Consider the following 350,076-nt stretch of genomic DNA (forward strand, 5'->3'; position numbering starts at 1 on the left):
ATTCAACTACAAGCAGTAAAACTATATGAATCCAATAAAACAAAATAATAAACCAAGATAACTTCCAAATATGCACAAAAAACACAGCAGTAAAAACCAATAAGCCAACAAATACATAAATTAATACTTTATTTCCCAAAAATTCGCTATTTTCATTTATCAAAAACCAAGATAAAAGTATAATTGGTGCAACCAATAAAGGTAAGGTGTAATCAAAATATGATAGAATTTTTTTATTAATCCCAAACAAAATAAACCCTTAAAATAAGCACTTAAGGCGTATTTTATCACACAAAAGTTGGCAAATGCAAGAAATTTTAGTAAATGAACACAATATACAAGATAGATTAGATATTTTTTTAAAAGAAACACTAAATATAACAAGAAACAATGCCTCTAAATTAATAAAAAACTATCAAATATCAATAAACAACACAATAATCCAAAAAGCAAGTTATGAGCTAAAAACAAACGATATTGTGCGTATTGCAGAAATTCAAATACCACAAAAAAACGAAGAAACAAAGCTTGAGATAGAAATATTATATGAAGATAGCGATATTTTAGTTATAAACAAACCAATAAATTTAATAGTGCATAAAGCGCACGAACATGATATGCAAAACTCTGTTGTAAATTGGCTTATTCAAAATAATATACAAACTTCTAGTATAGGAGATTCATATAGGCATGGAATAATACATAGACTCGATAAAACAACAAGCGGTGCGATGGTAATAGCAAAAAATAACGAATCTCACATGGCTTTAAAGGAGCAATTACAACAACGAACTATGGGTAGATTTTATTTATGCATGATAGATAATCCACTAAAAGAAAATATAACAATACAATCAAATATAATGCGACACCCAAAAAATCGACTAAAATACATAAATGCCAAAAGTGGCAAAGAAGCAAAAAGTGCATTTTACAAAATATCAAGCAAAGACAATAATGAGCTAATATGTGCAAAATTATTTACAGGAAGGACACATCAAATAAGGGTGCATTTAGCAAAGATTAATCGACATATTATTGGAGATTATTTTTATGGATATAAAGGCGAATACGACAACAGGATCTTGCTCCATTCACACACGCTATATCTAACCCACCCAAGAACCTCTGAAAATTTGCGATTTTATGCACCAATTCCAAAAGATATGCTAGAATACATACAAAGATTCACAGATTTTGGAGGCAAAGATGAAAACTTTGAAGAGTATCTTTATGATTTCATGCATAGGTTTTATAGTGGCATTTAGCGGTTGTGCTGGCAAAGAGGGTAATTTAAGCTATCAACAAAAAATACAACAATCACAAAACATGCAAGATATGCGTCCAACAAATGTGAATAATCCAGGTTTATATGCACCATATAATCACTCAGTCTCACCAGCGATGCAATAAGGTTTAACTCCAACATGAAAAATCAATATTTCAAAATATTAGCATGTGTATGTGTTGCCATTTTTTTTGGTGCATGTGGTAGCACATCTAGCATAACTAATAGCATAGATAGTGTAAATCCCTTTAAAAGTTCAGCTATAAATCCGCATATAGCCCCACCAACAGATATAAAGGTTCTAACAGATATAAACACCATAGCATTTGAATGGAATTTAGTCCCTCAACCAGAAATAAAAGGTTATTATATATATCGCAAACTACCAACAGAACAAGACTTTAAAAGAGTAGCAAATATAAAAAGTAGATTCACAACACATTATTCGGATAATGGCTTGTCGCCAGATACGGAATATTTATATCAATTTGTCTCATATGATCAAAATGGCAATGTGTCTGCAAATTCAGACATAATAACAACAAAGACACAATTCATAGAGCCAGTAGAATACATAGAAGCAATAGGTAACTATCCAAGAAAAATTAAAATAATTTGGAGTCCCCATAAAGATCCAAGAGTAACGGGTTATTTATTAGAAAAACGCACCAATAATGGAGAATGGAAAGAGCTAACAAAGATAAATGATAGATTATTGGTTGAATACCTAGACAAAGATTTACAAGATGGGCAAAGCAATGAATATAGAATTGCTGCATTTAATATCAATAAAAGCTTATCCCTACCTACAATGAGCGTAGTAGCCACAACCAAACAAAAACCAGCTCCAGTTACAAACTTCCGTGCTACAAATAACATAGCAAATCAAATTCAACTAACATGGACACCAAGCTCTAGCAATGAAGTAGTAAGCTACACTATACTTAGAAGCGGTATTTTTGGTACTTATTCAAAATTGGTAAGCTTAGATTCTTCAACTACAACTTATGTTGATTCTGTAGATGATGTTGGAAAGGAATATCAATACAAGATAATAGCATATAACAAAGATGGTATAGATAGCATAGAGGCAGGTCCAGTAACAGGTAGAAGCCTATCAAAGCCAAATCCTCCAACAATAACATACGCACAAATAGAGGGTAATGCTGTAGTTATCAGATGGGACCCAAATGAACCAAGGGCTAGAGAATATGTGGTATACAAAGAATCTAGCATTTTTAGTGAAATTCTAAGATATAACAAAGTGCTAACTCCAGAATTTATCGATAGAGAGATACGCCCAGGAGAGCAGTATACTTACAGCGTAGGCACACTTGATGAACATGGCATAGAATCAGATAGAAGCAAAAAAGTAAATCTAGAATTACCAAAATAATGCCACATTTTAAAACCAAAACTTTTATTCAACCCACTTTTCCATTGCAAGATTCTTGCAGTGGAGATAGTTTTATATTCGTAGATAGATATTACTCATCACTATATCCCAAACTATCAATAATACTAACCAAATATCAATCCACAAACCAAAAACAAACTCAAGAATTTTTAATAGAAGTAAAAGAAAAAGAAAATCAAACCCTAATAAAATGCAACAAAGAAAGTAAAATAGCACCAATTGAAATTCCAAAAAACGCCCTAAGAATCCTAAGTAAAAACCAACAAGTAATTTCACATAATCTAAACCCACAAAATATAACATCTGATTTAAAACTACCGTTTATCCAAACGATAAATAATTTTATAGATTTTGATAGCTTCCTAAAAACAAATAATTTACAAAATAAACAAATATGGTTAGAAATAGGATTTGGCAGTGGCAGGAATCTTCTATACAATGCGCAACATAACAAAGACATATTACATATAGGAGTTGAGATTCATACCCCATCACTAGAGCAAGTAGCACGACAAATAGGATTGTTAAATTTAAACAACATCTACATACTCTCATATGATGCAAGAATCTTTTTAGAACTACTACCTTCAAATAACATAAATAGAATCCTAGTTCATTTCCCAATTCCATGGGATAAGAGCCCTCATAGAAGAATCTTTAGCAATACATTCTTAAAAGAGGCAAACAGAGTATTAAAACAAAATGGAACACTTGAGCTAAGAACAGATAGTGAAGAATACTTTTTATATGCAAAAAGTATAGCAAACAAAGAAGAATGGTTAATACACGAATCTTGCAATAAAGATTCAAACATAATAAGCAAATACGAAGCAAGATGGAAAAAAATGCAAAAAAATATATATGATTTAATTCTAACTGCAAAGATAAATAGCGACTTCAAAAACTCGCAGTATGATTTTTCTTTTAAAGATATAAATTTTATTTCAGATACGCTAAATAGCCATGGCTTTAAAAGGTGCAAAATTATAAAAGATGGCTATTTTGTAAGCATAGAAGATTTATTTATATCAAAATTTAATGATAAAATATTAAAAGTATCTTTCGGTGATTTTAATTACCCAGAAAATCGATACATAATTATAGATAATGAAATTAGGTATCTAAAATCACAACCATTACCTACTAATATAAACCAAAAATGCCATAATATATTATGCGACTTACTTTTTAAGGAGAGATAGTGGAAGCCATAATAAAAGCAGAAAACATAAATTTAGGCTACAAAAACGACATAATAATAAAAAATGCATCATTTAATATTTTTTCTAGAGAATTTGTTTTTATAAGTGGTCCAAGCGGTAGTGGCAAGAGCACACTAATGCGTTCTATATATGGTGATTTAGCACTAAAGAGTGGTTCATTAGAAGTATGTGGTGTAGAAATGTATAAAATAAGCAAGAAAAATATAGAAACACTAAGAAAACATCTAGGCATTATCTTCCAAGATTATAAATTAATAAAAGATTTTAATGTAGAAAAAAATGTAATGCTACCTATGATTATAGGAGGATTCACAAAGGAATCTTGTCAAGCACAAACAGATAGACTACTAGCACATATAAAGCTATCGCACAAAGGCAACAAATATCCACAAGAACTAAGTGGTGGAGAACAACAAAGAGTAGCGATGGCTAGAGCATTATCACACAATCCACTTCTAATCTTAGCAGATGAACCAACGGGAAATTTAGATGATTATTCAAGTGAAGTTATTTGGAGCTTATTAAAGGGTGTAAATGAGCAACTTGGAATAACAGTTGTAGTAGTAACACACAGAATCCCAGAGACACTTGGTATAAACTATCGACATTTACACATAGAAGAAGGAGCTATATATGAACTCTCTTAAAAATCACCTAGCTCTTATAATTCCTCTTGTAGCATTATTATTTGCATTAGAAAGCATATTGCTTGTAAATAAGACTTTAGATGAATATGAAAGCAAATTAGGTAAAAACTATGCAATAATAATAGCCTCCTCACAAGAATTAAATATAGATGAAATAAAAAATAAAATATCAGAGGCAAATACACTTACACAAATAGATTCTAAAATCATACTAGACAGGCTTGGGAACAATATAAGCCAAGCCAATTTGGTTATGCTAAAAAACTCATTACCATTTTTTTATTCTCTAAATCTAAACAAATATCCAAGTTCAGCTAGATTAGAAGTCATAAATAAAGCTCTAGATTCATTTGAAAAAATCACAAGAATAGAGACATTTGCCAAAAGTCATAGCCAAGTATATCAGTTATTACTAATAATAAATGGAAGCGTTATTATATTTTCTTGCTTTATTGCCTTAATTAGCCTACTATTGATGTTTAAACAAATAGAAATTTGGAAATTCCAACATTTAGAAAGAATGGAAATAATGACACTTCTTGGAGCACCCTTATGGATGAGATCACAAATTTTGTTCAAACTTGCTTGTATTGATACGATAATTGCCACAATAATCGTAGGTTGCGGTCTTTTTTATATATCAAAAAACCCAACTTTACTAATCTTTATGCAAGAGTTAGGAATCGATACTGAAATCTTTACTCCAATTAGCGATAGCATTACACTATTACTAGTCGGATTTGCAGTATCTTTGATATCTGTATGGATTGTTAGTTTGCAAAACAAGGATTAATGGCATGATTTTGCGTATTGTATGTTGTGTGTTTATAGGGCTAATTATAGGATTGCATGCTAATATAGACCAAAAAATAAACAAAAACAAAGATGCACTACAAGAGAAAAAACAACAAGAATCTCAAATAAATAAAAAACTAGAAGAAATAGGCAAAAAAGTAAATAAACAAAAAGATGAAACAAATGCACTGCAAAAAGTAATAGAAGAAAGTGAAAAAAACATCACAAAAAACCAAAAAGAATATGATGAAAAAAGTAAGCTCATAAAAACCCTATCAAGCAGTCAAGAAGATTTGTTTAAAAAGAGAAAACAAATAGAGCAAGAAATAATAGACCTTGTAATAAAAGATGTGTCTTTTACGATTTTGCTAAATGATTTCAAACCAGAATCTATACAAGACCTAATCACCGAAGAGAGCTTTAAAATCCTAAACAAAAACACAAAAGATAACATAATAAATCTAAGCGAAGAACAAAAGAAGGTGGTTACAACCCTGCAAAACTTGCAACAAGACATTGATAATTTAAAAAAATTTATAGATTCAGAAAATAAGAAAAAAGAACATCTAAAAGCACTAAGAGACAAAGAAATAAAGCTTCTATCAAGCTATGAAAACGAGATGAAAAAATATAATAATGAGCTACAAACAATAGTAAAAGAGAGAGATTCAATACAAGAAATACTGGTTAATCTAAACATATTAAAGAGCCAAGAACTAGAAAAACAAAAGAAAAAGGAAGAATTAGCCAAAAAAGAAACAATAGTTCCAAAAGAAGCTCCAAAGACACAAGAACCAACAAAACAAGTGCCAAAAAATGACTTTGATGTAAGGCAAGTAGCTAGTTCATATCACAATATAAGCACTACAAAATACAAGGGTAGCAAAACCATACCCCCACTTGATAACTACGAAATAGAAAAGAGATTCGGACCATATTATGATCCAGTATATAAAATGAAAGTATTTAACGAATCTATAACAATAACCCCAAAAGGAGATGATAAAGTTAAAAGTGTCTTAGATGGCAAAGTGGTGTTTGCCAAAGATACGCCAATACTAAAAAGAGTGGTAATAATAGAACATAAAAACAACATGCACACAATCTATGCTCAACTTGATAAAATAGCTCCCACAATAAAGCCAGGTAGCAATGTAAAAAAGGGATATACAATAGGTAGAGTGGATAAATCATTAAAATTTGAAGTAACTCTAAAAGACAAGCATATAGATCCACTAGAGTTAATTACAAGTAAATAAATCTAGACTACTACAAAATAATGCATAATTACAATGAGATAGATTGCTTCTATCAAAAACAAAAAAATAAAAAAAGAATATTATAAAAGTCAAAATATATTAATCACACAAAATCTAACAAACAATAAAAAATAGAAACAAAGGAATTATAAAGTATATTAACAAATAAAAGCACCAAAGGCACTTTTATAGAATCCTAAGACATTTAAACTTATAGCTAATTTAACTTAATCCATTTTTCTGCGATTCTAACTGCATTTGTAGCTGCACCTATTCTTATTTGATCAGCAACACACCACAAGTGCAAAATTCTCTTATCATAATTATCGCTTCTTATCCTACCCACAAAAGTAGTATTTGTATCTGTTGCTATTGTAGGCATCGGATATTCTTTATCCTTTGGATTATCTAGCACAACAACAGATTCTGCACCCTTTAGTATCTCTCTTGCTTTTTTTGCACTTACTTCATTTTTAAATCTTATCGTAATTGATTCACTATGACTACGCAAAACAGGAACCCTAACACATGTTGCACTAACTTCAAAACTGCTATGCATTATTTTATTGGTTTCATTTACCATTTTCATCTCTTCTTTTGTATAGTCATTATCTAAAAACACATCAATATGAGGAATTACATTCAAAGCTATCCTATGTGGAAATACCTTAGGTTCGACACTATCAAGGCTAAAATCAAAAAATTTCTGCATTTGTAAGACTAGCTCTTCCATACCCTTTTTACCTGCACCAGATACAGCTTGATAAGTGCTTACATCAACCCTCTCAATTTCAAATGCATTATGCAATGGTGCTAATACTTGAACCATTTGAATTGTCGAGCAATTTGGGTTTGCAATAATCCCAGTTTTATTCCACAAAGAAATATCATTCGCATTTACCTCAGGCACAACCAATGGAACATCTTTATCCATTCTAAAATGGCTTGTATTATCAATTACCACAACTCCAGCCTTTGCAGCACTTGGTGCAAACTCTGCACTAACACTCCCACCAGCTGAAAAAAATGCAATATCTACATTTTCTTTTTCAAACACATCATGCGTTAGCTCTTGGACTAGAAACTTCTCACCAAATGCCTCAATTTCTTTGCCAACACTATTCTTACTAGCTAGTGGAACTAATTTATTATAAGGAAAATTAACCTCTTCTAAGATTCTAAAAATTTCTTCTCCAACCGCCCCAGTAGCACCAACAACTGCAATATTATACTTTTCCACAATCAACTCCTATAATTTGATATTATATTTTTTAATTTTTGATAACAAAACCTCTTTCTTCATTCCTAATATTTCGCACGCCTCATCTACATCAGAATTACTACTTTTTAAAGCTTCATAGATTAATTCTTCTTCTAAATTTGCTATTTTTTTCTTTCCTCCACTCTCTCTTGAGCTCAAAAACAAATCTTCTGGCATGATTGTATCATCCTCACACAAAATAGCAGCTCTCTCTACAACAGATAGCAACTCTCTAATATTACCAGGCCAATTATAAGATAACAACTGCTCTTTTGCACCCTCCCCCCAAGTCTTTTTGCCAACCCCATATTGATTATCAACTTGCTCTAATTTCCACTCACAAAGCGGTATTATCTCTTCAACTCTTTCTCTTAGAGGTGGTATATTTACAGGAACAGTCTGTAACCTAAAAAATAAATCCTCCCTAAACTCACCTGCTTTTATCTTTTTTTGTATATCAGCATTTGTTGCTGCTATGAATCTTATATCTATCTTTATAGGTTTTGAGCTTCCAAGTCTTACTACTTCTTTTTCTTGTAACACCCTTAATAATTTTGCTTGTAGTCCTATTGGCATTTCACCTATTTCATCTAAAAATATACTACCTCCATTTGCAGATTCAAACTTTCCTGCTCTGCCCTCCGTTGCATCAGTAAATGCACCCTTTTCATATCCAAAAAGTTCAGATTCTAATAGATTTTCAGGAATCGCTGCCATATTAATTGCAACAAATGGTGCATTAGCTCTAGGCGAATTATTATGCACATAATTTGCAAAAAGCTCCTTACCAACTCCACTCTCCCCAAGCAATAAAATAGAAGCATCGGTTTTAGCTGCTTTATTAACTAGTTTCAATGCTCCTTCTAATGCTGGTGAAGTAGCTATGAAGCTTTTATTTTCAGCTACTTTATTTATCTTTTGTTTTTTTATGCTTTTAGATAATACTTCTCTTTCTTTTTTGGCTCTATAAATTGCCTCTACTAGAGTTTCAATCTCAAAGGGTTTAGTTAGAAAATCCTTAACTCCAAGCCTAATTGAATCTATTGCTTTATTTAGAGTTGCATTTCCAGTGATGATTAATGCTTCATACTTTCCATTTAGCTCACGCAAAAACTCAATCCCGTCCATTTGAGGCATATTAATATCAGTTATTATCAAGTCTATAGAATCATCAAGTTTCTTTAGAGCATCTTTAGCACTCTTAAAGCTAACTACTTCAAACTCATCATATTCGCCAAGTGCAATTTCCAATGATTTTCTCATATTAATATCATCTTCGACAATGGCTAATTTCATAGATTCTCCTTTTACTTGATTTTTTTATTAAGCAAATATATTTTTGATAACTCCACATCATATTCAATATATATTCTAGTGGCCGGAATACTAAGAATCGTTATTGATTGATTTTGTAAATTTACAACCTTGCTTTCATCTTCTAGCTTAACCCCCCATGAAAACAAGCACTCCAAAATCTTATCTTTATACTTCTCTATAAACTCCACCTCGCTTTTTGCTTCATGTATTACATCACAATACCTTCCTTTATAATGTTTAGTAAGTTTTGAGCTAACCATAGAAGGTGATACATAATACTTCTCACCTAACACTATGCCATCTTTAGTAGATAGCCTATAAGAAAAAACATACTCACGAGCAAATAAACACTCTGTAAACAACAAAAGGCTAATCATTATCCGTAAATAGCCCATTATCCTCCACTTCTTCATCTTCATCTATCTTTTCTTCTTTAGGACATCTAGCGATGGATACCACCTTTTCTTCATCTACATTCACGATGATTACACCACTTGTAGCACGACCTGCCTTTCTTATAGAGTGCATATCTACTCTTATCATCTTTCCACTTGAAGTTAGCACCATTAAATCCATATTTTCATCTACATTTACCACTCCAACTAACTTTCCAGTCTTTGGCGTTAGCTTCATAGCTATCACACCCTTACCACCGCGTTTTGTGATTCTATATTCATTTGCTTCTGTTCTCTTACCAATTCCTTTTTCGCTTACGCTTAAGATTTCTTCATTCTCATTAGAAATCACGGTTGCCCCAATTACAAAGTCTTTAGGCATTTTAAACTTTATAGCTGTTACTCCTCTTGCAACACGCCCTATTTCTCTAGCGTCACTTACTTCAAATCTTACACACATTCCCTCATAAGTAACTACCAAAATTTCTTTTATACTAGGGGTTACTATTTTTGCAGTTACTAGCTCATCATCTTCATCCAAATTAATAGCCTTCACCCCAACACTTCTAATATTTTTAAACTCACTTAAATTTGTTCTCTTAATAATTCCATTACGCGTAAAGAATGCAAGAGATTTATCTTCATTAAAATCTTTTGTTGTAATGGTTGCCATAATCTTTTCATCTGGTGCTAAATTAATTAAATTTACCACCGCTTTGCCTATTGCTGTCCTACTTGCCTCTGGGATTCTATATACTTTTAACCAATAGAGTTGCCCTTTATTTGTAACAAACATGATTGTATCGTGCGTATCTGCGACAAAGAAAGATTCAATAAAATCATCATCATGTGTATTTGCAGAAATCTTACCCTTGCCACCGCGATTTTGCTTTTCATAAGTTCTAACTGGCACTCTTTTTACATAACCTCTATGGCTCATAGTTACCACTACCGGCTCATTTGGAATTAGATCTTCTATGTCTATGCTTTCATAGTCTTCTTCTATTGCAGTTAGCCTATGTGTTGCAAACTTATCTTTTACTTCTAAAAGCTCTGTTTTAATAATCTCATTAAGTTTAGATTCACTCTTTAAAATAGAGCTTAAATACTCAATTTCTTTTAGCAATTCTTGGTATTCATTTTCAATTTTATCTCTCTCTAAACCTGTCAATCTTTGCAGTCTCATATCTAAGATTGCTTGTGCTTGAATCTCACTTAAGCTAAACTTCTCTACCAAGCTACTTTTTGCTACTTTAGGATCGCTACTATTTCGGATTAGAGACACAATTTCATCTATATTTTCTAATGCTACCCTAAGTCCTTCTAAAATATGTGCTCTAGCTTTAGCCTTTTCCAAATCAAATATTGTTCTTCTAATAACAACGCTCTTCCTGTGAGACAAGAATAAATGCAACAATTCCAATAAGGTGAATATCTTTGGCTCTTTATTATATATTGCAAGAAGTATGATACCAAAGGTACTTTCCATTGGTGTAGATTTAAAGAGATGATTTAGCACAATCTCACTCATAGCCTCTCTTTTTAACTCTATTACAACCCTTATTCCATCTCTATCTGATTCATCTCTAACTTCAGAGATTCCTTCAATCACCTTATCTCTTGCAAGTTCAGCTATCTGCTCTACAAGCCTTGCTTTATTTACTTGATATGGAATCTCATCAATTACAATAATATCTCTTGTTTTTGTTTTTTCTATATGGGTTTTAGCTCTTATTTTAATTCGTCCTCTACCACTTTCATAGGCCTCTCTTATACCGCTCTTTCCATATATGATTCCGCCTGTTGGAAAATCTGGTCCTTGTATAAATTGCATCATATCATCTAAAGTAGCATTAGGATTATCAACTAGATGTATCAAGGCTTCTATTATCTCATCTGTTCTATGAGGTGGGATATTTGTAGCCATACCAACTGCAATACCATTCGAACCATTTATTAGCAAGTTTGGAAGGCGACTAGGTAAGATATCTGGCTCTTTTAGCGTATCATCATAGTTTGGTAGAAAATCAACAGTATCTTTATCAATATCCCTTAAGACTTCTTCTGCAGCTTGTGTCATTCTAGCTTCTGTATAACGCATAGCTGCCGCACTATCACCATCTATACTACCAAAGTTACCCTGTCCATCGACAAGCTCCAACCTCATAGAGAAATCTTGTGCCATTCTAACTAATGCATCATAAACAGCAGTATCACCATGTGGATGATACTTACCTATTACATCACCTACGATTCTTGCAGACTTCTTATACCCTGCCTTTGAAGTAACCCCAAGCTCATACATAGCATAGATAATTCTCCTATGCACCGGCTTAAGACCATCTCTAGCATCTGGCAATGCACGCCCAACAATAACGCTCATAGAATAATCTAAGTAGCTTTCTTTAATTGAATCTTCTATATTTACATTTTGTATATCTTGGTTTAATAAATCGCTCATTTAACGATACCTCTTGCTTATTTCATGTGGTATATTCTAGCTTGATTTTACTTAATGTTTCTACTACAAAACTCTAAAACGCTTCTATAATCTTTAAAAACACTAGTTTTATTTGAAACCTCACATATAAATCCCAAAATCTCTCCATGTTTCAGTATATTGTTTTTGTGTTTTTTAGATACAATTCCCAAAAATTCATCTTCAACAAATAATGGCATTCCTAAAATATCACTTGCGTCTAACTTTATATAATCATCAAACCACATCCTCTCTCTCCCAAACTCAAGCCAGTCTTGTTCTAAAAAATATGAAATCTCAATCCTGCTATTAACTGGTAAATTAAATGGCTCAACTAGCAGTTTAAATGTCCTGTTTTTAAAATGTAACGACCTAGCATTTGGTTCTGGCATGATATTGCAATATATGTCTGTAAATTTAGTCGGCTTTAATATAGCAATATCCAAACCATCATCTAATGCAATAATATCAGCATGACTAAGGCATGAGATTGGTTCATCAAATGATTCAGAATGATAGAGCAATATATCATTTGCCCTACTCTTGCTATACACAACTGATGCACTAGTTAATACCAATCCATCTTCAAAAACTATTCCATAGCCTTTAGTAAAATTAGAATCTTCAAATGTTGTTTGAATCTTTAAGCCATCTTTTAACCACAAAGGATATGAGGCAAATGCACAATCAAACAAAAAAAACAAAAAAAATAGAATCCTACTCATAAAATAATCCCAAAAATACGCACTTCAAGTAATAATTAATACTTAAAATACTACAATAAAAAATATAACAAAAAAATAAGGAGCTTACATGGAATTAAAAGAATTTAATACATCAAAAGAAGAATTAGAAAAATTAAAATATGCAATTATTAGCACAGAAAATGGTGATATGATATTTGAACTTTTAACACAAGAAGCACCAAATACAATTGCAAATTTTGCTTCACTCGCAAATAGCGGATTTTATAACAACTTAAACTTTCATAGAGTAATTAAAGGATTCGTAGCACAAGGAGGTTGTCCAAATGGAGATGGCAGAGGTGGTCCTGGATATAGAATAAAATGCGAATGTCAAAATAATACAAGCAAACATCTAGCAGGAACTCTATCTATGGCACACGCTGGAAAAGACACTGGAGGCAGTCAATTTTTTATATGCTTCGCACCACAGCCACATTTAGATGGTATGCACACTATTTTTGGACAAATAAAAGATAAAGAAAGTCTGCAAGTGCTATCTAAAATCAAGCAAAATGACAAAATAATCAAAATAAAAATTGTAGAAACAATAGAAGGCAAAGATTCTTAAGATTTTAAATTTAAGACAACGATAATTTAATCAAAAACAAAACATAGCATTAAATACCACATAATGTGGTATTTAATTAAAGCTCAGGCTTTGGAGTTTTTTCTGTTGAAACTGGCAATTGTGGATATGTAATTTCAGGTTTCTTTCCGGTTAAAGATTTTAAGAATTCTTCAATTGTTGCTGCCTCTTTTTTGGAAATATTAATACCAAGCTGAACACTTCCCATTTCTCTAATAGCTTCGTTTAAAGACCAAATCGCACCATTGTGGAAATAAGGAGCAGTCTCTGTAATATTTCTTAAAGTAGGAGTTTTTACCATTCCATTTTCATCTCCCTTAAAATCTCCTAGATGAGCAAATTTATATTTATTTGCAATTTGGAATGCCTGCATACTACCACCTAGATTTACGCCATTATGACACGCAATACAACCTTTATCTATAAACAGCCTCAAACCTTCTTGCTCTTTCTTAGTTAATGCTTTTTCATTTCCCTCTAAAAACTCATCAAATCTTGAAGGAGTTATAAGAGTTCTTTCAAAAGTAGCAATAGCATCAGCTATATTGTCAAATGTAACACCACTTTTGCCATATATCTTTTTAAACTCGCTTACATACTCTGGTAATGACGATATCTTCTCAACAGCTAATTTTGCAGGTGTAGCCATTTCTGGTTCTGCTTCAATTGGACCCTTCGCTTGATCTGCTAATGTCCCTGCTCTGCCATCCCAAAATTGAGATGAATTTAATACAGAGTTATAAACCGTTGGAGAATTTAGATGATGTGGATTTGCCACCCATTTATGACCAACCGCAGCAGAAATTCCATCTGTGCCACCAAGCCCTAAATTATGGCATGTATTACAGGATATAATACCACTTTTCGAAAGTCTAGGTTCAAAATATAGCTTTTTGCCTAACTCTGCCTTTTCTTCTGTAAATTTACTAAATTCAACACCAAGATCAGTCAAGATTTTCTCAACACCTTTTTGATCCTTTGGTAGTGGAACAAGACCAGCATTCTTAGCCTCATCAATTAATGGATTAGCACTTAAAGAGCCAACCAAACACATACTTAACACTGCATGTATAAAACGCATGTTCATCCTCCTAAACATTAAGTAATATTTTTTATTTGTTAATATAATTAACAAATAAAAAATAATTATACACTATTTAAGCCTAAAATCAGATATTAAATTGAAATTCAAATACTTATAAATATCTTCACTCTTGCCTTCTATTTTCTTTGGAATTAACTCCAAATATTCATCTTTAGTTGGGATTCTACCAAGCAAGGCACATATAGCTGCAAGTTCTGCACTTCCAAGATATACTTGTGCACCTTTTCCCATTCTATTATCAAAATTTCTAGTAGAAGTGGAAAATACCACTGCATTATCCCTAACTCTAGCCTGATTCCCCATGCATAAGCTACAACCGGGCACTTCAATTCTAGCTCCAGCTGCACCAAAGAGAGAATAATATCCTTCATCACTAAGCTGCTTAGCGTCCATTTTGGTTGGAGGTGCAACCCAAAGCGTAGTAGGAACCATACCTTCGCCTCTTAATACTTCACCTAATGCTCTATAGTGTCCTATATTTGTCATACAACTTCCGACAAATACCTCATCTATTTTTTTAGGTCTATTTGGGTTTGATAGTATCTCGCTTAATGTAGCTACATCATCTGGATCATTAGGACAAGCTAAAATAGGCTCTGTAATTTCATTTAAGTCTATTTCTATAATTGCCGCATATTCTGCATCTTTATCTGCTTTTAATAGTTGTGGATTATCTATCCATTCTTGCATTTTTTGAGCTCTTCTCTTTAGTGTCCTAGAGTCTTCATAGCCAGATTCAATCATTGCCTCTATAAGTGTTATATTTGATTTTAGATATTCAATTATTGGTTCTTTATTTAGTGAAACTGTACATGCTGCAGCACTTCTCTCTGCACTAGCATCACTTAGCTCAAAGGCTTGTTCTACTTTTAAGTTTTCTAACCCCTCTATTTCCAATATCTTGCCACTAAATATATTTTTCTTTCCCTTCTTTTCAACGGTTAGCAATCCTTGCTTAATGGCATAATATGGTATTGCATTTACTAGATCTCTTAGGGTTATTCCCTTTTGCATTTCTCCTTTGAATCTAACAAGTACTGATTGGGGCATATCAAGTGGCATAGAACCAGTAACAGCAGCAAATGCTACAAGCCCACTACCAGCAGGGAAGCTAATACCAATAGGGAATCTAGTATGAGAATCCCCACCAGTGCCTATAGTATCAGGCAATACCATTCTATTTAGCCAAGAGTGAATAACTCCATCTCCTGCTCTAAGTGCTACACCACCTCTACTGCTCATAAATGTAGGCAAAGTCGCTTGTAGTTCTACATCTGCAGGTTTTGGATAAGCTGCAGTATGACAAAAACTTTGCAAAACAAAATCCGCACTAAATCCTAAAGAGGCTAATTCCTTTACTTCATCTCTTGTCATAGCACCTGTTGTATCTTGGCTTCCAACAGTTGTTACTAGAGGCTCACAATAAGTTCCGGGCAACACTCCAGCCACACCACAAGCTCTACCTACCATCTTTTGTGCTAGTGTATATCCTTTCGCCTCTTGTAAGCTACTTGTAGGCTTAGCAAAAATATTCTCTCTATCCATTCCCAATACTTCTCTAGCCCTAGCAGTCAATCCCCTGCCTATAATTAGATTTATTCTGCCACCAGCACGAATCTCATCAGCAAGAGTATTTGGCTTTAAATCAAACTTTGATACAACACTACCATTTTTAACAATCTCGCCTTTAAATGGATATATCTCAATTACATCTCCTTCATTTAACTCATCTACAGGAGCTATGATTGGCAGACAACCACTATCTTCACATGTATTAAAGAAAATAGGTGCTATAACACTGCCTATAACCAAACCACCAGATTTTTTATTTGGTATATATGGTATATCTCTACCCATGTGCCACACTAGAGAATTACATGCTGATTTCCTTGAGCTACCAGTTCCAACAACATCACCAACATAAACTAATGGGTAACCTTTTTCTTTTAGCTCCTCAATCCTAGAAAATGCATTTTCAGTTCTATTCTTTAGCATCGCTTGAGCGTGAAGCGGTATATCACTTCTTGTAAATGCATCACTTGCTGGGCTCAGATCATCTGTGTTTGTCTCTCCATCGATTTTAAATACAACAGCAGTAATTTTTTCATCTAGTGCTTTTTTATTTAAAAACCACTCTGCATTCGCCCAAGATTCTAGCACTTCTTTTGCATATTTATTACTTTTACTAAGCTCTACAATATCATTAAAAGATTCATAAACTAATATAATGTTTTTTAAAGCACTTGCAGCACATTTGGCTATATCATCATTGACTTTTAAAGCTTCTATTAATGGTGCAATATTATATCCACCAAGCATACTTCCTAGAAGCTCTATTGCATATTCTTTTGAAATTCCTTTAACTTCTATCTTATTTTTTACTATATCGTCTAAAAATTGTGCTTTAACCTGTGCTGCCTCATCAACGCCTGGAGATACTCTATTTGCAAGTAAATCAACCAAAAATTCTGTATTACTCCCGCTCTTTAATAGTTCTACTACTTCTAATACTTGTTTTTTATTAAGTGGCAAAGGCGGTATATTTTGATTCTTTCTTTCATTTACATGATTATTATACTCTTCAATAAAACCCACTTGAAACTCCTTTTATTGCGTAATTTTATATAGTTTAAATCAATGTTGTTTAAAAAATACTTTTTTTATTTTTGAAACCTATTATAAAAAGTTATAAATATTTTACAAAAAAAATTAAACATAAGTTACATATCAAATAATAAGGGATTGTAGTGTTACATGAATTTTATTGGATATTTCAAAACTAAACAAAAAGTAAAATAAAAATTAATTTTTAAGAAGAAATAGCTAGCTTAATGCTAACTATTTTTATAGGTTTATGCTTTTTTCTCGCTAACAATATCAACGATATTATCACCAACCATAACAGCTATTTTTGCCATAAATTCTTCAGGGCTTGTAAAGCCAACACAAGAGCAGTTAATCTCACCAAGAACATATTTATCCTTACCATTACTATCTGTATCTAGGATAAAATCTGCAGTCCAAATAAGTGGTAAATCATAATTTCCAAGCTTACTTCTAATATCAGGTAATTGTACTAAGAACCAATCAATAAGACTTTGCCAATCTTTTGGCTCATCATATCTATACTTCGCACCACTAAAGAGTGTAGCAGAGAATGCATCGCCACCTTCAGCTGGTTTTTTATGCACAACATATACAGGAGTTTTATAAAGCATTAAGATTCTAATTTCTCCCTCTTTAATTCTTGGTAAGAATGTCATATCAACAAGCATACCATTATCACCTACTAAATAATGCTCACAAAAATCCATAAACTCACCAAGTTGTCTTTCTTCTGTGTGGTTATCTTTTGCTTCTGTGCATATTATTTTTGTATCAAGCGGTAGAGATTCACACTTATTATACATATCAGCAGATTCTAGTCTAACTCTCCAAATACCTTCACCAGTTGAACCTCTATTTTGCTTTAGCACTCTCTCGCCTTTAGCTAGAGTTTTTGGAAAAGTCTTTTTAAAATCATGCTTATCACTCATTACTACACCGATTCTTTGTGCTTCTTTTGGATCGTAATACGCATAAGTATCACTTGGCACAAGGTCAGTATCTGCTAGTTTTGTTAGTGCATCTTTAGCACCATAGCCTATCATTGCATCAGGATGTGGCATACCAACTAGCCCATCAGCACATAGTTTTCTTAACACATCAAAATAAAGTTTCTCTTCTCTAAGATTCCCCGGATTTACACGAGATACATATCCATCTGCATTATCTCTTACGTATTCATAGATTTTATTTCTTTCAGATTCATTTCTTAAAATATCATCATCAAAAAATACAACCTCAGCATTCCAACCCTTTGCCTGTAAAGCATTTACCATAGGCATCGTATCTTTTCTGTGTCCATCAGCACCCTTATCGCTTCCACCTTTTGCTTCAAAAAAAACAATGTTTTTCTTCATTAACCTCTCCTAAAATTTGAAATACAACAAAAGGCTATCAAAACTTATATAATTTATAAATAAAATAGAAAGATTTTATTTAATATAGAATCCTAATATAACAATTATCAAAGACTTCAATTTTATGTTCTGTTATTAGATCGCTTAATGATTTTTTAAAAGATTTTTTACTCATCTCAAAGACTTCCAAAATCTCTTGCGGACTACTATCGTAACCAAACTTCATAACTCCACCATTTGACTTTAAAATCATAAAAACCCTCTCTGCTTGACTTTTGCTCTTTTCCATAGGTGGTTTTAGAGACAAATCACATTTGCCATCTTTATAAATTCTTTTGATATATCCTACTTGTTTATTAAACAAAAAATCTTTAATAAACACTTCATTGTGATATACAAGTCCAAGATATTTACCATTTATTACACATTCATAACCCAAGTTTGTTCTTTTAAACGGCAAAATAGAAACCTTGCAAAACACCTTTAAGCTAGAATCTTTTATATTTTTTAAATATGATTTAATATTATGTCTAGCTATTAGCCTACCTTCTTTATCTTTGTCTATAAACACAACAACATAACTTCCAACTTTATATGGTTCAGAGCTTTTAGTGGGCATAAAAATATCCTTAGCAATTCCAAGATCCAAAAAGCAACCATAATTATTTTTATCAACTATCCTTAAAGCTGCAATTTCGCCAAGAAGCGCCAAAGGATTCAAGGTAGTAGCAATTAACCTATCTTCTGAATCTGTGTATAAAAATACATCTACAAAATCACCCTCTTTTAAAGTAGAAGATAAATATCTAACAGGTAATAAAACCAATGAATCATCTTTTTTTAAATAAGCACCAATAGATACTATCTTGGCAATCTCTAGCCTTTTAATACAGCCTACATCTTTCAATCAAAAATTTCCCCCAAAACATTAATTAAAGTAATATCAAATCTTACATTATAAATATTAGAAATCTGCCAACTAGAAAATAACACAACCATTAAAAACACGCCAACAAACACCAAAGCAAAAATACACAATCCCCTAAAAAGCCTCAAATAAAAGTTATATCCAAAACTTTCATCAAGTGCCTTAAAATACCTAAAATAATCAACAAAGAATCTCATAAAAACCACAAAAATAACAAAAACCACCAAACATAAAGCAAAGAAAATAATCATAGAAAAATAAGGTGAGAATCTATCCCAAAAATTATAAATATCAGCTTCCCACATTATCGTTGCATAGCATATATGCATACCAAATACAACCATAAAAACAAAAGAGATTCCCAATACATATAACGCTATTGTCTCACCTACACTAGTTTTTTGTGCGAATTCTTTTTTCATTCTTCTTCTTATTACAGATTCATCTAAATTATCTTCTTTTAGAGAATTCACTATCCTACTTATATCGCCAATGTATGTATTACGACTCATATTTGAGCTGTTTGCCATAATAAAACCTTTAAAATGATTTTATTTATTGTTGCAAAAATGTGTTAAGTCTTTGTGTAGTAAGACTTATCTATATGAAACTTTCTATAAAATTCTCGCAAATCCTCTATATCATCAAGCAATCCCATTTTCTCTAACCTATCTAGCACTTCTTTGTTGCAATTAGTCTCCATAGGCCACTCTCTTGTATATCCATCACTTATATTCTTATTTGTTGCATCAATTATTATTATATTACCTATGATTTTAATATCTCTTTTGCTATCTATATTATTAACAACCCTCCATAAAATCATATACAAATTATCAAAGTCATTCTGCGATACATCAAGCACAACTAAGATTCTTAAGCTCTTAGATAGTTTTACAATCTCATCTTCTCTAAAAGAATCCCAAATGCAACTTTTCTTATCAACTCCAAGCAATGTAATTGGATTTTTACTCTCGCAATAGTGTTGCTTAACTAAAGAGACGCCATTAAAGACATTCTCTAGCTTTTCTTTTAATTTATCATCTAATAATATCTCTACACTATCTAACATAGAAACCTTAGTGCAATCAATTCCCAATTTACCACCTTCAGCAAAGCTTGGAGAAGCATGGTCTAATGCATCACATACACCCTCGCTAAAGAGGCAATTATCCACACTAAATCTATCCAAAATATAAGGTGCTATACTTTTAGAATCTAAAGCCGGAGCATCTTCGCCTACAAAAATTGCATGTTTTACAAAGCTCATCTGACCAACCCCCCAAAAACTATGCATACTCTGCTTTGCAGCACTTGGGAATCTAGCCTTTATCTTTGCAAGTATCAAATTATGAAAAACTCCATTTTCAGGCATATAATAATCAATTAAATTAGGAGTAGTTGTTTGTAAAAGTGGCAAGAAGATTCTTTCAGTTGGATAGCCAAGATACTTATCTTCTAGTGGTGGCTTACCTACTACACTTGCTAGATATATTGGATTTTTCTTTCTTGTAATTGCACTAACTTTAAGCACAGGATATGGTTCAATAGGAGTATAAAATCCAGTATGATCACCAAATCTACCCTCATCTCTAAGCTCTGGCTCTACGAATCCTTCAATAACATAATCACAATCATAAGGCACACTAATGTCATTTGTAATACACTTTAGCATTTTTACCTTACGACCTTTTATGAATCCATACAACATAAGCTCAAAGATTCCATAAGGAAGCGGTGCAGTAGCACACCAAGTATATAGTGCATCCCCTCCTATTGCTATACTTACAGGCATTTTTTGTCCTGCTTTTTTGTATTCTTCTAATATTTCTACTGAATCTTTATGTATCTGCCAATGAAGTCCTAAATGATTCCTATCATACACTTGCAATCTATACATACCAAGATTCTTAACCTTGCCATCTAAGCTTTGTGTATAGCACTGCCCCATAGTGATAAACGCTCCACCATCATGCTCCCATGTCTTTAAAATAGGAATCTCATCTAAATTTACTTCATCACCTAGCTTTACTATCTCTTGCGATAGACCATGTTTGACATTTTTAGGAGACAGGAATCTAAGCTTTAATAATTTTGGTAGCATATATAATGCTTCAGTGAAATTTTTTGGCGGTTTTAACTTTAATAAAAATGCAATATCTTTTGATATATGCTCTACATCACCAATTAGCAATTTAACCCTACTAAAAGATCCAAAGAGATTCATTAATACTGGCACATCATACTCTATGCCTTTTTCTTTATTTATTGGCTTTGTAAATAATAAAGCCTTAGAATCTTTTTTCTTAACTTCTAAATACGCCAAATGCGGAATCTCTAAATTTACATCAAGTGGTTTGTTTATTATTTTTATTTCATTATTTGCTTTTAGTAAATCAACTATTTCTCTCACATCTTCTCCCTAAAGCGTTAATTGTTCTTTCTATCTTTCCGCCATCAACGGCTTTTAGCTTATATGCTTCTTTGCATATTCCATCTTCTAACTCACATACTATCATCTGAAAAATACTAGGAATCCCTTTTTCTTCTGGCACTACAAATCTATTTGGAATCCCTGTTAGAAATCTCTCAATACTCTCATTTTCTCTCATTCCAATAACACTCTCTCTAGCCCCACTAAGCCCAACATCACTAACACCAAATGTCCCAGAGAATATCTCCAAATCATCGCTTCCTATATGAGTATGTGTCCCAAAAATAGCACCGACCTTACCCTTTAGCATCATAAACATAGCCCTCTTTTCGCTACTAGCTTCAGCGTGAAAGTCAAGAATTATATTTCTAATACCCTCATTCCTCAAACTCTCTACAGAATCTCTAGCACAAATAAAGGCATTATCACATTGTGGCATAGAAAAATTACCCATTATATTCAGCACAGCATATTTCTCTTTAGTGTTTTGTATCTCACCTCTAAAGATTCCACTACCTACAACACCCTGTGGATAGTTATGAGGACGTAATACATTTGAATCTTCTTTTTGCAATATTGATACAATGTCCCTTTTATCCCATATATGATTCCCGCTTGTAAATATATCAATCCCATATCCGCTAAGTTCTAAATACGCATTCACACCAAGCCCAAAACCATGACTTGCATTTTCTCCATTTGCAATTACAAAGTCTAGTTTATGAATCTCTCTTGCTTCTTGTAAATACTCCTTAATAAGATTCCTGCCTATCTTACCAACAATATCACCTATAAATCCAAATCTCACTATTTAGCCTTTTTTAAATTTTTAAAATAATCAAATACACATTTTAAAATATCATCTTCATCTTTGCTATTTGCACTGATACTTTCTTTATTTCCATTATTTTTAACAAAAGTTATATTTTGACCATAGTTTAATATACTACTAATTCCATGATTCCTTGCTTCTATTTTAATTAAAATTAGTTCTATAAACTGCCTTGTATAAATATCTAACTTACCAAATCTTTCTTCAATTTCTCTCTCAATTAAATATACTTCATCTATTTCTTCACATCTAGATAGCCTCCTATATATTTCAAGCCTTATCCTCTCTGTATCTATTAGTTCAGCATTCAAAAATGCAGTTACAGATAACTTTACATCTACATTTGCTTTTTCTTCCTTAACATTACCGCTTAGAGTGTATATTGCTTCTTCTAACATTCTTAGATATAAGGAATAACCTATATTTTTAATATGTCCACTTTGTGCTTCGCCTAGGAGATTCCCCCCTCCTCTTATTTCTAAATCATGATATGCTAATGCCCCACCACTTCCAAGGTAAGAATTCCTCTCTAAAGCAAAAAGTCTCTTTTGTGCCTCTTGTGTAATTTTTGTAAAATCCTCTACTAAAAAATAACAAAACCCTTCTTTATTGCCTCTCCCAACTCTACCCCTTAGTTGATGTAAATCAGCAATCCCAAAACAATCACTCCTATCTACTATAATAGTATTTGTATTTGGCAAATGAATCCCAGATTCAACTATTGAAGTGCAAAGCAAAATTTGATATTTACCATTTGCAAAATCCATGATTATATTTTCACTATCATTTGCAGAAATTTGAGAATGCAAAATTGCTATTTTTGCATTTGGCACAATTTGCAGTATTTCTTCTTTTTTATTTTCTATTGAAGAGATATTATTATGAATATAAAACACCTGCCCATTACGCCTAAACTCTCTAAAAAGTACCTCTTTTAAAAGGGCACTAGAATACTCTTTTATAAATGTTCGAATCGGAAGCCTATCTTTTGGAGAGATTTTTAGCTCACTTAGAGATTTTATTTTTGATAATGCCATATTTAGAGTTCTAGGTATAGGAGTTGCTGACATTGTTAGCAGATGCGTATCTTTGCTTATTTCTTTTATTTTTTCTTTTTGCTTTACGCCAAATTTATGTTCTTCATCAACAACTATTAAAGCAAGATTCTTAAAACTAGCAGAAAATATAGCATGAGTGCCAACTACTACATCTATACTACCATTGGCTAAGCCTTCTAAAGTTGTCTTTTTTTTCTTTGTGCTTACATATCTATCAAGCCTAGCAACTCTAATTCCAAACTCTCTAAATCTATCTGCAATAGTATTAAAATGCTGATATGCAAGAAGTGTTGTTGGTGCAATAATGGCTGATTGATAACCACTTAGATATGTTGCAAACATAGCGTTCATAGCAACTTCAGTCTTACCAAACCCAACATCTCCACTAAGGAGCCTATCCATGACCCTAGCACTTGAAATATCATTAAAGATTTCTTTTATTGCATTGCTTTGATCATCAGTATAGACAAAGCCACTCTTACTTTGAAAGATAAGAATCTCTTCTTTATTTGTATCTATTTTAATACCATCTATTAACTCTCTTTTTGCAGCAAGCGAGATAATTTCATTGGCTATTAAAAATAGCTTTTCTTTTACCTTTTCTTTAAGCTTTGCAAATGAACCTTTGCCAAGCCTATCTAAAATCGGAATCCCACCATCTGAAATATATCTATCAATCCTATCAAGATTCTCAACCGGTAAAAGTAGTTTATCTTCACCTTGATATCTAAGCTCTATAAAGTCCCTCTTAGCACCAAAGATATTCGCACATACAAGACCGCTAAAAATAGCTACTCCATAATCAATATGCACTACATAATCACCGCTTTTTAGCTCATCTAGGAGAATCTTGCTTTGTCTTTTTTTCTTTTGCTTTGTAGTTGAATTTAGCGATAAAATAACTTCATCTTTACCTAAAATCCAAATTCCAAGCTCAGAATCTAAGATGAAATCATAATTTTCCTGCAAAGAGATTCCAGTTTGTCTCACTTGCGCTTCTGTTTTTGCGATGATTGTTATTTTTTTGTTTTTGTGAAATTCTAAAAATTGTAAAACATTATTAAATGAATATTCAAAGTCCTCATAATTTTGCGAATCTAAAAGCTCACAACTTGCTAAAACATTATCTAAGACTGCGTTATTTTGATCACTAAATTCATGCAATTCCTTAGCTAAAACTTTAACTTCAGAGCCAAGAATAAAAGGATAAGAATTAATAATATTAATAGAATCTTTTAAATACCAAAGTCCATATGAGGCAATTAAATCATTATTACTAAAAATACTATCAGTTTTTATTTTGCTTGAAATTGCTTCTATTAATTCTTCATAAATTTCTGTTGTAAGGTTAAAAAATGCAGGAGATATTTCTATGTTTTTAACCTCTTGTCCAATTGACATTTGAGAATTAACATCAAAGAATTTTAGACTTTCAACTTCATTGTCAAATAGGCTAATCCTTAAAGGATTCTCATAATTTGGCAAGAAAATATCTATAATATCCCCTCTAACTGACACTTCTTTATCAACTTCAACCAAATCAACAAACTCATAACCAAACAAAAAAAGTTTATTTTTTAAATCACTTAAATCTAAAATATCCCCAACTTGTATAAAAAAACCATCAAGCAATTCTTTTTTTGGATAATTACACAATAAACTTTGAAGTGGAGAGAATAAAATCTTTTTACTTTTAGCATTATAGAATCTCTTTAGCGTGGATAATATCTCACTTAACTCATCTTTATAAGCTCTAAGATCCTCGCCAAAGACAACCCTAAAATCAGGTAGAACAAAAGCACTAAAACCAAGAAATGTAGCTACATCACTTAATTTTTGTGCTTCATATTTATCGCAAGTTAGAACAACAAGCCCATTACTATATTTTTTATCAAAATTATCTATGTTGCTTAATACATCATAAATACTACTCTGATTTAGCATCGTCTTTTTTGCTTATAAGCGGTATAGTTCCTTGTGAGCTACTATCATAAGCACTTTGATACTCATTGCCTTTATGCACCAAACTTTGACCAACAAACTCTGCTGACTTCTCTATAATAAGCTCTCTTGCGGCAATCTCGCCATCGATTCTACCTTGAGGTAAAATCTCTACAATATTACAATCACAATTTCCGAGCAACTTACCACTAACAACTAAATGTTCAGTATTTATACTTCCATTTACATTACCATTTCTACCTATTACCACATTATTTTTAGCAATTATATTGCCCTCTAATGTGCCATCAATATGTAAATTACACTCACTAATTATATCACCCTTTATTCTTGTGCCTTGAGCGATAATGCTGGTGTTTCCCGAATTTCCGATAACTTGTTTATCATTGTTAGCAAAGATTGCCATTTTATACTTGCCTCCTTTTCAAAAATTTGAGTATAGTTCTTCATAGTCCATTCCGTAAATGGCTCTGGGTCTAAATCCCTCCCCAAATGCCTAATTTCATAATGCAAATGAGGTCCGGTACTCCTACCTGTATTTCCAGTATATGCTATAAGTTGTCCCCTCCTTACAAACTCACCTTTTTTGACTACAATTTTATTTAAATGTGCATAAAAAGTCTTAAATCCAAAAGAGTGCTCCAATTTTACCATAATTCCATATCCGCCATTATATCCATTGCCTGTAAAGTCAGCTACGCCATCAGCAGGAGCATATACTGGTGTTCCAATAGGAACTCCATAGTCAATACCTGTATGAGAATGAACCCTCTTTAATATAGGATGCACTCTACTTCCCCACTTAGCGGTCGTTCTATATTCACTCCGTATTGGAACACCATTTGGGATTAATTGCATTACAAACGCCTTTTGTGCCCCTGTAATACTAGCTAAATCAACCCTCTCAATTAAACTCAAATCAGACACATCTCTAGTTTCATTACTGAGCCCAACTATGCCTTCTAAATCCTCTATCCTATCAGATACTTTTACTAACTCATCAGTTTTTTCTTCAATTAGTGCTTGGAGTTTTTCGTTTTTATCATTTATTTTTAGATATTCTTGTTGCATTAAATCGCGTTTATTTTCTATTTCTTTAACTTCATTTAACAATAGCCTAATTGAAACAAAGCTAAACAAAAATATAGCAATAATTAATAATATAATATAAAGCACAATTTGCTTCATATATTGATGAATATTGTATTGCTTAGAACCATTAATATCAGTAATTGTGATAACAAAGCGATTCTTAACCATTTAAAACCCCATACTCAAAAACTCGCCAACTACACTAAATGACCCACATACCAAATAAGTATGATTGCTATTTATGGATTCAAAATCACAATATTTTATATGCAATGAATCTAAAATTTCACAAAGGCTATCTTTAGTAATAATTCTTTGGTTGTCTTTCACTTCAAAAATCTCTACTCTCTCTATTATTGGACGCAATATTTTTAAAATCTCAAATGGATTTTTATCAAAGTATGAATTATAAACCAAAATAATTTTAGAATTTCTAAAAACTTCCAATATTTCCTTAGCACCACTTACATTATGTGCTACATCAAGATAAACATTATCTCTTAGTTTTTGCATTCTACCTAACAAATCTAGCTTTGGAATCTTATACAAACTCTCTTTGTCAATCCCAAGTTCGCACAACACAGCACTTGCTAGAGTTAAATTTTCATATTGATAAGGTGGATAATTATTTAACTTGCAATAATCTTTAATATATTGCGGAATTGTCTTTATTGTTTTAAGTTTCACATTTTTTAGAGTTGCTATATTTGTAGCTATGTTATAGACTTCATTATGTTCTTGTATCCCTACAAACACACATTTATTTTCTACACTTATGGCATTTAGCTTTGTTGTTGCTATTTCTCTTATACTATTTCCTAACCTATCTTGATGGTCAAAATCAATTTTTGTAAAAACTTTCATATAGCTTTTAAAGCATGTAGCAGTTGAATCATACTCTCCTCCAAGCCCAGCCTCACATATAAAGTAATCACAAGAAGAAAAGACCTCTAAAGACAAAAATGTCAGAATCTCAAAATAGCTAGCTTCCTCTAAGACTTCAAAATCAAATTTATTTAATGCTTCATCTAATACATTAAGCTTAAGATTCTCGCCATTTAGCCAGAATCTCTCACATACACTTAGTAAATGAGGTGAAGTAAAATGACCAACACTAAATCCAAAAGCCCTAAGCATAAGGGCTAAAAATCTCCCCGTGCTTCCCTTACCATTAGTGCCAAGTATTTGTATGATTTTACATTTTGGATTACTTAGATTCTTAGAATCTTTAGCTAGTTTAGAGAAAATATATGGAGCCCTTAGAGGATCAAAGTCCCTATATTCTTCTTCTTTTTTAGCTAAATAATTAAGCAAATTCATCTCTAAGCTTTAATAATTCCTTGAGATTCTTTGTGTTTATTAAACTCATCTAATAACTTTTTAGTCATAAAATCTAAACTAGTCTCATTTGCACGACTTGATAATTGTGCGGTTAGATTTATATTTATTCTTGTTTGTTGATATATAAACACACTTTTTTCTACAACTTCATCTAGCATTTTTATAAACTCTAATGCCTCTTTATCGCTCCTATCAAGCAAACAAGCGATAAACTCATCATTTCCGTTATATGCAATTAAATCTCTATCATTACTATATTGTTTAAGCAATCTCCCAAGCGTAGATAAAACTCTCTTGCCGGCTTCTTGTCCATACTCTGATATGACACTACTATAAGATGCGATCCCAAAGACAATTACAGCATAATCAATATTATTCTTGCTAAATTCACTCTCTGCAAAATGCAACACATCTCCCATACCACTTTTATCCATAAGTGTAGTAGTAGAATCAATAGGCAAAGTTAAACTATTTGCGTATTTTAGAGGTACTTTTTTTGGGATAGGTGCTTGTTGTTTAATAGTTGGCTCACTTTGAACTTGAGGTTGCCTACTTGACATTAATTTTAAAGTCATTTCTAGTTTTCTAAATAACTCTAATTGCTTACTTTTTGATGGTTTATTATCTCTTAGATATTTTGCTACTTCATTTTGATATATTTTAAAATCATCATTATCCACCTCAAACGCTACAATAGCCTCTAAGCCAACAACTAAATCCAAAAACTCAAACTCGGATATCTTCTTTATTTGTTCTAGCCATTTTTCTCTCCACACATTCATAGAGTTAAAATTCAACTTATCTATATCTAATAAATGCCCCTTTGCTAATGTGCTTACTTCCTTATCTGGGTGTGTGCATAAAATACGCAAAAAAAACTTAGCAAAATCTAGTTGCAAATTAAAATTTTTCTTATATACAAAAACTCTATTTAATGATTTTATAAGATAGATTGATAGTTCATCTTTATCTTTAAAGCTTCTATTAAACTCCTCTTTTACATCAGTTTCAATCATTGATAGTAATTTTGGTAAATCCAAACTACTGCTATCCTCTACAAAGTTTGGATCTAACTTTCTAGCTTGTGCATAAAATGCCTCTTTATATGCCTCTGGTGTAGGCTCTTTTTTGTTTGCCACTAATAATTTTAAAGCTTCTCTAGCTATTAATTGTATATTTTGCATTATCTTAACTCAATCCCCACTTGTGATATAAATCCTTCTAGTGCCTTTAGGGCTGCCTTGTTTATAGCTTCCATTCTAATAGAATCTGTAATTATTGAGCTATCTCCTAAAGATAAATTGTATCCACCTCTTTTTGTAAAGATTCTAGTTTTTTGATTATCTTTTGTAGAGTATTTAAACTCAACTACAACTTCACATCTATAAAATGTCGCAAACCCCGAAGTATTCTCCGCCAAAGATGAAAATGTAATATCTTTAATCTCAGCTTCAATTATATTATCAGCTTCATTCTTATCTGCTATATCTAGGTGAAATTTTTCAAATATCATCTTAGACATTTCATCTTTTAAAATAACACTATTTTGAGGATCTCTAGTGTCTATCTTTACTTCTATAAACACGCTATTACCTAGATTCTCTCTTACATGATGAGACATGGGCTTATAACCACAACCAACCAAAAATAAAGCTATTGATAAAAAAACATATCTCATTATTTAACCACCAAATTTACAAGCTTATTTGGAACAACAATTTCCTTTAAAATCTCTTTGTCTTCCAACCATTTTGCAACAGATTCTTTTGCTTTTATAAGTATTTCTTCATTTGAGATTCCAAGCTCTACTTCAATCTCGCCACGCCTTTTACCATTTATAGTTACTGCTAACATTATGCTATCCTCTTTTAAAGCCTCTTGCTTTACTGGTATATCACAGAAGTTGGCTCTTTTGAAACATTTATCGCTTAGTTCCCAACAGATATGCGGTATTATCGGCTCTAAAATATTTAATAATATAAAATAACCCTCGCGCCAAATATCTACATTGTCTTGCTCACTTAAAGCATTTAATGCTTCCATTGTAGCAGCAATAAGAGTATTAAATGGATATTCACTAGATGAGAAAACCTCATTGCTTTTCTTTAATGCTTCATATACCTTTTTTCTAGCATATTTTTCATTTTTACTAAGTGATACTTCTATGTTTGGCAAAGATTCTATAGGCTCTATTAAATTCATATTATTAGCTTTAGAAATCAATCTATTTATGAATCTATAAGCCCCATCTAACGCACTATCATTCCATTCTAGCTCTTTTATAGGAGGTGCAGCAAAGAGTATAAACAATCTAGCACTATCAGCTCCATAGTCATTAATAATATCATTTGGATCTACGACATTGCCCTTACTTTTACTCATTTTAGCACCATCTTTAGTAACCATACCTTGGGTTAGCAAATGCATAAATGGCTCACTTGATTTTGTATAACCTATATCTCTTAGAACCTTTGTAAAGAATCTAGAATAAAGCAAATGCAAAATTGCATGCTCAATCCCACCAACATACTCATCTACATTCATCCAATATTCTTCACTCTCTTTGTGAAGCAACATAGAATCTCTTTTATCTAGCGGAGTTGTATATCTTAAAAAATACCAACTAGATTCAACAAATGTATCTAAAGTATCAGTCTCTCTAACTGCTTCTCCTTTACACTTTGGACATATACATTTCTTAAAGCTATGGTGCTTATCAAGCGGATTTCCTTCGCCATCTATTACTACATCTTCTGGTAGTTTTATAGGTAGATTCTCCTTAGATTCTGGCACAATCCCACAAGTATCACAATGTATAAGAGGAATCGGTGTCCCCCAATATCTTTGACGCGACACACCCCAATCACGCAACTTATAATTTACAACTGCTTTTCCCAAATTATTATCCGTAAAATATTGAATAATCCTTTCTCTAGCACTCTTTGAATCTAAGCCATTATAGTTTTGAGAATTAATAAGCTCCCCATCATCACAATATGGAAGCACATCGGACTTTATAACCTGCTTTATAGGAAGAGAATACTCTTTAGCAAACTCATAATCACGCTCATCATGTGCAGGCACACTCATTACCGCACCGCTTCCATATCCCATAAGGACGAAGTTTGCTACATATAAAGGTATTAGCTCATTTGTTAGAGGATGTATTACATTTATTCCTAAGCTTACACCTTCTTTCTTTTGCATTGATCTATCTTTATTAGATGTATTTTGCATTCTAATTATTATTGATTTTCTATCATCATCTAAGCTATCTAAAAGATTCTTAACCAATGGATGCTCTGGCGCTAACGCACAATAGCTAACCCCAAAAATAGTATCAGCCCTAGTTGTAAAGACCTCTACTTCACTAATATCACCACAGGCTTTCTCAAGTTTGAAGCTAAAAGTAAGACCATTTGACTTACCTACCCAATTTCTTTGCATTGTTAAGACTTGATTTGGCCATTTATCCTTTAGCTCGTCTAGGCATTTTAATAGCTCATCTGCATATTGTGTAATTTTTATGTAATATTGATACATTTCTTTTTGTATTACTTGTGTATCACATCTCCAGCACTTTCCTTCAATTACCTGCTCATTTGCTAAGACCGTTTTATCATTAGGACACCAATTTAAAAATCCCTTCTTCCTATATACAAGTCCTCTCTCCCACATATCTATAAACAATGATTGTTCCCACTTAGAATATATAGGATCGCAAGTAGCTAAATCCCTGCTTTTAGAAAATGAAAATCCCAAAGAATAAAGTTGCTTTTTCATATTTTCAATATTTGAATATGTCCATTCTTTAGGGTGTGTTTTATGTTTTATAGCGGCATTTTCAGCAGGCATACCAAAAGCGTCCCAACCAATAGGATGCAAGACATTAAAGCCTTTTTTTCTATAGAATCTAGCCAAAGCATCACTTATACAATAATTTCTAACATGTCCCATGTGAATGTTTCCACTAGGATAAGGAAACATGCTTAATATATATTTTTTGGGTAAAGAAAAATCATCTTTTGGTTCATATTCTCCACTATTTTCCCAAAAGTCTTGCCACTTTTTTTCAATGTCTCTTATCTTCATATAAAATCCTAGTTAAAATCATTATAACTCTTAACACTCTCAATAGCCACAAACAAGATAGAAACAGCATTTGCAGCTAATGCTCCAAGTGCTAATGCAACAGCAACTGATACATCATTAAAAGCCTGTATATAAACAAATGCTGGCACAAGATGTAAATCAGCAACTAGTGATGCTGCCATTAACTCTGCTGACATATAGCTTCTAACTCCAACTTTAAGTATGGTAGATATGATATTTACACCACAAGCAATAAAAAGCATTACCATATTATGGTCATACAAAAAACCAATAGTAGAAGTCAAACTCATTAAAATAAAAAATATAAAAACAACCTTACCCCAATCCATTTAGATTCTACCCCTCTCATACATTTCTCGCATTTTTTTCTTCTCCAATGCTTTTTTCTCCGCATCTGCCAACTTTTGATTGTATTTTTTTAAATCAAATTTCATTAGCACAACAAGCTTGCTAGCCACAAATAATGAGCTATAACTACCAACAATAGAGCCAACAAGCATAGGCAAAGAAAATCCAACAATTATCTCACCACCAAACAAATACAATGTAAGCACAACAAAGAACACTGTTAAAGAAGTAAGTATTGTCCTTGATAGAGTTGCTGATAGTGCTTCATTTATCACATCACTTAAAGAATTATTAACCCTAGTTCCTATAGTCTCACGAATCCTATCAAATATAATAATCGTATCATTGATAGAATATCCTATTAATGTGAGCAATGCAGCTATTACATCTAAATTTAAATCAATATCAAACAAAATAATAGCACCAGTTGCTATTACTATATCATGCACTAAAGCTAATACAGCAGCTAGAGCAAATCTCCACTCATATCTATAAGACACATATACCATAATAGAAATTAATGCCAAAATCAAAGCTATAGTGCCTTTTTCTTTTAGCTCATCTCCAACTCTAGGACCAACTATATCAACCCTTCTAATAGTAAAGCTACCAGTTTCTTTTAGGGCTTCACTTATCTCATCGCCTATATTTTTATCCACTTGAGAAGTAGCCGTAGGTAGCTTAATTAGCACTTCTTCGGGTGCTCCAAATTCACTAACTTGCACACCCTTATAAGCCTCTATATCTTCCAAGATTCCTCTTATTTGCTGTAATGGTGCTTGTTTATCATATTGAATTTGAATTATAGTTCCACCTGCAAAGTCAATCCCAAGCGAAAAGCCGGGCTTAACCATAAGGACAAGCGAAGTAATAAACAAGATAGCGGATAACACAATTGCATAGCTGGATATTTTTACAAAATCATAAACTTTATCATATCTAAAAAAATTCATCATACTTTCCTTTTATATCCAAACCAAAGAGAATAATTTCCAGATTTTAAAATAGTATTCTGTAATGCTCTAAAAATACCATGCGTCCCAACAATAGCAGTAATAACAGAAGCTATAATTCCAATTGCCATAGTAATAGCAAATCCTTTAATGGCACCAGTGCCATATACATATAACAACACAGCGGTAATCAATCCTGTAAGATTTGAATCAAAAATCGCCCTTGAAGCATTTGCATAGCCATTTTCAAGCGATTTTATAAAACTCTCTCCTGCCCTAAAACCTTCCCTTATTCTTTCATTAATAATAACATTTGCATCAACTGCCATACCGACACTAAGTATTATTCCAGCCATACCCGGCAATGTAAGCGTAGCACCAAATAAGGACATAACAGCAATAATTAGCAGTATATTTACAACAAGTGCGATATTTGCTATAACTCCTGCTAATCCATAATACACAACCATGAAAACTATAACAAGTATAGAACCGCTAATTAATGCTACTAAAGATGCCTTTATGCTATCAGCACCCAAGCTAGGACCAACACTTCTTTTCTCCAGCAATACAATAGGAGCAGGTAATGCACCACTTCTAAGGGCAATTGCAATATCACTTGCTTCTTGAACGCTAAATCCACCGCTAATTTGCCCACTGCCACCACCTATTCTCTCTCTAATTACAGGTGCTGAATACACTTTTCCATCAAGCACAACAGCCATTCTATTGCCGACATTTTTACCAGAGAAATCACCAAATATCTTTCCACCTTGAGAATTTAGCGTAAAATTAATAATTGGTTGTCCATTTTGGTCATATGCAGCTCTTGCATCAGTTAGCATTGAGCCATCTAGCACAGGTATAGCCTTTAGCAGAATCTTTTGCGTGCTATCATTAACAAATGGCAAAATAACATCTCCATAGCTTTCTGCTTCTTGTGCTGTCATATTATTAACCCTAGCATTTCTAGCCTCATCTACTGCCATCATCTGTAAATGACCACCCTTGCTAATTAGCTCCAATGCCCTTTGTTCGTCTTCTTGTGTTTTAATGCCGGGCAGTTGCACAAGAATAGAATCTACTCCTTGCTTAGTTACACTTGGCTCTGATAGACCAAATTGATCAAGCCTATTTCTTATATTTCCAATAGCTTGTTCTATTGCAAAATTTTCTATATTTATTAACTCTGTTTCACTTAGCGTAATTGTATAGTCTAAGTTATTTTTATTTACTACTAAACCGGGTATTTTTGCTAGATAATCATCAATTTTTTGCATTTCATTTGAATCTAATAGAGAAAAACTAATGCTATCCTCTTTGCTCTTTAGTGAATCAATTAAAATCTGCTCATCTAACGAATAATAATTAATCTCTGAAGCTAAAGTTGTGTATCTGCTTTTTATAGCCTCTTGCGTTTTTACACCTAAAAGAAGATTCAATCCACCCTGCAAGTCAAGTCCTAAGACCACTTTAGGACCATTTGTCTGAAATAATGATGGAATAGATAGTAGCACACCAAATAAAGTAGCTATAAAAAAGAAAAATAATTTTGTGTTAAAAGACTTTTTCATAGTAAATCTATTAATTTATTTTTTTGGCAACATAATCTTTTGATAACTTAACTATCGTATCATCGTTCATTCTCACCATAAAATGCTCTTCTTCCCTTTTTACAATCTCAACAATAAATCCACCAGAAGTAACTATCTTATCACCTTTATCAAGTGAAGCAATCATATCTCTGTGATTTTTTGCTTGTTTTTGTTGTGGTCGTATAATTAAAAAGTAAAAAATAGCAATAAGCACTATAAGTGGTAAAAGTTGCGCGAAAATGTTTTGAGCGTTCTCCATAAATCAACCCTTAAGATAAAATAAACCTAGGATTCTAGCAATTTTAAGCTTAAATATTAAATGATACTAAAGCTTTAAAACATAAACGAAGAAATTACAGGCTACCATTTGGTAGCCTACAGATTAATGGTGAGACAATTTATCTTTTACAATAAAAAATATAGTTCCACATACACCAGCCACTAAAGATGCAATTAAAATTGATATTTTTGCTACATCTGTAGCTACTAGAGCATGTTCTCCACTGAATGCTAAATTAGTAACAAACATTGACATTGTAAATCCTATACCACCTAATGCACCAGCACCAAATATCTCAATCCATGTAACACCCTTTGGGCGAGTTGCAATACCCAACTTCTCTGCTAGGAAAGTAAATAGAAAAATACCAACTGGCTTACCAATTACAAGTCCGCATAAGATTCCTAAAAATACATGATCTAAACCAAAATCTATGTTATCTCCTATAGTAACGCCAGCATTAGCAAACGCAAAAATAGGCATAATCAAAAAGCTAGAATAAGGTGCTAAAGCATGTTCCAATCTTACAAGCGGATTTTGCACTGCTGTTTTATGAACTGCTATGTGGTGCAAGGCTTCAACTTGATCTCCATGTAATAAGATAGTATCTTTTTTATTTTGAGCATCTTGGAATTTATCAACCATTTTCTTTAATTTATTCATAAAAGATATAGTATCTATCTTAGGAGCAACTGGAATTGTAAATGCCAAAACAACTGCTGCAATAGTCGCATGAATCCCACTATTATGCACTGCAATCCACAAAAATACACCAAGCAACATATATGGCTTTAATGATTTTACTCCCATTTTATTTAAAGCAACCAATACTGCTACAATACACGCTGCAATACCAAGCCACTCAAAAGAAACACCACTAGAGTAAAATAATGCAATAACAATAATCGCACCCAAGTCATCAGCAACAGCTAAAGAAACTAAAAATACCTTAACTGATATTGATACTCTCTTGCCAAGTATGGATAATACACCCAAAGCAAAGGCAATATCAGTCGCCATAGGAATCCCAAAGCCATGTTCAGATGAAGTTCCAGCATTTAGTGCATAATAAATTAAACCCGGACCAACCATACCACCTAAAGCCGCAATAACTGGCAATGCTGCTCTTTTAAATCCTGCTAATTCTCCAAATAAAACCTCTCTTTTAATCTCTAACCCAACAACCAAAAAGAAAAAAGCCATCAAAACATCGTTAATCCAATGTTCCAAACTCATACCAATAAATATACCATTAATATCAAAACCTACTTTGCTCTTCCATAATGCTGCATAGCTTTCACCAAGAGGTGAGTTTGCAACTATCATTGCCAAAATAGCACAACAAAGTAATAACACACCTGCAAAAGATTCGCTTTGTGTTAGCTTTTTTAAGCTAGATAAGAAGCCTCTCTCATTTACTACTTCCATATGTAACCCCTATATTACTTCAACTAATTTCCCATTGCCTTTTGTATAAAATATATATCCATATATTTTACGATTCAACATCTCACCAACATAGTGCTTATACTCTTGCACTTGTTCTATATGCTTAGGGTTTGCAGCTCCACTTTTATAATCAACTATAAAAGCTTCATTATCTCCAACAACCAATAAATCTAAGCGTTTTTGTTTTCCATTAGACAAAAAAGGGATTTCGCATTTTACTACCCCTTTGTGTAAAATTTCATTAAACTTTTCATTTTTTAAAGATAAATTACAAGATTCAATAATTTCATTTATTACACTATCTTTTAGGTAGATTCCATGCTTGTTTTTTAAAATCTCAAAAAGTATAGAATCTTGTATGTTATTATTAATTTTTTGCTCCATACAATAATGAAATGCAACCCCATATAATGTGGATTCTAAGTTGAAATTAGTGTTATCTTCATCTACTTTCTCTATTGTTTGCACATCTATTTGCCTACCTAAATCATGCAAGATTCTTTTATTGTTTGGCAAAATTACTCTCTTTTCATCTTGCAGCTTTGTTGTGCTACTATTTTGTATGCATAATTTATAGTCTCCTATTTCACACTCATCTAGCTTAAGTATTGAAATTCCTATATCTTTATCCTCTTTTTCTTTATCAAGCATTATGTGCATACTTCTCTTAGCTCTTGTAAAAGCCACATATAGCTGATTTTTTAAATCATCTAATTCCATTTTTAATTCATTATCTATGGCATTTTTGTAGTCCGAATCTAAAGAGATTCTTATATTATTAATAGTGCTTTTGCTTTTTTTGTATATCCTATCTATATTTATCCCATCTTTAGAAGATAGTAGTAGCTTATCCGTATTTACGCCTTTATTGCCCTCTTTATCCATGATTATCACATGAGGAAACTCCAAACCTTTTGACTTATGTATAGTCATAATCCTAATACCAACCAAATCACTAGATACAATCTCACTATCCAAACTCTCAACATCATCTAATATCTCATCTAGCGTATCAAAAGATAAAGAATACTCCAAAAATCTCTTAGCACTTAAACTTCCAATTTCAAACTTACTCATTATCTTATATATGATATTTGAAGGCTCTTTTGTAATGTCAATATTATTAAATTCATCTAAGCTATATTCCAATCCCAAAAGAGAATAAAAGGCCCTTAGATAAATATCATTGTTGAAATGTAAATACTTTAAAGATTCAATTAATGCTCTAACTTCATTATGAGAAATAAGTCTCTCGCTAGTATCTATTACTAACTTTAGACCCTTTTCTTTTAAAAAAGATTCTAAAGATACAACTGACTTGTTATCAAACACCAAAATTGCAATATCACTCTCCAATGCTCCATTTTCCAAAAGAGTGCAAATGCTTTTATATACTCCAAGCTTAATATCCCCACATTTTCTAACACAAACATATCCTGCTTCATTACTTATAGCATTTTGAGGAGTGAAGTTTGGTAGCACATTGCAAAACACATCATTTACAAAGCTCACAACTTCCTTTGTGCTTCTATAATTATCGCTTAATTTCTCCTTTTTCATTCTGCTACTTGCAAAGTCAAAAATCTCCGGTTTACCACCTCTAAACCTATAAATAGACTGCTTCACATCTCCAACATAAAAAAAGCTTCTTAAAAATTTCTTTGTGCCAATGCCTGATTTTATCTCATTAATTAGAGGTTCTAAGATTTCATATTGCAACAAGCTAGTATCTTGGAATTCGTCTATTAAGATATGATTAATATTACAATCTAGCCTAAAATACAAAAACTCCTTATCTATTTTTTGTTTTAATAATAATTCATATACACTTGAAGCCATACCACCGAAACTAAGGGTATTTGTAGCCCTATAATATCTAAGCTTAGAATCTAAAAACACTTGAAATATAGTATAAATATCTCTTAAATATTTAGATTCCTCATTTAAAAAAACTTCTTTTATCCTATCTTTCAAACACACAAAATCATTACTATTAAATACTACTTTTGAAAAATCCCTATAATCATTAAGGGAATCTTTTAAAAGCCAAGTTTTACCTTTATTTAGCATTTCATCATAGTCTTTAAATTCTAATGCCTTACATAGCTTACCCTTATAAGACATATAAGATTCTTGGATATTTCTTGCATATATCATGGCTTCATTTTTTAGATTATCAATGTCTTGTATTTGTGTTTTTAAAAACAAATCTTCACTTAAAGATTCTTTGTAAAAATCCAAGAAAATACATATAGCAACAATCTCATTTATGCTTATTTTTTCGTTATAGCAAAACTCAAGCAAATCAAAATTAACATAACTAGATTCAAAATTTTCAAGCATTATTAATTTTATTTTTTCTATATCTTCCCTCTTTATCTCAAAATCATGCATGACACCGATATACCAACAGAAATTTTTTAAGATTCTTTGAAAAAAGGAATCTATAGTCATAATTTTTGTATCTGCTTCTAAATATCTCTGATAAATATTGCTAATAGTATCTTTAACTTTTATATTATAATTAGACTCAATATAGTTAATAATATTACTATCACATTTTCCAATACTCATTAAAAACAATGTTTTCTCTATCTTTTCTTCCATTTCCTTAGCTGCTTTTTTGGTAAATGTAAGAGTAAGAATATTAGAAGGATTCTCACCTAAAAACAACAATTCCAAATATCTTAAAACAAGACGATATGTCTTCCCACTACCAGCAGATGCACTAAGTGATAACAATGGGTCTTTCACAAATTCTCCTTCATACAAACATGATTTATAATAAATAACTTGATTGACTTATACTAAACTTTTATAATATAATAAACTAAAAGTTATTTAAAGAGGATTTTATGTCTAAAAGTTTATATGATACATTAGAAGTCTCACAAAATGCAAGTGCAGACGAAATTAAAAAGTCTTATAGAAGATTAGCACGAAAATATCACCCAGATATAAACAAAGAAAAAGGTGCTGAAGAAAAATTCAAAGAAATAAATGCTGCTTATGAAATTCTAAGTGATGAGAAAAAAAGAAAGCAATATGATCAATTTGGAGATTCAATGTTTGGAGGACAGAATTTCCACGACTTTGCTAGAGGACAAGGAAGTGCCAATTTAGATGATATTTTAAGTCAAATTTTTGGCAAAGGAGGCTTTGGAGCTGGATTTGGAAGTGGCTTTGGTGGAGGCTTTGGTGGAGGCTTTGGAGATGGTTTTAGCTCTTTTGGTGGATTTACCCCAAACTTAGATGTAAATGCAAATATAACAATACCATTTACAACTGCAGTTCTTGGTGGGAAGCATAGCATTAATCTTCGCGGAAATGAGCTAAATATAAAAATACCAGCCGGAATAAAAAATAATGAAACAATAAGACTAAGGGGTAAAGGAAATAGTGCAAATGGCAGAAGTGGGGATTTGTTATTAAAAGTAAGCGTAAGCCCACACCCAGAATACAGACAAAATGGTGATAATTTAGAAAAAACATTTGATATACCGCTTAAGAGTGCATTATTTGGTGGTAAGGTAGAAATAGAAACACTATATAAAACAATCACTCTAAAAGTCCCACAAAACACAAAAAATGGTCAAAAGTTTAGAGTAAAGGAATTAGGAGTATTAAATAGAAAAACAAATACCAAAGGTGATTTATTCTTAGAAGCAAACATAATTCTACCAAGTATCGAATCTATGCCTAAAGAATTGGTAGAATCGCTAGAAAAATATCTATAAGGAGAGAGAAATGTATGGATATGATGAACCAATGTATCTAATAAGCGTCGTAGCAAAGATATTAAGCATACACCCACAAACATTAAGACAATACGAAAGAGAGGGTCTTATAGAGCCGGGTAGGACCGATGGAAAAATGCGTCTATATTCACAAAGAGATATTGATAAAATAAAGACAATACTAAGGCTAACGCGTGATTTGGGCGTGAATCTAGCAGGTGTAGATATAATCTTACGACTAAAAGATAGACTAGATGACCAAGATAGAGAAATAGAAGAAATGAAAGTAATAATAGAAAAGCTAAAAAATAATCAACCAAGTAAATCAATAGCCAAAAAACAAAGCTCTTATGAAGTAATCATATTTGAAAAACACTAAAAGTGTTTTTCATTCCTAGCTTCCTATTACATTTCCATTTTTATGCCTTATTTGAACAATTGTGCTTCTTGGAGTTGAATCTCCACCATTTGGATAATGACTTGGAAGCAAATTTTCTCCCGGATGCTGAATGCCAATAAACATTGTTTTATAATCTTTTGAAAATGCTATACCAGTAATCTCACAACCAATAGGACCACTTAAGAATCTCCTAACTTCTCCTGTATTTGGATTGGCACACAATAGTTGATTATTCCCCATTCCTAGAAAATCACCTTCATTACTATACTTACCATCAGTTTCAATCCATAATCTACCAAACTTATCAAATGCCAAACCATCTGGACTATTAAACATATTATCTTTAGTTATATTGCTAGTTCCTTTTCTTAGATCATTTGGATATTGCATCGGATTTCCTGCAAGAAGAAAAATATCCCACTTAAATTTAGTTGAGTTATGATTATTATCTTTATGCCACCATCTTATTATATGTCCATACTGATTTTTTACCCTTGGGTTTGCAGCACCAGCTTCTGTTCTCTTTGTATTGTTTGTTAATGTCGCATATACAAATCTACTATTATTATCAGCCACAATCCACTCTGGTCTATCCATAGGTGTAGCACCCACAAAACTGGCTGCAAGTCTAGTATCTATCAAAATATCTTCGTAAGAAAAAAATCCATTCTCCTTAGTTAGTCCATTTTTGCCATAGCTTAATTCTATCCATTCACCAGTCCCTTCTAGCTCATTTTTACCATTTGTAAATTTAGCCACATACAAAGTTCCGCTTTCTAAAAGATTCCTGTTATTTTTATTGTTTTTGCTATCAAATTTATTTTTAGATACAAATTTATAAATAAACTCATTTGCCTCATCATCGCCCATATATACAACAACATGACTATCTTTATTTATCAACACTTCTGCATTTTCATGCTTGAATCTTCCCAATGCACAACGCTTAATAGGTGTTGAATTAGGATTGTAAGGATCTATTTCTACTACATAGCCAAACCTATTTGGCTCATTTCTATTTTTTGATATATCAAATCTAGAATCAAGCTCCCATTTATAAACACTATCTACACCAACTCCATATCTTTTCTCACTTTCGTTTAACTCTAACTTCTTATTGCTAGAACCAAAAAAATCATCAAAATTCTCTTCACAAGCAAGATATGTCCCCCATGGGGTTTTGCCATTTGCACAATTATTTATAGTTCCTAGTATTCTCTCTCCATTTTTATCATCTTTAGTTTTTATTCTATCAAACCCTCTTAATGTGCTAACTTCCATAGGTGTATGGGCTGTGATTCTGCGATTATATTTAGAATCTTTTACAATGTTAAAATCCCCATTTTTATCTTTTTTAATCTCAAAAATACTAACTCCAAGCGAATTTTGCTCATATCTTACATCATCTAAAGTCATGTTTTTGTCATTATGATTAAACATATGCTCTGGATTAATATACTCATTATTTACACACATAATATATGAATCCTCACTTAATTCAAACACAGACATTCCATCTGTATTATCACCAAATGTTAAAGTTGCATTATTAATTGAATCTTCATTTATAATTTTTGATTCATCAAACTCTTTTGCACTAGAAAACAATGGATCTCCCCAACTAATTAGTGGCTTTACCTCATAATCCTTTGGAACTACTACTATATCTTTTGTATTTATATCTATTGATTCAAATCCTAGCAGTTTGTTTTCCTTAGCATTAAGAATTGATGCACCAAAAAAACTAGCATAAGATAAAGAAGCAGTCGATACTCCAAGAATTTTCATAAAATTTCGTCTTTGCATTTATATCCTTTTAAAGTAGATTAAAAGGATTCTAAAAGAAATGTGTAAAAGAGCTGTAAAAAATGAGAAAAATATCCAAAAAAATACAAACACCAAAATGGTGTTTGTATTTTATTTTTGCATCAATATAGGTAAAGGAAGTCGTCTTCTTGTGTTATATTTTTCCCCATAATGCTTTACTAAATAATCAAGTAGCTTACTTTCATCTTCAGCAGGAATCTCCCATAAGCCTTCGCTCTCTTGCATCCATCTAATAGCAGCTATCCATGCATCTCTATTTGCATTCATATTTACAATAAGCCCAGAGTTATGACACGCGAGACAATGATTTTCAACTAGCTCAACATTGGTGTCTATAATAAGACCATTGTCAGGATTTATCTTATATTCTGCAAACAAACAAGAAATACTCAAAAACAAAAATACAAATAATTTTTTAAACATTTCTTACACCCCTACTACACTTACTCTATGACATGAATTATTTAAATAACCATTTGGATTCCATTGTGCTAGAACCATAGGCTGACTTTTACCCTCGCTATCTACTGCTCTAGCCCATATCTCATAATATCCTTTTGTTGGAAGCTTGATTTTTGTGCTCCATTTTTGCCATGCAAGTCTATTTATAGGCTTTTCTACATTAGCTTTAATCCAAGTAACACCATAATCAACACTTACATAAACTTCATTTACCTCTAACTCACCTGCCCAAGCCTTGCCTCTAACTTCGAAATTCTTATTTGCTTTAAACTTCGTATCATTTTTAATGTTTGTAATAATTGACTTAACAGGCATAGATTCAATTATTTTCATTTCGCCTTTATAATTAAAGTCTCCAGGTCTTACAGGCTCTACTGGAATCTTATATGAAGTAGCCATTTTCTCGCCATCATGAATCTTATCTCTAACTACAATCTTAGATAGCCACTTCCCACTAGCACTAGCAGGATATCCACCACATACTAATCTTAAAGGATACCCATTAACCCAAGGTATATCTTTACCTTCATATTCCCATGCTATAAGCGTTTCATCTTGTAATGCTTTTTTTAGTGGCACACCTCTACTAATTGGTGCAACCTCTTCTCCAGTAAGCTTTGTATCAACACCATAGTATCCGATATACACAGCATCATCTTTGATACCGCAATCCTCTAAAATATCCCTAACCCTAACACCAGTCCATCTACCACATGCAACAGCACCATAGCCCCATTGTGTCCCTTTTGTGCTAGGTATTACTTCACCTCTACCATTACCACCACACTCTAAAGTAAGTGCATAAGTATAGTGCTTAAACTTACTTTTTAACTCATCTAAAGTATAAGTCTTAGCGTCCTTTACACTCTCCCCACTTACTTCAAGTGTCCAACCATTTTTTACTCTTTCTTTAATCTTATCCATTGAAGGTGGCACACCATTGTTTCTTATAAAGAAGTTTTCAGGTTTAGTAAAATCAGAATCTAACGCATACACTTCTGTTTCTGCAGTTAGTGGTCTTTCTCCATGATATTTTAGATTCTTCTTATCTTTTAGTCTATAAGCTGGTAGTTCATTTGCTAGTGCTACACTACCGCCAAAGCTATTAAACAATGGCATAGCACTAATTCCAAGCAATGCAATACCAACTTTAGAGAAAAAACCTCTCCTCTCTTTGTCTTGTAACTCAATGTTTGTAATCTTTTTAGACATTTAATACTCCAAATTTATTTATGTTAAAAACATAAGTTTATGTAATTAAATGTTAAAAAAGATAAAAATATTTTTTCTTTATTTATTGCTATATAAGCTTGATATATCGATAATTACGAGTTTTATATAAAATTATTAAAATTTTACTTTTAAACTAATAGCCCTCTCTTTTGTATTCTCCACTTTTACCACCACTTTTTTTGAGCAAGTATATATCACTAAGCACCATTGTCTTATCGATTGCCTTAACCATATCATAAATTGTCAAAAGTCCTATATTTACTCCCATTAACGCTTCCATTTCAACACCTGTCTGTCCATTTGTCTTTGCCCTTACTTCTAAGATAAATGAATTTTCACTCTCTATCTCTTCTATATTGCATTTCACAGAGGTTAGATATAGAGGGTGGCACATTGGAATAAGCTCTGAAGTCCTCTTAGCACCCATTATTGCAGCGATAATTGCAGTTTGTATTACTGGTCCCTTTTTTGTTTTTAGCTCCACTACTGCACTAAAGGCTTCTTTGCTCATTGTGATTTTGCCTCTAGCTACTGCTTCTCTATTTGTATTATCTTTATTTGATACATCTACCATGTTTGGATTATTATTATTATCTAAGTGAGTTAGTTGCATTTCTATCCTTTATTTACTTTATACACAATTATACTATCATTGCTAAGCACTTCTTTAAATAGCCTTGAATCTAGATTCTTAAACAATACAGCCTTAAAATAAAAACTATCCAAATACTCCCTATCACACACTAATGCCCTATTATCTTTTAGTATTATTGCTACTAGTTTTGAATCTGTTAAGATTTTTTTAGAGTTGCTTTTTAAATTAATAATTTCTCCAACTTGTATTACATCTCCATTTAAAGTTAAATATCCACTTACAACATCTAGTTTGATACCATTTTTAAAATATGCCTTATTATCAATATAAACTTGAGATAGCATAAAAACACCTAGCTTAAAAGTCTCTCCGCTTGTTATATTGATTTTGCTAAAGCTACTTACAGCAGGGAAAATATTTAGCATTCTTAATGGCAAGATAATATAAATATTCTTAGAAGTTTCATATCTAAAGCTTGGACTTTCTAGTGCTTCTATAGCTTTATTTGGAGTGTAGTTATTTTTTTTTAAAAACTCTTCAAAGCTCATATCGGGCAAAATTTTTGATAAGTTATAGCTTAGATTCTCGCTATCTCCGCTAAGTATCAAACTTACTGGATAATTACTATGTCCTTCATGAATCCCACCATCGATTATTGTGTTTAATTTTGAATAATATCTAATTATATATCCATAATCCCACCAAGAAATAGCATAATCTCCAATTTCACTAGGAATCTCATTTAAGATTCTAACTTCGCTATTATTTAGCACTGGTGGAATAATATAGCTCCTAATGTGCATAACATGTGGAAAAAGTGCTACAAAGGCATACAATATACCAATTATTGTAGATATAGTTTTGTGTGATTTTATATACTCTAAAACAAATACAAGAAAATATCCAACACCAACAGCAAAAACACTAACACTATAAATGCTAAACCTAAGCCCTTTAAAATAAGAAAAGAATCCAAAAATAACAAATGGTAGAAAAATCAAAAACTCTCTTTTTTTAAAGAACAATAAAATAAGTCCAAGACAACCAATAATAAACCAAAAGATTCCACCACTAACTCTATAAGCAAATGTGGAAAAATCAATATTTGAAGTCTCTGATATGGTATTTATAACACCAAAATAATGAAAAATGCTATTACTTACTATACTATCTTTATTAAAGTATGCACTACCAAGCACAGAAGGCAACAAATTATAAGCCACAAATATCACAAATACAAATAAAACAAAATAAAAAATATAAGCTACATACCTTCTATCTATATACATTACAAATGGCAAAAATAAAGAAAATAATGAAACATAAACTCCAAACATCTCATATAACACAAGAAAACTAGCATAACTTATACACAAAATCTCTAATGAAACACTTCTTTTAAAGAAAAACAAAACAAGCAAAAAACCAAAAAGCACATAAACTAATGAATGATAATATGTAAGTGCAAATAAACTAAGTAATAAAACAGCAAAAATGCTACATAAAGTGTTTCTATATAAATACCTTAAAATAAACATGGCAATAAATAACAATAAAACAATAACAAGCATATCAGTATCATAGTAGCCAAACATTGTTCTATTGTAATAGCTAACGCCTATTCCACTTAAAACCCCACAAAACAAACTAATAAAAATATTAAAACCGCCATAAAAATAAAGACTAATTACAACAGGAAAAACAACTAAAGACCCAACAAAACCAGGCAAATAAAACATTAAAACATCTATATCAATATGTAACACTTGTGCTAAAAAAGCCGTAATTATGGATAATATCTCATAGGTTGGAGATAGATTCGTATTTTTAATACCCTCCATTATATCCCTAGTGCCCTCTGCATAAAAATATGCATCATTTGTATTTAGTATAAAGGTGTCATTCCACATAAATTCGTTGATTCCGTATATACTAAAAGGATAATAAAACCTAAAAATAACACATACAAAATAAGCACAGACTATCAAAACAATATTTTTATTTAACATAAAATGCTACCTTACTAAACATTCTTTTTATTATAAATATAATCTATAAAACATTAAAAAAATAATATTCTATAAAAAATCATGTATAAATTCGAAACTAAAATACAATTTTAATCAAAATTTAAGCTAAAAAAGTTAAAATTCTATTGTCTTTTTCTTACAATTTGTAAAGAATTAGATCAGTTTAAAGTTCATCGTTTTCTTTTTTGGTGCTACTTACATAAATCTCATCCTCCTCAACTTTAATTATTAAATTCCTAAAAGTAGCACCAAAATTATAATAACAACTCTATATAGTTTAAAAGATTTCACTTATAGTTAACATTTTTTATATACAATTTGCAAATTTTATTTCAAAGGTGTTAAATTAAAATGAGAATAGCAACTATTTTGTTTATGATATTATCAAACATACACGCAACTACTCTGGTCGTAACAGAGTCAATAAAAAGTGGTGTGCTAAACTCAAACTACAACTACATAGGAACTTTGTATTTTAGCGATAGATCCTCTCTTGCTTCAGAATTATCCGGCATAATAGATGAGATATATGTAAATGAGGGAGATAAAATCAAAAAAGGAGAACCTCTAGCAAGACTAAATAGTGATTTATTAACAAAAGAAATAAATTCTCAACAAGCATTACTAAAACAAGGTGAAGCACTACTAAAAAAGACAAAAAAAGAATTTCAAAGGTATGAATCTTTATATAAAAGCAATTCAATAGCTTATAAAGAATATGAAGATGCACTATATAATCTGCAAGCCCAAGAAGGTAATACAGATTCAATAGCTGCAAATTTAGGATACTTAAAAACACAAAAAGAAAAGAAAACAATTAAAGCACCATATGATGGGGTTGTGTTGCAAAAACTACTAAAGCAAGGAGAATGGGTTGGAAATGGTGATAGTATATTTAATATAGCTAAATTATCGCCACTAGAAGCAAGTATTGAAGTGCCTTTTGAGATATTGCGTTCGCTAAAAGTAGGAGATATAGTAGATACACAAATAGCAAACAAGAATTACAAAGCAAAAGTTCTAGCCTTGATACCTCTTGGAGATTCCAAAGCTAGAACATTTCCAATAAAATTAGCAATAGATGATGAAAATGGAGAACTAATAGAAGGACTTGAAGTTAGAGTAAGCTTAAATATATCAGATAAACAAAAAGCACTCTTTGTAGCAAGAGATTCAATTATCCCTATATATAAAGATGGCAAAACAAGTTATGTAATATTTATAGCTAAAGACAATAAAGCAAAACAAGTGGAAATAAAAATAAATGGCTATGAAGGGCTATATGCCTCAATTACACCACTAGAAGAACCTATAAACATAGATGATAAAGTAATAACTCAAGGACATGAAAGATTAAAAGATGGGCAAGAAATAAAAGAGCAAGAGGGTAAAAATTGATAAAAACATTAATAAATAGACCAGTAGTAGTTATCGTAGGAATGATACTATTAGTATTGTTTGGCTCTTTAAGCCTAAGCACAATGCCATATCAGCTAACACCAAAAGTAACAAGACCTGTAATTTCAATATCAACTACCTGGAATGGTGCTACTCCATATGAGATAGAAAGAGAAATAATAGAAAGACAAGAACAAGCACTAAAAGGAATAGATAGTCTAGTTACCCTTGAATCTAGGTCAAGAAATAGTCGCGGTAATATAATTTTAGAGTTTGAAATAGGCACAAACCTAACTGAAGCTATGCTAAATGTAAGCAATAAACTAGATGAAGTAAAGGGTTATCCTGATGATATGGATAGACCAATTATTAGAGCCACTGGGGATGATACATCTCCTGTTGTTAGAATGATGCTTGTTAGCGATAATAAAAATGTCCGAGAATATAGGACTTTCTTTAACGAAAAAATTATTCAATATTTCGAAAGAATCGATGGAGTTGCTGAAGTATTTTTCCCCGGTGGAGACGATAGAGAGATTCATATTGTATTAGATTACAAAAAGTTAGCAGCCTTTGATTTAACTATTGATGATATTATAAACGCATTAGAGAAAGAAAATGTAAATATATCTGCTGGAACTATGAATTATGGTAGAAAATCATATAGAGTAAGAACCACAGCAGAATACAAAACCCCACAAATGATAGCTGATACTATAATATGGAGCGATGGATTAAAAAGAATAAAAATTAGCGATATTGCTGAAGTTAAAGAAGGTTTTGAAAACAAAACTACAGCTTCTTTATACAATGGACAAGAAGCATTAAATATATCAATAAAGCCAAATGCTGATGCAAATGTTCTAACACTAACTAATGAAGTAGAAAAGGTATTTAATGAGCTAAATGCTGGAATCTTACAAAAAGAAGGCTTGAGATTAGAATGGATGAATGACCAAAGAGGCTACATAGAACAAGCAATAGCACTAGTAAAGGGCAATATCATGGTAGGTGCAATTTTGGCTTGTTGTATGCTATTTATATTTTTAAGGTCAATTACTTCTACGCTGATAATTGCAGTTGCTATGCCACTTAGTATCTTTGGCACTTTTATAATCATGGCAGCTCTAGATAGAACGCTTAATGTAGTTTCACTTGCTGGAATCTCTTTTGCAGTTGGTATGCTTGTAGATTCTGCAATTGTTGTGCTAGAAAATATAGACAGACATAGAAAAATGGGCAAAGACTTCATAAATGCAGTAAGCGATGGCACTAGCGAAGTAATAGGTGGGCTAATTGCTTCTGTTCTAACTACTATTGCTATTTTTATACCAATTATAAACATGCAAGAAGAAGCAGGACAACTCTTTAGAGACATAGCAATAGCAGCTAGTAGTGCTGTGCTATTCTCACTTTTTGTCTCAATCATGGTTATACCTACACTCAGCTATCAGGCAAGCAAATTAAACTTTAAAAAACAAATAGAAAACAAAAAACTAAAAGAGCTATCAAAGATGATTGTTAATTTTGGATTTAGATTTGTGGATTTTGTTATGAAATTTGTAGAAAAATCAATGCAAAGCACAAAAAACAAAATAACAACCATACTTAGTCTAACTCTAATATCATTTGCTTTTAGTTACTTTTTGTTTCCAAAAATGGAATACCTCCCACAAGGCAATCAAAACTTCGTAATAAGCACCCTAAACCCACCACCCGGACTATCATATAATGAGAGACAAAAAATAGGCAACGACTTATTTTTATGCTTGAGTAATTATTTCTATTACAATGGTTATCAAGGTACAAATAAGATTCCGCCAATTGATAATATGTTCTATTTAGGAAGTGAAACATTTATGCAATTTGGACTAAGGAGCACAGAGATTAGCAGGGCTGGAGAGTTAATACCTCTTGCTAGATCTTGCATGGCACAAATACCGGGAGTTAGCGGATTTGCAACACAAACAGGTATCTTTGAGAGAAGAGGAGGACAAGGAAGAAGCATTGATGTAGATATAAGTGGCACAAATTTAGAAAATATAGTAGCAACTGCAATTTCAATGCAAAAAATAATTTATGATACATTTGGCAATGGGACACAAATAATACCTAGACCAAGTTTAGAATTACTCTTCCCAGAGCTAAACTTGTATCCAAATTCTGATAGGCTAAAAGCTGTCGGATTAGATGCAAGGAGTTTTGGAATTGCTATTGATGTGCTAATGGACGGCAGAAAAATATCAGAATACAAAGAAGAAGGTAGAGAAAAAATAGATTTAGTCTTAAAAACACAAGAATCTCAAATAACCTCTCCAGAAGAATTATATCAAGCTTCAATCTACACTCCACAAAGTGGGATTTTGCCTATATCATCACTAGCAATTCAAAAAATAGAATATGGCATAAACGAAATAAGACATTTAGAGAGAGATAGAACCGTCACACTTCAAGTAAGCCCGCCACCAAATATAACCATACAAGAAGCTATGGAGAGAATACAAGGCGATGTTATAAAGACAATACAAGATAATGGATCTTTTGGAGAAAACAAAATAACACTAAGCGGAAGTGCAGACCAACTAACAAAAATAAGACTAGCCTTAGAGGGAGGATTCTTACTTGCTGTGTTTATTATCTATCTATTAATGGCAGCTTTATATGAAGACTTTGTATATCCTTTTATAATTTTATTTACCGTGCCACTTGCTGTTGGTGGAGGTGTGCTTGGGTTGTGGCTTGTGAATTTATTAATAGCAAATCAGCCACTAGACATACTAACAATGCTTGGCTTTATAATTCTAGTAGGAATCGTAGTAAATAACGCCATTTTAATAGTGTATCAATCGTTGCACAATATAAGATTATATGGATTTGACCCACATCAAGCAATAATAAATGCAGTTAGAGTTAGGATTCGTCCAATTTATATGAGCACCCTTACCTCTCTATTTGGCATGCTTCCTCTTGTGCTTGTGCCGGGTGCTGGTAGTGAGATATATAGAGGACTTGGAGCAGTTATACTTGGCGGACTTACACTCTCTACATTTCTAACATTATTTGTTATACCTTGTCTTTTATCATTTTTTATAAAAAAGGAACTAAAACATGCAAAAATTACTAATATTTCTAGCTCTTCTAACTAGCACCAACTTATATGCACTAAGTATGCAAAAAGCTATAGACTTAGCACTAATTGCAAACCACAGCATAAAAGAACAAGAACACATATTAAATGAAACAAAATATAACTATAAAAGCTCACAAGGCAAATTCTATCCAAGTTTAAATATAACCTATGGACAAACTACATCAAATAGAAAAAACAATTACAACCAAAACACCACAGATTCATTTGGAGCAAATATTCAATACAATTTATTTAATGGCTTTAGCGATTTTTATAATACAAAATCACAAAAATATCTCTATGAAGCTCAAAAATATTACCTACAAAGCACAACTGAAGATATTATCCTACTAGTAAAGAGTGCATATATAAATATCCTGCGACAAAAGCAAAGTGTAATAGTCGCAAAACAATCAAAAGACTTACTAGAGGAGCAAAAAAGAGAAAGTGCGGAGTTTTATAGAGTAGGATTCATACCTAAAAATGACCTTCTAGCAGTTGAAGTAGAGCTAAATAAAGCAATACAAAACCTACTTTCTGCACAAAGTATGCTAAATTATTACATAAAAACTCTAGAGAGATATACAAGAATCAAAATAAATTTAGATGATATAAATGAACTACAACTACACACGCCAACGCTAGTAGAAGAGAAATTAAAATCCATAATGCTGGAAAAAAGAGCTGAAATTTTATACCTAGATAATATAATACAAAGCAAAGATAGCAATATAAAAAGTGCAAGAGGAGAGTTTTTACCAGATTTAAACCTAATAGGAGAATACACAAATAGTGATAATCTCAAAAACTCTAAAAATATCAATAATGAAAGCACGATACAGCTTCAAGTTAGCATAAATATATTTAATGGTCTTAGCGATAAATATAATTTAGAATCTGCTAAAACAAACAAAATGGCTTTTACATCACAAAGGGCTAATTTAATAGAAGAGCTTGAGTTGCAACTATTTAATGCAATAGAAAATTATAATCTAGCATTAAATGCCTATGAAGTATCAAAAGTAGCACTAACACAGGCAGAAGAAAATTACAGAATCTCAAAAAATAGATATAAAGCTAGAATTATGAGCACTAGTGATTTTTTAGACGCAGAATATTTACTAACAGAAGCTAGAAGCAATGTTGTGCTAAATAGATATGCAATAATTCAAAGCTTAGCTGAAATAGAGAGGATAACACAAAGCAAACTAGTATCTTTTAAATAAATTTTTCGAAATTTAATTTGTTTTTTTTCTTTTTTTTTTTGATTTAATGCTAAAAATTTTTAAGGTTAAGGCATGAATCACTCAATAATAGTCCCTATCTATAATGTAGAAAATTATCTCAAAGAATGTTTAGATTCAATTATAAATCAAAGTTACAAAGACTTTGAGTTAATCTTAGTAAATGACGGAAGCACTGATAATAGTCTAAAAATAGCAATGCAATATGCAAAACAAGATTCTAGAATAATTATAATAGACAAACCAAATGGTGGGCTTAGCAGTGCTAGGAATGCTGGATTAGAATTTATAAAGCCACTAAGAGAAAAATTACAACAAGCATTAAAGGCAAAAACAGGCATACAAACTCTAAGTGAGGTAAATAGCTTTAACAAACAAAAGAAAAATATAGATATAAACACACTAAATAAGCACTTCACATTCTCTAAAAATCTAATAAAAACAGATTTAGAAAATGTAAATTCTATTCTTTTACAAGAAATGCCAAATGATCATTTCATACAATTTGTAGATAGCGATGATATGATAGATATAAATGCCACTAAATGCATAAGAGACAATGAATCTGAACTAACAATCTTTCAAGTAAAATCAACAAACGAAAAAGGCGAAGTAATAAAAAACATGTTGTCAGAACAATTCCACTATGTAGAAAACTATAAAAATGGTATGGAAATAGCACATATAGTATTACAAAGAACTGGATATTCATTTTACTTTGCATATCAAGGTGGGTTTAAAGCAGAAGTATTAAATAGATACAATCTAAGATTCACTCATAATATAATGCATGAAGACAATGATTTTGGGCTTATTTTATGTATGCTATCACAGGAAGTCAAAATGCTAAAAGATGAGATGTATATATACAGAATAAGAGAAGGCTCAATTACTAGCTATATAGACAAAAAGACAGAAATACCAATGCCAAAAAAACTACCTCCATATTTACAGAAAGTAAGAGATAAATTTCCAGATTTGACATATTTGAAAATTAGAGGAGCTTATAGAATTTATAGTTACTTAATTATTTATCTAAATATCTATAAATTCTTAGAAAATGGTGGTGTAAATAGCTGGGTAAATAAGAGCTATTATAGATTACTATATACTTGGCTTAACCAATATAGATACATAATAGAATTACTAGATGAAAACGAAAAAAGAGATTTATTGCACATACTAATGCATACAAATGAAAAATATTTAAACCTATCACAAAATATAGATAAGGTATTATCTCAAGGCTAAGTTATGTATCCATAAACTTATGGCTTTAGCCTTATCAGCACTTGCTACTACCTGCTCCATACTTTCTCTCCATTGCTTCTTTGAAGAATTCCTTCTGACTTTTTGGAATCTTATCTGGATGATGTTTTTGCATATGTTCTAGATACTTATCATAGCTTGGCATTCCAACAAGTAAGTGTAAAAACCTATCAGATTTTTGATAGATTTTTACAAATCTTAAAAAGCTAATGCGTAGAAAATGCTTGATTTTCATAATCTTTTGTCTTTAGATATGGGCTTTCAGCTAATGGGATTGTATTTTGATTATTTACACATCTAATGCAAATTAGAATACTCTTTAAAGCAATCAAAATAGTTACAAACATAAAAAACGCACACAAAATAGCGTTTAAAAGATTATTATTTGCGATAGTTTGGAATTTAGCTACTTCTTTATTCATAGTTTCCACTAAAGATTTATCGCTAGTATTTACAATTTTTGCCAATACTTCATCTGCTTTAGATGAATTAATCTGCCAAAGTGCGATATGGCTTACAGAATCATGCACTCTCTCACCATTAGCAGGAAGAAGCTTTAAAGTCCCAGCATAAAGTGTGCTAACCAAAACCCAAGTAGCAGGTAGAATTGCAACCCAAGCAAGTTTGCCTTTACCCATTTTAAAAAGTACAACAATAACTGCTAAAAGTGCCATACCAGCTAACATTTGATTAGATACACCAAAGAGTGTCCATAATGATTTTATACCACCTTGTGGGTCTGTTACGCCTTGATAGAGAATATATCCCCAACCAGCCACACAAATAAGTGTAGCTAAGATTCCATAAAATATCGAATGAATATTACCAAAAGGCTTATATACATTACCTAGCACATCTTGCACCATAAATCGTCCAGCACGAGTCCCAGCATCAACAGCAGTAAGGATAAATAGTGCTTCAAACAAAATCGCAAAGTGGTACCAAAACGCCATTGAACCAGCATTAAAAAGTGGCACTTGTGAGATAATAGTAGCTAATCCTATAGCAAAGGTAGGTGCTCCACCGGTTTTACTTAATATGCTTGGTTCTCCAATTTCCTTTGCAGTGCCTAGTATTTCTTCAGGCGATATAGTAAAGCCCCAAGAGCTAATAGTCTGTGCTGCAATTACAGCTGCATCGCTAACCTCCTTTATTCCTGCTGTGCCAAGTCCTGCAGGTGCAACATTAATAGCAAAATATAAGCCCGGAGTTAAGATAATCGCAGCAATTAACGCCATAATAGCCACTGCAGATTCCATTACCATTGAGCCATAGCCAACCATTCTTGCATGAGATTCTCTCTCTAGCATTTTAGGTGTAGTTCCACTTGAGATTAATGCGTGGAATCCACTTATCGCACCACAAGCAATGGTGATAAATAAAAATGGAAATAACTGCCCACTAAAAACCGGTCCAGTTCCATCAATGAATTTCGTAACACTACCAAACTGCACTTCAGGTGCTACAATCAAGATTCCACCAGCCATAAGCACAATAACACCAATTTTTAAAAATGTGCTTAAATAATCGCGTGGTGCTAAAAGAAACCACACAGGCAAAATTGCAGCAATAAATCCATAAGCTATCATTATGTAAGTCAGAGTAGTAGGGCTAAGAGTAAAAATTACTGCAAGCTCAGGGTGCTCTGCTACATATCTACCATAATAAAGTGCCAAAAGCAAAAGGACAAAGCCAATAATACTTGCCTCACCAATCTTGCCCGGTCGTAAAAATCTCATATGAATCCCCATATAAATAGCAATAGGAATAGTCATGGCAATGGTAAAAAGTCCCCAAGGAGATTCAGCTAAAGCATTTACAACAACAAGTGCTAAGATTGCAATAATTAGCATCATAATGCCTAGTATCCCAACCATAGCTATACTCCCAACACCTTTGCCAAGTTCAAGCTTTATAATCTCGCCAATAGATTTACCATTTCTTCTAGTTGAGATAAAAAGTACTGTAAAATCATGTACTGCACCAGCCAGCACAACACCAACAACAATCCAAATCATACTAGGTAGATACCCCATTTGAGCCGCTAGAATTGGTCCTACTAGCGGTCCTGCTCCAGCAATAGCTGCAAAATGATGTCCAAAAAGAACTATTTTATTTGTAGGAACAAAGTCTCTACCATCATTTTGCACCAACGCAGGTGTAGCACGATTATCATCAAGCTCTAATACTTTCTCTGCAATATACTTTGAATAATATCTATAACCAATAGAATAGATACATACCGCAACAACAATAATCCAAATAGCAGAAATGCTCTCTCCAGTGTGCAGTGCTAAAACTCCAAAACACCACGCACCAATTAAAGCAACAATGCCCCACAAGATATGACTGGCTATCTTGTTCATATTTTCTCCTTTAAATCAGCATGAGAAAATATTATACATTTGTAATATTAAATAAGCAATCGTAACATGCATAATTCTGTGATGATTCGAAGCTATATACAACAATATGTTAAAGATAGTAACATTAGAATTTATAATTGTGTATAAACTTCACTAATTCTATTGCATTTTCTCTTGGCAAATCAGGCAACATACCATGTCCTAGATTAAATATATGTCTTTTGCCTTTCATTATCTCTAGTATTTCTTTAGCACCACTTAGCATTGAATCTCTATTGTAGATTCTGCATGGTTCTAAATTGCCTTGCAATACATATTTATCTCCCAAAAGATTCTTAGCTTGTAATAATGGTGTGCTCCAATCAACTCCAAAGACATCAAACTCTCCATCTATTCTGTCTAAAAAGCCAGAAATCCCCTTTGGAAATAAAATCACAGGAATATGTGGATACTCTTTTTTAATCTCTTGTGCAATATCCTTTAAATACTCCCAAGAAAACTCAAAATAACTATCGCACTCCAATGCGCTAGCCCAAGAATCAAATATCATAACAGCATTTACACCAGCTTTTATTTGGCACTTTAGATACTCTTTTAGGTTATGGGTGATTTTCTCTAACAATGCATGCAATAACTCCTTATTGCTATATAGAATCTTTTTTGATTTTGCATAAGTTTTGCTCCCCTCACCTTCTACCATATAAGTAGCCAATGTCCATGGAGCACCGCAGAATCCTATTAACGCCTTATCTTTGTGTAACTTCTCTCTTGTTAGAGATATAGTATCATACACATAATTTAGCCTAGAGCTAGAATCTAAGCTTAAAGATTTAACATCACTAAAACTATCTATTGTTTTAGAAAACTTAGGTCCTTCACCTTTAAAAAATCCAAGCTCCATTCCCATTTCCATAGGAACCACCAAAATATCACTAAATAAAATTGCAGCATCAACATCTAAAATATCAACAGGTTGCAAAGTAACCTCACTTGCTAGTGCTGGATTCTTACACAAAGATAGAAAATCACCAGCCTTGCTTCTAACTTCCATATATTCGCTTAAATATCTACCAGCTTGTCTCATAAACCACACAGGAGTATATGGAGTATCTTTACCAAAACATGCATCAACAAAAATCATTTTCTGCCTTTATTAAATTTTTGCATATTTTATCTAAGCAAAGTAGCATTTATGCTAAAATTTCAAGCAAATTAAAAGTTAAGGTATCAAGCAATGATAGGCTCACTTGTAAAGAAAATTTTAAGCAGTAAAAACGACAGAATCGTAAGTCAATACAAAAAAGAAGTAAGAAAGATAAATGACTTAGAAGAGACATACCAAAAATTAAGCGATGAGGAATTAAAGCAAGAGTTTTTGAATCTAAAAAAAGAAGTCCAAGATTCAGAAAATAAAAATGAAGCGTTTAAAAAAGCCCTACATAGGTCATTTGCAATAACAAGAGAAGCAAGTAAAAGAGTGCTAAATATGAGGCATTTTGATGTGCAGTTAATTGGTGGTATGGTACTTAATGATGGCAAAATCGCCGAGATGAAAACAGGTGAAGGTAAAACACTAGTAGCAACACTACCAGTATGTCTAAATGCAATGATAGGCAGTGTGCATGTAGTAACCGTAAATGACTATCTAGCACAAAGAGATTCTGATGTTATGCGACCATTGTATGAGTTTTTGGGTTATAAAGTTGGAGTGGTAGTATCAAATAAATATGATGATAATGATAGATTGATGCAATATTCTTGTGATATTGTATATGGGACAAATAATGAATTTGGCTTTGACTATCTAAGAGATAATATGAAATATAGCTTTGATTCCAAAGTGCAAAAAAGCCATTTTTATGCAATAGTCGATGAAGTAGATTCGATTCTAATAGATGAAGCAAGGACACCACTTATAATATCAGGTCCAGCAAATAGAACACTTGATAATTATAAAATTGCCAATAATGTTGCATTGAAGTTAAAAAATGAAGAACACTATAATGTAGATGAAAAAAATAGAACAATAATCCTAACAGAAGAAGGTATCACAGAAGCGGAAAAATTATTTAAAATAGATAATTTATACAGCATAGAAAACTCCATTTTGGCACATCACTTAGACCAAGCGTTAAAGGCAAATTTACTATTCAAAAAAGACAAAGACTATGTATTAAGAGATGGTGAGGTTGTAATTGTAGATGAATTTACAGGTAGGCTTAGTGAAGGTAGAAGATTTAGCGAAGGATTACATCAAGCACTAGAAGCAAAAGAAGGGGTAAAAATTAAAGAAGAATCCCAAACATTAGCAGATATAACTTACCAAAACTATTTTAGACTCTATGACAAACTAGCAGGTATGACAGGAACTGCACAAACTGAAGCTAGTGAATTTTTAGAAATATACAACTTAGATGTTGTATCAATCCCTACAAATGTTCCAGTTGCTAGAAAAGATCTAAATGACTTAATATATAAAACAGAAAAGGAAAAATTCAAAGCCTTAGTAGATAAAATAGTAGAACTAAATAAAAAAGGACAACCAATATTAGTTGGAACTGCCTCAATAGAAAAAAGTGAAACTATACATGAGCTATTAAAAGCACATAGAATCCCGCATTCTGTGCTAAATGCAAAACATCACGCACAAGAAGCAGAAATAATCAAAGATGCAGGTAAAAAAGGAGCAGTAACAATTGCTACAAACATGGCAGGTCGTGGTGTGGATATAAAAATAGACGATGAAGTAAAAGCTCTTGGAGGACTATATATAATAGGAACAGAAAGACATGAATCAAGAAGAATAGATAATCAACTAAGAGGTAGAAGTGGAAGACAAGGAGATCCTGGAACAAGTCAGTTTTATCTTAGCTTAGAAGATTCACTGCTCAGAATCTTTGGCAGTGATAAGATTAAAAAAATAATGGATAAGCTAGGACTAGATGAAGGAGAACACATAGAATCTGGGCTTGTTACTAGATCTGTTGAAAATGCACAAAAGAAAGTTGAAAGTATGCATTTTGAAGCAAGAAAGCATTTGCTCGAATATGATGATGTAGCAAATGAGCAAAGAAAAGCAATCTATAAAGTAAGAAATGACTTGCTAAATCCAAACCAAGATATATCACACAAAATAATAGAAAACAGACAAGAGTGTATCACAATGCTATTGCAAAAGGCAGAAATTTTTAGCGATGAAGATAATTTAGATTCACTAATATCAATAGCATTAGATGATTTTGGCGTGTCATTAAATAAAGAAGCACTCTTAGATTCATATAAAAACAACAACTCCTTTGAGCCATACATAGAAGAAGAACTAACAAAACAATATGAATCTAAAATGCAAAACCTAGATAGCCACACAAGAGCCGAAGTAGAAAAAATAGTCTATCTACAATCTTTAGATAATCTTTGGAGAGAGCATTTATATGTAATGGATAATCTAAAAACAGGAATCGGACTTAGAGGATATAACCAAAAAGACCCACTAACAGAATACAAAAAAGAAAGCTATAATCTATTTGTAGAATTAGCTGCACAAATTAAATACACATCAATTAAAATGCTACAAAAAATTCAACTAAATGCAAATGTAGCTGCCAATGAAGATGAAGCAAAAAAAGCAAAAGAAAGACTAAATGAGCTAAACAAAGAGGCAAGAGAAATGAGAAATGAGCCTCTATTTAAAGCAAAACCAGTAAGAAATGAGCCATGCCCTTGTGGAAGTGGTAAAAAATATAAAAATTGTTGCGGGATTAGTGGTCCTAAAAAGGGTATGCTTGCAAAGTAATATAGCACCATTTTTAGTAAGAAGATATTTAAGATTCAACAAATCCCAACCATTCATATCAATAGCTGCTATTCTTGCATTTTTAGGAGTATGCGTTGGGGTTATGGTGCTAATAGTTGCTATGGCATTAATGAATGGGTTTGATAAAGAATTCCAAAGAAAACTCTTTATAATGAATTACCCAATTACCATGATTGGGTTTGATATAAATAAACACACACTAGAAGATTTACAACAAAATTTCCCACATCTAAAAGCAAGTCCTTTTATACAAACACAAGCAATTTCAAAATCACAAAACACACTAGAGGGCGGTATTATCTTTGGGATTGATTATGAATTAGAATCACAAATTAATCCTGTTTTTAAAGAAGCACTAGAAAATACAAAAAGCTTTTATAAAAAAAACTATAACGAAGAGTATAAACAAGGAACTTTTGATGTAATAATTGGGCAGAATCTAGCCAACTTATACAATCTAAATTATCAATCAAATTTGCTACTAATTTTTACAAACTTAACACCAAATGCAATAACACTCGCACCAAGTATGAAAAACTTTAAAGTCAATGGTTTTTTTAGCTCGGGGCTTATAGCATATGATAAGGGCTATATATATACAAGCCTACAATCCCTTAGAATCCTAAAAAGCATGAAAGAAGATTCTTATGATGGAATCCACATATACTCTGATAATCCACAAAAAGACATAATAAAACTAAAAGAAACATATGTGGATAAAAGAATAGTAGGTTGGTGGGAGCAAAATGGAAACTTCTTTGCAGCATTAGAATTAGAAAAAAGAACTCTTTTTATAGTGCTTATGCTAATAATTTTGGTCGCTTCTTTAAATATCATAAGCTCACTTTTAATGACAATTATGAATCGCAGAAAAGAAATAGCACTGCTTCTAACAATGGGTGCTTCACCAAGAGAAATTAAAAAAACATTTCTATATCTTGGTAATTTAATAGGTATAAGCGGGATTATTTGCGGTTGTATCCTAGCTGCTATTGCATTATTCTTGCTATCTCATTTTCCAATTATATCCTTACCTGCTGATGTATATGGTAGCTCAAAATTACCTTTAGAATTATCTATATTTGACTTATGCTCCATATTATTTGGCTCATTATTAATAGTTTTTTTCTCATCATACTATCCGGCTAAAAAGGCGACAGAGGTGGATTGTTTGCAAGTTTTACGAAATGAGTAAATTTGAAAAAATTTTTGTAGAGATTACAAATTTCTGTGGGCTATCGTGCAAATTTTGCACCCCTAAGAAGAGTAATGACAAAATGCCTCTTTTGCTATTTGAAAAAATATGCAATGATATATATCCACACACAAAACTTTGTGCTTTACACATTCTAGGAGACCCGCTAAGCTTAGATAACATAGAAGAATATATAAAAATAGCAAAAAACAAAAACCTAAATTTAGAAATAACAAGCAGTGGTTTTTATTTAGATACCCACACCCAAAATATTCTCTTAAAATACAACAACATAAAGCAAATAAACATATCCCTAACAAGTGCCATATATCAAAATAAAGATATAAATTTAGATTCTTATTTTCAAAATATATTCTCACTATGTGCAAAACATAAAGAGTTAAAAAGTGAGACTTTTATAAATTTACGACTATGGAATTTAGATTCAAACTTTAAAGCACCAGATATAAATCAAACCATATACAAGATACTAGAAGAACACTTTAAAATTCGCATACACAACCATAAAACAAAATTATCATACAAGATTCATCTAATACAAAAGTCATTTTTTTCTTGGGAATTTAAAGACAAAGAACAACTTCATGGTAAATGCTATGGCACAATCTCTCAATTAGGAATCTTAACTAGCGGAGTTGTTGTTCCATGCTGCTTTTGCACAAAGGGAGAAATAAACTTAGGAGACATAGGCAAAAATAGTCTCCTAGATATAATAAACAACCAAAAAACACAAAAAATCAAACAAGGATTCTTAAATAATTTAAGAGTTGAATCCATATGTCAAAAGTGTAGCTACCCTAATTATATTTCTAATGTAAAAAATGCCTAACGCCAGTGAAATAAAGTGAGATTCCAAGCTCATTTGCACATTCTATTACTTCATTATCCCTAATGCTACCACCTGGCTCAATAATAGCACTAACTCCAACCTTATGAGCTTCTTCAATGCTATCTTTAAAAGGAAAAAATGCTTCACTTGCTAACACACAACCTTTTAAATCTAATCCCATATCCTTAGCCTTATTTATAGCACTCTTTGCTGCATCTACACGACTTGTCATACCCATTCCAACTGCTACCATAGCACTATTTTTCACATATACAACACAATTTGACTTAACTAAAGACGCAACTTTATATGCAATCTCTAAATCTCTTTTTTGCTCACAAGTTGCTTCTATATTTCCCATACACTTCGCATCTCTTACTTCGTTTTCACCAACACTATCGCTATTTTGAAGCAAGAATCCACCATCAATATGTTTAAAATCATAACTATCTTTAGGGAAGTCTAAATACTCTCCACCACATACAAAAATCTTTATCTTTTTTTTACTCTCAAACACCCTTAAAGCCTCATCTGTAATGCTTGGTGCAACTAGCACCTCTATAAAAATCTTATTTATCTCTTCTGCTAGGGCTTTATCTATATTGCCATTTATTGCCACCACTCCACCATAAGCAGATACACTATCGCATTTTAGAGCTTCTACATAAGATGTAAGCAGGTTTTCTTTTATTGCAAACCCACAAGGATTCCCATGCTTTACAATGCACACTGCTGGGACTTTTCCAAAACTTGAAGCAATCTTTACAGCACTATTTATATCAGTTAGGTTATTGAAGCTAATCTCACCCTTTAGCGTTTCAAATCTCTTAGAATAAAAATCACCAAATTCATAATAAGCACCTTTTTGATGAGGATTCTCACCATATCTTGTAGGAGATACCAAATTACCATAGATAAAATGCTTATCTCCAAACCCTACATTAAATCTCTCATTCATATAATTTGCAATCATACAATCATAACTTGCCGTATGCTCATATGCTTTTATCATTAATTTTTGTCGTAATTCTAATGTATTTTGATTGTTTTTTATCGCATTAAGAACCAAGCTATAATCCAAAGTATCAGTTACAATCATTACATCTTTGAAATTCTTTGCCGCTGCTCTAACCATAGATGGACCACCAATATCTATATTTTCGATAATCTCATCAAAATCATCTGTTCTTTGTATTGTTTCTTTGAATGGATAAAGATTCACGCATACTAAATTTATATCTTTAATTTCAAATTTTTTGGCTACTTCTACATCTTCTTTATTATCCCTTCTATGCAAGATTCCGCCGTGAATCTTAGGGTGAAGCGTCTTTACTCTTCCATCGAACATCTCAACACTGCTAGTATAAGCACTAACATCAATGGCATTAATTCCATTGTCTTGCAAATGCTTTAAAGTCCCGCCAGTAGATAGAATCTCATATCCACACTCCAATAATCCCCTAGCAAATTCTAATATCCCACTTTTATCACTAACACTAATTAACGCTGTCATTCCATCTCCTTAATTTCTTAATAATTTATTATAAAAATAACAACTGCACAAAAACAATATAAACATAGGTAGCAATATACTAAACTCTGGTGCTAAAAATCCACTCATAGAAAGCCTAGAAAAGCTAAAAAATATCCCCCATAACATAAGCACACATAAAATCATAATAAATCCTACAAAACCTAATGAAACATATCTATTAGAATTTGGCGTAAAATTTGATAGACATACCATAGCTAATGGTGCAAAAAATGGAAAAAACAAAAGATAATAAAGCGAACCACGCAATTTATCAATATTCACGCCTTGTGTTTTTAGTAATTCTATAGCCTCATAAGCATCGACTATAGATACACTACCATGCTTTTCATAAATATTATCAAGTATTTTTGGTTTGAACTTATTTAGGGTTTTAAAATTCTCTTCATAGCTTACTTGCAGAGGTTTATTATGCGATACATCATCATCTATTGTAGTTATCTTAGCACTATCCAATATCCAATCTACACCATCAAATCTAGCTTCTTTAGATTCAATAATACGCCTTATAGTTACATTATCTCTCATTTCATATATTTTGACATTAGAGGCACTTTGCAAAAGTGGAAAAATCTTTTCAAAATATATATAGTTATTATTATATTTTACAAACAAATCCTTCTTAAAACTACTTATAAAGCCCTGCTCTACTATTAAGTCCATTTTTTCTCTAGCATATGCAAATGAAGTTGTATTTAACAAAATATAAAAAATAGTAATTAAAAAACTAATTGCAAATATTGGATTAAAAATTCTAGCCTTTGAATATCCAAGAGATAAAAAAGCAGTAAATTGTGAACTCTTCAATAAAACTATAATAAATACTATCTGTGATAACACCAAAGATAATGGCAAAATAAAATTACTAGCATATATAAAACTATAAAACAAAAGTAATACAACCAAATTTGCAGAATCTGGCATTGAATCTAAATATTTCACAAAATCAATAAGAACAAAAAAACACTCTAAAGATACAAAAACTATCAAAAATGACTTCAAGTACAAAAAACTAATATATCTTGTAAATAAACTCATACTATCTCTTTTAAAGAATATTTTGACGATATTTTATTTAGCTCTATAAAACTATCTAATTTTGCAATCTCCAAAGCAGCATTAGCACAATGTTTTATTAAAGATTCATTATACTTTATCTCATCGGTTGTAAAATCACTTAAAACATATGAAGCTACTTGTTCTTTTAACTCTGGCTTACCTATTCCATATCTAATTCTACAGTATTCATTACCACACATAGAATCTATAGACCTTAGCCCATTATGACCACCGCTACCGCCACCAACTTTGAATCTCACAGCACCAAACTTTAAATCCAAATCATCATGTATAACTAAAAAACTAGAAACATTATAAAAATTTATAACAGATAAAACTGATTTACCAGATAGATTCATAAAAGTAGAGGGCTTTAACAAGAGTAAATCATTCTTCTTGTATAGCTCACCGCTAAAATCTTTATTGCTTTGAAGACTAGCCTCCAAAAAGGAGACTAAAAAATCCACAACCATAAAACCTATGTTGTGGCGATTATTTTTATATTTATTGCCCGGATTTCCCAAACCAACTATTAAAAACATTTAGCGAGATTTGATAACACCAACAATTGCAACATCATCTCTCTCAACAATTTTTACTCCATCATTTTTAGGTAAATCTCTAACAAGCACAACATCACCAACATCTAAATTGCTAACATCAATTTCATAATCTTTTGGTAATTTTTCAGGAGCTGCTTTAACCTTAATCCTCTTTTTAGACATCATTAAAACACCCTTATTTTTTAATCCCTTAGGAGTTCCAACGCATCTAACTTTAACAGAATATTTAGCCTCAATGCCATTTTGAGCTAACATTAAATCAACATGGATAATATCGCTAGTAATAGGATCTTTTTGATATTCTTGAATTACAACTGGATACTGCTTGGAGCCAACTTCAACATTAAATATCAAATCAGTCTTATTCTTAACTTCTCTTATAAATTCATTTCTTTTAAAAGCACAATGAATATTTTCCTTACCCTTACCATAGATATTGGCAATTAGATAACCATTTTTTCTTAACTGCTTAACTTCAGCTTTAGAAATACTCTCTCTAATTATTCCACTTAACATTTCTTAATCCTTAAAAAACAAAATAAAAGCTTTAATTATACCACCCTTTTATTGAAACCTACTTTAAAGTTCACATCTAATAATAAGGCAAGATTCATTGCTAATTTATTTTAACGAATCTAATATCTTAGAAAAAGCCACCTTAAAATCACTCAAGCCCTGCTCTAGTAATTCTTGCGATACAGATTCTAGGTTAATTCCTGCGTTTTTAACTAATTTAAAATAATCATCAAGTTCTGTATCATCTGGCAGATAAGCACCATTTTCTATAAGCGATTGCAGAGATTTTCTAGCTTGCATAAAAGCCTTGATTGTATTTAATGGTGCAGTATTTATCGTGTATGGATAGTATAATTCTTCTACATAATAGCTTGGTTCTAAAGTATCATCTTTAACACCAGTGCTTGCAAATAGTGCCCGAACAGCAGGCAATGAATACTTATCTATTATTTTATATAGCTTTTGTGCATTTTTAACCCCAAGAGTAGCATTAGCAATTCCTGCATTCTTTAAAATCTCATCACATTTCCTATCAAACCTAGATACAAATATGCTAATAACAGCCCTTGGTAATTCTCCTATATCCTTTTTATAATCTCTTTTTAATGTTTCATATCCTGCTTTTAGAGATTCCATACATTCTATTACTTGACTTTCTGAAAATACAAGAGTGATATTTACTGGTATTCCTTTACTTATTAGCTTCTCTATTGCTACATATCCAGCCTTTGTAGCAGGGACTTTTATCATTACATTAGGATAGCCAATCTCCTTGTATAATCTCTCACCCTCTCTTATAGTTCCCTCTGCATCATCGCATAGGTTTGGATCTACTTCTATGCTTACATACCCATTGTTTATATCTTTATTATACATAGGAAGCATGATTTCTGCCGCTCTTTGTATATCTCTTTTTGCTATAGATTCATATATTTCCTTTGGCTCTTGTGTAGCTATTTCTTTCTTTTGAGATTCATAGCTTTTATTTAACAATGCTTGTTGAAAAATAGCAGGATTACTAGTAACCCCATTTATAATCCCACTTTCAATTAATTCTATAAACTCTCCCTCTAAAAAGTCTCTCTCTACAAAATCACACCACAAAGAAAATGAAATATTTGACATAACAAACCCTTAAATATATTTTTTTATCAAAGACAGATCTTTTGTATCAATTACGATATTAGCAGCAGACCTTAATTTTTCCTTCGCACAAAATGCAACTTTTTTAGCAGAATGATAGAACATAGATAAATCATTTGCACCATCGCCAACCGCTATTGTATCTTCATATGATACACCAAGTAGTTGTTGAATCTTCTCTAACATTCTACCTTTAGAATAAGAAAACATCATCTCTCCACCAACAGACCCAGTTAAGATTCCATTTGCATGATGAAGAGTGTTGCTAAAGTGCATATCATATCCAAGTGCCTCTTTACCAGCACTAACCCCCTCATCAAATCCACCGCTAAAGACAACAACCTTATAATCTCTTTCCTTTAGAAACTCTATTATTTCCTTTGCACCTTTGTTATACACTAGCTTTGAGCATACAGAATGAACATCTCCTAAAGACATGCCTTTTAGCGTTGCAACTCTTTTTTTAAGGCTATGATAAAAATCAAGCTTACCTTCCATTGCTTCTTTTGTAATAGCACTAACTTCAGCTTCCCTTCCATAAGCTTTAGCTAACAAATTTATAGTCTCGCCGTCCATTAATGTAGAATCAAAATCAAATACTGCAAGTTTCAAACAATACCCCTAAATCATATACCTAATTTTTGCTCTAGTTTTACAATTCTATCCCAAGTCTCAATAATAGAATCTGGATTTAGAGAAATTGAAGTTATGCCATTTTCCACTAAAAATTCGGCAATTTCTGGATAATCACTAGGTGCTTGACCACAAATTCCACAATATTTATTATGGCGCTTACATGCTTCAATTGCGATTTTAAACATTTTAAGCAATGCTGGATTCCTCTCATCAAAAACATGACTTACAAGCTCACCATCTCTATCAACGCCTAAAGTAAGCTGCGTTAGGTCATTTGAACCAATTGAGAATCCATCAAATAATTGCAAAAACTCATCTGCTAATATTACATTTACAGGCAATTCACACATAACATATATCTCAAGCCCATTTTCACCCTGCACTAGACCATTTTTACGCATTATCTCTAGCACTCTTCTTCCCTCATCAGGGGTTCTAAGGAATGGAATCATAATTTTCATATTAGAAAATCCCATTTCATTTCTAGCCATAGCAAGTGCCTCACACTCCCATTCAAACGCTTGTAAATACTCCTTAGAATAATATCTACTAGCCCCACGATAGCCAATCATTGGGTTTTCTTCGTGTGGCTCATAATCTTTACCGCCAACCATTCTACAATATTCATTAGACTTAAAATCACTTGTTCTAACAATAACTGGCTTTGGATAAAAGGCTGCTGCTATCATTCCAACACCTTCTGCGATTTTTTTAATAAAGAAGTCTTTAGGATTTGCATAGCCAGACATAATCTCTCTTACGCCCTCTACTCCATCAAACTCTTTATTTCCATTATTTAGCTCTATTAAAGCTAGAGGGTGGGCTTTAATATAGTTGTTAATAATAAACTCCATTCTAGCAAGCCCAACACCATTATTTGGTATCATGGAGAAAGAAAATGCTTTTTCTGGATTTCCGATATTCATATATATCTTTGTTTTTGGTTGTTCTAGTGATGCTAAATCGATTTTTTCAATTTCATATTCATGGATTCCACTATAAACAAAGCCATCTTCGCCCTCTGCACAAGAGACCGTTACTTCCATTCCAGTTTCTAACTTTTCAGTTGCACCAACAGCACCAACAATAGCAGGAACTCCAATTTCCCTAGCAACAATTGCAGCATGGCAAGTCCTGCCACCACGATTTGTAATTACAGCAGAAGCTTTTTTCATAGCAGGTTCCCAGTCAGGATCAGTATTATCAGTGACTAGAATCTCTCCTTGCTTTAACTCACCCATATTGTTTATATTATCAATTACTCTAATTTTACCAGTACCAATTTTGCCACCAACTGCTTTACCACATAAGATAACTTCCTTTTCATTTTTATTTTTAAAGAAATATTTCTCTAAAGTATTGCTTTGTTTTTTCATCTTTTGGCTTTGCACAGTCTCTGGACGCGCTTGGACTATAAATATCTCTCCGCTATTACCATCTTTTGCCCATTCCATATCCATAGGGCGATACTCTCCAGCTTCTTTTGTGTAGTGTTTTTCTATTAGCATAGCATATCTAGCTAGAGTGAGAACCTCATCATCACTTATAGAAAAACTTCTTAATTCTTCTTCTGTTGTTTCTATATTTTTTGTAGGGTGTTTTGCTCCCGGTGCTGCATATACCATTTTTATGTTTTTATATCCTAGCTGTCTTTTTAGAATAGGACGCTTACCAAGCTCTAATGCAGGTTTAAACACATAAAACTCATCTGGATTTACAGTCCCACCAACTACATTTTCACCAAGCCCCCATGAAGAAGTTATAAAAACCGCATCTTTAAATCCTGTCTCTGTATCGATAGAAAACATAACACCAGCACTACCCTTATCAGCTCTAACCATTTTTTGCACACCAACAGATAGCGCTACTTTAAAATGATCAAATCCCCTTGAAGCTCTATAACTCACAGCTCTATCTGTAAATAAAGAAGCAAGACATGATTTAATGTAATGAATTAATTCTGTTTGACCTTGCACACTTAAATATGTATCTTGTTGTCCTGCAAATGACGCATCTGGTAAATCTTCAGCAGTAGCAGAACTTCTAACTGCAACATCAGCTTCTTCCATTCCATATTCTTCACTTAAGATTCTGTAAGCTTCTAAAATTTCCTCTCTCAAATCAGAAGGAAGTGGTGTGCCAAAAATCATATCTCTAATCTTTTTTGAACGCACATTTAAAACATCTATTTCAGTAACATCAATCCCTTCTAAGAGTTCTCTTATTTTATCTCTAATCCCCGCACTATCTAGTAAATACCAATATGCTTCACTTGTAATTGCAAATCCATTTGGAACTTTAATCCCCATTGGTACAAGCTCTTGAAACATTTCCCCAATACTTGCATTCTTACCACCTACAATTGGCACATCTCTATTATTAAGCTCTTTAAAAAACTTAATATATTTCATAGCACTACTCCTTACCCTTATGGCTGTCGATAAAGTTAAACATTCTACTTAAAGTAAGTTTATTTATTTCTTAGTTTTGCTTTATTACTTCTTTGATACACTTATGTAATACAATCAAGTTTTAGAGGTAATAAATGCAAGATATACAATCTATACTACAACAACACAAGCTAAGCAACGATGACTACAAAAAGATTCTAAACATACTAAATAGAGAACCAAATTTAGTTGAAATAGGAATATTTTCTGCGATGTGGAGTGAGCATTGCAGTTATAAATCAAGCAAAATTTATCTAAATGGATTCCATACAAAAGAAGACTGGGTAATACAAGGACCCGGAGAGAATGCTGGTATTATCGATATTGGTGGTGGATATGGAGCAGTCTTTAAAATGGAATCACACAACCACCCAAGCTTCATCGAACCATATGCTGGAGCTGCAACTGGTGTTGGTGGAATCATGCGAGATGTTTTTACTATGGGGGCTAGACCTGTTGCATCTCTAAATTCAATAAGATTCGGAGATATAACCAAAAACAACGAAATAGGCAAAAAACATAGATATTTACTCAAAGGCGTTGTTAGTGGCATTAGCGGATATGGTAACTGCATGGGAGTGCCTACCATTGGCGGAGAAACTACTTTTGAATCTTGCTACAATGGAAATATACTTGTAAATGCCTTTACTTTAGGGATAGTAAAAAATAATGAAATATTCTATGGAAAAGCTGAAGGAGTTGGCAATCCAGTTATATATGTAGGCTCAAAAACTGGTAGAGATGGGCTTGGCGGTGCTGTTATGAGTTCTGATAGCTTTAATGAAGATTCTAAAAAATTACGCCCTGCTGTGCAAGTTGGCGATCCTTTTACAGAAAAATTACTGCTTGAAGCCTGTTTGGAGCTTTTTAAAGAAGATTTGATTGTAGGAATTCAAGATATGGGTGCAGCAGGACTCACAAGCTCTAGCTTTGAAATGGCAGGACGAAGTGGAAGCGGAATGATTATACACCTCGATAAAGTCCCTATGCGAGAAGAAGGCATGAATCCATATGAGCTAATGCTAAGTGAATCACAAGAAAGAATGCTAATTTGTGCAAAAAAAGGCTACGAAAATAAAATCTTAGAAATATTTAAAAAATGGGAACTTGATTGTGCAATTATTGGAGAAGTTACAAATAGTGGCAAAATGGAGCTATATTGGTATAATGAAAAATGTGCTGAAATACCTGTGCAACCACTAAGCGAAAAATCTCCAATCTTAAGAAGAGAAGTTAGCCAAAACCCGACTTATTTAGACAAGATAGAATCTTTTAAGATAGATTCAATATTAGATATTAATAATGGCGAGATGTTAGAAGAAATACTAAAAAGTCCAGATATAAATTCAAAATCATGGATATATGAACAATACGATAACACAATCCAAAACAATACAATGACAAAAGCAGGAAAAAGTGGAGCTAGTGTAATTAGAATAAAAGAAAACGATAAGGCCCTAGCTTTAAGTGTGTATTGCAACTCAAGACTATGCTATATAAATCCAAAAGAAGGAGCAATTCAAGCAGTAGCAAAGGTGGGACGAGATATAGCATTAAAGGGAGGAATCCCACTTGCAATTACTGATTGTTTAAACTTTGGCAATCCTGAAAATAGTGAGGTAATGTGGCAGTTTAAAGAAGCTTGTGAAGGCATAAAAATAGCATCAAAAAATCTAAAAATGCCAGTAGTTAGCGGAAATGTAAGCCTTTATAACCAAACTGATAATATTGATATATATCCAACACCTAGTATTGCAGCAGTTGGCATTATAGATGAGCCATCAAAAATAATAAAAGATAATTCTAAAGATGGGAATAGTGTATATATACTATGTAAAAATAATTTGGAGCTAAACTTTGGTGCTTCACTTGTTGCAAAATTATTTGGAAATTCAATAAAAGCAGAAATTTCAAAAATATCATTAGAAGATGAACTAAATATTTGGAAGTTCTTACAGGTTTCAAAAGATAAGATAGATTCTGCATACGATATACATAAAGGTGGGTTAGCTACTACACTAGCCAAACTATGTATATTTAATAATGTTGGATGTATATGTGATAAAAAATTAGATAAGCTAGAATTATTTGGTGAATCTCCAAACCAAATTCTAATATCAGCAAATAAGCAAAATACAGAATTTCTACTACAAATAGCAGAAAAATACAATTTATGCTTAAGAGAAATTGCAACCTTAGGTGGTAACAATATACAAATAAGCGATATAAATCTGCCTCTAAGCAAGGCACAAACACTATTTTTTGATTCATTTAAGGAACTAATTGAAGATCTTTAGTATTTTATTTTTACTATCCATAGCGACTTATGCTATGGATCTTGATACTTTTTATAAGCAAGTACATACTCAAGCCATACAAAAAAACTATATTAAATTTAGAGGTAGAATCCTCACAACAAAAGAAGCTTACGACTTAGCAGACACAAAAGAGAGAGACTATCTAAAAGAATCTCTAATATTAATCTTTAGCAAAATATATAATTTTATTTACTTTAATGAAATAAGCGGTATTGGCCTAAATACTGAAATTGGAAGCAAGTTACAATTTGATATAAAATATTATGAAACCCTACTTGATATAGGCATAGGTGGGGATATCAAAGCTATGTGTGTTTTGCCTAGCTTTGATAAATGTATATTGCTCGGATATAGAGCCTTTTAATTAAACTTATCTTTTATTTCTGAAACCCATTTTGAAATTCTACTATCTGTTAGATCATCTTGATTTACATCATCTATAACAAGTCCTACAAACTTGCCATCAACCTCTGCTTTGCTTGCTTCATACTCATAGCCTTCTATACTTGTTTGTCCTATCATATTTGATTCTTTTACTAGTTCGTATAACGAAAATATTCCATCACAAAATGTATCTGAATATACATCTTGATCGCCAAGTCCAACTAAAGCTATTGTTTTACCTTTAAAGTCAATAGCACTAAAATTCTCTACGAAGTCTTCCCAATCTCCTTGCAAATCACCACTACCATAAGTTGGAGTAGCTAAAATTAAATTATCATACCCCAATAATTCTTCTTTTGAGGACTTTGATACATCATAAATATCCACATTGTTAAGTATAGAAGCAATTTTATTTGCCACATTTTCTGTTGTGCCACCATCACTGCCATAAAATAAACCAATTTTTTTCATAAATATCCTTTTAAATTTCAATAGACCATAGAATCTATAATATTTTTTTTTAAAATTAAATAAATGATTATAATAATGCTTATTATAATATAATAAATACAAATTGTTGTAAACATTTACAAAACTAAAGATATAATTAGAGAATGTATTGTCAAATACAAAAACTATCTTCAAAGGAACAAACATGAAAATTAAAAATCTGTTGTTGTGTTTTAGCATTCTTGCTATAAATGTTGCTTTTGCAAACCAAACATACGATGAGCAAAAAATTGCAGACATTTTCTATCAGCTAAATGGTGACCCAAAAGATCCTCACAAAAAAGTGAATCATTCAAAAGGTTTCTGTGCAAGTGGTGAGTTTGTTGTAAATAAAAATGGAATTTCTAATATAGATTTACCATTATTTTTACAAAATAAAATACCAGTTGATATAAGATATTCTCTTGGTGGAGGAAACATGGATGATAAAAGTAAACCAAGAGGAATGGCTATCAATTTTAATGGAGATAAAGAATCTTGGACTATGGTTATGCTAAATACTGAAATTAATTTCGCAAAAAATCCGCAAGAATTTGGACAATTCTTCGAAATGAGAATACCAGTAAATGGAAAAGTGAATAACGAAAAAATTGCTAAACTAACTAAGGAGGTAGATTCTTATAGAAATTTTGACAAATATTTACAGAATATAGGAATTTCTAGCATTGAAAACACTCCATTTTATAGCATACACACATTTTATTTTAAATCAAACAATGGAGAGTTGCTCCCAGCAAAATGGAAATTTATACCACAAGATGGCATCAAGTATTTAAGCGATGAACAACTTGCAAAACTAGATAAAGACTTTTTGGCAACTAATTTCCAAAACTACACAAAAAATAAACCTGTGAAATATGATATGTATTTGGTATTAGCAAACAAAGGTGATATATTAGATGACACAACTGCATTATGGAGCGGAAAACATAAAGAAATATTAGTTGGAACTTTAAATGTTACAAACTACAATGGCACAAGCTGCAATTCTGATGTGTATTTTCCATCTAACTTACCAACTGGCGTAGAGCCACCAAAAGATCCACTATTTAACCTAAGAAGCCCTACTTATTCTATTACTTTCGGTAAAAGACAATGAATCCTTATGGATTTATTGTCCCTAAAAACAAAGTTTAATCAAAATTATGTAAGAATCTTAAATATTTAATAAATTAAAATAATTTTAAACCAATTTGAGGAGGAGATTATAGATAGCTTATTAGTAATAATATGTGTTATGTCAATGGCTGTTATATCTGGAATTATTCTAAATAAATTAAATATTCCAGCAATTATTGGATATATACTGACAGGTGTATTAACCACATATTTCTTTGGACTAAAATTAGAAGACAATGAGAGACTAAACGAATTAGCAGAACTTGGAATAATTTTTCTTATGTTTATGATAGGACTTGAATTTAGCTTTAAAACCATGTCAAACATAAAAAAAGAAGTATTGCTTTTTGGTGGATTACAAGTATTTCTATCAATGCTTGCATTCTTTGGTATATGTTTTTTCGTTATGGGATTTAACTTTGATACTTCAATTATAGTTGCAAGTGCTGTCAGCCTATCATCAACTGCAATAGTGCTAAAACACCTAAATGATGTAAACCAAACACAAACCCCTTATGGAAAAAACTGTGTTGGTATCTTGATATTCCAAGATATAGCTGTAATTCCAATTTTATTAATGATTAAACTACTAAGCAATAAAGAAGCAGAAATCTCAACACTGCTACTTACAACTAGTGTTTCTGCTGTAATAGTTCTACTGCTCTTATTGCTACCTGGCAGATTCGTCGCTAAAGCAATTTTAAGATCATCAGCAAAGATGAAAACGGATGAAGTCTTCTTAGGAGTTGTGTTATTAATTATTCTTGGTGCTGCATATATTAGTAATTATTTTGGATTTTCTATGTCCCTTGGAGCATTCTTAGCTGGTATGATAATATCAAATACTCCATACAAATATCAAGTAGGTGCTGTGCTTGTATATTTTAGAGACCTATTGCTTGGTATATTTTTTATCACCATTGGTATGCAAATAGATGTTGTATTTTTACTAAAATATTTCATTATTATAATATTCCTAGTTGCAGGACTGATAATAGCCAAAACTGCAATTATGTATATATTTTTAGTATTCTTTAGCGGAGTAAAGACAGGAATGAAGACTGCATTATCACTATCTCAAATAGGTGAATTTTCATTTGCCATATTCTTGCTTGCTAGTCAAAATCAGATTCTAAACTTACACCTAGAGGGCGGTATATTAAAATACATAAACTCTAACTTTCTAGACAATATCACACCAGACGAAATATATCAGTTCCTAACACTTATGGTTATTTTCTCCATGATTGCAACTCCTTTTATACTTAATAAAATAGACCAATATTCAGATTCTATTTTGAAGTTTCTACATCTATCTAAAACAAATGAAGTAAACACAGAAAAAGTGCATACAGCAGTGCCAGATGAACTATTAAACAAGCATGTAATAGTATGTGGATATGGGATCTTAGGACAAGGATTATTAAGTTACTTTGCGGGAACTGAACTAAAGGCAGTTGCAATTGACTTTAACTATGAAAGAGTAGAAAAAGGATATAGAAATAATCATAATGTAATCTATGGAGATATAACAAACAAAACAATCTTTAGAGAAATGCAAGTGGAAAAAAGCACAGCAGTAATAATATGTGTAGAATCAATAAGTGTAGCCGAAAGAGCGATATATCACATACTATCAATCTCTAAATTTTGCAAAATAATTGTATATACAAAAAACAACGAATCAGAAGCCAAATATAAAGATATGGGATTATATAGTGTAATAAATGGCAAAAGAGAAATAGCAACTATGATAGCTAATATGGTAACGGAAGCCTCAAAAGAAGAAAATGATAGCTAAAGCAACATCTCTTTTAGCATTAGAGATAATACAACTACATACATTGCAAGAAGTGCATTTTTGTGCTTCTTTGCATCAATTCTGCTTAATACATAAATACCAATTCTAACACCAATCAAAGAAGCTAAACCAACTATAAATCCCTGCCTATAATCAACATAACCATGCAACGCTAAAGAACTAAAACCAGATATTGAAGAAAAAATCACAAAAAATAATGAAATTGGAATAATCTTCTTACTATTATATCCGAGATAATAAGCCATAAGCGGTGCCAGCATCATTCCGCCACCTATTCCAAGAGATATAGCAAAGATTCCAACAACAATTCCACAACACACTAAAAATAAATTTCCATACAAACCTTCTTTGATCTTTCTGTTACCACCATATGCATTCGATTTAAAAAACTTAAAAATACTATACACAAGAAATAATGAAAATAAAACCTCTAAAATATATGAATCTATTCTATCAACTACAATACCACTAAATGAAGCACCAATTAGCCCGCCTATTCCAATATAGATTCCATCTTGCAAGTGCAAATTATTCTGTTTGTAATTTATATATGTCCCATAAATAGAGGAGAAAATCATCTGCATAATTGAAATACCAATGGCAACTTTTATATCATTACCCAAAAATATCATCATAGGCACAATAATAGCTCCACCACCAATACCAAAAAATCCTGCTACAACTCCAGTAAACAATCCAATACAAAGCAAAATTAAAACAGATAATAAAGATAAATCAAAAGCTTCCATAAGAATCCTAAAAATTTTAAATCTCAAATTTATCATAATTAGCAAAACAAATTGATAAAATAACACAATTTAAAGGCTAAAAATGGAAGATATAAAAATTACAAAATTCGTAAAAGTAGCAGGCTGAGCAGGAAAAACAGGTCTGGAAGACCTAAGACAAATATCATCTAAGCTACAAAATACAAACAACAAAAACATTCTTGTTGATTTTTATGGCAATGAAGATGCTGGAATCTATGCTATCAATGATGAAGTAGCTATTGTTCAAAGTGCTGACTTTATAACCCCTGTTGTAGATGATCCATATATATATGGACAAATTGCAGCTGCAAATTCAATTAGCGACATATATGCAATGGGAGGAGATGCAATTAGTGCTATAAACTTGCTCATGTGGGATAAATGCAATATACCACAAGAACTAATACAAGGAATCCTTGAGGGAGGGCTATCAAAAATACAAGAAGCCGGTGCTGCACTACTTGGAGGACACACAATAGCAGATAGTGAGCAAAAATATGGACTTAGTGTAAATGGGATAATAAATCCAAAAAAGATATGGAGAAATAACACAGCTAAAATAGGTGATGTAATAATCCTCACAAAACCAATAGGACTAGGGATTCTAACAACTGCACTAAAAGCCAATAAACTTGAATCCAACACAATAGAGAAAATATCCAAAATAATGAGTGAGCTAAATTTAAAGTCTAAAAACATAGCACAAAACTACAAAATAAGTGCATGCACTGATATTACTGGGTTTGGATTATTAGGACACTTGCTAGAAATGACAACTAAAAACACATCACTAGAGATATATAGCAATAATATCCCACTAATAGAAGAATCTATAATATTTGCAAAAAAAGGAATAATCCCCGGTGGAAGCTATGCCAATAAAGAAGCAATACACAATAAATGTAACTTTAATCTAGCACAAGATTCAATCTTTAGAGAGCTTGATATTTTGCTCTTTGATGCACAAACTTCAGGCGGATTAGCATTAGCAATAAACGAAAATGAAGCTAACAAACTAATACAACACCTAAAAGATGAAGGAATAGAATGTGCAAATGTAATATCTAAAGTAGTAGAAAACAAAGAATCAAAACTAAATATTTTATAATGTAGAATTTATTATTTTAAGTAAATCTACATATTTTTATTTGTTTTTAGATATAGTTACACTTTTAATTTTGAAAAAGGATTCGTATGTTTAGATATATATATATATATATATATGATACCTATCACAAAGGCATAGCACATGCCTAAATCTCCACTTTTAAATAATATTGAAGGCAAATTTGTAAATTTTAGAGAAGTAGAAATCTCTGATGCAAAGTTTATACTAGAGCTAAGAATAAATCCAAAAAAAGACCGCTATATAAACAAAATAGAAAACAATCTACAAAAACAAATAGATTACATAAAACACTATAAAACTCTACAAAATGAGTGGTATTACATAGTAGAAAGAAAAGATGGCACACCTCTTGGGACAAACTCGATTTATCCATATCCAATCTTTACCGAACAATGGAAAGATACAAAAGGCTATGTAATAGATGATTCTCAAGGTATGCTATCTCCTGGTAGATGGGTTATGAGCGATGAATCTAGTGTGCTTGAAAGCCTAGAATCTGACTATCTAATAAAGAAGTTATTTTTTGAACACTTCCCATATGACTTTGCAGCACAAATAGTTCATAAAGACAATACTAGGGTATTAAATTTCCATAAAAATTGGGGAAGCGTAGAAATAGGCTTTGAAGATTCGATAGATCACATAATGCTGAACTTTTACAAAGAAAATTTTTTGAAAAATAAATCTAAATTTGAAAGGATGTTATATGGAAAATAATTTACAAAACTACATTGATGTTTTTTGCGAGTGCTTTGATGTAAATAAAGAAGAAGCAAAGAATCTAAAATATCAAGATATAGATTCATGGGATAGCGTAGGACATATGGGCTTAGTAGCAGCACTAGAAGATATGTTTCATATAGAGTTTGAAGCAGATGATATTATCGATCTATCAAGCTTCGCTAAGGGAATAGAAATACTAGAAAAATACAATATAAAAATGAGCTAGAATGGAGATATTAAGAAACTTAAACCCAATTGAGATTCAAAAATATCAAGCAAACCGCTATCCATGGTTTTTCTTAGACATTATAGAAGAGATAAAGCCCGGAGAATATGCTAAAGGTTACAAGAACTTCACATATAATGAGTGGTTTTTCCCACCTCATTTTGAGGATAATCCAATAGTTCCGGGATTTATCTTAACTGAATCTTTGGTTCAAGTATTTATTATGACTTTCCTAACACTAAATGGAAACAAAGGTGCAATAGCAACAGACCTTAGTAGTAGTAGTAGTAGTTTTCACATAGAAGTAAAACCCGGAGATAGATTAGATATAGAATCAAAACTATTTTCATACAAAAGAGGCATAGCAAAGGGAGAGAGCATAGGATACATCAAGGATAAAGTAGCAGTAAAAGCAAACTTTATAGTTTGTATACCAAGTATATTAAATAAATTTAAACCAAGAGTGTAAATTTTGAGAGTTTGTGATTATATAATCGATAGAATAAAGCATCTAAGCAATTGTTTATTTTTAGTAAATGGCAGAGGTGCATTATTCTTAACTGATAGCATAGCAAAAAGTGGAATTAACTACATATGCACACATAATGAACAAGGAGCAGCATTTGCTGCTATGGGAGTAAGTATCGCAAGTGATAATATAGGAATCTGTCTTATATCTAGTGGCTGTGCTAGCACAAATGCAATCACACCTGTACTATGTGCATATCAAGATGAAATCCCACTTATAATAATCTCTGGTCAAAACACCCTAAAAGAAACAACAACCCATACAAATAAAGACATAAGAACATATGGACAACAAGAAACAAATATAATAAATATAGTAAAGCCAATAACAAAATACGCCAAAATGCTAGAAAATAAAGATGATATAGCATATATAATCGATGAAGCCTTGTATATAATGCTAGAAAATAGAGCTGGTCCTGTGTGGCTTGATATACCCCTAGATTTGCAAAATGCAAGAATAGAAGTAGAGAATCTAAAAAGATACACACCAAAGAAGCATGAAAAAGAAAACATAGACATAAAAATAATTAAAAATCATCTAAAAGATTCCAAAAAACCTCTAATATGTCTAGGACACGAAATAAGAAAATATAAACAAAGCATACAACAACTAATTAACAATCTACAAATACCAATAATATTTGAAAAATCAGTAAGCGATATTTATCCAACTAGCAACAAACTAAGCATAGGTAGCATAGGTACAATAGGAGCAACTAGGGCTGCAAATATCGCACTAAGCAAATGTGATTTACTCCTGTGTATAGGAACAAGGCTTGATAGCACAACAACTGGTGAATTAGCTAACTTTGCACCAAATGCAAAAAAGATACTCATAAATACAGACTTTAAAACACCACAAGAAATAGAAGCAATCAAAATGCAATGCGATATGCAAGAAGCCTTGCAAAATCTAAACAACCTAAAATTAGAAAAAACTTGGGAAGCATGGAGTGAAAAGTTACAAAACATAAAAATAGAGCTCAAAAAATACAATCCAACACATACAGAAATAGATATATATAAACTATGTGACATTTTAAATAAGATAATGCCAAAGGAGGCAAATTTCGTATGCGATTCTGGGTTTATAGAATTAATTGCACCAAGCAATATTAACTTCAAGGATAATCAGATTCTAATAGAGCCTTTCTCACAAGGTTGCATGGGATTTGCACTACCTGCTAGTATTGGTGCATATCTAGCAAATAGCAACAAAACAATAGCACTAATAGGTGATGGATCTTTTATGTTTAATATCCAAGAATTACAAAGCATAGTATTTAATAAAATAAAAGTATGTATCTTAATAGCAAATAATAGAGGATATGGGATAATAAAAAAAAGACAAAAAGACTTGTTTAAAACTAGAACCATAGGAAATGATATAAATGATGGAATCTCTTTTCCAAATTTTAAAAAAATAGCAGATACATTCCAAATTCCATACTTCAAAATAGAAGATAAAGAACAATTAAATAAATTAGAGAACATATTAAAACAAGATCTGTGTATATGCGAAATACTAACAACAAACGAACAAGAATATATACATAATTCTTTTTATATCAAAAATGGTAAAGCAATAAAAAGCACACTTGAAAATCAAGCACCATTCTTAGAAGAATCAAAACTGCAAGAAATACTACAAAGCTTAGGAGAATAGATGCAAAATATACTAAAACATAAACCATACATAATAGCAGAGGTAAATTCTAGTCATTTTGGCGATATAAATACAGCACTTTTGATGATAAAAACGCTAAAAGATATAGGGGCAAACTGCGTTAAATTCCAAAGCTTTAGTGCAGAATCTCTATACTCAAAAAGTTATTATTTAAAAAATCCAATACAAAAGAGGATAATAGATAAGTTTTCAATAAGCAAAAATGATTTTATAAAATTAAGAGAGCATGCAAAAGAGCTAAACATTGACTTTTCCTCCACTCCATATTCTAAAGAAGAAGTTGATTTTCTTTTATCTTTACAAGTGCCATTTATAAAAATCGCCTCTCAAGAAATAGATAATTTAAACTTTTTAGAATACATAGCAAAAAGTGGAGCAAATATAATAATCTCAAGCGGAATGGCAAATATAGAAGAAATACAAACTGCACTTGAAACCATACTAAAACACAATAAAAATGTAATCTTACTTCACTGCACTTCAATATATCCCACGCCAAACAATCTAGCAAACCTAAATAATATCACAATGCTAAAAGAAAAATTTAAAATAAACATAGGCTACTCTGACCATACACAAGGATATAAAGCAGCCTCTTTGGCCGTGGCACTTGGAGCATGTGTGATAGAAAAACACTTCTCTTTAGATAACACAAAAATGGGTATGGATAATAATATGGCTACAAATAAAGATGACTTTAGAGAAATGATAGAACAAATAAAAGATACAATTAAGATTCTAGGAGCAAAAGAGAGAATCTTAAGCAATGAGGAACTAGCCTATAAGCAAAAAATGCAACGAAATATAATAGCAAACAAGAATCTAAGCAAAGGAGATGTAATCACAAAAGATGATTTAGACTTTAAGAGAGCTGGAGAAGGACTTAGTATAAAAGATAAAGATAAGCTAATAGGCAAGAAATTAAAAAATGATATACAACAAGATTGTATAATAACCTATGAAGACTTACAATGATAATACAAAATACAAACAATATAGTCCTAATACAAAAAAATAAAAAACTAAGCTATAAAGAACTATTAACAATAAGCAATGAAATATACGCAAAAATAAACAAAAGAGCACTAATAGGAATAGTATCTTACAATGCTATACCATGCATATGTGCTTATGTTGCCTCTTTTAATAATAATTGTGTATCTATAATGCTCCCAAACAATCAAAAAAGCATACAAAAATACACAGAGTTATTTAATGTTGAATATTTGTTTATAAAAAGTGAAGATAATTTTTTAGATAGCGAAGTTATTTTTGAGCTTGATGGCTTTGTATTATTAAAGCTAAGAGATACAAAATTAATAGCAGATAATAATTTAGCATTGCTTCTTAGCACGTCTGGCAGCACTGGAGATTCTAAGTTTGTGCGTTTAAGCTATGAAAATATACTAACTAATACAAATGCCATATGCAAATCACTAAAACTAACTAACAATCACAAGACAATAAGCACTCTACCGCTTAATTATTCTTTTGGGCTATCAATTATAAATACATTTTTGCACTCACAAGCTAGTATTGTCTTAAGCGAATCTAGCATATTCAACAAAGACTTTTGGGATTTATTTTTAGAATATGAAGTTAATTGTATCTTTGGAGTTCCATATACTTTTAGTATGCTAGATAAACTAAAAGCAACCAAGCACTTTACAAAAGTAACACTACTAGCTCAAGCTGGAGGCAAAATGGACAATAAACTTCTAGCAAAATATGCAAACTACGCAAAAGAAAATAATAAAGACTTCTATGTAATGTATGGTCAAACAGAAGCTAGTCCTAGAATAAGCTATTTAAATCCCAAATTTTCGCTTAGCAAGATAGGCTCAATAGGTAAAGCACTAGATAAAATAAACATGTATCTAATAGATGAAAATAACAACAAGATAAACACGAGCAATACTGAAGGTGAGCTATGTATAGAGGCAAAAAGTGTAGCATTAGGTTATGCAAGTAGTTATGAAGATTTACAAAAAGGCGATGTCTTTAATGGTGTGCTAAAAACAGGAGATATTGCAAAATATGATGAAGATGGATTCTTCTTTGTGGTTGGTAGAAAAAGCAGATTTTTAAAAGTTTTTGGTAATAGAGTTAGCCTAGATTCAATAGAAGATATTTTAAGAAGTAATTTTTGTGGTGAATTTTTAGCACATGGAAGAGATGATCTAATAACAATTCTAAGCACAAATAAAGATATACAAAGCATAAAGAATCTGCTAAGCAATGAAACTAAACTTAATAAAAGTGCATTTAAAGTTCAATACATACAAGAAATACCAAAAAATCAAAATGGAAAACCAATACTAAAGATAGAACAATGATAGAAGAAATACTAAAATTAGATCCATTTTTGCCAAACAAGGATAAAGAATCCTTTAGAGAATATATTTGTGCCCTAACACAATACCACTACAAAAACTGCAAAGAATACAAAGCAATACTAGATGCATTGCAATATAGCTTTGATAATAACTATTTAAACACGCCATTTTTGCCAATAAGGCTATTTAAAGAACTATCTTTAAAATCAACACAAAATGAGACTAAAACACTAACAAGCTCCGGCACAAGTGGCAAGGCTTCACAAATATTCCTAGATAAAGAAAATGCAAAAAATCAACAAAATGCTCTAATAAAAACAATCTCCAATGCACTCCATATTAAACGCTCTCCTATGCTAATAATAGACTGCAAAAGCACAACTAGCAATAAAGAGAAATTTAACGCAAGGGCTGCTGGGATTTTTGGGTTTTCTATTTTTGGTAATGATATTTTATATGCACTAGATGAGAATAATAAGCCAAAACTTGATGAAATTTTATGCTTTTTAGATAAGCACAAAGATAAGCATATTCTAGTTTTTGGATTCACCTTTATCATATATTTACATTTCTATAAAGAACTAAAAAATGCAAATATAAATTTAGAAAATAGCACACTAATACATGGTGGTGGCTGGAAAAAACTAGAATCACTAAATATACAAAAAGATTCATTTAAAGAAATGCTAAAAGAAAGATTTAGCATTACAAAAGTTATTGATTATTATGGTATGGCAGAGAGTGCTGGGAGTATATTTATAGAATGTCCTTGTGGATACTTTCATACAAGCACATATAATGACATAATAATAAGAGATGAAAATTTTAACATTTCCCCATACAATAAAGAAGGATTCATGCAAATAATTTCAATACTCCCAAAATCATATCCAGGGCATTCTATCTTAAGCGAAGATATGGGAATTATATATGGTGAAGATGATTGTCCATGTGGCAGATATGGAAAATATTTTAAACTAACAAGAAGAATGGAAAATTCTGAAATTAGGGGTTGTAGTGATACATACGAACTTAAAAATACTAAGCAATAATTCATTAAAAAGTGCAGAATCCTACAAGATAAAAAATATTTTCTGTGATGAGATATTAGACTTTTTAGATTCATTAAGTAAAAGTTTGATGAAGCATAAAGAATATAGCGATTTAGTGTCTTTAGGTTTTTGGTGCAGAAGAGCAAATATGCTAAAAGAAAGTAGAAATTATGATAAATCTAGGCGTGGTAGAGGGATAGTGCTACACCTAGCCCCACAAAATATACCACTAAACTTCGCATACTCTCTAATTAGTGGGTTAATTAGCGGTAATGCAAATATAGTTAGGATTCCTTTTAGGGAATATATACAAGTTAATATTTTTGTAAATGAAGTAAATACACTTTTACAACAATATAAAAACCTAAAAGATTCAATTGTATTTGTAAGATTCCAAAGTAAAGATGAAATCTTTGAAGAACTAAGCAAAATGGCTGATATACGAATGATATGGGGTGGAGATGAGAGTATTAACAAAATAAGGCAAATAAAAATAAATCCACTAGCTTATGATCTAGTCTTTGGCGATAGATACTCACTTGCACTTATAAATTCAGATAGTTTTTTAGATTCTAATAATAAACAAATGATAATAAATAATTTTTACAATGATACTTACTTATTTGACCAAAACGCCTGCACTTCGCCAAAGATTATTATATGGCTTGGCTCTATTTATAAAAATAATAAAGCAAAGGAACTATTCTACTCAATGCTTTTAGAAAAAATACAAGAATATAAAATAGCAGATTCAAAAATAATGGATAAATACTTACACTTCTGTAAAGGAGCAATTTCACTCAATATAAAAGCAGAAATATTCACACCAAAACTAATAGTTATACAAACTAACACAGACAATATAGAATCTCTTGCATACAACAGCGGATTCTTTATTGATAGAACAATACATACTTTACAAGAGTTATCAACCATATTACAGAAAAAAGCTCAAAGCTTAATTTACTATGGACTAAATAAAGAACAAATACAAGCAATAATAAACTTAGATAAAAAAGGTTTAGATAGAATAGTGCCATTTGGCAAAAGTTTAGAGTTTTCATTTCATTGGGACGGATATGATTTAATAACTTCTCTATCTAAAAAGATAGAAGTCATATAGGGATATTATTTACAAGATATTCCACCATACCATTCTCACCGCGAACGATAGAAAAAAACTCATCACTCTTTAATATAAATTCGCAATCTTTAAAATATCCAACCTCATCTATGCTTAACTTTTTTCCATTTTGTATTTTTTCTGTTAGATTAGAATTAATATTCACAATATCCATATTTAGAATCTCTAGCGGATTTAATGGCTTTTCTCCTTCATAGCTTAATGTCCCCTCACTAATCCTCTCTAAATAACTAAGAGAGCCAAAACTTCCAAGTCTATTTGCTATTAATTCTCCTAAAGAGCGGATATATCCTCCCTCGCTAACTCCAACTTCAAAGCTCAAAAATGGGTGAGAATAATTTAGAAATTTTATAAAAAATACTTCCATGACTGCTTTCTTTAAAGTGACATCATGCCCCTCTCTTGCAAGTTTATAGGCATTTACTCCATTTATTTTCTTTGCACTATATTTTGGAGGTATAAACTCTACTTTACCTATGAATCCTTGCAATAAATCCTTCAAAAAAGATTCATCAAATTTTATAACTTCATGGATATTTTTTATATTTTCAATATCAAGCGAATCGCTCTCTAAGCCAAGAAACAAAGTAGCTCTATATACTTTTGGAGTTTTATTTATATACTGAAATAATCTAGTATATTTACCATATGCTACGAGTAATGCTCCACAAGCAAATGGATCTAATGTCCCACTAAAACCAGCCTTGGTTACTCTATCTCGTTTTTTCAACTTTGATAAATAAGAGTTTGATGACACAAAAATAGGCTTATATGCTACAAATATTTTATTCAAGTATTTCCTTTGATATAATAATGCAATTTAGGAGGTTAATATGAGAATTTTAACATGTTTTATAACTTTACTTTTCAGCCTGTCTTTTAGTGCTTGTTCTATATCAGAGCATTTCACACCAATACAAAATATAAACAATGAAAAAATAGACCTAAAAGTAACATACAATAAAGATAAAAGTGATATAGTCCTAAGCGATATAATATACACAATAGAAAGAAAAATAAAACTAGCACTAGTAAATAATAACAATATAGAAAAAGTAGAATTCTTTATCACAGAATTTTACAATGAAGCCAAAGAAGAGCACAATCCAAGTGCTTCATCAAGCTTCTCTCCTAGGTATCTTTTTAGACTACATATAATTGCAAGCTCAAGTAATGCGACAAAGGAATACTCACGCTATTATGAAATTCCAACTTTTAGCTTTAATGTTAAGCATGACAATAGATTTGATAATTTTTTAGAACAAATTATAAGGGATTTTAATTAATCCCTTTTGCCAAATTTATAAACTCACTAAAAACTCGTCTTAAAGATTCTAATTCAGATATTTTTACTCTTTCATTTACCGCATGAATTCTGTCATTACACACCCCACACTCCACTACACTTATACCATATTCGGCAAAATATCTCGCATCAGAAGTACCACCACTTGTGCTAAGAGCTGGATTAATATTTAAGACATTTTGTATTGACTTTACCAGCAAACTTACCACAAGACTATCTTTTTTACTTAAAAATGGCTTTGAGCTTTGCTTTAGAGTTAGAGTATGCTTAGTATCTTTTAATAAATTATAAAAATACTCTTCTACATCTTTTAGTGTAGTGTTTGTGGAATTCCTTATGTTAAACATTATTTTTATATTCTGTGGAGTTACATTTACAGCTTCCATACCACCACGAATATCTGTTATTACAATCTTGCTAGGCTCAAAATTATCATCTCCATTATCAAGATTATATCCAGCTATCTTTGGCAACAATACAGCTAGAATCTCTGTTGGATTTATACATTTGCTTGGATATGCTACATGTCCTTGTTTTCCCTCTAATGTTAAGATTCCATTTATAGAGCCTCTTCTGCCTATTTTTATCATATCACACACAGATTCTACACTAGTTGGCTCTGCTACAATAGCAAAATTAGGCAAAAGATTCATTTTTTCTAACTCTTCTAATGCGTATTTTGTACCATATATTGCTTCTCCTTCTTCATCGCTAGTTAGGAGAATTGATATTATTCCATTGAAGCTTTCTATCTCCATAATAGCAGATAAAAAAGCTGCAATTCCACTTTTCATATCTTGAGTGCCTCTGCCATAAATATATCCATCTTTTATGATTGGAGTAAATGGATCGCTATCCCAAGAATCTCCAGCAGGAACTACATCTACATGCCCAGCAAAACAAATATGCAAAGAATCTTTACACTCTCCATATTGTTTATATAAAAATAGATTCTTAACACCATTTTTATCAAACTCTAAAGCCTTAAAGCCACTAAGTAACCCCAAAATATACTCATAGCTTCCACTTTCATTTGGAGTAACACTCTTAAAAGAAATTAACTTTTTTAGTATTTCAATTTCCACAATCTAACCTTTTTAATTTATCTATTTTATAGCTATAAATGTAGCAAAATTAACCCATTTAAACAAAATTTGAACATCTCTAAAACCAGATTCTAAGAACATTTTTTTGTTTTCTTCTTCGCTATATGGCACAAGCACATTTTCCAATGCTTCTCTTTTTTTGTTTATCTCAAACTCACTATATCCATGACTTTTCTTATAGTCTAAATAATAATTTATAAACTTATAATCAAGTCCCTTATCCTCGCATATGGTCTTTTCAGAACAAATAAAAACTCCTCCTTCTTTTATGGAGTTAGAAATCTTCTTTACCAAAGATAGTCTCTGTGGCGGACGAATAAACTGCAAAGTATAGTTAGAAATAATGCAATTACAACTCCCAAAATCATACTCCAACACATCACCTTCTATTAAAGTAGCATTAATTCCATAAGCTAGAAGCTTATTTTTAGCGTGTTTTATCATATAAGGAGAATTATCAATACCAACTAAGTCTAGTTTATATTTGGACTTTCTAGCAATTTCTACTAGCATTGAAGCAGTAGAAGTTCCTAAATCCAAGATTCTATCTCCCTCTTTAACAAAAGATAATGCAAATGATGATGATAACTCTAAGACTTCCTTATAAAATGGCACAGACCTAGATAACATATCATCAAATACATCAGCTACACTCTCATCAAATTCAAACTGCCTATCTTTCTCTACGCTAAAGACTTTATCCATTTTCTACCTCACAAGTTTCTAGCTTTAGAATCTTACTTGCTTTATTTATATCACTTGTTATTTGTGCTTTTAAATCTGCTAAATTATCAAAATACTTATTCTCCCGTATTTTTTTAGCAAAATAAAATCCAGCTACTTTATCTTTTACCTCCAGCTCACAACCAAGCAAATGCCCCTCTATTGCGAAACTCTTATCAGTGCTAAGTCTATTACCAACAAAAATAACAGCAGGATAAAATGGTGATATAAGACTTTGTTCTCCAAGTTGTATGAATCCTGCATATACACCTTCTTGCAAAATCAAAAATCCATCATTTTCTATATTTATTGTTGCATATAGCTCTCTTTTACCAATACCCTGCCCTTTTATTATATTTCCCCTAATTTCATAATATCTACCAAGTAATTTGTTTGCTTGTTTTAAATTTCCATTTATTAATAACTCTTTTATAAGACCACTATGAACTGATAACTTTTTATAAAATACCTCATCTACAATTACAACCTCACCTATAAAGCACTTTTGTAAATCAAAAGTATAATAATATCTATCCTTTCCGAATCTAAAGTCATAACCAACAACTATTTTTTCTAAATTTGGCAATATATCCATTAAAAATTCAACAAACTCAATATCACTTTTTTCTCTAACTACATCTAGTGGCAGATTATAAATATCATTTGGTGCATAAAAATCCCTATATTTCTTAGGCAACAAACTTCCACTATCTTGCTCTATGCTAAGTATGATTCCACTTTTATCTAAACATGAGAATAAAGCATTGTGTGCAATATGCATACCATCAAATTTACCCAATGCTACGCTTGTGATACTACTAGCTAACTTTATATCGTCTTGTAGCGATAAAAAACTCTTCATTTCCTTCCTTACCCTTTAATTTAGATTCTTCTATTTTTAGCATCTCAAACCCTCTATTTTGTAAAGTTTCTCTAATGTTCTCTAAAGATAGCATTATTTTTTCTCTATCTAACACAACACCTTTTTTATTTCTTCTAACATCTTTCCCTACTTCAAATTGAGGCTTAAAAAGCAGAATAAAGATTCCATCTAATAATTCTTCAATTTTATGCAATATCTGAAACACTGAAATAAAAGACACATCACAAACTATCATAGAATAAGATTTAATGCTAGCTTCAAACTCTCTTATATCTGTATTTTCATAGCATACTACCCTAGTGTCTTCTTTTATACTTTTATGAAGTTGATTACTTCCAACATCTACACAATGTATTAGCCTAACCCCTCTTTGAAGCAAGACTTGACTAAACCCACCAGTGCTAGAACCAATATCAAGCACAACCAAATCCCTAACATCAATATCACAAGAATCTAAGAACAAATCAAGCTTATTTGCAGCCCTACTTACAAAGTGCTTTGTATCTTTTATGCTTATTTCATCACCTAATTCTACATTTAATGAAGCCTTTGTGCATACTTTATTATTTACTAGTATAAGCCCATTTTTTATTGCTTCTTTTATTTTATTTCTAGATTCCAGTAATCCAAGATTCGCACACGCTACATCAAGCCTCATTCCCTTGCTTCTTTTTTTATGTTTCTATATCCAAATTGTAAAAAATTCTTGCCATATTTTTCATGCTCTAAGACCAAAGTTAAAGAATCTGTAGTTTTTTTATCTTGTGGTGCAAATGTAACTAAATATTGCTCACTCCACCTCATCACCTTGCTTTGCATAAACTCATCTAATGAATCTTTATTTATTTTTTGTATCTTTAGTGGTTTTGTTTTATTTTGCAGATATATTTTGTATCCATTTTGGATAAAGTCTTTCTTGCCATCACCGCTTTCATAAACATCAAGCAAAAATACTTCATCTTTAGATTTATATTTTTGCATTATATTCATTCTAGTAGCAACAACTACAATTTTTGTAGTATCATCAACTATCAACTCTGCCTTTCTTGTTGCCTGCATATATTCTTCCTCGCTAAGTGTTGGGATATAGCTACTTTGTATTGAAGCACAACCAACCAAAAACAAACAAACACAAAATAACAAAACACTCCTAAGCATGTTTTACTCCAATTTCATAATATTTAATCCCATCTAAATTACAAGTGCTATATTGATTCCTGCCATCAAATATTACTGCTTCTTTTAATCTTTCTTTTATTTCACTAAAATCAGGGCTTCTAAATTCCTTCCACTCCGTAACTAATACCAAAGCATCACAATTGTTTAGAGCATCATATTTATTATCTGCATAGCTAACACCTACTTTATCTTTTAAATAAAACTTCTTTGCCTCTTCCATTGCCTTTGGATCATAGCACTGCACCTTTGCACCCCTCTTTAATAACTCATCAATTAACACTATAGAACTAGCCTCTCTCATATCATCTGTCTCTGGCTTGAAGCTAAGCCCCCAAATTGCAAAAGTCCTACCTTCTAAATTCTCCCCAAAATGTCTAACTATCTTTTTACTTAGAATCTTTTTTTGATTTTCATTTACTAGCTCCACTGCATTTATTAACTTTGGCTCTACATTATTGTCAAGTGCTATTTTTGATAGTGCTTTTACATCTTTTGGGAAGCAACTCCCACCATATCCACACCCAGGATAAATAAAGCTATATCCAATTCTATTATCACTGCCAATACCAATTCTTACTTCATTGACATTTGCACCAACAGCTTCACAAATATTTGCTATTTCATTCATAAAGCTAATTTTTGTAGCAAGCATTGCATTTGCAGCATATTTTGTCATTTCTGCACTTTTTATATCCATTATTATTAACCTATTATTTGTTCTATTAAATGGCATATAAAGTTCCCTTAACATATCCTTCGCCCAAGTATCCTCTGCACCAACAACTATTCTATCTGGTTTTAGAAAATCATTTACAGCATCTCCTTCTTTTAAAAACTCCGGATTTGAAGCAACGCTAAAATCAATAGAAACTCCTCTTTTTTGAAGCTCACCTTCTATAACTTCTCTAACCTTACTAGCAGTGCCGACAGGAACGGTTGATTTATTTACTACAACTAACGGAGATTGCATATTTTCTCCTATGTCTTTTGCTACGCTTAATACATATTGCAAATCAGCACTTCCATCTTCACCCATAGGTGTCCCAACAGCTATAAAAACTATATTGCTATTTATAATCGAATCTTTTAAAGAAGTAGTAAAGCTTAAATTTCCATTTTTATAATTTTTTATTACAAGAGATTCTAAGCTGGGTTCATAAATTGGTATTTTGCCTTCTTTGAGATTATTTATTTTTTCTTCTAACACATCTACACAGCTAACTTTATTACCCATTTCAGCAAAACAAGTCCCACTAACCAATCCAACATAACCAGTGCCAATTACAGAGATATTCATACAAACCCCAAACACAAAATTTTGTGCGATTCTAGCATATTTACTAGGCAAAGCAAAGCAAACTTAAAGTAATTTAAAAATATAATTTAGCATTTTACAAGAATGAATTTTTTGGGGTTTAAAAGGGAAATAAATGCCACGCAATTTAATAAGCACAAAAGATTTTAATAAAAACGAAGTTGAAATGATACTTAATTTAGCAGAGCAGTTTTTAGATGGAAAACCTCGCAATTCTCTAAATGGACACATTGTAATTACTATTTTCTTTGAAAATTCAACAAGAACTCTATCTAGCTTTGAAGTTGCAACCAAAAGACTTGGTGGTAGCGTAGTTAGACTAGATGTTGAGAGAAGCTCAACTTCAAAGGGTGAGACCCTATTTGATACTGCAGCAAACTTAAATGCCATGAATCCAAGTGCCATTGTAGTAAGACATAAAAATTCCGGCGTCCCAAATATACTATCAAAATATCTTTCGTGTTCTATTGTAAATGGAGGAGACGGCTCACATGCGCACCCCACACAAGCATTACTTGATCTACTAACACTAAAGAGGCATTTAGGAAATGTAGAAGGTAAAAAAATAGCAATAGTAGGAGATATAAAAAACTCACGCGTTGCAAATAGCAATATAGAATTACTAAGCAGATTCGGTATGGAAGTAATACTAGTAGCCCCACCACATTTCCTTCCTAGAACAAAGCTAAAATACACACATGATATAAAAGAGATAATAGACAATATCGATGCGATAATGAGTCTAAGAACACAAACAGAAAGACACAATGAATCTATATACTCTAGCCTAAAAGACTATGCAAAAGATTACTGCATAACAAAAGAGCTAGTAGGAGATAGAAATATAATCTTATTACACCCCGGACCTGTGCATAGAAATATAGATATAAGCGATGATATGCTAAGCGATTCAAGATGTAAAGTGCTAGAGCAAGTAACACATGGTGTAGCTATAAGAATGGCAGTCTTAGAGACACTAATAGCACAAGATGTAACAAAACTTCCTAAACATTTCCCATATTTTTAATATGGAATTTGTATTAGTTTTTATAACGGGATTTATCGCTGCTATAACTCCCGGACCTGATATATTATTTATCACAAGAAATACATTGCAATATGGTTTTAAAGAAGGTTTATATAGCTTATTTGGCGTCTTTAGTGGTTGCACTATTTTTGCACTTTTAGTGTATTTTGGGCTAACTAAGATTCTAAGTGGCGATGCTTTTCAAATGACATTAAGCATTATAGGCGGAGTGTATCTAATATATCTTGCAATATCTTTGCTAAAGAGCAAAAATAATATTAACCTAATAAAACATATAACAAAATCTAATAATTGCTACCTAAAAGGTCTTTTTATAAATCTCTCAAACCCAAAGGTTATATTATTCTTTGCAGTAATAGTAACCCCATTTATAGATAAGAATCTAGGATTAAACCTTATTTCGTTGATGCTTGGTAATTTATTAGCATTTTTTAGTGCGTTAATACTCTCTATATATTTTAGGAGATTTTTAACAAATGATTTATTTAACAAAATAGATAAGATATGTGCGATTGTGTTTTCTATTTTTGGTGCGTCATTGCTGTATTCAGCCATTTGTATGCTTGACAACACTTTACTTTTAGAATAGAATTTTAATTTTAATCTACTTAATCACTTTCTTAAACTTTAGGCACTAGCCAAATCAATCACAATAGAGGTTATAAATGAGTGAAAAAAACGAAAAAGAAACAAAGCATAAATCAAGGACACATACGCCCGTTGAAGGCTACACGATAGAATTTTTAAGATCACAATCAATAGATAAATTAGCAGAAATAGCAAAATCTCTAGGAATTGAAAACCCCCAAGAATTTTTAAGACAAGAATTAATTTTTGAAATATTAAAAACACAAGTAAGCAAAGGTGGATTTATACTATTTACTGGAATCTTGGAAATCACCCAAGAAGGATATGGATTTTTAAGATCTATTGATGAGAATTTCTCTGGCTCAAGAAACGATGCTTATGTAAGTAGCACACAAATTAGAAAATTCGCTCTAAGAAATGGAGATATAGTAACAGGTCAAGTAAGATCACCAAAAGATCAAGAAAGATATTATGCTCTATTAAAAGTAGAAGCGATAAATTATCATTCACCAGATGAAATGAAGAATCGTCCTTTATTTGAAAATCTAACACCTCTATTCCCAATACAACAAATAAAACTAGAATACAATAGCTTTAAAATCACAGGTAGAATGCTTGATTTATTCGCACCAATAGGCAAAGGACAAAGAGCATTAATAGTTGCCCCTCCAAGAACTGGTAAAACAGAATTAATGAAAGAACTAGCATATGGTATCACACAAAACCACCCTGAAGTAGAGCTAATAGTGTTGCTAGTAGATGAGCGACCAGAAGAGGTAACAGATATGGAACGAAGTGTGAAAGGGGAAGTATATAGCTCAACATTTGATATGCCTGCAAGCAACCACACAAGAGTTGCTGAATTAGTTGTAGAAAAGGCAAAGAGAATGGTTGAGATGGGAAAAGATGTAGTAATCCTTTTAGATTCAATTACAAGACTTGCAAGAGCATACAATACAGCAACTCCAAGTAGCGGAAAGGTGCTAAGTGGTGGTGTAGATGCAAATGCACTACATAGACCAAAAAAATTCTTTGGTGCTGCTAGAAATATAGAACAAGGCGGTTCTCTAACAATTATAGCAACAGCCTTAATTGAAACTGGCTCAAGAATGGATGAAGTAATATTTGAAGAATTCAAAGGTACTGGCAATAGTGAAATAGTCCTATCGCGACCTATTGCAGAAAGAAGAATCTATCCTGCTATGGATATACTAAAGAGTGGTACAAGAAAAGAAGAGTTACTACTAGGTAAAGAAAAATTACAAAAAGTTTGGGTTTTAAGGAATGCGATTCATCAGATGAATAACGAAGTTGAAGCACTAACTTTTCTTTATTCTCAAATGCAAAAATCAAAAGACAATGAAGAGTTCCTAAACAATATGAATGATAATGCCAAGGAATAGCTTGTGATTCCAAGAAAAATTGGTGTTTTTGATAGCGGAGTTGGTGGGCTTAGTGTTCTTAAGAGCATAATTAGCTCACAACATTTTGAAACTATCGTGTATTATGGAGATACTGCTAGAGTTCCATATGGAACGAGAAGTAAAGAAGTTATCACACAATACTCTCTTGAAGCATTAGAATTTTTTAACACACACAATATAGATTTACTAATAGTTGCATGCAACACCATTAGTGCATATGCACTAAAACAAATGCAACAAAACGCAAATTACCCAATCATAGGTGTGATAGAGCCGGGTGTATTAGCACTTACAAACAAAATCAAAAATAAAGATTCAAAAATACTAATACTAGGCACAAAAGCGACAATAAATAGCAATATATATGCAACTTTATTGCAAGATAAGGGATATAGCAACATACAATCACTACAAACAAGTCTATTTGTTCCAATGGTAGAAGAAGGGATCTTTAGTGGTGAAGTCTTAAATAGTGCAATAAAATATTACTTTAACAACATAAATATTCCAGATGCTATCATACTTGGTTGCACACATTTCCCACTAATCTCAAAAGAAATATCAAACTTTTTTAACAACAAGCCAATCCTTATACATTCAGGCGAATCAATAGTAGAATATCTACAAGCAAAATATAAGCTACAAAGATTCGACACTACAAACATAGAATTCTATGCAAGTGATAGCTTAGAGAAACTAAAAGCAACTGCAAATATTTGGCTAAATCAATAAATCTCCATAAGCTCAAAATCTTTTATAATTGTCGGCTTTTGTTTTAGAGGAGCTGCAAACTCATTTCCTATTTGATATATTGGCAGAAGCATAAACTCTTCTTTTTTATCTTCATTATATGCATAGTATGTTTTATTTTCTTCTTTATTTTGCATATTTTTCTTAGGCATTTTTAGAGCAATTTCTTTCATTTCTTTTGTATCAAAATATCCTTGAAGTTGCTTTACTCTTTGTGCAATATCTGAATAATACTTTTCAGCTTGGACATTTGAGTTCTCATTTTTTTGCCAACTATATCCTTTATTATATGATTTAATAATATTTTTCCAGTTTCCCTTATGGGTTTTATCCCAAAATTGCAACTCACTAATGGCGATTTTTGCTGCAAACTCATCGTTTTCTACAAGTAAAGCACCTACCATATTTTGCGTAAATCCATTTTGCTTTAAACTTGGATATCTTTTAATTACACCAGGAATATAAGCATGAAAATTGCCAGCACTTGGATCTTGAAAATTCATTTTATATTCTCCAGCACAAGATTCTTTCCATGCTATTGCAGCTAGAGTATATCCATAGCCAAATTTTTCTCCAGCTAGGTAAGATTTTAACAGCACTTCTTTTTGAGAATCAGAAAAGTCCTTCAAAGGAACACAAGAGTTTTTAAACTCAACTTGGGGGACAGCAAAGGCAATAGAATACAAAAATAAAAATAAACAAACGATCCTTAAATTCATACAAACTCCTTTTGGAATTTATTAGCAAGTATCGTTCCTTTTTAGATATAAATTAAGAAGTTAGCAGACAAGAATCTTTAGAAAGTAATTTGCAAGAAGGAGATTCTTGCTTGAAGAATCTTTAAGAACCTTTAGGATAGCAGAATCTATACCCTCTTCTTCTAACGGTTTCTATTGTAGCTATGTTTAGTGGTTTATCCATTTTTTGTCTTATTTGATTTATTGCAACTTCTATTACATTTGGAGTTACAAGTTCAGGCTCTTCCCAAATGGCATCTAGTAATTGTTCTTTAGATACTATTTGTTCTTTATGTCTAGCTAAATGTGTTAAAACCTCAAAAGGCTTACCTTTTAATTCGATTTCCTGCCCCTTGTAAGTAATCTTCTCCTCATCAGGATTAATAACTAAGTCATCTATTTCAATTAAATTTGACCCACCAAACCTAAGTCTAGCTTCAATTCTAGCTAATAAAACATCAAAATCTAGTGGTTTTTTCAAATAATCATCAGCACCACTCTTTAAAGAATCTATTTCACTTTTTGAATCTGTCTTTGATGATATTATAATAACCGCTGTTCTTGGTGATTTGCTTTTAATTTGACTTACAATATCAAGTCCGCTACCATCTGATAGCAAAAAGCTAGTTATAACTAAATCATAATTTCTAATACTAATATAATACTCACCATCTTTTAAATTCTCTGCTACATCAGTTTGATAGCCACTGCTGTTTAGTTTATCAGTAATAGACCTATTGAGACCTATATCATCTTCTATGATTAAAATACGCATTTGAGTATCCTTAAATAAAATCATTGACGATTATAACATACTTTTTCAGATTTTTTTAAAAATTTCTTATGAAAATTTTAAGGAATCTAAAAAAATATTTAAATCATTCTATCTGCCATGCTTTAAAATATCAGCAATCAAAAATGATAGCTCAACAGCTTGATTTGCATTCAATCTAGGATCACATTGTGTATTATAATTAATACCAAGTCCCTCTTCTTTGACAAGACCACCAATGCATTCTGTAACATCTTCTCCAGTCATTTCTAAATGCACTCCACCAGCATAAGTTCCTACACTTTTATGAATCTCAAAAAAACTCTTCACTTCGCTTAAAACATCATCGAAGATTCTAGTTTTATAACCACTATCTGTCTTTATCGTATTTCCATGCATAGGATCAATGCTCCATACAATCTCTCTTCCTTCATTCTTTATAGATTCTAGCAGTTTTGGGAATTTCTCTTTTATAGCAACACTGCCCATTCTTACAATAAGATTCAATCTTCCTGCTTCATTATGAGGATTTAAAATATCGCAAAGCCCTAAAATCTCATCTTTTGTGCAACTTGGACCTATTTTTACACCAAGCGGATTATCAACACCTCTTAAGAACTCCAAATGAGCACCATCTAAATTCCTTGTCCTCTCACCTATCCATAGCATATGAGCAGAGCAATCATACCACTTGCCAGTTAGATGATCTTGTCTCGTTAGAGCTTCTTCATAGTTTAGCAGTAATGCTTCATGTGAGGTAAAAAACTCAATCTGTCTTAATGAAGTTGTATTAGCAGAATCAATTCCACAAGCTTTCATGAAGGATAATGCTTGATTAATCTTATCTGACATATCTTTGTATTGTAAAAAGTTCTCTCCACGCACAAAATCCAAATTCCACTTGTGAACTTGATTTAAATCAGCCAAACCACCATAGGCAAATGCACGAATAATATTTAGTGTTGAGGCTGACTGATGATATGCTTGTAGCATTCTTTGTGGATTTGCTTCCCTTGCTTTAGCATCAAACTCTATATCATTTATAATATCACCCCTATAACTAGGCAATGAGATTCCATTTATACTCTCACTATCACTAGATCTAGGCTTTGCAAACTGCCCCGCCAAACGACCAACCTTTACAATAGGACAACTACCAGCATAGGTTAAAACAACAGCCATTTGCAAAATCACCTTAAACAAATCCCGTATCTTTATAACACTAAAATTAGAAAAACTCTCTGCACAATCTCCACCTTGTAGTAAGAATGCTTCTCCTTTTGATACTTTTGCTAAATGTTTTTTTAACGATCTTGCCTCACCAGCAAAGATTAATGGTGGATATTTACATAATTCTTCTTCTACTTTTTTTAGAAATTCTAAGTCTGAATATTGTGGTTGTTGTAGTGCTACTTTGCTTCGCCAACTATCTATGCTCCATTGATTATAAGACATATTAATTCCTAATTTTTTAATAAGCGTTGATTGTAGCAAAATGGAATATAAAATAAAATATAAATTAAAATTATCATAGCATGTATAATGCTATAATAATTATTCTCCTAGATATACTTGTCTAGGACGAGTGATTCTTGCATAAGGATTTGTTATGTGTTCTATTGCTTGAGCACACCAACCGGGCATTCTCCCAATCACAAATATAGGCGTAAATAATTCAACTGGAATCTTTAGTGCTGTTAAAATAATTCCACTATAAAAATCAACATTAGGATACAAATTTCTCTCTTTAAAGTAATCATCATTCAATGCTACCTCCTCTAGTTTTTCAGCTATTTCACTAAGCCTTGAATCCATCTTAATTCCCTTTTTATCAAGCTCATCTTTTAATGCCTTAATAGCCTTTGCTCTAGGGTCATAATTCTTATACACACGATGTCCAAATCCCATAAGTCTAAAAGGATAGTTTTTATCTTTAGCCCTTTGGATAAATTTATCTACATTATTTACATCACCTATTTCTCTTAATTGATCTAGCACCTTTTCATTTGCACCACCATGAGCTGGACCCCATAGCGCATTTATACCTGCTGATATTGCAGCATATGGATGAACACCAGTTGAAGCTACATTTCTAACGGTTGTAGTTGAAGCATTTTGACCATGGTCTGCATGAAGTATAAACAACTTATCTAACGCTTCAATTTCTAGTGCAGTAATTTCTTCTTCACCATTTATTGTATATTTTAACCTACCTCCCGGATATGCTCTAAGCATGTATAGGAAGTTTTCAACATATCCTCTACTAATATCAGGGTAAATAAATGGTGCTCCAACAGAATTTCTATAAGAAAATGCAACCAAAGTAGTAATCTTAGCAATGATTCTTCTAGCCATAACTTGATAATCATTTATATCATCTTTACTATCAAAATGAAATGTAGATAATGCAGCAACTGCAGAGCTTAGATTCGCCATTGGGTGTGCTTTATCAGGGAAGGCACTAAAAATATTTATAAGACCTTCATGCAAAAAAGATCTATGTCTTAACTCTAAATCAAATTCAATAGATTCTTTTTCGTTTTTTGGTGCTTCCCCAGTTATCAATAACTTTGCCACATCTGTAAATTTATATTTACTTACAACTTCTTCTATTGGCATACCTCTATATAAAAGCTTCCCATTTTTACCATCAACATAGCTAATAGTAGATTCACAACCTGCAGTAGAACCATATCCCGGATCGTAAGAGAAGATATTGGTAGTTTCAAAAAGCTTACTAAAATTAACCGCTTTTGGACCTCTAGTGCAGTCAATTAAATCAAAGTCAAACTTCTCACCAGTTTCATTGTTTATAAGTGTTACCGTTCCCATAAATACTCCTTATATAACTATTATGGATTCATTGTAACAAACTTTTAATACAAATAGTAAAAAATTTTTTTAATTTTATAATTTTTATTGTTTGGGCTTTTATTTTTTACACACTAGTTGTATATAATATCTATATCACTTGTGGGTTTAAACTCGAAAATATGAGGCTCTATGCTACTATCTACTTTTATTTGACTAAATTTTATTTCAACTTGATTTTTCAAAGAATCTTCAAAAGTAATGGAGTTTAAAATTCCATCTTTAAAAGTTAAATTATATTTCTGTCCCATGATTGTAGATTCATATAGATTATCCTTTATTTTTTTAGCACTTTTAATTAAGCTTAAAATGTCCAAATTCTCTTGCAAAGAGCTAATGATTGCTTGTTTTAACCTTGGTTCATAAATAATCATTGAATCTCTTTGAATGTATATCTGCTTTATTATAGGACTACTATAATCCCATAACACATAATATGGAGCAAGACTTAATATTCTTCCTTTATAGACTATATTATCGCTTTGTGAGTGCAAAATTTGTGTAAATTCCGCCTCAAAACTCTTAATATTTTTAATCTCCCCAAAGATAAAAGTAATGCAAATAAAAAATAAAGCAGATATTCTAATCAATGTTTTGAATCCTTATGCAAGAAATATAATCCAACTGCAAGTGCAAGTATGGAAATAGCAAAAAACAGCATATCTTGTGTGCTTTTCATTCCCATGTTTAATACTTTAGAAAAGAATGCCACAATTAAAGCCATAACAATCACCTTTGCTAACTTATCTTTTAATTGATCTAAAGTATGAATCTCTAAAACTTTTGAATTACTATCATCTTTTATTTGAATCTTACAAATAAATAACTCATATAAACCAAATGCAAAGATTAGTAGCACAACCGCTATAAGATATAAATCAACCGCCATGATGATTGTATTTAACAAAATGTTATGTATATCAGCACCATCTCCTAATACACCACTATAATACAAAAATGTATCCTTAGCCGCCTTTATAATATCTATACTAGCAACTATAAAAAGCAACACCGAACCAACAAGTGATAATACAACTGCTAAAATGATAAATAATCTAGCATTCCACATTAGTTTTTCAAAGATTCTTCTTATAAGCTCCAAAATACTTCCTTTCACAATAAAAGGCAAAATTATATCTAAAAATTACATATTAAGACAGATATATTTTAACTCCATATATTCATCAATTCCATATTTAGATCCTTCTCTGCCAAACCCACTATGCTTAATATCTCCAAAATGTGCTACTTCATTTGATATAAGCCCAGTATTTATACCAACCATACCATATTCTAAGCCTTCAGCCATTCTCCATTACCTTTTATAATCATTTGTAAAAACATAAGAAGCAAGTCCATATTTAGTATCATTTGCCCTGCTAAGTACTTCCTCTTCTGTATCAAATTTAAAAATATGTGCAATAGGATCAAATGTTTCTTCTTGAGCAACTATCATTTCATCACTTACATCACCTAGCAATGTAGGACCAAAAAGTCCCGCCAAATTCATGCTCAATCCAACATAGATTCTGCTTCGTGCATAAATTCTATTTGCACAAATACAAGTCTGACCACTATTTCTAAATTTTGTGAGCATTGTTTATATAATTTCATACCAACTTCACTAGTTCCAGTAAAGCTAAGCTTTCTAACTATATCACTCTTGCATAAGACTTCACAAATCTCACTTGAATCTCCATTCACAACAACAAATAATTCTCTACTAAATCCAGCACCACCTCTCCAAAAGATTCATTTAATGGCTTACCTTGTTCCTTTGTCATTAATTCTGCTAAAAATTCTTTATTCTTAATTATTAACTCATAAAATCTATAAAGCAAATCACTTCTATGTTCTACTAGAGATTTAGCATATTCAATCTGTGCTTTTTTAGAATCTAAAATTATTTGTTCTAACTCTTGCTTGTTTATCTTTTAAACATAGGCGATTATTTCATTAGTGGCTGGATTATTCACAGCAAAATAACCATGAACATCATTGCGCGATACATATCTTTGCAAAATATTCATAAAAATACCCTCCACAAAAAGCATTTCTATAAAAACTAATCAACCCAAAAAGGGTTGATTATTAAATAAATGATACTACCAAGAATCCTAAAGCAACGGCAATAGTAATTGAAACTACACCCGGTATAAAGAATGCATGATTGAATATAAACTTTCCAATTCTTGTTGTTCCAGTATCGTCCATTTGTACCGCACCTAGCAATGTAGGATAAGTTGGAAGCACAAAAAGAGCTGAAACTGCAGCAAAGCAAGCAACAAGCATATAAGAATCTCCAGGATTTGTAGCACTAATTCCTAATGCTGAAATAATAACCGGAGTAATAGCTTTTGCAGTTGCAGCTTGAGAGTATAAAAGCATACTAGCAAAGAAAAATGCAACAGCAAGCATTGCAGGAGTTTGCTTAACCCACTCACCTGCTACTTCCTTAATAGCAGCTTCATGTCCAGCAACAAATGTATTTCCAAGCCACGCAACACCAAAAACACACACACAAGCTGTCATACCAGATTTAAATACACTTGTATCTAAGATCTTGCCCGGCTCAACTTTACATACCCATGTAATTAAAAGTGCAGCAGTTAAAAGAAAACTCATAATAGCAGCATCTCTAGGGATAATCACAGGATCAATCCATTTAATATTATTAGAAATTGCAGTAGCATAAAGCACAACACAAAGCACTGTAACTAAAAAGATTCCAACAGATAACTTAGCACCAGGCTTATCTTCAGCATTTAAAACATCACCTGCATCTTTTACAAGTCCTTTTGCTAATCTTTCTTGATATACTGGATCTTTACTTAAATCAAGAGGAGTAATTACACTAACAATAAAAGCTGTAACCATACAAGCAACAAAGGTAGTTACAATCCATATACCAATTAAAGTAGGATAATTCCAACCTAAAGGCTCTAAAACACCAGTCATATAAACAACTGCCGCAGATACTGGAGAAGCTGTAATTCCAATTTGCGAAGAAACAACCATTAGTGACAACGGGGCACTAGGTTTTATATTTTGCGATTTTGCAACATCTACTACAACAGGCATTAGCGAAAATACAGCATTCCCAGTCCCAGCTAAAATAGTAAGCAACCAACCACAAGCTGGGGAAAGATAATTGATATATTTTGGGTGTGTACGAAGTAGTTTTTCTGTAACCCTAACCATATAGTCTAGCCCACCTGCTTGTTGCATAGCCGAAATTGCAGCAATAGCAGCAGCAATAATTAAAATAACATCCCATGGTATATTCCCAGGCTTCATTCCTAATAAAAGTCCAAGAACAACAACACCCAAACCACCTGCATATCCTATAGCTATACCGCCAAGTCGAATACCAATAAAAATGGAACCCAAAAATACGATCAGTTGTAAAATAATCATTATATCCATAAAATCCCCCTCAACTTAAAGACTTAATCTTTTCTTTTTTCTGTCATTTGAGGATTTAGCATGTTTTTAGGATCTAAAATCTTATCGATTTCTTCTTTTGGCAAATATCCTCTAGCAAGACATATCTCACCTACTGACTTGCCAGTTTCTAATGCTTCTTTTGCAATGCTTGCAGATTTTTCATAACCTAAAACAGGATTAAATGCAGTAACAATACCAATAGAATTTAATACTGATTGTTTGCAAGCTTCTGCATTAGCTGTTAAATGCTTGATAGCCTTTTGCGCTAGAGTTTTCATGGCATTTTCTAACACTATAATAGAATTAAAGAGCGCATAGGCAATTCCCGGTTCAAACGCATTTAATTCAAACTCTCCTCTTTCAGAGCAAAGCATAATAGTTACATCATTTCCAATTACTTCATAGCAAGCCTCGCCTACTGCTTCACAAATCACTGGATTTACTTTTCCTGGCATAATAGAACTTCCAGGTTGCATTTTAGGAAGATTTATCTCACCTAAACCACATCTAGGACCTGAATTCATAAGCCTTAAGTCATTTGCAATTTTTGATAGTCTAACTGCAGCAGTCTTTAATGCACCACTTACTGCTACAAAATCTGCTGTATCTTGAGTAGCTGCTATTAGATCTTCTGCGGGTTTAAAATCTACACCTGTAATTTCTTTCATTCTTTTTTCTACAATTACTTTATAATTTGGGTGGCAGTTAATCCCTGTCCCAATGGCGGTAGCACCTAGATTTAGTGTTTCCATAACGCTTCTTGCATACTTAATCTTTTCAATATCACTCTTAATATAACTTGCAAATGCATTAAATGTATTTCCCAAAGTTGTAGGAACTGCATCTTCAAGCTCTGTTCTACCCATTTTAATGATATCTTTGTATTCTTTTGCCTTAATTAAAAGCTCATCTTTTAATTCTTCCATAGCTTTTAGTAAATCACCCAATTTTGCATGAGTTGCCACTTTAATCGAGCTAGGATATGTATCATTTGTAGATTGCCCTAAGTTTGTATGATCATTTGGGTGCAAATATTGATATTCTCCCTTTTTATGACCCATGCTTTCTAACGCTATGTTTGTTAAAACTTCATTAACATTCATATTAGTTGAAGTTCCAGCACCACCTTGAATCATATCCACAACAAACTGATCAATAAATTCACCAGCAATTAATCTATCACAAGCTTTTGCTAACGCATCAGCCTTATCTGCATCTAACACTCCAACTTCCTTGTTCGCTAAAGCTGCTGCTTTTTTAACTTGTGCAAAAGCCTTTATAAAAAATGGATAATGCTTTAATCTCCTACCGCTCATATGGAAATTTTCTAATGCTCTAAAGGTTTGAACACCATAATAAACATCATCAGAAATCTCTAACTCACCAATGAAATCATGTTCTTTTCTCGTCCCCATAACGACTCCTAAAACTTTAATTACACCTTTAATTTAAGGATTTGATAATACTACTCCTAATAACTTTAATATATTATTAAAAAAATAAATAATTTCTACTTCTAAACTTCATTCCTCAATACCCCTTTTTTGCATTCATACAATATAACTAAGACAACAACAAAACAAGCACATAAATTACCAAGCGGATAAGAATACATAACACCAACAAAGCCAAATATTTTAGGCAATATAAGTGCAAAAATGAGTGCAAAAATCAAAGTATAAGATAGCGTAATAATTAAAGACCCAAGAGTTCGCTGGATAGATTGAAAGAAAATGGCACTCACCATATTGATACCCAATAAAATATACGACATGAAATAAATCATCATAGAATCTCGTATATCATAAAATAAGCTAGAATCCCTAGCATTTATATTCTCTTGTAAAAACAAAGGAATAATGTAAGGACTAAAATAATAAGATAATCCATACATAAAAACACCAACAAAAAAGCCAAATATAATGCCAAATGTAAATACACTTCTAACCCTATCTATCAATTTTGCACCATAATTATAACTAGCAATTGGCTGAATCCCTTGAGCAACTGATAGCAAAATAGTAAATGGAATAATTCCAACATACATAAGCACACTATAAATAGATAATCCCCTATCCCCAGAAATACCACCTATAATATGATTAAAAAGTAGCATCATAATACTTACACTAATTTCAGCACTACTTTGTGGAATCCCATTTTTAGTAGCCATCAAAATCGCATAAATATCAAAAGCTCTAATTAAATATAAATCACCCCTTTTTCTTAAAAAATGCTGCAATAATATAAGCATACCTATTCCATGCCCCATAACAGTAGCCAATGCACTCCCACTAAGTCCCCAGTCAAACACAAATATAAATAGATAATTTAAAACCACATTCATTACTGCACCAACGAGCATAGCAACCATAGCCAAGATAGGCTGTCTATCATTTATAGCAAATGTATCAAGAATTGGGTGCAAAACTATAATAAAAGCACCCAAATAAATAATCTCTGTGTATTCCTTAACAAGAGGTAATAGCGTCTCACTAGCACCTAGATAAAGAGAAATTGAATCTGAATAATAAAAGAGTAAGATTCCACCAACAACACTACTAATAGCTGCAAAATAAAAAACGGAACTAAATATGATCCTCGCCCTAAAAGCTTTGCCTTTACCCAAAAAATAAGAGCTCATAGCAGCAGCACCAATTCCAAACAATAACTCAAATGCAATAAGCACTGGAAAAATAGGCCAAGCAAGTCCAATTGCCGCTAGTGCATTTTCTCCGAGCTTTTTACCTACAAAGATTCCATCTATTGTAGAATATGTTGATAATGCAAGCATAGCAACCAAAGAAGGCAAAAAATAAGAAAAAAATAGTCGAATTACTGAATCTGATTTTAAATTTAATTTTGCATTGCTAACCATACAAAAATCCCCCAAAATTATACAAAGCCTGCGATTCTAACATAAATCATTTTTTGCGTATTTTAAGGATTCTTCTATGCTTATACTAGGTGAGATTATTATATTTGCGTTATGCAATCTACTTTGTGCAAATTCATAAGTAGTCTTGCCAATACATAGAGCAATATAGCTACTATGCCAATTATAATTAAACAAAAATGCCTCTACACCAGAAGGTGAGCTAAAAAATATGACACTATTTTTATCTAGTTTAACTTTATCTTCTAAAATAACAAAAGAAGTTTCATACAATACAGATTCAACTATATTTATGCCATTATCTCTTAGTGTTTCATATAAATTTGATGCCACCTTTTTAGCCCTTATAAAAAGTGGATTTTTATTTTTTAAAATACCAACCAATTCAAATGCAAACTCATCTCCATAAGGGCTTTTAGATACATAATAAGGCTTTATTTGTAACCTCTCTAACTCTCTTTTAGACGCATTTCCCAAACAATATGTCGGAATCTTTGCCCATTTTGTATGATTTATTTGAGCTTCTAAAGATAAAACAGAATTTTTCGAAGTAAAAATCAAACTATCACAATACAACAACTTATCTTCTAGTCTTGTATCAATAATAACTTGTATATCAAGTAATCTTAGTGGAGTTGCTAAGCTATCATAGGGGGATGAATCTTGTTTTGTGATATAATAAACCATTTTCATAAATAAAATTGTATCAACTTTTAGATGAGAATTAAAATGTATATGAAAAACAAAAGCAAAGCAAACAAAATAACAAACAATGAAAATATCGATGAATATATAAAAATCGACATAAGAGCTAGAGGATACTATCTAATAAGCCATGTAAAAGATTCAATAAACATAAGCGATCTCAAAAGAATAAGCTTCATAGCAGAAGAAAATAAAGATAAAAAACTGCTTCTTTATTGCCATAGTGGTGCTACTGCAGCTGAATTTGGTGATAAACTAGTAGAGCTAGGATATAACAATATTTACTATTATGATGATAATTATTTTAATATGCCAGATTCATGGATTGTTAAAAATAGTTAATAAACTCTATAACATATCCATACAATCCATAAGCTATATAAAACATAACAAGTGCGGTAAATACATGCAACATAGCCCAAGTTTTCGTGCTTTTAAATAACACACTAGCCTTCTTTGCAGCAAAAGAAATACTAACAAACCAAATACAAGAAGCCAAAATCACACCAAATGAAAAAATAAATTTCTCGCCAATATCCAAAGAAAGGGACATAGCACCTAAAATAACGATAGTATCTAAATACACACTAGGATTAAGCAAAGTAACTGCTAGAGTTTGGAGAACTATGTTTTTAATAGAATCTTTTCTATCCAAAGAAGTTAGCTTTAAATATTCATTTGCCCTTATAGCTGACCTTAATGACAATAACCCATAAGCTAAAACAAAAATAAACCCCAGCACACCAAGAAGTGATGAAATTATTTTGCTATGTGCAATTAACTTTGCCACCCCAAAGACACCTAAGCTTACAAAAAATACATCGCATAAAATACAAATCACACACACAAGTAAAATATGATTTTTCATTATTCCTTGCTTTAGCACAAATGTATTTTGAGCTCCAATTGCTGCAAAGAGTGCAAATGCAGTAAAAAATCCCTTGCTTAATACCTCCACTAATTATCCTTCTAATTCATCATACATAGTATTTATTGCCCTCTCTAGCATACTATATACCTTCTCAAATCCGCTAATGTCCCTATAATAATAAGGATCTGGTATATCCTCACCACCAAGCCCATAATCACCCATTAGCACGACATTAGAAAATCCCATTCTCTTTAAATCATTAAAATTACTTCTATCCATAGCAACTATTAAATCAAACTCGCTATCTCCATATACGCTAACCTGCCTTGACCTTAGCATACTTATATCTATCCCGTAATTTTTTGCTACTAAAATTGATCTATCATCTGGCTTTGAGCCTACATGATAACTAGCAGTCCCAGCAGAATCAACTACAACACTAAGTCCTCTCTTATCTGCCAACTCTCTAGCAATACCCTCCGCCAATGGCGATCTACATATATTTCCAAGACATACAAAAAGTATTCTCTTCATTCTTTCTCCTTATATGATATAACCCTAACTATAAGCTCTCCATAGTAATTAAAAGCATGACAAAACACTATTTCAATTTCACTATTTTCTAATATCTTTGGTATCTCCTCACCAAACTTTATAGCATTCAAATATAAATTATCATCTCTTAGCACAAACGCACTATGTCCCCCATTATTGCCTATATGTTTTATGTTTGTAATCTTCGCTTTAGTTTTAAAATGTGGCTTAAAATTCCCCTCACCATAAGGCTCATAGCATAAAATCATATTAAAAAACTCATCATCTAAATCTTTAAATAACACTTCGCCAAGCACCAAATCATCTCTAGCATAAAAAGATTCAACAAATCTTAATCTATCTTTTAATTGTTCTAAATTTTCTAGCTTTAAACTAAGCCCTGCAGCATTATTATGACCACCATATTTAAGCAATAAATCACTACAAGAATCCAAAATCTCCATGCACGATTCACCCCTCATGCTACCCTTTATTACACCTCCTTCATCACTTGTGCTTAAAACTATGCTTGTTTTTTTGTATTCTTCAGACAATCTAGCAGAGACAATACCCAAGATTCCTTCATGCCAAGATTCATCATACACCACAATAACCCCACTATTCTCACACATATCTTTAGCATGTAAATATGTTTGGTTTTGAATCTTTTTTCTCTCTTCATTTAGCAATAATAAATGCTCAAACTTTTTTCTACCGATAGCATAGTCCCTCTCGCATAAAAACTCATAAGATAGCATAGCACTATCCATTCTACCAGCACAATTTAACAAAGGAGCAAAGGAAAATGATATAAGCTCACAATCAACGTGGCTTTTGTATTTTTCTTTTAGAATCTTAAAGGCAGTTTTATTGCTATTTTTTATACACTCTATACCTTTTTTTAATAACACCCTATTAATTCCACTTAATGGCATAACATCACTAACAATAGCCAAAGCCAAAAAATCCAAAAAAATGGTCATATTGACACCTAAATTCATCTCTTTTTTCAATGCTGCACACATATACCACGCCACACATGCACCACATATATCGGCTTGAGGAAAGTTTGGAGATAACTTTGGATTGCATATTAATGCACTTGGCAGAATCTCTGGTGGATTATGATGATCTGTTATTATCAGTTTTATATTTTTTTGTTCACATATTTTAGCAGCTTCAACTGCATTTATGCCATTATCAACGGTTATTATTACATCTGCACTTATTCTTTCTAATAGCTTTTTTGAAATGCCATAACCATCTTTGAATCTATTTGGAATTACAACATCTAATGGATAAGAAATTAAATCAAAAAACTCCTTTACAATAACACTTGAGACTACACCATCAACATCATAATCTCCTATTAGTGTTATTTTTTTATTATTTTTTATAGATTTATGTATTTCTTTGGCGATTGTTGTTAGATTACATAGAGATTCTGGTGGTGGGAGATCCTTTAGAGTTTGTATGTCATTAGAGATTCTAGCATCTAATAAGGCTCTAATAGAATCCTTATTTAGAAGAATGTGATTTTGCATTAATAGCCTGTCTTATAAATTCTAAAATCACTAAATTTGGTGCTTGTAGTCTTGAAGTAAATTCTGGGTGGAATTGCACTGCGACAAACCAAGGGTGATCTACAAGCTCTACTGCCTCTATTAGCCCATGAGATTCGCCGCTTACTATCATTCCTGCTTTTTCCAATATTTCTCTATATTTTGGATTGGCCTCATATCTATGTCTATGTCTTTCATAGATTTTACTCTGTCCATTATATGCTTTTTGTAATTTACTATCTTTTTTTGTATAACACTCATATTCTCCAAGCCTCATAGTGCCACCCATAGGAGATTTATGAGTTCTTATTTGTTCTTCACCATTAGTATCAATAAAGTTTTCTATTAAATATATTGCCGGTTCTTTTGTTTCTTTATTAAATTCAATTGAATCAGCTTGCAGGATGCCTAGCTTATTTCTACAAAACTCTATAATCGCCAATTGCATACCAAGACATATTCCCAAAAATGGAATATTGTTCTCTCGTGCAAATTGTATCGCTTGCATTTTTCCATTTACTCCACGCACACCAAATCCACCCGGAACCAAGATTCCACCAACATATCTTAGCTTCTCTAAAGATTCTTCATTGTTTTCTATTTCTTCGCTATCTATCCACTCTATATTTACTTTTGTATCTAAATTTGCTCCAGCATGAATTAAAGCTTCAATTAAAGATTTATAAGACTCCTTAGAACGCAAATATTTTCCAACAAATGCTATTGTTACTTCATTTTGAGGTGCTAGAATCTGCTTTACTAAAATATCCCATTCTTTCATATCTGGATTAAATTCTGGTAATTTTAAAAATCTAGCAATAGGGCTTAATACCCCTTCTTTATAGAAATTTAGTGGCATTTGATAGATGCTTTGTGCATCATGAGCACTAATTACACAATCAGAATCAACATCGCAACTCATAGATAGCTTATTTTTTAAATCAAGCGGTATTTCCTTTTCACTTCTTGCAATTATTATTTGAGGACTAATACCAATCCTTCTTAATTCTTGCACACTATGTTGAGTTGGTTTTGTCTTAAGCTCACCTGCAGCTTTAATTAATGGTATTAGAGTAACATGCAGACTAATAACCCTATCCATTCCATATTCTTGCTTCATTTGCCTCATAGCTTCTAGAAATGGCAACCCTTCTATATCTCCTACAGTGCCACCAAGCTCTACGACTAGTATCTCCCTTCCCTCACCTGCTAGTTTTATTCTATTTTTAATCTCATCTACAATATGAGGCACAACTTGTATTGTCTTACCCAAATATCCACCACTTCTCTCTCGCTCTATTACAGATAGATATACTTGCCCTGTTGTAAAGTTATTTTTGGAAGTAAAACTTGTATTTAAGAATCTCTCATAATGCCCTATATCCAAATCCGTCTCTGCACCATCTGTGGTAACAAAAACCTCTCCATGCTCTAGTGGGCTCATGGTGCCCGGATCTACATTTATATATGGGTCTATTTTTAAGATTCCAATACAAAATCCAGATTGTTTTAATAAAGTAGCTATAGAAGCAGATGTAATACCCTTACCCAAAGAACTTAAAACACCACCAGTTACAAAAATATATTTAGTATCAAAACTAGACATTACATAACCTTGCATATATGATCTTTAGTTTCATTATAACTTATAAGAGGTTAATTATTAATATAAGAAAGCAGACTTCATTAGGAATCCCAACTTAGGATTCCTAATAATTAATCATCATTTTTTAATGATAAATAAACTAATGCAACAGACATGTAAGTAACAAGCCTAAATGCATCAGGAAGACCATTCCATGTTTTGCTCATCCACATTGCAAACCATTCTCCAGCTACAACTTGGAATCCAAAAAACCACAAAAGGCAGCATAGAGTTAGAGAAATAATCCCATATACTTTGGCTTTGTGAAAACTATCTGCATCAAGCCTAATAGCCTTTAGCATATAATAAGCCCCAATAAGTGCGGTAGTAGCTATTATAGTTTCAGTAATAATTACATATATACATAAAATGATGCATAAAAGTATCAGTAACTGCACGATATTCTATTGCTTTACCCAAGTAATCAGGCTTTGTATCCATGCTCATCATGTGCTTTACAAACTGATAATTTGAATCATAATCAGTAATATTACCAAACACCACAACCAACGCTAAAGCAGCAACGCTTAGTAGCACCATAATTTTTGATAAACGAATAATAAAAGAAATATTCATTTGTCCTCCAAAAAATTATATTAATGCTTTTGTTGTAAGACTAAAAAGTCAAAGAGCCGACAAGGAAGACATAATTTATATGCCTCTTGTCGGTGAAATTTTAATATAACTAAGTATTTTGTCAAACAATATGCTTAAGAAAATAAAAGTTTTTATAAGCTAGAATCTGCACTTGCTTAAAACTAAAGGGTATCATCGATGAAAGTTAGAGTATATTATGAAGATACAGATTGTGGCGGAATCGTATATCATAGCAACTATTTAAAATACTGCGAGAGAGCAAGAAGCGAGATGTTTTTTAAAATAAATTCTAGCCCTTTTCAAAATGGAATAGGATTTGTAGTAAAAAACATGAATATAGATTTTTTAGCTACCGCCAAATTAGGTGATTTACTAGAAGTAAAGACGCAATTATTAAAAATCAAAAATGTATCAGTTGAGCTAAAACAAACGATATACTTAGAAAATACAAAAATTTTTGAAGCCCAAATCTTGCTTGCATGTATAGATTCTAAAACTAGCAAACCAACAAAGATTCCGCAATGGGCAAATGAAGTATTTCAAATATTAGGACAATAATATGGAAAAACCACAAATACAATATCCATGCACTTGGAATTACAGAATCATAGGAGAGAGCAAAGAAAGGCTTGTAGAAATTGCATTTGATATAATAGACACGAACTTTAACCACACTCCACAAATGCAAAGCAAAAACGGAAAATATCACAGCATAAATATAGAAGTAGTAGTGCAAAATGAAGAACATAGAAATGATATTTTTAAAAAACTCCAAAAACATGAGGAAATAAAGTTTGTTTTATAGAATCTTTTTTGTCTTGCTTTTATGCCATGTAGCAAATGCACAAATAGCCCAAAACTGCCTAAAAGAAAGCTATGATGATATTTTACACATAGATGATTTAACTATTACATTTAGAGATTCAACTACTTTACAATGGAAAGACAACTCACAAAAAATCTATGAAGAAAAATTAAACAATCCATTTATGTCTTATTCATTTGATACAAAATATCCAACACAAATGTCACAAAAACCAGAACTAGATAGCTCAAGAATTAGGGATATAAAGTTTTTTAAAAAAATATATGGCACTTCAAAGCAAAGCGTTGAAAATAATTTAGAAAAAATAAAATGGATAGATGAATCTTATGTGCTTTTTAATACCAAAAACAATGCAAGTGAAGCACTAAAGAGAGTGATACACAATTTAAAAACTCTAAAAGAAGAAAATAAAAAATATCTAACAAACATAGGTGGAACTTATAAATGGAGAAATATTGCAGATTCAAACAACCTAAGTCCTCATAGCTTTGGGATTGCAATTGATATAAATGTAAAATATTCTCGCTATTGGCTATGGGATATACAAACAAACAATAATAAAAAAATAGAACAAATACCAGCACAAATAGTAGAAATCTTTGAAAATGAAGGATTTATATGGGGTGGAAAATGGTGGCATTATGATACCATGCATTTTGAATATCGCCCAGAGATTCTATGCTTTAGTAGGCACGATGATAGATAAATTTCAAGTTATAATAGATGTCCGCTCTCAAAGAGAATATGCTCACTCTCATATACCAAATGCCATTAATTATCCTGTGCTAGATGATGAAGAATACGAAAAAATAGGCACACTTTACAAAAAAGATTCATTTTCTGCAAAAGTAAGAGGTGCTAGTTTGGTGTGCAAAAATATCAGCAAACATTTAATGCAATTAGAAAATATAATAACCCCTGCAAAGCCATTTTTAATATATTGTGCAAGAGGAGGAATGAGGAGCAAATCATTTTTTGTTGTATTAAAAGACATAGGATATCAAGTAACTAGACTAGAAGGTGGTTACAAAACATACAGAAAAGAAGTTACAAATTATTTGGACAAAACTCCAAAACATAAGTTTATAACCCTAGTTGGCAAAACAGGCAGTGGCAAAAGTGAGATAATACAAAACTACAAAGATTCAATAGATTTAGAAAACCTAGCACAGCATTTAGGTTCTAGCTTTGGTGGCATATGTGGGTTTCAGCCAAGCATTAAACAATTCCAAAATATGCTATATGACAAAATGATAAAACTAGAACAAGCCCCATTTGTTCTAATAGAAGGAGAGAGCAAAAAACTAGGAGAAATAATCATTCCATCAAAACTATATCAAAGCTATCAAAACTCGCCAAAGATTCTAATAACCTCTCCACTAGAACATAGAATCCAAAGAATAGTAAAACAATATGGAGTAATAAGTAGAGAATTTTTTCAAACTTCAATGCAAAAAATTTCGCCATTTATGGAGAAAAGATTCTGGCTAGAAGCACAAGAAGCATACAATAAAGAAGATCTAGAAAAAGTAGCTGAAATACTACTTGTAAAATACTATGACAAAGTCTATAAAAAAGACAATTATCAAGCTAAAATAGAAGTCCAAAACATAGAAGATTCTATGCCTAAAATACAAAAAATTGCCAAAAGCTTAATAAATATAGAATAAAAACACAATTCCTAAAATTATTCTATAAACACCAAATGGAATAAAATTAAATCTAGATATAAATTTCAAAAACACTTTAACCGCCAATAGAGCACTAAAAAAAGCCGCAATAAACCCAACAAGCAAGATAGTTAGGTTATCCATATTTAATACTTCATGACTTTTATATATACTATATAAACTAGCTGCAATCATAGTAGGAAGAGCTAGTAGGAAGGAAAATTCAGCAGCCGTCTTTCTATCACAACCAAGCAATAGCCCACCTATAATAGTTGATCCACTGCGAGATGTCCCGGGAATCATTGCTAATGCCTGAAAAAATCCAATAATAAAAGCATTTTTATACGAAATATCTAAAGTAGATTTTGCAGTGTGATTTTTATCTTTATACAACAATTCTATAACTATAAAAGCCACTCCACCAACAATAAGCATTATAGAGACAACAATTGGAGAAAATAAATTTTTAATATATGGGTATAATAAAAATCCTAAAGCACCCGCAGGTAAAAACCCTAAAATAAGCTTAATCCATAACGAAATTCCCTCTGTAAAAAGCTTTTTTAAAAATACAAACAACACCGCTAAAATAGCACCAAGCTGTATTACAACTTCAAAAGTTTTGTGAAATGTATCTTGCTCTATCCCAAGCAACTCTGAAGCAAGTATCAAATGTCCAGTAGATGATATTGGTAAAAATTCAGTTAAACCTTCAACTATTCCTAAAATTATTGCACTAATAAAATCCATTAAATAACCTAAATATAAAAATAGTGGCAATTCTAACATAAAAAACGAAACATAATTAAAAAGTTGTGTATAATACATAAATTTAAGCTTAAAAAGGTATTGGTATGTTTAGAAGAATCTTAATTGCAAATAGAGGCGAGATAGCCGTTAGAATAATCCGTGCGTGTAATGATTTAAACATCGAATCTGTAGCAATATATTCTAATGCTGATAGAGATAGTCTGCATCTTAAAATGGCAACTAAGACATATCTTATAAGCGATGATCCAATAAAGGGCTACTTAGATCCTGATTTAATAATCCAAGCAGCAAAAGAGACTGATTGTGAAGCCATACATCCCGGATATGGGTTTTTAAGTGAGAATGCAACTTTTGCAAGAAAAGTTGTCCAAGCAGAACTTGTATGGATAGGACCAAATTATGAAGTAATAGAAAATATGGGAGATAAAAATAAAGCAAGAGAGCTAATGCAAAAAAATGGGATTCCAATAGTTCCCGGAAGTGATCCTCTAAACAATCTAGATTCACACTCAAGAGCAAAAATAGCAAACAAAATAGGCTATCCAATAATCCTAAAAGCAAGTAGCGGTGGCGGAGGAAGAGGCATTAGAGTTGTATATAACGAAAGTGAGCTAGAATCTTCTTTTGAAGCATGCAAAAGAGAGGCTTTGACATTTTTCAAAAATGATGATGTATTTATGGAAAAATATATACAAAATCCAAGACATATAGAATTCCAAATACTTGCTGATAACTATGGAAACACGATACACTTGCTAGAGAGAGACTGCTCAATACAAAGACGACATCAAAAACTAATAGAAATAGCACCAAGCCCAACAATGAGTAGCGATCTAAGACGAAAAATGGGTGTAGTAGCAGTAGCTGCTGCAAAAGCCGCAAAATACACAAATGCTGGAACCGTTGAATTCCTACTAGATGATGATAATAAATTTTACTTCATGGAGATGAACACAAGAATCCAAGTAGAACATGGAGTAACAGAAGAGATAACTGGGTTAGATTTAATAGGGAGACAAATAAGAATTGCAAATGGAGAGATTTTAGACCTAGCACAAAGTGATATACACGCTCAAGGCTATGCAATAGAAGCAAGAATTAATGCTGAAGATGTCAATAATGACTTTTTGCCAAACCCTGGAGTGATAACAGCATATTATCCTGCATTAGGACCTTTTGTAAGAGTGGATAGCTATATTTATAAAGGGTTTAAAATACCTCCATTTTATGATTCAATGATAGCAAAGCTAATAGTTAGAGCCACAAGCTATGACTTAGCAGTGCAAAAGCTAAATAGAGCATTAAATGAATTTAAGATTCGAGGCGTCAAAACCACGATACCTTTTTTGATTAATATTTGTAATGATAAGGATTTTAGGAGAGGACATTTTGATACATCTTATTTAGAAGAAAAATTACAAAGTTTACTACCACAAGAAACAAAAGATGAGAGTGATTTAATAGCAGTAATTGCTACTGCACTTGCAGCACAATTTGAAGAACAATAAAAAATAAAAAATGGAATGGAAAGCAGATAAATATTTAAAATTTAAAGAATACAGAAATCTAGCTAACATTGATTTAATAAATGCAATTAAAAGACATGGTAATTCTTATAGCAGCATACTAGATTTAGGTTGCGGTCCTGGAAATAGCACAACTCTACTAGCACAAACTTTTAAAGATTCAAAAATACTAGCTTTAGATAACTCACAAGATATGATAAATAAAGCAAAAAATCTAAAACTAAAAAACTGCACCTTTGAATTATGTGATATAGATAAAAACTTAAACACAACAAATAAATACAACTTAATATTTACAAATGCCTCAATCCACTGGATAAAAAATCAAACAAAACTTCTAAAAAATATCACAAATATGCTAGAAAAAAATGGAATCTTTGCTATGCAAATACCACTAGATTCAAAGTCTATCTTCCATAAAAGTGCAAAAACACTTATAAAAAAATATAACACAAAGATAGATAGAATCTTTTTCTCCCTTCCCTATGCTAAATATTACGATATTTTATCAAAGAAGTGTAAAGTAGAAATGTGGGAGAGCACCTATTTTCATAGATTAGATGATATAGATTCAATTCTACAATGGTATGAAGGCTCAAGCCTTACTTCATACACAAACAAATTAGAAAAAGATTCACAAAAAGACTTCTTAGATGAGCTATTAAAAATACTAAGCCAAAAAATAAAACCACAACAAAATGGGGATATATTACTTCCATTTCCTAGACTATTTATAATTTCTAAATATTGCTTTAAGTAAGATTTTTATATCATTAAAGTTTATTTTTATTTTAAGGGATTTTTATAATGAAAAGAACATATCAACCACATAACACTCCAAGAAAAAGAACTCATGGCTTTAGAGTAAGAATGCAAACAAAAAATGGTAGAAAAGTAATAAACGCTAGAAGAGCTAAAGGCAGAAAAAGACTAGCAATATAATTGGGCTATAAACTTGGTAACACTCACAGAAAAACAACACTTTAACAAAGTCTATAATAGTAATAAAAAATGGCACACGGCTTACTTTGTGCTGTTTTTTAAAGATTCAGAGACAAAGAGAGTTGGTTTTAGTGTATCCAAAAAAGTTGGAAATGCGGTGTGCAGAAATCTTATAAAGCGAAGACTAAGAAGTCTGTATCGGAAATCAGAATCAGATACCATAAATGGGGATATGATACTACTTGCAAAACAAGGTATAGATAAGGCTTCATACAATGTCTTACAATCGCAATACTTGCACGCATTATCTAAGTTGAAGTTGGTTGCAAGATGAGCATTATTGACTGCTATCAGAAATATATATCAAGGCTAATTGCACCAAACAAATGCAGATACTTTCCGACATGTTCTCAATATGCAAAAGAGTTATATAAGTTTGATAATCCATTTAATGCAACAATAAAGACGATTTTAAGAATCCTATCTTGCAATCAGCTCTTTGCTGGTGGAGTTTCATATCCAAAAATAACAATCAATACATCAAAATTAAAATTAAAAATACAAAATCCAAAATATTTTCTGTATTGGTTTATCCCAACTAACACCAATTATGCAAACAAACAACAGGTGTATATAATAAAAAACTACAACAAGGCAATCAAATGTTAGATAAATTAGACAATTTAAACTCACAAACAAGAATTCTTTTGGCAGTGGCATTAGCATTATTGTTTTTTGTTCCATATAGTTACTTCTATGCACCACAACCAACTGATACAAATGCAACAAAAAGCACACAAATATCAACTCAAGCTAACGCGCCAAATGCACCAACACAAGAAACTACACAAACACAAAACATAGATAACGCAACACAAAGCACAACAAGCACAGATATAATAGCTACTATTGATTCAAAGAATTTCACATACACAATCGACAATCTAGGTAGAATCTCACAAGCAACGCTAAAAGAAGAAAGATATAAACTAGATTCAAAGCCACTTGAATTGTTCTCAACTTCATTGCAAAACGACCCAAAGCCACTTGAAATCAGATTCTCAAATCAAGTATTAAATCAAAAAGCATTCAATATTCCATACACTACAAGTAGTGCAAAATTAGATATAACAAATGATTCTAAGATCATAACTCTAACACAGAATCTAGGTGAGATTGTGGTTGAAAAGATAATTACCTTTTATCCAAATGGATATTATGAAATCACAATTAATATCCCGGAGAATTACCCATACTTCATATCAACTGGTATGAGACCTAGTGTAGAAAATGACGCCTATGTTTTTAAAGGAGTAATAGTTAAAAATAGCGATGGAACAATCACAACAATCGAAGATGGAGACCAAAGCGAACAAAGTAATTTTGCAAAATCAACAATCCTAGCTGCTGTTGATAGATACTACACTACTTTACTTTTTGATAAAAATGGTATGGATTCTGTTATCTTAAACAATAGCAAAGATAATCCTATGCCTTTTATAAGCATAAATGGAAGCACAAAACTACAAGGTTATATAGGGCCAAAAGACTATAGATTACTACAAAGTATAGATCCAGTATTAACTGATGTTGTGGAATATGGAATTATAACCTTCTTTGCCAAACCATTATTCTTGCTATTAGAGATTCTATATAATCTAGTTGGAAACTGGGGTTGGGCTATTGTTTTATTAACAATAATAGTAAGAATCGTGCTATATCCTCTAACATATAAAGGCATGGTATCAATGCAAAAGCTAAAAGACTTGGCACCAAAGTTAAAAGAGATTCAAGCGAAGTATAAAGGTGATCCTCAAAAGCTACAAATGCACATGATGGACTTATATAAAAAGCATGGTGCAAACCCAATGGGAGGTTGTCTTCCTATATTATTACAAATGCCAGTATTTTTTGCTATTTATAGGGTTTTATACAATGCAATAGAGCTCAAAGGTGCAGAGTGGATATTTTGGATAAATGACTTATCAGTTATGGATCCTTATTTTATCTTGCCTATTTTAATGGGTGCTACAATGTTCTTACAACAACATCTAACACCAACTGCATTTAGCGATCCTATGCAAGAGAAAATCTTTAAATTTTTACCACTTATATTTACTATATTCTTTGTTACATTCCCATCTGGTTTGGTGCTTTATTGGTTTGTTAATAACATATTCTCAATATTGCAACAATTAGTTATAAATAAAATGTTAGCAAACAAAAAAGAAAAAGAAATCGCTGAACACAAACACTAAAATAGGAGTAAGTAATGAAAAAAATAGAAGCAGATACATTAGAAAACGCACTAATTAAAGCTTCTAACGAGTTTTCATGCTCTATAATTGATTTAGAGTATGAAATTATTCAATACCCAAGTGCTGGATTTTTTGGCTTTGGCAAAAAAAGTGCGATAATATGTGCACAAACCAAAACACCACAAACTGAAATTCAAGCTTCAAACACAGAAGAACAACCACAAACAAGCATACAAACAACAAAAGACCTAAATACAATATCTCAACAAGTAAAACAAGAACTAGAAGAACTACTATCATATTTGCCATATAGTATTAGTTATATATTAGTTGAACCATATGATGATAATACCCTATATATAAAGCTAGATGGTGAAGATTCTGCATTATTAATAGGCAAGGAAGGATATAGATATAAGGCTATTTCATATATGATTTTTAATTGGATAAACCATAAATACGACTTAATGGTAAGGCTTGAAATTGCTGAGTTTCTAAAAAATCAAGAAGAAATGATAGCAAACTATCTGCTACCAACAATAGAAACAATCAAACTACATGGTAAAGCCCAAACTAAGCCATTAGATGGGGTTTTGGCATATATTGCATTAAAGCAACTAAGGGATGAATTTCCAAACAAATACATATCATTTAGACTAAATAATAATGGCGAAAGATACATAATTATAAATGACTTCTACAACCAATGACACCATAGTAGCTCCGGCTACTACTTATGGTAAAAGCTCAATAAATATAATAAGACTAAGCGGAAAAGCTTCTAGAGACATACTAGATAAACTAGCACAAAAGCAGATTAATATAAATCACAAAGAAGCAAAGCTAATCAAGATATATTTTGCAGATGGAAGTTTGCTAGATGAATGCATAGCTATATATTTTAGAGCACCTAATAGCTATACAATGGAAGATGTAGTAGAAATTCAGTGTCATGGTGGTTATTTTATTGCAAAAAGTATATTAAGTGAATGTATAAAGCATGGTGCAAGAATTGCAAATGCTGGAGAATTCACAAAAAGAGCATTTCTAGGAGGCAGAATCGATCTAAGCCAAGCACAAGCAATAGCTAAATTAATAGAAAGCAAAAATAAACAAAGTCATAATATGCTAATGCGACATCTAAGCGGGGAAATGCGTGATTTTTGCCATTCTTTAAGGCAGAATCTAATAGAACTATTAGCACATAGTGAAGTCTTTATAGATTATAGCGATGAAGATTTACCAAACGACCTAATAAATAGCATGGTTACAAAGCTAGAAAATATCGAACAAAAACTACAAAACCTAATTGATTACTCAAAGCATAAACAAGCAACAATAAAAGGTCATAAAATATGCATAATAGGCAAACCAAATGTAGGAAAAAGCACTCTTTTAAACACATTATTAAACGAAGATAGAGCAATCACAAGTGAAATAGCAGGAACAACAAGAGATAGTATAGAGGCTGAATTCATATTTAGAGGGCATAGCTTGTTATTGATTGATACTGCAGGAATAAGAGATAGTAAAGACCTAATAGAGCAAGAAGGCATAAAAAGATCTCTAAAAAAAGCACAAGAAAGCGATATATTAATAGCAATATTTGATATAAGCAAAGAGCTAACTAAAGATGATACAGAAATAATAAATATACTAAAGGAAGCAAATAAAGAAGCATTTGTAATTCTAAACAAAAATGATTTACAAAGCAAGTTTGACATTGATATAATAAAAGAGTTTTCTCCATTTAAAATATCTCTAAAAGATATAAACGCCACAAATGAAGATTCTCCATTATCTGATTTTAAGAATTCTTTAGAAAACCACCTAAATAAAAGCGACAATATAGAATCTCTAATTCTTAGTTCAGAATATCAATATCATGCAATAAATAACTGCATAGAAGCAATCAAAAATAGCAAAGAACCATTTTTGTTTGGGGAGTTAGAATTATTTAGCTTTCATATAAATACAGCTATAAAAGAAATCGCTAAAATAACAAAACCATACGAGTATAGTGAAGTATTGGATAGCATTTTTAGCGATTTTTGTCTTGGAAAATAACTACTTTATAAGTAGCATTCTAGGTAATAAAATAAGCGATGAAATAAGCATTAAAATCATAACTGCACTTGTAATAATCCCAAAATAAATCGTAGGCACAAAACTACTACTAGTCATAGTTAGAAATCCAATTATAATTACAACAGCAGTGTAATACATGGCATTTCCTATTGATTTATGTGAGTTTCTTATTGCAGTCTCTTTTGAGTTTGTCTTAATTTCTTCTTTGTATCTATGAATATAGTGTATTGCATGATCTACACCCATTCCAAGAGATATAGCAGCAATAGTAGCAGTCATAATATCAAGACTAATACCGCTAATACCCAAAATCCCAAATACAACACATAGCGGAATCATATTTGCCACAAATGCAATAATTGCAAGTTTAAAACTTCTAAACACAAGCACAAAAAGCACAAAAATAATAAGCATAACAAATAATAAAGTATCAACTTGTGAGCTAATTAAACTCTGTAATAAATCATTATACAAAACCATAAGTCCATTTACTTCAAAGCTTACATTTTCACTCTCTAAAATATTTGCTAGTTCTAGCTTTACTTGTTTTATAAACTCATCTCTCTTTAAGCTAGATGAAGAATCAAGGATTCTAACTACAAATCTCAACTCATCTTGTTGTATATTTGCATAAGGATAGAAGAGTTGCGATTTTAAAGATTCATCTAAATTATCATAAAGAAACGAAAAGGTAAATCCATCTGGCTTTAAGCCTAATTCCTCTAATAACAGTGAGACACTATGCAAACTAAGTATAGACCCAGCATATTCATTCTCTAAAAAATACTCGTGAATCTTTTTTGCTATTCTTAGTTTTTCTTCGCTAAAGAAATACTTATCCTCTTTTGCCAACTCTTCAAATTCACTTTCAAACTCATCATTAATGCTATCTTTTGTTTCGTTTGTTGCAAATTTCACTATAACTTCAAGAGGTATTGTACCTCCTAGGTTTTCATCAATTACAAGTAGCCCCTCTTTGATCTCACTACCACTTTTAAAATAATTAATAAAGCTATTTTCAACACTCAAATACCTAATGCCATAAACACTAAATACAACACATAAAAATGCAACAAAATAGATTCTAAGCTTATTGTTTATCGCAATATTTGAGCTAAACTCTAAGATTCTAAGACCAAGTGAGACAAACTCAACTTCTCTAGGAATCCTCACAAGCATCATAAATGACATAAAAACAACAAAAGTAAAAATAAGTGCAACTAAAACACCAATTGCCATAACTACACCTAAATGCACTATTGGCATAATATTTGCAAACATAAGCCCTAAAAAACCTATCATAGTAGTGGCAACAGCATAAAAACTAGGAGTGGTTTTCTGCAATGCAGTAATTAAAATTAGTCGTTTTTTATCTGCATTTTTGTATTTTTTTATATTTTCTAAATAAGAGACTATTAGATGTATTATCAAAGATATATTAACAACAAATAAAATAGATATATAATTTGATGAGACTATTGTTATTTTATATCCTAAAAGTGCAAAGATTCCACTACTTATAACAAGTGTAAAAATACACACAACAATAGATAAAATAACAAAGCTAAGATTCCTAAAAAATAACCACATAACAACTGCTAAAATCAAACCAAGCAATAAAGTATAAACCAATAAATCAGACTTAATATAATAAACAATATCATCAACTATTAAAGGCACACCACCTATATACATCTCATCTTTATAGCTATTTTTTATTTTCTTTATCTCATCTATTGTGTGGCTATAATCAAATCCACTTTTCAAAAAAACGACAATTCCAGCAGTTTTTGAATCTTCTGAAATTATATTTTCTTTAAAAAATGGATTATTTAAAATTTCTTCTTTAGCAAGATTTATGTCTATTTGTGGAGATAGAATATTTGCATTAGCCTTTATATTATCTTGTAAAGAAAAATCTTTAATACTCTTTAGAAGTGGTGCATTTGCTATGCTTAGCGTTGATTGCACCGCATCTAGTTTGGAAATTTTTTGCAAGAGCTCCTCTATAAATGCAATTGAATCTTTGCTAAACACATCTCCGCTCTTAGGGGTATAAGCAAGAAGCAAAAAATCACTACCTTGATAATTTTGAACTATATTTTCATAGGTTTTGTAATTTTGATTATCATCATATACTAAGCTTTCTGAACTTGCATCAATAGAGATTCTAAAAGCAAAAAATAAAAAGAATAAAAAAATAGACAAACACAAAAGAAGTGTCAGTCTATAATGATTAATAACACCAGAAAATATTAAAGATAAAAAATTATTCTTCTGCAAATAGCTCACCACTTTTTAATCTATCAAAAACACCATCTATACCGCTACTTTTTAGTATATCAGCAAACTGCGAACGATAAGTCTGCACAACACTAATACCAATAATATCTACATCATAAATCAGCCAATCATTATTCTTTGGATAAAACTTAAAAATTATATAGCTTAGTGCTCCATCAATAACGATAGAAGCAGTTAGATTATAGCGATTCTCCTTTATTTGTTCACCACCTACAACCTCGATTGTATTATCCTTATATAGCTCTAATTTAGAAGCGAAATTTTGTTGCAAACTTTTCTTATAATAAGATACAAACATCTCCTTTTGTCGATTATCTAAGTTATTATACTCTTTAGACAAAGACAACTTTGCCATAAGCTCATAATCAAACATAAAATCAAATAATGCAAATATCTCATCGGCCATAATCTTGCTATCTTTGTTTGTTTTTACTATTTTCATACTTTTATCAATTCTAGCTTTCATCTCACTTTCTATGCTATCAAACGGAAGTGCATATAAATTAACACAAAGCAAAGCACAGCACAAAATCACAAATACTTTTTTCATATTATCTCCTAATTAATTCATCTCTGTATTGTTCATAAGAATCTCTAATAAGCAAATAACTATCACTAGAATCTTTTCTAAATTCATCAAATCTAGGCTTATTTACAACAAAATAATTTATCTCCTTTAGTGCCCTAACGCCAACAGATAAATAAAATGGGTCTAAATAATTTATAGGATAGATTAAAGAATCTAAAGGCATAGCAATAGAATCTCTTAAATTGCTAGGTCCTAAAATTGGCAACACCAAATAAAAGCCAGAACCAAATCCATATCTACCAAACAATACACCAAAGTCAGATTTATTAGCATACAAACCATTACTAGTAGCAATGTCAAATACACCAAAGATTCCAACCGTGCTATTTAAAGCAAATCTACCAACCTCATTATAAGTTTCTTCCATTCTAAAAGATAGAAGATTCGTTAGGATATTTAAAGGAGAAAATAAATTATTAAAAAAATTATACACGCCCATTCTAAATCCCAAAGGAACCAATGTATTATAAACATCTAGCATGGGAGAAAATACATAATCATATAATTGCCAATTAACATCACTCATAAAACGATTATAATTCTCCAATGGGTCATTTACAACCTGTATATACTCTTCTTCAAATTCTTCTAGTTCGTTCAAATTAGCATAAGAAATATTTTGCAAACTGCAAACTAACAATAATATTGAAATTATATTTTTCATAAAACCTCATTTAGTATTTTTTCTGTTATTGTCTCTATATCTCTCTTTAAGCTTATTTCGATTTCTTCTGTTTTACCATGTGGTATGAACTTATCTTCATATTCAAAAGACGCTATTTTTACATCTAAATTATTAAAATTAACAAAACTACACAAACTCTCTGCAACCCCACCAATTACATTGTTTTCGCTAAAGACATACCATCTTTTATATTTAAGCGCTAATGCTTTTAGAGATTCTTCAGGCAATGGCTTTAAGAATCTTAAATCAACAACACCGCACTTTAACTTTTCTTCTAATTTTTTAGCACAAAAATACGCACTTCCAACGCCATTTCCATAACCTATTAATAAAACTTCACCTCCTTCTTGCAAAATTTCTAACTCACCATATATAAACTTGCTTGATGGAATCTCATCTTTAAGTTTAAAAGACTTTCTAGGATAACGAAATGCACATGGAGATTTATCAAAATTATTTGCAAAATAAATTGCCTCTTTTAATGTCTCATTATCTCTAGGTGCAAATATCGTAAAATTCGGTATCATCTTTAAATATGCTATATCAAATACCCCTTGATGCGTCTCCCCATCTTCTCCTACAATACCTGCTCTATCAATTGCAAATTTAACAGAAGTATTCATAATACCAACATCATGTATTATCTGATCAAACCCTCTTTGCAAAAATGTCGAATAAATAGCCACAAATGGCTTATATCCCTCTTTTGCCAATGCACTTGCTTGTGTTACTGCATGCTGTTCCGCTATTGCCACATCCCAAAATCTATCTGGCAACTCATCTATTAATAAATCCAAGCCCGTCCCACTAGGCATTGCCGCTGTCATTCCAACTATCTTAGAATCTTCTTTTGCCAATTGTAAAAGTGTCTCTGAAAATACTTCTGTAGGACTTTTAATAGAGTTTTTAGAGCTTGAAGACTTACCAGTTTTTATATCAAACGCTCCTACTCCATGCCAATTCTCCAAATGCCCTTCAGCATATGAATAGCCCTTGCCTTTTAAGGTTTGCACATGGACAACGACTGGTTTTTTTAGTTCTTTTGCTAATTTTAAAGAATAAATCAAGTCTTTTAAATTATGTCCGCAAATAGGACCTATATATTCTAAACCAAACTCTTCAAAAAGCATACCCGGAGTAATTAGCTTTATAGATTCTTCAAATCTCTTTGCTAGATATGTTGCATTTGGCATATTGTTTATTATGTTTGCAATCTTTCCTTTTAGATTCTGAGAAAACTTGCTGGCAATCGCCTGTGATAAATATTTGCTAATAGCGCCTATAGGCTTTGCTATACTCATTTCATTATCATTTAAAATGATAACAAAAGGATATTTCCTCTCTCCAAGCTCATTTAGTGCTTCATATACCAACCCAGCACTCATTGCTCCATCACCTATTAATGCAACTGGGATTCTTCTTTGATGATTTAAATAAATAGCCTTTGATACACCAACTCCAAGTGAAATAGAAGTAGAACTATGTCCTGCTATGAAGTAATCGCACTCGCTTTCATCTGGCTTTGTAAATCCACTAATTCCACCAATTTTTCTAAGTGTAGAGAAGCTATCCCATCGTCCAGTTAGAAGCTTATGAGCATAAGCTTGATGGCTAACATCAAAAATAAAAGGATCATTTGGATTATCAAAGACACAATGCATAGCAATTATAATCTCAACAGCACCCAAAGTCGAACTTAAATGACCACCATTTTTAGACACAACTTCTAATATTCTGCCTCTTATCTCATCTGCTAACTTGTCTAACTCTACATAATCATCATCACTATATTTGTTTTGTTTTAACAACTCTATGTAATGTTGTGATAAAGGCATAACTAACCCTTGTTGTCTAATATTGATTTTTTCAATGTTTCAAACCGTAAATACAAATCACCATCAATATTGCCTTCATTACTTAAAATAACAACACCTCCCTTTGCTATTGCTTGATCTGATTCCAAAACAATATTATTTAAATCTTTCAAGCCTTCCTTTAAATCCTCCAAATCTCCTGGAAATACCTTTAGTGTAACTTGTGCATTTTGTGCTACATTTTCCAATAATGTCCTAGCAAGAGAAGCAGCTATTTTTGCACTATTTGCACTTACTTCAGTGGTTATTACTTCTCTTGCTATATCTAGCGCTATTGAGCTTAGTTCCTTCTCTAAATTCATTATGTGATTTTTTGAATTTGCAATATTTTCATCTATTCTTTGTATGCTTAGGGAGTATAACTCTTTTTGACTATTTATCTGTGCTTCTAACTCCATTTTAGCCTTTTGATATCCTTCTTCAAAAGCCTTTAGCCTAGCTTCCTCTCTTGCCTCATTTACTCTTTGTCCTATTTCTTGCTCTTGCCTATTAAATTGCTCTTGTAATTTTTGTAAAGATTCTGCTAAGATATCACTTTTTTGTAAAATCTTATCTACAACTTCAGCTTCAAATAGCTTTAAAGATGGCACATCAACTACTTCTTGTGTATTTTCTTGAATCTCTTGTGCTTGAGGTATATTTTCCTCTACACTTTGAGGTTCTGCAATAGGCATTGCCTGTTGTATAGACATCTGTTGTTTATCATCATCTTTTTGCTTTTTTGTCATATCCATATTTCTAAAGCTATATTTTTTTATATCATGCCTTGACTTGTGGGCTTCAGTGATTATATTTTCATGTTCGTTAATATTATTCAATGGTATCCTCTTGTTCGCCAATTTGAATCACTCCCTGTTCAGAGAGAGATTGCACACTCTCAACAATTCTTCTTTGTGCCGCTTCTACTTCTTTAACCTTTACAGCACCCAAAAATTGCATTTCCTCCAAAAATTGCTCACTAGCCCTTTGAGACATATTTGACATAAATTTTTGCTTTAGCTCCTCTGGAGAAGCCTTTAAGGCTAATAACAAATCTTTTTTATCTACAATCTTTAGAATCTCTCTAATAGCGTTATTATCAAGCTTTTCAATATCTTCAAATGTAAACATCATCTCTTTAATTGCAGCTGCAAGTTGATCATCTATTTGTTCGATATAAGCAATAGTTGCCTTAGCCGCCTTTTGCCCAAGCCTATTAAACACTTCTGCAACCGCTCTTGTACCACCAACTTCAACTTTATAGCTAGTAAGAGATTCAAGCTTATTTTCTAGCACCGTTGATACTCTTTTTACTACATTTGGAGAAATATCTCCCAAGTTTGCCATACGAATCGCAATTTCAGCCCTTAAATCATCAGAGAAAAAATTTAGCGTTTCAGCTGCATTTGTAGGGTCCATGTGTGCTAGTATCAAGGCTATTGTTTGAGGATGCTCATGAATAATGAAATCTGATAGTTGTTGCGGACGCACACGAGATAGATAGGCAAAGTTTTGAGAACTTTGCATAGATTTTGCAAGTTTATCAAGCACCTTTTTAGCTGCTTCAGGTCCAAGTGTCCTATACAACAACTCTTTTGCATACTCAAAACCACCAGTTGAGATGTATTGATTTGATTGAAAAATAGCATAAAACTCCTCTAAAATAGCAGCTGCTATTATCTTATCTACACCAGAATTTTGTGCTATATATTTTGAAATTTCAGTAATTGAATCCAAATCTAGGTGAGAAAAAATTTCACCAGTTATTTCATCACCCAGCTGAACTAGCAATATAGCTATCTTTTCAGACATTGATAATTCATCATATTGTGCCTGTTGTCTTGGACTAAGAGAAATCGATGGCATTAGTTCTTCCCTCCTTTATTAATATCAAGTCCTAGCTCATCATGAACTAAAGTTTGGAACAAATTAGCTAGTTCTGCAGGTTTTTCAGTAGCTAACTCCTTGATTTTTTCTAACAATACATTGTATTTTATCTCATCTTCATTAGAACCAGCACCAAAGCCTAATTGATCCTCGATTCTTCGCCTCATTTCATTTAATCTATCGCTATTTTCTTCTTCATCTTCATCGATTTTTAGAAGAGATTCAATTTCTTCTTCCTCATCAGCCCTTGCCTCAAGCATTCTCTCACTAAATGGAACAATAACTTTCTTATAGAAGAAGAATAATATAAGCCCAACAATAGCATACTTAAGAAGTGGCATAAATGGTGCTAGTAACGCTTGGGTAGCATCTAAGAATCTCTCCAAAGGAGTTCTAGCTTTAAAGCCAGATAGTTGACCATTTAGCTGAAAATTACTAACTGATACTTCATCGCCTCTTTGTTGATTGTAGCCTATTGCTTGTCTAACTAGAGCCGTGATTTGCTCCATTTCACCTTCACTTAGTGCTGTATATTCTAATTTTTCAACACCTTGTTCATCTAGTTGCTTTTGATATTTTCCATCAACTACAACTGCAGCTGATAATCTCCTAATTGTCGCAAACTCTCCTTTTATATTCGAAATTGTTTTACTTATTTCATAATTTGTTGTTGTTTGAGATTTTTCGTATTTTTCTTTTGTATTATCATCATCTAAACCTTGAACAGGTCCTATATTGCTCACAACTCCGGGCACACCGCCTATTTCTTTTGGTCTAAAGCCCTCTCTTTTTTCTTCTAAATTTTGCTCACTTCTTACTACATTGTTTGGGTCATAATATTCTTGTGTGCTTTGTTTTTGTGCGAAGTCAAATTCTGCTGTTACCTTTGCTACAACGCCCTCAACACCACCTGTAATAGGTGCTAATATATTTACTATCTTTTCTTCTAAAGAGCTTTCAAAATTTGTCTTATATCTAAGTTGTGCTGCTGCTAACTCTCTAGCTCCGCCAAGCTCGTCAAGCTCACTTAAAGGCTCACCTCTTTCATTTACCACTTCTACATTTTCAATAGTTAAATTCGGAACAGCAGATGAGACGATGTTTTTAATACCAGAAATTTGTTTTGGAGTTAGTGTCTGTGCAGGTTTAAATACCAATACAACTGAAGCAGTAGGTGGCGTTTGCTGACTTACAAACACGGTTTTTTCTGGTTGCGCTAAATGCACTGTTGCTTTTTGAATCGGTGATAAACTCTCAATAGTTCTAGCTAACTCGCCTTCTATGGCTCTTAAATATTTTATTTTTTGGTCAAAATCAGTAGCACCAAAATCCTTTGTATCAAAGATTTCAAATCCTATCTTGCTACTTTTTGGTATTCCATTACTAGCAAGTTTCATTCTTTGCTCATAAACAAACTCTTGAGGAATTAAAATTGTATTATCTTTTGGTATCTTGTATGGAATCTTATCTTGTTGCAGTTGCTGAATTATAAGTGCTCCATCTTCTGGCATTACACCTTCAAACAACACCGCATATCCGGGATATAACACACCAGCTTTATTATTGCTTGAATTCCAAATAATAAGTGCTGAAATAAAGCCAACTATCGCAACTATCGTAGCTAAAATTACTATTTTTTGCTTTTTATTTAGCCTCTTATATAAAGCTCTAATTTGTTCAAATAATGCTTTTAAATCCAAATTCTATCCCTATAATTGCTCTAAAAATCTGCTAAAAACTTCAAAGAATCTCTCATTTTGAGACTTAGTGCCTATTGTTATTCTAATAGCATTTAAATTGTATGATTTTAAATCTCTTATAATTATACCCTGCTCTAAGAGATACTTACATACTTTTGAGCTATCAGCCATATCATCTAGTATAAAAGTTATAAAATTAGCAAAAGAAGGCAAATATTTTATATTATGACTTTTTGCAAACTCACAATAAAGTGGCATTTGTTCTTTTACTAGTTGCAAACTCTTATCCAAATATATCTTATCTTGTAAAGATTCCTTTGCTGCAACTAATGCAAGACTATTTATATTAAATGGTGGCCTAACTTTGTTTAAAGCATTAATTATTTCATCTCTTGCAATTCCATATCCAATTCTTAAACCAGCTAGTGCATAAACCTTAGAAAATGTCCCTAAATATATTACATTAGAATATTTTTCTATTAACTCTTTAGGGTTTATGCCTTTTTTGTCATCAAAATATAAAGCATATTCTTGATAAGCACCATCTATCACAACTAAAGTATCGCTATCTATCCTATCTAAGAATCTAAATACATCTTCTTTGTTTAAGCATTCTCCTAGCGGATTATTTGGAGTGCATAGGAATATCATGCTTGGCTTATGCCTTTGATACTCACTATAAAACTCATCTAAGTTATGAAAATCACTACTTGTGCGTATAGTCTCAACACCAAAAGTCTTAGCATATATCTCATACATAGCAAAGGTAGTCTTAGCCATTAATGCTTTTGAGTTAGGATATGATTTTACATGCATACAAAACTCGATTATTTGATCGCTACCAGAGCCTAAAATTAGATTATTTGCAGATATTTGATAGTGTTGTGATAGGGCTAATTTTAAATCATATGCAGAGTCATCAGGATATAGGTTAAGATTACTTATGGATTCCTTTACTGCATTAAGTGCTAACTGGCTTGGACCTAGTGGATTTTCATTTGAAGCTAATTTTATTATGCTACTAGGCTCAATTCCAAATTCTCTGACAACCAATTCTATTGGTTTGCCAACCTCATAATTATGAATCTCATCTAATAGCCTATTAAAAGTCATATTTCACAGCACTCCAAACACAAAGTTATAACGCAACATAAACCATAATTGTAGCAAAATTTTAACCTTTTATCATATTTTACAAAATCATTCTCATCATGTCTATAAACTGATCTATGTTGTTGTTTGGTATAAAGTATTGCACACCACACTCTTTTGCCTCTTGCATTTCTTTATCAGATAGTTTATTTGGCACCATAACGCAAAAAAACGCAACTTCTCTACCTTCAAGCTTCTGTAATTTGGTATATAATTGAACATAATTCGTAGCCTTCATACCATTTACTTCCCACTCCATTACGATTATATTGAAATTATTAGACTTCAAAAGAGAAAGACTGCTTTTAGGATTATTTGAAGATACTACATTTAAGTCCTTGTCAAAATGCTCCAAATACTCCATGTATCTTTTACTATCATCTTGGTCTTGTTGAATTAACAATATATTTTTCTTAGAAAATGTCTCTAAATACTTCAATAATTCAAAAAGTTCTTTTGTTTCATGTCGAATCTTACTTTCATCAAGACTTCTTAAGAAGTATTTTAAAAATGTCTTTGAGCTATAAGTGCCTGTAATTCCTGCTTCAATAAAGAATCTCCTAACACTCAAACTCTTCTTGGCTCTCTGCCACAATAAAGCATCCAAATCATAAGCCTTAGAATTTAATAGCTTTATAAAATCAGATTTAAGTTCAGCAATTAGTGGAACATAGCTTCTAAGAAACTCATCAAAATATTTTTCTTCAAAATCCTTTCCAGCTTGTGTAATTTTTTCTAGCTTTTCTTTTTGTTGTTGCAAGTAATGTAGTAAATCAACATAACGCTTTCTGAAGTGCTTAAGATTCATCTGTGCATGTAAATATCCTGCACTACCATTATCTCTCCTTGCTACAAATTGTTCTTCCATATTTTTTAAAGTCGATGCCATTGAAGCTTGTTGCACACTTCCACTTGCGATAATACTTTTAGTAGATGAGATTGCTTCTTCATTTTTTACATATTCTATTTGTTTTGCTAAAAATATCTTTTCATAAGAATATTGTGGTGGGTGAGATGATTTTTTAGCAAAAGATTCATATTCTCTACCTAGTTTTACAAGCTCTGATTTTAATGTAGTAAGTGCAGTATTAGAAATAGTGCTATCAAGCTCAAATAAATCATTATAAGCAGTAAGCAAGAATCTCTTTATCCTTAAAAAATCAAGATTCTTACCGGAATTTATGTCTTTTTTGTATGTTTGCATCAAGTTTTCAACACCACCAAAAAAATCATAAATGCAATCTCTAATACTCTTTGTTTGTCTTATTATATAGTCTGTTGCTTCAGTTGTTTTAGGCTTTACTAGAGTTACCTCCTTTTTATCAGATAGCTCAAATTCTACTTCTAAATTTGGCACAATATCCCTAAAATCTCCTTGCCAAACATCTAAACTAAAAGCAAATTTTCGCTTATTGTATGCTTGTTCTATCAGCCCTTTGTGAAGTTTAGTATCCAAGCCTATTAGATACCCTATCATCTTAACCTTTTCCAAACTATTTTTAATTTAAAATTATAACAAATTCTACTTTTAATTAAATTTTCATGTTTTTACGCTAGAATCAAAGCTTAATTTTTAAAAAAGGTGGTGATTTTATGCCTGGTATTAAGACTAGAGAAAATGAATCTTTTGATGATGCTTATAGAAAATTCAAAAAGCAAACAGATAGAAATTTGGTTGTTACTGAAAGCAGAGCTAGAAGATTCTTTGAACCTATGACTGAAAAGCGAAAAAAGCAAAAAATAAGTGCTAGAAAGAAAATGCTAAAACGCTTATATATGCTAAGACGATATGAATCAAGGCTATAATCTAATTGGCTCTATTCTTTAGAGCCAATACAAAAACTACAAAAACATTAGCCACAAGCACCCCACTAAATAATCCAACCAGATTTAAATAATCATTCCTAAGCAAGATAAAAAATCCAACAACAAATAAAATATATGCCAAGATTCTAAGCGGAATAAAAAATATCTTAAATCCATTTTTAATAGACGATAAATTAATACTACTAAAAAACTTAGACTTTTTAGGAATCTCTACACTTACCTTTCCTATATCTTCATTCCATTTTTTATTAAAATTAATCTCATCTTCTTCTTTATCTTCATATTTATCAACATAGATATTCTGCAGAGATTCAAGCTCTTCTTTATTTGCATTATTAAGTATTTTCTTAATACTATTTGCTTGGACAAAAAACACAACAAGCACAATAAAACAAAAACTAAAAAAACCAAATATAAAATTAACAATAAACTCCAAGCAACTATTCCCCTGTTTTTAAATCTTGCTTATAGCTATATTTTGGATCTTTTGCTAATTCGCTTAATTCTTTTTGTTGTTGTTTATATGCTTTATAAACATTTAAAATAGCAGCACACACACCCCATACAACCCCAAGCCAAAATAGCCATCTATATCCAAATAGATTCTCAAGAAAATATCCAATACCAACACCAATTAACACCGCAATCACCATAGAAATACCAAGAGTTGCGTGAGAATATGCCAAAATAGCGTCTTTATACTTTGGGGTTTCTTTAGATTCTATGTCTTTATTGTCCATTAGATTTTATCTCCAATACTACTTCTCTAGCTCTCTCTAAAACGCTATCAATAATTTCTTCATTCATACAAGCATTAATAAACCCAGCTTCAAATTGCGAAGGAGCAAAATACACGCCTTTATTTAGCATTCCATTATGGAATTTAGAAAACATATCTACATCACTCTTTAAAGCGGTATCAAAATCTGTAACTTCATGTGTATTAAAGAAAAATCCAAACATGCTTCCTCTAACACAAGTTTGCAATGAGATATTATGAGCCTTACAAATATCACTTAGTCCATTTGTTAATCTTATCGCTAAAGCTTCTAAGCGTTCGTATATTTTTGGGGATTCTTTTAGCTTCCTAATCATGACAAGTCCAGCAGACATAGCAAGAGGATTCCCACTTAGTGTCCCTGCTTGATACACACCACCATTTGGTGAAAGAAGAGAAAATATATCATCACTCCCCCCAAATGCACCAACAGGCATACCTCCACCAATTACTTTTCCAAAAGTTACTAAGTCAGGCACAATACCATAAAACTTCTGTGAACCGCTAAAAGAGGCTCTAAATCCGCTCATAACCTCATCTAAAATAAGCAAAATCCCCTCACTCTTACAAATAGATTCTAAAGACTTTAAAAACTCTATCTTAGAAGGCACAAGCCCCATATTTCCAGCTATTGGCTCAATAATCACACATGCTACACCATTACTATTTTTTTTACTAAATTCTATACATGATTTGACACTATCTATATCATTGTATTTTGCAACTAAAGTATGCTTTGTTATGTCATTTGGAACGCCAGGAGAGCTAGGAGCACCAAAGGTAGCCATTCCGCTTCCACCCTTTACAAGCAAACAATCACTATGTCCATGATAACAACCCTCAAACTTAATAATATCATCTCTAGAAGTATAAGCCCTAGCAAGTCTAATGGCACTCATTGTCGCCTCTGTGCCACTTGATACGAATCTTATCTTGTCAACACCATCATAAACTGAAATTATTTCTTTTGCCAAATCTGTCTCTAAAGTAGTTGGAGCACCAAAGGAAAACCCTCTCTTAGCACTCTCAATCACGCATGATTCTATATCACTATCACAATGCCCAAAAATAAGCGGTCCCCAACTTTGCACAAAGTCTATATATTTGTTTCCATCTTCATCTATTAAATATGTCCCCTTGCCTTCCCTTATAAAAGGTGGCGTAGAATTAACGCTCTTAAAAGCTCTAACAGGTGAATTTACACCTCCTGCTATAACTTGTTTTGCTTCATTGAAGCAATTAATACTATTTTGTAGCTCCATGTTTTTACCTTGAGAATATTTTTTAAAATCATACCAAAATAAGAGATTCGATATGAAACATCAAAATGAGAATAAATTTTAATATTGCTTTTAAGTTTAAAGGAATACAATATATCAATTTTCAAATGGAGGTTTGGGCATGACAATTGATATGCTACAAAATGGTGATACTGCGATAATCACTGCACTAAATGTAGATAGACAACTAAAAGATAGATTCTTTAGTTTTGGATTTTTAAAATCTAAAAAAATAAAGAAAATCGAATCTTCACTTAAGGGTTCAACAATACTAGTGGAACTTGATAAGGGTTGCATTATATTAAGATCTGAAGAGGCAAAAAGAATAGAAGTGGAGAAAGTAAATGGATAAAACAATAAAAGTAGCACTAATAGGACAACCAAATGTAGGCAAAAGCCTACTTATAAATGCACTTTGTAAATCAAGCATGAAAGTTGGTAACTTCCCCGGTGTAACAATACAAAAAGCAGAAGCATTTACAACATATAAAGATTATGAAATAAAAATAATAGATCTTCCGGGAACTTATTCTTTATATGGATACTCACCAGAGGAGAAAATCACTAGAGAATTTGTGTTAAGTGGCGATTATGATGTAATAGTAAATGTAGCAGATTCAACAAACTTAGAAAGAAATCTACTCCTAAGCGGACAAGTTTTAGAAACACAAAAGAAAATGATTCTAGCATTAAACATGTCAGATGAAGCACAAAATGAAGGCATTAACATAAAAATAGATTCAATGAAAGAATTGCTTGGAGTAAATGTAGTAGCTATATCTGCAAAAACAAAAGAAAATCTAGATAATTTGTTAGAGCTAATAATACAAACACATACACAAGAAAAATACCAAAACAAAAGAATCTATAGCGATAGCATAGAAAAAGAAATAATAAAAATCACAGAGTTTTTAAACGAAAAAAATGATAGCTCAATAAAAGAGCTAAACCTAACAAACAGGGAACTATCAATACTCCTACTAAAGCAAGATGAAGATACTTATAGTCTAATAAAAGAAAAGCCGATATGGATAGAACTGTTACCTATTTTGCAAGAATCCACACAGAATCTATATAAGTCATATGACACAAAAAATATAGAAGATATTTTCATAGTTGATTTACATGCCTTTGTAAGTGGAATAATAACTGAGACAACAACTTACAAAAACACAGAACAAGAAAGCTATACAAAAAAGATAGACAAAATACTAATCAACAAATACATAGGGATTCCTATATTTTTATTTTTTATGTGGGTTTTATTTCAGCTCACATTTACACTAGGTGCTGCACCTATGGACTTTATTGAATCTTGCATTAGTGTAACTAGTGATTTTATAAAAGAAAATATACAAAGCGAATTATTAGCCTCACTATTAGCAGATGGCGTTGTTGCTGGTGTTGGAGCAGTTATTTTATTTTTACCAAATATAGTTATATTATTCTTTGGTATATCATTGCTTGAAACTACTGGCTATATGTCCCGTGTGGCATTTTTATTAGATGGCTTCTTTCATAGATTTGGATTACACGGCAAGAGCTTCATACCTTTAGTCTCTGGTTTTGGTTGTTCTGTGCCTGCGTTTATGGCTACTAGAACACTAAAAAATAAAAAAGATAGATTACTTACATTATTTATAATCAACTTTATGAGTTGTGGTGCTAGATTGCCTGTATATGTGCTTTTTGTTGGTGCATTTTTCCCTGCTGATGTAGCAGGAAACTGGCTATTTGGCATATACATTCTTGGTGCTATCTTAGGATTAATAATGGCAAAGATTCTAAGAATGACAGCTTTCAAAGGAGATGATGAACCATTTGTCATGGAAATGCCAAAATACAGAATCCCAAATTGGAATTTAGTATGGTTTTCTGTGTATTCAAAGGCAAAGATGTATCTAAAAAAAGCAGGAACATTTATTTTTGCAGCTTCAGTTCTAATTTGGTTTGCTAGCACATTTCCGATACAAGAAGAATTGCAAGCACAATATGCTTCAAAGATAGAATTAGCAAATGAAGAAGATAAAGAATCCTTAGAATTCGAATTACAAGAGCAATTAATAGAAAATAGTTATCTTGGTCAAGCAGGAAAAATTATTGAACCTATATTTAGACCACTTGATTTTGATTGGAAAATGAGTGTGGCTTTAGTTAGCGGATTAGCAGCAAAAGAAGTTGTTATATCTACTATGGGGGTGCTTTATTCTCTAGGTGGTGAAGTTGATGAGACAAGCGATGGGCTAATGCAGGCAATAAAAGAAACAATCCCACTTAAAATCGCAATAGGATATATATTGTTTATAATGATCTACAATCCATGCCTTGCAGCAACGGTTGTCTTTGGCAGAGAAGCTGGTGGATTTAAATATATAGTATATTTATTCTTATTTACATGCATTACAGCATATATTGTAGCATTGATAGGCTCGATAATTGCAAATGCTATTTTAGGTTAGAGATTCTTAACTTAGAATCTCTAATATATTATTCTTATGGACTTTAATCTTCTTATACTCTTCACATATCATTTGAAACTTATTTAAATCGCCCTTTAAGACATCTTTTGGTATCTCTAAATTTAAAATTATTTTATCTGTGATTCTTCCATTATTTTTTGCATAAAGTTCGCATAATTTACTATAACCTGCACTAGATAAAAAATACAAATACAAACAAATAGCAATCTCACTACTCTTAGCCCTCAAAACCAAAATACCAGTATTAGCCACTATTGGCTTATCGCTAGAACCTATAATTGTTATTTTTGGCGATACTCCACGCATACTTAAGCATATATCATGCTCTCTTAGTGCATATTTTAAAATTACACTATCTTTTAATGTATGCTCACGCAACTCTTCTGTAAAACCATACTCTGCAAAAGAATTAACCCCAAGCTCATAACAAGATATTAGATTCTTACCATTTCTATCTTCAAATCTCTGCCCTCTAAAGCACATAGTTAGACATTCTTTAAGTTTGATACAATCTACATTATTTGTTCTTTTTAAATAAGCGCTAACAGATAAATCACTCTCTAAAGAGTTATAATCAACTAAGATTGAATCTTCTTTATCTTGCTTAGAAAGATATAAATCCAAAATATCATGCTCTCTTATTATTTTGTTGTATTTACCATCTTTTATAAAGTAATTTTGTGCATTTATAAAAAACACCTTTTTATTATCCTTTGATAATACTATCAAAGAAAACTCCGCATTATTTGCAGGAAAAATATTTTTAGGAAGGCTAATTACGCATTCTAAGAGATGATTTTTAGTTAGATAAGTGGCAAATTTTTTATTTATTAATGTTACATCTCTAACTATAAAAACCGCCTTTGTTTTTAAATGCTTCAAACAATGTGCCAAAAATGGTAACTCTGGCATTGTTTTTATATGCTTACCAAAAATAGTTAGATTTTTATCATTATGGGGGAGATTTAATGATTTTAAAATAGGAGGATGACAAAATATCTTGTCATATTCTTTATTGTTGCTTGAATCTAAAAATATATCAGACACGCTAAAATTAACTTTTATCCCCACAAAGTATGAGAGCATTCTAGCAATATTAATCAAGGTTGGATTTATGTCATTTGCATACACTTTGCATTCTTTATCACCTAAAGATAAGAGCCAAGTTCCAAAGCCACAAGTTGGATTATAAATTACATCATCTCTTTTAATATTTAAAATACCATTTGCAATCTTGCTTATCTCAAGCGGAGTAGCATAATTATGTAGCTTTAAAATAGTTTTCTTAAATACCAAAGATTCAACAAAACTTTCAATTTCTTTGATGCTTATATCATTTTTTGCAAGACTTTTTAGTATTTTTTTCCAGTTTAGCCCCTCTGGCAACCTTCTAGATTTAATACCTAAACTATTTATATACAGATAAAAAGATTCTAAAATCTCCTTATCTTTTGAATCTAAAATTTCATTAAACAATTCATTATTTTGTTTTAATAGTATGCATTCAAATAATATTTCACAAGAATGAAAATTATCAACAACAAATTTCTGTATATAGTTAAATAAAGATAATAATTCTTTCATTACTTATACATAGGCAACAATTCAAATACAAACAATATATGACACATGCCAACTACAATACCAAAAAATAATAAAAAGTATATACTAAAAGACCCACCCGGCAAAACACGCTCTTGTTTAGAATCTCTAGCACGAGATGCCTTAAGCAATAAAGCAGGAATGATAACAGACCATATAGTAGCAGCAAGTCCAGCCCACCCAATTGCTAATAAAAACCCATCAGGATATATCATACCAGCTATAATAGGAGGTAAAAATGTAACAAGCATAGTCTTAGTCCTCCCTAGCCTACTATCATCAAAACCACACAAATCAGCCATATAATCAAAAAGCCCAAGTCCAGCACCCAAAAATGAAGTAGCTACTGCCAAAAATGCAAAAGATTCAAGCATTCTTATTAAAAAAACACCATTCAAACCACTACTAGCAACACTTATTAGGTTGCTTACATTTCCACCATTTGCAATAACTTCTTTAAAATCATCTCTTAATATATTCCCATCACATGCAATAATCCATACAATATATGATACAAGTGCGATAAATGTCCCATACACGAGACATTTATTTATAGACTTTAAATCCTTGCCAAAATATTTCACCAAACTTGGCACTGAAGCATGAAAACAAAATGAAGTAAGGTATGTAGATAATGCTACAAAAACAAAGATTCCATACCCTCCACTATCATTACTAGAATCTAAAAGCAAAGGAAGTCTAATCTCCCCTATCATTCCACTCATAGCAAAGACAAACGTCAAAACCATACCGCCTATAAGCACAGCAGAGATTCTATCAACCACATATGTGCTCCACCACACACAAGCAGTCAATAATAAAACAAACAAAAGCCCAGAGATAAACTTAGGAGGCTCATATCCAAAAATAGAAGAAGTAGTATGCACCACCATAGACCCACCGCCACTAACATAAGCATAAAGCAAAATATAAAGAACAAATGCTACGCTAAGACCATTTACCAAATTCCAAAATTTGCCTAAGTTATCTTTAACTATGGTATGAAAACTTGCACCGGGTTCATATTTTAAATTTACCTCCAAAATTGCTTGAGAAGAAAACAACATCAAAATCCAAGTTACATACAAAAGACCTAAAGACCACCAAAGCCACATACCAGCTGATATTGTAGGTAGAGCCAACATACCAGCCCCAATAGCAGTCCCAGCAATAATCATAGTCCCACCAAACACACTAGCTTTATTACCAATCTTTAGCATACTTTTCCCTTTTCAAATTAAAAATTTTGGTGATTATAGCCAAAAAATTTGATAAAATTCAGCCCTAAAGCCCTTAAGGCACTACAAATTAAAAGGTTGATAATGGCAGATAAACCGCTATTTTTCTTTAGCGTTGCATTAATTACAATTAGCATTATTTTTTCATATTCACTATCTAGCTTTGCAGTGTTATATTATGGGTATAGCGAGTTTCACTTTATGATACGACAACTAATCTCTGGTCTTTTAGGGATTTTTATAATGCTACTAATTGCAAAAAGTAATCCACAAAGATTCTTGCTCAAATTTGGATTTATATTATTTTTTGGCGGAATCTTTTTGATGTTTATTATGCACTTTTTACCAGAAAGTCTAGCCACAAGTGCCGGTGGGGCAAAAAGATGGATTAGATTGCCATTTTTCTCACTTGCCCCTGTTGAGTTCTTTAAAATAGGATTCGTGGTTTTTCTAGCTTGGAGTTTCTCGCGTAAATTTTCACTTGAAGAACAAAAAGATATAAAAGAAGAGTTCTTAACATTCCTTCCTTATGTGTTTGTATTTCTAATAGCAGTATATTTAATAGCAATTTTACAAAATGACTTAGGACAAATAGTGCTTCTTGGGACAACTTTAGCTATTATGATGATGTTTGCTGGGTCTTCTTTTAAGCTGTTTTTGTATTTATTATCACTATCTTTTATGCTTTTTATAGTAGTCATTATTACAAGCACACATAGAATTATGAGGATTAAAGCATGGTGGGCTGGTGCTCAAGACATTATTTTGTCATTTTTCCCACAAAGCATAGCAGATTCGCTAAGGGTTGAAAATCTACCAGAACCATATCAAATACAACATTCTCTAAATGCGATATCACATGGTGGTTTCTTTGGTGAGGGGATTGGAAATGGACTTATAAAACTAGGATTCTTAAGTGAAGTGCATACTGATGTGATTTTAGCAGGTATCACAGAAGAGATAGGATTCTTTGGACTTTTTTGTATAAGTTTGATATTTTTGGGATTAATTTTTAGAATCTTAAAAATAGCAAATAGATGTCAAAATACAATACATTACCTTTTTTGCTCTGGCGTTGGAGTTATTTTAGGATTTTCTTTTTTGATTAATGCCTTTGGTATATCAGGGCTAATCCCAATAAAAGGTATTGCTGTGCCATTTCTTAGCTATGGCGGAAGCTCTATGCTTGCTAGTTGCGTGATGATAGGACTAGTATTATCAATTAGCAAAAATACAAAATTAGGAGGATAAATGAAAAATACAAATGCAAAAAATCTACCAAGATTAAATGGAAACTTAGAACCACAGATTTTAAAAGAAGCAATAAAGCAATTCAAAACTCCACTTTTTGTATATGACTTAGACAGGATAACAAAACGATACAACGAACTAAAAGAAGCATTTGGTGGTAGAAAAAATCTAATATGCTATGCATTAAAGGCAAACTCAAATTTGAATATTTTAAAACATTTACATTCTTTAGAGAGTGGTGCTGATTGTGTATCGCTTGGAGAGATAAAAAGAGCACTAAAAGCTGGAATTCCAAGCTATAAAATAATATATAGCGGTGTTGGCAAACAAGATTTAGAGATACAAGAGGCAATAAACTTAGGAATCTTATTTATAAATGTAGAGAGTTTTGAAGAGCTACTAAGAATAGAATTAATAGCAAAACAACTAAACAAAACTGCAAGAATCTCAATTAGAGTAAATCCAAACATAGATCCACAAACTCACCCATATATATCAACTGGACTACAAGAAAATAAATTCGGTGTTAGCATTGAAGATGCAAAAGCCATGTATATACACTCCAAAAACTCACAAAGTTTGGAACCAATTGGCATACACTTTCATATAGGAAGCCAACTAACAAAACTCCAACCAATAGAAGAATCTGCTAGAAAAATAGCTTCTCTGACGCATAGTCTAATAGCATTAAAAATTGACATAAAATTCTTTGATATAGGTGGTGGGCTAGGAATTACATATAATGATGAAGAAACTATTAATCCATACGACTATGCCCAAGCGATACTAGATTCAATAAGGGGTTTAGATGTAACAATAATATGCGAGCCTGGTAGGTACATAGTTGGCAATAGCGGAGTGTTTCTAACACAAGTTTTATATGAAAAAAATAACTCAAATAAAAGATTTACCATTGTAGATGGTGCTATGAATGATCTAATACGACCAAGCTTATACAATGCTTATCATAAAGTAGTAGCACTAAAAGATTTAGAAGAAACAAGTGCGACTGATGTAGTAGGTCCTGTGTGTGAAAGTGGCGACTATCTAGCAAAAAATGTTCTATTGCCAAAGTTAGAACATGGGGATATACTAGCAATCTTAAGTGCGGGTGCATATGGCTTTAGCATGTCAAGCAATTACAACACTAGAGGAAGATGTGCTGAAATAGCAGTAAAAAATGGAGAAATAAAGCTAATACGAAAAAGAGAAAACTTTGAAGATCTAATAAGATTAGAAGAAATTTGATTTTACCAAACAACTTACTTGACATTTATAATATTCGATTATAATATTCGATTATAGAATATAAAACATATTTTAATAATTAAGGAAAATCACATGAGACTTGTTATTAGTGTTTTGTTGCCTTGGCTTGGATTTTTTACCATAGGGCGTCCTATTGCTGGAATTATCTGCTTATTTTTACAAATAACGCTAATAGGTTGGTTGCCAGCTGTTATATGGGCTATATATGCTTTAGGGCAATATAAAACAGACAAAAAAATAGAAAAAAATATTAAAAGAAAAACAATAATTTAAACAATATATAAAATACAAGAGTTATCATTGAAAGTATTTTAATATAACTCTTTATTTTGCAATTTAATTAAAAATTCCTCTAAATTAAACTTTTTTCTTTGATTTTCTGTAAATATATGAACAATAATGTCGCCTAAATCTGCAACAATCCAATCTGCATTTTCATCATCAATATTAAAAAAACTCTCACCCATAGGCTTTAACTCTTGTTTTAAATAATCAAGCAAGGCAAGTGCATGTTTATCAACTAAAGCCGTGGATAAAACGACATAATCCACAAAATAATCAGTATCCTTTAAATCAAAAACCTCTACATTTTCTGCCTTTTTTTCATCTAATAAATTCTTTATTTTTTCTACTATTTCTACTCTATTCATACAACCTCTCTATATCACTTAAAATCTCTTTTGGCAAATACCTCAAAATCTCTCTATCTTTTTCCTTTAATGCTTCTTTAATTTGCGTAGAACTAATATTTATACGCACAAAAGGTAATCTGTTATAATTTAAGACATTTTTATTTCTAGGAATTATAACAAATTCGACTTTTTCTTTTAGAGATTCATATCTATACCATCTCTCTAAAGTCTCTAAATTATCATCTCCAAGCAGTAAATATATCTTTTGTGGATTATATTTTTGCTCTATAAAGCTAATTGTGTCTATTGTTGGCGTTGGCTTATTGTTGCATATTTCATAATCCAAAACCTCAACTAAAGATTCATCTCTAAAAATCCTAACAAGCCAATCAAACCTCTGCTGTGGTGAGAATAAAAAGGATTCCTTAAAAGGATTAAGATATGTAGGTATGAGCAAAAGTTTTGAAATATCTAAGTTCTTTATAGCACTCCTTACTATCTCTATATGTGCTATATGTGGTGGATCAAAGCTCCCGCCAAAAACTGCTAAATCTCCCATGAATCTCCAAGATAATAATTTAGCTAAAATTCTAGCAAAATAAATAATATAAGGTATCTTGTGTATATTTTAATATTTTTGCTTGGAATTTCTTTTGGCTCATTTTTAAACTTGCTAATTTATAGAATCCCAAAAAACCTATCAATAATAATTCCAAATTCTTATTGCAATAATTGCAAAACACCACTAAAGCTCCTAGCCAAGATTCCTCTAATATCTTATTTCACTCACAACAGATGTGCTTGTGGGTATAAAGTTCCTTTTTATTATTTTATCCATGAACTATTAGCTGGAATATTGTGCGTAATGCTTTATTATTTCTTCGGAGTATTTGGGCTTTTATATTTTTTATTATTCTTATTTTTTTATTGTTTGGCATTTATTGATTATATTTTACTAGAGATTCCAAGTGTATTAAATTTTCTTGTGTTTTTCTTGGCCATAGCAACGCAATATCAGTCCTTATACGATTGTATTATTAATTCATTGCTATTTATGGGTTTTATAAGCTTTCTAAAAATATTTTTAGAAAGCATCTTAAAAAAGGAAGTCTTAGGCGAAGGAGATATTATAATCTTTGGCACAATAGGAGCTAGTTTTGATACATTGCATGCCATGATATGTATATTTATTAGTGCATTGTATGCGTTATTGTTTATGATTTTTTATAAAAAACAAATAATCCCATTTGTGCCATTTTTATTTTTGGGATTCTTTAGTGTATTTTTTGTAAAATACGCTTTTCAAATTAATTTAGGATTCTTGTTTTGAGGGTAAAAAACTACATTTTTCAAAATTTCGCACAAATATTTTTTCCTATATTTTTAGTGTTATTTTTTATTGCCTCTGTTATAGTATTTATTAGAATCTCAAGTGTTACATTTGTTGTGAAGATAAGTTTTTTTGAGCTTTTTGCTTTATATTTTTACACCATGCCTCTTATGGTGTTTTTTGTCATACCAATTACATTTTTTATAGCCTCCACATTATCACTCTCAAAGCTGTGCTATGACTATGAACTACCTGTATTATTCTCACTAGGGCTAAATCCACAACACATAGTTAGAATATTTGCCCCCATAGCATTTCTTGCAAGTTTTTCGCTTCTTATTTTATCCTTAATCTTAACTCCTCTTAGCGATAAGGCATATAGAAGCTTTATTGATTCAAGAAAAAGTAGCATTAGTTTAAATCTAAAATCAGGTGAATTTGGACAAAGAATTGGAGAATGGCTAGTATATGTAAAAAGTAGTGGCGATGATATTGGTAAATATAAAGACATAGTTTTGTTGTCCTTTAGCAAAGAAGGGGGATTGATTTTGGCACATGATGCACATTTATACAATAACCAATCAAACTTAGAAGCATTACTAAGAGATGGCATGATATATCGTTTATCAAACAATGAAGTAGAAAAAATAACATTTGACAAACTAATCTTGCGAAACAATATAAATTCTAATAACAATGAGAATTTAAGCATATTTGAATATTGGAATATAGCATTTAGTAAACAAGAGGAGCAAAAAAAAAGGCTAAGAAATCTAAGCCTTTATATACTTATGTCAATTTCTCCAATAATTAGCCTTTATTTTTATTTATTGCTAGGGGTTAAGAATCCAAGATACCAAAAAAACTACACAACAGCTCAAATAATGCTAATTATAGGAATCTTTTATGGCTTTATATATGCAATATCAAACTACCTACCAATAGTTGGCACGATTTTATTCCCTATTGCTTGGTTTGTAGCAGGATATATTGCATACAAAAAAACCATAGGCAGATTCTACTAAATGAACATAGCCATGATTTTATCCTATGATGGAAGCTATTTTAATGGCTTCCAATCACAAAGTGATAAAAGCGGTGTGTATGATTTTCTTCAAGAAAAACTAAACAGTGTTGGTATTTTTAATAAATTCCAAGCAAGTGGCAGAACAGATAAAGGTGTGCATGCAAACTATCAAGTAATCTCACTTAATATCCCATCTTTTCATAAAAACCTAGAATCCCTAAAAGAGATATTAAACAACAAGCTATACCCAAAAGTAAGAATAAAAAAGATGCTTAAAGTAGATTCTAACTTCCATGCTAGATATAGTGCTAAGAAGCGATCATATTGCTATATTATCTCAACTAAATATTCTCCATTTCTAGCTAACTTTTCACACTACCACAAACTAGAAAATCCAAAACTACTAAAAGATTCAATTAAGCTCTTAGAAGGGATTCATGATTTTTCTAGCTTTATGAAAAAAGGTGGAAGCGGAGAGTTAAACCAAACAAGAATTATGTATAAAACGAGAATCTTAAAATATAAAGATTTTTATGTTTTTTATTTTTGTAGCAATGGATTTTTAAGGTCGCAAATTAGACTTATGGTTGGGTATTTATTAGAAATTGATAAAAACACAAAAAGTATAGAATCTCTAAAAGATGCTCTCTTAAACAAAAGCCAACAAAGCATACTAAAAGCACAAGCAAATGGGCTATTTTTAAACAAAGTGTATTACTAAATGTTTAGAAAAATACCTTATAATAATTATTTTAATAAGAGGAAAAATTATGCAAGAAACAATTGATTTAATAATTAAATATGGATATGTAATATTATTTTTATACTCACTTGGAGGTGGATTTGTAGCATTAATAGGTGCAAGTGTGCTAAGTTGGGCTGGAAAAATGGATCTGACACTAAGCATAATAGTAGCAGTAATTGCGAATTTTTTAGGAGATTTGCTTTTATTTTATCTAACAAGATACCAAAAAGAAAGTATGCTGAGCTACATAAAAAAGCACAAACGAAAAATAGCCTACATAAATATATTAATGAAAAAATATGGCTCAATAATTCTAATTGTACAAAAATATATATATGGGATAAAAACTCTAGTCCCCGCTGCTGTGGCACTAACAAAATATAGCTTTATAAAGTTTAACATATACAATGCAATAGGAGCAATTATATGGGGTATTAGCGTTGGATTATTGGGATATTTCTTGGGTGAATTTATAGTAAATTTAGTTGATACGCTAAGTGCTTATCCATACATAGCGCCTATTTTTATTTTTGTTATTTTTGGGATATTATGGCTATGGTTAAGTAAGGTTAGCAAAAAGTGAGGATTATATGCAATACAACAAGTTAACACCGCAAGAAGAATACATAATAATTAATAAAGGGACAGAGAGACCATTTAGCGGAGAATATGAGAACTTTTTTGAAGATGGAATTTATGTATGCAAAAGATGTGATAGCAAATTATTTACTTCAGAATCTAAGTTTCACTCAAATTGCGGTTGGCCTAGCTTTGAATCTTGCATAAAAGATTCAATAATAGAAACATTAGATAGCGATAAAATAAGAATGGAAATAATATGTGCAAACTGCAAAGGACATTTAGGGCATGTATTTCGCGGCGAAGGATTTACAGAGACAAACACACGACATTGTGTAAATTCTCTAGCTATAAAATTTATAAAAAATGAAAAATAAATTTAGAATTTTTATAATAGAATATAAAATTTAATAATTAAGGATTATTATGAGCAAGGTTGATGTTTGGGATTTAAAGCCACTTTTTAAAGATAAAAAAACCCTATTAGCACAAATGCAGCAAACAATACAAGATTCAAAGGATTTTGAAGAGACATATAAGGGCAAACTGCAAAACATAAATAGCAAAGACTTTCAAAGTGTAATTGAAAAATACGAAGCAAATTATCAAGCAATTTCACAAATAATGACATATTCATTTTTGCTATTTGCATCTGATACTTCACATGGAGCATTTTATTCACAATGTGAGCTAGAATGCAACAAAGCCCAAGAATCTCTTTTGTTTTTTGAGTTAGAATTTAACTCACTAGGTGATACAAAAAAGCAAGAAATAATAAAATCATCACCAAAGTATTCATATTATTTAGAACTACTTATGCAGTATTCTAAATTTCAATTAAGTTTGCTAGAAGAAAAGGTATTACTAAAAGTCCGTCCTGCTGGATCAGAACTATTTAGCAGACTATTTGATGAGCATTTTAGTAAATTGAAATTTAAATTTGATAACAAACTCTTAAGCGAAGAAGAGGTGCTAAGTTTGCTTTATAGCAAAGATAGAAAAATAAGAAAAAAAGCTTCAATCTCACTAAGCAAGACATTAAAAGACAACATAGACTTACTAACATACATACTAAATGCAATAAGAAAAGACCTAAAGATTACAAAAGAGTTAAGAGGCTATGAATCTTTAGAGCACTCTCGCCATATAAGCAACCAAACAACTCAAAAAAGCGTTGATTGCATGGTTGATACAATAAATGAAAATGTAAAAATAGTAGAAGAATATTACAAAATAAAATCAAAAATACTAAAAATAAAAAATTTGCAAGATTACGACAGATACGCACCAATCCCATCAAAAGATAACACAGAGTTTGATTATATAACCTCTAAAACATTAGTGCTTGAGACTTTTCAAGGATTCTCAAATAAATTCTACAAAATCGCAAAAGAAGCATTTGAAAATGGCTGGATAGATAGCCACCCAAGAGATAGAAAAAGAGGAGGAGCATTTAGCCATGGAGCAACTCCAAATGCACACCCATACTTAATGCTAAACCACACAAACCAAAGAAGAGATATATTTACAATGGCACATGAGCTAGGACACACGATTCATCAAAAGCTATCATATAGCGTAGGATATCTAAATGCTGATACTCCACTAACTACCGCAGAGACTGCATCTGTATTTGCTGAAATGCTACTTTTTGATAAATTAAAAAACCAAATAAGCGATGATGAAAAAATATCTCTTTATGCAGGTAAATTAGAAGATATATTTGCAACACTCTTTAGGCAAAATGTCTTTACAAACTTTGAGAGAAGAATCCACAACAAAGAAGGCGAACTAAGCAGTGATGAAATAAGCAATATATGGCAAGAAGAAAACCAAAAAATGTTTGGAGATAGCCTAAAACTAAGTGATAATTATAAATTATGGTGGTCTTATATACCTCATTTTATACACTCTCCATTTTATTGCTATGCTTATAGCTATGGGCAATTACTTGTTATGGCACTTTTTGGTCTTTATAAACAAAACAAAGATGATTTCATTCCAAAATACGAAAGATTCTTAAGTCTAGGTGGAAGTAAATCACCAAAAGAGTTGGTAGAAATATTTGGCTTTGATATTGAAGATAGAGACTTTTGGAAGATAGGAATAAAAGAAGTAAAAGACATGCTAGATGAGCTAAAGACAATAATCAATAAAGGAAAAACATGTTAAGCATAATGCATAATAAAAATTTCCAAACATTAATAAAGAAACATTGCTTTGAAATTATAAAATCACTAATGGATAAGAAAATAAACTTCTCCATCGTATGCAATATATCTTGCGTGAAGTTTGAACCACAGCTACCAGATTCGATACGGAATTCATTTAATGACTTAACTCTTTTTATTCTAGCTGGATACACTTTTGAAAGTTTAGAGTTAGATTCAAACAATTTATATTTTGAAGCTGGGTTTGGCGATGATAACTTGGGTAGTTTTGTAACTACACCTCTTGAATCTATAGTGCAAATAATACTACCAAATGATATAGATAATGGCTCTGATGTATGCCTTTTTATAAACATAATGGCAAGTTTTGCGCCTGAAATAAAATCAGAAAATGATGGAATAAATAGCTCAATTAAAGCCATATTATCAAATCCAAAAAATCATAAGTTTAAAAAATAATTTTTTAGATATACTAAATCATTTTAAGCGGAGAAGCATATGGAAGTAAAACTAGACTTGGAACTCTTTAGATTCGATATAAAAACAGACTATCTACCATACTACTCCAAGCTACAAATAAGCATACAAGACAATCAAAACCTGCTTGATTTACTAAACTTAATAAAGCTAAAAATAAGGGATTATGGATACAAAGAATATGGATTTAAAATCTATGATGTAGTTGTATTTGATTTTAGCATTACAATAGACGAGCTAATAAAAAAATTTGGAAAAAGAATCATTATAAATCCCCTACATCAGAGACTTGTTACAAAAGATTTAATAATAAATGAAGAGCCGTTTTTAGAAAATATATCCAAACTAGAACAATATGGCTTAAGTGAAGATAGAGATTTTATTGCTTCATTTATACCATATGCCTACGCCACTCCGCTTAGCTTGGAGTATGATAGCTATTTAGGAGAAGTATTTTTTGCTATTGCATATTCACTATATCAAACAAATAGAAACAAAGAAATACTAAATATAGTATCAAATATGTCAAATGGAATCTTTAATGCACAAAACATAGAAACATATACATATCCTTGTGATACCAAAATTGATAAATATATACATGAGTTTCAAGAATTAATACTAAAAGAACATAGCACTAAAGAACTGCAAACTTTCAAATCAAAATTACTAACAAACTAATTTAAAAGGAGGTTTTATGGATTCTTTAGTCTTATTGCAAAATAATTTTTATAAAAATGGCTCATCAATACTTACTCAAACTCTACAACAACTAACAAAAAAGCTAAATATACAAACAGATGAGATAAAAACAATACAACTTGGTAATAAATTATTGTCATTAGATGAATCTTATTATATAAATTTGATAAGTTTATTAACACAGGTTAGCAAAGATGGAAACAAGCTTATTATATATGATAGTCAAAGTTTAATCGAGATAATAAAATTGTTTAAAAAATTATATGAAGATTCTGATTTTAAAGAAGACTTAGAACAATCAATCAAGCAAAGCATAGATGTTATATCACTTGAAAATACAATCAAATTCATACCAGAAATAATCCTACAAGCACTAAATCAAAACATAGATTCAATTAATATTGGTCGGTGGAATGGCTTTAAATGTGGATTCATCATCGATAGAGAGCTAGAAGGCTTGATAAAAGAGCTAAAAATACTAGAACAACTTGAATTAACCACAGGACTTAAGATACTTCCTTTCTTTAGCGAAAGCTATGATTATTTACTAAGCACTAATGAAGAATTAGCCTATAAAATGGCGTCTAAAATATACTATGAAATGGTAGATAGTGGGATTGATTTTATAATGAGCGTAAATATTGGTAATTTTGAACTATTTGATACACATGCTTTAGAATTAAAAAAAGCAACACATAGAGATGATGAGAATATACCAGTGCTTTTTATCCCGCAAGTCATACTTGCATTATTTAAAGATTCAAACAAAGAATCTCTTTTATTTAACAAACATAAAATAACACCACAAATGCTATAAGGAATAAATTTGGTAATCGCACTTAAGGTAATTATATCTCTTGCTGTTGCTATGGCTTGGTATAAACTAACTGAAAACCAAGAAATATCAATAGCATTTTTTGTTCTTATGCTAGCTATATCATTTATGCGTCCAATAACATACCAAAGCCCGACAGAAAGGGAGGAGTATTTGGAGAAATTTAGGCGTTCAAAAGAAAGACAGCTAAACTTAGAAAATATGAGAAGAGAAGAGAAGAAAAAAGCACTAGAAGAAAAGAAAAAAAGAATCGAAAAAGAAAAAAAGGAATAAAAATGCCAAGCCTAATCACGCTAACAACCACAACAACAAAAGAAAATGCAAAAAAACTAGAATCTGTCGTTATTAAGTCTGCACTAAGTGCATGCATACAAAAAATCGAAGTAGCAAGTGTCTATGTTTGGGGTGATAAGGTAGAAAATGCTAATGAAATTAAGCTTATTTTTAAAACATCAAAAACAGAAATAGAAAATCTAATAGCTCTAATTAAAGCAAACCACGAATATGAAAACCCAGAAATAATATACACAAAAGTTAAAGTATCAAAAAAGTATAAAAAGTGGTATAAAGATTCAATAGAAGCTCTAAAAAGAGCTAATATTCTTTAGTGAGTTTTCTTATACTCCATAATCATCGCATAAGCCTCATCTTTAAGCACTAGCTTCTTTCTTTTTAACTCACCCAATTCTGCATCACTAGCGTGTTCTCTGCCTTCTGAAATATTTTGAATCTTTTGATCTAGCTCATTATGCTCATCAAAAATTTTTGCAAAATGTGCATTTTCTTGCTTTAACACACTGATCTCATCTCTATATTCATGTAACATCACAACTCCTTTGTTTTTAAGTTGATTAGATTATAACAAAATAGGCTGAATCTAACTTCTATAATCGGCATTGATTTTTACATACTCATGCCCCAAATCACACCCATAAGCAGTAAAGCTACCATTCCCTGTTCCAAGTTTGCAAGTAATTTTATATGAATCTTTTTGCAAGACTTTTGCAGCCTTCTCTTCATTATCTCTATCAAAATAAATTTCACCATCTTTATAAACGCATACTTTATCAAAGAAGATTTGAAGTCTTTTAGCATCGCATTTTACACCACTTGCACCTATAGTAGATGCAATCCTACCCCAATTTGGATCACAACCAAACAAAGCAGTCTTAACAAGCAAAGAATTACTCAAAGCCTTAGCACAAACCATAGCCTCATCATCACTATGTGCTTCTAGCACCTCAAATGCAACTACTCTAGTAGCTCCCTCACCATCTTTTACAACCTCTAAAGACAAATACTCCATAATCTTATACAAAGCAAAAGAAAATGCCTCTTTATCATAGATTCCACTTTGTCCATTTGATAAAAGCATAATAGTATCATTTGTAGAAGTATCGCCATCTACGCTAATTGCATTAAATGTCATATATGCATTTTTTTGCAGAATCTCTTTTAAATTATTCTTTGGCACAAGTGCATCTGTTGTAATAAAACATAACATAGTAGCTAAAGATGGATTTATCATGCCCGCACCCTTGCATATAGCCCCTATTTTAAAGCTTCTATTATCATCTAATACAACTTCAAAGGCGATACTCTTTGGATATCTATCAGTAGTCATTATTGCATGTTTTGCATTGTCATTATTCTTACTATTTAAATTTATCTTACTTAAAGATTCGCATATTTTTTCTACTGGTAGTTGGACACCTATTACACCAGTAGAACTCATTAATGGATTTTTAATTTCTGTGAATCTTTTGCTCAAATTAGACATGATAGATTCTATATTCATAATTCCAACATCACCAGTTAAGGCATTTGCATTTTTGGAATTTATAAGCACAAAATTTGTCTTAAAGTCATCTTTTAACTTTTCTTCTTGCATTTTATAATGAGCTATTGGTGCAGCATAAAAATTATTTTTTGTAAATAAACATTCAACTTCACACATGCTTGTAGAATAAATAAAAGCTACATCAACCTCACAATTTGGCTTTAACCCAGCACTAATCCCATCTGCAAAGAAACCATTAGCCGCACACACTCCACCTTCAATTGGAAATATACTAAACATATTTTAACTCCTCTGGCTTGTCTTTTTTAGATATTAACTGCTTTGTTAGCCTAACACCTTGAGAAGTCCCTATAACCAATAATTTACTACCACTTGTAATTATTGTATCTTCACTTGGCATTGAAATAAACTTACCATCTTTTTGCGTGATTCCAACAACTGAAGTTTGAGTAATCTCTCTTACATGTGCTTCTTTTAGCTTTTTAAACACAAGCCAAGAATATCTTGGAATTGCTATTTCCTCCAAGTCTAAAGGAGTATCTTTTTGGTATGCAAAACGCTCAAGCAAATTTTCCATATCTGGGTTTGTAGCCATAGCATTTACCCTTTGAGCAAAAAGTCTTGAAGGGGATACAACACAATCAGCACCTAGCTTTTTTAACTTCTCTTCTTCTTCTATATTATTTGCATTCCCTATTATAAAATAAGGCTTCCTACCAAGCTCCTTTTCATACAACCTAACAGAAGCAACTTGTGCTATATTATCAGCCACATTACTTGATAAGGTTATAACACCTCTAGCACTTGATAAATGGCACTTTAACATAGCGGTTTCTAAATGTGGATCTTCATTTATAAAAAATGGATAATTATATTTTAGAGCTATATCTTCTAGTGCAGGATTGTTATCAACAACCACAAATGGTATATGTGCCTTTCTAAATTGTTGTGCTAGTTGTATAGAGTATTCATTGTGATAACAAATTACAAAATGATTCTTTAGTCTTGCAATTTTATATATCATATTCCTCTCCTTTATTACCAAAACTAATTTTCCACGATTTAAAATATCAATCACACCAATCACACAAAAGCTCAATACAGCTGAACCAGATAACATAACAATAGCTGTATAAAATACATCCATTGCATCAAATTGATCCTCTTTTAAAGCACCAAAACCAGTGGTTGTAAATGTGTATGAACTTTGAAAGAATGCTTCTATTAAAGTATAGTCTGTAACAACCATATAACCAAGTGTACTAAGTAATATTCCTAGAAATAATAAAATAAATGGAAGTCTAAAAGGCTTTAATTGTTCATATAGCATACCAGATAAATCAATATCTGGTTTTTGAGAAGTATCCCAATGGATAAATTTTCTAAACTTATCAAAAAACACTTTTTTTCTTGTTTTTTATGAGTGTTTCTTCATAGTTCTTAAAGTAGAAGCAGCGATTTTAATTTTAGTAGTTGTCCCATCTTCTAATTTAATTCTAACAGTTCTTAAATTAGGTAATGATCTTTTTTTTGTTTTATTGTTTGCATGACTTACATTGTTTCCTACCATAGGTCCCTTACCGCTAAAAAAACATCTCTTTGCCATCAAATATCCTTAATTTTTAAAATAACCTTAATTTTAACAAAATATATATAATATAAACATTAAACTAAGAATCTAGCCTCTCTTTAATGTCTTGCACAATCTTAAAACCATGATTTAGTGCCGCCGCAATGGAGCCACCATTTTTATACAAAATATCACCTGCGATATATATATTTTTCACAGAGCTTTCATGATTTTCATCTACAACAGGAATTCCATCAGAATCTATTTTTAAGCCACACTTCTTCAAAAAGTCAATTGGAGCTATACCGCCAATAGCATAGATAATTCTGTCATAAGTATCACTTGTGCCATCTGTATAATTAACTTTTGGCTTACCATTACTATCCTCTAATGATTGTATATCAACCCCAAACTTAGGTGTAATTGATTGTTTATTTAGACAACTATCCAAATTTTCCTTATTAACATCATTAATTCTTGAAAATTCTGTTTTTCTATAATTTAAAATTACTTCATTTGTTTCACTTAACACACAAGCATATTCAACAGCAGAATTCCCACCGCCAACCACTAAAACCTTTTCTCCTTCTTGCACTTCATTAGCATTGAAGTTGATAATCTTGCGCAAAGTGCTTGGCAATTGATATGAAGGCTTATTTGGTTGCCCCATTTTACCTATTGATATTATTATAAATTTAGCTTTAATGGTCAAATTATCAGTAGTATGTATGACAAAATTTTCACCATCTTTTGTTATAGATTCTACTTCTGTGTTGAATCTTGCCTCAAAATGGTTATCTTTAATAATGTTGTCAAACAAATCTAGTGTGCTCTCTTTTGTTCCATCGCAAAAATAAATATTACCATCAAGTTCTATTTTTTGACCCCTATAATCCTTATCAACTCTTTTTCTATCCTTATAAAACTTCCTAATAGTAGTAGAATGTCCATCGCCCTTTTCAAACAAAATAACATCTTTGATTCCCAAGACAACAGATTCAACCGCAGACGCGATACCACCAGGACCACCACCAATAATAGCAACTTCATATATATCTTTCATTTATCTTTACCTTTCTTTGTAGTTTTACTAGCTACATGACGCAAATCATCTTCACTATCAAACAACACACCTTGCATCATTTTCTTTTCATCATCAAACTGCCCATTCTTCAAGCCCCAAACAAAAGCTATAAGACCTATTAGTCCTATAACCAATGAAGTGGCTATCATAACACTAACCATAGTTGTATTCATAGGATATCTTTGCATCAACTTCAAAATAAAAGCTTCAATTATATCAAAATTTTAATCTTCTTTTAAAATAATTACTGCAGCAACAGCAAAGCCACTATCATGCGTTATAGATAAACTGGTAGATTGTATTTTAAAAGTCTCTTGCACCCTACTACTTAGCCTTATACTGGGTGCTCCACTATCTAATTTGAAGATTTCTATATCGCGAAATGTTAATTCCTTTGAGATTCCGCATTTAAGGGCTTTTGAGACTGCTTCTTTAGCAGCCCAAATCCCAGCTATACTCTGCGGACTTTTAGCCATTATCATTTCACTATCACTCAAGAATCTAGCCTTGCCTTTGTCTCCAAACTTTTCAACAAATGCCCTCATTCTCTCTATTGAAACTAAATCAATTCCAATTTCTATATTCAAAACTTATTGCACCACAAACTCTGTAAAGAATACATTAGCAACTCTACCATCAACTAAAAACTCGTTTAATCTCTCTATGATCTCTTCTTTTAGTTTTTGCTTGCCCTTGCTAGTTTGCACTTCTTCAAAAGTTTTTGAGCTAAGAATTGTAATTAAAACATCTCTTATAATATCCCTCTTTGTATCTAGCTCTGCAGTCATTTCAGAGACGCTAAGCTCCAATGCTATGGAAGTTTTTAAATATCTTTTGCCACCACCAGAAGACATTAGATTAACTATAAATTGATCCACAGGATACATAGTTCCAATACTGAGCAAACTGCTATTTGGATTTGCTGCACTTCCTCTATTTGACGCACTTTGTAATTGTTCTGTCGGAGCTGTAGCTTGTGCTTGCATTTCTTCTTCATTTCCACCGCTAAATATCAATACAGCTACCAAAATAAGAACTATCAAAAGCAAAACAACAACACCGATGATAACAAAAAGTATCATTTTGTTCTGCTTTAATGCTGATAGTTTAGATTCCTTACTTTCTTGTTCTTCTTCTGCCATATTAAACTCCTAAGATATTGATATGTTAATTTTTGAAATATTAGCTAAATAAATATGCGTTATGCAAATAATGTGTTATGTTTATATAAAGATAAGTTTAATATAATCAAAAACTTTTAAAAACAACAAAGGAGAACACATGAGCTATACACAAAAAATAATACAAAAAGTAGAATCCCTATACCCAGACCAAGTAGAATTTCACCAAGCAGTAAAAGAAGTATTAGAATCCATACAACCTGCACTACAAAAAGACAAAAGATACGAATCTCATAAGATACTAGAAAGAATCGTAATACCAGAAAGACAAATAAACTTCAGAGTAACATGGGAAGATGATAATGGAGAGATTCAAGTAAATAGAGGATATAGAATCGAATTTAGCAGTGCCTTAGGACCATATAAAGGAGGTCTAAGATTCCACCCTAGTGTTACAGAGGGTATCATTAAGTTTTTAGGATTTGAGCAAATCTTCAAAAACGCATTAACAGGACTTTCTATGGGAGGCGGTAAAGGTGGAAGTGACTTTGACCCAAAAGGCAAAAGCGATAGAGAGATTATGAGATTTTGCCAAAGCTTTATGAATGAATTATATAGACACATAGGAGCTACTACCGATGTTCCAGCAGGAGATATAGGTGTAGGAGGAAGAGAGATAGGATATTTGTTTGGACAATATAAAAAACTAACCAACAGATTCGATGGTGTTTTGACAGGTAAATCCCTATTATGGGGCGGAAGCTTGGTTAGGACAGAGGCTACAGGATATGGTAGTGTGTATTTCGCTCAAGAAATGTTAAATAATAGCAACTTTGGCTCTCTAGCAGGTCAAACATGTCTAGTATCAGGTAGCGGAAATGTAGCAATATACACAATAGAAAAACTACAAAAACTAGGTGCAAAGCCAGTTACAATTAGCGATTCAAAAGGCTTTATATATGATGAAAGCGGTATTGACCTAGCATTATTAAAGGAAATAAAAGAAGTAAGAAGAGAAAGCCTAGAATCCTATGCTAAAGAAAAAAAGAGTGCAAAATACACAAGTGCAAATGACTATCCAAAAGATTCAAACCCAATTTGGAGCATACCTTGCTTTGCTGCATTCCCTAGTGCAACTCAAAATGAAATCAACAAAAAAGACGCAGAGATTCTAATAAAAAATGGTTGCAAATGTGTAAGCGAGGGTGCTAATATGCCATCAACCATAGAAGCTGTGCATAAATTCTTAGATGCTAAAATATGCTATGGTCCAGGCAAGGCTGCTAATGCTGGTGGTGTAGCTACAAGCGGATTGGAGATGAGTCAAAATGCTTCAATGACCTCATGGAGCTTTGAAGAAGTAGATACAAAATTACACAATATAATGAAAAATATATATATAAGTGCAAGTGAGACTGCAAAAGAATTTGGAGAACCTACAAACTTAGTCTTAGGTGCAAATATAGCAGGCTTTAGAAAAGTAGCAAATGCAATGATAGAACAAGGAATCTAAAGGAATCTAATGGCTTTTATAGTAAGAGTAATATTTTTATTTTGCTTTATTTTAATCAGTGCAAATGCTATTGAATTTAAAATATATCAAAAAGATTCTCTAAGCTTCAGCAATACAGAATATCTAATGAGTGAAAAGTTAGATGGTATAAGAGGAGTGTGGAATGGCACCTCCTTATTAACTAGAAATAACAATGAAATAAAAGCTCCAAAAGAATGGACAAAAAACTTTCCGCCATTTATGCTTGATGGTGAATTATGGATAAAAAGAAATTCTTTTGAGCAAATATCGAGTATTGTTAGAAACTCAAAATCAAGCATAGATGATTGGAGAGAAGTTACATACAATGTATTTGATGCACCAAATATTTGCGATTCTTGTACACTTTTAGAAAGACTAGACTTATTAACCAAATACTTACAAGAAAATCCAAATGAAAACATAAGAATAATCCCACAACATATAATAGCAAGTGAAGATGAATTAGAAGCATATTTTGATAATATAGTAAAAAATGGTGGCGAAGGGCTAATAATAAGAGAAAATAAAAATCCAAACATAGCCTACAAATATAAGCCATACTATGATAATGAATGTCAAGTTATAGGTTATAAAGAAGGTAAAGGAAAGTATGAAGGATTAGTTGGTGCATTAGTGTGCAAAACAATAATCAAGGATACAGAAATAATACTTAGCATAGGTTCTGGTCTAAGCAAAAAAGACAGGGCAAATCCACCAAAAATAAATAGCATAATCACATACAAATACAATGGACTAACAAAAAATAATGTCCCAAGATTCCCAGTGTTCATAAGAGAAAGAGTTGAATAAATGTTTGACACAATAGAATCGCAACTATATGCAATATTAGTAGCATCTGTTACTATTCTTTCTGTTATGAATCCTTTTGGAAATCTCCCACAGTTTATATCCATGACAGAAGAGTTAGAATCTCAAGTCAAACAATATCTATTTAGAAATATTCTTTTTACCTCATTTATAATTGTGATTATTTTTATATTTATAGGTCCTTTTATTATGAAGTATTTATTCAAGGTAGATTTAAACGACTTACGAATCGCTGGTGGATTACTTTTGATATTAGTAAGTTTAAAAAGCCTATTATTTACACAAAGACACAACTCTAAAGCACAAACAAACCTAACAAAATCAGAGCTACTAAGTCAGTCAATAGTGCCAATGGCATTCCCAATGCTTGTAGGTCCTGGAACGCTATCGACTATAATAATATTAATTGAAGTAAGTGGGCTTATGACAACTTTATATGCTGTAATTGCTAGTTTTTTGTTTATGTTTATATTATTTCATTTTGCTGCTACTATAGAGAGGGTTTTAGGAAAGCTAGTCTTACATGTGCTATCAAGGATTGCCCTAATTTTCATAATGGCTATTGGGGTAAAAATGATAATAATTGGTATCCAATCAATAATCGAGGTGTGATATTTTTAGTAAATTATATGACGCACTAAATGCAAAAACTGCAGATGAAAAATGCAACCTAGTAAAAGAAATATGGAAAAATTTTGAAGATTTATACACAGATAAAGAAGCAGAGATTTTGCCACTATTAAAGCCAACATTTGCAAACTTCTGCCAAGTAGTAAGCCCAAAGGAAGTGCCACAAGGAAAGATTTTAAAGCAAGATATTCATCTAGCTTACTTATTGCACTCAATAGTGCATATAGAATTTTCTGCAATAGATTTAGCCCTAGATAGTGCATATCGCTTTAGAAACATGCCAAAACAATACTATTATGATTGGATAGAAGTAGCAAAAGAGGAAGTAACTCATTATGAAAAATTGCATGGTTTATTAGAAACTCTAGGTTTTAAATATGGAGATTTTAAAGTGCATGATACTTTATTTCAAGCATTAAAAATTTGCAAAAACCACCTAGATAGAATAGCCCTAGTGCCTAGAGGCATGGAAGCTGTCGGCTTAGATGTAAATCCATTTCTAACAACAAAAATACAAAAAAGCAAACATAAATTACAAAATGAAATTTTAGATGTTTTGTATCTAATTTTTAACGAAGAAATAAGTCATGTAAGCAAGGGTAGCGTGTGGTTTAACTATCTATGCGATATAAATCATATACAAATAAAAGAAAGACCAACTAAATATATTGAAATTCTAAGCAAATACAATTTCAAACTCCCAAAAGCAAACACTCATCTAAACAAAGAAGCAAGGATCAAAGCAGGCTTTAGCGCAGAGGAGATAGATAAACTTTATTTATTCTCCTCTTAACATTACTTGCTAGTTCTGTTTGCTGGGTGCTGATAATCTGGCTTATCACAACCACTAATAACAAAAATTGAAGCAATAATTCCTAATAAAAATAAAAACTTTTTCATATTTTTCCTTTATAGTTTTATGATTTTTGCGCCAAATCCACCAGATTTCTGTGGGGCATCTACAAACTCTACCACCTTTGGGTGAGATTGCAAAAAATCCCTAACCAAAGATGAAAGCCTACCAGTTCCAATTCCATGATATACCAAAACCTCATCAAACCCTGCTATTAGACTATTTGATATAAACTCATCTAACGCTTCAAGCGCTTCTTCTCCCCTCATACCATGCAAATCAAGCATTACATTTGCATTCTTTGGAGTTTCTACATTGAAGCTACTTTGCTTTGTCTGTTGGATTTGAGTATGCTTTAGTTTATCAATCCCTACTCTAAGCTTCATGCCATCGGTCATTTGCACCAAAGCTACATTTTTTTGCAATTGCAAAATAACCCCCTTAGAGTTGCCGTATTTTACACTATCTCCTATTTTAAATTCCTTTACCTCTATACTTTTTATAGCCTTTTGCTCTTTAATTGCTTTTAGTATGTTGTTTGCTGTATTTAATTTTCTATGAATCTCTTGTGAGCTTTTTAGCTTGACTGCTTCTTTGGCTTCATTAATTGCATTATTGTAGATTCTCTCTAACTCACGCTTTTTAGCTTCAAATTCATTTTGCAATGCTTCTTCTTTGTGTTTTAGATTCTGTAGCTTATTATCTAGCTCTTGTAGTTTTAAATTTTCATTTCTTATTTTATTTTGTAGCTTCATTTCTAGTTTGGCAGAGTTTTCTATTAATTCATTTAATCTTTCTTTATCTGCTCCATGCAACTCTCTTGCTTTATTTATTAGCATTTTTGGTATGCCATATCTAATAGCAGTCTCAAATGCATAGCTTTTGCCTATTGTTCCATCTAAAAATTCATAAGTTGGAATCTCTTTTCTTTCATCATACAATGTAGCTAATAACTGCACTCTACTATCCCCAGCCATTAGTGAAGCTAGACGCTTATGATGAGTTGTTAGAATTATTTTATTTCCCTTACTTGCTAAATTATCAAGTAGAATCTGAAATAACGAAGCTGCCTCATCACTATCAGTTCCTAACTCTATTTCATCTACTCCAATTATTCCTTCTGTTTTCTTTAAAATCTCACTAAATGCTAGCATTCGTCCTGCAAATGTGGAAATATCATTTTTGCTACTTTGTGGGTCATCTAATATTAAATCGATAAATTTAAAATTACCAATTGCTGATTTAGATGCATTAATAGGCATAGGAATTAGGTATTTTGACAAAAACACAACACTTAAAATAGACTTTAGTAGCATTGTTTTACCACCTGCATTTACACCTGTAATCATAAGTATATCGCCACTAAAATTAATGCTTATGGACTTTGGATTTTTTAATGCCGGATGTTTAAATTCACATATTTTAAGATTCTTAGAATCTTTTGTAAGTAAGAATTCTAAATTTTTAACCCTAGCAAAATTTAGCCTTGCTTGATAGTTATCAAATCTATCAAACTCCCTATTTATGAATTTCAAAAACAATAGATTCTTAGTAAAAGTTTGTGATATGTCCCTAGCAATTTCAAAAATTAATTCTTCTTTTTTGTTTGCAAGAGTGCTTAATTTATCCCTCATGGACGCAATCTGACTTGGCACAACATAAAAAAACCCAAACTTAGACCTATTAATTATGCTTCCTTTTAATACATTATTAAACCCAGCCCTAAGTAATAGGCAGTCCTCATCATCTACCAAATGTATCTGACTATCAACCAAATATGGTATTAAACTTTCCTTTTGCAGATATTCTCTTAAGATGTTTTGTATATCTCTTTTTATAATCCTTATGCTCTCACACACAGAATCTAGCTCTAAATATACACCCTCTTTTATCTTGCCATTATCTTTAAAGGTCTTTGTAATCTCAAGTATTGGTGATGGGATATTAATCCCGCTAATCCACTTATCTAAAAGGCTTTTGGTATCTAAAATTGACTTTAATGACTTTAGATATAAAAAATATTTGATAATTTTTACAAATTCAAAAATATCATCTAGGTGCAAATGCCCAAATTTACGCAAAAGTTGCAATTCTTTATCTAAATTTTTAACCTCTTTTGGCGAAGTAAAGTCTATGTCTTCTAGCTCTTTTATGTAGCTTAGGTGAATCTTGCTATCACCCTCTAGCTTTATATCCTTCTTTCGTGCTAAAAAGGTCTCAAAAAGTGATATATACTCTTCTAAATCAAGCTTTTTAACTAACTCCATACTTACTCTTTATGGCAATTCTTAAGAGGAATATTAACTTTATAATACTCCCCCTCCTTGCCTATCACACTAAGTGTGCCACTTACAAAATTAAACTTCGTATTATTAACATCAATATTATCACCATTTAACTTGCATGTGATATTTCTACCTTGCAAGAAAACTTCTGATAATTGCCTTATGTAGCTTTCATTTTTATCTTGCATAGAAGTAAAAATACCAATACAAATTGCAACAAACAACAACACTCCACCAACAACAAACCTAGCATTAGCACTTAGAATCTCAAACCTAACAAGTAATTGCACAATTAACAAAATAACCAATACAACTAAAATTACAATTAGCCAATAATGCATCAAATTCCACCTCTTAACTGATAAGTCAAATCTCCTGCATTAAACCCAGCTATAATCCCGCTATTAAGACCTAGAATCTTTTTATTATCTTTATATATCTCTAAGCTATCTCCAACCCTCTTTACATAGTCAGCAAAAATAGGATTATACTTTGCAAATAACTTTTCAAAATCAATCTCTCTTCGTTCTTCTCCCACACAATACACAGGTAGAATAATTAGTCTATCAAGCCCATAAAAACACTCAACAAAAGAATCTAAATTATCGCACAACCTAGAATATTTATGTGGCTGCCATATACCGCATAAAGAATCTGCTTTTATTAAATTTTGATATATCTTTAAAGCCTTTATAGTTGTAGAAATTTCAGTTGGGTGATGTGCATAATCATCAATAATCACACAAGTTTCATTGCATAAAATATCGAATCTTTTTTTGATTCCTACAAACTTTTTTATATTTTCTCTAATCTCATCTAACCCAATACAATCCACAACACTAAGTATCGCTAAAGACGCATCTAATGCTATATGTTTTCCTATTCCATAGCATTCAAAATATCCATAATCTATATCTTTATGTGTTAATCTAAATTTGGTCTTAGGGATATTATTATCCAAAATATAGCTAACATCGCTTATATCTTTGCTTGGATATAGCTTTATACATGGGATATCTAAACTCCCCAAAAAACTATCTTCTGCATTAATCACTCTTTTTTTTGCTAGAAGCAAAAACTCTCTATAAGCTCCATAAAACAACTCTAAATTATGCTCATAAGTCTCCATATGTTCTGGTTCTGCGTTTGTTACAATCGCACAATATGGATTGCAGTTTAAAAAACTCTTATCAGATTCATCAGCTTCAAAAACAACAACATTATCACATGCCCTATCATCACACACAACTCTAACATTTGAATCAAACTCTTTGCTTAAAGCCCCTATTAGAGAGTTTGCATGTTGCATTATAGAAGATAGTATTGCACTTGTCGTGCTTTTCCCATGTGCTCCTGCTACTGCATATACTTGTGTATCTTTTAGTATCCATTTTAGAGATTCTTTTCTTGACATTATTTTGATATTTTTTTCCCTAGCCTTTTGCAATTCCACATTATCACTTTTAATAATACTTGAGTGTATTATTAAATCTTGGTCATTTATAATGCTTGAATCATGCGGGATTTGAACTATTATTCCAGCCTCTTTTAATTGCTTAGTAATCACCCCTTCGCTCACATCAGAACCAGTAATGCTAATCCCCTTACTTTGCATATATCTAGCAAGTGCTGATATACCAATACCACCTATACCGATAAAATGAATCTTTTTTATAGACACTTTTTTATCCCATGTAATGCAGTTTTTATTATATCTTGCGTATAAACCAATGCCAATCTTACATATCCTTTGCCCGGATTTATACCATTATCACACCTAGATAGAAAGCTACCCGGTAAAACTAATATATTCTCTCTTAATAACAACTCCTTAGTCCATTGCAAATCATCACCAACATAAAGCCAAACATAAAATGTCTCACTAGGCACACTAATGCTAAGAATCTCACTTGCTAATTGCAGATTCTCTTTATATTTTTGCCTATTTTCTTCTACACTTTTTATATCACGCCATGCAAGTGAAGCCGCCCTTTGCAGTGGGCTTGGAGAAGCTGCTCCAACATATGTTCTATATCTTGCATATTTTTGTAGTATTTCTCTATCTCCTGCTACAAATCCACTTCTTAAAGAAGGAGCACTAGATCTTTTGGAGATAGAATTTATAGCTAAGATGTTTTTGAAGCTTTTATTATTTGCCTTAATACTTGCTTCAAGGATAGAGCATGGTGGATTTAGAGAATATATATCACTATAACACTCATCATTTATAAGCACGAAGTTATATGTCAGTGCATTTTCAACCCACTCTTGTAACTCATCTATGCTAAGAGAGATTCCAGTTGGATTATTTGGAGAGTTAAGTATTACAACATCACATTTCTCCATATCTTCTTTAGATAATGTTGGTTTATACCCATTTTCTTTTGTTAGATTCATATATATACTATTTGCCTTAGAGGCAATAGTAGCTCCCTCATATATCTGATAAAATGGATTTGGGTGAGCTATTGTAGGATTTTGTTTATTAAAAAGTAAAAATTGAGGCAAATTAAACAAAACTTCTCTAGTGCCAAATGTTGAGACTATTTCATCTCTAGCAATCTCTATATTGAATCTATTTTTCACGTATTCAATAATTGCGTTATTTAAAAAGTCTTCACCTGCAGTTTTTGGGTATTTATTAAATAACTTTACATCTTCACAAACAGCATTACAGATAAACTCTGGAGTATCAAATTGTGGCTCACCAATGCCAAGTGATATTAAGCCATCTTTTTTTGGAATCTCTTTTATTAAATCATTTAATTTTTCAAAAGGATATGGTTGAAAATCCATCATTTTCTCCTTTTATGATTTTTGCTATCCGTTTGTTTTGTGTTTTTACCCCCAGAATCCCTTTTGTTTCTAGTATCTTTTCTATCTCTATGATTTCTGCTTCTAGGTTGCTTTTTTTTCTTTATGGATTCTAGCTCATTATTGAATCTTATTAAATCCTCTTTCTTATAACCTATTTTATTTGGTCCTATGACTATGCTTTCTTTTAGTATCATGGATAATAATTTGCAAACTAATTGTGCTATATCTACATTGCCTCTAAGTTGCTCATAAAGTCGCAAAGATTCATCGCTTATATCTTGTTTTAGTATATTTTCTATCATTTTTGATTCTTTATTATGCAAAACATCTTGTATGCATGGAATCTCATATAGCTCTATTTTTGCCTTTGTGCTTTCTTTTATCTTTCTTATTTCTTTAAACTCTAAAGGAGTAGCAAGAGTGATTGCAACCCCCTTTTTACCAGCTCTGCCGGTTCTACCTATCCTATGCACATAACTTTCAGAGTTTAGCGGTATATGGAAGTTAAACACATGGCTAACCCCACTAATATCAAGCCCCCTTGCTGCAATATCTGTTGCAACCAAGATATTAATTTTAGATTCTTTGAAACTTTTTATGGATTTTAATCTATCTTTTTGCTCCATATCCCCATGCAATGCTAGTGCGTTATAACCCCTATCAAGCAATCTTTCACATAAAATATCTGCTTCTTTTTTAGTTCGCGTAAAAATTATTGCCTTATTTGGAATCTCACTATCAATAAGCCTAACAATAGCTTCTTCTCTCTCGTTTTCATTAATTATGTAATACCTTTGAGAAATATCAGTATTTGTTGTGTTATCAGGCGTTATTTTTATTAACTTTGGATTATCCAAAATCTTCTGTGCAAGGTGCTTTATTGGCGTTGGCATTGTCGCAGAGAACAAAAGTGTCTGCCTATCATTTGATAAAAACTCAAAAATCTCTTCAATATCATCTAAAAATCCCATATCAAGCATTTCATCAGATTCATCCAAAACAACAAATCTAGGACAAAAATTCTTTAATCTATCATTACGCAAATGATCTAATAGCCTACCGGGAGTTGCAATTACTACTTGTGGTTTTTTGCCCAAAAGCTCTATTTGTCTTTTTATTGGTTGTCCGCCATATAATGAGACCGTCTTTACATTATTAAACTTCCCAAGCCTAAAAATCTCATCACTAATTTGCATAGCTAATTCTCTAGTTGGAGTTATAATTAATGCTTCAATTTCACCATTGTTTTTCATCTTTTGCAAAAGAGGAAGTCCAAATGCAGCAGTCTTACCAGTGCCTGTTTGTGCTTGTGCTATTACATCTAATCCATCTAGTATTATAGGTATTGCTTCTTGTTGTATTGGGCTTGGCTCACTAAACCCAGCTTCCTTAATACCTCTTAAAATATTTTTTTTAAATCCAAAAATTTCAAATCCGTTTTTATTATCTTTAGTAGTTTTCATTATATCCTCGAAAAAGCCCAAATTATATCACATTTATCAATCTGCAAACCCAAAGCGATTTTCTTTGGATTGTTTTGTAATCAATAAAAATGGAGTTTTTTCATTGGTTTTTAGCATTCTGCCCTCTTTAATTAGGGAGTTTATATCCTTCCAAATATTATTTTTATCAACATATATCTTGTCAAATTTTGTCTCACTCATATATGCAAAATACATAGTATGCTTATATGCAGTCTTAACACAATTAAACTTATTTTGTGCAAGAATCTTTAGCTTCATTTCCATAGCTTCTTTTTCATCTGAAGTAACTATTAGATAATATCTCTTATGTTGCTTTTTTAACTTGTTTATATGATGATAGAGCAAGTTGTCATATTCATTTAGTTTATGTTTATTTAACCTATCTAAATATTGTTCTATATAGTATGTTGTAATTGGAACCATTTCATTTTCTGGGTTTTTAAAATAGATTTTTTCAAAAGACACAGAATGCAGTGCTTTGCTATAAATTTTATCATCTAAAATGCTAAAGCAAATATCAAGTCCGCTTTTTATCTTTTTATAAATCCTTTGATATGTCTTTGCAAACAAGCTTTGAAATTCTTCAAAATAATGCTTTTCAAACTGCTCTTTTAATGACATTAGTGTTGTAAATTTATACTCTAACTTTTGCTCTTCACTTAGCAGGTGATTCATTTCAGATTCTAGTTTTTCTTTTTTTGCCTTGCTTTCACTTACATTTAGTTTACTCTCAATACGCCTATTTAGCAATGATACTTCACTTTTAATACTAGCAATCCTTTTTGTAGCAAATGCCTTTGAATCTCTAGCATTATCTATTGCTGCAAGTAATGCCTGAAAATGACATTGTTGCGATAGAAAAAACTGCTCAAAGATATACTTGACATTCAAGTTTTGATTCCTCTCAAACTCCCTAAATGCTGTCTCAAGTCTAGCAACAACACTTAACTCTTCCATAAAATCATCTTTTTTTATTGTTTTATCTATGTTTAATAAATTATCAAGTGCCTTTGGAACAAATTTTTTCACATAAAAATAATCATACAAAAACTCACCATCTGATAAATGCAAATCATTTAAAAATGAAATTGCTAAAAATTCTTCTTTAAAATAACACTTAATTGAATCTACAAGCTTGATAGTAAGTGGGATAGTTGTGATGTTATCGTAGTTTGTTTGCTTGTATATCTTTTGCACCATTTGTGCTCTTATGTTGCTTTGGAGCGTTTCTAATTGTTCATCAGTATCATTATGCCAAAAATCATATTCACTAATTAGAGTATTTCCACCAAATTCTTGAAACTTAGATACCCTACAATCAGTAATCACATTGTCATTATTGCACCTAAATTCAACATACATACCCACCATAGGCATAACCTTCATATCATGCCATGTCTCTTTTGTGAATTCAAAAAGCATTTTAGAAGAGTTTATAACTACCCCCTTGCCATTACTGCTTAAATATCTGACTATTCGCCCATGCATATATCACTCTTTGTATAAATTTTTGTATATTCATCTTGCATTAATTCTTTAAGTTCGTTATACCAATCATCTCCACTAGGAATAAAAGATTCTAAGTATTTAATTGTAAAATTGGAATTATCAAACTTAAATGCACCAACATCTAAATTAGCCCTAGTTCCAAAAAACACTATCGGTTGCACCTTTAACTTAAAGTTATCTATCAAAACCTTAGCTCCTTGCTTGAAAGGTAATAGCTTCTCTCCTCCTTTTGATCTAGTGCCTTCTGGGAAGATACATAGCACTCTATTGTTATGCAATCTATCTTCTGCTTCTTTAAGTAGCCTTATTATCTCTCTTTTACTCTCTCTATTTATAAGTATCATTTTTGGTGCCTTTAGTGCATGTCCATACAAGAAAGCTTCACCTAACTCCTTTTTGGCAATCCAACATAAATTAAGAGGACATATAGCCTCTAATACTATTACATCCATGAAACTTTGATGATTCATTACTAAAATTTGTGCTTCTTTATCTATGCTACCAATCTCCTCATATTTCACACAAAATATCTTTAAAAATATTTTAGCAACAAATCGCCTAATAACCCTATTATATCGCCCAAACATATACATAAACAAAATAGCAAAAGGCACAACAACTAGCACATATACTACAGCATTAAAGGCTCTAATTTTGGACATCATTCTTCTTAACCCACCCTATTCTATCATCATCTAATAAAACCTTGTAATATCCTCTCTTATCATCTAAAATCTTAACTTCTAATACATTATTTGTTGTCATAATTATTGTAGAGTTAAAGGTAGGCTGAATCCTAATTGGTATATTTGCCTTTAACACCGCTTCACTCCTAGAAGATAAAACCACAAACAAAACTACAAGCAATGCTACAAATACAACAATAAAAATAACTTTCCTCTTATAAAAATAAAGTCCAATAAAAATCAGTAATAAAAATAAAATTATAGATACTTTAAAAAATTGCAAATTGTTTTTTGGCTTTATATCGCTTTGAGTGCTAACCCTCTCATCATGAGGGATATTTTCAACTTGTAATTCAACATATTTTGATTGCTGTGTATTAAAATAATCAAAAGAAATAACACCTAAAGACTTTGGCACTATTACATAATAAAATGCTACAGATTCTTTGTAATTTCCATCTTTGCTTTCAATGCCCTGTTGAGAATAATTATCTAAGTAAAAATCAAACAAATTACCAACTTTACTAGCAAGTTGAAAAACAGCTAGATTATTTTCAGAATCATAAGTTGTAATTTTTGTATCTAATATTCTTAAATCATTTGCAATAACTTGAGAATATCTACCCTTTCTATCAAGCTTGATTGCTTTACCACGCATAAAATCCGTGCTTTCTGTGAATTCTCCATCGCTTGTATTTATCGTAACTTTTAGCTTAGGTATTGAATAGCTTGTCTGCTTTATTTGAAAATAAAATGTATTTTTCAAGCTAGAATCTGGTTCTAATATCCAATTTTCCTGCGGATTTAAAATAGCAACACTATCATTTTCTATAATAAATTCCGTCTTTATCGTGGAATAATCTCCAAAAACTAACATCTTAAAATCAATAGGAATTATTTGATTTACATACAAAATATCATTAGAAAAATTAACCACATTTAAGTAAATATGTTTTGTAATAACAGCATTATTTTGAATGCTTGTAGTGCTATTTGACTCACTTGTTATATTGTTTTGATTGCTACTATTGTAGATTAATTCTTTGATTTCTTTTGTTAGCTCGTTTGATTGTATGGCTTCTTGTTGTTCTATTGTATCATTAGTCCTAGTCAAGCTAGAATCTAATGACACATCGCTTTGTGCATACAATAATAGTGAAAATAGAAAATATATAAAAATTTTCATAGAATCCTAGACTTTACAAACCCATGTAACATTTTAAGTCCAGCATCATTGCCAAGAAGACTATCCACCGCTCTTTCTGGATGTGGCATAAGACCAAAAACATTTTTTTGCTTGTTGCAGATTCCTGCTATATTGTTAATAGAACCATTTATATTATCTTTATACCTTAATATCACTTGATTATTTTTTTCTAATTCTTCTACATTATCAATATAATAATTACCATCAGCATGGGCTATAGGGACATTAACCATATCACCTGTATTGAAGTTTGATAAAAATGCATTATTATTATCCACCACTTCTAAATCTACACTCTTTGATATGAAGTGTAGATTCTCATTCCTCTTCATAGCACCATCTAATAATCCACTCTCAAGCAATATCTGAAAACCATTGCAAATCCCAAGCACATATCCACCATCATTGGCAAACTTAATAACACTCTTCATAATCGGAGAAAACCTAGCAATAGCACCACTTCTCAAATAATCACCATAGCTAAAGCCACCCGGAATTACGACAAGCTTAGTATCACTTGGTAAAGATTCTTCTTTATGCCAAATTATCTTTGTCTTTACCCCAAGTAAAGAATATGCATACTCCATATCATATTCACAATTAGTGCCCAAAAATTGTAAAATAGCTACACTCATAACAATATCTCATAATCTTCTATAACTACATTAGCCAACAAACTCTCGCACATCTCTGTAACTTCTTGCCTAACCTTTTCTTTATCATCACTATTTATGTTAAGTGTAATTATTTTGCCAACACTAACATCGCTTACGCTATTATGTCCCAATGATAGCAATGCATGGTGTATAGCTTTACCTTGAGGGTCTAAGATTCCACTTCTTAATCTTACTTTTACTTCAACTATCACATAAACTCCTATTAGCCTAAAATACGCTTTAAGACTTCTTCATAAGCCATTTTGACATTACCTAAATCTTGTCTAAATCTATCTTTATCTAGCTTTTCATTTGTATCTTTATCCCAGAATCTACAAGAATCAGGAGTAATCTCATCTGCTAACAATATCTCACCATCACACATTCCAAACTCTAACTTAAAATCAATCAAATTAAGATTCTTGCTATCAAAAAATGGTCTTAATACATCATTGACTTTTCTACCTATCTCTCTTAATTTATCTAGTACTTCTAATGAACTAACGCATTTTAAAATCAACGCATGCTCATCATTTATAATAGGATCACCAAGAGAATCATCTTTATAATAAAATTCAACCAAAGTAAATGGCAATACTTCGCCTTCTTTAATACCCAACCTCTTACTTAAAGAACCTGTTGCTATATTTCTAACAACAACTTCAATAGGGATTATCTCTACGAGCTTACAAAGCATCAAATTATCGTCTAATGTTTCTACATAATGTGTTTTGATACCATTTTTTTCCAAAAGTTTAAAAATTTCAGATGAAATTTTGCAATTTAATGCACCTTTGCCACTCTCACTACCTCTTTTTTTAGCATTAAACGCAGTCAAATCATCTTTAAATTCTGAAATAACCAACTTAGAATCACTAGTCTTGTATAGCTTTTTACCTTTACCTTCATATAATTGTTCTAACTTTTCCATATACAACTCCTATATCACAGAAAATATCTTTAGTGCATCTATTGCACTTTTTAATTGTATATCTTGTAGCACTTGTTTTTGTGTTATTGTGTTTTTTGACTTATCATCTTTTTTATTCTTAGCTTTAGTATTCTCCACCTTTTCTAACTCACCCTCTAAATGTTTTTGCAAATCAGCCTCTTTTATGCTAAAGAGATTATCACTATGTGGCACAACACCCGGCTCTACTTTTATATCAGGAGTTACACCTACTGCCTGTATTGTTCTGCCACTAGGGAGATAATATCTAGCAATTGTAAGTCTTAATGCCTCCTTCTTTTCGGTTGGTAATATAACTTGCACACTACCTTTACCAAATGTGCTCTCTCCTACTATTATCCCTCTTTTATTATCCTGTATAGCACCAGCTACAATCTCACTTGCACTAGCGCTTCCATTGTTTGTCAATACAACCAAAGGGGTGTTAGCGTAAGGCGTTCTTTTTGTAGCTTTATAAACTATATTTTCATCTTTAATCCTACCCTTTTGAGATACAATTACACCATCTTTAATAAATAAATCACTAAGCTCAACTGCTTGATTTAGTAATCCTCCTGGATTATTTCTTAAATCCAAAATGATTCCATCTAATTTTTTGAATTTCTTAAGCTCATCTTCTACTCTTTGGCTTACTTTTTTATCAAATGAAGTTACACGCACATAAGCATAATTAGTATCTTCTATTGTCCTTGCATACACAGATTCAACTTGAATGTTATCTCTTACGATATCAAATACTAAAGGTTTTGGTTCATTTTTTCTGACTATTGTTAGCTTTACTTTTGTTCTAGGCTTTCCACGCATTTTACTAACAGCATCATCTATATCCATATTTAATGTGCTTTCATCATTTATCTTTAGGATAATATCTCCACTTTTTAAACCAACCTTATCGCCAGGAGTGCCTTCAATTGGTGCCACAATAGTAATTCCACCATCTTTTAGTGATATTGTTATACCTATCCCACCAAACTCTCCATCTGTTTGAATCTTTAAATCATCATATTTGTCCTCATTCAAATACGCAGAATGTGCATCTAAATTTGACATAAGACCATTTATTGCCTTATCAACAATTTCATTTAAAGTTAATTCATCAACATAATACTTCTCAATAGTGCCAATCACTTTTCTTAGCTTATTATAAGCTTCTAATCTAGATTCATCATCATTGGCCAAAACAGGAAAAACAAACAAAACCGAAAACATCAAAGCTATACTAATAGCCTTAGAAAATCCACCCAAAAATTTCATCATTACAGCCTAAAAATTAAGTTAATTGTCTATTCTAACTCAATAACTCTTATATGTTAATTATTTTGCAAAAGTTTTTTACAAAGCTCATAGTCTTCCTTGATTCCTATGTCTATAAATGTATTATCAAATACAATTCCAGTTGCATTAAGCTCTCTAAAATGAATCTCTAAAAAAGTTTCAAAAGAAAACCTAGAATCTAAAACAAACCCATTAAAAATATCTTTTTTTATTTTATAGATTCCAGCATTTATATAGCCCTCTTTAAAATATTTTTTTTCTAAAAAGCTCTCTATATATCCATTATTTATAACAACAGAACCATATCTATCAAAATTAGTCATATACTTTAAAGATAAAGAAATACTAGAATCTAAAAGTCGAATATCATCTAAAGAAGGAGTAAAGTAAGTATCTCCATTTATCACATAGCATTCGCTACTAGTTATATATTCTAATGCTTTTTTTATAGCCCCACCTGTACCTAATGGCGAATTTTCTATGCTATATTTCACTTCGATACCCAAATATTTATCTCTAAAGTAATCAACTATAAATTCTTTTTTGTAAGATACAGCCAGTATTACTCTTAGAACACCTTGTGCTTTAAGATATTTAAAAATGTAGTGTAAAAATGGCTTACCATTTATATCTGCCATTGGTTTTGGAACATCTTTTACTACATCTCTTAGCCTAGTTCCAAGTCCACCTGCTAGGATTATTACTTCTTTCAATTTAAACTCTCCAGCTAATAAGTCCATCTTTTATAAAGTGGAATTCTTGGACATAACCTTGCTCTTTATTTAGTTTTTGTATTAATTTATGTTTTTTTATAGGATCAACTAAGAAAAACATAAAACCACCAGCACCAGCACCACTTGTTTTACCACTATAAGCACCATTGTTGATTGCTAGATTATAGATTCTATCTAGCTCATCATTGCTAACTATATTTGACAGCTCTTTTTTACTTTCCCAAGATCTACCAAGTATTTCACCAAGATGCTTGAAGTCTGCCTTAAATAACGCCTCTTTCATCTCTATTGAATCTTTCTTTATTCTATGCATAGCCTCTAGTGAATTAGAATTCCCAAGAGAGCCTTTTTTATGCTCCTCTACATCTTTTGCCTCTCTTGTTATATTTGTGAAATACAGCACAATTCTTTCTTCTAATTCAGCTACTATCCAGTTTCTAATTCTTAGAGGATTAACCACCACCCTTTTGTTATCATAAAACTCCATAAAATTAAACCCACCAAAAGTAGCTGCATACTGATCTTGAGCACCACCAACTATACCTAAATCTTCTCTTTCTATCTCATATGCTAATTTTGCAATTTCATACTCTCCAAGAGGTATATTAAGCCACTCTGCAAATGCACCCAAAATTCCAACCACCAAAGTAGAACTTCCTCCAAGACCACTACCACTTGGCACATCAGAATATGTGTAAATAGAAAAGCTAAGAGGTTTTTTTATATAATCCTTTATTAATCTATTATAAATTGCTTTATAAATATCTATCTTGCCATCATACTCTAAGTGTATATCAGAATCATAAACACAGCAAATATCCAAATCAGAAGATTCAAAGACTATTCTTTTATCATCTCTAGCAATCAGTGTGCAATGCACATATAGAGATATTGTAGCATTTAGCACACTACCTACATACTTATCGCAATACAAATTTATATCAGTTCCACCACCTGCCAGTCCCAATCTTAATGGTGTTTTTGTACGAATTATTTCAGACATTTGCATACTTATTGACATGCATCAAAGGAAACGCTCTTAAAAGCTCCTTAATTCCATCATCTAGAGATACATCAGGACTCCAACCTGTGCTTTCTAACTTTTTATTACTAACCAGATAATCCCTTTTGTCAGGATCTTCCCCTATACAAGCAGAATGTATATAAAGTGAAGGCACATATTCTTTTATCTTTTCTGCTAATTGTCTTTTTGTTAGATTCGCACTACTAAGCCCCATATTATATGCTTCACCTTTCATTTTAGAATAATTCTCTATCCCCCATAAAAATCCCTTTACAACATCCCTTACATGAATATAATTTCTTCTAAAATGCTCTTCAAAAAGAACCAAAACACGATCTTTATAGGCTCGATAAGTAAAATCATTTACAAGCAAATCAAGTCTCATTCTAGGAGAGATTCCAAACACTGTTGCAAGTCTAAAAGTAACTGAATTTCCTTTATTTAACAAATACATTTCAGCTTCAACCTTATCAATTCCATATTCAGAAATAGGGTTTAGTGGAGAATTTTCATCACATTCTTTATCTTTATCACCAATTCCATAACCACTATTCGTATTTGGATATATAAAAAGTTGTGAAGAAGAAGCAATATCAGCCATAGTCTTAATAGCCTCAAAATTAATCATTCTAGCTAGCGTCGGATTCTTTTTACATAATGGTGCTCCAACTAATGCTGCAAGCGGTATTAAAACATCTGCTTTTGCTACTTCTCTTTTAATCAAAGAAGTATCCAAAACATCTCCCAAGATAAAATTAAACTTCTCATATCTAGCACAAGAAAGCAATGAATCTTGTCTGAATGATAGATTATCTATAACACTTACACTATATCCCTTCTCTAACAATGTCGGCACAAGCATTGAACCTATATACCCAGCTCCTCCAGTTACTAAAACATTCATAACCACTCCTTATATTTTCAATAAAAATGCATCTTTTCCATCACCAATTGGCATAGGAACTATTCCATTATTCTTTGCAAACTCATCTACAGCTTCTCTAACTCCAGTATATCTTAAATGAAAATAATCATCTACTAAAAGCACCCCCCCCCCTACTAATCGTGGGTAGAAAAACTCACATCCTTCTTTAATTGGAGCATACAAATCTGTATCCAAATTTACAAAACAAAATTTCTCATTTTGTGGAATCTCTTTTGCGGTATCCGGAAAATAACCTTTTATGAAATAACAATTTCTCAAGTTTGTTAATTTTGACTTTACTAAATTTATGGAAGTATCGCTAAAATCACTAGAAGTAGAATTAGAAAATCCCATATCTTTATCTATTTTACAATCATCCTCGCTAAAACCTTCAAATGAATCTAAAAGATAAAACTTAGACTCAGGGAAAAGTAAGTTAATATATTTTGCAAATTCACCCTTATAAACACCTATTTCGGCCACACTACCGCTAATATTATTTTTATGAAAAATATTGCTCAAACTAGATAGAAAATCAACCCTCACGCTAAAATGTGCATATTCCTTATCAATTACACCATCTTTTATACCAACACTACACAACTCATCTAATGCTTCTTCTCTCTCAAAAGTGCCTAAAAATATCTTATCAAACTCCAAATTCTTCAAATCGCTTGGAGAATAGACATTGTATTTTACTCCATTTATCTCTAGCTTAGAATCCCCGCCTTCATACCTATTATCAACAAATCCCAACACTTCATAATCAAATCTTAACTGAAGCAAAATTTGTCTGCCTCTCCTACCTGTCCCAAAAATCAGTGCTTTTTTCATATAAAACCTTTAAAAAGTTAAGATTCTAACAAAAAAACTTTTAAAACACTCTATATAACATTTGGTGTATCAATCCAAGCAAAACAACCATCACAAACACTCATAGCACCTCTGCCTTTTTGTAAATGAATCTCTCTTATGCTTTGTAATTTTTTAGATTCTTGCCACACTTCCTTAATGCTTTGTGTATCTAGATCGCCTAAGACCACATTTCTACACTGATCTACACAGCAAAGTGCAACTTGACCATCAGCTTTAATAACCATAGTATTAAAAAGCACATAACATGGTATATCCCTTATAGCATTATACTCATTATCTACAGTATCGCTAACAAGTAAATCTACTCCCTTGTCTCTAACCTTATCTGTCATAGAAAGAGATAAATCATCAACCTTAATACCATCTCCAAAACTAGAATCTAAAAACTTCTCCCAAAAACTCAAAATATAAGGTATGTCATTTTTGGTTACTTCACTCTTTATTACGCTAATACGCACAGATACATTTTTCTTTAGACTATCTCTAAGCTTTATAAACTGCAAGATATTCCCTAATACTTCTTCAAATTTCAATCCAACCCTTATATTCTCATAAGTTTTTTTACACAAACTATCAATAGAGAAATTAATTCTATCTATACCACTATTTAATATTTCAATAGCTTTTTCTTTATCCATAAGCGAAGCATTTGTTGTGATACTGACTCTTATACCACTTTTAGATATTTTTTCTATTCTTTGTGCTAATTTTTTGTCCATCAATGGCTCATTTCCAACAAACATAGCCACCTTTTGGACCCACTCTCTATTATATATTATCTCATTACTTATTTTGTCAAATAATGCATCGTCCATATATGGCTTTCTTATATTTTTACGCCATTCTTCAATACCACACATCACACATCTAGCAGTGCAATTATTTGTAGTTTCTAAATTTATAAATCTAGGAAAATTATAATAATCCTCAAATTTTTCGCCCTTACCACCTTGCAAGATTCTATCTTCTACATACTTTTTTCTATCTAACATCTTTTAGCCTTTGTGCTTTTATACCATTCATACATCATCTCTATTCCGTCTTTTAACTCTATAGTATGCTTAAATCCATAAGAATGAAGTTTTGAGCAATCAGGCAGCTTTCTAAATGTCCCATCAGGCTTAGAAGAATCAAATACAATTCCGCCGCTAAACCCAACAATTTCTTTAATCATAAGAGCTAATTCCTTTATTGATACATCTTCACCAATACCTATATTTATATGAGTGTTCCTAACTTCTTTTAGATTCTTTGATACATCGCTAAAATTAATATTATCCATAACAAAAATACATGCCTTAGCCATATCACTTGAGTGCATAAATTCTCGTCTAGGATTCCCACTTCCCCATAGTGTTACTTTATCTTTATAGATTCCTATTTTTTCTAAAATTACATTTGCATTATATATATCTTCTACACCCAAATCTTGGCATACTTCATTATACTTTTCTAATTCCAAAAGCTTAGCTAAATGAAACTTCCTAACTAATGTTGGCAAAACATGTGCATTTTCAAAATCAAAAGAATCATTTTCACCATAAATTCCAGTAGGCATTACAGAAATAAAATTTGTCCCATATTGCAAGTTATAAGATTCGCACATTTTTAGCCCTGCAATTTTGGCTATTGCATATGGTTCATTTGTGTATTCTAGCTCATCTGTTAATAGATATTCTTCTTTTATTGGTTGTTTTGATTCTTTTGGATATATGCAAGTGGTTCCTAAAAACAGCAACTTTGTTACACCAGTTAAATATGAAGCATGAATAACGTTGTTTTGAATACTTAAATTTTCATATATAAAATCAGCCCTATAAGTGTTGTTTGCCAAGATTCCACCAACTTTTGCAGCACACAAAAACACATAGTCAAATTTCTCTCTTGTAAAAAACTCAAAAGTATCTTTCTGATTTATTAAATCAAGCTCTTTATGTGCTTTTCTAACTATGTTTGTATAACCCTTATTTTCTAACTCTCTAACTATTGCACTTCCAGTTAATCCATATCCACCGGCGACAAAAATCTTAGAATCTTTTTTTATCATGCAACTCTCTCGTAATAAGATTGTTTAATGCTACTAATAACTATTTTGCTATTATTTGCCCCCCCCCCCGCAGATACTATATATGCTTTATACATCATTTTTATTCCTTCGTGTAATTCTATTGTATGTTTCCAACCAAGATTATTGATTTTAGAACAATCCATGAGTCTATCCATACTGCTATCAGGTTTGCTTATATTAAATTTTAGTTCACCATTAAATCCAATAATATCCTTAACCATATTTGCAACTTCAGCGATACTATAATCAACACCAGTGCCCACATTTATATGCGTATTTTGCATTTCTTTATTTGCTACATCTTTAAAGTCAATATTTTCCATAACAAAAATAGAAGCCAATGCTAAATCTTTAGCATGTATAAACTCTCTCCTAACCCTGCCACTACCCCATATTTCAACACTTTCTTTGCTTATTCCATGTTTTGCCAATATCGCATTTGCTTCATTTATAGAATTAACTTTTAGATTCAACAAAACATCATCAACTCTACCATCTTGTAATAATTTTGCCAAATGAAATTTCCTAACTAATGCAGGTAAAACTCTTGATTTTTCAAATTCGAAATTTGCATTTTCGCTATATAAATTATTTAATGCTAGAGTTATAAAATTTGTCCCATATTGTAGATTATAAGATTCACACATAACACTTCCAGCAATCTTTGCCAACCCAAAAGAATACGCACCATATTCCAAGCTTCCAGTAAGCATACAATCTTCTCTTAGTGGATTTACTGCATCTTTTGGATACATATAACCAGAACCAAAAAATATTAATTTCTTAACATCATTTACATATGAAGCATGAATAACATTATTTTGGATACTAAGATTCTCATATATAAAATCTGCCCTTTGTGCCACATTAGAAGCTCCACATGGAAGGACTGCAACTAGAAACACAACATCAGGTTTTTCTTTTTTAAAAAATTCAAAAACATCTTGTTGATTTACCAAATCTAGCTCACTTCTAGTTCTTAAAACCAAATTAGAATACCCATTATTTTGTAATTCACTAACTATGGAACTACCAGCACAACCTCTGTGTCCAGCGACAAAAATCTTAGAATCTTTTTTCATTATCTACCCTTTGCTTCAATATCTCTATCTGACAATATTGGATCTATATCTCCCCATTTTATATTGAATCTCTTATCATTCCATGGATATGTAAATTGCCTATCAAAATCAGTATATTCTCCGTTATATGCAAGCTTATAGTAATACACAGCTTCTTTGCTTCTTACATAATGCGCATTACCAAAATTTGGTGGGATAAGAATCATTTTTTGGTTTTTTGTATTTATAATAAATCCCTCGTATTTACCAAAATTTGGACTATCCTCCCTACAATCTACAACAACTTGCATAACTTCACCATAAACACATGTCACAAACTTCCATGTATTGCTATCACCATGAATCCCCCTTAAAACATTAAAATGGGAATTAATAAATTTATCATGGCAAAATCTAGTGCCTTTAACTAAACTTTTTAAAGATTCTTCCATAAAGGCACTCCAAATATCACCCCGTAAATCACTAAATTTATTTGGCTCAATTATATATACTTCAGGTAAAATTAACGATTGCCTAATTTTAAAGTCTATTGCCATATATAGCTCCCTTTAATTCTTGTATCTCTTTATAAATAGTATCTAATGCAAAGTTGGTAAATGTATTTTCTTTTCTAGTTGTGTTGTAGAAATTTAACAAAGCAGATTGTGAGATACTTCTTGCAATTAGCTCCTTTTCACTAACGCTCTCTAATGGTAAATACAAATGAGCTGGTATAAACTCACTCTGAAAAGCAGACCACAAATCCCAATGAACATATTTTAGATCTCTCATAACTCTATCTATTCTTACAAAATCTGGAGCAAAATTTGCCTCTAAATAAATTATAGGTCTATTTTTAGCTATCAAATCGCCCCCCCCCCGACTACTTCTGCTTCCATACCTTCAACATCAATCTTAATTGCAGATATCTTTTCTTTTATATTAAAGCTATCTAATGTTTTGCATTGTATAGATTCTCTACCTTCTTTTTCGCCCATGCTTAATGACATAGCACCCATATTTTCCACATACTCTACATCAAAATAAGCCTTATGTTCCTTATTTGAAATTCCACAATTATGTATCTTAACTCTTTTTTCAAATTTATTTAGCTTAACACTCTCTTGTGCTATACAAAATAGTTTCTTATTTGCTTCAAATCCTATTACATTTATGCCATGTGCGGCTAGATACATCGCATGATTCCCTATATTTAAACCCACATCAAGCACATACGAATCCTTATCTAACCTACTTACCATATCCTCTAATAATACATGCTCAAAAGGTCTATTTTCTGCATAAAGTATCTTTTGGATTGCATCTACCTCTTTGTTTGGTAAATACATCTTATAACTCACACTACCAACTTTTATGGTTAAAATATCATTCTTATTCATAATATCTCCTCACTTTAAAAATTCTTCACTTTTATACTTTGAAACATACATTGCAATACTCTTTTCTTCTATTGCTTTTTTATAGAAGTTTTCATGCATATACAAAAATTGACCTTCCCCTCTTCTATACGCATCTTTTGGATCTTGGTCTAGTATTTTAAAGATAAAATCATAGATTCTATTATTATAATATTCATAAGATTCTACTTCTAAAAATATAGGTTCATTTATCATTTCTTTAAATAATTTATCATCACTATCAATCCTCTTTATATCTTCGACCATATCTTTTAGAGTTGGATAATTTAAAGCATTTATAAAAGCTTTTGGATTAATCACAAAATCACTCTTCCTATCATCGCCAAACCCACTAATAACAGGATCTCCCCAATAAATAGGTATGCACCCAGCAATAAATGCATCAAAAATACGCTCGGTAGTATATCCAGCATAGCTAGAATTCTCAAAACACAAATTAAATTTATAATCTTTTAGCCAATTAATCTTAGAAGTAAATACATCATCTCCCCATCTATTACCAACTGCACCACCAATATTATTTCTCCAATTCCCACCAGAATCTACTTGTTTATACTTACTAATCTCATCAAATGCCTTATCTCTCTCTAATCCTACAATGCCCCAGCCACTATTTGTAGCCATGAATCCACAAAACTTAGTCTTTTTGTAATTTCTCTTTAGCTTTGGATTTAAGACAATCCTTTGTTCCTCTCCTAAAGCACCTATATAACATATTCTCTCATGTCTATCGCCAAAGCTCATATAATCAAAATCGATACCATAATCAGCTATATTCCAATTTGTCCGAACATTCTCATAAGTTACAAAAATTCTAGGACAAGAGAAGTTGATATGTCTATATCCATATGGACCATATATTAAAAAATCAGGTTCATTTGAGTACTCCACTTCAAACTTTTCATTAATTTTCTTTATAATTCCATCTTTCCAAAAATTCTCTTCAGTCTCTACATTCCACCAATCAACAATTCTCAATTTTATTTTTTTCTTACTTATCTGTTGTGTTTTTTTAGTTTTTGCCATTATCTACCACCATTATCATTAATCAAAATACAATTAGAAAAATTATCAAATATTTCTTTATTATAATCCCTAAAAATAGCATATTGACACTTATTAGATAGAATCCTTGCTAATGCACCAAGTGGAGTAGTTGAGATTATTCCGCCAGTATGCATTGAAAAATACAATGCCTCTTCTAATGAAGTTACAAAAAACTCAGATATGAATGGTAATTTTTCTAAAAAAGGCACAATATATTGAGAAAAATATCCATAATCATGAACTAAAAAATGAAATTTTATATTACTGCTTAGCGAGTTCATAACATACATTGACTTAGCTATAAAATCAGTAGATAACTTTCTACCATAACTCCCATGATACAAGTTTAAAGTATCATCTATATAAAACGCACAAGAATTAGAATCTAAAGATATAGACTGCATTAATGATTCATTGTTAGCTTTAAAGTTAGCAATCAAAAAGTCTCTATATATCAAAATTAAAGGCATCATATCACCATATCCAACAATATATAGAGGTGCTTTTAGTGTATATATAGATTCCTTTGTGATTAGTTCTATTTTATATTGCTGAAACTCATTTATCTCTTCTTTTGTTGCATAGTTAAAAACTAAGTTTGGAAAAATAAATCTCAACAATGAATCATAGCAATAAGTAGCTTCATTATTTACTTTTCTAAACGAATTTGTAACTGTATCAAATTTAACATCATATCCTTTATCTGTTAGATATTTATATAATGCAACAAAACCTATCTGCGATACTACAGATCCCTCAAGTCTAATGATTATTGTGTTTTTCATAGAATTCCTAAAAACAGAGAAAGTGGTACGCCCGGAGGAATTCGAATCCCCGACCTACAGGACCGCAACCTGTTGCTCTATCCAGCTGAGCTACGGACGCATATGGTGGAGTGTAGGGGGATCGAACCCCTGACCTCAACGCTGCCAGCGTTGCGCTCTCCCAGCTGAGCTAACACCCCTCTTAAAAAGTATAAGCGTTTATTATATGGAAATCTCTATTAAAATTCTATAAAGCTAATTTATAGTTTTTATATATTTTTCTACTTCACTTTGTAATTCTTCTAATGTGCCATTATTGTAAATTACATAACTAGCAAGGTTTTTTTTATCATCTAATGACATTTGAGATTCTATCTTCTTTAATGCCATAGAATCATTTATATTATCTCTAAGCATAATCCTATTTAAGCGAACATCTAAACTAGCATACACAAGCACTACATTAGAAATATCGTAATTTCTTGTCTCATAAAATAGCGGTATATCTATAAAATAAGGGAATTTCTTCTCTTCTAAGCTAGAAGCTAGAATCTCTATTTTATTTTTTATTAGCGGGTGAAGTATGGATTCTAGCTCTTTTTTTACATCTTTATTAGAAAAGACAATCTCACCAAGCTTTCTTCTATCTACCTTGCCATAACTTAGAATCTCACTGCCAAACCTCTCAACAACCAACCAAGAATTATCCTCCAAAACCTCATGCGAGATTCTATCAGCACAAATGACACTATATCCATATAGCTTAAGTAGCGATGAAGTCGTGCTTTTACCGCTACCAATTCCACCAGTTAGCGCTATTGCATATTTGAATTTCAATTTTTTACAATACCATAGAGCTTATTTTTGATTGATTTTGGAATTACAAAAGAGCTAAGATGCAAGTTTGCACAATAATATTCCAAATCATCTAACATATCTGCCCTTTGTAGCATAATATCAGCAGTTGGGTGATACTTCTTTGAGGCAAACATGTAGCAATCTTTCAAACTCAAAGACAAAGGAGCGATAAAAGGCATAAGAATCCTAAAATCACCAAAACCTCTCAAAAACTCTTCAGCCTTATCAAACTCAAGCATTAAATGTGGCATATGCGAAATTAAGATTCCATCATCACTCAATACTTCCTTATATGAGGCTACATCGGAGTTTAGCGAAATAACAATATCATACAAGCTAGAATCTTCAACACTCTTTTTTATAAACATTTCTTTATCTTGAGATATGTGGGAGAACCTATTATTCTTAAAAATACTCTGATAATGCGGAAAAAAGCTAATTAAAGTCTCTAGCACATCTAAATCTTGTTGCAAGAAATCAACACTAAGCCCTTCATGCTTTGTTAGCTCATGTGCTATTTCAATGTTGAATCCACCGACAATCAAAGCTCTTTTTGGATTCTTATGAGAACAAGCCGCAATATGTGCTAAAAGCTCACTTTGAATGCTAAGTGTGCTTTGTAGCATCACATAACCATCTATAAAAGCTATATTCCCAAAAAACTCCGAATCAAAAAGCTCTAAAGTATGCTTCTCTCCAGTTACTTCTGTTATTTTGTTTTTAATTTTATATTCTTGCTGAATCTTCTCTTCATAGGACTTAGTTAGCCACATGCTAGCCTCCTATTTTATCTCTAAATACAATTTTTCATTTTTAAATGAAATACCGCCGTCATTTAGCTTCTCTATAACGCTAGTATTGTTTGTTAAATTACCCACTATTTCATTTTCTATTTGAACTAACTTTTCCTCACACATCATTCTAGTCATTCCTGCATGAGATACTTCAAATTTATTACCTTCTATTTTATATTCTGCAAAAAAATGATTACATCCTGCCTTGCCAACAACTTTTCCTTCTTTAAAAGACAAATAAAAATCTTCACTATTTTTATAATTTAAAAATGTAGTCTTATCACCAACTTTATAAGTATCTATTTTCCATTTTTCCTTTTGTTTTAAGATTTCATCAAAATTATATTGCCCTACATTATTCACAGACGCCTCATCTTGTTTTAAATCACTTTTTAACGAACAACCACTAAACATAACCGCACCTACAACTGCCAAACTTACAACTATATTTTTCATTTTTTTCCTTTATTTTAATCTTACAATATCTACTTTTGCATTTGAACGCAATTTTTCAAAATACTCATATATTAAATAATCTTCCTTGCTAACTAGCATTTTTTGCCTAACTACCTCTTTTACATTTTCAAATGGTAGTAAAGTTGGATTATTTTTAGCCTTTATTAAAAATGTAACATACTCATCTCCAATAGGGAAAATAGGGGTAAAAGCACCAATTTTTGTCTGTGTGAATGCAGAGACAATTTGAGGATTTAAAGCCATTGTTTGCAAGATTTCATTTTCTCTTTTTACATTTTTAGGTATATTCTTACCATTGCTAATTAGAATTTGTTCTAATGCAACATTATCATAGCTATAAAACTTCACAACATCAATGCTTTGCGGTATGGAGAATTCATTTTTATTTTCTTCATAATAATTTCTCAAATCCTGATCGCTTACCATCTTTAGGCTCTCGCTTGAAATTGCCTGATATAGCTTTCTTTCCTCTATTGATGATTTTATTTCATTTTTGTAGCTTTCCCAATTTATACCTTTACCTTCTATGAAGCTTTTAATCTTATCTGGCGTGATATTATTTTTCTTGGCTAATAATTTTATTTCATCTTCTATATCTAGCTCTGTTACTACTATCTTTCTTTTTTCCATTTCTTCTTTATGTAGTCTTTGATTTATAAGTCTATCTACTGCTATATCTTGCGATACCTTATCTCTTTGTTGCACTCTAAGTAGTTCTAAAATAGTCACTGGAGAACCATTTACATAGAATGCAATACCATTTACAAGTGCAGGCTCACTCAACAAAAATCCGCTAAAAACTAAAGCTAATAAACTTTTTTTCATACTTCCACCATTTCCTATAAAAGTCTTAATTTACATAATTCTATCAAATTGTTTTTAAAATATCACACAAAACAGCCCAAAATTTCCTAAAACTCTCTATATCCATTTTTTCTCCAAGAGAATGCGGATGAAATATACTAGGACCTATTGATAAAAAGCTAATATTAGGATATTTCTCTTTTAAGATTCCACATTCTAGCCCTGCATGAATACTTTTTATCTTAACTTTGTTGTTATGGATTTTAAATACCCTATATACATGGTTTAAAAACTCACTATCTTCCCTCTCCCATGGATTATATAAATCAACTACATTACTAGCAAAACCAAAACTACCTAGAATCTCTTGTGTGTTTTGTATATTTTCTTTCATGCTATTTTCTTTATTGCCACGACCCATAATATAAACATAAACCTCATCATCAATTTGCCTTAAGATTCCTACATTGCTTGATAGAATAACCCCACTATCATCACTATCTATAACGCCATTTTTCACACTTAATAGACCATTTATTAAATTATTTGCAACAAATGCCATATTGTTAAACTCCACATTCTTAACCTCAAAAAGTGAAGTATCAATATCCAAGATATAATCATTCCTTAATGCAATCTCTAAAGTAGCATTAGTCGGTATTGAATTTCGCTTCTCTCCACCACTAAGTCCAACTAATATCCCACCATCATCAATTAACTTTTGTGCAACATAGCATATGGATAAGATTGCATTTTGTATATCTTTATGTATCTCAATCCCACTATGTCCTCCTATAAATCTATCTTTATTGGTTGATATTTCAACTATCTTATAATCACTTGGAATCTCTATTTGCTCTAACTTTATTTTACACTCTAAATCATATCCACCAGCACAACTACAAACAATCTCATCAATATCTTCGCTATCACAATTAATCATAACTTTAGATTCTATATCTAGCGTAATGTTTTTTGCCCCTATCATACCTATTTCTTCATCTATGGTAAACAAGCATTCTAAATTATCAAAATCCCTTAAAGCTAATATCATGCAAGCTAGTGCAGCTCCATTATCAGCTCCAAGACTAGAATGCTTAGCCTTTAAAAATCCATCTTTAATATATGGCTCTATGCCAAAAGATTCACTCTCACTTACATAAACCATATCTATATGCCCTTGCAAACACACCTTTGGCTTACCCTTCTTAGCTAACAAATTACCAGCACTATCGATAGTTACACTAGCTCCATATTCTAATGCCTTATTTTTAATCCACTCTCTTAGAGATTCACACTCTCCACTAGCATGAGGAATATTACATATCTCTAAAAATACCTTTAATGGCTCAAAAGAATCTATTTCTATTTTTGACATAAAACCTCCTTATGATCTTTACAATAATCAACAATCTTTCCGTGGAATCTAGCATATAGCTCATTTAATCCTATCTCTTTATTATACAACTTACATACAGATTCATAGTTTTCTAACAATCCACTAACTAGCCACTCTTTTATATCCTCATAATTATCTAGCTCATAGCCATAGAATCTTAAAAGCTTGTATGTATAGTTATCTGCCACCATTTCATCTCTTAAAGCACCATAACAAAGGATAGAATCAGCACTCTCACAACCAATGCCCTTTTGTGCTAAAAGCCACTCTCTGCTAACATTCACACAAAAACAATCAAAATCACCAAAAGTTTCCAAAATATTTTGACAAATAGCAATTATTCTTGTTGATTTTCGCTTATAAAATCCTACATTATTTATGTAAGTTTGTAATTCTATTTCTTTCATATTTGCTATTTTTTCTAATGATAAAAGCTTATTATTTCTTAGCTTATCAATAGCGATAAATGCTTGTTCCCAGCGAGTATTTTGAACCAAAATTGCACCAAGTATTACTTCAAACTCTCCAGTATTAGGCCACCATAATTTATGTGGAGGATTTTTTAAATATCCGCTGTTTTTTAAAAATTCTAAAAGCATAAAACTATTTTCCAAATACACCTCTTTGTTTTTCAAAATTTTAAAATTTTTTTGGATAAAATCAAAGTTTTAATTTGCTAAATGGAGTAATAATGGCACTTGATGAAAACAAGCAAAAAGCAATAGATTTAGCTATAAAACAAATAGATAAAGCTTTTGGTAAGGGCGCATTAATAAGGCTTGGCGATAAACCTGTAGAAAAAATAGATAGCATTAGCACTGGCTCACTAGGGCTTGATATAGCTCTAGGCATAGGAGGAATCCCAAAAGGAAGAATAATAGAAATTTATGGACCTGAAAGCTCTGGTAAGACAACTCTAGCTCTACAAATAGTAGCAGAATGTCAGAAAAATGGTGGTATATGTGCATTTATCGATGCAGAACACGCACTAGATGTAACATATGCTAAAAATCTTGGAGTAGATATAGAAAATCTACTAGTATCTCAACCAGACTTTGGAGAACAAGCATTAGAGATTTTAGAGACGCTTACAAGAAGTGGTGGTATTGATTTAGTTATTATAGATTCAGTTGCGGCTCTAACGCCAAAGAGTGAGATTGAAGGCGATATGGGCGACCAACATGTAGGACTTCAAGCAAGACTTATGAGTCAAGCATTGCGTAAAGTAACAGGTGTCATACATAAAATGAACACAACGGTTATTTTTATAAACCAGATTCGTATGAAAATAGGTGTCATGGGATATGGTAGCCCAGAGACTACCACAGGTGGAAACGCACTTAAATTCTATGCAAGTGTAAGGGTTGATGTAAGAAGAGTAGCCACTCTAAAACAAGGCGACCAAAATATAGGAAACAGAGTAAAAGTAAAAGTAGTCAAAAACAAAGTTGCACCGCCTTTTAGAGGGGCAGAGTTTGATATTATGTTTGGTGAAGGGATAAGCAAGGAAGGTGAGCTAATTGATTATGGTGTAAAGCTTGATATTGTAGATAAAAGTGGTGCATGGCTTAGCTATGGGGATAAAAAGCTAGGACAAGGCAAAGAAAATGCAAAAATATTCCTAAAAGAAAACCCAGAAATAGCACAAGAAATAGAAGAAAAAATAAAAGCATCAATTTCTATTGCAGATGATTTATCAGCTAGTGATGATGTAGAAGAATAGGAGTTAAGTAATGATTTTTATAGACAATATAGAAGCACAAGAAGTGCTAGATAGCAGAGGAAATCCAACAATAAAAGCAAGTGTAACACTCAGTGATGGTAGCATAGGCAGTGCCATAGTACCAAGTGGTGCTAGCACTGGCAAAAGAGAAGCACTAGAGCTAAGAGATAATGATTCTAGATTCTTAGGTAAAGGCGTATTAAAAGCATGTGAAAATATACACACAGAGATTTATGAAACACTAGTTGGTCTAAGCCCATTTGACCAAAACAAAATAGACAGCCTAATGATAGAACTAGATGGAAGTGATAACTTCTCTAGGCTTGGGGCAAATGCAACACTAGGCGTATCGATGGCTACTGCAAGAGCCGCAGCAAATAGCCTAAGAATCCCTCTTTATAGATATTTAGGTGGAGCTAGTGCATTAACCCTTCCAACTCCTATGCTAAATATCATAAATGGTGGTAGCCACGCAGATAACACGGTTGATTTTCAAGAGTATATGATTATGCCTGTTGGATTTGAATGCTTTAGCGAGGCTATGAGAGCTAGCGCAGAAATCTATCAACACTTAAAAAAGATTCTAAAAGATTCTAAACATATAACAAGCATAGGAGATGAAGGTGGGTTTGCACCAAATTTAAAAACAAATGAAGAACCAATCCAAATAATACTAGAAGCAGTCAAAAAAGCAGGATACAAAGAAGGAGAACAAATTGCAATTGCACTAGATGTAGCAAGTAGCGAATTTGTAAATGATAAAGGAATCTATTCACTAAAGGGTGAAGGAAGGGAGCTTAGCTCACAAGAATTAGTAGAATATTATGAAAAACTAATTAACAAATATCCAATAGTATCAATTGAAGATGGTTTAAGCGAAGATGATTGGGAAGGCTGGAAACTCCTTACAGAAAAGCTAGGAGACAAGATTCAGCTTGTAGGGGATGATTTATTTGTTACAAATTCAAAAATATTACAAGAAGGTATAGATAAGAAAATTGCAAATGCAATTTTAATAAAGCCAAACCAAATAGGAACAGTAAGCCAAACAATACAAGCAATACAACTAGCACAAAGAAACAATTATAAGTGTATTATGAGCCATAGAAGTGGTGAGAGCGAGGATAGCTTTATTGCTGATTTTGCAGTTGCACTAAATACCGGAGAGATAAAAACAGGCTCAACAGCAAGAAGTGAGAGAATGGCAAAATATAATAGACTGCTAAGTATTGAAAAAGAACTACATAATCCGATATATCTAGGAAGCAGTTTGTTTAAAAGATGAGTAACAAATATGTAAATGGTGGGTTTTATAAACTCCTGCCATATCTTAGTCTTGCATTAATAATATGTATTATTGGTGTGTATTTTGCAAACTTGATGTTTGGCACAAACTCTTTAAGTATTCTCCTTGAGCTACGCCAAAAGGAACAAAAAATGCAAGAAGAAGTTAGGAGTCTAACAGAACAAAATGCAAATCTACAAAAAGAATTCTTTGAACTAAAGGGGCTAGAACCAAAATGAAAAAAATTGCTTTATTACTAATAACTTCATTTGCATTTGCTAATGAACCGCAAACACTACCACAAATACCAACAATACAAAACAATGACAATAACACAACAATGCAACCTATAAATAATTCTCTAAATAATCCTTTAATCCCTGAAATATCAAAAGAAGCCACGCCAAACACACAAGAAATAACACAAAATGCAAACAAAAGAGACCCATTCCAAAGTCAAATAACACCAAAAGAAAGTGGTCAAATATCAAATGCACCGAATCTAAATTTGTTTAGCAAAGCAGAATTAAATCTGCCATCAACAGCAAGGAAGCTAAAAAAAATCACAATAGAGTACCAAAACCTTAATGGCTCAATTACAAGCATAGAAAAAGAAATAGATGGAGATATAGACTGGCATTTTCCACTTGTGCTAAAACAAGACTTGCAACCAAAAGTTACAGAAAAACCAACAAATAGTAATTTCACTTTAGGAGAGAAATTCAAGTTTAAAATAAATGAACAAACACTAAATCTACAAACTCCATATACTTTGCTAAGGAATTTCACCCTTGCATCTCCTACTAGATTGGTGCTTGATTTTAAAAACCCAACAAAAAAAGAATTTGAAGAAGGAATCTCAACAAATCTACCTGTAATAACAGATGCAACAATCCAAACACATTTAGACTTCTTTAGAATTACATTAAACTTAGATGGTCAATACAATTATAAACTAGACCAAAAAGACAAGGAAATTACTATTGAATTCCAATAATATCGTCCTAATAGGATTCATGGGTAGTGGTAAAAGCACGATTGCTAGGTGCTTATACCAACACACAAAAAAAATGGTCCTAGATAGCGATATTATAATTTCTAACAATGAGAACTTAGATATTAAAGATATATTCTTAAAATATGGAGAAGAGTATTTTAGAAAATTAGAATTAGAATTTTGTAACTTCATAAAAGACAATGTAAAAAATTCAATAATATCCACAGGTGGTGGCATGCCAAGTGTATGTAATGTAAAGGATATTGGCAAGGTATTTTTTTTAGATTTGCCATTTAAGGAGATTGAAAATAGACTTAAAGATTCAAAAAATAGACCTCTCTTTAGCGATACCAAAAAGGCAAAATTACTATATGAACAACGACAAGAAATATATAAATCCTCTTGCCATTTTATAATCAATGCCAATAAAACTCCACGAGAAATAACACAAGAGATATTACAAAAAATATGAAAAATATAATTTTTATAAGATTCAAAAACTCTAAAGTCGGTGGTGCTGAAAATTACTTAAATAAAATATGCACTAAACTAAAAGATTCACAAATACTATCAACAAACACATATAAAGAAAAACAAACAATACAAATCAAAATCACAAAATTTTTACCTTCATTTGTTAGATTTTTAATCTTTTTATACAAATATGAAAATTACAAAAAACAAAACCCAAACAATATATACTTTAGCCTCGAGAGAGTGCTTAATTGCGATATTTATCGTGCTGGTGATGGTGTGCATAAAGAATGGCTAGAGATAAAAAATGACAATTTTATTAAAAAAACAAAAAGCTACTTTAACCCAATGAATCTCATATACACAAACATAGAAAAAAGGCTTTTTAAAAACGCAAAAATAATTATTGCAAACTCAAATATGATAAAAGATTCAATACATAAATACTACAAAATAAACACAGATAAAATAAAAGTAATCCACAATGGCATAAACCTACCACAAAGCATAAATAAACAAGAAGCAAAAGAACAAATCATAAAAATGCTAAATATAAAAAATACAAACATCATACTTTTTGTAGGTAGCGGATATGCTAGAAAAGGACTAAAAGAAGCACTCTTAATGCTAGATGGACTAAAGAGTGATTATTGTTTTATAGTAATAGGAAAGGAAAAGAAACTACAACTCTACAAAAATCTAGCCAAATCCCTAAAAATAGACAATAAAGTGCATTTTCTAGGGGCTAGAGATGATGCTTATTTATTTTACTTAGCTAGTGATATTTTTCTCTTCCCAACAATATATGAACCATGTTCAAACGCAACACTAGAAGCTGCAAGCTATAAAAACGCGATAATCACAACCAAAACAAATGGTGCAGGAGAAATATTTAATAAAGAATATATTTTGGATTCTTATAATGATATACAAAGTGGCTCTAACATGCTAGAGAGGCTACTACAAGATGAAACTCATCTAAAAACAATCCAACAATCATGCTTTAATTCCGTGCAAAACTTGGATATGGACACTCATATAAACAAAACTTTAGAGGTAATTTTAAAAATATGAATATACTAATACGGCTTCCAAACTGGCTAGGAGATGCGATAATGGCAACCTTTGCCATAGAATCCTTATATAAAACATATAAAGATTCAAACTTCTTTCTTGTTGGCTCTAAAGTCTCGATACAAATATTTAAAAACCACAAAAATACAACATTAATAGAAGATGATAGTAAAGATTCTAAATGCAGAATCCTAAAACTATATAAAATTGCCAAAAGTATCCCAAGAAGCGATATTGCCATAACTTTTCAAAATAATTTTCTATCAGCATTATTTTTAAGCTTCAATAATGCAAAAATAAAAATAGGCTATAAAAATGAACTAAGACAATTCCTCCTGACACATGCAAAAATCAAGCAAAAAGGAATTCATGAGGTCTTTGTCTATTATGATCTAGTAAAAGATATGGTAGAGAATATACAACCAAAACTATATTTACAAAACCCAAATAAACCTATAAACCTACCACTAGGAAAGTTAGCTGGTATAAATGCTGGTGCAGCCTTTGGCAGTGCGAAGCGATGGGAAGAATCTTATTTTGCAGAGGTTGCAAACTATCTTTTAGACAATAATTATAGTATCTTGCTCTTTGGCTCAAATAATGAAATAAATATAGCAAATAATATAGAATCCATGTGCAAAGATAAAGTCCTAAACCTAGCAGGGCAAACAACGCTAGAAGAGCTAATAACATATATTTCAAAGCTAGATTTATTTATCACAAATGATAGTGGTCCTATGCACATTGCAGCTGCATTTAATATCCCAAGTGTTGCAATTTTTGGTCCTACAAATGATAGAGAGACTTCTCCATTTTCACAAAACTCGCACATAATCTCACTAAAAACACTAGGATATAAACTAGAATGCCAACCATGTAAAAAAAGAATCTGCCCATTAAAAGATTTAAACTATCACTCTTGCATGAGGGATTTAAAGCCAAAATTTATAATAGAAAAAATAAAATCAATCACAAAAACATAAGGGTAAAAAGTGCTAAAAAGAACAATAAAAGTGGGACATTCTCCTGATGCTGATGATATTTTTATGTATTATGCTATTAAATTTGGCTGGATAAGTAGTGAATTTGTTTTTGAAAATTACGCATTTGATATACAAAAGCTAAACGAAATGGCACTAAAAAATGAACTAGATATATCAGCAATATCATTTGCCCTATATCCTCTAATAGCAAAAGAACAATGTCTGCTAAGAACTGGAGTTAGCTTTGGCGAAGGATATGGACCAAAGCTAATTAAAAAAAAGGGAACAAAACTAAAAGATAACTTCATAGTAGCACTAAGCGGGGCACACACGACAAATGCTCTAATATTCAAGACAAAATACAAAAATGCAAGAATAATATATAAAAACTTCCTAGATATAGAGAGTGCCGTCTTAAGCGGTGAGGCACATGCAGGAGTGTTAATACATGAATCTATTTTAGACTTTGATGATAGTTTAGAAGTTGAGTGTGAGATATGGGATATTTGGCAAGATTTAAACAAAAACAACTTACCTCTTCCGCTTGGTGGAATGTCAATTAGAAGATCAATTCCACTAAATAGTGCAATAAAATGCGAAGAAGCACTAACAAAAGCAGTCCAAATAGCAATAGATGGAAAAAAGATTCTATCAAAAATGCTACTAGATAGGAATCTTGTAAGAGTTGACGATAAAAAGTTGGAGCATTATTTGAATTTATACGCAAACAATAATTCAATAACACTAAATAATATTCAACTAGATTCGATAAATACACTATTTAAAATTGGATATGACTTTGGATTTTACAATACACCATTAGATGTGAACGATTGTTTAATACCGCTAGAATACAAAGAATTTAGAGAATCTTAAAACACAAAGGCTAATACAATCTATACATAACCCTTATTCTTATTTTTGTTTTGACCTTTGGATATGGGTAGTCTTTATAAGCAATCTGAATTGTGTGGATACTATTTTCATCAAGCATAGTATATCCACTATCTTTTAGTATCTTTAAATCACTAATATCACCATTTGGGTATAAATAAAACTCAACTACATTATATCCACTCTGCCCCATTCTACCCGCTACTTGAGGATATCGTAAATACCTCTGTGTAATCCTGCCTATACTACTTAAATTATCCTCTATAAACTTTCGCTCATCAAGGTTTAGAGAATATATTTCATCTCCATATAATTCTAAAACCTCTTTTTTAGTATTAGTTCCAAAGCTATAAATAGATGGGGATTCTCTATGTTGTGTTGGTTTTTGCACTTGTGCTAGACTTTTAGATAGCTCATTATTTGCTGGTTGTTTTTGTGCTTGTTTGATTTGTCTTTCTTGCTCTTTTTGTGGCTCTGATTGTTTTTTTATTTTAGAATCTTTTATAGCCTTTTTTTCTTGTTTTATCTCCTTTTTTTCTACTTCTTGTTTGCTATCTTGCTTTGCTAGTTTTTGTGGTTTTGGAGTATTTATATTATTTTCTACAAGCTGGTTTTTAGTTTGCTTAACTTCACTTGGAATGAATTTAAAATCCTTAATTGAGATTCTAGTTGTGCCATCTTTACTTCCTGCCTTAGGCGGTATATACAAAGTATCTCTAAACTGAACAAAAATAAGCAGAAATATAATAATGTGTAATAAGAGAGATAGAAAAAGCGATATTAAATTATTTTTCATTTTGTTGTTGTTGCAACATATCTCCAAAATGACTCACATCATACTTATCTACAAGCAATGCACCATTTTGAGAAAATACAACCAAATATCTAGTATTGTTACTCTCAAAAATAACCAACTTGCTACCTATGCAAAGTTGCGTTGCAGATATTACCTTTACTTCTTCTTTATCCTGTGGCTTAAAGAATCTAAAAGAATTCTCATTATTTATCCTGCGTTTAATATATACCAAAAATACCAACAATCCAACTAACACTAAAATAACGCCAAAATACTGAAATAAATTTATGGATTCTAATGGTGATTTTGCCATTTCAAATGGAAATTCTTTTGTGCTATTACTCTCTCCAAACAATAAGCTACAAAATAGACAAAATAAAACAACAAGCTTCATACAACGCTAATACTTTCTCTAGTTAGATAATAAATAATAGCATTTGAATCTAATATTTCATTAACACGAATTGCGAGATTCTTCTCATATACCATAACCTCACCTTTACCTATGATTCTACCATTAATAAAAATCTCTACACTCTCACCAGCAGGCTTTTGTAAATCAATAATAGAGCCTTTTTCAAATTTCAAAATCTCATTTAATGGAATCTTGGCTGCACCTAATTCTGACTTAAACACAACCTCCATATCCAAAAGACCACTATAATTATTCATAATACCTTCAAGGTATCTTGCTAAATCCTCTTGTCTTGGTGCTTGAATTCTAGCTAATGTAAATTCATCTGCTGGCATTTTTATCCTTATTTAGTTATGTATAAATAGCGAACACAAATTCCCTTCTAAATCAAACTGCAACGCAACATATCCATCATCTTTAAAATCACCAAAACCATAGGTATTTGGTGTTTTTATTTTAAAGTTTAGCCCTCTATGTATTGCTTGCACTTTTGCTAGACCAATTGTTAGATTTGCTAACTCTTGCGAGAGATCAATTAACGCTAAATCATCAAAAGAATCTTCTCCCAACATACCCTCTCCAAAAGTCTCTAAAAATCCCTTTGAACTCACAAATGTAATAGTATTTGTGCTACCATCTTCTAAAACTATATCTATACTTGAGAGATACCCCTCTAGCATCTTGCCCGAAACAAACTTCGGTGTCTTTCCTAGAGTATCCTCAAAAGTCTGTATAAACGCGTCTTTAATAACCTGAATCATAATTTCCCCACAAAATTAATAAAAAGCCCTAAATTATATCTAAAAAGCGTTCCAATTTAGCTTAAAAGTAGTGCCATTTCCCTTAATGCTATTACAGATTATTTTTATATTATATTTGTTGCAAATATCCATAACCAAAGATAGTCCAATTCCAAATCCACCTTGATGACCATTTGCCCTATAATATCTCTCAAAGATTCTAGGTATCAACTCTTCATCAATCCCACAACCATTATCACTAATTTCTAAAGTATTATTTGCTAGTTTTACACTAACATTCCCACCACTTGAGGTATATTTTAAAGCATTATCAAGCAAATTATCAATCACTCTTACTATGCCACTTTTATGTGCCTTTAGAAAACTTTGTGAAGCCTCTAAAGAAAGGTTTATATTTTTCTTTTCAAAAAATACCCTAAAATACTCCACTCTCTCTTTTATTAGAATCTCCATGTTTATGTCTTCAAGATTCTTATCTTGCAAATGCGGAAAACTATAAAAAATCAAATCTTGATACATATTCTCAAGGCTCTTAGCAGCCGTCTTTATTCTCTCTAGCTTTATTAAATCTTGCTTATCTAGCTTATCTACTTTAATCCTTTCTACACTCATTAATATAGCACTAAGAGGCGTATTTAGTTCATGCGTTGAGTCTCTTATGAACTTATTTAATGTCTCTATTTTATCTCCAAGTGGTTTTAAGCTAAATTTAACCAACAAATACGCCACGAATCCTATCATCACAAGAGATACAAGAAATGAAACTAAAAGCACACTAAATAATTGTATAAACTCACTTTTTATTCCACCACTTACAACAACTATAAAAAAGTTGCCATTTTTATTTATACCATAGTGCATCTTTAAATATTCATTAAACCCTTTTTCGAATCTATGAGTTATCAAAAGTGCATTATCACCACTTATAACCAGCTTACTTCTACCTTTGTATAGCACTAAATTTCCAGTATCTTTATAAATAAAGTCTTGAATCTTTTCTCTAGCTAAAAATGTATTATTATAAACAATCTTGCCGTCTTCTCTAATGATTGCAACTTTTATATTATTTTCTTTTGAAAACAAATCAATAATCTCTGTAAAGTTTTCATAATTATCATGTAAAGAACCCTCAAGCTCACGCAATACATCTCTCACTTCGAGTGTCCTACGCTCAAGTAAATCCATTTCTTGTTGTTCATAAAATATATAAAACACTAACAGCAAAAAAACAAAACTTGTCAAAGCATATAAAAGACTAATATTTAAAGCGACTTTCTTTACCTCATTCATTGCTATAACAATACCCTTCGCCTCTATATGTAACTATTCTTTCTTTGCCAACTATTTGTCTTAGATTCTTAATATAAACCCTTAAGCTAAGCTCACTTGGCTCATCATCTCCCCAAAGCGTCTCATAGATATCATTTAGTGATACAAAATGTTGCTTATGTTGCAAAAGTAACTTTAAAAGCTCTCTCTCTTTTAGAGGCATTTTTTGTGCATTTCCATTTAGATACAAGATTCCATCTGACATATCAAAGCTATATCCATTATGGAAATCAACAACACAAGAACTATTTGTTCGCTTCAAAATACATTGAATCCTAAGCAACAATTCCTTAATCTCAAATGGTTTTTTTATATAATCATCACAACCGCTATTAAAGCCAACTTCCAAATCTTCAATACTTTGCAATGAAGTAATAAAAATTGCTGGCGTCATATCACCAGAATCTCTTATATATTTTAAAGCCTCAAAACCACTCATATTTGGCACCATAACATCAAGCAGCAAAACATCAAAATGATTTTCATAAATCATGCTAGTAGCCTCCAAGCCATCGCTACAACACGTAACTTCATAGCCTTCTTCAACTAGAGATTCTGATATTATCTCTTGTAGTGCAATATCATCTTCTAAAAGCATTATTTTAGCCATAACACACTACTTATCAATCTTTGTCTATAATTAGAATTACAATTAATGTCTAAAGCACTAGCATGCTTGTAACCACCATAGCCAAACGATCCAGCCTCTCTTGCTTGAAGCCTATATGCTCTATATTCTTTCATAGTCATATTATCCATAGCTAATCTTTTATTTTTGCATATTTTTTCTCTAAACTCTCTAGCATCTTTCATTTTCATATTATTCATTTTACTATGAACTGTAATTCTATAACCTTGCACTTCACTTGCTTTAATTTTTCATGCTATATTGATTAACTCTCTATCACTAATTTTAGAAAAATCATTAGCCAATACCACTGAAACCATAACTCCACTTATAAGCAGAATATTAAATAGCCTATTCACAACTTGCTCCTTATTCTAAATGTGATAAAAATATTATAAATTAAATGTGAATTAAATGTTAATTTATAGAAATTTTATACAACTTCTTTCTCTCACTTGAACTAGCTATATTTAGCTGTGTGCGATATTTTGTAATTGTTCGTCGAACTATTTTTATATTAAATTTTTCTTCTATTAACTCCAAAATTTTATTATCACTTAGTGGTTTTTGCTTATTTTCATTCTTTACTAAATCAGCTACAAATTCTTTTATTGCTGCATTTGAAGTATCCTCATCAATAGCAGTAGCAAAGAAATTTTTTAAAGGAAAGATTCCTCTATTACACTCTAGATATTTGTTTTGTATAGCTCTAGAAATTGTGCTTTGTGCATGCCCAAATTCTTCAGCTAAATCTCTTAATTTCATAGGCTTTATCTCTCCACCTTGAAAGAATTCATATTGATACTCAACAAGCATAAGCCCTATTTTATATAATGTAGCCTTCCTCATCTCTAATGCATCAACTAAATCCCTAGCTTCTTTGATTTTTGTTTTTATAAATTCATCTTTAGTGGATTTTTTATCAGTGTTTATTTCTATGCTTGGATAATATTTATCATTAATTTGCACTTGAATACTACTAGAATCTTGTAAGACTAAAATATCAGGTATTATTACATTTTCTTCTTCTAAATAATCAATAGCAGGTGGATTTTTAAAGCTTGATATAACTCTCATTGCATCTTTATATAGTGGCTCATTTTTATATTTGCCATGCTTTTCTAAATCATCTAAAATCTCACAACACAAGTCATATATACCATCATCTACATCTAAATTATCAAGCTGAAAGTAAAATGATTCAAGCAAATCTCTAGCTCCAATACCTGCTGGCTCTAAATATGCAAATCGCTTTCGTATTTTTTCTACTTCACTAATACTGCATTCTAAAGACTTTGCCAAACTCTCACAATCACCTTCAAAATATCCATACTCATCTAAATTTTCTATTATTGCTTTTGCTATTTCTTGTGATTTTTGTGTTGGGAATAATGGTGGCACAATTTGTTCTAATAACACCTCCTCTAGCCCACTTTCTGCGATACAAAAATTCTCTAAAACATCACCATCAAACCCTCTATTACCCCTAGCTACCTCTCTTTTTCTTTTATGAGACGAGAAGTTTGTAGCTATATTTGATCTCACATCAAAATATGGATTATCTTTTGAAATAGAATCCAGTGTTTCTTCTAGCTCATTAATACCACTTTGTAACAAAGGTAACCAACTCTTTAGCGTTGATGATAACTTTGTTTTTAATGAAGTGGTATTTTGAGTTTTTAGCTTCATACTTTAAAATTCTCTCCCAAATAATGCTTCCTAACTAGATCATTATTGTATATTTCTTGCGAATATCCACTCGCTAGAAGCTCACCTTTATTTATAACATATGCTCTATCACATACACTCAATGTCTCTCTTACATTATGGTCTGTAATTAGCACTCCAATATTAAAGCTTAGTAGCTTTTTAATAATATTTTGAATATCTATAACAGCGATAGGATCAACCCCAGCAAAAGGCTCATCAAGCAATATAAACTTTGGCTTTTTAACTAGCACTCTTGCTATCTCAACCCTTCTTCGCTCCCCACCACTTAGACTAACTCCCTTTCTATGACGTATAGGATTTATATTAAATTCTTCTAATAAATCATCTACAACTTTTATTCTATCTTTTTCTTTTTCTATGCACACTTCAGCAGCAAGAAGTAAATTATCCTCAACACTCAAATCCTTAAATACACTAGATTCCTGTGGCAAATATCCTATTCCAAGTCTTGCTCTTTTATGCAAACTAAGCTTTGTTATATCCTTATTATCAAAACAAACTTTCCCTTTTGTAGGAAACAAAAGACCACAAATAATATAAAAACTGGTTGTCTTCCCGGCACCATTTGGTCCAAGTAACCCTACAACTTCACCACTTTTTACCTCTAAAGATATATTTTGTATGATATTTGTCTTTTTGATTATTTTTGTTAGTTTCTTTGCTTCTAATTTGTGCATACTATATATTCCCTACCACATTCTTTTGGTTTTATTTCTATGCTTATGTATTTAATCCCAACTTTAGTTAGTATTGTAGCTAATTTTTTATCTCCCCACTCTACAAAGTGCCAACCATCTTTTTCTAGCTCCTCTAAAAATCCAAGCTCCAAAAGCTCTAAAACATCTCGCATATAAATATCATAGTGAAAAATACAATCTCCATAAACATGAGATAGGAGATATGTCGGAGAAGTAACTAAATTTGAACTTCCAAGATATTTCACCATTGCTTTAACCAAAGTCGTCTTTCCACTTGCCAAATCACCACTAAGCAAGTAAATCCCTCTGCTATCTTTTAGCCTAAGCTCATCACACAAAATACTTAACTCATTTTCATTAAGAATCATTTCATTCCTTATTTGGAAGAGGATTTACATTGATTGTAGTTACGCCAAAGATGTCTTGCATATCCTTAAGAAGTGGCGTATTTAAAATATCTTTAACCTCTTTTTCTATTTCTTCTTTTGTTGTTGGTTTTGTATCTTGCACCACCTTATTTTCTTCTTGTTTTATTTCTTCTTTGGTAACTTTTAAAGTTGTATTTTCTCCAAAGATTTCCAAGATAAGCGGCTTAATTACAGCTCCATAACTCTTAGATAGTCTATCTTTATCATCATCTATTGCACTACTTACCCACTCTAAGATTCCATTTTCAAAACTAACAAACTTAATATTTTTTTCAAAGATCTCACCTAAGTCATAATTTCTTTCATAAATTTTCTCAACTAAAAGCACAAACAAATCATTAGAGGTTATTTGCATATGTTGCATATGTGTAGTATCTTGTAGCTCATGGTTAGATTCTTGTTTTGATGACACTTTTGTTTCTTGTTTTAACAACACACTATTTTCTAGACTTTCTATTGCCTTATCTATTTCTTGAATCTTTAGAGATTCAATCATTTTAAAAACAACCAAAGTTAGAACAAAACTATCATCACTGCCTAAAAACAATAATTGCTTAGCTTGAGAAATGATTCTAAAGAATCTATCAACAATAATTACGCTATACCTACTATCATCACCTTTTATCAACTTATCTTTTATGAACACACTCATCTCATCAAGCAACATTTCAGATTCATAATCAAAAAATCCACTTAGTCTTTGTAATACCTCTTCTTTATTTGCTTGAAAAATCAAATCAAATAATTCGCTTAAGCTTTGCGGATTAATAAGTCCTAGCATACTAGCACAGGCATTTATTGTTATGTTATAGTTTGAATATATTATTACTTGATCTAGTAGTGTTAGAGTATCTCTAAGTGATCCTGCACCACTTCTTATTAACATTAAGAGTGCTTCTTCTTCATATTCTATATTTTCTTTGTGTAATATGAATCTTAAATGCTCCAAAATGCTTCTATCAGAGATTCTTTTGAATCTAAAGTGTTGTGTCCTGCTTAAAATAGTGGCTGGTAACTTTAATGGATCAGTTGTAGCAAGTATAAATTTCACATAAGGTGGTGGCTCTTCTAGGGTTTTCAATAGTGCATTAAATGCCTCTTTAGTTAGCATATGCACTTCATCTATGATAAATATTTTAAATCTCCCCATTGCTGGATGGTATTTTGTCTGTTCTATTAGATCTCTAATGTCATCTATTTTTCTATTTGAAGCACCATCTAGTTCTATTATATCTATATGTCGCATTTTGTGAGGATTTGCTGCTTCACAATTTTTACACACTCCACATGGTTTTGAGGTAGGTCCATTATCGCATTCCAAACATCTAGCAAAGATTCTTGCACTAGAAGTCTTACCACTACCTCTTAATCCAGAAAATAAATAAGCATGAGAAAGCCTCTTTCCCCCTAAAGCTAAAGATAGAGTTCTGCTAACAGATTCTTGCCCTACTAACTCATCAAAGTTAATAGGTCTATATCGCAGTGCTAAAGCTTGTGTTTGTGTATCTTCCATATGAAACCCTAAAGATTTTACTTCTGATTGTCTTTATACTTTGAGATATTTGGCTGAAACTTATAAACCTTGTTTTTCAATCTAACTAACAATCCAGTATCAATTAACTGCTTAAATGTTTTAACAACGGTTGGCTTGCTCACCCCAACATCTTGTACTATATCTTCATATGAGCCATAAAAAATATTATCTTCATTGCTATTTTCCATTAGATATTTTATTATTTCTATCTTTTTGCCACCGACAAACACAGAAATAGCATTAAATAAAATATTTTTAGATTCAATTTCGCTTGCTTGAATCTTCACCAAAACAGATCTTAAAATACATTTTAATAACTCTTCAACATCAATTGGTTTTAGTATATATCCATCAACTCTAAGCTCTATACACTCTAGCAGATAGTTAGTTTCTGTATGTGCCGTAGCCACTATTACTGAAATGTCCCAATTGCTGTTTTTCTTAATCTCCCTAATTAGCTCTATTCCATTCATTTTTGGCATCAAAATATCTGTCACCACCAAGTCCATAGGTACTTTTCCTAGAATCTCTAATGCTTCTCTACCATTTCGTGCTACATATAAATGCTCCACATAATCTTCCAAAACCATGGAAGCAAACTTTAGTATATCTTCCTCATCCTCGACATATAACACTCTTAATTTTTTTAGCATTTTTTCACTACTTTTTGGAATCACTAACCTCTCCTATTCGCTTTTTAATGGGATTGTGACTATAAATTCCGCACCATTTACGAAATCTAGCGGTATAGAAATGCCACATGCAATACTTTCAAAATCAAAATCGTCAACCCAATTTACATTTCTAACTTCAATTATCCCATGCATTTGCTTTTCTATTATTTGCTTTGACATATAAAGTCCAATCCCAGTCCCAACAGATTTATGCTTGGTTGTAAAATAAGGCTCAAACACTTTATTTATATCATCTAGCCTAATTCCACCACCATTATCTACAAACGATATTTTAACACATTCTACATCTTCACCCACAAAAACATCACTTTTATCAAGTTTAGCCATTATTCTTATATGTGAGTTTTTTATATCTCTCTCGCTAAATACATCTTCAGAGTTTTTTATAAAATTTAGCACAACTTGTGAAAAAGCACTTTTATAACCATAAATTTCTATACTATCATCACAAATAACTTGCAAATCTATTTCTTTTTGCTTTAAAAATGTAGAAATCAGCGATACAGATTCATTAATAGATGATTTTAAATTAAATCTTTCCTTTTGATATGATGCATAAAAGAATCCTCTAAAATCATCTATCGTCCTAGACATGCTTTTAGCAATTTTTAAGCCCTCTTCTACTTGAGATTCAACAAATTCTTTTGTTAGCTTTCCATTATTTACTTTAACTTTAAATGTCTGTATCAGTAATGTTAGTGCATTTAGTGGTTGCCTCCATTGATGTGCTATATTTCCTATCATTTCACCCATGCTTGCAAGTCTTGATTGCTGATACATGATTTGATCTTTTTTTCTGCTATCTAGCACCTCTTTTTCTACCATTTCTTTTAGAGATTCGTTTAATCTTTGAAGTTCTTGTGTCTTTTCTGCTACTTTTAATTCTAAGGCATTATGTAATGATTTTATGTTTCGTAATATCAAAAAACTAAGCATTAAGGTAAGAATCATAATTAAGCACATAATAACAATCACTATTTTATGCAATGCATCATATACATAACTGCTTCTATCATGCCTTATTTCTATAAGTTGCAATGTGCTATCTATTGATAAATATATTTGTTCATCAAGCAAATCAATAATGTCATTTAGCCTATCATGATTAAACCCACCATTTGCGATTCTATCTAGTTCAATTAAAAATTCATTAACTTTGGATTCTATGGCATAAAAATTATGTTGGCTATTTTCCAATATCTCTAAATTCTCTAAATTCCTATCAATACCAACTAAATGCTCATAAATCCCCAAAGTTAGTTTTGCAATTTTATTTTGATCCATTAAATCACTTTGTAAATTTGCATACTTATTCCACAAATTGTGTACCTCATCATATACTGCTGATAACTCTTCTTCTGTTTTTTGATGAAAATAATATTGTTGCGTTTTTGTTATTCTTCTTATTTTTTCTAAATACAAAATAGACTGATTATATTGAGTAAAAAAAGCATTATAATCATATGTCAAGCTTGAATAAAATATATAAGAAATCCCGGCTAAAGACAATAAACCAGAAGCGATATTAAAAACTAAGATTCTTGTCTTTGCTCCAAGTGTGCTAAATATTCTCGTTTTTTCCATTTATCTAACCATAAAAAATAATTTTAAAAACTAGCATTCTAACAATCATAAAATTAATTGTTGTTTTATAATACAAAGTGTATTATATTCGAGTTTTTAAACTTAAGACACTAAATTCTAATCAAGGAGTTTGAATATGAAAAAGATTTTGTTAGGTTTCGTTTTAGCAACTGGCTGTATGATGGCTGCTGATGGTGCTGCAATTTATAAAAAATGTATCGCTTGTCATGGTGTAAATGGTGAAAAAGTAGCTCCTGGCTCAAAAGGCAATGTTACTATTGGTGGTATGGATAAAGCTGAATTAGTAACACAACTAAAAGGGTATGTAGCTGGAACTGCTGATAACGGCGGAGCTAAAGCTATTATGTATGCTCAAGTGAAAGGTTTTACTGAAGCGGACATCGAGGCAGTAGCAGATTATATTTCAAAATTACCTAAAAAATAATTTCTACCCCCTAAACACTCTTTGGGGGTTACCACAATGCCTTATATAAAATTAGATTCAAAAAGTTTTTCTCATAATTTACACACAATAGTTAGTCAAACTAATTCTACAATAAACAATATAGCCATAGTCCTAAAAGACAATGCTTATGGTCATGGATTAATAGAAATGGCTACACTAGCAAATAAATATGGAATTACTTCTTGTTTTGTAAAGAGTGAAGTAGAAGCACACTCAATAAAACATCTATTTAAGCATATAACAATCTTATACCCAAATTTTGATAATGCAACAGAAGATAATATGTATATTTCAATTACAAGTTTAGAGACATTAAAAAAAACGCAAAATAACAAGACAATAGAATTAAAAATAGATAGTGGTATGCATAGAAATGGAATATCAAAAGATGAGATAAAAGAAGCAATAAAAATAATAAAATCCAAAAATCTGCGTTTATTTGGCGTATTTACACATAATGGATTTGCCGATGAAATTGGAAGTGAATTTTATGGACAATTCCATTATTTTACAGAAATCAAAAAAGAAATTATAAAACTATGCAAAGACAATCAAATACAAATTCCAAGATTCCACTCACTAGCCTCATCTGGTGCTTTTAGAGGTGCTAGTCTAAATAGCTCCCTGCCACAAGAACTACAAGATTCAATCTTTAGAATCGGTATTGCACTTTATGGCTACTGCACAAGTGAAATCTACAATATAAAATTAAAACCAGTCGCATCTCTTTGGGCTAAGAAAATATCAAGCAAAACATTAAAAAAAGGTTCTACCATAGGCTATGGCGGTGTATCAAAGCTAGATAGAGATTTAACAATTAGCACCTATGATATAGGCTATGGAGATGGGCTATTTAGGATAAAAAAAGACATCAATCTAACAACAAAAGAAGGATTTTCTATATTTCAAGTAGCGTCAATGGATTGTATAAGCATAGAATCCACGCTAGATGAAGTATGTATTTTTGATGATGCAACAACATGGACTAGTGCATTTTCAACAATTCCTTATGAAATTTTATCCCACTTACACGCAAATATTCCAAAAAAAATCGTATAATTTAGACTTTATTTTTGCTTAAGGGATCTAAGATGAAGTTTTCTATTTTATTTGGTGGCAAATCGTTTGAACACGAAATAAGTATTGTCAGTGCAATAGCTCTAAAAAAATTATTGGCAAATACTGATATTTTTATATTTTTAGATGATAACCATGAATTTTATTTAATTAAAAAAGAAAATATGAAATCAGTATTTTTTAGTAGCAAAAGCTACTTAAAAGAGCCAAAAATTTATCCTAAAAAAAATGGATTCTTCACAAGAACACTTTTTGGTGAAAAACAAATTCAAATACCAACAATTATAAACTTAATACACGGTGGCGATGGAGAAGATGGTGCAATTGCTTCATTATTAGACTTTTATGAAATCCCATACATAGGCCCAAGAAAAGAAGCTTGTATTTTAAGCTATGATAAAGAATTAACAAAAATGTTAGCAAATCACAGAGGTGTAAATGTACTTGATTACCAAGTTGTATTTCAAGATTCTAAAATAGAAGTAGAAAATTTCCCAGTCATAATAAAACCGGCTAGACTTGGTAGCTCTCTAGGAATCTCTATTGTAAAAAATAAAGAAGAATTAGAATACTCACTTGATAAGGCATTTGAATATGACAAAAAAGTCATAATTGAATCTTTTATACCAAATATTAAAGAATATAATCTAGCGGGATTTTTCGCAAATAAAGAGTTACACTTTTCATTTGTAGAAGAACCAAAAAAAGATGAATTTTTGGACTTCAATAAAAAATATCTAGACTTTTCACGAACCACAAATACACAACAAGCCGACATAACTACCGAAGTAGAAAATATGCTAAAGGATAATTTCTCTAAGATATATACTAATTTATTTGAAGGCGCTGTTATTAGATGTGATTTTTTTATACACAACAATACATGCTATCTAAATGAAATAAATCCAATACCCGGAAGCCTAGCAAACTATCTTTTTGCTGACTTCCCTACAACACTAAATAAAATCTCAACAAGCCTACCAAAACCAAATAACATAAAAGCAACATATAAATTTTTAAATGAAATCAAAGTTGCAAAAGGTAAATAGTGGCACAAAAAGTTATAAAAGCATTACAAGCAGAGTTTGAAATCTCATACGAACTTACAAACATAAACAACAAATCAAATACTATAATATTTTTGCATGGTTGGGGCTCAAATAAGGACATAATGAAACAAGCTTTTAAAAATACTTTAAATGATTATTGCCATTTATATGTAGATATGCCGGGCTTTGGGAAGTCAAACTTACCAATATCGCTACACACAATACAATATGCAACAATAATACAAGAACTACTAAACTCGCTAGAAATAACCCCAAATATGATAATAGGTCATAGCTTTGGTGGTAAAGTAGCCACACTCTTAAACCCAAAGATTCTAGTATTGCTAAGTAGTGCAGGAATAAAGACACAAAAAAGCATAAAAGTAAGAAGTAAAATAGCAGTTACAAAAATACTAAATAAAATTGCACCAAATCTAGCTAAAATCTTTAAAAATTCTCTCCGCTCAAAAGATGTCTATAATGCAGATGAAAATTTATACCAAACATTTAAAAATGTAGTAGATGAGGACTTTAGCGATATTTTTGAAAATTTTACAAATAAGACCTTTATCTTTTGGGGCAGAGATGACTTAATAACACCACTAACTTCAGGCAAGATAATACATTCTAAAATAAAAGATTCTAAATTTATTGAGCTAGATGGCGATCATTTCTTCTTTTTACAACAAGCTAACAAAATACAAAAAGTGCTAGATTGTTAATCTCTTAGTAATTTATTTTTTGATAGAATCTTTATTTATTTTTGAGTTTTAAGGTTATATTTTGAATAGCATTGATTTTTTCATTATGGCTACTAGATGGGTATTTCTAATTGCTCTTGGTTATTATGTAATAACAAATCTACAATGGTATCACTACAAGATTCTTAGAGTTTTATTTAAGCACCATAAGCAAAGATGGCATTTATTTTATTTTATAATACCAATTATATTTTTTGTATTAATCCCAAATGATATTTACTATTATGTAGCACTTTATGTGTATGTAGTAGCATTAATCATTTGGGCTTTCAACTTAAGTAAAAAGCTAATTGTAACTGCTAGAATCTTAAGATTCTTTGGGATATACATAGCTTTTATTATGTTTAATGAATTATTATTATTAAGCATTAATGAAAACTCTAAGTCAATACAAGTAGTCTATCTTTTACCGCTTTTTATATCAATATTCCTATCATCTCTAGTAGAAAAGATTCTGCTTAATAGATATAAAAAATTAGCACAAGATACTCTAAAAAATATGCAGAATCTAAAAATAATAGCAATAACAGGTAGCTATGGTAAAACTAGTCTAAAAAATTACATAGCACAACTATTACATGATGACTTTAAAGTATATGCAACACCAAGGAGTGTAAATACTCTAACAGGAATCATAGCTGATATAAACCAAAACCTATCCCCTCTAACAGATATATACATAGTTGAAGCTGGTGCTAGAGGAGTTGGTGATATAAAAGAAATAGTAGATTTAATAGAACCACAAATAGTAGTGGTTGGCAAAGTTGGAGAAGCACATATTGAGTATTTTAAAAATATAGAAACAATCTATAAAACAAAATATGAAATATTGACAAGCAAAAGATTAGAAAAAGCCTACATATATAGTGGCAATATACAACCAGAAATAGAATTACACAATATAATAAATTTCCCAAACAATCCTACAAATGTAGAAGCTACGCTAAATGGGACAAAATTTACCCTAGATGTAGGATACAATAAACTAAACTTTGAAACCAGGATTCTTGGGGAGTTTAATATAATAAATATAGGTGCTGCAATTGCTATTGCACATGACTTTGGTCTAAGCGATGAAAAAATAATCAAAAAAGTGCAAAAACTAGAAGCAATTAACCACAGACTTAGCAAAATCATGGTTAATGACAAGCTAATATTAGATGATAGTTACAATGGAAATCTAGATGGTATGTTAGAGGCAATTAGACTATCTTCATTACACGATAACAAAAAAATAATAGTAACACCGGGCTTGATAGAGAGCAATGAAGAATCAAATATAAAACTAGCACAAGCAATTAATGATGTATTTGATGTAGCAATTATTACTGGGGAGTTAAACTCCCAAATACTAAAAGAAAACATAACAAAAGCACAAAAAATAATAATAAAAGATAAAAACCATATTGAAAATATATTAAAATCAACAACGAAAGCTGGTGATTTGATATTATTTGCAAATGATGCACCAAGCTATATCTAGGAAGCGATATGGAATATGTATATGCACCTTGGAGAAGTGATTATTTCTCCAAAAAAGAATGCAGTTGTGTATTTTGTAATATTTCCAAAGATTCTGAACAAGATGATAAAAATCATGTCTTCTTTAGAAATAAACAAATATTTTGCGTAATGAATAAATACCCATATTCTCCAGGACATTTTTTAATAATCCCACATGCACATACAAACTCACCTGAAACAATAGATGAAGATATTTGGATTGCTATGAATCTATTTGCCAAAAAAGGTATTAGTGTATTAAAAGAATTTGGTGCTAGTGGAATTAATATTGGCATGAATCTAAACAAAGAGGGCGGTGCTGGAATCCCAGAACACATACATTTGCATCTAGTTCCAAGGTTTGGTAGTGATACTAACTTTTTTACAACAATTGCAGATTCAAGAGCTTATGGAGTAGATTTTGAAGAAGTGTTTTTAAAAATAAAAAATATATCTAAAAAATATTTTTAAACACCGCTTATGCGATGTTTAATTTTAGGGCTTCATTATCCATAATCCCTATTCCTTTATTTAGCGTATCTTGTGCAATATCTTTTGCAGCTTGCAGTGAATGCATTTTATAAGTTCCACATTGTAATTCATTTGCCTCTGGAATCTCATTTACCTTCAAAATATCTCTCATACTATCTTCCCATGCTTTTTTTACAGATTCTGCTGTTGGCTTACCTATTAAGCTCATATAAAATCCTGTTCTACAACCCATAGGAGAAATATCGATAATCTCGACACTATCGCTATTTAAATGATCTCTCATAAACCCTGCAAATAAATGCTCTAATGTATGTATCCCCTCTTGACTTAAAATTTCAACATTTGGCTTACAAAATCTCAAATCAAATACACTAATCTCATCTCCTTTTGGAGTGTGCATAACCTTCCCTAGCCTAACTGCAGGAGCTGGCATTTTTTTATGATCAACTTTAAAACTATCTAATAGTGGCATAATACTTCCTTTGTTAAATTTATTTTTATTGATTATAACAAAACTTTAGCCCTCCAAACTCTTCATATCAATGACATAGCGAAATTTCGCCTTGCCATTTGTTAAGTTTTCATAAGCTTCATTGATTTGCGTAATGTTTATAATTTCTGTCTCTGGATATATTTTATGTTTCAAAGAAAAATCCATCATCTCTTGTGTTTCTTTGATTCCGCCAATTAGTGAGCCATATACCTTCTTATTTGCAGCAAATACAAGTCTTGTAAGATCAGTTGGAATTGTCTCTCCAACAGGTGGAAGCCCAACTATTGCTAACTCACCGCCATTTTTTAGTAAATTTACATATTCCATAGGATCGTATCTTGTAGGAATAGTTGAGATAATTAGATCAAATCTCTCACTTACATTTTGTGTAGAATCATAAAGCTTTGCTACTCCAAGTTCTCTTGCTTCTTCTTCTTTGTTTTTATTTCTTGCAAAGACATAAACTTCTGCACCCATTTGCAAAGCATATTTTACAGCCATTACACCAAGTCCGCCAAATCCAGCTACTGCGACTTTATCTCCCTTTTTGACCCCACTAAATTTAAGCGGAGAATAAGTTGTAATCCCAGCACAAAGAAGAGGTGCAACTTTATCAAGCGGTGCATCTTGTGGGACATTAATAGCAAACTTTTCACTCACCACGATATTATTAGAATACCCTCCAAAAGTAGGCTCATCATTATGGAAGCAATCTTTGCAATCATAAGTAAAAACTACCTTGCCATTTTCGCAAAATTGCTCATTACTAGCCTTGCATGCCTCGCATTCTCCACAAGAATTCACCATGCAACCAACTCCTGCATAATCCCCCACTTTAAACTTGCTTACCTTTTTACCCACTGCAACTACTCTTCCTGCTATCTCATGCCCTGGCACCATTGGATAGATTCCCTCTCTCCACTCACTTCTAGCAGAGTGGATATCACTATGGCAGATTCCAGCATATAAAATTTCAATTAAAATATCACTCTCCCCCATTGCGTGGCGTGAGAAAGAAAAAGGCTTAAAAGTATCACTCTTATGTGCAACTGCATAGCCTTTAGCACTTATTCTCTTACCTTCTTTTGCTTCTTGTAAATTAGAATCTAAAAGCATATTAACTCCTTAAAAAATAAAATAACATTGTAATTATAAAGTATGAGAGTAACTATCAGTCAAGATAAACTTATAAACTAATAACAAAATTAAGCTACTTTTTAAATCAAAAGTAATAATCTAATGTTCAACTAAAAAATAAGGAGGAAATTATGTTTTTTAGGATAATGTTAGGAGTTGTATTAATGCTTACAATGGGAGTTTCTGCATTTGCTAAGCCAAATGTAGTAATATTAGCCACAGGTGGAACAATAGCAGGAGAAGCTAAAAGTGAATTAGCAACAACAGGCTATAAAGCTGGTAGTCTTGGTGTAGATGTGCTAATTAATGCTGTGCCAGATTTGGTAAATATCGCAAATATAAGTGGAGAGCAAATTGCAAATATAGATAGCTCAAATATGACTGATGAAATTTGGCTAAAACTAGCAAATAGAATAAACACTTTACTAAAAGATTCAAAAGTAGATGGAATTGTAATTACTCATGGAACTGATACTATGGAAGAGACTGCTTATTTTCTAAATTTAGTAGTAAAGAGTAATAAACCAGTTGTTCTTGTAGGTGCTATGAGACCAGCAACTGCTATAAGTGCTGATGGACCTAAGAATCTATACAATGCAGTTGCACTTGCTAGTTCAAAAGAAGCAAAAGACAAAGGCGTAATGATAGCCATGAATGATAAAGTGTATTCTGCAAGAGAAGTTACAAAAACTCATACTTTAAATGTAGAGACATTTAAAGCACCAAATAGTGGAGAGATAGCATACATAGTTGATGGTAAAGTATTTTTTAATTCAAATAGCATAAAACTACATACTAAAAAATCTCCATTTGATATAAAGGGTTTAAAAGCTTTACCAAAAGTTGATATTGTATATACATACTCAAATGATGGTTCAAAAGTTGCAGTTGAAGCATTCTTAAATTCTGGTTCAAAAGGGATTGTAGTAGCTGGTAGCGGTGCTGGAAGCATACATGAAAACCAAAAGAATTATCTAATAGAACTACTAAAAGATAAAAAAATAGTAGTAGCAAAAAGTAGTAGAGTTGGTTCTGGTTTAGTGCCTCTAAGTGCTGAAGAAGTAGAACAAGGATTTGTTAGTGCAAACAATCTAAACCCACAAAAAGCAAGGGTCCTTTTAATGTTGGCACTAACGAAAACAACAGATCCAAAAGAAATTAATAAGATTTTTGAACAATATTAATGAATAACTATAATGCCCTATATCTCCAACTAGCTAAAACCAAGTGGGGGGGGGGGGCAAAATATAATAAGAGATGGAATCTCTTTTAATGTTGCAGATTCAATAATAAGATATAAAAATGAAGTCATAAAATGGCTAAACTCAGATGATTTTAAAGAATATGAGAATCTAAAATATCCACCACTAATAAATCCAAGTACCATAAACTATAAAACGCTAAATGCAAGTGATGCATATTTTCTAAATATACCACTGCCAAATTATTTTAACTTTATATGCTTTGGAAGTCATGGCGTAGGATTTACCGCATTAAAATATTTTTTAAAATTATGTGATTGCATAGAAATAGATAGCTATCAGATTGACAATTCCTATCATACATATGTAGCACTATACAATCAGTTAATACACTTTAATAACAAACAAGCAAACAATAAAACTTGCTATATCTCACTTAGGAATCTAATAACAGATTCTGATAAAATTTACCATTTAATACCAAAAAGCAAAGCATTAAGTCTAATATCAGACCCAATAAACATGCTAAAGACATATCTAAACAACAAAACACAAAACACAATTTTTAAAATGATAAATCTAACTTATAATCCAAAAATGATAGCTCAAAATATTATTAAATACGGATTTATAAATGATTTACAGGAAACTCCAAGCACAAATTTAGCTCCATTTTGGATTTTTTATCGTTTTATGACATTTCATGATAGCCTATTAGAAAATCATCTAAAAGTTGATACACACTATGTAGATGTGAGTCAAATTACAGGAAACAAGACATTTAAGACAATAAAAGCACTAGCAGAAAAGTTTAAATTCAATCCACCAAAAGAACAAGACAAAAATGAATTTTGCAAAAAAATCTCAACTTACAATGGATTTTTACCAATAAACATAATGTTACACCAAAATGATTTAGAACTAATCAAACAATATGGATTTTGTAATAATTCTAATAGTTTAAACAACAACGACATAATTTGCATACAATTAACCACGAAATTTGAACTTCAAGCAAATATGATTGATATTACAAATGCTCTTTCTCTAAATTTAGGTGATATTGTAGTTGCTATAGATCATAATAATTATAATTTGCTTGCAAATAATGTTCTATTAGCTACAGAAGCTAGTAACTATATACGAATCTTGGCTAGAGAAATAGAAAATCAGTTGGAAATAGAAAATCAAAAAAGAATAGATATAAAGCACATTTTAGAATACCTAAAAAACAACAAAGAAATTAAAGATGTATTTTACAAAACTATAAAATCACATATAAAAAATATAGAAAGCACACAACCAAAGATGATAGATTCTTGGAGCGAATACAATAAATTCTTAAAATTAACTTCTCATTAAATCTTTCATTGAATCTATAGGATTCTTTCCATCTAATATAAATGCAACCTCACTTGCAATAGGTGTGTAAATATTATGCTTTTTTGATAGATTCTCTATCTCTCTAGCACTATATACACCCTCTGCTACTTCGCCTAAAGCTTCTAGTATTTCTCCTAATGGTTTATTCTCTGCCAATCCTAAACCAACTCTAAAATTCCTAGACAATGTAGAGCTAGCAGTCAAAAATAAATCACCTGCACCAGAAAGCCCTAGAAATGTATCACTCTTCGCCCCAAAGAACTCACCAAACCGACTCATCTCAACCAAACCACGCGAAAGTAAAGAAGCCCTAGCATTAGCACCTAATTTCAAACCTTCAACAATACCACTTGCAATAGCAACTACATTTTTATAAGCTCCACATATCTCCCCACCAATTATGTCTGTAACTGCATAAGGTTTTATAAAATCAGGAAACAAAGATAGCCATTTTTTTGAATCTTCTATATCTTTAGAGTGTATATTTAATGCACAGGGAAGCCCTTCTCTGACCTCTTTTGCAAAACTGGGACCGGCTAGAAAGCTAACATGTGCATTTGGATAATATTTATCAAAAATATCACTCACAAAAAGTCCATTATAGATTCCTTTAGAAGCAACTAAGATTTTTGAATCTTGTGGAAGAGGATTGCTTGATAACCATGAATCTAAAGCAGAAGTAGCAATTGCAACGACAAACATATCGCTCTTTTGTGCTTGTTTCAAGTTTATTTGTGATTCTAAATTTAGATTTCTCCTTGAAACTATGTAACATTGATTGTTTGTACCAAAAGCATAATGCAATGCTAATCCCCAAGCTCCGCCACCAAAGACACTTATTTTTGCCATATAAATCCTTAAAGTTAATGCTCTAATTTTAATAAAAATATACTAAAATCTCACTTCTAATCTAAAAACTAAAGAGATTCCCATGTCCATATTAAGCTTAAAAGACAGATTAAACAACCTAAATCTATCTCCAGTATTTGGAGTGATAATAAAAGTCGAACAAGGATTCTTGTTAGCAAATGGGTTATCTCCAAGAATTGGAGATATTGTAAAAATAGTAAATGAATATGGAAGCTCCATGGGAATGGTAACAAGCTTAGAAGAAAATAGCTTTAAAATTACACCTTTTTCATTTGTTGAAGGAACCAAGGTTGGAGATAAGGTCTATTTAAATACAAAAGGTTTGCAAATACCTGTTGGACCCCAGATTCTAGGTAGGGTTATAAACCCACTAGGCGAACCAATAGATGGTAAAGGTGAATTAAGGGCTGAAGCGTCAATGCCAATAATACGACCACCTATTGCAGCAATGAAGCGTGGAATGATAGATGAAGTCTTTAGCGTTGGGGTTAAAAGTATAGATGGGCTTCTAACTTGTGGCAAAGGGCAAAAGCTAGGAATCTTTGCAGGAAGCGGAGTTGGTAAATCAACTCTAATGGGAATGATAGTAAGAGGAGCACAAGCAAAAATTAAAGTAGTAGCACTAATTGGAGAGAGAGGTAGAGAAGTCCCAGAATTTGTAGAAAAAAATCTAGGAGGAGATCTAACTGATACAGTACTTATTGTAGCTACAAGTGATGATTCACCTTTGATGCGTAAATATGGTGCATTTGCCGCTATGAGTGTTGCAGAATATTTCAAAGCAAAAGGCGAAGATGTTTTATTTATCATGGATTCTGTTACACGATTTGCTATGGCACAAAGAGAGATTGGGCTAGCATTAGGAGAACCACCAACAAGCAAGGGTTATCCACCTTCTGTGCTAACACTTCTTCCACAACTAATGGAAAGAGCAGGAAAGGAAGAAGGTCATGGCTCAATTACAGCGTATTTTACGGTGCTTGTAGAGGGTGATGATATGAGCGATCCTATAGCAGATCAAAGCAGAAGTATTTTAGATGGACATATCGTGCTTGATAGAAGCCTTACAGACTTTGGAATTTATCCACCTATAAATGTGCTAAACTCTGCTTCAAGACTTATGGGAGATGTAGCAAACAAAGAACACATTGAAGCTGCAAGAAAATTTAGAAGACTATATTCTATGCTAAAAGAAAATGAGGTATTAATAAGAATTGGAGCATATCAAAGCGGGAATGATAAAGAACTAGATGAAGCTATAAGTAAAAAAGAAGGAATGGAAAATTTCCTAAAACAAAATAATGATGAATCTATAAGCTATGAAGATAGTGTAAATATGTTAATAGAGTTAATGAAATAAAATTTCTTACAAATTTTTAAGTTATTATTTGTATAATTGACCGATAAAAATTATTATTTAAGGAGATACTCATGGCTGGTTACATAGAGCTTACAGAAGAAAATTATGATGAAACCATAAAAGATGGTGTTGTGTTGGTTGATTTTTGGGCACCTTGGTGCGGTCCGTGCAGAATGATAGCACCCGTAATAGATAAACTTGCTCAAGATTATGCTGGTAAGGCTAAAATTTGCAAAGTAAATACTGATGAACATCAAGATTTAGCTTCAAAATTTGGAATAAGATCAATCCCTACTATATACTTCTATAAAGATGGACAAAAAATAGATGAAATGATTGGTGCATCTTCAGAGCAAGATCTAAAAAATAAACTTGACGATCTAATCTAAATAAAGGAGGCTGGGATATGAAGAAATGTTGTCCCGGCTTTCCTATTGCTTTTATTATTGTTTTTGCAATAATGATTTTTCTTTATTATAGATACTCTTTTTTATCTGTTTCGCATATTAACTTTTCTATAGATTCATTTTATGCAAGCAAGAATGACAAATTAGAACTATTTATCCCAAAGGATAAGAGTTATAATTTGTGCTTTTATAGCTCATATATAGAATCTTATAAGGATTTTTTGGCAAAAAACTTGCAATCTAATAATGCCAATATACTAGCAATTGACTTTTATCAGTTAGCAAACAATGATGATAATAGAATTGTTGATTTGAAAATAAGCACGAATCTAATGTTAAAACTAATTTTTGAGTTCGACATAAAAGATATGCCAAAATGCTTCAATATAGAGGCAAATGCAGATAATAAGATGATTTATAAAAGTTACAAAAATGATGGATTTTATAAATTGATAAACTTTAGAAAGGAATGACAATGCTTGATTTAGCGATAATTGGTGGAGGTCCAGCTGGTCTTAGTGCTGGTTTGTATGCGACAAGAGGCGGCTTAAAAGAAGTTGTAATGTTTGAAAAAGGAATGCCCGGAGGACAAATTACTTCAAGTAGTGAATTAGAAAACTATCCCGGTGTAGCTGAAGTAAAAAGTGGATTTGACTTCATGATACCTTGGCAGGAGCAATGTTTTAGATTCGGGCTAAAACACGAAATGAAAGAAGTAAAAAGAGTAGAAAGAAAAGATAAACATTTTGTTGTAATATTCAATGATGATAGTAGTGTTGAGGCAAAATCTGTAATTGTAGCAACAGGTGGTAGCCCTAAGAGGTCTGGAATTAATGGTGAAGATACATATTGGGGAAAAGGTGTTAGCTCTTGTGCAACTTGCGATGGATTCTTCTATAAAAATAAAGAAGTTGCCGTTCTAGGCGGTGGTGATACTGCATTAGAAGAATCCATACATCTAGCTAAAATATGCTCAAAAGTAACCCTAATACATAGAAGAAACGAATTTAGAGCATCTCCTGTAACGGTTGAGAGACTAAAAAAAGAATCTAAAATTGAAGTATTAACTCCTTATGAAATTACCGAAATATGCGGAGATAATAGTGGTGTTAATGGGCTAAAAATAAAAAATTTAGAAAATGGAAATCAAAGCGAATTAAGCATAGCAGGAATCTTTGTTCTAATTGGCTATAATATCAATAATTCTGTATTGCAACAAACAGATGGAAGTATGCTATGCGAAGTAAATCAATATGGCAACGCTAAGGTTAATCTAAAAATGGAAACAAATGTTCCTGGATTATTTATAGCTGGTGATTTAAGAGAAGATTCACCAAAACAAGTGGTATGTGCCGCTTCTGATGGTGCTATTGCTGCACTTAGCGTATTAGAATATATTGAGCATACAAAATAGGAGGTATATATGTTAAAAATTGGTGTTTTTGGTGCTGGTGGTAGAGTTGGCAAGCTTGTTGCCGAACTCTCTTCTAATAGAGATGATGTAAAACTAGAGGTAGTATATGCCAGAAAAGAGCTTGACTTCTCAGTAAAACCTGAAACTCTAATTACTAGCGATTTAAATGTGCTATTAGATAGTTGTGAAGTCGTAATAGACTTCACAACACCAGAAGGCACAAACAAATTACTAGAAGTAGCACTAAATAGACCAAAGCCAATGGTAATAGGCACAACCGGCTTAGAAGAAAACCATAAACATTTAATTAAAGAAGCCTCCCAAAAAATGCCTATTTTATGTGCTACTAACATGTCATTTAGCGTGGCTATTTTAAACAAAGTAGCAAGTTTGGTAGCACATGCACTAAGAGACTATGACATAGAAATAGTAGAAACTCATCACAAGCATAAAGTCGATTCTCCAAGTGGAACTGCACTAAAACTTGCTTCCAGCTGTGCAAAGGCTAGGAATTTATCATTAGATAAAGTCATGGTAAATGGTAGAAGCGGAAGAATTGGTGAAAGAAATAAAGATGAAATAGGCGTTATGGCTCTAAGAGGTGGAGATGTTGCTGGGATTCATAGTGTTAATTTCTATGGAGATGGAGAATATTTAGAATTAAAACACACAGCAACTTCAAGAAATATTTTTGCAATAGGTGCAATAAAGGCTGCAATTTGGCTAAAAAATCAACCAAATGGGCTATATAGCATTGACGATTCTTTAGATATATAGGTGTTGTAAGTGAGTGATCTAAATTACAAATCATGGAATGAAGAATGTGCAGTAGTTGGTGTTTATAACATACAAGACGCCTCAAATATAGCTTATTACTCTCTATTTGCAATGCAACATAGAGGACAAGAAGCAAGCGGAATTTCTACAAGTGATAATAAAAAGCTTTTTATCACAAAAAACAAAGGTTTGGTAACTGAAGTATTTAACAAAGAAATTCTATGTAACCTTAAAGGGAATAATGCAATAGGACACAATAGATATGCTACTGCTGGAGAAGATTCCAGTGCAGATGCACAGCCTGTTTTTGCAAACTATGACTTAGGACAAGTAGCAATAGTTCATAATGGAAACATAACAAATGCAAAAGAAATCAAAGACGAGCTAATAAAAGAAGGTGCTATCTTCCAAAGTCATATGGATACTGAAGTGCTAATCCACCTAATAGCAAAATCAAAACAACAAACACTAACAGATAGATTAAAAGAAACTATACCAAAGCTAAAAGGTGCATTTTGCTTTATTATCCTAAGTAGAACTAAAATGTTTGTAATTAGGGATAGAAACGCATTTAGACCACTAAGCTTGGGAGAAATAACAAACAAAGATGGCACTAAAGGATATATAGTTGCTAGTGAGACTTGTGCATTTGATTTAGTTGGTGCAACGCATATAAGAGATGTTGAAGCTGGTGAAATGCTAGTCTTTGATAAACAAAAGATTCAAAGTCATATAATCATGCAAGAAGACCCATATCCTTGCGTGTTTGAGTATGTGTATTTTGCACGACCTGATAGTAAGGTGTTTGGAAGATTAGTATATGATATTAGAAAATCAATGGGAATGGAGTTAGCAAAAGAAAACCCAGTAGATGCAGATATTGTTATACCAGTGCCAGATAGTGGTGTAGCTGCAGCACTTGGATACTCAAAGCAAAGTGGAATACCATTTGAGCTAGGAATAATAAGAAACCATTATGTAGGCAGAACATTTATTGAGCCTACACAAGAAATTAGAGAACTAAAAGTTAGATTAAAATTAAATCCAATAAAAGAAATAATAAAAGATAAAAAAATTATTGTTATTGATGATTCAATAGTAAGAGGCACAACAAGCAAACAAATAGTAAAAATCTTGCGTGATTGTGGAGCAAAAGAAATACATATGAAAATATCATCACCACCTACAATCTCTCCATGCTACTATGGCGTTGATACACCTACTAAATCAGAATTAATAAGTGCCAATATGAGCAATGATGAAGTATGCAAATATATAGGTGCTAATTCTCTGTCTTTTCTGTCATTAGAAGGATTAAAAAACAGCATAGGAGATGGCAACTATAAATTCTGTCAAGCATGCTTTGATGGCAAATACATAGTATAAGGCAATTTATGAAACAAATGCTAACATTTGGTAGATACTGCAAAAGGCGTTTTGGCGAGAGGGTTAGAAAGATTCCTATCGCTCTTGGTGGCTTTACATGCCCTAATATAGATGGTAGTGTAGCTAAGGGTGGTTGCATATTTTGTAAAAATGAAAGCTTCTCCCCTACTTTAGAACATGAGCCAAAATTCTCCATAAAAATGAATCCAAATATGAAGGAAAATCCGCTACTAAACACTCAATTAGAACAACTTCATAGTCAATATAAGTGGCAAAGCGAGTTTCACAAAAACAAATTTGGTGTTTGCAAATATATGATTTATTTTCAATCTTTTACAAACACTTATGCACCATTTGCAACGCTAGAAAAACTCTATACAGAAGCCCTAAAACTACCAAACACAATAGGCATGTCAATAGGCACTAGGACAGATAGTGTGAGTTTGGAATTATTAGATTTTCTAAGTGAATTACAACACAAAAACAAACAAGAAATATGGATAGAGTATGGGATTCAATCAATCTATAACGAAACTTTGGAGCTTATAAATAGAGGTCATAATGCAGATGAGTTTGAATATTGGATAAATGAAACAAAAAAAAGAGGTTTGAAAGTATGCTCTCACATAATATATGGTCTCCCAAATGAAACAAAAGAAATGATGATAAATTCCCTTAAAAAAGTGCTTGAATGGGGAAGTGATGGCATAAAGGTTCATCCATTATATATAATAGAAAAAACTTTACTTGCCAACATGCATAAAGACGGAAAATACAAGCCAATATCACTTGTGGATTATATTAACCTAATAGTAGAAACACTAAAAATAATCCCAACAAATGTTGTAATACACAGGGTAAGTGCTGGAGTTAGGAATGATACTTTAATTGCACCTAAATGGTGTTTTGATAAAAATATACAAATGAGAGCGATAAGAGACGCGTTGCACAAAGCTGGGATAGAATACTAAAGGAATAAATATGAATCTACTTAAAACCAAGCCAACGCTAGATTCTAGTAGTAGTATTTTTGTATGCGTTGATATACAAGAAAAGCTATACAACATAATGCACAAAAAAGAAAAACTACTAAAAAACGCTAATCTTTTGCTTGAAGCTTCAAAGATTCTAAATATAGATAGTATCATTTTAGAACAATACCCAAAAGGACTTGGAAAAAGCGTAGTAAATGTAAATACAAAAGTTATAGAAAAACTATCATTTAGTGCATTTGGTGAATCTCTTTTTTGCAAAGAAATAGAAGCAAAACAAAATATAATATTCTTTGGAATAGAAAGTCATATTTGCATAAGAGAGAGCTCATTAGATGCTAAAGATAGAGGGTTTAATGTGTTTGTAATAGAAGATTCTTGCTCAAGTGTAAATAAAAATAATCACAAAAATGCACTAAAAGAATTATCACTAAAAAATATAACAATTACAAATACACAAAGCATTTTATTTTCATTTTTACTAACTTGCAAAGATGACTGCTTCAAGCAAATTAGTGCATTAATAAAATAGAAAAGTGATATAATAAACAAAAACTAAGGAACTATAATTGCCAAGAACACAACTAGAGAACTCAACTGAAGTAGTAGAAAAACTACAAGAACCAGATAGATACAAAGTTATTTTGCTAAATGACGACTTTACCACGCAAGATTTTGTGATTCATGTATTGCAGACAATTTTTCACAAAAGCTTTGAAGAATCTCTAAACTTAATGTTACAAATACATAATAGCGGTAAGGGAATGTGCGGGATCTACCCTTATGATATAGCAGAAACCAAAGTAGTAGAAGTAAGAAAAATGGCAAAAGAAAAGCAGTTCCCACTAAGAGCAATTTTAGAAAAAATATAGAGAATAAAAATGATAGAAATAAGCAAAGAATTAAATATAGTATTACAAAATGCACAAAATAGTGCAAAAGAGCTAGGACATGAATATCTAACGCTAGAACATATATTTCAAGCCATGCTAAATAATATAAAGGTAAGAAAGATTCTAAGAGATTGTGGTGGAGATGTATCAATAATAAAAAGAGAGATACACAAATACTTAACTCACTATTTACAAAAACAAGATAGCACTAATGCAATGCCAACAGAGACATTAGCCGTTACTAGAGTGATAGAAATAATGATAGGGCATGTAAAAGGCTCTCAAAGAAACGAAGCACAAATTAGCGATCTATTAGCAGCAATTCTAGAAGAAGACAAGGCTTTTTGTGCCAAACTACTAAAGTCTCAAGGAATCACGCGACTAAATATCTTAGAATATATCACTGAAAATGAAGAAGTAATAAACACCAAAAAACAAGAATCCAAACAAGAAGAAAGTGCCTTAGAGTTATACTGCACGAATCTAAGCCAAGAAGCAAAAGATGGAAAAATAGACAAAATAGTAGGCAGAGATTTCGAGTTAAAAAGGGCATTAGAAGTCCTACTAAGAAAGAAAAAAAATAACCCAATCCTAATAGGTGAGCCCGGAGTTGGCAAGACTGCTATTGTAGAAGGCTTAGCATTAAAGCTAAATAATAAAAACAATCCACTACATGGTCATCAAATATATGAGCTAAACATGGGTGCATTAGTATCTGGGACGAAATATAGAGGAGATTTTGAAAAAAGAATAAAAGCCCTAACAGATGAAATACTAGCAAAGGAAAATGTTATTTTATTTATAGATGAAATACATATGATAATAGGTGCTGGTTCAAGCAGTAATGGCAACATGGACGCAAGCAATCTGCTAAAACCAATGCTAGGAAATGGGAAGCTAAGATGTATAGGTGCTACAACTTATGCTGAATATAGAATCATGTTTGATAGGGATAAAGCATTATCTAGGAGATTTGCCAAAATAGATGTAAATGAGCCTAGCAAGGAAGAAGCACTGCTAATTTTAGAAGGCGTTAGAAAATATTATGAAAAATTCCATAGCGTAAGTTACACAACACAAATCCTAAAAGAAGCAATAGAACTATCAAATAAATACATACATGATAGATTCTTGCCAGATAAGGCAATAGACATCATAGATGAAGTTGGTGCTTCATACAAGCTAGAAGGAAAAAGAGGTAGAGTAAGTCTAAGTGCTATTAGAAAAATGATCTCAAAACTAGCCAACATACCTGAAATAGACGCTTCAAAAGATGATAAAAGCTTACTTAAAAATTTAGAAAAAACATTGCAAAGCAGAATCTACGGACAAGATAGTGCAATAAAAGAAATTGTAACTGCAATTAAAAGAAGTAAAGCTGGATTAAATGCACCAAATAGACCTATAGGCTCATTTTTGTTTAGTGGTCCTAGCGGGGTTGGCAAGACAGAGTTAGCAAAAGAGTTAGCAAAAGCAATGGGTATAAACTTCAATAGAATCGATATGAGCGAATATATGGAAAGATACTCAATATCACAACTAATAGGTGCTCCTGCTGGATATGTAGGATATGATAAAGGTGGAATCTTAACAGAGATGATAAAGAAGAATCCACACACTATATTGCTATTAGATGAAATAGAAAAAGCCCACCCTGATGTTTTAAATTTATTCTTACAAGTAATGGATCATGCAAAACTAACTGATAATAATGGCGTTAGTAGCGACTTTTCATCAGTAATTTTAATTATGACTTCAAATGTAGGCTCAAAAGAAGCTCCAACACTAGGATTTACACAAGATAGCTCACTAAAGTTTAACAAAGCAATAAAAGATAATTTCTCACCAGAGTTTAGAAACAGACTTGATGCAATAATTGCATTTAATCCGCTTAGTAAAGATGAGATTTTAAAAATTATTGACAAAAATATCTTGGATTTAAACAATCAAATAAAAAACAAAAATATAACCATACATTTAGATGAAGCTGCTAAAGAATACTTAGCAAATGAAGGATTTAGCGAAGAGCTAGGTGCTAGACCGCTAAATTTAGTAATACAAAGAGATATAAAAAATGTACTAAGTGATTTAATGCTATTTGGAGATTTAAGCAAAGGTGGTGAGATAATTTTTAGCTACAACAAAAAAGAAAATAAACTAATAAATAAAACCAAAAAAACAAAAGCCAAAAAATAATGAATCTAGCTTGGGATTTCGATAGATACAATGCTACTATATATCGTTCTAGTGGATATTTGCATGAGGTAGTAGATATAGATTCAAAACCTTTGGAATCTTTTTTTAATTTAGATAGAGAAATTGAAATACTAAAGAGAAATACAGAATTGTTTTTATTTTGTGATGATGGATTAAATGTATTGTTATGGGGTGCTAGAGGTTGTGGTAAAAGCTCACTTATAAAATCGATATTTAATAAATACCAAAGTCATGGTTTAAAGATATGTCAGATTCTAAAACACGATATAGAAAAGCTACCTGAAATACTGGATTTCTTACGAACCACACAATATAAAATAATAATTTTTTGCGATGATATAAGCTTTGAATCTAGCTCCAAAGAATACAAAATGCTACAAACCATACTAGAAGGAAGTATAGAAAGATTCCCACAAAACATACTAATATATGCCACAACAAACAAAAAACATTTGTCAATTAATGAAAATTCCGATACATATGGCTTTAGTGGAGACGATGAATCTATCTCACTAAGCGATAGATTCCCAATTAAACTTAGCTTCTACTCTTATGGGAGCTTGGAGTTTTTAGAATTAATTTCCCTAAAACTTAAGAGAGATGAATTTGAATCTATAAAACAAAAAGCACTAAATTATGCTGCACAAGTTGGCTCTAAAAGCCCTAGAGTTGCTATGCAATTTTTAGAATTGTATAAAAATAATTTACTTGAATTAATTTAAGGAGTGATGATGATTAAAAAATGCCTTTTTCCTGCTGCTGGATATGGAACTAGATTCTTGCCATTTACAAAAGCAATGCCAAAAGAAATGCTACCAATAGTAAATAAACCACTAATGCAATATGGAGTAGAAGAAGCCATGAGTGCTGGCATATATAATATGGCGATAGTTACAGGAAGGGGCAAAAGAGCCATTGAAGATCACTTTGATATAAGCTATGAGCTAGAACACCAAATAAAAGGCACTGATAAAGAAATATATCTAAATGACATTAGAAAAATACTAAATACCTGTTCGTTCTCATATACAAGACAAATAGAGATGAAAGGCTTAGGACATGCCATACTAACTGGTGAAAACCTAATAGGCAATGAGCCTTTTGCTGTATTATTAAGCGATGACTTATGTGATAACAATGGTGATTCTGTATTAAAACAAATGTGCAAAATATATGAAAAATATCGTTGCTCAATAGTAGCTGTAGAGGAAGTTGAAATAAATGAAGTAAGCAAATATGGGGTAATATCTGGCAAGAAAATAGATAATAATATAATAGTAGTCGATAATATGATGGAAAAACCAAACAAAGAAGAAGCACCAAGCAATCTAGCAGTAATAGGTAGATATATACTAACACCAGATATATTTCAGATTCTAAAAAATACAAAGCCGGGTAAAAATGGTGAGATTCAAATCACAGATGCATTATTAGAACAATGCAAAAATGGCATGGTTCTAGCATATAAATTTAATGGAACAAGATATGATTGCGGAAGCGTAGATGGGTTTATAAAAGCTACAAATGTGTTTTATCAAAAATACAAAGGATAACTTTGCATACGCTTGATTTTTTTGTATTAATTTGGATTTTATTAGCACTTACACTTCTGCCTTTTGTTGGACTATCTGCTGGGTTTGTCGCATATCAAGCAATAAAAGAATATCTAGCAGGACTTGAAAATAAAGATAAGCTACTAAAAGATATAAACTATCTAATAGGAAGGCTAAAGAACAACGAATCTGCAGAACGTATGAATGAAGCAATAGAGGCATTTAAAAAACACTTCATGCCTTTTGGTGATATATCAAAAGAGAGCAAAGACTATCAAAATAGAATGGATTTTATATCTGCACTTGCATGGTGCAATGGCATTGATATAGACGAAGTTGTAAAACACAGAGAAGAATTAGTAAAATTAAATTCTAATTTCAAAAAAGAAATAGAAACAATAGTTGGTGCTGCACTAAAAAACAGAGAAGAAAATAAGAAAAAATAAAGGCAAAAAATGGATTATCTAAAAATAGTTGGCGGAGTAAAATTACAAGGTGCTATAAATATCTCTGGAGCGAAAAACGCCGCACTTCCGCTTATGGCTTCTACTTTATTATCAAAAAATACAACAACAATTAAGAATCTCCCAAATGTCGTCGATATAAAGACATTTCTAAATTTACTAGAAATGCTTGGGAGTGATGTTAATTTTAATAACAATACTGCCATTATAAATACAAATAATCTAAAAAACACAAAAGCAACATATGATATAGTAAGGAAAATGAGGGCTTCAATACTAGTTTTAGGTCCTCTATTAGCTAGATTTAAACAATGTGAAGTATCTCTACCCGGAGGCTGTGCAATAGGAGCAAGACCTGTTGATTTGCATATAAAAGCATTAGAAAAAATGGGTGCAAATATAAAAGTAGAAAATGGATATATAGTAGCAGAAGCAAAACAAGGTCTAAAGGGTGCTATTATTAACTTTGACAAAATAACGGTAACTGGTAGTGAAAATATAATAATGGCTGCAAGTTTGGCACATGGGAAAAGCAAAATATTAAATGTCGCAAAAGAGCCTGAAGTAGTGCAGTTATGCGAAGTATTACAACAAGCTGGTGTTGACATAAAAGGTATAGGAAGCGATGAACTTGAAATATATGGCACAAGCGGTGAGGGATTAGAATTTAAAGAAATAAGTGTAATACCGGATAGAATCGAAGCTGGGACATATTTGTGTGCTGCTGGGGTTACAAACTCTCAAATAACTCTTCATAATATAGATTCAACACATCTTGGAGCTGTAATTTCAAAGCTAGAAGAAATTGGCTTTAAACTAACCTACAATCAAGATTCAATTACAATCTACCCTGCAAAAGAGCTAAATGCATTTGAAATATCAACAGCAGAATACCCCGGATTCCCAACTGATATGCAAGCACAATTCATGGCTCTAGCCACGCAATGCAACGGAGTTAGCATAATAGAAGAAAGATTGTTTGAAAACAGATTTATGCATGTAAGCGAATTACAAAGAATGGGTGCAAACATAATACTAAAAAACAATACCGCTACTATAAATGGTAAAAACGAGCTATTTGGTGCCCCTGTAATGGCGACTGACCTTAGAGCATCAAGCGCATTAATACTAGCAGCACTAATTGCAAACAAAGAAAGCACCATACATAGAATCTATCATTTAGATAGAGGATATGAAAATTTAGAAGAAAAGTTCTTAAAGCTAGGTGCAAATATAATACGAGAGAAAGAATGATTCCTCATATATCTGTATTAAAAGATGAAATTGTAAATTTGTTTGATACTAAGCTAGTAAATACTGGAGGAACTATAATTGATTGCACACTTGGATATGGTGGGCACACTCTAGCACTACTAGAAAAATATAAAAATATAAAAATAATAGCAATAGACAAGGATATAGAAGCAATAAACCTAGCTACAAAAAGGTTAGAAAAATATAAAGATAGGCTAAAAATAATAAATAACAGCTTCTCATCTGGCTTAAAAGAAGCCTTGCAAACCTCACAAGATGCTGTAGGAATCCTAGCTGATATAGGAGTATCTTCAATGCAATTTGATAATTTAGAGAGGGGTTTTTCATTTCTTTCAAATACTCTTGATATGAGAATGAATCTAGATTCACACTTTAGTGCTAGTGAGGTTGTAAATAACTATTCAACAACTGAATTAGAAAGAATCTTTAGGGATTTTGGAGAAATTAGAGAATATAAAAAACTAGCAAGACTAATAGTAGAGACAAGAAAAAAGGAAAAAATACAAAGTAGTAAAATATTAAGCGAACTAATAGCAAAAAATTTTAAAAATGCCAAACTTCACCCAGCCACACTTGCATTTCAAGCAATAAGAATAGAGGTAAATAACGAACTAGGAGAATTACAAGAAATGCTAAATATCTGCAAAGATTCCAATCTACAACATGGATCTAGAATTGGTATTATTTCATTTCATTCACTAGAAGATAGAATGATAAAGCTAGAGTTTAAAAAATGGGAACAATCATGCATATGCCCTAGTTCCGTAATGAAATGTATATGTGGCAATAGTCATAAATTAGGTAACAATATATATAAAAAACCAATAACACCAAATGCAGAAGAATTAAGCAATAACAATAGGGCAAGAAGTGCTAAATTAAGAGCATTTGAATTTATAAGGAATTAATTTTGAATTATGATGATTTACTCTTAAAAGAAGAAGATAAAATACAAAAAACAAGCTTGTTTGATAGATTCTTCCAAAAAGAACCAAAGCTAACAGAAGAAAATTTGGACTTTTTAGATAAACAAGCACAACCACACACACAGCACACACAAGAAGCAGAAGACAATAAAGAGGTAGAGACAATAAACACAAGCCTAACACAAGAAGAAAAAGATTCATTGTTAGATACAAAAGAAAATACAGTAGCATTTAGTAGCCAAACTATACTAATAGCTTTAAGTGCTATGATTATTGCTCTAGTGTTATTCATACCTAAAATATATATAAGAAACAACATATACTACACAAGCCGAAATATAATACAACTCCAAACACAACTAGATTCATTAAATGAAGAAAACAAACATATAAAAAAACAACTGGAGGATATTAAATTTAATAATTTAACTTATGAGCTAGATTTCTCATCTCGCTAATCTTCACTCTCTTTAAAAGAAGCCATCTCACCTCTCCTTCTTGCTATAAAAATTATTTTTACGCCACTTAATGAAAATCTTTCTCTAAAAAAATTAACTAAATATCTTTTATAGCTAAAATGTATGCTATCTGGACGATTGCTAATTAATGCTATTTGAGGGGGTTTACTTTCAAACTGAACTGCATAATATATTTTTACTATCTTACCTCTATCGCTTGGCAATGCGTGTTTAGCAGTTGCTTCTTTTATTAAGTCATTTATCTTTGAAGTCGGGATTCTTTGAGTGAAGTTTTCATAAACTTTTAGAATCTCATTTTCTAGTTTTTGTATATGTCTTTTATTCTTTGCTGATATTGTAATAATTGGTGTATAATCAAGAAACTTAAACCTAAACCTAAAATCCTCCATTATTTTTGCAAAATCCTTATGCACTATATCCCACTTATTAAACACAACTATAACACCAAGCTTATATTCATCAATAAGTCCAGCAATTTTTTCATCTAATTCCACAAAAGGCTCTGAAGCATCTAAAACCAAAATTGCAATATCAGTCCTAGATAACACTTCTCTTGTACGATTTAATGCATACTTCTCTAATCCATCTATCCTACCCCTACGACGAATCCCTGCTGTATCCACGAAATTCACCCTAGTACCATTTATCTCACCTTCTTCATCTACTGGATCTATTGTTGTTCCTGCAACATTTGACACAACTGCTCTATCTTTTTGTAATAATGCATTTAAAAGTGAGCTTTTCCCAACATTTACTCTGCCTATTATCCCTATATTTATAACCTCATCATTAAACTTAGAATCTAAAAATTCCTCCAAGCTTTCATCATCATTATTTTCTAGCAAGTTTGCAATTGGATTATTTTGTATTGACTCTAAAATCGCCTCTTTTAAAGCATTAATCCCTCTATTGTGCGATACAGATATAAAAAAGCACTCTTTAGCTCCAAACTCCATAAACGACCAAGCTTCATCTTTTTCTTTATCATTATCTATTTTATTGACAACTAACAATATATTAGGATTCTTCTTTTGCAGTGAATAAAATATCTTTTTATCAATTTCATTTACACCACTTTTGCCATCTACTAGATATAGTATTAAATCAGAATCTTCCCCAGCTTGAAGTGATTTTTCGCTAACTTTTTTAAATAAAGAATCTTCTTCTAGCTTACCATCATCTAGCCCACCTGTATCAAGGAGCAAAAATTCTCTATCATTTATAGTTACGATTCCTTTTTTTACATCTCTAGTAGTTCCTGATACTTCAGAAGTAATAGCAATTCTTGCTTTAGATAATCTATTAAAAAGAGAGCTCTTACCAGCATTTGGTAGCCCAATTATCGCAATTTGTGCATAAAATTTATCCATATTCCACCATGAAAATAAAATCTCAAATTCTACTAAGAAGTTAGCTAAGTTGTCAAACATTTGTAGTATGATTTTAAAAACAAAAAGCAAGATAAACATGGAAAAAATAGCGGTAAGATCAATATTAATTGCATCAATACTATTTACAATTATGGGAATGATAGTAAAAGAACTAAGCTACAATATCCCTGTAATTGAAGTAGCATTTGCTAGGAATCTATTTGGTCTTATTTGGCTAGGTGTAGCACTGCTAATTAAACCACCCAAGCAAAAAGGAGGCAAACTTCTAGTTCTTATCTTTCGTGGAATAGTTGGTGGGAGTGCAATGATGGCATACTTTTATAATATGTCTGTAATGCCACTTGGAAGTGCTTATGCGTTTTCTTATACCTCTCCTATATTTCTTGCATTTTTAAGTATGATTTTAATTCATCAAAAGGTATCACTAAAGACTTGGGTTGCTATTTTTCTAGGCTTTAGCGGTATTTTGCTTATAAGCAATCCACAAGAGATAGAATTTACATTTTGGAATCTCACCATAGGGCTTTATAGTGGAATTGGAGCGGCACTTGCATATCTATCAGTAGCTGAACTAGCCAAGTATTACGATGGAAGGGTAATTATTCTATCTTTAATGTTATTTGGCTCAATACTGCCTCTAATAGCTCAACTAATACCATATTCTACATATCCTATTGCACTATTTGAGCCATTTGTAATGCCAAACTTAAATGAATTTTTATTATTTTTAGCACTTGGCGTTGTATCAACTTATGCACAAATATATATGACAAAGGCATATATGCTAGGAGACCCACCAATAATAGGGGCTATAAGTTATATAACTATATTTTTTGCAACATTTGCAGGAGTAATCTTGGGAGATAAAATTCCTCATTTCTTTGAAATTATTGGTATGGGACTTATTGTATGTGGAGGAATCTTAGCGGTATTTTCCAAGGTTAAATAACTACTCATGCCTTAGTGCTTCAATTGGATTAAGCCTTGATGCTCTCCTAGCAGGTAAATATCCAAAAATAATGCCAATAAATGCAGAAAACAAAAATGCAATTAACGCTATTATATAATCAAACAAAAATGGTATATCTAAAATACTAGTAATAGCTAAAGAGCCAAAAAACGCCAATACTATACCTATAACACCACCAAGGGAACTAAGCGTAATTGCTTCTATTAAAAACTGCAGTAACACCTCACTTTGCAATGCACCAATAGCAAGTCTAGTGCCTATTTCTTTCGTCCTCTCAGTAATTGATACAAGCATAATATTCATAATGCCAATCCCACCAACAATCAAACTAACTCCAGCAATAGCACTTAAAAAAAGTGTAAGATTCGATGTTGTACTTTTCATCATTTCTATTATTTGCTTTGTATCCATTATCTCAAAGTCATTCTTCTGTCCTTCTCTTATTTTTCTTATTTCTTGCAAGATTCTTGTAGCCTCTTGCGTAGCTAGACTTGAATCTACATTATCCTGCAAAGAAATCATTAGTCTATCTATATTATATAAAGAATCGCTCTTTAAAATACTTCTATGAAATGTCTTAAGTGGCAATAGCACAATATCATCTTGATCATTGCCCATAGCACCCTGACCCTTGCTTTCTAACACACCTACAACCTCACATACTATATTACTAAGCCTTATTTTTGAGCCTACACTTACATTATCGCCAAATAGATTCTTAGACACACTTCCACCAATAATACACACATTACTACCTGCCCTATAATCCTCCCTATTAAAGGATCTACCATATTGTAAATCCCAATTTGTTGCTACAAAATAATCATTATTAATTCCATGAATCTGCGTTTGTGTATTGTTTTTTTGGAATTGCACCAAAACACTGCTTGTGCTAATTGGTGCTACTGCTTTTACCAAGCTTCCCATTTGTAGCTTTAGTGAGTTTGCATCTTCTAGCATAAACTTTTTTCTCACACCTTTACCAGGACTTTGATCTCTTCCGGGAAACACAAGCAATAAATTGCTACCCAAACTACTCATTTGACTTGTTATAACTTGTGTTGTCCCATTACCTAAAGTTATCATAATAATAACTGCACCGACACCAATAATAACCCCAAGCATAGTCAAAATAGCTCTTAGAAAGTTTCTTTTAATCTGTCTGAATGCTAAAAAAAATGCATTTAAAATCATGAATCTTCCTTAGTGTCTGACTTCTTCTTGCCATCTAAAAACACAATTTCTCTACTCGCATACTTTGCCATATCACTCTCATGGGTAACCATTAAAATAGTAATCTTAGAATCCTTATTTAGATTCTGCAATATCTCCATTATCTCTACACTTCTTTTAGTGTCTAAATTACCAGTTGGTTCATCTGCAAGTAAAAATAATGGCTTTGATGCAATAGCTCTTGCAATAGCTACTCTTTGTTGCTGTCCTCCACTTAGCTCATTTGAACTATGATTGCACCACTTATCTAATCCAACTAACTCTAGCGCTTCCATAGAGATTCTTAGCCTCTCTTTTTTTGGAACCTGTCTATACAATAAAGGAAGCTCGACATTTTCTAGTGCAGTGGTTCTAGGAAGTAGATTGAATCCTTGAAAGATAAACCCTATATAATGTCGCCTAAGAAGTGCTTTTTGTTTGATATTTAACTCACTTACATTCACACCACAAAAATCATACACACCACTACTTGGACTATCAAGGCAACCTAGTATATTTGCTATTGTTGATTTGCCACTTCCACTAGGCCCCATTAATGCAACAAACTCACCCGCTTCAATGTCCAAACTAACACCTTTTAGTGCTTCAAATACATTTGTGCCTTTTCCATATCTTTTATGAATATTACTTAGCTTTATAAGACTCATCAATTCTGTCCAATAATAACTTTCATGCCAGTTTTTAACTCACTACTTCTTACTTCTGTGTATTCTCCATTGCTTATACCTACTTCTACTTCTATTTCCTTTGGAACTTTATTTTCAAGAATCCAAATTGAATTATTTGCTACTTGTTTTATTGATTTTACTCTTGTCTTTGGACGGCTAAAAAGGCTGAAACTTGGTTTTTGCTTTGAATCTATGCTTATCTTTGGAACAAAATATAAAGCACTAGATGGAACTAATAGTGCATCTTTTACACTTGCTACTTCAATATCTGCGGTTGCACTCATTCCCGGACGTAACAATAACTCGCTATTATCAACATAGATTCTTGCTTCATAGCTTACTATATTATTTGTACTTGTAGTTTGGCTTGAGGTAGAATTAGTATTTGATGAACCAAAATTTACCCTATCTACTACAGCACTAAATGTTTTATTAGGATATGAATCTACACCAAATAAAACTTTCTGACCTTCTTTTACTTTACCAATATCAGCCTCACTAATGCTAGCATTTAGCTCCATTTCCTCTAAACTTTCTGCAACAATAAAAAACTCCGGCGCTTGAAAAGATGCTGCAACACTTTGCCCAACTTCAATAGAACGACTTAAAACAATACCATCAATTGGGGTTGTGATTTTAGAGTTTCGTAAATCAACTTGAGTAGAAGCAATTGCTGTTTCTATCTCTTTTATGTTTGCTTTTTTAATCTCAACATCACTTATGGCTAAATTATACTCACTCCTTACACTCTCTAACTCCAAAATAGAAGGTGTTTTACCTCCTGTTTTTTCATATAAATTCTTATATTGTTTATATTTCCACTCTTTTTCACTTAGACTAACTTCTGCACTCTTTAGTTGTGCTTTTGCACTACCTAGTTGTGCTTGATATTTATATAAATTTTGTTCAATACTCTCACTATCTATTCTTGCTAGAATCTGCCCCTTTTTTACTCTATCATTTACATCTACTAACACTTCTAATACAATCCCTGATATAACAGAACCAATTGCTACTTCATTTGTTGGAGATAAAGAACCATTTGCAGAAATTGTGCTTTTTATATCGCCTATCGTAACTTCTCTAGTTATATAATTAATCTCTGGTGCTTTTGTGTTTATATAGTATAAAATTCCGAATACGGCACAGATAATACAAATAATAGAACCATAAATTAGTATTATCTTTTTGTAGTTTTTCTTTGGATTTATATTTTTTAATATATCTTTAGTTTCAATCATTATTGTCCCTCAATATATAAATTCCCACCAAATGCCTTAAAAAGCATAATCAAAGATTGACTTTGTGCATTTAAAGAAGAATACAAATTTTTCTTAGAATTATTTAATGATGCGTTATTTTCTCTTAATTCAAGCTCATCAATTAACCCTATACTTCTTCTATTTGTAGCAAACATAAAATAATCTTGTGCATTTTTAAATCTTAGATAATTGTTTTTAGTTTGTATTTGAGTATTTTTGATATTAAAAAGAGAATTTTCAATTTCAAAAAATGCATTATTTAATGAATCTTGTAATGACAAATAATTTTCTTTTAAAAGCTCATTTTGCAAAAAATAATTCTGCGTTAATTGTGTCCTATTAAAAATAGGAGCACTAATTGAACTTGCTATACTCCATGCTATATTGCTATTATTTTGCAATACTTCACTTACATTACCGCTAATTGAAATTATCGGAAAGAGAGATGAGTAAGCCTCACTTTTATTGTAAATTTGAGAATACAAAGAATAAATATTTGCTCTTATATCTGGGCGAGATAATATTGCATTCGCTGGAATCTTCTCAAAAGAAAATAAAAAATCATCCTTATAGCTAAAAGAAGGACTTAAAACAAAAGGAAGGGATTTTAGATCAAGCAAAATAAGTAAAGCATTTTTACTCTCTTCAAACTGCTTTTTTAGAATCTCTAGCGTATTTTGCTCATTTGTTAATAAATCCTGCTTTGTAAAAAGCTCTGTGCTATCTAACAAACCATTTTCAACTTTTAGCCTAGTTAGCTCTAAGAGCTCTGCATAATGAGTAATGTTTTCTTTTGTTAATGATATATTTAAATTATATTCTTGCAAATTAAAATATAAGCTAGTTACATCAGATAACAAGGTTATTTGCGTAGCCCTAAAATCTTCCATACTCTTTTTATATAGAGATTCTTTTGAATTTTTAGCATTAGTATTTTTACCAAAAACATCTATCTCCCAAGATAGATTGCCTAAAGCTTGTGTTTGAAAGCCACTTCCTTTGCTTTTTGAACCACCAAAAGAAGCACTATCCTTAGGGAAAAACTCACTAAATGCGACCTTTAATGCACTTTCTGCTTGCAAGATTCTACTTTGCATAATTTGCAAATTTATATTTTTAAGAAGTGCTATATCATATAGATTCCTTAAATTCTCATCTTCAAATAGATAATATAGCTGAATCTCTGGACTAAGAACCTTGGTGTCTTTTGAAGTTTGTATTAGAGATTCATTATTAAAGCTTGTTGGTATATTCTTTGATAACTCACTATTGCTAGGGATAGTAACACAAGCACTAAGAAAAAATACAGCAAATAAAACAAAAAATCTTAAAAATACATTCAAGCTCATGTGCTACTTTTAATAGCTTTCTTTTCTTTTGTTTTTAGTGGCTTTTCTTTTGGATATAGCGATGAATGCCATAACGAAAATCCAACAAGCGAGATTCCAGAAATTACATGTATGTTCTTTGCAACTTTATTTTTCAAAAATAATGCACTTCCTGCAGTTAGCACCAAACTAACACTCATGCCTATCTTTGCTATTTCCCTTTTTGTCTCTAACTTATCCATTCTATCCCTTTTTATTCTTTGATTTTTTATATTTTCTATATGCATTACTCATAGTCTTAGCAGATAATACAGCACTTAGAGTAGTTGTAATAATTAATAAAAAATTCACCTTTTTACCTTTATTCTCTGTAATGCATTTAATAAAAGTGCAATTGTAGTTCCATTGTGTGCAAATGCAGTCTGAATCGCAGTTAGCTTACCAAGTGATGCAAGTCCTAAAATAAGACTATTTACACCAACTGTTATCTTAAAACTTCTTTTGACCTTATTTAAGCACATTATTGCTAACTCTCTTGCATCAGCTACAGATTCTACATCATCTCTTAATAGAACAACATCAGCACTAGCTTTGGCAATATCTGCACCCTTACACATTCCAATACCTGTATCAGCTTTAATTAAAGCTGGTGCATCATTTATACCATCTCCTACAAATGCTACCTTTTTGCCTTCCTTCATAATATCTTCTAAAATCTCAGCCTTTTGTGTCGGGAGAAGCTCTGCATAAAATCTATTAATTCCTAATATATCAGCTACTTCTTGTGCTTTTTGCTTTGTGTCTCCAGTTAGCATTATTATTTCTTTGACCCCACTTGCTCTAAGTCTATCTAATGCTACTTTTGCATTATCTCTTAACACATCTTTTAACAATATAACCCCTAAAAGCTCACCATCATAACCGATAAATAATGGTGTATCGCCATCTTTTAGAATCTCATTCATTCGTATGCTATGTGGTGCAAAAGGTATTTTCTCATCATCTTCTAAGAAATGCCTACTTCCAATTATTACTTCTTTCCCACCTATTTCACTTTTTACTCCATGTGCTACTATAAATGTAACTTCATCATGGTGGATATGCGTAAAATCCTTTGCCTTAGCTGCTTTTACTATTGCTTGGGCTACTGGATGGAAGTAATGCTCTTCAATACTTGCTGCAAGATTTAATATCTCATCACTGCTAAATTCCTGCGAAAAAGAATGTACACTAAGAACTTCTAAATCACCATTAGTAAGCGTCCCTGTCTTATCAAATATAAATACCTCACTCATTTGCAATGCTTCTAGGCTTTTAGCACCTTTTATTATTATCCCCTCTTTTCCAGCAGATGAAATAGCAGCCTTAAATGTAACTGGTGTTGTAAGCTTTAATGCACAAGAATAATCAGCTTGTAAAACACTAGCCAACCTCATTAAATCTTTAGTAAAAACATATGATAAAGTAGCAAGTCCTAAGGTAATAGGCACTAATGAATCTGCCATTTTTGAGGCTTCTAATTCTCTTTTTGACTTTTGCACCAAAGTTTCTTCAATATAGGTTTTAATCTTTGACATTGCAGTATCTTCACCAACGCCTTCAGCCCATACTTTTATTTTGCCTTCTTGCACTATTGTGCCTGATAGAACTCTATCACCTCTATTTTTTTGACATGGAGTAGCCTCGCCTGTCATTGATATTTGATTTACTAATGCTTCACCTTCTAAAATATGTCCATCAACTAATATGGTATCTCCAGCACCAATGACAACTATATCACCAACTTTTAATTCATTGCTATCAACCTGTATTAAACTGACCTCATCATCATGTCTAGTCTCAACCCACGCTAAACCACCTGTTGGCTTTGATAGCTCCTTGATTAAATCATCACTTTTATACATTGTGAGCTCTTCAATATACTCTCCAAGTGCAAGCATAAAATTTGTAGAATTTGCTGTTTTGAAATCCTGCAAGTAAAGTGAAATAGCAACCGCCATAGCTTCTAGTGTGCGTGAAGTAAGTCCGCTCTCCATAGTCTCTCTAATCCCACTAAACAAAAGTGGGAAACAAGCAATAAGCGAAAACCCCATTTGTGTTGGCTTATTATTAACAATAGATGAAGAAATGAGTGCAGTTCCTGCTCTAACAACCTCTGCACTACTTGGAATCTCATCTCTTAGGGCAATGTAACTTTCTTCATTATGTTTATTGGAAATAGTAATCTGCTTTGAAAGCACCTTGTAGATTCTATTTTGAATCTCTAATAAATCACCAGAATATTCGACAATAATATTATTCAAAATAGAATTAACCCTAACGCTATATATCCCTTCTATCTTGTCTAGCTCAACTCTTAATTGCAATGGATTTACCTTAAAGCCATTAAGAGTTACATACTTGAATCTAGCCCTAGACTTTGTGCTATGGATTATGCTTAATAGTAAAGCATGTTCGTTATTTTTATACAAATTTTAGTCCTGTTTTACTTCTGCTTTTGCATCTTCATATCGTTCTTTTAGCTCTTCAATACCAGCTTCAAATAACTCACTCACCTTTGCAAATCCCTTAAAAAGTGTCCTTTGTGCATTCTCATTTGTCAAAAGAAAAGTAGCAACAGCACCTATTAGAGCACCTTTTATAAAATCTCTTTGAGAATCTTGATTGCCGAAGATTCCGCCAATGTCATTTGTTGTATTTGAATTTTGATTATTTTTGTTTATGTATGGATTGTTTTTGTTTGGTAATGCCATTTTATTCCTTTATTAGTTTTATGTCTTTATTTAATATCTTATCTACGCCATAAGCACCTGCTATGCCTACCCCCACATAAGATACTGCCTCTATTGTGCTTTGCAGTGGAGTTTTATTTATATCCCCTATTGCATTTGTAGCTGCTATTGCACTTGCAGTTACGATTCCACCTTCTATTGTTGCTTTTATAGTGTTTTTAATAGCAATATTTTTATCAATTTCACCATTTTTATATTTAGAATATCCATAAGCACTACTTAAAATAAATCCTATAAAAGCACCACTAAAAGCATGTCCTACAACAGATCTTTTAGCACCTGTATTCACTATCATTTCTTAGTCCTCTTTGTCGTTTTCTTTAAAGTTGTTTCATCTGCTTTGGTAGTTTTGGTGATATTTGCAAGACTATCTTTTATATCAGCTACTTCACTATTTATCTTTTCATACGCATTTTTTGAAATTTCTTTTCCTTTATTTATTACGCACTTTACTTCTTTACTATTTAATACATCTTTTATCTTATCTCTTTTGCTAAATGCTACTGCAACTGCAGACCCAACAACTAATCCAGCTATAAATGGTAATGCCATAACTATTCCTCCTCATTTTTATTTTTGTTTAAAAACTCATTTAATACCATAGCACCAAGACCTCCAGCTATCATTCCACCTATTAATGAGTAATTTAGCTTATTTAAAAACCCCTCTAGCTCACCTTGAGATAGCTCTCCATTTTGAAGTCTATATAGCATCTCTTGCGTCTCTCCTATCAGCTCTTTACCTGTGTTAAGTTGGTTTAGCACAGATTGAGTAGCTAAGTTTGGAACTCTATTTTGTAATAGTGGCAAATGATTGTTATAAATGTTTGCTTCAATTTTATAAAAAAGATCCAAGTTAATTGAATCTTGCTCAAGCGATTCAATGTTTGAATAAAAGCTAATTAAAGATTCTTCAAGAACTAGTGGTTCTCCTACTAAATTACTCTCCAAATATTCGCTAGATTCAACATTGAGCTCTAAAAGTCTAACTTTAATAGCATTAATATGCGACATATGTGATTGTGCCAATATATTTGAAATAGAATCTATTTTGTTGGCATAAAAGTTATAAACTGCATATTCTCTTTGTAGAGATTCTAATAAATTATCTACCACTATATCTCCTTTTTAAACTCATTAATAATATCTGCTATTTTCTCTAAATTCTCACCATTTATCCATTCGTCCCAAAAGTTAGAATGAAGAATATTATTATCATATAAAATCGTAATTGAGCCTATTAACTTATTAAACTTAAACTCCAAAATTGCAGGTATTGATTTTATCGTCTCTAAAATACTATCTATATTTATTTGACTATCGCTTATAGCACCCTTTAAAGATAGACTAACCCTAAGGCGAATCCTTCCCTTTGAGTGATGTATTATGCTAAAGTATTTTGAAATAAAACGCAAATCATCAGAAGTAATTTTATAATTCTTTATATCTTCTTTTGTAATTTGTTTCACAAGCCCTGCTTAAAATTGAAATTTATAAATTTTATGCTATTACATTTAAAAAATAACTTAAAGAATAAAAATAAAAAATGAGAATCAGTAATACTTATTTTATTTAATGAATATTATTTTTATAACAATGATAATGACAACTAAAAAACTAGTATTTTAATAATTATGATGTGTTTTTTAAACATTTAATTGATAAAATTTAGAAATTTTAAACTTTAAGGACACACATTATGGATAGACCAATTGCTAGCAAGGAATCAATTGAGAAATTTTTTGCAACTTGCAAAGAATTTGAAGTAGAGTTTATTGATTTTAGATTCACAGATATTAAGGGAGTTTGGCATCACCTCTCATTTAGTGCAAGTAGTATTGATGAGAGTAGCTTTGAAGGAATCCCATTTGATGGTAGCTCAATTCACGCATGGCAACCAGTAAATAAATCAGACATGATCCTAATCCCAGATCCAGTAAGATACTTCATAGATCCCTTTACCGCCGATACTACAATGGTTGTGTTTTGCGATGTTTGGGATATTTATAAAAATGAGCCTTATGAAAAATGTCCTAGAAGTATTGTAAAAAGAGCAATGCAATATCTAAAAGATACAGGAATCGGTGATGTAGCCTACTATGGACCAGAAAATGAATTTTTTGTGTTTGATTCAATTAAAATGAAAGATTCTGTAAATTGTCAATATTATGAAATTGACACAGAAGAAGGTGAGTGGAATAGATCTAAAGAATACGAAGGGGTAAATCTAGGTCATAGACCAGGACTTAAAGGTGGATACTTCCCAGTAGCTCCAGTAGATAGCATGGTTGATATTAGAGCAGAAATGGTAAAGGTTCTTAATCAAGTTGGACTAGAAACCTTTGTAGTGCATCATGAAGTCGCACAAGGACAAGGCGAAATAGGAGTGAAGTTTGGCGATATGCTTGAGGCTGCTGATAATGTCCAAAAGTTAAAATATGTCGTAAAAATGGTAGCCCACCTAAATGGTAAAACTGCAACCTTCATGCCAAAGCCACTTTATAATGACAATGGAAGCGGAATGCATACTCATATAAGCATTTGGAAAAATGGAAAGAATCTTTTTGCAGGAGATTCTTATGAGGGCATGAGTGAGCTATCAATGCACTTTTTAGGGGGCGTATTAAAGCATGCTAGAGGTTTAGCAGCTTTTACAAATGCTTCTACAAACTCTTATAAAAGACTAATTCCGGGCTTTGAAGCACCAAGTATCCTTACATATTCAGCACAAAATAGAAGTGCAAGTATTAGAATCCCATACAATAGCGGAGAGAAGGCAAAGAGAATGGAGTTTAGATTCCCAGATAGTTCGGCAAACCCTTATCTAGCATTCTCTGCACTTCTAATGGCAGGATTAGATGGAATTAAAAATAAAATTAATCCGGGTGAGCCTATGGAGATGAATCTTTTTGAATTACACTTAGATGAAATAAGAGAAAAAGGCATTAAACAACTTCCACACACACTTCGCCATGCAGTAGAAGAAATGCTACTTGATAAAGCTTATTTAAAAGAAGGAAATGTCTTTAGTGAAGAATTTATCCAAACTTACAAAGCTTACAAGTTTGAAACAGAAATTTGGCCTTGGGAAGCTCGTCCGCATCCATTTGAATTTTTAACAACTTATAGTTGCTAATGGACAAAATATTATTTGTAACACTGGGTGGAGCACTTGGTGCTACATTTAGATACTTACTTAGCACATATTTAGTTAATTATTTTTCTAACAATCACTTTATAAGTTTTATAACACCAATTTTCATAATAAATGGTCTTGGTTGTTTTATAGCTGGAATCATTTTTTCTTTAATAAACGAAGAAAATTTAAAATTATTTTTGTTAGTTGGCATACTTGGTGGATTTACGACGTTTTCATCATTTGGATTGGAATTCTTACAAATAGCAAAGGAAAAAAATCTTATCTTAGCCTTTGTATATGTTGTATTAACAAATATTTTTGCAATAATTAGTGTTTATATCGGATATCAATGTATGCAATTTACAAATACATAAACTTCAAGGGACAATATGACAAATGAAGAATACTTACAAAATATACAGATTCTTAATCTATGGGCAAAGCATTACTATGTGCTAGATGACCCTATAGCCACAGATGAGGAATATGACAAACTATACAAAGAAGTGCAAAAATACGAAGAAGAAAATCCGCAAAAAATCAGCAAAGATTCACCAACCCAAAGAGTTGGAGATGTGACAATAGAATCTTTTAACAAACAAGAACATATTGAAAGAATGTGGAGCTTGGAAGATGTCTTTAATGAAGATGAAATGCAAGAATGGATAAACAAAGTAAGTAGGGCTTCAAATTTTAGTAAGTTTATATTTAGTGTTGATCCAAAATTCGATGGCGCAAGTCTAAGCCTACTATATGAAAATGGGGAGCTACAAAAAGCCATAACAAGAGGTGATGGGCTAATAGGCGAAGATGTAACACATAATGCAAGAACTATAAAAAGCATACCCCTAACAATCCCATACAAAGAAAGAATAGAAATAAGAGGAGAATGTGTAATTTCAAAACATGACTTTGAATCTTTGAATAACGAACGATTAAAATTAGATCAACCAATATTTGCAAATCCTAGAAATGCAGCTGCAGGAAGTTTAAGGCAACTAGATTCAAAGATAACTGCAAATAGAAAATTACAATTTATTCCATGGGGTGTTGGATACTGCACAATACAAGAAAATAATTTCTTTAATCTAATGGAACTTATCCGCAGTTTTGGCTTTATAAAATCTCCACTATCAAGAATCTGCAATAATGAAAATGAAATACAACAAACCTATAAAGAATATATAGAAAAAAGACAAGACTACAACATAATGTTAGATGGAATGGTAATTAGAATAAATGATATATCACTACAAAAAGTTCTAGGTTTTACAATTAAAGCTCCCCGCTTTGCTTGTGCATACAAATTTCCCGCAACAGAAAAAAGGGCAAAATTGCTAGACATAACACTTCAAGTAGGTAGAAGTGGCGTAATAACTCCAGTAGCAGAACTAGAATCGGTGCTAATCGATGGTGCAAATATAAGCCGTGCAACCTTGCATAATTTCGATGAAATAAGAAAAAAAGACATAAAAATAGGAGACCATGTCTTGCTTATAAGAAGTGGAGATGTAATACCAAAGATAATAAAGCCTATAAAAGAGCTAAGAAATGGAAGTGAGAAAGAAATAATAAAGCCAACAAATTGTCCAATATGCAATAGCAAATTATTAATAGAAGAAAAGCTAATAAAATGTCAAAATATTGACTGCAAAGCAAGAATCAAAAACACATTAATACACTTTGTAAGTAAAAATGCACTTGATATAGAAGGGCTTGGTAAAAGCATAATTGAGATTCTATACACAAATAACAAAATAGAAAAAATAGAAGATATTTATAGTTTAAATAGTGATAGTTTTGAAGGACTAGAAGGATTTAAAGATAAAAAAATAAATAATATTATAGAAGGGATTGAGGGAACTAAAAATAGCCCATTGTGGAGATTTATAAATGCGCTTGGCATAGAGCATATAGGACAAGGTGCAAGTAAAAAGTTAGCATTAGTATTTGGCCTAGACTTCTATGCTAAAAGCTATGATGATTATTTGAATATAGATGGCTTTGGAGAAGAGATGGCAAACTCTCTAGTAGAGTTTTGTAGCGTTAATAAAGAAAGAATAGAATATCTATTAGAAAAAATACAACCAACAATAGAGACAATACAAACAAACTCACAAATAGCAAACAAGACTTTTGTCCTAACAGGCACACTAAGCAAACCAAGAGAATATTATAAAGAATTATTAGAAAAAAACGGAGCTACTATAAGCTCTAGCGTTTCTAAGAAAACTGACTTTGTCTTATGTGGAGAAAACGCTGGTTCAAAGCTAAAAAAAGCACAAGAGTTAGAAATACAAATTCTAAGTGAAGAAGAAATATTAAAGATATTAGGAGAATAGATGAGATTTTTATTTTGTTTTTTTATCACAATTACTTTAGCATTTGGAAACTTACAAAATATCTTTGAGGAAATCGTAGATACAAACTCGAATCTAAAAGACAAAAGTGCAAAAGAGCTAATAGCAAACTCTCAAAAAAAATTAATACTATTAGAATCTTTTTTAAATGAAGTTATAAAATCGCAAATAAAACAAAAAGACTATGATGATGTAATAAATACTCTAAAAGAACAAATAACAATCAACCAAAATATAGGGAATCTATACCTAGCAAAACTAAAAGAAATAGAGCTAAATACAATTCTTGCTCACCAAATTTTAGAAAACAGCATATATGAGATACAAAAAAGCAACACTATCTTAGAAAACAAAGAAAACTTAAACACACACATACAATCATATATAGATAAACTAAATAAATTACAAAACATAAAATTAGACAATGAATCTAAAACATTACAAAACAATTTAAATGAACTATTAAATATAATAACAACATGCAAAGAAATTTTAAAATTCCTAGCATTAAATGAAGAATCTCTATTAAGCAATAGCATAATAGATAAATTAAGCATATCTCATATTCTTGGCTTCATAGAATCAAAACTAAACATACTAGAAATACAACAAAGTAAAATAATAAGTAAGATAATATTAAGCGCATTTGTATTTATTGTGCTATTTTTACTAAAAGGCGTCATTGCAAATTTAATAGTAAAGACAATTGCACTTCTATCAAAATTCCTACAGTCAAACACGATTCAATGCAGAATAAAAGCTCAAATAAATCGTCCCATTATAACTATTATCACAATTTTGAGCATACAAATATCCTTAGCCATTTTAATATATCCAAACAATATAGAATCAAAATACCAACTATGGTTAAATTTTGCTTATATATTATCATTTGCATGGTTTTTTATACTTTTGTTTAAAGGTTATATAGTAGAAATATTAGGCGACATGCTAGAGAAACAAAATAACTTTAGAAAAGAAGTTATGAATCTCATTTTAAAAACCATGTATTTTGTAATTTTTATCATCACTCTTTTAGCACTATTAAAAAACTTTGGATTTAATATCTCTGCAATTGTAGCTTCCTTAGGCATTGGCGGTATTGCTGTTGCACTAGCCATTAAAGATACGCTAGCAAATTTCTTTGCTTCAATTATAGTTTTAGTTGATAATTCATTTAATCAAGGAGATTTGATAGCTTGTGGAGATATTGAAGGAGTTGTTGTAGAAATGGGTCTTAGAAGGACAACTGTTAGAACATTTGATAATGCTTTATTGTTCGTGCCAAACTCAATTTTAGCAAATACTTCTATAAGAAACTGGAATCGCAGGAAAGCTGGTAGAATGATAAGAATGACAATAGGAATAACCTATTCTGCTAAACTAGAACAAATACAAACATGCATAAAAGACATAAAAGAAATGCTAGAAAACAATCCAAAAATTGCAAAAGCAACAGATGATAGAGACACCAGTGAGCTAAAAAGAATGCTTGTGCATAAAAATATAGTATCAAGCGATGATTTACTTGGGTATAAAAACACTATTTATGTTGGATTTGATAATTTTGGAGATAGTTCTTTAAATATTTTAGTGCATTGTTTCTCTGCATCTACACAATGGAGTGAATGGATGAATACAAAAGAAGAAATATGCTATGAAATTTTTAAAATAGTAGAGAAAAACAATCTTAGCTTTGCATTCCCATCACAGAGCATATATATAGAGAGTATGCCAAAATAAACATCTACTTTGGTGTTTATTTGTGAAAATTAATCATTAGCCATCATAACTTCATACATATACCAAGCAACAACATCACAACCTCTAGCATTTAAATGAATCCAATCCAAAAACAAAGTCTCTTTTGAAGAAGTAGTAGCATAATTTGCATCATAGACTTTAACTTTTACAATCTCTTTAAATTCTCTAAGCAAAGATTCTTCATACTCTAAATGAGAAAAATAATATGGAGGATAAGTTTTTAGAGCTTCTTTTTGTCCATGAAGTTCATCTTGTGTTTTATGAAGTTTTTGGTGTAAAAGTGGAGTTATAAAGCCATAAAATTTCGCTCCACTACTACTTACTACTCTGCTAAATTGCTCGATTCTAAAGGCTATTGATTTAAGTATCAAACCATAATCAACCTCTTTTATACGGAATCTAAAATCAGAGTATAAAGGAATTTTACTATCAAAAATATTTCTGCACTCACTCTCTACAAATGGGTGATAATACAACATACAATCTCTTAACAACGATTCATCTGAAATTGAAGCTGTAATTAACTCATTACCAAAAAATACACACATAACAATATCTGGGCGTAAAGATTCAAAGAGTGATAAATACAACATACACATATCAGATGTGTTATAACCTGATATGCCTAAATTTAATACTTTATAGCTAATAAGGGAATCCCCCCCCCCCGCAGGAGAATTCAATAAACCCTCTAATCTCTTAGCAATTGTAGATTCTAATGCTACCTCATCAGCCCTCATAACACTAGAACCAAAGCATAACACAAACTTAGTATTTATATCTCTATTTTTTAAAGAATGAAAATCAACTTCTTCTCTAAAGAAAAAATTCTTATCACTACAAGATCTATCAGTAAAGACATGAAAATAAGGATAATGCAACAAATCATTATCACTTTGCTTAAAAGAAGTGGTAAAGATTCTAGCAAAAGAGTTTAGCTCTGGATATTTATCTTCTACCTTTTTCAGTAGTTCTTTTTTGGATTCTACTTCTTTTATTTTCTTTTCTTTATATTCTTTTATAATTTCTTTGTATATTTGCTGAAAATTATTTAGTTTATAGTCATCTTCTAAAAGTGTATCAATAAAGCTTATAGCACTAAACCTATCCTTAAAAGATTCCAAATAAGAATTACGAAAATCGCCCAAATTTATAACTTTGATAACATTTAAATCAAAATCAAGCTGAAGCAACTTATTTTTTGCATTTTCTTGTGCATCTTCATCATTTAGACAGATTAATATTAACCTTGCTACTTTTATATCTTCTAAAGATACAAAATCACTGCCAAAAGGCAGTGCAAAGTCATCGACTATCTTATATGTAAGCCTTAGTTCTTTGCAGATTCCTAAGACATGCTTTCCAGTTACACCAAATCCATATACAAGCACATCACATTTCATAGCAATCCTTAAAGCTTAGGTGGCAACAAATCCCGCTTTCTACCAGCCAAAATTATAAGCAATATAGTTCCTGCTACAAAATAATATAAAAATGTAGGGATTGGCAATGGATCACCAGCAGCATAAGAATGCAATCCAGATAGATAATAATTCACTCCAAAATATGTCATCAATATAGAATAAAATGCGATCACAGATAATGCTGCAAACACGAATGGATTATCCCCTTTTGGCAAGAATCTAACATGCAACACAATTGCATAAACCACAATAGATATTAACGCCCAAGTCTCTTTTGGATCCCATCCCCAATATCTACCCCAAGATTCATTTGCCCATACACCGCCCAAGAAATTACCAACCGTAAGCATAGCAAGACCTAAAATCATTGACATTTCATTGATTGTGTGTATGGTTAGTAGAGTTTTGTCTATTTGAGGATTCTTACCTCTAAAGATAAACAATAACAAACTAATTGCACCAAGAATAAAACAAAGCCCTAAAAATCCATAACTAGCAGTAATAATTGATACATGTATATTTAGCCAATAAGACTTTAATACAGGCACTAAATTTCCAATTTGAGGATCCATAAATCCAAGATGCGCTACAAACAAACAAATACCGGCTAGAAAGCTAGAAGCAGCCAATGCTAAATAACTCTTCCTAAAAAACACAACTCCAGCAATACCAGAGGCCCATGCAACATATATCATAGATTCATAAGCATTACTCCAAGGTGCATGCTCACCTACATACCAACGCACCCCAAGTCCAATAGTGTGTATAATGACTAATAATAAAATAAATAAATGTATCAATTTTGAAGGTAAAATAACCACATTTTTATCACGCAGAATTTGAATTAATACAACTATAAATAGTATCACACCAGCCAAGATATAAAATAAAGTTAAATTATCAAAAATATTGTAATGGTTTAAAAATATCTCTAATTGCACTCTTTTTGCCTCTGGTAGAAGCTCTCCACCAAATTGGGCTTGAATCTGCTTAAATGCACTTAATGCTAATGTTGCATTCTCCCAATTATCCTCAACTAACCCTTGATTGAAGCTTGCAAAATATGCTTGAAATAACTTGTGTAAATGATCTCTATCTTCTTGTTTAAATGTAGCCATAGCCTCTGTTGGAGCATACCAAGTAGTGCTTTCTTTGTTAAAATCAGGTATGATTCTTAAGCTTTGTGCTGTATAGATTAAAAATGCAACATTTATCCTCTCATCAACCGCAATAACATCTTTATCGAACTTATCTCTCATTGATGGCTTTTTTCTATTCGCCTCCTCTAAGTAATTTATAAGCTTATATTGACCATTAACAAATGCATCATCAAAGGCTATATATTTTTCACTCTCATCAACACCTATTACCTGCTTTAACTTTGGAGATGAAATTGAAATCATTTTTACTTTTTTAAACTCATTTGGATATGTCATCATTCCTAAGAATAATTGCATATTGCTAAGACCTAAGAATTCATTTTTCTTAGTCATTTTATGCATATATTCCATAGCCATTGTATCAAGTGGCTTAATCCTCCCACCAAAATCTTGTATCAATAACTCACCAAAGGAGTTTGCATGATCTTTTGATTTTTCTTTTAGATTCTTTATTAAATCCAGCACATTTTCACTTGTAATCTCTGGCATTTCTTCATTTGTAATTTCATCAGCTTTTGGAATCTCTACTGATTTACCGCCATGCATATCTATTTTTTCTTGTTCATTTGCATATATAGGAGTGCTAGATATAGAAGCTATAAATAATGCTGCAATGGCTAAATTTTGTGCTTTTAAATATCTGCCTAATTTATAAAATCTACCATTTTTAGCAAAAAACGCCCACAAAAGACCAATAGTTAGCATTGCATAACCTATATATGTAGGAATTTTGCCCGGATCTCTATTTACAGATAATATTGTTCCTAACTCATCTTGATCATAAGAAGATTGGAAGAATCTAAACCCACCATAATCAAGAACATTATTCATGTATATCCTATGTGGCTCTTCTATATTGTTTGCATCATCTATTACTACAACTTCAGATTCATAAGATGACGGACTCATAGATCCAGCATATCTATCTAGAATAAAATCATCAAGCCTAATTGCAAATGGAAGAGTAATAATTCTAGCACCCCACTCTAGTGCAAACTTATGCTCACCAAGCTCAAATCTAACAAGATTCCCATTACCACCATCTTTTGGCACCTCTATTGTTTCTACATTATCCTTATATGATACTTCCACTTTTAAAAAATCAAATGACATCTTATCTTTAGCAGGTAGATAATCTACGAATTTAACATTCAAACTACCATCCATAAATGGTAATGAATGATCAAAAGATTCTTGCACCAATGGTGTTATTGTAGTTGGAAAAAATGCTCTATATACCTTATCATCTACTTTAGCAAGTATTGTTAAAAACTCCTCTTGCGACTTCATGGTATTTACACTCTCTCCTTCTCTTATATGCATAACCCCCTCAAAACCATAATATCTAGTAATAGCAGCTCCAACAAATATCACCACAAATGACGCATGAAATAACAAACTAGCATACTTTTTTCTCTGTAATGCACGAGACAGCACCATAAGTCCAATTAAGTTTAAAATAATTAAAAAATGAAGCAAATCAAACCATTGTGTATCATATATCAACGCCCTAGCAGATGGAGTGCCATAATCATTTTCTACAAATGTAGCTACACCACAGGCACTAGCATAAATAATCATCAAAACTATACTAACTTGAAAACTACAAAACCCCTTAAAAATATTATTTAATACATTTTTCATACACCCATATCCTTAAATATATTTTGCAATTCATTTTTTATTACAGATTCATCTTTACTTGTGGAATCTTTTATATAATTTAAAGTAGCCAAAAACTTATCTTTAGGCATATATCCCGGATAGACAAACATTATCTCACCTTTAGGATTTAAAAATACCAAAGTAGGTGTAGGCACAACTTGATACTTTTTTCCAAACTCTGCAGTGCTTATCTCACTGTCTAAAAAATCAACTTGATGCATTTTAGAATAACTAAGATTCACATAATAAGGAGAAAAATCATTCTTTAAAATACTTTTTATTTCATGATCGTCTTTTACTATTTCTTTTAATTTATCGCAATAAATACAGCCATTAGCAGCAAAAACCAGAAAATAGGGCTTGTTATTTGTTATAATTTTATTAGTGTCTAAAAATACATCAGCAACATCGATATATGAGTTTTTATCGATATTATTATGTGCGTCTAATTGTTCTTTGGTATTTTTCGTCCCACTTGATACAACACTAGAATCAACAGAATCTCCACAACCGAATAAAAAAATAGCCATAATCAAAACAAAGATAAACTTCATTACTAATCCCCTAGAAAATTACTTAATTTGGGGATTCTATCAAAAAATTATTTACGAATAGTTAATGGATAGTGGCTCTAGTATGTCTAGTTTGCTAAATTTGTTTTGTATTTTTTTAGCTTTAGAGATTGGCTTTGAATCTTCAAAAAGAGCAAATCTATTTTTATCATTATTGCAATAAACTGCATTATATAAAAATTCTAACTTGCTTTGTGCAGTCTCTAGCTTGTCTAAAGAAGCCTCTATAAAATCAAAATCCAAAAAAGATTCTGCACTAAAGCTATATTTAAAATCATCACTAAAATTTGGCTTATAATTTTTTATAGTCTCCCTTGTCCATACATTTGTATTTACATGTAAATCTCTTTGCCAATAGCTATCATTTTTTACCATTTTTGTGGGATTTCCAGCCCATATTTGGTTTGAATAAATTTTCTTTGTCAAAAGACTGCAAGCACCAAGGACACTACCAGAATGAATCTTAGAACCTTTTAGACATTTAGCATACATTCCAAGCCAACAATGATCTCCAACATAAATACTCTTTGCATGATTTACTCTATTATTCTCATAGTTATAGATTCCATGACTATCAGTAGTGGTAAGTAAGACATCATTAGAAAACATACAATCATTACCTATAAATACATTTTTTGTCTCATAAGCATCGATTCTGCCATCAACTATTGTTGTATTATCTCCTATATATACCACACTATCAGATACAAGCCTTAGTTTCACCTCGCCATGAAAGACAACATTATCACCAATAAAGACCAAAGAATTTGCACCATGAAACTCTATCTTTACATTAGAACTCTTTCCAGCAAAAAAGGCAATATTCGCCCCCCCCCCCGCAGAGACTGGATAAACACATTGGATATTTACATTTTGATTTAAAGATAAATCACCATATATTTTATTATTATTTACATCAACATAAGAATTTATGCTCATACCTTGCTCCTTATTAGTTCTAAAATACATTTTGCAAACTCTTCTCCAAAATTAAAACAATCAGCAACCCTATACTCCAGTAATTCAGATTCTTGTGCAAGATTTTTATATTCTATTTTTAACTCATAATCTGTTTCAGAATTATCAATTGTAAATGAGATAGGATAGATAAGTAATTTTTTATCTTTATATTTTGGAATAATATCACTCAAATTTGGTTCTAGCCATTTAATTGGTCCTATTTTTGACTGATAGGCAATTTTAATACTTGCAAATTCCAAATTATTTGCTCGTAACATTTCTTTTAGAATTTCTACATTTTTTTCTATTTCATCTTTATATGGATCTCCTAACTTTATATTTCTCTGCGGTAGCGAATGGGCTGAGAAAATAAGATGAAATTCTTTCGAATTATCATTCTTTAGAGTATTTTTAATGCTAGATACAATGCATTTATTATAAGGCTCAAAATCATAATAATGCTTAATATAGGTTATTTTTGGATTATAATTTGCACTTTTTAGTGCTTTTATAAAATCATCATAAGAACTAGCAATTGTAGTGTAACTAAAATGAGGATACATGCTAAATAGCACTATTTCTTCTATACCCTTTGTTTGCAGTTCCTTTACAACCATAGGTGCAAATGGTGGTGTATATCTCATAGCATATGTATAAAAATAGCTCGAATCTAAAGATTCCAAAGTTTTAGTAAGCTTAAAAGTATGCTCAACAAGCGGGGATTTACCACCTATTTTTTTGTAATTTTCTTTTGCTTCTTCAAGTCTCTTATTAACTATAAAATTAGCAACCATTGATCTTATAAAATTACTCTTTATAGGCAATATATAAGGATCACAAAACATGTTTTTTAAAAACACGGATACTTCAGAGAGTGAATTTACTCCACCCATATTCAATAATACAACTGCTTGTTTGTTATTTTCCACTAATTTCCTTTTTTTAGATTTATCATTCCACAAAAATTATTACCCTCATAAACTTCCACACGAAAGATACTATCACTCTTATCTAAAGAATAGTTTTTATCTATAAGTTTAGAATCTATAAAAACATCACTCTCACTAACTACTCCCTTTTTAGAGTATCCTATTACATTTACTCTAGCTGTGTTTTTGCCTTTTATTAAAAATCCATCTTTAAATGATATAGTATCCCCAAAAGACGCTAAAAACATATCCTTATTATCACTTACTATTTCCATGCTATCAAATGAGCATTTCATAGAAAAATAATCAGCCCTTAGCGTAGATACCTTTATATTTCCTATATACAACTCATATCCATTTTTTATTCTCTTTTCTCTACCAAGAGGGTGAGAAAATACAAACTCATTATCGCCCACCTTAAGTGGTGCAAAATTTATAACTCTTCTTACATTGCTTAGCGGAATCTTTACATTATTGTTTATTGTAACTTCACCATATTCTTGTATTTTTTTAGAAACTTCACTTAATGTTAACTCAAAATCCCTCTCAAACTCTATCCCCAAAATACCCATAAGAACTTCGATAGAACTAAGTTGATAAAATGTTTTTAACTCTAAATCTTTAATGTTTTTACTGGTTTCAATGGCTAATGCTGGTTTTAGGTTTGATATTGCAAAAAATGTCAAAGAATTTTGTTGTTCTTCATCTTTATGTCTAGTCTCTGTATTTCGAATCCCAAATGTATGATAATCATAGTGCAAACTCTTATTTAGACTATTTACTATATTTTGTGCTATTTCATCTAAGTTGCCAAACAATACATCATCTAATTGCTTTTGATCTATGACATATGTTTGCCCCCATGCCCTTGGGTTAAAAATTGAATTCTCCCATTTCTCTCTATAAAACCCATGCCCATCGTGTAAATTTAAAATGAAATTTACCTTTTCATCTTTTATTATGCCTTTTATTCTCTCTACATTATCATAATCTGGATCATTTTTAGAAATAACCGCAAACTTACGATTCATATCTTTATACAATCCTCTTTTAAAGTTTAAAATACTATCTGGATTTAGATTTGGCACCACAAGTACATTTCCCTTTTTTATCTTATAGTGTTGAAGCAACAATGTAGGGGTAAAATATCCACCAGGCTCATCACCATGAATCCCGCCAATTACCAATAGAGTATTACCATTTATATTTCCATTTAGCTCATATATATCAAATGGCTTATTTTTAATACTAGCATATGAAATCTCAAACAAAAACACTAAACAAAATATAACTTTTATCAAATTCACCTTTTACCTTTTATTGCTTTAATATATATTCACTCATTTCTAAGATTCTATTAGAATATCCCCATTCATTGTCATACCAAATCATTATTTTTGCCATTTTATCTTGTAGCACAAATGTTAAATCACTAGCTACAATACCGCTTAGGGAATTATTCACAAAATCTTGCGATACTCCATAATTATCATCAACTCCTAATATACCTTTCAAACTACCTTTAGAAGCTTCATAAAAAAGATTATTTATAGATTCTTTTGTGGCATTTGTTTTTAGGTTAATATTTAAGTCTATCATTGATACATCAGCTACTGGCACACGCACACTATGTCCATGAAGCTTATCTTTTATTCTTGGTAGCACCAAATGCAGTGCTTTTGCAGCTCCAGTTGTAGTTGGAATTATATTTAATGCAGCTGCCCTAGAACGCCTAAAATCACCCTTATAATATGCACTATCTATTAATCTTTGATCATTTGTATAACTATGAATTGTGCTTAAAATCCCACTATTAACACCAAAGGCGTCATCAAGCAACATGACAACCGGTGCTAAAGCATTTGTTGTGCAACTTGCATTTGATATTATTTCCTCACCATTATAAGATTTATGATTGACACCATATACAAATGTCCTTGTATCATCAAGCACTGGAGCGGATATTATCACCCTTTTTGCACCCTTTTTTAAATGACATTTCACAGATTTACTATCCAAAAATAATCCGCTACACTCTAATACAATATCAGCCCCTAGAATATCTATAGATTCTGGAATCTTACAAGAACTAAATTTTATTTGATTATCATTTACAGCATACAAACTATCATCTAGCTTTGTGTATGTAATTTCTGTTTTGTGTATTGAATCATGAGATAATAAATACATCAAATTATCACTATCTCCAAGGTCATTTATCCCAACGATTGTGAATCTATCTTTCATCTTAGTTAGTGCTATTTGTGCGACACATCTGCCAATTCTTCCAAAACCATTTATAAAAAATCTAATCTTTCCCATGCCAATACAACTTAAATATTTTCTTACATAAAGTGCGAATTGTAACACAAAAACGCAAACAAACTTTATTAAATATTGGAATCAAAACAAAAATAAGTTATAATGCAAACTTTTATATCAAAAATTAGAGAGGAAATGATGTCTTTATATGATAGAAAGTCATTAAATGATCATTACACAAATAATGAGTCAAGCTTTTCAAGTGCTACTTTTAGTAGTGATGTTGCATTAATTAGCTTTGTAAAGCAAACTTATCAGCTTTTTGCTGCGTCGCTTTTTGCTGCTAGTGTTGGTGCTTATATAGGTATTACTAGCTTTGGTGGTGTGGTAAGCCAATATTACATAGGATTTGTGATTTTGGAATTAGCACTTTTGTTTGGATTGTTTTTCACAAAGTCAAAGCCTGGCATAAATCTATTTATGCTATTTGCTTTTACTTTTGTTACAGGTGTCACACTAACCCCGATTCTAAGTAGAGTATTGGGTATGCCGGGTGGTGCTATGATAGTAGCTCAAGCATTCTTGCTAACTACTGCTATTTTTGGCGTTATGAGTATATTTGCACTAAGAACAACAAAAGATTTAGCTAGTATGGGGAAAATGCTTTTTATAGCACTTATTGTTGTAGTTATAGGCTCTATTATTAATATATTTTTAGGAAGCCCTTTATTACAGGTAATCATAGCTGGTGTTGGTGCTATATTATTTAGTTTATTTATCGCATATGATACACAAAACATCGTAAGAGGATTATATGATAGTCCTGTAATGGCGGCAGTTAGTCTGTATTTAGACTTTTTAAATCTTTTTGTATCACTACTTCAATTACTTGGAATCTTCAATTCAAAAGAATAATGAGAATCTTAGGGATTCTCATTTATGCAATAATCATAGAATCATAGATGCAAATCTCAATCGATTAAAAGAAGGCTTAAGAGTTATAGAGGATATACTTAGATATAGCTTTAACAACAAAGCCCTTGCAACTTCGATAAAAACCCTACGACATAAATGTAAAATTGATAATTACATAGACATAATAAAACAAAGAGAATCAACACATGATGTATTAAAAGAAAGTATAAATGATGAAATGCAAAGAGAAAGCCTAGAAAATATAATCATAGCAAATTTCAAAAGAACACAAGAGTCATCAAGAGTGCTAGAAGAAATTTATAAGTTAGAAAACAAAGTTTATAGCGAAACTTTTAAAAATATAAGATATGAACTATATGTTTTGGAAAAACAAATATTACTAACATTTTTTAATAAAATTTGATAGAATTGTGCAACTTTAAATAAATTTTTAGGTGGTTTTGTAGTGGTTAGGACTATGCTATATAGCAAGATTCATCGAGCAAAAGTAACAGATGCAAATTTAAATTATGTTGGCTCAATTAGTATAGATAAAGAGTTAATAAATGCAGCTTCCTTGCTTGAGGGACAAAAGGTAGATATAGTAAATATAAATAATGGTGAGAGATTCTCCACATATGTAATAGAGGGCAAAAGCGGAGAGATATGTCTAAATGGTGCTGCAGCGAGAAAGGTTCAAAAAGATGATATAGTAATAATAATAGCATATGCGTCATTTACAGAAGATGAACTAAAAACATACAAACCAAAAGTAGTAATAGTAGATAGCAACAACAAAATAATCAACATAAAAGAGGATTTAAAACATGTTTAATTCGCAAGACTTACTAAAAACACTAGAAAACCTACAAGAACAATTCAGCAATGCACAAGAAGAAAATAAAAATCTAACATTTACTGCTAAAAGTGGTGGTGGGCTTGTTAGTGTCAGTGTAAATGGAAATGGAGAGATAATTGATATTACCATTGATGATTCTCTACTAGAAGATAAAGAATCAATGCAAATATTGCTAATTAGTGCAATTAATGATGCATTAAAGAGCTTTGAGCAAAATAGAAAAAGTATGGCACTGGATATGATGAATAACATCGGTCTTGGTGGATTAAAGGGTATGTAATGTTAAAAATAATATTTTGCTTTCTATTATCTATAACAAGTGTTTTTGCGTATGATTTTAGAGTATGTCAAAAACAAGCTTCCTCATCAATGGAAAAAATTGGCAAAGAATATGGCGTAGCACTAAAAAATAATAATGGAGAAATTGTTCTTTTTTACTATTCGCCAAAGGTAACACCAAGGGGATACACAATCCTAAAACATGACCCATTTGTCGGAATGTATCTTCTAAAACCAAAAAAGAAACTAAAACCACTTAATATAAGAGAAATAAATGGTGATATACTAGAGCAAGAAATAGCAAGTATAACCCCAACACAAAGCGTTAGTGGCAAAATAAGCACACTTCAACAAAGTCAAATTGATTTTGCTACTTTAAATGTCCCAACATTTAATAGCTCAATAATATCAACCATATGCGACCATATATATGGAATTGGCATAGGAAATAACTACTTCTTAGAGAAAAGATATATAGATAGATTCTTAAATAATCCTATTTATTATGGGGATATAGGAATTAGAGTATTTAGCAACAAAGAAGGTTTAATAGAGGTAAATGTCGTAGATCCATTCTTTAAAAATAATCCATTTGCATATGGAGATATCATAATGGCTATAAATGGCGAGGCAATACCTGATTTAGCAGCATTTAACAGAGTTGTCTTTGATTTACCACAAGGCAGTAAAGTGCCAGTTAGAATAAATAGGAATAATAATGTAATAAATACATTCGTAGTTGTCGATAGACGCACGGGAGGTATGCTATTACCAGAAAATTTTCTAGCAAGAATCGGAATTGAAATATCTGATAATTTTGTCATAACAAGAGTTGAATCAACGGCTAAAAATGGATTTGATAAGCTAAAAGTTGGAGATAAAATAATACAAATAAACAATAAAAAAGTCCCAACTGGATATAACAACATAATAAGAATGCTAGGAGAGATGCCAGATAGTGAGCAAAAATGGCTTATTTCAAGAGATGATTTTCAATTTTTTATAGAAGTTAATACAAAAGATTCGCAAAATGAAAACGCTTTTACAGAATACATTAGATGATTTTGAATCTTTCATAGCTCTAAATGCTCCAAAAATAGAGAGTTTCCACCCATATTATGAATCTGCATTATGGGAGATGGTATTAGGCGGTGGTAAGAGATTTAGACCACAGCTATTAATGACTATAGTCTTAGCTTATGCACCACACAAAATACAATGTGCATTCCTTCCAGCATTAGCAATAGAGGTATTACACACATATTCTTTGATACATGATGACTTACCAAGCATGGATAATGCTTCATTAAGGCGAGGTTTAAAAACACTTCATACAAAATACGACGAAGCAGGAGCAATACTAATAGGAGACGCATTAAATACCTACGCATTTTACCTGCTATCACAAGCAAAGCTAAAACCGAAGACAAAAATAAAGCTAGTAAAAATATTAAGCAAAAATGGTGGAATCTATGGCATGGTGCTAGGACAAGCACTTGATTGTTATTTTGAAGAAAAAAAATTACCTCTATCATCACTAAAAACAATACACATAAACAAAACTGCAAAACTAATTTCTGCCTCTTTGCAAATGGGTGGAGCAATTGCAAATGTAGATAAAAAAACACTAAAAACATTAAAAAAACTTGGAATCTTGCTAGGCTTATTTTTCCAAATTAGAGATGATATTATAGATTCAACACAAAGTGAAAAAGAAGCATTAAAAACAACAAATAACGATACAAACAAAAATAGCTATGTGAATCTTTTAGGATTAGAAGGTGCTAGATATGAGCTAGAAAAATTAAAAACAAAAATAGATTCAAAGATAAAAAAGCTAAATACAAACTCACAAGAAATACTAAATATTATTTTAAAGAAATATCTAAAAGAGGTTTAATGAAAAGAATTTTTATAACAAATGATGATGGATATGAATCTCCGGGTCTTCTAGCTCTAAAAGAAGCACTATCTCCACTAGGACATGTAGTAGTAGTAGCCCCAGCAGTAGAAAAGTCAGCATGTGGGCATGGAATGAGCTTAACACACCCGCTTAGATTCATAAAAATAGATGATGATTTTTATAAGCTAGATAATGGAACTCCAACTGATTGTGTTTATTTATCACTATATTCTCTATATGATAATCCACCAGATTTAATAGTAAGTGGGATAAATATAGGCTCAAATATGGGAGAAGATGTGAGTTATTCAGGCACTGCAGCTGCTGCTATGGAGGGTGCATTACATGATATTCCATCAATTGCAATATCACAAGTATTAAAGGATAAGAATCATTTTGGATTTGACTTTGCCCTTGCAAAAGATAGTATCTATAAACTTGCCAAAAAAGTCCTAGAAGGTGGTTTTCCATTAGCAAATAGACAATTTTTAAATATAAATATCCCACAAATAACCAAACAAGAGTGCAAGGGATTTAAAATAACAGAGCTTGGAATTAGAATGTATGGCAACGATGCACAACTACACAGGAATCCAAGAGGCGAAGAATATTATTGGCTTGGATTACATCCACTATCTTGGAAGGAAAGAGAAGGAGATGAGACTTCAGATTTTAGTGCAGTCTTTGATAATTATGTATCAATCACTCCTATAACACTTGACTTTACGGCAAGAGATAAAATAAATACACTAAAACAATGGATAAATAATGGATAAAAGATTCACAAGAACACTACTATTATTTAAAGATGATGGTTTTAAAAAACTACAAGATTCTAAAGTTCTACTACTTGGTGTTGGCGGTGTTGGAAGTTTCGCACTTGATTGCCTTTATAGGACAGGTATTGGAAATATTTGTATAGTTGATTATGATAAATTTGATGAAACAAATCAAAACAGACAAATAGGAGCCCTTGAAGGTGTAGGACAAAAAAAAGTAGAAGTCCTAGCAAAAAAATATCAAGGAATAAACGCCATAGATTCTAAAGTAGATGAAGAATTCATAAATAGTTTTAACTTCGAATCTTATGACATAGTAATTGATGCAATAGATGATATAAATGCAAAAATATTGCTAGCACTAAAAATAGCAAATAAACCAAAGATAAAAACTATGCCTATACTACTATCATCAACAGGTAGTGCAAAAAAGCTAGACCCTTCAAAAATAGAATTTGCAAGCATTTGGAAAAGTCATGGGGATAAGTTTGCAAGAAAATTTAGAGAAGGATTAAAAAAGGCAAATTTTAGAGGTGATTTTTATGTTGCTTTTAGCCCAGAAGTGCCAAAATGTAAAGAGCTTGGAAGTTTTAGCGGAGTTACTGCATCTTTTGGGTTAAGACTTGCAAGTGAGGCAATATCATTTATTTTAAGGAGTTAATATGATATACACAAAACCATACGAAGATGAAGAGTATGAAGATTATGAAGATATAGATAAAGACGATGATTACGAAAATTACGGAAATAAAAATAATTTTTTATACGATGAAGATGACTATGATAGTAGTGATTCTGAATATGAAGGAGATGATGATTAATGGAGGGCATAAAAGTAGCTCTAATACAACAATCATACAAAGGCGATAAGCCAAATACGCTAAAACTAACAGCAAAAATGATAAAAGAAGCTGCGCAAAATGGTGCAAAATTGGTTTTATTACAAGAATTGCACACAAGCGAATACTTCTGTCAAAGTGAAAATGTAGATTTTTTTGATTATGCATTAGATTTTGATAAAGATTGTGAATACTTTAGCGAAATAGCTAAAAATAATAATATCGTGCTAGTTAGCTCACTATTTGAAAGAAGAACTAGTGGGCTATATCATAATACTTCTGTTGTGTTTGAAAATGATGGAACAATAGCTGGGAAATACAGAAAAATGCACATACCTGATGATCCGGGATTTTATGAAAAATTCTATTTCACACCCGGAGATTTAGGGTTTGAACCAATAAATACAAGCTTAGGCAAACTTGGGGTGCTAATTTGTTGGGATCAGTGGTATCCTGAAGCTGCAAGAATCATGGCTTTAAAAGGAGCAGAGATTTTAATATACCCAACAGCAATTGGCTGGTTTGACGAAGATAGCAAGGAAGAAAAAGATAGACAAAGAGAAGCATGGATTTCTGTTCAAAGAGGGCATGCTATTGCAAATGGAATCCCAGTTGTAGCTATAAATAGAGTTGGCTTTGAACAAGATAAGAGCAAGGTGTTAAATGGGATTAGATTTTGGGGTTCTAGTTTTGCATTTGACGCACAAGGTGAGATTCTAGCATTAGGCAGTATAGATAAAGAAGAGATATTATATTTCACATGGGATAAAAATAGAAGCGAGGAAGTAAGGAGAATCTGGCCATTTTTAAGAGACAGAAGAATTGATGCTTACTCTAGTATTTTAAAGCGTTTTGATGATTAGCGATAAAGAAAAGTGGGATAAAAAGCACAAGGAAAATCCCCCAAATACAACACCATTGGAACTATTAAAAAATTATATTCATCTAGCACAAGATTGTGAGTATAAAGTTGCACTAGATATTGCTTGTGGAATGGGTAGAAACTCATATTTTATGCGTGATAGTGGGTTTATTGTGGATAGTATAGATATATCAAGCACAGCAATAGAAAGCCTAAAGAACCAACACAATATAAACGCAATATGCGTTGATTTAGATGATTTTATAATAGAAGAAAACAAATATGCTCTAGTTGTAAATAGTTTCTTTTTAGATAGAAGACTATTTCCCCAAATTACAAAGTCTTTAAAGAAAAATGGAATATTAATTTTTGAGACATTTGTGATAAATAAACCAAATAACACACCAATAAACATAAATCACATGCTACACAAAAATGAACTTTTAAGGGCTTTTTTAAACTTAGAGATATTATTTTATGAAGAATCTTTATTAAACAAAAATGATGATTCAACATTGGTGGCAAGACTGGTAGCGCGTGGCTAGAAGGTTTTTATACTTTTACTCAAAGCAAAGAAGCAAAAAAATACTAAACATAGCTATTCCCTCTGGCTTAAACTCTCTTTTGGATATTATAAATTTATCCATAGATTTAATTATGCTTGGTAGCTTTGGGGCTACTACTATTGTTGGTGTTGGGGTTAGCTTAAGCTATATGATGATTATTTTTGCATTTACTACAATAGTTTTTGTTGGTAATAATGCTCTTGTATCTAGATTCTTAGGGGCAAAAAATCCACTAGAGGCAAATAACACAATAACAAGTATCACACTAGCAACAGCAATTATATCAATACCTCTTACATGCTTGGCTTTTTTATGCTATACGCCATTTTTTGCTTGGATTGGAGTTGATGAATTTTCACAGCAAATTGGCGATAATTTTTTACAAATACTTTTATTTGGAATCCCTCTTTTACTAATAAAGCAAGTAGTCATCTCTGCATTTTCTGCAGCTGGTGCTACAAAGATTCCATTTTTTATAAAAATAATAATAACTCTAATAAATCCGTTATTGAAATATTGTTTGATTTTTGGCTTCTTTATTATTCCTAGATTAGAAATTGAAGGTGCTGCTATTGCTAGTTTGATTATTAATGTTATTGAGACTTGTTCTTTGTTTTTTGTATTGTGGCTTTACAAAAAAAGTCCCGTAACATTTGGTAAAACAATAAAATTAGAATACATTAAAAAAGCATTTAAAATAGGGATTCCATCGGGCTTTGAAAGATTGCTTACAATTTTTTCAATTATTTTAATGAATAAATTCATTGCAATATATGGCACTCATACACTAGCTGGTTATCAAATAGCCACTAGAATTGAGGGGTTTGCTTTTATGCCTGGCTTTGGCTTTATGATAGCAGCTATGGCACTTATGGGACAGAATCTAGGAGCCAAAAAACCACTAGAAGCACGATATAGCACATTAAATACTATTCTGTTAGGTAGCATATTTATGGGGATAATAGGGCTTTGCATGACATGCTTTGCATACTATCTATCCGCTATATTTACAGACGAAATAGAAAGCATACAGGGAAGTATAAGCTACCTAATCCCTATTGGAATCTCTCAAGTGCCATTTGCATTTATATGTATATTAGATGGGGCTCTAAGAGGAGCTGGTATCACAAAAATAACACTAATTGTAAATAGTCTTATGATATGGGGGTTAAGAATCTTGCCTTGCTATTTTTTAGCAACACTAAAATATCCAGTTATATACATTTATATCTGCATAACACTAGAGACATTTTTAAGAGCATTTGTGTATTGGAAAATATTCCAAAGCGGAATTTGGAAGAGGCATAAACTCTAAAAAGCCGCCTTAAAGACTTCCAAATTAGAAAAGATATATAGCATCATAATACCAAGACAAAGGGCTATTGCAACAAATATCAAAACTTTCTTCTCAAAAGAAGTAAGTTTATCACCACTCTTAGCCACAGAAATAATAGTAGCAACTATAATGACAAGCGAAACAACGCCCATAATGCTTAAAATAGTAATAAAATCTCCAACGCTATCCACTATTGATACCCTCTTTAAAATTTTTGTGAAATTATACAAAAAAATTAAACTATTTTTCGTTAAAATTCTACGATTAACTTGCTATTTAGGATTATCTATGATTGATTTAAAACTACTAATAAACAACTTTGAAGGCACAATTAAAGAATTATCAAAACGAAACATAGATAAAAACTTTTTAAACACCCTAAAAGAAACAAGCATAGCATACAAAAACAAAAAAACATCACTAGAAGAACTACAAGCTACACAAAATGCCAAAAGCAAAATGTTTGCACAATACAAACAAGAAGGCAAAGATATAAATTTACTAAAAGAAGAATGCGACAAATTAAAAATAGAAATATCAAATGAACTAAAAGAAGTAACCGCACTAGAAGAAAAACTACAAAATTTATCTCATATAATCCCAAACATACCAGATAATAAGACGCCTTTTGGCAAAGATGAAAATGATAATGTAGAAATAAAAAAGGTATTAACTCCAAAGAGTTTTTCCTTCACTCCAAAAGAACATTGGGAGTTAGCAGAAATAAATGGTTGGATAGATTTTGAAAGAGGCGTTAAGTTGGCTAAAAGCAGATTTAGCGTATTTATGGGGCTTGGTGCGAAATTAGAGAGAGCACTTATTAATTATATGCTTGATTTTAATACAAAGCATGGCTTTAATGAGATTCAAACTCCAGCCATTGTTAATTCAGAAATGATGTTTGGAACAGGACAACTACCAAAATTCGAAAATGATTTATTTAAGATTTCAGATTCAACTTTTGATGATGACACCAAAAAGGGACATGATTTATATCTTATCCCAACTGCAGAAGTTACGCTAACAAATCTATATCATGATGAAATAATAGATATAAACAAACTACCACTAATGATGACTGCATATACACCATGCTTTAGAAAAGAAGCAGGAAGTGCTGGAAGGGACACAAGAGGGATAATAAGGCAACACCAATTTGACAAAGTAGAATTAGTAGCAATAACCTCACAAAAAGATAGTGATGAAATGCAAAATAAAATGGTTACATGTGCTTCTTTGTTGCTAGAATCTTTAGGATTACCACATAGATTAGTGCAATTATGCGGTGGGGATTTAGGCTTTAGTGCTAGCAATACTATTGATATTGAAGTGTGGCTACCAGGACAAAATTGTTATAGAGAAATTAGCTCCATTTCTAATACAAGAGACTTTCAAGCAAGAAGGGCTAAGATAAGATACAAAGATGAAAACAAAAAAAATATACTAGCACATACGCTAAATGGCTCAAGTTTAGCAGTTGGCAGAACTTTAGTTGCCATCATGGAAAATTATCAAACAGAAAATGGTGAAATACAAATACCAGAAGTCTTAAGAGAGTATCTAAGGTAAATAAATGGCTGATAATGATAATGTAATACGCCTTGATGATAACCTTAGTGATAACTTTGATATCTTTCAAGACATACTAAAAAAAGAACCAGAAGAAGTAAAGCCACCGAGTAAACTAGAAAAAATAACAAAATTCTTTAGTGAACACAAAAAATTAACAATTTTTCTAGCTTTATTGCTTGGATTTTTAATTTTGGGATTCATATTTTTAGTAGGACATTTCCTAAAAAATGAAACAGAACAACCAAAGCCAATAGAAAAAATAGCACCTCCAGAGTTCTCAATAGAAAAAGGTGAAGATATAATAAATAATGCTGAAGATTTAGAAAATCTAATCAAAAAAGCAAACTTCCTATATACAACAGGAAACAAAAGAGAAGCACTAGATTTATATGGAAAAATCTCAAACTACTCTGAAGCACTATCTAGCTATAATTTAGGTGTAGCACAAATGGAAGAAAAATCATATAAAGATTCAATATTATCATTCCAATCAACAATAACACTTGGTGATGATAGAGTAGCTAGCGCAATAAATGCCTCTGTATCGGCACTATACCTAAAAGAACCACTAACACAAAATTATTATCTACAATTAGCACAAGCTTACTTGCCATATTCTGGAAATCTTAAAATATACTCATATTTATATGCCCTAACACAATACTATAATAAAAACTACATAGAAGCTATATCACCACTTACAAACAGAAGTTCTCAATATTATGATGAAGAAAGTAACTACATGTTAGCTTCACTTTATTCTTATTTTAATAATGACAAAAAAGCAATCGAATATCTAAGCAAACACTCTTCTGATTCTGAAAACTGGTTTAACCTAGCATTACTTTATGCAAGAATCGGAGGATATGAAGAAGCAAACAATTTATTATTGCAATCAATAGGTGCTTTTGGGGAAACACTACAATCAAACATGGCTTTAGCACTAATAAAATTAAAACTAGCAGAATTTGGTGCTGCAGGATCAATTCTAGCTAAATACTCTGATAATAAAGAAGCAATAAAAGATAATCCATACCCAATACAAATCACTCTAAGAAAAGATTTCTTTGATGTAAATGTAGCACAAAAAAGATTCTGGTCTGAATTTAAAGGACTAAAACTAAATTCTTATGAAATTATTTTTTACTTTGCACCATACAAAGTTTTTGATGCTAAAGAGGCATTTAACATAATAGCTGAAGGTGGGATTAATATAAATATAGAAAATCTAAATGAAGCAAAAGAAGTATTGCTTAGAGGAAATACAATATCAAGGGTAAATAGAAACATCGCAAATGCAATATTAGAAACACTAAATGGAAATATACGAAATGCAAACAAGCTACTTCAAGCAGTATCCAACCAATATCCAAACCATTCGATTTTGCACTACAACTTGGGGGTAAATTATGCTCAAATGGGTGATTTTGACAAAGCATATCAGCACTTTATACGTTCATTCCACCTAAATCCTAAAGATGTCCAAACTGGAATATTTGCATTAATAACTGCAAAGCTAACATATAGGGATACTCAAAGATTAGAAAATGAGTTAGGAAGAGAAATATCAAACTATGAAGCCGATAAAAACGAGCAAGAATTTACTCAAGCTATGCTAAACTACGCAAGAAATGGAATCCCAGTGCCACTCGAATTCCTAGAAGATAAAAAAAGCAATAAAGCAATACACTATGCACTAAATCTAGCACAAGCAATAGAACTAAACGACAAAAGCCTAATGATACAATCAGCTACAAATCTAAAAGAAATAATGCCAAAAGATCCTCTAACAAACCTACTTGAACTATTAGCAATTAATTATGAAGATGATCCAAAAGCCTTATCATTAAAACTCCAAAACTACTATCAAGATAAAACAATAAATAAAGAACCAATATATTACGGACCTGCAGTAGTTAGAGAAATGTATGTCAAAGTAGCACATATAATAGGAACTCTACACTATGTGCAACAAGACCTAGATTATAGACTAATAACAGAACAAAATGAAGCAAGAGGTGTGATTCAAGCATTAGCTCTAACATATATATATCTACAAGAATTTGAAAAAGCCTTTACCTTATACAATAGTCTTATAGATGACTTTAAAGAAAATGACACTCAAACTCTATTTCTAACATCAGTTGCAGCAATAGGTGCTGGACATATTGAAAATGCAGCAGCACTATTGCAATTATCAAAGCTAGAATCACCAACAAACTATGAAACAAGAATCGCAAATGGTATCTTATATCTACAAGATCAAAATCTAAATGCTGCGGTCTCTCAATTCTCTCGTGTAGGGGATTTAAAAACTGCTTCGCAATATTTTGATTTCAAAATAGATACTTCACAACTATTGCAAGGCAATAAACTATAAATTTGTTATAATTCCAGAATTTTACAATGGAGATTCCAAAATGAGTATTCCAACCCTAAAAGAAGCACTACAACTAGATAAAGATGAAATACTACAACTAAAAGCAACCTTAAAAGAAAAAATAAAAAATAGTGATCTAAACGCTTATGTAGGAGAGATTTTAGACTATGAAGATAGTCTAGTTCCAATAGCCATTAAAGATAATATAAATGTAAAAAATTGGGAAATTACATGCTCTAGCAATATACTAAAAGGATATATCGCACCTTATAATGCAACTGCAATTTCTAATATGCTAAAAAATAGACTCTCTCCATTTGGCAGGACCAACATGGACGAATTTGCTATGGGAAGCACCACTGCTAGTAGTTGCTATGGAAAAACACTAAACCCAAAAGACAAAAGCAAAGTCCCAGGTGGAAGTAGCGGAGGAAGTGCTGCTGCGGTCGCAGGAGGCATTGCAATAGCCGCACTAGGAAGCGATACTGGTGGAAGCATTAGGCAACCCGCTAGTTTTTGTGGTTGTGTAGGACTAAAACCAACATATGGAAGAGTTAGCCGATATGGACTAGTAGCATATAGCTCAAGTTTAGATCAAATAGGACCAATTACACAAAATGTGGAAGATTGTGCTATTTTATTTGACGCTATAAGTGGTTATGATAGTTTAGATTCAACTTCTGCAAAGCTAGAATCTACAAATACATTTAAAAATCTAAACCCAAACAATAAAATGACAATCGCTATCATGCCTTCATTGCTAAAAGATGCAGAAGCAAACATACAAAATGCATATCAAAATACAATAGACATTCTAAGTAAAAATGGACATAAAATAGTAGAAAAAGAAATGCTAGATACAAGCTATATAATCTCTGCATATTACATAATATGCACAGCTGAAGCAAGTTCAAATCTAGCAAGATTCGATGGTGTTAGATATGGCAATAGAGCAAAAGATATAAATAACCTAAAAGAACTATACATAAAAACTAGATCACAAGGATTCGGCGAAGAAGTAAAAAGAAGAATCTTGCTTGGTTCATTTGTTCTTAGTAGCGGATATTACGATGCATACTATATAAAGGCACAAAAAGTTAGAACACTAATTGCAAGACAATACAATGAAATATTAAGCGAGTGTGATGCGATATTATCTCCTATTACACCTAGTATTGCATTTGGCTTTGATGATATTAAAACTCCACTACAAATGTATTTAGAAGATATATACACTATAGGAGTTAATCTAGCTGGACTTCCTGCTATCTCACTTCCTGTATGTGAAGATAATGGATTACCAATTGGTATGCAGCTAATAGGAAATGCTTTTGATGAGCAAAAGATTCTAGATCTTGCATTAAATTTGGAACAATCAATAAAATAAGGAGAAGCAATGAAAATAAGAGCGAGAGCATTAACATTTGAAGATGTATTATTAGTCCCTGCATATTCTGAAGTATTACCAAAAGAAGTATCTCTAAGCACCAAGTTAAGCAAGAATATAAAACTAAATATACCTCTAGTATCAGCCGCAATGGATACAGTTACAGAATACAAAACCGCAATAGCAATGGCAAGGCTTGGTGGCATAGGTATCATACATAAAAATATGGACGAGAAATCCCAAGCAGAACAAATAAAAAAGGTCAAAAAAAGTGAAAGTGGTGTAATACTAGATCCAATATATATAAGCCCAGATTCTACACTTCAACAAGCTAAAGAAATTACAGATTCTTACAAAATCTCCGGTGTACCAGTAGTAGATGATAGCGGTAGCCTAATAGGAATCCTAACAAATAGAGACATAAGGTTTGAGACAGATTTAAATAGATTAGTAAAAGAGGTAATGACAAAAGCACCTCTAATTACAGCACAAGTTGGCGTAAGCTTAGAAGAAGCAAAAGAAATAATGAATAAAAACAAAATAGAAAAGCTTCCAATAGTAAATGAAAGCGGGATTCTAAAAGGACTGATAACAATAAAAGACATACAAAAAAGAATAGAATATCCAAGATCAAACAAAGACGACTTCGGCAGACTTTGTGTTGGTGCTGCAATTGGTGTTAATCAATTTGATAGAGCATATGCATTAGTTGAAGCTGGAGCTGATGTATTAGTGCTAGATTCTGCACATGGACACAGCTATGGAATAATAGAAACTCTAAAGAAAATTAAAAAAGATCTAGTAGTAGATGTAATAGTTGGAAATATAGCCACAAGCAAAGCCGCAGAGGCTCTTATTGATGCTGGTGCTGATGGAGTAAAGGTTGGAATTGGACCGGGAAGCATATGCACAACTAGAATCGTAGCTGGAGTTGGAGTGCCACAAATAACTGCAATAGCTGATGTAGCTGAAGTATGTCACAAAAATGGGGTGCCACTAATAGCAGATGGTGGGATAAAATACTCTGGTGATATAGCAAAAGCCCTTGCGGCAGGAGCAAGTAGCGTTATGATAGGAAGTATGTTTGCAGGGACAGAAGAATCTCCGGGAGAGATGATAATCTATCAAGGAAGACAATATAAGAGTTATAGAGGAATGGGAAGTTTGGGCGCTATGAATAGGGGTAGCTCTGATAGATATTTCCAAGAAGGTGTAGCACGAGAAAAGTTAGTCCCAGAGGGTATAGAAGGTAGAGTTCCTTATAGAGGAAAGATTGCTGATATAGTATATCAAATGGTAGGTGGAATCTCTGCTTCTTTAGGTTATCTAGGTGCAAAAGACATAACGACACTATGGGATAAAGCTGAATTTGTAGAAATCACACAAAGCGGACTTAGAGAATCTCATGTGCATGATGTAATGATCACAAAAGAAGCACCAAACTATCATATAAACTAATCCTTAATATATCTAAATACAGGTAGCTTATATGCTATGCTGTATTCTAACACTAAAAACCAATCAAAGAATTTTGGGAATTCATTTCTACAATACAAGGAATAAACATGGTATATAGCAAAATACCTCTAAATATATTTCTAAAAGATTATAACCTACCCATACCTACAAAAGAATCTCTAAAAAGATTCCAAAAACATCTAAATAACTTCTTAAGAGAATGCCAAAAACAAACAACAAAAGATACGAGCGAGAGTGAGGAATTTCAAAAAAATCTTTTTGCAGATTTTTTAAAACAAGCATTTAGCTACCCAAAAATAAATACAAAACAAAGAATAGATCTTGCCATATATGAAAATGACGAAGTAAAAACATTCTTTGAAGTAAAATTAGTAGCCAATAAAAAAGAATTCCCAAAATCTCAAAACACACTAGATTTAAAAGCATTCTATGAAAGCTTACTATATTACATAAGAGAAAGGGAGCAAGGAAATAATCATATAAAATTCATATCTCTATGCACCATAGATACATTTTATATAATAAAATCAAAATACTTTGAAAAACTCTATCAAAAACAAAGACATACAAAAACACTACAAAGATGTAGGCGATGCAGATGTAAATAACAAAAGAACACAAACTTTCTACAAAAAAGCAAAAGATATTATAAACAAATTAGATACAGAAATAATCTTCACACATTTTACCATCAAAGATACAGATACTACCCTACTCTATCAGATCTTTAGCCCTCATATGCTACTTGGCAGAGAATCCAACTTTGATAGCAATGTGCTTAATCAAAATTTCTATGAAGAGCTACTCTATATTTTAGGACTAAAAGAAGATGGAAGCAATAAACTAATCAAGCTTAGCTCAACACCAAACACACTAAGCTATGTCATAAGAGAGAATCTAGGACTAGACATAGAACAAGATTTTGAAAAGATATTTAGCCTCATCACCCTATGGAATAACCGCATTTTATTTTTACGGCTTTTAGAATCTATGCTTATTTCTTTTAAGCACTTTGATAAACCATTTCTAAACCATGAAGATATACCAGACTTTAGGACGCTAAATTCATTGTTTTTTGAAGTATTAGCCATAAGGCAAAAGGATAGAAACAGCACCATACCTAAAGCACTGCAATCTATCCCTTATCTTAACTCAAGTCTTTTTGGCAAAAGCGAACTAGAAAAAGAGGGCAAAGAGATAAAGCTTTTAGATTCTAAACCACTAGAACTTTACAAAAAATCAATCCTAAAAGACACGCAAGGATCATTGCCACTCTTAGAATATCTATTTAGATTCTTAAATGCTTATAGCTTCACCACCACACCAAAAGATATACAAGATAACATTAAGATAAACCACGACAAACTCATAAACTCATCTGTGCTAGGACTTGTGTTTGAGAAGCTAAATGGCTATAAAGAAGGGAGCTTTTACACACCTAGCTTTATTACAAGCTATATGTGTAAAGAGAGTATAACGCAAATTATACTTAATAGATTCAATGAAGCATTTAGCTGGAATGCAAAAAACTTAAAAGACATACTCCACATAGCTAGAGAGCAAAACATATCTAAAGAATCATTACTCCAAACCCTCCTTAGCCTAAAAATATGCGATCCAGCAGTAGGAAGCGGACATTTTCTAGTCTCTGCGCTAAACGAAATCGTGCTTATCGCATATGAAATAGGATTGCTAGATTCACTAGATTTCAAAACCACGCTAAAGCTAGAAAATGATGAAATAGTAATAAGACAAAATGGAGATATATTTAGCTACACACGCCCAAGCGATGAGAATGAGCCACAGCACCAAATCCAAAAAGAACTATTCCACTTAAAAAAAGAAATAATAGAATCCTGCCTCTTTGGTGTGGATATAAATCCAAATTCTTGTGAAATCACAAAGCTACGCCTTTGGATAGAGTTACTGAAATATAGCTACTATATCTTTGATGATACAGACAACACAAACACCCTCCAAACACTGCCAAATATAGATATAAATATCAAATGCGGTAATTCTCTTATCTCTTATTTTGATATAACTCAAAGCCTTAACCACTACCCAAACATTAAGCAAAAAATGGAAGACTACAAAAAATCTGTCTCAAACTATAAGCAAGGATTCTACACAAGCAAAGCCGACATAGATAAAGACATCAAAAACCTAAAAGAAGCATTCAAAAAATTCTGCTTTAGAGATAAGTTCAAAAAAGAAATCAAAGCTTTTGAAAAAGAGTGCGATATATATAGTCAAAAATACGGCAACTACATAGCCAAAGACGACAAAGATCTCTCTATCTATGTCAAAGCGGGATTTTTCCTCGAGTTTGATGAGAAAGAAGCACAAATCGACTTTGCAAAACTACAAGACAAATACAACTCTATCTTTAATCTAGAATCAAACAAACCATTTGAATGGAGATTTGAATTCCCAGAAGCACTAGATGAGAGTGGAGATTTTAAAGGCTTTGATCTAATAATTGGCAATCCGCCTTATATTAAAGAAAGTGATAATAAAGAGCTTTTTGCAAATACAAAAATTAAGAACCTATCAAGGCAAAATGGACATTTGGTATCATTTTGTGGGTCGTGGATTTGACATATTAAAGAAAAATGGCTTTTTATCGTTTATCGTTACAAATAATTGGACTACAAATTCAGGGGCTAAAAAATTACGCAATATAGTTTTAGAAGAATCTAAAATTTTAAGTCTTATTGATTTTAACTCTTTTATGGTGTTTGATTCTGCAAGTATCCAAACAATGATAATGCAATTCCAAAAAACAAAGCCACCTAAAAATTATAAATTCCATTTTGCAAAAATCACGACCAAAACCCCAACTTATGAAGACTTACAAGATATTTTAAACAACAAAGAATCCAAAAATAACGAAATCTTAGAAATAAATTTTTCTCCAAAAGATTTTATAGGTAAAACTCTAAATTTTACAAAGAATGATTATGAAGAGATTTTTAATAAGATTCAAAAATATGGAAATTTTTATCTTAAAGAAAGTGAAGTGGCACAAGGGATAGTTTATCCGCAAGAAAATGTAAATAAAAAATCTTTAGGGATTTTGGGAGAGGGTTTTTGTATTGGTCAGGGTATTCAAAAACTAACAAAAGAAGAATTGAAACAATTGCAACTTCTAGAGTTTGAAAAAAGTCTTTTAAAGCCTATTTACGAAAGTGATGATATAAAGAAATATTTTGTTGAAAAAAATAATAATTTTTGGGTTATATATACAGATTCTTCATTTAAGAAGCCAAACTCTATGGATAATTATCCAAATTTAAAAAAGCATCTAGATAGATTTCAAAAAGTCATTACTTCAGACAATAAACCTTATGGACTACATAGAGCAAGAGACGAAAGGTTTTTTACAGGAAGTTCTAGAATTATCGCACTTAGAAAATGCGTAGGTGAACCCAAGTTTAGTTATGTTGACTTTGATTGTTATGTGTCGGCTACTTTTTATATTATAAAAACTCAAAAAATTGATACAAAATATTTAACTGCTATTTTAAATTCAAAACTTATCGCATTTTGGTTAAAACACAAAGGAAAAATGCAGGGCAATAATTATCAAATAGACAAAGAGCCTTTATTAAATATCCCTATCCCAAAAATAGATTCTACAAACAAGGCCTTAAGTGATGAGATAATAAGTCTAGTAGAGCAAATTTTAGAATCCAAAGCCAAAGACCCAACCACAGACACCAAAGAATTAGAATCTAAAATCGATAATTTGGCGTATAAATTGTATAATTTAAATAATGATGAGATAAAAATAATCGAAGGGAAATAGATGGAAGAAAAACGAATCAAGTGTTTATTCTTACAAGAATTAATCAAAAAACAACAAGAATTATTGTTAGCTTCCATAGAAGTCCCAGTTATTAGAGGAAAACGAAAATTTGATATTTTAACTATAGAAAAAGATAATATCATTGGATATGAGATTAAATCTTGCAAAGATAATCTTGCAAAACTTAATGATCAAATACAAGATTATCTCAAAATATGTGACAGAGTTTATGTAATACTTGACCAAAAATTCATAAATTCTAATTTAGAATTACCATGCAATGTAGGTGTTATTATTTTTTATAATCAATCAGGAAAATTTATCTTTAAAAAGATGGCAAAAAAAAATACTCCTCTTGCTTATTATCAAACATTCTTGATTACACAAAATAAAATTAAGGAGTATCGAAAAAATAGCAAACAGAATTCTTTTGAAATTAGACACCATATTGTTAAAAAGCTAAAAAAAAACGATTTAAAAGAAATAGTTATCAATGAATTGAAATATCGCTTTTTAGAAAATTTTTTACTTCTAAAACATGAAATAAAAAAAAATTCTAATACAATACATCTTGATGACTTATTTTTATTATCTGGTAAAACGTCTATTAAGGATAAGATTTGAAGAAATTTTTATCATCTGGCTTTTTTGTTTTAACTTTTTGGACTTTAATTTTTTTTATTTTATATTCTTTTGTATTATGGCTGACTTATGAGGCAATATCGCAAAACGCCTTTTTAATGGGAAATCATATTGATATACAAAAAGATATTAAAAAAAATTTAGAACAATTGATTACTGAAAGTAAATTGATTTCAGCAAAAGATTATTTTGGTTTTTATATGTCCTATTACAATAATTTTGTGCTGATTCTATCAGCAATCATTGGTTTATTTGGAATCTCATCATTTTTTTACTTAAAACGAAAGAATGATGAAAATATGAGAGATATTGAAAACAAAACAAGAGAAGAAGTTAAAAAATTTCTAGCAGATAAAGAAGTGGAAGTAAAGAAAATAATCAAGGAGGTTGCCAAGGAATATTCAGAAAATAATTCAATAACAGAAATTGAAGCAATTAAAAATCAACTTGACAAACTCACTAGAGAAATAGAAGAAATAAAAACATTGGGTTGCAAAGATTTAGAAATACCCTTCAAAGAATAAACAAGGAGTATATAAATGGCTTTTATTAGTAATAAGGGAAATAAAAACTTAGATACTTACAATAAGAAAACCATTGACGAAATATATCACCACGCAGAAAATCTAGGAATTGAAACTCAACCTTTTGATATATTTGCTTATATTAGTAATATCCCAGAAATTGATTATTGGGAAGATTATTTCGATGATGATATTTCTGGAAAAATAGAATATAGAACTAGTGGTATATATCAAATAGTTGTAAATAAATATCATTCTGTATCAAGAAAACGATTTACATTAGCACATGAATTTGCACATTTTGTTTTACATAAGGATTTTTTAAAACAAGGCAATAAGCTTGAAGATATTATCCTTTTTCGTTCTAGCAATGATACTGGAAATAAAAAAGAATTAGAAGCCAATCAATTTGCTGCAGACTTATTAATGCCCAAAATAATATTTGACACTGAAATAAAAAAAGGTAATAATAAAATAAATAGTTTGGCTGATTTTTTCAAAGTTTCATCTGCAGCAATCAAATATCGTGCTTTTAAACTAGGATATCTCAAGGAATATTAAATGAAGTTTTATTATTTTCCAATTTTAAAAAGTCGCGATGCAGAGTTGAGGGCATATGAAAAATTATCAGATACAGACAAAATAAAAATATTACCAATCTTAGAGCTAACAAGATCGAGAATTACTCAAAAAAATCAAAAAGGTTCTGTTGAAAAAAAAATGGAAGAAGTATCTAAGATTTTTGCCAATAACTACTTCATATTAGACTTGACTACAGAAGAAACTCTAGATAATGATGAGATACAAGATATGTTATTATCTAATAATGATGGCTACAAAAAATGGGTAGATTTTGTTATGAAATATAATAAGTTGGGACTTAATTTTATTCCATGCATTCACTATAATCCTGATTGCATAGATGATGTTTTAAAGCAAATAGAAGTTTTAAGTGTAAAATTTCCAACTTTAGCATTAAGATTAAATGCTTTAGATCCAGATAATCATAAATATCTTGAAGCAATAGAAAAATATTTAGATAAATGTATTGTAATTTTGGATGCTGAAAACCAGCAAAAAGACTTTGATTTTTTTAGTTATATTAAAATAATTTCAGATTTCAAAATCAAGGCAATAATTTATGCTTTTTCCTGTTTTCCCCCAACAGTTCCGATCTCAAATGAGGGAGAAGTTAAGAAATGTGATTTAGGTTTCAGTCGCCTCTATAGAGAATTTCCTAATGTTTATTATGGGGATTATACACTTACTACAGCTAGAAGATATGATATGCAAGCTAGGGGCTGGATTCCTAGAATTGATATTCCAAGCATAAAAAATAATAGAATAGAATTTTGGTATTGCAGATATCGAACTTCTGATACTATGGATACTGAGCATGCATATATTGAATGTGCAAAGAAGCTTTACAATGAGATTGAGATGTTAATTGATGAAAAAGAACCAACTTGGGGAGAAAAAGTTTTTCTAGATACAAAAAATGGTTATGTTGCAGGTAAAAATCCTTCTTTTTGGATTTCGGTAAGAAATAATATATATATGAGCAAAATGATTTCAAATGCTATTAATTCTTCTTGGAAGGCATTAGGGATGTAGGCTTTTGTGTAGCAGGATAAGTTTTGTCTCCCTCCAAAAAAACTGCGATAAAAAATTATATTGTGCCAAATTAGATTAAAGAAAATGCAAGAAACCAGAAGATAAAAACCTCCCTTAAGATACTTGCGGCACATCGATAACTTAGGTGCTCTGCTGTGTTCCCACCCTGAAGCATTACCCAAGAAACCAATTGCACAAGTCTCAAGAGAGGCAACTAGAATTATATGCTATGTTTTATAAAGCTTATATTAATTAATCTTAAACTCTGAACCTATACTTATCTTTTCTACCTCTTTTTGATACTGCATTTTAAGAAGTGGTGCTTTTTTATCCATTCCAAGCACTTTGACTTTATCTCCATTAATTAGCAACGCCACACCTTCAGGTAGTGCATAAATAGTAGAATCTTTATTTACGATTAAAAACTCTTCTAATCTCTCTTCCCTACTCTCCCCATTATGTCCAACTGGCTTACCAGAGATAAAGTGAGGGTTTATTTGATATGGGAATATATTTAGAGTTTCAAAAGATTCTGGCTCTACTATTGGCATATCATTTGTTGTTTGCATAGTTGCACCAGCTACATTTGACCCTGCAGACCAGCCAATATATGGTATCCCTGCTCTAACCCTTTCTTGTATTAGATCCATAATGTCATTATTATACATTTGATGAACAAGCTCAAAAGTATTGCCACCACCCACAAAAATAGCATCTGCTTTGTTTATCTCATCTTTTGCATTGCCTTTATGGATACTTACTATATTTACATTTATGCTCTTTAGTGCAGTTTTTACTTGAGATTCATACTCATTATAAGTTTTCCTAACTCCAGCATACGGAACAAATGCAATCCTTTTGCCTTCTAGCTTGTTTTGCTTTACAAAATCCTTTATCCAAGGCAGTGCATGAGTCAAATACCCAGTATCCTTGTAACCAGAGCTTGATAGCAACAATGCATTCTGTTTAGAAAAATCCTCTGCATACGCACAAACGCCTAGTGTAAATACCATACACACACCAAAAAATACCTTCAAAATCCAATCGTTTCTCATGTTTCCTCCTTAATATCAATGAGGTACACATTATTATAGAATCTTTATAAAAAATCAATAAATATTAAGCTTAAAAAATATAACTTTCAACTTGAGATTCAAGTCAAAAAATTGCAGAATTTTTATCTTATATGTTGTGGTGCAAAAGCTGTTAAGTTTTACTTGAGTTAAAATTAGATAGTATGCTTAATTTAAGGAATAGTTAGGAGAAAGACATGCTACTTTTTACGCCCGGACCTACACCAACACCAGAGTTCATACGAAACGCTCTAGCATTGCCAACAATACATCACAGAACACAAGAATTTGAATCTATATTCTCTGAAACCAGAGAACTACTAAAAGATATGATAAAAATGCCTGAAGTTCTAATGCTATCTAGCTCTGGTAGTGGGGCCATGGAAGCTAGTTTATTGACATTTTGTGCCAAAAAAGTGCTAACAATAAATAGTGGTAAATTTGGAGAAAGATTTAGCAAGATTGCAAATGCCTTTAACATACCATATATAGAAATCACCAATGAATGGGATACTCCTGCTGGATTAGAATGTGTGATAAATGCACTAAAAGCAAATCCTGATATAGATGCAATTTGTATGCAAGTGTGTGAGAGTGCTGGAGGGTTAAGACATTCTTATGAAGTTATAGCAAAAGCTATCAAGGAATACAACAAAGATGTTACCGTAATAATAGATGCAATAACAGCTATGGGTGTAGAACCTTTAGATGTATCAAATGTAGATGTTCTAATCGGTGGCTCACAAAAGGCATTTATGCTACCTGCTGGTATGAGTATCATAGGATTAAGTCAATTTGCACTAGAAAAGCTTGAATCTAGAAATGTAGGATTCTACTTTAATTTAAAAACTGAACTAAAAAACCAACAAAAAAATACAACTGCATGGAGTGCTCCTGTGAGCTTGGCAACTGGACTTTGTGCATTTCTAAAAGAAGCTAAAAAAATAGGCTATGAAAATATATATAAAGAAACAAAAGCACGATCACTAGCATGTGATTGCGTTATGGAAAACTTAGGATTAAGAATCTATCCAAAAATACCAGCACTAGCTATGACTACAGTTATAGACGATGATGCAGAAAAAGTAAGAAAAATGCTTAAAAATGATTTTAATGTAAATATAGCAGGTGGGCAAGATAGGCTAAAGGGCAAAATTTTTAGAATAAATCACATGGGAATTATACCTATACATGAGATAAGCTGGGTAGTTAATGCAATAGAACTTTGCTTATCAAAGCTAAAGAGAAGAGAGTTCAATGGACTTGCAAATCAAATATTCTTACAACAATATTATTCTATAATGGAGAGTTAATGAAAATTTTAGTTACAGGAACAGCAGGATTTATAGGATCATTTTTGGCTTTAAAACTAATACAAAGAGGCGATGAAGTAATAGGGCTTGATTGCATAAATGACTACTATGATGTAAATATCAAATATGGTAGATTAAAAAGAGCTGGAATCAATACATACAATATCGAGTATAATAAAATTATACAAAGCGATAAATATGAAAATTACAGATTCATAAAATTAAACCTAGAAGATAGAGAAAACTTAGAATCTCTATTTAAAGCAGAAAAATTTGATAAGGTTTGCAATCTAGCAGCACAAGCTGGAGTTAGATACTCTCTTGTAAATCCATATGCTTATATTGATAGCAACATAGTTGGGTTTATAAATATCCTAGAATGCTCAAGACATAATGACATAAAGCACTTGGCATACGCTTCTAGCTCATCTGTATATGGTTTAAATGAAAGTATGCCTTTTAGCACTAGTGACAATGTAGATCACCCAATAAGCCTATATGCTGCAAGCAAAAAGGGTAATGAGCTTATGGCACATACTTACTCTTATTTATTTAACCTACCAACTACTGGTTTAAGATTCTTCACCGTTTATGGTCCATGGGGTCGCCCTGATATGGCTTTATTTTTATTTACTAAAGCAATTTTAGAAGAAAGGGCTATTGATGTCTTTAATTATGGTGAAATGTTAAGAGACTTTACTTATATTGATGATATTGTAGAAGGTATAACAAGAGTGATTGATAATATCCCTACACCAAATCCAAACTGGAGTGGCAAGAATCCAGATCCACACAGCTCAAAAGCACCATATAAAATATATAATATAGGAAATAATAATCCTGTTAGACTAATGGATTTTATAAGTGCAATAGAAGAAGAAATAGGAAAAGTAGCCACGAAAAATATGCTACCTCTTCAAGCAGGTGATGTGCCTTCTACTTATGCAAATGTAGATGATTTAATAGAAGAACTAGATTATAAACCAAATACACCAATTAAGGTTGGTATTAAAAATTTCGTATCTTGGTATAGAGAATTTTATAATATTTAAAGGAAAGAATATGTTGTGTCCTGTATGCAATGTTGATTTAGTAATGAGTGAGAGAAGTGGAGTTGAGATAGACTACTGCCCTAAATGCAGAGGAGTATGGCTGGATAGAGGTGAACTAGATAAAATCATGGAAAGATCTTCACAAGCAACACAAACACCTCAAAGCTATAACGAAAGACCACGCTATGATGATAGAGGTGAATATTATCATAAGCCCAAAAAGAGAGAAAGCTTTTTGGGTGAATTGTTTGATTTTTAATGATTATTATACCCGCTAGATTAAAATCAACTAGATTCCCACAAAAGATTCTACAAAACATAGGGGATATCCCTATGATAGTGCGTGTTGCAAATATTGCAAAAGAAATAGACAGCGTGGTTGTAGCTTGTGAAGATAATGAAGTAGTTGAAGTATGCAAAAAACACAATATAGAAGCGATTCTAACTAGCAATCATCATAATAGTGGCACAGATAGAATCGCAGAGTGTGCACGAATCTTATCTTTAAGAGATGATGAGCTAATAATAAACTTACAAGGCGATGAACCATTTTTAGAGCAAGAAGTAGTGCTATGCTTAAAACAAACAATGCTAAATAACAAAGATTCATTTATGGGTAGTTGCATGAAAGAAATAGGTCAAAAAGAAGCAGAAAACCCTAATTTAGTAAAAGTTGTAGTCAATAAGAATAACGAAGCACTATATTTCTCAAGAGCTAAGATTCCATACAATAGAGATAATGAAAATATTATTTATTATGGTCATTTAGGAATCTATGCCTTTAGTGGCAAAAGTCTGCAAGAATTCTGCAACCTACCAAAATCAAATATGGAAAACATAGAAAAACTAGAGCAATTAAGAGCACTAGATAATAGCAAAAAAATAATAATGACGAAAGTAGATAGCAAATCATTTGGAATTGATACAAAAGAAGATTTGGAATTAGCGATAAAAATATTCATGTAATAATTCAAACTCTTTTAAGTTTATTTAGGTTAAAAGCTAAAGGTAATTTATAATTTAAATTTTTTAAAGGATATTTGATGGAAAAACCTAAAAATAGGGTTTATCTAGATAATAATGCAACTACTATGCTAGACCCAAAGGCAAAGGAATTAATGGATATTTATTTTTGTGAAAAATATGGGAATCCAAACTCACTTCATAGCTTTGGCACAGAAACTCATAGTGCCATAAGAGAAGCTTTCAATCACTTATATGATGGGATTAATGCTAAAGATGAAGACGATATTATTATCACTTCTTGTGCGACAGAGAGTAATAACTGGGTGCTAAAAGGAGTATATTTTGATGTTTTGCGACATGGAAAAAAAAATCACATAATCACCACAGAAGTAGAACACCCGGCTATTCTTTCTACCTGTAGATTCTTAGAAGAACTTGGTGTAGAAGTTACATATTTGCCCATCGGAGAAAGCGGTGGCTTAGATGCTAAAGAAGTAGAAAAAGCAATCACAGATAAAACTGCACTTGTAAGCATTATGTGGGCAAATAACGAAACAGGGATTATCTTCCCTATCGAAGAAATCGGTGCAATTTGCAAAGAAAAGGGGGTTCTTTTTCACACAGACGCGGTACAAGCAATCGGAAAGATTCCAGTAGATGTGCAAAAGTGTAATATTGATTTTTTAAGCTTTTCAGCACATAAATTCCATGGTCCAAAGGGCATTGGAGGGCTATTTATCAAAAAAGGTAGAGAACTAACTCCTCTTTTTCATGGTGGAGAACACATGGGCGGAAGAAGAAGCGGAACTCTAAATGTGCCTTATATTGTAGCAATGGGCGAAGCTATGCGACAAGCAACTTTATACCTTGATTTTGAGAAAAATAATGTAAGAAGACTAAGGGATAGATTAGAAGATGCTTTGCTTAGTTTGCCAGATACCTTTGTAGTTGGTAATCGCTCTAATCGTGTGCCAAATACGATTCTAGTTAGTATTAGAGGTGTTGAAGGCGAGGCTATGCTTTGGGATTTAAATAAATTTGGTATAGCTTGTTCTACCGGTAGTGCTTGTGCAAGCGAAGATTTAGAGGCAAACCCAGTTATGAGTGCAATTGGTGCGGATAAAGAATTAGCACACACTGCAGTTAGAATCTCTTTAAGTAGATTCACAACAGAAGAAGAAATTAACTACACAATAGATATATTCAAAAAATCAATAGAACGCTTAAGAGCGATTTCAAGCAGTTATTAAAAGGAAAAAATATGGCAAAAAATGAATTACTTGGTGGAGCGTTATGGGACGCTTATTCTAAGAAAGTTAGTGAAAGAATGGATAATCCAACACATCTTGGAGTTATCACACAAGATGAAGCAGACAAAAGAGGCTTAAAACTAATTGTAGCTGATTATGGTGCAGAGGCTTGTGGAGATGCAGTTAGGCTTTATTGGCTTGTAGATTCTAATGATGTAATTGTAGATGCGAAATTTAAGAGTTTTGGTTGTGGGACTGCTATTGCTAGTTCTGATATGATGGTTGAATTATGTCTTGGTAAAAAAGTGCAAGAAGCAGTAAAAATCACAAACATAGATGTAGAAAAAGCACTAAGAGATGACCCAGATACTCCAGCAGTGCCGGGACAAAAAATGCACTGCTCTGTAATGGCATATGATGTAATTAAAAAAGCAGCAGGGCTATATCTAGGCAAGAATCCAGAAGATTTCGAAGATGAAATAATCGTGTGTGAATGTGCTAGAGTAAGCCTTGGGACACTAAAAGAAGTAATCAAGCTAAATGACTTAAAAAGCGTAGAAGAAATCACAGAATACACAAAGGCAGGTGCATTTTGTAAAAGCTGTATAAAGCCGGGTGGTCATGAAGAAAGAGAGTATTACTTAGTAGATATTCTGCGTGATGTAAGAGCAGAAATGGAAGAAGAATCTCTAAAAAATAAAGCAGATTCAAGTGCTAGTGGAAATTTGAGCTTCAATGATATGACAATGGTGCAAAAGATTAAAGCTATTGAATCTGTAATTGATGAGAAGATTCGCCCTATGCTTATGATGGATGGCGGAAATATGGAAATAATAGAACTTAAAAATGCAAGCGATGGTTATACTGATGTATATATCCGCTATCTTGGTGCATGCAGTGGCTGTGCTAGTGGCTCTACTGGGACGCTATTTGCAATTGAATCTGTATTACAAGAAGCACTAGATAAAAGCATTAGAGTATTTCCGGTATAAATAAAGTTTAGATAGATGAGATTCTTTAAATAAAACATACTAGAGGGCGTAATATCATACAATAATTACGCCCTACTCTAAACCTAATAATTTAAATCCAAATTCAAAACCATGTAAAAGCCTACAATTACAAGCTTTTGGATACAGATACAATAATCCTATGACTTTGCAACTATGCTTTTTTGTTTTTATTAAAATTCTTACTTGTATATTTGTAAATTTAATCATATTAAAATCACACAGAAGGCAGATAAATTCTACAAAAACCTAAACTACACAAAAGTAGCTTCATGTTTTAAAGATTTATAAAATCAAAGGAACAAATAGACTTATTAAAAGCAATGTTTTAAGATAAAAACCTTAAAATTTTGCTTGATTTTTATACAAAGGTTACGCAATGTTTGAATGGATAAACTCCCCTGAAATGTGGATAGCACTTGCAACACTTATAGGCTTAGAGATAGTTTTGGGGATAGATAATATCATCTTTATAGCAATTTTAGTTGGAAGACTACCGCAAGAGAAGAGACAAAAAGCTAGAATCTTCGGACTTAGCTTAGCTATGGCTACTAGAATTTTGTTACTCTTATCACTATTTTGGATTATGAAGCTTACAGAACCGCTATTTAGTGTATTTTCACAAGAAATATCAGGCAGGGATATTATCTTAATTCTTGGAGGATTATTTTTAATAGCAAAATCAACGCTAGAGATTCACCATGATATTGACAATGCAGAAAAACAAGAAGATGAAAACACTCTAAAAGAAGGTGCAAAGAAAGGATTTTTTGCGATTTTAATACAAATTGCAATTTTAGATATTGTCTTTTCTTTAGATTCAGTAATTACTGCTGTTGGTATGGTTAGCAATATAGAGATAATGATAATTGCGGTAATCGTGGCTGTTGGCGTAATGATGATAGCTAGTAAGAGTATTTCAGAATTTGTTGATGATAATCCAACTATTAAGATTCTAGCATTAGCATTTTTAATTTTAGTTGGAGTAACACTAGTTGCAGAAGGCTTAGAATTCCATATCTCAAAAGGATACATATACTTTGCTATGGCATTTTCACTAGGTGTAGAATCTATAAACATATATATCAAAAAAAAAGCATCTAAAAAAACAACAAAACTCTTAAAACAAGGCTATTCCTTGTTAAGGATAAAACATGAAAACATTAACAATAATTGATACTTTTGGATTTCTTTTTAGAAGCTATTTTGCACTCCCAAGACTACAAAATTCACAAGGATTCCCAACTGGGCTTTTAACTGGGTTTGCAAAGACAATAATGCAACTACATAGAGATTATCCAAATGATTATTTAATTTTTGCTGTAGATTCAAAAGAAAATCTAAGAAAAAAAATAGACCCAACATACAAGGCAAACAGACAAGAAGCACCAGAGAATCTAAAAATACAACTAGAAATAGCACTGCAATGGGTAGAGGAAATGGAAGTTAAGAGTATAAGCATAGATGGATATGAAGCAGATGATGTAATAGCATCACTTAACAAATATGCAACAGAGCAAGGTATAAAGGTAAGAATAATAAGCCATGATAAAGACTTATATCAGCTAATAAACCAAAATACGCTTCTCTTTGACCCAATTAAGAAAATAGAAGTAAAACATGAAGAATGCAAAGAAAAATACGGCGTATATCCAGAACAATTTATAGACTATCAAAGCATTGTTGGAGATACTGCAGATAATGTCCCTGGTGTAAAGGGTATAGGTGCTAAAGGGGCTGCAGCACTCTTAGAAGAGTTTGGGAGTTTGGATAATATTTATGCAAATTTAGACAAAATAAAAACAGAAAGGATAAGAAAATTACTAGAAGATTCTAAAAGTGATGCTTATAAAAGTAAAGAGCTAGTGAGATTAAACGATTCATTAATAAAAAATCTTGATTTACCATCATGTCTAATGCCAAAAATATGCCCACTAAACAACATAATTCCATCTCTAGTAAAATACGACTTAAATAGCATACTAAAAAAGCTATCAAACACAAAAGAAATAAAACAAAATCTACAAGAGAAACGACAAGATTCTAGATTCTCATACAAATGGAATCTACTAAACACTAATGAAGCATTAATGGAGTTTGCCAAGAATTTAGATGAAAATCAGATAATCGCATTTGATACAGAAACTACTTCACTTGATGTAAAGACTGCTAAGATAGTCGGATTTTCCTTTAGCTTAGATGGGGTAGATTCATACTATGTCCCAATAGCACACAGCTATCTTGGGGTTGAAGAACAAGTAAGCTTAGAGTGTGCAAAAGAATTTATAAAAAAAATATTCTCATGCAAAGAAATCATAGGACATAATATAAAATATGATATAGAGATTCTAAAAACAAACTTTAATATTTACCCAGACTTCTCTAAAGTTAGAGATTCCATGATACTTGCATGGCTTTATAAGAGTGATTCTTTAAGCAACTTAGACTTTTTAATGAAAAAATACTTCTCTCATGAGATGATAGCCTACAAAGACATAGTAAAAAAAGATGAAAATTTCTCGTCAGTATCAATAAGTCATGCAGCACAATATGCTAGTGAAGATGCAGCAGCTAGTTATTGTCTGTATTTTAAACTAAAAGATTTGCTAGAGCAGGAATTAAATAATATTGCAATAGAAGTTGAGTTTCCATTTATAGAAAATCTAGTAAATATGGAGCTAGGCGGTATAAGAGTAGATGTAGAATATCTAAACACAATAAAGCAAGAAACAAAACAAAGGCTAAATGATATTTCAGAAGAAATATTTGATATAACACAAAAAAGATTCAATTTAAATTCACCTCAACAATTAGCAGATGTGCTATTTAACGACTTACAACTACAAACTGGCAAAAAGACGAAATCTGGCTTTAGCACGAGTGAGAATGTCCTAAAATTACTATATGACACGCATCCAATAATCCCAAAAATCCTAGAATACAGAGAACTCTTTAAACTATATAGCACATATATTGAGCCACTAATTTCATATGCACAAAATGACAAAGAACATAGAATCTATACTTCATTTATGCAGACAGGCACAAACACAGGGCGACTAAGCTCCAAAAATCCAAATCTACAAAACATACCAACGACAAATGTTCAAGGCAAAAACATACGAAGAGCATTTATCGCCAAAGAAAACCATACTCTACTAAGCCTTGATTACTCACAAATAGAGCTTAGATTACTAGCTCATTTTTCAGAAGATAAAGCCATGATGGATGCATTTTTTAATGATTTAGATATACATTTAGAAACTGCTAAAAAAATCTTTGGCAATGAGATGGCAAAAGAATATAGAAGCATAGCAAAGAGCATAAACTTTGGACTAATTTATGGAATGGGACCAAAAAAACTAAGCGAAACGCTAAAAATAGACTACAAACAAGCAAAAGAATATATACAAAATTATTTTTTATCATTCCCAAGCGTTAAAGGTTTCCTAAAACTACAAGAAGAATTCATCTTAAAAAATAGCTATTCAAAAACTATATTAGGGCGAAAGAGAAGCTTTGATTTTAAAGATATACAAGAACATCAAAAAGCAACATTTCTAAGAGAAGGAATAAATGCTATTTTTCAAGGAAGTGCTGCTGATATCATAAAAATTGCAATGAATAAAATAACACAACAAAAACTGAAATCAAAAATGCTCCTTCAAGTGCATGATGAGCTAATCTTTGAATCTCCAAAAGAAGCAGTAGAAGAAGAATCAAAAATAATTGCAGAAATTATGGAAAATGCCTTACAGCTAAAAATCCCACTAAAATGCAGTATAAATATGGGTGATAACTGGAGTAAGTTAAAATAATTAATGCTTGATAGTTTGCAAAAATTCCTCTTCTAGCTTTAGAAGTTTTTTGCTACGCTCTTTTATTTTTTTTGCAGGTATTCCTGCATAAATTCCAAACTCTTGCGTAGAATCTTTTAATAAACTCATAGCACCTAATGCGGTCCCATTCTCCATAGTTACACTTGGTAAAATACAACTTCCGCTACCTATTATGCAATGATTTTTTATAGTTATCTTCCCGCCATATTGCTTTGGTTTAAACTCATCAGGAACAAATGGAGCAGTCAAACTATCGCCTGAATAATCATCACTATGACTGATAAGTCTAACATAATTGCTAATAGCGACAAATGATCCAATTTCTATACCATATCCACCATAAAGAGATGTAAAAGATCCAATATGAACATAAGAAGCTATTTTTATATCTCCTCCTAAAATTACAAAAGATCCAATTTTTACAAAATCACCCAAAGATATATTTTGTGGATTATCAATTGTTGTTCTAGTGTCAATCTCTACATTTTGTCCTAAATGTCTAAATCCCATTGACAAAAGATCTTCTCTAGAATACAGCATGGAATTCTCCATGCTTTAAATTTTCTACAATTCTAGTTTGTGTTTTGCTATATAAAACGATGGAGTGAGCACATAAATCCCCCCCCCCCCCGCAGAATCCAAGTTTTCAACATTTATTAGTCCTTTTTTATTTTCTAATCCTTGAAGTTTTACAAAATAATCTTTAAAAGATTCATTACTATATAGTTTAATTGCACCATCTCCACATTTTAAAATAATACTAGTATCATCTAGTAAAAACACCTTGCCATATTCTATATTATTGCATTCTTTATCTATCTTTTCTGCTTTTGTGATATCAAAGACTTTAGATTCACAGATAAGCTTTGCACAAGGATAAGGAGGACAAAAAGAATCTACTAAAGAAATAATATATCTAATAGGCATTCTTACATCTATTAGCACATCATGCATATTTCGCTTACGCCAATAATTTGGGATTCCTACTTGCTTGGTTTTATTTCTAACCAAAGATTCGTTTTGCAAAATCTCACAAATACCATCTTTACTTAGCTTATCTATTTTTTTATTTATATCATTTATAGTATCACTCTTTAATATCTTAAATGGAAGCTTTAAAATAATCTCTCCACTATCTACACCACTATCCATATAAAAAAAGCTCAAAACCCCATCTGTAAGCCCCAAAACCTTATACCAATGTCCTGCATGTCTTCCGCGATTCTTTGGCAAATCCGTCGCATGTGCTACAATAGTTGCTCTCTTGGATAGCTTGTATATATTTTCTTTTAGAATCTTAGGCCAACTAACAATCAAATAATCCATATCAAAACTAGCAAATAAGGAAGTAAAATTATTAATATCATCTACTTCATAATACTCACAACCTACACTTTTGGCAAAAGATTCAATATCTACAGAATTATTTGGCAAAAGCTCCTTTTTTAAGCTCACAACAGCAACTAACTCTCCACCTCCATCCAATACACCTTTTGCTAGAGAGATTGCACTATTTGTAGTTCCTATCACCACACATCTAGGCATTTTCTTCCACCCATTTATTGACTTCATTGCATACTATATCTATCTTTTCTAACTCCAAATTAGGACCACTAGGTAGTATTAAAAGCTCGTTATTAAAAACTTCACTTACAGGAAATTCTTCTTTAATATTCAAATGCGGACAATGATTTAAAGATGGAGATTCTAAAGAAGTTTTAATCCCCTTGCTAAGCAGATATTCTCTTAATGCTAAATTGTCTTTTGCAAAAATAAGCACTCTCATAGGTACTTCACCATTTTCTATATTTGACTTTAGAATCTTAACCCCCTTTAATTTCTCTTCATATCTTTTATAATTATTAATTGAAGCTTTCATTTTTTCTTCTATTTTAGAGAGTTGCACTAAGCCAACACTAGCTTGCATATCATTAAACTTGAAATTATAAGCTTTAATTTCATAACTATTTTCACTCCTTACATCAAAGACGCCTTGATTTCTAATCCTCCTTAGCCTATCATAATCATTCTTATCTTTCATCACCACAATCCCACCTTGCCCTGTTGTAAGAATCTTTGCAAGTCCTAAAGAAAAGCAACCAAACCTACCAAAAGAACCAAGATTTCTACCCTTACTATCTTTTGAGCCAAAGGCTTGGCAGGCATCTTCTACTATTTCTATATTATGCTTTTTAGCTATTTCTAGGATTCTATCCATGTTAGATGCCACACCATTTAGATGCACAGGCACTATTACTTTAGTTTTGCAAGTAATTGCAGTTTCTAAGAGTTCTTCATTGATTGTTTGATTATCTTTTACGTCAATTGCTTTTATTCTAGCTCCTAGTATAACTCCAGCATGAGCAGTAGCCACAAATGTCCTATTTGGCATTATTATTTCATCTCCTAATTCTATCCCAAGACCCATATATGCTAAAGTTAGTGCTTGTGTGCCATTAGGGACAGCTAGTGCATAAGGCACATTTAAAAACTTTGCAACTTTTTCTTCAAACTCTTCTGTAATGCTACCTTGCGCGATTTTACGACTTTTTATTGCATTTGCAACTGCCTCCTGCTCTTCCTTACCTAAAGATATATTCCACCAATCAATAACATAACTCATGCCACCACCTCTTTAGCAGCATAATTTAAATTATTACAAAAATAACAAGAGATTATCTCTCTATTTGCCCCCCCCCCCGCAGAGAATTTAGTATTTTTCATTGTATTTCCTTTATCATTAGATTTTTGCAATGGTGCTTTATTATAAAATTCTGCAATATTTCTTACTAGAGTTTCATATTCTTGTATGCTAACTCCACCATCTACACGCAATATTTGCCCATTTACAAAGCTACTTTTTAACAAAAACCAAATAGCCTCACATACATCTTCACTTCTACCCATTCTACCAAGCGGGGATAGCATTTTATAAAGATTGCTTAATTCTTCTTCATTTTTATAAAATTCCTCATTTTCTGGCTTTAGAGTTAAAGAAGGTGCTACTGCATTTACCCTTATGCCTCTTTTTGCCAAATTTAACGCATAAAATCTAACAATTTGCTCCAAACCAGCCTTAGCTACATGGTATCCTAAAGGCTGATTTTTAGCTATCAGACTCCCGCAAATAGAGCTTACAAAGACTATTGTTGCGTTATCACTCAAATGAGTTTCTAAAATATCCAAAGCATTTTTCACCATTATTAATTCCACTTGAATTTCACCACTAAAATCATCAAAACCACTTTCACTTCCACGATATTTTAGAAAGAACACTAAATGATCTATTTTTTTGGAATCTTTTAATTTTAATTTCTCTTTTAGTGTACTATAAAACTCATCTTTACAAAAATCAGATTCAATAAAATTTACATCAAAAGAATAGGGATTCGTCCGAGAAAATAAGGTAACATCACAATTGTTTAAAGCTTGTTTGGTAAATACTCCACCAATACCTTTGCTACCACCAAAGATAAACATTTTTTTCATCTATTCTAGCCACCCAAGACAATTTTTACATAGATTAATTCTACCCCTTCCACCCTTAAGATGTGCTTGTTTATACGCTTCTTTTACCTTTGATGTTGTCCATATTTCTTGTATGCTTTGTGTATTTAAATCTCCCAAAATTACATTTCTACACTGATCTACATTACATAAAGCAACACTGCCATCACATTTTATTACCATTGTATTCCATAATATATAACATGGTTTTTTGTTTGCTTCTTTGTATATTTCTTCCATGTTCCCCTGCATTTGCTCTATAGTATCTTTTTTAGAATCTGTTCCATATACATATGAAAGATCATCAATCCTAATAGAATCTCCACGACTAACATCAAGAACTCTAGCCCAAAAATTATAAATCTCATCAAAACACTCTTTGTTTGCATTGCTTTTTATAATGCTTACCCTTATTTTAGTTTTATAATTTTTCTCATTTCTCATTTTTAAAAAACAAATAACATTGGCCATAACTCTCTCAAAAATAAGATTCTTTCGAATCTTTTCATACTCTTTTTTATCAAGGCTATCAATACTAAAATTAATTGCATCAAGACCAGAATCCAAAATTTCTTTTGCTTTCTTAAAATCCAACAATGAAGCATTAGTAGAGAAATTAACAGCAATATTAGAATCTTTAAATTTTTTAATTTTAAATGCTAAGCTCTTGTCCAAAAGTGGCTCATTGCCAACAAAAAGTGCTACTTTTGTTACATCATTTTTGTGTAAAATAATCTCATTTGCAATCTTAAAAAACAATTCATCTTTCATAATAGCACCACCACGTTTCCACTCATCTATACCGCACATAAGACACCTAGCAGTGCAATTGCTACTTGTCTCTAACTTTATAAATCTAGGAAAAGAACTATATAATCCCCCCCCCCCCGCAGAGAATCTATCTATTTTGCTAAGCACATATTCTTCATTAGTCATTAATTTTCTCCAAATTTATAGTTATTTTGTATTTTTGGTTTTTATGTTCTAAAATGCTCGTATAATTAGGGCTAAAATCATTTGCTAAAATATTATTTACAACTTCATATACACTAAGCATATCACTGCTCTTTAGAATCTTTTTTGCATTTGTTTCTTTTCTTGTATGCTTGGATATTGGGCTCAAATACATAACTTCTACTTTACCACTATAAATATCGCTAAACTTCTCACAAAAAAGTATTATACACTCATCTATTAATAACTTTTGTAACTCATATCCTTTGATTGGAAAGCTCACATCAACCTTACTTCTAGCCCAGATTCCACCCTCATCAATCTTCTCTGTCATCTCTAATAATGAAACCCCAGCGATTATCTCACCATTTTCAACTTCTTCCATTATGGCCCATGCAGCATTATCATTACCTAGAGTATATGGTGCATAACTTGGATGGATATTTAATCTATACTCAAACTTATCTAAAATTTCCTTTTTTATATAATGTGGACTCCATGCATTTACAAGCCAAGAAAAAGATTCTAGAGTATCTAAAAAGTTTTCTACATCACCAAAAGGACAACAAGGTATATTTGAATCTTTTGCAAACTCTACTATTTCTAGTTCATCACTAACAACACCACAAATATGGTAATTATTAGAAAACAAGAATCTAAAAACTTCAATCCCAACTCTCTTTGTGGCAAAAAGAACTATTTTACTTCCCATAAAATCTCCTAATTCTCTCTATTATATAGTCTTGTTCATTCTTTGTTATTTTCTCATTTGCAGGGATACATAAAATTTGCTTTACAATTTTTTGTGCATTATCTATTATGCACTTACTGCCTTTATATGCAATTTGTTCTGGCATTAAAATTGGATGTTGTATTTTTGTCTCAATTCCATGTTCTAGCAGATATTTTTGCAAATAATCTCTATCTTCCCCCATAATAGTATAGCTATACCAACTATTTTTCTCACCTTCATTTTCTAAAGGTGTCTTAACAACATCCTCTAAATGTTTATGATAGTAATATGCAATTTCTCTTCTTTTTTCTATTATATTGGTAAATGTTCTTAATCTCTCTAATAAAATACTAGCTTGAAGTGTATCCATTCTTCCATTTAAACTAACTGCAATACAAGATTCTTTATTTATAGTGCCATTGTATCTTAGGATATCTATTCTTTCTTTTATCTCTTTATTATCACTTAGCACAACCCCAGCTTCACCCAATGCACCAAGCACTTTCATAGGATTAAGACTAAAAGCAGATACATCACCAAAACTACCCGCTAAGATTCCATTCTTACTAGCACCTATTGCTTGAGAAGCATCCTCAAGGACTTTTAGGTTATTTTCTTTTGCTAATTTTAATACTTCATCTATTTTACAAACCCTTCCTGCATAATGCACAGGTAAAATTGCCTTTGTTTTATGTGTTATTAATTTTTCTATACTTTCTATATTTATATTTAAATCAGAATCTACATCAGCAAAAATTGGTGTAGCACCAGAACTTGCAATAGCATTTGCAGTAGCTATCCAACTAAGTGAAGTAGTAATCACCTCATCACCCATACCAATTTCCAATGCCCTTAATGCATACAATAAAGCACCACTGCCTGAGCAGACACCATTAGCATATTTTCTATTATGAAATTTTGCAATTTTAGATTCAAATTCTGTTAGTTCTGGACCATTTATAAAAATACCATGATTAAAAACTTGTAAAATTACTTGAATAAGAGAATCTCTTTCAGATTCCGTAACTGCTAGATTCATAAACCTTATCATCTAGCACCCCCTAAAAATAGAGGATATTTAAATTTGCACCTTAAATATAGCATATAAAGGAGAATTAGCTCTCTATTCCCCCCCCCCCCCGCAGATGATTTAGTTTCTTTTATATATTGTTTTACACTTAAAGTTGGCAATTCTAATGAATAAAATACACCACCCTTTTCTAAAAATTCTTTATGTTTATTTGTAATTGCTTCCATAAATCTCCAAGCCACACTTATACACTCTTTTACACCTTCACTCTCTAAAGCCTTAGAATCTTTTACCAAAATTCCAAGATTTGGTGCGTATTTATCAATCTTTGCTACATTATCATCTAAAAAATAATCAATCACATCACTCAATCCCAAATGATACACCATCATAACTCCACCCACAGAAGCACCATATACACCTACACTTCCTTGCCTTTTTTTAATCTCTAATGTAAGCTTCCTAACTTCGGCTTTAAATTTTTCCAACCCATTTGTAAAGTTTGCAAAAATATCTTCTTTTTTGAAAAATTCTCTCTCGCTTTCCATTAGTCCTAAAAGTTCTTTTGACTTTTCTTTACTCATATCTTTTGAGATTCTTATTTGTATGCTTCCACCCTTACTTTCAACTAGTTTTGCATCATAGACATTTAAACTTTTCTTTTCTAAAAACTCTACTAAAGGCAAAAGATACAAATAATTAATATGTTCTAAAAACACCATATCAAGCAAATTTTGCTCAAAAACTGCTTTAGCATAAAAACTCTCAAAAATAAATTCTTCCCTATCTCCTAGAAGTTTGCTAATTTCGTTAAATAAAACTTCCAAATTAGTGCTATTTGCCACAATATGAGAAGCAAAGATAAAAGATTCTTCATTCTTTATAATATCATTTAGCCGTTGTGTTTTAGAAAAACACAACGGCTTAGATACATACCCTCTTAAGCTCCCTCCTTTAGTCCAAATCTCCTCTGCATCAAATAACTCCAAATTACAAGACGCAAAGAATCTCCCTAAAGGCTTAGCAGAAAAATAACTAATATGCTCATGATAAATCGTATCTATTAGATGTCTCTTTAAAACGCTTTGTGCATAGCTAGTCTCAAAGACAAACACACCAGAATATTCTAGTAAATGTGATATACCATGCACTACTTCTTGCAACAAAGGGATATTGGCGATTACATTGTTGGCGATTACCATGTTGGCTTTTCCATAGTTAGCTTCTATTTCTTTAGCTAAATTTAGAGAAAAAAACCCACATATGGTATCCACCCCACGCTCTTTTGCCTTATTTACTGCTTTCATAGCAGGATCAATTCCTACAACCTTCATTCCAAGCTCTTTAAAAGCCTCTAACATAGCACCCTCATTACTGCCTATCTCAACAATCAAAGAACCCTCTTTTAAATTAAATCTATCTATTAGCTCTCTAGCACCCTTTTTTAAATGCTCTATTAATCCAACTGAAGTGCTAGAAGTATAAAGATACTCTTCTGTATAAATATCACTAGGACTTACTACTTCACTTAACTGGATCTGTCCGCATTCTTTACAAAGCATTAGCTCTACATTATGTAACTCCATGCTTTTTGCAATATTTATATCAGAAAAGAACCTATCACCAATTGGATTTTTCTCTAGAGTAATTATCTTTTGCAAATCGTTGCTCTTGCATAATCTGCATTCTAATATCAAATCTACCTTATCCAAGAATCTTCCTTAATATTTATAATTTCTATCCCATAAATCGCAACCACGACACAACCAAATATCATTTCTTTTAGAATTTAAATGAAGCTCTCTTGCTTTCTTAAATCCCTCTTGCCAAATGTATTCTATACTACTTTTGCTAAAATCTCCCAAAAGATGTTTGCTTCCATAATCCACACCACAAATGCCAACCTTACCATCATAATGAATAGCCATAGAGCTAAAAGGCGATATACAAGCAAAAGATGACATATATTCTACTTTATCTATTGATTCAGTATTTAACTGATTTCCCCAGCTGTGAAGAGGCATCACATATACCATATCTCCTTTTTCTAAATCAACCTTACTTTTCCAAAAAGACAACCAAGATTCGCTCTCAAACATGTTTTCTTCTTGCTCTATCATTCTTAATCGTATTTTTGTGTTAGGAAAGTTAGAATCTCTTAAAACTATAAAATACAAAATATTCTCCAAAACCCTCTCATAGCTAAGCCCAACACGAATCTTTTCATATGCCTCTTTAGAATATCCATCAACACTAAAATATATCTCATCAATACCAGCTTCTAGAATCTCTTGAGATTTTCTTTTACTTAACGCTTGAGCATTAGTTACAATTACTACCTTTTTTATTCCAGCTTCTTTTAGGGTTTTTATTCGTTGTGCTATTTTTGTATCTAGTAGTGGCTCACCATCTCTTGTTAAAGTAATCTTCTCTATCCATTCTTTATGTGGCTTTACATTCTCTACAAACTTACGCCACAACTCATCACTCACCACCTTTTTTGGATTTCCATCCCATTCATCTATAGTGCACATAAGACATCTTGCATTACACGCATTTATTGTTTCAAACTCAAAATACTTTGGAAACTGCAAAACTTCTTCATAGCTTTTAATATTCAATCTCTTTGCTATATCCTCTTTTGTTTTTAACATACTTTCTCCTTTATGCACCACCATTTAGCAAGAATATCTCACCAGTAGTTAGCATATTATTTTCATTAATTAGCTTTTCAACAAAGCTTGATATTTCTTCTAATGTGCCAAATCTACCCAAAGGTTGTGCCTCTTTTGCTTTGTTATATTTTTCACTCTCAAGCTCTTTTTTCTTGTACCATACACTACCACTAAATTCTACGATCCCCGGCATTATCCCATTTATAATGATTTCATTTTTTGCATAGAATCTTGCAGTACTTTTTATATATGCATTAAGTGCTGCCTTGCTCGCTACATAACCAGGTGCGCCATTACCTGTAAGTGCAGAATCGGAGCTAATAAAAAGTAAATGCGATTTTGGTTTTAAAAATGGAAGTATTTTATGATTTATGGATACTGCAACACCTAAATTTAAATCTATTGATTTCATTAAAGATTCATAATCTAGTGGCTGACTATCACACTCTAGCCTACCACCTACATTATGTATCACAACACTAGGTAGATTTTTAATAACAAAATCTAGAAAATCCAAAAATTCTTTGCTATTTTTATCACAGCTTAAATCTATTGCATAAGTAAGAATCCTATTCTTTAAGGATTCTTCTATCTTTTGCAACCTTTCTTTATCTCTTGCTACCAAAATTACTTCATATCCTAGTGCATGAAGTCTCTTTGCTATTTCTAGTCCTATACCTCTACTAGAGCCAGTTATAAGTGCCTTTGGTATATTTTGCGACAAACTCATTTATGCCGCCTCTGTCATTTTCTTGTGGGCTAAAAGAGGCATATATTTGCCCCCCCCCCCGCAGAGAATTAGACACTATAAATGGACCTAAAGCTATTTCATGAAATACCACCACTTCACTTACGGGAAGCAATAAAAGATATATATCTTTTTCTATTCTTAAAATCTTTTCATTGGCCAAATTTATATCAAATAGCTTTTCTTCAATATCATTTATACCTATTATTCGCATATCTCCATCTACTATCTGATATGCTTTACTTTTTGTAGGATTTTTATGTGGCCTTATATAGTTTCCTCGTAAATGTGCTATTAGCATATTGTGCAAATCACTCTCACCATTTTTATGCAGACAGATTCTAGTGCTTTGCTTTTTTTCTTTGCAATGGTTTTTTACAAACTCTATATCCTCATTAGTTATATAGCTAAAATTTGAATCTTCTTTATAGAATGTTGGGCTTTTAGCCTCTTTTATTTCTATTAAACTCATATTTTTCCTTTTTCAAATTATATAAAATCCTTACATAAATTAACAAATCTTTTATTGGGATATTTTTCACATAATATTTTATAGATTCTATTTGTTTCGCTCTTATTTCTAAATGCTAATAAAATATCGCCTTGTGCATCTTTTGGAGAAATTATCGCCCTTCCATCAAATAACATCTTTTGTCTTGCTACATCTTCATCTACTATAAAATTTATTTTTTTATATCTACATGTCATAAGAGCACCCACGCCATTTACTCCAAAGATTCCTATATTTTTATTCCTATATTCTCTTATTATCTTATCTACATATTCTACAAACCTTACTGCTTCTAATGCTTTAGACTTATTACTGCTAAAGGAATTATTATCTATTTTGCCCCCCCCCCCGCAGAGGTTAGAATCTTTACTTGCTACCAAAGCATATTCGATATTTGGAATACCACTTATAAATTTTTCAAACTTCAATCCTACCTTATTTAATAAAAAATCTATTGTGCTTTTTTGAAAATGCATTGTGTGTTCATAGATATATAAATCAGTAGGCAAGAATCTAAAATTAGGGATTCGAATTAGCATTTTTCCATTTTCTTTTAAATTTGATACTAGACTTTTTAGCACCTCTAGTGGATTAAACAAATGCTCTAGTACCATATTTAGACTAATATAATCAAACTTTTTATCTATCTTTTCACCACCAAAAAATAGTCTTTCAATCTTACAATCTTTAAATTTTTCTACATTTACATCTGCTACATCATAACCATAAATTTTAAAATTTGGTCGGATTTTATTTAAAAGCCTTATAAAATGTCCTCCACCACAACCATAATCAAGCCAAGAAAACCCATCTTTATTCGCTACAGATTCTATCTCTAATCTGCCCCTCTCTTCCTCTCCACCTTTTAGCGTATTTTGCTCATTGCTAAAGAAAGTATAATGATTTTTATACACATCATCTAACAAAGATTCATACTCTTTTGTAATGTATTTTTGCACCAAAGAGCAAGACTTACATATACAAAGGCTAAAATCATACACACCACCACTTGGATATGCTGATATATTTCCTTTTAAATTAGCTACAAGTTCTTCTAGCTCTCCATTACAAATTAAGCACTTCATATCATTCCTTTAAATCTTAAAATCATCTTTACAAAAACTAATATACTGCTGTCCTCTTCCCCAAGCACAAGCAAAATATTTCATATCTCTAACTTCTTCTTTTGTGATATTTTTCTTTCTTAGAAGCTCTATACATTCTTTTAGACTTTGAGAGAAAAACTCTCCTAAATCTCTATTTTTAGTCTCTATTACTTCTAATTTTATAATTATTGAATCTAAAATATCCTCACTTCTGCTTTCTCTATATTTTAAAAGCTCATCTCTAAAATCCAAAATATCCTTTTCTAGTTCCATATTTAATCTCTCATCTCTTATACTATCTTTGAATTTATGGCACAACAAAATATGTCGCTTTCTATAGAATTCATCTTTAATTGTGTCTTTATATGAATAATCCATATCTTTATACCAACTAAGATTTGGAATAAGACAAGGATTCGTACCAATAGTGCAAATATCGCCCCCCCCCCGCAGAGAATTTTATAAATACTTGATAACTCCACAATACAATCTTTTAGACTATATGAAAAATGCTCTGTAGTTGGGTTTGGTAATGTATCTTTGACCCATTCTTCTATGGGACGAGATGCGTGAGTTAAAGAATTTAGATGGCTTTTAAATGCTACACAAAAAATATCAACCAAATCATCAAATTTTGAAATTTGATAAGATTCTTGCAATACAAAGCTGAGTAAGATTCTTAGGTATTCAAAGAAGTAAGAAAATTCGCAAATTGTTGTTGTAACAAGTGTGCTTTTATCACTTAAATGTTCCAATAATCCTTTTGCAATCTTGCTTCTATATTCTTTAGGAAATGCAGGCAAAAATCCCTCTGCAATAATAAAATCATACTCAACATCACTTTTAAAATCTTCAATACAACAAGCATGAATCTGATATAGTTCTTCATCTATACAATATTTATTAAAAAGCTCTTGCATTTTTATTCTACCAGTCTCATTTGGCTCTACTATATCTACCTTAGCTCCAAGAAGCAAAAAGACTAGAGTATTATATCCACTTCCTGCTCCTGCTTCTAATATCTTTGCACCTTTAAACAAAACTCCGCTAATACCTAAAGCAGAATATAATCTAAGCCTTCGTTTTATGTGCAAATTAAGATCGCTTATATCTTGTGCTACTGGTGAAATTTTATGCTTAGTATAATATTCTACAAATTCATTCATATCTACTCCTTATTTACGATGGACAATCCCATTATTTCTACCACTTCCATCATCTTCCATTCTATTATTTGCCCATTCAATACAACTTTGACAAATTTTAAACTTCTCATATTTTTGTGTAAGGCATTCTTTTCTTAAGGCATTTAAGGTTTTTCCATTCCATATTTCTTCTAAAGTATCTTTATATACATCTCCAACACTCACTTCGCTTCTGCCATAAGTAGCCTGCATGGCACAACAAATACTAACCTTACCATTTGGTGCTATATACATTCCATTAAAAAATGGCCAATGACATACATATCTATTTTCTGGCATTTTTTCTTTATGAAATCCTTTCTCATCTAAAAACATTTCATTAGAAAAATTTACATAATTAATATATGGTAAATATTCTTTCCACTTCTCCATAAATAAGCCCATTTCATTTTTAACACCCTTAGATTCCACAAGCACACAATTTAAGTTAATTTCAACATTGCTTCTAGAAACTTGAGCATATCTTATGAACTCTCTTACATTTTCTTCCACCTTTTTTAAACTAGCACCACGAATCTCTTTATATGTTTTCTCATTAGCTCCATCTATGCTAAATCGTATATATGAAATCCCACTATCTATTAACTTTTTGCTTCTATCTTTTGTTAATAAAGTAGCATTACTTGTAAATCCAACTCTCTTCACTCCACTATCTCTAGCAAACTTTATAAAATCATAAATCCTATCATCTAATAGCACCTCTCCCGGTCCTGTAAAATCGACCACACAACCATTTTTTGAAGCATAGAGGATAGCGTCTTTTACCACTTGTGAATCTAGTTTCATAGGAATTTTAAAAAATTCTGTGCTTTGAGTTGGCTTATACACTGGAGAATGGTAATGGCACATAATGCAAGAAAGATTGCAAGTATTGTTCAGCTGGATTCCTATTGTCTCTGGTGCTTTATAAAAATATCTTAGATTCTTTGTTAGATCTCTTGTTAGTACATCTTTATTGATATCATAAGGCTTAAAAGAATATGAAAGATTAAAAAGCTTTCTAGATTCTTTAAAAATAACTTTCTTATACACCTTGGAATCTATGCCCAAAGTCTTCCTTAAAAGAGGGTGAATCTTATTTCTTAAACTCACGTCTAATAGATTATTCCTATAAAGAGATTCAATGTAATAATTATCTAGTGTTAAATCTTTTTTTAAACAAAAGAAAGCAAAGTCATCTACTTCAACATATTCATTTGGTTTTGGATAGTAATATAAATTATCTTCACTCTTTAAGCAATCATTGAAAAATTTTTCACACACTTTTTGCTCTTCTACTTCTAGTAATGGATAATTAAAGGCTATCAATTGCCCCCCCCCCGCAGAGAATTTTGACATTCTCTTAGCTCATCAATAGCCATCTTAAAATCACCAAAAAACTCATTTACACAAAACTCTTCTAAATTTAAACTTTTATCTAAATTTAGAGTATCGATAACGCTATTTACACCTGTCTTATTTTTAAAATTTACTATTATTGTTTTCATATTTCTCCTTATATCCAAGTTGCACAATTTGTGCATTCTTTCATTGCACCTCTACCATCTTTTAGATGAATCTCTCTTATTTTCTTATAAGATTCTCCTTGCCACACCTCTTTTATAGTATTTTTACGCAAATCGCCTAAGATAACATTTCTACCCATATCTACACAGCACAATCCAACCCTGCCATCACTTAATATTATCATGGTATTCCATAGTGTATAACATGGAAGTTTAGGATATATAAACTCATCACTTTTATATTTGCTAAACCCTGTAAATTGCTTCACATCATCTTTTAGCTCACCTTCCATGAAAAATGTATTTAGATTTTTAGAATACACGCTATCGCCTTCTTTAAAATTATCTTTAAAAAACTTTCGAAAATCTTCTATTTCATTTGCATTACAATCCATTTGGGTAATTCTTATCCTTATTCTAGTATCAAAATTACCACTATTTCTTAACTCTATCAAACCTAAGACATTATTTATTACTTCATCAAATTTTAACCCAACACGAATCTTTTCATAGATTTCCTTTTTAAGACTATCAAGCGAGATATCAATCTGTGTAATACCACTCTCTAAAATCTCCAATGCTCTATCTTTAAACATTAAAGAAGCATTAGTGGTAAAAAATACATTTTTAATGCCACCATTTTTCAAAATAGAAATCTTCTCTGCCAACTTTTTATCTAGCAGTGGCTCTCCACCCAAAAAGACGCTAACCCTTTGAATCACATCTTTATATTCAAAAAGTTCGTTGGAAACCTTCAAGAATAAAGAATCACTCATTTTGTTTGTCTCTCTATGCCATTCATTTATTCCACACATTACACATCTGGCATTACAATTCTGTATTGTCTCTATTTGCACATATCTAGGAAAAGAGAGGAAATCATCTAATAAATCCCCCCCCCCGCAGCTGTAATGCGGTTTAATATAAATTCTTTATTTGTCATTTTTACTCCTTAGTTAATCCATGCTATACAATTTTTGCAAAACTCAACTCCACCTCGACCACTTTTTATATGAATCTCCTTAAAAGATTCTCTAATTTTATTATTTTGCCAGTTTTCTTTTATGCTTGTTTCATTCAAATTTCCTAATTTATAAACTCTACACTGATCAATACAACACAAAGCAATGCTACCATCCGCCTTTATCCCCATTGTATTCCACAAGGTATAGCAAGGCTTATTTTTTGCATTATAAATTCTTTGTTGCTCTTTATCATATTCTATATCATGTGCAATTTTACCACTTTGTTGTAAATCTATAGATAACTCATCAATCCTTATGCTATCACCATTTTGAAAATCCAAAAATCTCTTCCAAAAATCAACAATACTAGGAATATCGTCAATATAATTTATATTTTTAATAATACTAATTCTAACTTGTGTTTTATAATGCTTTAAATTTCTTAAATTTATAAATTCTAGCACATTTCCAAGAACTTCTATAAAACTTAATCCTTTTCTCATGGATTCATAATATTGCTTATCAAGCCCATCAAAAGAGAAATTAACATGATTTACTCCGCTCTCTAATATAGAAACAGCACGGCTTTTATTCATCAAAGAAGCATTGGTAGAGAAATTTACATTTATTCCACCATTTCTAAAAAACAAAATCTTTTCTTCGAGCTTTTTATCAAGCAGTGGCTCATTGCCAAGATACAACGCAACCTTTTTTACAAAATCTTTATTTTCTAAAACCTCATTAGCAATTTTAAAAAACAAAGAATCGCTCATAAACTTACCACTTATTTTCTTTTTCCATTCATTGATACCACACATTACACACCTAGCGGTGCAATCATTTGTCGTTTCAATTTGCAAATATTCAGGAAATCTACTAAAAGAGGATAGATTTCGCCCCCCCCCCCGCAGAGATTTTATTCAATATATATTCTTCATTTATCATGCCATTTCCTACACAAATCCCAAATGCTTCTTATCAGCATTTAAATATTCTAAAATCATTTTATTTTTCTCATGTGCTACACAATGATGATTACACACACAAGTTGGATCAACCTTAAAAAATGCCTCTTTATTATTAAACCACCACTCTTTAAAAGATATATCTTTAATACTTCCAAGCAATGCTTCATCTAAATTATAAGCCTTATCTTGACAAGGATAAATATTTAAATCCGCACCAATAACCATTAGCACTTGAGAATAAGGACACCAATTATAGTCTTTTTCAAAGCTACCTAGTTGATAATGATATGAATCATAAATCTCCAAATCTTTACCAAAAGATTCTTTTGCCTTTTGTATCTGCTCTTTAGCACTCTCATAAAACTCTTTATGATATTTGTTTGTCTCTTCTCCATCATTGCTTGTAATTGTAGGGGATATTTTCATAGAATCCACACCAATATCGCTTAAAATTTTTGCCATACTATAAATTTCTTTATAATTTTCAGCTCCAACAATATAGCTAACGCCAAGATAGCAACTTCCACCAAGCTTCTTAAAGTCTTCCATATTTTTAATGATTTTATCAAACTCTGCCTTCCCAACGCCACGAAATTTCTTATAACTTTCATTGCTAAAGCCGTCCATACTTACTCTAACCCAAGTTCCATTATGTGCAAAAATCTCTGCTATTTCTCCATTTAACTTTGAACCATTTGTAAGTGTAGCAAAAGCAATACTGCTCTGTGCAAGTCTTTGCAATGTACTTTTCATGTATTTATAAACTAATGGCTCCCCACCACCGCTAAATGTTATAGCCTTAACACCCATGCTCTCACAATCATCAATTATTTCTAGCATTTTATCTTCTGGTATATAATCCCTCTCAACCATATCCTTACCAAGTTGCAAATTAGATACCTTATAAGCACAATACCAACAATCATGATTGCATACATTAGTGGGCTTTATCCTTATATGCACAGGAGGTGTTATCTCCCTATCTTTTGGCAACGAATCTATTTTGTATTTATAATGAAATACTTTATATTTTGTATATAATAATCCCAATTTAACTCCTAAGCTTTGTAACAATGCAACTTCCAGCACCAAGCGGAAGCAACAAAGAATTTACATCATCTCTTTTTAAAAGAGATTCTAAGAATTTCTTAACACCTTTACCTTTTTGCGTTTGTGGTTCATCATTTAAGATATCTCCGACAAAAAATCCATCATCAATCATCAAAATACCACCAACTCTTAAATATGGAAATAACATATTAAAATAATCAAAATAATGCTCTTTATTTCCATCTAAGAAGATAAAGTCATATAAATCCCCCCCCCCCTCTCTCAGAGGTTAGATCTTGTATGATTTCAAATGCATTGCCTTCTAAGAGTGTAATATTATCTAATCCTGCTTGTTTAAAATTTTCTTTAGCAATATTTGCAAACTCACTAAATTTTTCAATAGTAGTTACACTTCCACTCTCACCAACGCTTTTAGCTAAATTTATAGTTCCCATTCCTACAAATGTCCCAATTTCTAGCACTTTTTTAGCTTGTATTTGAGATATTAAAATGCTCTGAAATTTTCTAACTATTGGATCTGTACCCATGTATTGTTGCTCTGGGAAGTCTTTATGAAACTTAAAACTAGAATCTCTATTGTCTATTTTAGAGTATTTTAAACAAGTTGCAAAAATTCTATCATTTAACGATTCTCTATCTTCTTTATAATACTCCAAAAATGGTTCTTGATTTGGAATTATTCTATCACTCATCTTATATTGCATAATTTCTCCTATTCAAAATATATAAACTCATAATCACCTTTATAGCCAAACTCACCCATAAGCCATATCCACTCGCTAGGAGAAAAAAAGCTATCACAAGTTAATGCCCAACACTGCAAATTAAAAAGCTCTTTATTATTCCTGTAAGATTCGACCATGAAATAGGAATCTTTTGCAATCCTCTCCATTTCACTAAAAGCATTTTTTAAATGATATATAGACAAATTATGCAAAGTTCCTAAAGAAATAACCAAATCAAACTCTTTATCTCCAAATGGAAATGGATCTTTAGCACTAAATTTAAAAAGATTGTTTTTCACTTCTTCTTTTGCGTTTTGCAAAGCATATTCTGAAATATCAAATCCCACAATCTGACAATTTGGAAGTATCTTTTTTATCTCATAGAGTAAAAACGCCTTACCACAACCCACATCTAAAATCTTGCTATTATTACCTAGTTTATAAATTTCTATTAAATCCCTAGCCACAGCCTCCCATCTACCATCATACTTATATCCACCATAGCCATATCTTCTATCCCCATCCCAAAAAGATTCATCATACTTTTTTGCTACTTCCATGCATTCTATTTTAGAATCCATCATTCTTGCTATATAATCTCTAGCAGTCTTTTTATGTAGTTTTGTAAAAATATTTAATATTCTTCCCATTTATAGCCTTTCTTTTATAGATTTTACTATTCCTTTAGAATCTATACCAAAATATTCCCTTCCATATTCACAATTTCCTATTAAATGTACATATTTATTGCTTACTGCTAAAATCTCAATTTTTGCATTTGTGTAATTTTTTAAAAATGTCCCTAAACCACCATAACTAAAATGCTCTTCTACAACAAAAATATATTTATAAGCCTCTAAATTAAATTCAAAGCTATTTATAAATGGCTTAGTAGCCACATCACAACCTAGAATCTCACCTGCTTTTAGTGCTTCTTGTGATATAGAGCTATGAGAGAGGATTAAAATTTCACTATTATTTTGTAGCAAAAATTGTAATTTTGAAATATCAGCAATTTCTCCATTGTGCAAATTTGGCTCACCTGCTTTTGGGATTCTTATATAGCTTGGCTTATTGCTCTTATATGCGTATTCAAAACAAGCTCTAACCTCAAGCGGATCACATGGGGAAAAAATATCTAAATTTGGCATACTTAAAGCTAAGCCTATATCTTCTAGCGCATAATGTGTCATGCCACTTGGCATATAAGTAAGACCACTCCCAGTTCCTACTAAAATCACAGGTAGTTCTTGATAGCAAATATCAAGTCTAACTTGCTCATAAGGACGCATAATCACAAATGGAGCAATATTATAATAAATAGCCTTCTTTCCTTGCATAGCAAGACCAGAAGCCATACTTACACACAAAGATTCATTAATGCCTGGATTTATATATTGATCTTTATATTCTTCTTTAAAACTATCCCATACACCAAGCCCAGCATCACCACTAATTAAAAAAACATTAGAATCTTTTTTTGCTACCTCAATAATACATGAAGCAATTGTATTTCTCATTTTAGCTCCTCTAATGCTCTAGCATAAATTTCATCAGTAACCAAATAATAATGCCACTCTAGCTTATCTTCCATAAAGCTAACACCCTTACCCTTAGTAGTATCACATATCACGCATAAAGGCTTATCTTTTTTGTTATTTATAGCATTTATAATAGAATCTTCACAATGCCCATCTACACGCTCACAATCCCAGCTAAACGCTCTAAACTTATCCTCTAATGGCTCATAGTCTAATAGCTCACTAGCCCTACCATAGCCTTGCAAATCATTTCTATCAATTAATGCAACGATATTATTTAAACCTAGTTTTGCCCCAAGCATAAGTGCCTCCCAAATGCTTCCTTCTTGAATTTCACCATCACCCATTAGAACATAAATATTTCTATCTTGTTTATCTTTTTTAAAAGCCATAGCCATTCCAATAGCCATAGGTAGTGCATGTCCCAGGCTACCTGCTGATATTTCTATGTATTTATGCGTATTTCTATCTGTATGAGCTGGAAGTGTGCCTCCATTTTGATAATATGAAAAAAGCATTTCTTCACTCATCAATCCTTTGTGATAAAACGTAGAATATAAACTCATTGCAGAATGTGCTTTTGAGAGTAAAAATATATCTCTGCTTTCATAAGGGTCTAATCTTAAGACCTTAAAATACAAAGCACTAAAAATATCCACACAGCCTAAAGCAGAGCCTATATGAGGACCTCTTGCTTGATTTGCTAATTTTAATAGTGTTTTTCTTATTTCTTTTGCGATATCTGTCATATATTACCTTTTCTTGGACAAACACATAATGCAAAAAGATAATGTGCCATAGGATAAAACCCAGTATGCACAACCTCATCATTCATGCTAAAGACAAACACAGAATGAAAATACTTTTTGCAAAATTCCTTAAACTCCTCGCCACTCTTACAATTTACATGTTCAGCTTTTGAACCCTCACTTGCATATACTTGACTTTCTAATGAAGGGATACCAAGTATCAAATTACCCCCCCCCCCCGCAGAATCTAGCGGTTTTAAACTAGATAGTATATTTCTCATAAACATATCTTCGCTTTCTTTTGGAATATGTTCTAACACATCTAATGCATAAATTCCATCAAAAGCTCCAAATTCATCTTGCATTTGAGATAAATCAAGTGCAGTTAGTGTCATATTTTCTGGGCGGTTTAATTGTTTTGCTTGATCAATAAAAACTGGATCATAATCACTAGCTACCAAATGACCAACCGTATCAGCTACTATCGCAAAATAAAATACATCCGCACAACCAAGCTCTAAAACCTTATCATATCCACTGAACATTTTAGATACAAACTTATATCTAGCTACAGCTAATGCAAGTCTAATTGGTTGCTTAAAATAAGCATAAGAGCTCATATACCCCATTTGAGCAACTTGACCTTCATCGTATTCTTTTACAATTCTATTAAAATATTTTCCCTTAGTAACTTTATCCAAAACTGACTCCTATATGAAATTTTTATGCTTTACATCTTTATTTAAAATATCGTCCAAAAACTCATTAATAGCATTTGGACGACAATTTGTAGGACATTTCTTACAATTTAGATCATTTTCTAAGAATCTTTTTATTTTTTTTCTTTTTTCTCCATTCCATATTTCATAAAAACTTTCTTTGTAAATATTTCCATACACAAACTCCTCTTTATCCCAATAAGGAAGGCAAGTTGCAATATCTCCAGCAGAATTTAGTGTTGTAATAAAATTACAACCATAGCAATGTGAATAATTTCTTTCTTTTTCCTTATTTAAAAAAGCATTCTCCCTAAAAATAACACTAAAGTTTGAATCTTCATAACTCTTTGCTTCTTTTATTAAATCTCTTATCTCATCAAGTAATATAAAACCATTATTCTTATCATATTTTTGCTCTTCATTTTGAAACACAAAAGGTTTCACAGAAACAAAATCAACTCCAGCATTTTTTAAATTAGAAATAGCAGAAATTAAAGAATCCTTATTTTCCTTTAAAAGCACAAATTGCGAACCTAGATCAACCTCTAACTTTTCTTTATTTCTAAAAGATGTAGCATATTCGATATTTTTTAGCACTTTATCCATTAAAAATGCCCCCCCCACGCATAGGTATTACGCTTACTTGGCTTATGAATTTTTGCATAAGTTTGTGCATCTCCACCATTGAAACTAAAACGCAAAAATGTCAAATTAGGCAATAGTTTTTGCACTAATTTCTCACTTAATAGCTCTCCATTGCTAAACATTCCACAATCAATTCCAACTTCTTTGCTTTTTTCTACAAACTCTGCAATATTTTTATGGATTAGTGGCTCTCCTTCTCCTGCATAAAGGATGCTTTTTATCCCCAAAGATGAAGCCTCATCTAAAAAGCTTAAAAACCTATCCTTATCCAAATGTCTATTTGGATAATCAATATAATCATAAGCACAAAAAATACATCTATGATTACAAAGCCCAACAGGAGAAACTTCCATATATATCGGATAACAATCTCCTCTTTTTTCAAACTCCGCTACTCTTTGTAAGTGGTAATGCAATTTATGTGAATCTAAAATAAAGTTTTTCAAAATAATTCCTATATAAAATTTACATGAGAATTTGGGTGTTTTAACTCCCACAAATATCTATTAATAGAATCCATTCTACAATTTACTCTACACTTTTTAATATCAAGCTCATTTTGAATGAATGCTATATTTTCTCTTCTCTTTTGGCTTTGCCAAATTTCTTTAAAGCTACTTTTATTGATATTTCCATAGGAAAATCGCTCATCGCTTAAATAGCAACTACAACCATACACATCACCATTAGCACTTATATATCCCCAAAAATACGGTGTAGAATAGCACTTTTTATAAGAATCTCTATTTCCATCTAGCTTTCTCATCGTATCTGCTCTAAAAATAATCGAAAATTTATCACTAGTAATATCCTTTAAACTCTTTTCTAAAAATAAATATTCCTTATAATCTAATCCTTCATATTCTCTAGTTTTGCTAAAGAGATGTTGAGAATATGGCTTAACAACCAAATAATCAACTCCAACTTCTTTTAGCGTAAGTGCAAACTCTATTGTACTTTTATAATTTTGTGGTAGAAGCAACATTTGCACACCTATTGTGCAATTACTTTTTGTTTGCTCTCTTGCTTTTAATGCTTCTTTTAAATTATCCAAAGCTTTATAAAAGTCATCTTCTTTAGTTCTATGAATCTTTGCATAAGATTCTGCATTTCCTGCATTAATACTAGCTTTTATCCAAGTTGTGTTTTTTAAAATTCTTTCTAATTTTTCTTTTTTTAAAGGGACAAAGTTTGTAGTAATTCCAACATCAACTCCTGCATTATTTGTAGCTTCTATCATTAAATCCAAATCTCTATGCAATAATGGTTCACCCTCACCTGCAAACATCACACTTTTTACTCCGAGAGTTCCCATTTCTTGTATTGTTTTTTTATAAATTTCAAGGTCTATTTTTATGTTTTTATAGCCCATATAATCCACACCACAAAATGTGCATCTATGGTTACATGCTCCATAGGGAGAGACTTCCACATATATTGGATATATTTCTTTTTCCTTCTCCCATTCCCCAAAGGATTCAAACCATTTTGATACACGCATAGGGTGAAATAATAACTTGTGAGAATCTATTCTAAATACATCATTCATATTCCAAAATTCCCTCTATTTAATGCTTCTCTTTCATTATCTTTTAGTTCTCTAATATTTTTTATACTCACTGAAGTATGACCAAACTCTTGGAATCTATTTGTCTTAACCTTAATATCACAAGGATTACAATGTCCATAAACATAGCAAGGACGATAAATATCTTCTATTTTAAATCTAGAATCCAAAATACTTCCAATAGGTGTTCTATTTTCATACAAATCAGAATGACATCTATACACACTTCCATTAGGCCCAACAATTAATTCTGTGGTTTTACACTCACAATATTTCTCTATCTTTTGGCTTATTGCATCTTTATATTTATATGTTCCATGCCATTCTTTGCCATCAAAACCTAGATATTCTTTAACCCTAAAATCAATGCCTTCATTTTTACACTTAAATTCAATTTCCTTTATATGTTCTAGATTTTGTGGTGTAGCAACAGAATAGATTCCAACATAAAATCCAGCATCACGCATTTTGTGATGCTTAATAATCAAATCATCTATATCATTTTGCCCAGGATGATAGCTAACTCTAATTGCAGCATATTTTGCATCTCTTGTAAATTTAGAAGGATTAACTTTAGAGATAAATTCATCAACATCAAACATAAAATTTGTTAGCAAATCAAGCTTGAAATGCGAATCTATTCCATTTACAACTTCATAGAATCCTTTATACATAGTAGGCTCACCACCTTGAAATGTAAGCGGTATATCTTCTCTTTCTTTGCCATTTTCATCAAGCAGTTTTATTTTGTTTATAAACTCTATCCACTCATGTGGTTTTATTTGTTTTTTGCTAACAGAACTCCTAGATGAACCCTCTTCATTTAAGTTTATACAATAAGAACAAGATAGGTTACACCCAAGCGTTAAAAATAAAGCTATATAGTTATAGTGTGGCGGAATATAAATGTTTTCTATTTGCAATTTATCACCTCTAAAAATCCTTTTTTGCATTCTTTTAGTGCGAAATTATAATAAATTTCTTTTATTTTTTTAGTTCTCTCGCCTCTTCTTTTGTATATTTTTTTATTTGCTACTAATGTGCTAACTAGTTCTATATACTGCTCTTTAGTATATCCTTGACCAAAAATTTCTACATCATAATATTTCTTAGCAATTTCTCTAAAGCCTTTTTGTTGTTGCAATGTTAAATTTTGTGCATATCCAATACTTAGTGGAATATTCTTAGGAAGCAAACGATAACCTTTAATATATGTAAAACCACCATTTTCAACTTTCAATGTAAAATCAGCAAAAGTCAGCATATCTTTGGTACCTACTTTTACATACATTGAATACGGCTTTATATCTTTATGAATCTTTATTCCCTTTTTATTGTAGATAAAGATTATTTGCCCATATTCATAATCTTCCTTAGTAGATTCTAATAATTCACTAAATCCTGCAACCTCTGGTGTTAGCTCTTCTAAATTCTCAACCCATACCAAGCTTTTATCACCATATTTTAGCTCTTTTAATTCTATTGGTCCTTGATACTCTCTTTTTTCATAGCTTACAGATACGCCCTTCTTAGCTAAAAACTCATCCAAGCTCTCTCCTTGTCCTAGAGGGAATGTATCACAGAATATATCAATTATATGTCCATACACATGAGGATTAACAAAGCCGGGCATAAAAAATCTATCACTAACTCCTAATGCTTCAACCTTTTTTCTAATATCAGGTTCATTTCCATTTCCAGCAGCAATGAAAATAGTATTTTGATTTTCTTTTAGAATCTTTGCTATAGTCTCCAAATACTCATCACTATCAACTTTTACAAGCCTACCAATAACACCAAGCACAACGGTATCGTTTTTTATAGGATATTTTGCTTTTTCTTTTATTATTAGACTTTCATCAATTTGGGGATTGTAGAATTTATCTCTATCCATAGGCACATGGACTTGCTCTATTTTATATGGAGATTCAGGAGAAAAATGACTTATTCTCTTATCAATACCCTCTATATCATAGTATCCATTCCCATGACTCCAAAAAATTTGCAAAGGAGCGCATCTACTAATTAGCAAAAAGCTAGATATAGGAAGATTATTATCAAATATAGCTATATCTATTCCTATATCTAAAATACTCTCTCTTATTTTTAGTACCTTTTGCAGATGAGAGTGGTAACATATATCATCATTCACAACAGATGCACTTGGCAGATATACATCAACGCCAAGTTTACAATACTCCTGCATACACTCTAAAGAATCTTGACTTTTCTCAATATATGATAGAGAGATAATATTAAATTCATAATTATCAGCTATATCTTTATGGGCTAACAATGCCTTTATAAAAGAATACTCTACATTATTTGGTGAGTTAGATACAATTCTATCCTTTATTAGGGCTACTTTTATTTTCCCATTCTTAGCTTTTTGTTTTTTACATGGGATTAGATTTTTTGCATATTGCTTATAATAAAATTCTGTTAATTTTGTTATTTCATCATTATATTTTTTCCAATCATCACCACAAGTGGCTAAGTTTCCATAGATGTGATAAATAATAAATTCCAAATACAACGATAAAGCAAGATTGGAATCTTTTAGAGCTTTACTAAGGATGCTTTTCATCATAGGGTATATATCTAGCCAAGATCTATGAGCAATATAATGTCCTACATTCCAAAAGCACTGCAATGTCCAGTTTAATACACTCCTCTTTTCTTCATTATTAAGCTTAGAAAATTCTCCTAGCGTTTCTTTTAGGATTCTCAAAAATACTTCTATAGGTATCTTATTACAAGTGAAAAATTCACAAACAAACAAAAGCAAATTAGAAACACTATTATCAATTTTAACTAGCATTAACTCTTTTGCAAAGGATTCTAAAGCAACCTCTCCATTACCACTTAGAATCTCTAAGATAGTAATAGAAATCAAATTTTGTAGCTTATCTATATTGGTATGTGCGTGTGCTTTTTTATATTTTTGGATATATGATTTAAATAGTTTATTTTTCTTTATACCACGACATACACCATAGCTCCAAAATAAATTAAACTCCACTGTATTGTTGTTTTGCAACTCGAGTAACGCCCTCTTTTGTAAGGCTTCTGCTATTTGAAACCTTACTTGCTCCTCTAGCTCCCCACCATCTCTAATAAAATAGCAAAGCTTTATAAATCCTTCATTATCTAAAGTTTCTATATCATAAATAATTTTTGTTAGCTCCATAATTCTAGCCTCTAATTATTTGTGTGAATTTTTTAATTAATTCTTGCTGGAATTTGTTTGTTTGCAACACTCCATGTTTTCCATAAAATTCCCCAAGTTTATCTCTTGCCTTTTTGTTTTCTATTAAAAATTTTGCCTTTTTTATATATTGCTCCTTACTAAACGCACTGCAACACCAACCAATATAACTACCATCTATATAATATTCTTGTATATTATCTGCCATTTCTTTCCACCATCTAAGATTCTTTGCGTGATATACACACCATATAAGCTCTTTTTCGCAGACAAAATTCCCACCTAAATGCTCAAAACAATCACCCACTACATGAATCTTATAATCACCCAAAAGTTCCATATCTTCATTGCTAATATCAGCCACATACACTCTATCTCTTATATCATCACACACTTTTAATTTCTTGTTTGTAACAAAAATACAATCCGTCTTTATAAATTCATCAAACCCGCAAACATTTGGCTTAAACTCTTCTAAGTTATCACAATATACTAATACTTTTTTACCAAGTTTTAATTCTCTTAACTTTCCACTAAATGTGCATTCTCTATTTAGCAAATTCAAAAATGCACCCCTTTTTGCTAAAAACTCAGAAAAACTCTCACCTTGATCCAAAGGGAATGTATTACAGAATATATCAATTATATGTCCATATACATGAGGATTAACAAAGCCGGGCATAAAAAATCTATCACTAACTCCTAATGCTTCAACCTTTTTTCTAATATCAGGTTCATTTCCATTTCCAGCAGCAATGAAAATAGTATTTTGATTTTCTTTTAGAATCTTTGCTATAGTTTCCAAATACTCTTCACTATCAACTTTTACAAGCCTACCAATAACACCAAGCACAACGGTATCGTTTTTTATAGGATATTTTGCTTTTTCTTTTATTATTAGACTTTCATCAATTTGGGGATTGTAGAATTTATCTCTATCCATAGGTATAAAAAATTGCTCAAATTTAAATTCCTTGCTACGTGGATTAAAGTGACTTATTCTATCATCTATTCCAAATATATCATACGAACCATTTCCATGAGACCAATATATCTGTCTCGGAGCACTTCTAGTGCAGAATAAAAAATCAGAACAATCTATAGTGCCTGTTGAAATTAAAATATCAATACCATCTTGGAATATATAATTTCTAATTGTCAAAGCTTTATTTAAATGAGAATAATAATAACCCTCTTTAAGCAATATATCAGACAAACTTACCACTTTTACACCCAAGTCTCGTATAGATTCTATTTCTACTTTACCATCAGCACTTTTTTGTATGTAGGACATAGAGTATACTACCAATTCATATTTACTAACAAACTCATCGCTACCCATTAATGCTTTATATAAGGAATACTCAACTTTATACGGTGAATTACCAACAATTCTATCCTCTAATATTCCTATTTTGATTTTTCTATTTTCTTCTATACATATGTCGTCTTTGCATTTTGGAAGTTTTTTACCATATTCTACGAAATACGGTTCCACCAACTTTACTACACTTGCATTATACTCCTCCCAATCTTCATCTATTTGAGCTGAATTACCAAATTTATGATAAATATAAAATTCCACATACATGGCCTCATCAAGTTCATTTCTTTCTAACAGGCCCCTCAAAACTTCAAGCCACACAGGATAATTGTCTCTCCATTTTAAATTATTAAAATAATGTCTAGTGTTCCAAAAGCAGTGCATAGACCATAAAAATATACTTCTCCTTGTTGTATTATCAAGGCTAAAATACACTTCATCACTTAGATTCTTCCTTTGAATCTCCAAAATCCACTCAATAGGTATATAATAGTAATACAAAAATGTAAGAACAAAATCATTCAAATCAGCAATATAATAATCATTTAAAGTTAAAAACATTATGTTTTCTAAGAAAAATTTAACAGCCCCTTCTCTATCTCCACTAAGCATAATAGCGACACTTGCATAGTCAATAAATAACAATCTTTCATAATAAGATAAAGAAGTATCTCTAATATAAGGTTTGCAAAAATCAACATAACTTAAAAACCGCTCATCGTCTCTCGCACAATCAAAAATACCATAAGCCCATAAAATAGTCCTATCTGGTACATCACCACCTTTAAAAATTATCTCATAAGATTTATCTTGCAATAGTTGTGCTATTTGTTCTTTTAATGGCGTTTCTAAGTTCTCCTGCCAACCCTTGCCAAAAGCTCTTAGCAACATACATACATTATTTAGATCTTTTTTACTCTGTGATTCTTGTAGCCTCTTTATTATTTCTTCTTCTTGCAATTCCATTAACATCTTTCCCAAAAAATTTTAGGAAAGATTATAGCTAAATTTAATACACTTCATTCCACCAAGATGATTTACATATCTTGCATACATCAAGCATACCTTCTTTATTATCTCCGATTTTATACCGTGTGCATATATCCCTATGCAAACTACTATTCCAAATATTTTCTATCGTTTGGCTATATATATTCCCAAAACTAAGTAGAGTTACATCCCTACTAGCCAACATACCTCTTTGAAATTCACATTTAGTTACACTTCCATCTGGCAAAACATATAAACTAGAACTGATAAATCCGCAACTATGTCTTTTGTTTGGGATATTGTTAAATTCATTTTGTTCCCAATATTTATTGCTTGGATTATATAAATCAACATAAAAATCATCTCTAAATTTGGACACTTCAAACATAAAATCCAATGCTTCTTTATAGAGTTCAATTTCATGCTGAATAGTAAGTTGGCATTTTATATCGAAATCATTATCTTTTAAAAATTGTAAGTTTTGACAAATTTGAAATTTCATATTATCTTATAAAATAGAAGCTTCGTGCATATTTAATATTAACTTCTTGCTTTAATGTATCCTCTTAAGATACATAAATCACTAGATACTACCTTTTTATTAATTTTTATAATTTTCATCAGTGCTCCTTAAACAATAAAAACGCAAAATCATAACCAAATATATCTTGTTTCAATATATTGATTAAATAAAAATATAGACAAATCAACAAAATATTTCTGAATCCACCAACATATCATAAATAATATTTAAGATTTCAAAATTACTAACCACACATGTATATTTTTGCTTTAAATTTAAACTCAATTTAAAAAAAAATCAGATACTCTGGTAAAAAATTATAAATCGAGGTTAAGCATGATGAAGAACAATTGGGACTTAAGTTATAAAAATGGATATAATCATAACCTATATCCCAATGAAGAGCTCATTAGATTCTTAAACACTTTTATAAAAAAGCAAGTTGATATTGGACAATTCAAAAATATATACAATAACACTACAAATCCACCCCCCCCCCCCACCTCTAATATCTCGACTTTAAATATACGAGCACTAGATTTTGGTTGTGGAATAGGAAGACAAACCCTGTTTTTAAGTGAGTTTGATATAGAAAGCCATGGTATAGATATATCTAAACAAGCAATAGATAAAGCAAAAAAACTTTCAGAACAATTAAATATAAAAGCTATCTTTGAAATATATGACGGAAAAAATATAAAGTTTCGTGATAATTTTTTTGATTTTAGTATTAGTTTGGGAGTTTTAAATTGCATACCAATAGCTAACCTACCTAACATACTAAGAGAAATAAAAAGAGTTACTAAAAAATACTGCTTTTTTACTTTGATTGGAGATATATCACACAAAATAAAATATAACATTGATAATAAAAATTTCAATCCTATAGAATTTTATTTTAATGATGAGAATATTTTTGAAATATTTAATGAATTTCAAATCATAAATATAAATAAAAATACAAAAGAAAGTCTAATTAACAGAGATATATACACTACTTACTCTATAACTTTACAAAAAAATTAACCTAAAATTTTTCAAATTGGAACATTACTTGCTTATATCAGATTTGAAAATTTAAATTGCAAAGGATGCATAATGAGTTATAGGATTTACACAAATGTCAATGCGTTAAATGCACATACTTCTGGTCTTGTAAATAACAGAAATATGGCAGAGTCGCTAGAAAAATTAAGTTCTGGTTTGAGAATTAATAAAGCAGCAGACGATGCTTCTGGTATGGCAATTGCTGATAGCTTAAGATCTCAAGCAGCAGCACTAGGTCAAGCTACTAGAAATGCAAATGATGCAATCGGTATGATACAAACTGCCGATAAAGCTATGGATGAGCAAATAAAGATTCTAGATACAATTAAGACTAAGGCTACTCAAGCAGCTCAAGATGGTCAAACAACAACTACAAGAAATGCACTTCAAAGTGATATTCTAAGACTTATGGAGGAGCTTGATAATATAGCAAATACTACAAGCTTTAATGGACAACAAATGCTATCAGGTGCTTTTACAAACAAAGAATTCCAAATTGGTGCTTACTCAAACACAACGGTTAAAGCTTCAATTCAACCTACAAACTCTCACAAAATAGGACATGTTAGATATGAAACAAGTGCTGAAATGGCAGTTAGTGGTGGTGCTGGCTCACTCGGTGAAGTTACACTAAAATTCTTAAATACAGATGGAACAAATAATTATGCAATAGAATCTGTAAAGATTTCTACTTCTGCTGGAACTGGTCTTGGAGCATTATCAGAAGCAATCAATAAAAACTCAGATCAACTAGGCGTTAGAGCTACTTGGAATGTTATGGGTCAAGGTGGTGGAGCAATTGCTAGTGGAACTGTTAGGGGACTTGTTATAAATGGTATCAAAATAGGCGACATAAATGATGTCCAAAAAAATGATATGGACGGAAGACTAATAAATGCAATTAATGCACAAAAAGAAAGAACCGGTGTTCAAGCATCTTTGAGTATCTCTGGTGCATTGCAACTAACAAGCGTTGATGGTAGGGCAATTTCTGTGCAAGTAGATGATGGCGAAGAGGTTTTAAATGGCGTAAATAGTGCTGGTGCACCTGTAGTAGATACAGGATCTTTCATTGGTATATCTGGAACAGCCCATGCAATTATTGGTAGACTAACACTAATTAGGCTTAATGCGAGAGATATTTTAGTATCTGGAACAAACTTCTCAACAATAGGTCTTCACTCTGGTGCTGCTAATATCCAACAAGGTTCTGGTTTAGCACAATACACTGTAAATCTAAGAAGTGTAAATGGTGAGTTTGATTCAAATGTAGCATCTGCAATCGGTGCAAATGCAAATGTAGCAGTTGGATTTGTAAATAAAAATGGTATTGGTGCTGGCGTAACTAGCCTAGAAGGTGCTATGGCAGTTATGGATATGGCACAAAGTGCACAAGAACACTTAGATAGAATTAGAGCAGACTTAGGTTCTGTGCAACAACAACTTGTAGCAACAATTAACAATATAACTGTTACTCAAGTAAATGTAAAATCAGCAGAATCTCAAATTAGAGATACAGACTTTGCAGAAGAATCAGCAAACTTCTCTAAGACTAATATCTTAGCACAATCTGGTAGCTTTGCAATGGCACAAGCAAACCAAGTGCAAAACAACATCTTAAAACTATTGCAATAACTATTAGCCTTTGGCTTCTAGTTATCTACATAACGCAAAATTCAAGGAAGAAATATGTCTAATTCAGAAATAACAAACCCAAGATTAGAAAAGAATCTAAGTGCATTGGCTAAAAAAAATCCTCTACTAGCAGGACAATTAAGACTATTGCAACCAAACAAAAAATATGAAGTTTTTATTGGTGAAGATCCACTAAATATCAATATATATGACAAAGAAGATCAAGTAGCACTATTTCAAAATGAGCCATTAGATGAAGTGCAAAACAAAATAGTAGAGTTTGAATCCTTAAAACTCTATCCATTTTTTTATTTTTTTGGTATAGGTAATGGTATCTTTTTTAAGCTTTTATTGCAGAATAAATCATTAAAAAAACTTTTTATATTCGAGCCTGAATTAGAACTAATATACATAGCTTTAAATTTTGCGGATTTTGAACAAGATATTTTAGACGAAAGATTACTAATTTTTTGGACTAAAACTTCATCTTTTGGCGAACTAGATCAATATTTAGTAAAAGAGGGACAATGGATTTATTCTAGAATCTATAATCTTCATATTTACAATAACTACTATGGTAGATACTCTCAAGAATGCCTCTTTATAAACACCATTCTAACTCGTAGCTTAGAACACCATGTAGTAGCTGTTGGGAATGATTCTACAGATTCTCTAATAGGTATCAAGCACCATATAGCAAACATGCCAAAGATGATAGAAACTCCATCACTACTAGAGCTTATAAAGAATGCAAAAAATACAAATACTGCAATAATAGTATCAACTGGACCTTCTTTATATAAGCAACTAGAACTTCTAAAAGAATATCAAGATTATGTAACAATAATTAGCGTTGATGCGTCTTTTCCTATTTTAGTCAAGCATGGGATAAAGCCTGATATAGTAACAACACTAGAGAGGGTAAAAGAGACAGCAGAGTTCTACAAACAAACACCAAAAGAAGCACAAGAAAATGTGATTTTTGCCATTACAAGCATAGTGCATGAAGACACGACAAACTCTATAAGCAATGGTATAAAAAGCTTTAGCATGAGACCATTTGGATACACAAGATTCTTTGAATTAAAAGAATATGGATATGCTGGGATTGGTATGAGTGCTGCAAATATGGCTTATGAAATAGTTGTTTTAAGCAGATTTGAGAGATGTATATTTATAGGACAAGATTTATCATTCTCAATAGATGGTAAAACTCACTCAAAAGACGCAATCTTTGGCGAAAAAGAATCTCAATACAAACAAAAAGAAAACATAGGAGATAAGATTCTAATAGAAGCATATGGTGGTGATGGATATGTAGAGACGACTTCTGTGTGGAAGATGTTTTTAAACTTCTTTGAAAAAGATATTGCAGATACACCATATCCGCTAGATGTGATAAACTCAACTGAAGGTGGAGCTAGAATCCATGGCACAAGAGAACTATCTTTTAGAGATTCATTAAGTTTGGTTACAAAGGATAAAAAGAAGCAAATAAAATTACAATCTCCAACAAAAGAAAAAATAAAAGAAAACACAAAACAAATTGAATCTAAAGTCAAAGAATTCCTAGAATTCGGCTACAAAAAGAAAAAAAGTGTAGAAAAAACATTCCTAAAAGTAGTCAAAATGACAGAAGAATTAGAAAAACTAAACAAAGAAAACAAACTAGAAAAAATCAATTGGACAAAACTAGAAAAGATTCTAGATGAAATTGATGATATAAAGCTATATTTCCAAGATGATTTATTTATAAAGGCATTCTCCGATGCGGTGCAATCATACATAGTTCATCAAGAATTAGAATTTGCAAAAATAATAGTAAGACCTGTAAATAATCTAATAGAAAAACAAGTCAAACAAATTGATTGGCTTTATGCACATAAATTTTGGCTTTTCTCCCTTGCAGGCGGAATGGACGCTACACTTGAAGTAGTAAAAGAAGAAGCAAAAAACTGGATGAAAATCCCTGAGAAATTCTATAAAGAATCTTATATAAGAACTCTTTCAAAAGGAGATAAAAAGCAAGAAGAATAACTTCTTTATTGCTTTATAAAAGTAGCTAGATTTTTTAAATTACCTGTAACTATCTTAGCTATATCACCTTTTTCATGTATTATAACTAGTGGTATATTTGCGCTTTGAAGTATTTCTTTTTTACCTCATCTCTCATTTGCACCCTTAGTTTATTTGTGCCAAAATGACCACCACCAAAATATTCTAAAACAAACAATGGATTCCTATTTTTCTTCTCATACACTAAAAAATCAACATAAAATTTATTATACAAATACCAATCATCTACTTTTGACTTCAAAAAAGAACTCATACTAACTTGAGGAGCAACCAAACACTTGCTTGTATCTAAAACACGAACTAAAGATGATAAAACTTCATACTCTTCATCATTCAGAAATTTTTTAGAATCAATTTTTGCTGCGTCTGATTTATTAAGGTTATCTAATATATTTTCATACTCAAATAATTCACTTTTTAGTTTTGCTAACTCCACTTCTTTAGCATGTATGTTCTCTTTTATATCTTTTATAGCATCTTTTATTTTCATTCATCTAAGAGTTTCCTTTAAAATATCATTTACCTTTAATTCCTTGCCAAATGCTTTTTGGTAGATAATATAGTTTGCTAAAACTTTCTTTCCATAAAGCCTAGTTTCCTCATAAGGGATAACCTCTAAGCTATACCATGGATCTAGTGGATTTGATTTTTTAAAGACATCATTATTTGCCAAGAATCTCCTAGTAAAACCAGGACCACCATTATAAGCATATGAAATAAACAATGGATGATTATTAAACTCTCTTATTAATGGACGAGTAAAATACTCTGCATATCTAACATTAATCGCAGGATTAAACATATCTAAATATCCTATCTTATCACTTTCATTAAGCTCTTTTGAAATCGCAACTACATTAAATGGCATAAGTTGCATAAGCCCTAAGGCATATGAAGTTGAAATTGCAGTTGGTATAAACAAGCTCTCTTGTCTCCCAAGTGCATACAACAAAGCTTGTTTATCGCTAGAGTATTTTCCAAACACATCTTTATAAGGCATTAGAAAATATTCTATACCTTTTTGCTTATTTAGCCATAGATAATGAGCTTTTGTATTGCTATGGTTTACTGCTTGTATTGATTTTTGCTTATTTTTAGAATCTCTTATACTAACCCACTTAAATGGATCTGTAATATCCCATGAAGCTTTAGTATCATTTGTGCTTACATCATAATGTATCTCATAGCTTGGCTTCATTCCAGTTAATTCCAAACTTGCAATAGTATATATATCTACAGAATCAGACAAACTTAATTCCTGTAAATATTTCATATCTTTACTTGCCATATAGCTCCAAAATAGTGCCCTATTTTTATTTATCTTATATTTTGCACTCTTGCTTGAAAGCATAAAATATTCTAATGCATCTTTATTATCTCCATATTTAATCGCATTTAACCCCAAATAAAATAAATCTTCACTATCTAAAAATTTTGCTACATCGCTAACCTTTAAATTCAAAAACGAAGCATGTAAATTTATATACGATTGATTGATTATTGCGTGTTTCATGGCTCTAAAAAATGTGGTATTTTTGCTGTGTATATATTTAATCAAAGTAGCAGTTGGAATCTCTTTATTTAATTTAGCTCTATATTTTGCACTAACACCAAAATAAAAATTGCCAAAATTTGCTGCACTTCCTTTTATTAACTCACCAAATGGATTGGTGGATGCCATTATTGCTAGATTCCTTGATAGAGTTTTATTTTGTTCTTTTATCTTTTTTGATAGTGATATTAGAGTGTTTTTATCTAGCTTTTCAGCATTCTTTAGCGTTAATGCAGATGCTATGCAGTTTGAATCTTGTTTTATTAGTTTTGATAGTTCCATTCTTTGACAAATTGTTTTTCTTGATAGGGTTTTATTATCTCCCTTTTTATACAAAAGACCAAATAATTTTGCATTCTTTTTATAAGCTAAATCATAAGCTTCTTTAGCCTCTTTAGGTTTTATATCTTGTTGCAAAAATAGCCAAATATAAAAGTCCCTAGAGATTCCAGTAGGTTGCGACTTTAAATAATCTAGCGTTATATCTTTTGCGGCTACAAAACCAACAAAAATAAAAAAAACAAGCAATATTTTTTTCATACATAATCCTTAAAAACTACTTGAAAGCTGGAATAAAAGCCTAACTAAAAATAAATCAATGAACTTCAAAACCAAAATTACGATAATAGGTGCTATATCTACATTTGAAATAGTAGTTGGCACAAACCTTCTAAGCATCGCATAAACTGGCTCTGTTAGCTTATATAAAATCTGCACAATGGGATTGTATGGATCAACTCTAAACCAAGACACAAATGCAGAAATAATAACAATCCACACATATATATTAATAATCATGCTTAAAATTTGTGCAATAGCGTCTATTAATGTGCTTAAAACCATTTTTACTCCTTTAGCTTCTAACTATATCTTTTAAATAATACTTAACAACAGCAAATAAATCGCAAATCTCTGGTCCATGATCACTCCCACTTAACAAGAATCTCAAAGGTTTAAAGAATTTTTTGCCCTTTAGATTCGTAGCTTTTATCAATATATCCTTAAACTCATCATAACTTAACTTTTCTACATTTTCTAAGGATAGAATCTCTTGTTGCAAAATCACAACCTCATCACCAAATTCTGCTTTAAATTCATCTTGTATTATTAGTGATTTTTTAGCAAAGATTCTATCTATTTTATCCCTTAGCTCATTTAGGGTGCTTGCTTCTTGTAAATATATCTTAGCTAACGCTCCAATACTAGAATCCTTATAACCAAGCAATACTGCTAAATCCTGCTCATTTAATAACTTAAAATGCTCTCTATTTAAAAATTTCAGCTTATTAATATCAAACTTGGCTGGTGCTTTTGCTACATTTTCTAATCTAAACCATTCTACGCATTCTTTTAGTGTAAATACCTCGCATGGTGTCTTATTTCCTAAAAGCACGAGATAGTTTAGTATTGCTTGAGGCAAATACCCGCTATCAAGCAACCATTGCACACTTGAGGCACTATCTCTTTTACTCATTTTTTTACCCTCATCATTTAAGATTATAGGCAGATGTGCAAATTCTATATCTTTGTTATAATCCAAACCTCTATGAACTAGAATCTGCTTTGGTGTATTACTTACATGATCTTCACCTCTAATTATGCAATCAATATCAAAAAGCATATCATCAATGGCACATGCAAAATTATAAGTAGGAATCCCATTTTCTTTAATAATCACAAAGCTATCAATTTCATCATTTTTAAATGTTAGCTCACCTTTTATGCTATCTTTAAAGCTTATATCACTACTAGCACCTCTAAGTCGTATTACTGGATTTTTATTTGTATCTTTTTCCAATTCCGCCCAAGAATCATCATACCTAAAAGCCCTCTTTTGCTCCTTTGCTTCCTCTCTTTTTTTATCCAAAAACCCTTTAGTGCAATAACAATAAAAAGCCTTATTTTTAGATATCAGATATTCTGCTAATTGCCTATGTTTAGGGAAATTTTCACTTTGAAAAATAAACTTATCCCATTTTATGCCAAATAGTGTTAGCAAGAACATAATGTCTTTTTCCTTACCCTCTATGTTTCGCTCAATATCTGTATCTTCGATTCTTAAAAGAAATGTATCTTTTTTTTGTAAAGCAATTATATAATTAAAAATAGCAGCCCTTAAATTACCTATGTGCATATCACCTGTTGGACTTGGTGCAAAACGAAGCATTAATAACCTTAATTATGGATTTTTGTAATTTTATCAAAAGAAAGTAGCAAAAGAAAATAAAGAAGATAAAAAGGAGACAAGCTCCTTTTAATTATTGTTTTAACCCTAGAAGAGTGTTTAAAATCTGATCTGAAGTAGTAATCGACTTAGAACTTGCTTGGAATCCTCTTTGAACCACGATTAGTTGAGTTAGACCACGGCTAAGGTCAGAGTTACTCATCTCTAACTTTGAGGCTTCTACATCTGCTCTACCACCACTTCCAGGAGTTCCTATTGTAGCTCTTCCAGAGTTTGCAGATTCTGTATAGATATTGCTTCCTGCTTCTTGCAGACCCTCGTAGTTGGCAAATGTAGCAACTGCAACTTGTGCCAAGGCTAAATTTACACCATTATTGAAGTGTCCTACTAATACCCCAGCAGAGTTGAATGAATAATCTTTTAGCTGACCTGATGGATAACCATCGCCATTTACATTTGTAGCAGATGAATCTAAGCCTGTGCTTGTAAGTCCATCAAAGCCACCTCCCTTACCAAATGCTAAATCTATGCTTTGCGGGAATGCAGCACCATTGTTTGGCTTAAACTCTATCGTAGATGGGTTAAATCCTAATAGCTCACCATTTGGTCCAAATGTTACACTACCACCTTCAAATATATTTGGTCTTTGAACTGGTGCCCCTACTATTTCAGCTGGTTCTGGAACTATTAGTCTAAAGCTCCACTCATTTCCACCTATTTTCTTAAACTCCATGGTAAATTCATGTGGATTTCCTAAACTATCATAGATCTTAACACTTTGTGCATAATTGGCAAGTCTAAATCCACCGGTAGTAGTAGAACTACCACCTTCAGCTAGAACCCCTGTATTCATACCTTTCATAGCATTTTTAAACAATACATTTGTAGTAGTTAATGCATCATTAAATGCAGATACAAAGATATTTAAATTATCAAATTGTGGTGCATCTGCCCTATTTATACCAGGAATTCCAGCTGCAGTGCTATCACTTGCTTTTATTCCATCATGCTTATTTGTAATTTGGAATTGACCATTAGCATTCATAGTTACATTTACTGACCAGTTAGAATCCTGGAATTGACCTCCTCTAATTGCATTTGTAGCAGCACCACTATCTCCACCAAAATTCTTAACTATATTTGCATCTTGCATTATTAATGCTCTTAAATCCTCTGTTGTCCTAAATAGCTTTGAGTTAGAATCTGCATCAGTTTGGTTTGTGTATTTATAAAGATATGCCGTTGTAACTCGTGTTGTTTGCGTAAGTCCATTTGCACCAGCACTATCAGTTTCAAATCCTTGTACAGCACCGCTCATACCAGTAACTCTAATATTTTTCTTAGATGCATCACCATCTAGTTGATTTGGATTTATTAAAACTAAAGTATCTTTACCTTGTGCATTTTGTCTAATAACTGCTTCTACACCTGTTTTATCTTTTAGTTGATTTATAGCTACTTGTGCTGCTAGAAGTGTGCTAGAGCCTGAAGTTGCACTATCATTTTGCCATGTGATTTCTTGACCATTAATAGTTATAGATGATGCACCAACTGCACCAGAAGCAATATGCAAAGGTTCTGTTTCAGCAGTTTGATAGCTAACCCATATGCCTTGACCTGCTTGCAATCTCATAGCATCACCATTTTCATTAAACATTACCCCTAAATCCTGTGCAACTTCATGTTGCACATCTTTAGAATCATAAAGTCTATCCAAACCACCTGCTATATAGTTGTTTGCAGCAGTTGAATCTAATGGGCTAGGACATGTTGTGTATTGAGTTTTATTACCATTTGTTAGATTTATATTACCCACTACTTGTGTTGTTGCTTTTGCTGGAATTGTAAGTCTTGGATCGATTGTTATATTACCTGCTGGCCTACTTGTATCTACCACATCTCTATCTGCTATACCACAATTATTGTCTAATTGCGATAAATCTCTAACCCACCCTTGAACAATAAAACCACTACTATTTACAAAATTACCCTTTGCGTCAAATCCAAATGCACCATCTCTAGTATATACATTTGAATACCCACCATTATTACTTAAAACAAACATGCCCTGACCACTAAGTGCCAAGTCTGATCTTCTATCTGTATTTTGCAAACTACCTTGAGAAAATATCTTTGTGGTAGTTTCAATTCCAGTTCCAAGTCCTACTGAAAGATCATTTACTCCACCATATCCACCATAAGGAGAAGTAGCTGAACGCTTTGTCTGTGAAATCATTGTAGCAAACTCTGCACGAGAATACTTAAAACCATTTGTATTCACATTTGCTATATTATTTGATTCTATATCCAATGCAATTTGGTGTCCTTGCATACCACTAACACCTGCCCATAGAGATCTTAACATTTTCAATCCTTATTTAAAGAAATTATTCAAACAGGATTAAAGCAAATAGTATTCCAATTTTGTAATCAAAATTATTCTAAGATTCCACCAAATTTTCTATTTCTTTTTGAAAACTGCATAACCATACTATCTAGCTCATCTACGCTAAAATCAGGCCATAAAGTATCACTAAAAAACAACTCAGCATAAGCACACTGCCATAATAAAAAGTTAGACAACCTACATTCTCCACCTGTTCTAATCAACATATCAACCTCTGGAAAAAATGCTGTATCTAAGTTTTTTGAAATATTTTCTTCAGTTATTTCTATATCATTTTCTTTCATTTTTAAAAATGCTCTTCTTAACTCATCTCTGCTACCATAGTTTAGAGCAAGTATTTGTGTGATTTTAGAATCTTCTTTTGAATCTAACTCTAGCTGTCTTATGCTTTCTTGTAATGAATCTGAAAAAATACTAATATCGCCAATCGTTCTAAAGGCGACTTTATTTTCAATATATGAATCTCTCTTTTCTTTTATATATCTCTCTAAAAGATCCATTAAAAATTCAACTTCACTCTTAGGACGCTTCCAATTTTCAGTAGAAAAGGCATATAAAGTTAGATATTTGATATCTCTATTAAGACAAAATTCTGTAATTTTTTCTATATTTTTTGCACCTTCTTGATGTCCGAAGATCCTAGGGCGAAATCTTTTCTTAGCCCATCTACCATTACCATCCATTATTATTGCTAGATGATTCATTTTATCCCTCTAAATCAAGCAAACTATCACTAAAGTCATATAGTGGCACAATATCTGTATTTATTGCAATATTTGTTTCATTTATAAATTCTAACTCATGTAGATTATTCTTTAATAATCTAGCCACACTCTCATACATAACAAAAATATCAAGCCTCACTCCAAAATCCATTTTATACAAATACCCCCAAGTAGCACCTAGGTTTGCAAAAACAGAATAAAATTCTAGTGTTTCTTGTTCTTTTATCTTTTTTTTACGAATTTGTAAAAATCCATTTTTAGATTCATCTTCATAATTTAGAGGAAGCGTTAGAACCTTATGTTTTAGAGACATTAGCATATGGCTAAGAAATGCAAACTCCCACTTAGATTCAGCACTCGCCATTTTTTCTCCTAAAAACTGCTTTAAGACATCAAATGGATTATCAGATTCCTTTAAAAATTGCGAAATAACATCTGCATTTAGCTTTAGTGGAATATTTGAATCTTTTAGCATTGATGGTTGCTTTATTAGATTTGATAGAGTAATTGAACCATTATTTTTACCCATCATAGCCCAATACTTCCCACCAACTTCTAAGTCTTTTATGCTTTTTGTCTCCATTGCTACATTACCTATCTTTACCATATATCTCACACCTTGATATTTCTCCATAACCTCTAGCCTCATAGGTAGTGTAGCGTTAAATTGTGTAGGCTTATTACTTGCATTTTGGAGTGTATTTTGGACTTTGTTTAATTGCCCCATTTGCTTTATCATAGCTTTATTGCCTCATTTAAGATTCTAAAAGCTAGAGATAGTTTATTATCTTTATTTAGCTTTATATTTTTATCTTTTGTTATGAATATTATTTCATTATCATCGCTATTTAGTGGATTATTTGACATTTCATTTAGGCATATTGCATCTATATTTTTTTCACTTAATGCATTTGTTGCACTTATCAAGCCATTACTTGATTCCAATTTAAATCCTATTGTAATTTGGCTTTTTAAAATGCTCTTTAAAATATCAATATTTTCTTTTAATTTTAGATTCCATTCTTTGCCTATTTCTGATTTTTTTAGCTTTGCATCACTTGTGCTTAATGGCACATAATCACTAATCGCAGCACACATAAATAATATTGAATCTTTTTTATTATCTATTGTATGTTGCCACTTTTCTATGTGAGATAGATATTCGTTTGTGCTTTTTGCTTTATGCAAGAGTATATCTTGCGGAATAATAAATGGAATATCGCCTACAACACTAACTCTGGCACCCAAAAAATACGCAGCCAATGCAATGCTACTCCCCATCTTACCACTTGAAAAATTCGAAATATATCGCACACTATCTATGCACTCTTTACTCCCGCCAGCACTTATACATATATTTTTATTCACAAAAGATAAATCTAAAAGTAAGATTCTAATAGTCCTATATACAATCTCTAGCACATCGCTTAATGCGCCATTGCCAACCATTTTACAAGCCAACTCTTTACTCTGTGGACTTATTATCTCAACACCTATACTTTCTAATTTTACAAGAGATTCTTGTGTAATTTTATTTTCTATCATATTTGTATTGGCACTTGGTGCTATTATTTTTTTACCCTTAAAGGCTAAAAAACTCTCTAAAAGAACATTATCTGAAAATCCATAAGATAGCTTATTAATGCTATTTGCACTAATTGGTGCTAATAAAAATACATCTCCCCACTTAGCAATTTCTATGTGATTTAAGAGAGGATTCGACCAACTTTGAGAATCTTTTGTTAAAACTAAATTGCCACTTAAAGATTCAAAGATTATTGGAGAGACAAATTCTCTTGCTCTATCACTCATAACAACTCTAACACTAGCCCCACACTTCTGCAATAATCTCATAACTTCTATTGATTTATATATAGAAATACTTGCACTAACCCCTAGAATAATCTTCTTATCTTTTAGTATTTGTGATTTTTGTAATATTTCTATCATTTTTGTTCTACATACCCTAAATCTACAAGCACATTTGCTAATTGTGCCAATACAGGACCACTAGTGCTAGACCCACTACCTCCATGTTCTACCATGATTGTAATTACATATTTTGGATTATTAGCAGGCAAATATCCAGTAATCCACGCTTGAGAACGATGAAAATAATCCATGTCTTTTTCTTTGATTCTTGCTTTATCTTCTTGTGAGATTCCTACCACTTGTGCAGTTCCAGTCTTACAAGCTAGAGATGCTTTACTCTCTCTTGTGGCATAATTTGCAGTCCCGCCAACATCACCACACACCTGCCTCATACCTTCTTGTAGGGCGTATAATTTGCTTTTTTGGAATTCATTTAGCACATCTTTTGAAGGTCGCTCTATTTCTTCCCCACCCATTTGTTTTACAAAATGAGGTGTTGGAAGTTTGCCTGTTGCAATTAATGCTGTGTAATTTGCAATCTGCAAAGGGGTAGTCAAAAACAAACCTTGACCTATAGAGCTAACAACACTATCACCAGCATACCATGACTGCTTATATCTAGCTTTCTTTAAAGATGGTGATGGAACAATTCCTACAAATTCATTTGGCAAATCAACCCCAGTTTTAATTCCAAGTCCCATTTGTTTTAGCGTATCTGCTACAACCTCAAAATCAACCTTCTGAGATAAAGTGTAAAAATAAACATCTACACTTCTTTTTAACGCCTTAAATAAATCAGAACTCCCATGTCCTTCTTCTTTCCAATCTCTAAATTTCCTTCCACCTATTTCTATAAATGGTGGAGTTTGTAACTCTGTGTATTCATCTATATCTGCATGTTCTAAAAATGCCAAACCCATACCCATTTTAATAACAGAACCGGGAGGATAAAGTCCATTTATAAATTTATTTATAAGCGGTTTATATGGGCTATCTCTAAGGGCATTCCAATTTTTATAAGAAATGCCATCAACAAATAAATTCAAATCATATTCAGGATAACTTCCAGCCGCTAGTATCTCACCATTTCTAGCGTCCATTACTATTGCAACACCATTTTTACCATCAAAAACCTTATCCATTTCTCTTTGAATTCTTATATCTAGCGTCGTTAATAAATCTCTGTTTTCTTCTGGTGCGTTATATGATACATTGTCTACTATTTTATTTAATGCAGTAACTTTAATAGTCCTTAATCCAAGCTCCCCTTGCAAATATGTATCATATTGTCTCTCTAATCCTTCTTTTCCTATATGCTTAGTATATTTTGATATTGGCTGTCTTTCCATATCCTTTGCATTTGCTTTGCTTACATAGCCTATTACATGGGAAGCACTAGTTAAGTTTGGGTAAAATCTTTTTGCTGAAGGCTCAACTCTTAAGATATCACTTTGCGATAGTTCTGGGTAATGATTTAACACTACTTCTCTTGTGACACGCTCTATTATTGGTATATATTCATGGTTGTATGCTGTATCTTGCCTTCTATATGATTTTATTAACTCATCTTTTGTATATTGTGGAAAAAATTTTAAAATTCTATCTATTTCACTATTTAAAATTTCTCTATTTTCTCCAACAGATAATTTGGGTGGAAGAGTAATTGTAAAATCCACAACATTGGTGGCTAATGGCTCACCAAGCCTATCTAATATCTGCCCTCTAATTGGAATTATTGGCTCTTCTCTTATTGTGTTGTTAAAAGCTTGTTTTTCATAATATTCATGTGAGACTACACTTATATTGAAGATTCTAACAAGCAAGATAATCCAAAACACGCCAAAAGCACAAAATAATAATACAAGTCGTCTATTCATACAAAAATCCACAAAAATATCCATATAAGCATGGATTCGATAATAGAATAAAATACCAAAATAAATGAAAATGTAGGCGATGGATAATCAAAAAGATATGAAAATAAATACAAAAATGCAAAATAGCCAAAGTACGCATAAAAAATAAATAAAGGTATAAAAATCTTGCTATAACCAAACAATCTTCTAAACTTCGGTAAGACTATCTTAAATGAAAACACAATAAACAAAATAGAGCTCAAAAATAAAAGTCCCTTGCTTGCTTCAAAAAATATAAAATAAGGTACCAAAATATAAAATGCTCCATATTCATGTTGCTCATAGTATTCTTGCGATAGAATGTATATCACTCCAAATAATGGTGGCAATAAATAAAAAATATCAGTAATACATACATATACTATACAGCATATGCTTAATATTATGTTTTTTAGATATTTTTTATCAGTGCTATTTCGTCGCACAGAGGAAAATGTTTGCATGCTATACAATCCGCCCAAATTTTATGATTAGGAATTTTATCCTTACTTATCTCAATAAAACCTAACTTTTGAAACAATTCTTTTCTATAAGTTAAAACTAAGATCTCTTTTATACCTAGCAATAACGCTTCATTTATACAATCATTTATAAGATGCGTTGCCACTCCCTTTCTTTGTGCAAAAGGCGCTACTACCAAACTTCGAATCTCTGCTAACTCCAAAGAATGTATATGCAAGGCACAAAACCCTAGCATTGTTGGATTTTTAAGATCATTTATTGACTTACTATCTAAAGATATAGAATTAAAATCAAGCTCATCTTTCTCACAAAATGCCACACGATAAGAACGAATCATATTTGCCATTACATCTACGCTTCTATCAAGTATGACGCCACTTTGCACTTGTGGTGCTACTAATTTCCGCATTTCTTCTATATATTGTAAAGTTGGTTTAATAATAATCATATCTAATCCAATACGCCTAAACTTCCAAGTGCTTGATTAATTAGAAACTCTCTCATTTCAACTATACTATCATTTTTTAGACTACTGCTAAATTTACTATCTTTAAACTTCTGTTTTAACTTAGATTTTTCAGATGAATTTAGCTTGTCAAATTTTGTAAAAACTCTAACTAGCCTTTGATCGCCTCTTAAAAATTGATTTACAAATAATGCTAAATTATTATCAATTTCCAAATTTGGGTGACGGCTATCAACTAAATGCACAAATAGCCTTATATTATCACGCTTTTGCAAAAACTCGACTAAATTTTTATTCCACAATTCCTTTTTTGTCTTTGATACCTTTGCATACCCAAAACCCGGCAAATCAACAAAATAAACCTTAACAATATTATCACTATCCATTTGCCATTCTGTTAAAAAAAAGTTAATAAGTTGTGTTTTACCCGGAGTTTGTGAGCTTTTAGCTAGATTTTTTTGATTACATAAGAGATTTATAAAAGTGCTTTTTCCAACATTACTTCTACCTAAAAATACAATCTCACTAAAAAGTTGCGGAGGACATTGGTGGATATTTTGTGCAGATGTTACAAAGCTACTTTTTAATAATTGCATCATTGCTCTTTTTTATCAAGTTTGAAAATTAACTTTGCTGGTTTATCTTCATCTCCAAGCACATTTATATATCCTGCTTCATGTGATACTAGAATCTTATCTCCCTTTATACTATTGCTTTTACCATTCTCTACTACTACGACATTGCCTAGTAGTTGGTATTCTTTTTTGTTTGGCAGATATATTACTTCATTTGCACTACCACTAAACTTCCTATTATCCTGCAAAGCAATAGCAAACTTCACATCTCCAATAGCCCTCATTTTAGTTGGTTTGTTATTGCTATCAAGGTATATAAAAGCCTCTTTTGAGTTTAAAACATCATTTGCTCTTTTTACCTCTACATTGCCCTTAAGTTTTGTTATTCTATCCTTGCTAGAACCTATAAATTCCTTCGCACTCACTTCTATTTTATCAGCTCTTAAAGCACATAAAATAAATAATACAAAAATTAAATACTTCATCTATTGTCCTTTAGCAAAGAATGTATATTATTTGCATATATTTTATCGTTTTTATATTTGATGTTTTCGCCAACTATCGTGTAATTATCTGACTTTATAACAAATTTACCATAACCATCTATTTCTTTATTTTTTGGATTATAATAAGCGCTCTCGCTCCATATCTTTGAATCATCTTTAGTATAATAAACACCACTAGGAAAATACACTAAAGAGTTATCATATATGGCAAATTCTGACTTAACAATATCTTCTTTTATATTATTAGAAAAAGACACAATTTGAAAATCATTAAGTTCATATTCACCTTTTAAATTTTCAATAGCACTATGTCCATTTACGAAAATATCAATTCCTCCACTAGAGATTTTATAATACTTATAGTTGTAAATTTCAAATCTAGGTAGTTTAATGGCACTTGATGTGTTATTTACATCAACATCAAATGCAAATACAAGCAAAACACTAAAAATACTAAGCAATATAAAAAAATAACTGGTAAAATTCCCTATACTACGATTACTCAAAAATTTCATAAAGCTTTCTTTGAAGTTTTTCTTTTTTAATCAAATAATCAATCATTTCTCTAACAGCACCATCTCCGCCATTTGATTTTAAAACCTTAAATGCCACTTTTCTTATTTCTTTTACAGAATCTTTGGGTGCAAAAGAATATTTAAGCGATTTTAACATTTTTAAATCATTTAAATCATCTCCAATAGCGGCAACTTCACTTATGTCTATTTTAGATTCTATTAAAATGCTTTGTAATACTTGATATTTGTCGCTAACCCCCTGCTTTATGTGTTGAATCCCAAGTTCTTTTGATCTATTTTCTACTATTTTTGAGGTTCGACCTGTAATTATTGCAACCTGCCCTCCTAGCTTAATCCAAGCAGCAATCCCAAGCCCATCTTTTACATTAAAGCTCTTTAACTCCTCGCCACTATTGGAGTATATTATCTCTCCATTAGTTAAAGTGCCATCTACATCTAAGACTATTAGCTTTATCACAAGATTCCCTTTGTGCTTGGTATGTTCGCATTATGACTAATTACACAAGCCCTGCGCAAAGCAACTGCAAAACTTTTAAAAGTAGCCTCTATTATATGGTGATTATTCTTTCCTCTTTTTTTATGTATATGCACTGATAATCCAGCATTCATACTAAAAGCCCTAAAAAACTCTTCAACAAGCTCACAATCAAAGCTACCAACCTTGCCACTTAAATCCAAATCAAAAAACAAAAATCCCCTATTGCTAACATCTAAATCGCACTCAACACAAGCTTCGTCCATAACAACTGAAGCATTGCCGAATCTTTCTATATTCTGTATAGGAAATAAACTATCATGCACAAGCTTACCAAGCACAATCCCGCAATCTTCTACGCTATGATGAAAATCAACCTCTATATCACCAACACACTTTAACTCCAAATCAAACCTAGCGTGTTTTGATAATGTCTCTAGCATATGATTAAAGAATCCTATATTAGTATCTATATTATAAGTGCCACTGCCATATAGCAAAAGTTTTGCCTCGATGCTTGTTTCTTTTGTTTTTCTAGCTAATTCTTTCATATCTCACCTAGTTTGTTACTATAAATGCACCAACTACCTTATTTGATTTAATAAAATCTCTAGCCTCCTCTTCGCTTTTAAATCCACTAAGCATAACACGATATATAGGAGAGTCATCAAGTTGATATTCTCTTATTGTAGCATGATATGGAGCATGGTTAGAGTGTGTATTTTTAAATGCTTCTGCACCCTCTTTTCTTCTAAAAGCACCAATTTGAACCATAAAATTAGAAAGTTGCACACTATTATTTGTATGTGCTATTTCATATTCGCTATTTGCTAGATTCTCTTTTGATAAAGGCATAGAATCTGAAATCACGCCATCAAAACCTATGACCTCAACTTTAACTCTAGCAGTTCCAGTTGTTAGCATATCAATATCCCTTGCTGCTACATTTGATAAGTCTATTATTCTTCCAGCCACAAAAGGACCTCTATCATTTATCCTAACTATTGTTGATTTTCCATTTTCTTGGCTTGTAACTTTAACTATTGTATTCATAGGAAGCGTCTTATGTGCTGCAGTATGTGCATACATGCTATATATCTCGCCATTTGAAGTTTTCTTCCCATGAAACTTCGGACCATACCAACTAGCAATTCCATCATAACTTTCACCCAAAGTAACAGTTGTCGGATAATACCACTTACCATTTATCTGATAAGGACGCATTGTTGCTTCATGTGACTTTGGATTTTTATTTGGTGTGCCATAATTACCGCTACCACCATATGCACCACCGGTACTACCATAATCACTATAATATACATTATGCCCCTTAGAGCTACAACCAACAAACAACAAAACAAAACCGCTAAATAACAATAATTTAAGATTCATAAACTCTCCTATGCATTTTCTTTTTCTAATGGAATAATAATTTCTTGATTAATAGACAATTTATTTACATTTTTAATTGAATTATATTGCGTAATTAACCTTTTAGAAACACCATATTTTCTAGCAATAGCATTTATAGTATCACCCTTTTTTATCCTATGGACTAGATATTTTCTCTCATTTAACTTTTCTTTCAAATTATTATCCAAATTCTTTTCTTTATAAATTGCTAAATATTTATATGGAAGATACACATTATATAGTTTTTGTGTGGTTGGAGTTATGTTTTTTTTGAAGTGAGGATTTAGTCTCTTTAATTCATCTAAATCTATACCAGCTTCATTTGCAATATCCACAAGAGGCGTAGCCGGTAGAACTTCAATAGAAGCAAGCAAAGAATTGGCACCTCTATTTAAGAAATAATCATAATCATTTGTTTTTAAAGTATCTATATTGTGAAACAAAAACGAAACAGATAGGATTTTTCTAATATACATTCTACTCTCAAGCGGAATATATTTTTTATCAGGGTCTAGCAAGATTCCTAAAGAATCACTATTGGCTTTTGCTATTGCCCTCCTTAATCTCCCCTCACCGCAATTATAGGCAATAGCAGCTAGATACCACTTGCCAAAACTATTTTTTAGATATTTTAAATACTCTATTGCCACTTGTGTTGATTTTATAGGATCTTTTCTCTCATCTATTTGTGTATTAATTGTTAATCCCATTGATTTAGCTGTTTTTGGGATAAACTGCCACATTCCAACTGCTCTTTTATTAGATCTTGCAGATAGAGAAAACCCAGATTCAATCATTGCTAGATACAAAAACTCTTGCGGAATCTCTTCTTTTAAAAACATTTCTTTTAAAGTTGGTATAAACTCATATCCATCTTTAAATTTTTCAAGCAAATACTCTTCTCTTTTGTTGCTTAAAAAATTATTCTTAACACTAATAAAATATTCATTATTTAAAAACGAAGGCTCTATGTCAAATGTCTTTAAAACATCTTCACCTTTAGCGTCATAGCTAATACTATTAAACTGCGAAAAAGCAAACGAACAAAACAATAAAATAAAATAAATAATTCTCATAAACAAACCTTAATAAAATTGAAATTTTAAAAAATAGGCGATTATATCAAAAGTAAGCAAAGTTATATATAACTTAGATTTTATTTATTTTTGCAAATTATTATTAGTATTTGTTACTTGAATCTCTAGTTCTTTAAACCATTTTGCATAAGATTCAATTTGTTCTTTTTCATATTTTGTCGGTGAATTTAAAAAGCCTAAAGTACTATAATCTCTCTCAAAATCATCATAAATCCACTGCAATTCTAACAATTCTTGCATTGTTATTTTTTGCTTTTTTAAAATAGCATTTGCATTGTCATAGTTTTGTTTTGATTTTGTAAGAAAATTTCCTATATTCAGTCTTTGTCTTGATTGGCTTTGTATCTTAAAAGCTGCCCTATTGTATGGATCTTCTTTTAATGCTTTAGTAGCTAAAGTATTGGCTAGTTTATAATCTTTTCTATCAAATGCTTCTTGTGCTTCCCTTCCTAAAGTATAAGAATCAGAAAAATACACACTAAAAATTGCCAATACAACAACAGCAATTAAAACAAATAGCTTTGTCATGCTACCTCTTTAAATTCCATATATTCTTTTATAAACTCTTTTGCCTTATCAATACTTAAAGATTCTAATAATATAGGATCTTTCAAATAAAAAGTAACTTTGCTAAAAGGCTTTGGAATTTTAAATCTATCCCAACTACCTAACTCCCACGCATTGCTATAAATAACTTTAGATATCAAAATCTTTGCATTAGACTTTTGTGAAGCCAATACAATACCATTTGCTACGCTATGATATGGACCTCTTGGACCATCTGGTGTGATTGCTATTATATTATTATCCTTTAGCTTCCTTACTATTTCTAACAATGCCCTACTGCCACCTCTAGAACTAGAGCCTCTAAGTGAATATAGCCCAAAATATGACATACTCCTTGAGATAATCTCACCATCAAAATGATGACTTATGAGTACGAATGCTTTTTTGTCTTTTGAATATTTGCGAAACACCAGAGGTTGAAAAAGTAACTCACCATGCCAAAATGCAAAAATAAAACCTTCTTTAGACTTTAAAAGCTCCAAAGATTCCTGTGAAACTTTATATTCTACTTTACATAAACATCGCAAGATTCTTATTGTTACAAACACAAAAAATGGAATAATAAATAGTAAAAACCTCTTTTTCATAAAACTATACTAATTCACCAAATAATTGTGCTCCCCTAACTTCACTGATTCTCGCATTGCAGATACTGCCAACTAAACTCTCATCTCCGCTTACTCTTACTAGCTTATTTGTATCACTTCTACCTTCTAGCATACCTTCTTTATAACTCTCAAAAAGAATCTCATGAATCTGTCCAAGTTGTGCTTGATTTGTAATACCTAAAAGCTCTTTGTGTCTATCTTGCAATCTTGCTAAGCGATTCTTTGCAATATCTTCATCTACTAGCTCTATTTTTCCACTCTCTAACAATTCTTTTGCCTCTGTATGTGGTCTTGTAGAATATATAAAGCTATACATAGTATCAAATGATACTTTCTCTAGCACATCAAGTGTGTCTAAAAAATCTTCTTCACTCTCACCCGGGAATCCAACGATAATATCAGTACCTATAGTTAGTTGTGGTATCAAAGATTTCATTTTTTCAGCCCTATTTAAAAACCACTCTTTTGTATAACCTCGCCTCATATCTCTTAATATCTTTGTAGAACCACTCTGCAAAGGCATATGAATGGACTTGCATATTTTTTTATTATTTGCAAATTCTAAAATAAACTCATCGTCCATATGAAGAGGATGAGGAGAAGTGAATCTTATCCTATGCAACCCATTTATATTAGATATTTCTGATAAGAGTTGCGTGAAATTTATCGCTCTATGAATAGTGCTAAAATTTTTTCCATAACTATTGACATTCTGCCCTAAAAGTAGAACTTCTTTAACGCCATTATCAACTAATCTTTTTACCTCATTTATTATCAAATCAGCTGGAATTGAAATTTCTTTGCCTCTTGTTTTTGGCACTATGCAATATGAACATTTCTTGTCACAACCTATAGAAATATTCACAAATCCCCTAACATTACTGATGTTGCCTTGGCTAAATACATAAGCACTATCATCATAATCTATATCTACCCATGCTACTCTATCTTTATGTATGATTTGTGAGATTTTCGATACATTTCTAGCACCTAAGACAAAATTAACTGCCTTTGTCTTTTTTAGAATCTCATCTCCAAGATGACTAGCAGTGCAACCACAGACACCTATTTTGGCATCATGCTTTTTAATCTTTGCATACTGCCCTATTTCTGAAAATAGCTTTTTCTCTGGTTTTTCACGCACACTACAAGTATTAATTAGTATTAAATCAGCTTCTTTTGGATTATTAGTTAAACCATAACCCTCTTTGTCACTAAGCTCTGCTATTATATGATCACTATCGCGTTCATTCATAGCACAACCAAGCGTTTCTATGTATAATTTTTTACTCAAAATCAACTCTTATAAAACATGTATTTCATACATATAATCACCATCATCTAACCCATATCTTACTTCTCTAAAATATGCTTGTTTGCCCTTCTTGCTAAAATGCTCCAATAAAGCCATCATATCTTTATGAGAGTTATCTTTATCGCAATAAAAAATATTTATTTTCTTATCATCTAACATATCTTCTAATTTTTTTAAAGTAATTTTGGTTGGTTTATCGCTTGTATGTTCTCTAGCTAATTTTATATCCATGAGCCTACCCTTAAAAATAAAGCTATAACGCCTTTAATTTAGAAAAATGGCTAATTCTAAAATATTTTTGCTTAAAAAATAATATTTTAATTTGCATCAATTAGTAAAGCACTCACAAAGATTTTTTCAGCTAAAATTCGAACAATTATTTAATTTTAAGGATCAATGCTTTGGAAAAGATATTAGATATAATAGAAGGTATAGCATATGAAAAAGACTTGCCAATAGATAATGTATCAGAAGCAGTAAAAGAATCTGTTATAAAAGTTGTCAAAGAAACTTTAGATCCAAACATAAACTACGATATAGAAATAGATAAAAAAAATAAAACTTTACATCTCTATCAGGTAATTAGTGTGTGCGAGGATAGCAATAAACAAGATGATAACAAAAACTTCATAACACTAAGTGAAGCAAAAAAACACGATTCTGATATTAAAGTTGGTGATGAACTAAGATATGAATTAAGCCTTGAAGACATGAGTAGAAGTGCGGTTAATTCACTCTTTAAAGAACTAGAATATAGAATACAAAGACTAATAGAAAACCAACTATTTGATAAATACAAATCACAAGTTGGAAAAATCGTAAATGGAAATGTAGTAAGAATTGATAACTTTGGCAATACATTTGTCGAGATTGATGAAGTGCATGCAATCCTCCCTAAAAAAAATAGAATAAAAGGCGAAGAATTCAGAGTTGGAGATGTAGTGAGGGCTGTTCTTAGGAGAATTAATATAGATAAACAAAATGGGATTCATATAGAGTTAAGCAGAACAACTCCAAAAATGTTAGAAGAATTGCTAAAACTAGAAGTTCCAGAGCTAAAAGATGGTGAAATAGAAATAGTAAATTCAGCTAGAATCCCGGGAGAGAGGGCTAAAGTATCACTAAAGAGTAATTCTGCAAAAATAGATTCAGTAGGTGCAACAGTTGGAGTAAAAGGAGTAAGAATAAATGCAGTCTCCAAAGAGCTAAAAAATGAAAATATAGATTGCATAGAATATTCTAATCAACCAGAGCTATACATAGCAAGAGCATTATCTCCTGCACTTGTAATTAGTGTAAAACTAGATGAAAATAATGAAACTAACGATACAAAAAAAGCAATAGTCAATATATCAGATAAACAAAAACCAAAAGCCATAGGCAGAAATGGCATAAACATAAGACTAGCTTCAATGCTAACTGGATATGAGATTCAGCTAGTTGAAATACCAAGCAGTGTAGATAATAACACAAATGAAACAACGACAAATGATGAACCAAAAGGTGGCATAGATATATTAAGCTCACTATTTAAAGAGTAATTTTAAAGCGAGTTTAAAAAAATTAAGTTAAAATTTCGACTTTTATTAATTTTGGGGATTAGCTAAATGATAGGCTTTATGCAAAAACACAGAAAATATCTTGTCGTAGTAGTATGGGCTAGCACGATAGCATTTGTTGGTGCTGGTTTTGTTGGGTGGGGTAGTTATAGCCTATCAAGTTCAGCCAATGCAGTTGCCATAGTTGGCGATACAAATATCGAACAAAACAAGTTGCAAAGAGAATATAACAGACTATACAATATATATAATCAATTAGTAGGTGGCACACTAGACCAAGAACAAGCCAAAAAAATGGGAATAGAATCCCAAGCACTAAACAATCTAATATCACAAACACTTATGCTAAATTTCGCAAGAGATATAGGATTAAGAGTTGAAGATAAAGAAATAATAGAAGAAATAACAACAATAGAAGCCTTTCAATCAAATGGAAAATTTAATCAAGAAATATACAAAAAAGCACTACAAGAAAATCAACTAAGACCAAAAGAATTCGAAGAAAGCATAAGAGAAAGTTTGCTTTTAAATAAGCTTGGTGTGTTGCTTGATATCCCACTAACACAATTAGAAATAGATGTTCTAAAATCAGCTTATTTTGTAGAAGACAAAGTTGCCATTAAGACAATTAATAAATCTAGCATAGAATTTACTCCAAAAGAAGAAGGAATCAAGCAATACTGGGAAGAAAATAAAGATATATACCAAACTCAAAGAGGGTATGAAATATCAATGCTAGAGATAAATACAGATTCTATAGAGACTGATGAAGAAAGTTTAAAAAAATACTATAACGATTTTAAAAATAAATTTTTAGATAATAATGGGCAAATAAAAGAATACAAAGATGCTAAAAACGATGTAATTAGAGAATATAAAGATTCCCAAGCAGAAAAAGAAGCTCTAAAAGAATATATCTCACTAAGAAAGGGAGAGAATAAAAACGCAAAAAATATACAAGTATTTGAAGGTGATGAAAAGTATAATATAGATTTTATAAACGCCCTAAGTCAAGCTAAAGAAGGCGAAACACTAAAGCCTATAAAATTAGAAGATAGATACATAACAGCTAAAATTATAAAGATTATCCCAAGTGTGCCAAAGGAATATAGTGCTGCTAGAGATGAAGCAAAAGAAGACTACATAAAAGAAGAAAAATCTAAAACACTACAGAGCATGGCAAAAAAAGAGCTAAAGACTAATTTTGATGCTACAAATATAGGATTTATAAGTAAAGACACAAAGTCAATTCAAGGCTTAAACGAAGATGAAAGCTTAGAATTTGTATCTCAACTATTCGGTAAAACCGATGAGAAAGGGTATATTTTATTACAAAATAAGATAGTCTTATATAAAATTTTGGACCAAAGAATTAAAAATTCTGATACAATTAATGAAAACTTGAAGCTTTTAACACAAAGTGGCACTCAAATGAAGGGGCGTTTGATAGAAAAAGAGCTGTTAAGCTATTTATTAAATACTTATGAAGTTATAAAAAAATAATTATCACTTAAATAAAGGAATGGTGTTGGAACAGACAATACTTGGAATTGACATAGGTTCTACTAAAATTTGTGCCATGATAGCAATATGCAAAGACGGCATACCGCACATAATAGGGACCGGCTTTCATAAGTCTCAAGGACTAAAAAAAGGCTCAATAACAAACATTGACCAAGCAAGTCGTGCTATAAAAGACTCCCTAAATGACGCAAAAAGAGTTGCAGGTGCAAATATAAATAAAGCTGTAATATCAATTTCTGGCGCATATACAAAAAGCACTGATAGCTCTGGAATTGTAAATATTCCAAACAATGAAATAGGTATTAAAGAAATAAATCGCGTAATCCAAACAGCACTTTACAATGCTTCAATACCACAAGAATATGAAGTGATACATATTCTTCCATATAACTTTAAATTAGATGATCAAGATTTCATTGAAGATCCAATGGGAATGTCTGGGAGCAGACTAGAAGTATCAGTAAGAATAATAACTGTTCAAAAATCAAGCTTGGGTAACCTAAAAAAAGCTATAAAGTCTGCTGGTATAGAGATAGAAAATATTGTATTAGCCTCTTATGCTTCATCAATAGCTACACTAACTGATGATGAGAAGAATCTAGGTGTAGCATGTATTGATATGGGTGGTAGCACTTGCGAGCTTATGATACATGTTGGGAACTCACTAAGATATAATGATTTCTTGGGAGTTGGCTCAAACCACATCACAAACGACTTGGCAATGGCATTACATACCCCACAAACAATCGCCGAACAAGTGAAAATGCAATATGGTAGCCTATTACAAACTGGAGAGGATTTAATAGAGATACCAACAATAGGTGGAGATGACAATAATAAACATCAAGTATCCTTAGTAACCGTTCATAATGTAGTATATGCAAGGGTTGAAGAAACTCTAATGATTCTAAGCAAATCACTAGAGGATAGCAATTTAAAAGATCAACTAGGTAGCGGTGTAGTGCTAACTGGTGGAATGACAAAACTAGAAGGAATAAGAGAGCTAGCTTCAGCACTGTTTTCTGTGCCTGTTAGACTTGCAAAACCAATAGAAATAGATGGTTTATTTGCAGACTTTAAAGGACCTGAATACTCAACCGCCATAGGATTAATACTATATGCTTCTGGTAAATACACAAACTATGAAATAGATTCTGAAAAGAGAATTAGACATAAACACGAAAAGCTAGAAGATGAGATAGTTCCATTTAACAAAAATATGAATCTGATAAATCCGCTAAATAATGTTAGTAACAAATCATCTGCAATGATAACAGCGGTGAATAGTATTCCTAAAAATGCTACCGATATAAAACAGGATCTAACTGGGATCACGGAAATAAAAAAGATAACCACAAAAAACAATAATGTTTTTGTTCAATTTTGGCAAAAATTAACACAAATGTTTTAAATTTGAGAATAGGAGATGTGCAAATGATAGAAGTCCAAGAAGTGAATCCACACGATTTTAGTGCAAACATAAAAGTTATTGGCGTAGGTGGCGGTGGTAGCAATATGATAGGACACCTAATCAATACTGGAACATATGATGGTATAGATTTGGCAGTTGCAAACACAGATGCACAAGCTATAAGCACTTCAAAAGCACATAAAAAAATACAACTTGGTGCGAAGCTAACAAAAGGCTTGGGTGCTGGCATGAGACCGCAAGTTGGCAAAGATGCTGCACTAGAGAGCTATGAGGATCTAAAAGCATTTTTGGAAAACACGGATATAGTTTTTATATCCGCTGGTCTTGGTGGAGGCACTGGAACAGGTGCGGCACCGGTAATAGCAAAGGCCGCCAGAGAAGTGGGTGCTCTAACTGTATCAATAGTAACAAAACCATTCAGATGGGAAGGTAGAAAAAGAGAGAAACTAGCCGAAGAAGGATACAAAGAGTTAAAAGCTGAGAGTGATTCTATTGTTGTAATACCAAATGAAAAATTATTATCAATAGTAGATAAAAATCTTGGTTTAAAGGATAGCTTTAGGATTGTAGATGATGTCCTTGTGAGAGCAGTAAATGGTATGAGTGGCATAATTCTTTCGCATGGACAGGATGATATAAATGTGGATTTTGCCGATGTTAAAACTGTTATGAATCATAAAGGTATGGCACTTATGGGAATAGGCGAATCTAGTGGTACTGACGCAGCAAAAGAAGCTATAAAAATGGCAATAGAATCTCCACTATTTGACAACATGTCTATAAATGGTGCAAAAGGTATCTTAGTTCATTTCTATCTACACCCAGATTATCCATTAACAGAAGTTTCAGATTCAATGGAAATAGTATATAGTAATGCAGACCAAGAAGCAGATGTTATCTTTGGAACTGCTACAGATTCAAATATAGAAAAAGACAAAGTAAGAGTAACAATAGTTGCAACAGGATTTGAAAAAGAAAATAACATAGTATCCACATCACAAGAAACTGAAAATGAGGATAACTCTACTTTGAGATTAGTCAATCCAAAAGACATGAGCAAAAAAATCAACCAGCAAGACACACTAATAAATAAAAAGAAAGTTAGCGGTGGAGAGTTTGTTAATGATGAAGTTCTGGATATCCCCGCATTTTTAAGAAGACAAATGGACTAATATAGAAACATTAATCATACAAGGAAGTAAAATGAATAGTTTGAAATTAAAGTTAGCAATAATTGCGTCTGTATTTTCTGCGATATCTTTAATTGTTCTAGGTATTGTAAGCTTTAACTCAAGCAAAAACATATTGCTAGAAGAGGAACAAAATGCTGAAATACAACGTGTCAATGCATCTAGCAAAATGGTAGAAAGCTTCTACAATGAAAAGGTAAATGGTTTTCAACAATGGATATTATACTTAGACAATCTTCCAATTCATAATATAAACTCACAGGAAAGCATTATAGAGAATATAGCTCCAAACCTTACAATATTGAAAAAATTAGGTGCACTAAGTGCATTTTTTGGTTTACCAAATGGAGATATTATAATTAGTAGTGCCGTATCAGATCAAGAAAAGCGAGCATTTGATATTTTAGATGGTAAACAGGTTAAAGGAACTGAAAAGCAATGGTATAAAGAGGCTATAAGAAGAAATGACATATACATAACTCCAGTATATGAAGATGAACTTACAAAACTTCCTTGTATAAGTATAGTTAAAGCTTTTTATAAAGGCGATACTCTAATAGGTGTATTTGGTATAGATATAGCTCTATCAGCTATAAATGATTCTCTGAGTGGTATGGCTGTAGAAAATGGTGAGTTGATGATAATGGATGCAAATCAAGTTCCAGTTATATCATCAAAATTAGCACAAAATCAGCTTCAAAAAACAGAAGAGCATGATATTTTATTTAACAACTCTAAACAAGTTGGTAACCTAAAAACATTTGAATATGTAAATCCACAAAATCATGATAGTCTTGGAGTATGTAATAATATTGAAAATTTCTATGGTACCTCATATTCTATCTGTTCTTCGGCTGATTTGTATTACATAAACCAAAAAGTAAATGCTGGCCTAATAAATCAAGCAATAATGGTATTAGTGTTAATAATAGCCACAATTGCTGTATTGTACTTGATCATTTCAAGATATTTGAATCCACTCTACACTATCCAACAAGGTCTACTTTCATTCTTTAAATACATAAACTATGAATCAAAACAAGCTCCTAAACCAATAGCTATAACATCTAATGATGAATTTGGTTCTATGGCTAAAGCCATAAATGATAATATACAAAGAACTCAAAATGCTCTAA

The 350,076-nt window shown here is 31.6% G+C and carries 355 protein-coding genes, 2 tRNA genes, 1 other RNA gene and 3 pseudogenes (1 of these 361 cut by a window edge); 143 read left to right on the plus strand and 218 right to left on the minus strand.

Annotation, left to right across the window (positions count from 1 at the left end; translation table 11 throughout):
- A protein-coding gene (locus PF021_RS03920) for an FtsW/RodA/SpoVE family cell cycle protein (protein WP_271021114.1) crosses the window boundary here: on the minus strand, positions 1 to 250 show its start. The gene continues 878 nt to the left of window position 1, outside the view; only the first 250 of its 1,128 coding nucleotides appear in the window; it begins with the start codon at positions 248 to 250; the stop codon falls past the left edge of the window.
- A gap of 55 nt (positions 251 to 305) precedes the next feature.
- Here PF021_RS03920 and PF021_RS03925 point away from each other — a divergent pair, with 55 nt between their 5' ends.
- From PF021_RS03925 to PF021_RS03955, 7 genes are read left to right on the plus strand one after another with little or no spacing between them, the layout of a single operon-like run.
- Positions 306 to 1,268 carry an RluA family pseudouridine synthase gene (locus PF021_RS03925; RefSeq protein ID WP_271021115.1) on the plus strand — a complete coding sequence of 321 codons (963 nt, stop codon included), beginning with the start codon at positions 306 to 308 and terminating at the stop codon, positions 1,266 to 1,268.
- On the plus strand, positions 1,258 to 1,413 hold the full coding sequence (locus PF021_RS03930; protein WP_271021116.1) for a hypothetical protein: 156 nt from the start codon (positions 1,258 to 1,260) through the stop codon (positions 1,411 to 1,413). The genes PF021_RS03925 and PF021_RS03930 overlap by 11 nt, the downstream gene beginning before the upstream one ends.
- A gap of 14 nt (positions 1,414 to 1,427) precedes the next feature.
- Positions 1,428 to 2,684 carry a fibronectin type III domain-containing protein gene (locus tag PF021_RS03935; RefSeq protein WP_271021117.1) on the plus strand — a complete coding sequence of 419 codons (1,257 nt, stop codon included), beginning with the start codon at positions 1,428 to 1,430 and terminating at the stop codon, positions 2,682 to 2,684.
- Positions 2,684 to 3,907 (plus strand): tRNA (guanosine(46)-N7)-methyltransferase TrmB, encoded by a 1,224-nt coding sequence (gene trmB / locus PF021_RS03940; RefSeq protein WP_271021118.1) that lies wholly within the window; start codon positions 2,684 to 2,686, stop codon positions 3,905 to 3,907. The genes PF021_RS03935 and trmB overlap by 1 nt, the downstream gene beginning before the upstream one ends.
- The gene (locus PF021_RS03945) at positions 3,907 to 4,575 is read left to right on the plus strand and encodes a cell division ATP-binding protein FtsE (RefSeq protein ID WP_271021119.1); all 669 of its coding nucleotides are present in this window, start codon (positions 3,907 to 3,909) and stop codon (positions 4,573 to 4,575) included. The genes trmB and PF021_RS03945 overlap by 1 nt, the downstream gene beginning before the upstream one ends.
- Positions 4,562 to 5,368, plus strand: a complete 807-nt coding sequence (locus PF021_RS03950; RefSeq protein ID WP_271021120.1) for an FtsX-like permease family protein — start codon at positions 4,562 to 4,564, stop codon at positions 5,366 to 5,368. Before PF021_RS03945 ends, PF021_RS03950 begins: the two co-directional genes overlap by 14 nt.
- Before the next feature lie 4 nt (positions 5,369 to 5,372).
- Positions 5,373 to 6,629 (plus strand): murein hydrolase activator EnvC family protein, encoded by a 1,257-nt coding sequence (locus tag PF021_RS03955; RefSeq protein ID WP_271021121.1) that lies wholly within the window; start codon positions 5,373 to 5,375, stop codon positions 6,627 to 6,629.
- 217 nt (positions 6,630 to 6,846) lie between these two features.
- Here PF021_RS03955 and PF021_RS03960 read toward each other — a convergent pair whose 3' ends face one another.
- From PF021_RS03960 to PF021_RS03980, 5 genes are read right to left on the minus strand one after another with little or no spacing between them, the layout of a single operon-like run.
- Positions 6,847 to 7,869 (minus strand): aspartate-semialdehyde dehydrogenase, encoded by a 1,023-nt coding sequence (locus PF021_RS03960; protein WP_271021122.1) that lies wholly within the window; start codon positions 7,867 to 7,869, stop codon positions 6,847 to 6,849.
- A gap of 9 nt (positions 7,870 to 7,878) precedes the next feature.
- Positions 7,879 to 9,186 (minus strand): sigma-54-dependent transcriptional regulator, encoded by a 1,308-nt coding sequence (locus tag PF021_RS03965; RefSeq protein WP_271021123.1) that lies wholly within the window; start codon positions 9,184 to 9,186, stop codon positions 7,879 to 7,881.
- An 11-nt stretch (positions 9,187 to 9,197) separates the two neighbouring features.
- Positions 9,198 to 9,602 carry a hypothetical protein gene (locus PF021_RS03970; RefSeq protein WP_271021124.1) on the minus strand — a complete coding sequence of 135 codons (405 nt, stop codon included), beginning with the start codon at positions 9,600 to 9,602 and terminating at the stop codon, positions 9,198 to 9,200.
- A complete protein-coding gene (gene gyrA / locus PF021_RS03975) occupies positions 9,577 to 12,063 on the minus strand; it encodes a DNA gyrase subunit A (RefSeq protein ID WP_271021125.1) in 2,487 nt (828 codons plus the stop codon). Before gyrA ends, PF021_RS03970 begins: the two co-directional genes overlap by 26 nt.
- Before the next feature lie 47 nt (positions 12,064 to 12,110).
- Positions 12,111 to 12,806, minus strand: coding sequence for a hypothetical protein (locus tag PF021_RS03980; RefSeq protein WP_271021126.1), 696 nt, complete (start codon positions 12,804 to 12,806; stop codon positions 12,111 to 12,113).
- 88 nt (positions 12,807 to 12,894) lie between these two features.
- Here PF021_RS03980 and PF021_RS03985 point away from each other — a divergent pair, with 88 nt between their 5' ends.
- On the plus strand, positions 12,895 to 13,395 hold the full coding sequence (locus tag PF021_RS03985; RefSeq protein ID WP_271021127.1) for a peptidylprolyl isomerase: 501 nt from the start codon (positions 12,895 to 12,897) through the stop codon (positions 13,393 to 13,395).
- 76 nt (positions 13,396 to 13,471) lie between these two features.
- Here the strand turns inward: PF021_RS03985 and PF021_RS03990 are convergent, their stop codons facing one another.
- The 20 genes from PF021_RS03990 to PF021_RS04085 all read right to left on the minus strand — a co-directional run bounded on the left by PF021_RS03990 (position 13,472) and on the right by PF021_RS04085 (position 39,619).
- Entirely contained in the window at positions 13,472 to 14,494 is a 1,023-nt protein-coding gene (locus PF021_RS03990) for a cytochrome-c peroxidase (RefSeq protein WP_407081406.1), read from the minus strand.
- Positions 14,495 to 14,566: 72 nt separating this feature from the next.
- Entirely contained in the window at positions 14,567 to 17,113 is a 2,547-nt protein-coding gene (gene acnB, locus PF021_RS03995; protein ID WP_271021129.1) for a bifunctional aconitate hydratase 2/2-methylisocitrate dehydratase, read from the minus strand.
- A gap of 257 nt (positions 17,114 to 17,370) precedes the next feature.
- On the minus strand, positions 17,371 to 18,480 hold the full coding sequence (locus PF021_RS04000) for a Cj0069 family protein (protein WP_271021130.1): 1,110 nt from the start codon (positions 18,478 to 18,480) through the stop codon (positions 17,371 to 17,373).
- 79 nt (positions 18,481 to 18,559) lie between these two features.
- The gene (locus PF021_RS04005) at positions 18,560 to 19,387 is read right to left on the minus strand and encodes a S1-like domain-containing RNA-binding protein (protein ID WP_271021131.1); all 828 of its coding nucleotides are present in this window, start codon (positions 19,385 to 19,387) and stop codon (positions 18,560 to 18,562) included.
- Positions 19,384 to 19,938, minus strand: a complete 555-nt coding sequence (locus PF021_RS04010) for a hypothetical protein (protein WP_271021132.1) — start codon at positions 19,936 to 19,938, stop codon at positions 19,384 to 19,386. The genes PF021_RS04005 and PF021_RS04010 overlap by 4 nt, the downstream gene beginning before the upstream one ends.
- A gap of 44 nt (positions 19,939 to 19,982) precedes the next feature.
- Positions 19,983 to 21,821 (minus strand): menaquinone biosynthesis decarboxylase, encoded by a 1,839-nt coding sequence (locus PF021_RS04015; protein WP_271021133.1) that lies wholly within the window; start codon positions 21,819 to 21,821, stop codon positions 19,983 to 19,985.
- Positions 21,805 to 22,650 carry a TIGR00282 family metallophosphoesterase gene (locus PF021_RS04020; protein WP_271021134.1) on the minus strand — a complete coding sequence of 282 codons (846 nt, stop codon included), beginning with the start codon at positions 22,648 to 22,650 and terminating at the stop codon, positions 21,805 to 21,807. Before PF021_RS04020 ends, PF021_RS04015 begins: the two co-directional genes overlap by 17 nt.
- Positions 22,650 to 25,676: a transcription-repair coupling factor gene (gene mfd, locus PF021_RS04025; RefSeq protein ID WP_271021135.1), complete on the minus strand. Its 3,027-nt coding sequence runs from the start codon at positions 25,674 to 25,676 to the stop codon at positions 22,650 to 22,652. Before mfd ends, PF021_RS04020 begins: the two co-directional genes overlap by 1 nt.
- On the minus strand, positions 25,660 to 26,100 hold the full coding sequence (locus PF021_RS04030) for a bactofilin family protein (protein WP_271021136.1): 441 nt from the start codon (positions 26,098 to 26,100) through the stop codon (positions 25,660 to 25,662). Before PF021_RS04030 ends, mfd begins: the two co-directional genes overlap by 17 nt.
- Positions 26,019 to 26,954 (minus strand): M23 family metallopeptidase, encoded by a 936-nt coding sequence (locus tag PF021_RS04035; RefSeq protein ID WP_271021137.1) that lies wholly within the window; start codon positions 26,952 to 26,954, stop codon positions 26,019 to 26,021. Before PF021_RS04035 ends, PF021_RS04030 begins: the two co-directional genes overlap by 82 nt.
- Entirely contained in the window at positions 26,955 to 28,106 is a 1,152-nt protein-coding gene (locus PF021_RS04040) for a folylpolyglutamate synthase/dihydrofolate synthase family protein (protein ID WP_271021138.1), read from the minus strand.
- 2 nt (positions 28,107 to 28,108) lie between these two features.
- Positions 28,109 to 29,311: a diguanylate cyclase domain-containing protein gene (locus PF021_RS04045; RefSeq protein ID WP_271021139.1), complete on the minus strand. Its 1,203-nt coding sequence runs from the start codon at positions 29,309 to 29,311 to the stop codon at positions 28,109 to 28,111.
- Positions 29,311 to 29,805, minus strand: coding sequence for an LPS assembly lipoprotein LptE (gene lptE / locus PF021_RS04050; protein ID WP_271021140.1), 495 nt, complete (start codon positions 29,803 to 29,805; stop codon positions 29,311 to 29,313). Before lptE ends, PF021_RS04045 begins: the two co-directional genes overlap by 1 nt.
- Positions 29,805 to 32,219 carry a leucine--tRNA ligase gene (gene leuS / locus PF021_RS04055; protein ID WP_271021141.1) on the minus strand — a complete coding sequence of 805 codons (2,415 nt, stop codon included), beginning with the start codon at positions 32,217 to 32,219 and terminating at the stop codon, positions 29,805 to 29,807. Before leuS ends, lptE begins: the two co-directional genes overlap by 1 nt.
- 8 nt (positions 32,220 to 32,227) lie before the next feature.
- Positions 32,228 to 32,569, minus strand: coding sequence for a DUF6394 family protein (locus PF021_RS04060; RefSeq protein ID WP_271021142.1), 342 nt, complete (start codon positions 32,567 to 32,569; stop codon positions 32,228 to 32,230).
- A complete protein-coding gene (gene secF, locus PF021_RS04065) occupies positions 32,570 to 33,541 on the minus strand; it encodes a protein translocase subunit SecF (RefSeq protein WP_271021143.1) in 972 nt (323 codons plus the stop codon).
- Entirely contained in the window at positions 33,541 to 35,115 is a 1,575-nt protein-coding gene (gene secD / locus PF021_RS04070; RefSeq protein ID WP_271021144.1) for a protein translocase subunit SecD, read from the minus strand. Before secD ends, secF begins: the two co-directional genes overlap by 1 nt.
- A gap of 10 nt (positions 35,116 to 35,125) precedes the next feature.
- On the minus strand, positions 35,126 to 35,395 hold the full coding sequence (gene yajC / locus PF021_RS04075; RefSeq protein WP_271021145.1) for a preprotein translocase subunit YajC: 270 nt from the start codon (positions 35,393 to 35,395) through the stop codon (positions 35,126 to 35,128).
- A gap of 123 nt (positions 35,396 to 35,518) precedes the next feature.
- Positions 35,519 to 36,844: a Na+/H+ antiporter NhaA gene (gene nhaA, locus PF021_RS04080; RefSeq protein ID WP_271021146.1), complete on the minus strand. Its 1,326-nt coding sequence runs from the start codon at positions 36,842 to 36,844 to the stop codon at positions 35,519 to 35,521.
- 9 nt (positions 36,845 to 36,853) lie between these two features.
- A complete protein-coding gene (locus PF021_RS04085; protein ID WP_271021147.1) occupies positions 36,854 to 39,619 on the minus strand; it encodes a RecB-like helicase in 2,766 nt (921 codons plus the stop codon).
- Between the two features lie 101 nt (positions 39,620 to 39,720).
- On the opposite strand from PF021_RS04085, the gene PF021_RS04090 reads away from it, so the two are divergent.
- Both PF021_RS04090 and PF021_RS04095 read left to right on the plus strand, forming a co-directional pair.
- Positions 39,721 to 40,602: a DnaJ C-terminal domain-containing protein gene (locus PF021_RS04090; RefSeq protein WP_271021148.1), complete on the plus strand. Its 882-nt coding sequence runs from the start codon at positions 39,721 to 39,723 to the stop codon at positions 40,600 to 40,602.
- Positions 40,603 to 40,612: 10 nt separating this feature from the next.
- Positions 40,613 to 40,981 carry a heat shock protein transcriptional repressor HspR gene (locus tag PF021_RS04095; RefSeq protein WP_271021149.1) on the plus strand — a complete coding sequence of 123 codons (369 nt, stop codon included), beginning with the start codon at positions 40,613 to 40,615 and terminating at the stop codon, positions 40,979 to 40,981.
- A 15-nt stretch (positions 40,982 to 40,996) separates the two neighbouring features.
- Here the strand turns inward: PF021_RS04095 and PF021_RS04100 are convergent, their stop codons facing one another.
- The 5 genes from PF021_RS04100 to PF021_RS04120 all read right to left on the minus strand — a co-directional run bounded on the left by PF021_RS04100 (position 40,997) and on the right by PF021_RS04120 (position 47,128).
- Positions 40,997 to 42,808: a PhoX family protein gene (locus PF021_RS04100; protein ID WP_271021150.1), complete on the minus strand. Its 1,812-nt coding sequence runs from the start codon at positions 42,806 to 42,808 to the stop codon at positions 40,997 to 40,999.
- A gap of 111 nt (positions 42,809 to 42,919) precedes the next feature.
- Positions 42,920 to 43,252, minus strand: coding sequence for a cytochrome C (locus tag PF021_RS04105; RefSeq protein WP_271021151.1), 333 nt, complete (start codon positions 43,250 to 43,252; stop codon positions 42,920 to 42,922).
- Positions 43,253 to 43,255: 3 nt separating this feature from the next.
- The gene (gene sorA, locus PF021_RS04110) at positions 43,256 to 44,503 is read right to left on the minus strand and encodes a sulfite:cytochrome c oxidoreductase molybdopterin oxidoreductase subunit (RefSeq protein WP_271021152.1); all 1,248 of its coding nucleotides are present in this window, start codon (positions 44,501 to 44,503) and stop codon (positions 43,256 to 43,258) included.
- Between the two features lie 154 nt (positions 44,504 to 44,657).
- Positions 44,658 to 45,137 carry a cyclic pyranopterin monophosphate synthase MoaC gene (gene moaC / locus PF021_RS04115; protein ID WP_271021153.1) on the minus strand — a complete coding sequence of 160 codons (480 nt, stop codon included), beginning with the start codon at positions 45,135 to 45,137 and terminating at the stop codon, positions 44,658 to 44,660.
- A gap of 2 nt (positions 45,138 to 45,139) precedes the next feature.
- On the minus strand, positions 45,140 to 47,128 hold the full coding sequence (locus PF021_RS04120) for an STT3 domain-containing protein (RefSeq protein ID WP_271021154.1): 1,989 nt from the start codon (positions 47,126 to 47,128) through the stop codon (positions 45,140 to 45,142).
- Between the two features lie 372 nt (positions 47,129 to 47,500).
- On the opposite strand from PF021_RS04120, the gene PF021_RS04125 reads away from it, so the two are divergent.
- The 4 genes from PF021_RS04125 to PF021_RS04140 all read left to right on the plus strand — a co-directional run bounded on the left by PF021_RS04125 (position 47,501) and on the right by PF021_RS04140 (position 54,172).
- Positions 47,501 to 48,547 carry an efflux RND transporter periplasmic adaptor subunit gene (locus PF021_RS04125; protein WP_271021155.1) on the plus strand — a complete coding sequence of 349 codons (1,047 nt, stop codon included), beginning with the start codon at positions 47,501 to 47,503 and terminating at the stop codon, positions 48,545 to 48,547.
- On the plus strand, positions 48,544 to 51,693 hold the full coding sequence (locus tag PF021_RS04130) for an efflux RND transporter permease subunit (protein ID WP_271021156.1): 3,150 nt from the start codon (positions 48,544 to 48,546) through the stop codon (positions 51,691 to 51,693). The genes PF021_RS04125 and PF021_RS04130 overlap by 4 nt, the downstream gene beginning before the upstream one ends.
- Positions 51,656 to 52,903, plus strand: a complete 1,248-nt coding sequence (locus PF021_RS04135; RefSeq protein ID WP_271021157.1) for a TolC family protein — start codon at positions 51,656 to 51,658, stop codon at positions 52,901 to 52,903. The genes PF021_RS04130 and PF021_RS04135 overlap by 38 nt, the downstream gene beginning before the upstream one ends.
- Positions 52,904 to 52,975: 72 nt before the next feature.
- Positions 52,976 to 54,172: a glycosyltransferase family 2 protein gene (locus PF021_RS04140; protein ID WP_271021158.1), complete on the plus strand. Its 1,197-nt coding sequence runs from the start codon at positions 52,976 to 52,978 to the stop codon at positions 54,170 to 54,172.
- A 34-nt stretch (positions 54,173 to 54,206) separates the two neighbouring features.
- Here PF021_RS04140 and kcuS read toward each other — a convergent pair whose 3' ends face one another.
- The 3 genes from kcuS to hemE form a co-directional block, all read right to left on the minus strand.
- A complete protein-coding gene (gene kcuS / locus PF021_RS04145; RefSeq protein WP_271021159.1) occupies positions 54,207 to 54,425 on the minus strand; it encodes a KCU-star family selenoprotein in 219 nt (72 codons plus the stop codon).
- Positions 54,397 to 56,556, minus strand: a complete 2,160-nt coding sequence (locus PF021_RS04150) for a carbon starvation CstA family protein (RefSeq protein WP_271021160.1) — start codon at positions 56,554 to 56,556, stop codon at positions 54,397 to 54,399. Before PF021_RS04150 ends, kcuS begins: the two co-directional genes overlap by 29 nt.
- A gap of 124 nt (positions 56,557 to 56,680) precedes the next feature.
- A complete protein-coding gene (hemE, locus tag PF021_RS04155; protein WP_271021161.1) occupies positions 56,681 to 57,697 on the minus strand; it encodes a uroporphyrinogen decarboxylase in 1,017 nt (338 codons plus the stop codon).
- 93 nt (positions 57,698 to 57,790) lie between these two features.
- Here hemE and secA point away from each other — a divergent pair, with 93 nt between their 5' ends.
- The 3 genes from secA to PF021_RS04170 are packed head-to-tail and all read left to right on the plus strand — an operon-like array spanning position 57,791 to position 62,415.
- Entirely contained in the window at positions 57,791 to 60,349 is a 2,559-nt protein-coding gene (secA, locus tag PF021_RS04160) for a preprotein translocase subunit SecA (RefSeq protein WP_271021162.1), read from the plus strand.
- Positions 60,285 to 61,565 (plus strand): ABC transporter permease, encoded by a 1,281-nt coding sequence (locus tag PF021_RS04165; RefSeq protein ID WP_271021482.1) that lies wholly within the window; start codon positions 60,285 to 60,287, stop codon positions 61,563 to 61,565. Before secA ends, PF021_RS04165 begins: the two co-directional genes overlap by 65 nt.
- Positions 61,558 to 62,415, plus strand: coding sequence for a radical SAM/SPASM domain-containing protein (locus PF021_RS04170; RefSeq protein ID WP_271021163.1), 858 nt, complete (start codon positions 61,558 to 61,560; stop codon positions 62,413 to 62,415). The genes PF021_RS04165 and PF021_RS04170 overlap by 8 nt, the downstream gene beginning before the upstream one ends.
- Here the strand turns inward: PF021_RS04170 and purH are convergent.
- The 7 genes from purH to ppsA all read right to left on the minus strand — a co-directional run bounded on the left by purH (position 62,396) and on the right by ppsA (position 70,295).
- The gene (purH, locus tag PF021_RS04175) at positions 62,396 to 63,928 is read right to left on the minus strand and encodes a bifunctional phosphoribosylaminoimidazolecarboxamide formyltransferase/IMP cyclohydrolase (RefSeq protein WP_271021164.1); all 1,533 of its coding nucleotides are present in this window, start codon (positions 63,926 to 63,928) and stop codon (positions 62,396 to 62,398) included. The genes PF021_RS04170 and purH overlap by 20 nt on opposite strands.
- A 9-nt stretch (positions 63,929 to 63,937) precedes the next feature.
- Positions 63,938 to 65,005, minus strand: coding sequence for an LptF/LptG family permease (locus tag PF021_RS04180; RefSeq protein WP_271021165.1), 1,068 nt, complete (start codon positions 65,003 to 65,005; stop codon positions 63,938 to 63,940).
- Positions 65,002 to 65,568: an aminoacyl-tRNA hydrolase gene (pth, locus tag PF021_RS04185; protein WP_271021166.1), complete on the minus strand. Its 567-nt coding sequence runs from the start codon at positions 65,566 to 65,568 to the stop codon at positions 65,002 to 65,004. Before pth ends, PF021_RS04180 begins: the two co-directional genes overlap by 4 nt.
- The gene (locus tag PF021_RS04190) at positions 65,569 to 66,105 is read right to left on the minus strand and encodes a 50S ribosomal protein L25/general stress protein Ctc (RefSeq protein ID WP_271021167.1); all 537 of its coding nucleotides are present in this window, start codon (positions 66,103 to 66,105) and stop codon (positions 65,569 to 65,571) included.
- 105 nt (positions 66,106 to 66,210) lie between these two features.
- Complete coding sequence (locus PF021_RS04195; RefSeq protein WP_271021168.1) at positions 66,211 to 67,230, minus strand: transaldolase; 1,020 nt, start codon at positions 67,228 to 67,230, stop codon at positions 66,211 to 66,213.
- A gap of 9 nt (positions 67,231 to 67,239) precedes the next feature.
- On the minus strand, positions 67,240 to 67,860 hold the full coding sequence (gene serB, locus PF021_RS04200; protein WP_271021169.1) for a phosphoserine phosphatase SerB: 621 nt from the start codon (positions 67,858 to 67,860) through the stop codon (positions 67,240 to 67,242).
- A gap of 14 nt (positions 67,861 to 67,874) precedes the next feature.
- Entirely contained in the window at positions 67,875 to 70,295 is a 2,421-nt protein-coding gene (ppsA, locus tag PF021_RS04205; protein ID WP_271021170.1) for a pyruvate, water dikinase, read from the minus strand.
- Between the two features lie 134 nt (positions 70,296 to 70,429).
- Between ppsA and purL the strand changes: the two genes are divergently transcribed.
- Both purL and PF021_RS04215 read left to right on the plus strand, forming a co-directional pair.
- Positions 70,430 to 72,631, plus strand: coding sequence for a phosphoribosylformylglycinamidine synthase subunit PurL (gene purL / locus PF021_RS04210; protein WP_271021171.1), 2,202 nt, complete (start codon positions 70,430 to 70,432; stop codon positions 72,629 to 72,631).
- Positions 72,618 to 73,016, plus strand: a complete 399-nt coding sequence (locus PF021_RS04215; RefSeq protein WP_271021172.1) for a hypothetical protein — start codon at positions 72,618 to 72,620, stop codon at positions 73,014 to 73,016. The genes purL and PF021_RS04215 overlap by 14 nt, the downstream gene beginning before the upstream one ends.
- Here PF021_RS04215 and PF021_RS04220 read toward each other — a convergent pair.
- Positions 73,013 to 73,507, minus strand: coding sequence for a flavodoxin (locus PF021_RS04220; protein WP_271021173.1), 495 nt, complete (start codon positions 73,505 to 73,507; stop codon positions 73,013 to 73,015). The genes PF021_RS04215 and PF021_RS04220 overlap by 4 nt on opposite strands.
- Before the next feature lie 184 nt (positions 73,508 to 73,691).
- Between PF021_RS04220 and PF021_RS04225 the strand changes: the two genes are divergently transcribed.
- Positions 73,692 to 74,645, plus strand: a complete 954-nt coding sequence (locus tag PF021_RS04225) for a catalase family peroxidase (protein ID WP_271021174.1) — start codon at positions 73,692 to 73,694, stop codon at positions 74,643 to 74,645.
- 144 nt (positions 74,646 to 74,789) lie between these two features.
- On the plus strand, positions 74,790 to 76,466 hold the full coding sequence (locus PF021_RS04230; protein WP_407081407.1) for a cation:proton antiporter: 1,677 nt from the start codon (positions 74,790 to 74,792) through the stop codon (positions 76,464 to 76,466).
- Here PF021_RS04230 and PF021_RS04235 read toward each other — a convergent pair.
- Positions 76,463 to 77,236 (minus strand): sulfite exporter TauE/SafE family protein, encoded by a 774-nt coding sequence (locus PF021_RS04235; RefSeq protein WP_271021176.1) that lies wholly within the window; start codon positions 77,234 to 77,236, stop codon positions 76,463 to 76,465. The genes PF021_RS04230 and PF021_RS04235 overlap by 4 nt on opposite strands.
- 142 nt (positions 77,237 to 77,378) lie before the next feature.
- Between PF021_RS04235 and selD the strand changes: the two genes are divergently transcribed.
- The 9 genes from selD to PF021_RS04280 all read left to right on the plus strand — a co-directional run bounded on the left by selD (position 77,379) and on the right by PF021_RS04280 (position 86,064).
- Positions 77,379 to 78,365, plus strand: coding sequence for a selenide, water dikinase SelD (gene selD, locus PF021_RS04240; protein ID WP_271021483.1), 987 nt, complete (start codon positions 77,379 to 77,381; stop codon positions 78,363 to 78,365).
- A gap of 141 nt (positions 78,366 to 78,506) precedes the next feature.
- Positions 78,507 to 79,103 carry a GNAT family N-acetyltransferase gene (locus PF021_RS04245; protein WP_271021177.1) on the plus strand — a complete coding sequence of 199 codons (597 nt, stop codon included), beginning with the start codon at positions 78,507 to 78,509 and terminating at the stop codon, positions 79,101 to 79,103.
- Positions 79,093 to 79,335, plus strand: a complete 243-nt coding sequence (locus tag PF021_RS04250) for an acyl carrier protein (RefSeq protein ID WP_271021178.1) — start codon at positions 79,093 to 79,095, stop codon at positions 79,333 to 79,335. The genes PF021_RS04245 and PF021_RS04250 overlap by 11 nt, the downstream gene beginning before the upstream one ends.
- Position 79,336: 1 nt before the next feature.
- A complete protein-coding gene (locus PF021_RS04255) occupies positions 79,337 to 79,804 on the plus strand; it encodes a 3-hydroxyacyl-ACP dehydratase FabZ family protein (protein WP_271021179.1) in 468 nt (155 codons plus the stop codon).
- Positions 79,805 to 79,807: 3 nt separating this feature from the next.
- Positions 79,808 to 81,532: a thiamine pyrophosphate-binding protein gene (locus tag PF021_RS04260; RefSeq protein WP_271021180.1), complete on the plus strand. Its 1,725-nt coding sequence runs from the start codon at positions 79,808 to 79,810 to the stop codon at positions 81,530 to 81,532.
- A complete protein-coding gene (locus tag PF021_RS04265; protein ID WP_271021181.1) occupies positions 81,533 to 82,528 on the plus strand; it encodes an N-acetylneuraminate synthase family protein in 996 nt (331 codons plus the stop codon).
- Positions 82,525 to 83,889: an AMP-binding protein gene (locus tag PF021_RS04270; RefSeq protein WP_271021182.1), complete on the plus strand. Its 1,365-nt coding sequence runs from the start codon at positions 82,525 to 82,527 to the stop codon at positions 83,887 to 83,889. The genes PF021_RS04265 and PF021_RS04270 overlap by 4 nt, the downstream gene beginning before the upstream one ends.
- Positions 83,886 to 84,941, plus strand: a complete 1,056-nt coding sequence (locus tag PF021_RS04275; RefSeq protein WP_271021183.1) for a LuxE/PaaK family acyltransferase — start codon at positions 83,886 to 83,888, stop codon at positions 84,939 to 84,941. Before PF021_RS04270 ends, PF021_RS04275 begins: the two co-directional genes overlap by 4 nt.
- Complete coding sequence (locus PF021_RS04280; RefSeq protein ID WP_271021184.1) at positions 84,907 to 86,064, plus strand: acyl-CoA reductase; 1,158 nt, start codon at positions 84,907 to 84,909, stop codon at positions 86,062 to 86,064. Before PF021_RS04275 ends, PF021_RS04280 begins: the two co-directional genes overlap by 35 nt.
- Here PF021_RS04280 and truB read toward each other — a convergent pair.
- Positions 86,057 to 86,878 carry a pseudouridine synthase family protein gene (gene truB, locus PF021_RS04285; RefSeq protein WP_271021185.1) on the minus strand — a complete coding sequence of 274 codons (822 nt, stop codon included), beginning with the start codon at positions 86,876 to 86,878 and terminating at the stop codon, positions 86,057 to 86,059. The genes PF021_RS04280 and truB overlap by 8 nt on opposite strands.
- A gap of 40 nt (positions 86,879 to 86,918) precedes the next feature.
- Between truB and PF021_RS04290 the strand changes: the two genes are divergently transcribed.
- Positions 86,919 to 87,371 carry a hypothetical protein gene (locus PF021_RS04290; RefSeq protein WP_271021186.1) on the plus strand — a complete coding sequence of 151 codons (453 nt, stop codon included), beginning with the start codon at positions 86,919 to 86,921 and terminating at the stop codon, positions 87,369 to 87,371.
- On the opposite strand, the gene dapE is transcribed toward PF021_RS04290, so the two are convergent.
- From dapE to PF021_RS04320, 6 genes are read right to left on the minus strand one after another with little or no spacing between them, the layout of a single operon-like run.
- Positions 87,364 to 88,479: a succinyl-diaminopimelate desuccinylase gene (dapE, locus tag PF021_RS04295; RefSeq protein WP_271021484.1), complete on the minus strand. Its 1,116-nt coding sequence runs from the start codon at positions 88,477 to 88,479 to the stop codon at positions 87,364 to 87,366. The two genes, PF021_RS04290 and dapE, sit on opposite strands and share 8 nt — an antisense overlap.
- An 18-nt stretch (positions 88,480 to 88,497) precedes the next feature.
- Complete coding sequence (gene cmoA, locus PF021_RS04300; protein WP_271021187.1) at positions 88,498 to 89,202, minus strand: carboxy-S-adenosyl-L-methionine synthase CmoA; 705 nt, start codon at positions 89,200 to 89,202, stop codon at positions 88,498 to 88,500.
- Positions 89,195 to 90,082, minus strand: a complete 888-nt coding sequence (locus PF021_RS04305; RefSeq protein WP_271021188.1) for a bifunctional riboflavin kinase/FAD synthetase — start codon at positions 90,080 to 90,082, stop codon at positions 89,195 to 89,197. Before PF021_RS04305 ends, cmoA begins: the two co-directional genes overlap by 8 nt.
- Positions 90,039 to 90,761: a 23S rRNA (cytidine-2'-O)-methyltransferase TlyA gene (gene tlyA / locus PF021_RS04310; RefSeq protein ID WP_271021189.1), complete on the minus strand. Its 723-nt coding sequence runs from the start codon at positions 90,759 to 90,761 to the stop codon at positions 90,039 to 90,041. The genes PF021_RS04305 and tlyA overlap by 44 nt, the downstream gene beginning before the upstream one ends.
- On the minus strand, positions 90,758 to 91,261 hold the full coding sequence (locus tag PF021_RS04315; RefSeq protein ID WP_271021190.1) for a hypothetical protein: 504 nt from the start codon (positions 91,259 to 91,261) through the stop codon (positions 90,758 to 90,760). Before PF021_RS04315 ends, tlyA begins: the two co-directional genes overlap by 4 nt.
- A complete protein-coding gene (locus PF021_RS04320; RefSeq protein ID WP_271021191.1) occupies positions 91,254 to 92,579 on the minus strand; it encodes a UDP-glucose dehydrogenase family protein in 1,326 nt (441 codons plus the stop codon). Before PF021_RS04320 ends, PF021_RS04315 begins: the two co-directional genes overlap by 8 nt.
- A 133-nt stretch (positions 92,580 to 92,712) precedes the next feature.
- On the opposite strand from PF021_RS04320, the gene PF021_RS04325 reads away from it, so the two are divergent.
- The 4 genes from PF021_RS04325 (at position 92,713) to murI (ending at position 96,389) form a co-directional block, all read left to right on the plus strand.
- Positions 92,713 to 93,624, plus strand: a complete 912-nt coding sequence (locus PF021_RS04325; protein WP_271021192.1) for an aspartate carbamoyltransferase catalytic subunit — start codon at positions 92,713 to 92,715, stop codon at positions 93,622 to 93,624.
- 1 nt (position 93,625) lies between these two features.
- Positions 93,626 to 94,234: a LysE family translocator gene (locus PF021_RS04330; RefSeq protein WP_271021193.1), complete on the plus strand. Its 609-nt coding sequence runs from the start codon at positions 93,626 to 93,628 to the stop codon at positions 94,232 to 94,234.
- A gap of 76 nt (positions 94,235 to 94,310) precedes the next feature.
- Entirely contained in the window at positions 94,311 to 95,636 is a 1,326-nt protein-coding gene (gene rho, locus PF021_RS04335) for a transcription termination factor Rho (protein WP_271021194.1), read from the plus strand.
- Positions 95,637 to 95,639: 3 nt separating this feature from the next.
- Complete coding sequence (murI, locus tag PF021_RS04340) at positions 95,640 to 96,389, plus strand: glutamate racemase (protein ID WP_271021195.1); 750 nt, start codon at positions 95,640 to 95,642, stop codon at positions 96,387 to 96,389.
- On the opposite strand, the gene PF021_RS04345 is transcribed toward murI, so the two are convergent.
- From PF021_RS04345 to PF021_RS04405, 13 genes and pseudogenes are all read right to left on the minus strand, one after another.
- Positions 96,383 to 97,126 carry a hypothetical protein gene (locus PF021_RS04345; protein ID WP_271021196.1) on the minus strand — a complete coding sequence of 248 codons (744 nt, stop codon included), beginning with the start codon at positions 97,124 to 97,126 and terminating at the stop codon, positions 96,383 to 96,385. The genes murI and PF021_RS04345 overlap by 7 nt on opposite strands.
- A gap of 121 nt (positions 97,127 to 97,247) precedes the next feature.
- The gene (hsrA, locus tag PF021_RS04350; RefSeq protein ID WP_271021197.1) at positions 97,248 to 97,919 is read right to left on the minus strand and encodes a homeostatic response regulator transcription factor HsrA; all 672 of its coding nucleotides are present in this window, start codon (positions 97,917 to 97,919) and stop codon (positions 97,248 to 97,250) included.
- Positions 97,920 to 98,027: 108 nt separating this feature from the next.
- Positions 98,028 to 99,371, minus strand: coding sequence for a class II 3-deoxy-7-phosphoheptulonate synthase (locus PF021_RS04355; protein WP_271021198.1), 1,344 nt, complete (start codon positions 99,369 to 99,371; stop codon positions 98,028 to 98,030).
- 99 nt (positions 99,372 to 99,470) lie between these two features.
- Entirely contained in the window at positions 99,471 to 100,748 is a 1,278-nt protein-coding gene (locus PF021_RS04360; protein WP_271021199.1) for a citrate synthase, read from the minus strand.
- A 113-nt stretch (positions 100,749 to 100,861) separates the two neighbouring features.
- Positions 100,862 to 101,377, minus strand: coding sequence for a LolA-like outer membrane lipoprotein chaperone (gene lolA / locus PF021_RS04365; RefSeq protein WP_271021200.1), 516 nt, complete (start codon positions 101,375 to 101,377; stop codon positions 100,862 to 100,864).
- On the minus strand, positions 101,374 to 101,856 hold the full coding sequence (locus tag PF021_RS04370; RefSeq protein WP_407081413.1) for a YqhA family protein: 483 nt from the start codon (positions 101,854 to 101,856) through the stop codon (positions 101,374 to 101,376). Before PF021_RS04370 ends, lolA begins: the two co-directional genes overlap by 4 nt.
- 75 nt (positions 101,857 to 101,931) lie before the next feature.
- A pseudogene (locus PF021_RS04375) lies at positions 101,932 to 102,384 on the minus strand (aldehyde dehydrogenase family protein).
- The gene (locus tag PF021_RS04380) at positions 102,300 to 102,491 is read right to left on the minus strand and encodes an aldehyde dehydrogenase family protein (protein WP_271021202.1); all 192 of its coding nucleotides are present in this window, start codon (positions 102,489 to 102,491) and stop codon (positions 102,300 to 102,302) included. The pseudogene PF021_RS04375 and the gene PF021_RS04380 overlap by 85 nt, the downstream one beginning before the upstream one ends.
- Positions 102,488 to 102,718, minus strand: coding sequence for an aldehyde dehydrogenase family protein (locus PF021_RS04385; RefSeq protein WP_320415070.1), 231 nt, complete (start codon positions 102,716 to 102,718; stop codon positions 102,488 to 102,490). Before PF021_RS04385 ends, PF021_RS04380 begins: the two co-directional genes overlap by 4 nt.
- Positions 102,719 to 102,878: 160 nt before the next feature.
- On the minus strand, positions 102,879 to 104,213 hold the full coding sequence (locus tag PF021_RS04390) for an anaerobic C4-dicarboxylate transporter (RefSeq protein ID WP_271021203.1): 1,335 nt from the start codon (positions 104,211 to 104,213) through the stop codon (positions 102,879 to 102,881).
- A gap of 23 nt (positions 104,214 to 104,236) precedes the next feature.
- The gene (locus PF021_RS04395) at positions 104,237 to 105,649 is read right to left on the minus strand and encodes an aspartate ammonia-lyase (protein WP_271021204.1); all 1,413 of its coding nucleotides are present in this window, start codon (positions 105,647 to 105,649) and stop codon (positions 104,237 to 104,239) included.
- Between the two features lie 101 nt (positions 105,650 to 105,750).
- Positions 105,751 to 107,112, minus strand: coding sequence for an MATE family efflux transporter (locus tag PF021_RS04400; protein ID WP_271021205.1), 1,362 nt, complete (start codon positions 107,110 to 107,112; stop codon positions 105,751 to 105,753).
- A 36-nt stretch (positions 107,113 to 107,148) separates the two neighbouring features.
- Entirely contained in the window at positions 107,149 to 107,823 is a 675-nt protein-coding gene (locus PF021_RS04405; RefSeq protein ID WP_271021206.1) for a uroporphyrinogen-III synthase, read from the minus strand.
- Positions 107,824 to 107,865: 42 nt separating this feature from the next.
- Here PF021_RS04405 and PF021_RS04410 point away from each other — a divergent pair, with 42 nt between their 5' ends.
- The gene (locus PF021_RS04410) at positions 107,866 to 108,177 is read left to right on the plus strand and encodes a rhodanese-like domain-containing protein (protein WP_271021207.1); all 312 of its coding nucleotides are present in this window, start codon (positions 107,866 to 107,868) and stop codon (positions 108,175 to 108,177) included.
- Here PF021_RS04410 and PF021_RS04415 read toward each other — a convergent pair.
- From PF021_RS04415 to PF021_RS08630, 5 genes and pseudogenes are all read right to left on the minus strand, one after another.
- Positions 108,164 to 108,793: a LysE/ArgO family amino acid transporter gene (locus PF021_RS04415; RefSeq protein WP_271021208.1), complete on the minus strand. Its 630-nt coding sequence runs from the start codon at positions 108,791 to 108,793 to the stop codon at positions 108,164 to 108,166. The two genes, PF021_RS04410 and PF021_RS04415, sit on opposite strands and share 14 nt — an antisense overlap.
- 3 nt (positions 108,794 to 108,796) lie before the next feature.
- On the minus strand, positions 108,797 to 109,240 hold the full coding sequence (locus PF021_RS04420; protein WP_271021210.1) for a low molecular weight protein-tyrosine-phosphatase: 444 nt from the start codon (positions 109,238 to 109,240) through the stop codon (positions 108,797 to 108,799).
- Positions 109,237 to 110,784 carry a single-stranded-DNA-specific exonuclease RecJ gene (gene recJ / locus PF021_RS04425; protein ID WP_271021211.1) on the minus strand — a complete coding sequence of 516 codons (1,548 nt, stop codon included), beginning with the start codon at positions 110,782 to 110,784 and terminating at the stop codon, positions 109,237 to 109,239. The genes PF021_RS04420 and recJ overlap by 4 nt, the downstream gene beginning before the upstream one ends.
- Positions 110,759 to 112,408: a CTP synthase gene (locus PF021_RS04430; protein ID WP_271021212.1), complete on the minus strand. Its 1,650-nt coding sequence runs from the start codon at positions 112,406 to 112,408 to the stop codon at positions 110,759 to 110,761. The genes recJ and PF021_RS04430 overlap by 26 nt, the downstream gene beginning before the upstream one ends.
- A gap of 110 nt (positions 112,409 to 112,518) precedes the next feature.
- Positions 112,519 to 113,023: pseudogene (locus PF021_RS08630) on the minus strand (DUF2165 family protein).
- A 198-nt stretch (positions 113,024 to 113,221) separates the two neighbouring features.
- Between PF021_RS08630 and PF021_RS04445 the strand changes: the two are divergent.
- From PF021_RS04445 to mnmH, 4 genes are read left to right on the plus strand one after another with little or no spacing between them, the layout of a single operon-like run.
- Positions 113,222 to 113,602, plus strand: coding sequence for a YbgC/FadM family acyl-CoA thioesterase (locus PF021_RS04445; protein WP_271021215.1), 381 nt, complete (start codon positions 113,222 to 113,224; stop codon positions 113,600 to 113,602).
- Between the two features lies 1 nt (position 113,603).
- Positions 113,604 to 113,849, plus strand: coding sequence for an HP0495 family protein (locus PF021_RS04450; RefSeq protein ID WP_271021216.1), 246 nt, complete (start codon positions 113,604 to 113,606; stop codon positions 113,847 to 113,849).
- Positions 113,839 to 114,576: a M15 family metallopeptidase gene (locus PF021_RS04455; RefSeq protein ID WP_271021217.1), complete on the plus strand. Its 738-nt coding sequence runs from the start codon at positions 113,839 to 113,841 to the stop codon at positions 114,574 to 114,576. The genes PF021_RS04450 and PF021_RS04455 overlap by 11 nt, the downstream gene beginning before the upstream one ends.
- Positions 114,512 to 115,540: a tRNA 2-selenouridine(34) synthase MnmH gene (mnmH, locus tag PF021_RS04460; RefSeq protein ID WP_271021218.1), complete on the plus strand. Its 1,029-nt coding sequence runs from the start codon at positions 114,512 to 114,514 to the stop codon at positions 115,538 to 115,540. The genes PF021_RS04455 and mnmH overlap by 65 nt, the downstream gene beginning before the upstream one ends.
- Here mnmH and PF021_RS04465 read toward each other — a convergent pair.
- On the minus strand, positions 115,523 to 116,290 hold the full coding sequence (locus tag PF021_RS04465) for an undecaprenyl-diphosphate phosphatase (protein WP_271021219.1): 768 nt from the start codon (positions 116,288 to 116,290) through the stop codon (positions 115,523 to 115,525). The two genes, mnmH and PF021_RS04465, sit on opposite strands and share 18 nt — an antisense overlap.
- Positions 116,291 to 116,394: 104 nt before the next feature.
- Between PF021_RS04465 and PF021_RS04470 the strand changes: the two genes are divergently transcribed.
- From PF021_RS04470 to mnmE, 8 genes are read left to right on the plus strand one after another with little or no spacing between them, the layout of a single operon-like run.
- Positions 116,395 to 117,819, plus strand: a complete 1,425-nt coding sequence (locus tag PF021_RS04470; RefSeq protein ID WP_271021220.1) for an acetyl-CoA carboxylase subunit A — start codon at positions 116,395 to 116,397, stop codon at positions 117,817 to 117,819.
- 10 nt (positions 117,820 to 117,829) lie between these two features.
- Complete coding sequence (locus PF021_RS04475; protein ID WP_271021221.1) at positions 117,830 to 118,597, plus strand: methyltransferase domain-containing protein; 768 nt, start codon at positions 117,830 to 117,832, stop codon at positions 118,595 to 118,597.
- Positions 118,598 to 118,644: 47 nt separating this feature from the next.
- Positions 118,645 to 118,779: a 50S ribosomal protein L34 gene (rpmH, locus tag PF021_RS04480; RefSeq protein ID WP_026943676.1), complete on the plus strand. Its 135-nt coding sequence runs from the start codon at positions 118,645 to 118,647 to the stop codon at positions 118,777 to 118,779.
- A 13-nt stretch (positions 118,780 to 118,792) separates the two neighbouring features.
- Complete coding sequence (rnpA, locus tag PF021_RS04485; protein WP_271021222.1) at positions 118,793 to 119,113, plus strand: ribonuclease P protein component; 321 nt, start codon at positions 118,793 to 118,795, stop codon at positions 119,111 to 119,113.
- The gene (gene yidD / locus PF021_RS04490) at positions 119,110 to 119,448 is read left to right on the plus strand and encodes a membrane protein insertion efficiency factor YidD (protein WP_271021223.1); all 339 of its coding nucleotides are present in this window, start codon (positions 119,110 to 119,112) and stop codon (positions 119,446 to 119,448) included. The genes rnpA and yidD overlap by 4 nt, the downstream gene beginning before the upstream one ends.
- Entirely contained in the window at positions 119,442 to 121,037 is a 1,596-nt protein-coding gene (yidC, locus tag PF021_RS04495; RefSeq protein WP_271021224.1) for a membrane protein insertase YidC, read from the plus strand. The genes yidD and yidC overlap by 7 nt, the downstream gene beginning before the upstream one ends.
- A 14-nt stretch (positions 121,038 to 121,051) precedes the next feature.
- Complete coding sequence (locus PF021_RS04500; RefSeq protein ID WP_271021225.1) at positions 121,052 to 121,747, plus strand: Jag N-terminal domain-containing protein; 696 nt, start codon at positions 121,052 to 121,054, stop codon at positions 121,745 to 121,747.
- Positions 121,728 to 123,104, plus strand: coding sequence for a tRNA uridine-5-carboxymethylaminomethyl(34) synthesis GTPase MnmE (gene mnmE, locus PF021_RS04505; RefSeq protein WP_271021226.1), 1,377 nt, complete (start codon positions 121,728 to 121,730; stop codon positions 123,102 to 123,104). The genes PF021_RS04500 and mnmE overlap by 20 nt, the downstream gene beginning before the upstream one ends.
- On the opposite strand, the gene PF021_RS04510 is transcribed toward mnmE, so the two are convergent.
- The 9 genes from PF021_RS04510 to PF021_RS04550 form a co-directional block, all read right to left on the minus strand.
- On the minus strand, positions 123,105 to 125,408 hold the full coding sequence (locus PF021_RS04510) for an efflux RND transporter permease subunit (protein WP_407081408.1): 2,304 nt from the start codon (positions 125,406 to 125,408) through the stop codon (positions 123,105 to 123,107). It abuts the gene before it with no gap.
- Positions 125,395 to 125,979 carry an MlaC/ttg2D family ABC transporter substrate-binding protein gene (locus PF021_RS04515; RefSeq protein WP_271021227.1) on the minus strand — a complete coding sequence of 195 codons (585 nt, stop codon included), beginning with the start codon at positions 125,977 to 125,979 and terminating at the stop codon, positions 125,395 to 125,397. Before PF021_RS04515 ends, PF021_RS04510 begins: the two co-directional genes overlap by 14 nt.
- A 1-nt stretch (position 125,980) precedes the next feature.
- On the minus strand, positions 125,981 to 126,682 hold the full coding sequence (locus PF021_RS04520; RefSeq protein ID WP_271021228.1) for an MlaA family lipoprotein: 702 nt from the start codon (positions 126,680 to 126,682) through the stop codon (positions 125,981 to 125,983).
- On the minus strand, positions 126,679 to 128,538 hold the full coding sequence (gene dxs / locus PF021_RS04525; RefSeq protein WP_271021229.1) for a 1-deoxy-D-xylulose-5-phosphate synthase: 1,860 nt from the start codon (positions 128,536 to 128,538) through the stop codon (positions 126,679 to 126,681). Before dxs ends, PF021_RS04520 begins: the two co-directional genes overlap by 4 nt.
- A gap of 2 nt (positions 128,539 to 128,540) precedes the next feature.
- Positions 128,541 to 129,395, minus strand: a complete 855-nt coding sequence (gene fliH / locus PF021_RS04530) for a flagellar assembly protein FliH (RefSeq protein ID WP_271021230.1) — start codon at positions 129,393 to 129,395, stop codon at positions 128,541 to 128,543.
- Positions 129,388 to 130,422: a flagellar motor switch protein FliG gene (fliG, locus tag PF021_RS04535; protein WP_271021231.1), complete on the minus strand. Its 1,035-nt coding sequence runs from the start codon at positions 130,420 to 130,422 to the stop codon at positions 129,388 to 129,390. The genes fliH and fliG overlap by 8 nt, the downstream gene beginning before the upstream one ends.
- Positions 130,422 to 132,143: a flagellar basal-body MS-ring/collar protein FliF gene (gene fliF, locus PF021_RS04540; protein ID WP_271021232.1), complete on the minus strand. Its 1,722-nt coding sequence runs from the start codon at positions 132,141 to 132,143 to the stop codon at positions 130,422 to 130,424. The genes fliG and fliF overlap by 1 nt, the downstream gene beginning before the upstream one ends.
- A gap of 9 nt (positions 132,144 to 132,152) precedes the next feature.
- Entirely contained in the window at positions 132,153 to 133,256 is a 1,104-nt protein-coding gene (gene hisC / locus PF021_RS04545; RefSeq protein WP_271021233.1) for a histidinol-phosphate transaminase, read from the minus strand.
- A gap of 79 nt (positions 133,257 to 133,335) precedes the next feature.
- Complete coding sequence (locus PF021_RS04550) at positions 133,336 to 134,772, minus strand: hypothetical protein (protein WP_271021234.1); 1,437 nt, start codon at positions 134,770 to 134,772, stop codon at positions 133,336 to 133,338.
- Between the two features lie 116 nt (positions 134,773 to 134,888).
- Between PF021_RS04550 and rpsU the strand changes: the two genes are divergently transcribed.
- On the plus strand, positions 134,889 to 135,101 hold the full coding sequence (gene rpsU, locus PF021_RS04555; protein WP_271021235.1) for a 30S ribosomal protein S21: 213 nt from the start codon (positions 134,889 to 134,891) through the stop codon (positions 135,099 to 135,101).
- A 1-nt stretch (position 135,102) separates the two neighbouring features.
- On the opposite strand, the gene PF021_RS04560 is transcribed toward rpsU, so the two are convergent.
- Genes PF021_RS04560 through hemL form a run of 3 tightly spaced genes read right to left on the minus strand, consistent with a single transcriptional unit; the run spans position 135,103 to position 137,162 of the window.
- Complete coding sequence (locus PF021_RS04560) at positions 135,103 to 135,558, minus strand: hypothetical protein (protein ID WP_271021236.1); 456 nt, start codon at positions 135,556 to 135,558, stop codon at positions 135,103 to 135,105.
- A 4-nt stretch (positions 135,559 to 135,562) separates the two neighbouring features.
- A complete protein-coding gene (locus tag PF021_RS04565; protein ID WP_271021238.1) occupies positions 135,563 to 135,862 on the minus strand; it encodes an AtpZ/AtpI family protein in 300 nt (99 codons plus the stop codon).
- Positions 135,852 to 137,162 (minus strand): glutamate-1-semialdehyde 2,1-aminomutase, encoded by a 1,311-nt coding sequence (hemL, locus tag PF021_RS04570; RefSeq protein ID WP_271021239.1) that lies wholly within the window; start codon positions 137,160 to 137,162, stop codon positions 135,852 to 135,854. Before hemL ends, PF021_RS04565 begins: the two co-directional genes overlap by 11 nt.
- Before the next feature lie 139 nt (positions 137,163 to 137,301).
- Here hemL and PF021_RS04575 point away from each other — a divergent pair, with 139 nt between their 5' ends.
- Complete coding sequence (locus PF021_RS04575; protein WP_271021240.1) at positions 137,302 to 137,532, plus strand: FeoA family protein; 231 nt, start codon at positions 137,302 to 137,304, stop codon at positions 137,530 to 137,532.
- Complete coding sequence (gene feoB / locus PF021_RS04580; RefSeq protein ID WP_271021242.1) at positions 137,525 to 139,639, plus strand: ferrous iron transport protein B; 2,115 nt, start codon at positions 137,525 to 137,527, stop codon at positions 139,637 to 139,639. Before PF021_RS04575 ends, feoB begins: the two co-directional genes overlap by 8 nt.
- 6 nt (positions 139,640 to 139,645) lie before the next feature.
- Here the strand turns inward: feoB and PF021_RS04585 are convergent, their stop codons facing one another.
- A complete protein-coding gene (locus PF021_RS04585; RefSeq protein WP_271021243.1) occupies positions 139,646 to 141,244 on the minus strand; it encodes an N-6 DNA methylase in 1,599 nt (532 codons plus the stop codon).
- Positions 141,244 to 142,482, minus strand: coding sequence for an aromatic amino acid transport family protein (locus tag PF021_RS04590; protein ID WP_271021244.1), 1,239 nt, complete (start codon positions 142,480 to 142,482; stop codon positions 141,244 to 141,246). The genes PF021_RS04585 and PF021_RS04590 overlap by 1 nt, the downstream gene beginning before the upstream one ends.
- A 102-nt stretch (positions 142,483 to 142,584) precedes the next feature.
- On the opposite strand from PF021_RS04590, the gene PF021_RS04595 reads away from it, so the two are divergent.
- From PF021_RS04595 to PF021_RS04605, 3 genes are all read left to right on the plus strand, one after another.
- Positions 142,585 to 143,751, plus strand: a complete 1,167-nt coding sequence (locus PF021_RS04595; protein ID WP_271021245.1) for a peptidoglycan glycosyltransferase FtsW — start codon at positions 142,585 to 142,587, stop codon at positions 143,749 to 143,751.
- Positions 143,752 to 144,999, plus strand: coding sequence for a diaminopimelate decarboxylase (lysA, locus tag PF021_RS04600; RefSeq protein ID WP_271021246.1), 1,248 nt, complete (start codon positions 143,752 to 143,754; stop codon positions 144,997 to 144,999).
- A 93-nt stretch (positions 145,000 to 145,092) separates the two neighbouring features.
- Entirely contained in the window at positions 145,093 to 145,293 is a 201-nt protein-coding gene (locus PF021_RS04605; RefSeq protein WP_271021248.1) for a YqaE/Pmp3 family membrane protein, read from the plus strand.
- A 38-nt stretch (positions 145,294 to 145,331) separates the two neighbouring features.
- Here PF021_RS04605 and rsfS read toward each other — a convergent pair whose 3' ends face one another.
- Entirely contained in the window at positions 145,332 to 145,670 is a 339-nt protein-coding gene (rsfS, locus tag PF021_RS04610) for a ribosome silencing factor (RefSeq protein ID WP_271021249.1), read from the minus strand.
- A complete protein-coding gene (gene nadD / locus PF021_RS04615; protein ID WP_271021251.1) occupies positions 145,663 to 146,211 on the minus strand; it encodes a nicotinate (nicotinamide) nucleotide adenylyltransferase in 549 nt (182 codons plus the stop codon). The genes rsfS and nadD overlap by 8 nt, the downstream gene beginning before the upstream one ends.
- 60 nt (positions 146,212 to 146,271) lie before the next feature.
- On the opposite strand from nadD, the gene PF021_RS04620 reads away from it, so the two are divergent.
- Genes PF021_RS04620 through cutA form a run of 11 tightly spaced genes read left to right on the plus strand, consistent with a single transcriptional unit; the run spans position 146,272 to position 154,126 of the window.
- Entirely contained in the window at positions 146,272 to 146,982 is a 711-nt protein-coding gene (locus PF021_RS04620) for a prepilin peptidase (protein ID WP_271021252.1), read from the plus strand.
- Positions 146,979 to 148,007 carry an LptF/LptG family permease gene (locus tag PF021_RS04625; RefSeq protein ID WP_271021253.1) on the plus strand — a complete coding sequence of 343 codons (1,029 nt, stop codon included), beginning with the start codon at positions 146,979 to 146,981 and terminating at the stop codon, positions 148,005 to 148,007. Before PF021_RS04620 ends, PF021_RS04625 begins: the two co-directional genes overlap by 4 nt.
- The gene (gene truA / locus PF021_RS04630; RefSeq protein ID WP_271021254.1) at positions 148,008 to 148,730 is read left to right on the plus strand and encodes a tRNA pseudouridine(38-40) synthase TruA; all 723 of its coding nucleotides are present in this window, start codon (positions 148,008 to 148,010) and stop codon (positions 148,728 to 148,730) included.
- A 49-nt stretch (positions 148,731 to 148,779) separates the two neighbouring features.
- On the plus strand, positions 148,780 to 149,337 hold the full coding sequence (locus PF021_RS04635) for a DedA family protein (protein WP_271021255.1): 558 nt from the start codon (positions 148,780 to 148,782) through the stop codon (positions 149,335 to 149,337).
- Positions 149,338 to 149,344: 7 nt separating this feature from the next.
- Positions 149,345 to 149,710: a methionine-R-sulfoxide reductase gene (locus tag PF021_RS04640; protein WP_271021257.1), complete on the plus strand. Its 366-nt coding sequence runs from the start codon at positions 149,345 to 149,347 to the stop codon at positions 149,708 to 149,710.
- Between the two features lie 49 nt (positions 149,711 to 149,759).
- Positions 149,760 to 151,505: a M3 family oligoendopeptidase gene (locus PF021_RS04645; protein ID WP_271021258.1), complete on the plus strand. Its 1,746-nt coding sequence runs from the start codon at positions 149,760 to 149,762 to the stop codon at positions 151,503 to 151,505.
- Complete coding sequence (locus tag PF021_RS04650; protein ID WP_271021259.1) at positions 151,499 to 151,963, plus strand: hypothetical protein; 465 nt, start codon at positions 151,499 to 151,501, stop codon at positions 151,961 to 151,963. Before PF021_RS04645 ends, PF021_RS04650 begins: the two co-directional genes overlap by 7 nt.
- 39 nt (positions 151,964 to 152,002) lie before the next feature.
- Complete coding sequence (locus PF021_RS04655) at positions 152,003 to 152,662, plus strand: DUF5644 domain-containing protein (protein ID WP_271021260.1); 660 nt, start codon at positions 152,003 to 152,005, stop codon at positions 152,660 to 152,662.
- Between the two features lie 16 nt (positions 152,663 to 152,678).
- Positions 152,679 to 153,500 (plus strand): HdrB C-terminal domain-containing protein, encoded by an 822-nt coding sequence (locus tag PF021_RS04660; protein WP_271021261.1) that lies wholly within the window; start codon positions 152,679 to 152,681, stop codon positions 153,498 to 153,500.
- A 9-nt stretch (positions 153,501 to 153,509) separates the two neighbouring features.
- Positions 153,510 to 153,791 (plus strand): hypothetical protein, encoded by a 282-nt coding sequence (locus PF021_RS04665; RefSeq protein ID WP_271021262.1) that lies wholly within the window; start codon positions 153,510 to 153,512, stop codon positions 153,789 to 153,791.
- A 2-nt stretch (positions 153,792 to 153,793) separates the two neighbouring features.
- Positions 153,794 to 154,126 carry a divalent cation tolerance protein CutA gene (gene cutA / locus PF021_RS04670; protein WP_271021263.1) on the plus strand — a complete coding sequence of 111 codons (333 nt, stop codon included), beginning with the start codon at positions 153,794 to 153,796 and terminating at the stop codon, positions 154,124 to 154,126.
- Here cutA and PF021_RS04675 read toward each other — a convergent pair.
- From PF021_RS04675 to fliL, 8 genes are all read right to left on the minus strand, one after another.
- Complete coding sequence (locus tag PF021_RS04675) at positions 154,123 to 154,344, minus strand: YdcH family protein (RefSeq protein WP_271021264.1); 222 nt, start codon at positions 154,342 to 154,344, stop codon at positions 154,123 to 154,125. The two genes, cutA and PF021_RS04675, sit on opposite strands and share 4 nt — an antisense overlap.
- A gap of 51 nt (positions 154,345 to 154,395) precedes the next feature.
- Complete coding sequence (gene argJ, locus PF021_RS04680) at positions 154,396 to 155,598, minus strand: bifunctional glutamate N-acetyltransferase/amino-acid acetyltransferase ArgJ (protein ID WP_271021265.1); 1,203 nt, start codon at positions 155,596 to 155,598, stop codon at positions 154,396 to 154,398.
- The gene (locus PF021_RS04685) at positions 155,591 to 156,721 is read right to left on the minus strand and encodes a potassium channel family protein (protein ID WP_271021266.1); all 1,131 of its coding nucleotides are present in this window, start codon (positions 156,719 to 156,721) and stop codon (positions 155,591 to 155,593) included. The genes argJ and PF021_RS04685 overlap by 8 nt, the downstream gene beginning before the upstream one ends.
- Positions 156,722 to 156,736: 15 nt before the next feature.
- The gene (gene rpmB, locus PF021_RS04690) at positions 156,737 to 156,925 is read right to left on the minus strand and encodes a 50S ribosomal protein L28 (RefSeq protein WP_271021268.1); all 189 of its coding nucleotides are present in this window, start codon (positions 156,923 to 156,925) and stop codon (positions 156,737 to 156,739) included.
- Positions 156,926 to 156,989: 64 nt separating this feature from the next.
- The gene (locus PF021_RS04695) at positions 156,990 to 157,952 is read right to left on the minus strand and encodes an NAD(P)-binding domain-containing protein (protein ID WP_271021269.1); all 963 of its coding nucleotides are present in this window, start codon (positions 157,950 to 157,952) and stop codon (positions 156,990 to 156,992) included.
- Positions 157,949 to 158,146, minus strand: coding sequence for a cbb3-type cytochrome oxidase assembly protein CcoS (gene ccoS, locus PF021_RS04700; RefSeq protein ID WP_271021270.1), 198 nt, complete (start codon positions 158,144 to 158,146; stop codon positions 157,949 to 157,951). Before ccoS ends, PF021_RS04695 begins: the two co-directional genes overlap by 4 nt.
- A 51-nt stretch (positions 158,147 to 158,197) precedes the next feature.
- A complete protein-coding gene (gene acpS, locus PF021_RS04705; RefSeq protein ID WP_271021488.1) occupies positions 158,198 to 158,554 on the minus strand; it encodes a holo-ACP synthase in 357 nt (118 codons plus the stop codon).
- A 9-nt stretch (positions 158,555 to 158,563) separates the two neighbouring features.
- The gene (gene fliL, locus PF021_RS04710; RefSeq protein WP_271021271.1) at positions 158,564 to 159,115 is read right to left on the minus strand and encodes a flagellar basal body-associated protein FliL; all 552 of its coding nucleotides are present in this window, start codon (positions 159,113 to 159,115) and stop codon (positions 158,564 to 158,566) included.
- A gap of 139 nt (positions 159,116 to 159,254) precedes the next feature.
- Here fliL and gdhA point away from each other — a divergent pair, with 139 nt between their 5' ends.
- Genes gdhA through PF021_RS04730 form a run of 4 tightly spaced genes read left to right on the plus strand, consistent with a single transcriptional unit; the run spans position 159,255 to position 162,879 of the window.
- The gene (gene gdhA / locus PF021_RS04715; protein ID WP_271021272.1) at positions 159,255 to 160,607 is read left to right on the plus strand and encodes an NADP-specific glutamate dehydrogenase; all 1,353 of its coding nucleotides are present in this window, start codon (positions 159,255 to 159,257) and stop codon (positions 160,605 to 160,607) included.
- Positions 160,608 to 160,616: 9 nt separating this feature from the next.
- Positions 160,617 to 161,438 (plus strand): DNA ligase, encoded by an 822-nt coding sequence (locus tag PF021_RS04720; protein ID WP_271021273.1) that lies wholly within the window; start codon positions 160,617 to 160,619, stop codon positions 161,436 to 161,438.
- Positions 161,439 to 162,068 (plus strand): MarC family protein, encoded by a 630-nt coding sequence (locus tag PF021_RS04725; RefSeq protein ID WP_271021274.1) that lies wholly within the window; start codon positions 161,439 to 161,441, stop codon positions 162,066 to 162,068. It begins immediately after the preceding gene.
- Position 162,069: 1 nt separating this feature from the next.
- On the plus strand, positions 162,070 to 162,879 hold the full coding sequence (locus tag PF021_RS04730; protein WP_271021489.1) for a ferritin-like domain-containing protein: 810 nt from the start codon (positions 162,070 to 162,072) through the stop codon (positions 162,877 to 162,879).
- Between the two features lie 116 nt (positions 162,880 to 162,995).
- Here PF021_RS04730 and PF021_RS04735 read toward each other — a convergent pair whose 3' ends face one another.
- The 32 genes from PF021_RS04735 to PF021_RS04890 all read right to left on the minus strand — a co-directional run bounded on the left by PF021_RS04735 (position 162,996) and on the right by PF021_RS04890 (position 190,718).
- Complete coding sequence (locus tag PF021_RS04735) at positions 162,996 to 165,206, minus strand: endonuclease MutS2 (RefSeq protein WP_271021275.1); 2,211 nt, start codon at positions 165,204 to 165,206, stop codon at positions 162,996 to 162,998.
- A 2-nt stretch (positions 165,207 to 165,208) separates the two neighbouring features.
- Positions 165,209 to 165,568 carry a hypothetical protein gene (locus PF021_RS04740; protein ID WP_271021276.1) on the minus strand — a complete coding sequence of 120 codons (360 nt, stop codon included), beginning with the start codon at positions 165,566 to 165,568 and terminating at the stop codon, positions 165,209 to 165,211.
- A complete protein-coding gene (gene murC / locus PF021_RS04745; RefSeq protein ID WP_271021490.1) occupies positions 165,565 to 166,899 on the minus strand; it encodes a UDP-N-acetylmuramate--L-alanine ligase in 1,335 nt (444 codons plus the stop codon). The genes PF021_RS04740 and murC overlap by 4 nt, the downstream gene beginning before the upstream one ends.
- Positions 166,896 to 168,020, minus strand: a complete 1,125-nt coding sequence (locus PF021_RS04750) for a succinyldiaminopimelate transaminase (protein ID WP_271021277.1) — start codon at positions 168,018 to 168,020, stop codon at positions 166,896 to 166,898. Before PF021_RS04750 ends, murC begins: the two co-directional genes overlap by 4 nt.
- The gene (locus PF021_RS04755) at positions 168,020 to 169,504 is read right to left on the minus strand and encodes a DEAD/DEAH box helicase (RefSeq protein WP_271021278.1); all 1,485 of its coding nucleotides are present in this window, start codon (positions 169,502 to 169,504) and stop codon (positions 168,020 to 168,022) included. Before PF021_RS04755 ends, PF021_RS04750 begins: the two co-directional genes overlap by 1 nt.
- Before the next feature lie 36 nt (positions 169,505 to 169,540).
- Positions 169,541 to 171,013 carry a hypothetical protein gene (locus PF021_RS04760; RefSeq protein ID WP_271021279.1) on the minus strand — a complete coding sequence of 491 codons (1,473 nt, stop codon included), beginning with the start codon at positions 171,011 to 171,013 and terminating at the stop codon, positions 169,541 to 169,543.
- Entirely contained in the window at positions 170,998 to 171,696 is a 699-nt protein-coding gene (locus PF021_RS04765) for a lysophospholipid acyltransferase family protein (RefSeq protein ID WP_271021280.1), read from the minus strand. Before PF021_RS04765 ends, PF021_RS04760 begins: the two co-directional genes overlap by 16 nt.
- A complete protein-coding gene (locus PF021_RS04770; RefSeq protein ID WP_271021281.1) occupies positions 171,683 to 172,906 on the minus strand; it encodes an SH3 domain-containing protein in 1,224 nt (407 codons plus the stop codon). The genes PF021_RS04765 and PF021_RS04770 overlap by 14 nt, the downstream gene beginning before the upstream one ends.
- The gene (gene purQ / locus PF021_RS04775) at positions 172,903 to 173,562 is read right to left on the minus strand and encodes a phosphoribosylformylglycinamidine synthase subunit PurQ (RefSeq protein ID WP_271021282.1); all 660 of its coding nucleotides are present in this window, start codon (positions 173,560 to 173,562) and stop codon (positions 172,903 to 172,905) included. Before purQ ends, PF021_RS04770 begins: the two co-directional genes overlap by 4 nt.
- On the minus strand, positions 173,559 to 173,795 hold the full coding sequence (purS, locus tag PF021_RS04780; protein ID WP_271021283.1) for a phosphoribosylformylglycinamidine synthase subunit PurS: 237 nt from the start codon (positions 173,793 to 173,795) through the stop codon (positions 173,559 to 173,561). The genes purQ and purS overlap by 4 nt, the downstream gene beginning before the upstream one ends.
- Before the next feature lie 11 nt (positions 173,796 to 173,806).
- Positions 173,807 to 174,514, minus strand: coding sequence for a phosphoribosylaminoimidazolesuccinocarboxamide synthase (gene purC / locus PF021_RS04785; protein WP_271021284.1), 708 nt, complete (start codon positions 174,512 to 174,514; stop codon positions 173,807 to 173,809).
- Positions 174,515 to 174,523: 9 nt separating this feature from the next.
- Positions 174,524 to 175,762, minus strand: coding sequence for a S41 family peptidase (locus PF021_RS04790; protein WP_271021491.1), 1,239 nt, complete (start codon positions 175,760 to 175,762; stop codon positions 174,524 to 174,526).
- 101 nt (positions 175,763 to 175,863) lie between these two features.
- Complete coding sequence (locus PF021_RS04795; protein ID WP_271021285.1) at positions 175,864 to 176,541, minus strand: sugar phosphate nucleotidyltransferase; 678 nt, start codon at positions 176,539 to 176,541, stop codon at positions 175,864 to 175,866.
- A 1-nt stretch (position 176,542) separates the two neighbouring features.
- On the minus strand, positions 176,543 to 177,565 hold the full coding sequence (hddA, locus tag PF021_RS04800; RefSeq protein WP_271021286.1) for a D-glycero-D-manno-heptose 7-phosphate kinase: 1,023 nt from the start codon (positions 177,563 to 177,565) through the stop codon (positions 176,543 to 176,545).
- Positions 177,558 to 178,490, minus strand: a complete 933-nt coding sequence (locus PF021_RS04805; RefSeq protein ID WP_407081410.1) for an NAD-dependent epimerase/dehydratase family protein — start codon at positions 178,488 to 178,490, stop codon at positions 177,558 to 177,560. Before PF021_RS04805 ends, hddA begins: the two co-directional genes overlap by 8 nt.
- 9 nt (positions 178,491 to 178,499) lie before the next feature.
- Complete coding sequence (locus PF021_RS04810; RefSeq protein ID WP_271021288.1) at positions 178,500 to 179,345, minus strand: TylF/MycF/NovP-related O-methyltransferase; 846 nt, start codon at positions 179,343 to 179,345, stop codon at positions 178,500 to 178,502.
- A gap of 50 nt (positions 179,346 to 179,395) precedes the next feature.
- Complete coding sequence (locus tag PF021_RS04815) at positions 179,396 to 180,379, minus strand: radical SAM/SPASM domain-containing protein (RefSeq protein ID WP_271021289.1); 984 nt, start codon at positions 180,377 to 180,379, stop codon at positions 179,396 to 179,398.
- Positions 180,373 to 181,431, minus strand: coding sequence for a GDP-L-fucose synthase family protein (locus tag PF021_RS04820; protein ID WP_271021492.1), 1,059 nt, complete (start codon positions 181,429 to 181,431; stop codon positions 180,373 to 180,375). The genes PF021_RS04815 and PF021_RS04820 overlap by 7 nt, the downstream gene beginning before the upstream one ends.
- Complete coding sequence (locus PF021_RS04825; RefSeq protein WP_271021290.1) at positions 181,431 to 182,537, minus strand: GDP-L-fucose synthase family protein; 1,107 nt, start codon at positions 182,535 to 182,537, stop codon at positions 181,431 to 181,433. Before PF021_RS04825 ends, PF021_RS04820 begins: the two co-directional genes overlap by 1 nt.
- A complete protein-coding gene (locus PF021_RS04830) occupies positions 182,537 to 183,073 on the minus strand; it encodes a dTDP-4-dehydrorhamnose 3,5-epimerase family protein (RefSeq protein WP_271021291.1) in 537 nt (178 codons plus the stop codon). The genes PF021_RS04825 and PF021_RS04830 overlap by 1 nt, the downstream gene beginning before the upstream one ends.
- A complete protein-coding gene (locus PF021_RS04835) occupies positions 183,057 to 183,383 on the minus strand; it encodes a hypothetical protein (RefSeq protein WP_271021292.1) in 327 nt (108 codons plus the stop codon). The genes PF021_RS04830 and PF021_RS04835 overlap by 17 nt, the downstream gene beginning before the upstream one ends.
- Positions 183,380 to 183,916, minus strand: coding sequence for an FkbM family methyltransferase (locus PF021_RS04840; protein ID WP_271021293.1), 537 nt, complete (start codon positions 183,914 to 183,916; stop codon positions 183,380 to 183,382). Before PF021_RS04840 ends, PF021_RS04835 begins: the two co-directional genes overlap by 4 nt.
- 9 nt (positions 183,917 to 183,925) lie before the next feature.
- On the minus strand, positions 183,926 to 184,981 hold the full coding sequence (locus tag PF021_RS04845) for a glycosyltransferase family 10 domain-containing protein (protein WP_271021294.1): 1,056 nt from the start codon (positions 184,979 to 184,981) through the stop codon (positions 183,926 to 183,928).
- A complete protein-coding gene (locus PF021_RS04850; protein ID WP_271021295.1) occupies positions 184,981 to 185,787 on the minus strand; it encodes a hypothetical protein in 807 nt (268 codons plus the stop codon). Before PF021_RS04850 ends, PF021_RS04845 begins: the two co-directional genes overlap by 1 nt.
- A 23-nt stretch (positions 185,788 to 185,810) precedes the next feature.
- Positions 185,811 to 185,887 (minus strand) — tRNA-Arg (locus PF021_RS04855).
- Between the two features lie 3 nt (positions 185,888 to 185,890).
- Positions 185,891 to 185,966: transfer RNA gene (locus PF021_RS04860), tRNA-Ala, on the minus strand.
- Between the two features lie 55 nt (positions 185,967 to 186,021).
- Positions 186,022 to 186,603 carry a dephospho-CoA kinase gene (coaE, locus tag PF021_RS04865; RefSeq protein WP_271021296.1) on the minus strand — a complete coding sequence of 194 codons (582 nt, stop codon included), beginning with the start codon at positions 186,601 to 186,603 and terminating at the stop codon, positions 186,022 to 186,024.
- Positions 186,600 to 187,397 carry a spermine/spermidine synthase domain-containing protein gene (locus PF021_RS04870; protein WP_271021297.1) on the minus strand — a complete coding sequence of 266 codons (798 nt, stop codon included), beginning with the start codon at positions 187,395 to 187,397 and terminating at the stop codon, positions 186,600 to 186,602. The genes coaE and PF021_RS04870 overlap by 4 nt, the downstream gene beginning before the upstream one ends.
- Before the next feature lie 9 nt (positions 187,398 to 187,406).
- Positions 187,407 to 187,874 carry an META domain-containing protein gene (locus PF021_RS04875; RefSeq protein ID WP_271021298.1) on the minus strand — a complete coding sequence of 156 codons (468 nt, stop codon included), beginning with the start codon at positions 187,872 to 187,874 and terminating at the stop codon, positions 187,407 to 187,409.
- A gap of 9 nt (positions 187,875 to 187,883) precedes the next feature.
- Positions 187,884 to 188,720: a peptidylprolyl isomerase gene (locus PF021_RS04880; protein WP_271021299.1), complete on the minus strand. Its 837-nt coding sequence runs from the start codon at positions 188,718 to 188,720 to the stop codon at positions 187,884 to 187,886.
- Between the two features lie 43 nt (positions 188,721 to 188,763).
- Entirely contained in the window at positions 188,764 to 190,077 is a 1,314-nt protein-coding gene (locus PF021_RS04885) for a M20/M25/M40 family metallo-hydrolase (protein WP_271021300.1), read from the minus strand.
- Positions 190,065 to 190,718, minus strand: a complete 654-nt coding sequence (locus PF021_RS04890; RefSeq protein WP_271021493.1) for a 3-methyladenine DNA glycosylase — start codon at positions 190,716 to 190,718, stop codon at positions 190,065 to 190,067. The genes PF021_RS04885 and PF021_RS04890 overlap by 13 nt, the downstream gene beginning before the upstream one ends.
- A gap of 71 nt (positions 190,719 to 190,789) precedes the next feature.
- Here PF021_RS04890 and recA point away from each other — a divergent pair, with 71 nt between their 5' ends.
- Genes recA through PF021_RS04930 form a run of 8 tightly spaced genes read left to right on the plus strand, consistent with a single transcriptional unit; the run spans position 190,790 to position 197,510 of the window.
- Positions 190,790 to 191,821, plus strand: a complete 1,032-nt coding sequence (gene recA / locus PF021_RS04895; RefSeq protein WP_271021301.1) for a recombinase RecA — start codon at positions 190,790 to 190,792, stop codon at positions 191,819 to 191,821.
- A gap of 10 nt (positions 191,822 to 191,831) precedes the next feature.
- On the plus strand, positions 191,832 to 193,106 hold the full coding sequence (eno, locus tag PF021_RS04900) for a phosphopyruvate hydratase (RefSeq protein ID WP_271021302.1): 1,275 nt from the start codon (positions 191,832 to 191,834) through the stop codon (positions 193,104 to 193,106).
- The gene (locus tag PF021_RS04905; protein WP_271021303.1) at positions 193,103 to 193,345 is read left to right on the plus strand and encodes a hypothetical protein; all 243 of its coding nucleotides are present in this window, start codon (positions 193,103 to 193,105) and stop codon (positions 193,343 to 193,345) included. Before eno ends, PF021_RS04905 begins: the two co-directional genes overlap by 4 nt.
- A complete protein-coding gene (locus PF021_RS04910; protein WP_271021304.1) occupies positions 193,342 to 194,103 on the plus strand; it encodes an AMIN domain-containing protein in 762 nt (253 codons plus the stop codon). Before PF021_RS04905 ends, PF021_RS04910 begins: the two co-directional genes overlap by 4 nt.
- Entirely contained in the window at positions 194,090 to 194,575 is a 486-nt protein-coding gene (locus PF021_RS04915; RefSeq protein ID WP_271021305.1) for a shikimate kinase, read from the plus strand. The genes PF021_RS04910 and PF021_RS04915 overlap by 14 nt, the downstream gene beginning before the upstream one ends.
- Positions 194,572 to 195,651 (plus strand): glycosyltransferase family 4 protein, encoded by a 1,080-nt coding sequence (locus PF021_RS04920; RefSeq protein WP_271021307.1) that lies wholly within the window; start codon positions 194,572 to 194,574, stop codon positions 195,649 to 195,651. Before PF021_RS04915 ends, PF021_RS04920 begins: the two co-directional genes overlap by 4 nt.
- Positions 195,648 to 196,634 (plus strand): lipopolysaccharide heptosyltransferase II, encoded by a 987-nt coding sequence (gene waaF, locus PF021_RS04925; RefSeq protein WP_271021309.1) that lies wholly within the window; start codon positions 195,648 to 195,650, stop codon positions 196,632 to 196,634. The genes PF021_RS04920 and waaF overlap by 4 nt, the downstream gene beginning before the upstream one ends.
- Positions 196,635 to 196,643: 9 nt before the next feature.
- Complete coding sequence (locus PF021_RS04930; RefSeq protein ID WP_271021310.1) at positions 196,644 to 197,510, plus strand: menaquinone biosynthesis family protein; 867 nt, start codon at positions 196,644 to 196,646, stop codon at positions 197,508 to 197,510.
- A 10-nt stretch (positions 197,511 to 197,520) separates the two neighbouring features.
- Here PF021_RS04930 and PF021_RS04935 read toward each other — a convergent pair whose 3' ends face one another.
- From PF021_RS04935 to PF021_RS04995, 13 genes are all read right to left on the minus strand, one after another.
- Positions 197,521 to 198,324 (minus strand): energy transducer TonB, encoded by an 804-nt coding sequence (locus PF021_RS04935; RefSeq protein ID WP_271021311.1) that lies wholly within the window; start codon positions 198,322 to 198,324, stop codon positions 197,521 to 197,523.
- The gene (locus PF021_RS04940) at positions 198,314 to 198,718 is read right to left on the minus strand and encodes a hypothetical protein (RefSeq protein ID WP_271021312.1); all 405 of its coding nucleotides are present in this window, start codon (positions 198,716 to 198,718) and stop codon (positions 198,314 to 198,316) included. The genes PF021_RS04935 and PF021_RS04940 overlap by 11 nt, the downstream gene beginning before the upstream one ends.
- Positions 198,715 to 199,074 carry a flagellar motor switch protein FliN gene (gene fliN / locus PF021_RS04945; RefSeq protein ID WP_271021313.1) on the minus strand — a complete coding sequence of 120 codons (360 nt, stop codon included), beginning with the start codon at positions 199,072 to 199,074 and terminating at the stop codon, positions 198,715 to 198,717. The genes PF021_RS04940 and fliN overlap by 4 nt, the downstream gene beginning before the upstream one ends.
- A 12-nt stretch (positions 199,075 to 199,086) precedes the next feature.
- Positions 199,087 to 199,500, minus strand: coding sequence for a hypothetical protein (locus tag PF021_RS04950; protein ID WP_271021314.1), 414 nt, complete (start codon positions 199,498 to 199,500; stop codon positions 199,087 to 199,089).
- Between the two features lie 39 nt (positions 199,501 to 199,539).
- Positions 199,540 to 200,790 carry a sensor histidine kinase gene (locus PF021_RS04955; protein ID WP_271021315.1) on the minus strand — a complete coding sequence of 417 codons (1,251 nt, stop codon included), beginning with the start codon at positions 200,788 to 200,790 and terminating at the stop codon, positions 199,540 to 199,542.
- Positions 200,783 to 201,439: a response regulator transcription factor gene (locus PF021_RS04960; RefSeq protein WP_271021316.1), complete on the minus strand. Its 657-nt coding sequence runs from the start codon at positions 201,437 to 201,439 to the stop codon at positions 200,783 to 200,785. Before PF021_RS04960 ends, PF021_RS04955 begins: the two co-directional genes overlap by 8 nt.
- Positions 201,427 to 201,705, minus strand: coding sequence for a DUF1104 domain-containing protein (locus PF021_RS04965; protein ID WP_320415071.1), 279 nt, complete (start codon positions 201,703 to 201,705; stop codon positions 201,427 to 201,429). The genes PF021_RS04960 and PF021_RS04965 overlap by 13 nt, the downstream gene beginning before the upstream one ends.
- 169 nt (positions 201,706 to 201,874) lie before the next feature.
- A complete protein-coding gene (locus PF021_RS04970; RefSeq protein ID WP_271021318.1) occupies positions 201,875 to 203,146 on the minus strand; it encodes an RNA polymerase factor sigma-54 in 1,272 nt (423 codons plus the stop codon).
- Positions 203,143 to 203,865: an LPS export ABC transporter ATP-binding protein gene (gene lptB, locus PF021_RS04975; protein ID WP_271021319.1), complete on the minus strand. Its 723-nt coding sequence runs from the start codon at positions 203,863 to 203,865 to the stop codon at positions 203,143 to 203,145. Before lptB ends, PF021_RS04970 begins: the two co-directional genes overlap by 4 nt.
- The gene (gene tsaE, locus PF021_RS04980; protein ID WP_271021320.1) at positions 203,853 to 204,254 is read right to left on the minus strand and encodes a tRNA (adenosine(37)-N6)-threonylcarbamoyltransferase complex ATPase subunit type 1 TsaE; all 402 of its coding nucleotides are present in this window, start codon (positions 204,252 to 204,254) and stop codon (positions 203,853 to 203,855) included. Before tsaE ends, lptB begins: the two co-directional genes overlap by 13 nt.
- A 1-nt stretch (position 204,255) precedes the next feature.
- A complete protein-coding gene (locus PF021_RS04985; protein WP_271021321.1) occupies positions 204,256 to 205,827 on the minus strand; it encodes a DNA polymerase III subunit gamma/tau in 1,572 nt (523 codons plus the stop codon).
- Positions 205,828 to 205,844: 17 nt separating this feature from the next.
- A complete protein-coding gene (locus PF021_RS04990; RefSeq protein WP_407081414.1) occupies positions 205,845 to 206,501 on the minus strand; it encodes a response regulator in 657 nt (218 codons plus the stop codon).
- Between the two features lie 33 nt (positions 206,502 to 206,534).
- Positions 206,535 to 208,127: a sensor histidine kinase gene (locus tag PF021_RS04995; RefSeq protein WP_271021323.1), complete on the minus strand. Its 1,593-nt coding sequence runs from the start codon at positions 208,125 to 208,127 to the stop codon at positions 206,535 to 206,537.
- 136 nt (positions 208,128 to 208,263) lie between these two features.
- Between PF021_RS04995 and PF021_RS05000 the strand changes: the two genes are divergently transcribed.
- The 6 genes from PF021_RS05000 to PF021_RS05025 all read left to right on the plus strand — a co-directional run bounded on the left by PF021_RS05000 (position 208,264) and on the right by PF021_RS05025 (position 213,454).
- A complete protein-coding gene (locus PF021_RS05000; protein WP_271021324.1) occupies positions 208,264 to 208,572 on the plus strand; it encodes a c-type cytochrome in 309 nt (102 codons plus the stop codon).
- Between the two features lie 36 nt (positions 208,573 to 208,608).
- On the plus strand, positions 208,609 to 209,652 hold the full coding sequence (locus PF021_RS05005) for an alanine racemase (RefSeq protein WP_271021326.1): 1,044 nt from the start codon (positions 208,609 to 208,611) through the stop codon (positions 209,650 to 209,652).
- Positions 209,653 to 209,684: 32 nt separating this feature from the next.
- A complete protein-coding gene (locus tag PF021_RS05010; protein ID WP_271021327.1) occupies positions 209,685 to 210,719 on the plus strand; it encodes a D-alanine--D-alanine ligase in 1,035 nt (344 codons plus the stop codon).
- Entirely contained in the window at positions 210,719 to 211,441 is a 723-nt protein-coding gene (locus tag PF021_RS05015) for an alpha/beta fold hydrolase (RefSeq protein ID WP_271021328.1), read from the plus strand. The genes PF021_RS05010 and PF021_RS05015 overlap by 1 nt, the downstream gene beginning before the upstream one ends.
- 61 nt (positions 211,442 to 211,502) lie before the next feature.
- Positions 211,503 to 212,963, plus strand: coding sequence for a Mur ligase family protein (locus PF021_RS05020; RefSeq protein ID WP_271021329.1), 1,461 nt, complete (start codon positions 211,503 to 211,505; stop codon positions 212,961 to 212,963).
- Positions 212,964 to 212,971: 8 nt separating this feature from the next.
- Positions 212,972 to 213,454: an HIT family protein gene (locus tag PF021_RS05025; protein WP_271021330.1), complete on the plus strand. Its 483-nt coding sequence runs from the start codon at positions 212,972 to 212,974 to the stop codon at positions 213,452 to 213,454.
- Between the two features lie 7 nt (positions 213,455 to 213,461).
- Here the strand turns inward: PF021_RS05025 and luxS are convergent, their stop codons facing one another.
- Both luxS and PF021_RS05035 read right to left on the minus strand, forming a co-directional pair.
- A complete protein-coding gene (gene luxS / locus PF021_RS05030; protein WP_271021331.1) occupies positions 213,462 to 213,947 on the minus strand; it encodes an S-ribosylhomocysteine lyase in 486 nt (161 codons plus the stop codon).
- Between the two features lie 45 nt (positions 213,948 to 213,992).
- The gene (locus PF021_RS05035) at positions 213,993 to 215,084 is read right to left on the minus strand and encodes an NAD(P)-dependent alcohol dehydrogenase (RefSeq protein ID WP_271021332.1); all 1,092 of its coding nucleotides are present in this window, start codon (positions 215,082 to 215,084) and stop codon (positions 213,993 to 213,995) included.
- Positions 215,085 to 215,278: 194 nt separating this feature from the next.
- Here PF021_RS05035 and PF021_RS05040 point away from each other — a divergent pair, with 194 nt between their 5' ends.
- Positions 215,279 to 216,289, plus strand: a complete 1,011-nt coding sequence (locus PF021_RS05040) for a type II asparaginase (RefSeq protein ID WP_271021494.1) — start codon at positions 215,279 to 215,281, stop codon at positions 216,287 to 216,289.
- Between the two features lie 29 nt (positions 216,290 to 216,318).
- On the opposite strand, the gene PF021_RS05045 is transcribed toward PF021_RS05040, so the two are convergent.
- Positions 216,319 to 216,492, minus strand: coding sequence for a hypothetical protein (locus PF021_RS05045; RefSeq protein ID WP_271021334.1), 174 nt, complete (start codon positions 216,490 to 216,492; stop codon positions 216,319 to 216,321).
- Between the two features lie 337 nt (positions 216,493 to 216,829).
- Between PF021_RS05045 and PF021_RS05050 the strand changes: the two genes are divergently transcribed.
- Entirely contained in the window at positions 216,830 to 217,669 is an 840-nt protein-coding gene (locus tag PF021_RS05050) for a DUF2972 domain-containing protein (protein ID WP_271021336.1), read from the plus strand.
- Here the strand turns inward: PF021_RS05050 and PF021_RS05055 are convergent.
- A complete protein-coding gene (locus PF021_RS05055) occupies positions 217,655 to 218,539 on the minus strand; it encodes an NAD(P)H-dependent glycerol-3-phosphate dehydrogenase (protein ID WP_271021337.1) in 885 nt (294 codons plus the stop codon). The two genes, PF021_RS05050 and PF021_RS05055, sit on opposite strands and share 15 nt — an antisense overlap.
- An 82-nt stretch (positions 218,540 to 218,621) precedes the next feature.
- On the opposite strand from PF021_RS05055, the gene fliI reads away from it, so the two are divergent.
- The 16 genes from fliI (at position 218,622) to PF021_RS05135 (ending at position 232,682) form a co-directional block, all read left to right on the plus strand.
- Entirely contained in the window at positions 218,622 to 219,920 is a 1,299-nt protein-coding gene (gene fliI, locus PF021_RS05060; RefSeq protein ID WP_271021338.1) for a flagellar protein export ATPase FliI, read from the plus strand.
- Positions 219,921 to 219,991: 71 nt separating this feature from the next.
- Entirely contained in the window at positions 219,992 to 220,309 is a 318-nt protein-coding gene (gene trxA / locus PF021_RS05065) for a thioredoxin (RefSeq protein WP_271021340.1), read from the plus strand.
- A gap of 17 nt (positions 220,310 to 220,326) precedes the next feature.
- Entirely contained in the window at positions 220,327 to 220,800 is a 474-nt protein-coding gene (locus PF021_RS05070; RefSeq protein WP_271021341.1) for a hypothetical protein, read from the plus strand.
- Between the two features lie 2 nt (positions 220,801 to 220,802).
- Positions 220,803 to 221,741, plus strand: coding sequence for a thioredoxin-disulfide reductase (gene trxB / locus PF021_RS05075; protein WP_271021342.1), 939 nt, complete (start codon positions 220,803 to 220,805; stop codon positions 221,739 to 221,741).
- Between the two features lie 9 nt (positions 221,742 to 221,750).
- Positions 221,751 to 222,518, plus strand: a complete 768-nt coding sequence (gene dapB, locus PF021_RS05080; RefSeq protein ID WP_271021343.1) for a 4-hydroxy-tetrahydrodipicolinate reductase — start codon at positions 221,751 to 221,753, stop codon at positions 222,516 to 222,518.
- Between the two features lie 9 nt (positions 222,519 to 222,527).
- Complete coding sequence (purF, locus tag PF021_RS05085) at positions 222,528 to 223,904, plus strand: amidophosphoribosyltransferase (protein ID WP_271021344.1); 1,377 nt, start codon at positions 222,528 to 222,530, stop codon at positions 223,902 to 223,904.
- An 8-nt stretch (positions 223,905 to 223,912) separates the two neighbouring features.
- Positions 223,913 to 224,875: a TIGR01212 family radical SAM protein gene (locus PF021_RS05090; RefSeq protein WP_271021345.1), complete on the plus strand. Its 963-nt coding sequence runs from the start codon at positions 223,913 to 223,915 to the stop codon at positions 224,873 to 224,875.
- A gap of 10 nt (positions 224,876 to 224,885) precedes the next feature.
- Positions 224,886 to 225,428: an isochorismatase family protein gene (locus tag PF021_RS05095; protein ID WP_271021346.1), complete on the plus strand. Its 543-nt coding sequence runs from the start codon at positions 224,886 to 224,888 to the stop codon at positions 225,426 to 225,428.
- A gap of 37 nt (positions 225,429 to 225,465) precedes the next feature.
- Positions 225,466 to 225,768: an ATP-dependent Clp protease adaptor ClpS gene (locus PF021_RS05100; RefSeq protein WP_271021347.1), complete on the plus strand. Its 303-nt coding sequence runs from the start codon at positions 225,466 to 225,468 to the stop codon at positions 225,766 to 225,768.
- Positions 225,769 to 225,777: 9 nt separating this feature from the next.
- Positions 225,778 to 227,985, plus strand: coding sequence for an AAA family ATPase (locus tag PF021_RS05105; protein WP_271021348.1), 2,208 nt, complete (start codon positions 225,778 to 225,780; stop codon positions 227,983 to 227,985).
- Entirely contained in the window at positions 227,985 to 228,728 is a 744-nt protein-coding gene (locus tag PF021_RS05110) for a DUF815 domain-containing protein (protein ID WP_271021350.1), read from the plus strand. The genes PF021_RS05105 and PF021_RS05110 overlap by 1 nt, the downstream gene beginning before the upstream one ends.
- Before the next feature lie 9 nt (positions 228,729 to 228,737).
- Positions 228,738 to 229,559 (plus strand): UTP--glucose-1-phosphate uridylyltransferase GalU, encoded by an 822-nt coding sequence (gene galU / locus PF021_RS05115; RefSeq protein ID WP_271021351.1) that lies wholly within the window; start codon positions 228,738 to 228,740, stop codon positions 229,557 to 229,559.
- A 2-nt stretch (positions 229,560 to 229,561) separates the two neighbouring features.
- Complete coding sequence (locus PF021_RS05120) at positions 229,562 to 230,005, plus strand: hypothetical protein (protein WP_271021352.1); 444 nt, start codon at positions 229,562 to 229,564, stop codon at positions 230,003 to 230,005.
- A 9-nt stretch (positions 230,006 to 230,014) separates the two neighbouring features.
- Complete coding sequence (gene murA, locus PF021_RS05125; RefSeq protein ID WP_271021353.1) at positions 230,015 to 231,277, plus strand: UDP-N-acetylglucosamine 1-carboxyvinyltransferase; 1,263 nt, start codon at positions 230,015 to 230,017, stop codon at positions 231,275 to 231,277.
- The gene (rsmH, locus tag PF021_RS05130) at positions 231,274 to 232,206 is read left to right on the plus strand and encodes a 16S rRNA (cytosine(1402)-N(4))-methyltransferase RsmH (protein ID WP_271021354.1); all 933 of its coding nucleotides are present in this window, start codon (positions 231,274 to 231,276) and stop codon (positions 232,204 to 232,206) included. The genes murA and rsmH overlap by 4 nt, the downstream gene beginning before the upstream one ends.
- Positions 232,207 to 232,208: 2 nt before the next feature.
- Entirely contained in the window at positions 232,209 to 232,682 is a 474-nt protein-coding gene (locus tag PF021_RS05135) for a hypothetical protein (protein ID WP_271021355.1), read from the plus strand.
- On the opposite strand, the gene der is transcribed toward PF021_RS05135, so the two are convergent.
- Positions 232,679 to 234,073: a ribosome biogenesis GTPase Der gene (gene der, locus PF021_RS05140; protein WP_271021356.1), complete on the minus strand. Its 1,395-nt coding sequence runs from the start codon at positions 234,071 to 234,073 to the stop codon at positions 232,679 to 232,681. The genes PF021_RS05135 and der overlap by 4 nt on opposite strands.
- Positions 234,074 to 234,170: 97 nt before the next feature.
- Between der and PF021_RS05145 the strand changes: the two genes are divergently transcribed.
- Positions 234,171 to 235,043: a DMT family transporter gene (locus PF021_RS05145; protein ID WP_271021357.1), complete on the plus strand. Its 873-nt coding sequence runs from the start codon at positions 234,171 to 234,173 to the stop codon at positions 235,041 to 235,043.
- Here the strand turns inward: PF021_RS05145 and PF021_RS05150 are convergent, their stop codons facing one another.
- From PF021_RS05150 to PF021_RS05200, 11 genes are all read right to left on the minus strand, one after another.
- Positions 235,044 to 236,258: an ABC transporter permease gene (locus PF021_RS05150; protein ID WP_271021358.1), complete on the minus strand. Its 1,215-nt coding sequence runs from the start codon at positions 236,256 to 236,258 to the stop codon at positions 235,044 to 235,046.
- Positions 236,255 to 236,944, minus strand: a complete 690-nt coding sequence (locus PF021_RS05155; RefSeq protein WP_271021359.1) for an ABC transporter ATP-binding protein — start codon at positions 236,942 to 236,944, stop codon at positions 236,255 to 236,257. Before PF021_RS05155 ends, PF021_RS05150 begins: the two co-directional genes overlap by 4 nt.
- Positions 236,944 to 238,206, minus strand: a complete 1,263-nt coding sequence (locus PF021_RS05160; protein ID WP_271021360.1) for an efflux RND transporter periplasmic adaptor subunit — start codon at positions 238,204 to 238,206, stop codon at positions 236,944 to 236,946. Before PF021_RS05160 ends, PF021_RS05155 begins: the two co-directional genes overlap by 1 nt.
- On the minus strand, positions 238,206 to 239,576 hold the full coding sequence (locus PF021_RS05165) for a TolC family protein (protein ID WP_271021362.1): 1,371 nt from the start codon (positions 239,574 to 239,576) through the stop codon (positions 238,206 to 238,208). Before PF021_RS05165 ends, PF021_RS05160 begins: the two co-directional genes overlap by 1 nt.
- Positions 239,573 to 239,797, minus strand: a complete 225-nt coding sequence (locus PF021_RS05170) for a hypothetical protein (RefSeq protein WP_271021363.1) — start codon at positions 239,795 to 239,797, stop codon at positions 239,573 to 239,575. The genes PF021_RS05165 and PF021_RS05170 overlap by 4 nt, the downstream gene beginning before the upstream one ends.
- A 105-nt stretch (positions 239,798 to 239,902) precedes the next feature.
- The gene (locus PF021_RS05175; RefSeq protein WP_271021364.1) at positions 239,903 to 242,026 is read right to left on the minus strand and encodes a heavy metal translocating P-type ATPase; all 2,124 of its coding nucleotides are present in this window, start codon (positions 242,024 to 242,026) and stop codon (positions 239,903 to 239,905) included.
- Between the two features lie 3 nt (positions 242,027 to 242,029).
- A complete protein-coding gene (locus tag PF021_RS05180) occupies positions 242,030 to 242,308 on the minus strand; it encodes a YtxH domain-containing protein (protein WP_271021365.1) in 279 nt (92 codons plus the stop codon).
- A 1-nt stretch (position 242,309) separates the two neighbouring features.
- A complete protein-coding gene (locus PF021_RS05185; protein ID WP_271021366.1) occupies positions 242,310 to 242,642 on the minus strand; it encodes a hypothetical protein in 333 nt (110 codons plus the stop codon).
- A complete protein-coding gene (locus tag PF021_RS05190; protein WP_271021368.1) occupies positions 242,639 to 242,899 on the minus strand; it encodes a hypothetical protein in 261 nt (86 codons plus the stop codon). The genes PF021_RS05185 and PF021_RS05190 overlap by 4 nt, the downstream gene beginning before the upstream one ends.
- Before the next feature lie 2 nt (positions 242,900 to 242,901).
- On the minus strand, positions 242,902 to 243,462 hold the full coding sequence (locus PF021_RS05195) for a hypothetical protein (protein WP_271021369.1): 561 nt from the start codon (positions 243,460 to 243,462) through the stop codon (positions 242,902 to 242,904).
- Positions 243,462 to 243,815: an HMA2 domain-containing protein gene (locus PF021_RS05200; RefSeq protein ID WP_271021370.1), complete on the minus strand. Its 354-nt coding sequence runs from the start codon at positions 243,813 to 243,815 to the stop codon at positions 243,462 to 243,464. The genes PF021_RS05195 and PF021_RS05200 overlap by 1 nt, the downstream gene beginning before the upstream one ends.
- Positions 243,816 to 244,045: 230 nt before the next feature.
- Between PF021_RS05200 and glnA the strand changes: the two genes are divergently transcribed.
- The 4 genes from glnA to PF021_RS05220 are packed head-to-tail and all read left to right on the plus strand — an operon-like array spanning position 244,046 to position 249,588.
- Positions 244,046 to 245,482 carry a type I glutamate--ammonia ligase gene (gene glnA / locus PF021_RS05205; RefSeq protein ID WP_271021371.1) on the plus strand — a complete coding sequence of 479 codons (1,437 nt, stop codon included), beginning with the start codon at positions 244,046 to 244,048 and terminating at the stop codon, positions 245,480 to 245,482.
- Positions 245,482 to 245,859: a fluoride efflux transporter FluC gene (locus PF021_RS05210; protein WP_271021372.1), complete on the plus strand. Its 378-nt coding sequence runs from the start codon at positions 245,482 to 245,484 to the stop codon at positions 245,857 to 245,859. The genes glnA and PF021_RS05210 overlap by 1 nt, the downstream gene beginning before the upstream one ends.
- A gap of 15 nt (positions 245,860 to 245,874) precedes the next feature.
- On the plus strand, positions 245,875 to 247,827 hold the full coding sequence (gene ligA, locus PF021_RS05215; protein WP_271021373.1) for an NAD-dependent DNA ligase LigA: 1,953 nt from the start codon (positions 245,875 to 245,877) through the stop codon (positions 247,825 to 247,827).
- Entirely contained in the window at positions 247,828 to 249,588 is a 1,761-nt protein-coding gene (locus PF021_RS05220) for a mechanosensitive ion channel family protein (RefSeq protein WP_271021375.1), read from the plus strand. It begins immediately after the preceding gene.
- A gap of 29 nt (positions 249,589 to 249,617) precedes the next feature.
- On the opposite strand, the gene PF021_RS05225 is transcribed toward PF021_RS05220, so the two are convergent.
- Genes PF021_RS05225 through gap form a run of 7 tightly spaced genes read right to left on the minus strand, consistent with a single transcriptional unit; the run spans position 249,618 to position 258,641 of the window.
- On the minus strand, positions 249,618 to 251,012 hold the full coding sequence (locus PF021_RS05225; RefSeq protein WP_271021376.1) for a hypothetical protein: 1,395 nt from the start codon (positions 251,010 to 251,012) through the stop codon (positions 249,618 to 249,620).
- A gap of 8 nt (positions 251,013 to 251,020) precedes the next feature.
- Entirely contained in the window at positions 251,021 to 253,837 is a 2,817-nt protein-coding gene (ccsA, locus tag PF021_RS05230) for a cytochrome c biogenesis protein CcsA (protein WP_271021377.1), read from the minus strand.
- The gene (locus PF021_RS05235) at positions 253,834 to 254,412 is read right to left on the minus strand and encodes a SoxW family protein (RefSeq protein WP_271021379.1); all 579 of its coding nucleotides are present in this window, start codon (positions 254,410 to 254,412) and stop codon (positions 253,834 to 253,836) included. The genes ccsA and PF021_RS05235 overlap by 4 nt, the downstream gene beginning before the upstream one ends.
- A gap of 51 nt (positions 254,413 to 254,463) precedes the next feature.
- A complete protein-coding gene (locus PF021_RS05240) occupies positions 254,464 to 255,369 on the minus strand; it encodes an acyltransferase (RefSeq protein ID WP_271021380.1) in 906 nt (301 codons plus the stop codon).
- On the minus strand, positions 255,366 to 256,319 hold the full coding sequence (gene hemH / locus PF021_RS05245) for a ferrochelatase (protein WP_271021381.1): 954 nt from the start codon (positions 256,317 to 256,319) through the stop codon (positions 255,366 to 255,368). Before hemH ends, PF021_RS05240 begins: the two co-directional genes overlap by 4 nt.
- Positions 256,319 to 257,626: a M99 family carboxypeptidase catalytic domain-containing protein gene (locus PF021_RS05250; protein WP_271021382.1), complete on the minus strand. Its 1,308-nt coding sequence runs from the start codon at positions 257,624 to 257,626 to the stop codon at positions 256,319 to 256,321. The genes hemH and PF021_RS05250 overlap by 1 nt, the downstream gene beginning before the upstream one ends.
- A 10-nt stretch (positions 257,627 to 257,636) precedes the next feature.
- Positions 257,637 to 258,641: a type I glyceraldehyde-3-phosphate dehydrogenase gene (gene gap, locus PF021_RS05255; protein WP_271021383.1), complete on the minus strand. Its 1,005-nt coding sequence runs from the start codon at positions 258,639 to 258,641 to the stop codon at positions 257,637 to 257,639.
- A gap of 138 nt (positions 258,642 to 258,779) precedes the next feature.
- Here gap and PF021_RS05260 point away from each other — a divergent pair, with 138 nt between their 5' ends.
- Genes PF021_RS05260 through PF021_RS05315 form a run of 12 tightly spaced genes read left to right on the plus strand, consistent with a single transcriptional unit; the run spans position 258,780 to position 266,898 of the window.
- A complete protein-coding gene (locus tag PF021_RS05260) occupies positions 258,780 to 259,496 on the plus strand; it encodes a Bax inhibitor-1/YccA family protein (RefSeq protein WP_271021495.1) in 717 nt (238 codons plus the stop codon).
- Between the two features lie 40 nt (positions 259,497 to 259,536).
- On the plus strand, positions 259,537 to 259,920 hold the full coding sequence (locus PF021_RS05265) for a thiamine-phosphate pyrophosphorylase (RefSeq protein WP_271021496.1): 384 nt from the start codon (positions 259,537 to 259,539) through the stop codon (positions 259,918 to 259,920).
- Between the two features lie 54 nt (positions 259,921 to 259,974).
- Positions 259,975 to 260,331, plus strand: a complete 357-nt coding sequence (gene panD, locus PF021_RS05270) for an aspartate 1-decarboxylase (protein ID WP_407081415.1) — start codon at positions 259,975 to 259,977, stop codon at positions 260,329 to 260,331.
- A complete protein-coding gene (locus PF021_RS05275) occupies positions 260,324 to 260,635 on the plus strand; it encodes a YbaB/EbfC family nucleoid-associated protein (RefSeq protein WP_271021386.1) in 312 nt (103 codons plus the stop codon). Before panD ends, PF021_RS05275 begins: the two co-directional genes overlap by 8 nt.
- Entirely contained in the window at positions 260,635 to 261,696 is a 1,062-nt protein-coding gene (locus tag PF021_RS05280; protein ID WP_271021387.1) for a DUF7488 domain-containing protein, read from the plus strand. Before PF021_RS05275 ends, PF021_RS05280 begins: the two co-directional genes overlap by 1 nt.
- Positions 261,665 to 262,534 (plus strand): polyprenyl synthetase family protein, encoded by an 870-nt coding sequence (locus PF021_RS05285; protein WP_271021388.1) that lies wholly within the window; start codon positions 261,665 to 261,667, stop codon positions 262,532 to 262,534. Before PF021_RS05280 ends, PF021_RS05285 begins: the two co-directional genes overlap by 32 nt.
- Positions 262,534 to 263,313: a 5'/3'-nucleotidase SurE gene (gene surE / locus PF021_RS05290; RefSeq protein ID WP_271021389.1), complete on the plus strand. Its 780-nt coding sequence runs from the start codon at positions 262,534 to 262,536 to the stop codon at positions 263,311 to 263,313. Before PF021_RS05285 ends, surE begins: the two co-directional genes overlap by 1 nt.
- Entirely contained in the window at positions 263,306 to 263,977 is a 672-nt protein-coding gene (locus PF021_RS05295; RefSeq protein ID WP_271021390.1) for a ThiF family adenylyltransferase, read from the plus strand. The genes surE and PF021_RS05295 overlap by 8 nt, the downstream gene beginning before the upstream one ends.
- A gap of 1 nt (position 263,978) precedes the next feature.
- Positions 263,979 to 264,137, plus strand: coding sequence for a hypothetical protein (locus PF021_RS05300; RefSeq protein ID WP_271021391.1), 159 nt, complete (start codon positions 263,979 to 263,981; stop codon positions 264,135 to 264,137).
- 8 nt (positions 264,138 to 264,145) lie between these two features.
- Positions 264,146 to 265,018, plus strand: a complete 873-nt coding sequence (locus PF021_RS05305; RefSeq protein ID WP_271021497.1) for a carbon-nitrogen hydrolase — start codon at positions 264,146 to 264,148, stop codon at positions 265,016 to 265,018.
- Positions 265,011 to 265,562, plus strand: a complete 552-nt coding sequence (locus PF021_RS05310; protein ID WP_271021392.1) for a class I SAM-dependent methyltransferase — start codon at positions 265,011 to 265,013, stop codon at positions 265,560 to 265,562. The genes PF021_RS05305 and PF021_RS05310 overlap by 8 nt, the downstream gene beginning before the upstream one ends.
- Positions 265,555 to 266,898 carry an MATE family efflux transporter gene (locus tag PF021_RS05315; RefSeq protein ID WP_271021393.1) on the plus strand — a complete coding sequence of 448 codons (1,344 nt, stop codon included), beginning with the start codon at positions 265,555 to 265,557 and terminating at the stop codon, positions 266,896 to 266,898. Before PF021_RS05310 ends, PF021_RS05315 begins: the two co-directional genes overlap by 8 nt.
- Here the strand turns inward: PF021_RS05315 and PF021_RS05320 are convergent.
- Positions 266,895 to 267,110, minus strand: coding sequence for a hypothetical protein (locus PF021_RS05320; RefSeq protein ID WP_271021394.1), 216 nt, complete (start codon positions 267,108 to 267,110; stop codon positions 266,895 to 266,897). The two genes, PF021_RS05315 and PF021_RS05320, sit on opposite strands and share 4 nt — an antisense overlap.
- 97 nt (positions 267,111 to 267,207) lie before the next feature.
- On the opposite strand from PF021_RS05320, the gene serS reads away from it, so the two are divergent.
- The 9 genes and pseudogenes from serS to PF021_RS05370 all read left to right on the plus strand — a co-directional run bounded on the left by serS (position 267,208) and on the right by PF021_RS05370 (position 280,328).
- Positions 267,208 to 268,488, plus strand: a complete 1,281-nt coding sequence (gene serS, locus PF021_RS05325) for a serine--tRNA ligase (protein ID WP_271021395.1) — start codon at positions 267,208 to 267,210, stop codon at positions 268,486 to 268,488.
- Positions 268,489 to 268,492: 4 nt separating this feature from the next.
- Positions 268,493 to 270,871, plus strand: a complete 2,379-nt coding sequence (locus PF021_RS05330; RefSeq protein WP_271021396.1) for a tetratricopeptide repeat protein — start codon at positions 268,493 to 268,495, stop codon at positions 270,869 to 270,871.
- 46 nt (positions 270,872 to 270,917) lie between these two features.
- Positions 270,918 to 272,258 (plus strand): Asp-tRNA(Asn)/Glu-tRNA(Gln) amidotransferase subunit GatA, encoded by a 1,341-nt coding sequence (gene gatA, locus PF021_RS05335; protein WP_271021498.1) that lies wholly within the window; start codon positions 270,918 to 270,920, stop codon positions 272,256 to 272,258.
- 9 nt (positions 272,259 to 272,267) lie between these two features.
- Entirely contained in the window at positions 272,268 to 273,716 is a 1,449-nt protein-coding gene (gene guaB, locus PF021_RS05340; RefSeq protein ID WP_271021397.1) for an IMP dehydrogenase, read from the plus strand.
- A gap of 107 nt (positions 273,717 to 273,823) precedes the next feature.
- Positions 273,824 to 277,548: pseudogene (locus tag PF021_RS05350) on the plus strand (type IIG restriction enzyme/methyltransferase).
- Complete coding sequence (locus PF021_RS05355) at positions 277,549 to 278,172, plus strand: sce7726 family protein (protein WP_271021399.1); 624 nt, start codon at positions 277,549 to 277,551, stop codon at positions 278,170 to 278,172.
- Positions 278,169 to 278,714 (plus strand): hypothetical protein, encoded by a 546-nt coding sequence (locus PF021_RS05360; protein WP_271021400.1) that lies wholly within the window; start codon positions 278,169 to 278,171, stop codon positions 278,712 to 278,714. The genes PF021_RS05355 and PF021_RS05360 overlap by 4 nt, the downstream gene beginning before the upstream one ends.
- Before the next feature lie 15 nt (positions 278,715 to 278,729).
- The gene (locus PF021_RS05365; RefSeq protein ID WP_271021401.1) at positions 278,730 to 279,275 is read left to right on the plus strand and encodes an ImmA/IrrE family metallo-endopeptidase; all 546 of its coding nucleotides are present in this window, start codon (positions 278,730 to 278,732) and stop codon (positions 279,273 to 279,275) included.
- Positions 279,276 to 280,328 carry a beta family protein gene (locus tag PF021_RS05370; protein WP_271021402.1) on the plus strand — a complete coding sequence of 351 codons (1,053 nt, stop codon included), beginning with the start codon at positions 279,276 to 279,278 and terminating at the stop codon, positions 280,326 to 280,328.
- Between the two features lie 109 nt (positions 280,329 to 280,437).
- Here PF021_RS05370 and ffs read toward each other — a convergent pair.
- Together ffs and pepE are read right to left on the minus strand one after the other, a co-directional pair.
- An RNA gene (gene ffs / locus PF021_RS05375) (signal recognition particle sRNA small type) lies at positions 280,438 to 280,535 on the minus strand.
- Between the two features lie 41 nt (positions 280,536 to 280,576).
- The gene (gene pepE, locus PF021_RS05380; RefSeq protein ID WP_271021500.1) at positions 280,577 to 281,341 is read right to left on the minus strand and encodes a dipeptidase PepE; all 765 of its coding nucleotides are present in this window, start codon (positions 281,339 to 281,341) and stop codon (positions 280,577 to 280,579) included.
- A gap of 257 nt (positions 281,342 to 281,598) precedes the next feature.
- On the opposite strand from pepE, the gene PF021_RS05385 reads away from it, so the two are divergent.
- The 8 genes from PF021_RS05385 (at position 281,599) to polA (ending at position 290,810) form a co-directional block, all read left to right on the plus strand.
- Positions 281,599 to 282,714 (plus strand): pyridoxal-phosphate-dependent aminotransferase family protein, encoded by a 1,116-nt coding sequence (locus PF021_RS05385; protein WP_271021403.1) that lies wholly within the window; start codon positions 281,599 to 281,601, stop codon positions 282,712 to 282,714.
- Complete coding sequence (locus tag PF021_RS05390; RefSeq protein ID WP_271021404.1) at positions 282,714 to 283,766, plus strand: NAD-dependent epimerase; 1,053 nt, start codon at positions 282,714 to 282,716, stop codon at positions 283,764 to 283,766. The genes PF021_RS05385 and PF021_RS05390 overlap by 1 nt, the downstream gene beginning before the upstream one ends.
- Positions 283,767 to 283,776: 10 nt before the next feature.
- Positions 283,777 to 284,025, plus strand: a complete 249-nt coding sequence (locus tag PF021_RS05395; RefSeq protein ID WP_271021405.1) for a TFIIB-type zinc ribbon-containing protein — start codon at positions 283,777 to 283,779, stop codon at positions 284,023 to 284,025.
- Positions 284,025 to 284,732, plus strand: a complete 708-nt coding sequence (gene kdsB, locus PF021_RS05400; protein WP_271021406.1) for a 3-deoxy-manno-octulosonate cytidylyltransferase — start codon at positions 284,025 to 284,027, stop codon at positions 284,730 to 284,732. Before PF021_RS05395 ends, kdsB begins: the two co-directional genes overlap by 1 nt.
- A gap of 77 nt (positions 284,733 to 284,809) precedes the next feature.
- Positions 284,810 to 285,982, plus strand: coding sequence for a NifS family cysteine desulfurase (locus tag PF021_RS05405; protein ID WP_271021407.1), 1,173 nt, complete (start codon positions 284,810 to 284,812; stop codon positions 285,980 to 285,982).
- An 11-nt stretch (positions 285,983 to 285,993) separates the two neighbouring features.
- Complete coding sequence (locus PF021_RS05410; protein WP_271021408.1) at positions 285,994 to 286,974, plus strand: iron-sulfur cluster assembly scaffold protein; 981 nt, start codon at positions 285,994 to 285,996, stop codon at positions 286,972 to 286,974.
- 397 nt (positions 286,975 to 287,371) lie between these two features.
- Positions 287,372 to 288,169, plus strand: a complete 798-nt coding sequence (locus PF021_RS05415; RefSeq protein WP_271021409.1) for a TerC family protein — start codon at positions 287,372 to 287,374, stop codon at positions 288,167 to 288,169.
- On the plus strand, positions 288,147 to 290,810 hold the full coding sequence (gene polA, locus PF021_RS05420) for a DNA polymerase I (RefSeq protein WP_271021410.1): 2,664 nt from the start codon (positions 288,147 to 288,149) through the stop codon (positions 290,808 to 290,810). The genes PF021_RS05415 and polA overlap by 23 nt, the downstream gene beginning before the upstream one ends.
- Here the strand turns inward: polA and PF021_RS05425 are convergent, their stop codons facing one another.
- From PF021_RS05425 to PF021_RS05580, 32 genes are all read right to left on the minus strand, one after another.
- A complete protein-coding gene (locus PF021_RS05425) occupies positions 290,811 to 291,371 on the minus strand; it encodes an acyltransferase (RefSeq protein ID WP_271021411.1) in 561 nt (186 codons plus the stop codon).
- A 24-nt stretch (positions 291,372 to 291,395) separates the two neighbouring features.
- Entirely contained in the window at positions 291,396 to 292,376 is a 981-nt protein-coding gene (locus PF021_RS05430; RefSeq protein WP_271021412.1) for a formyltransferase family protein, read from the minus strand.
- A complete protein-coding gene (locus PF021_RS05435) occupies positions 292,369 to 293,454 on the minus strand; it encodes a DegT/DnrJ/EryC1/StrS aminotransferase family protein (protein WP_271021413.1) in 1,086 nt (361 codons plus the stop codon). The genes PF021_RS05430 and PF021_RS05435 overlap by 8 nt, the downstream gene beginning before the upstream one ends.
- On the minus strand, positions 293,451 to 294,320 hold the full coding sequence (locus PF021_RS05440; RefSeq protein WP_271021414.1) for an SDR family oxidoreductase: 870 nt from the start codon (positions 294,318 to 294,320) through the stop codon (positions 293,451 to 293,453). Before PF021_RS05440 ends, PF021_RS05435 begins: the two co-directional genes overlap by 4 nt.
- Entirely contained in the window at positions 294,321 to 295,274 is a 954-nt protein-coding gene (locus PF021_RS05445) for a radical SAM/SPASM domain-containing protein (RefSeq protein WP_271021415.1), read from the minus strand.
- Positions 295,267 to 296,004 carry a hypothetical protein gene (locus PF021_RS05450; protein ID WP_271021416.1) on the minus strand — a complete coding sequence of 246 codons (738 nt, stop codon included), beginning with the start codon at positions 296,002 to 296,004 and terminating at the stop codon, positions 295,267 to 295,269. The genes PF021_RS05445 and PF021_RS05450 overlap by 8 nt, the downstream gene beginning before the upstream one ends.
- Entirely contained in the window at positions 295,994 to 297,076 is a 1,083-nt protein-coding gene (locus PF021_RS05455) for a DegT/DnrJ/EryC1/StrS family aminotransferase (protein ID WP_271021417.1), read from the minus strand. Before PF021_RS05455 ends, PF021_RS05450 begins: the two co-directional genes overlap by 11 nt.
- Positions 297,073 to 298,767: a class I SAM-dependent methyltransferase gene (locus tag PF021_RS05460; RefSeq protein WP_271021418.1), complete on the minus strand. Its 1,695-nt coding sequence runs from the start codon at positions 298,765 to 298,767 to the stop codon at positions 297,073 to 297,075. Before PF021_RS05460 ends, PF021_RS05455 begins: the two co-directional genes overlap by 4 nt.
- A 9-nt stretch (positions 298,768 to 298,776) precedes the next feature.
- Complete coding sequence (locus PF021_RS05465) at positions 298,777 to 299,709, minus strand: radical SAM protein (protein WP_271021419.1); 933 nt, start codon at positions 299,707 to 299,709, stop codon at positions 298,777 to 298,779.
- A gap of 10 nt (positions 299,710 to 299,719) precedes the next feature.
- Entirely contained in the window at positions 299,720 to 300,460 is a 741-nt protein-coding gene (locus PF021_RS05470; protein WP_271021420.1) for an SDR family oxidoreductase, read from the minus strand.
- Positions 300,414 to 300,950 (minus strand): WbuC family cupin fold metalloprotein, encoded by a 537-nt coding sequence (locus tag PF021_RS05475; protein WP_271021421.1) that lies wholly within the window; start codon positions 300,948 to 300,950, stop codon positions 300,414 to 300,416. Before PF021_RS05475 ends, PF021_RS05470 begins: the two co-directional genes overlap by 47 nt.
- A 17-nt stretch (positions 300,951 to 300,967) precedes the next feature.
- The gene (locus PF021_RS05480) at positions 300,968 to 302,074 is read right to left on the minus strand and encodes a class I SAM-dependent methyltransferase (protein WP_271021422.1); all 1,107 of its coding nucleotides are present in this window, start codon (positions 302,072 to 302,074) and stop codon (positions 300,968 to 300,970) included.
- Positions 302,075 to 302,083: 9 nt separating this feature from the next.
- Positions 302,084 to 302,368, minus strand: coding sequence for a hypothetical protein (locus PF021_RS05485; RefSeq protein ID WP_271021423.1), 285 nt, complete (start codon positions 302,366 to 302,368; stop codon positions 302,084 to 302,086).
- Positions 302,369 to 302,385: 17 nt separating this feature from the next.
- Positions 302,386 to 303,261, minus strand: a complete 876-nt coding sequence (locus PF021_RS05490; protein WP_271021424.1) for a methyltransferase domain-containing protein — start codon at positions 303,259 to 303,261, stop codon at positions 302,386 to 302,388.
- A gap of 9 nt (positions 303,262 to 303,270) precedes the next feature.
- Complete coding sequence (locus PF021_RS05495; RefSeq protein WP_271021425.1) at positions 303,271 to 304,638, minus strand: radical SAM/SPASM domain-containing protein; 1,368 nt, start codon at positions 304,636 to 304,638, stop codon at positions 303,271 to 303,273.
- Positions 304,605 to 304,787, minus strand: coding sequence for a hypothetical protein (locus tag PF021_RS05500; protein WP_271021427.1), 183 nt, complete (start codon positions 304,785 to 304,787; stop codon positions 304,605 to 304,607). The genes PF021_RS05495 and PF021_RS05500 overlap by 34 nt, the downstream gene beginning before the upstream one ends.
- 8 nt (positions 304,788 to 304,795) lie before the next feature.
- Positions 304,796 to 305,662 carry a radical SAM/SPASM domain-containing protein gene (locus tag PF021_RS05505; RefSeq protein WP_271021429.1) on the minus strand — a complete coding sequence of 289 codons (867 nt, stop codon included), beginning with the start codon at positions 305,660 to 305,662 and terminating at the stop codon, positions 304,796 to 304,798.
- Between the two features lie 95 nt (positions 305,663 to 305,757).
- On the minus strand, positions 305,758 to 306,630 hold the full coding sequence (locus tag PF021_RS05510; protein WP_271021430.1) for a radical SAM/SPASM domain-containing protein: 873 nt from the start codon (positions 306,628 to 306,630) through the stop codon (positions 305,758 to 305,760).
- A gap of 93 nt (positions 306,631 to 306,723) precedes the next feature.
- Entirely contained in the window at positions 306,724 to 307,788 is a 1,065-nt protein-coding gene (locus PF021_RS05515; protein WP_271021432.1) for a radical SAM/SPASM domain-containing protein, read from the minus strand.
- A 1-nt stretch (position 307,789) separates the two neighbouring features.
- Positions 307,790 to 307,996, minus strand: a complete 207-nt coding sequence (locus PF021_RS05520) for an O-methyltransferase (protein ID WP_271021433.1) — start codon at positions 307,994 to 307,996, stop codon at positions 307,790 to 307,792.
- A 49-nt stretch (positions 307,997 to 308,045) separates the two neighbouring features.
- A complete protein-coding gene (locus tag PF021_RS05525) occupies positions 308,046 to 308,513 on the minus strand; it encodes an O-methyltransferase (protein ID WP_271021434.1) in 468 nt (155 codons plus the stop codon).
- Positions 308,514 to 308,521: 8 nt separating this feature from the next.
- A complete protein-coding gene (locus PF021_RS05530; protein ID WP_271021435.1) occupies positions 308,522 to 309,184 on the minus strand; it encodes a class I SAM-dependent methyltransferase in 663 nt (220 codons plus the stop codon).
- A complete protein-coding gene (locus PF021_RS05535; protein WP_271021437.1) occupies positions 309,185 to 310,054 on the minus strand; it encodes a transketolase family protein in 870 nt (289 codons plus the stop codon).
- Positions 310,051 to 310,824, minus strand: a complete 774-nt coding sequence (locus PF021_RS05540; RefSeq protein WP_271021438.1) for a transketolase — start codon at positions 310,822 to 310,824, stop codon at positions 310,051 to 310,053. The genes PF021_RS05535 and PF021_RS05540 overlap by 4 nt, the downstream gene beginning before the upstream one ends.
- Positions 310,821 to 311,525: a class I SAM-dependent methyltransferase gene (locus PF021_RS05545; RefSeq protein WP_271021439.1), complete on the minus strand. Its 705-nt coding sequence runs from the start codon at positions 311,523 to 311,525 to the stop codon at positions 310,821 to 310,823. Before PF021_RS05545 ends, PF021_RS05540 begins: the two co-directional genes overlap by 4 nt.
- 9 nt (positions 311,526 to 311,534) lie before the next feature.
- A complete protein-coding gene (locus tag PF021_RS05550; RefSeq protein ID WP_271021440.1) occupies positions 311,535 to 312,149 on the minus strand; it encodes a radical SAM/SPASM domain-containing protein in 615 nt (204 codons plus the stop codon).
- A complete protein-coding gene (locus PF021_RS05555) occupies positions 312,149 to 312,634 on the minus strand; it encodes a radical SAM protein (protein ID WP_271021442.1) in 486 nt (161 codons plus the stop codon). The genes PF021_RS05550 and PF021_RS05555 overlap by 1 nt, the downstream gene beginning before the upstream one ends.
- Before the next feature lie 8 nt (positions 312,635 to 312,642).
- Positions 312,643 to 313,737, minus strand: coding sequence for a radical SAM protein (locus PF021_RS05560; RefSeq protein ID WP_271021444.1), 1,095 nt, complete (start codon positions 313,735 to 313,737; stop codon positions 312,643 to 312,645).
- Positions 313,734 to 314,678, minus strand: a complete 945-nt coding sequence (locus PF021_RS05565) for a radical SAM/SPASM domain-containing protein (protein ID WP_271021445.1) — start codon at positions 314,676 to 314,678, stop codon at positions 313,734 to 313,736. The genes PF021_RS05560 and PF021_RS05565 overlap by 4 nt, the downstream gene beginning before the upstream one ends.
- Positions 314,669 to 316,945, minus strand: coding sequence for a tetratricopeptide repeat protein (locus PF021_RS05570; RefSeq protein WP_271021446.1), 2,277 nt, complete (start codon positions 316,943 to 316,945; stop codon positions 314,669 to 314,671). The genes PF021_RS05565 and PF021_RS05570 overlap by 10 nt, the downstream gene beginning before the upstream one ends.
- A gap of 4 nt (positions 316,946 to 316,949) precedes the next feature.
- Positions 316,950 to 319,253, minus strand: coding sequence for a glycosyltransferase family protein (locus PF021_RS05575; RefSeq protein WP_271021447.1), 2,304 nt, complete (start codon positions 319,251 to 319,253; stop codon positions 316,950 to 316,952).
- Between the two features lie 43 nt (positions 319,254 to 319,296).
- Entirely contained in the window at positions 319,297 to 319,779 is a 483-nt protein-coding gene (locus PF021_RS05580) for an SPASM domain-containing protein (RefSeq protein ID WP_271021449.1), read from the minus strand.
- A gap of 357 nt (positions 319,780 to 320,136) precedes the next feature.
- On the opposite strand from PF021_RS05580, the gene PF021_RS05585 reads away from it, so the two are divergent.
- From PF021_RS05585 to PF021_RS05595, 3 genes are all read left to right on the plus strand, one after another.
- Positions 320,137 to 320,826, plus strand: coding sequence for a class I SAM-dependent methyltransferase (locus tag PF021_RS05585; protein WP_271021450.1), 690 nt, complete (start codon positions 320,137 to 320,139; stop codon positions 320,824 to 320,826).
- Positions 320,827 to 320,898: 72 nt separating this feature from the next.
- Positions 320,899 to 322,482 (plus strand): flagellin B, encoded by a 1,584-nt coding sequence (locus PF021_RS05590; RefSeq protein WP_271021451.1) that lies wholly within the window; start codon positions 320,899 to 320,901, stop codon positions 322,480 to 322,482.
- Between the two features lie 54 nt (positions 322,483 to 322,536).
- Positions 322,537 to 324,519 carry a motility associated factor glycosyltransferase family protein gene (locus PF021_RS05595; protein ID WP_271021452.1) on the plus strand — a complete coding sequence of 661 codons (1,983 nt, stop codon included), beginning with the start codon at positions 322,537 to 322,539 and terminating at the stop codon, positions 324,517 to 324,519.
- Positions 324,520 to 324,604: 85 nt separating this feature from the next.
- Here PF021_RS05595 and PF021_RS05600 read toward each other — a convergent pair whose 3' ends face one another.
- The 22 genes from PF021_RS05600 to PF021_RS05705 all read right to left on the minus strand — a co-directional run bounded on the left by PF021_RS05600 (position 324,605) and on the right by PF021_RS05705 (position 343,466).
- Positions 324,605 to 325,048, minus strand: coding sequence for a DUF2726 domain-containing protein (locus tag PF021_RS05600; RefSeq protein WP_271021453.1), 444 nt, complete (start codon positions 325,046 to 325,048; stop codon positions 324,605 to 324,607).
- Complete coding sequence (locus tag PF021_RS05605; RefSeq protein ID WP_271021454.1) at positions 325,049 to 326,650, minus strand: lytic transglycosylase domain-containing protein; 1,602 nt, start codon at positions 326,648 to 326,650, stop codon at positions 325,049 to 325,051. It lies immediately after the preceding gene.
- A gap of 9 nt (positions 326,651 to 326,659) precedes the next feature.
- Entirely contained in the window at positions 326,660 to 326,953 is a 294-nt protein-coding gene (locus tag PF021_RS05610; RefSeq protein ID WP_271021455.1) for a YggT family protein, read from the minus strand.
- A 10-nt stretch (positions 326,954 to 326,963) separates the two neighbouring features.
- A complete protein-coding gene (gene gltX / locus PF021_RS05615) occupies positions 326,964 to 328,277 on the minus strand; it encodes a glutamate--tRNA ligase (protein WP_271021456.1) in 1,314 nt (437 codons plus the stop codon).
- Between the two features lie 91 nt (positions 328,278 to 328,368).
- The gene (gene flgE / locus PF021_RS05620; protein WP_271021457.1) at positions 328,369 to 330,660 is read right to left on the minus strand and encodes a flagellar hook protein FlgE; all 2,292 of its coding nucleotides are present in this window, start codon (positions 330,658 to 330,660) and stop codon (positions 328,369 to 328,371) included.
- 71 nt (positions 330,661 to 330,731) lie between these two features.
- Positions 330,732 to 331,406, minus strand: coding sequence for a di-trans,poly-cis-decaprenylcistransferase (locus PF021_RS05625; RefSeq protein WP_271021458.1), 675 nt, complete (start codon positions 331,404 to 331,406; stop codon positions 330,732 to 330,734).
- A gap of 1 nt (position 331,407) precedes the next feature.
- Positions 331,408 to 332,166: a hypothetical protein gene (locus PF021_RS05630; RefSeq protein WP_271021459.1), complete on the minus strand. Its 759-nt coding sequence runs from the start codon at positions 332,164 to 332,166 to the stop codon at positions 331,408 to 331,410.
- Positions 332,163 to 333,377, minus strand: a complete 1,215-nt coding sequence (coaBC, locus tag PF021_RS05635) for a bifunctional phosphopantothenoylcysteine decarboxylase/phosphopantothenate--cysteine ligase CoaBC (protein ID WP_271021460.1) — start codon at positions 333,375 to 333,377, stop codon at positions 332,163 to 332,165. The genes PF021_RS05630 and coaBC overlap by 4 nt, the downstream gene beginning before the upstream one ends.
- On the minus strand, positions 333,374 to 335,176 hold the full coding sequence (gene mrdA / locus PF021_RS05640) for a penicillin-binding protein 2 (protein ID WP_271021461.1): 1,803 nt from the start codon (positions 335,174 to 335,176) through the stop codon (positions 333,374 to 333,376). Before mrdA ends, coaBC begins: the two co-directional genes overlap by 4 nt.
- On the minus strand, positions 335,173 to 335,658 hold the full coding sequence (locus PF021_RS05645) for a hypothetical protein (protein ID WP_271021462.1): 486 nt from the start codon (positions 335,656 to 335,658) through the stop codon (positions 335,173 to 335,175). Before PF021_RS05645 ends, mrdA begins: the two co-directional genes overlap by 4 nt.
- Entirely contained in the window at positions 335,607 to 336,125 is a 519-nt protein-coding gene (locus PF021_RS05650) for an N-acetyltransferase (RefSeq protein WP_271021463.1), read from the minus strand. The genes PF021_RS05645 and PF021_RS05650 overlap by 52 nt, the downstream gene beginning before the upstream one ends.
- A gap of 2 nt (positions 336,126 to 336,127) precedes the next feature.
- Positions 336,128 to 336,742, minus strand: a complete 615-nt coding sequence (gene yihA, locus PF021_RS05655; protein ID WP_271021464.1) for a ribosome biogenesis GTP-binding protein YihA/YsxC — start codon at positions 336,740 to 336,742, stop codon at positions 336,128 to 336,130.
- Complete coding sequence (locus PF021_RS05660; RefSeq protein WP_271021465.1) at positions 336,739 to 337,203, minus strand: LptA/OstA family protein; 465 nt, start codon at positions 337,201 to 337,203, stop codon at positions 336,739 to 336,741. The genes yihA and PF021_RS05660 overlap by 4 nt, the downstream gene beginning before the upstream one ends.
- Positions 337,200 to 337,739, minus strand: a complete 540-nt coding sequence (locus tag PF021_RS05665; RefSeq protein ID WP_271021466.1) for a hypothetical protein — start codon at positions 337,737 to 337,739, stop codon at positions 337,200 to 337,202. Before PF021_RS05665 ends, PF021_RS05660 begins: the two co-directional genes overlap by 4 nt.
- Complete coding sequence (locus tag PF021_RS05670; RefSeq protein ID WP_271021467.1) at positions 337,723 to 338,217, minus strand: KdsC family phosphatase; 495 nt, start codon at positions 338,215 to 338,217, stop codon at positions 337,723 to 337,725. The genes PF021_RS05665 and PF021_RS05670 overlap by 17 nt, the downstream gene beginning before the upstream one ends.
- Entirely contained in the window at positions 338,214 to 338,786 is a 573-nt protein-coding gene (gene hisB, locus PF021_RS05675; RefSeq protein ID WP_271021468.1) for an imidazoleglycerol-phosphate dehydratase HisB, read from the minus strand. Before hisB ends, PF021_RS05670 begins: the two co-directional genes overlap by 4 nt.
- A gap of 7 nt (positions 338,787 to 338,793) precedes the next feature.
- Positions 338,794 to 339,627, minus strand: a complete 834-nt coding sequence (locus PF021_RS05680) for a septal ring lytic transglycosylase RlpA family protein (protein WP_271021469.1) — start codon at positions 339,625 to 339,627, stop codon at positions 338,794 to 338,796.
- Positions 339,628 to 339,635: 8 nt separating this feature from the next.
- Positions 339,636 to 340,724, minus strand: a complete 1,089-nt coding sequence (locus PF021_RS05685; protein WP_271021470.1) for a lytic transglycosylase domain-containing protein — start codon at positions 340,722 to 340,724, stop codon at positions 339,636 to 339,638.
- Positions 340,725 to 340,808: 84 nt separating this feature from the next.
- Positions 340,809 to 341,273: a hypothetical protein gene (locus PF021_RS05690; RefSeq protein ID WP_271021471.1), complete on the minus strand. Its 465-nt coding sequence runs from the start codon at positions 341,271 to 341,273 to the stop codon at positions 340,809 to 340,811.
- The gene (locus PF021_RS05695; protein ID WP_271021472.1) at positions 341,270 to 341,899 is read right to left on the minus strand and encodes a lysophospholipid acyltransferase family protein; all 630 of its coding nucleotides are present in this window, start codon (positions 341,897 to 341,899) and stop codon (positions 341,270 to 341,272) included. The genes PF021_RS05690 and PF021_RS05695 overlap by 4 nt, the downstream gene beginning before the upstream one ends.
- A 4-nt stretch (positions 341,900 to 341,903) precedes the next feature.
- Positions 341,904 to 343,214, minus strand: coding sequence for a tRNA (N6-isopentenyl adenosine(37)-C2)-methylthiotransferase MiaB (miaB, locus tag PF021_RS05700; protein ID WP_271021473.1), 1,311 nt, complete (start codon positions 343,212 to 343,214; stop codon positions 341,904 to 341,906).
- Positions 343,215 to 343,223: 9 nt separating this feature from the next.
- Positions 343,224 to 343,466, minus strand: a complete 243-nt coding sequence (locus PF021_RS05705; RefSeq protein ID WP_271021474.1) for an HP0268 family nuclease — start codon at positions 343,464 to 343,466, stop codon at positions 343,224 to 343,226.
- A 170-nt stretch (positions 343,467 to 343,636) separates the two neighbouring features.
- Here PF021_RS05705 and nusA point away from each other — a divergent pair, with 170 nt between their 5' ends.
- From nusA to PF021_RS05730, 5 genes are all read left to right on the plus strand, one after another.
- Positions 343,637 to 344,776, plus strand: a complete 1,140-nt coding sequence (gene nusA, locus PF021_RS05710; RefSeq protein WP_271021475.1) for a transcription termination factor NusA — start codon at positions 343,637 to 343,639, stop codon at positions 344,774 to 344,776.
- 66 nt (positions 344,777 to 344,842) lie between these two features.
- The gene (locus tag PF021_RS05715) at positions 344,843 to 346,297 is read left to right on the plus strand and encodes a peptidylprolyl isomerase (RefSeq protein ID WP_271021476.1); all 1,455 of its coding nucleotides are present in this window, start codon (positions 344,843 to 344,845) and stop codon (positions 346,295 to 346,297) included.
- 25 nt (positions 346,298 to 346,322) lie between these two features.
- Positions 346,323 to 347,729 (plus strand): cell division protein FtsA, encoded by a 1,407-nt coding sequence (ftsA, locus tag PF021_RS05720; protein WP_271021477.1) that lies wholly within the window; start codon positions 346,323 to 346,325, stop codon positions 347,727 to 347,729.
- 23 nt (positions 347,730 to 347,752) lie between these two features.
- Entirely contained in the window at positions 347,753 to 348,922 is a 1,170-nt protein-coding gene (gene ftsZ, locus PF021_RS05725; RefSeq protein ID WP_271021478.1) for a cell division protein FtsZ, read from the plus strand.
- A gap of 31 nt (positions 348,923 to 348,953) precedes the next feature.
- Positions 348,954 to 350,076, plus strand: a 1,123-nt coding sequence (locus PF021_RS05730; RefSeq protein WP_271021479.1) for a PDC sensor domain-containing protein, incomplete at its 3' end; no start/stop codon positions are given.

It is taken from the genome of Helicobacter ibis, from assembly GCF_027859255.1.
GTDB classification, from domain to species: domain Bacteria; phylum Campylobacterota; class Campylobacteria; order Campylobacterales; family Helicobacteraceae; genus Helicobacter_D; species Helicobacter_D ibis.

Excerpts from the sequence above, each read along its gene's own strand:
- PF021_RS03925 (WP_271021115.1), top strand. The coding sequence starts at position 306 with ATGCAAGAAATTTTAGTAAATGAACACAATATACAAGATAGATTAGAT.
- PF021_RS03935 (WP_271021117.1), top strand. The coding sequence starts at position 1,428 with ATGAAAAATCAATATTTCAAAATATTAGCATGTGTATGTGTTGCCATT.
- trmB (WP_271021118.1), top strand. The coding sequence starts at position 2,684 with ATGCCACATTTTAAAACCAAAACTTTTATTCAACCCACTTTTCCATTG.
- PF021_RS03950 (WP_271021120.1), top strand. The coding sequence starts at position 4,562 with ATGAACTCTCTTAAAAATCACCTAGCTCTTATAATTCCTCTTGTAGCA.
- PF021_RS03955 (WP_271021121.1), top strand. The coding sequence starts at position 5,373 with ATGATTTTGCGTATTGTATGTTGTGTGTTTATAGGGCTAATTATAGGA.
- PF021_RS03965 (WP_271021123.1), bottom strand. The coding sequence starts at position 9,186 with ATGAAATTAGCCATTGTCGAAGATGATATTAATATGAGAAAATCATTG.
- PF021_RS03970 (WP_271021124.1), bottom strand. The coding sequence starts at position 9,602 with ATGGGCTATTTACGGATAATGATTAGCCTTTTGTTGTTTACAGAGTGT.
- gyrA (WP_271021125.1), bottom strand. The coding sequence starts at position 12,063 with ATGAGCGATTTATTAAACCAAGATATACAAAATGTAAATATAGAAGAT.
- PF021_RS03980 (WP_271021126.1), bottom strand. The coding sequence starts at position 12,806 with ATGAGTAGGATTCTATTTTTTTTGTTTTTTTTGTTTGATTGTGCATTT.
- PF021_RS03985 (WP_271021127.1), top strand. The coding sequence starts at position 12,895 with ATGGAATTAAAAGAATTTAATACATCAAAAGAAGAATTAGAAAAATTA.
- PF021_RS03990 (WP_407081406.1), bottom strand. The coding sequence starts at position 14,494 with ATGCGTTTTATACATGCAGTGTTAAGTATGTGTTTGGTTGGCTCTTTA.
- PF021_RS04000 (WP_271021130.1), bottom strand. The coding sequence starts at position 18,480 with ATGAAGAAAAACATTGTTTTTTTTGAAGCAAAAGGTGGAAGCGATAAG.
- PF021_RS04010 (WP_271021132.1), bottom strand. The coding sequence starts at position 19,938 with ATGGCAAACAGCTCAAATATGAGTCGTAATACATACATTGGCGATATA.
- mfd (WP_271021135.1), bottom strand. The coding sequence starts at position 25,676 with ATGCTAAATCAGAGTAGTATTTATGATGTATTAAGCAACATAGATAAT.
- PF021_RS04030 (WP_271021136.1), bottom strand. The coding sequence starts at position 26,100 with ATGGCAATCTTTGCTAACAATGATAAACAAGTTATCGGAAATTCGGGA.
- PF021_RS04035 (WP_271021137.1), bottom strand. The coding sequence starts at position 26,954 with ATGGTTAAGAATCGCTTTGTTATCACAATTACTGATATTAATGGTTCT.
- PF021_RS04040 (WP_271021138.1), bottom strand. The coding sequence starts at position 28,106 with ATGAATTTGCTTAATTATTTAGCTAAAAAAGAAGAAGAATATAGGGAC.
- PF021_RS04045 (WP_271021139.1), bottom strand. The coding sequence starts at position 29,311 with ATGCAAAATATACAATTAATAGCTAGAGAAGCTTTAAAATTATTAGTG.
- lptE (WP_271021140.1), bottom strand. The coding sequence starts at position 29,805 with ATGAGATATGTTTTTTTATCAATAGCTTTATTTTTGGTTGGTTGTGGT.
- leuS (WP_271021141.1), bottom strand. The coding sequence starts at position 32,219 with ATGAAGATAAGAGACATTGAAAAAAAGTGGCAAGACTTTTGGGAAAAT.
- PF021_RS04060 (WP_271021142.1), bottom strand. The coding sequence starts at position 32,569 with ATGGATTGGGGTAAGGTTGTTTTTATATTTTTTATTTTAATGAGTTTG.
- secF (WP_271021143.1), bottom strand. The coding sequence starts at position 33,541 with ATGAATTTTTTTAGATATGATAAAGTTTATGATTTTGTAAAAATATCC.
- secD (WP_271021144.1), bottom strand. The coding sequence starts at position 35,115 with ATGAAAAAGTCTTTTAACACAAAATTATTTTTCTTTTTTATAGCTACT.
- yajC (WP_271021145.1), bottom strand. The coding sequence starts at position 35,395 with ATGGAGAACGCTCAAAACATTTTCGCGCAACTTTTACCACTTATAGTG.
- nhaA (WP_271021146.1), bottom strand. The coding sequence starts at position 36,844 with ATGGAAGTAGTAAATGAGAGAGGCTTCTTATCTAGCTTAAAAAAGCTA.
- PF021_RS04090 (WP_271021148.1), top strand. The coding sequence starts at position 39,721 with ATGTCTAAAAGTTTATATGATACATTAGAAGTCTCACAAAATGCAAGT.
- PF021_RS04095 (WP_271021149.1), top strand. The coding sequence starts at position 40,613 with ATGTATGGATATGATGAACCAATGTATCTAATAAGCGTCGTAGCAAAG.
- PF021_RS04100 (WP_271021150.1), bottom strand. The coding sequence starts at position 42,808 with ATGCAAAGACGAAATTTTATGAAAATTCTTGGAGTATCGACTGCTTCT.
- PF021_RS04105 (WP_271021151.1), bottom strand. The coding sequence starts at position 43,252 with ATGTTTAAAAAATTATTTGTATTTTTGTTTTTGAGTATTTCTTGTTTG.
- sorA (WP_271021152.1), bottom strand. The coding sequence starts at position 44,503 with ATGTCTAAAAAGATTACAAACATTGAGTTACAAGACAAAGAGAGGAGA.
- moaC (WP_271021153.1), bottom strand. The coding sequence starts at position 45,137 with ATGCAACTAACTCACTTAGATAATAATAATAATCCAAACATGGTAGAT.
- PF021_RS04120 (WP_271021154.1), bottom strand. The coding sequence starts at position 47,128 with ATGTTAAATAAAAATATTGTTTTGATAGTCTGTGCTTATTTTGTATGT.
- PF021_RS04125 (WP_271021155.1), top strand. The coding sequence starts at position 47,501 with ATGAGAATAGCAACTATTTTGTTTATGATATTATCAAACATACACGCA.
- PF021_RS04135 (WP_271021157.1), top strand. The coding sequence starts at position 51,656 with ATGCAAAAATTACTAATATTTCTAGCTCTTCTAACTAGCACCAACTTA.
- PF021_RS04140 (WP_271021158.1), top strand. The coding sequence starts at position 52,976 with ATGAATCACTCAATAATAGTCCCTATCTATAATGTAGAAAATTATCTC.
- kcuS (WP_271021159.1), bottom strand. The coding sequence starts at position 54,425 with ATGAAAATCAAGCATTTTCTACGCATTAGCTTTTTAAGATTTGTAAAA.
- PF021_RS04150 (WP_271021160.1), bottom strand. The coding sequence starts at position 56,556 with ATGAACAAGATAGCCAGTCATATCTTGTGGGGCATTGTTGCTTTAATT.
- hemE (WP_271021161.1), bottom strand. The coding sequence starts at position 57,697 with ATGATTTTTGTTGATGCATGTTTTGGTAAAGATACTCCATATACTCCT.
- secA (WP_271021162.1), top strand. The coding sequence starts at position 57,791 with ATGATAGGCTCACTTGTAAAGAAAATTTTAAGCAGTAAAAACGACAGA.
- PF021_RS04170 (WP_271021163.1), top strand. The coding sequence starts at position 61,558 with ATGAGTAAATTTGAAAAAATTTTTGTAGAGATTACAAATTTCTGTGGG.
- purH (WP_271021164.1), bottom strand. The coding sequence starts at position 63,928 with ATGACAGCGTTAATTAGTGTTAGTGATAAAAGTGGGATATTAGAATTT.
- PF021_RS04180 (WP_271021165.1), bottom strand. The coding sequence starts at position 65,005 with ATGAGTTTATTTACAAGATATATTAGTTTTTTGTACTTGAAGTCATTT.
- pth (WP_271021166.1), bottom strand. The coding sequence starts at position 65,568 with ATGTTTTTAATAGTTGGTTTGGGAAATCCGGGCAATAAATATAAAAAT.
- PF021_RS04190 (WP_271021167.1), bottom strand. The coding sequence starts at position 66,105 with ATGTTAAGTGGAATAATTAGAGAGAGTATTTCTAAAGCTGAAGTTAAG.
- PF021_RS04195 (WP_271021168.1), bottom strand. The coding sequence starts at position 67,230 with ATGTCAAATATTTCATTTTCTTTGTGGTGTGATTTTGTAGAGAGAGAC.
- ppsA (WP_271021170.1), bottom strand. The coding sequence starts at position 70,295 with ATGAAATATATTAAGTTTTTTAAAGAGCTTAATAATAGAGATGTGCCA.
- purL (WP_271021171.1), top strand. The coding sequence starts at position 70,430 with ATGCAAGATATACAATCTATACTACAACAACACAAGCTAAGCAACGAT.
- PF021_RS04220 (WP_271021173.1), bottom strand. The coding sequence starts at position 73,507 with ATGAAAAAAATTGGTTTATTTTATGGCAGTGATGGTGGCACAACAGAA.
- PF021_RS04225 (WP_271021174.1), top strand. The coding sequence starts at position 73,692 with ATGAAAATTAAAAATCTGTTGTTGTGTTTTAGCATTCTTGCTATAAAT.
- PF021_RS04230 (WP_407081407.1), top strand. The coding sequence starts at position 74,790 with ATGGCTGTTATATCTGGAATTATTCTAAATAAATTAAATATTCCAGCA.
- PF021_RS04235 (WP_271021176.1), bottom strand. The coding sequence starts at position 77,236 with ATGGAAGCTTTTGATTTATCTTTATTATCTGTTTTAATTTTGCTTTGT.
- PF021_RS04245 (WP_271021177.1), top strand. The coding sequence starts at position 78,507 with ATGCCTAAATCTCCACTTTTAAATAATATTGAAGGCAAATTTGTAAAT.
- PF021_RS04250 (WP_271021178.1), top strand. The coding sequence starts at position 79,093 with ATGGAAAATAATTTACAAAACTACATTGATGTTTTTTGCGAGTGCTTT.
- PF021_RS04255 (WP_271021179.1), top strand. The coding sequence starts at position 79,337 with ATGGAGATATTAAGAAACTTAAACCCAATTGAGATTCAAAAATATCAA.
- PF021_RS04265 (WP_271021181.1), top strand. The coding sequence starts at position 81,533 with ATGCAAAATATACTAAAACATAAACCATACATAATAGCAGAGGTAAAT.
- PF021_RS04270 (WP_271021182.1), top strand. The coding sequence starts at position 82,525 with ATGATAATACAAAATACAAACAATATAGTCCTAATACAAAAAAATAAA.
- PF021_RS04275 (WP_271021183.1), top strand. The coding sequence starts at position 83,886 with ATGATAGAAGAAATACTAAAATTAGATCCATTTTTGCCAAACAAGGAT.
- PF021_RS04290 (WP_271021186.1), top strand. The coding sequence starts at position 86,919 with ATGAGAATTTTAACATGTTTTATAACTTTACTTTTCAGCCTGTCTTTT.
- cmoA (WP_271021187.1), bottom strand. The coding sequence starts at position 89,202 with ATGGATAAAGTCTTTAGCGTAGAGAAAGATAGGCAGTTTGAATTTGAT.
- PF021_RS04305 (WP_271021188.1), bottom strand. The coding sequence starts at position 90,082 with ATGAAGAGTTTTTTATCGCTACAAGACGATATAAAGTTAGCTAGTAGT.
- tlyA (WP_271021189.1), bottom strand. The coding sequence starts at position 90,761 with ATGAGGCTTGATGTAGCGTGTGCGAATCTTGGATTACTGGAATCTAGA.
- PF021_RS04315 (WP_271021190.1), bottom strand. The coding sequence starts at position 91,261 with ATGCTTAGGAGTGTTTTGTTATTTTGTGTTTGTTTGTTTTTGGTTGGT.
- PF021_RS04320 (WP_271021191.1), bottom strand. The coding sequence starts at position 92,579 with ATGAATATCTCTGTAATTGGCACTGGTTATGTTGGATTGGTTAGTGGG.
- PF021_RS04325 (WP_271021192.1), top strand. The coding sequence starts at position 92,713 with ATGCCACGCAATTTAATAAGCACAAAAGATTTTAATAAAAACGAAGTT.
- PF021_RS04330 (WP_271021193.1), top strand. The coding sequence starts at position 93,626 with ATGGAATTTGTATTAGTTTTTATAACGGGATTTATCGCTGCTATAACT.
- rho (WP_271021194.1), top strand. The coding sequence starts at position 94,311 with ATGAGTGAAAAAAACGAAAAAGAAACAAAGCATAAATCAAGGACACAT.
- PF021_RS04345 (WP_271021196.1), bottom strand. The coding sequence starts at position 97,126 with ATGAATTTAAGGATCGTTTGTTTATTTTTATTTTTGTATTCTATTGCC.
- hsrA (WP_271021197.1), bottom strand. The coding sequence starts at position 97,919 with ATGCGTATTTTAATCATAGAAGATGATATAGGTCTCAATAGGTCTATT.
- PF021_RS04355 (WP_271021198.1), bottom strand. The coding sequence starts at position 99,371 with ATGTCTTATAATCAATGGAGCATAGATAGTTGGCGAAGCAAAGTAGCA.
- PF021_RS04360 (WP_271021199.1), bottom strand. The coding sequence starts at position 100,748 with ATGGGAACGGTAACACTTATAAACAATGAAACTGGTGAGAAGTTTGAC.
- PF021_RS04370 (WP_407081413.1), bottom strand. The coding sequence starts at position 101,856 with ATGTGGAATGCTAGATTATTTATCATTTTAGCAGTTGTATTATCACTT.
- PF021_RS04390 (WP_271021203.1), bottom strand. The coding sequence starts at position 104,213 with ATGGATATAATGATTATTTTACAACTGATCGTATTTTTGGGTTCCATT.
- PF021_RS04395 (WP_271021204.1), bottom strand. The coding sequence starts at position 105,649 with ATGGGGACGAGAAAAGAACATGATTTCATTGGTGAGTTAGAGATTTCT.
- PF021_RS04400 (WP_271021205.1), bottom strand. The coding sequence starts at position 107,112 with ATGGTTAGCAATGCAAAATTAAATTTAAAATCAGATTCAGTAATTCGA.
- PF021_RS04405 (WP_271021206.1), bottom strand. The coding sequence starts at position 107,823 with ATGAAAATGGTTTATTATATCACAAAACAAGATTCATCCCCCTATGAT.
- PF021_RS04410 (WP_271021207.1), top strand. The coding sequence starts at position 107,866 with ATGAAAAACAAAAGCAAAGCAAACAAAATAACAAACAATGAAAATATC.
- PF021_RS04420 (WP_271021210.1), bottom strand. The coding sequence starts at position 109,240 with ATGAAGAGAATACTTTTTGTATGTCTTGGAAATATATGTAGATCGCCA.
- recJ (WP_271021211.1), bottom strand. The coding sequence starts at position 110,784 with ATGCAAAATCACATTCTTCTAAATAAGGATTCTATTAGAGCCTTATTA.
- PF021_RS04430 (WP_271021212.1), bottom strand. The coding sequence starts at position 112,408 with ATGTCTAGTTTTGATACTAAATATATTTTTGTAACTGGTGGTGTTTTA.
- PF021_RS04445 (WP_271021215.1), top strand. The coding sequence starts at position 113,222 with ATGAAAGTTAGAGTATATTATGAAGATACAGATTGTGGCGGAATCGTA.
- PF021_RS04450 (WP_271021216.1), top strand. The coding sequence starts at position 113,604 with ATGGAAAAACCACAAATACAATATCCATGCACTTGGAATTACAGAATC.
- mnmH (WP_271021218.1), top strand. The coding sequence starts at position 114,512 with ATGATACCATGCATTTTGAATATCGCCCAGAGATTCTATGCTTTAGTA.
- PF021_RS04465 (WP_271021219.1), bottom strand. The coding sequence starts at position 116,290 with ATGGATTTTATTAGTGCAATAATTTTAGGAATAGTTGAAGGTTTAACT.
- PF021_RS04470 (WP_271021220.1), top strand. The coding sequence starts at position 116,395 with ATGTTTAGAAGAATCTTAATTGCAAATAGAGGCGAGATAGCCGTTAGA.
- PF021_RS04475 (WP_271021221.1), top strand. The coding sequence starts at position 117,830 with ATGGAATGGAAAGCAGATAAATATTTAAAATTTAAAGAATACAGAAAT.
- rpmH (WP_026943676.1), top strand. The coding sequence starts at position 118,645 with ATGAAAAGAACATATCAACCACATAACACTCCAAGAAAAAGAACTCAT.
- yidD (WP_271021223.1), top strand. The coding sequence starts at position 119,110 with ATGAGCATTATTGACTGCTATCAGAAATATATATCAAGGCTAATTGCA.
- yidC (WP_271021224.1), top strand. The coding sequence starts at position 119,442 with ATGTTAGATAAATTAGACAATTTAAACTCACAAACAAGAATTCTTTTG.
- PF021_RS04500 (WP_271021225.1), top strand. The coding sequence starts at position 121,052 with ATGAAAAAAATAGAAGCAGATACATTAGAAAACGCACTAATTAAAGCT.
- mnmE (WP_271021226.1), top strand. The coding sequence starts at position 121,728 with ATGACTTCTACAACCAATGACACCATAGTAGCTCCGGCTACTACTTAT.
- PF021_RS04515 (WP_271021227.1), bottom strand. The coding sequence starts at position 125,979 with ATGAAAAAAGTATTTGTGATTTTGTGCTGTGCTTTGCTTTGTGTTAAT.
- PF021_RS04520 (WP_271021228.1), bottom strand. The coding sequence starts at position 126,682 with ATGAAAAATATAATTTCAATATTATTGTTAGTTTGCAGTTTGCAAAAT.
- dxs (WP_271021229.1), bottom strand. The coding sequence starts at position 128,538 with ATGCCTTTATCACAACATTACATAGAGTTGTTAAAACAAAACAAATAT.
- fliG (WP_271021231.1), bottom strand. The coding sequence starts at position 130,422 with ATGCCATCGATTTCTCTTAGTCCAAGACAACAGGCACAATATGATGAA.
- hisC (WP_271021233.1), bottom strand. The coding sequence starts at position 133,256 with ATGACTTTTAATAGGCTATTAGATGAGATTCATAATTATGAGGTTGGC.
- PF021_RS04550 (WP_271021234.1), bottom strand. The coding sequence starts at position 134,772 with ATGATAGGGTATCTAATAGGCTTGGATACTAAACTTCACAAAGGGCTG.
- rpsU (WP_271021235.1), top strand. The coding sequence starts at position 134,889 with ATGCCTGGTATTAAGACTAGAGAAAATGAATCTTTTGATGATGCTTAT.
- PF021_RS04565 (WP_271021238.1), bottom strand. The coding sequence starts at position 135,862 with ATGGACAATAAAGACATAGAATCTAAAGAAACCCCAAAGTATAAAGAC.
- hemL (WP_271021239.1), bottom strand. The coding sequence starts at position 137,162 with ATGGAGCTACAAAATAGTATTAATTGCTTCAATGAAGCAAAACAAGTT.
- PF021_RS04575 (WP_271021240.1), top strand. The coding sequence starts at position 137,302 with ATGACAATTGATATGCTACAAAATGGTGATACTGCGATAATCACTGCA.
- feoB (WP_271021242.1), top strand. The coding sequence starts at position 137,525 with ATGGATAAAACAATAAAAGTAGCACTAATAGGACAACCAAATGTAGGC.
- PF021_RS04585 (WP_271021243.1), bottom strand. The coding sequence starts at position 141,244 with ATGAAAGAATTATTATCTTTATTTAACTATATACAGAAATTTGTTGTT.
- PF021_RS04590 (WP_271021244.1), bottom strand. The coding sequence starts at position 142,482 with ATGCTAAAGATTGGTAATAAAGCTAGTGTGTTTGGTGGGACTATGATT.
- PF021_RS04595 (WP_271021245.1), top strand. The coding sequence starts at position 142,585 with ATGGCAGATAAACCGCTATTTTTCTTTAGCGTTGCATTAATTACAATT.
- lysA (WP_271021246.1), top strand. The coding sequence starts at position 143,752 with ATGAAAAATACAAATGCAAAAAATCTACCAAGATTAAATGGAAACTTA.
- PF021_RS04605 (WP_271021248.1), top strand. The coding sequence starts at position 145,093 with ATGAGACTTGTTATTAGTGTTTTGTTGCCTTGGCTTGGATTTTTTACC.
- rsfS (WP_271021249.1), bottom strand. The coding sequence starts at position 145,670 with ATGAATAGAGTAGAAATAGTAGAAAAAATAAAGAATTTATTAGATGAA.
- nadD (WP_271021251.1), bottom strand. The coding sequence starts at position 146,211 with ATGGGAGATTTAGCAGTTTTTGGCGGGAGCTTTGATCCACCACATATA.
- truA (WP_271021254.1), top strand. The coding sequence starts at position 148,008 with ATGAACATAGCCATGATTTTATCCTATGATGGAAGCTATTTTAATGGC.
- PF021_RS04635 (WP_271021255.1), top strand. The coding sequence starts at position 148,780 with ATGCAAGAAACAATTGATTTAATAATTAAATATGGATATGTAATATTA.
- PF021_RS04640 (WP_271021257.1), top strand. The coding sequence starts at position 149,345 with ATGCAATACAACAAGTTAACACCGCAAGAAGAATACATAATAATTAAT.
- PF021_RS04645 (WP_271021258.1), top strand. The coding sequence starts at position 149,760 with ATGAGCAAGGTTGATGTTTGGGATTTAAAGCCACTTTTTAAAGATAAA.
- PF021_RS04650 (WP_271021259.1), top strand. The coding sequence starts at position 151,499 with ATGTTAAGCATAATGCATAATAAAAATTTCCAAACATTAATAAAGAAA.
- PF021_RS04655 (WP_271021260.1), top strand. The coding sequence starts at position 152,003 with ATGGAAGTAAAACTAGACTTGGAACTCTTTAGATTCGATATAAAAACA.
- PF021_RS04660 (WP_271021261.1), top strand. The coding sequence starts at position 152,679 with ATGGATTCTTTAGTCTTATTGCAAAATAATTTTTATAAAAATGGCTCA.
- cutA (WP_271021263.1), top strand. The coding sequence starts at position 153,794 with ATGCCAAGCCTAATCACGCTAACAACCACAACAACAAAAGAAAATGCA.
- PF021_RS04675 (WP_271021264.1), bottom strand. The coding sequence starts at position 154,344 with ATGTTACATGAATATAGAGATGAGATCAGTGTGTTAAAGCAAGAAAAT.
- argJ (WP_271021265.1), bottom strand. The coding sequence starts at position 155,598 with ATGTTTAGTATATTTCCAATTGAAGGTGGAGTGTGTGCGGCTAATGGT.
- rpmB (WP_271021268.1), bottom strand. The coding sequence starts at position 156,925 with ATGGCAAAGAGATGTTTTTTTAGCGGTAAGGGACCTATGGTAGGAAAC.
- PF021_RS04695 (WP_271021269.1), bottom strand. The coding sequence starts at position 157,952 with ATGAAAGATATATATGAAGTTGCTATTATTGGTGGTGGTCCTGGTGGT.
- ccoS (WP_271021270.1), bottom strand. The coding sequence starts at position 158,146 with ATGAATACAACTATGGTTAGTGTTATGATAGCCACTTCATTGGTTATA.
- fliL (WP_271021271.1), bottom strand. The coding sequence starts at position 159,115 with ATGGCAGAAGAAGAACAAGAAAGTAAGGAATCTAAACTATCAGCATTA.
- gdhA (WP_271021272.1), top strand. The coding sequence starts at position 159,255 with ATGAGCTATACACAAAAAATAATACAAAAAGTAGAATCCCTATACCCA.
- PF021_RS04720 (WP_271021273.1), top strand. The coding sequence starts at position 160,617 with ATGGCTTTTATAGTAAGAGTAATATTTTTATTTTGCTTTATTTTAATC.
- PF021_RS04725 (WP_271021274.1), top strand. The coding sequence starts at position 161,439 with ATGTTTGACACAATAGAATCGCAACTATATGCAATATTAGTAGCATCT.
- PF021_RS04735 (WP_271021275.1), bottom strand. The coding sequence starts at position 165,206 with ATGGAGTTAGTTAAAAAGCTTGATTTAGAAGAGTATATATCACTTTTT.
- PF021_RS04750 (WP_271021277.1), bottom strand. The coding sequence starts at position 168,020 with ATGGATTTTCAACCATATCCTTTTGAAAAATTAAATGATTTAATAAAA.
- PF021_RS04755 (WP_271021278.1), bottom strand. The coding sequence starts at position 169,504 with ATGAAAACTACTAAAGATAATAAAAACGGATTTGAAATTTTTGGATTT.
- PF021_RS04760 (WP_271021279.1), bottom strand. The coding sequence starts at position 171,013 with ATGCATGGGCGAATAGTCAGATATTTAAGCAGTAATGGCAAGGGGGTA.
- PF021_RS04765 (WP_271021280.1), bottom strand. The coding sequence starts at position 171,696 with ATGTCCAAAATTAGAGCCTTTAATGCTGTAGTATATGTGCTAGTTGTT.
- PF021_RS04770 (WP_271021281.1), bottom strand. The coding sequence starts at position 172,906 with ATGAAAATTTTTATATATTTTCTATTTTCACTATTATTGTATGCACAA.
- purQ (WP_271021282.1), bottom strand. The coding sequence starts at position 173,562 with ATGAGTGTAGCTATTTTACAATTTTTGGGCACTAATTGTGAATATGAT.
- purC (WP_271021284.1), bottom strand. The coding sequence starts at position 174,514 with ATGGAAAAGTTAGAACAATTATATGAAGGTAAAGGTAAAAAGCTATAC.
- PF021_RS04790 (WP_271021491.1), bottom strand. The coding sequence starts at position 175,762 with ATGTTTTCGGTTTTGTTTGTTTTTCCTGTTTTGGCCAATGATGATGAA.
- hddA (WP_271021286.1), bottom strand. The coding sequence starts at position 177,565 with ATGTCTGAAATAATTCGTACAAAAACACCATTAAGATTGGGACTGGCA.
- PF021_RS04805 (WP_407081410.1), bottom strand. The coding sequence starts at position 178,490 with ATGAATGTTTTAGTAACTGGAGGAGCTGGGTATATAGGTTCAATGCTT.
- PF021_RS04810 (WP_271021288.1), bottom strand. The coding sequence starts at position 179,345 with ATGAAAAAAGCACTGATTTTTGGGACAGGTAGGAGAGGCAGACAAATT.
- PF021_RS04815 (WP_271021289.1), bottom strand. The coding sequence starts at position 180,379 with ATGTTAGATAGAAAAAAGTATGTAGAAGATAGAATCTTGCAAGGTGGT.
- PF021_RS04825 (WP_271021290.1), bottom strand. The coding sequence starts at position 182,537 with ATGAAAAAAGATTCTAAGATTTTTGTCGCTGGACACAGAGGTTGTGCT.
- PF021_RS04830 (WP_271021291.1), bottom strand. The coding sequence starts at position 183,073 with ATGGCAATAGACTTTAAAATTAGGCAATCGTTAATTTTACCTGAAGTA.
- PF021_RS04840 (WP_271021293.1), bottom strand. The coding sequence starts at position 183,916 with ATGAATAAGAATGATATTTTAACCATAAAAGTTGGTAGTGTGAGTTAT.
- PF021_RS04845 (WP_271021294.1), bottom strand. The coding sequence starts at position 184,981 with ATGGCAAAAACTAAAAAAACACAACAGATAAGTAAGAAAAAAATAAAA.
- PF021_RS04850 (WP_271021295.1), bottom strand. The coding sequence starts at position 185,787 with ATGAAAAACACAATAATCATTAGACTTGAGGGATCTGTAGTATCGCAG.
- PF021_RS04870 (WP_271021297.1), bottom strand. The coding sequence starts at position 187,397 with ATGTGGCTAACTAAGTCCTATGAAGAGAAGATTCAGCAAGAATATAAA.
- PF021_RS04875 (WP_271021298.1), bottom strand. The coding sequence starts at position 187,874 with ATGAAAAATATAGTTGTAAGTTTGGCAGTTGTAGGTGCGGTTATGTTT.
- PF021_RS04880 (WP_271021299.1), bottom strand. The coding sequence starts at position 188,720 with ATGAAAAAAAGTTTATTAGCTTTAGTTTTTAGCGGATTTTTGTTGAGT.
- PF021_RS04885 (WP_271021300.1), bottom strand. The coding sequence starts at position 190,077 with ATGTCAAAAATAGAAATAGATTCTTTTGAGCCATTAAAGGTATTTTTA.
- recA (WP_271021301.1), top strand. The coding sequence starts at position 190,790 with ATGGCACTTGATGAAAACAAGCAAAAAGCAATAGATTTAGCTATAAAA.
- eno (WP_271021302.1), top strand. The coding sequence starts at position 191,832 with ATGATTTTTATAGACAATATAGAAGCACAAGAAGTGCTAGATAGCAGA.
- PF021_RS04905 (WP_271021303.1), top strand. The coding sequence starts at position 193,103 with ATGAGTAACAAATATGTAAATGGTGGGTTTTATAAACTCCTGCCATAT.
- PF021_RS04910 (WP_271021304.1), top strand. The coding sequence starts at position 193,342 with ATGAAAAAAATTGCTTTATTACTAATAACTTCATTTGCATTTGCTAAT.
- PF021_RS04920 (WP_271021307.1), top strand. The coding sequence starts at position 194,572 with ATGAAAAATATAATTTTTATAAGATTCAAAAACTCTAAAGTCGGTGGT.
- waaF (WP_271021309.1), top strand. The coding sequence starts at position 195,648 with ATGAATATACTAATACGGCTTCCAAACTGGCTAGGAGATGCGATAATG.
- PF021_RS04935 (WP_271021311.1), bottom strand. The coding sequence starts at position 198,324 with ATGAAAAATAATTTAATATCGCTTTTTCTATCTCTCTTATTACACATT.
- PF021_RS04940 (WP_271021312.1), bottom strand. The coding sequence starts at position 198,718 with ATGAAGCTTGTTGTTTTATTTTGTCTATTTTGTAGCTTATTGTTTGGA.
- fliN (WP_271021313.1), bottom strand. The coding sequence starts at position 199,074 with ATGCCAGCAGATGAATTTACATTAGCTAGAATTCAAGCACCAAGACAA.
- PF021_RS04950 (WP_271021314.1), bottom strand. The coding sequence starts at position 199,500 with ATGATTCAGGTTATTAAAGACGCGTTTATACAGACTTTTGAGGATACT.
- PF021_RS04955 (WP_271021315.1), bottom strand. The coding sequence starts at position 200,790 with ATGAATGAGGTAAAGAAAGTCGCTTTAAATATTAGTCTTTTATATGCT.
- PF021_RS04960 (WP_271021316.1), bottom strand. The coding sequence starts at position 201,439 with ATGGCTAAAATAATGCTTTTAGAAGATGATATTGCACTACAAGAGATA.
- PF021_RS04970 (WP_271021318.1), bottom strand. The coding sequence starts at position 203,146 with ATGAAGCTAAAAACTCAAAATACCACTTCATTAAAAACAAAGTTATCA.
- lptB (WP_271021319.1), bottom strand. The coding sequence starts at position 203,865 with ATGCACAAATTAGAAGCAAAGAAACTAACAAAAATAATCAAAAAGACA.
- tsaE (WP_271021320.1), bottom strand. The coding sequence starts at position 204,254 with ATGATTCTTAATGAAAATGAGTTAAGTATTTTGTGTGATGAGCTTAGG.
- PF021_RS04985 (WP_271021321.1), bottom strand. The coding sequence starts at position 205,827 with ATGGAAGATACACAAACACAAGCTTTAGCACTGCGATATAGACCTATT.
- PF021_RS04990 (WP_407081414.1), bottom strand. The coding sequence starts at position 206,501 with ATGCTAAAAAAATTAAGAGTGTTATATGTCGAGGATGAGGAAGATATA.
- PF021_RS04995 (WP_271021323.1), bottom strand. The coding sequence starts at position 208,127 with ATGGAAAAAACGAGAATATTTAGCACACTTGGAGCAAAGACAAGAATC.
- PF021_RS05000 (WP_271021324.1), top strand. The coding sequence starts at position 208,264 with ATGAAAAAGATTTTGTTAGGTTTCGTTTTAGCAACTGGCTGTATGATG.
- PF021_RS05005 (WP_271021326.1), top strand. The coding sequence starts at position 208,609 with ATGCCTTATATAAAATTAGATTCAAAAAGTTTTTCTCATAATTTACAC.
- PF021_RS05010 (WP_271021327.1), top strand. The coding sequence starts at position 209,685 with ATGAAGTTTTCTATTTTATTTGGTGGCAAATCGTTTGAACACGAAATA.
- PF021_RS05025 (WP_271021330.1), top strand. The coding sequence starts at position 212,972 with ATGGAATATGTATATGCACCTTGGAGAAGTGATTATTTCTCCAAAAAA.
- luxS (WP_271021331.1), bottom strand. The coding sequence starts at position 213,947 with ATGCCACTATTAGATAGTTTTAAAGTTGATCATAAAAAAATGCCAGCT.
- PF021_RS05035 (WP_271021332.1), bottom strand. The coding sequence starts at position 215,084 with ATGCTTTTAGATTCTAATTTACAAGAAGCAAAAGAAGGTAAGAGAATA.
- PF021_RS05040 (WP_271021494.1), top strand. The coding sequence starts at position 215,279 with ATGGGAGTTTCTGCATTTGCTAAGCCAAATGTAGTAATATTAGCCACA.
- PF021_RS05045 (WP_271021334.1), bottom strand. The coding sequence starts at position 216,492 with ATGGTACTTGGATTTATTAGTGGTGGATATTTTAGATTCTCATATTCT.
- PF021_RS05050 (WP_271021336.1), top strand. The coding sequence starts at position 216,830 with ATGCTAAAGACATATCTAAACAACAAAACACAAAACACAATTTTTAAA.
- PF021_RS05055 (WP_271021337.1), bottom strand. The coding sequence starts at position 218,539 with ATGGCAAAAATAAGTGTCTTTGGTGGCGGAGCTTGGGGATTAGCATTG.
- fliI (WP_271021338.1), top strand. The coding sequence starts at position 218,622 with ATGTCCATATTAAGCTTAAAAGACAGATTAAACAACCTAAATCTATCT.
- trxA (WP_271021340.1), top strand. The coding sequence starts at position 219,992 with ATGGCTGGTTACATAGAGCTTACAGAAGAAAATTATGATGAAACCATA.
- PF021_RS05070 (WP_271021341.1), top strand. The coding sequence starts at position 220,327 with ATGAAGAAATGTTGTCCCGGCTTTCCTATTGCTTTTATTATTGTTTTT.
- trxB (WP_271021342.1), top strand. The coding sequence starts at position 220,803 with ATGCTTGATTTAGCGATAATTGGTGGAGGTCCAGCTGGTCTTAGTGCT.
- dapB (WP_271021343.1), top strand. The coding sequence starts at position 221,751 with ATGTTAAAAATTGGTGTTTTTGGTGCTGGTGGTAGAGTTGGCAAGCTT.
- PF021_RS05090 (WP_271021345.1), top strand. The coding sequence starts at position 223,913 with ATGAAACAAATGCTAACATTTGGTAGATACTGCAAAAGGCGTTTTGGC.
- PF021_RS05095 (WP_271021346.1), top strand. The coding sequence starts at position 224,886 with ATGAATCTACTTAAAACCAAGCCAACGCTAGATTCTAGTAGTAGTATT.
- PF021_RS05105 (WP_271021348.1), top strand. The coding sequence starts at position 225,778 with ATGATAGAAATAAGCAAAGAATTAAATATAGTATTACAAAATGCACAA.
- PF021_RS05110 (WP_271021350.1), top strand. The coding sequence starts at position 227,985 with ATGAATCTAGCTTGGGATTTCGATAGATACAATGCTACTATATATCGT.
- galU (WP_271021351.1), top strand. The coding sequence starts at position 228,738 with ATGATTAAAAAATGCCTTTTTCCTGCTGCTGGATATGGAACTAGATTC.
- murA (WP_271021353.1), top strand. The coding sequence starts at position 230,015 with ATGGATTATCTAAAAATAGTTGGCGGAGTAAAATTACAAGGTGCTATA.
- rsmH (WP_271021354.1), top strand. The coding sequence starts at position 231,274 with ATGATTCCTCATATATCTGTATTAAAAGATGAAATTGTAAATTTGTTT.
- der (WP_271021356.1), bottom strand. The coding sequence starts at position 234,073 with ATGGATAAATTTTATGCACAAATTGCGATAATTGGGCTACCAAATGCT.
- PF021_RS05145 (WP_271021357.1), top strand. The coding sequence starts at position 234,171 with ATGGAAAAAATAGCGGTAAGATCAATATTAATTGCATCAATACTATTT.
- PF021_RS05150 (WP_271021358.1), bottom strand. The coding sequence starts at position 236,258 with ATGATTTTAAATGCATTTTTTTTAGCATTCAGACAGATTAAAAGAAAC.
- PF021_RS05155 (WP_271021359.1), bottom strand. The coding sequence starts at position 236,944 with ATGAGTCTTATAAAGCTAAGTAATATTCATAAAAGATATGGAAAAGGC.
- PF021_RS05160 (WP_271021360.1), bottom strand. The coding sequence starts at position 238,206 with ATGATTGAAACTAAAGATATATTAAAAAATATAAATCCAAAGAAAAAC.
- PF021_RS05165 (WP_271021362.1), bottom strand. The coding sequence starts at position 239,576 with ATGAGCTTGAATGTATTTTTAAGATTTTTTGTTTTATTTGCTGTATTT.
- PF021_RS05170 (WP_271021363.1), bottom strand. The coding sequence starts at position 239,797 with ATGGATAAGTTAGAGACAAAAAGGGAAATAGCAAAGATAGGCATGAGT.
- PF021_RS05180 (WP_271021365.1), bottom strand. The coding sequence starts at position 242,308 with ATGGCATTACCAAACAAAAACAATCCATACATAAACAAAAATAATCAA.
- PF021_RS05185 (WP_271021366.1), bottom strand. The coding sequence starts at position 242,642 with ATGATAGTGAATACAGGTGCTAAAAGATCTGTTGTAGGACATGCTTTT.
- PF021_RS05190 (WP_271021368.1), bottom strand. The coding sequence starts at position 242,899 with ATGGCATTACCATTTATAGCTGGATTAGTTGTTGGGTCTGCAGTTGCA.
- glnA (WP_271021371.1), top strand. The coding sequence starts at position 244,046 with ATGGATAGACCAATTGCTAGCAAGGAATCAATTGAGAAATTTTTTGCA.
- PF021_RS05210 (WP_271021372.1), top strand. The coding sequence starts at position 245,482 with ATGGACAAAATATTATTTGTAACACTGGGTGGAGCACTTGGTGCTACA.
- ligA (WP_271021373.1), top strand. The coding sequence starts at position 245,875 with ATGACAAATGAAGAATACTTACAAAATATACAGATTCTTAATCTATGG.
- PF021_RS05220 (WP_271021375.1), top strand. The coding sequence starts at position 247,828 with ATGAGATTTTTATTTTGTTTTTTTATCACAATTACTTTAGCATTTGGA.
- PF021_RS05225 (WP_271021376.1), bottom strand. The coding sequence starts at position 251,012 with ATGAAATGTGATGTGCTTGTATATGGATTTGGTGTAACTGGAAAGCAT.
- ccsA (WP_271021377.1), bottom strand. The coding sequence starts at position 253,837 with ATGAAAAATGTATTAAATAATATTTTTAAGGGGTTTTGTAGTTTTCAA.
- PF021_RS05235 (WP_271021379.1), bottom strand. The coding sequence starts at position 254,412 with ATGAAGTTTATCTTTGTTTTGATTATGGCTATTTTTTTATTCGGTTGT.
- PF021_RS05240 (WP_271021380.1), bottom strand. The coding sequence starts at position 255,369 with ATGAGCATAAATTCTTATGTTGATGTAAATAATAATAAAATATATGGT.
- gap (WP_271021383.1), bottom strand. The coding sequence starts at position 258,641 with ATGGGAAAGATTAGATTTTTTATAAATGGTTTTGGAAGAATTGGCAGA.
- PF021_RS05260 (WP_271021495.1), top strand. The coding sequence starts at position 258,780 with ATGTCTTTATATGATAGAAAGTCATTAAATGATCATTACACAAATAAT.
- panD (WP_407081415.1), top strand. The coding sequence starts at position 259,975 with ATGCTATATAGCAAGATTCATCGAGCAAAAGTAACAGATGCAAATTTA.
- PF021_RS05275 (WP_271021386.1), top strand. The coding sequence starts at position 260,324 with ATGTTTAATTCGCAAGACTTACTAAAAACACTAGAAAACCTACAAGAA.
- PF021_RS05280 (WP_271021387.1), top strand. The coding sequence starts at position 260,635 with ATGTTAAAAATAATATTTTGCTTTCTATTATCTATAACAAGTGTTTTT.
- PF021_RS05285 (WP_271021388.1), top strand. The coding sequence starts at position 261,665 with ATGAAAACGCTTTTACAGAATACATTAGATGATTTTGAATCTTTCATA.
- surE (WP_271021389.1), top strand. The coding sequence starts at position 262,534 with ATGAAAAGAATTTTTATAACAAATGATGATGGATATGAATCTCCGGGT.
- PF021_RS05295 (WP_271021390.1), top strand. The coding sequence starts at position 263,306 with ATGGATAAAAGATTCACAAGAACACTACTATTATTTAAAGATGATGGT.
- PF021_RS05300 (WP_271021391.1), top strand. The coding sequence starts at position 263,979 with ATGATATACACAAAACCATACGAAGATGAAGAGTATGAAGATTATGAA.
- PF021_RS05310 (WP_271021392.1), top strand. The coding sequence starts at position 265,011 with ATGATTAGCGATAAAGAAAAGTGGGATAAAAAGCACAAGGAAAATCCC.
- serS (WP_271021395.1), top strand. The coding sequence starts at position 267,208 with ATGATTGATTTAAAACTACTAATAAACAACTTTGAAGGCACAATTAAA.
- PF021_RS05330 (WP_271021396.1), top strand. The coding sequence starts at position 268,493 with ATGGCTGATAATGATAATGTAATACGCCTTGATGATAACCTTAGTGAT.
- guaB (WP_271021397.1), top strand. The coding sequence starts at position 272,268 with ATGAAAATAAGAGCGAGAGCATTAACATTTGAAGATGTATTATTAGTC.
- PF021_RS05355 (WP_271021399.1), top strand. The coding sequence starts at position 277,549 with ATGGAAGAAAAACGAATCAAGTGTTTATTCTTACAAGAATTAATCAAA.
- PF021_RS05365 (WP_271021401.1), top strand. The coding sequence starts at position 278,730 with ATGGCTTTTATTAGTAATAAGGGAAATAAAAACTTAGATACTTACAAT.
- PF021_RS05370 (WP_271021402.1), top strand. The coding sequence starts at position 279,276 with ATGAAGTTTTATTATTTTCCAATTTTAAAAAGTCGCGATGCAGAGTTG.
- pepE (WP_271021500.1), bottom strand. The coding sequence starts at position 281,341 with ATGGTATTTACACTAGGCGTTTGTGCGTATGCAGAGGATTTTTCTAAA.
- PF021_RS05385 (WP_271021403.1), top strand. The coding sequence starts at position 281,599 with ATGCTACTTTTTACGCCCGGACCTACACCAACACCAGAGTTCATACGA.
- PF021_RS05390 (WP_271021404.1), top strand. The coding sequence starts at position 282,714 with ATGAAAATTTTAGTTACAGGAACAGCAGGATTTATAGGATCATTTTTG.
- PF021_RS05395 (WP_271021405.1), top strand. The coding sequence starts at position 283,777 with ATGTTGTGTCCTGTATGCAATGTTGATTTAGTAATGAGTGAGAGAAGT.
- kdsB (WP_271021406.1), top strand. The coding sequence starts at position 284,025 with ATGATTATTATACCCGCTAGATTAAAATCAACTAGATTCCCACAAAAG.
- PF021_RS05405 (WP_271021407.1), top strand. The coding sequence starts at position 284,810 with ATGGAAAAACCTAAAAATAGGGTTTATCTAGATAATAATGCAACTACT.
- PF021_RS05410 (WP_271021408.1), top strand. The coding sequence starts at position 285,994 with ATGGCAAAAAATGAATTACTTGGTGGAGCGTTATGGGACGCTTATTCT.
- PF021_RS05415 (WP_271021409.1), top strand. The coding sequence starts at position 287,372 with ATGTTTGAATGGATAAACTCCCCTGAAATGTGGATAGCACTTGCAACA.
- polA (WP_271021410.1), top strand. The coding sequence starts at position 288,147 with ATGAAAACATTAACAATAATTGATACTTTTGGATTTCTTTTTAGAAGC.
- PF021_RS05425 (WP_271021411.1), bottom strand. The coding sequence starts at position 291,371 with ATGCTGTATTCTAGAGAAGATCTTTTGTCAATGGGATTTAGACATTTA.
- PF021_RS05430 (WP_271021412.1), bottom strand. The coding sequence starts at position 292,376 with ATGCCTAGATGTGTGGTGATAGGAACTACAAATAGTGCAATCTCTCTA.
- PF021_RS05435 (WP_271021413.1), bottom strand. The coding sequence starts at position 293,454 with ATGAGTTATGTTATTGATTGGTGGAATATATCTTTAGGTAAGGAAGAG.
- PF021_RS05440 (WP_271021414.1), bottom strand. The coding sequence starts at position 294,320 with ATGAAAAAAATGTTTATCTTTGGTGGTAGCAAAGGTATTGGTGGAGTA.
- PF021_RS05445 (WP_271021415.1), bottom strand. The coding sequence starts at position 295,274 with ATGACTAATGAAGAATATGTGCTTAGCAAAATAGATAGATTCTCTGCG.
- PF021_RS05450 (WP_271021416.1), bottom strand. The coding sequence starts at position 296,004 with ATGGGAAGTAAAATAGTTCTTTTTGCCACAAAGAGAGTTGGGATTGAA.
- PF021_RS05455 (WP_271021417.1), bottom strand. The coding sequence starts at position 297,076 with ATGATAAGGTTTATGAATCTAGCAGTTACGGAATCTGAAAGAGATTCT.
- PF021_RS05465 (WP_271021419.1), bottom strand. The coding sequence starts at position 299,709 with ATGTTAAAAACAAAAGAGGATATAGCAAAGAGATTGAATATTAAAAGC.
- PF021_RS05470 (WP_271021420.1), bottom strand. The coding sequence starts at position 300,460 with ATGAGTTTGTCGCAAAATATACCAAAGGCACTTATAACTGGCTCTAGT.
- PF021_RS05475 (WP_271021421.1), bottom strand. The coding sequence starts at position 300,950 with ATGAGTTTAATAGAAATAAAAGAGGCTAAAAGCCCAACATTCTATAAA.
- PF021_RS05480 (WP_271021422.1), bottom strand. The coding sequence starts at position 302,074 with ATGAAGTGCTTAATTTGTAATGGAGAGCTAGAAGAACTTGTAGCTAAT.
- PF021_RS05485 (WP_271021423.1), bottom strand. The coding sequence starts at position 302,368 with ATGGAACTAGAAAAGGATATTTTGGATTTTAGAGATGAGCTTTTAAAA.
- PF021_RS05490 (WP_271021424.1), bottom strand. The coding sequence starts at position 303,261 with ATGAATGAATTTGTAGAATATTATACTAAGCATAAAATTTCACCAGTA.
- PF021_RS05495 (WP_271021425.1), bottom strand. The coding sequence starts at position 304,638 with ATGTCAAAATTCTCTGCGGGGGGGGGGCAATTGATAGCCTTTAATTAT.
- PF021_RS05500 (WP_271021427.1), bottom strand. The coding sequence starts at position 304,787 with ATGAAAACAATAATAGTAAATTTTAAAAATAAGACAGGTGTAAATAGC.
- PF021_RS05520 (WP_271021433.1), bottom strand. The coding sequence starts at position 307,996 with ATGTTATTTCCATATTTAAGAGTTGGTGGTATTTTGATGATTGATGAT.
- PF021_RS05525 (WP_271021434.1), bottom strand. The coding sequence starts at position 308,513 with ATGCAATATAAGATGAGTGATAGAATAATTCCAAATCAAGAACCATTT.
- PF021_RS05530 (WP_271021435.1), bottom strand. The coding sequence starts at position 309,184 with ATGGGAAGAATATTAAATATTTTTACAAAACTACATAAAAAGACTGCT.
- PF021_RS05535 (WP_271021437.1), bottom strand. The coding sequence starts at position 310,054 with ATGAGAAATACAATTGCTTCATGTATTATTGAGGTAGCAAAAAAAGAT.
- PF021_RS05540 (WP_271021438.1), bottom strand. The coding sequence starts at position 310,824 with ATGACAGATATCGCAAAAGAAATAAGAAAAACACTATTAAAATTAGCA.
- PF021_RS05550 (WP_271021440.1), bottom strand. The coding sequence starts at position 312,149 with ATGGATAAAGTGCTAAAAAATATCGAATATGCTACATCTTTTAGAAAT.
- PF021_RS05560 (WP_271021444.1), bottom strand. The coding sequence starts at position 313,737 with ATGAATGATGTATTTAGAATAGATTCTCACAAGTTATTATTTCACCCT.
- PF021_RS05570 (WP_271021446.1), bottom strand. The coding sequence starts at position 316,945 with ATGGAGCTAACAAAAATTATTTATGATATAGAAACTTTAGATAATGAA.
- PF021_RS05575 (WP_271021447.1), bottom strand. The coding sequence starts at position 319,253 with ATGGAATTGCAAGAAGAAGAAATAATAAAGAGGCTACAAGAATCACAG.
- PF021_RS05580 (WP_271021449.1), bottom strand. The coding sequence starts at position 319,779 with ATGAAATTTCAAATTTGTCAAAACTTACAATTTTTAAAAGATAATGAT.
- PF021_RS05585 (WP_271021450.1), top strand. The coding sequence starts at position 320,137 with ATGATGAAGAACAATTGGGACTTAAGTTATAAAAATGGATATAATCAT.
- PF021_RS05590 (WP_271021451.1), top strand. The coding sequence starts at position 320,899 with ATGAGTTATAGGATTTACACAAATGTCAATGCGTTAAATGCACATACT.
- PF021_RS05595 (WP_271021452.1), top strand. The coding sequence starts at position 322,537 with ATGTCTAATTCAGAAATAACAAACCCAAGATTAGAAAAGAATCTAAGT.
- PF021_RS05600 (WP_271021453.1), bottom strand. The coding sequence starts at position 325,048 with ATGAAAATAAAAGATGCTATAAAAGATATAAAAGAGAACATACATGCT.
- PF021_RS05605 (WP_271021454.1), bottom strand. The coding sequence starts at position 326,650 with ATGAAAAAAATATTGCTTGTTTTTTTTATTTTTGTTGGTTTTGTAGCC.
- PF021_RS05610 (WP_271021455.1), bottom strand. The coding sequence starts at position 326,953 with ATGGTTTTAAGCACATTAATAGACGCTATTGCACAAATTTTAAGCATG.
- gltX (WP_271021456.1), bottom strand. The coding sequence starts at position 328,277 with ATGCTTCGTTTTGCACCAAGTCCAACAGGTGATATGCACATAGGTAAT.
- flgE (WP_271021457.1), bottom strand. The coding sequence starts at position 330,660 with ATGTTAAGATCTCTATGGGCAGGTGTTAGTGGTATGCAAGGACACCAA.
- PF021_RS05625 (WP_271021458.1), bottom strand. The coding sequence starts at position 331,406 with ATGAATCATCTAGCAATAATAATGGATGGTAATGGTAGATGGGCTAAG.
- PF021_RS05630 (WP_271021459.1), bottom strand. The coding sequence starts at position 332,166 with ATGATAAAGCAAATGGGGCAATTAAACAAAGTCCAAAATACACTCCAA.
- coaBC (WP_271021460.1), bottom strand. The coding sequence starts at position 333,377 with ATGATAGAAATATTACAAAAATCACAAATACTAAAAGATAAGAAGATT.
- mrdA (WP_271021461.1), bottom strand. The coding sequence starts at position 335,176 with ATGAATAGACGACTTGTATTATTATTTTGTGCTTTTGGCGTGTTTTGG.
- PF021_RS05645 (WP_271021462.1), bottom strand. The coding sequence starts at position 335,658 with ATGCAAACATTTTCCTCTGTGCGACGAAATAGCACTGATAAAAAATAT.
- PF021_RS05650 (WP_271021463.1), bottom strand. The coding sequence starts at position 336,125 with ATGATTATTATTAAACCAACTTTACAATATATAGAAGAAATGCGGAAA.
- yihA (WP_271021464.1), bottom strand. The coding sequence starts at position 336,742 with ATGATGCAATTATTAAAAAGTAGCTTTGTAACATCTGCACAAAATATC.
- PF021_RS05660 (WP_271021465.1), bottom strand. The coding sequence starts at position 337,203 with ATGAAGTATTTAATTTTTGTATTATTTATTTTATGTGCTTTAAGAGCT.
- PF021_RS05665 (WP_271021466.1), bottom strand. The coding sequence starts at position 337,739 with ATGAAATTTTTGAGTAATCGTAGTATAGGGAATTTTACCAGTTATTTT.
- hisB (WP_271021468.1), bottom strand. The coding sequence starts at position 338,786 with ATGAAAGAATTAGCTAGAAAAACAAAAGAAACAAGCATCGAGGCAAAA.
- PF021_RS05680 (WP_271021469.1), bottom strand. The coding sequence starts at position 339,627 with ATGAATCTTAAATTATTGTTATTTAGCGGTTTTGTTTTGTTGTTTGTT.
- PF021_RS05685 (WP_271021470.1), bottom strand. The coding sequence starts at position 340,724 with ATGAGAATTATTTATTTTATTTTATTGTTTTGTTCGTTTGCTTTTTCG.
- PF021_RS05690 (WP_271021471.1), bottom strand. The coding sequence starts at position 341,273 with ATGACAAAGCTATTTGTTTTAATTGCTGTTGTTGTATTGGCAATTTTT.
- PF021_RS05695 (WP_271021472.1), bottom strand. The coding sequence starts at position 341,899 with ATGAAAAAGAGGTTTTTACTATTTATTATTCCATTTTTTGTGTTTGTA.
- PF021_RS05705 (WP_271021474.1), bottom strand. The coding sequence starts at position 343,466 with ATGGATATAAAATTAGCTAGAGAACATACAAGCGATAAACCAACCAAA.
- PF021_RS05715 (WP_271021476.1), top strand. The coding sequence starts at position 344,843 with ATGATAGGCTTTATGCAAAAACACAGAAAATATCTTGTCGTAGTAGTA.
- ftsZ (WP_271021478.1), top strand. The coding sequence starts at position 347,753 with ATGATAGAAGTCCAAGAAGTGAATCCACACGATTTTAGTGCAAACATA.